The sequence below is a fragment of the Streptomyces winkii genome (genome assembly GCF_032248595.1).
GTDB lineage: Bacteria > Actinomycetota > Actinomycetes > Streptomycetales > Streptomycetaceae > Streptomyces > Streptomyces winkii.
The window spans coordinates 1-461,373 of sequence record NZ_JASTTH010000007.1 but is presented as its reverse complement, the minus strand read 5'-3'; the positions used below and the strand labels follow the sequence as shown (position 1 = coordinate 461,373).

The window sequence follows — 461,373 nt, the reverse complement described above, 5'->3', positions numbered from 1 at the left end:
CGGCTCCGGCGCAGCGGAGGACGGCGAGCAGCGCGGCACCGGCGGCGGGCTCAGCCTGGCCGGTGTCGGCGAGGGCGTCGGCGAGACGGCGGGCGCCGGGCTGCTCGCGATGGTCTCCGTGCTGGTCCCGCTGCTCGCGGGGACGGCCGCCGTCATCTTCCTGCTGCTGGGCTATCTGCTGCGGGTGGTCTCACCAGAGCCCTCCATAGCCGCGCCGATGCGCGGCGCGGGCTGGGTCTTCGCCGTGCTGGCCGCGGCGGGAATCGTCGTGGCCATGGCGGAGCTGTGGCTGACGGCCCTGCGCAACGGCGCGGGAGCGCGCCGGAGTCAGCCGGGCGACGCCGGCTCGGACGCGGAGCGTACGGGGGGCGCCTCCGGCGAATCCCGTCTGAGCAGGGAGGTTTCGGCAGCACGCACGGTCTGGCGCGAGGCGCTGCTGGAGCGCGGCATCGTCCCGTTCCTCGCGGACGTGCTGGCCGCGCAGCCGGGCGGGCGCGCGCCCGGCCCGAGCAGCCCCGGAACGGCGGGCGACGGCGGCGGCCGGGACAACGGAACCGGCGGCTCGGCCCGTTCCGCGTACGCGGCGGCGCCGGAGGCATCGCACACCGGGGAGCGCGAGCGCACCCCGCGGCTCGGCTACTCCGGCCCGGACTTCTCCAGCCGCAGCCCGTCGGACGGCAACGAGGGCAGGGAGAGCACGGAGCGCGAGAGCCTCCGCCCGCGCTACTCCAGCCCGGACTACTCGAGCCCCGACTACGGCGGGCCCGACCACAAGCCGGAGTAGGCCCGGCTCCGGCGGTCGGCCGACCGGACCGAGGGCGGTGGAGCGGGAGCCAACCGGCGTCCGGGGCAAGCGCGTTGGGAGAGTCCTTCCGGCCGGCCCGGAGCAGGTCACAGGCGACAGAGAGCAGGGGACCAGGGGGCAGGCCGGGAGCCTAACCCCCCGCCGCCACGTCCAGGGCGCGCAGGACATCGGCGACGAGGTCGTCCGGGTCCTCCACGCCGACCGACAGCCGCACGAAGCCCTCCGGCACCGCGTCCCCGCCCCACCGCCCGCGCCGCTCCGCCGTCGAGCGGACGCCGCCGAAGCTGGTCGCCTCGTCGACGAGCCGGAGCGCGCCGAGGAACCGCTCCGCGTGCTCCTTGTCCGGCAGCGTGAAGGAGACGACGCAGCCGAAGCGCCGCATCTGCCGCAGCGCCGTCCCGTGCGCGGGGTCGCCGGGCAGCCCGGGGTGGCGTACGCCCGTGACCTCGGGGCGGTTCAGCAGCGCCCCGGCCACCGCGAGGGCTCCGTCGGCCTGGCGTCGCGTCCGTACGTCCAGCGTCGCCAGCGAGCGGTGCGCGAGCCATGCCTCCATCGGTCCGGGAATCGCGCCGACCAGCTTGCGCCACTGCCGCACGCCGGCGGCCAACTCGGCGTCGCGGCAGCTGACATGGCCCAGCAACAGGTCACCGTGCCCGGTGAGCGCCTTCGTGCCGCTGGCGACGGAGAAGTCCGCGCCGAGTTCGAGCGGGCGCTGGCCGAGCGGTGTCGCGAGGGTGTTGTCGACGGCCACGAGCGCGCCGCGCTCGTGCGCGGCGCCGGCCAGCCGCCGGATGTCGCACACGTCCAGCCCGGGGTTGGACGGCGACTCGATCCACAGCAGCGACGCCCCGTCGAGCAGGCCGAGTTGGGCGTCGCCGGCGGTGGGCGCGGTGCGCACCTCGACGCCGAGCCCGCTCAGGCGCTCCCGCATCGGTACGAGGAGGTTGTAGCCGTCGTCGGGCAGTACGACGGCGCTGCCGGGCCGTGCACGGGAGAGCAGCACGGCGGAGATGGCCCCCATGCCGGAGGCGAAGGCGACGGTGTGCACGCGCTCTTCGCCGGCGTCCGCGGGCGACTCCAGTTCGCCGATGGCGCGTTCGAGGGCGGTCCAGGTGGGGTTGGCGTCGCGTCCGTACGCGTAGGGAGCGGCGCCGATGTCGCCCGGCAGGTGGTAGTGGGCCGCGAAGACCGGCCCGGGAAGCGGCGGTTCGTATGGCTGCTCCTCCGGGAGGCCCGCCCGTACGACCCTCGTGGCGTCGCTGTCACTGCTCATGATGGTGCTCTCCCGTGCCGTGCCCGGGGCCGCGGAGCGCCCGCTCGTCTGCCTGCCCGCCGACCGTCCCGCCCCCGCCCGCGTCCCGTCAGCCCAGCGCGGCGCGCGCGGCGGCCCCGCTCTGCGCGCCGTAGCCGGTGCCGAAGAGGACGGCGTGCACCAGCAGATGGTGCAGCTGGTGGAGGGGGACGCGCTCGGCGCGGCCCTCGATGGGATGTACCTCGTCGTACGCGGCGAGGATACGGGAGAGCTCGGGGCAGCCGAACAGCTGGAGGAACGCCAGGTCGGTCTCGGGATGACCGCCCTGCGCGGCGGGGTCGATGAGGCGGGCGCGCGGGCCGACGTGCCCGGGAACGGGGCCGTGCTGGTCCGCGGTGGTCCAGTGCACGTTCCCGGACCACAGATCGCCGTGGATGAGTGCCGGGGGCTGCGGCGGCCCCGCGATCTCGTGGATCCGTCCGCACAGCCGCTCGACGTCGCGGGCGTCGGCCGGTTCGATGTTCCCGCGGTCGACGGCCTCGCGCAGGAACGGCAGCAGCCGGTACTCGGCGTGGAACGCGGGCCACTCGGCGGGATCCGTCACGGCCGTGGCGGGTGAGGGCAGCGGCAGGGACCCGATGTACGCGGTACGTCCGGGAGTTCCGTACGACAGGGCGCTGGTCCGGTGCAGCGCGGCCAGATCACGCCCGAGACCCTCTGCCTGCTCGGCGGTGGGCTCCCCCGGCTCCAGCCACTCCAGTACGAGCAGATCGTCCTCCACGGCGAGCACGTCCGGCACGGCCACGGTGCCCGTCACCGCGAGGAGCGTGAGCCCGGCGGCCTCCGCCTCGAAGAAGCCGGGCGGGCTGTCGGAGAGCGTCTTGGCGAACACCTTGCGGTGCATGCCGTGCGGACCGCCGCGCAGCATGATGCTCCAGGCGTCGCAGATGTCCCCGCCGGCGACGGGGAACACGCGGGTGGCCTCGTCGGCGCCCGTCAGCTGCGCCACGCGGTCGGCGAGCGCGGGCATCAGCCGGTCTCTCCGCCGGGCCGCCCGCCGACGGCCCCCGCGGGTCTCCCGTCCAGCGTCGCGGCGACCTCGGAGAGCAGGCCGGGCATGGCTGCCTCCACGAGACGCAGCACTTCCTCGAAGCCCTGGGTGCCGCCGTAGTACGGGTCGGGCACGTCGAAGCCGAAGCCGTCTCCCTCCGAGGCGGTCGGGTCGTAGCTGCGCAGCAGGCGTACCTTCGCGGCGTCCTGCGGGGTGGGGGCCAGGGCGCGCAGTTCGCGCTCGTGGCCCTCGTCGAGGGCGACGATCAGGTCGTGCTCGTCGAACCAGCCGGGGTCGAACTGCCGTGCCGAATGGACCAGTTCGTAACCGGCGGACTCCAGCGTTCGGACCGTGCGCGGATCGGCCGGGTCGCCGACGTGCCAGCCGCCCGTGCCCGCGCTGGCGGCCGTGATCCGGTCCTCGAGCCCGGCGTCCGCCACGTGGGAGCGGAAGACGGCCTCGGCCATGGGCGACCGGCAGATGTTGCCGGTGCAGACGAAACAGACGCGGAAGGTGTCCATGCGGTCTCCGTGCTCGCTCTGTGCCGGCCCGCGGCCGGCGCTGGTGCTGCGGTGTCTCGCTGTCGTCGCTCGCGCCGCGGGGCTGTCAGTCCCGGTCGGGGACGACCATGTGCAGCGCCCACGCCACGATCGAGATGATGAGGCCGCCGAGGAAGGCCGTCCCGAATCCGTCCACATGGAAGCTCACGTCCAGCTTGTCCGCCACCCACGACGTGAGCATCAGCATCAGCGCGTTGATCACGAGCGTGAACAGGCCGAGCGTGAGCACCAGAAGCGGCAGCGAGATGAGCTTCAGCAGCGGCTTGACCACGAAGTTCACGACACCGAAGATCAACGCCACGACTATCAGCGTCAGGGTCTTCGAAGCGGTGTCCGCACCGGTGAGTTCGATGCCGGACACCAGCCATGTGGCCACCGCGAGGGCGGCCGCATTGGCGAGCGTCTTGATGAGGAAAGTCGTCATAGTGTGATCGTGGCAGAGCCGGACTCCCGGGTCACACCAGGCCCGTGAATCCGCAGTCCGGCGCGCACATGCGGACAAGGACCAGCACGAGTACGAGCACGAGCACGAGAACACGTACGAGGACCTACGAGGACGAGGGCAAGGGGTGGGCGGGGAGATGAAGGAGTTCCGGCTGGAGGAGCTGGAGGCTCAGCGGACCGCGCACGAAGGCGCGTACCTCCAGTTCCTGCGGGAGCGCCACATGTCCGTCGGGCTCTACGCCCTGGACCGGGGCACCACGGATCCGCAGAAACCTCACAAACAGGACGAGGTGTACTTCGTCGTCAGCGGGCGGGGTGCGATCACGGTCGGGAACGAGACCACGGCCGTCGCGCGGGGCAGCGTCGTCTACGTACCGGCGGGAGTGCCGCACAAGTTCCATCACATCGCGGAGGACCTGCGGGTGATGGTCGTCTTCGCGCCGCCCGAGAGCTGAGCCCGTCCCCCCTGGGTCCGCCTGCGCAGCGCACGGCTCAGGGTTCGGGTAGGGGACGGTTCAGGGGAGGGCCGGGGTCACCGGCACTCCCGGTGCGGCCCGCGGCGCTCTAGCATCGAAGGGGAAGCGGCGGCAGAAGATGCGGCCGTCGCGCAGGAGCCCGTACTTCACCGGCCCGTCACGAGCGGGGCCGGTCCGGCCGACAGGAGCGAGCCATGGACGCCAAGGGGATCTTCACCAGCCTGCCGTGGTGGGTGAAGTGGGTCGCGATCCCGGTCATCGCCGTCGTCGTCTTCGGCGGTCTCATCGCCAGCATCGTCGGCTTCCTGATCGGCCTGCTCTTCAAGGTGCTGATCTTCGCGGCGCTCGTCGGGGGCCTCATCTACCTCGTGCGCCACTTCACTTCGGCTTCCTCCTCTTCCCGTTCTTCCCAGCGCGACGAGTGGTGACCTCCGCTTCCGTCCGCACGGGCCCGTCCGTGCGGACGGCGGTGTCACCGCCCGTGCCGCCCGCACCACCCGCGGCCACCGCGCGCCGCCGGTCCGAGGAGACGACGAGGGCGGCGAGCAGCGTCGTCACCGGCACGGATGCGACCAGCCCTATCGAACCGACCAGCGTCCGGACGATCTCCTCCGCCACGACCTCGCTCGTCGCCACCGTCGTCACGCCGCTTCGCGCGATGGAGAACAGCAGCATCAGCGGCAGCGCCGCGCCCGCGTAGGCCAGCACCAGGGTGTTGACCACCGAGGCGATGTGGTCGCGGCCGATGCGCATCGCCGAGCCGTACAGCTTCCGCCAACCGGCGCCCGGATCGGCCTCCTTGAGCTCCCACACAGCCGAGGTCTGCGTGACCGTGACGTCGTCGAGCACGCCGAGCGAGCCGATCAGCACCCCGGCCAGCAGCAGACCCTGGATGCCGATGCCCGGGAACAGGCCGTGCACCAGGCCCGTCTGGTCGTCGGTGTTGCCGGTCAGGTGCGCCCAGTCGATGAACAGCGAGCCGAGCACGCCGATCAGCAGCAGCGAGACGAGCGTGCCGAGCACGGCCACGGACGTACGGGCGGACAGGCCGTGGCACATATACAGCGTCGCCAGCATGATCGCGCTGCCGCCGACCACCGCCACCACCAGGGGATTCGAACCCTGAAGTATCGCGGGCAGGATGAACAGGCTCAGCACCGCGAAGCTCACCGCCAGGCCGACCAGCGCGAGCACGCCGCGCATCCGCCCCACCAGGACGACGAACAGCGCGAAGATGCCGGCCAGCAGCACCATCGGCACGTCGCGGTCGACGTCGATGACGCTGTAGCGCAGCTCGCGCGGCGCCTTCTCGGCATAGGCGACGACCACGTCCTGGCCCGCGGAGTAGGTGCGGGTGGCGTCCGGCGTGATGACCTCGGTGAAGGTGCTGCCCTTGTCCTTTCCGGCGGTCACCTCGACGGTCGCCTTACGGCACGGCCCGGCGGGCTTGCCGGTCGCGCCCTGGCCTCCCGCCCCGGCGGACTGGCCCGCGGACTGGCCCGGCTGCTGCGGGGGCTGCTGCGCGTTCACGTCCTTGCAGTCGACCACCTTCACCGCCGTCACGCGTGCCGGGAGCGTGGGCCGGTCGAATCCGACGCCGCTGGGGCCGCCCTGCTTCGGCACGCCGCCCGGCCACAGCACCGCCATCCCGGCGAGGACGGCCACGGCGAAGGGGATCAGCACCGCCGCGATGACCTTGCGCAGATGACGGGAGACGGGCGCGGGGGCGCCGTGGCCGTGCCCATGGCTGTGGCCGTGTGCATGGCTGTGTCCGTGCGCGTGACCGGGGACGGGCCCCTGGCCCGGGGCGGGGCCGGGCACTTGACCAGGACCGGGACCGGCACCGGCACCGGGCGGCTGCGAGTGGCCACGCGCGGGCGGCTGCTGTCCGTACGCGCTCCCGTACGGCCTCCCGTGCGCCTGTCCAGATCCCTGCCCCTGCCCCTGCGGCTGCCCCGGTGGGCGTGCCCGGGGATCGCCCTCACGCTCCTGTCCCGGAACCGGAACAGGTTCGGAGGAGCCTGGCGCGTGCCGGTCCGGGCGGGACCGAGGAAACGGAGTCACCCCCCGATCATCGCAAAGGCCCGGCCGAAGGGGGCCCTTTCATCACCTGCTTCATAGCGTTAGCGTGAAGGTGCCTTTGCAATCGCGGGAGCTCCGAGCACGGGGCTGAGAGGGCGCTGACCTCCGTACGACCGTCAACGGGCAACGGAGAAGGCTGCGTCGACCGCCGAACCTGTTACCGGGTAATGCCGGCGTAGGGAGTTGGTCCGATGACCATGCAGGATGCACGTACCCCCTCGGCCGAGAACGCGGTTCGCGAACTCGGCTGGCACAAGGGCTACTTGAGCGGATCGCGCCCGGACCTGCGGGTCCCGGTCCGCCGTGTGCACCTCACCAGCGGCAAGGATGTGACGCTGTACGACACATCCGGGCCGTACACCGATCCCGCCATCGACACCGACGTGCGCCGCGGGCTGGCCCCGCTGCGCCAGAACTGGATCATCGAACGCGACGACACCGAGGAGTACGCGGGCCGTGAACTGCGGCCCGAGGACGACGGAATCAAGCACACGACACCACGCGGCGGCAGCCTGCGCGGCGGCGGAGCGGCCGCGGATCTCACCGGTCTCGACGCCGTCTTCCCGGGCCGACCCCGACGGCCCCGCCGGGGCCGCGAAAGCCCGGGCGGCGGCGCGTCCGTCTCCCAACTCGCCTACGCCAAGCGCGGCCTGGTGACGCCGGAGATGGAGTACGTGGCGGTGCGCGAGAGCCGCACACCGGAGTTCGTACGGGATGAGATCGCCGCGGGCCGGGCCGTGCTGCCCGCCAACGTCAACCATCCCGAGACCGAGCCGATGATCATCGGCAAGAACTTCCTCGTGAAGGTCAACGCCAACATCGGCAACTCCGCCGTCACCTCCTCGATCGAGGAGGAGGTGGAGAAGATGACGTGGGCGACCCGCTGGGGCGCCGACACCGTGATGGATCTCTCCACCGGCCGCAACATCCACACCACACGCGAGTGGGTGCTGCGCAACTCGCCCGTCCCGATCGGCACCGTCCCGCTCTACCAGGCGCTGGAGAAGGTCGACGGCAAGGCGGAGGAGCTGAGTTGGGAGGTCTACAAGGACACCGTCATCGAGCAGTGCGAGCAGGGCGTCGACTACATGACGGTGCACGCGGGCGTGCTGCTGCGGTACGTGCCGCTGACGGCCCGCCGTAAGACCGGCATCGTCTCGCGCGGCGGCTCGATCATGGCCGCCTGGTGCCTCGCACACCACGAAGAGAGCTTCCTCTACACGCACTTCGCGGAGCTGTGCGACATCCTGCGCACGTACGACGTCACCTTCTCCCTCGGCGACGGCCTGCGGCCGGGTTCGATCGCGGACGCCAACGACGAGGCGCAGATGGCCGAGTTGGACACCCTCGGCGAACTCAACCGCGTCGCGAGGGAGCACGACGTCCAGACGATGATCGAGGGCCCGGGCCACGTCCCGATGCACAAGATCAAGGAGAACGTCGACCGCCAGCAGGAGGTCTGCGACGAGGCGCCCTTCTACACCCTGGGCCCGCTCACGACCGACATCGCTCCCGGCTACGACCACATCACCAGCGGCATCGGCGCGGCGATGATCGGCTGGTGGGGCACGGCGATGCTCTGCTACGTCACACCGAAGGAACATCTGGGCCTGCCCGACCGTGACGACGTCAAGACGGGCGTGATCACCTACAAGATCGCGGCCCACGCGGCCGACCTGGCCAAGGGGCATCCCGCGGCACAGGAGTGGGACGACGCGCTCTCGGACGCCCGCTTCGAGTTCCGCTGGGAGGACCAGTTCAACCTGGCACTCGATCCGGACACGGCGCGCTCCTTCCACGACGCGACGCTGCCGGCAGAGCCGGCTAAGACGGCGCACTTCTGCTCGATGTGCGGGCCGAAGTTCTGCTCGATGAAGATCAGCAAGACGGTCATGGAGAAGTTCGGTCCGGACGAGTCCGAAGCACTCACCGACGAGGAGGTGGAGTCGGGCATGCTCGCCAAGTCCCGCGAGTTCGCGGAGGCGGGCAACAGGATCTATCTCCCGGTCGCCGACTAGCCGGAGAGCCGGCCGGTACGGCACCGGAAGCGCGGAAGGCCCCGGAGCGGCGACATGCCGCTCCGGGGCCTTCCGGTGTCTGGCTCCAACGGCCGTTGCGGAGCGTTGAGTTCACGCGGGCGCGAGGACGGCGGGTCCCTCCCGCTGCCGCTGACCAGTACGGAGTCCTCGCGGAACCGTCGCGCAGTCGCCGCGGGTTCACCCGCCGGTTCCGTCCCATTCGCCCCACGACGATCGGGCAACGCTGTTTTCAAGCCCCCTCAGCCAGAGCCCGCCCATTCCCGTGGGCGGCAGACGGTCATGACAACGGGAGACGCACGGACGGTCGCGCCCGGCAGCCCGGCCGCACGGCGCGCAGCAGGCGTGCACCACCGGAGCGACTCCCTCCGTTTCCGCGCCCGCACGTGAGCGAGCAACGACGGCGTCCCGGGCCCGGCTGATCGCGATCACGGCCCACCGCGGCTGCCGATCCGTCCACATGCCCCCCACATTCGTACCTCTCGGTAGCCGGCCGCCGGCCGGACTCCATGGCACTCGGGGCGAGTTGTTGATGTTGACCGGATAACAGGTGGTGCGGTCCGGGCGGTGGCACCATGACCGGCCCTACGGCTTATGGGGGTTGGGGAGATGGGTCGCTGGGAGCGGTGGCTGACGCTGACCGTCGTATCGATGCTGACGTTCACGCTCTCCGTGTGGCTCAGCGACGAGGTGCTGCCCTGGGGCCAGGAAGCCCGCATCGGAACCGGTACCGGCGCGGGCGCGGTGCTCGCGGCGCTCGCCCTGACATGGGGCAACACCTGGGCGGGCGCCCCTCGTTCACTCGAACCGCCGCCACAGCGCGCCGGCGAGGAGTGGGTCGTGGAGCGTCCCGCCGAGGCGGACGAGGTGGTACGGGCCCTGCTGCGTCGCTCGCCCTCCGCCGTCCCGTACGGCAACCGCGCCGTCGGCGGCACGACCGTCGGCCTGCACGGCGCGGGAGGGTTCGGCAAGACGACGCTGGCCGAACTGGTCTGCGGCAACCCGTCGGTGCGCAAGCACTTCAAGGGCGGCATCTACCCGTTCACGATGGGACGCGACATCCGCAGCAGCGCCGCCGTCGCGGCCAAGGTCAACGAGGTCGCGCGGTTGATCACCGGCGACACGGCGACCTTCGAGGACCCGCGTCTCGCCGGCCGCCACCTGGGACGCCTGCTCAGCCGGCGGCCGCCGACGCTGCTGGTGATCGACGACGTGTGGCACGCCGAACAGCTGCGGCCGTTCCTCTACGGGGGCAGACACTGCGCCCGGATCGCGACCACCCGCGTCCCCTCTTCCTTACCGGGCGACGCGCTGCGGGTCCGCGTCGACCGGATGACGTCCGGACAGGCGCGGCAGGTCCTCGCCTGGGGTCTGCCCGCCATGGACTCCGCCGTGACGCGGCGGCTGCTGCACGCCTGCGGCGACTGGCCCCTGCTGCTGCGGCTCACCAACCGGATCCTCGCCGCCGACCTCGAACTCGGACGCCCGGCGGAGACGACGGCCTCGGAGGTCCTCAGCCGGCTGCGCGCCGACGGGCCCACCGCTGTCGATCCTCCGCAGCGCTCCTCGACGGCGCCGGGCGAGACTCCCGGGCCGCAGCCACAAGCCGTGCGGTCGACCATCGAGGCGAGCGTGCGTCTGCTGCCCGGCGACGGCGCGGCCCGCTTCCGGGAGCTCGGCGTCTTCGCTGAGGACGAGTCCGTTCCCGTCGGCCTGATCACCCGGCTGTGGCAGGAGACGGCCGGTCTCGAGGCGCGGGAGGGCCGCCGCCTGTGCCACGACATGGCCGATCTCTCCCTCGTCGTCCTGCGGCCCGAGGCAGGCACTCTCACCCTCCACGACGTCGTACGCGAGTATCTGCGCGGCGAACTCGGCCCGCGGAACCTCGCCCGGCTCAGCGCATCGCTGCTGGACGCCGTGGCCGGCGGCCTTCCCTCGGCGGAACCGCTCGCACCCGGTGAACCCGGCCCCGGCACCGCATGGTGGCTGGAGGAAGACCCGTACCTCGGCAGCCATCTGATCGCCCATCTGCTGGACGCGGGACGCTCCGAGCAGGCCGAGGCGACCGCGGGCGATCTGCGATGGGTCGAGGCACGGCTCGCGCAGCACGGTCCGAGCGCTCCGTACGCGGATCTCAGCCGTATCCCCACCGAGCGAGCCGCTGCACGTGCCGGAGCCCTCGCCCGCGCCGCGCATCTGCTCGCTCCCACCCGGCCGGAGCACTCCCTGGCGCCCGTACTGCACAGCCGCATCGGCCGGGAACCCTGCTGGCAGGACCAGGTTGCCGAGCGCCGGACCGAACTGCAGCAGCCGCATCTGGTCAGCCGGTGGCCTCTTCCCGACCTGCTCGGCAACAGCCTCAAGCGCACTCTGACCGGGCACTCGGGACGGGTCACGTCCGTGGCCGTCGCACCGGACGGCGACTGGCTGGCCAGCGCGGGCTGGGACCAGACCGTGCGGCTGTGGAACGCGAGCACTGGCGAGGAGATCCGGACTCTCGACGGCCACACCAACATCGTCACCGGCGTCGCCATCGCACCGGACGGCACCTGGCTCGCCAGCGCGAGCTGGGACGACACGGTGCGGCTGTGGAACACGCACACCGGCGAGCTCATGCACACCCTCGACGGCCACACCAACTTCGTCACGGGCGTCGCGGTCGCCCCCGGCGGCACCTGGCTCGCCACCACGGGCGCCGACCACACAGTGCGGCTGTGGAACGTCCGTACGGGACGCCTCTTCCGCACTCTCGGCGGTCATACGGCCACCGTCACCGGCGTCGCCGTCGCACCCGACGGCACCTGGCTCGCCACCAGCGGCGCCGACCACACCATCCGCATGTGGGACGCCGGCTCGGGCCGCTGCCGCCGCACGCTCACCGGGCACAACGGCCGGGTCACCGGGCTGGCCGTCGCACCGGACGGGAGCTGGCTCGCGACGGCGGGTGAGGACCAGATCGTGCAGATCTGGGACGCCGTCAGCGGCCGGTACGAGCGCACCCTGACCGGGCACACCGACACGGTGACCGCCCTGGCCGCGTCGCCCTCCGGCACCTGGCTGGTGACTACGGGCGAGGACCACACCGCACGTGTGTGGGACCTGCGTACGGGACAGGAGACGCGGACGCTCAACGGCCACACGGACGCCGTCACCGGCGTCGCCGTCGCGCCCGACGGAAGCTGGCTCGCGACCACGGGCGCGGATCGCACAGTACGCATGTGGAACGCCGGAGCCGGACGGCGGAGCCACACGCTCACCAGGCACAACCGCCGCGCCACGAGCGTCGCCGTGTCGCCCGGCGCCGACCGCCTCGCCAGTACCGGCGAGGACGACACCGTGCAGATCTGGGACACGGGCAGCGGGGGTCATCTGCACACCCTGACCGGGCACACGGACCGCGTCACGGCGCTCGCCTTCGCACCTGACGGCCAGTGGCTCGCGACGGGCAGCAACGACAGCACCGTGCGGATCTGGAACAGCGTCACCGGCCACCACCTGCGCACGCTCACCGGGCACAGCGACCGCATCACCGCCCTCGCGGTCGCGCCGGACGGCGAATGGCTCGCCACCGTGTGCGCGAACCGCACTGTCCGGCTGTGGGACCCGGAGACCGCACGGCATCTGCGCACGCTGGCCGGGCACACCGACCGCATCACCGGGGTGGCGACCGCACCCGACGGAAGCTGGCTCGCGACAAGCAGCTGCGACCGGACCGTACGGATCTGGAACAGCGGTACGGGGCGGCAGTCGCGGCTTCTCACGGGCCCAACGGAGCGCATCACGGGCCTGACCGCCGCACCCGACGGAAGCTGGCTGGCCACCGCGGGCGAGGACCACACCGTGCTGCTCTGGGACGTGCACAGCGGGGAACCGATGCGCAGCCTCGCCGGGCACAGCGACCGCATCACCGGGCTCGCCGCCGCACCGTCGTCCACCCGGCTCGTGACCACTGGCACGGACCGCACCGTGCGGCTGTGGGACACGGCGACCGGTGACTGCGTGGCCATGATGCGCGTGGACGACGAACTCCGGTGCTGTGCGTGGGCCCCGGGGCAGGGCGCGTTCGCGGCGGGCGGCAAGCGGGGCCTCTACCTGTTCGACATCCGGAACGACGCCACCATCGCCCCGCCCGCGGGGGACGGCGACTGAGCCTCGCCAGGCCGCCCCTGTTCCGAACTCCACGGTGCCTCAGGGGTGTTCGGCGGGGAGACGCCAGAGAGAAGCGGAAGACGTGGCGGGCGCGCGGTTGCCCGCACGCACGACGCGGTCGTGGCGAGTCGCCTCCCGCATCTGCGTATCGCCGCGAACCCCCCTACAGGCCGGAGCGGTTCGAGGCTCCCCCCTCATGCCTCGAACCGCCCGGTCGCGGCTCAACGCGCGAAGAACCGCCTACACCAGGTTAGTTGACTCTGCGTCAATGTCCAGTGACGGAGACGACATTATCGATATACCTCTGTGGAGATATTCACTATTGCATGTGCGGGTTCCGTGGGGTTAAAGGGATAGGCGACGGTGATCAGGTCCGGATGTCCGTACATCCAGGGAGATCGGTGTTTGGCCTGCCGCCCCGTGGGCCAGACCTCATCCATGGCCCATGAGCTTCCCGTGGTCAAGCGCACCGCACGAGCCCTGCTCCTCGACGGAGACGACACCGGAACCCCCGACCTCGTACTGATCAAGAGAACCAAGCCAGGCCGTGAGCCGTACTGGATCACTCCGGGCGGCGGTGTCGAGCCCGGAGTGGACGCGACCGTCGTCGACGCGCTGCACCGCGAGGTCGACGAGGAGTTGGGCGCGAAGGTGACGGACGTGGTCCCGGCGTTCGTCGACACCGTTCCGCACACCAACGACGCGGGCGAGACGGGCGTGAAGGTGCAGCACTTCTTCGTCTGCCGTCTCGCCTCGATGGACCTCTCCCGCAGGCACGGCCCGGAAGTGGACGAGCCGTGCGGTCTCTACGAGTTCGTGCGAGTGCCCTTCACCCGCGAGGGCGTCGCGTCCGTCGAGGTCGTACCGCCCGCGCTGCGGGCATACCTCGACAAGAACATCGAGGGCGTACTGGCGCTCCTCGCCCGCGACCTGGGGTAAGGGCCCTCATCGGGCCCCGCCGAAGCGATGCGTGGAGTGTGAAATGCGCGCGGGAGGAGGGCGGTTGCTCCCTCCTCAGCCGAACCAGCCCTGGAACGGGCTCCTTTCGCTCACCGCACCGCGCCGCTGCGCCTCGGCCAGCGCACGCTCGGCCTCCTGGCGCCACGCCTGCGGATCGGAGCCGCTCGTCGGGAACTGGAATCCGCCGGACTGCGCACCGCGGGCGGCGAGCGCGCCGGACGCCCCGTCCATCGCCGTCGGGCCCGTCTGTCCCTGCGGGTCGACGGACGCGGTGGGGAATCGCGGGGGCGGCGGCATCTCCGGCCACTCCCAGTCCGGCGAGCGGCGCTGCTCCGGTACGGCCGGGGTCTCGGACGTACCGCCGGAGTCGTGAGCCGAGTCCGCGTGCGCCACTTCCCGGGCGAATCCCCGCAGTTCGTCGTACGCGACGGACACGGCGGACTGTTCGGACGCAGCCGTCCCCGCGGTCGACGGACCCGCCGCGTCCGGGGCGAACGAAGCGGAAGTGGAAGCGGTGGAAGGGGAAGCCGTGGATGAGGGGGCGGTGTAGGCGGCCTCCGCCGACTCGTGCCCCGCGGGCTCGGCGAGCTCGGACGGAGCGGTGTGCTCGCGCTCTCCGCCCGCGCCCGGCGCCACGCGCTCACGCGCGTCGCGCGCCGTGCCGAAGAAATCCCCGCCCTTGCGCTTGTAGTCGTCGGTGCCCCAGTCGCGGGCGGTGCGCCGAGGAGCCTTCTGCATCTGCGGGATGTGCTTCGCGCAGTGGATGTAGGCCTCTTCGACCTCGATGTGCACCCACAGCTGTGCCCGCCGCCCCGGCACGGGGTCCTCGGGCAGGTGCGGGTACGCGGCGCGCAGCTCGTGGTCGTCGACGATGGTCGCCCGGCCGTTGATGTGCAGACCGATCCGTGCCCGGGTGAAGTCGATCAGCATGATGCCCAGGTTCGGGTTCTCCTGGATGTTGCCGAGGCTGGCGTGCACGCCGTTGCCCCGGTACTCCGGGTAGGCCAGGGTGCGTTCGCCCAGCACCTGGAGGAAGCCCGGAGGACCGGCGCGGAAGCTGCTGTCGCATGCGCCGGAGCCGTCGGCCGTCGCGAGGAAGAACATCTCCTGGCGCTGCACGAACTCCCGCATGCGCTCGTTGAGATGATCGAGCACCTGCTCGTCGTAGAAGCGCTCCGCACGGTCGGCCGTGCCCAGCCTCCGTTGCAGCAGCCGCTCCCCGTCACTGCCCGGGCGCCGGCGCGGCCCTTCCGGTTCCGCCCTGCCGTGTTCAGGTTCGCGCCCGTCCAGTCGGGCGTCCGGTTGCCCGCCCCGCCGTTCGCGCTCAGGCTCGCGTCGGTGCTCCTGCCCGAGTTCGCGCTCCTGCCCGAGTTCGCGCTTCAGCTCGCGTTCGCGCTCGTGCCGCTTCTCGTGGTCCTGCCCCGCCCGTGAGTCCTGCCCGACCCACGGACGTGGCTCCTCCGCCTCAGCCACGCCGCTGACCCCATTTCCTTCCTGTGCCTCGTTCTCGTTCTAGTGCGCTCTGTCTCGCCGTTCTCGTTACGCTTCCGCGGATGCCGGTGGCAGTGCCGCCTGCTCATTCCGGCGTACGCTCACCGCCGGCGATCAGTTCCGCCAGCGAGTCGTGCCGTATTCGGTTCGCCGGGACACCGGAGGCCACGAGTGCGTCCACCCCGCTGCGAATCATGCCGGGCGGCCCCGAGAGATAGCCGGTGTAGGCGGACCATGGACCGTACTGCCTCACGGCGTCCGGGAGTTGACCGGGCAGGGCGTTCGCGAACGCCGAGCCCGGCGGGGTGGCCACCACGGGACGGACGGAGAGCCAGCCGTGCTGCTTCTCCATTCGCATCATGGTCTCCAGGTCGTACAGATCGTGGTCGGTGCGCGCACCGTAGAAGACCTCGACGGGCCGTGAACGGCCGTGCTGCGCGACGTCCTCGACGAGCGCTCTGATCGGCGCTATGCCCGTGCCGCCGCCGACGCAGAGCAGCCCGCTGTCGGTCTTGTGGTCGACGGTCATGCTGCCCGCCGGCGGACCGAGCCGCAGTACGTCGCCCGGCCGGGCGCGGTTCACCAGCGCGCTGGAGACCCAGCCGCCGGGAACGGCCTTCACATGGAGAGTGAGCAGCCCGTCGGAGCGCGGCGAGGACGCGAGCGAGTAGTGCCGCCAGACCCGGGGCCACCACGGCGTCTCGACGCTCGTGTACTGGCCCGCGAGGAACGGGTACGGGTTGTCGGGGCGGAGCGTGATCACGGCGATCTCGGACGTGCGCAGCTCGTGCGAGACGATCTGCGCGTTCCACCAGGCCGGGGCGCGCTGGGCGTCGTCGGCGGCGGCGTCGATCATGGCCTGCGAGATCGTGGTGTAGGCGCGGACCCACGCGTCCTCGGCGTCCTGGCCCCAGGTGTCCGGGGCGTACTGCGCGAGGGCGCCCAGCAGGCACTCGCCGACGACGGGATAGTGCTCGGGAAGCGTTCCGTACTTGCGGTGGCCGCGGCCCAGACCCGCCAAGTACTCGGAGAGCGCGTCCGGTTCGTCGCTGAGCCGTACGGCGGTGAGCAGCGCCCGGAAGAGCCGGTCGCGCTGGGTGTCCATGGAGGCCGGGAAGAGCTCGCGCAGCGCGGGCTGCCGGACGAAGAGCAGTGCGTAGAAGTACGAGGTGGCCGCGTCGGCGCGCGGCTCGACCTCGTCCAGGGTGCGCCGGATCAGCGCGGCGTCGCGCGACTCGACGTCCGCGGCGGGCTGTGCCTCGGCCGCGGACCCGCCGTCGTGCGCGGCGACTTGGGGCGGGGCCGGTCTCTCCGCCGGTGGCGGCGGGCCCGGCCGGGGCGGGGCGGCGGGAGGCGGTGGCGCGGCCGCGGAGGGCCGGGGCGGATGCGCGGGTGGAGGCCCGGGACGCGGCGGGGCCTCGGGGTCGTTCGCCGCCGGGGCCTGCGGCTTCGGCTGAGCCTGGGGCTGGGCCTGGGCCTGTCCGGGAGCCCCGGTCGGCGGGGCCGCGTTGGCTTCGGGCCCGCCGTGGCCGTACGGGGAAGGTGCGGGGTGCTCGCGGGGTGCCTCGGGGCCGCCGCCGGACCAGCCGCCGGGCGCCGGTGCTCCGCGCGGCCCGTGGCCGGGAGCGGCCCCGGGGTCGTCCGCGGTGCGGGGCGAGTCAGGGGTGCGGGCCGAGTCGGGGGCGCTGGGAGTTCCGTCGGGAGGAGTTCCCGTGGGGGGAGTCCCGGTCCCGGGGGCTCCCGTGTAAGGGGAGTTGCCGGAACGGGGGCCGTTCGCGCCGGGGTCCGGCGGTGCCGGCACCGGTATCGCGGCCTCCTCGGGCGTCTCGGCCCACAGCGCGCGGCCGGCTCCGGGGCCGGTGGCTATCGGGCTCAACGGCCGCGTGCCCGTCCCGTCGCCGCCGTCGGCGGCTCCACGCGGGGCGCCCGCCTGCGGCTGCGCGGAGGGTGCTCCGGCCTGCCCGCCCTGCCCGTACTGCTGTTGCCCGTACTGCTGCTGCTCGTGCTGCCGGTGCTGGTACTGCTCGTACTGCTCGTTCTCGCGGGACGCCGCAGCCTCGGCGGCCTCGGTGGCCGGCTGCGCAGGGGTGAACCACCCCCAGCCTTCGTCGTTCTCACTTCTGCCGTCCCCCGCGGACGGACCGTTACCGGCCGATGTGGTCGTCATGGTCTGCCTCGCCTCGAACTCCTACGAACAATCTGCGCACTTGCGCATTCGGAACGTCGTTCTGGTGTGCGGCCCCCTGACACCGACTACGGATTCTTCGCCGTCCCGCGCGATGCGGACTCGACCATACCGTTATCACTTCGCCACACAAGTCCCGTCCGTCCCGGGGGCGAAGTACGTGACGTGCACCACTGAGAGAAATTACGGATTCCTGCCGACAAGTCCGTAAGCCTCGCGAAGATCCCGTCCCTCGTACTCGGCCGAGGCGAGACCGCGCACATGGCCGTCGGCGTTCACGGCGACCGACACCGGCACGGCGGCGAACAACGCCGCATCCGACATGGAGTCGCCGTAAGCCACGCATTCGCTTCTCGAAACACCGAACTCGGCGCAGAGTTCGTCCGCTATCCGCACCTTCGCCTCGGCGGAGAGGATGCCGGAGGGGTCGGGCAGCTCGCGGAAGGGGACGGCGGGCCAGCGCGAGCCGTAGGTGGCGTCCGCCCCGCCCCCGGTACGGGCGGTACGGGCGGTCTCGGCGGTGTGCGCAGTGCTGTTCGGAACGGCGTCAGGGGCGGCGGGCGAGGTGGTCCAGCGGCCCGGGGGCGGCGCCTGGAGGAGCAGCCGTCCGACGAAGAAGTCCGGCGAGAGCGAGATGACCGCCGACCGCTCGCCGCGTTCCCTTATCTCGGCCCACACTTCGCGAATTCCCGATAGCCAAGGGGCTTCCATGAATGCGGCGGTGATGTGATCCTCCGTCAGTTCAGACCACAGCGCACAGGCGCGCGCCGCGAATTCGGGCGGCGTCATCCCGCCCGCCGCAAAGGCCAGTTCGAGCTCGCGGATCTCCTCGTCCAGTCCGAGCTGACGTGAGATCTCGACCGCCGCGGACGAACCGTGGATCAACGTCCCGTCGAGATCGAAGAGATGAAGCCTGGGCGGACGCCGGGAAGGACCGGAGAGCGAGGAGGCCATGCGTTCGATCGTAGTTCGCGTACGTACGCCGGGTCGCGGGCGTTTCCGGGCAGGGCCCGGGCCCGCCCTCGCGTACTGCCGGGCCTCCGCGTACTCGGCACCGAGTAGCGCGAAGTACTCCCGCCGTCAGACGCGGCGGGTGGCGACGGCCGGTCACCGTATGGAACATGTCTGAGCTACCGCGCCTGCCGCGCCCCGCACGCAGAGCCCTCCTCGTCGCGCACGTCACCGTCTCGGTCGGCTGGCTCGGCATCTCGCTGTGCCTGCTGACCCTCGCGATCGCCGGAGCGAGCGATCCGGACGCGCTCGCCGTGCCCGCCTACACGGCCATGAAGCTCTTCGCCGACTGGCTGCTCCTGCCCGTCGCCCTGCTCTCCCTCGGCACGGGGCTCGTGCTCTCCCTGGGCACGTCGTGGGGTCTGGCCCGGTACCGCTGGGTCTGGGTGAAGTTCTGGCTGACCCTCGTCGCGACGGCGCTCACCGTCTTCGCCTTCAAGCCCGGCGCGGACGAGGCCGCGGCGCTGGTGGCGGCCGGCGAGCCCGTGCCGAGCACGGACCTCCTCTTCCCGCCTGCCGTCTCCCTTTCTCTGTACGTCTTCCTCACGGCGGTCTCGGTGCTCAAGCCCTGGGGCCTGACCAGGCGCGGACGCCGCTTGCGGGACGCCCGTACGGGAAGGGCCAGGGCGTCGGCGCGAGCGCGCGGAGCCGCGGCCGGCGAGGGCCAGGGGACCGACGACCCGGTCGCGGGGCGGCAGTCCCGTCAGCCGGTCTGACCCGCGGCCGGTACGGGTCCGCGACCCGTACCGGCCGCTCGGAGCTCCTCGACTCGAAGCTCCGGACGCGGCGGAGGGGCCGCGCCGAGCGCCCCGAACTGCCGCCGCCCGCCCGGGCCTTACGTGCACGGAAGCCGTCGGCGCCAATGCGGCGCCAACGCCGCACACCCCGCACACCCGCCCGCTTGCGCACTTTCCGACCGAGTCCAACCTCTGGCCAATACCGGGGCGTAAGCTGCGATCATGAGCACCGGGACCCCACCCTCGTCATCAACGCCGCCCCCGGCGTCACCGCCGCCACCGGCGCCGGTCACGATGCGGCGCGCGACCGCAGACGACGTACCGGCCCTCGTCTCCATGCTCGCCGACGACCACCTCGGCGCCCAGCGGGAGAGCCCCGGCGAAACCGCCGTCTACCGCGAGGCGTTCGCCCGCATCGACGCCGACCCGAACCAGCACCTCGTCGTCGCGGAACGCGACGGCGCGCCCGTGGGCACGCTCCAACTCACCGTCATTCCGGGCCTGTCCAGGCGCGGCTCCACCCGCGCCCTGATCGAGGCGGTCCGCGTGCACGCGGACGCCCGCGGCGGCGGCCTCGGCAGCCGCCTGATCCAGTGGGCGATCGAGGAGGCCCGCCGCCAGGGCTGCGTCCTCGTCCAACTCACCTCGGACGCCACCCGCATCGAGGCACACCGCTTCTACGAACGCCTCGGCTTCGAGGCATCCCACCTGGGCTTCAAGATGCAACTCTGACCCTGGGAGGCACCGCAGGCCCCGTCCCGCATGCCGCGCGGTTCGAATCGCAAGAACGGCCGCAATTCGAGCGTGTCTTCACATCTCACGTCTCGTTGGTCCCGGCAGGGGGTGGGATCAGCAGGGATGCCCACTTGTGTCCGGGTCCGCCCGGAGAGGGGGGTGTCATGGTGCACGAAGGCGCGCTGCTGGAATCGCAGACGCTGCGCGCGTCCGTCGTGGCGAGGACGGAGGCACTCGACAAGGTGAAGGTGCTGTCGCTGCTGCCCGACGGCCTTCACGTGACGACGCGCATGGTCGCGGACTACTTCGAAGTGACCGACCAGGTGATCAGCAAGCTGGTGCAGCGCCACCGCGACGAACTCACCGCCAACGGCTTGCGCACGCTGCGAGGCTCTGACCTGCGGGTCTTTGAAAGAGACAACCTGTCCTTTTCTGACGGGAGTTATCCACAGGGGCGTGCGCACCTCACTGTCTACAGTCGCCGCGCCGTCCTCAACGTCGCGATGCTGCTGCGCGACAGCGAGGTCGCGCGGCGGATCCGTACGTATCTGCTCGACGCGGAACAGGCAAGCCGCGCCGGGGCCGGCTCCGCCCCCGTGGACGAGTCCGTCGTCCACGGCCTCATCGCGTGGCTGGATGAGCGCATCACGCAGAACATCGCGGCGCAGCGGGCGTCGGGGCCCGTTTTGGACGAGACGCGGGTGCGGCAGCTCGCCGAGGAGACCGTTCGCGCCGTCATCGGGCGGAGCATCGTGCCCCTCCTCAATCAGGCCATCGATTCCCAGCGCGAGCTGCGCCGCCAACTGGCGGAGTACGAAGCGGAGATGATCCACCTCAGGAGGGTGCTGCGGAGGCACCGGGCCGCCGGTTCCATGGCGGCGCTCGACGCCATGAACGGGCGGGAGTTCGAGCGGCACGTGGCCTGGCTGTGCAGGCGCGACGGCTGTGCGCAGATCGCCGTCACGGGCAGGCACGGCGATGCCGGTGCCGACGTCCTCGACTACACCGGCGACGGCCGGCGCCTCGTCGTCAAGTGCAAGGCCCGCACGCCCTCTTCCAGCATCACCAGCGACGACGTGCGGGAGTTCGTCGGCATGGCGAAGCTCGAATACGAGGCCGATGTCGCCCTCCTCGTCGCCACGGCGCCGTTCACCAGGGACGCGCTGCTGACGGCCGCGCGGCACGACGTGACGGCCGTCCACCGTGGGCTGCTGGAGGCGTGGAACAACGGCGCCAGGCTGCGCGTCCTCGAGTGAGCCTCCGGTCCCCCTGAGCGCGGAAGGCCTCAGGCGCCGGCCTCCGCGCTCACGTGCCGTCTGCCGTACCCGGGTCCGGGAGCGTCACGTCGTGGGCGTCGATCTTCTCGCCGCAGGCGCTGCATGCGATCGCGGCGTCCAGCGTGCCGCCGCAGCTGTGGGTGAAGGCCGCGGCGCTCACGGGTGCCCCCTGCGCCCAGCGCATGCCCCAGCGCATGAGGCCCAGCATGGCGGGCGCCAGTTCCTGGCCCGCCTGCGTGAGGTGGTACTCGTCGCGCGGGGGGTGTTCGGAGTAGCGGACCCGCCGCAGGACTCCGCCGTCGACGAGGGTGCGCAGCCGCGTGGCGAGGATGTCGCGCGGCGCCCCGGTGTTGCGGACGATGCCGTCGAACCGGTGCACGCCGTAGAAGACCTCGCGGACGGCCAGCAGCGACCACCTCTCACCGATGACGTTCAGCGCCGAGGCCAGCGAGCACGTGCGCGGGTTCACCTCTCTCCTCGCCATGGCGGCAATCTAACCCCGAGCCAGTGGATTGGAAAACCAAATCATCGTGCTGCTACGCTCCGCCCGTCCTAGTGGGTTGGGAATGCCAACTCACCTGTCTCCCGGAGGACTTCGTGCACACCGCTGGTCTCGCTTTCGTCGCCCTGGTCGCCGTGCTCCACGTGTACATCCTGATACTGGAGATGTTCCTGTGGCGCACTCCGCGCGTCCGGAGAACCTTCGGCCTGACGCAGGAGTTCGCCGACGAGTCGGCATCGCTCGCGGCCAACCAGGGGCTCTACAACGGATTTCTGGCAGCAGGCCTGTTCTGGGGCCTGCTCGCACCGGAGCCGACGGGTCACGCGGTGCGGATCTTCTTCCTCTGCTGCGTTCTCGTCGCGGGCGTCTACGGCGCCGTGACCGCCACCCGGCGCATCATCTACGTCCAGGCGCTCCCGGCTGCCGCCGCCCTGGCCCTCACGCTCGCCGCCTGACAACGGTGGCCCACCCCCGCGTCACGGAGTGACCGCCTCCACGAAGCGGTACTTCTCCCCGTCCCCGCCCGGAGCCGGCGGGCGCCGCAGCTCCACCAGGGCCAGCGGCCGGCCGACCGGCTCGCCCGTGTCGGGGTCGAACGCGATCTCCCCGCTCACACCGCGCACACGCGAGCTGCCGCTCGTCTGCTCCAGCATCGCGAGCACCATCCGCGGCGTGACGCGGCGCGTTCCGTAGACCTGCACGGCGGTACGGGCGGCCTTGCCGATCGTGAACACCGCATCGTGGCCGAGCATCGCCTGACCGCTCTCCAACGCCGCACCCGGGCCGCCGACTTGACGCCCGTACTCCTTCTCGAAGCCGGCGAACGGCCCGCCGCCGCCCCCCTCGTCCCCGTACACCTTCTCGGCGATCTGCGGATGTGCGTACGCCGTGTAGTACACGGTGACGCCGCTCTGCTCCCAGCGCGTGCGCAGGCGCTCGAGATCCGCACGGCGCCGCTCGCCCCTGGTGTCGAAGTAGACGCCCAGGGTGCTCGATCCGGAGATGACCGTCGTACGGCACCGGCGCCCGCCCTCACCGGCGGCCTCGATGAAGCGCCGCAGGTCGCGGCCGCGCCCGGCGAAGAAGACGACGTCCGGAGGGTCGCCGTCGCACACGCGGTCCGCGGCGAGGGAGAGGGCGTTGCCCGTCGGCGAGGCCTCGCCCTCGCCGGAGCGGTACGGGACGACCTGGTCGTCCACGTCCAGCCGCTCACGGCGCGCCGCGGCCCTGAAATCCCTGTACAGGGACGTGTTGTAGGTGTCCTCCTCGTTGCCGTCCCGCACGATCAGCACGCGGTGGCCGGAATGCTCGCGCTGCTGCGCCTTGATGTAGCGCGCCGCCGCCGACGTCTGGTCCCGGTTGGGGAAGGAGACGCGGAAGAAGCCCGCCGTCCGCGAGCCGAGCCCGTCGTCCGCGACCGTCGCGCCGACCATCGGCAGCCCGGCCTTCCGCAGCTTCCGCACCGCCTCCTTCGTACGGTCGTTGCTCTGCCCGAAGCCCGCCACCGCCACCAGCCGCTCACCGGACCTCGACTCCGTCAGCCGGTCCACGACCTCGCGCCAATGCCGGTCGCCCCGCCCCGTGTTGGCCAGCAGGAGACGCACCTTCGGCAGCGTGTCGCCCTCCGCGTTCAGCGCGCGCTGCGCGAGATAGGCACCGCCGACCGCCTGCCGCGTCGTCTCCGCACCGCGATCCGCCGAACCGCCCGACATGGCCTCGACGTACGCGATCGACACCGACGGCTCACCGGACCTCTCGACCCTCTCGTTCTCCGCGTGGATCTTCCGCCCGAGACCGCGCAGGTTCTCGAACTCGTACGCCCCGTCGGTGACGCCCACGCACTCCCCTCCGGCGACCTTCCGCACACCGTCCGCGCACTCTCCCGCCCGCTGGACCGCCCAACTCCCCAGCGGCGCCGCCACCGTGGCGACGAGGACCGTCGCGATCGCGATCAGGCCCCAGCGGTGCGGGGGTCTCGGCGGTACGAACACCCGGCCGCCGGGGGTGCCGACGCGCTCGCCGCCCCCTCCCCCTGAACTGCCGCTCCCACTCGCATCGCCGCTCCCTCTTGCGCCGCCGGTCACAGCCACGGCTCCTTTCCGTACTGCTTCGCCTTCCGCAGCAGCACCGACGTCCAGGGCACGCTGTCGGCGTGCACCGCCAGCGTGTGCAGCCGCGCCTGGATCTCTCCGTAGAGCTCGGCGCCCGGGTCGCCCAAGGGGTCGCGGTACGGGTCGCCCACCCGGTCCGTACGGGGATCCTCCGGCGGCTCCGGGCCGAGCCACTCCGCCGCGAGCAGGCGCGTGACCGTCCGCAGCCGCTGCTCGACCGCACCCTCGTTGAGGTGATCGACGAGCCGCTCGTACCGCTCCCACACCGGCTGCATCGGCGCTCCGCCGTCCGAGCCGCCGGCCCCGTCGACGCGACCGGCTCCGTTGGTTCGCACGCCCGCGGCCACCACGGGCAACGGAGCACGGCGCAGCCGGCACAGCTCCGCACACCACTCGTCGGGCGTCAACCGGTCGAACGCGCCGTCGAGATGAGCGGCCGCGGCCGCCAAGTCGCCCGCCGCCAGGGCATGGTAGGCGGCGGTGCGCTCGTCCCCGTCCGCCGCGGCACGCTCGCGCAGCACGGTGTGCGCCGCACGTACGGCATCCGTCCCGTCCGGCCCGCCGGTTCCTTGCTCCCCGTCCGTGCCGCGACGCCGGTCCGCCCCGTCCGGCCCGTCCTGTGCCGGCACCTCCGCGAGACGGCGCAGCAGCAGAAGGCGCAGCAACGGATGCGGAGTCTCCACGCGCCCGCTCTCCGCCTCGTCGGCACCGTCGAGATGCATCGTGCGCAGCACATCCGTGCTGAAGTCGTGGTATTCGTCCTGCACTCGGGCACCGTCCTCCCACAGGACGCCGCCCGCCTGAGCCTGCGCGAGATCGGCCGCCGCTGCCGCCCGCGCCAGCGTCCGCACCAGCTCGGCGCTCGCACCGATCGGCAGCAGCCTCTCCAGCAGCTCACCCACCAGCGGCGCACCCGGCTCCAGACTCCGGCGCAGCCGCTCCTCCCAGCCCACCTCCGGGCCCCACTCCAGCAGCGCCGCCAACAGCCCAGCCGTGCCCGCCGGATGGCCGCGCGTCACCTCGTACACGAGCCAGCCCAGCCACTGCACGCCGTTGTCCGCGGCGGGCGGCGCCACCTGGCGGCCCGCGGACCGCAATACCTCCTCGGCCTGCCGCTCGACCTCGTGCCGCGCCAGATCGCGCAGCCTGCCGACGACCAGGCCCTTCACCACCTGCTCCGGACGGAACCGCTCCTCGTCCGCGGGCCACCTCCCCGGCAGCGCACCGAGCTGCCGGGGACCGCCGAACGCGAAGCTCTCCAGCGCCGCCGGGTAACTACCCGCCGTCGCCAGCACCAGCAGCGGATCCGGCGCCTCCGCCTTGCCGCGTGCCTCCAGCAGCGCCGCGAGGAACTCGTTGCCGAGCGGGCTGTCCACGTTGTCCAGCAGCACCAGGCACTGCGTCGTACGGCGCAGATCACCGGCCCGCGATCCGTACGCCCTGCGCAGATCGTCCAGAAAAGCATCGAAGAGAACCGACTCGGCACGCCTCCGCTCCGCCGACTCCCGGTCCCCGTAACGCCTGTTGAGGTCGATCAGGAAACCCTCGACCGAGCCCGCGCCACCGCCCTCGGCGCGCCGGCGCGCCCGCGCCAGCCGCCACCGCATCCGGGCCCGCACCCAGTGCCGCTGCCACTGCGGCAGCAGAGGCAGCGCCGCCGTCACGGCGGTCGGGGCGCCCAGCACCGTCGCGGCGTACTGCGCGAGCTGGTTGAAGACCTCGGCGCGGCTGCTCGGCGGGCCGATGAGCGCCTGCTCCATCTGCCGCACCGCGTCGTCGCGGTCGGCGGCCTCCATCCGCGCGGCGACGGCGATCGCCAGCAGACCGAAAGACGGAAACCGCAGCCGGGCGAAGTCCCGCTTCTTCGCGTTGAGTTGGAAGACGAGGGCGGCCAGCACATCGATGGGCTTACGGCCCTCCTGACCGAGCGCCGCCAGATCCAGCCGGGCGACGGGCGCCCGGCGGGCCCAGTCCGCCAAGTGCCGCAGCACTGTGGTCTTTCCGCTGCCGCGCGGCCCGAGAAGCAACGTCGCCGGCAGGTCCGCACGCGAGCGCGGGCGCCGCTCCAGCAGCTCCCGCACGTACCGCTCCACGGCTCTGTCCCGGTCGGATTCTCCCGCCCACTCCTGCGGCATCTCTCCACCTCCGGCCGTCGCCGCCCACGTGTACGCCGCATCAAGAATGCGTCAACAGCGCGTCAAGGGAAGGGTTTTGACGGATCGCCAGAGGGGGCGCAGAGGGGCGCACGCGCCATAAGCCCTGCGCCCCCCTTGCCCCGGGAACGCGGGTCAGCGGGCGACCGTACGGCCTCCACCTCCGCCGTCGGCGCCGGTGACGACGGCGACGGCGGCGTCCGTGACGATCCCGAAGGCGTCCGCGCGCACAGCACTTGAAGGCTCACTCACATCCCGCGCACCGAACTCTGAGGCGGCCCCGGCAACTTCGCACCACTCCGCACCCTTTGCCTGAGTCCGCTGAATTGGGAAGGGTTTCAAAGGTATTGCCCGTCTGCGACCATCTCGTGACGGCGCCGGCCCGCGGCGCCCAGGCAGGGGTGAGGGCGACGATGGCCAAGGTCGTGCTGGATGTGTCGATGTCCCTGGACGGGTTCACGGCCGGGCCGAACGTCCGCGAGGCGGAGCCCATGGGGGACGGCGGCGAGAGCCTGCACACATGGATGGCGGGGACGGGCCCCAACGGCGAGGCCGATGCCGCCGCCCGCCGCGAAGTCGACGCCTCGGTGGGCGCGGCGGTCATCGGGCGGCGCACGTTCGATCTCGGTCTCGGCCCCTGGGGCGGCACGCCGTGGCCCGGCGTCCCCAGCTTCGTGGTCACCCATCGCGTACGGCAGGACCTGCCCGGCGACAACAGCGGGACGTTCGCCTTCGACGGGCTGGAGGCCGCGGCCCGCCGCGCCGTGCAGGCCGCCGGGCAGAAGGACGTGATGGTGCTCGGCGCCGATGTCGCGGGCCAACTCCTCGGCGCCGGACTGCTGGACGAGGTCCGCGTCCACCTCGTCCCGGTGCTGCTCGGCGAGGGGACGCCGCTGTTCCCGGGGCGGCGGGGCGAACTGATCCCGGAGGGCGAGCCGTTCGCCGGAACCGTGACCCACCTGCGCTTCCGCGTACCGAAGCGCCGATGAGCCATCCCGGGCCCCGGCCGGACGGGCGGATCAGCGCAGTCCGGCGAAGAGATCGTTCTCGGGTACGGCGGCGCCGGTGGCGTCCTTGACCCGTACGAAGGTCTCCATGCCCATCAACTCGCCGAACTTCTCCTTGCCCATCTTGAGGAAGAAGATGTTCTCGCCCTGACTGGCGTGCGCGGCCAGCGCATCGAACTTCTGACCGCTGAAGGCGATGGTGTCCACCCACGTGGTGACCTCGTCGTCGGGGAGGCCGATCTCGGCCATCGCGGCGGCCTCGGCAGGATCCGGCTCCGGCATGTCCTCCTGAAACTCGCGCACGGTCTCCCCGAACCGCTGCATCATCGAGCGGGGCATCGTCGTCCAGTACACCTTCGGCGTCAGCTCGGTCTTCTCCAGCGCCGCCATCGTGATGCGGTGGGCCTGGATGTGGTCGGGGTGGCCGTAGAAGCCGTTCTCGTCGTAGGTGACGACCACATCGGGCCGGTAGTGCCGCATGAGCTCCGCGAGTCGGGCGGCGCCTTCCTCCACGGGGGTCCGCCAGAAGGATCCGGGGGCGTCGTTGCTCGGCCAGCCCGTCATCCCGGAGTCGGCGTAGTCCAGCATCTCCAGATCGCTGACCTTCAGGACGTCACAGCTCGCCATGAGTTCTTGACGGCGCATCGCGGCGACGGCCGCCGGATCGTGTCCGGGATCGCCCGGCTTGACACCCCCGGGTCCGTCACCGCAAGCGCCGTCGGTACACGTCACCAGAACCGTACGGATGCCCTCCGCCGCATAGCGCGCGAGGACGCCTCCGGTTCCGGTGGCCTCGTCGTCGGGGTGGGCGTGTACTGCCATGAGCGTCAAGGGCCGGTCAGTCATGGAACAGTCCTCCTGCAGAAGTGCATCGTGGTCCGGGTGAGCGGCGGACGTACCGCGATCCTGAGGCCCGAATCCCGGTGGGACGGACGATCTTGTACTCCGTGTCCCTCGGTACGGGGCGCCGGCCCTCGTCGGATGCAACCGGCCGGCCGGAGCGGCTGTTCCCGGCCCGGCCAGGCCGGACAAGAGATTTCAGAACCTACGCGTAGGGTCTCGCCGCTCGTGCCATGCCGATCTCGCGTGATCTGGGAGCGCGCACAGATGCCGATGAGTTCCCGCGCCGCACTGGTCTATAGGCCGGACACCCACGGACGGAAGGCTGGGCCATGCGGAATCTGATCTACGGCATGAACCTGACCCTGGACGGCTACATCGCCGCGGCCGGCGACGACATCGGCTGGGGCGGGGTGCCGAGCGACGAGCTGTTCCAGTGGTGGCTCGACCACGAGAAGGCGAGTGGCCTGTCGCTGTACGGGCGCAAGCTGTGGGAGGCGATGAGTTCGTACTGGCCGACCGGCGACCAGCAGCCCGACGCCACCCCGGCACAAATCGAGTTCGCGCGGAACTGGCGGGACACGCCGAAGGTGGTGTTCTCCTCGACGGTCGACAAGGTCGACTGGAACACCCGCCTGGTCACCGGCGACGCGATCGCCGAGATCACCCGGCTCAAGGCCGAGGACGGCGGCCCGATGAACATCGGCGGCGCAACGCTCGCCGGGGCGGCCATGCGCGCCGGGCTGATCGACGAGTACGCGATCGCCTCCCATCCGGTCCTGGTCGGCGGAGGCACGCCGTTCTTCACCGCGCTGGACGGCTGGGTGAACCTGAACCTGGTGGAGACGCGGACGTTTCCCGGCGGCGTGGTCCTGACCAGGTACGAGACGAGGCGCTGAGCAGCAGCACCCACGCGCTGGTCTCGCGGAGATGTCGTATACGACATCGGTACGGCGCGGCCCGTGAGATCACGACATCAGCCGCGAGGCCCTACGTCTGCGCCATGTCCACGAAGCGCGAGTAGTGGCCCTGGAAGGCCACGGTGATCGTCGCCGTCGGGCCGTTGCGGTGCTTCGCCACGATCAAGTCCGCCTCGCCCGCCCGCGGCGACTCCTTCTCGTACGCGTCCTCACGGTGCAGCAGTACCACCATGTCGGCGTCCTGCTCGATGCTGTTGTGGGCGACGATGCCGTCGGCGACGAAGTTGTGTGTCCCCTTGACCGTCGCGTCGTACACGGGTTGCTCGCCGAGCGGTTCGATCGCCACCACCCTGTCCCAGAACACGTCGTCCGTGGAGGCGGCAGGCTGTGGATCGGAGTCCGGGACGTCGTCGGATCGACGCTCGGACCAGCCGGGCCCCGACCCGACGGGTTCCGGGATGCGGCGGGGAACGGCGATCCGGTCCCCGACAGCGATGCCCTCCAGCGGCGTCCACCCGCCGAAGGTCAGGAACGGATGGTTGGCGGTCGCCTTGACCTCACGTCCTGACGCGAGCCGCAGACGGTGGACCTGCTTCACACCGGACGAGAAGACGTTGGTGACCGGCGCGGCGACCAGGCGGCGCCGCTCGTCCAGCGACCACACCAGCACCCCCTCGTGCCCGTTCTCCATCAACTCGTCGAAGGTGACGGGCACTCCGGTGTCCGCGCGAAGAATCGTGGTGTCACCCGTCATGCAGCCCGACTCACGAAGGTCGGAGACCATCGGCTTCTTGTCCGTACGCTGCTCCGGACCACGGTTGAGCTGCGAGAGCGCGATCACCGGAACCTCCAGCTCCTTCGCGAGCAGCTTCAGGTTCCGCGACATCTCGGAGACCTCCTGCTGACGGCTCTCCGGGCGCCGTGAACTGCCCGTCTGCATCAGCTGGAGATAGTCGATCACCACGAGCTTCAGATCGTTCCGCTGCTTCAGGCGGCGGCACTTGGCCCGGATCTCCATCATCGACAGGTTCGGCGAATCGTCGATGTACAGAGGCGCCTCCGTCACCTGCGGCATCTGACGGGCAAGCCTCGTCCAGTCCTCGTCCGTCATCGAGCCCGACCGCATGTGGTGAAGCGCCACCCGCGCCTCCGCCGACAGCAGCCGCATCGCGATCTCGTTGCGCCCCATCTCCAGCGAGAAGATCACGCTCGGCATGTTGTGCCTCACGGAGCAGGCCCGCGCGAAGTCCAGCGCCAGCGTGCTGTTGTGAGTCGGGATCATGGACCGCGTCGCGAGGTACAGACGCGCGGGGTTGTCCACCTCCACGCACCGGACCGGGACGGAGCCGATCTCCTCGACGGCTTTGATGAACCGCCGGTTCAGCCGCGGCGCGGCCGGACGGCGACGGGCCCGGTGCTCCTGCTGCTTTCGGCCCGGCCGGAAGACCTCGTCGTCGGTGGCGAAGGTGACGACGTAGCGGGTCGAGGGCGCCCCTGCCGTACGTCCATGACGTCCCGCGACGCGCTCGGTGCGCATCCCGCAGCGGTAGCCGAGGCTGAGCACCAGCTCGCAAAAGCCCTCGGCGAGCGCCCGGTTGGCGGCGGCGAACCGGACCGAGCCCGTACGGCTCACGGTGCCGCCCGCGTCGAGAAGCCCGGCGAGGAGCGCCCGGCGCTGGGAGACGGAGGCCCGCAAGTACCCCTGCGGGATGGGCCCGTTGGCCACAGGAGCGGCCCCGCCCCCGAGCCGCGCGCCCAGCGCGTACGGCTCAACCGGCAGCTCCCGCTCGGGGAGATCCAGCGGTGCGGCGGTACGCACCGAGTGGTTCAGGCGCCGATCGGCGGTGACGCACCGCACCGTCCCGGCGATCTCCTTGGTGGTCTTCACCGAGGGCAGAGCCCCCGGCCGACGGTGGCCTTCGCGGCCGGCAGCGGCCTGCGCCGCCGAACGACGCGACGCGCGGGTGTCGGTGAGCCACTGGTGGTCGGCGTCGGCGACGACGCTCGTCCCGTCGTCGAAAGTCACCCTGAAGCAGGGGCGGTTGTGCATCACGTCCGTCACGGCGACGACGGCCGTGGGCTCCCCGTCCGCACCCAGCAAGCGGTCCCCGACGGCGACTTCGCCCATCGTCGTCCACCCGTCGGGGGTGGGCAGCGGCGTATCGAGCGCCAGCGCCTTACCCATCGCGGGCCTCGCCGCGATGACGACCATTTGGCCGGGGTGCAGCCCGTTCGTCAGCGAGTCAAGATCGGTGAACCCCGTGGGCACGCCCGTCATCTGGCCGCTGCGCGAACCGATCGCCTCGATCTCGTCGAGGGCGCCCTCCATGATGTCGCCGAGCGGGAGATAGTCCTCCGACGTGCGCTGCTCGGTGACCGAATAGATCTCCGCCTGGGCGGAGTTGACGATGTCGTCGACGTCGCCGTCCGCCGCGTATCCCATCTGTGTGATGCGCGTGCCCGCCTCCACGAGCCTGCGCAGCACGGCCCGTTCGTGGACGATCTCCGCGTAGTACTCGGCGTTGGCGGCCGTGGGCACCGTCTGCACCAGCGAGTGGACGTAACCCGGGCCGCCGACGCGGCCGATCTCGCCGCGCCGCGTGAGTTCGGCGGTGACGGTGATGGGGTCGGCGGGCTCGCCCTTGGCGTAGAGGTCGAGGATCGCCTCGTAGACCGTCTCGTGCGCGGGACGGTAGAAGTCGTGCCCCTTGAGCACTTCGACGACGTCGGCGATCGCGTCCTTGGAGAGCATCATGCCGCCGAGCACGGACTGTTCGGCTTCGAGGTCCTGCGGCGGCACGCGCTCGAAGGAGACCGCCGCGGGCGCCGGCGTCTCCGCGCCGCGGTCGTGGCGCTCGGTGTGCGCGTTTCCGTGCCCGTTTCCACCGGGGCCGCCCTGCGCGCCGTTCCTGCCGCGCGCGGCGGGGAAGCGCTCGGGGTGGGCGGGGCGTGCGGCGGGGCGGGCGCCGGGGTCAACGGCCCAGGCCTCATCGACGTGTTCGGGCTGCTGAGTCACGCGTCCACCTCCTCCCCGTCCGGTGATCGCGCACGACCGGACCTGACCGCACTGCCCCTCTTTCTTACGGCACGGCTCTGACAATGCGCCGCCCGACTCCGCATCGGCGCGTCGAGCAAACGGAGTTGACGAGGGGTTTGTGGGGCGGGCGAGGACCAACGTTATGGCGCCGCGGAGCACGCGCCAAAGTTGTTATCCACAGGGTGATGTGGACGGCACCTCGGTTTCTGTGGAGAAGACGGCGAAAGCTGTGTACGGGTCGGGGGACAGCCCTGTGGAGAAGTCCGGCCTCTTCCCCATTGAGCACCCCTGACCTGTGGCGACGGCGTCCACCGCCTGTGCGGGGAAAAAACTTGGCCCCGAGACCCGGATCGTTACGCGGCTTGGCCCACCGTTGCCGCACACGCACGCGAGCCGCACGAACGTAATAGACAGAGGCCGCTTGCAGCCATTACCTGTGGATGCTTGGATCGAGTCCATGACCGACCCCGCCGCCACCCGCGCCACCATGCGGCGCCACGACCGCGAAATCGTCGCGCTCGCCCTCCCCGCCTTCGGCGCGCTCGTCGCGGAGCCTCTCTTCGTCATGGTGGACAGCGCCATCGTCGGGCACTTGGGCACTCCGCAGCTCGCGGGCCTCGGAGTCGCGGCGGCGCTCTTGCAGACCGGGGTCAACATCTTCGTCTTCCTCGCGTACGCGACCACCGCCGCCGTGGCCCGCCGGGTCGGCGCCGGCGACCTTCCGGCCGCCATCAGGCAGGGCATGGACGGCATTTGGCTCGCGCTGCTGCTCGGCCTGGCCGTGGTCGTCGTGGTGCTGCCGGGGGCTCCGGCTCTCGTGGATCTCTTCGGGGCGTCCGCGACGGCGGCGCCGCACGGGGTGACGTATCTGCGCATCAGCGCGCTCGGCATCCCCGCCATGCTCGTCGTCCTCGCGGCGACGGGCGTGCTGCGCGGCCTCCAGGACACCAGGACCCCGCTGTTCGTCGCCGTGGGCGGCTTCTCGGCGAACGCCGTGCTGAATCTGCTGCTCGTCTACGGGTTCGGGCTGGGCATCGCGGGCTCCGCGTGGGGCACGGTGCTCGCGCAGTGGGCGATGGCGGCGGTGTATCTGTTCGTGGTGGTACGGGGCGCTCGGCGGCACGGCGCGTCGTTGCGCCCGGAGGCCGCGGGCATCCGGGCGTGCGCCCAGGCGGGAACGCCGCTGCTGATCCGTACGCTGTCGCTGCGCGCGGTGCTGATGATCGCGACGGCCGTGGCGGCGAGGCTCGGCGACGCGGACATCGCGGCACACCAAATCGCCCTCACGCTCTGGTCGTTGCTCGCGTTCGCGCTGGACGCGATCGCGATCGCGGGACAGGCGATCATCGGACGGTATCTGGGCGCGGGCGACGAGGCGGGCGCGCGGGCGGCGTGCAAGCGGATGGTGCAGTGGGGGGTCGTCTCGGGTGTGGTCCTGGGCCTGCTGGTCGCGGCGGCACGGCCGTTCTTCATGCCGCTGTTCACGTCGGACGGCGCGGTGATCGCGGCGCTGACGCCCGCGCTGCTCGTGGTCGCGGTGACGCAGCCGGTGGCGGGCGTCGTCTTCGTGCTGGACGGCGTGCTGATGGGAGCGGGGGACGGCCCGTATCTGGCGAGCGCGATGCTCGTGACCCTGGCGGTGTTCGCCCCGGTGGCGCTGCTGGTGCCGGTGCTGGGCGGCGGTCTGACGGCGCTGTGGTGGGCGGTCGCGGGCGTGATGATGGGGGTGCGGCTGATCACGCTGTGGGCACGCGCCCGGTCGGGCCGGTGGGTCGTGACGGGAGCGGTGCGGGCCTGACGGCACGCGGCCGCGTGCTGGGCTCGCCCCCGACTCGCAGGGCTCTCCTGGCCGTACGGGCCGCAGGCCCCGTACGGACGGTGAACGACCGGCCCTGCACGCCCAGTTGACGACCCGGTCCGCACGGACAGCCGACAGCGGCCCGGCCCGCACGGAACGACGCCCCGGGGCGGTCAGCCGAAGGAGGACGCGCAGATCGGCTCAGCGGTCAACCGTCCGAGCGGCACGCGCAGTTGACGCCCGGGACCCGCACGGCGCAAGCCGGAGGGCCGTACCCCTCACCAGGGGTACGGCCCTCCGCTGATACACGACTGCGCGCGGCCGTCAGGCGGCGACGACCTCGATGTCGACCTTGGCGGCCACCTCGGCGTGCAGCTGCACCGACACCTGGTGGGAGCCCAGGGTCTTGATGGGCGCGGCCACCTCGATGCGGCGCTTGTCGATCTCCGGGCCGCCCGCGTCCTTGACGGCACCGGCGATGTCCGCCGGGGTCACGGAGCCGAAGAGCCTGCCCTGGTCGCCGGCCCGGACCTTCAGACGCACCTTGACGTCCTCGAGCCGGGTCTTGACCTCGTTGGCCTGCTCGATCGTGGCGATCTCGTGGATCTTGCGGGCGCGGCGGATCTGCTCGACGTCCTTCTCCCCGCCCTTCGTCCACCGGATGGCGACGCGGCGCGGGATCAGGTAGTTGCGGGCGTATCCGTCGCGTACCTCGACGACGTCGCCCGCGGCACCGAGACCGGAGACCTCGTTGGTCAGGATGATCTTCATCTGTCGGTCACCCTTCCCTTATCGAGCGGTCGAGGTGTAGGGCAGCAGCGCCATCTCACGGCTGTTCTTCACGGCCGTGGCGACATCGCGCTGGTGCTGGGTGCAGTTGCCGGTGACCCTGCGGGCACGGATCTTGCCGCGGTCGGAAATGAACTTCCGCAGCAGGTTCGTGTCCTTGTAGTCGACGTAGTTGATCTTCTCTTTGCAGAACACGCAAACCTTCTTCTTCGGCTTGCGAGCAGGCGGCTTCGCCATGTCTCTCTCCGTTGAGTTTCAAGAAGTGTGCAGCTGTCTGGCCCTGCCCCGGCGAACGGCTCCGGTGCCCGGCGGCCGGTCGTCGTCCTGGCCGGTGCGCGTGCGCGCTCCGGTCAGAAGGGGGGCTCGTCCGAGTAGCCGCCACCGGAGCCTCCGCCCCAGCCGCCACCGCCGCCGCCCTGGCCGCCGCCGGCCGGTGCGCCGGTCGCCCACGGGTCGCCCGCGGGTGCGCCGCCGCCCTGCTGGCCGCCGCCCTGGCCACCGCCCCAGCCGCCGCCACCCTGACCGCCGCCGCCGAAGCCGCCGCCCTGGCCGCCTCGGCCGCTGGTCTTGGTGATCTTCGCGGTGGCGTTGCGGAGGCTGGCGCCGACCTCGTCGACGTCCAGCTCGTAGACCGTGCGCTTGATGCCCTCGCGGTCTTCGTACGAGCGCTGCTTGAGGCGGCCCTGTACGACGACGCGCGTTCCCTTGGTGAGGGATTCGGCGACGTTCTCCGCCGCCTGGCGCCAGACCGAGCAGGTGAGGAACAGGCTCTCGCCGTCCTTCCACTCGTTGGTCTGACGGTCGAAGGTGCGCGGGGTGGACGCGACTCGGAACTTCGCGACCGCCGCACCGGAGGGGGTGAAGCGCAGCTCGGGGTCGTCGACAAGATTGCCGACGACCGTGATGACGGTCTCGCCTGCCATGGGGAACCTCTCGGCGGGGTGCTGCTGGCTGCTTTGTGGCTTCTGTGGCTCGTGCCGCGGCACGCGGATCGTGCTGTGTGCCACGTGCCGTGCGTGGTGGCTTGCTGCTACTCGGTGTCTGGTCCTGTGCCGGTCCCCGACGCTCTCTGTGCCGTACGGCTCAGTGGGCGGAGGGACGCAGGACCTTGGTCCGCAGAACCGACTCGTTCAGATTCATCTGGCGGTCGAGTTCCTTGACGGTCGCAGGCTCGGCCTGGACGTCGATGACCGAGTAGATGCCCTCGGGCTTCTTGTTGATCTCGTAGGAGAGCCGGCGACGGCCCCAGGTGTCGACCTTCTCGACCTTGCCCTTTGCGTCGCGGACGACGGAAAGGAAGTTCTCGATCAGCGGGGAGATCGCTCGCTCCTCGAGATCGGGGTCGAGGATCACCATCACCTCGTAGTGACGCATGTGGAACCCACCTCCTTCGGACTCGCGGCCACGGTCGTTCCGTGGCAGGAGGTTCGTGATGCGCTCCGCACCCGCGCCGCCCGGCCGGGTAGCCGGCCGAGTAGGGGCGTCGGTGCAGACCGTTCAGAGTACCCGGCCTGAGCCTTCCGGTTGAAATCCGGACCCGAGTCGCCGCAACCTGGACGGAACGGTGTGAGCGGCGTCACGAGGGCGCCGCCGATGCTGGCCTCTGCAGGAGGTGCCGCATGGCACAGGCAGTACGGCACAACCCGGTCTCCATGCTCCTCGACGACGGCAGGGCTCACCCTCTGGAGAGCTCGCTCGCGGCGGTCACGGCCCTCCTGGGAGTGGTCGCGTTCATGACGGCGTTCTGGTCGGGGCTTCACGTGCTCAGCGCGTGGACGGGCCTGGTGGGTGTCGTCACCGGGGCGTGGGGGCAGTTCATCTCGGCCACGACGGGTGAGCGCTTCGCGCTGATCATCGGCATGGGCGGGGCCGCCTTCGGCCTCTACCTGGGCATGATGCACGGCGGTCTCCTCGCCTGAGCGGCGCTCCTGCCGCTCTTCTCCGTACGGGAATCACCGAGCGCGTCCGCGTACGGAACCGCGTCTCCTTTACTGCGCCGCTTCAGTGCGCTGCCCGGCCCTCTCCCGAGGTGCCGGGCATGCGTGTGCTGCTTACGCTGGCGAACGTCCGGCTGCGGGTGGCCGGCGTCCGGCAATCAGCCGATCGTGTGACGGCTTCGGCACGGCCGGTGGCTGGTTCAGGGGGGCCGAGCGAGAGGAAGCGGCACATGGCACTTCAGGACGGCATCCCCGGCATCGATGCGGCCGCACAGCCGAGCGGCACGGGTTGTGTGGAGTGCTCCGCGGGCGACGGGCCGGGGTGGTGGTTCCATCTGCGGCGCTGCGCCGCGTGCGGGCACATCGGCTGCTGCGACTCCTCTCCCGGGCAGCACGCCACGATGCACGCGCAGCAGGAGGGGCATCCCTTCCTGACGAGCTTCGAGCCGGGCGAGGACTGGTTCTGGAACACGGACACCGAGCAGGTCTACGAGGGCCCGCAGCTGGCTCCGCCCACGTCGCATCCGAAGTCGCAGCCGACGCCGGGCCCCGAGGGCAAGGTCCCCGCGGACTGGGAGCGGCAACTGCACTGAGCGGGGGCTGACTGGCCTGTCGGCGGAGGCGGCTCTCAGCGGTGAGCGGTCAGCGGTCAGCGGTCGGGCGACGGCCGACAGCGGTCAGTTGACGGCTGACAGTTGACGACGGACACCTGACAGGCGACAGCTAACAGCTGACAGCTGACAGCTGACAACCAATTGTCAGCTGTCAGTTGCCGGTTGCCGGTGCCCAGCCGCCACCCGCCGGTCGTCAGCCGCGATGTGCGACCAGCTGCTGGTCCGTGATGCCGCCGGGGCTCTCGAACCCCTCGATGTCCCAGTCCGCCCGGGCGGCGGCTCCGCGGTACGCGCTCTCGTAGAAGTCGAGCAGCGCCCCACGCGGATCGTCGAGCGCGCGCACGTCCTCGTAGCGCAGCAGCGCGAGATGGCTGCCGTTCTGCGGGACCCAGCGCGCCGTCTCCGGCCTGAGCGGCTCCAGCTCCAGCCCGGCGGGCTCGGGCGCCGCGTACGCGTAGAAGGCGGGCTCCGTGAACGAGTCGTCGCCGAACCAGAAGCCGAAGCTGATCACCTCGCGCGAGTACGCCTCACGCGTCACCGCGTCCGTCTGCGGCGGCTGCTCGACGTGCCGCCCGGAGAAGCGGGTGTGCGCGAGGTCGAACGTGTGCCAGAAGTGGTGCACCGCGCTGCACTTGCCCGAGAAGCGGGCGGCGAACTCCTCCAGCACGAGCGCGACTTGGCTGAGGACCTGCCAGTACCGGTTGGCGTGCTCAGGAACGTATGTGGCGTGCTCGGTGTCCTGGGAGAACGGCCTGGAGGAGTCGGGCAGGTCGAACGGCCCGGGGTGCGGGATCTCCGCGTGGATGCCGAGGTCGGCGAGCGCCTCCAGGAGGTTCCGCCGGAACGACGCCACGGACTGGCCGAGGAGGGGGAAGGAGATCTGCGTACCGTCGAGGGCGGTGACGATCAGCTGGTGATCGACGAAGTCGAAGTCGATCGTGAAGACGGGGTTGCCGTCGGTCTGTCCCATCGGCCGCGTGGTGATGCCGCGCCCGGTGAGGTGGTACGGCACGTTCCACCAGTGGTTGCGGCGGCTGCTCGACGTAAGACGGATCTTGCCGACGAGCTGTTCGAAGCGGTGCAGGGTCTCCTTGGTGTCCCGCCACTCGCTGAGCGGCAGGGGCGGGAAGAGCTCCATGGCCTCGTCCCCCTTCTCGCTGTGGTGCTTCCTGTCCCGGCGCGGCCCGCTGCGCGAGCGGGCACGGCGGGCCCGGCGGTTCCCATGATGACGAGATCAGCGTTGTCCGGCATGTGCGCACCCGCGGCGTCGCTCCCGGCGGCTCGGCACCGCCTCCGGCACCCCGTCCCCGGGCCGCCCCCGGCCCGTCCCGGCCGTTCCGCCCGCATTGCCTCGTACCGCCGCGGCCTGCCGGGCCCCAGGATGGACGCCATGAACACTGCGCGCGCTGGTGAGGTGACCATGTCCGGCCCCACCGGTCGCCGGGTGCTGTTCGCGACGGTTCTGGGTTCGAGCATGGTGCTGCTGGACGGTACGGCCGTGAACGTGGCCCTTCCTCGCATCGGCGAGGACCTCGGGTCGAGCCTCGCGGGGCTCCAGTGGGCGGTGAACGCGTACCTGCTGACGCTCGCCGGACTGATCCTGCTGGGCGGCTCCCTCGGTGACCGGTACGGGCGCCGGCGGATCTTCGTCATCGGCGTGCTGTGGTTCGCCGTCTCGTCCGCGATGTGCGGGCTCGCGCCGAGCGCCACGCTGCTCGTCGGCGCCCGTGGCCTGCAAGGGATCGGGGGCGCGCTGCTGACGCCGGGATCCCTCGCGATCATCCAGGCGGTCTTCCGTCCACAGGAGCGTGCGGCCGCGGTGGGAACGTGGGCCGGTCTGGGCGGCGTCGCCGGAGCGGTCGGCCCGCTGCTCGGCGGCTGGCTCGCGGGCGGCCCGGGCTGGCGCTGGGTCTTCCTGATCAACCTGCCCTTCGCCGTACTGACCGCGGTGGTCGCGGTGCGCCACGTGCCGGAGAACCGCGACGAGGCGGCGAGCGGCCGGTTCGACGTCCCGGGAGCCGTGCTGGCGGCGCTCTCGCTGTGCTCCCTCACCTATGCGCTGACCGCGTCCTCCACGCAGCCCCTCCCCGCGCTCGTCACCGGCGGCGCGGCGGTGCTCCTGGGCGCGGCGTTCATCGTGACGGAGCGGCGTTCACCGCGTCCGATGGTGCCGCTCGGCCTCTTCCGCGTGCGGCTGTTCTCGTACACGAACGTGGTGACGGTGCTGATCTACGGGGCGCTCGCCGCCGTGTCCTTCTTCCTGGTGCTCCAGTTGCAGACCACCGCGGGCTACCCGCCCCTGCTGGCCGGGCTCGCGCTGCTGCCGCTGACGCTGCTGATGCTGGCCTTCTCCAGCCGGGCGGCGCGCCTGGGCACGCGCATCGGGCCGCACGTTCCGCTGACGGCGGGCCCTGTCCTGGCCGGGGCGGGGGTGCTGCTCATGCTCCGGATCGGGCCGGACGCCTCGTACTTCGGGGACGTGCTGCCGGCCGGGATCGGCCTGGGCGCCGGCATGACGCTCCTGGTGGCTCCGCTCACGGCGACGGTGCTGGAGTCCGTGGACGTGGGCAGGGCGGGCACCGCGAGCGGAATCAACAACGCGGCGGCTCGTACGGGCGGTCTCATCTCCGTGGCCGCCATCCCGTCGCTCGTCGGGCTGTCCGGCAACGAGTACCGCTCGCCCCCCGACGTCGACGCCGCCTTCCACGGCGCGATGCTGACCTGCGCCGGACTGCTGGGCGCCGCAGCGGTCACGGCCTGGGTGTTCGTACGTATGGCCGCGCCGGCACCCGAGACGGTGGACGCCGTGTGCAGGTCGTGTTCGCTGTCCGCACCGCCGCCCGCCGCAGAGCGGGAGAAGCCCGGCGGCGGGGCGTGAGCCTGCCCCGACGCACAGTAGGCTTCGCGGCGAGTCACCCGCCTGCGCCCGGAGGAGCGTTCCGCATGAGTCTGACCCTCAGGACCATCAGCCGCGAGCAGCACCTGGCGTATATCCGCAGCCTGCCCTCGGCCAGCCACTGCCAGGTGCCTGCGTGGGCCGACGTGAAGGGCGAGTGGCGCTCGGAGAATCTGGGCTGGTTCGACGGCGACGGCGAACTCGTGGGTGCGGGCCTTGTGCTCTACCGGCAACTGCCGAGGGTCAAGCGGTATCTGGCGTATCTGCCGGAGGGCCCGGTCATCGACTGGTACTCGCCGAACCTGGAGCGCTGGCTCCAGCCGATGCTGGCGCATCTGAAGCAGCAGGGCGCCTTCTCGGTGAAGATGGGGCCGCCGGTGGTCATCCGGCGCTGGGACGCGGCCGCGATCAAGCGCGGAATCCAGGACCCGGATGTGAAACGCCTGCGCGACGTGCAGGCGACGCACATCGAGCCGCGGGCCTTCGAAGTCGCGGACAGGCTGCGCCGGATGGGCTGGCAGCAGGGGGAGGACGGCGGCGCCGGCTTCGGCGACGTACAGCCCCGCTACGTCTTCCAAGTGCCCCTGGAGGGGCGGTCGCTGGAGGACGTGCACAAGGGCTTCAACCAGCTGTGGCGGCGCAACATCAAGAAGGCCGACAAGGCGGGCGTCGAGGTCGTGCAGGGCGGCTTGCAGGATCTGGACGACTGGCAGCGGCTGTACGAGATCACCGCGGAGCGCGACAAGTTCCGCCCGCGGCCCAAGGCCTACTTCGAACGCATGTGGACGGTCCTCAACGCCGAGGAACCGAACCGCATGCGGCTGTACTTCGCCGAGCACGAGGGCGAACGCATCGCTGCCGCCACGATGCTGATCGTGGGCGGCCATGTGTGGTACTCGTACGGAGCGTCGGCCAACCACAAGCGCGAGGTCCGGCCGTCGAACGCGATGCAGTGGCGGATGCTCCAGGATGCGTACGCACTGGGGGCGAGCGTCTACGACCTTCGTGGCATCAGCGATTCGCTGGACGAGACCGACCATCTCTTCGGCCTCATCCAGTTCAAGGTGGGCACCGGGGGAGAGGCCGCGGAGTATCTCGGCGAGTGGGACTTCCCGCTCAATAAGCTGCTGCACAAGGCGCTTGACATCTACATGTCGCGACGCTGACGGCGCGGCACGCCGCGCTGGACGAGAGGTCGCAATCAGACCCGAGACGAGAGACGGAAGAAAGGTTCCCTACCGGCCATGGCGCTCACCCTCTACGTCGATACCGATCGCTGGCGGGCGCACCAGCAGTCGGTGATCCAGCAGTACCCGGGCATCGTCCCGGTCTGCAAGGGCAACGGCTACGGCTTCGGCCATGAGCGGCTGGCCGACGAAGCCACCCGTTTCGGCAGCGACGTCCTCGCTGTCGGCACGACCTACGAGGCCGCCCGCATGAAGGACTTCTTCGGCGGCGACCTGCTGGTGCTCACCCCGTTCCGCAAGGACGAGGAGCCGGTGCCGCTGCCCGACCGCGCGATCCGCTCGGTCTCCTCGGTGGAGGGCGTCGGCCTGATGCGGGGTGCGCGGGTCGTCATCGAGGTGATGAGCAGCATGAAGCGGCACGGGGTGACCGAGGAGGATCTGCCGAAGCTGCACGCCGCGATCGACGAGGTGCGCCTGGAGGGCTTCGCGATCCATCTGCCCCTGGACCGTACGGACGGTTCGGACGCGGTCGAGGAAGTCATCGGCTGGATGGACCGGTTGCGCGCGGCCCGGCTGCCACTGGAGACGATGTTCGTCTCCCATCTGGGGCCGGAGGAGTTCGCGCGCCTCCAACAGCAGTTCCCGCGCACGGACTTCAGGGCCCGCATCGGTACGAGGCTGTGGCTGGGCGACCCCACGGCCACGGAGTACCGGGGCTCGATCCTGGATGTGACGAGGGTCGTGAAGGGCGACCGGTTCGGCTACCGGCAGACGAAGGCGCCGGGCGACGGCTGGCTCGTGGTCGTAGCGGGCGGCACCTCGCACGGGGTCGGGCTGGAGTCGCCGAAGGCGCTGCACGGGATGACGTCGCGGGCGAAGGGCGTGGCCCGCGCGGGACTCGCGACGGTGAACCGGAACCTCTCGCCGTTCCTCTGGGGCGGCAAGCAGAGGTGGTTCGCGGAGCCGCCGCACATGCAGATGTCGATCCTGTTCGTACCGGCGGACGCCGCGGAGCCGAAGGTCGGCGAGGAACTCACGGCCCAACTGCGCCACACGACGACGATGGTGGACCGCACGGTCGACCGCTGACCGCGGGCCGCCACGGGGGGGCGGCGGCCGGGTCCCAACGCCCCTGCGAGCGGCGGGAGTTCGGGCTGCGGCCGAGCGCGGGGCGTACGGGGCGCCGCCCCACGCCGGGGCCCGGGGAACCAACCCCCGTACACCCCGGATGTGTTCACGGGAGCGGAGCCCTGCCACTCCGGCCCGACCCGGCCGCGCAACGCCCACCCCTCCCGCCGCGACGGCCAGACGCCCCACGCACAGAGTCCGGCGGAATCAACACCACGGCGACGAGCCCGTGTCCCGGCGGGCGCCGCCCAGGCACGGCGAACTCGCACCCTGCTCGCGGGCGGCGGGCCGCAGCCCGGACAGGACCCCCGCCCGCCAACGCCCTTGCGCCCTCCGGGCCGTTCGGCGTTCTGCCCGCGACGCGGAATGCGGATGCGGGGGCCGGTCCCCGACCGCCCCCGCCCACCGGAGTCACGCCCGCCACCCGGCACTGCGCCGCCCGAAGCGGGCCGGGGGCCGCGCGGGCGCAGACCCGCGTCGGCCCCCCGGAGCCCCGCCGCCCCCCGGCGGCCTACGCCTTGCCGTCGATGAACGCCTGCACCAGCTCCCGCGCCTCGTCGTCGTAGTACTGCACGGGCGGCGACTTCATGAAGTACGAGGACGCCGAGAGGATCGGCCCCCCGATGCCCCGGTCCTTCGCGATCTTCGCCGCGCGCAGCGCGTCGATGATGACGCCCGCGGAGTTCGGCGAGTCCCAGACCTCCAGCTTGTACTCCAGATTGAGAGGCACGTCGCCGAACGCGCGCCCCTCCAGCCGTACGTACGCCCACTTGCGGTCGTCGAGCCACGCCACGTAGTCGGACGGCCCGATGTGCACGTTGTCGGCGCCCAGTTCGCGGTCGCGGATCTGGGAGGTGACGGCCTGCGTCTTGGAGATCTTCTTGGACTCCAGCCGGTCGCGCTCCAGCATGTTCTTGAAGTCCATGTTGCCGCCGACGTTCAGCTGCATCGTGCGGTCGAGGATGACCCCCCGGTCCTCGAAGAGCCGCGCCAGCACGCGGTGCGTGATCGTCGCGCCCACCTGCGACTTGATGTCGTCCCCGACGATCGGCACGCCCGCCTCGGTGAACTTCTCCGCCCACTCCTTCGTGCCCGCGATGAAGACGGGCAGTGCGTTGACGAACGCGACTCCGGCGTCGACGGCGCACTGTGCGTAGAACTCGACGGCCTCCTGGGAGCCCACGGGCAGATAGCAGACCAGGACGTCGGCCTCGGAGTCCCGCAGCGCCCGTACGACATCGACGGGCGCCGCGTCGGACTCCTCGATGGTCTCGCGGTAGTACCTGCCGAGCCCGTCGAGCGTGTGCCCGCGCTGCACGGTCACGCCGGACGGCGGCACGTCGCAGATGTTGATGGTGTTGTTCTCGCTCGCGCCGATCGCGTCTGCCAGGTCGAGGCCGACCTTCTTGCCGTCGACGTCGAAGGCGGCGACGAACTCCACGTCGCGCACGTGGTATTCGCCGAACTGGACGTGCATCAGACCTGGCACCTTGCTGCCCGGGTCGGCGTCCTTGTAGTACTCGACGCCCTGCACCAGCGAGGCGGCGCAGTTGCCCACGCCTGCGATGGCTACACGAACCGAACCCATTCCGGTTGCTCCCTGTGTCTGGTCGGTGAGGCCGCGTTCGTACGGGGCCTCATGCGGTGTCGTCGGACGGATCCGGCGGGGTGCCACCCCTGTGCCGGGGCCGGCCACCCGCGTCTCCTGGGCGGCGCTGCGGAGGCCCGGGATCGCTGCCCGCCTCCCTGTCGCGCCCGGTCCGCTCGCTCTCTATGAGTTCGGTGAGCCAGCGGACTTCGCGCTCCACGGACTCCATGCCGTGGCGCTGAAGTTCGAGGGTGTAGTCGTCGAGCCGTTCGCGCGTGCGGGCGAGGGAGGCGCGCATCTTCGCGAGCCTCTCCTCCAGCCGGCTGCGGCGCCCTTCGAGCACCCGCATCCTCACGTCGCGCGAGGTCTGCCCGAAAAAGGCGAAACGGACACCGAAGTGTTCGTCTTCCCACGCGTCCGGTCCGGTCTGTGAAAGAAGCTCCTCGAAGTGTTCTTTTCCGGAGGCCGTGAGTCTGTAGACGATTTTTGCCCTGCGCCCGCTCAACGAGGCCGAGAGCGCCTCCCGTTCGCCCTCCTGCGGCGGCCGCGCCGGCTCGTGCTCCTCGGTCAACCACCCGCGTTCCACAAGGGTCTTGAGACACGGGTAGAGCGATCCGTAACTGAAGGCGCGGAAGACTCCCAGCGACGTGTTGAGCCGTTTTCGCAGCTCATAACCGTGCATGGGTGATTCGCGAAGCAAGCCGAGTACGGCGAACTCAAGGATCCCCGAGCGCCGGCTCATGCTGCACCGCCCCCTCCAACCCCGCGCGCCGACCGTGTACTTGTCTCATCCTGATGTATCGGCCCGATACATCAGCACGATAGAACGGGGCGTGCCTGAGCGACAAGTGGGCGGCGGGTGAAGGGACTCACATCTCTGATTAGTTGAAGGCAACTTGCCTCGATTGAGATGAATACTCGCTAAGGGGCGTTTTGGATCTGCGTAGTCTGTGCGCGTGCAGACCACCACCGGGAACCAGAAGACGCCCGAACGCGTCATCGTCCTGGGTGCAGTGCGACCGGCAGACCCTGTGTCTGCGGGCCGTGCTCGGGGGGACCAGACGTCAACTGCCACCTTCAGGCGCGAGCGCCTGCCCGAGGAGTAGCTGTTCCATGAGCGAGCACCGTCGAAAGCCGCCACAGGGGCGCGGCCGGCGCGCAGCGCAGCCGCAGCCGCCGTCCGGCGCCGGCCGCCGTTCCACCCCGCCACCCAGGGGGGGCGCGTCAAGCTCGTACGGCGGTCGCGCCGACGCCCGGAGAGCTGCACCCCGCGGCGGAGGCGGCGGAGGCCGCCGCCGGGCTGCCGGAGCAGGCGGTGCCGCGGCCGGCGCCGGGATGGCCGCGGGCGGCCTCGGCGGAGGCGGCCGCCGCATGGCCGGTGCCGGTGCGGGAGGCCGCGGCGGCGGAGGCGGGTACGGCAGGGCCCGCGGGCGCTACCAGCCCCCGCCCCGCAAGCGGTTCATCGACTACCCGCGCTGGAACAAGGTCGGGATGCGCCGCTGGGTGCCGTCGTGGAAGCTCGTGCTCGGATCCTTCGCCGGCTTCCTCGGGGCGATCATCGGCCTCTCCGGTATCGCGCTGGCGATGGTGCAGGTGCCCTCCGAGAAGGCGGCTACACAGCAGGAGAAGAACGTCTACTACTGGGCCAACGGCAAGGAGATGGTCGTCGCGGGCGGCGGCGACCAGAACAGGCAGATCGTGCCGCTCGCCCAGATCCCCAAGTCGATGCAGAACGCGGTCATCGCGGCCGAGAACGAGTCGTTCTACCAGGACCGCGGCGTCGACCCGATCGGCATCGTGCGCGCGGTCGGCCGCATGGCGCTGGGCGGTGACACCCAGTCCGGTTCGACGATCACTCAGCAGTACGTGAAGAACACCTACCTCGACCAGTCGCAGACGATCACGCGCAAGGTCAAGGAGCTGTTCATCTCCATCAAGGTCGGTGCGACGCAGGAGAAGCCGAAGATCCTTCAGGGCTACCTGAACACCGGCTACTACGGGCGCGGCGCGTACGGCGTCCAGGCCGCGGCGCAGGCGTACTACCGCAAGGACGCGAAGGACCTCAACGCGAGCGAGGCCGCGTTCCTCTCCGCGACGCTCAACGGCCCGAACCTCTACGACCCCGAGGGCGGCATCGGTTCGGCGGCCACGAAGGCGAAGAACATCGCGCGTGCCAAGGACCGCTGGAGCTGGACGCTCGACCGCGAGGTGAAGACGGGCCGGATGTCGCAGGCGCAGCGGGCCAAGTACACGAAGTTCCCGATGCCCGCGAAGCCGAAGAAGTCGACCGAACTCAAGGGCCAGAAGGGCTACATGGTCGACATCGTCAACAACTACATCACGGCCAACAGCAACATCTCGGACCGCAAGCTCAAGCAGGGCGGCCTGCGCATCCACACCACCTTCGACAAGAAGAAGATGGCCGAGATGACGAAGGCGGTCGAGCGCGTGCGCAAGGCGAACATCGACCCGAAGAAGCGCGACGTCGACAAGTACGTGCAGTTCGGCGGCGCTTCCGTGAAGCCGAACGACGGCGCGATCGTCGCCATGTACGGCGGCGAGGACGCCACCACGCACTTCACCAACAACGCCGACTACACCGGCGTCCAAGTCGGGTCCACGTTCAAGCCGTTCGTCCTCGCGTCGGCGATGCGCGACGGCGTCCGCAACCCCGACGGGCCGGAGGTGCAGGGCGCGGACGCCCGTACGCCGGCCTCGCCCAAGAGCGTCTACAACGGCGACAACAAGATCAAGCTGCGCAACTACGACGGCACCATCTGGCGCAACGAGAAGGGCAAGGAGTGGCGCCAGCGCAACGACGGCAACGAGAGCAAGGGCCGGATCAGCCTGCGTGAGGCCATGCAGTACTCGGTCAACACGCCCTACATCCAGCTCGGCATGGACGTCGGCGTCGACAAGGTCAAGAAGGCCGCGCTCGACGCCGGGCTCAACGAGGACAGCCTCTCGCGCACCACGCCGACCTTCTCCCTCGGCACCTCGGCGCCGAGCGCCATCCGGATGGCCAACGCCTACGGCACGTTCGCCAGCAGCGGCATGAAGTCCGAGCCGTACTCGGTCACTCGGGTCGAGGACGACGGCGCGACGATCTACGAGCACCAGAAGCAGGTCAAGAGCGCCTTCGAGGCCCGCGTGGCGGACAACGTCACCAACGTTCTGGAGACGGTCGTCCAGGACGGCACCGGCACCGCGGCGCAGGGGCTCGGCCGCCCGGCGGCGGGCAAGACCGGTACGACGGACGACAACAAGTCCGCGTGGTTCACCGGCTACACGCCGCAGCTGTCGACGTCGATCGGCATGTGGCGCGTCAACGACAAGGCCAAGACCCAGCGCTTCCAGAAGATGTACGGCGTGGGCGGCCAGGACTCCATCCACGGTGCGTCCTTCCCCGCCGAGATCTGGACGAAGTACATGACCGGCGCGCTGAGCGGCACGCCCACCAAGCTCTTCCCCGAGCCGGACCCGATCGGCGAACCGGTCTTCGGCATCGGCGCGAGCCCCTCCCCGACGCCGAGTCCGACCGATGTCCCGTCGCAGGACCCGTCACAGGACCCGTCGCAGAACCCGTCGCAGTCCCCGTCTCCCTCGAACACGTGCGACAACCCGCTCGTGTGCGACAACCAGGGCCAGACAGGCGGAAACGACCAGGGCCAGACAGGCGGAACCGACGCGGGCCAGGACGGTGGCACCAACACGGGCCAGGACGGCGGTACCAACACGGGCCAGGACGGCGGAAACGACAGCGGAGGCCTGTTCGGCGGACCAGGAGGCCGCGAAAAGGAGTAGCTCCCACCCGCGGCCCCGGCAGCACCTCCGCTCCCGCCGGAAGCCGCACCGCTCGGCCCAGCAGCCCCGTCACGGGCAACACCGTGACGGGGCTGCTGGCGTCCGCGGCCGTACGGCAGGATGTGCCCCATGACGCGTGCCTACCCCCCGGAGCTGACCGACCGGAACAGCGCCACCGTGCACCCGACGGAGCAGGACGAGGTCGCCGCCGCCGGCAGCGAGCTGATCGGAGGTCCGGCGGGCCGCCGTGTCGCGCCGGGCACGGGCGGCTGGTGGACGCCGGTCCGGGTGGTGGCGCTGCTGGGGATCGGCATGTTCGTGCTGGGCATGGTGCAGAAGGCGCCGTGCTTCAACGGAGCCTGGTTCTCCGGGGCGACCAGCCAGTACACGCACGCGTGCTACTCCGACATCCCGCATCTCTTCGCCGGACGCGGCTTCGCCGACGGCCTCACCCCGTACTTCGACCGCATCCCCGAGCGCGTCTCCGGCGGCATGACCTACCTCGAATACCCGGTGCTCACAGGGGTGTTCATGGAGGTCGCCTCGTGGCTGACGCCGGACGGCGGCGGCATCCAGTACCGCGAGCAGATCTACTGGATGGTCAACGCCGGGATGCTGATGATCTGCGCCGCGGTTCTCTTCGTCTGCGCGGCACGGACCCACCGCAACCGCCCCTGGGACGGCCTCCTGGTCGCTCTCGCGCCCGCTCTCGCACTGACGGCGACCATAAACTGGGACCTGCTCGCCGTGGCCCTCACGGCCGGGGCGATGCTGATGTGGTCGCGCAGCCGCCCGGTCGCGGCAGGCGTGCTGATCGGCCTGGCGACGGCCGCCAAGCTCTATCCGGCGCTGCTGCTGGGCCCGCTGCTGTTGCTGTGCTGGCGGGCCGGCCTCCTGCGCTCGTACGCCAAGTCCCTTGGCGCCGCGGTGAGTTCGTGGCTCTGCCTGAACCTGCCGGTGATGCTGCTCGCCCCCCAGGGCTGGTCGAAGTTCTACAGCTTCAGCGAGGAGCGCCCCGTCGACTTCGGCTCCATCTGGCTGATCATCTCCCAGCGCACGGGCGACCCGGTCTCCGACGCCAACGTCTACGCGATGGCGCTGATGGCCCTCGGCTGCGCGGGCATCGCGCTGCTGGCGCTGCGTGCGCCGCGGCGCCCGCGCCTGGCCCAGCTGGCGCTGTTGGTGGTGGCGCTCTTCATCGTGACCAACAAGGTCTACTCGCCGCAGTACGTGCTGTGGCTCATCCCGCTCGCCGCCCTCGCCCGCCCCAAGTGGCGGGACTTCCTGATCTGGCAGGCGTGCGAGGCCGTCTACTTCCTCGGCATCTGGCTCTACCTCGCCTACACGGGCAGCGGCGACAAGCACCAGGGCCTTCCGGCAGAGGGTTACCAGCTGGTAATCCTGGCCCACCTGCTCGGCACCTTGTACCTGTGCGCCGTGGTGGTACGGGACGCGCTGATGCCGGAGCGGGACGTCGTGCGCCGGGACGGCTCGGACGACCCCGGAGGCGGCCTGCTGGACCGGGCTCCGGACGTCTTCACGCTGGGGGCGCACGGACGCCGGGCCACGCGCGCGAAGCCCGTGCCGTTCGAGGAGGCACAAGTGCACTGGGGCACCACGGCCCATTGAGCGGGCCGCTCGGACCGCTCCCCGATCCGGAAGATCGTGTTCCACTAGGCGACCGGGGCGTGGCCGGCAGCCCCGCGGCGTGAGCCGGATGTTTCACGTGAAACACGAATCACGTCCCGTACCGCCCTCTTCACCCCCGTCGGTATCGGCACGCGCGCCCACCCTCGCGTGTGTGAAGCTGGGGGCCATGAGCGTCGCCGGAGATCTCCGCACCCTGCTGGAATTCCCCGACTTCCGGCGGCTGCTCGTGGTGCGTCTGCTCTCCCAACTGGCCGACGGCATCTACCAAGTCGCCCTCGCCGCCTACGTCGTCTTCTCTCCCGAGAACCAGGCATCACCAGCGGCCATCGCCTCCGCGATGGCCGTACTGCTGCTCCCGTACTCGCTCCTCGGCCCGTTCGCGGGCGTGCTGCTCGACCGGTGGCGCAGACGGCAGGTACTTCTCCACGGCAACCTCCTGCGCGCGGTGCTCGCCGCCATCACCGCGGCTCTGGTGCTGGGCGCCGTCCCCGCCTGGCTCTTCTACCTCTCGGCTCTCTCCGTAACCGCCGTGAACCGCTTCATCCTCGCCGGCCTCTCCGCCGCGCTTCCCCGCGTCGTGGACGACGCCCGCCTCGTGATGGCCAACTCCCTTTCCCCGACGGCCGGAACGCTCGCCGCCACCGCAGGGGGCGGCATCGCCTTCGCGGTCAGGCTGGCCTCACCCGACGGCGGACGCGCAACCAACGCCTGGGTGGTCCTCATCGGCGCGGTCGTCTACCTTCTCGCCGGTGCCGCCGCCCTGCGAATGGGCCGGGACCGGCTCGGCCCGGACCCGGACGCCCGGCGCGTACAACTGCGGCTGCTGACGACGCTCGCGACCACCACCCGTGGCCTCTCCGACGGCCTGCGGCATCTACGGCAGCGGCACACCGCCGCATACGCGCTCTCGGCGATGACGCTGATGCGGTTCTGCTACGGCGCATTGACGGTGATGGTGCTGATGCTGTGCCGCTACGCATGGGGCAGCGACGGCAAGGTGGGGGACGCCGTCGAAGCGGTGGACATGGGTGCCGGCCTGAAGCTGCTAGGGCTGGCCGTCGCGGCCTCCGGGCTCGGCTACTTCGCGGCGGCCGTTCTCACGCCCTGGGGCGTCGAACGATCGGGCCGCTTCGGTTGGCTTGCCATGTGCGCGGCCGCTGCGGCCGTGCTGGAACCGGCGCTCGGGCTGACCTTCGCCCCCGTGCCGATCCTGCTCTCGGCCTTCGTACTCGGACTCGTCACCCAGGGCTCGAAGATCACCGCGGACACCGCGGTGCAGTCGACGGTGGAGGACGCCTACCGGGGACGGGTCTTCTCGCTCTACGACATGCTCTTCAACGTCGCGTTCGTGGCTGCCGCGGGAGTGGCCGCACTGATACTTCCGCCGGACGGGCGCTCGGTCGCGCTCGTCCTCGGCGTTGCCCTCGTGTACGCGGGAGTCGCCTGGCTGATGTTTCACGTGAAACGCTCCCAGCCTGCTCTGAGCGAGCTGTCCTCGCCGGCACCTCCGCCCGCTCCGCCCGGCGCGCTCTGACTCCCGCGCTCAGTTCTGCGCGGCCCACCACTCCTTGAGGGCCGCGACGGCCTCGTCGTGCTCCAGCGGCCCGTGCTCCAGCCGGAGCTCCAGCAGATGCTTGTACGCCCGGCCGACCACCGGTCCCGGCTTCACACCGAGCACGGACATGATCTCGTTGCCGTCGAGGTCGGGGCGGATCGCATCCAGCCTCTCCTGCTTCTGAAGCCGCGCGATCCTCTCCTCCAGGCTGTCGTACGCACGCGAGAGCGCGCCCGCCTTGCGCCTGTTCCGCGTCGTGCAGTCCGAGCGCGTCAGCTTGTGCAGCCGGGACAGCAAGGGTCCCGCGTCCCGTACGTAGCGGCGCACCGCGGAGTCGGTCCACTCGCCCGTGCCATAGCCGTGGAAGCGCAGATGCAGCTCCACGAGCCGGGAGACGTCCTTCACCAGTTCGTTGGAGTACTTGAGCGCGGCCATGCGCTTCTTCGTCATCTTCGCGCCCACCACCTCGTGGTGATGGAACGAGACGCGGCCATCGGGCTCGAACCGCCGCGTCCTCGGCTTGCCGATGTCGTGCAGCAGCGCGGCCAGCCTCAGCGTCAGGTCGGGACCCTCGTCCTCCAGGTCGATGGCCTGTTCCAGGACGGTCAGCGAGTGCTCGTAGACGTCCTTGTGGCGGTGGTGCTCGTCCCGCTCCAGACGCAGCGCCGGGATCTCCGGCAGCACCTGGTCCGCGAGCCCGGTCTCGACGAGGAGCCGGATCCCCTTCACCGGCCGGGGGGCGAGCAGCAGCTTGTTGAGCTCGTCCCGCACGCGCTCCGCGGAGACGATGCCGAGCCTGCCCGCCATCTCCTTCATCGCGGCGAGCACGTCGTCGGCCACGGTGAAGTCCAGCTGCGCCGCGAAGCGCGCCGCACGCATCATCCGCAGAGGGTCGTCGGAGAACGACGTCTCCGGCGCCCCGGGGGTGCGCAGAACGCGGCGGGCCAGATCCTCCAGACCGCCGTGCGGGTCGATGAACCTCTTCTCCGGCAGCGCCACGGCCATCGCGTTGACCGTGAAGTCGCGACGCACCAGGTCCTCTTCGACGGACTCGCCGTACGACACCTCGGGCTTGCGCGAGGTGCGGTCGTAGGCCTCCGAGCGGTACGTGGTGACCTCGATCTGGAAGGTGCGTGTCTCTCCGCCCTCGCGGGACTTCTTCTGGCAGCCCACCGTCCCGAAGGCGATGCCGACCTCCCACACGGCGTCGGCCCACGGCCGGACGATGCGCAGTACGTCCTCGGGACGCGCGTCGGTGGTGAAATCCAGGTCGTTGCCGAGCCGGCCCAGCAACGCGTCCCGCACCGAGCCGCCGACCAGTGCCAGCCGGAAGCCGGCGTCCTGGAAGCGGCGTGCCAGGTCGTCGGCGACGGGGGACACCCGCAGCAGCTCGCTCACCGCGCGGCGCTGTGCCGCGTTGAGTTGCTCCTCGGCGGGACGGGCGGACGGAGTCGGCTGGATGTCATCATTGGCGTTCGGCACGACAGCACAGGGTACGTTGCCACCCCCACGCACCGCCCTGCGCCTGGTCACAACTCCGGGCGATCATGTGACGTACACCGCGGCACGTGCCTCCTCAGGGCATCGTTACCATCAGACCAGCGAGACGCATCCACGACGACACGAGGACGGACGAGCGCGTGGCCGAGGCGGCTGAGAACCAGGGCACCCCGACCGCTCCCGCCCGTCGGTGGCTGCGGGGAACCACCGCCGTCCTGCTCGTGACCGGGCCCCTCATCGGCGGTCTGCTGCCCGGTCCGGCCGCCGCGGCGGGCACCCGGGGCACACCGGCCGCAGCCCCGCAGATCCAGGCGCGTTCCGCGGCCAACGGCGCCGCGTCCCCGGGGCGTACGGGCAGCGGCTCCCGTACGGCCGACATCTCCATCAACACCCTCTCGCCCGCCACCCCGCAGAAGGGCGACACGCTCAGCGTCACCGGCACGGTCACCAACAAGGGACGCTCGCCCATCACCGACGGCAGCATCGGCCTGCGCATCGGTCCCGGCGTGAACAGCCGCGGCGCGCTCGAGCAGAACGCGGGCCGCAAGGACTATCTGCCGGGCGCGGACGGCGAGAAGGTCGACGGGAAGCGCGCGACGGCGAAGGTCGGCAGCATGCGCCCCGGCATCCGCCGCTCCTTCAAGCTCAAACTGCCCGTCAGCGCCCTCAAGATGCGCTCCGCGGGCGTGTACCAGCTGGGCGTCACGCTCACCGGGCAGACGCGGGAGCGCCCGTACGACCAGATCCTCGGCATCGAGCGGAGCTTCCTGCCCTGGCAGACCTCAGACGCGGAGAACAAGACCGGGCTGACCTACCTCTGGCCGCTGATCTCCTCCTCGCATCTGACCGCGCGTACGCAGTCCGACGAGGAGCAGACGCCCGTCTTCCGCAACGACCACCTCGCCAAGGAGCTGGCACCGGGCGGGCGCCTCCAGCAGATGGTCAACCTCGGCAAGGACCTTCCGATCACGTGGATGATCGACCCCGACCTGCTCGCCACGGTCACCGCGATGACCGAGAGGTACCGCGTGCAGAAGAAGGGCGGCGGCACGGTCGCGGGCAAGGGCCAGGCGTACGCGAAGCAGTGGCTCATGGACCTCCAGAACGCCGTGAAGGGCGAGGAGGTCGCGACGCTGCCTTTCGCCGACCAGGACGTCGCCTCGCTGGCACACCGCGGCAGGAGCGTCCCGGGCGCGCTGGGGGACCTCGGATCCGCCACGAGGCGGGCCAAGACCACGGTCGAGTCGATCCTCCACACCAAGCCCAGCACCGACTACGCCTGGCCCGTGGAGGGCGCCGTCGACCCGAGCATCGTGGACGTGGCGACGTCCGCGGGCGCTCACAACGTCATCGCGCGCAGCGACAGCCTCCGGGACACCGCGCTGTCGTACACGCCGACGTCGGCTCGTCCCATCGGGGGCGGGAACACGGCCCTCGTCGCCGACGCCGGGCTGTCCAAGGCATTCGACGGCGACATGACGCGGCCGGGCGCGACGTCGCGGGCGGTGCAGCGCTTCCTCGGCGAGACCCAGGCCATCACGGCGCAGGTGCCCAACAAACAGCGCACGATCCTCGTCGCCCCGCAGCGCACGCCGACCGCCGACCAGGCACAGGCGATGGCGCTGGCACTCAGCTCCCTCCAGAAGGACGGCCGCTGGGCCGAGGGCAGCGACCTGTCGGAGGCGGCCAAGGCCAAGCCCGACCCCGGTGCCAACCGCCGGGTGCCGAGCGGCAGTCAGTACCCGGCGTCGCTGCGGCGCCAGGAGCTGCCCACGGAGGCGTACCGGCACGTGCAGGACACCAGCCGGCTCGTCGGCGACTTCAAGAAGATCCTCACGCGCGAGGACCGCGTGGTGACGCCGTTCGGCAGCGCGGTGGAGCGCGGCGAGTCCGCGTCCTGGCGCGGGGACCCCGAGGGTGCGGCGAACTACCGGGACGGCGTGCGCAGTTACCTGGTGGGGCTGACCAAGGAGGTCCACCTCATCCAGAAGTCGCCCATCACCCTCTCCGGGCGCAGCGCCACGATTCCGGTGACGGTGCAGAACAACCTCGTGCAGGGCGTCGACGGTCTGGAGCTGCGTCTGAAGTCCCGGCGCCGCATCGGACTCGACGTCGGCGAGGGACAGGCCGTCAAGATCGACGGCGAGCACAGCCAGTCCGTGAAGTTCTCGACGACCGCGAAGGCCAACGGCCGTGCGTTCGTCGAGGCCCAGCTCTACACGAAGGACGGCAAGCCGTACGGGAAGCGCATGGTCTTCCAGGTGAACGTCACTTCGATCACGTCGACGGTGCTGCTCGTGATCGCGGGCGGCGTGCTGCTCGTGGTGCTCGCCGGGGTGCGGATGTACACGACGCGGAAGCGGAACGGCACGGGTCACGACCAGGACCCGTCCGGTACGGACGAGGGCGCGGCCGGCACCGCCTCGGATGCGGACTCGGACGCGGAAGAGGCAGCGGACCTCGGCGCCGAGCGGACGGCGAAGGACGAGGGCGCCCCCGGAGAACCGGAAGCCGCGGCCCAGGCGTCTCCGGCTGTCGGAAGCACCAGCACGGACGGGCCTGAAGGGGCGGACGAGCCGGACGAACCGGAGGGCCAGGACCTGCCGTCCGCGCCCGGAGCGGAACCGGTCGGGACCGCCCCGGCGGACTCCACCGCGTCCACAACGTCCGACGAGCCCGCGGGCGCGGGCGCCGGTGCCGACACCGCCGGCGGAAGCGGAAGCGTTCCCGGCGCGGGTGAGAAAGTGGACCGTTGAGTCAGCTTGCGAGCAGCAGGGGCAGGGGTAGGTAGCGATGAATGCGCCGCACGACGGTGACCGGGGCAGCCACGCCGCCGGTGACGGCTCGCACCAGCCGGAGGACCCGTACGTGCGGGACGCCTACGCGCGCGACCCGTACCAGGACCGCGACCCCGCAGCCAAGGACCCGGTGAGCGAGGCCCTCAACGACCACGCCGCCGATCCTCCGCCGCCGCCCGGCACCCTCCCGGACCCGCAGGCGCTCTACGAGCAGCCGGAGCCCGGCCCCGACGCGCCCGATCCGCGGCGCTGGGCGCCCCCTCCCGCGCCCGAGCCGGACGGGCCCTCCCGTCATCTGCCCTACGGCGACGACCCGGCGACCGTCCAGTACACGGGCCTGGACGGGCTCCTCAGCCGCTCACGCGCCGACAACGACGGCGGTTCCGGCCAGGACCGCCGGGACGGAACGCCGCCCTCCGGCACGCACCACGAGGACCCGGCGCCGCAGGTGAGCTCCGAGGGCCGCGATCCCGAGGACGCCTTCGCCCACCTCTTCCGCGACCAGGGCCGGTCGCAGGCCGCCCACAGCCCCGCGGCACCGCCGCAGCCGCGCTCCGAGAGCGCGCCCGCACAGCAGCCGCACACGTCCGGTTCCGGCCCGTACGAGGGCCGTCAGCCGCTCCCGGACGAGGAGCCCGCCGGCCCCGGCCTGGGCGCGGGATTCGAGGCCGCACACGCCGCGCCCGCCGAGGTGACGCCGCCGCCCCCGGAGCCCGACGCGTCCGCCCCCGCACACGAGACCGCCGAGGAGCCCGCGCCGAAGCCCGGGGGAGGCGCCAGAGCCGGCGGACTGCTGCGCTCCAGCGCCATCATGGCCGCGGGCACGATGGCCTCCCGCCTGACCGGCTTCATCCGCTCGGCGATGGTCGTCGCCGCCATCGGCGCCGCCGTACTCGGCGACACCTACCAACTGGCCATCACCCTCCCGACGATGCTGTACATCCTCACCGTCGGCGGCGGCCTGAACTCCGTCTTCGTCCCGCAGCTCGTCCGTGCCATGAAGGAAGACGGCGACGGCGGCGAGGCCTACGCGAACCGCCTGCTGACCCTTGTCACCGTCATCCTCGGCTCGCTCACCGTCCTCGCGGTGCTCGCCGCTCCCCTGCTGGTACGGCTCATGTCGGTGCGGCTCGCGGAGAACCCGGAGGCGAACGAGGTCACCGTCACCTTCGTCCGCTACTGCCTGCCGTCCATCTTCTTCATGGGCATCCACGTGGTGATGGGTCAGATCCTCAACGCCCGCGGCCGGTTCGGCGCGATGATGTGGACGCCCGTCCTGAACAACATCGTCATCATGGCCACCGTCGGCGCCTTCCTGTGGGTCTACGGCTCCGCCGACGACTCCGGCCTGACCGTCGCCAACATCCCGCCGGAGGGCGTGCGGCTGCTGGGCATCGGCACGCTCCTCGGGCTCGTCGTGCAGGCACTCGCGATGATCCCGTACCTGCGGGCCTCCGGCTTCCGCATCCGGCCCCGGTTCGACTGGCGCGGCCACGGCCTCGGCAAGGCCGCGAAGCTCGCCAAGTGGACGGTCCTGTTCGTCCTGGCCAACCAGGCGGGCGTCCTCGTCGTCACCCAACTCTCCACCTGGGCACAGGAGTCGGCGGCCGCGGAGGGCCACGCCGGCGCCGGCTGGACCGCGTACTCGCAGGCGCAGCTGATCTGGAACATGCCGCAGGCGATCATCACCGTCTCCGTGATGGCGGCCCTGCTGCCGCGGCTCTCGCGCGCGGCCAGCGACGGCGACACCGGCGCCGTGCGCGACGACATCTCGCAGGGCCTGCGCAACTCCGCGGTCGCCATCGTCCCCATCGCCTTCGGCTTCCTGGCCCTGGGCGTGCCCATGTGCACCCTGATCTACGGGCCCTCCGGCATCGACGCGGCCCGTTCCATGGGGTACGCGCTGATGGCGTTCGGAGTGGGCCTCATCCCGTTCTCGGTGCAGTACGTGGTGCTGCGCGCCTTCTACGCGTACGAGGACACCCGGACTCCGTTCTTCAACACCGTCGTCGTGGCCGTCGCCAACGCCGTGGCCTCGTCCGCCTGCTTCCTGCTGATGCCCGCCCGCTGGGCCGTGGTCGGCATGGCCGCCTCTTACGGGCTCGCCTACGTCGTCGGCGTCGGTATCGCATGGCGGCGCCTACGTCTCCGGCTGGGCGGCGATCTGGACACCGCGCACGTGCTGCGTACGTACATCAGGCTCGCCGGTGCCGCCGTGCCTGCCACTGTCGTCGCAGGTGCCGCCGTGTACGGCAGCACCGTGGCTCTCGGCAGCGGAACGCTCGGCTCGCTGGCTTCGCTGGTCGCTGGAGGGATCGCATTGGCCGTCGTTTTCGTCCTAGCCGCGAAGAGGATGCGGATCGCGGAGATGACAGCCATGGTCGGTATGGTGCGTGCCCGTCTCGGGCGCTGACCGTACAACCATCCGCGGCCACTGCGTGTCGTGCATAGCGGCGGACTGTGGGCACAATTGTTGAGCTGTTTCACAGAGTGGCTGCAATGAATTGGGGAGGCAGGAACGACGGTGGCGGAACGGAGCACAGCTGCCGTCGGCGTGGCTGAGAACAGCGGTGACGAGGAAGCACTCACCGCCCGGTCGGACAAGGCCAGCGTCGACAGCGCGACGGACGGGCAGAGCGGCAGCGACCGGCCCCCTGAGGACACGAGATCAGACGCCCCCACCACCATCCGTGGCAGCCAGGACAGCCAGGACAGCGACACCGCCGGCAACGGAAGTGACGTCAGTGGCGGAGGCGGACGCGAGGCCACGCCCCCGGAGGGCCGGCCACAGTCCCCGGCCCAGGCGCAGCAGTACGGCCCCGACGCGGGCCACGCCAGCGTCCACGAAGGCCCCGCTCCAGGCCCGGCGGAGACTCCCGCACCCCCGGAGCTGCACAGCGGCCACAAACTCGCACGCCGGTACCGTCTGGAGGAGTGCGTCACCCGTCTGGACGGATTCAGCAGCTGGCGTGCGGTCGACGAGAAACTGCGCCGGGCCGTCGGCGTCCACGTCCTCCCGGCGGGCCACCCTCGTGCCCGTACGGTGCTGTCCGCGGCACGCTCCTCGGCGCTTCTCGGCGATCCGCGCTTCGTCCAGGTGCTCGACGCCGTGGAGGACCACGATCTCGTCTACGTCGTCCACGAGTGGCTTCCCGACGCCACACCGCTCAGCGACATCCTCGCCGCAGGCGCGCTCGAACCGCACGACGCCCATGTGCTCGTCACCCAGCTCTCCCAGGCCATGGCCGCCGCACACCGCGAGGGGCTGGCTCACCTGCGCCTGACGCCCGGCACGGTCCTGCGCACCGGCTCCGGGCAGTACCGCATCCGCGGGCTCGCCGTGAGCGCCGCCCTGCGCGGCATCAGCAGCGACACCCCGCAGCGCGCCGACACCGAAGGCATCGGCGCGCTGCTCTATGCCGCGCTGACCCAGCGCTGGCCGTACGAGGAGGACGCGTACGGGCTCAGCGGCGTCGGCTCCCTCGCGAAGCGCACGCTCGTCGCACCGGACCAGGTACGCGCCGGAGTGCACCGCGGCCTCTCCCAGCTCGCGATGCGCGCGCTCGTCAACGACGGCGCCACCGCCTCCAGCCAGGAGCAGCCCTGCGCCACGCCTGAGGAGCTGGCCAAGGCCGCCTCGGCGCTGCCGCGCATCCGCCCGCCGGAGCAAAGCTTCAACTCGCCTCGGCCGTACCAGCGCGCCGGCTACCAGCAGGGTGGGTACGGGCAGGGCGGGCACGCCCGCCCTGCGTCCGGCGTCGCGGAGCCCGGGTCGCCGGGCACACCTCCGGCTCTTCCGGGGCGTACGGGCAAGATCCTCAAGTGGGGCGTCTCCGCCCTTCTCATCGCCGCCCTCGGCTTGGGCAGCTGGCAGGTCGCCGACACGCTCCTCAAGGGCGACAACCCGCGGGGCGAGGAGTCGGGCCAGACGCACGGCAACGACGAGACCGGTGCGGTCGGCAAGCCCGTGAAGATCGTGGACGCCAAGGACTTCGACCCGCCCCCCGGCGGCAACGGCAGTGAGAACCCGGCCAAGGTCCCCGACGCCTACGACGGATCTCCCAACACGTACTGGCTGACGCAGAAGTACTACGGCCGCCCCGACTTCGGAAACCTCAAGCCCGGCGCCGGCATCGTCCTCGATCTCGGCAAGCCGCAGCAGGTGAGCTCGGTCAAGGTCGACTTCATGGGCGCCACTACGGCCAACTTCCTCGCCGCCCACCGGAGCACCACCGCGATGCCGACCGCGCTCGACGGATTCAGCAAGGTCAGCGAGGGCACAGGGCAGCATCTGACCCTCAAGGCGAAGAAGCCGATCAGGACTCAATACGTATTGGTATGGCTCACCAAGCTCCCGCTCTCGGACGACGGCAACTACCGTGGCCGGATCACAGAGATCCAGGTAATGAGCTGATCCCTCGACACTGACGCACGGCACAGCCGGCGGGCGAGGATGACGGGAGGCGTCCGACGGTGAGCGACGACAGCGGCGGCAAGCGAATGCGCCGCCGCCCCAGACACGGTCGAAGTGGCCCGGCGACGGGCGACAGATCGGGGCGGGCCCCGGTTCCGGGTCAGGCCCCGGGGTCCGACGCACCGAACGACCGCGAGCTGCTCGCGCGGCACGTCGACGGCGACCCCGAAGCCTTCGGCGAGCTCGTCCGCCGGCACCGCGACCGGCTCTGGGCGGTGGCGATACGCACCCTCGGAGACCGCGAAGAGGCAGCCGACGCCGTGCAGGACGCTCTCATCTCCGCCTACCGCGCGGCTCACACCTTCCGCGGCCAGTCCGCCGTCACGACATGGCTGCACCGCATCACCGTCAACGCGTGCCTCGACCGTGCACGCAAGGCCGCCTCTCGTCGGACACAGCTCACCGACGACACCGAGCGCCTGGATCTCCTGCTCGAACCGCACGAGTCAGCGGCGCTTCCCGCCGAACGCCGCGACCTGAACCGGCAACTCGTCTCCGCGCTCTCACAGCTCCCCGCAGAGCAGCGCGCCGCCCTCGTACTCGTCGACATGCAGGGATATCCGGTCGCCGAGGCCGCCGAGGTTCTCGGGATCGCCGTCGGCACGGTGAAAAGCCGGTGCGCCCGTGGACGTGCCCGGCTGCTGCCCCTCGTCACACATCTGCGCCCCGGCGGAGAGGAGAGGAGCGGCTCACAACAGGAGACGGGAAGGAACCGGACCCGTGGGCCATCCGTCCCACCGCAGGAAGGCGTCACGCAACGACCCGGAGCCGTGAAGGGAGGAGGAGAGCACACATGACATCCACCCCTTTCACGTCCGGCGCGCGCAGCACCGACGGCCATCCGGACGTCGCGGAGATCTCCGCACTCAACGAGGACCTGCTTCCCCCGGATCGTGCCTCCGCCCTCCATGCGCACCTGGCCGCCTGCCGCCTCTGCGCGGACGTACGCACGTCGCTGGAGGAGATCCGCGGGACGCTGGGGTCACTCCCCACCCCGCCGCCCATGCCTGCCGACATCGCGAACCGGCTCGACGCCGCTCTCTCCGCAGAAGCTCTGCTTGCCTCGTCTCAGGCCGACCCCTCCGTTGTTTCACGTGAAACCACGGACGCCGGCGCCTATGGCGACCGGTACGCGAGGCCCGTACGCGAATCAGCGCCCCGCCGAGACCCCGCTACCGTCGTTTCACGTGAAACCGGCGTCTCCCGCCGTGTGGCCGATCGGCCTGCGGGCCGCCCCGGGGGCGGCAGCAGCGGTCCGGGACGGCACCGTCCAGCCCGGCGGGCGCGCCGGTGGCGCTCCGCGCTTCTGGCAGGTGCGGGCGCAGTAGTCGCGCTCGGGCTCGGCGGACTCGTCGTCCAAACGATGAACGACTCCCCGCCACCCAGCGCCGCGTCCGAACCCGGCAAGCAAGAGCGTGACACCGCCGGAAGCGAACTCGAGAAGCACGTTCAGGGTCTACTCGCGGAGCATGAGTCCGGGGAGTCCTCCGGGGGAGCCGACGGCTCCCCGACAGGGGACCTCAAGACGAAGGCGAGCCCCGGGAACAGTCCGCTCGCGGGAGGCACCACATCGGTGCCGTCCTGTGTACGTGCGGGCATGGACCGTACGGAGAAGCCGCTCGCCATCGACGAGCACGCCCCGTACAAGGGCGGCACAGCCTTTCTCGTCGTCCTTCCGCACCAGGACGATCCGAAGCGCGTGGACGCGTACGTCATCGACCCGTCCTGCGTCACGGATGAGGGCAGCGGCCCCGGAGACGTGCTCACCAGGCATACCTACACGCGTCGATGACACGCGGTGGTGACGGCGCCTGACGGGCGGCACCACCGGGAATGTCTGCCCCCTAGGATCCGTTGGGTGGGGTGAGAACCTCACAGACCGGAAAGCAGTCGGCAGACAAGGAAGACTCCCGTGAGCGACGTCCGTAACGTGATCATCATCGGCTCAGGGCCAGCCGGCTACACTGCCGCGCTCTACACGGCGCGGGCGTCGCTGAAGCCGCTGGTCTTCGAGGGGTCCGTGACAGCGGGCGGTGCTCTGATGAACACCACCGAGGTCGAGAACTATCCGGGCTTCACGGACGGCATCATGGGCCCGGAACTCATGGATCAGATGCGCGGCCAGGCGGAGCGCTTCGGCGCCGAGCTGGTGCCGGACGATGTGACCGCCGTCGACTTCTCCGGTGAGATCAAGACCGTGACGGATTCGGCCGGGACGGTCTACCGCGCCCGCACAGTGATCGTCAGTACGGGCTCCGCGTACCGCGCGCTGGGACTGCCCCGCGAGGAGGAGTTGTCCGGCCGCGGCGTCTCCTACTGCGCCACGTGTGACGGCTTCTTCTTCCGCAACCAGGACATCGCCGTCGTCGGCGGTGGCGACACGGCGATGGAGGAGGCGACGTTCCTCTCCCGGTTCGCCAACACCGTCACCGTCGTCCACCGCCGCGACGCCCTGCGTGCCTCCAAGGCGATGCAGGAGCGCGCCTTCGCGGACCCGAAGATCAGCTTCGCCTGGGAGAGCGAGGTCGCCACGATCCACGAGAAGGACGGCAAGCTGGCCGGTTTGACCCTCCGCAACACCAAGACCGGCGCCACCTCCGAGCTCCCGGTGACGGGCCTGTTCGTCGCGATCGGCCACGACCCGCGCATCGAGCTCTTCAAGGGCATCCTCGCTCTGGACGACGAGGGCTACCTGAAGGTCGACTCCCCCTCCACCCGCACCAACATCCCCGGAGTCTTCGCCGCCGGAGACGTCGTCGACCACACCTACCGGCAGGCTGTCACCGCGGCGGGCACCGGCTGCTCCGCCGCCCTCGACGCCGAGCGCTACCTCGCCGCCCAGGTCGACGGCAGCGCCGAACCGGCAGAGCCGGAGAAGACCGAGGAAGCCCAGGAGGCGGCCGAGACCGCGGTGGTCTGAGGACCGCTGCCGCACAGCAACAGACATCCACGCATCACCCGCACCATCACAAGGAAACGAGGAGAACCACAATGGCCGGTGCCACCGTGACCGCAACCGACGCCGACTTCGAAGAAGTCGTGCTCAAGAGCGACAAGCCTGTGCTCGTCGACTTCTGGGCTGCCTGGTGCGGTCCGTGCCGTCAGATCGCCCCCTCCCTTGAGGCGATCGCGGACGAGAACAGCGACAAGCTGACCGTCGTGAAGCTCAACATCGACGAGAACCCGGCTGTCGCCGCCAAGTACGGGATCATGTCGATCCCGACCATGAACGTCTACAAGGGCGGCGAGGTCGTCAAGACCATCGTCGGCGCGAAGCCGCGGGCGGCCATCGAGAAGGACCTCGCCGAGTTCATCGGCTGAGTGGCTGCGACGGCGCCCGCCGTCGACGACAGCCCCCAAGGAAACGGCCCGGCGTACAGACGCCGGGCCGTTTCACGTGAAACATGACCGCGGCCGCCGACGCCCCGCGCCCGCTTCTCATCGACAGTGCTCCCGCTCGGTCACAGAGGCCGAAGCACGCGGTCCTTCTGCACCGCCCCCAGCAGTTGATCGAGCGCCCGCTCCACGTCCTCGCGCCAGGAGACCGTCGAGCGCAACTCAAGCCGCATCCGCGGGAAGTTGTGGTGCGGTCGGACGGTCTTGAAGCCGACCGACAAGAGATGGTCCGCCGGCACCAGACACGCAGGATCGCTCCAGCGCGCGTCCCCGAAAGCCTCAATGGCTTTGAAGCCTCTCCGGAGCAGATCCTTCGCCACCGTCTGCACGATGACGCGTCCCAGCCCCTGCCCCTGGTACTCCGGCATCAGCCACGCCGTCATGAGCTGAACCGCGTCGGGGGAGACGGGACTCGTCGGGAACGCGAACGAGCGTGGGACGTACGCAGGAGGCGCGTACAGGACGAAGCCCACCGCCTTCTCGTCCACGTAGACCACGCGTCCGCAGGACCCCCACTCCAGCAGCACGGCGGAGATCCACGACTCCTTCTCAACTTCCGGCCGTCCGGCTCGCACCGCGGCCTCTCCGCTGACGGGATCAAGCTCCCAGAACACGCAGGCGCGGCAACGCCCGGGAAGATCCGTGAGGTTGTCCAGTGTGAGCGGAACGAGCTGTCGCCCCATGGATCCATCGTATCCATGGGGCGACATGAGGTCCGGTTCTTGCGGGCCGGTATCGGTGAATCCGACGACCGCCGCGCTCGCGGCTGCCGGCCAAGGGCTCAGTCCTCGCTCTCCTCCGAGTCGGTGTCGTCAGTCTCCGCCGACAACTGCTGTCCCAGCACGCGGCCCTCACCGGGGGCCAGCTGACCGAGGATGCGCTCTAGATCGTCGACCGATGCGAACTCGACGACGATCTTGCCCTTCTTCTGCCCTAGGTCCACCTTCACTCGGGTCTCGAAGCGGTCCGAAAGGCGGCCGGCCAATTCATCGAGCGCGGGGGAGACGCGCCTTCCCGCGCGAGGCCCCTTCGGCTTCGAGGCGCTCTTCGGGGACGAGCCCGTCATCGTGACGATCTCCTCCACCGCCCGCACCGATAGGCCCTCGGCGACGATGCGGTGGGCGAGGCGGTCCTGCTCCTCTCCGTCCTCCACCGACAACAACGCACGCGCATGTCCAGCCGAGAGAACTCCGGCCGCCACACGCCGCTGCACCGACGGTGAAAGACGCAGCAGCCGCAGCGTGTTGGACACCTGCGGACGCGACCGGCCGATGCGGTCGGCGAGCTGGTCGTGCGTGCAGTTGAAGTCCTTCAGAAGCTGGTCGTAAGCGGCCGCCTCCTCCAGCGGGTTCAGCTGCGCCCGGTGGAGGTTCTCCAGAAGCGCGTCCAGTAGCAGCTTCTCGTCGTCGGTCGCCCGGACGATCGCCGGAATGCGCTCAAGGCCGGCCTCACGGCATGCCCGCCAGCGCCGCTCGCCCATGATGAGCTCGTAGCGCTCGGGCCCCAACTGCCGTACGACGACGGGCTGGAGGAGTCCCACTTCCTTGATGGAGGTGACCAACTCCGCCAGCGCGTCCTCGTCGAAGACCTCACGTGGCTGACGCGGGTTGGGTGTGATGGCCTCCAGTGGCACCTCAGCGAAGTGCGCCCCGACGGGCACGGCTTCACTCGTGGACACCGCGCCGTCGGCCCCGTTCGTGGGCGACGTTTCACGTGGAACATCGTCCCGAGCCTCGCTGTCGGGCAGCGCCGTCACCTTGGCGGCGGCGACTCCACGGTCCGGCGGGATGACGGGGACAGCACTCGGAGACGTAACACCGTTGGCATCGGACGGACTTCCCTCATCCGTCGCTGATCCCGGCGCCGCCGGGATCAGGGCACCAAGACCCCGGCCCAACCCCCTGCGTCGATCACTCACTGCGTCCCCTCCGGCATGTTGCTGTTCTGCTGTTGCTGCAACTGCTGAACCGACTCCTCGTGGCGCTGCTGCACATTCGGATCGCGCAGCGCGATCTCACGAGCCGCCTCCAGATAGGACAGCGAGCCGCTCGAACCAGGATCGTAGGTCAAGACCGTCTGCCCATAACTGGGAGCCTCCGAGATCCGCACGGACCGCGGGATGTTGGTCCGCAACACCTCGGCACTGAAGTGGCTGCGCACCTCGTCCGCGACTTGCGATGCGAGTCGCGTCCGGCCGTCGTACATGGTGAGGATGATCGTCGAGACGTGCAGCCGGGTATTGAGGTGCCCCTTCACCAGATCGACGTTCCGGAGAAGCTGGCCCAGACCCTCGAGTGCGTAGTACTCGCACTGGATCGGGATGAGCACCTCGGCACCGGCGACCAACGCGTTGACCGTCAGCAGACCCAGCGAGGGTGGGCAGTCGATCAGCACGTAATCCAGCGGTTGCTCATACGCGCTCAGCGCGCGCTGGAGGCGGCTCTCCCGTGCCACCAGCGACACCAATTCGATCTCCGCACCGGCGAGATCGATAGTGGCGGGTGCGCAGAAGAGCCCTTCCACGTCCGGTACCGGCTTGACGACGTCAGACAGCGGCATGCTTTCGACCAAGACGTCGTAGATCGACGGCACTTCCGAATGATGGTCGACTCCCAGGGCCGTCGACGCATTTCCCTGGGGGTCAAGGTCGATCACGAGGACTCGGGCACCGTGCAGGGCCAGGGAGGCGGCCAAGTTCACGGTGGTGGTGGTCTTCCCGACTCCACCCTTCTGGTTGGCCACGACCATGATCCGTGTCTGCTCGGGCCTCGGGAGGCCTTCGCCGGCACGGTTCATCGCCTCTACCGCCTGCTGGGCGGCGCGACCGATCGGCGTATCGTCCATGGGAGGCGGAGTTTCACGTGAAACATCCACCGATTCTGAACGGGGGCCGGGGACCGGGTCGGCCATCGGTCCCGCGGTATTGGCGTCGGACCGCAACGGTTCACTCTCCTCGACATAAGGCTCGTGCTGAACAGAGCCTGCCATGCTTTCGGTGTCATGAACCAGCGAGCCCCGCTCAGTTGTGGATGAATCCACCGGGGAGCGGGGCTTGGACGAAGATTTCCGGTCGCGTTGTGCGGCTTGAGCGCGACCTCGGCTGATGATTCCTTGCAAGAGAGAGCGGCGTTTCACGTGAAACACGATGCACACTCGGGCACCGCACACCAGGACGACACACCGTAACGCATAGTCTTAAGAGCTTTTTTGGAGTAAACGGACATCCCGTTCTGCGGATGTCAGCGCCTGCGTCGTCCACTCCGTGCCGAGCGCCCTCGCGCCTTCTGCGCTTTCGCCCGACGCGCAGCGAAACGCACACCCCCCGGGCTCTCGCCGACCTCGGCCCGTACAACCGTCGAGAGCGGATCCACCACGCCGGCGCCAACTTGCACCACCGAGGTGTCCACAACTCCGAGCTTGTGCAGCGCGTCCCGAGCGCCCTTCAGCTCCTCCTCGGCAGTGTCGCCCTTGATCGCGAGCATCTCTCCGTACGGGCGAAGCAACGGGATGCCCCAGCCCGCGAGCCGGTCCAGCGGGGCCACCGCCCGCGCGGTCACAACATGAACAGGTTGCAGCGCCCCGAGCATCTCCTCCGCGCGGCCACGCGCGACGGACACGTGCTCCAGTCCCAGCAGCTCGACGACCTCCTCAAGGAACGTCGTCCGCCGCAGCAGGGGTTCCAGCAGCGTGATGTCGAGATCAGGGCGTACGAGGGCGAGGGGAATGCCCGGCAGTCCGGCCCCCGAACCGACGTCACAGACCGTCACGCCCTCCGGGACGATCTCCGAGAGGACCGCGCAGTTCAGCAGATGCCGCTCCCACAACCGCGGGACCTCCCGCGGCCCGATCAGGCCACGCCGCACGCCCACGTCCGCGAGCAACTCCGCGTAGCGCTCGACGTCGGGAAGCTGCTTGCCGAACAGCTTCCGGGCCGCTTCCGGCGGCCGCGCGAGCTCAGAGAGCTCACTGAACTCCGCCGGGCCACCCTCGGGCGGCCCGGCCTGTCCCACCGAACCATCGGTCACGGCAGCACGACCACGCAGCGCTGCGGCTCCTCGCCCTCGGATTCGCTGCGCAGCCCGGCCGCCTTGACCGCGTCATGGACGACCTTGCGCTCGAAAGGAGTCATCGGCCGCAGCTTCACGGGCTCCCCGGAACTCTTCGCCTCCTGGGCCGCCTTGGCGCCGAGCTCCGCGAGCTCCTCACGCTTCCGCGCCCGGAAGCCGGCGATGTCCAGCATCAGCCTGCTGCGGTCGCCCGTCTCCCGGTGCACCGCGAGCCGCGTCAGCTCCTGGAGCGCCTCCAGCACCTCGCCGTCGCGGCCCACCAGCTTCTGAAGCTCACGGCTGGACCCCTCGTTGATGATCGACACGGCGGCGCGGTCGGCCTCGACATCCATGTCGATGTCACCGTCGAGATCGGCGATGTCGAGAAGGCCCTCAAGGTAGTCGGCCGCGATCTCGCCCTCCTGCTCCAGATGGGACAGCGTGTCCGTCTCCTCCTCGGCAGTCGTGCCAGCCGTGTCCGTGTCCGTCGTCTCCGTCACGCCGTGGGCTCCTTCTCGCTACTTCTTGGAGGGATGCTTGGGACGCTGCGCGCCACCCTTGCGCTGCTGCCCCGACTTCTTCTGTCCTGCCTTCTGGCCGGACTTCTGCCCGGCCTTCTTGGCCTGCTGCCCCGCTGCCCCGCCGGACCCGGAAGCCGAGCTTGAACCCGAGCCCGAGTCCGAAGCCTCGTCCTCATCCGCGTCCTGCTTCGTCAGCGACGCCGATCCGCTGGACGGCCGGCCCTGCTGGCGCTGGGACTTCGACTGCCGCTTGGGCTGCTGACGCCGGGTGCGCGCCGCCTCCGCGGCCTCCCGCGCCTCGACCTCCTTCGGGTCCTCCTTCAGCTTGCCCGCGGCCCGCAGCTTCTCCTGCCGCTGCTTGTACGCGAGGGAACCCGGCGTCGGATTGCGCTTGATCACGAACATCTGCTGCCCGAGCGTCCAGACGTTGGTGGTCAGCCAGTAGACGAGAACACCCACGGGGAAGTTGATGCCGAAGACGGCGAACATGATCGGGAAGACGTACATCAGCATCTTCTGCTGCTGCATGAACGGCGTCTTCACCGTCAGGTCGACGTTCTTCGTCATCAGCTGGCGCTGCGTGTAGAACTGCGACGCCGACATCATGACGATCATGACGACTGTGACGACCCGCACATCCGTCAGCACGGCGCCGAGCTCGGCGACCTTGTCCGCACTGTCCAGGAACTTCGCCGCGATCGGGGCACCGAAGACCGATGCGTTACGGGCGCTGTCCACCTGCTCCGCGGTGAGGACGCCCACGGGCCGGTTGTTCGCGATGTGGTTCAGCACCTGGAAGAGCGCGATGAAGAACGGCGACTGCGCCAGGATCGGCAAGCAGCTGGAGAGCGGGTTCGTGCCCGTCTCCTTGTACAGCTTCATCATCTCTTCGGACTGACGCTGCTTGTCGCTCTTGTAGCGCTCCTGGATCGCCTTCATCTTCGGCTGGAGCGCCTGCATGTTCCGGGTCGACTTGATCTGCTTCACGAAGAGCGGGATCAGGCAGATCCGGATCAGCACCACCAGGAAGAAGATGGACAGACCCCAGGCCCAGCCGCTGCTCTGGTCGAAGACCAGGCTGAACAGCGAGTGGAACTGGACAATGATCCAGGAGACAGCGGTATAGAGAGGACTCAGGATCGTGTCCAGGAAGTTCATCAGGCTCCTTGGGCGTTGGACTCGGTCCGGTACTGCTGCCAGCGGTAACGCAGCCGCTGGTGCCAAACCGGATGCTTCCGGGCGGGGACGTGGTCGACGCCTCCGGGGGACCACGGGTTACAGCGCAGAATGCGCCAGGCCGTCAGCGCCGTCCCTTTCACAGCGCCGTGCCGCTCGATGGCTCCGTAGCCATAGTGCGAACACGACGGGTAGTACCGGCACACCGGCCCGAGCATCGGACTGATGGTCCACTGATACAACTTGATCAACCACAGCAGCGGGTACTTCATGACGGAGGCCTTCCAAGCAGCCGCCTCAAAGCGGCGTCCAGGTCGCGCACCAGCTCGTCATGGACTGCTTCACCCGCGCCCGGCAACGCCCGTACGACAACCAGGCTACCTGGGGGCAACGCGGTCAATCGCTCGCGCATCAGATGCCGGAGCCGGCGCCGGACGCGGTTGCGGACGACCGCGTTGCCGACGGCCTTGCTCACGACGAAACCCGCACGGGCGGGGGGACCGTCTCCCCCCGCCTCGTGCGGGTCCGATGAGCTGCTGTTGCTGCGAAGGTGGACGACGAGAAGCGGGCGGCCCGCCCGGCGTCCTCGGCGAACCGCGGCCGCGAAGTCCTCGCGCCGCCTCAGCCGGTTCTCGGTAGGCAGCACGTCATGGACCGGAGGTCGGGCCGCTCAGGCCGACAGGCGGCTGCGACCCTTGCTGCGGCGGTTCGCAACGATCGCGCGGCCGGCACGGGTCCGCATGCGCAGCCGGAAGCCGTGGGTCTTCGCGCGGCGGCGGTTGTTCGGCTGGAAGGTGCGCTTGCTCACTCGGGGGCTCCAGGAAAGCTTCGTGTCCCACGGCGACCGCGGGAGGTGGGCGTGTGGTATCGACAGGCTGTCACCGTGCGCCCACGAGTAGCTCGCAACGCCCGAGTGTGCACCGCTTCATGATCCGTGAAGAGTCTCACGGACTTGCCCATCGGAGGCAGGCGGCAGCAGCCGTCGACAACTCGACCTCGTTACGGTACGCGGGGCTGCGCCATTCGGTCAAACCACCGACCGTACCCGCCGAAGGCGCCCGAGGAGGGCTCGGGCGGCACTCGTGCACAGCCTGTGGACAACGACTTGAATGGTGTGCGCCGCCCTGACTACCGTGACTGAACTTCCCATCCCTCCCGACCGTCCGCAGAACCACACATTCGTGGGATCTGGCCGGCCGCACCGAAGCATCACACCCAGCGAGTGAGAGAAGCGTGACCCGTGGCTGACCTGCCTGCCGATCTTGCCGCAGTGTGGCCACGAGTACTGGACCAACTCCTCTCGGACGGCCAAGGCGTCGAGGCCAAGGACCAGCGCTGGCTGCGCGAGGCGCAGCCGCTCGTCCTCGTGTCGGGCACCGCTCTTCTCGGGGTGCCGAACGAGTACGCGAAGGGGGTCCTGGAGGGCCGTCTCTCCCCGGTGATCAGCGATGCTCTCAGCCGGGAGTGCCAGCAGCCCATCAGGCTCGCGATCACCGTCACGGGGCCCGCACCGGAAGCATCGGCTCCGGATGCCTCCTCTCAGGCGGCGGCCACGGACGCCGCTGCTGCCGCCGCGGCCGCGGCGGGCCAGGACGCTCAGCCGGCCGCCCCGTCCGTACCGGAACAGCACACGCCCGCGCCGCACGAGAACGGCACGGGCGCTCCGGCGAACCAGGACCACAGGGCGTACGACGGCAACGGGTACGACAGCAGCGGCTACACCGGCGGCAGATACGACGGCTACGAGAACCCCGACCTGCCCAGCCCGCGCCCCGCATACCCCGAGTACCCGGAGGCGCCGCGGCAGCCCGGAGCCTGGCCGCAGCCGCCCCAGCCCGACCAGTACGGACCCCAGGGCCAGCAACCCCAGCCCCAGCAGCGGCACTCACAACCGCAACAGCACCACCAGCCGCAGCAGCAGACGTACGAGCAGCACTACGACCAGCATCGCCCGCCGCACCAGCAGCAGTACGAGCGCCCCCGGCCCTCGTACGACTCCTACGAGCACCAGCGCCAGGCGCAGCAGCAACTGCCGCCTCCCCAGGGCCAGATGCCGCAGGCGCAGGTGCCGCCGCAGGGCCAGCCCCCGGCGCCCCGGTACGACGGCCCGTCCCAGTTGCCGGCGTCCAGCGGCGCCCCGGGCCCGCTCGCCGCGCAGCCGGCTCCCGCCACCGGGCCCGGCGAGCCGACCGCGCGGCTGAACCCGAAGTACCTCTTCGACACGTTCGTCATCGGTGCCTCGAACCGCTTCGCGCACGCGGCGGCCGTCGCCGTCGCCGAGGCACCGGCGAAGGCGTACAACCCGCTCTTCATCTACGGCGAATCGGGTCTCGGCAAGACGCACCTGCTGCACGCGATCGGGCACTACGCGCGCAGCCTCTACCCCGGCACGCGCGTGCGCTACGTGAGCTCCGAGGAGTTCACCAACGAGTTCATCAACTCCATCCGCGACGGCAAGGCGGACGCGTTCCGCAAGCGCTACCGCGACATGGACATCCTGCTCGTGGACGACATCCAGTTCCTCGCCGACAAGGAGTCGACGCAGGAGGAGTTCTTCCACACCTTCAACACCCTGCACAACGCGAACAAGCAGATCGTGCTCTCCAGCGACCGGCCGCCCAAGGCGCTGATCACGCTGGAGGACCGGCTGCGCAACCGGTTCGAGTGGGGCCTGATCACCGACGTGCAGCCGCCGGAGCTGGAGACGCGGATCGCGATCCTCCGCAAGAAGGCGGTGCAGGAGCAGCTCAACGCACCGCCCGAGGTGCTGGAGTTCATCGCCTCCCGGATCTCGCGCAACATCCGCGAGCTCGAAGGCGCACTCATCCGTGTCACGGCCTTCGCCTCGCTCAACAGGCAGCCCGTGGACCTCGGTCTGACCGAGATCGTCCTCAAGGACCTGATCCCGGGCGGTGAGGACGCCACCCCGGAGATCACCGCGTCGGCCATCATGGCCGCGACCGCCGACTACTTCGGTCTCACCGTCGACGACCTGTGCGGCTCCTCCCGCAGCCGCGTCCTGGTGACCGCACGGCAGATCGCCATGTATCTGTGCCGCGAACTCACCGACCTGTCACTGCCGAAGATCGGCAGCCAGTTCGGCGGCCGCGACCATACGACGGTGATGCACGCCGACCGCAAGATCAGGGCGCTCATGGCCGAGCGGCGCTCCATCTACAACCAGGTCACCGAGCTCACCAACCGCATCAAGAACGCCTGAGCGCGCGCCTCTTGGGCCACGCCCTCGCGCGGTGCTTCACGCGGTCCCGCACGCCGCCCCGCACCCCGCCACGAGCCCCGAGCCCCCTTGGAGCCAACTCCTCGGGGGCTCTTCGCTGTTCGATTACGACGTGCCGGGACCCCGGGTTCCACAGTCCGCAGTCGAATGAGGCGTCCACAGCCTGTGGGCGGGATCGGCTGTCCCAAGTCGCGTCCACAGGAAGGCGTCTGATCGTCCATCCCCGGAGGTCACCAGGGTGTGGATTTGTGAACGGATCCGGTCCACAGGATGTGGACCGGGTGGCGGGCTCTGAGGTGGCGGAGGGCTCTGTCCACCGGCCGCCCACAGCCGCCGTCGGCTTGTCCCCAGCTTCTCCACAGCACTGTCCACTGTTCGGCAACGCAACGCGCCTGCTCACTGGTCCGAGTGAAAGCCGTCACACCGGATCGCGATTCGCCCTGTGGGAAACCTGGGGACAGAACTGCACGACCTTGTGGGGAAGTCGGCGCGGGCTGTGTACCGGGTGTGCAGAACTTTGCGCTGTCCACAGAAACCGTCGGCCGTCCACTGGTCGCACCCACAGGGACGGTGGACAAAATTCGCGCGCTGAGCTGGGGGAACGGACTTTTCCACGGAATCCACAGCCCCTACTACTACGACCACGGATATATAGCGCGGAATCTGTTTCGAAGTGGGGGCTGTGCACAACGCACGACGTCCCTCTCCTACCCACCCCGCAACGACTTGACCCACACCGGCGCCGACTGTCGGCCCCGTACGTCAGACTGGTCCCCGGCAACGAGCCGACTACGACAGGCAGCAGGGGCGAGCAGCCAGCAACAGCAGGAGGCGGCTGAAGGTGAAGATCCGGGTAGAGCGCGATGTACTCGCGGAGGCGGTGGCCTGGGCGGCGAAGAGCCTGCCCGCCCGTCCGCCCGTCCCTGTCCTCGCGGGCCTGCTGCTGAAGGCGGAGGACGGCTCCCTCAGCCTCTCCGGCTTCGACTACGAGGTCTCGGCGAGGGTCTCGGTCGAGGGCGAGGTCGAGGAGGAGGGCACGGTCCTCGTCTCCGGCCGGCTGCTCGCCGACATCTGCCGCGCTCTCCCCAACCGGCCGGTGGAGATTTCCACAGACGGTGTACGGGCGACGGTGTCCTGTGGCTCGTCCCGCTTCACGCTGCACACGCTGCCGGTCGAGGAGTATCCGGCGCTGCCCGAGATGCCCACGGCCACCGGCACGGTGCCGGGCGAGGTGTTCGCCTCCGCGGTCTCCCAGGTCGCGATCGCCGCCGGCCGCGACGACACGCTGCCGGTGCTGACGGGCGTGCGGATCGAGATCGAGGGCGACATGGTCACCCTGGCCTCGACGGACCGGTACCGGTTCGCCGTACGGGAGTTCCTGTGGAAGCCGGAGACGCCCGACGCCTCGTCGGTGGCACTCGTACCGGCCAAGACGCTGCTGGAGACGGCCAAGTCGCTCAGCGGCGGCGACAACGTCTCGCTGGCGCTGTCCGGTTCGGGCGCGGGCGAGGGGCTGATCGGCTTCGAGGGCGCGGGGCGGCGTACGACGACCAGGCTGCTGGAGGGTGATCTGCCCAAGTACCGCACGCTGTTCCCCACGGAGTTCAACTCGGTCGCGGTGATCGAGACGGCGCCGTTCGTGGAGGCCGTGAAGCGCGTCGCCCTGGTCGCCGAGCGCAACACCCCGGTCAGGCTGAGCTTCGAGCAGGGCGTGCTCACCCTGGAAGCGGGCTCCAGCGACGATGCACAGGCTGTGGAACGTGTGGACGCGGAGCTGGAGGGCGACGACGTCTCGATCGCCTTCAACCCCGGCTTCCTGCTGGAGGGTTTGAGCGCGATCGACTCCCCTGTCGCCCAGCTCTCCTTCACGACGTCGACGAAGCCGGCGCTGCTGAGCGGCAAGCCCGCGAGGGACGTCGAGGCGGACGAGGCGTACAAGTACCTGATCATGCCTGTGCGGTTGTCGGGCTGAGCAGACCGGGCTTCCGGGCGCGAGGTTGTGACCGGGAGCGCGGGTGTTGCTCCTCGCATGGCCGCAGCATGCCCGTGCGGTTGCCGGGCTGACCTCGCCGTCTGCCGGGTGCGGGCCCGTCGCCCCAGGTCAGCACGTCTGAGCGGCCGGAGCCCACAGGTGTGCGGTCACCCTGTGGGCGTAGGCTCGGGCCCAGGTACGAATCGTGAAAGAAGGGGCACCTGATGGAGCTCGGTCTCATCGGTCTCGGCAAGATGGGCGGGAACATGCGCGAGCGCATCCGCCGGGCCGGCCACACGGTCGTCGGATACGACCGCAATCCCGACGTCGCGGATGTGCGGAGCGTCGAGGAGCTGGTGACGAAGCTCGATGGACCGCGCGTGGTGTGGGTGATGGTCCCGGCGGGGGCCGCTACGCAGTCGACGATCGATCAGCTGGCGGAGCTGCTCTCCCCCGGCGACGTCGTCGTCGACGGCGGCAACTCGCGCTGGACGGAGGACGAGCAGCACGCTGAGGAGCTCGCGGCGAAGGGCATCGGCTTCGTCGACTGCGGGGTCTCCGGAGGCGTCTGGGGCCTGGAGAACGGCTATGCGCTGATGTACGGCGGGGAGGCCGAGCACGTGGCGCGGGTGCAGCCGGTCTTCGACGCGCTCAAGCCCGAGGGCGAGTTCGGCTCCGTACACGCGGGCAAGGTCGGTGCGGGCCACTTCGCCAAGATGGTCCACAACGGCATCGAGTACGCGATGATGCAGGCCTTCGCCGAGGGCTGGGAGCTGCTGGAGGCCGTCGACTCGGTGACGGACGTGCGCGAGGTCTTCCGCTCCTGGCAGCAGGGCACCGTCATCCGCTCGTGGCTGCTCGACCTCGCGGTCAAGGCGCTGGACTCGGACGAGCATCTGGCCGAACTGCGCGGCTACGCCGCGGATTCGGGCGAGGGACGGTGGACGGTCGATGCGGCGATCGACAACGCGGTGCCGCTTCCGGCGATCACCGCGTCGCTCTTCGCGCGCTTCGCCTCGCGGCAGAAGGATTCGCCGCAGATGAAGATGGTGGCGGCGCTGCGGAAGGAGTTCGGCGGTCACGCGGTTTCGGCGAGCGGCGCCCAGCTGGACGGTGACACTCCGGGTGCGGACGTCCTTCCGCCTGTGGGTGGTTGACGGTAGCGATGCACGTCACGCACCTGTCGCTGGCCGACTTCCGCTCGTACGCCCGGGCCGAGGTGTCTCTCGCGCCGGGCGTGACGACGTTCGTGGGGCCGAACGGGCAGGGCAAGACGAATCTGGTGGAGGCCGTCGGCTATCTGGCGTCGCTGGGCAGCCACCGGGTGTCCTCGGACGGGCCGTTGGTGCGGATGGGCGCGCAGTGTGCGGTCGTACGGGCGGCGGTCCGCCAGGGCGACCGGCAGCAGCTGGTGGAGCTGGAGCTGAATCCGGGGAAGGCCAACCGCGCGCGGATCAACCGCTCTTCGCAGGTCAAGCCGCGTGATGTGCTGGGGATTCTGCGCACGGTGCTGTTCGCGCCGGAGGATCTGTCGCTGGTGAAGGGCGACCCGGGTGAACGGCGCAGGTTCCTGGACGAGTTGGTCACGGCGCGTTCGCCGCGCATGGCCGGGGTGCGTTCCGACTACGACCGGGTCCTCAAGCAGCGCAACTCGCTGCTGAAGTCGGCCGTGATGGCCCGGCGCCACGGCGGGCGTGACGTCGACACCTCGACGCTGGACGTGTGGGACGAGCATCTGGCGCGTGTGGGCGCGGAGTTGACGGCGCGGAGGCTGGAGCTGATATCGGCGCTGCGGCCGCTGGCGGACAAGGCGTACGAGCGGCTGGCGCCCGGTGGCGGCCCGGTGGGGCTGGAGTACAGGGGTGCTCCGGCGGACGGCGGCCGCGGTGCCGGCGAGGGTGCGGCCGAGGGCCTCGGCACCCTCTCGCCCCCGGAGTTGTACGAGGGGCTGCTGGGTGCCCTCCGGGAGGCGCGCCGCGCGGAGATGGAGCGCGGCGTGACGCTGGTGGGCCCTCATAGGGACGATCTGGTGCTGAAGCTGGGCGAGTTGCCCGCCAAGGGCTATGCGAGCCATGGCGAGTCGTGGTCGCTGGCGCTGTCGCTGCGCCTGGCCTCGTACGAGTTGCTCAAGAGCGAGGGCAACGAGCCGGTGCTGGTGCTGGACGACGTCTTCGCGGAGCTGGATGCTCAACGGCGGGCCCGGCTGGCGGAGTTGGTCGCGCCGGGCGAGCAGGTGCTGGTGACGGCGGCGGTGCAGGAGGACGTGCCGGAGGTGCTGGCGGGGGCGCGCTTCGCGGTGGCCGACGGGGAGGTCGTACGGGAGTGAGCGAGGAGCCTTTCCCGGAGCCGCCGCCCATGCCTCAGTCGTCGACGGAGCCCGAGGCGTCCTCCGCGACGCCGGGCGGCGCCGAGGGACCGGAGCCGCCGGGGGCCGGTCGTCCACAGCCTGGGGACCCGACGGGTGTGGATCTGGCACGGGTGGCGCTGCGTGCCGCCAAGGAGCAGGCGCGCTCGCGTGGAGCGGCGGCCCAGCAGAAGAAGGACGTGCGGCGCGGTCGGGTGCCGCGTTCCGGCGCGGGCCGCGACGGGCGGGATCCGCTGCCGCTGGGTGCCGCGGTGCGGGGCCTGATCACGGAGCGGGGCTGGGAGGTTCCGGCCGCGGTGGGGGGCGTGATGGGCCGGTGGCCGCAGCTGGTCGGGCCGGAGGTGGCGCAGCACTGCGAGCCGCAGCGGTTCGACGAGGAGGAGCGGGTGCTCACGGTGCGGTGCGACTCCACGGCGTGGGCGACGCAGTTGCGGCTGCTGGCGCCGCGGCTGGTGGCCCGGCTGAACGAGGATCTCGGCGACGGAACGGTGGCGTTCCTGAAGGTGCGAGGACCGCAGGCGCCGGGCACGCGCAGTGGCCCGTTGCGTGCGCCGGGTAGCAAGGGGCCCGGGGACACCTACGGGTGATTCGTGATGGCGCTCACGGTGATGGAGCGTTGACAGGTCGAAGCGCTGAGCGCCCCTGTGAGCGTTCTGGCCCCCCGGTGTGCATATAGGGAGTCGGCGGACGCCAGTTCAGGTCGGCACATGCGGACTCAGGCACCGGCAAACCCCCATTCGCGTCGCCGCCACCGGTACACTGGTGCAGAACCCGCCGCCGTTGCGGAACATGTCGAACGACGCAGCCGCTCCACCCTTACGGAGTCGGCCTGTGCTGTGCCAGAAAGGGCGCTTCGTGGCCGATTCCGGCGATCTCAACGAGTACGAGAACAACTCCACTGACATCCCTGCCGAGGCCCCGCTCGTCGACGGTGCGGGAGCCGAGGTCCCCGCGGTGGGTCCACCGGTGTCGCCGGTGACCGCGGACGCGGAGCCGTCGTACGACGCGAGCGCGATCACCGTCCTCGAAGGCCTGGAGGCGGTGCGCAAGCGCCCCGGCATGTACATCGGCTCGACCGGCGAACGTGGTCTGCATCACCTCGTACAGGAGGTCGTGGACAACTCGGTCGACGAGGCGATGGCGGGGCATGCGGACACGATCACCGTGACGCTGCTCGCCGACGGAGGCGTGCGCGTCCGGGACAACGGCCGTGGCATCCCGGTGGGCATCGTGCCGTCCGAGCAGAAGCCGGCGGTCGAGGTCGTGCTGACCGTGCTGCACGCGGGCGGCAAGTTCGGCGGCGGCGGTTACGCGGTCTCCGGCGGTCTGCACGGTGTGGGCGTCTCCGTCGTCAACGCGCTGTCGCAGCGGGTGGCGGTGGAGATCAAGACGGACGGCTACCGCTGGACGCAGGACTACAAGCTGGGTGTGCCGACGGCACCGCTGAAGCGCAACGAGGTGACGGACGAAACCGGTACGACCGTGACGTTCTGGGCGGACCCGGACGTCTTCGAGAGCACGGAGTACTCGTTCGAGACGCTCGCGCGCCGCTTCCAGGAGATGGCGTTCCTCAACAAGGGCCTGACGATCGAGCTGATCGACGAGCGCCCGGAGCATGTGGACGAGGAGGGCAAGCAGCTCTCCGTCCGCTACCACTACGAGGGCGGCATCTCCGACTTCGTCCGCTATCTCAACTCGCGCAAGGGCGAGTTGGTGCATCCGACCGTGATCGACGTCGAGGCCGAGGACAAGGAGCGCATGCTCTCGGTCGAGATCGCGATGCAGTGGAACAACCAGTACAGCGAGGGTGTGTACTCCTTCGCCAATACGATCCACACGCACGAGGGCGGCACGCACGAGGAGGGTTTCCGTGCGGCGCTGACGGGTCTGATCAACCGCTACGCGCGTGACAAGCGTCTGCTGCGGGACAAGGACGACAACCTCACGGGTGAGGACATCCGGGAGGGCCTGACGGCGATCATCTCCGTCAAGCTGGGCGAGCCGCAGTTCGAGGGCCAGACGAAGACGAAGCTGGGCAACACGGAGGCGAAGACCTTCGTACAGAAGATCACCCACGAGCAGCTGAGCGACTGGCTGGACCGCAACCCCAACGAGGCCGCGGACATCATCCGCAAGGGCATCCAGGCGGCGACGGCCCGCGTGGCTGCGCGCAAGGCGCGCGATCTGACGCGCCGCAAGGGCCTGTTGGAGACGGCGTCGCTGCCGGGCAAGCTGAGCGACTGCCAGTCCAACGACCCGGCGAAGTGCGAGATCTTCATCGTCGAGGGCGACTCGGCGGGCGGTTCCGCCAAGTCGGGCCGCAATCCGGAGTTCCAGGCGATCCTCCCGATCCGCGGCAAGATCCTCAACGTGGAGAAGGCCCGCATCGACAAGGTGCTTCAGAACGCCGAGGTGCAGGCGCTGATTTCGGCGTTCGGGACGGGCATCCACGAGGACTTCGACATCGCGAGGCTGCGCTACCAGAAGATCATTCTGATGGCCGACGCCGACGTCGACGGCCAGCACATCAACACCCTGCTGCTGACGCTGCTGTTCCGCTTCATGCGTCCGCTGGTGGAGGCGGGTCACGTCTTCCTGTCGCAGCCGCCGCTGTACAAGATCAAGTGGGGTCGGGACGAGCACCAGTACGCCTACTCGGACCGCGAGCGCGACAGCCTCATCGAGCTCGGCCGCGAGCAGGGCAAGCGGATCAGGGACGACTCGATCCAGCGGTTCAAGGGTCTCGGTGAGATGAACGCCGAGGAGCTGCGCATCACCACGATGGACTCCGATCACCGGGTGCTGCGTCAGGTGACGCTGGACGACGCCGCCGCCGCGGACGACCTCTTCTCGATCCTCATGGGTGAGGACGTGGAGGCGCGGCGCTCGTTCATCCAGCGGAACGCCAAGGACGTCCGCTTCCTCGACATTTGAGCCTCGACATGGCAGCACGCCGGCAGCCCGTACCGCCCACGCCGTATCTCCGCGTCCGTGGGGCCGGCGTGCCGCACACACACTGAAGGACTTGAGCTGAGCAATGGCCGACGAGAACTCCCCCACACCTGACAGCCCCGAGGGCGACGAGGGCCACGAGCCGGTGGTGGCCGGCGATCCCGCACCGGTGCAGATCGAGGGCACCGCCTCCCGGGTGGACCCGGTGAGCCTCGAGACCGAGATGCAGCGTTCGTATCTCGACTACGCGATGAGCGTGATCGTCTCGCGTGCGCTGCCGGACATCCGCGACGGCCTGAAGCCGGTGCACCGCCGGGTGCTGTACGCGATGTACGACGGCGGCTACCGCCCGGAGAAGGGCTTCTACAAGTGCGCCCGCGTCGTCGGCGACGTGATGGGGACGTACCACCCCCACGGCGACACCTCGATCTACGACGCGCTGGTCCGTCTCGCGCAGACGTGGTCGATGCGGATGCCGCTGGTGGACTCCAACGGCAACTTCGGTTCGCCGGGCAACGATCCGGCGGCGGCCATGCGGTACACGGAGTGCAAGATGGCTCCGCTGGCCATGGAGATGCTGCGGGACATCGACGAGCAGACGGTCGACTTCCAGGACAACTACGACGGCCGCAACCAGGAGCCGACCGTCCTCCCGTCGCGCTTCCCGAACCTGCTGATCAACGGCAGCGCGGGCATCGCGGTCGGCATGGCGACGAACATCCCTCCGCACAATCTGCGCGAGGTGGCGTCCGGCGCCCAGTGGTATCTGGAGCACCCCGACGCCTCCAACGAGGAGCTCCTTGAAGCGCTCATGGAGCGGATCAAGGGCCCGGACTTCCCCACGGGCGCGCTGATCGTGGGGCGCAAGGGCATCGAGGAGGCCTACCGCACCGGCCGCGGCTCGATCCCGATGCGCGCGGTCGTCGAGGTCGAGGAGCTCCAGGGCCGGCAGTGCCTGGTCGTCACCGAGCTCCCCTACCAGGTCAACCCGGACAATCTCGCCCTGAAGATCGCCGAGTTGGTGAAGGACGGCCGGGTCGGCGGCATCGCGGACGTACGGGACGAGACGTCGTCGCGCACGGGCCAGCGGCTGGTGATCGTCCTCAAGCGGGACGCGGTCGCGAAGGTCGTGCTCAACAACCTCTACAAGCACACCGATCTCCAGACGAACTTCGGCGCGAACATGCTGGCGCTGGTCGAGGGAGTGCCGCGCACGCTGTCGCTGGACGCGTTCATCCGGCACTGGGTGGCGCACCAGATCGACGTCGTCGTCCGGCGGACGCGCTTCCGGCTGCGCAGGGCCGAGGAGCGGGCGCACATTCTGCGCGGTCTGCTGAAGGCGCTCGACGCGATCGACGAGGTCATCGCGCTGATCCGGCGCAGCCAGACCGTCGAGGACGCGCGCGGCGGCCTGATGGGCCTGCTGGAGATCGACGAGATCCAGGCGAACGCGATCCTGGAGATGCAGCTGCGGCGCCTGGCGGCCCTGGAGCGGCAGAAGATCACCGCCGAGCACGACGACCTCCAGGCGAAGATCGACGAGTACAAGGCGATCCTGGCCTCGCCGGAGCGGCAGCGGCAGATCATCGGCGAGGAACTGACCGCGCTGGTCGAGAAGTTCGGCGACGACCGCCGTACGAAGCTGATCCCCTTCGAGGGCGACATGTCCATCGAGGACCTGATCGCCGAGGAGGACATCGTCGTCACCATCACGCGTGGCGGCTATGTGAAGCGGACCAAGACGGACGACTACCGGGCGCAGAAGCGCGGCGGCAAGGGCGTTCGCGGGACGAAGCTCAAAGAGGACGACATCGTCGACCACTTCTTCGTCTCCACGACGCACCACTGGCTGCTGTTCTTCACGAACAAGGGCCGCGTCTACCGGGCGAAGGCGTACGAACTGCCCGACGCGGGGCGGGACGCACGCGGTCAGCACGTCGCGAATCTGCTGGCGTTCCAGCCGGACGAGCAGATCGCGGAGATGATCGCGATCCGCGACTACGAGGCGACGCCCTATCTGGTGCTCGCCACCAAGTCGGGCCTGGTGAAGAAGACTCCGCTGAAGGACTACGACTCCCCGCGCTCCGGCGGCGTCATCGCGATCAATCTGCGGCAGATGGAGGACGGCCGCGACGACGAGCTGATCGGCGCGGAGTTGGTCTCCCCCGAGGACGATCTGCTGCTGGTGAGCCGCAAGGCGCAGTCGATCCGCTTCACGGCGACGGACGAGGCGCTGCGGCCCATGGGACGTGCGACTTCTGGTGTGAAGGGGATGAGTTTCCGTGAAGGTGACGAACTCCTCTCGATGAACGTCGTGCGTGCGGGTACGTTCGTCTTCACCGCCACGGACGGCGGGTATGCGAAGCGCACCGATGTCGACGAGTACCGGGTGCAGGGCAGAGGCGGTCTCGGCATCAAGGCCGCGAAGATCGTGGAGGACCGTGGTTCGCTGGTCGGCGCACTGGTCGTCGAGGCGAACGACGAGATCCTCGCCATCACGCTCGGTGGCGGTGTGATCCGTACGCGCGTGAGTGAGGTCAGGGAGACGGGCCGTGACACGATGGGCGTCCAACTGATCAACCTGGGCAAGCGGGACGCGGTGGTCGGTGTCGCACGTAACGCCGAGGCCGGTCGTGAGGCCGAGGAAGTGGAGGCGGCTGTGGAGCCCGGCGAGGAGCCGGGTGAAGAGCCGGCGATCGCGTCGAGCGAGTCGGACGCGTCGGACGACGAGGAGTAAGGCGTGAGTGGTGCCCAGCCACAGCCTCATGCGCATCAGGAGGCCGGGCCGCGACAGCAGCAGCAACCGGAGTCGCAGCCCCTGCCTCAGGCGCAGCCGCAGCCCGAGCCGCACCGGCCGCCGCAGGCGTATCCGGCTCCGCCGGTGAATCCGCCGACGGCGGGTGCGGGCGGGGCCACCGGTCCGGGCGCGGGCCCGGGTCATGGTCCGGAGGCAGGCGGGCAGCAGCCCGGTACGGACGGTGCGGGCACCACCACGCAGGCAGGAGCCGTGCCCGGGACCGCCGGCGGCGCGGGCGGCATGGGCGTGACCGCGAGCGCGGTGCGCCGGCCCCGTACGGGCGCGCGCACGGTGCCGCGGACGCGCAAGGCGCGGCTCCGCGTGGCCAAGGCCGATCCGTGGTCGGTGATGAAGGTCAGCTTCCTGCTGTCCATAGCGCTCGGCGTGTGCACGATCGTCGCGGTGGCGGTGCTGTGGATGGTGATGAACGCGATGGGCGTCTTCTCCGCCATCTCCGGCACCGTCAGCCAGGCGACGCAGTCCGGCGACGCGGGCGGCGGTTTCGACGTCGAGTCGTTCCTGTCGCTGCCGAGGGTTCTGCTCTTCACGACTGTGATCGCCGTGATCGATGTCGTGCTCGCGACGGCCCTGGCGACACTGGGAGCCTTCATCTACAACCTGTCCGCGGGCTTCGTAGGCGGCGTCGAGGTCACCCTCGCCGAGGACGAGTAACGCAGCGGGTCACGGCGCGAGTAACGGCGTGAGTAACGCCCGGAACGCCCCCCGGAACCGATTTGGGGGCGTGGATGGAAGTGCGCTAATCTTTCGGTGCAGCGCGGGGCTATAGCTCAGATGGTTAGAGCGCATCCCTGATAAGGATGAGGCCACTGGTTCAAGTCCAGTTAGCCCCACTGGCGCGGAGAGCAGCTACTCCAGGGAGTAGCTGCTCTTTTCATTGTGAGTCGATGATGGCGCGGGCGCCGCGTCGCAGCAGTTCCTCGCACACCCGGCGGCCGAGGTCCGCCGGGTCGCCGGTGGCGGGCGCGTGCAGGCGGGCGCGGGCGGTGCGGGTGCCGTCGAGGGTGAACACCATGCCGTGCAGGACGAGTTGGCCGTCGTCCTGAGTGACGCAGTGCCCGGCCACGGGTGAGTTGCAGTGTCCTTGCAGGCCGTGGAGCATCGAGCGCTCGGCGGCGGCTTCGGCGTGCGTTCGCGGGTCGTCGAGGCGGCGCAGGAGTGCGGTGACGGCATCGTCGTCCTCCCGGCACTGCACCGCCAGTACGCCGGCGCCGACGGCGGGCAGCACTTCGTCCAGCGGGAATTGCGACCGGATGCGTGCCGTGAGGCCGAGGCGTACGAGACCGGCCCTGGCGAGCACCATGGCGTCCGCGCCGAGGCCGTCGCGCAGGCCGTCCAGCTTTTCGAGGCGCGTGGCGACGGCGCCGCGCACGTCCAGCATGCGCAGATCGGGCCGCAGGGCGAGGAGTTGGGCCCGGCGGCGCACGGCGCTGGTGGCGACGGCGGAGCCGGCGGGGAGGTCCGCGAGGGAGGAGACCGGCGAGCCCTCGGGGACGACGAGCACGTCGTGCACGTCGGCGCGGGGAAGCGTCGCGGCGATGACGAGGCCCTGCGGCAGGGGCTGGTCTCCGGGGACGTCCTTGAGGCAGTGGACGGCGAGATCGATCTCGCCGCGCTGGAGTTGCCGGTCGATCTCCTTGACGAACAGGCCCTTCCCGCCGGCCTGCGTGAGGGAGCCGGGCCAGGTGTCGCCGGACGTGGTGGTCGGTACGGCCCGCGTGTGCAGCCCGGGTACGAGGCGGCGCAGCAGGTCCGCGACGTGACCGGTCTGGACGAGGGCCATGGGCGAACTGCGGGTGCCGATGAGGAGGCGACGGCCGGGGAAGTCGGACACGGGCGGAGATCCTCTCGGAGGTGCGGATCTCAACGTAGGGCTCCGGCCCGTTCATTGGCACCGATGACAGAGTGTGTTGCGAGCACTGCGTAACGTGTCCGCTTCGAGATGCGGTGAGCCGGGAACCGTCGCACTCTTTTGCTTATGGCTGCGTCGATCGTCGTGCATCCGCCCGCACCCACGGGCGGGCGCCGTATAACCGCTGACAGAGTCGATGGGGACGATCTCGGGTTCGCCCGCGGCATCGCGGATCTGGTCGAGATCCTGCGCCGGGCCGGGCTCGATCCCGACCAGGTGCGTCTCGACGACCCGGTGCTGATCGAATGGCGCGGGGGGAAGGCCGACGTGTGGGAATGACGCGTGACATGTGGGAGTGACGTGCGCGAACGACGTCCTCACCGCTCTGAGTACGGTCCCGCCGCGCCCGGCCGGCCCGCTGCTTCCCGGGCGGCGAACGGAGATCGTTCCGCAGCGGGGCGGACTCCGCGGTGGCGGGAGCCGGTTGGGTATCATCGGGCGCCAGATGGTCCCAACGTCTCTCAGAAGGACGAGGTAGCGCGGTGAAGAAGCTTCTCCTGGTCGCACTGGCCGCCATCGGCGGGCTCCTCGTGTACCGCCAGATCCAGGCGGACCGCGCCGAGCAGGATCTGTGGACGGAGGCGACCGACTCCGTGCCCGCAGGTTCGGGTGTGTGACATCACGACGTTCGTGCAGTGAGGCCCTGACCGCGCCGCGGTCGGGGCCTCTTCGCGTGCGGGAGCGGGGGAACCGCCGCCGTTGCGCCCGGCGTCGAGGCTCGCGGGTGCCTCGGAGGTTCCTCGGCATCGATGTCAGGGCATCGGTGCGGGGTTCGGCGTCAGTTCTGGTGCGACTCGTAGTGCTTGACCGCGTCGGCGGTGCGCCCCGCCCCGTATACGCGCAGGAACTCAGCGAGCTCCGGGTGCGAGGAGGCGAGCGTGGACGAGGCGTCGAGGATGTCGGCCGCGTCCGACACGGAACGCAGCAGCGCCTGGATCTCACGCACCACCCGCTTCACGGGGGTCTGCGCCGAGGCGCCCGAAGAGGCCGTCTGCGCCTGGTTGTTGAGGACGCTGCCGCCGGCGCTGCGCCGTACCTCCTCCATGCGCTGTGTCGCGTCGGCCGCGCTGACGTCCCCCCTGGCGACCTCTGCGGCAAGCTCCTGGAGCGCCTGAACCCGCTGTACGACCGCGGGGTTGCCGATCTTCGCGCGCTGACCGCTCATCAGCTGGGACAGCATGGGCGCCGAGAGGCCCAGTACGGTGGCCAGCCGGGCCTGGTTGAGGCCGAGATCGTCGATGAGTCTGCGGAACAGGGTTCCCAGCGGCTCGCCGTACCACTGACTTTGCAGCTCACGCGCCTTTGCGGTCGACTCCTGCTGTGCTGCGTCCATCATGTCTCCCCTGGACTCCCCTGGCACTTCGCTGACGCGAACTTGCCGAGCATCCTACGGAGAGGGGCGGACAGCGGGCGATACCCGGTCGGAATTCGCTACGGGGAGCCGGTACTCTTGTGCGCAGCGGGGCCTTAGCTCAGTTGGTAGAGCGCTGTCTTTGCATGGCAGATGTCAGGGGTTCGACTCCCCTAGGCTCCACGAGTGCGAGGGCGAAGTGTGCCCGCGGAAAGCGCGGGCCGCGTCGCCCTCGCCGTTTGTGCGCGGCTGGCGCCGCGCGGGGCGGGGGCGTTGCCACCCGCACCCCGCACCCCCGAACCAAGCCGGGGCGCAAGCGCTCGCACGCATCCGCGTACGGCGCGCTGCCGGACGCCGCCGTCGAAGAAGGCGCGCCGGGCGCGACGAGCCGGGTGCCGTACGTCACAACACCGGGATCCGCCGCGGCAGTTGCCCGCCTCTTCACCCGCGCGAAGTCGGCCGGTCACCAGGGCACGACTCAGCCGCGTCGGCGCAGCGCCCCCGGCCACCACACCGCCGGACCGATGTCGCGCGCGAGCGCCGGGACCAGCAGGGAGCGGACGACGAGCGTGTCCAGCAGCACCCCGAAGGCCACGATGAAGGCGATCTGGACGAGGAACGAGAGCGGAATGACCACGAGCGCCGCGAACGTCGCCGCGAGCACCACGCCCGCGGAAGTGATCACGCCTCCGGTGGCGGTGAGCCCCCGGCGGATGCCGGTGCGGATGCCGTGCAGCTGCGCTTCCTCGCGCACGCGCGTGAGCAGGAAGATGTTGTAGTCGACGCCCAGGGCGACGAGGAAGACGAACCCGTACAACGGCACCGACGCGTCCGTGCCGCTGAAGTCGAGGAGTTGGCTGAAGACCAGCGCCGCGACGCCCAGCGTGGCAAGGAAGTTGAGCGCGACGGTCGCCACCAGCACCACGGGGATCAGCAGGGCGCGCAGCAGTGCCGCGAGGATCACGAGGATGATCAGCAGCACGACGGGGACGATGAGCGCCCGGTCGTGTTCGGCGGTCGTCTGGATGTCGTGCTGCTGTGCGGTGTAGCCGCCGACCAGCGCGTGCGCCCCCGGCACATCGTGTACGGACGAACGCAACCGCTCCACCGTCCGCTTGGCCTCGTCGCTGGACGCGCTCGCGGTGAGCGTGGCGTCGATGAGGACGCGGCCGTCCGCGACGAGCGGTTCGCCCTGCCCCGGTCGCCCCGTCTCGGTGCGCGGCACCGCCCCCGCGACCCCCTCCGTACGCGTCGCGGCACCCGCCACCTCCCGTGCCTTGGAGGCGTCGGCGACGATGACCGCGGGGTTGCCGGAGCCGCCGGGGAAGTGCTCGTCGAGGGTGCGCTGCGCGGTGACGGAGGGCACGTCCTTGACGAAGATCTCGTCGATCGGGACGCCGTGCGCGTTCAGCTGCGGCGAGAACGCCGCGCACGCGATGAGCGCCACGAGCGTGCTCGCCCAGATGCGGCGCGGCGTGCGGTCCACGCGGGAGGCGATCCTGCCCCAGACGCCGGTCATCGGCGCGGCGGCCGTCCCGTCGCCGCTGCTCTCCGCCCCGCTCGCCTCGTCCCTTTCCGCGTGGCCGTCGGCGGGCTTCGCCGTGGCCCGGGGGCGCGCGGGCCAGTAGACGGCCGGTCCCACGAGTACGAGCGTCGCCGGCAGGAACGTGAGCGTGCTGATGACGGCGCACACGATGCCGATGGCGCCGACCGGGCCGAGCGCGCGGTTGTTCGTGAGGTCGCTGAGCAGCAGCGCGAGCAGCCCGAGCGCGACCGTGGCGGCGCTCGCGGTGATCGCTCCGAGGGAGCGGCGCAGCGCCGAGCGCATGGCGGCGAACCGCTCGCCCCGCGCGGCGAGTTCCTCACGGAAGCGTGCCGACAGCAGCAGCGCGTAGTCGGTCGCCGCGCCGATGACGAGGATCGAGAGGATGCCCTGGACCTGTCCGTCGACGCTCACGACGTCGTCCTTGGCCAGTTCGTACACCACGGCGCACGCGAGGGAGAGTGCGAAGACCGCGCCGAGGATGATGACGAGGGGCAGCAGGACGCTTCGGTAGACCAGCAGCAGAATCAGCAGGACGACCACGAGTGCGACGACGAGCAGGATGCCGTCGAGCCCGGAGAAGGCGTCGGACAGATCGGCCTGGGTCGCCGCCGGGCCGGTGACCGACACCTTCGTACCCTCGACGCGGTCCGTGCGGTCGCGTACGTCGTCGAGGACGCCCGGAAGCGCGTGGTCGAGGTCGGCGCGGATCTGCACGGCTCCCTGGAGCGCGCGGCCGTCCTTGCTCGGGAACGCGGGCGAGGGCTTGCCGACGACGCCGTGGACGCCGGCGAGCGACGCGAGGGAGCGGGTCGCCGCCTCGCGCTGCCGCGGGTCGGTCTTCTTCCCGTCCGCTGCCGTCCAGATGACGACGGCGGGCAGCGTCTCGTCCTCCTTGAAGCTCTTCTCCGCGTCGATGACACGGGTGGACTCGGCGCTGCGCGGGAGGAAGGACGCCTGATCGTTGGTGGCGACGTCGCTGAGCTTGCCGGCGTACGGGCCGAGCAGTCCGCCGAGCGCGAGCCATGCAATGAGAAGGACGGCCGGGACGATCCAGCGGGTGACTCGCTGTGCGGACGGCATCTGTTGTTCCTCGCGGGCCGGGACCGGGACGTGGTCGGAGGCGGTCTGAGGGGGCGTGGGGCTCTCGGCGCTCCCGGCGCGCGCTGCCGAACGGCGCTGCGCACGGCGGGAGTTCGGGTGGTGGCTCGGGCTGTGACGACGGCGGGCTGCGGCGGGCGATAGCCGGGTGACGCCGGGACGGCGTGCTGTGGCGGTTGCGCACCGCGAGCCTACGCAACCGCGCGGGCGCCGCTCGTAGCCGCCCCCGGAGCCATCTGTGCGCGTGTGCGCCGGGCTCTCACGCGGTCCCCTGCTCCTCGGCCGCCGCCCGCTGCCCGCTCGCCCGCACCGGCATGCGGGAGCGCCCGTACCACACGTGAGGGCCGGCAGGCATGCGTGATGCCCGCCGGCCCGCGACGGCCGCGTCCCAGCCGGCCCGATCCGCTCGCCCGTTCGCCAGGGTGGCGCGCGCCTACGGTGGCCCGCGCCAATGCCCCTACTGGCCGCGCCTCTTGGCCTTCGCCTCCGCGTCCTTGGCCTCGGCCTCCTTGGCCTTCGCCTCGACCTCGGGGTCGAGCTGCCCGTCGCCCGCGCGCCGTTCGGCCGCGGCGGCGCCGCCCACCGACGACAGCGGGGCCCGATCGCCGACCTCCGTGGCCTCGGGCGGCTCGACGAGCCAGTCGGGGTTGGCCTGCTTGTCCCACCAGCGCCAGGCGGCGTACACACCGCCGGCCAGCAGGCCCAGCAGACCGAGCCGCCTCGCCAGCCGTCCCCTGCGCGCACGCTTGTCGCGCCTGCGCACGAGCTTCTCGATCTCCTTGGCCGACACCTGGCCTCGCAGGGCGGCGTACGCCGCCGCACTGCGCGACGCGGCTTCTTCCCGCACCGGCCCCGAGGCGCTGCGGGCGTCCGCGACTGCGCTCTCGATGCGCGGTGCGGCGTAGTCGGTCGCCTTGCGCGCCGCCTTGCGGGTGCGCTTGGCGGCCCTGGTCGCCGCCCGGTCCCACTCGGGCGGAAGGCTCCTGCGTGCCTTGGTGATACGTGGCACGACGAGCTGGTCGTATCCGTCACGCGCCGAGGTACGGGCCTGCCGCGCGGCATGCGAGACCTTCGGCCCCAGCCGCGCTCCCGCCTCGTGCGCGTACTGCACTGCGGTGTCCCTGGCAGTCCCTGCGTAGGGCGCCATGACCTCCGCTGCGTGCCGCACGCTTTCCCTGGTGTTCCCGGTCGCGGCGCGCACGGTGTCCATGCGGGTCACGGGTACCTCCTCCTCGGTGGCGTGTCACGGGCTGTGGGTCCTCCCCCGGACACAGTGTCGTTTTCCACCCGTTTCGAAGATCATGCCTGGCTGCGTCCACTCAAGCGCGCTGCGTGGGGGCATCCGGGTCACCGCCTCGTACTCACGGCCGGTCCGGTTCGTGGGAGGATCGGACGGGTCAACGCAGACAGATGGAAGGTAGATCGTGGCCGAGCAGCTCTACGCCACCCTGAAGACCAATCACGGCGACATCGAGGTTCAGCTCTTCCCGAACCACGCGCCGAAGACGGTCAAGAACTTCGTCGAGCTCGCAGAGGGCTCGCGTGAATGGACGCACCCGGAGACCGGCCGGAAGACGAGCGACAAGCTCTACGACGGCACCGTCTTCCACCGCGTCATCAGCGGATTCATGATCCAGGGCGGTGACCCGCTGGGTAACGGAACGGGCGGGCCCGGGTACGAGTTCGGGGACGAGATCCACCCGGACCTCTCCTTCAACAAGCCGTACCTGCTGGCGATGGCGAACGCCGGGCCGGGCACGAACGGTTCGCAGTTCTTCATCACCGTCGGCGCGACGGCCTGGCTCACCGGCAAGCACACCATCTTCGGCGAGGTCACGGACGCGGCCTCCCAGAAGATCGTCGACGCCATCGCGGGCATCCAGACGAACCCGCGCACCGACCGGCCCGTCCAGGACGTCGTCCTGGAGTCGGTCACCATCGAGCGCCGCTGACGGGCGAGGGCACCGCGAGCACGGAGAGGCCGGGGACGTCCGCCCCCGGAGCACGGGAACTGTTCCGCCCCGTCCGACCGTAGGAGAGGTACGGGGCGGAACCGTTCCGCACGGAGGAGCGCGGCGGAGCGCGCATGACGTCCGTACGCGACGCGATGTGAGACCGGAGGACGAGGGGGAGAGGACGGGCCGTGGAGGAGCAGCACCGGACTGAACCGCGGGTGACGTACTGCTATCGGCACCCTGACCGGGAGACCGGAATCAGCTGCGCCCGCTGCGAGCGCCCGATATGTCCCGATTGCATGGTTCCGGCCGCTGTCGGTTTCCAGTGCCCCGAGTGTGTGAAGAGCGGCTCCGGCACCGGGCACTCCCCGTCCGCGAGCGCGCCGCGCACCATAGCGGGCGGCGTCATCGCCGCCGACCGCCGGCTGATCACCAAGGTCTTCCTCGGCGTCAACGTCGCGGTCTTCATCGCGGTGCTCATCGCCGGCGACCGGCTGGTGAACGATCTGCTGCTGTTCGGGCAGGCGGTCACCGAGCCGTACGGACCGGTCGAGGGCGTCGCGGAGGGGCAGTGGTACCGGCTGCTCACCTCGATGTTCCTGCACCAGGAGATCTGGCACATCGCGATGAACATGCTGGGCCTGTGGTTCCTGGGCCCGCCGCTTGAGGCGGCCCTGGGGCGGCTGCGCTTCAGCGCGCTCTATCTGCTCTCCGGACTCGGCGGCAGCGCCCTGACGTTCCTCGTCTCGGCTCCCGGCCAGGCGTCGCTCGGCGCCTCCGGTGCGATCTTCGGGCTCTTCGGTGCGACGGCGGTGCTGATGCGCCGTCTGAACTACGACATGCGGCCCATCCTGATCCTGCTCGGCATCAACCTCGTCTTCACGTTCACCTGGCAGGGGATCTCCTGGCAGGCGCACATCGGGGGGCTGGCCGTCGGGGCGCTGATCGCTTACGCCATGGTCCATGCGCCGCGGAAGAACCGGCGGCTGGTGCAGTACGGAGCGTGCGCGGCGATGGTGGTGCTGATCGTGGCGGCATGCGTCGTACGGACGCTTCAGCTCGTCTCCTGAGCCGACCGCCAAGTCCCACCGTCCGGATCGCTCCACGTCCGGACGGCTCCGCTCCGCGGCCGGGACCCGCTCCGACCGGGGGCTTCGATCTGTTGTCCACAGAGCGTTCCGGATCTTGTGCATGGTGTTCCGGCCGGCTGTCCGGACTCGGTCACAGGTGCGTTTCCCCTGCACACGAGGGGCGAAGTCAGTTGAGCTGGAGAAAGTACCGGTAGGACGGTCGTCAACTCACGCAGAGTTATCCACAGATCTTGTGAAAGTTATCCAGCCCTGTGGACCGGGCTGTGGATAACTCCTCGCGTGAGATGGGCGGGAGCTACTTCCACTGAGTGGAGACGACGAAACCCGCCGCGATGAAACCGAAACCGACCACGATGTTCCAGCTGCCGAAGGCCTCGACGGGCAGCTTGCTCTGGGTCACGTAGAACAGCACGATCCACGCGAGACCGATCAGGAACATCGCCAGCATCAGCGGTGCCACCCACCTGCCGCCCGAGCCACCGAGGTTGATCTCGGTCGCCTTCTTCTCCGGGGGCGGGGTGAACTCTTCCTTTTTGCGGATCCGTGACTTCGGCACGAGAGTCTCTCCTGTCGACGGCTTCCCTTACCGCGATGGGGTCCCTCCGAACGGGACCGAGGGGGATGTGACGCTGTGGTGGTCCGTTAGCGTAGTGCTTCCCCGCGGTGGAGGGAGACGAGGGTAGTGACCAGATTCCGAATCCGTCCTGCACGGCTGGCCACCCTGGGGGTCTTCGCCCTCGCCGGTCTCATCTTCTGGATCAGTTTCAACACCGCACATGGTACCGATCTGCGCAGCGACTCCTCGATGCTGCGGCTGTCCGATCTCATCCAGGAGCGCAGCCGCAAGAACGCCGAACTCGACTCCTCCGCCGCGGCCGTGCGCAGCCAGGTCGACCGCTTCGCACGCCGCGACAGCGGAAGCAGCAGCGCGGAGAACCGGAGGCTGGCCGGCCTGGAGAAGGACGCCGGCACCAAGAAGGTCTCGGGAGCGGGGCTGTCCGTCACCCTCGACGACGCACCGCCGAACGCCACCGCGCAGATCCCCGGAGTGCCCGAGCCGCAGGCCAACGACCTCGTCATCCACCAGCAGGACCTGCAAGCCGTCGTCAACGCCCTGTGGAAGGGCGGCGCGAAGGGCATCAAGATCATGGACCAGCGGCTGATCTCGACGAGCGCCGTGCGCTGTGTGGGCAACACCCTCATCCTCCAGGGCCGGGTCTACTCACCTCCGTACAAGGTGACCGCCGTCGGCGATCAGAAGTCGCTCAGGAAGGCACTCGACGAGTCGCCCGCGATCCAGAACTACCTTCAGTACGTCGACGCCTACGACCTCGGCTGGAAGGTCGACGAGCGCAAGTCCGAGACCCTGCCCGGCTATTCGGGCACCGTCGACCTGCACTACGCGAAGCCGACCGGGTGACGCGGGCCGCGGCCCGGACCCACTTGCCCGACTGGCCCCCTTCGCCGTGCCGCGGCCCCGTACTCTGGTGGGCGCGCCTCAAGGGCGAGGACCGACGGTAGGGAAGGGACGGCACGCAGGGATGTACGGCTGGATCTGGCGGCATCTGCCGGGCAACACATGGGTGCGGGCGCTGTGCTCGCTCGTGCTCGCGCTCGGGGTCGTTTTTCTGCTCTTTCAGTACGTCTTCCCCTGGGCGGAACCGCTGCTGCCGTTCAACGACGTGACCGTCGACGGCGGTGGCAGCTGATGCGCGCCGCCCGCATCCTCGTCGTCGACAACTACGACAGCTTCGTCTTCAACCTCGTGCAGTACCTCTACCAGTTGGGCGCCGAGTGCGAGGTCGTCCGGAACGACGAGACCGAACTGCGCCACGCCGACGACGGGTTCGACGGCGTGCTGCTCTCGCCCGGGCCCGGCACCCCCGAACAGGCCGGTGTCTGCGTGGAGATGGTGCGGCACTGCGCGAAGGGCGGCGTGCCCGTCTTCGGCGTCTGCCTGGGCATGCAGTCGATGGCCGTGGCCTACGGGGGCGTCGTGGACCGCGCGCCGGAGCTGCTGCACGGAAAGACCTCGCAGGTTTCGCACGAGGGCGCGGGCGTCTTCGCGGGGCTGCCCTCGCCGTTCACGGCGACGCGCTACCACTCGCTGGGCGTGGCCGGTGACGCCGTTCCGGAGGAGCTGGACGTGACCGCGCGCACGGCCGGAGGTCTCGTGATGGGGCTGCGCCACCGCGAACTGCCCGTCGAGGGCGTGCAGTTCCACCCCGAGTCCGTGCTGACGGAGTGGGGTCATCTCATGCTCGCCAACTGGCTTGCCGAATGCGGCGACGCGGGCGCCGTCGAGCGTGCCGCCGGGCTGTCCGGGGTGCGGGCCGGCGCCGAGGCTGCCGGGGGCACGGCCGCGGGGGGCAGGTGACGGGGATGCCCCCCGATGGGGAGAACGCCTACGGGCGCCCGTACGGCGATCCCTACGCGGACGCCTACGGCGGCACGTACGGCGATCCCTACGGCGAGCCGGACGAGGGCGATCCGTACAGTCCCCGGCAGTCCGCGGGCGGTTGGGCCTACGGGCAGGGCGAGGAGTTCCAGCGCGCCGTCGACCAGCTCGCCGATCCGCTGAGCGATCCGCTCCCGGGGCAGGGCGCTGCGCGGGGCACGCCGCGGGAGCAGGGCTACTCCGGGCCGGGTGGGCCGGCGCAGGGGCAGCCGGGGTATTCGCCACAGGGGTACCAGTCGGCGCCGTCCGCGCCCTCCGGGCAGCAGGGCTACTCCTCGCAGATGTACGGGGCCGGAACGTACGAGGGGTATGCGCAGCAGTACTCGGGCTCCGGCGGCTACGACGGCCATCAGGGGTACCAGGCGCGCGACGCCCAAGGGCAGCGCGGTCAGCAGGGTCAGCAAGGGCAGGAGGCGCAGGGCGGGGTCTCGCCGTGGTTCCGTCCGCACCGTGAGCCGGAGCCGGCCGGGGAGGCCGGGCCGCAGGACGGCGGGCAGGGCTCCTCCTCCGCCGCCCCGACGCAGCAGAGCTACGGCGGCAGGCGCGAAGTGCCGTACGGCGGCGGGCAGTCGGGCCGATCGCAGCAGTGGCAGGGGGAGCGGGAGCCGCAGGCGAGCCCCGGCACGGCGGCGGGGCCGCCTCTGCGAGGGGAGCGGCGTGCCGTCGCCGGTTGGGGTGGCGCCGCCGCGGCTTCCGCGGCCCCTACGCAAGCACCCCAGGCACCCCGAACCGCCCAGACCCCGCAGACCCCGCAATCCCCGCAGGCGCCGCAGCAGCCGCGGAGTCCGCAGGCTCCGGGTGAGGGCCGGGCGCAGCGCAGGCGTGCCGCGCCCGGCTCCGCCTCCGCTCCGGGCGCTCCCGGCGCTCCGGGCGGCGCGGGCCCCGCCGCACCGGGCCATGGCGCGGCCGCCACCGGAGCGCCCGCCCCCGGAGGTCATGGACGCCGCTCCGCACCGTCGCACCGGCGCGAGGCGCGGTTCTCCGAGACCGCGCCGATGCCCGTCGTCGACGAACCCGGCGGCGCCCGTACCGAGGACGCCCCGGCGCCCGACGCCCCAACTGGCCGCTCCGCGCGCGGAGTCGGCGGCGCCGGCGTCGTCGAGGAGGACGACGACAAGACGAACACCCGCACCGTCGGCCTGGTCCGCCCCGGCTCGGAGGCGCTCGGCGGACGCGCCGCCCGCCGCCGCGCGGCCCAGCGCCGGAACAGGAGCGGTGCGGCGCCACCGCCCGTGGCGGCCGGTACCCGCCTGGAGGCCAGGCGCGCGGAGCGGGCCCGCCGCGAGGGCCCCGCGATCATCGCCAGCCGCTTCCTGGGCGAGGTGTTCATATCGGCGGGCGTCCTGATGCTGCTCTTCGTCGCCTACCAGCTGTGGTGGACGAACGTACTGGCCGGGCAGGAGGCGGGCGGCGCGGCGCAGAGCCTCCAGGACCAGTGGAAGGGCGGCGGCGGAGACGGCAAGGCGCGGCTCGATCCCGAGCGCAGGGCCGACAACTTCGCGCCCGGCGAGGGCTTCGCGATCATCTACCTTCCGAAGCTGGACGTCCGCGCGCCCATCGCCCAGGGCGTCTCCAAGCCGAAGGTGCTCGACAAGGGTCTCGTCGGCCACTACGACGGGCAGCCGTTCAAGACCGCGATGCCGTGGGACAAGAAGGGCAACTTCGCGCTGGCGGCCCACCGCAACACCCATGGCGAGCCGTTCCGTTACATCAACCGCCTCGTCGCCGGCGACGACATCGTGGTCGAGACGGCGACGAAGTTCTACACGTACAAGATGGTCAGCCGGCTGCCGTCCACGTCGCCCGCGAACACCCGTGTGATCGAGCCCGTTCCGCAGGGTTCCGGTTTCCAAAAGCCCGGCAGGTACATCACGTTGACCACGTGCACGCCCGAATTCACTTCGAAATACCGGCTCATCGTCTGGGGCAAAATGGTCGAGGAGCGTCCACGCAGCAAGGGCAAGCCGGACGCTCTCGTCGAGTAGGGAACAGCAGAAACGGGCGGTAAGCGTGTCACAGACCAAACACGGCAGGGGCGGGAGGCCGGGGGCGTCGTCGTCCCTTCCGCCCCCTCCTCCCGCGTCCGAGCGCGGGCGCAGGGCCGCGCGCCGTCGCCGCGTCTCCGCGCTGGTCGGCTTCGTCGGCGAACTCCTCATCACCGCGGGCGTCGTGCTCGCGCTCTTCGTCGCGTACTCGCTGTGGTGGACGAACGTGCTCGCCGAACGCGACTCCAAGCGCGCCGGCGACAAGGTGCGGGAGAGCTGGCTGCACGACCGCACCCCGGGGGCCCTCGACACCAAGGACGGCATCGGCTTCCTGCACGTACCGTCGATGTCGCGTGAAGACGTGCTGGTGATGAAGGGGACCGACGCCGAGGAGCTCAACAAGGGCGCGGCGGGCTACTACACGAAGCCGGTCAAGTCGGCGATGCCGCAGGACCAGTCGGGCAACTTCTCCCTGGCCGCCCACCGCGACGGGCACGGCGCGAAGTTCCACAGGATCGACAAGATCAGGAAGGGCGACGCGGTCGTCTTCGAGACGAAGAACACCTGGTTCGTCTACAAGGTCTTCTCGATCCTGCCGCGCACGTCCAAGTACAACGTCGACGTGCTGGACGCAGTGCCGAAGGGCTCCGGCAAGCGGAGCGAAGGGCGGTACATCACGCTGACCACGTGCACGCCCGTCTTCACCTCCAAGTACCGGTACGTGGTCTGGGGTGAGCTGGAGCGCACGGTGGACGTGAACGCGAAGCGGACTCCGCCGAAGGAACTGCGCTGACACGCGGGCCGGTTGGCCCGGCCCGCACACTCGCCCCGTCGCACGACCGCGCTCGCACGACCGCGCTCGCACGACTGCGCTCGCACGACCGCGCCCCCGCAGCGAGATCGCTGCGGGGGCGCAGTCCGTGCGTCCGGTACCGCCGTCAGGACTTGTCGCGGCTCCTGTTCGGCCCACCGTCGGGGCCTCCGAAGATGCCGTCGTCGCCGTCGGCACCGCCGTCGTCGCCCGGCTGGCCCGGGCGGGCGATGATCGTGACCGTGTCGCCCTTCTTGCCCTGGGTGTTGGCGGGCGGGTTGGTGGTGACGACGGTCGCGTCGTTCTCGTCCGGCGCGCCCTGGACCTGGACTGTGAAGCCCGCCTCCTCCAGCGTGTCACGGGCGTCCGCGACCAGATCGTCCGTGACGTCCGGCACCGTGGCGGGCTCGTTGTCCGGCGCCTTCGCGACGGTCAGCGTCACCTGGGAGCCGGCCTTGGCCTGCTGGTTGCCCGTCGGGTCCTGCGCGAGGACCTCGCCGGCGGGCTTGTCCGGAGCGTCCTGCTCCTTGCGGGCCACTTCGAAGCCCCGCTCCTCCAACAGGTCCTGCGCGGCGTCGAATTGCTGGCCGACGACGTTGGGCACCGCCGTGGTCTGCTCCTCGGCGACGGTCAGGACGACGGTCGAGCCCTTCGGCGCCTTGCCGCCGCCGTTCGGGTCCTGCGTCAGCACGGTGTTGGGCGTCTCGTCCGACTGCTGGGTCTTGCGGCTGACCTTGAAGCCCGCGTTCTGGAGCTCCTGCTTGGCGTTGGGGAAGGACTTGCCCTCCACGTCCGGAACGTCGACCGGGGCCGGGCCCTTGGACATGTTGAGCGTGACGGTCTCGCCCCGATCGATCTGGGTGCCCTCGGCAGGGTCGGTGTCGCAGACCGTGTTCTTCTTCTCGTCGCAGAACTTGCTGCCGCCCTTGGTGACCTTGAAGCCGCCGTTGCTCGCGAGGATCTTGGCCTGCTTGAAGCTCTCCCCCGCCAGGTTGGGCACCTTCGCGGTGTTCCCGGGGCCGCCGCTGAAGAGCGTCTTGCCGATGAAGATCGCGCCGACGAGGATGAAGATCGCCGCCAGGACGAGCAGGATCGTGGAGAGGTTGCTCCGCGACTGACGCCGGCGGCCGCCTCCCCGCCCGTCGTCGTAGTAGCCGCCGTTGTCGTCGCGGACGGGCGGCATCATCGACGTCTGTGAGTCCTGCGCCCGCAGCGCCGTGGTGGGCTGGTCGTCGGGGTAGCCGCCGTAGCCGCCGACGGCGGCCAGGGCCGCCGTGGCCGCGACGGGCTGCCCGTCGAGGCAGGCCTCTATGTCGGCGCGCATCTCATCCGCGCTCTGGTACCGGTAGTCCGGGTCCTTGACCAGCGCCTTCATCACGATCGCGTCCATGTCGGGCGAGATCTCGGGGTCGAAGACGGTCGGGGGCTGCGGATCTTCCCGTACGTGCTGATAGGCGACCGCGACGGGAGAGTCCCCGACGAACGGCGGCCGGTTCGTGAGCAGTTCGTAGACCAGACAGCCCGTGGAGTACAGATCGGAGCGGGAGTCGACCTGCTCGCCCTTGGCCTGCTCCGGCGAGAGGTACTGGGCGGTGCCGATGACGGCCGCGGTCTGCGTCATCGTCATGCCGGAGTCGCCCATGGCCCGCGCGATGCCGAAGTCCATGACCTTGACCTGGCCGTTGCGGGTCAGCATCACGTTGGCTGGCTTGATGTCGCGGTGGACGATGCCGCTGCGGTGGGAGTACTCCAGTGCCTGGAGGATGCCGACGCACATCTCCATCGCGCGTTCGGGCAGCAGCTTGCGTCCGGAATGCAGCAGTTCGCGGAGAGTGGATCCGTCCACGTACTCCATCACGATGTACGGGATGGAGACGCCGTCCACATAGTCCTCGCCGGTGTCGTAGACAGCGACGATCGCCGGGTGGTTCAGCGATGCGGCCGACTGGGCCTCGCGGCGGAACCGGGCCTGGAACGACGGGTCACGAGCCAGGTCGACGCGGAGCGTCTTGACCGCGACGGTCCTGCCCAGGCGCGTGTCATGGGCGAGGTAGACCTCGGCCATGCCGCCGCGGCCGAGCACTGAGCCCAGCTCGTACCGGCCGCCGAGGCGACGCGGCTCTTCCATAGTCTCCAGCCCTCTCCGTTCGTCCGGGCCCGTATCTGACGTACGGCACGGCGGTGTGCTGCTCGGGATACGGTACCCGCCCACTCGTGCGGGTCGGTCGTGACTGAGGTGACTGACGTCACCACTTGCGGTGCCGCCGGGGTGGTTTCGGTCACGTCTCCGGAGTCCGCCGGGCGAACTCCCCCGCCCCGGTGGATCTTGGTGGTGAGCGCCGAGTACGTCATTGCTTGTCCTCGAGCACGGCCTTCATCACGCCCTTGGCTACGGGGGCGGCGAGCTTGCCGCCCGCGATGTCGCTGCGCAGTGTGTCCGAACCTTCGATGACGACGGCCACCGCGACCGGCGCGGAACCGTCCTTGGCCTTCGCGTATGAGATGAACCACGCATAGGGGTTCTCGCTGTTCTCCACACCGCGCTGGGCGGTGCCCGTCTTGCCTCCGACTGTGACGCCCGGGATCTGAGCGCTGGTTCCCGTGCCCTTCTGTACCACGGTCTCCATGCCCTGCTGGAGTTTCTGTGCGTTCTCCGAAGAGACCGGGCGGCTCATCTCGGTCGGCTTGTGCTGCTCGACCACGTTGAGGTTCGGCGCGACGAGCTGGTCGACCATGTACGGCTTCATCAGGGAGCCGTTGTTGGCGACGGCGGAGGCGACCATGGCCATCTGGAGCGGGGTGGCGCGGTTGCTGGCCTGGCCGATGCCGGCCATCGCGTTCTGCGGCTTGTTGTCCTTCGGGTAGACGCTCTCGGCCGCGCGGACCGGGGTGTCCACCTTCTTGTTGTTGAAGCCGAACTTGTCGGCCGTCTCGATCATCGACTCGTTGCCGAGCTTGTGGCTCATCTTCGCGAAGACGGTGTTGCACGAGAAGCGCAGCGCGTTGCGTACCGTGGCGTTCTCGCAGGGGATGTTGCCCTCGTTGCCGAGCTTGGTCTGCGAGTCCGGCAGCTTGTACGGGTCGGGGCTGTCGGTGGCCTTGTCGAGATCGAACTCGCCGCTCTCCAGGCCCGCCGCCGCGGTGACGACCTTGAAGGTCGAGCCGGGCGGATAGGTCTGCCGCAGCGCCCTGTTGAGCATCGGCTCGTCCTCGTTCTTCGCCTTCTGGAGCTTCGACCACTCCTCGGTGTCGGCGTCGCCGTTGCCCGCGAAGCTCGACGGGTCGTACGACGGCGTGCTCGCGAGGGCGAGGATGGCGCCGGTCTTGGGGTTTATCGCCGCGACCGCGCCCTTCTTGTCGCCGAGGCCCTCGAAGGCGGCCTTCTGCGCCTTGGCGTCGAGCGTCGTGACGACGTTGCCGCCCTTCTGCGGCTTGCCCGTCAGCATGTCGATCGTGCGGTTGAAGAAGAGCCGGTCGTCGTCGCCGGTGAGGATGCCGTCGTTGAGGGCCTCCAGCTGGTTCGCGCCGAAGGCCTGCGAGGCGTAGCCGGTCACGGGCGACCACATCGGGCCGTTCTTGTACGTGCGCTTGTAGCGGAAGTCGCCGCTCTTGGTGTCCGTGGAGCCGGTGATCGACTTGCCGTCGACGATGATGTTGCCGCGCGGCTGCGAGTAACGGGCGATCGCGACGCGTCGGTTCTTCGGGTCCGTCTTGAGCTCGTCGGCCTGGACGAGCTGGATCCAGTTGTCGCGTACCAGCAGGGCGAGCACCAGCAGGCCGCAGAAGATCGCGATCCGGCGCAGTGGCTTGTTCACTGTGCATCACCTCTTGCGGATAGCGGGTTCACGTACGCGGTCCGGTGCGCCGGCACGGTCTGGTGCATGGGTACGGTCTGGTTCACGTACGCGGTCCGGTTCATGGGCGGACCACCTGCGTCATCTCGGCGTCCGGTGAGGGCGCGGGGGCCGGAGCCGGCCGTCGTGCCGTATCGCTGATCTTCAGCAGGATCGCCACGAGCGCCCAGTTGGCGATGACGGACGAGCCGCCTTGCGCGAGGAAGGGCATCGTCATGCCGGTGAGCGGGATGAGCCCCATCACGCCGCCCGCGACGACGAAGACCTGGATGCCGAAGGCGGCCGAGAGGCCGACGGCGAGCAGCTTGCCGAAGGGGTCGCGGGCCGCGAGCGAGGTGCGGATGCCGCGCTCCACGAGCAGCCCGTACAGCAGCAGCATCGCCATCACCCCGGCGAGGCCGAGCTCTTCGCCGACGGTGGCGAAGATGTAGTCGCTCTTGGCGGCGAACCCGATGAGCCGGGAGAAGCCCTGCCCGAGGCCCGAGCCGAGGGTGCCGCCGGAGCCGAAGGCCCACAGCGCCTGCGCGGGCTGCTCGGAACCGTCCTTGAACGCCTGCATGGGGTCGAGCCAGTCGTCGACGCGGCCCTGCACGTGCGGCTCGAAGCTGGCGACGGCGACGGCGCCCACCACGGTCAGCCCGAGCCCGAAGACGATCCAGCTCGTGCGCTCCGTGGCGACGTACAGCATGACCACGAAGAGACCGAAGAAGAGCATCGAGGTGCCCAGGTCGGTCTCGAAGACGAGGATGAGGACCGACAGCCCCCAGATGACGAGGATGGGCCCCAGGTCCCGGCCGCGCGGCAGGTAGAGCCCGATGAAGCGGCGGCTGGCCAGCGCCAGTGCGTCCCGCTTGACCATGAGGTAGCCCGCGAAGAAGACCGCGATGATGATCTTCGCGAACTCTCCGGGCTGCAACGAGCCGACGCCGGGGATCGTGATCCAGATGCGGGCGCCGAAGCGGGCCGGGAAGAAGACCGGGAGGATCAGCAGGATCAGCGCCGACACCATGGAGATGTACGTGTAGCGCTGAAGCACGCGGTGGTCCTTGAGGAAGACCAGCACGCCGACGAAGAGCCCCACGCCGAGCGTGGACCACATCAGCTGCGTGGGCGCGGCCGCGCCGCCGGGCAGCGGTTCGAGGTCGAGCCGGTAGATGAGGACGAGGCCCATGCCGTTGAGCAGCGTGGCGATGGGCAGCATCAGCGGGTCCGCGTACGGGGCCCAGCGGCGCACGACGATGTGCGCGACGCCGGCGAGCAGGCACAGGCCCAGGCCGTAGCCGAGCATGCCGGCGGGGAGCGCGCCGTCCTTGGCGAGGCCGACGTTGGCGTACGCGAAGACCGGGATGAGCACGGCGAAGACCAGCATCGCCAGCTCTGTGTTGCGGCGGCTGGGAAGGCCTCCGGGGGAGACCGTCGTGTTGCTGCCGGTGTTCGTCATGACGTTGCTGCTCATAGCTGCCGGAGCCCCCCTACGGCGCGGTGCACTGCTTGGCGAGCTGCTGCTGCTTCTCCGAGAGCTTCGGGCTGGGCGTCGGCGACGGAGAGCCGCTCGGGTCCTTGCTCGCGGAGGAGCCGTCGGCCGCGCCGGCCTTGTTCTTGTCGGCGCTCTTGTCCGCGTCGCCCTGCTTGCTCGGCTCGTCCTTCTTGCCCTCGTCGGCCGGGGGCTGGACGCGCTGCTCGGAGACGATCCGGCAGACCTTGGCCTGCTCCTCCAACTCGTCGGCCTTGTCGCGGGCTTCGCCCGCGCTGCTGGCCGCGATGGTCTCGCGGACCTGGTTGCGCTGGTAGCCGGGCAGGTACTTGAGTTCGACTGCGGGACGGTCCTGATAGACGTCGTGCAGGCTGATGCCGGCGAGTTCCTGGCTGATGCCGCGGTAGAGCGCGATGTGGTCGTCGTTGGCGCCGACGTAGTACTGGGTCTGCGTCCAGCGGTAGCCGCCGTAGAGACCGCCGCCGACGATGATGAGGATCATCGCGATCCACATGGACCGGCGCAGCCACCTTCTGCCGCCGGGGTCCTTGATGAAGTCGTCCTCGGTGTACGTGCCGAAGCTGCCGCCCGGCGGGGGGCCGGCCATGCTGCCGCTTCCGGGCGGCCCGAAGCCCTCGCCCGCGGAGTTCTGCGGCGGCACGGACTGGCCCGCGCTGCGGCCGAGTTCGGCCGCGCGCGCCGCGGGCGTCCCCATCGCGCCGACGCCGCCGAGCGGTGTCTGCGACTCCGCGACGGCTCCGACGACGACCGGGGTGTCGTTCAACTGCCGCCCCAGGGCGTCGTTCTCGTCGACGTCGACGACGTCCGCGACGATGCATGTGATGTTGTCGGGACCGCCGCCGCGCAACGCGAGCTGGATCAGGTCCTGCACGGTCTCGTGCGGGCCCTGGTAGCTGGCGAGGGCTTCCTCGATGGTCTGCGGGCTGACGACGGTCGGAAGGCCGTCGGAGCAGATCAGATAGCGGTCGCCCGCCCGTACTTCCCTGATGGACAGGTCGGGTTCGACGTGGTCGCCGCTGCCCAGCGCGCGCATCAGCAGGGAGCGCTGCGGGTGGGTGGTGGCCTCTTCCTCTGTGATGCGTCCCTCGTCGACGAGTTTCTGCACCCAGGTGTGGTCCTGCGTGATCTGCGTGAGCTGTCCGTCACGCAGCAGGTACGCACGGGAGTCCCCGACGTGTACGAGGCCGAGCCGCCGGCCCGTCCACAGCAGTGCGGTGAGCGTGGTGCCCATGCCTTCCAGCTGCGGGTCCTCCTCGACCATGACGCGCAGCTGGTCGTTGGCGCGCTGCACCGCGAGGCCGAGGGAGGTGAGGATGTCGGAGCCGGGGATGTCCTCGTCGAGCTGGACGATGGTGGAGATCACCTCGGAGCTCGCGACCTCGCCGGCGGCCTGGCCGCCCATGCCGTCGGCGACCGCGAGCAGGCGCGGGCCCGCGTAACCGGAGTCCTCGTTGTGGTCCCGGATCATGCCGTCGTGAGATCCGGCGGCGAAGCGCAGTGACAGACTCATGCGCACCTCGCCCGTCGGCTCCGGATACATCCGCACGGTGCCCACCCTCCGGTCGTCATGATCTGTAACTACTTCCGCAGCTCGATGACCGTCTTGCCGATGCGAATCGGCGCTCCGGGCTGGATCGGCGTCGGAGTGGTGAGTCGGGTCCGGTCGAGATAGGTGCCGTTGGTGGACCCGAGATCCTCGACGATCCACTGGCCGTCACGGTCCGGGTAGATCCTGGCATGCCTGCTGGAGGCGTAGTCGTCATCCAGCACGATTGTGGAGTCGTGAGCACGGCCGAGCGTGATCGTCTGACCCTGGAGCGCGACCGTGGTTCCGGTCAACGACCCTTCTGTGACGACGAGCTTGCTCGGTGCGTTCCGCCCGCGGCCACCGCCGCCGCGGCGCCCGCTCTGCTGTCTCGGGGGCTGCTGGCGCTGCTGCGGCCGCTGGCCCTCGGCCCGGCGTGCGGCGCGCTGCGTCACGCGCGTGCCGAACAGATCGCTGCGGATGACCTGCACGGCCACGATGACGAACAGCCACAGTACGGCGAGAAAACCCAGCCGCATGACCGTGAGGGTCAGCTCTGACATGCCCCCGCTTCACCCTTCGGCTTGCCGGTAAATGATCGTGGTGCTGCCCACGACGATGCGTGAACCGTCGCGGAGCGTAGCGCGAGTGGTGTGCTGTCCGTCCACCACGATGCCGTTCGTGGATCCGAGATCCTGGATCGAAGCCGGGTCTCCGGCGCGGATCTCGCAGTGCCGCCGCGAGACTCCGGGGTCGTCGACGCGCACGTCGGCCTCGGTGCTGCGGCCCAGAACGAGGGTCGGGCGGGAGATCTGGTGGCGGTTGCCGTTGATTTCGATCCAGCGCCTCGTCTCGGCACGGGGCATCGCGCCGCCGCCGGAGCCGGGAGCGTAGCCGGGCGGCGGGCCCGACGGCATGGGGGGAGCGCCTGCCGGGCCGGGGCCGGGCGGGTAACCGCCTTGGCCGCCGTAGGCGTTGCCGGGTGCGCCGGAGGCGCGCTGCGGCTGCTGCTGTGAAGCGCTGGAGGCGAGGGTGCGGCTGCGTACGCGGTAGAGACCGGTGTCGAGTTCGTCCGCCTTCTCCAGATGGACCTTGACCGATCCCATGAAGGTGTAGCGCTGCTGTTTCGCGTAGTCGCGTACCATTCCGCCCAGTTCGTCACCGAGCTGGCCGGAGTAGGGGCTGAGGCGCTCGTAGTCGGGTGCGCTCAGTTCGACGATGAAGTCGTTGGGCACGACGGTCCGCTCGCGATTCCAGATCGTCGCGTTGTTGTCGCATTCCCGCTGGAGGGCGCCTGCGATCTCCACAGGCTGTACCTCGGACTTGAACACCTTGGCGAAGGTGCCGTTGACCAGACCCTCAAGCCGCTGCTCGAAGCGCTTCAGAACTCCCACGTTGCACCTCCTTCCCAGATGCCCTCGGCTCTAGTGCGCCTCCCAGTGTCACCCGGCGGCGCGCAAGCTGTGTTCGTACGTCGGTCCGTACTGCTTACTGATCGTATCCACGCGTGAGGAAATCGGGCGGTTCCCCTGTGGTGCGCGACGGAGGAGTGTCACCTCTCACATCGTCGTGCACCGCCGTGCTCCCTCGGGCTCGCCGTCACACCCTCGCATGGATCGCGGCGTCCTCGAAGCCAGTGTCCCGTAGTCGTACGGGCACCTGCGGGGGCGCATACAGATGTGAAGCCAAGGCGGCCAGCGTGCTAATCTTTTCGACGTCGGCAGGCACCCTGAGGGAGCCCGTCGGCCGACTCCCCGATCAAGACCGGGGAGCGCCCGATGCGCGGGTGGCGGAATAGGCAGACGCGCTGGATTCAGGTTCCAGTGTCCGAAAGGACGTGGGGGTTCAACTCCCCCCTCGCGCACAGAGAGACACCGACGAAACGGGTCTCCGCCAGTGACGGAAGTCGCGGCGGGGACCCTTTCTCGTTGATCGCGTCGCGTGGACTCCGGCGCTACGTGGAAGCGCCGTTTCCGGGCACTTCAGGCGTTTCCGTGCCTAAGCGTACAAACCGGAACAGCTCCCCGAGGTCGATTCGCTCGGTGATCTTCGGTTCGCCGTGGGCGGAGTTGATCAGGCGGCGGTCCGTGCCGGGGCGTCGGGGCCGCGGGGACGCCCCCCCGGGGCCGGAGCCGGAGCGGCGGGTGCGCGGCTCAGTGCCGGCGGGGCAACGTCGAACGCCGTACGACGAGTTCGGGCTGGAACGCGATGCTCTGGTGTGCGTGACCGGGACCTCCGCTGGTCTCGTCGATCAGCAACTCGGCGGCGGTCCGGCCGATCTGCACCGCGGGCTGGCGCACCGACGTCAGCGGTACGGCGGCGGCCGCGGCGAACTCGATGTCGTCGTAACCCACGATCGAGACCTCTTCGGGCAGGCGCACGCCTGCCGAGAACAAGGTCTGCAACACCCCCAGCGCCAGCAGGTCGTTGGAGCAGAAGATCGCAGTGGGCCGGGACCCCAGGCCGAGGAAGCGCGAGCCCGCGTCCCGGCCGGCCGCCACGTCGTCCGCGCGGTTCTCCAGCACCATCAGGCTCTCCGGTGGGAGCCCGGCGTCGCCGAGCGCCTTCAGCGCGCCGGTGCGCCGGTCCTGGCACTGGGCGAGATGCAGGGGGCCGGAGACGTACGCGATGGAGGTGTGCCCGCCCTCGATCAGGTGGCGCACGGCCAGTTCGCCGCCCGCGACGTCGTCCACCGATACGGAGCAGGCCTCGTCGGCGGCCACCACCCGGTCCACGAAGACGTGCGGGATGCCGTGCCGCTGGAACGATTTCATGGTCTGCCCGCTCACGTCCGCGGGCGTGATGAGCACGCCGCGCACGCGCTGCTCGGCGAACAGCGACAAGTACAGGGCCTCGGCGGCCTCGTCCTGCTCGCTGTTGCAGAGCATGACGCCCAACCCCTCGGTGCGGGCCGCCTGTTCCGCCCCGCGCGCGACGTCGACGAAGAACGGGTTGCCCATGTCGAGCACGAGCAGCGCGATGATTCGGCTGTGCCCGGCACGGAGCTGGCGCGCGGACTCGCTGCGTACGTAACCGAGTTCGTCGACGGCCGACATCACGCGGGCACGGGTGCCCGGCGCGACGCGGTCGGGCCGGTTCAGCGCGTTCGACACCGTGCCGATGGAGACGCCCACCTGGCGGGCGACGTCCTTGATGCTGACCATGCCGGTGTTCCCGCCTCCGACGGCTGCCACTGACGTGTGCCTCCTTCGCCACCTCTACGTTCGCACCCTACCGCCGTGGCCTGCATGAAACGATTCATGACAGCTCGTGCCGGGTCCGGTCGCCGGGCTCGCCTTCCGTACGGGCACGCACCCGCTCGCGCCTCAGCTGGGAGAACCGGGTCTGGCGCGGGCCTCCGCCGACCACTCGGTGGCCTGTGCAGAGCCGAGTAAAACGATTCGCATCAACGATGTTCCAAGTGTTGTGCGATGCAAGTGCGGTGGCTACGGTGCCCGCTTAATACGTTTCAATCCCCTCATCCCTCATCGACGAGGAGTAGGAGACCCGGCATGGCATCCTCGGAGGCAGTCGGCGTGAGCCCGGCGGATGACAGCGAAACGATCACCCGGCAGCAGTGGAAGTGGGCGATTCTGGCCGGGATGGCGTCGTACATCGACGCCGGGTCGATCGTCGCGCTCAGTGCCGGCTTGGCCCTCTTCCAGTCCGAGCTCGGCCTCGGCAGCACCGCCGTCGGCGCACTCGCCGCCATCGGCCCGAACGCGATCGGTTGCGCCCTCGGGGCGTTCATCGGCGGCCGGTTGGGAGACATACTCGGCCGCAAGCGCATCTACAAGTACGACCTGCTGGTGTACGCGGCCGGGACGCTGCTGATCGCGCTGTCGTTCAACTCGCCGATGCTGTTCGTCGGCACCTTCATCGTGGGCGTCGCGGTCGGCGCCGACGTGCCGGCGTCCCTGGCGCTGGTCGGCGAGTTCTCGCCCGCGAAGGCACGCGGCAAGCTGCTGGGCTTCACCCAGATCGCATGGAACGCCGGGCCGCTGGTCGTGCTGCTGCTCGCCTTCGTGCTCGCGCCGCTCGGCATGCTCGGCATCCGCATCGTCTTCCTGCATCTGGTGCTGGTGGCGCTCGTCACCTGGGCGCTGCGCCAGGGGCTGAGCGAGTCCCCCCGGTGGGAGGAGGCGTCCGCGTCCGCATCCCAGGCGCCCGTGCAGCAGAAGCTGCGGAACCTCTTCAGCGGCGCCAATCTTCAGGCGCTCGTGTGGACCGTGACCATCTACGCCACGTGGAACCTCGCCGCCGGCACCAAGGGGATCTTCAACCCGTACATCATCAAGACGCTCAACGCCGGGAGTCAGGCGGTCAGCGTGGGACTCACCGCCCTCGGCTTCGCGCTCGGAATGACGGCCACGTTCGTGCTGTTCATGCGGCTCGCCGACAGGTCCCACGCGACTCGCAAGCGGATGTGGGGCGTCGGGGCGCTGATGCAGATCACCGCGTTCGCGATCTACCTGATCTTTCCGTTCAACATCCCGGTGATCATCGGGAACATCCTCTTCTGGGCCGTGGGCGCCGCGCTCGCCGGTGAGGCGATGTACAAGGTCTTCAGCCAGGAGCTGTTCCCGACCATCCTGCGCGGTACCGCGCAGGGCCTGACCTTCGGAACCGCCCGGGTCCTCCTGGGCATCTGGAGCTTCTTCGTCCCCGTACTCGCGACCACAGGGATCGAGCCCGTCGCGGCTCTGCTCCTGGTGTTCCTGGTCATCAGCGGAGCGGTGGGCTACTTCTTCATGCCCGACACCTCGGGCAAGTCACTGGAGCAGATCGAATCGGAGCGTGCACCCGCATGAGTTCGAAGTCCGCCGCCGTCAGCCCTGTCCGCTTCGAGCACCTCGATTCCGCGTTCGGGATCGGTACGCCGGCACCACGACTGTCCTGGCAGGTCGGCACCGACGACCCGTCCTGGCAGCAGACCGCGTACGAGGTGGAACTGGACTCCACGACGACCGTACGGGTCGAATCGGCCGAACAGGTCCTGGTTCCCTGGCCGTTCGATCCGCTGCCGTCGCGCACGCGGGCGTCCGTGCGGGTGCGCGCGGCGTCCGGCGACCGGTGGACGGAGTTCAGCGAGCCGTCCACCGTCGAGACCGGTCTGCTGGAACCCGGGGACTGGACGGCCCGGTTCATCAGCCCGGCGTCCATCGGCGGCATCGGCGGACCGGCCCCGGTTCTGACGCGGTCCGTCGTCCTCGGGCCCGGCATCGCGTCCGCGCGCCTGTACATCACGGCACACGGCGTCTACACGGCGACGCTGAACGGCGGCCGCGTGGGCGACGACGTGCTCGCTCCCGGCTGGACGAGCTACGACCACCGGCTGCGCTACCAGACCTACGACGTCACGGAGTTGGTCCACGAGGGCGAGAACACGCTCGAGGTGTTGCTGGGCAACGGCTGGTACCGGGGGCGGCTGGGCTTCGGGGGAGGCGAGTTCGCCAACTACGGGGAGCGGCTGGGCCTGTTCGCACAGCTGGAGGTGAACTACCCGGACGGCTCCACCGAGATCGTCGGCACCGACGAGCACTGGGCGGCGCACGAGAGCGGAATCCTCGAAGACGACCTGTACGACGGTCAGCGCACCGATCTGCGCCCGCGCAGGAGCAGCACCGCGGACGGCGTCGACGTACTGGACGCGGACGTCGGCCGGCTGACGGCACCCACCGGTCCTCCGGTGCGGGTCACCGAAGTGGTCCCGGCCGAGCGGGTCTTCACATCACCGGCGGGGCGCACCCTCGTGGACTTCGGCCAGAACCTGGTCGGCTGGGTGCGGCTGCGCGCGCGGGACACGAAGGCGGGGGACGAGGTCGTCGTCCGCCACGCGGAGGTACTGGAGGACGGCGAACTCGGCGTGCGCCCCCTGCGTACCGCGAAGGCCACGGACAGCTACGTGCTCGCGGACGCCGCCGAGGCGGTGCTGGAGCCGAGCCTGACCTTCCACGGCTTCCGCTACGCCGAGGTCACCGGCGTGCCCGGTCTCCGGGCGGACGACGTGGAGGCCGTGGTCGTCGGGACGGAGCTGCGGCGTACGGGATGGTTCTCCTGCTCCGAGCCGGATCTGGAGCGGTTCCACGAGAACGTCGTGTGGAGCACGCGCGGCAATTTCCTCGACGTCCCCACGGACTGCCCGCAACGGGACGAGCGGCTCGGCTGGACCGGCGACATCCAGGTCTTCTCGCCCACGGCGAGCTTCCTCTTCGACAGCGCGGGCTTCCTGGGTTCCTGGCTCGCGGATCTGGCGGCGGACCAGCATCCGGACGGTGCGGTCCCGTGGGTGATTCCGGAGCTGCGGAACCTCCAGGAGCTGATGAGCAAGGAGAGCCCGGCGGCGGCCGCGTGGGGCGACGCCGCCGTGATCGTGCCGTGGGTGCTCTATCAGCGCTACGGCGACGCGGACGTCCTCGACAGGCAGTTCCCCAGCATGTGCCGCTGGGTGGACAAGATGGCGTCCCTGACCACGGACGGCTTGTGGGCCGGAGGGTTCCAGTTCGGCGACTGGCTGGACCCGGCGGCGCCGCCGGACAACCCCTTCGCCGCGAAGGCGGACGCCGACATCGTCGCCACGGCGCACCTGGCCCGCTCCGCGGAGGTCCTGGCCGAGGCGGCGCGGGTGCTGGGACGCGAGGCCGAGGCCGATCATTACGCGTCGCTGGCCGCCCGCACGCGGGAGGCGTTCACCCGGGAGTACGTGACCGGTTCCGGGCGGGTGCTCAGCGACTCTCCGACGGTGTACGCGCTCGCCCTGGAGTGGGGACTTCTGCCCGAGGGGCCGCAGCGGGAGCGCGCCGCGCGGCAGCTCGCGGACCTCGTGCGGGTGAACGGGTTCCGCATCAGCACGGGCTTCGTGGGCACGCCCCTGATCACGGACGCCCTCACGTCGGCCGGCCGGCTCGGCCTGGCCTACAACCTGCTGCTGGAGAGGGGCTGCCCTTCCTGGCTGTACCCGGTGACCATGGGCGCGACGACCATCTGGGAACGCTGGGACAGCATGCTGCCGGACGGCTCGATCAACCCCGGCCAGATGACGTCCTTCAACCACTACGCGCTCGGGGCGGTGGCCGACTGGATGCACCGCGTCGTCGCGGGGCTCGCACCGGCCGCACCCGGCTACCGGGAGATCACGGTGCGGCCGCGGCCGGACAGCACGCTGACGCATGCGTCGGCGCGTCATCTGACGCCGTACGGCGAGGCGTCCGTCGCATGGCGGCGTGCGGACGGCGAGTTCTACCTCGACGTCGTGGTCCCCGTCGGTACGCGCGCCACGGTGCACCTGCCGGGCGAGGAGCCCGTCGTCGTACGGCATGGGCGGCACTCGTGGACGGTGCCGGACCCCGGCGCCGTACCGGAGCCCATGCCGCAGTCGGTGCGCGACCTCATGGACACGGAGCTGTGGCCGCAGTCGGTCTCCGTGCTGATCGGCTGCGGGCTGGTGGAGGACGCGGCCGAAGCGGCGCGCCGGGCCGCGCGGTACCTGGACCAGCCCGCGGGGAACCTGCCGCGGCTGGTGGCGCACAAGAAGACCCGCGAGAGCGTGGAGCGGGCAGTCCAGGAGCTCGGGAAGCTTCTGTCCTAGGGCGCTGCTGCGGGGGGCTGTCGCCGGGCGCGGGAGGGAGCGCCCGGCGGCAGCCCGCGACGGCGGCCTCGCGGCCGGAAACCGCAGCCCGGAAACCGCGGCCCGGAAACCGCGGCCTGGATCCGCCGACGGCTCCTCAGCGGCGGCCGCTCCGGACCGGCGCCGCCGTGGCCGTCAACTCCCGCTCGGCTTCGGCGCCTTCGCGGCGGGCGCGGAGCCGACCGCGTCACAGCGCGGCACGCTGTTGGGCGGTGCGCAGTTGTCCGGCGTGTTCTTGAAGACGGCGCTGCGGATGAGGTTCACCTCGGGCAGCTGCTGCTTGGTGGAGGCGCGCTCGATGGTGCGCTGGGGCCCGGGGATCGGCCGTGTGTAGATGCCGAAGCGGCGCCCGTCGTTGTGGATGCCGCCGCCGCTGCCGGCACCGCCGTTCGCGGCGTTCCGGGTGACGACGCTCCTGTACAGGGTGGTCGGCTCGTGCTGACCGATGAAGACGCCGCCGCCCCGTGTCTGAGAGATGTTGTCCCTGACCTTGGTCGAGTTCAGGCGGAGCGGCCCCGTCTCGTTGTCGATGAGCATGGTCATGATGCCGCCGCCGAGGCCGCCGCCCTGGTCCCCGACGTGGTTGCCGTCCAGCGACACGTGATCGAGCTTGGTGTCGCCTCCGTTCGCGAGGCCGCCCGCCCAGGACGACCCCGTGTTGTCGCGGATGGCGCCGCCCTGCATCGTCATCGTCCCGTTGGTGGCCAGACCGCCTGCGACGAAGCTGTTGTTGTCCCTGACCGTGGTGCCTTTCAGGACGAGCGTTCCCCGGCTGTTCCAGATCCCGCCGCCGAGCCACAGGGAGCTGTTGTTCCGTACCGTCACGCCGGTCAGCGTGGCTCTGCCGCCCTCGTTGTAGAGCGCCCCGCCGTTGCTCTCCTCGATCACGGACGTGGAGGCCTGACCGCCGCGGACGGTGAGGGAGTCCAGGGTGAGGCTGCCGCTGTTCTTCACGTGGAAGATGCGGAAGGCGGGCCCGTGCGGGCGCTGAACGGTGGTGCGGTCCCCGGAGATCCGCACCTTGCCGGTGATCTCGGGCAGGCCGTCGTCGGCGTTGTCGGCCTGCGTGAGCGAGTAGATGCAGTGCGGGGCGAGGACGATGCTGCCGCCGCCCGTGTTGGCGTCGTCGATGGCCCTCTTCAGCGCGGCGATGTCGTTGCAGGGGACGCGGACGGGCGCCTGTGCGCGTACGTGTGCCTGCGCCTGTCCGGCGGGGAGGAGGGTGAGGCACAGGCCGAGGCCGGCGACGGCGGTGAGCCCCGCGCGTCTGAGCATGTCTGTCATGCGGCTTCCCTTGGTGTGGAGGGCGGTCAGGGGACGGGTCCTGGCGGTGCCCCGGAGCCTTCGCGCAGCCGTCGCCCCTGAGCGCCGCCGGAACGGCATTCCGAGATCTATCCGATGGCCGGATGGGCCGCATTCGCGGATCGACCGTCTGGCCTCCGCACGCGACAGCACGGAAGCGGAAAGCGGCGGACGCTCGCACAGTGGTTCAGAGGAACGCACGGGAGCACATATGCCGCACAGAACGGAACGGACGTGACGGACGGCGCCGGCCGGCGGTGGCAGTTCTGGGTCGACCGCGGCGGCACCTTCACCGACATCGTGGCCCGGCGCCCGGACGGCGGGCTCGTGGCCCACAAGCTGCTGTCGGAGAACCCCGCCCGCTACGACGACGCCGCCGTGGCCGGAATCCGCGCGCTCCTCGGGCTGGACGGAGACGAGACCGTCCTGGGCGGCGAGGTCGAAGCGGTGCGGATGGGCACCACCGTGGCCACCAACGCACTGCTGGAACGAACCGGCGAGCGGACGGCCCTCGTCATCACGCGCGGCTTCCGCGACGCACTGCGCATCGGCTACCAGAACCGGCCCCGCATCTTCGACAGGGCGATCACGCTCCCCAGCGCGCTGTACGAGCGAGTGATCGAGGTCGACGAGCGCATCACCGCGGACGGTACGGTCCTGCGCGCCCCCGATCTCGGCGCGCTCGCGACGGAGCTCCGGCGCGCCCGCGACGACGGCATCCGCGCGGTGGCCGTGGTGTGCATGCACAGCCATCTGCATCCGGCACACGAGGAGGCCGTGGGAGAGCTCGCGGAGCGCACCGGCTTCCCGCAGGTCTCCCTGTCCAGCGAGGTCAGCCCGCTCATGAAGCTGGTGCCGCGCGGTGACACCGCCGTCGTCGACGCGTATCTCTCGCCGGTGCTGCGCCGCTACGTACAGCAGGTCGCGGAGCAGATGCACGGCGTGCGCCTGATGTTCATGCAGTCCAACGGCGGCCTCGCCGAGGCGGGGCACTTCCGCGGCAAGGACGCGATCCTCTCCGGCCCGGCCGGAGGCATCGTCGGCATGGCGCGGATGTCCCAACTCGCGGGCTTCGACAGGGTGATCGGCTTCGACATGGGCGGCACCTCCACCGACGTCTCCCACTTCGCGGGCGACTACGAGCGGGTGTTCACCTCGCAGGTCGGCGGCGTACGGCTGCAAGCGCCGATGCTCGACATCCACACGGTCGCGGCGGGCGGCGGATCGGTGCTGCACTTCGACGGGAGCCGCTACCGGGTCGGGCCCGACTCCGCCGGCGCCCACCCGGGACCGGCCTCGTACCGCGCCGGCGGCCCGCTGACCGTCACCGACGCCAACGTGATGCTGGGCCGCATCCAACCCGCCCACTTCCCGCACGTGTTCGGGCCGGAGGGCGATCAGTCCCTGGACCGCGAGACCGTGCGGCAGCGGTTCACCGCCCTCGCGGAGGACATCCGCCGGCAGACGGGAGACAGCCGCTCTCCCGAGCAGGTCGCCGAGGGCTTCCTCGAGATCGCGGTGGCGAACATCGGCAGTGCGATCAAGCGCATCTCGGTTCAGAAGGGGCACGACATCACGCGGTACGCGCTGACGACCTTCGGCGGCGCCGGCGCCCAGCACGCGTGCGCTGTGGCCGGCTCCCTGGGTATCCGTACGGTCCTCGTTCCGCCGATGGCCGGAGTGCTCTCCGCGCTCGGCATGGGCCTCGCCGACACGACGGCCATGCGGGAGCAGTCCGTCGAACTCACGCTCGCGGACGAGCACATGGAGCGGGTCCGGGCGGTCGCCGCCGACCTGGAGTGGGCGACGCGTGCCGAACTCCTCGACCAGGACGTGCGCGACGAGCACATCCGGGTGACGCGGCGCGTACGGCTGCGCTACGAGGGGACGGACACCGCGGTGCCGGTCGAGCTGGGCGGGCCCGCGGCCATGACCGAGGCGTTCGAGGCGAGCCACCGCGCGATGTACTCGTTCCTCATGGACCGTCCGGTCATCGTGGAGGCCGTGTCGGTGGAGGCGGTAGGCGTCACGCACCAGGACGGCCTCGGCGGCCTGGCCGGGCTCGGAGGCAGCGGCAGCGGCGGCGATCCGGCCGGGACGGACGGAACCGAGGGCACCGCGAGGAGCACCGCCCCGCTCTACACGGATGAGGAGTGGCTCGACGTCCCCCTGCTGCGCCGCGAGTCCCTGCGTCCCGGCGACTCCGTGGCGGGCCCGGCGATCATCACGGAGGCCAACGCCACGACCGTCGTCGACGCGGACTGGCGTGCGGCCATGACGGACACCGGGCATCTGCTCGTGCGGCGCGTGGCCGCACCCGGCCCTGCGGGGACCCCCACGGAGGCCGACGTCGGGACCGAGCCCGATCCGGTCCTTCTGGAGATCTTCAACAACCTCTTCATGTCCATCGCCGAGCAGATGGGCGCGCGGCTGGAGTCGACCGCGCAGTCCGTCAACATCAAGGAGCGCCTCGACTTCTCGTGTGCGCTCTTCGGCCCGGACGGCGATCTCGTCGCCAACGCCCCGCACATTCCGGTGCACTTGGGCTCGATGGGTACCACCGTCAGGGAGGTGATCCGGCGCCGGGCCGGGACGATGAAGCCCGGCGACGCCTACGCCGTCAACGACCCGTACAACGGCGGCACCCACTTGCCGGACGTCACCGTGGTGACCCCGGCCTTCGAGGATGCAGGCGACGGCGCGGACCCGTCGGAGGCGCGCATCCTCTTCTTCGTCGCCTCACGCGGACACCACGCCGAGATCGGCGGGCTGACTCCCGGGTCCATGCCCGCGGACAGCCGTGAGATCCACGAGGAGGGCGTGCTCTTCGACAACTGGCTGCTCGTCGAGGACGGCAGGCTCCGCGAGGAGGAGACCCGGAGACTGCTGACGGGGGCGCCTCACCCCTCCCGCAACCCGGACACGAACCTCGCCGATCTGCGTGCCCAGATCGCCGCCAACCGCAAGGGAGTCGAGGAAGTCGGCAGGATGATCGGCCACTTCGGCCTGGACGTGGTGCAGGCCTATATGCGGCACGTGCAGGACAACGCCGAGGAGGCGGTGCGGAAAGTCGTCGACGCGCTGGAGGACGGCGAGTACCGCTACGAGACGGACTCGGGGTCGGTCATCGCCGTACGGGTCTCGGTGGACCGCGAACACCGTTCCGCGACAGTGGACTTCACGGGCACCTCCGCACAGCTGGACTCGAACCTCAACGCCCCGTCCGCCGTGGTGGCGGCGGCCGTCCTGTATGTCTTCCGCACTCTCGTCGCGGACGAGATCCCGCTCAACGACGGCTGTCTGAGGCCGCTGCGCATCGTCGTTCCGCCGGGCTCGATGCTCGCTCCCGTGCATCCGGCGGCGGTCGTCGCGGGCAACGTCGAGACGTCGCAGGCGATCACGGGGGCGCTGTACGCCGCGATGGGGGTGCAGGCGGAGGGCTCCGGGACCATGAACAACGTGACGTTCGGGAACGAGCGGCACCAGTACTACGAGACCGTCGCCTCGGGCTCCGGCGCGGGCCGCGGGTTCGACGGGGCCTCCGTGGTGCAGACGCACATGACCAACTCCCGGCTCACCGATCCCGAGGTCCTGGAGTGGCAACTGCCCGTTCTCGTCGAGGAGTTCGCCGTACGCCACGGCAGCGGCGGAGAGGGGCGGTGGCGGGGCGGCGACGGCGCGGTGCGCCGGATCCGCTTCCGCGAGGCGATGACGGTCAGCACGTTGTCGGGCCACCGCCGCGTGCCGCCGTACGGCATGGCGGGCGGCGGCACCGGCGCACTCGGCTCGAACCGCATCGAGCGCGCGGACGGCGGCGGCCTGGTCATGGGCGCATCCGACTCCGCGGCGGTCCGTCCCGGCGACGTGCTGGTGGTGGAGACACCCGGCGGCGGCGGATACGGGAGCCCGCACGCGGTGCCGCGGGACGGCGCCGATCCGGCGGACGAGCGCGCCCGGCCTGACGGCGGCGCGCGACCGGAGCGCGGCTCCGGGCAGGACGGCAGAGCCCGAACCGACGGCGGTACGCGTCCCTGACGCGACGGCCGGCCGGCAGCCCGGTCAGGGCGCTGCCGGCCGGCGGTGCGGCGCGTGGTCGTCGGTGTGCGCCGGCCCGGACCCCACCCGGGCCGGGTGCGCGGGTGTCAGGCCGCCGCGGCCGCGAGGCGGGCGGCGAGTGTCTTCCCGCGGCTGCCCGCCTCCTCGTGTGCCTTGGTGCGCGAGGCGTTCGCGAGGTCGATGAGCGACTCCATCCCGGGAGTGCGCGGGGCGAGCGTGAGCTCCGGCACCACGAACTCCACGTCCAGGCCCATGCCTTCGCCGAGCACCTTGCCCAGGTAGTTCTGCACGAACTCCCAGCTCTCGCGCGGCGTTCCGGGCCCGTAGCCGCCGCCGCGGCTGGCCACGACGATCGTGGGGGTGCCGGCGGCCGACGGGGAGTCGATCCCGTAGTTCCGCCCGTTGAGGATCACCTGGTCGAGCCACGCCTTGAGCGTCGAGGGGATCGTGAAGTTGTACATGGGGGCGCCGATCAACACGGCGTCCGCCTGCTCCAGTTCACGTGCGAGCTTGTCGCGCAGCGCGTACGCCTCCGCCTGTTCGGGCGTGTGGGTCTCCGGGGGCGCGAAGCCCGCGGACGCGGCCACGCTGTCCAGATGCGGCAGCGGGTCGGCGGCCAGGTCGCGGTAGACGACCGTCCCGTCCGGATGCTCGGCCTCCCACGCCTCCCGGAAGGACGCGGCGACGTCGCGCGAGACGGAGCCGTCCTGCGGGAAGAGGGACGAGTCGAGGTGAAGCAGTGTGGCCATGGGGGAAGCTCCTCGGTGTGCGTAAGGAGGTGTTGTCGAGTACGTACCTAGTAATAACACAGGTACTTACTTTTCTGCATCCCCTTGTGTGGGCGCAGTACCCTTGACCCATGGCAGAGCCCCGGGAACAGACGCGGCCGGAGGTGGCGCTCGGCGCCGTCGGCGCGTGCAGCGAGCCCGAGAGCAGCATCACGCGCGTCTTCCAGGTGCTGGGCAAACGCTGGACCGGGCTCGTTCTCGCCGCGTTGATGAACGGGCCGGGTCACTTCGCCCAGCTGCGCCGGGCCGTGCCCGGCATCAGCGAGCGGATGCTCTCGGACAGGCTGACCGAGCTGGCATCGCTGGGCCTGGTCGTACGCACGGTGGAGGAGGGCCCGCCGCTGCGGGTCAGCTACAAGCTCACGGACGCGGGGATGGCGCTGAAGCCCGCGATGACCGAGCTGACGCGCTGGGCGGACACGCACCTGCCCGACGAAGCCACGGGCTGCCCCACGGAGTTCAGGGACTGATCCGCTCGGGCGAGCTGGGAAAGGCACGGCGGGCTTCCGTAGGGTGGGCCCGATGAAAGCGAACCCGGAAGCGGAAGCCGAAGAGCCGGAGCAGCGGCCGGAGCAGCCCGACGAGCCGGAGGCCGCGGCGGCTGCCGGAGAGCCGGCGGAATCCGGTGAGCCCGGGGCGCAGCGGCAGCCCGAGGAGCCGGACACGGAACGCCTGGAGCGGGCGGTACGGGCGGCCGAGACCGCGCTGATCGAGTTCGAGATCGCGGTGGAGACGTTCCGGGTCGAGATCGAGAACTTCTCGCGCCTGCACCACCAGCGCCTCGGCCCCATGTACGCGCGCCTCGACGAGCTGGACGCCTCGATCCTGGAGGTGACCGCGGCGATCAGCGGCGACCCCGAGGACCTGCGCAAGGCGCACGAGGCGCGGGCCGCCGTGCTGCCGATGCCCAAGGTCGAGGAGCTCTTCCACGGCTGGATCGACTCCGAGGGCCTCTCGCCCGAGGCCACGGCCATGCTCACGGGGCAGAACGTGCAGCCGCCGAGCCGCGTACGTCCGAGCGAGGAGGCGCGCAAGGCCTACCGCGAGCTGGTGCGCAAGGCACACCCCGATCTGGCGCAGGAGGACGCGGAGCGGCAACGCCGCGAGGAGTTCCTCGTACGCGTCAACAAGGCCTACGCGGAAGGCGATGCGGACGCCCTGCGGGACCTGCTGGAGGAGTGGGAGAAGGGGCCGCGCGAAGAGGAACCGGAGCCGCGGGTGCCGCACAGCGAACTCCTCTACGCCCGCCTGGAGTGGCTGGCGGAGCGCAAGGAGGTGCTCACGGCGATGGTCGCGGAGATGGAGGAGAGCGCGATAGGCGCGATGCTGAGGATGGCGCCCGACGATCCCGACCGGCTGCTGGAGGAGATCGCCGAGCAGCTGCTGGAGCAGGTGGCAGAGCGCGAGAGCGAACTGGCGCGGCTGGTCCAGATCCGCGACGCGGGGGCTGCCGGGACCGGGGAGAGGGCCGGGGCCGGGACCGGAGACGGGGACGCCGGGGCCGCGGGCGCCGGTGCGGAAGAGAACTGAGAGAGAGCTAATAGCCATGGAATTCGGTCAGTTGCCGCAGGTCGATGCCGCCTCGGTGCCGTCGGACGCGCTCGTGCTGGACGTCCGCGAGGACGACGAGTGGGCGGCCGGTCGCGCGGAGGGCGCGCTGCACATCCCGATGAGCGAATTCGTCGGCAGGCTGGGCGAGTTGACCGAGCGCGCCGGAGAGGGCGAGCGGGTCTATGTGGTCTGCCGCGTCGGCGGGCGCTCCGCGCAGGTGACGCAGTATCTGCGGCAGCAGGGCGTGGACGCCGTGAACGTCGACGGGGGCATGCTCGCCTGGGAGGCCGCGGGACGGCCCCTGACGGCCGACGCGGAGAGCGCGTACGTGCTCTGAGGCGCTTGCCTCTTCACGCGGGGCGGGGGCGGACCCTCTGGGCCGTCCCGGCGTTCAGCCGTCGAAGTCCACCTCGACGGCCGCGGTCACCGGGTGGGACTGGCAGGCCAGCACATAGCCGGCCTCCAACTCGTCCGATTCCAGCGCATAGTTGCGCTCCATGCGGACCTCGCCGGAGACCAGGCGGACCCGGCAGGTGCCGCAGACTCCTCCCTTGCAGGCGAACGGTGCGTCGGCGCGGTGGCGCAGAACCGTCTCCAGCACGGATTCGCCGTCGTCCATGGGCCAGCAGCCCGAGCGTCCGTCGAGGTTCGCCGTCACGGATGCGGCAGGCTGCGAACCGCCCCCGTCCGCCCGGGACTTGCGGGGCGCCGACGGCGCCTCCGTGACATGGAAGATCTCCTGATGGATGCGGGCCCGCGGCACGCCCAGCCCGCGCAGCGCCCGCGCTGCCTCCTCGACCAGGCCCAGAGGCCCGCACAGATACCAGCCGTCCACCTCGGCCACCGGCAGCAGCGAGGGAAGCAGGGCGCTCAGCCGCCGCTCGTCGAGACGGCCGCTCGGCAGCCCGCTCTGCTGCTCCTCGCGGGAGAGCGCCGTGACCAGCTGGAAGCGTTCGGGAAAGCGGTCCTTCAGGTCCGCGACCTCCTCCAGGAACATCGTCGAGGCTGCGGACCTGTCGCTCCGTACGAGGTGGAAGCGCGCCTGCGGCTCACGCGCGAGCAGCGTCGAGGCGATGGAGAGCACCGGGGTGATGCCGCTGCCGCCGACGACGGCCGCGAAGCGGCCCGGCCTGGGCTCCAGCACGAAGCGGCCCGTGGGCGGCAGGACGTCGACCGTGTCGCCGGGACGCAGCTCCTTGACGGCATAGCTGGAGAAGTCGCCGCCCTCGACGCCGCGTACGCCGATGCGCAGCTCCGCCGGTTCGTCGCACGCGGGCGCGCACAGCGAGTACGTGCGCCGCACCTCCGTGCTCGCCGCGAGGGTGTCGGCGCCGGGGCGGTGCCGGCGCAGGGCGATGTGCTGGCCGGGCGAGTAGCCGTAGAGGGGGCGCAGCTCGGGCGGGACGGCGAAGGTGAGGGCGACGGAGTCGTCGGTGAGGCGGTCGACGGCCGTGACGCGCAGTGCGTGGAAGGTGCTCACGGCGCCCTCACACCTCCTTGAAGTGGTCGAACGGCTCCCGGCACGACTCGCAGCGGCGCAGCGCCTTGCACGCGGTGGACGAGAAGCGGCTGAGCAGCGTCGTCTCCGTCGAGCCGCACTGCGGGCAGCGGATGGCGAGCGTGAGCGGCACCGGGGCGTGCGTCGACCCGCCGCCATGTGCAGCCGCGCCCGCGCGTGGAGGCGCGACGCCGTGGGCGGCCAGCTTGCGGCGCCCCTCGTCCGAGATGTCGTCGGTGCTCCACGGCGGTGCGAGGACGACCCGGACGGTGACCTCGGGGACGCCGTGCTCGCGCAGGACCCGCTCGACGTCGGCGGTCATCGCCTCGATGGCCGGGCAGCCCGTGTACGTCGGCGTCAGCTCGACCTCGACCGGCCCGTGCGGCGCCGTCTCGCGCACGCGGCGCAGCACGCCCAGCTCGGCGAGCGTGATGACGGGAAGCTCGGGGTCGGGGACCGAGCCCGCCCATGCCTCCAGCTCGCGCTGCCGGTGCTCGGCGGTGCCGGCGCGTGGCTCAGCGCCGGTGACGGGCCCGCCGCCGGTCACCACGAGGCCCCCGGGTGGCTGCGGTGCAGGTGCTGCATCTCGGCGAGCATCCGGCCGAAGGGCTCGGTGTGCACGCCCTGCCGCCCCGCGCCGGCGCTCCAGGCGCCGTGCTGCGGGGACTCCGGAACGGTCAGCGTGGCCCGCGTCAGCGTGCCGGTGACGCGCTCCGTCCAACCGGTGCGCAGTGCGCCCCAGTCGACGCCGCCGACGGGCTCCGGGCCCTCTCCCTCACGCTTCGCGGGGGTGGGGTCTCCGCAGCGAAGCGAGGGGAAGTGCCCCCAGGGCTCAAAGAGCTCGCCCGTGAAACGCCACAGGGAGTCCACCGCCCGCTGGGCACGCTCGTGGCTCTCCTCCGTACCGTCGCCGAGGCGGAGCGTCCACTGCTCGGCGTGGTCGCGGTGGTACGCGGACTCCCTGACGGCCTTCGCCGCGAGGGGCTGCCCGAGCTCGGCGAGCTGTCCGTACAGCAGCTCCTGCCAGGTGGAGAAGTAGAGCTGGCGGATCATCGTGTGCGCGAAGTCGCCGTTGGGCTGCTCGGCCAACTGGCAGTTGCGGAAGGCCCGTTCCTCGCGGAGGAAGGCCAGCTCGTCCTCGTCGCCCAGCTCGGCGTAGAGGGCGCGGGCCTGGCCGAGCAGGTCGAGGGCGATGTTGGCCAGCGCCAGCTCCTCCTCCAGCACCGGCGCGTGCCCGGCCCACTCGCCCAGGCGATGGGAGAGCACCAGCGCGTCGTCCGCGAAGGGCAGCAGCGGGTCGGTGAGCGCGGCGGCGGTGCGCGAAGAGAGCTGCCCGGAGCCCGGGGCGGAGCCCGTCACAGGTTCCGCACCCCTTCCGGGACCTCGTAGAACGTGGGGTGGCGGTACGGCTTGTCGGCGGCGGGCCCGAAGAACGGGTCCTTCTCGTCCGGCGACGACGCGGTGATCTGGTGCGACGGCACGACCCAGACCGAAACGCCCTCGGAGCGGCGGGTGTAGAGGTCGCGGGCGTTGCGCAGGGCCATCTCCGCGTCGGGCGCGTGCAGGCTTCCGGCGTGCGTGTGCGACAGGCCGCGCCTGCTGCGCACGAACACCTCCCACAGGGGCCAGTCCGTGCCGCTCATCACGCGCTCACCGCCGTCTCCGTACGCTCCCGCGCCGGGCCGCCGTCCGCGGCCGTGGGCTCGTGCTTCGCCGCGTACGCCGCTGCCGCGTCGCGCACCCAGGCACCTTCCTCATGTGCCTTGCGGCGGCGGCTTATCCGCTCTTCGTTGCACGGCCCGTTGCCCTGGAGCACCTGACGGAACTCCTCCCAGTCGATCGGGCCGAAGTCCCAGTGGCCCCGTGCGGCGTTCCACCGCAGTTCGGGGTCGGGGAGCGTCAGGCCGAGGGCCTCGGCCTGCGGCACGCAGATGTCGACGAAGCGCTGGCGCAGTTCGTCGTTCGAGTGGCGCTTGATCTTCCACTCCATGGAGCGGGCGCTGTGCGCCGACTCGTCGTCCGGCGGCCCGAACATCATCAGGGAGGGCCACCACCAGCGGTCCACCGCGTCCTGCGCCATCGAGTGCTGCGCCTCGGTGCCGCGGCTGAGCGCGAGCAGCAGCTCGAAGCCCTGCCGCTGGTGGAAGGACTCCTCCTTGCAGATGCGGATCATCGCCCGGGCGTACGGCCCGTACGAACACCGGCACAGCGGGACCTGGTTGGTGATGGCCGCGCCGTCGACGAGCCAGCCGATCGCGCCGACGTCGGCCCAGGTCAGCGTCGGGTAGTTGAAGATCGACGAGTACTTCTGGCGGCCCGAGTGCAGCTTGTCCAGCAGCTCCTCGCGGCTCGTGCCCAGCGTCTCGGCGGCGCTGTACAGATACAGCCCGTGCCCCGCCTCGTCCTGCACCTTCGCCATGAGGATGGCCTTGCGGCGCAGGGAGGGCGCGCGCGTGATCCAGTTCGCCTCGGGCTGCATGCCGATGATCTCGGAGTGCGCATGCTGGGCCATCTGCCGCACGAGCGTCCTGCGGTAGTCGTCGGGCATCCAGTCGCGCGGCTCGATCCGCTCGTCGGCGGCGATCGCGCTGTCGAAGGCCGCGACGGACTCCGCCGGCTCCCTGGCACCCTGCGCGCCGTCGCCGAGCAGCACCGATGTCATCCCGACCCCCTTGCCGGCGGCCGAAGCCGCACACCCAACCGACCGATCGTTCGGTTCAATGGTGGGCCGGGGCCCCACAGGGTGTCAAGCCTCGAATAATGTCTGGGGTCGTATCGGCTGACCGACCGACGGACGTGGGGAGCAGGGGAGGGCATGGAGCCAGAAGAGCAGCAGGCGCCGCAGGCGGAGCCGCGGCCTGAGCCACCGCCGGGGGCGGATGCGGGAGGTTCGGGATTCGCGGGGCTGTCGCGGCCGGGGCGCGTGATCGTGGCGGCGACCGCCGCCCTCGCGGTGCTCGCCGTCGCCGTCCACCTGTCGATGGTCTTCCTGCACGTCGCGCCCCCGAACACGCTCAGCAAGAAGCACGGGGCGGGCATAGACGACTACGTCTACCCGGAGTTCGAGCAGAACTGGAAGCTCTTCGCACCCAATCCCCTTCAGCAGAACATCGCCGTGCACGCCCGTGCCCGCGTCGCCAAGGACGACGGAAGCACGGAGACGACGGGCTGGGTCAACCTCTCGAAGATGGACGGCAAGGCCATCGACCACAACATCGCGCCGAGCCACGTCCAGCAGAACGAGCTCCGCCGCGGCTGGGAGTTCTACCGCGGCTCGCACGACGAGAAGGGCAAGGCCCTCGGGCTGCGCGGCCGGCTGTCCGAGTCGTACGTGAAGCGAATAGTGATGCTGCGCTTCGGCCGTGAGCTCAACGGCGGCACCGTCGAGCGCATCCAGGTCCGGTCCGCCACGACCCCGGTCAGGATGCCCTCGTGGAGCGACGAGAAGTCGGACGCCAAGACCGAGTACCAGGTGCAGCCCTGGTGGCAGATCGGCAGCGCGGACCTTCCGGGGGGCTGGGAGAAGTGACCGAACAGCAGCGTCCGCAGGACGACGGGACGCCGTCCGCAGTGCCTGGGCCCCGGTCTGAGTCCGGGCCCGAGTCCGGGCCTGAGCCGGAGCACGCACCCCAGTACACGTCCGAGCACGCGCCCGCACCCGCGCAGGCGCCCGAGTCCGCGCCGTCGCGCGAGGAGCGGCCGCACGCGTACGAGGGCTTCATCGCGCGGAGCCTCGCCCGCGTCACCAGCGAGGCCATCGCCCCGTACCAGACGGCGGTCGTACGGATCGGCTTCGCCCTCACCTGGCTCTGCTTCCTCCTCCGCGAGTTCCCGCACCGGCACGAGCTCTACGGGCCCGACGGCCCCTGGAGCTGGAAGCTGGCGGAGGAACTGACGGGCTCCAACCACGCCTTCACCGTGCTGATGTGGTCCGAGAGCACCGTGTGGTTCGAGTTCGTCTACGCCGTGTCCATCGCCGCGAGCGTCGCCGTGATCCTCGGCTGGCGCACCCGCACCGCCTCCGTGGTCTACATGGTCGGCGTGCTGAGCCTTCAGAACCGCAGCGTGTTCATGGGCGACGGCGGCGACAACGTCATACACCTCATGGCGATGTACGTGGTGCTCACGCGCTGCGCCCAGGTCTGGTCCCTCGACGCGCGCCGCCGCCGCAGGGCGGCCCGGCAGCCGGCGGCCGGCGGCCCGACCGCGTCCGGCGGTGCGGACGTGACGGGCGTCGTGATGTGGAGCCTCTTCGGCGCGATCATGCTCGGTTCGACCGTCAGCGGCGGACTCAGCGTCGGCTGGGGCCTGTTCTTCTGGGCGCTGTGGGCGGCTCAGGCGGTGTGGTGGCTGGTCGAGCGGTACATGCCGGGCAGCGAGGCGCACACCGTCTGCGACATGGTGGCCCGTCTCGCTCACAACGCGGCGCTTCTCGTCATCGTCGTCGAGGTCTGCTTCATCTACTCGACCGCGGGCTGGTACAAGATCCAGGGTTCGCGGTGGCAGGACGGCACCGCCGTCTACTACCCGATGAACCTGGACTACTTCTCCCCCTGGCCCGGGCTCAGTTCCTTCCTGGCGGGCAGCGGCCTGCTGATCCTCCTGGCCACGTACGGGACGGTCGCGGTCCAGGTGGCCTTCCCGTTCACGCTGTTCAACCGCCGGGTCAAGAACGCGCTGCTCGCCGCCATGATCGCGGAGCATCTGAGCATCGCGGTGCTGCTCGGGCTGCCGTTCTTCTCGATGGCCATGATCGCCGCCGACGCCGTATTCCTTCCGACCATCGCCCTCGTATGGCTGGGCCACCGCTTCCAGGGCGGCTGGGACCGGGCGCTGGCCCGGCTGAGCCCCGGGCGCGGACGCCGTACGGACGGCGGCGGTCACGGCGGCGGCGCCGACCCGGGCGGTGACGGCGGTGCCTCCACCACGTCGCCCGTGCCTCAGCAGCGGAGCGGGGACGGGGTATCCGTACGCTGACGCCATGACCGGCGGAGACGAGACGCCCGCGGGAGCGGACGCCGACACGGGCAAGGACACATCCGTGGGCGGAGACGTGGGCGGCGGCGCGGGCGCCTCGGTCGCGCCGCTGCTGCGCCGGTGGCGCGAACTGGCGGAGAACAACGTGCTCCTGGACGGCTTCCACGCGCTCAAGCACGCTCTGCGCTTCGGAGCGCACGTGCCGGTCGCGCTGTCGGAGGACCCGGCGGCGGTGCTCGGCCTCGCCTCCGCCCTCGCCCCCGATCTGACGGAGACGCTCGGCGGCCTGCTGCGCGAGGTGCCCCGCGGAACGCTGCACGGTCTGGTGCCGCGCCCCCACCCCACGGGCGTCGCCGCGCTCGCCGTACGGGGCACGGGCCGTGTCGCGGACGACCGCACGGCGCCCGTCGTCGTGCTGGACGAGCCGCGCCATCTGGGCAACGTGGGCGCGGTGATCCGCGTCGCCGCCGGAGCGGGAGCGGCGGGAGTGCTGACCACTGGCACCGTCGATCCGTGGCATCCCAGCGTGGTCAGGGCGAGCGCGGGGCTGCACTTCGCGACGGCGGTACGGCGGTGCGAGCCGCCCGCGCTTCCGCCGGGGCCGCTCTATGCGCTCGATCCGGACGGCCGGGACATCCGCGGCCTGGCGCTTCCGGACGACGCGCTCGTGGCGTTCGGCTCCGAGCGGCACGGGCTGTCGGACGGGCTGCGCGAGCGCGCCGACCACTTGGTGGCGCTGCCCATGCGGCCGCAGGTCTCCAGCTACAACCTGGCCACGAGCGTCGCGATGACGCTCTACCACTGGATGGCGGGGCGCCCGCCGGAGCCCGGCGCGACCCGCTAGGGACGCCAGACGGGACAGCAGAACAGGCAGGACGGCAGGACGGGCGGGACAGGCAGGACCGCGGCCGCGGCTCCCGGTGCGGAGTCACGGATGCCCGGTGAACGGGCGGAGCCTCATCGCCCGTGACGGCGGCGGGCGTTGTGATCAATGCGTGTGCGTCACAGGTACGGGCCGCCCGAGCGGGCCTGGCGCCCCGGCTCCTCGTCGCCGAGCGTGCCGTCCTCGGGGAGCGTCCCCGGAGGCAGCGCCCTGCGCATCTGCTCCAGCTGCGCGCGTGCAGCCATCTGCTGCGCGAAGAGCGCGGTCTGGATGCCGTGGAAGAGCCCTTCGAGCCAGCCCACGAGCTGTGCCTGCGCGATGCGCAGCTCGGCGTCGGTCGGCACCGTGTCGTCGGTGAAGGGCAGCGAGAGCCGCTCCAACTCCTCGATCAACTCCGGCGCGAGACCGTCCTCCAGCTCCTTGATGGAGCTGGTGTGGATCTCCTTCAGCCGCACCCGGCTCGCCTCGTCCAGCGGTGCCGACTTCACCTCTTCGAGCAGCTGCTTGATCATGCTGCCGATGCGCATGACCTTCGCGGGCTGCTCGACCATCTCTGTGACCGGGACCTCAGCCTGCTCGTCGCCGTCCCCGCCACCGGCCTTGGAGTCGGCGCTGCCGAGAGCCATTCCGTCCGGTCCGACGACCAGGACCTGCTGGTTCTCCCTTGGCCGTTCGTTGCTCGGCTGTGTCATGCCCCCATTCTGCACTCATGTCCTCCCCGCATGTCCTCCGAGCCCCCGTTCGCCCTTCGCCCGGCGCGTGCGGACCCGGGGGTCAGGCGCGCCTCAACCGGAGGGCGATCAGAGCCAGTCCCAGGCCGATGAGCGTCATGCCGGCGCCGAGCGGGAGCACGGGGGAGACCTCGCCGGTGGCGGCGGTGGTGGGCCGCCGGTCCGAGGAGGGCGGGTCGCCGGACTCCGAGCCGGGGCCCGCACCGGTACCGGAACCGGAGCCCGGCTCGTATCCGGATTCGTATCCGGACCCGGCGTCCTGCTCGGTGCCGGGATCGGGCTCGTAGAGATCGCGCGTGCCGAAGAGTTCCTCGCCGTCGCCGAAGTCGTCGTCGAAGCCGCCGCCGTCGGACCTCTCGTCCGGGCCGAAGCCGTCCTCGTGGCCCCCCGCCTCCGCGGGTGACGGGGCCCGGGACGGCAGGCTCTGCGAAGTGCCGTGACGGCCGGGCGACTTCGCCGCCGTGCCGCCGTCCGCGCTCACGACGGCGGCACCCTCGGGCCGGTCGCCGTGGGTGTCCGCGCCCGGTGCCGCCCCGGCGAGCGCGGCGACCAGCAGTGCGGCGACGCACGGCAGCCCCGCGGTCGCACGGAGTTTACGAGTGGGGATGGTGGGGGTGAGGGTGTGGCGTCTGTGCCGCACGGCAGAGACCCTCCCTTTGCGAAGCGTCCAATAATGCAATCAGCGTTACATAATTGGACAACTCCGGCATCCGGAAGGGTCCCTGTTCGGCCGCTTCTGTGCACTAAGGAGTCAGAAGGATCTTCCCCACGTGGGTGCTCTCCTCCATCGCACGGTGCGCGTCGCCGGCGCGGCTCATCGGGACGGTGCGGTCCACCACGGGCCGCACCCGGCCGTCCGACACCAGCGGCCACACGTGTTCCCGTACGGCCGCGACGATCGCCGCCTTCTCCGCGGCAGGACGGGCACGCAGCGAAGTCGCCGTCACCGCCGCCCGCTTGGCGAGCAGCGCACCGAGGTTCAACTCGCCCTTCCGCCCGCCCTGGAGGCCGATGATGGCGAGACGGCCGTTGAACGCGAGCGCCTTGATGTTCTGATCCAGATACTTGGCGCCGATGATGTCGAGGATCACGTCGGCGCCCTGGCCGTCCGTCCCCGCGCGTACGGCCTCGACGAAGTCCTGCTCGCGGTAGTTGATCAGGATGTCCGCGCCCAGCTCCGCGCAGCGGTCCAGCTTCTCCTTGCTGCCGGCGGTGACCGCGACGCGTGCTCCGACCGCCTTCGCGAGCTGGATCGCCATGGTGCCGATGCCGCTGCCGCCGCCGTGCACGAGCAGCGTCTCGCCGGGACGCAGATGGGCGACCATGAAGACGTTCGACCAGATCGTGCTGGTCACTTCGGGCAGCGACGCGGATGTCGGCAGGTCGATGCCCTCCGGTACGGGCAGCAGTTGGCCGGTCGGGACGGCGACCTGCTCGGCGTACCCGCCGCCGCCCAGGAGCGCGCACACCTCGTCGCCGACGGCCCAGGTGCTCACGCCGGGACCCAGCGCCGAGATCCTGCCCGAGCACTCGAGCCCGGGGTAGGGGGAGGCGCCGGGCGGCGGATCGTAGAAGCCCTGCCTCTGGAGGATGTCGGCGCGGTTCACGGCGCTCGCCGCGACCTCGACGAGCACCTCGCCCTCGCCGGGTTCGGGGACGGGGACCTCGGCCCAGACGAGGGCCTCGGGGCCGCCTGGTTCGGGGATGGTGACCGCGTGCATCGTGGAGTTGGACGTACCCATGGGGCCGACGCTACCCCCGGGCCGTCCCGCTACGGCACCGCCCCGCGCTGTGCAGGGAGGGGCTCGCCCGTACGTCCGGCGCCGTGGTGCGCGCCCAACTCCCGGCCGGGCGCGCCCCTTCGGGCGATCCGCAGGGCATCGGTACGTCCCTTGGCGTCGCCCTCCGCGCTCCAACTCCCCGCGGTGCCGGTCCCGGTGGCGCGGCTCATGCCTGTGCCTGCGCGGGCCCGTACGTCACCACGTGAACCACGGAAGCGGCAGCACCCGCACGTCGCCCCCGGCGGAGGCGCCGCCGGGCGGGACGACGGCGAGGGCGCCTGCGGTGGCGATCCCTCTGAGCATGGCGGGCCCGTTGTAGTGGAGCGGACGGGCCTGCGAGGCCACCGGGGAGAACGCGACGGGCACGAGCCGGGTGTCGCGCGGATGACCCTGGACGTCCTCGGTGAGACGCGCGAACACCTCGCGCTGGGCCGGCCGGTCGGCGAGCGTGCGGATCAGCGGGGCGGCGAGCGTGACCAGACCGGAGAGCGCCGCGAGGGGATTGCCGGGCAGGCCGACGAGGTGCGCTCCGCCGCTCCCGGCACCGCCGCCCGCACCGGCGTCGGCGTCCTCCCGTCGCGGCAGCCGGGCCAGCAGCATGGGGTGCCCCGGCCGTACGCGTACGCCTTCGATGAGCAGGCGCGCGCCCACCCTGGTCAGCGTGGGACGCAGGTGGTCGACGGGGCCGCGGGCCGTGCCGCCCGTGGTGACGAGCAGGTCGGCGGTGGTCGTGGCGACGGCCTCGTGCAGCGCCTCCGCGTCGTCGCCGAGGCGCCTGGTGACGATCACATCGGCGCCGAGTTCCGCGAGCCAGGGCGCGACCGCCGGGCCGAGCGCGTCGCGGATGCGGCCGTCGTGCGGCACACCGCGGTGCAGCAACTCGTCGCCCAGTACGAGGACTTCCGCGCGGGGGCGACGGGTGACGGTCAGCCGGTCGTAGCCCGCGGCGGCAGCGAGGCCGAGCACCGCGGGCGTCACCGGCGTCCCGGCGGGCAGCAGCCGGTCCCCGGAGCGGCACTCCTGGCCGCGGGGACGGATGTCGGTGCCGGGCTGCGGCCGTCGCGTCGTACGCAGGCGGCTGCCGTCCGTCTCCCCGTACTCGGAGCGCAGCACCGCGCTCGCACCCGGCGGGATGCGGGCGCCCGTCGCGATGCGGATCGCCCGGCCGTCGGGGAGGGGGCGCGGTTCGGACCTCGCGCCCGCGAGGATGCCGGTGCCCGTCGCGTCCTCCGCGAGCGTCCAGGGGCCGGGACCCGCGACGGCCCAGCCGTCCATCGCGGAGGTGTCGAAGGACGGCAGGTCGGTGAGGGCGTCGAGCGGGACGTCGAGGGTGTGGTTCAGGGCCTCGTCGAGGGGGAGCGCGCGGGAGGGGAGGGGCCCGGCTTCGCGGGCGGCCTGGGCGAGGGCGTCGGGCCATGGAACGTCGCGGGCGTGCGACGGGGCGTCGGCGGCGGCGTCGCCGGTGCGGGCCGTGTCGCCGGTGCGGGCGCCGGGTCCGCTGCCGGTGCGCCGGTGGCCGGCCGTGCCTTCACGGCCGCTCTCGCCGTCGCGGTCGTCGCCGTCGCGCGCACCCTCACGGTCGCCGCCCGCGCGGGGCCGCGGGGTCTCGCCGCTCGCCGAGGACCGGCGTGAGCCCGTACGGCCGGAGGCGCCGCCGGACCTGCCGTTGGCGAGCGCGATGGCCTCGTCCAGTTCGTCGGCGCCGCTCATCGACCGTCGCCCTGCTCCCCTTCGCGCTCCTCGCTCTCCGCGGCCCAGCGCGCCGCCAGCCGGGCCGCCTTGTCCGCGGCCTCCGCCACGTCCTCGGCGGAGCCGCCGCGCTGGGCGGCCGCGTACCCCACCAGGAACGTCGTGAGCGGTGCGGCGGGACGGGCGACTCCGTGAGCGGCGTCGCGTGCCACGTCGAGGAGCGTGGCGGTGTCCACGTCGAGTTCGATGCCGAGTTCGGCCTTCACGGCGGCCGTCCATTCGTCCAGCACGGTGTCCTGCTCCCTGATACGGGCCCTCGCGGCGGCGACGTCTTCCCAGGTGTCGCAGTCGAGGGCGTCGGATGTGGCCGCGCGCCGGCCGGCGGCGATGTCGATGCGACGAAGTCTCAGCTCGGGAAGGAGCAGCCGCAAGGGGAGACCCGTGAGGCTTCCGTACTCGGTGCGCAGCAGGGCCAGTTCGCGGCGCAGCGATTCCGTCCGGTAGGCCGCGAGCAGTGGCTGGTCGCGGCCGTCGTTCACGAGCGCGCCCTCGACGGCGTCGCCGTCGGCCGGCTGAGCCTCGGCGGGCACCGCCGCCAGCAGGGTCCGCACGGTCTCCGGCCGCAGAAAGGGCAGATCGGCGGAGAGCACGAGCACGGCCTCCGCGTTGACGCCCCCGCGCAGCCCTGCGTCGAGCGCGGCCAGCGGCCCGCCGCCCGGCGGGTCCTCCCGCACCCATGCGACCGGCCGGTGCGTGGGTCTGCGCGGCCCGACGACGACCGTGGTGGAGGCGCCGTCGCACGCGGACAGCACGCGGTCCAGCAGGGTGCGGGCACCGACGGTCAGCGACGGCTTGTCGGTGCCGCCGAGGCGCCTGGCGCCGCCGCCCGCGAGGACGACGGCGTCGTGCGTGTGCGCATGGGCGTCGGGTGTCACGCCCTAGAGCGTACGGAGCAGTACCGCGGGCTGCTCCACGCAGTCCGCGACGTGGCGCAGGAAGCCGCCGGCGGCCCCGCCGTCGCACACCCTGTGGTCGAAGGTGAAGGAGAGCTGCACGACGTGGCGCACCGCCAGCTGCCCCTCGTGGACCCAGGGCTTCTCGGTGATCCGGCCGACGCCGAGCATCGCGGCCTCGGGGTGGTTGATGATCGGAGTCGAGCCGTCGACGCCGAAGACGCCGTAGTTGTTGAGCGTGAAGGTGCCGCCGGTCATGTCGGCGGGCGTGAGGTCGCCGGTGCGGGCCACCTCCGTGAGCCGGGCGAGCTCCTCGCTGAGCCGCACGGCGTCGAGTGCGTGCGCGTCCCGTACGACCGGGACGACCAGCCCCCGCGGGGTCTGCGCCGCGAACCCGAGATGCACCGCGGAGTGGCGCACGATCTCGTGCGCCTCGGTGTCGACCGTGGCGTTCAGCTCGGGGAAGCGGGAGAGGGCGGCCGTGCAGATCCGGGCGAGGAGCGCGAGCAGCGAGACCTTGGGCGCGCCGGGCCCCGGGACGGAGTTCATCGCCCGGCGGGCGGCGAGCAGTTCGGTCGCGTCAGCGTCGACCCAGCACGTTGCGTCCGGGATTTCGCGGCGGCTGCGGGAGAGCTTGTCGGCGACGGTGCCGCGGAAGCCGGTCAGCGGGATGCGCGTGGCCGTCTCCGGCGCGGTCGGTGCTGCCGGCGCAGCCGGTGCCGCCGGTGCGGTGGGCTGCTCCGCCTGCGGAACGGTGCGGGAACGCGCGGCGCGCTCGACATCCGCGCGGAGGATCAGCCCGTCCGGGCCGCTGCCGGTGATGCCACGCAGGTCGAGGTCGTGTTCGCGCGCGATGCGCCGTACGAGAGGCGAGATGACGGCGACGGGGCCCTGCCGGGCTGCCGCGTCCGACGGAACCGGAGCCCGAGCCGCGGCGGGGGCTGCGGCATCGGAAGAGCGGAGGCCGTCGACGGGACGGGAGCGGCGACGTCGTCCGGCCGGACTCCCGGTGCCGTAGCCGACCAGGACGTTGCCCGAGCTCTCGGCAGCCGCGCCGGCTTCGGCGTGCACGCTCGCCCCGGAGCCGTTCGCTTCCGTCTCGGTACGCGCTCCGGCGGCCGGCCGCGTCTCGCCCTGCGCCTCCTCCTCCGTGGCGCCCACCGCCACCGTCAGCAGGGGCGTGCCGACGGGGATCTCCGCGCCCTCGTCCCCGAACCGCGCCGTGACGACTCCGCCGTACGGACAGGGAACGTCCACGAGTGCCTTGGCCGTCTCGACCTCGACGACGGACTGGTCCACCGCCACCACGTCGCCGACGGCGACGAGCCAGCGCACGACGGTCGCCTCCGTCAGCCCCTCGCCCAGGTCGGGAAGCGTGAACTCCCGTACGGAAGCCATCAGTTCACTCCTCCTCCGGGGCCCGCGGCGTGCCTTGCGTCATCGCCCGCACGCCACTCGCTCTCCCACTGGAGCCGCGCGACGGCGTCCAGCACCCTGTCCACATCCGGCAGATGGTGCCGCTCCAGCATCGGCGGCGGATACGGGATGTCGAAGCCCGCGACGCGCAGCACCGGCGCCTCCAGGTAGTGGAAGCAGCGCTCGCTCACGCGCGCGGCCACCTCAGCGCCCGGCCCGGCGAAGCCCGCCGACTCATGCACCACGACGGCCCGGCCGGTGCGCCGCACCGACGCCACGACCGTCTCCTCGTCCAGCGGCACGAGCGACCGCAGATCGACGACCTCCAGCTCCAGGCCGTCGTCGCGCGCCGCCGCCTCCGCGGCCTCCATGCACACGGGCAGCGAGGGGCCGTAGGTGATGAGCGTCGCCGAGGTGCCGGGGCGCCTGACCACCGCACGCCCGATCTCCGGCACGTCCTGCGGCTGCTCGGGCGACCAGTCGTCCTTGCCCCAGTAGAGGCGCTTGGGCTCCAGGAAGATCACCGGGTCGTCGCTCGCGATGGAACGCCGCAGCAGCCCGTACGCGTCGGGGACGGTCGCCGGCGTGACGACGTGCAGCCCGGGCGTCGCCATGTAGTACGCCTCGGACGAGTCGCTGTGGTGCTCCACGCCGCCGATTCCCCCGCCGTACGGCACCCGTACGGTGAGCGGCATCGGCAGGGCGCCCCGCGTGCGGTTGCGCATCCGCGAGATGTGGGAGACGAGCTGCTCGAACCCCGGGTAGGCGAAGGCGTCGAACTGCATCTCGACCACCGGCCGCATGCCGTACATGGCCATGCCGACCGCCGTGCCGAGGATGCCGGCCTCCGCGAGCGGGGTGTCGGTGCAGCGGTCCTCGCCGAACTCCGCCGCCAGGCCGTCCGTCACGCGGAAGACGCCGCCGAGCGTGCCGACGTCCTCACCGAAGACGTGCACGTCGGGGTCGGCGGCGAGGGAGTCGCGCAGCGCGCGGTTGAGCGCCTGCGCCATGGTGGACGGCTTGCGTGCGGGCTCCCGGGGCGGCTGCGCACCGGGCGGCGAGGAGGTGCCGGTCGCCGTGCTCATTTCCGGCCCCCCTGCCCGTCTGTGCGGTGCGGCCCGTCCGGCTGCGGCTCACCGGCCGCCGGGGTCCCCTCCGCCTCGGCGGCGTCGAGCTCCGCGCGCAGCAGCTCGGCCTGCTGGTTGAGCTGTGCGGTCCTGTGGGCGAAGACGTGGTCGAAGAGGTCCATGGGATGCAACTCCGGCTCCTGATGCATGCGTTCACGCAGATCGCCCGCCATCCGCTCCGCCTCCTCGGCGGCCTCCCGTACGCCCGCGTCGTCCAGGAGGCCGCGCGAGCGCAGCTCCTCCTCCATCAGTACGACGGGGTCGTGCCCGCGCCACGCCTCCACCTCCTGGTCCTCGCGGTAGCGCGTGGCGTCGTCGGCGTTGGTGTGTGCCTCCAGGCGGTACGTCACGGCCTCCACCAGGCAGGGGCCCTCGCCGGCGCGGGCCCGCTCGACCGCCTCGGTGAGCACGTGGTGCATCGCCGCCGCGTCGTTTCCGTCGACGAGCCGGCCGGGCATTCCGTAGCCCACGGCCTTGTGCGCCAGCGACGGCGCCGCCGTCTGCTTCGCCAGCGGTACGGAGATCGCGAAGCCGTTGTTCTGCACGAGGAAGACCACCGGCGCCTGCCACACGGCCGCGAAGTTGAGCGCCTCGTGGAAGTCGCCCTCGCTCGTGCCGCCGTCGCCGACCATCGCGAGTGCCACCACGTCGTCGCCCTTGAGGCGGGCGGCGTGTGCCAGCCCCACGGCGTGCGGCAGCTGGGTCGCCAGCGGGGTGCTGAGCGGGGCGACCCGGCTCGCGCGGGGGTCGTACCCGCTGTGCCAGTCGCCGCGCAGCAGCGACAGCACGGCGACCGGGTCGAGGCCCCGGGCGACGGCCGCGAGGGTGTCCCGGTAGCTGGGGAAGAGCCAGTCGTGCTCGCGGAGGGCCAGTGCCGCCGTGACCTCCGCGGCCTCCTGGCCGGTGGAGGACGGATAGACGGCGAGGCGGCCCTGCTTGGTCAGGGCCGTGGCCTGCTCGTTGAACCTACGGCCGCGCACCAGCTGTCCGTACAGCTCGCGGAGGAGCCCGCCGTCCAGCTCCGCGCCTGTGCCGAGCAGCCGGAGCGGCTCGCGGTCGGGCATCAGGGGAGCGGGGTCGCGGCGGGGGCGCCAGGCCGGGGGCGGTGCGAGGTGGTAGGCACCGGACTGCTCGAGAACCGTCATGGTGAGCACCTCACTCTTGGGGCTGCCAGGGGTTGCCAGGTGCGTGTCTGCCGGGTGCGACAGGTCGTGCCGGGGCTTCAGGGCCTGTCCTGGGGGTCCCCCCGGCGCAAGCCCCTGGGGTCCCCCCGGCGCAGGCCCCTGGGGGTCCCCCCGGGCGCAGGCCAGGGGGCGGGTGCCCGGACAGGCCCCGATGAGCGTGGAAGCGCGTGGTGCGTGCTCCCCTACCGATTGTTCGGTTGCCGGCACATTTTGGCTACAGGCGGCGTCGGGCTGTGGACAAGTTGGGCGATCGTGCGTTCGATGGGTGCAAGACGTCCAGCGAGGGGAGGCCACAGGGCATGCCGGACGGACAGATTGCCGATTCGTCCAGCGGGCCCCGCGGCCCCGCCCCGGAGGGCGCCGAGGGTCTCGATCCCCGCCCTCCGGCCCGTCCGCTCGACCCCGTCGACAGGGACATCCTGCGGCTGCTGCGCGCGGACGGGCGGATGTCGGTACGCGCGCTCGCGGAACAGGTCCACATCTCCCGCGCCAACGCCTACGCGCGCATCAACCGCCTCGTCGAGGACGGCGTGATACGGGGCTTCAGCGCCCGCATCGACGAGGAGCGGGCGGGCCAGGGAGCCTCCGCGTACATCACGCTGAAGATCGTGCAGGACTCGTGGCGCAGCGTCCGCGAGAAGCTGCTGCGGCTGCCCGGAGCGGCCCATATGGCGCTGGTCAGCGGGGACTTCGACGTGCTGCTGCTGGTGCACACCGCCGACAACCGGTCGCTGCGGGACCTGGTGCTCACGAAGATCCAGTCGATCCCGGAGGTGATCAGCACGCGCACGCTGCTGGTCTTCGAGGAGACCCACCTCGAACCGGACATCTGAAACGGCGGGCGGACGGGGGCGGCTGGTTCGGCGGCGGGTGGCCGGGCGTGGATCTTGCGCCTGGCGCGCGGCCGTCCATACGCTCCGGCGACATCTGAGCGAAAGGTCTGTCATGGCGGCCACCGGGCACTCACAGGACGGCGCGGCTACGGGCCGCAGCGACCGCAGCGACCGGACCGACCGGACCGGCAGATCCTGGTGGGGCTGGGGACGCTCGGACCAGGCGCTGCCGGACAGCGAGTGCACCGCCCTCGCCGCGCTGCTCCCGGGCCTGCCGGCCGATCCGCTGCCGGTGCCGGACGTATCCGGCATCGCCCTCGCGCCGCCGCGGGTCTCGCCGCCCGGCTCGCTCGCGCACCTGGTCTCGGACGGTACGGCCGACCGGGCGGCACACACCTACGGCAAGGCCTACCGCGACGTCGTCCGCGCCCTGCACGGCGATCTGGCCGCGGCCCCCGACCTGGTCGCCTTCCCGGACACCGAGACGGAACTGGTGGACCTGCTCGACTGGGCGGGCGCGGGGAACGTCGCCGTCATCCCGTACGGGGGCGGCAGTTCGGTGGTCGGCGGAGTCGAGTACCGCGGCGGCGACCACGCGGGCGTCCTCTCGCTCGATCTCTCCGCCATGGACCGGGTGCTGGAGGTCGACACGGCCTCCAGGGCGGCCCGCGTCCAGGCCGGAGTCTTCGGTCCGGCCCTGGAGGAGCGGCTCCGCGAGCACGGCGCGGGCCTGACGCTGCGCCACTTCCCGCAGAGCTTCGAGTTCTCCACGCTCGGCGGCTGGCTGGCCACCCGTGCCGGCGGTCACTACGCGACGCTGCACACGCGCATCGACGACTTCGTCGAGTCGATGCGCGTCGTCACGCCCGCCGGGACCGCCGAGTCCCGGCGGCTGCCCGGCTCGGGAGCGGGGCCGTCGCCGGACGGGCTCTTCCTCGGCTCCGAGGGGACCCTCGGAGTGATCACCGAGGCGTGGATGCGGTTGCAGGACCGTCCCGTCCACAAGGCGTCCGCCGCGGTCCGTTTCGCGGACTTCGGGGAAGCGTCCGAGGCCGTACGAGCCGTCGCGCAGTCCGGGCTCCATCCGGCCAACTGCCGGCTTCTCGACCCGGGGGAGGCGGCCCTCGCGGGCGCCGGGAAGGACGGCGAGAGCGTGCTGGTGCTCGGCGTGGAGTCCGCGCACGTCCCGGTGGACGGACGCCTCGCGGAGCTGTGCGCCCTCGCGGCCGACCACGGCGGCCGGGTCCCCGAGCGGGGCAGGCCCGGGAGCGGCGACGGCGGCGACGCCGGACAGGGCGACGCGGCGGTGAGCGCCTGGCGCTCGGCCTTCCTGCGCATGCCCTACGTCCGGGACGGGCTGGCGCGGATGAGCGCGATCACCGAGACCTTCGAGACGGCCTGCACATGGGACCGGTTCCCGGGCCTCTACGAGGCGGTCCGCACCGGGATCGGGGCGGCGGTGGAGGAGGTCACCGGCCGCCGCGGCATCGTCAACTGCCGCCTGACGCACGTGTATCCGGACGGTCCCGCCCCGTACTTCACGGTCATCGCCGCCGGGCGGCGCGGGGACGAGGTGGCCATGTGGGACGAGATCAAGACCGCCTCGATGGAGATCCTCGACCGGCACGGCGCCACCGTCACCCACCATCACGCCGTCGGCAGGGACCACCGGCCCGGCTACGACCGGCAGCGCCCCGAGCCCTTCGCCCTCGCCCTGCGGGCCGCCAAGTCGGCGCTCGACCCGCACGGGATCCTCAACCCGGGAGTCCTCGTCGACCCGGTGCCGCCGGCGGCCTGAGCGGGGCACGACGGCGGCCGGCCCGGCCCGGTTCGCCGCCGGCCGTGCGTCAGCTGCGCAGGCCCGCGAAGGCGGTGCGCACGACGGCCTCCGCGACCTCGTCGCTGGTGGCGGCCCCGGCGCGGCCGGCGCGCGAGGGCCGGTACCACTCCACGATGGAGTTGATCATTCCGAAGAGCAGCCGCGTCGCCAGCCGTACGTCCACGTCGGCGCGGAGATCGCCGTCCGCCACCGCCTGCTTCAGCAGCTCGGAGACCCGCTGGTCGAACTCGCGGCGGCGTGCCATCGCCCAGCGCTCGGTGTCGGTGTTGCCGCGCACGCGCAGCAGCAGCGTCACATACGGCAGCTCCGCCATCAGCACCTCGACGGTGCGGCGGGTGACGTGCTCCAGCCGGTCGATCGCACGGCCCTCGCGCGCCCGCGGCTCGTCGAGCACGCCGAACAGGCCGCTGAGGGCGCGGCTTATCGCACGGCGCAGCAGCTCTTCCTTGCCGCGCACGTGGTGGTAGATCGACGACTTGGAGATGCCGGCGGCCTGTGAGAGATGCTCCATCGACGTGCCGTCGTAACCCCGCTCGATGAACACCTCCACGGCGACTTTCAGCAGCGAATCGGGTGTGTAGGTGTCGCGCTTGACCGGCATGCGGCCGATGCTATCCGCGTTGTCCACAGGCTCACCGTCCCCCTTGCACCGACCGATCGTTCGGTAGCAGTATCTACCTGTCGCCGCAGGACCGACAGCCCGCGGCGTCGCATCTTCAGCACCGCCCGCACCGCAGCGCGCACGCACGCGGGCGGGCAGGCGATGCAGCGTAAGACAGCGCCAGCCACCCAGCCCCCAGCTCGACGAGGAGTTGGTCGTTCGTGACCGCATCCGTGACCACCAGCGCGACCACGGCCGGCAGCACCGCGCTCTCCGCGGCCCGGCTGACCGAGAGGCACCGTCCGACGCTCGACCGCGCGCTGGAGGCGATCCGCAGCCGTGAGTACTGGTCGCCGCACCCCGAGCACCCCAAGGCGTACGGGGAGGAGTCCGGAGTCCCCGGCTCGCTGAGCGCCGGCCAGGGCCAGGCCGCGTTCGACGCGCTGCGCGGCGAGCGCTTCGAGATCGAGGGCCAGCCCGGCACGGCGGGCCCGCAGGGCGGCTGGGCGTCGACGGAAGTCTCGCCGTACGGGCTGGAGTTGGGCATCGAGTACCCGCGGCCCGACCTCGACGTGCTGCTGCCCGAGATGCGGAAGGCGATGCCGGCGTGGCGCGAGGCCGGGCCGGAAGTGCGCGCGGCGGTGTGCCTGGAGATCCTGGCCCGCATCAGCGCCCGCACCCACGAGTTCGCGCACGCGGTGATGCACACCAGCGGGCAGGCGTTCATGATGGCGTTCCAGGCGGGCGGTCCGCATGCGCAGGACCGCGGCCTGGAGGCGGTGGCCTACGCGTTCGCGGAGCAGGTCCGCACGCCGGAGGCGGCCGACTGGTCCAAGCCGCAGGGCAAGCGCCATCCCCTTGAGCTCCGCAAGCGGTTCACCGCGGTCGGCCGCGGCGTCTCGCTGCTGATCGGCTGCAACACCTTCCCGACCTGGAACGGATATCCCGCCTTCTTCGCCTCCCTCGCGACGGGCAATCCGGTGCTGGTCAAGCCGCATCCGCGGGCGGTGCTGCCGCTGGCGCTGACGGTCCGCATCGCGCGAGAGGTGCTGACGGAGGCGGGGTTCGAGGCGAACCTCGTCGCGCTCGCCGCCGAGCGGGAGGGCGAGGGCATCGCCAAGGAGCTGGCGGTCCGCCCGGAGATCCGCATCGTCGACTACACGGGTTCGACGGCCTTCGGCGAGTGGCTGGAGGCCAACGCCCGGCAGGCCCGCGTCTTCACCGAGAAGGCCGGGGTCAACACGGTGATCATCGACTCCACCGACGACTACAAGGGCATGCTGGGCAATCTCGCCTTCTCGCTGTCGCTCTACAGCGGCCAGATGTGCACCACCCCGCAGAATCTGCTGATCCCGCGGAACGGCATCACGACGGACGCCGGAGAGAAGTCGTACGACGAGGTGGTGGCCGATCTGGCCACCGCGGTGGGCAAGTTGCTCGGCGACGACGCCCGTGCGAACGGGATTCTGGGCGCGATCGTCAACGAACAGGTGCGTGAGCGCGTCGAGTCGGCCGCCTCGCTGGGCGAAGTCGCCCTGGCCTCCCGCCCCGTCGAGCATCCCGACTTCCCCGGGGCGCACGTGCGCACGCCGGTCATCGTCAAGCTGGAGTCGGCGAAGCCCGAGTCGGAGGCGGCGTACTTCTCGGAGTGCTTCGGGCCGGTCTCCTTCGCCGTCGCCGTGGACTCCACCGCCGACGCCGTCGCACTGCTGCGGCGCACGGTGCGTGAGAAGGGCGCGATGACGGTCGGTGCGTACACGACGTCGCCTGCCGCCGAGGGCCTGATCGAGGAAGCGTGCATGGACGAGTGCGCGCAGCTGTCGCTCAACCTCACCGGCGGGGTGTACGTCAACCAGACCGCCGCCTTCTCCGACTTCCACGGCTCCGGCGGCAATCCGGCCGCCAACTCGGCGCTGTGCGACGGCGCGTTCGTCGCCGACCGTTTCCGGACGGTGGAGGTCCGGCGTCCCGCGGAGCCCGCACAGGAGTAGCGGAGGCAGAGACCGGTACAGCAGCAGCCCGGCGACGAGCGAACAAGCCCCGGACAGTGAAGGAGGGGCGCCCGGCGCGTGCGGTGCGCGTCGGGCGCCCCGGTCGGACCGGCCGGCCGCGGGCACCGTGCGGTGCGGGGCCGCCCGATCAGTCGGCGGGCTTGCCGGTGGAGACGGTCAGGTCGATCTTGTCCTTGTCCGGGTCCAGGTACTCGATCCCGTCGGGGGACTGCTCCAGGACCATGTTCTTGCCCCAGATGTTCTCGTCCTCGTGGGAGATCTCACCGAGCTTCCAACCGGCCGCGCTGATGCACTTCTTCACCGAGTCCAGGTTCTTGTAAGTGAAGTCGGGCACGATCTTCTTGCCCTTGTCCGAGTAGCTGTCGGACGCGTTGGTGCAGCGGGTCGTCTCGATCGTCTTGGACTTGTCCTCGGGCTTGAACCCTCCGGCCCCGTCGTCGTCGCCTCCGCCCGAATCCGCCGCGGGCTGGTCCCTCGAGGGCGGGGGAGCGCTGAGGGACGGGCTGTCGTCGGCCTTCGGATCGTCGCCCGAGTCGGCCGTCGCCACGAAGGCGATGACCACCGCCGTCACGGCGATGAACACCGCGACCAACGAACCCACGATCACCGGGGTGTTGCTCTTGCGAGGACCGCCACCCCCGCCGGGGCCCTGCGGCGAGAGCGTGTACGGCGGCGGCGTGTGCTGCCCCGCGCCCGGCTGCGCTCCGTACGGCGTCCCCGGTGCGTACTGACCCATCGGGGCCGTGCCGGGCGGCGGAGGAGTCGAGGGGCCGAACCCGCCGTACTGCTGCTGCGGTTGGTAGGGCTGCTGCACTCCGGGCGGCGGCGGTGTGCCCTCGCCGACCGGCGGGAAGACGGCCTGCCCGACGCCCGCGCCGCTCTGCGCGGGCAGACCTCCCTGGACGATGGACGGCGTGGCACCGGCGGCCGCGGCCTGCCCGCCGACGCGGGTGCACTCCCCGTGCATCGTCTCCGCGGACGGAAAGCGCTCGTTGGGGTTCTTCCGCAGCGTCCGCGCCACCAGCGCGTCGACGGCCGGGGTCAGCGACTGGTTGATCGCCGAGGGAGTCGGCGCCTCCTCCTGCACATGCGCGTACGCGATGGCCAGCGGGGAGTCGGCGTCGAACGGCAGCCGCCCGGTGAGCAGTTCGAAGAGCATGATGCCGACCGAGTACAGGTCGGAGCGGGCGTCGACCGCGCGGCCCAGGGCCTGCTCCGGCGACAGGTACTGCGGCGTGCCCACGACCATGCCGGTCTGCGTCATCGACGTGACCCCGGACTGCATGGCGCGCGCGATGCCGAAGTCCATCACCTTGACGACGCCGCGCTTGGTGATCATCACGTTGCCGGGCTTGATGTCGCGGTGGACCAGCCCCATCTCGTGGCTGACCTCCAGCGCGGCCAGCACATCACCGGTGATCTTCAGCGCCTTCTCGGCGGGCATGGCGCCGAACCGCGCGATGTCCTCGTCCAGCACCGAGCGCAGGGGCTTGCCCTCGACGTACTCCATGACGATGTACGGCACCATCGCGCCGTCGATCTCGTCCTCACCGGAGTCGAAGACGGAGACGATGTTGGTGTGTGTGAGCTTCGCGACAGACTGCGCCTCGCGGCGGAAGCGCTCGCGGAAGGACTGCTCGCGGCCGAGTTCGGTGTGCAGGGTCTTGACCGCGACCTGGCGGTCGAGGACGGAGTCGTACGCGAGATAGACCGAGGCCATGCCGCCGGCGCCGAGCAGGCTCTGCAACTGGAAGCGGCCGCCTCCGACCGTGCGGCCCAAGTACTCCGCGGCTGCCTGTCCGCCGTCGTCACTCATCTGACTGCTCCCCCTCGGCGGCACGCCCCCGCACAGTTTTTTCAGGGCATATTTCAAGCCCCTGAACCCGCTGATTCTCAGTACCTGCTCAGTCTGCCGGAGGGCACCGACACGTCAAGCGCAGTGCCCGTTCCGTAACCGGATGCGCAACCTGTGACCACATCTGTGTCAGCTGTACCGCTCCGTTACTTCTGCACCGGATGTTCCGATGTGCCCCGCGGCGTACGGGCACCGCGGAGCCCGTCGCGGAAGGCCTCGCGCCCACCGCCTGCGAACTTGCCAGCCGGGTGCCACAGCCGATTGGATGGCTGATCCGTCCCCATCCATGCGACTCCCCCGAGCCTGTAGCCTCCAAAGCGGAGCGTGCGACCCCGGGGCCTCCGGGCATGAGCCAGGAGTCAGGGGGTAGGCACCGCGCGACCCACGGCATGACGGCATTTCGATTCACGGCGAGGACAAATGGCACAGACGCAGGCCGGCGGGGGTCCCTCGGACCCTGACGCCATGGGCGGCTCGATGGCCGAATCGCCGGAGCTGTGGGGCAACAACGGCCTTGTCGGCGACGGCCGGTACCGCCTTACGCACCGCCTCGGGCGGGGCGGCATGGCGGAGGTCTTCGCCGCCGAGGACCTGCGCCTGGGCCGTACGGTCGCGGTCAAGCTGCTGCGCTCCGACCTCGCCGAGGACCCGGTCTCCAAGGCCCGCTTCACGCGCGAGGCGCAGTCGGTCGCGGGCCTGAACCACCACGCGGTCGTCGCCGTCTACGACTCCGGCGAGGAGACGATCGGCGGCAACGTCACGCCGTACATCGTGATGGAGCTGGTCGAGGGCCGCACGATCCGCGATCTGCTGCTCAACGCCGAAGCGCCCCCGGCCGACCAGGCGTTGATCATCGTCTCCGGTGTGCTGGAGGCCCTGGCCTACAGCCACCAGCACGGCATCGTGCACCGTGACATCAAGCCGGCCAACGTCATCATCACCAACACCGGCGCGGTCAAGGTGATGGACTTCGGCATCGCGCGCGCCCTGCACGGCGCCTCCAACACCATGACCCAGACCGGCATGGTGATGGGCACGCCGCAGTACCTCTCTCCCGAGCAGGCGCTCGGCAAGACGGTCGACATCCGCTCCGACCTCTACGCCACCGGCTGTCTGCTGTACGAACTGCTCACGCTCAGACCGCCGTTCACGGGCGAGACCCCGCTGTCGGTCGTCTACCAGCACGTCCAGGACGAGGCCGCGCCGCCGTCGGAGTCCTCCGAGGCCGTCCCGCCCGAGCTGGACGGACTGGTGATGCGGGCGCTCGCCAAGGACCCGGACGACCGGTTCCAGAGCGCCGAGGAGATGCGGGGCCTCGCCCAGTACGCGCTCCAGATGCTGCACGAACAGGGCAGCCACACGGGCGGGATGTGGAACACCGGCCCGGTCGCGCACGGCGGAGCGTCGACTCCGGCGATGGGCGTCCCCGGCGCCGACGCCCGGCAGCACCCGCCGCACGGCGACACCTCGACGCTTGCGCCGCCGATGCTCATGGGCCCGCCCGACCGGGACGACGGGGGCTTCGAGGGCGGTCCGCGCCGCGACGGCCGCCGCGGGGGCGGCGGCGTGAAGTACGCGTTCATCGCCTTCGCCGCCGTGATCGCCGTGGCCGCCGGCATCTACTTCGCCGCGTCGTACAACCAGGACGACGGCGGCAACGACACCAAGCCGGACAGGTCCACGACGGAGCCGAAGGACAAGAAGACCAAGGAGAAGCCGACTCCGACGCCGACCGAGACCGAGCAGGAGCCCGGCGCGACCACCGGCGACACCGGCGAGCAGACTCCGAGCCAGACTCCGTCGCAGACGACGCCGAGCGAGACCGAGAGCTCGCCCTCGGACGAGCCGACCGGCAGCCCGAGCGAGACGGCAACCGGCGGCAGCGGCGGTGCGGGCAGCGGCGGCGGTACGGGCGGCCCGACGGACACGCCCTCGGAGACGCCCACCGACGACGGCGGCACCGACCAGGGCGACACCGGCGGGCCCGGAGCCCCTGAGGAGTGAGCCGGCCGGGCCGGTGAGCTGTGCCGAGCTGATCTGAGCTGTGCCGTGCTGCTCTGAGCCGCTCTGCCCGGAAGCGCTCACCCCATTCGCCGAATCAGGCGCTCCGCTCTTCAGGCCCGTCCTGCCCGGCCCGCATGCGGGCCACGTACGCGGCGGCCTGCGTCCTGCGCTCCATGCCCAGCTTCGAGAGCAGCGTGGAGACGTAGTTCTTGATCGTCTTCTCGGCCAGGTTCAGTTCCTCGCCGATGGCCCGGTTCGTCATCCCCGCGCCGATCAGGTCGAGGATGATGCGCTCCTGACCGCTGAGCGCGGACAGCCTGTCGTCTCCCCCGCCGCCTCCGCCGTCTCTTCCGTCGCCGCTCGCCCCGCCGTCGCGGACGGCACCCTTGCGCAGCCGCTCCACGACCCGGCGGGCCGACTCCGGGGCGATCAGCACCTGTCCGGCGGCCGTCTCCCGTACGGCGGACTGGAGTTCCTTGCCGCGGATCCCCTTCAGCACATAGCCGGAGGCCCCCGCCAGCACGGCGTGCACCCGCGCCTCCTCGTCGGGGAAAGAGGTGAGGATCAGGCACGCGATCTCCGGGTTACGGGAACGCAGCTCGCGGCAGACCTCGATCCCGCTGCCCTCCGGCAGGCGTACATCGAGGACGGCGACGTCGGGGCGGGCCTCCGGGATGCGCTTCACCGCGTCCGCGGCGTTGTCCGTCTCGCCGATCACCTCGATGTCGGGTTCCGCCGAGAGCAACTCGTGCACACCCCGGCGGATCACCTCGTGATCATCAAGCAGGAAGACAGTGATTTGGGTGCTTTCTTCCATTTTTTCAGTCTCACACACTGGTCTGGGCTCCGCCCTTCCCGCACTCTGGAGCTGCGGGATACCGTGCTTGGGGCCTCCCCACGCTGAAGGCGTAGGGGAAGGGTCTGCGAGGCCCGCGAGGCTGTGACCAGTGATGTCCCTGATCCTTCGGCTTGCCGGTGCTTCCGAGTCGTTTACTTGGAAATCCGAGCAAAGTTGCAGGTCAGGGCGGCTTCATGCATGTATGGAGTCCTGGGAAACAGCTTCAGCGGGCCTCAGCCGAGACATCGTCACCGTCCGGTTGCCGTCCGTGCCGCACCCACCCCGTGCGCCGTACGGGACCGGGCGAGCCTCCCTCCGCCCCAGGGCGGAGGACCCCCAGGCCACCGGCGACCCCGGGGGCCGGACAGAAGAGGAGCACACGTGACCGTGGAGAGCACTGCCGCGCGCAGCATGTCGCGCCGCAGCGGCACCGGAGGCAAGCGCGCCACGAAGAAGACGGCGTCCGCACAGAGTGACGCGGGCGGCCAGAACGGTACGACGGCGACGACCGCGAAGCGTTCCAAATCCGCGAAGAAGACGTCCGCGAAACCGGCGTCCACCAAGACAGCGTCCACGAAGACGACGAAGGCGGCCAAGTCCGCGAAGCCCGCCAAGACGGCCAGGGCGTCCAAGGCGTCCACGTCCGGGAAGCCGCCCGCCGCGCAGCGGAACGCGAACGGATCCGCCGGCACCGAACTCGTCCAGCTGCTGACTCCCGAGGGCGAGCGCGTCGAACACCCCGACTACGCCATAGATCTGACGGACGAGGAACTCCGGGGCCTGTACCGCGACATGGTGCTCACCCGGCGCTTCGACAGCGAGGCGACGTCCCTTCAGCGCCAGGGCGAACTCGGCCTGTGGGCCTCGCTGCTGGGCCAGGAGGCCGCACAGATCGGCTCGGGTCGCGCGCTGCGCGACGACGACTACGTCTTCCCGACCTACCGCGAGCACGGCGTCGCCTGGTGCCGCGGCGTGGACCCGACGAAGCTGCTGGGAATGTTCCGCGGCGTCAACAACGGCGGCTGGGACCCGACCGTCAACAACTTCCACCTCTACACGATCGTCATCGGCTCGCAGGCGCTGCACGCCACCGGCTACGCGATGGGCGTGAACCTGGACGGCGCCGACTCGGCCGTCATCGCCTACTTCGGCGACGGCGCCTCCTCGCAGGGCGACGTGGCCGAGGCCTTCACCTTCTCCGCGGTCTACAACGCCCCCGTCGTCTTCTTCTGCCAGAACAACCAGTGGGCGATCTCCGAGCCCGCCGAGCGGCAGTCCCGCGTGCCGATCTACCAGCGCGCCGCCGGCTTCGGTTTTCCCGGCGTTCGCGTCGACGGCAACGACGTGCTGGCCTGTCTCGCCGTCACCCGCGCCGCCGTCGAGCGGGCGCGCAACGGCGAAGGGCCCATGCTGGTCGAGGCGTTCACGTACCGCATGGGCGCGCACACCACCTCCGACGACCCGACCCGCTACCGCCGGGACGAGGAGCGCGCGGAGTGGGAGGCCAAGGATCCGATCACGCGGCTGCGTACGTATCTGGAGAAGGACGGCCTCGCCGACGAGGCGTTCTTCGCCTCGGTCGAGGAGGAGAGCGAGGCCATGGGCAAGCACGTGCGCGAGGCGATCCGCACCATGCCGGACCCGGACACCATGGCGATCTTCGAGAACGTCTACGCGGACGGTCACGCGCTGGTCGACGAGGAGCGCGCCCAGTTCGCCGAGTACCTCGCGTCCTTCGCCGACGCCGACTCAGCCGACTCAGCCGCATCCGCAGGGGAGGGCCGCTGACATGGCCGCTGCCGCTACTTCGACCGCTTCCACCGCCGCGTCCACCACCCCGGACGTACGGAAGATGCCCATCGCCAAGGCGCTCAACGAATCCCTGCGCACGGCGATGGAGAACGACCCCAAGGTCCTCGTCATGGGGGAGGACGTCGGCAAGCTCGGCGGGGTCTTCCGGATCACGGACGGCCTCCAGAAGGACTTCGGCGAGCAGCGGGTCATCGACACCCCGCTCGCCGAGTCCGGAATCGTCGGCACCGCGATCGGGCTCGCGCTGCGCGGCTACCGTCCCGTCGTGGAGATCCAGTTCGACGGTTTCGTCTTCCCCGCGTACGACCAGATCGTCACGCAGCTCGCGAAGATGCACGCGCGCGCACTGGGCAAGATCAAGCTGCCCGTCGTCGTCCGCATCCCGTACGCGGGCGGCATCGGTGCCGTCGAGCACCACAGCGAGTCGCCGGAGGCGCTGTTCGCGCACGTCGCCGGCCTCAAGTGCGTCTCGCCGTCGAACGCTTCGGACGCGTACTGGATGATGCGCCAGTCCATCGAGAGCGACGACCCGGTCATCTTCTTCGAGCCCAAGCGCCGCTACTGGGACAAGGGCGAGGTGGACGTCACCGCCATCCCGGCGCCGCTGCACGCGGCCCGCGTCGCCCGTCAGGGCACCGACCTCACGCTCGCGGCCTACGGGCCGATGGTGAAGACGTGCCTGGAGGCGGCGTCCGCGGCGCAGGAGGAGGGCCGTTCCCTCGAAGTGATCGACATGCGCTCGATGTCGCCGATCGACTTCGACGCCCTCCAGAAGTCGGTCGAGAAGACCCGAAGGCTTGTGGTGGTGCACGAGGCACCCGTATTCCTGGGGACCGGCTCGGAGGTGGCCGCCAGGATCACGGAGCGCTGCTTTTACCACCTGGAGGCTCCGGTGCTGCGCGTGGGCGGCTTCCACGCGCCGTATCCGCCGGCCCGGTTGGAGGACGAGTACCTTCCGGGTCTTGACCGGGTGCTCGATGCCGTCGACCGCGCGCTGGCGTACTGAGGAGAGTCGTGACGATGACTGAGAGCGCGACCCGCATCCGCGAGTTCAAGATGCCCGATGTGGGTGAGGGCCTGACGGAGGCGGAGATCCTCAAGTGGTACGTCCAGGCCGGTGACACGGTGACGGACGGGCAGGTCGTCTGCGAGGTCGAGACGGCCAAGGCGGCCGTCGAACTGCCCATCCCCTTCAACGGATCCGTGCACGAGCTGCGCTTCACCGAGGGCACGACCGTGGACGTCGGCACGGCGATCATCGCGGTGGACACCGATCCGTCGGCCGGACCGCTGGAGGGCGGTGCCGCGGAGCCTCCGTCGGGAGGCGAGGCGGAAGGCGGGGGCGGCGAGAAGCGCCAGCCGGTGCTGGTCGGTTACGGCGTCGCGGACTCCCCGACGAAGCGCCGCCCGCGGAAGCAGCCGGCGGGCGCGGAGGCGCCCGCCAACGGCGGCGGGGCGGCGGAGTCCGTGCCGGAGCCCGTCCAGGACACCGTGCAGGCCGCCGTGCAGGGCGAGTTGAACGGTCACCGGGAGGCCGCTGCCACCGCTGCCCCTTCCGGCACCGCTGCCGTGCCCGGCAGTGCCACCGCGGCCCGCCCGCTGGCCAAGCCCCCGGTCCGCAAGCTCGCCAAGGACCTCGGCATCGACCTGACGACGGTGGTGCCGACCGGCCCCGACGGCGTCATCACGCGCGAGGACGTGCACGCGGCCGCCGCCCCCGCCGCCCCGCGCGTGCCCGCCCCGGCGGCGGCACCCGCCCCGTCCGCCGCGCCCGTCGCCGGAGCCCCGCAGCCCGAGGCCGCGGTCGCCGGTGCGCAGGCGCGCGAGACGCGGGTGCCGGTGAAGGGTGTACGGAAGGCCACGGCGCAGGCCATGGTCGAGAGCGCCTTCACCGCGCCGCAGGTCACGGAGTTCGTGACAGTGGACGTGACGCGGACGATGCGGCTCGTCCGTGATCTGAAGCAGGACCCGGACATGCAGGGGCTGCGGGTCAACCCGCTGCTGCTGGTCGCGAAGGCGTTCCTGGTCGCCCTGCGCCGTCACCCGGAGGCCAACGCCGCCTGGGACGAGGCGAATCAGGAGATCGTGCACAAGCACTACGTCAACCTGGGCATCGCGGCGGCCACGCCGCGCGGCCTGATCGTCCCCAACATCAAGGACGCACAGGCCATGACCCTGCCCGAACTGGCGGGGGCGCTCGGCGAGTTGGTCTCCACGGCCCGCGAAGGCAAGACCAGCCCGGCGGCGATGCAGGGCGGCACCGTGACCATCACCAACGTCGGCGTCTTCGGCGTCGACACGGGTACGCCGATCCTCAACCCCGGTGAGTCCGCGATCCTCGCCTTCGGCCAGGTACGGCAGCAGCCGTGGGTGCACAAGGGCAAGGTCAAGCCGCGCGACGTCACGACGCTCGCGCTCGCCTTCGACCACCGTCTGATCGACGGCGAACTGGGCTCCAAGGTGCTGGCGGACGTGGCGGCTGTGCTGGAGCACCCCAAGCGCCTGATGACCTGGACCTGACGCGCACGGACTCCGTCCGCCGGTGCCGGGCCCCTCGAACGGGGGCCCGGCACCGGCGCGTTCGGGGCCCGGGGGCGAACCAGCCGCGTCCACATCGCGGACGCGGAAACGCACGCATCTGTGTTGTATCTAAGCTGTGCACATGTCTGTCTCCACCGACCTCGCGACCGCCGCACCGTCACGCCGTCCACCCGCCGCCGAGCGCGTGTACGCGCACGTCAAGCAGGCCGTGCTGGACCGCCGTTACGAGGGCGGCATGCTGCTCACCGAGGGCGAGCTGGCCGAGGCCGTCGGCGTCTCGCGCACGCCCGTACGGGAGGCGCTGCTCCGCCTGGAGGTCGAGGGGCTGATCAAGCTCTACCCGAAGAAGGGCGCCCTGGTGCTGCCGGTGTCGGCGCAGGAGATCACCGACGTCGTCGAGACGCGGCTCCTCGTCGAGCAGCACGCCGTGCGCAAGTCCTCCGACCCGGTGCGCGCCGGGCTGATCGACCGGCTCCAGGAGCTTCTCGCCGAGCAGCGCGCACACGCCGACGCCGGAGACCTGACGGCCTTCGCGGTGAGCGACCGCTGCTTCCACGCGGAGATCGTGAAGAGCACGGGCAACGAGATCCTCACCCGGCTCTACGACCAACTCCGCGACCGGCAGCTGCGGATGGGCGTCGCCATGATGCACGCGCACCCGGACAGGATCGCCAAGAGCATCGCCGAGCACGCGGAGATCACGGAGAGCGTGCGGGCCGGGGACGCGGACGCCGCGGCCGCCGCCGTACGCCGCCACGTCACATGGGTGCGGGATCTGGTGCACGGTGATGTGCGGTGAGAGCATCCGCCTCCGCCGGCGTCCCGGTCCACGGCGATCCGCCCGGCGGCTCCCGCGCCGTCGCGGTCTGGGGCCTCGGCGTCACCGTCTACTTCGTCGCGATCACCTACCGCACGAGCCTCGGCGTGGCCGCGCTGGACGCCGAGGAGCGCTTCGACATCAACGCCTCGGCTCTGTCCACCTTCTCCATCCTCCAACTGCTCGTCTACGCGGGCATGCAGATACCGGTCGGGCTGCTGGTGGACAGGCTGGGCACGAAGAAGGTCCTGACGCTGGGCGTACTGCTCTTCACCGCCGGGCAGTTCGGCTTCGCCCTCTCCGAGTCCTACGGGGCGGCACTGGGCTGCCGCGCGCTCCTCGGCTGCGGCGACGCCATGACGTTCATCAGCGTCCTGCGGCTCGGATCGCGCTGGTTCCCGGCCCGGCGCGGCCCCGTCATCGCGCAGATCGCTGGGCTCATCGGCATGGCCGGCAACCTCGTCACCACCCTGGTGCTGGCCCGCGTGCTCGACGTGTTCGGCTGGACGGCGACGTTCGCGGGCAGCGCGGTCGGCGGCGTGCTGCTGCTGGTGCTCGTCGTCGCGTTCCTCAGGGACCATCCGAAGGGCTACGCGGTGGTCAACCCGCCCCACATGGGCGGAGGTTACGTACGGCGCCAGATCGCGCGGGCCTGGCGTGAGCCGGGCACCCGCCTGGGCATGTGGGTGCACTTCACGACCCAGTTCCCCGGGATGGTCTTCCTGCTGCTGTGGGGGATGCCGTTCCTCGTCGAGGGGCAGGGCCTGGAGCGCGCCAGGGCCGGTGAACTGCTCACCCTCATCGTCGTGTCGAACATGGCCGTCGGGCTCGTCTACGGGCAGGTGATCGCCCGGCACCACGCCGCCCGCGCACCGCTCGCGCTGGGCACGGTGTCGATGACCGCCGGGGTGTGGGCGGCGGTACTGCTGTGGCCGGGGCACGCACCGATGTGGCTGCTCCTGCTGCTGTGCGCGGTGCTGGGCGCCTGCGGGCCCGCGTCCATGATCGGTTTCGACTTCGCGCGTCCGGCCAACCCTCCGGAGCGTCAGGGCACGGCGTCGGGAATCGTCAACATGGGCGGTTTCACCGCCTCGATGACGACGCTGCTGGCCGTGGGCGTGCTGCTCGACGTCACGGGCGGCAGCTTCCGCGCCGGTTTCGCGACGATCTTCGTCCTGGAGGCGATCGGTGTCGCGCAGATCCTGCGGCTGCGCAAGCGCGCGCACCGGCGCGAGCGTGAGCGCGTGGTGGCGAGCCGCGTGGAGGCGGTGCACGTCCCGGTCTCACGCTGACGCGAGTGGCCCTGGCGGGCGCGTCGGCGGACGGGCAGCGGGTCGGGCGTCGTCCGGCGCAGCGACACCAGGCAAGGCGCGCGCAGCGGGCACCCTGGCGCGCATGCCCGGGGGCGGCTGCCGTCGGTCGCCAGTCGCCGGTCGCCGGTCGCCGACGGGCCCGGCCGCCGGGCGGCGAACCGCCGCCCGCCGCGGCGACGCCTGCCCGGCGTCGAACGGCGGCGAACCGACGCTCGCGAGGCTTCCGTTGGCGGGGGGCGCGGGGGGCACGCGGGGTCCGGCCTGGGCGGCCGGCGCCGGTGCGCCGCGCCCCGGCGTCGGCGCCGACGGTCGGCGGTCGGCGCAAGCGCGCCGCCGCCACCGCCTCACGGCGTGACGGAGAAGTTCTCCAGAATCGCCTTCGCGAGCTTCGCGTCGCCCTCGACCTTCACCTGGTCCGCCACGGCGTCCGCCCGCACCCGCCCGGCCGCGAGCCGCACATACGTCTCCCAGTCCAGGGACAGCGTCGCCGCCGGGCCCAGGGACGGGCTGCCGTCGACCGTGCCCCGGCCGTCCGCGCCGACCCGTACCGTGCGCATGAACTCGACCGGACCGCTGACGTCGAAGACCACCGCCGTGTTCGGCGGCGCGCCGGCCTTCTTCGCGACCGCCTTCGGCAGGCCCAGCACCATCAGATCGCGTGCGACGGCCGCGCCCTGCGAGTCCAGGTTGCCCGGCTTGCCGAGCGCCCGGCGCAGGTCCTGCTCGTGCACCCACACGTCGAACGCCCGCATGCGCAGCTGCTGTTCGAGCGAGATCTTCGAACCGCCCGGCATGATGTCCCGCACCTCGGCGTCCGGTTCGCGCTTCTCGTTACGCAGCTGACGGGAGCGGCGGATGATCGTGTACTCCAGCTCGCTCGTCATCTCCGGGCCCGTGTGGTGCCGCCGCACGTCGACCTGGATCTCCATGTGCCGGCTGGGCTCGTCCACGACGTGGCGCAGGTCGCGCGGCAGGGTGTGTATCGGCCGTGGATCGCCGAGGAGTTCACACTCCATGCCGATGATGTGCGAGACCACGTCCCGGACCGACCACCCGGGGCAGGCGGTGCGCCGGTTCCACTCGCCCTCGGCGAGCGGCCTCACCAGTTCTGATATCGCTTCGATGGACTCGGTCCAGGCGTCGACGTATGGCTGAAGGCTTGGGTGGTCGGTCACGAGACCCCTCGGGCGGTACGGACGTTCGTGGTCTTCGGTGCGTGCGGTGCTCTCAAGTTACGCTGCGCCAGGCCGACGCGGCAGTGCTTTCGGGGCACGATGCTAGGCCCATTCAGACCCCTTTGCGCACCGGCGGTGGTACTGTACGCGCTTGTTCGGCACGAATGCGGACGGAGCCGTGTACAACGGTCGATTCGCCTGCGGCGCGGGCCGGTTCACCCCTCCTTCCCCATCCCTCCCCTTCCTCTCCGCGCGCCCGCGTGAACGCGGCGCGTGCGGGCGCGCGGCCGTCAGCGCTCGCCGGTGAGCGCGTCGACGCAGACGGCCAGCGACAGCAGCAACGGCACGTCGGCGCCCGGCTGTTCGATGTCGACGGCGTAAGTGTCCCGCACGCGGAACCACTTGCGTGAGATGCGGGCCAGGCGTCCGCCGCCGAGTTCGATGTCGTACTCCTTGTCGAGCACGTTCCCGTGCACCGAGAGCGCGCCGCCGTCCGCGAGCCTCGCCTTGAAGCGGTTGCGCAGCAGCGTGAAGCGCTTCTTGCGCACGGTCGCCAGCCTCTCACCGCCGCGCTCGATCTCCATCGTCTCCCAGAGGCTGATCATCTTCCGCCGGATGACGGCGACGACCTCTCCCTGCGCGTCCTTGAGCTGGAAGGTCTGCCGCACCCGCAGCGCCTTGCCGTCGACGAGGAAGGCGTGCTCCCCGTACTCGTCGTCGATCCAGTAGTCGTCGCCGATACCGAAGATCCGTTCGCGTACGAGATATCTCATGGCTCACGCCTTCCCCGCTCGGCGCCGGAATGCTCACCCGGCCGCGATCGTTGCTCCGGCCATGGCTTCTCATGCACGCGTGCGCGCTCCCGAGCTGACGGGCGAGGGCGGCTGGCTGAACACCGGCGGCCGGGATCTCACCCTCGCGGATCTGCGGGGGCGGATCGTCCTGCTCGACTTCTGGACCTCCTGCTGCGTCAACTGCCTTCATGTGCTGGACGAGTTGCGGGACGTGGAGGAGCGGCACCGCGACACGCTCGTGATCGTCGGGGTGCACTCGCCGAAGTTCGCGCACGAGGCCGATCACCGGGCAGTGGCCGACGCCGTGGAGCGCTACCAGGTCGAGCACCCCGTGCTGGACGATCCCGGGCTGACCACCTGGAAGCAGTACGCCGTACGGGCCTGGCCCACGCTCGTCCTCATCGACCCCGAGGGCTACGTCGTCGCCCAGCACGCGGGCGAGGGCCACGCGCACGCCATCGCGGCGCGCGTGGCGGAGCTGGAGCGCGAGCACGCCGCGAAGGGCACGCTGCGGCGTGGAGACGGCCCGTACGCGCCGCCCGAGCCGGAGCCTACGGCGCTGCGCTTCCCCGGCAAGGTGCTGCGGCTGCCCGGTGGAGAGGCTTCCCGGGGCGCAGGCTCAGGGGCTGGGAACCTCCTCGTCTCCGACACCACCCGGCATCAGCTCGTGGAGCTGGCGCCCGACGGCGAGACGGTGCTGCGCCGCGTGGGCAGCGGCGAGCGCGGCCTGGTGGACGGCCGCCCGGAGGAGGCGCGCTTCAACGAGCCGCAGGGTCTCGCGCTGCTCCCGGACGGCCGGACCGTCGTGGTCGCGGACACTGTCAACCACGCGCTGCGCTCGTACGACCCGGAAAGCGGCGAGGTGGGCACGCTCGCGGGCACGGGCGAGCAGTGGTGGCGGGGCGCCCCGGCGGAGGGCCCCGCCTGCGGGACGGCGCTCTCCTCGCCGTGGGACGTGGAGTGGTTCGACGGCCGGCTGTGGATCGCGATGGCGGGCGTCCACCAGTTGTGGACGTACGAGCCGCCCTCCGGCGGAGAGGAGCAGGGAACGGTGCGCGCCGCCGCGGGGACGACCAACGAGGGCCTGGTGGACGGGCCCGTCGACCAGGCGTGGTTCGCCCAGCCGTCGGGCCTGTCGGCCTCGGCGGACGGGCGGCGCCTGTGGATCGCCGACTCCGAGACGAGCGCCCTGCGCTGGATCGACAGGGAGGACGGCGAGGGGGAGCGGGGACTGCGCGTGCGTACGGCGGTCGGCACGGGTCTCTTCGACTTCGGCCATCGCGACGGAGAGGCCGAACAGGCCCTGCTCCAGCACCCGTTGGGCGTGACGACGCTGCCCGGCGGGCGGGTCGCGATCAGCGACACCTACAACCACGCGCTGCGTTCGTACGACCCGGAGACCGGCGAAGTCACCACCCTCGCCACGGACTTGCGCGAGCCCTCCGGCGCGGTCCTGGCGGACGACGGCCGCGGCGGCGGCAGCGAGATCGTGGTCGTCGAGTCGGCCCGGCACCGGCTCACCCGGCTGCGGCTGCCCGACGAGGCGGTTCCGGTGGCGGGGGTGGCGCACCGCACGCGGCGCTCGGCCACCGAAGTCGCCCCTGGAGAGCTGCTGTTGGACGTCGTCTTCCAGGCCCCCGCGGGCCAGAAGCTGGACGAGCGGTACGGCCCGTCGACGCGGCTGCTCGTCGGTTCGACCCCCGAGGAGCTGCTGGCGGATGGCGCGGGGGCGGGCACGGAGCTGCACCGCCGACTGCGGCTCGCGGACGGGGTGACGGAGGGCGTGCTGCACGTCTCCGCGATGGCCGCCTCGTGCGACGACCCCGACGCGGACGGGGCGACGGACGAGCATCCGGCCTGCCACGTGCACCAGCAGGACTGGGGCGTGCCGGTTCGCGTCACGGCGTCGGGGGCCTCTCGCCTGCCTCTCGTACTGGCGGGCATGGACGCTTGACGTTCGGGCGCCGGCGTACGGATCGGCCCGCGGCCCGCTCCCGCCGGGGACCGCGGGCCCGCTCAGTTCGGCGCGGGAGCGCGTGTCGCCCCGCACCCCGTGCGTCAGTTGAGGTGGTGGCGCTCCTCCTCCACGACCACCGGTGCCGCCGGGCGCGGCGGCTGCGTCTTGCGGCGCTTGAAGATGCTGACGTAGACGGAGAGACCGATGAGGCCGGCTGCCATCAGCACGAGCCCCACCACATCGAGGTTCACGACGTCGGTGTTGAAGTCGACGGCCAAGGTGAGGATTGCCCCCACGGCCAGCATGCCGATGCAGATGACGATGCCCATGGATTGCTTGCCTCCGAGCGGCGGTTGTCCTGCTGTACGGCTTTCGTACGCCGCCACGGGTGCCCCTGGACGTGAACGTCAATCAGGCCGCGCGGAAGCCGGAGAGCCGGCGCCGCGGCGCGCCGTGCCGCCAACACCCGGGCAGGGCACGGCGGTTGAGCGCCCCGAGAGCCGTGCCGATCGCCTCCGTACGGCCTCGTCAGCCCGTGAAGAACCCGCTCATGCAGCGCGTCAGCAGATGCGGGTCGTCCACACCGCACAGCTCCCGCGCCGAGTGCATCGAGAGGATCGCCGCCCCGACGTCGACGGTCGAAATCCCGTGCCTGGCCGCCGTGATGGGCCCGATCGTCGTCCCGCACGGCATCTCGTTGTTGGACACGAACGTCTGCCACGGCACACCGGCGCGCTCGCACGCCGCCGCGAAGACCGCCCGTCCCGAACCGTCCGTCGCATAGCGCTGGTTGACGTTGACCTTGAGGATCGGACCGCCGTTGGGCTTCGGCTGGTGCGTCGGGTCGTGCCGCTCCGCGTAGTTGGGGTGCACCGCGTGCCCGGTGTCGGAGGAGAGGCAGACGCTCCCCGCGTACGCCCGGGCGCGGTCCTCGTAGCCGCCGCCGCGCGCGAAGACGGAGCGCTCCAGCACGGAACCGAGCAGCGGCCCGTCCGCGCCGGTGTCCGACTGGCTGCCGTTCTCCTCGTGGTCGAACGCCGCCAGTACGGGGATCGCCCGCAGCCCGTCGTGCCCGGCGGCCTCCGCCAGCGCGACGGCACCCGCGTGCACGGAGAGCAGGTTGTCCATGCGCGGACCGGCCAGCAGTTCCTCGTCCCGTCCGAGATACGCGGGAGGCTCCACGCTGTGCGCCATCAGATCCCAGCCGGTGACCTCCTCGGCTGGGACGCCGGCCTCCCCGGCGACGAAGCGGATCAGGTCGCCCTCGCGCGGCGTGCCGAGGCCCCACACGGGGGTCATGTGGCGCTGCCGGTCCAGCTTGAGGCCGTCGTTGACCCTCCGGTCGAGATGGATGGCCAGCTGCGGTACGCGCAGCAGCGGACGGTCGACGTGGACCAGCCGCGTCGAGCCGTCGCGCAGCGAGAGGCGCCCGGCGAGCCCGAGGTCCCTGTCGAGCCAGGTATTGAGCAGCGTGCCGCCGTAGATCTCCATGGCGATCTGCCGCCAGCCGTTGCTCCCGGTGTCGGGCAAGGGCTTGACGCGCAGGTTCGGCGAGTCGGTGTGGGCGCCGACGATGCGGTACGGCGTGGCCGGGCCCGCGCCCGCCGGCACGTACCACGCGATCAGCGCGCCCCCGCGCAGCACGTAGTGCCCGCGGCCGCCGCCGCTCGCCGAGTGGTCCCCGGCCGCGTCCCAGGCCTCCCTCTCGTCGAGCTGCCGGAAGCCCGCCTTCTCCAGCAACTCCGCGGCGCCGCGCACCGCGTGGTACGGCGTGGGCGAGTCCGCGAGGAAGCCGATGAGGCTGTCGGCGTGGGCACGGGCCGCGGGGTCCTGCGGCGCGGGGCTCTGGGAGCTAGGGGTCATATGGTCAGCATACGAAGGCGAAACGTCCTTCTCCTGCCCCGGAGGGGAGGAGAAGGACGTTCCGCATGGGGGGATCGCGGGCCGGTCGTCCGGCCCGGGTCTGTTCGCCATCCGGACCGGGTCAGAAGGCCGCTTCGTCGAGCTCCATCACGGAGGAGTCGACGTTCTCCGCGAGCGTGCGCTCGACGGCGACGGACGGCAGCACGGTCGAGGTGAAGAACTTCGCCGCGGCCACCTTGCCCTCGTAGAAGGCCCTGTCCTTCGCGGACAGCGTCGCGGAGGCGTCGGCCAGCCTCTCCGCGGCCACCGTCGCGCCGCGCAGCAGCAGATAGCCGATGACGACATCGCCGGAGGAGAGAAGGAACCGCGTGGTGTTGAGGCCGACCTTGTAGATCGACTTCACGTCCTTCTCCGTGGCGGCCAGGTCGGTCAGCATGGCGCCGACCATCGCCTCCAGCTCCACCGCCGCGCGGGAGAGCTCCTCGCGGGCGCCGGCCAGCTCCTCGCCGCCCTTCGCCTCGGCCAGGAACTTCTTGATCTCCTCGGAGAGCGTCGTGAGCGCCTGGCCCTGGTCGCGCACCACCTTGCGGAAGAAGAAGTCCTGGCCCTGGATCGCGGTGGTGCCCTCGTAGAGGGTGTCGATCTTGGCGTCCCGGATGTACTGCTCGACCGGGTACTCCTGGAGGTAGCCGGAGCCGCCGAGGGTCTGGAGAGACTGCGCGAGCTGCTCGTAGGACTTCTCCGAGCCGTAGCCCTTCACGATCGGCAGCAGCAGGTCGTTCAGGCGCTGCGCCGCGGAGGCGTCCTCACCGCGGTACTCCTTGACCATGATCTCGTCCTGGACGGACGCGGTGTAGAGGACGAGCGCGCGCATGCCCTCCGCGTAGGCCTTCTGCGTCAGCAGCGAGCGGCGCACGTCGGGGTGGTGCGTGATCGTGACGCGGGGCGCGGACTTGTCGGTGAACTGCGCCAGGTCGGCGCCCTGCACGCGCTCCTTGGCGTACTCCAGCGCGTTGAGGTAGCCCGTCGAGAGGGTCGCGATGGCCTTCGTGCCGACCATCATCCGCGCGAACTCGATGACCTTGAACATCTGGCGGATGCCGTCGTGCTTCTCGCCGAGCAGCCAGCCCTTGGCGGGACCGTTGGCGCCGAAGGTCATCTCGCAGGTGTTGGAGACCTTCAGGCCCATCTTGTGCTCGACGTTGGTGGCGTAGACGCCGTTGCGCTCGCCCAGTTCGCCGGTGTCCCAGTCGAAGTCGTACTTCGGGACGAGGAAGAGCGAGAGGCCCTTGGTGCCGGGGCCGTGGCCCTCGGGGCGCGCGAGGACGAAGTGCACGATGTTGTCGGAGAGGTTGTGCTCACCGGACGTGATGAAGCGCTTCACGCCCTCGATGTGCCAGCTGCCGTCGTCCTGCTTCACGGCCTTGGTGCGGCCGGCGCCGACGTCCGAGCCGGCGTCCGGCTCGGTGAGCACCATCGTCGAGCCCCACTGCTTGTCGACCATCAACTGGGCGATCTTCAGCTGCTCTTCGGTGCCCTCCTCGTGGATGACACCGGCGAAGGCCGGGCCCGACGCGTACATCCACACCGCCGGGTTGGACCCCAGCACGGTCTCCGCGAAGCTCCACAGCAGGGAGCGCGGCGCGGTGGTCCCGCCGATCTGCTCGGGGGTGCCCAGGCGCCACCACTCGGCGTCCATGTAGGCCTGGTAGCTCTTCCTGAACGACTCAGGGACGGGAGCTGTGTTGGTCTCCGGGTCGAACACCGGCGGATTGCGGTCGGAGTCCTCGTAGGACTCGGCCAGCTCGTTCTCCGCGAGGCGCGCGATCTCGGTCAGCACGCTCTTCGCGGTGTCGACGTCCATCTCCGCGAACGGTCCGGTGCCGTACACCGTGTCGCGGCCGAGCACCTCGAAGAGGTTGAACTCGATGTCGCGGAGATTCGACTTGTAGTGCCCCATGGCAACGGCTCCGTGTGGTCTCACTCGACGGACAGTTAGTCAGCTGTGTCTGTGCATGTGCGTCTGGGCAAGATGATGCTACCCGTCGGTAATAAGAAGCAAGCCCTAACCGCCCATCTGTGACTCGTTACTCTTTCTTCTATGTACGGCTACGACCAGACCGTGTCCGCGGGGCAGGGATATCCGCACGCCGGGCAGCAGTACGGCCATCAGCAGGGCCACCAGCAGTACGCAGCTCAGCAGTCGGCCCCTCCTCACTACGGGCAACAGCAGGGTCAGCCCGGCAACGGGCAGCCGCTCTACCCTGAGCCGTCTTCGCCGCCGTCGCTGCGCGAGACGGTGCGGGCGTTCACCAACGGCACGCTCACCTCGGAGGACTTCCAGTCGATCTTCTCCACGTCGAAGGTGTACTGCCCGCGCGGTGAGACGCCCGGCTTCCTGGCGCTGCACAACACCCAGCAGCCGGTGATCCCGATGTTCACGACGCTCAAGGAGCTGCGCCGGTACGCGGGGAAGGAGTCCCGCTACTTCGTGATCACGGGCGCCGAAGTGCTGGACCTGCTCCCCTCCGGCTACGGCTTCGTGCTGGACATGGAGGGCGAGCACCGCGTCGTGTTCGACGCGAAGGCCGTCGAGGAGATGGTCGACTTCGCGATGCGCCGGATGTACGGGTAGGGACTGCCCGGCGCTTCAGCCGGGCAGGCCGTCGCAGCCCTCTGCCGGGCTCCCGGACCGATACGCGGCTCACGCCTCTCGCTCCTCTCACGCCCGGGTACGGTCCTCACGCCCGCCAGGCCGGCGACGAGACGTTCTCGCGCATCTCGAACCAGATGCTCTTGCCCTCGCCTCGCGGGTCCACGCCCCAGGCCCCCGCCAGCATCTCCATCATCATCAACCCGCGGCCCGACGAGGCCAGTTCGCCCGGCGTACGGCGGAGCGGCAGGGCGTCGCTGGTGTCGGCGACCTCGACGCGCAGCAGCCTGCTTCCCCGGTTGCCGCTGCACTCGGCGACCACCACCGCGTCGCCCTCGGTGTGCACCAGCACGTTCGTGAGCATCTCGGAGAGCATCAGCACGGCACCGTCGATCTGGTCCTCGCTCTCCCAGTCGAAGAGCATCCCCTGGAGCTGGTGCCGGGCCTCGCCGATGCGGTCAGGCTCGGCCTGCGCGACGGTGAACGTCGTACGCCGTGAGACGCCCGCCGCCGCGATCGCACGCTCGGCCGCGAACGCGGGATCGGGGGTGAGCAGCAGCAGCGCGATGTCGTCCTCGCGGCGGTCTGCCAGCGGACCGGCGGCCGCGCCGGACAGCGGCTGCTGCCCCGAGCCGACCAGCGCGTCCGCGAACTCCTCCAGGTCGCCCGGTGTGCCGGTGCCGCCGTCGGCCAGCTCTCTGAACACGGCCCGGATGCGTTGCCAGCCCGTCTCCATCGTGTGCCCGCCCGCCTCGATCAGCCCGTCCGTGCACGCCAGCAGCGTCTCGCCCGGCTCCAGCACGAGCCGCGTCATCGGGTACTCCGTGCCCGGCTCGATGCCGAGCGGCAGCCCGCCCGCGGTGGGCCTGATCAGCATCGTGCCGTCGGCGAGCCAGATCGCCGGGTCGGGGTGGCCGGCGCGGGCGATGTCGAGGGTGCCGGTGACGGGGTCGGCCTCCATGTAGAGGCAGGTGGCGAAGCGGTCGTCGTCCGCGAACCCCGTGGACGCGTCGCCGTACGGGGCGCCCTCGACGGAGCTCTCACGGGCCCCTTCAGCGGAGACTTCGGAGGCTTCCCTCCGCCTTGCTTCCCTCCTTGCCTCCCCGCCCGTCTCCGCACTTGCCTCTCCCTTTGCCTCTCCCCTTGCCTCCCCGGAGTCCTCGTCCGGTGCGCCCGTCATCACCTCGGGCCGTCCGATCCCCGCCAGATACCTCGACGCGCGGGCCAGCACCGCGTCCGGGCGGTGCCCCTCCGCCGCGTACGCCCGCAGCGCGATGCGCAGTTGGGCCATGATGCCCGCCGCGCGCACGTCGTGGCCCTGCACGTCCCCGATCACCAGCGCCGTGCGCCCCGACGGCAGCGGGATCACGTCGTACCAGTCGCCGCCGACCTCCATCCCGCCGCCCGAGGGCAGATAGCGGGCCGCGAGCTTCATGCCCTCGATGCCGGGCTTGCGCGTGGGCCTGAGCGTGCGCTGGAGGCCCGACGAGAGCTGAAGCTCCATCTCGTGCATGGACGTACGGGAGATCGCCTGCGCGAGCATCCGTGCCGCGTTGGTCAGCAGCGAACGGCGCTCCGGCGTGAACTCCACCGGCTCCGGAAAGGCGACCATCCACGCGCCCAGCGTGCGCTTGGAGACGGTGAGCGGCAGGAACGCCCACCCCCGGTTGCCCACCGGCTCGGCCTGCGGCCACGCGGCGGGGAACCGGCGCCGGTAGTCCTCCGGGGACGGCAGATAGACCGGGCGCCCGGTCCGTACGACGGCCGCCGCCGGATGGTCGGCCTCGACGGACATGTCCATGAACGGGAGCAGATGCTGCGGCAACGGCCGCTGGGCGATGGGCCCGACCAGGCTGAGCCGTCCGCGTTCGAGGCTGAAGACGGCGAGGGCGCGCGGCTTGAGCCCGGGGATGACCAGCGAGCCCCCGACCCGCAGCACCTCGGCGGTGGTGCGCGCTTCCGCGAGCGCGCGCCCGGTGTGGAGCAGGAAGGCCTCTCGGCTCTGCTGCCGGCCCTCACTGGGCGGCGGCGGCTCGACGGAGGGCTCGGGAACCAGCGAGACCGTGCCGACGAGGGAGAGCATCCCCTCCTCCTCGACCGGGATCATGCGGGTACGCACGGTCCGCACCACGCTGCCGCTCTCGTCGACGATGCGCAGCATCGCCTCGACGAGGGTCCACTCGGCGAGGGCGAGCGTGGCGGTCGCGGTGAGCTCCACGTAGTCGGAGAAGTGGATGCGCGCGCGGATCGAGGGCTCGGCCAGCGTGATCGTCTCGTCGCCGGGGTGGATGCCGGGGCCGGTACCGGGCTCGGCCCCTGCTCCCGAGGGGACCTCGGAGCCGGGGCCGGCGACGGAGAGGGGGCGTTCGACCCTGTCGCGCGGCCCCTGGTCCCGCCTGAAGGGAAGGCCGAGAAGCTGCGCCGTGAGGACGTCTACGGTGGAAGCACCGGTCGCGCTGTCCCAACGCCACAGCCCGGTCCGGGTGGCCTTCAGCACGTCCTCGGTGTGCATTGCCCCACTTTATGTGCGTTCGGGAATACGGGGCGAGTGGGGCTGAGCCAGGGCGGTAGTCTGAAGGGCCGACTCCCCCCATAGCCTCCGGCATGGGGGTGCCCCCAGATGACTGGCCCAAGTGCTGCCGACCCGACGACTGGATGACTGATGCACCGGTACCGTTCCCACACCTGCGGCGAGCTCCGTGCTCCGGACGTCGGCACCGACGTCCGCCTGAGTGGCTGGCTGCACAACAGGCGGAACCTGGGCGGCATCCTCTTCATCGATCTCCGCGACCACTACGGCATCGTGCAGCTCGTCGTGCGGCCCGAGCAGAGCGAGGTGCACGAGCGCCTCAGTTCGCTGTCGAAGGAGTCCGTCGTACGTGTCGACGGAAAGGTCAGCGCGCGGGGCGCCGACAACGTCAACCCCGAACTCCCCACCGGCGAGGTCGAGGTGGAGGTCGCCGAGGTGGAGGTGCTGGGCGACGCCGAGCAGATCCCCTTCACCATCAACGCCGAGGACGGCGTCAACGAGGAGCGGCGCCTCGAATACCGCTTCCTCGACCTGCGCCGCGAACGCATGCACCGCAACATCATTCTGCGCTCGCAGGTCATCGCGAAGATCCGCGAGAAGATGGTCGCCCAGGGCTTCAACGAGCTGGCCACGCCCATCCTTTCGGCCACCTCCCCCGAGGGCGCCCGCGACTTCCTCGTCCCCTCGCGGCTGCACGCGGGGAAGTTCTACGCACTGCCGCAGGCCCCCCAGCAGTTCAAGCAGCTGCTGATGATCGCGGGCTTCGACCGCTACTTCCAGATCGCGCCCTGCTTCCGCGACGAGGACGCCCGCGCCGACCGCTCGCCCGGCGAGTTCTACCAGCTCGACATGGAGATGAGCTTCGTCGAGCAGGAGGACGTCTTCGGGGTCATCGAGAAGGTCATGACCGACCTCTTCCAGGAACTGGGCGGCGGCCGCGAGTGCACCTCACCGTTCCCGCGGGTCCCGTTCCGCGAGGCGATGCTCAAGTACGGCTCGGACAAGCCGGATCTGCGCGCCGAGCTTGAACTCGTCGACGTCTCGGACGTGTTCAAGACCTCGGGCTTCAAGGCCTTCGCCGGCAAGCACGTACGGGCGCTGGCCGTTCCCGGCACCGCCGACCAGCCGCGCAAGTTCTTCGACCAGATGGGCGAGTTCGCCGTCGAGCAGGGTGCGAAGGGCCTGGCCTGGGTCCGCGTCGGCGAGGACCGCACGCTCACCGGGCCGATCGCCAAGTTCCTCGACGAGAACGACGTCTCGCAGCTGCTGACGGCGCTGAAGGCAGAGCCGGGCACGGCGGTCTTCTTCGGGGCCGGGGAGTTCGACGAGGTCTCGAAGATCATGGGCGCGGTCCGCGTCGAGGCCGCCAAGCGTGCCGGGCACTTCGCCGAGGGCGTCTACCGCTTCTGCTGGATCGTGGACTTCCCGATGTACGAGAAGGACGAGGAGACCGGCGCCGTCCAGTTCTCCCACAACCCCTTCTCCATGCCCCAGGGCGGTCTCGAAGCGCTGCGCACGCAGGACCCGTTGGACATCCTCGCGTGGCAGTACGACATCGTCTGCAACGGCGTGGAGCTCTCCTCGGGCGCCATCCGTAACCACGAACCGGACATCATGTTCAAGGCGTTCGAGATCGCGGGCTACGCGAAGGACGACGTCGAGCGGGAGTTCGGCGGCATGCTCCGCGCGTTCCGCTTCGGCGCACCGCCGCACGGCGGCATCGCCCCGGGCATCGACCGCATCGTGATGCTGCTGGCGGACGAGCCCAACATCCGCGAGACGATCGCCTTCCCGCTGAACGGCAACGCGCAGGACCTCCTGATGGGCGCGCCGAGCGAGGTCGACGAGGCCCGCCTGAAGGAGCTGCACCTGTCGGTGCGCAAGCCGAAGCTCTAGCGGTCCGGCCGGCACCGCACGCGGGCGTCTCCGCACGCGGGCGTCTCCGTACGCGGGCCGGCACCGTACGCGGGCTTGGAACGGCGAGGGCCCGGAACCAGCAGGTTCCGGGCCCTCGTTGCGTACGCGGCGCGTGGCTACTTCGGCTCCTCCAGGCGCGGGAAGAGCGCGCCGCCCTTCGTGACCGTCGCGCCCGCGGGCAGCTGCCCCCAGCGCGCCGTGTCGCCCACGCGCTGGTCGGCCAGCGGGCCGAGATGCGGCTCGGCGCCCAGCGAGTCCCACAGCTTCGCCGACGACTCCGGCATGACGGAGTTCAGCAGCACCGCGCACGCGCGCAGCGACTCGGCCGCCGTGTAGAGGATCGTCGCCAACCGGGCCCGGGCGTCGTCCGTTTCGGTCTTGGCGACCTTCCACGGCTCCTGCTCCGTCAGATAGCCGTTGACCTGCTTGACGAAGTCGAAGACCGCCGCGATGCCGCCGGCGAAGTCCAGCTCGTCGCCGATGCGCCGGTCGGCCTCGGCGACCGCCTTCGCCAGCCCGTCCACGACGGCCTGCTCGGCCTCGCCGCTCGCGGTCGACTCCGGCAGCGTGCCGCCGAAGTACTTGCCGACCATCGCGGCGACGCGGGACGCCAAGTTGCCGTAGTCGTTGGCCAGTTCGCTGGTGTACCGGGCGGAGAAGTCCTCCCAGGAGAACGAGCCGTCCTGACCGAAGGCGATGGCCCGCATGAAGTACCAGCGGTACGCGTCGACTCCGAAGTGCTCCGTGAGCTGCTGCGGGGAGATGCCCGTCAGGTTCGACTTCGACATCTTCTCGCCGCCGACCATCAGCCAGCCGTTCGCCACGATCTTGCCGGGCAGCGGCAGTCCGTTGGCCATCAGCATCGCCGGCCAGATCACCGTGTGGAAGCGGAGGATGTCTTTGCCGACGAGGTGCACGTCCGCGGGGAAGGTCCGCTCGAAGCGCTCCTGGTCCGCGCCGTAGCCCACCGCCGTCGCGTAGTTGAGCAGCGCGTCGATCCAGACGTAGATGACGTGCTTGTCGTCCCAGGGCACCTTGACGCCCCAGTCGAACGTCGAGCGCGAGATCGACAGATCCTCCAGGCCCTGCCGCACGAAGTTCACGATCTCGTTCCGCGCGGACTCGGGCTGGATGAACTCCGGGTGCTGCTCGTAGTGCTCCAGCAGCCTCGGGCCGTACTCGGACAGCTTGAAGAAGTAGTTCTCCTCCTGGAGCATCTCGACCGGCGTGCGGTGGATGGGGCACAGCTTCTGCCCCTCGAACTCCCCCTCGCCGTCGAGCAGTTCGCCGTAGGTCTTGTACTCCTCGCAGCCCACGCAGTACGGGCCCTCGTAACCGCCCTGGTAGATCTCGCCCTTGTCGTAGAGATCCTGCACGAACTCGCGGACCCGCTCGGTGTGCCGCTTCTCCGTCGTACGGATGAAGTCGTCGTTGCCGATGTCCAGATGCTCCCAGAGGGGCTTCCACGCCTCCTCGACGAGCCGGTCGCACCACGCCTGCGGGGAGACCCCGTTGGCGACTGCGGTGCGCATGATCTTCTGACCGTGCTCGTCCGTGCCGGTGAGGTACCACACCTTCTCGCCGCGCTGCCGGTGCCAGCGCGTGAGCACGTCGCCTGCGACGGTCGTGTAGGCGTGGCCCAGGTGGGGAGCGTCGTTGACGTAGTAAATGGGAGTCGTGACGTAGTACGCCTTCGACTCCGTCTGCTCTGATCCAGTGGCCGCCATGGTCGAAATCCTAACTGTCTGCGGGGACCGGATTCCTTCCGATAACTCTGCGTGAGCGCGTCCGGGACGGACGGTGGGCGCACGATACGGACGGCCGGGGCGCTCTGTTGACGCTCCTCCCGAGCCTCTGCAAGCTGTGCGCGTACCGAAACTTCACACACGGCACCGGACCATGGAGGGCGTCATCCGTCGCGTGATTGCTCCGCTGTCCGGTGTCGTGGCGGCCGCCGCCCTGGTGGCCGCCGGGGTGCTGATCGCCGGCTCGGACTCCGGGCCGCAGCCCGAGAAGCCGGCCCAGGGCGCGTACGTCATCGGCCAGTTCAACATGGCGGGCGGAACGACCGAGTACGGCGGGGAGCGCAACGCACCGCCCGACGCCCTCGCCGAGGACGTGAAGGACCGCAAGCCCGCGTTCGTCACGATGCAGGAGACCTGCCGGGACTGGGACGCGCGGCTGGAGGACCGGCTGCCCGGCTACACCGTGATCTTCAGCCCCGTGGACAACCTCGCCCGGGACCCCGGGACCCCCGCGCGGTGCCACCACCCCACCGACTTCGGCAACACGATCGTCTTCCGCCGCGGACTGGGCTTCGACAAGGACGACGTGGACGTCCACCAGCTGGGCTCCACCGACGGCGACGAGCACCGCGAGATGGTCTGCGTGCGCGCGGAGAAGCGGAGGCTCGTCGTCTGCTCCGCGCATCTCACGCCCGGGGGCGGCAAGTACCTCGTCAGCCGGAAGCGCGAGGTCGCGAAGGTCCAGCAGGTCCTGACGTCGCGGTACGCGGACTACACCGTCCTCTTCGGAGGAGACGTCAACGACGTGCCGCTCTCCGGTGTGCTCGGGCGTCTCTACGACCGCGACTACGAGCACGGTGCGCGCGGCGCCTTCAAGGAGGCCTCCAGTCCGTGCGGGGACACGATGAAGCCCCGGCGCCAGGAGGCCGAGCTGCCGCGGTCCCGGTACGCGCAGTGCCGTTCCGGGGAGCAGACCCACAGCAAGGGGAAGATCGACTACCTCTTCGTCTCGCCGTCCGTGCGCGTCGAGTCGAGCACCGTCAGCTACTCCGAGCACTCGGACCACAAGCAGCTCTGGGCGCGCGTGGATCTCCGGAAGGGCCGCGGCGGCGACGGCTGAGCGGACGGCCCATGGGACGGCCGATGGGACGGCCGAGGGCGGCCGAGCGTGCAACGGGCCTCGGGCGGCGAGGTGTTGAGCGGCGGAGACGCATCGCGTACGGCCCGGGCACGGTCGCTGCGGGCAACGCCGCGTACGGCGCCGTGCCGAGTGAGGTCTGTGTGCCGGGTGTGCCCGGCGTACCGGGCGTGGTCACAAATCTTGGGATCGAGTGAGGGTCATGGGGAGACGGTTGCTGAGAGTGGCAGACGCGCGCGCCGGCATGTTGTGATCCCCCGACCTCCGGAATCCCCGGATCCCATCCCCCCGCCTGTTGATTGGAATTTCTGCATGCGTGACATGACCCAGATCGAGACCGCCGAGATCTCCGACACCGCCCTCGACGCCGTCTCGGGTGGCGTGGGTGCCTCCCTCGGCGGTGCCGTCACCGCCGGCCTGGACGGTGTCGCCGGCAGCCTGAGCGGCGGCGTCGACGGCGTCGGCGGCGTCTCCGGCACCGTTAGCGGCACCGCCCCCAGCGTGGAGGGCGTCACCGGCCTTCTCGGCTGACTGTCTCGGGCACCCAGCCGGGCACGACAGGCCCCGGTACGTACGTCGGCGCATGCCGACCGCTCGTGCCGGGGCTCTCGCATGTGCCGGGGGTCTTCGGCGGAGGGGTTCTCATTGGAGGGCGGAGGGCTCCTGGGCGAGGGGCGCCTGCGGTGACGGCGCGCGCACATGGGCCCCGCGCCCCCGCCGCGCGTGGGCCGATCCGACGCATCCGCACTCTTCCGAGTGGATTCCGATCACAGAACGAATAGCCGTTGCGAAGAGGGTCGACCGATCAGATCGCACTTGTCGCCTAAGAGAAGAGCCCTCAATGCAAGCACGTCGAGTAATCGCGACGCTGATCGGCGCCGCGGCCCTGGCGGGGATCGCCGGCACCGGTCAGGCTCAGGCCGCTCCGTCCCTCACGACCCATCAGCGGGCCGTGCACGTCCCCTATCCGCCCTCGTCGGGCGCCTGCTGGACGTCCCGGCCCGGACGCCACTGGTACGAGAGCGGCGAGGGGATCACCTCGCCGCTCACCGGCCGGCAGCGGGTGTGCCACGACGGTCAGTGGCTGTACAGGGACCGGGGCGGCCGCTGGGCGCCGGAGCCGAGGTACCAAGGGAGCTACCGGTACGTCCCCGGCGTCGGCATGGTCTGAGTATCGGGCCTGACGGCCTGATCCGTCGCGACCTCGGAGTCCCCGCCCGCAACTGGGCGGGGACTCCTCTGTGTCTCGCACGAAAGGCGAAAGGCGAAAGGCGAAAGGCGAAAGGCGAGCGGCGAGGCGGCAGGCGAAGCCGCGGGCTGCGCCGTCCACTGCGGTGCCCCGCCGGGCCGGAGTAGCGTCCGCCCGCATGAACTTGAACGACCACTACCACCCGCTGCTGCTGAAGCAGGTGCCGGAGGGAGCCCGTACGGCGCTGGACGTCGGGTGCGGGACGGGCGGGTTCGCGCGGCTCCTCGCGGAGCGGGGGCTGGACGCCGAGGGGATGGACAGCCACGCGGATGTCATCGAGGCGGCGCGGGCGGCGGGCGGCGGCCCCCGCTACCGCCGGGCCGACGTGCGCGAGGCCCGACTGCCCGACGGCCACTACGACTTCATCTCGTGCATCGCGAGCCTCCACCACATGCCGTTCGACACGGTGCTCACACTGCGCCGGGCCCTCGCCCCCGGTGGCGTTCTGGCCGTGCTGGGGCTCTACGAGGCCAGAACACCGGCCGACTTCGCGTGGGCCCTCCCGGGGCTCTTCCTCCTCACGGCGGACCGGCTGCGGAGCAGGCGCCGTCCCGCGCAGGCCGTCCAGGTCCCGCTCGTCTGGCCGCCCCCGCTGTCGTACGCCGAGACCCGGACGGAATCCGCCCGGCTGCTGCCCGGCTCGACGCTGCGCCGGCTGCTGTTCTGGCGGTATCTGCTGGTGTACCGGGCCGGGGGAACCGGCTGAGACCGGCCGCCGGGGGGCCGCCGGATGACGACGCAGAAACGAATCGGAAGATCACGTGACGGTCATGAGGAGACGTGCGTAACGGGTGGGCGCGGAGGCCCGGAGAGATGTTGTGATCCCTCGACATCGGAATCACCAGACACACGTCCCCCTCTGATTGGAAGCTTCGATGCGCAACACGATCGAGACCGCTGAGCTCTCCGACGCCGAACTCGACAACGTCTCCGGCGGTGTCGGCGCCTCCCTCCCCGGCGGCCTTGCCAGCGTCGACGTCACGCCCGGCCCGGGCGGCGTCGCCGGCTCGGTCAGCGGCAACCTGCCCGGCCTGGGCGGTGTCTCGGCCAACCTGAACGGCGGCGTTCCCGCCGTGGAGGGCGCCAGCGGCATCGTGGGCTGACCACTGCGGCGACGAAGGCCCCGGACGGCGCGCGACGCGCCCCTCCGGGGCCTTCGTCATGCGTGCGTGCGCCGGGAGTCGTGCTCTAACCGACGGGACGGCGGAGGGCGCGCGGCCGGTCAGCCGGACGCGGTCGCGCCGTTCAGCGGAACGCGCCGTGACGACACCTTGCGGCGGGAGATCCGCCACCCGTCGGGCGTGCGTACCACGGTGTCGTCGTACGAGACGGAACCGCACGAGCCGTCCGCCTTGATGCCGAGGCCCTTGGAGCGGACCTCCGCCCGCCCGTCCGACGAACCGGTCACGACGACGTTGGTGACGTGATGCGCGACGGGATTGGCGGATCCCAGAGCGAGGGCCGCCTCCCGTACCGCGGCCACACCCGTGAGCCGGCCCTGGCCGAAGTCGGTCAGGTCGTACACGACGTCCGAAGTGAACAGCTCGTGCAGCCGGTCGAGGCTTCCGTCGTCGACGAGATGGCCGTGCGACGAGATCAACTCGGTGACGGCGATGCGGTCTTCGAGAGCCAGTGACACAAGTCTCCTCCCTGGTCCGGCCGTTGAAGGGCGGACCGAGTCCCGGTGCCGATCCTGTCGCCGGGGCGGGCGGCACGCGGGCAACACGCGAGCAACACGCGTGTACCACCACCCGGTGAGCGGGCCCCGATGGAAGCTTCCGGGTACCCAGGGTGCCTTTCCCGGCGCTGACCTGCACAACGAGCCTCGCACCCACGTCTGTTCGCCGCGATGGAACCCGGGTGATCTCCGTGGACCATGAGGACTCCAGGGCGCACCGTGTCGGCACCATCGTCCGCATCCGGTTCGCGATGGGCTGCTTGATCGGGGCTGCGATGTCCGCAGACGCGTCCGTGCAGGCGTCCGGCGCGGACCGCGCCGCCGTCGGGCAGGGGCAGGGCTCGCCCGACCGGCGGCGGGTCGCCCGCCGCCCGTGAGTGATCCCGCTGTGGGACGATCTCGGCCCCGCGTGGCTTCGTACTACGAGAGGCAGCCCCATGGCAGACGAGCAGACCGAGGCGCCGGACAGCACGGCTGTACGTACCGCTCTCTGGCGGGCCATGCACCTCCAGGTCGACTCGCCGCCGCACGTGGTGGAGGACGAGATCGGCCTGCGGCTGGCAGCCCCGGGCGACGGCTGGCGCGATCGCCCGGACATGGACCCGGATGGCACCAGCGCGTTCCGGGCGGCCATCGTGGCCCGCGCCCGCTTCATCGAGGACCTTGTGGCCGAGCAGGCGGAGCGCGGCGTCACGCAGTACGTCATCCTGGGAGCCGGCCTGGACACGTTCGCCCAGCGCAAGCCCGGACTCGCCTCCCGGCTGCGGATCTTCGAGGTCGACCAGCCCGGCCCTCAGGCCTGGAAGCGGCGCCGCCTGACCGAACTCGGCTACGGCAGCCCCGACTTCCTGCGCCTGGTGCCCGTCGACTTCGAGGCGAGCGAGGACTGGCTGGAGCAACTGGCCGCCGCGGGCTTCGACTCCAGCCGGCCGGCGGTCATCGTCTCCACCGGCGTCACCATGTACCTCACCAAGGACGCCACCGTGGCCACCCTTCGGCAGATCGCCGGGCTCGCGCCCGGCTCGACGCTCGCCATGACCTTCCTTCTGCCTGCCGAACTCGTGGACGCCGCCGACCGCTCCGGCCTCCAGAGGAGCAAGCAGGGCGCGCAAGCATCCGGAACACCGTTCGTCAGCTTCTACGCCCCGCAGGAAATGCTGGCGCTGGCCCGCGAATCCGGCTTCGAAGAGGTCCGGCACGTCTCGGGAGCTTCGCTCGGCGAGCGCTACTTCGCCGATCGCTCCGACGGCCTCCGCCCGTCGAGCGGAGAAGATTTGCTGCTCGCCACCGTCTGAAACGGCGCGACTCTCTCCCCGTCTCACCCGCGAGGCGGAGGCGCTCGGAGTTCCGGCGCTCGCTTTTCGCGACCGGGATCATTCTGTGAAGGCGAAGCGGCCGTCGACGCGGGCCCCGGCCCCTGGGGCCGTCAACCGGTGGCGAAGACCTGCCCGTCGTCGGCGAACGCCTTGAACTCCAGGGCGTTTCCGGCCGGATCGCGCAGGAACATCGTCCACTGCTCGCCCGCCTGACCCTCGAAGCGCACGTACGGCTCGATCACGAACTCCGTGCCGGCGGCCCGCAGCCGGTCCGCCAGCTTGTGGAACTCCGGCACGGAGAGGATCAGGCCGAAGTGCGGGACCGGCACGTCGTGTCCGTCGACGGCGTTGTGCACGCCGCCGTCGGCGTCACCCCGGCCGTCGTCGTCACCGTGGCCACGACCGGGTGCGAGGTGGGTGACGAACTGATGCCCGTGGAGATTCCAGTCCGTCCAGGTGTCAGCGCTGCGGCCCTGCTCAAGGCCGAGCACCTCGCCGTAGAAGTGGCGGGCGGCGGTCAAGTCGTCGACGGGCATTGCCAGATGGAATCGCGGGACGGGGGAGTCGAAGGTGGTCACGTGGCCTCGCCGCCTTCCTGTGGTGTGGACGTCCGTCGCCGTGGACGTGCCGTCGCCGTGGACGTACGCCGCCGGCCTGCGGGAAGCCGTACCCGGGCTCGTCGACCGTACGCCGTGCCCGTACGGCTGTGCAGGTACGCGGTGTACGTACGGCCGCGCCCCTACGCCGTTCCCCGACGCCCGCGCGAGCCGCAGCACGTTCGGGTGAAGCCGTACGGTCCCGGCCCGGCGTGGAAGCGGCGGACCCTACGGTGACGGGGCAGGTGACACCATGCCCGCACCCTGCGAGGAAACGCATGCCTCTCACGTCGAAGAGCCTTCCCGAGTACTGGGACACGTACAAGCCGCACAAGGGAGACGGAACACCCTCGGCCCCCGTGGTCGATTCCTTCGAGTGGACGCAGTATCCCGGGCACGGTCCGGGCAGCGGCTTCCTCGGACGGCCGCGCACCGCCCTGGAGTTGGGCTCGGCCGAGGGCAGGGAGTCGGTCTATCTCGCCCGTAAGGGAGTCGAGGTGACGGCGCTCGACTTCTCGCCCGCGCAGATCGCCCGCGCGCGCCTGTGGTGGGAGGGCACGCCGGGGCTCTCCTTCGTCAACGCGGAGGCGTGCGAGTACCTCGCGGACACTTCCTCGACGTTCGACGCGGTCTTCTCCCGGTGGGGCGCCGTCTGGTTCACCGACCCGGAGCGGCTGATCCCGCTGATCCTCCGCCGCCTCAACCCCGGTGGTGTGCTTGCCCTTTCGCAGGCCGAGCCCATCGAGGGCTTCTACGGCCCCCAGGCGATGTACGGCAACGGCCTCAGCGGCCGCAGGCTGCCGGTGCTGCGCTGGTCGTACTCGACCGAGATGTGGGCGGACCTGCTGGCGCGCAGCGGATTCACGGGCGTCGACGCGGACGTACTCCCGGCCCCGGAGCCCGACAACGTCGGGACGCTGATGGTCCGCGCGAAGGCACCGGCCGTGCCGAAGCGCCGCCGCTGACGAGGCGGCGCCGGGATCCCGCTCCGGCCAAGCGGGCCCGGATTCAGGCGCCTTGTGGGAACTGCCGTGCTGAATCCGAGCGTCCGGTTATGCATGGAATCGCGTGAAGGGCGTGAAAGGCGAGAAGCGACGGTCACCACGGCCGCCGGGTGCCTGGTGGCCGCCGTCGGGGCCGCCACGGGGTTCGGAGTGTGGCTTCACGGCGCGAGCCCCGGGCTGAGCGGGGCCTTCGAGGGCGAGCGCGACATGAGCCTGCTCTACATCGAACTCCCGGGCATGGTGGCCGGTTTCCCCCTGATCACGCTGCTCACCTGGTCCCTGACGCGAGCCGTGCTCCGCGGCCGCGGCCGGCGCGGCGCACGCGCCTTCGTCAAGGGCACCGTCGTCGTCCTGACGCTGCTCCTGCTCTCGTGGTCGTGCGCGGCCTGGCTGGACCACCGCGTCGAGTGGGTCTCGCCGGAAGGGGCGCCGATCTCACCGCCCCCGGGGGGCCCTGGCCCCGACCTGCTCTGACCGCCTCCGGCGTCCCGGCGGGGCGAGCGTTCGGGCCGGGCGAGGGTTCACCCGTGGTTCATCGTGAGGTCGTCTCCTCGCGGGGCTCTGCCCATAGCGTCTCCTCGCCGCCGTATGCACGGAGATCCGGAGGAGACCATGCGCAAGCTGCTGACGGTGCTCGGCTCGCACCCGGGCGGCAGGTCCGCCATGACCTGTCGTTACCGGTGCGGTGACGCCTGCTTCCACGAGGCGCCCAACACCAGCGGCAACGAGTACGCCGGGGATGTGATCGCCCGCGCCCTCTCGCGCCGGACCGTGCTGCGTGCCGGAGCCGTCGCCGGGGTGGTGGCCGCCACGAGTACGGCCGCGTGCAGCGGCCAGCCCGCCGGTGCCGCGGAGGCCGACAAGGCGAAGGGGAAGCCCGCGAAGGGGCTGCGCTTCACGCCCGTCGAGCCGAACACGGACGACAAGGTGACCGTCCCGGAGGGGTACGGGCAGAACATCGTGATCCGCTGGGGCGAACCGATCCTGCGCGGGGCGCCCGACTTCGACCCCGAGAAGCAGTCCGCGAAGGCGCAGGAGGGGCAGTTCGGCTACAACAACGACTTCCTCTCGCTGCTCCCGCTGGACAAGAAGGACGGGGACGAAGGAGGCGGCGGCAAGCGGCAGTTGATGGTCGCCAACCACGAATACACCGACGAAGTACTGATGTTCGCGGGTTACGACGCCGACGACCCGACCCGTGAGCAGGCCGAGATCGGCTGGGCCGCGCACGGGCTCTCCGTCGTGGTCGTCGAGGGCGAGAAGGGTTCGGGCGCGCTCAGGGCCGTACCGCGTCACCGCCTCAACCGGCGCGTCACCGCGACCACGCCGTTCGAGGTGACCGGCCCGGCGGCCGGCAGCAAGTGGCTGCGCACGTCCGCGGACCCGGAGGGCCGCAAGGTCCTCGGCACCCTCAACAACTGCTCGGGCGGCACCACTCCGTGGGGCACGACGCTGCACGGCGAGGAGAACGTCGACCAGTACTTCGCCAACACCGACAAGGTCGAGGACGACGAACACCGCAAGCGGCTCAACCGCTACGCGCTCAAGGGCACCGACACGGAGCGCAAGTGGGAGAAGTTCGACGACCGCTTCGACGTCACGAAGGAGCCGTACGAGCCGCACCGCTTCGGCTGGGTCGTCGAACTCGACCCGTACGACCCGGAGTCGGTGCCCCGCAAGCGCACCGCGCTCGGCCGCTTCAAGCACGAGGCCGCGCAGCCACGGCTGACGAACGACGGCCGTGCCGTGGTCTACATGGGCGACGACGAACGCTTCGAGTACCTCTACAAGTTCGTCTCGTCGAAGCGGATGCGGCGCGGCGGCAGCCGTGCGGACCACGAGCACAACATGACGCTGCTGGACCACGGCACGCTCTACGTCGCGAAGCTGACCGGCGACAGTCCCGCGGACGACATCGACGGCTCCGGCGAACTCCCCTCGGACGACCACGAGTTCGACGGCAAGGGCAAGTGGATCCCGCTGGCCACGGGCGACCGCTCCCATGTGGAGGGCATGACGGCGGACGAGGTGTACGTCTTCGCGCGCATCGCGGGTGACAAGGCCGGCGCCACGAAGATGGACCGCCCCGAGGACGTCGAACCCAGCCCGCGCACCGGACGCGTCTACGCCGCCCTCACCAACAACACCGACCGCGGCGCCTCGGGCAAGGCGGGCCCCGACGAGGCCAACCCGCGCAAGGACAACAAGCACGGCCACGTCCTGGAGTTCGCCGAGCACGGCGACGACCCGGCGGCCCGCAGCTTCAGCTGGCGGCTCTTCCTGGTGTGCGGCGATCCCGAGGACCCGGGCACGTACTTCGGCGGCTTCCCCAAGGACCAGGTCAGCCCCATCTCCTGCCCGGACAACGTCGCCTTCGACGACTACGGCAACCTGTGGCTCTCCACGGACGGCAACGAACTCGGCTCGCACGACGGTCTGTTCGGCGTCGCCACGGCGGGAGGACGGCGCGGTGAGGTGCGGCAGTTCCTGACGATGCCGACCGGCGCGGAGACCTGCGGGCCGCTGGTCCAGGACCGGCGCGTCCTGGTCGCCGTGCAGCACCCCGGCGAGGTGGACGGCGCGACCGTGGAGGAGCCCGCCTCGCAGTGGCCCGACGGACCGGACGCGTACGTACGTCCGTCGGTCGTCAGCGTCTGGCGCAAGGACGGCGGCGACATCGGCGTCTGACGCGGAGCCGGGCCGCCGTCCGGCCGGCCCCGTTCGCGTCGCCCCCGGCGCCCGCGTCGCCCACACCCTGTGGACGGCGCGGGCGCCTCGCGTGCGTGTCGGCGGTTCACCGCTGTGATCGACTGCTGAGCGCAGCCGGCAACAGGGGCCCGCGGGCGCGGGCGGAGTGGAGCGCGTCGTCATGAGTCTCGCCTGGGTTGTTCTCATCGTCTCGGGAGTGCTGGAGACCGTGTGGGCGAGCGCGCTGGACGCGTCCGGCAACTTCCAGAGGGTGTGGCCGACGGTGGTCTTCGTCGTGGTGCTGGCGTGCAGCATGACCGGTCTGGCGTACGCGGTGAGCCACATCCCCCTCGGCACCGCGTACGGCGTGTGGGTGGGGATCGGGGCCATCGGCACGGCTCTCTACGGGATGGCGGTGCTCGGTGAGTCCGTCGCGGTGACGCGTCTGCTGTGCCTGTTCCTGATCGTCGGAGGCGTGGTCGGGCTCAAGCTCCTGCACTGAGCCGACCTGGAGCCGACCTGGACCGCAGAGGTCCTCGGGTCCGCCGGGAGGACCCGAGCGGATGCGGCCCCCGCGGTGCCGTGCGAGCCTTTTCGCACGGAGCCGCCCCCGGCGCGGGCCGGACGAATCCTCGAGACCCACGGACCCCGGCGTGTGAGGGCGGGTGAAGCGGCCATGGATCGACCCAAGGTGCTCATCGTCGGCGGCGGCTTCGCCGGACTCAGCTGTGCGCGCGGTCTGGAGCGCGAACTCCGGGAGAGCGAGGCCGAGATCTCCCTCGTCACCCCGTACGACTACCAGCTCTACCTGCCGCTCCTCCCGCAGGTCGCCTCCGGCGTCCTCACACCCGAGGCCGTGGCTCCGGCGCTGCGCCGCGTCCTGCGCCGCACGCGGATCGTGCCCGGGGCCGCCATCGGCGTGGACACCGGCGCGAAGGTGTGCGTCGTACGGCTCATCACGGGCGAACTGGTCAACCAGCGCTACGACTACCTCGTCCTCACCCCCGGCAGCGTCACGCGCACCTTCGACATCCCCGGCCTGGACCGGTGGGCACGCGGCATGAAGACGCTCGCCGAGGCGGCGTACATCCGCGACCACGTCATCGCCCAGCTCGACCTCGCCGCCGTCACGCACGACGAGGCGGAGCGCGCGGCGCGGCTGCGGTTCGTCGTGGTCGGCGGCGGCTACGCCGGTACGGAGACGGTCGCCAGCCTCCAGCGGCTGACGGCCAGCGCCGTGCGGCGCTACCGCCGCATCGACCCCCGGCGGATCGAGTGGCACCTCGTCGACCACGCCCCGAAGCTGATGCCGGAGCTCGGCGACCGGCTCGGCCGCAAGGCGCTGAAGCTCGTCACGGCGCGCGGCGCGCGGGTCTCGCTCGGGGTCTCGGTGTCGGGCGTGACGGACGGCGCCGTGACCCTCACCGACGGCCGTTCGCTGCGCAGCCACACTCTCGTCTGGACGGCGGGCGTGACCGCCAGCCCGCTGGTCGCCACCCTCGACGCGGAGACGGTGCGCGGGCGGCTGGCGGTCCGGCCCGATCTGCGCGTGCCGGGCAGAGAGGGCGTCTTCGCGCTGGGGGACGCCGCCGCCGTACCCGACCTGTCCGAGGGAGGCGGCGACGGCGGGCCGGTGTGCCCGCCCACCGCTCAGCACGCGATGCGCCAGGGACGGCGGGCCGCGCGCAACGTCGCGGCCGTGCTGCGGGGCAGACCGACACGGCCGTACGAGCACCGCGATCTGGGACTCGTCGTCGACCTCGGCGGGCTCGACGCCCTGGCACGCCCCCTCGGTGTCGAACTGAGCGGCGTTCCCGCCCAGTTGGTCACGCGCGGATACCATCTCGCGGCGCTGCGGACGAGCAACGCCCGCTGCCGCACCGTCGCCAACTGGCTGCTGGACGCCACCACCGGCAACGACTTCTTCCGCACCGGCTACCTCGGCGGCCCGCTCGCCACGCTCTCCGGCTTCGAAGGCACCGACGAGTACCCGACCCCCGAGCGCGTCCGCGAGCTGGCGGCCGACTCCTCGGTGCCGGGGGAGTGCTGAGCCGCCTCAGCACCGAGCCTCCGCTTCATGGCCCTGCATGGCCCGCGATTGCCGCACTCCCAGGCTTGGTTCCGTCCCGGCCGTACGTGTGCGATCTTCCGCTTCGACGGGTTATCAGCCTCGGGGCCGGGCACCCACCGGACGCGGCGGGCCGTCGCGCGGCCCGTGCGCGGGTGCGTCACGTCCGCACCGGCGACACCACGGGAGCCACCGACGCAGAGAGCACGGAAGCGGAAACCACCGACGCCGAAGCACGACGCGAAACCGACGACGCGGAAGCCCACGACGGGACCACCGAGGGGACCAGCGGCGCGACACCACCGGCGCCACGGAACCGCGCCCGTCCCCGAGACCGACAGCAACGAGCACCCGAAGCAGAAAGGCGGAACACCTCGTGTCTGCACCACCGCTGCGCCAGAACCTGCGCTTCGACGCCGACGGCGTCGAGATCTACGGCTATCTCGCCCTCCCCGAAGGCGGCTCCGGCCCGGGGGTCATCGTCATCCAGGAGTGGTGGGGGCTGACGGATCAGATCGCCGAAGTGGCCGACCAGTTCGCCGCCGCCGGCTATGTGGCACTCGCCCCCGACCTGTACGGCGGCCGTACGACGCACGACAGCGACGACGCCGCGCGCCTCGCCTCCCAGCTGCCGATGAGCCAGGCAGTGCGCGAACTCGCCGGTGCCGTCGACTACTTGCTCGCGCACGACGCGGTGCGGGGCGACGCCGTGGGCGCCGTGGGCTTCTGCATGGGCGGCGGCTTCGTCCTCGCGCTCGCGGCCGAGGCGGGGGAGAAGGTCGCAGCGGCCGTGCCGTACTACGGCGTGGCCAGCGACGACGAGGTGGACTTCGCCGGAGTCCGCGCCGATGTCCTCGGCCACTACGGCGAGTTGGACGAGAACGCCTCGCCCGCCCGCGCGGAGCAGATCGCCGCCCGCATCCGCGCGGAATCGGGAGCCAATGTGACCATCGAGCGTTATCCGGCGGGTCACGCCTTCGCGAACGAGGAGAACCACCTCGGCACGTACGACCCGGACTCGACCCGGCTCGCCTGGGAGCGCACCCTCGCGTTCCTCGGGGAACGGCTCTGATCCCTCTGATCGCTCTGAACCCAGGGCTCCCGCCCCGGTTCCATCCCCCGAGCCTCCGGCCCTCGATCCCGGACCCCTCGACCCTGCCCCTCAGCCGGTCGGCTCCGGCGCCGCGGCCCTCGGCCCCGGCGCCGGAGCGCCCCTCCTGGCCCCCGGCTCACTCGGCTCAGTCGCCCCTCGCCCCCGGCTCAGGGCAGCAGCACCACCTTGCCGCCGGGGTGGCCCTCCGCCAGGAAGCGGTGGGCCTCGGCGGCCTCCGCGAGGGAGTACGTACGGGCGACCACGACCTCCAACTCGCCCTGGCGCGCGAGCTTCACGAGCTTCCGCCACGCGTCGGCCCTGATCTGCTCGCCCGGGTCGGCGCCGGGTGCGCCGCCGATCAGCTTGATGCCGGTGTCGCCGCGGTCGAAGGCGAGGATGGAGACGATGCGGCCGGGGTCCTTGACCAGTTCGAGCGAGGCGTCGATCGCCTGCCGCGTGCCCGAGGTGTCGATGACCGCGTCCACTCCCTCCGGCGCCGCCTCGCGCACGCGCTCCAGGAGGCCGTCGCCGTACGGCAGGGCGGTGGCCCCGTACCGCTCGACCTGTGCGAGATGGCTCTCGCCCGCGGTGCCGATCACGCGTGCGCCCGCCGCCATGCCGAGCTGCACGGCGATGAGACCCACGCCGCCCGACGCCCCGTGGATCAGCAGCGTCTCGCCCTCCGCGACGCCGATGGCGGTGGCGGCGTGCACGGCCGTCGCACCGGCGGCCAGCAGCCCGGCGGCGGCCTCCCAGGTCAGCTCGGGCGGCTTCGGCGCGACGCTGGAGGCCGGGACGTTCAGCTCGGTCGCGTAGGCGCCGGCCACCGGGTAGGCCATCACCTCGTCCCCGACGGAGAGGGGACCGGCGGGGCCCTCCGCGTCCTGGCCGACCGCCGTCACCACGCCCGCCGACTCCGCGCCCAGCGGCAAGGGCAGCGCGGACGGGTCGTCGCCCATGTTGCCGCTGTAGAGCTTGTAGTCCATGGGGTTGACGCCGATGGCCTTGGTGCGCAGCGTCACGGTGCCCGGCTCCGGCGCCGGGACGTCGGTGTCGATCAGGGAGAGCACTTCCGGCCCGCCGTAGGCGTCGGCCACCATTCGCTTCGCCATGCCGCGGTCCCTTTCGCTGGGGTATGCGTCCCCCGCCAGCGTCGCACCGGGCGGTGCGGTGCGCGCGCCGGGCCGGAACTGCCCCCGCGCCCCGGCCGCGCCCGGCCCGCGCTCAGGGCGTCAGCGTCCGCACCGGCTCGCCCGCCGCCCACGCCGTGATGTCCTCCAGTGCCTCTCCATAGAAGATCCGGTAGGTCTCCTCGGTGACGTATCCGAGGTGAGGCGTCAGTACGGTGCGGGGCGCCGTGCGGATCGGATCGTCGGCGGGCAGCGGCTCGACGTCGTAGACGTCCAGGCCGGCGCCCGCGATCCGCCCCTCGATCAGGGCGTCGACGAGCGCTTCGGTGTCGATCAGCGGCCCGCGCGAAGTGTTCACGATGAACGCGGTGGGCTTCATCCACGACAGCTCCTCCCTGCCGATCAGCCCGGTGCTGCGCTCGCTGAGCTTGTAGTGGACGGTCACGATGTCGGCCTCGGAGAAGAGGGTCTGCTTGCTGACGGGCTCCGCGCCGCGCTCGCGTGCCGTCGACGGTTCGAGGTTGCTGCTCCAGGCCAGTACGCGCATCCCGAAGGCTCGCGCTACGGCCGCGACCCGCGACCCGAGGCGCCCGAGCCCGACGATGCCGAGCGTGCGTCCGTAGAGGTCGCCGCCTATCGAGTGCTGCCACTGCCCCTCGCGCACCCCGGTGGACTCCGCGGGGATGTGGCGCAGCAGCGAGAGGATCAGCCCCCAGGTGAGTTCGGGCGTCGCGGTGGCCGGGCTCTGCGTGCCGCACACGGTCACGCCGTGGCGCTCGGCGGCGGCCAGGTCGATCGCGGCGTTCGCCATGCCCGTGGTCACGAGGAGGCCCAGATCGGGCAGGCGCTCGAACCGCTCGGCGGTGAACGGGGTGCGTTCGCGCATCGCGACGACGACGTCGTAGCCGCGCAGGGCCGCGGCGAGGGCGTCGGTGTCGCCGATGTGCTCGTGGAAGAAGGTGACTTCGGCGTCCAGGCTCTGCCAGTCGGCGAAGTGGTGGGCGGCCTGCTGGTAGTCGTCCAGGACGGCGACGCGCACGGTCGTTCCTTTCGTACGGGACGGGGGATCGCGGACTCCCCGCGAGCGCGGGCGGATCGCAGGGGAGCGGCGTGTGTGAGAGCTGGGGACTTGTCGGGCTTCTCGGGCTTCCGGGATCTGCCGGGGCGCCGGGCGCGCCCGGGTTCCGGGCGATGTGGGACTCCCGGCGGTCGGCGCCCTGACGTGGACCTTAAGTCCTTCTGCCGCTTCCGCGTAGTCCCTGAGTGGGATGCGAACCGATGCGACCTGGGACGGATGCCCCCGGCGCCCTGCCCCCATATGGTCGCTGCCATGTCCGTCCAGCTCGTACGCGGCCTTCTCGGCGGCCTGTTCGGGGACCTCGTGCGCGACGCCCTCGTACGCCGTCCGCTGCCGCCCCTGGCCCGGCTTCCGCTCCCGGCGGGCGTCCGCCGGGCGCTTCCGCCCGCGGCCGGGGAGGCGCTGCGCCGGGCGCCGCACGCCGCGGTGCTGGCGCTGGTCGTGCTGCTGGTCTCCTTCCAGTACCGGTCGCAGGTGACGGGCGCCGACAAGCTCGCGGGCGTGATGCTCGTCGTGGGTTCGCTGCTGCTCGCGCTGTCGTGGCCCGTGCTGACCGGATGGCTGTTGGTGGCGGCGACGGGGCTCAGCGTCTTCCATCCCGGCGGCATGGCGGGTCCGTTCCCGTTCGCCGACGTGAGCGCGTGGCCCAACCTGCTGTTCTACGACTCGCAGGGGCGGCCGTGGGCGATGGCGGGCTTCCTCGCCTTCTGCGCCGTGACGGTGCTCGTCGCGCTGCGGCTGCGGCTGCGTGCGGTGGTGTGCCTGTGGTGCTTCGTCGTCGCGCTGGCCGCGGTGGGCAACGGCCCGTTCAGCGTGGGCGCGTGGGCGATGGCGCTCGTCTCGGCCCCGATGCCGCTCACCGCTCTCGTCGTGACGGGCCTCAGGGAGGCGCGCGCGGAGGCCGCCGCGCACGCGGCCGCGACCGAGGAGGAGCGCTCGCGGCGCATGCTGCTGGAGGAACGTGCCGTCATCGCACGGGAGTTGCACGACGTCGTGGCGCACCACATGTCGGTCGTCGCCATCCAGGCCGAGGCCGCACCGTACCGGGTGGAGGCGCCGCCGCCCGAGCTGGAGAAGGCCTTCGGGGACGTACGGGAGAACGCCGTGGCCGCTCTCACGGAGCTGCGCCGCGTGCTCGGCGTCATACGGAAGGAGCCGCAGGCGCCGTCCGCCGGTGGCTCGGCCCCGTCGTCCGACGGCGGCGTCGAGGCGCCGCAGCCCGCCCTCGGCGATCTGGACGCGCTGCTCGCGGGCGTACGGGCGCTGGGCGCGCCCGTCGGGAAGACGGTGACGGGCGAGGTGCGCGAACTGCCGCGCGGCGTCGAGCTGTCGGCGTACCGCATCGTGCAGGAGGCCCTGAGCAACGCCGTACGGCACGCTCCGAAGGCGCCCCTTCGCGTCGGACTCGCCTACGACCCGGGCGGGTTGGGGCTCCGCATCGTCAACGACCCGCCGCCGCAGGCGCCTCCGCCCTCGCCGGGCGCAGGGCACGGCCTGACGGGCATGCGGGAGCGCGCCGTCATGCTGGGCGGACGTCTGGAGGCGGGGCCGACCGAGGAGGGCGGCTTCGAGGTGACGGGATATCTGCCGAGCGGGGCCGGGACCGGGGCCGGGACCGGGGCCGGGACGGCGCCGGGCGGCGGACGGCGCATGGAGGCCGCGGATGGCTGACGAACCCCCGATCCGCGTCCTGATCGCCGACGATCAGGAGATGGTGCGCGAAGGCTTCTCCGTACTGCTGGGAAGCCGCCCGGACATCGACGTCGTGGGCGAGGCCGTCGACGGCCGCGATGCGGTGGAGAAGACCGCCGTCCTCCGCCCCGACGTCGCGCTCCTCGACGTGCGGATGCCCGTCATGAACGGACTGGAGGCCACCCGGGAGATCGTCGCGGCGTTTCCCGCCACGAAGGTGCTGATCTTGACGACGTACGACCTGGACGAGTACGTCTACCAGGCGCTGCGCGTAGGGGCGAGCGGCTTCCTGCTCAAGGACGCCCCGGCGCGTCAACTCGCGGACGGCATAAGGGTCGTGGCCACCGGAGGCGCCCTGCTGGCACCGACGGTCACCCGCCGTCTGATCGCCGAGTTCAGCCGCATGCCGGCCGAACGCACGGGGCTGCGCGCCCCGTTGAGACAGCGCGTCGCAGAACTGACCGAGAGGGAGACGGAGGTGCTGGCGCTCGTGGCACAGGGACTGTCGAACGCCGAGATCGGCGAGCACATCGTCGTCGCGGAGTCGACCGTGAAGACCCATGTCAGCCGCGTCCTCGACAAGCTCGGCCTGCGCGACCGCACGCAGGCCGCGGTCTTCGCGTACGAGAGCGGAGTCGTCGCCCCGCCCGGCGCGGGCCAGGACCCCGGCGCCGGCCCGGAGTCCGGCCCGCGCAAGCAGAGACGCACGCACACCGACTGACCGCGGAGCGCCCGCGGCACGCCGTCCGCCGCCCCGCCGTCCGACGGCCGATACCCGCCGCGGGAACCCGACTTGCCGTGCGGCACCCCGCACCCCGCACAGCGCCCCGTATGTGAACGTGTCCGACATGGCCGGTGATTCGTTTCGGCATGTGTCAAGGCGCCGTCGGGACGAGAACACCGAAACGACCGAGGAGTACACCGCCATGCCCAAGAAGACCCCGCGCTCCCTGGCAGCGAACCGTGCGAGGCTCGGCCACAAGGTCTCGTACGCGCTGCGGAATCCGGCGCGCGTCGCCCCGTATGTGCGGCGTGCGGCCCGCGACCGCTGGCTGCGCTTCAAGCACCGGGACCACGTCGCCTACTACCGCGCGGTGATGGCCTCGGACACCGCGAACAACCCGGAGGCGGCGGTCGGCAGCCGCAGCCACGACCGCTGGCTGGCGCTGGGCCGGATGCAGTTCGACTTCCTCACTGGGCACGGGCTCCGGCCGGAGCACCGCATGCTCGACATCGGGTGCGGCAACCTGCGGGCGGGCTGGCGGTTCATCCAGTACCTCGACACCGGCAACTACTACGGCATCGACATCTCCCCCGACATCCTGATCTCCGCCAAGAAGACCATCTCGCACTACGAACTACAGGGGAAACTCCCCCACTTGACGCTCACGCACGACCTGACCTTCGACTTCCTGCCCAGCGGGCACTTCGACGTCGTGCACGCGCACAGCGTCTTCTCCCACTCACCGCCCGAGGTCATCGACGAGTGCCTGGCCCACGTCGGCCGCATCCTCGCCCCGCGAGGCTTCTTCGACTTCACCTTCGACCGTACGGAGGGCTCCGAACACCAGGTGCTCCGCGAGGACTTCTACTACCGGACGGAGACGCTCGTCGCGCTCGCGGAGAAGCACGGCCTCGAAGCCCGTTTCATGGACGACTGGGAGAAGCTCCCGCACGGCCAGTCCAAGATCCGCGTCTCCCTCGCGGAGGCGGCCGTGCCCGCGGAGAACTGACGCTCTACGGCGGCCCGTCGGGCTCCGGCGGAGGGCTTCGACGCTCTCCCCCGGGCCCGGCGGGACCGCCGTGCACGGCGGACTACGCGCGGTATTGACGGCGCGCCGCGGCACAGATGAGGTGGCTGTCTTACGAAACCCCCCACGACGGAAGGCAGTTCACATGCACGGCATGACCACCGGCTCGCCGTCCTCCGACGGCGGCACGGGCGGCGGCGGCACGGAACGCGGCGGAGCAGGACGCGGCGGCAAGGCGGGCATAGGCAGGGCCACGCGTCTGCTGACCACGCTGGCGGTGGCTGCGCTGGCCGCCGGCAGCACGGCGAGCACCTCGTCCGCCCAGGAGGCGTCGGGCGGAGCGAGGGACACGGCCGGTGCGCACCAGCACTCCTCCGGCCAGCCACGCGAGGCCACTTCGCCCTTCACCGGACTGCCCGCCGAGCCCGCGCCCGTACTGGCGGTGAAGATCGACAACCACAAGGACGCGCGTCCGCACACCGCGCTGGAGGACGCCGACATCACCGTCGTGGAGAAGGTCGAGGGCGGGCTCAGCCGGTTGCTCGGGATCTACTCCAGCAAGCTCCCCGACTCCCTCGGGCCCGTGCGCAGCGCCCGCGCGTACAACGTCGAGCAGCTGCGGATGTTCGACCGTCCCGCGCTCTCCTACTCGGGGGCGCGCAAGGGCGTCGAGGACCTCATAGAGAAGTCGACGCTCCATGCCCGCTCGCACGACAAGTACCCCGCGCCCTACATCCGCGGCGGCGACAACGAGGCCCCGCACAACCTCTACGTCCACCCCGACGAACTCCTCGACACCGCGCCCGAAGCCAGCAAGAGCGCGGACATAGGCTTCCGCTTCGCCGACGACGCCCCGGAGGGCGGCGAGCCCACGGCACAGCGCTCGGTGGACTACGGCTCGGCCGAGACCACCTTCGACTGGTCGAAGAAGGAGGACCGCTGGCTCACCTCCTTCGACGGCGCTCCCGCGACGAGCACCGGCGGGGCGCGACTGGGCGGCAAGACCGTCGTGGTGCAGAAGGTGGAGATGCCGCCGGACGACGCCGGTACGCCGTACGAGAAGACCGTCGGCAGCGGCAAGGCGACGGTGTTGCGCGACGGCAAGGCGTACGAGACGACGTGGGAGCGGCCCAAGGCGGAGTCGGGGACCACCTTCACGCTGCCGAACGGCGAGCGGATGCCGTTCGACCGGGGCAACGTGTGGATCGTCTACGAGGAGGCCTGACGGCCGAGGCCGCCTGAGACCCTGACGGTGTCAACGACGGGCCGTGGGCTCGCCGTTGACACCGGCGCCGGGCGGCGGCCCCGGCCCGGCTGCCCTGCTGCGCCGACTCGCTGACGTCAGCGCAGCGGAATGCCGGCCCCGCGCTCCGACTCCGGGCGCGGTCCGAAGATGCGGCGGTCGCTCTCGGCGATGCGTACGTCGTTGATGCTCGCCTCGCGGCGCGACATCAGCCCCTGCGAGTCGAACTCCCACAGCTCGTTCCCGTACGAGCGCCACCACTGGCCCTCCGCGTCATGGCACTCGTACTGGAAGCGGACGGCGATGCGGTTGCCCTCGAAGGTCCACAGGCTCTTGCGCAGCGCGTACTCCAGCTCGCGCTGCCACTTCCTGGTCAGCAGGTCGACGATCTCCGCGCGGCCGGTGACGAAGGCGTCGCGGTTGCGCCACACCGAGTCCTCCGTGTAGGCGAGCGAGACCTTGTGCGGGTCGCGCGTGTTCCACGCGTCCTCGGCGGCCTGAACCTTCTGACGTGCGGTCTCCAGGGTGAACGGCGGCAGCGGCGGGCGAGCGTTCATGTCGGGGTGCCTTTCTGGGCGGCTCTGGACGGCTCTGAACGCCGAACTCCGGGACAGGTTCCGTGCCGTGCTCGGCGACGTGCTCCGTGACGTGTTCCGGTTCCGGCTTCCCGGGGGACGGGGTGGCCCTCTCCTTCCCGTCCGCGCCACGGCTTTACCGGACGACAGCCGCCGTTTCCACCCCCGATGGGAGGTTCCTGCGGCACTTCACCGCGTCCGTCAGACGGCTACGACGGTCACCGCGCTCTCCAGGCCCTTGAAATCGTCCGCATTGCGGCTGAAGAGGGGCAGACCGCGAATGGAGGCGATCGCGGCGATCATCAGATCCTGCTTGCGGGGCCGGGGGGCCCGGCGCTGGGCGAGGACCAGCGAGACGAGAGTCCCATAGCGAGCGGCGGCGTCCCCGTCGAACGGCAGCGGGTCGAAGTCGGCGACGGCCGCGCCCAGCTTCTCCACGCGCGAGCTTCGGACGACTGGGTCCCATGGGGCTACACGCCAGTTTTCGTCCGCTCACGCCACCAGGTACTGCTCGTCCCGCACGTCCGTGATCAGCATCCGGCCCGGGGCGTGGGTGATCGCGAAGGGCGGGCGCGAGGCGGTGACGGCGGCCTGGGGTGTGACACCGCACGCCCAGAAGACCGGCACGTCCCCCGGGCGCATCGCGGTGCGGTCGCCGAAGTCGGGGTCGTCGACGTCCGCTATGCCGAGGAGGGAAGGGTCGCCGATGTGCACCGGAGCACCGTGCACGGCGGGCATGCGGCCCGAGACCCGTACCGCCGTCTCCACCAGTTCCTCCGGTACCGGCCGCATCGAGACGACCATCGGGCCGTGCATGCGGCCCGCGGGACGGCACCGGCGATCCGTCACGTACATGGCGACGTTGCGGCCCTGCTCGATGTGGCGCAGCGGGACCCCCGCATCGGCCAGCGCCCACTCGAAGGTGAAGCTGCACCCGATGAGGAAGGTCACCAGGTCCTCGCGCCAGCGTCCGGTGACCTCGACGGGCTCGTCGACGAGTTCGCCGTGCTCCCACACCCGGTACGCGGGGAGGTCGGTGCGCAGGTCGGCGCCGGGAGCCAGCACGGTCGAGGTGCCGCCGGGGTCCGTCACGTCGAGTACGGGGCACGGCCGCGGGTTGCGCTGGCAGAAGAGCAGCACGTCGTAGGCCCAGTCGCGCGGTACGGAGATGAGGTTGGCCTGCGTGTGGCCGGGTGCGCGGCCGGGGGTCGGACGGGAGTCGCCGCCGCGGATCAGCGCCCGCGCCTCGGCGGGGCCGCCGTCCGCGGGCGGCTCGGCGTGCTCAGCGGCCGGCGAACCGGATTCCGCCGAAGTGCCGTGCGTCGTACGGGACATGGGGTTCCTCCACCTTCCCTCGGTCGTTCGGCTTCTACCGGACGCGGGGCTCCGGGCGGGACGGGCGTCTCGCCGTCAGGCCGTCCCGCCGACCGGGCCGCCCCGCCCGGGCCTCACACCAGCGCCCGTCCCCGCGTCTCGGGAAGCCCCAGCAGCGCGACCAGGGCGAGGCCGTACCCCGCGGCCCCGAAGACGAGCGCGCCGCTCACGCCCCAGCTGTTGGCGAGGAAGCCGACCAGCGTGGGAAAGAAGGCGCCGACCGCGCGCCCCGTGTTGTAGACGAATCCCTGCCCGGTGCCTCGTACGGCCGTGGGGTACAGCTCGCTCAGGAAGGAGCCGAACCCGCTGAAGATGGCCGACATGCAGAAGCCGAGCGGGAAACCCAGCAGCAGCACAAGGGTGTTGGAGCCCGTCGGCACGTTCGTGTAGGCGACGACGGAGACCGCGGAGAGCACCGCGAACACCGCGACGTTGCGCTTGCGGCCGAGCTTGTCGGTGAGGTAGCCGCCGGTGAGGTAGCCGATGAAGGCGCCCGAGATCAGGAACGTCAGGAACCCGCCGGTGCCGACGACCGTCAGGCCGCGGTCCGTCTTGAGGTAGCTGGGCACCCAGGTGGCGAGGGTGTAGTACCCGCCCTGCACGCCGGTCGAGAGCAGCACTCCGAAGATCGTCGTACGCCGCAGCCGGGGCGTGAAGATCGCCGCGAACGAGCCCTTTTCGCTGCTGTTCTTGCGCTGCTCGGCGGCTTGCGGCGCGTCGGTGACGTTGCGCCGTACGTAGAGGATCAGCAGCGCGGGCAGCGCACCGGTCCAGAACAGCACGCGCCACGCGGTCGATTCGTCGAAGAACTCGAAGACGGCCGTGTAGACGATCACGGCGAGCGCCCAGCCCACCGCCCACGAACTCTGGATGACGCCGAGCGTGCGCCCGCGCCGCTTCGCCGTGGCGTACTCGGCCACGAGGATCGCGCCGACCGCCCACTCGCCGCCGAAGCCGAGGCCTTGCAGACCGCGGAAGAGCAGCAGGGTCTCGTAGTTGGGGGCGAAGCCGCAGAGCAGGGTGAAGAAGGCGTACGTGCCGACGGTGAGCACCAGCGTCCGGACGCGTCCGATGCGGTCGGCCAGGATGCCCGCGAGCGCGCCGCCGACGGCGGAGACGACGAGGGTGACGGTCGTGAGCAGGCCGGTCTGGCCCGGGTCGAGGCTGAAGTACGCGCCGATGGCGACCATGCCGAGCGGCAGCGTGAAGAAGTCGTAGGAGTCGAGGGCGTAGCCGCCGAACGCGCCCGCGAAGGCGCGGCGTCCGGAGGCGCCGAGTTCGCGGAACCAGGCGAACGGGCCGCCGGCTTCCCGGCCGTTCGCGGCCCCGGCTTCGCTTCCGGCGCCTTGCACCGAGGCGTGCTCGGACCCGCTGCCCTCGTGTGGGGCGCTTGGTATCTGGCTGCTGTTCATGTGCACCTCGCAGAGGGAGAGGGTGCCGCCGGGAATGTGCTCCGGCCGGTGGTGCCGGGCCGGTGTCCGGGATAACGTAGAGGATCGTTGAACGATCCTTCAAGGGGTTCGTAGCGATGTATGCGCGCCGGTGCCACCGGTGCCGCGCCGAGGGGAGCCGCAAGTACACGGCGGTCGGACCAGACGAACGGACAAGAGGGGGTGCCCAATTGGGGAGGACCGACCCGGAGCGGGCGTGGCTTTCCGCCGTACGGCCCGATGCGGAACCCGTGGAACCCGAAGTGGAACCGGAGTTGATGCCGGTGTCTGGGCCGGAATCGGAGTCGGGGCCGGACGCCGGGACGGGCGGCAGGCCGTCCTCCGGGCCAGGCGTGGCGCCTCCCCGGCTCGTCGCGTCGCCTCCGGCGCCCCAGCGGGACGGCGAACTGGCGGGCGACCGCGCGCTGTTGAGCCGTACCAGCACCGCGGAACGCGTCGCGGACGTGCTGCGCAGCCGGATCGCGGAGGGCTTCTTCCCGCCGGGGACCCGGCTGTCGGAGGGGAACATCGGCGGTGCGCTCGGAGTCTCACGCAACACCCTCCGCGAGTCCTTCCGGCTGCTCACGCACGAGCGGCTGCTGGAACACCGGCTCAACCGCGGAGTGTTCGTCCGGGTCCTCACCGTGGAGGACGTGCTCGACATATACCGGATGCGGAAGCTCGTCGAGTGCGGGGTGGTGCACCAACTGGACGGCGCCGGCGCGCCGTTCGGACTGGACGCGCTCGCCGCGACGGTCGCCGAGGGCGAGGCCGCGGTGCGGGAGTGGCGCTGGAAGGACCTCGCGACGGCCAACATCCACTTCCACCGCGAGCTGGTCGCGCTGGCCCGCAGCCCGCGCACCGACGAGGTCATGGGCAGCGTGCTCGCCGAACTGCGGCTGGCGCTCCACGTCATGGACAGCCCGCGGCGCCTCCACGAGCCCTACCTCGTGCGCAACCGGGAGATCCTGGCGACGCTGCGCGCGGGGGAGCCCGCGAAGGCGGAGCGGATGCTGCGCCGGTACCTGGACGACTCCCGCAGACAGATCGTCGCCGCGTACGCCCAGCGCCTCGGCACCCGGGACGGCGCCGACCGCCAGGACGACGGGCGTCCGGAGGAGGTGCGCCTGGACGACGGGCGCCAGGACGAGGAGAGCAGGGACGGAGGGCCCCGGGGCGGGGAGCGCGGGAACCGCGAGAGCCGCGACGGCCGCGGCCGGGACCTCGGGGGCGGCCGCGGCGCCGGGGCCGCGCCGGGCGCTCAGCCGATGGGCTCGGGCATGGGCACGACGTCGTAGGCCAGCGAGAGCTCGCGCCCCGTGGCCGGGTCGGCCAGCTGCACTCGCCAGTGCGCGGCGAACTGGTCGACGCCGTGCACCATCGGGATCGTCCCGGAGATCAGCACGGTTCCGGGCTCCAACTCGCCCCGCTCACGCAGCACTTCGGCCCAGTGGTGCGGGGTGAGCAGATCGGCCGCGGTGCCGTCCTGGATGAGCTGCTCCCCGCCCTCACCGGAGCCGCCGGCGCCCTCGGTGCCGCCCGGGCCGCCGCTCACCCAGGCGCGGAGCGTGAGGCCGTCGACGCGGCCGGCGACCTCGGCCAGCCGCCACGCGCTCGTCGCGAGCACGTCCGGCGCGGCGTTCTTGCTCCATGCCACGCCGTACGTCTCCAGCTCGCGGTCGGTGTGGTCGCAGGCCGCCGTCAGCAGCAGATCTCCGGTGTCGTCGACGACGAGCGCCCACTCGGCCTCGCCGGAGGTCTTCCCGTGCTGCACCGCGACCGTGCCGGTCTGCTGCGCGAGGTAGGGCGAGACGGGGTAGAGCGCCGGGGTCGTGGACGGGGCGGGCACTCCCAGCTCGGCCAGCTCCGCGACGTGCGCGGCCACGTCCTCCTGACTGCGGCCCGCGTACCCGGCGTTGAGCAGACGCTTCACGGTCACGGTGCGCCGCGTGCCGTCGGACAGCGTGAAGGAGAGGCCGGTCATGGGGATTCCTCCAGGTCGAGCTCGATTTCACAGGGGTAAATTCCGCGCCCCGAGGGTTGCGCATACGAGCTGTATACAGCAAGTATGCCCACGTACCAAAAGGCACCCGATCGTGAGGAAGCCCCGTGGACCACAACACGTCGCACCAGGCGGCAGCGGAGGAGCCCGGCCCGCACGGCGGCCAGGCGGACGGCCCCGCCGCACCCGCCGTCCCCGGCGAAGGCCCGGGCGGCACGAACCCTGCGCACCGCAAGGACCTGCTGAAGGCGTTCACCGCCAGCCTCACCGGCACCTCGCTCGAGTGGTACGACTTCGCCGTCTACTCGGCGGCGTCCGCGCTGGTCTTCGGCAAGCTCTTCTTCCCGTCCGGCGACCCGCTCACCGGAACGCTCCTCGCCTTCTCCACATACGCGGTCGGCTACGTCTCACGTCCGCTCGGCGGCTTCGTCTTCGGGCGCCTCGGCGACGTCATCGGCCGCAAGCGCGTCCTCGTCGCCACCCTCGTGCTCGTCGGCGTCGCCACCTTCCTCATCGGACTCCTCCCCACCCACGCCGTCGCCGGTCCCGTCGCGCCGGCCCTGCTGGTGCTGCTGCGGTTCGCCCAGGGCGTGGGCGTCGGCGGCGAGTGGGGCGGCGCCGTGCTGCTCACCAGCGAGTTCGGCAGTACGAGGCGGCGCGGCTTCTGGGCCTCGGCGGCGCAGGTCGGCCCGCCCGTCGGCAACCTCATGGCCAACGGGGCCCTCGCCGCGCTCGGCGCGATGCTGACGGAGCAGCAGTTCCTCTCGTTCGGCTGGCGCATCGCGTTCCTGTTCTCGGGCGTGCTGGTCGCCTTCGGCCTGTGGGTCCGCACGCACCTTGAGGAGACGCCGGTCTTCAAGGCCGTCGAGGCGGGCGGCGACCGCCCGGAGGCGCCGGTCCGCGAGGTCTTCGCGCAGCAGCGCAGGCCGCTGATCGCCGCGATACTCTCCCGCGTCGCGCCGGACGTGCTGTACGCGATGTTCACCGTCTTCGTCCTGACGTACGTCACCGAGGAGCTGGGCATGCCGCAGGGCCAGGCCCTCACCGCGGTACTCATCGGCTCCGGACTCCAGATCTTCCTCATCCCGCTCGCCGGTGCGCTCTCCGACCGCTGGAACCGCCGGCGCCTGTATCTGGGGGCGGCCGTCGCGGCGGGCATCTGGCCGTTCGTCTTCTTCCCGCTCGCCGAGACCCGGTCGTGGCTGCTGGTCGTGCTGGGCGTCATCGGCGCGCTCGTCATCCACTCGATGCTCTACGGTCCGCAAGCCGCCTTCGTCGCCGAGCAGTTCAGCCCGAGGCTGCGCTACACCGGCTCCTCGCTCGCGTACACGCTGGCGGGGGTCATCGGCGGCGCCGTCGCTCCGCTGATCTTCACGGCGCTGCTCGGTGAGTTCGGCACATGGCTGCCGCTCGCGGGGTACATCGTCCTCACCGCAGTGCTTACGGTGACGGGTGTGCTGCTGGGACGGGACGCGGACCACGCGGAGGACGAGGAGTACACCAAGCGGTTCGACGGCGGCCCCGGCCGCGTGGCCGGCTCGGATGCGGCGCCTTCGTCGTACGCCGCGAAGTCGCGGTGAGGCGGCCCCGTCTCCGTCCCAGTCCCCTTCCCCGTTCCCGTTTTCGGCCCCTGCCCCCGGCCCTCGACCCGTTCGACCGCACGACCGACGACCTGCCGAGAGGAGACAGGCTGTGACCACGCTCCGTACGGCGATGTGCCAGTTCACCGCCTCCACCGACCCCGAGGAGAATCTGCGCACCATCGACTCCATGGCCGCGCAGGCAGCCGAGGAGGGCGCTCAGCTCGCCGTCTTCCCCGAGGCGGCGATGGCCCGCTTCGGCATCCCGCTCGCGCCGGTCGCCGAGCCGCTGGACGGGCCGTGGGCGGACGGTGTGCGCGAGAGCGCCCGCCGCCACGGACTCACCGTGGTGGCAGGCATGTTCACGCCCTCCGCCGACGGCCGCGTCGCCAACACCCTGCTGGCCACCGGTCCCGACGTGGACACCGCGTACGACAAGATCCATCTGTACGACGCGTTCGGCTTCTCCGAGTCGGACACCGTCGCGCCGGGCGAGAAGGTCGTCACCGTCGATGTCGCGGGAGTCCGTGTCGGCCTCGCGACCTGCTACGACGTCCGCTTCCCCGAACTCTTCCGCGCGCACGCCGACGAGGGCGCCGTGCTGACCGTGCTGCCCACGTCCTGGGGCGCCGGACCGTCCAAGCTGGATCACTGGCAACTGCTCACCAGGGCACGCGCGTTGGACGCCACGATCTGGGTGGCGGCGGTCGGTCAGGCGCCGCCCGGCCCGGACGCGGACATCCGGCAGCCCACGAAGGCGCCCACCGGCATCGGGCACAGCGTGCTCGTCGGGCCGGACGGGCGGGTGCGCGAAGAGGCCGGGGAGAAGCCCGAGTTGGTGGTGGCGGACGTGGACGCGGACGAGGTCGCCGAGGTCCGCCGTGCCGTGGCCGTCCTGGACAACCGCAGGCTCTGACGGACGGGCTCCAGCGGGCGTTCCGGGGGGCGCCGCGGCCCGTCAGCCCTCGGTGAGGATGCGACGCGTGGCCGCGATGTGGTCGTCGATCGCGGCACACGCGAGGTCCGCGCGCTCGGCCGCCAACGCCGTGACGATGCTGCGGTGTTCGACGCAGACCTCGTCCTGGCGTCCGGAGGCGCGGTAGAGGGCGCTCACGCCCGCCCGGACCTGGCGGCTGCGCAGCGCCTCGTACTGCTTCGCCATCAGCTTGTTGCCCGCGGCCGCGACGAGCGTGGCGTGGAAGCGGTGGTCGGCCTCGATGAACTCCTTGGCCTTCTCGCCGCCGCGCAGCTTCTCCTGCTCCGCCAGGATCCGGTCCATCTCGGCGACCGGCGCGGTGCCGGCCTCGACCGTACGGCTGGCGGCGTGGCGCTCCAACAGGGCGCGCATCTCCATGAGTTCGCTGATCTCCCGGCCGGAGAGCGGCGCGATGTAGGCGCCCCGCTTCGGGACGAGGCTGACGAGCTCCTCGGCGGCGAGCAGCAGCAGCGCCTCGCGGATGGGGGTACGGGAGATCCCGACGCGGTCGGCGATCGTCTGCTCGGACAGGAACTCGCCCTGCATCTCGGGGTCGGTGAGCACGGTCTCCTTGAGGAACGCGTACGCCTTCTCACGTCCGGATGTCACGGTCAGCCTCCCCGCCGGCGTCGTCCGCGCCCGGCCTGCACCGGGGACGCGCTGTCCGGCCTGGGCGCCGCCCCGTGGTGGTTCTCCTGCATGCTCGATTCCCTGCAACAGATTCCTTGCATACAGCCTGTATACACACACTACACGCGCACACCACGCGCCTGTCCAGTCCGCTGCTCCCGCCCCGCCCCGCCCCTTCCGCCCCGCTGTCCCGTCATGTTTCGCCGGACGCCGTCGCCCCGCCCTCCCGCACGGCCTCCCCGTCCTTCGGGTGGAGGGCGGCGCGGCCTGGCGTGGTGCGCCTCGCGACGCGTGAGCGGCTTCCTAGTGTCGCCACCGACGGACCGATCCGCGCGGTGCGGCCCGGCGCGATCCCGGCGCCGCACGGTGACGGCCCGTCACGTCAACGGCGCTCCCTTCGTCTCCATGCGATGCGGGTGCGCCCGCCGTCTCCTCGGGCCGTACGGCGCAGGCCGGCAGCCCAGAACAGGTGGGTGTTCATGAGCCGCTTCTCACTCCCCGACCGTCCCGCCGACGAGCATCGGCGAAAGCCGCCCCGGTCCTCCCGGCAGCCTCGCGCCGGGCGGCTGTCGTTGCGCGAACGCCTTCCGTGGCGCGGCAGTTCGTGGCGCCGCGCCACCGTCATGACCGCGATCCTCGTGCTGTGCACGGCCGGGCTCGCCTCCGCGGCCCCGGCGCCCGGCACCGGAGCCACGGGTACCACCGGGGCGCCCGCCACCGACGCGCCCCGTCCCGGCGGATCCGGGACCGGCAGGGCGTCCCTGTACGTCAGCGACTACACCGCCAACGACGTGCTGAAGCTCCGCCTCCGCAGCGGAAGACAGACGACTGTGCCCACCTCGGGCCTGACCCGGCCGACGTACATGGCTCTCGACCGCTCCGGCGCCCTCTACATCTCCGACACCTTCAACAGCAGGATCGTGAAGGTGTCCGCGGACGGCGAGCAGACGACCGTCCCCACGGAGGGGCTGCTGCGTCCGCTCGGGCTGGCACTCAGCAGGTCCGGAGACCTCTACATCGCCGACAGCTTCAACGACCGCGTGGTGAAGGTGCCCGCGGGCGGCGGAGAGCAGACGACCGTGCCCACGACCGGCCTTCTCCACCCGGAGGGCCTGGCGCTCGACGAGAGGCAGAACAGGCTCTACATCGCGGACTTCGTCAACGACCGCGTGGTGAGGGTCCCGGCGACGGGTGGCGGCGGCCAGACGACGGTGCCCACCACCGGCCTCTCGCAGCCGACCGGCCTGGCACTCGACGCGCGACGCCACCGGCTCTACGTCTCCGACTCCGGCAACAACCGGGTGGTGCGGGTGCCGGCGAACGGTGGCGGCGGGCAGGCGACCGTGCCCACCACCGGCCTGTCGAGCCCCTCGGGGCTGGCGCTCGACCGCGGACGCGACCTCTTCGTCTCGGACTTCGGCAACGACCGGGTCGTGAAGGTGCCCCTGCGCGGCGGCTCGCAGACCACCGTCCCGTTCGCCGGTCTGACCACCCCCGTCGGACTCGTGGTGCAGCGGGCCGTCCGCACGCGGCTCGAAGCACGGCCCGCCACCGTGGAACGCCGTTCCGATCCGCCGGTCCTGGAGGTGAGGGGACTCTCCGCCAGGCTGAGCGCGGACGGCAGGCCGCTCGCGGGCAAGACCGTCCGCTTCGGCAACGTCTCGCGGACCAAGCAGCTGTGCCGGGCGGTCACCGGACGGAACGTCACCGGACGGAACGCGGTGGCCCGGTGCGACGCCACCGTCAGCGGCAGCCGTACGGAGATCGACCGCCTCTACGACGAGCTGCGCTCCGAGGGCTATCGCGCGTCCTTCCCCGGGACCGCCGAGTACGAGCCGAGCACGGACACGGCCCGCGTGCGCACGCGCCACTGACCCGAGAGGACCTGGCACGGGGCGCGCTCCGCGGCCCTCGCCCGCTGTCCGGCGGTGCGGGCCCGGAGCCGGCCCCGGACCGTCACCGACCGCCCTGAAGGAGTGCATGTGAACGCGTCCGCCGCCCCCGGCGAGGCAGAGCAGGCCGAGAAGCCGCCGCCCGCGCGCTACGACGACCTGCGCGCCCTGGTCTTCAACTGCACGCTCAAGCGATCACCGGCGCGGAGCAACACCGAAGGCCTCATCGGCCGCTGCGTCCGCATCATGACCGAGCAGGGCGTACGGGTGGACGAGATCAGAGCCGTGGACCACGACATCGCGACGGGCGTCTGGCCGGACATGACGGAGCACGGCTGGCAGAGCGACGCCTGGCCGGGCCTGTACGAGCAGGTGCTGGCCGCCGACGTCCTCGTGCTGGCCGGGCCCATCTGGCTCGGTGACAACAGCTCCGTCATGAAACGCGTCATCGAGCGTCTGTACTCGTGCTCCAGCCTTCTCAACGACCGCGGGCAGTACTCGTACTACGGGCGGGTCGGGGGCTGCCTCATCACCGGCAACGAGGACGGCGCCAAGCACTGCGCCATGAACGTCCTCTACAGCCTCCAGCACCTCGGCTACACCATCCCGCCGCAGGCCGACGCGGGCTGGGTCGGTGAGGCAGGGCCCGGCCCGTCCTATCTGGACCCCGGCTCCGGCGGCCCGGAGAACACCTTCACCAACCGCAACGCCACCTTCATGACGTGGAACCTGCTGCACCTGGCCCGGATGCTGAAGGACGCGGGCGGCGTGCCCGCCTACGGCAACCAGCGCAGCGCCTGGGACGCGGGGTGCCGCCGCGACCACGAGAACCCCGAGCACCGGTAGACACCGCCGCCGATGCGATGAGTTCTCCGCCCGGGGCCGGTCGGTACAGGCACAGGAACTCGAATGGGGAGGCAGCGATGGCCGGCGACGGCTTCACCACATGTCTGTGGTTCGACGGGCAGGCAGAAGAGGCGGCGGAGTTCTACATCTCCGTGTTCAAGAATTCCAAGCTGGGAAGGACCGCACGCTACACCGAGGCCGGGCCGGGCCCGGCCGGGTCGGTCGTGACGGTCGAATTCGAGATCAACGGGCAGCGGTTCGTGGGGCTGAACGGCGGCCCGGAGTTCACGTTCAACGAGGCCGTCTCCTTCCAGATCGACTGCGAGGACCAGGACGAAGTCGACTACTACTGGAACCGGCTCACCGAGGACGGCGGCCAGGAGGTCGCCTGCGGCTGGCTGAAGGACAAGTACGGGCTCTCGTGGCAGGTCGTGCCCACGGAGTTCGTCTCGATGGTGGCCGACCCCGACCCGGAGAAGGCCAAGAGGGCGACGGAGGCGATGCTCTCGATGAAGAAGCTCGACATCGCGGCGCTGCGCAAGGCGCACGTGGGCGGCTGAGCGCGCACTCTCACCCGACGCGACGGGCCCCCGCAACCGGACGCCGGTGCGGGGGTCCGTCGTAGTGTGCGGCGGCAGCGCAGTCGAGGAGTGCAGTCGAGCATCAGCGGAGGATCCCGGGATGGACAGGGTTGTGATCGTCAGCGGCGGCGGTACGGGCATCGGCCGGGCCGTCGCGCAGCGGTTCGCCGCGGACGGCGACCGGGTGCTGCTCGTCGGCCGCCGCGAAGCGGTGCTGCGCCAGGCCGCCGAGGCCGTCGGGGCGGCCGTCATGGAGGGCATCGCGAAGGGCACCTCGGCCGGCGGCGTCGTGCCCGGCGAGGTCGGGACCCTCGCCGCGGACCTCACCGTCCCGGAGGAGGCGCAGCGCGTGCGCGACGAGGCCGCCGCCCGCTACGGCCGCGTCGACGTGCTGGTCAACAACGCGGGCGGCAACGCCGAGTACGCCCCCGGCAGGGAGGAGGCACCCGGCGGGCTCGCGGGCGTCGAGTGGTTCTGGCGGTCGAACTTCGAGTCCAACGTGCTCACCGCCGTCCTTCTCACCGAGGCGCTCGCCGGGCTGCTCGGGGAGCCGGGCCGCAGGGTCGTGATGCTCAGCTCCATCGCGGCGTACCGCGGTTCCGGTACGGGCTCGTATGCCGCGGCGAAGGCGGCGCTGCACCCGTACGTCTACGACCTCGCGGGACGGCTGGGCCCGCACGGTGCCACGGTCAACGCGGTGGCGCCCGGCTACATCGAGGCGACGGGCTTCTTCGGCGACCGCATGACCCGGGAGCGGCAGAAGGCGCTGGTCGCGCAGACCGTCACGGGCCGGACGGGCACGCCGGAGGATGTCGCGGAAACGGTCAACTGGCTGGCGTCGCCCGGCGCGGCCCATGTGACGGGCCAGATCGTGCAGATCAACGGCGGTGCCCGGTACGGCAATTGACCGCCGCCACGGCGGAGTGAGCCCGGCAGGAGGCCGGCCCGCCGGTGTGGGTCGGAGAGCCCATACGGACATTTCTCGTTCGCCGGGTGCCGTGCGCGTGCCTCCGCGTGGAACGCTCATGCGAAAGCGCGCAGAGAAGGAGGCGGGCGCCATGGAGTGGACGGGATCGCGCCGGGCCGTGCTGGTGACGGCCGGGCTGTCGCTGCTGGCGGCGGCCTGCGACTCGGGGAACGGCAACGGCGGCGGGGGTGGTGGAGGCGGCGGCGGTGGCGAGGGGAAGCGCTCGCCGTTCACCGGCCGCATGAACGCCGGAGACAAGGTGCTCGCGGTGAAGATCGACAACGTGGAGGCCGCGCGCCCGCACACCGGCTTGCAGAAGGCCGACATCGTCTACGTCGAGCAGGTCGAGGCCGGGCTCACCCGCATCATGGCCGTCTTCGCCTCCCGTCTGCCCCCGCTCGTCGGACCGGTGCGCAGCGCTCGCGAGTCCGACCTGGAGCTGCTGCGGCAGTTCGACCATCCGGGCCTCGCCTACTCCGGCGTCCAGTCCAAGCTGCGCTCCAAGGTGGAGTCCGCGCCGCTGGCGGCGCTCTTCCCGGGCCGGGTGCGGGAGGCGTACGTACGTAAAGGGGACCGTCCCGCCCCGCACAACCTCTATCTGCGTCCGAGCCGCGCGTTGTCCTCGGACGCCGCCTCCGACGTGGGCGCGCCCGGCGACATCGGCTTCCGATTCGGCGCCGAGCCGGACGGCGGCCGGAAGACCAAGGGCCGCAGCATCCGCTTCCCGGCCGCGCGCTACGCCTTCGACTGGTCGCCGGACAAGCGGCGCTGGCTGGTGTCGATGGACGGCGCCCCGGCCCGTACGACGGACGACGGGCGGCTGGAGGCGGCCACGGTCGTCGTGCAGTTCGTGCGCATCCGCGATTCGGAACTCGGCGACAGCTCCGGCAGCATCACCCCGTTCACCGAGACGGTGGGCTCGGGCCGTGCGCTGGTGCTGCGCGACGGCAAGGAGTTCGAGGCCCGCTGGAAGCGTCCTTCGGCGAAGGGCGGCACGACCTTCACGGACGCCGACGGCAAGCGGCTGCCCTTCGCGCGCGGCCAGGTGTGGGTGGTGCTCGCACCGGCCCGCTGAGCCCGCCCGCCGCCCGCCGCCCGCCGCCCGCCGCCCGCCGCCCGGCGACCGACCACCGCCCATCGGCGCGCATAAGGGGCATCGAGTCCGCCATTCCCTCAATGCGCCCAAGTAGCGCCTTTCGTCTCCATCAACGGGCATCGACGGCCATCGATGGATATTCGTCCGCATCGGACGACGGCGTCGATGCCTGTGCCTGCCATCGGAATCCGAGGATTTCCTGACGGGAAGTCAGCTTTCCTTCCGGGGTTCGCGATACGCCGCCAGACGTCGCCGGAGTCTGCCCCAACTCCCTTGCACGGCAATCAAGTTCGGAATCCGGCTGGAGTCGCGGTGACCCTGGCGGGCGTTCTCACGTGGGCGTCGTTACCAAAGGTATACCAATCGGTAATCGTGCCCATGTGTCGTTGAATGCGGAAGGAATCATGCCGGGTGTGAAATTCCTGTGTTAGCGTCCGACGCCCCAGAGCAGCCGTTGCGGAAGGAAGCCCTGTGGGACAGATGCATCACTTCACCTATGGGTGGCTGACGCCGCTGCTGTCATACGTGATGGCATGCGTCGGCTCGGCCCTCGGTCTGCGCTGCACCGTGCGGGGGCTCGCCGCCTCCGGCAGCTCGCGCCGCAACTGGCTGCTGACCGCCGCCCTCGCGATCGGCTCGGGCATCTGGACCATGCACTTCGTCGCGATGCTCGGCTTCGGCGTATCCGGCTCGGCGATCCGGTACGACGTACCGCTCACCGTGCTCAGCCTCCTCGTCGCCGTACTCGTCGTCGGCGCCGGGATCTTCACCGTCGGGCACGGCCGCGCACGCTCCCGCTACCTGCTCATGGGCGGCCTGGGCACCGGAGTCGGGGTCGCCGCCATGCACTACATCGGCATGGCCGCGCTGCGCCTGCACGGCGACGTCGGCTACGACGCGGTGCTGGTGGGCCTGTCCGTGGTGATCGCGGTGGTCGCCGCCACCGCCGGGCTGTGGGCCGCGCTCACGGTGCACGGGACGGCGGGCGCCACCGTTGCCTCGCTCGTGATGGGGCTCGCCGTCAGCAGCATGCACTACACCGGCATGGCCGCCGTGAGCGTCCGGCTCTCGCCGGGTCAGGAGGTGCTTTCGGGCGCCACCGCAACGGAGTTCATCTTCCCGCTCACGGTGGTCCTCGGCTCCTTCCTCTTCCTCACCTCGGCGTTCGTCGCGCTGTCGCCGACCGCGCAGCAGCGCAGGGAGGCCGAGTCGGCCGTACGGCGGCTGCACGACGTCGAGGCGCACGGCGTCGAAGTCCCGGTTCCCTGACGCGCGGACGCGGCCCGCGTCCCCTTGTCTCCAGTTTCCGCCACCCGTTGTCCGTCTTCCGTCCCCGTTCTCCGTTCTCGTCTTCCGCCCACCGATAGCTCGACGTCCTGACCAGGCGCCCCGCGAACTCGCTCCGCTCCCACGACGATCGAGGAAGTCATGCGTACAGGCAGCGCGCCGGTCAGCGCCGACAGCAGCCATGACGAGGAGAGGCCTCCGCCCCGGACCCCGAAGGACGGGCCGAGGCACGCGATGCGCGAGCCGCAGGCCCCGCGTCCCGGCCGGGGCCGGTCACCGGTGCCGGCGTGGCTGCGTCCCAAGTCGGTACGGGCGAAGATCGTTTCGCTGCTGATGGTGCCCGTCGTCTCGCTGATGGCGCTGTGGGGCTTCGCCACCGTCACCACGGCGCAGAGCGTCTCCGACCTCTCCCGCTTCAAGGAGGTCAGCGCCAGCCTCCTCGCCCCCGCGAACGACTACATCACGGCGGTGCAGGCCGAACGCGGCGCCGCCGCCCGCTACTTGGCGAACCCCGACGACTCGCGCCTCGGCGTACTGAACACCCGCGCCAAGGCCACCGAGGCCGCCGCCGACCGGCTCCGCCGCGGAGTCGAGGCCGGCAGCACCGACACCGCGGCGCTCGACCCCGGACTCCCGGCCAGAATCGACCGGTTGACCGAGGCCGCCGGGAAACTGCCGTCCCTGCGGAAGGGCGTGACCGCGCACAAGACCTCCTGGGACGACGCATACAGCGCGTACACCGGGACGATCGACCGGGGCTTCGCCGTCGGCGGCGCGCTGACCGGCGCGGATCCCTCCGGACCCGGACAGCGCGACGGGGACGCCGCGGTCGCCTCCGAGGCTCGCGTGGTCCAGGAGCTCTCCCGCGCCCGGGAGATGATGGCCCGCGAGGACGCCGTCCTCGGCGGATCGCTCGCCGGAGGGCGGCTGAGCAAGGCGGACCACCGCGCGTTCGTCGGGGCCGCGTACTCCCGGCGATCCCTGCTGGAGTCCGCGGTCGACGATCTGCGTCCGGCGGACAGGGCCGCCTACCGCGACGTTCTCGGCAGCGCTCCGTACGGGCGGATGGCCGGGATGGAGCGGGCGGTCGAGGACGCCGGACCGGGCGGCACTCCCCGGACGGTCTCCGCCGTGAAGTGGGACGCGGCCGCCGTGCCCGTGATGCGGGATCTCCACGAGGCGGAGAAGAAAGCGAGCACCGTCGCTGCCGGCAAGGCCGATCCGTTCGCCTTCGACGTGATCGGCAGCTCCGGTGTCGCGGTGCTTCTCGGCCTGGCCGGTGTGCTGCTGTCGCTGCTGATCTCGATGCAGATCGGCCGGGGGCTGGTCGTCGAACTGGTCGGCATGCGCAATTCGGCCCTCGAACTCGCGGGGCACCGGCTCCCTCAGTCGCTGCGGCGGCTGCACGCGGGCGAGACGGTGGACATCGATGCCGAGGCACCGGTCGAGCGGCGCGGAGAGGACGAGATCGGGCAGGTCGGATCCGCCCTCAACGCCGTGCACAGGGCCGCCGTCAAGGCCGCGGCGGAGCGCGCCGAGGTGCTCAGCGGGATCTCCAGCGTGTACGTGAAGCTGGCACGGCGCAGCCAGGTGCTGCTGCACCGGCAGCTCCGGCTGCTCGACACCATGGAGCGCCGGATCGACGATCCGGCCGAGCTGGAGGATCTCTTCCGGCTCGATCACCTCACCACGCGGATGCGCCGTCACGCGGAGAGCCTGATCATCCTCTCGGGCGCGGCGCCCGTACGGGGCTGGCGCAGGCCGGTGCCGATGCTGGACGTCGTACGCGCGGCCGTCGCCGAGGTCGAGGACTTCACGCGGGTCGAGGTCCGCGTCGACGAGTCCGTACGCGTCTCCGGCGGAGCCGTCGCGGACCTCATCCATCTCGTCGCCGAACTCGTCGAGAACGCGGTGGTGTTCTCGCCTCCCCACACCAAGGTGCGGGTGCGCGGCGAGCAGGTCGGCACCGGGCTCGCGCTGGAGATCGAGGACCGGGGCCTGGGCATGAGCCGCGAGTCCCTGGAAGACGCCAACCGGAAGATCGCCGACGCCTCGCAGGTCGACCTGCTCGACACGGAACGCCTCGGCCTCTTCGTGGTGAACCGGCTCGCCCACCGCCGGGACGTCCGGGTCTCGTTGCAGCGTTCCGCGTACGGAGGCGTGACGGCCATCGTGCTCATACCGGAGGAACTGCTGGAGAAGGAGGTGCCGGCGGCGCAACTCGGCGCGGAGCACGGAGAGTTGTCCGAGTCCGAGTCCGAGTCCGTTCCCGGGCCCGCGCCCGGGAACGGGGAGCCCGCGGAGTCCTCGGTTCTGCGCGCACGGCGGGTCTCGTCGCGCGGGGGCGCGGGCCGTGCCGCCTCCGTACACATGGCCCGTCCGGCGGTGGGCGGCGGCACGTCGCGCACCGTGCTCAAGTCCGGCCGCCGTCCGCTGGCGGCGCCGGCCGGTGACGGACCCGCCCCCGAGCCGCCGGAGCACGCCTCGCCGGATACGCCGTCCGCCGCCCCGGGCGAGCCCGCTCCGCTGCCACGTCGCGTACGGCAGGCGAGCATCGCACCGCAGCTGCGCGACGCTCCCGGGCCGCCGGACTCACCGCCGGGCGCCGCCTCCCAGGACTCCACGGCCGCTATGGCGCGCGACGCGGCGGTCCGGAGGTCGCCGGAGCGGGCGCGCGCCACCATGACGGCGCTTCGCACCGGTTGGCTCAGCGGAGGCCTCGCGGACAGCCGCGGCGCGAACGGAGACGCGGGATCGGGCGGACCCGGGGAGACGGACGGGCCGGCCCATGCGTACGAGCCCGCAGACGCCGCCCAGACGTACGAGCCCGCCCGGACGTACGAGCACCCGGAGCCCACGGAGACCGACGCGGCGAGCGGGACGCACGAGGCAGACGAGATCCCGGCACCCGAGATCCACCAGACGCACGAGACGCACGAGACGCACGAGACGCACGAGATACACGAGTCGCACGAGACACCGTCACGAGGAGACGACGCCTGATGTCCGGGACGATGGGAAGCACCGGCGAACTCAGCTGGCTACTGGACGAGTTGGTCTCCCGGGTGCCGGAGGTCAGACACGCGGTCGTGCTCTCCGGCGACGGCCTGCCGGTGGGAGCCTCAGCCGACCTCACGCGGGACGGAGGCGAGCACTTCGCCGCCCTCGCCTCGGGCTTCCACAGCCTGGCCAAGGGAGTCGGCAGCCACTTCGAGGCGGGCCGGGTCGTGCAGACCATGGTCGAACTGGAAGGCGGCTTCCTCTTCGTCGCCGCCGCCGGGGAGGGCTCGTGCCTGTCCCTGTTCACGGACGCCGACGCCGATGTGGGCCTGGTCGCCTATGAGATGGCCCGGCTGGTCAAGCGCGTGGCCGAGCACCTCGCGGTGCCGTCCCGCTCCGAGGAGTCCGTGCCCGCGCCGGCCGTCCAGGAGTGACCGGATCGCCATGAGCGAGATCCCCAGGAGCTGGTTCGACGACGGCTCGCGCGACGGCGCGGCCGCGGCGCCCGGCGCGCCTGCCGGTCCGCAGCCGGAGGCGCCGCCGGAGCGTCCCGAGTGGTTCGACGACGAAGCCGGGCCGCTGGTCCGGCTGTTCGCGATGACGTCGGGCCGAGCCCGCCCCACCAGCGAGTCCTTCGACCTGATCGCCGTCATACACGCCGAGGACGCCCGAGAGGACGCTCCTCCGGTCCAGACGCCCGAGCACGCCGCGATCCTCGCGCTGTGCCGCGTCGCCCCCCGCTCCGTCGCCGACGTCGCGTCCGACTCGGACCTGCCGGTCGGCGTCGTACGCGTACTGCTCGGCGACCTGCTGGACGCCGGTCACATCAGCGTGGGCCGCCCGCTGGCCCCGGCTCGACTGCCCGATGAACGAATTCTCAGGGACGTGATCGATGGACTCCGTGCACTCTGACGAGCGACGGCCCGGCCGCTCCGCCGGTTCCTACGTGTCGTTGAAGATCCTCGTGGCAGGCGGCTTCGGCGTCGGCAAGACGACCTTCGTCGGGGCGGTGAGCGAGATCCGCCCGCTGCGCACCGAGGAGAGGCTCACCGAGGCCGGGCGCCCCGTGGACGATCTCGGTGGCGTCGAACGCAAGACGACGACAACGGTCGCCATGGACTTCGGGCGCATCACCTTCGAGGACACCCTGTCGCTGTATCTGTTCGGCACCCCCGGGCAGGACCGGTTCTGGTTCCTCTGGGACGAGTTGGCCAACGGGGCGCTCGGAGCCGCGGTGCTCGCGGACACCCGGCGCCTGGAGGACTGCTTCCCCGCCGTCGACTACTTCGAGCGCCGCGGCATCCCGTTCGTGGTCGCCGTCAACTGCTTCGTGGGAGCGCACGTCTACTCCTCCCAGGACGTCCGGCACGCCCTCGACCTGGACCCGGAGACGCCGGTCGTGCTCTGCGACGCGCGCGAACGGGAGTCGGCGAAGGAGGTGTTGATCGCCCTCGTCGAGCACGCGCAGCGGACCCATGTCCAAAACCTTCAGAACAGCGCGCGCTGAAGGGGCATCAGCGGTCGTCCGTACCGCCCACGCCGCCCGCACCGTCGCGGAGTTCGCGCCGGAGGATCTTGCCGGTCGAGGTCTTCGGCAGCTCGTCCAGGAAGACGACCGACCTCGGGTACTTGTACGCCGCCATCCGCTCCCTGCACCAGGCGACGAGGTCGGCCTCGCTGACGCTGCCCTCCGCGGCCGGCTCCCCGGACTGCCGCTCAGCGGGCTCCCGTTCGGGCTCCTTGAGGGACACGAACGCCCGCACCGTCTCGCCCCGGTAGGCGTCCGGGACGCCGACGACCGCCGCCTCGCGGACCGCGGGGTGCCCGTACAGCACGTCCTCGACCTCGCGCGGCCACACCTTGTAACCCGCGGCGTTGATCATGTCCTTCTTGCGGTCGACGAGGTAGAACCAGCCCCGCTCGTCCATGAACCCCACGTCGCCGGTGCGCAGTTCGCCGCCGGGCAGCGATTCGGCGGTCGCCTCCGGCTTGCCCCAGTAGCCGGGCACGACCTGCGGCCCCTGCGTGGCGATCTCGCCCGCCTCGCCGGCCGGCACCTCCGCGCCGTCGTCGTCGAGGATGCGTACGACGGTGTCGAAGACCGGCACCCCCACCGACAGCGCGCCCGACGCCGGGTCCACGGGGGCCTCGGTGTGCAACGGCACGGCGTGGGACGGCGAGTTGGTCTCCGTCAGGCCGTAGCAGTTGTGGATGTACAGCCCCGTGAGCTCCCGGAACCGCTCGGTGACCGCGGGAGCCACCGGTGCGCCTCCGGAGTAGACGACCCGCAGCGAGGAGAAGTCCTCACGCCGCACTCCGGGCGCCGTCGAGAGGGCGATGAACGCCGTGATCGCGCCGACGGTGAACGTCGGCCTGTGCTCGCGGAGCGCGTCGAGCAGGACGCCCGGGTGGAAGCGGTGGGCCAGCACCAGCGGGCAGGGCAGCAGCAGCGAGAGCGTGAGATGACCGATGAGGCCGGTGATGTGGAAGAGGGGTGCGACGCCGAGGATGCTGTCGCCGGAGCTCAGGCCCATCCACTCCCGGTAGGTGCAGGTGTTGAAGACCATCCCCGCGTGGGTGTTCATGGCGCCCTTGGGCACGCCCGTCGTTCCGGAGGTGTAGGTGAGGACTGCGACGTCCTCCGGCCGCGGCGAGTGCGGTTCGGGCGTGCGCCCGGCGAACTCCCGGACGAGGGACAGCAGATCGAGCGTGCCCGCGCGCGGGGACCGTGCCGGAACCGGGCCTTCCGCGGTGCCGGCGCCCGTCCCGTCCACGCCGCCGAAGAGGCGGGGGTCGTGGCGCGTCTGCCAGTCCAGGGGCGAGCAGGTGACGACGGTGCGGACCTGCGTCTCGCCGGAGGCGATCACGTCGCGGGCGACGGAGTCGTAGAGCTCGTCCAGGCAGAGCAGCGCCGCCGCACCGGAGTCGGCGAGCAGATACGTCACCTCGCGGGCCTTGTTCATCGGATTGACCGCGACCGCGCAGCCGCCCGCCTTCCACGCGGCGATCAGTCCGACGACGAAGGCGGGGTCGTTCTGCACGTACACCGCGAGCCGGTCCCCGCGTACGAAGCCGTTCGCCGCGAGCGCGACGGCGAGCGCGTCGGAGGCGGCGTCCACGTCGGCGAGCGTGAGCACGCCGTCGAAGTAGCGGATCGCCTCGGTGCCGGGCGCGCGCTCGACGGACGCCCTGAACATCTCCAGCAGCGTGCCGTGTTCGGGGACGATGCCGGACGGTGCGCCCTCGGGGTAGAGCGCCAGCCACGGCCGCTCCCCGTAGGCGCTCATCCGCTCGCCGGTGTGTGCCGGGCGGTCGTCGGGATCACGCTCGCGTCCTCCTCGCCCATGGAAGCCCCGGCCGGACGGCCGCAGGACGCCCGGCCCCAGGTGACCGCCACTGTGGACGAGAGGTTCCCGGCAGGTCAACGGGGCCGGTGCGCCCGCGCGTTCGGCGTTCGGCAAGCCGGGGCGGGCGCACCGCGCGGACGTGCTCGGCGCCGCGCGCGGACGTGGCCCGTCGCCTCAGCCGCCCGAACCGCCCTTCTTCGCCCCCTGCTTGGAGTCGGGCTCCGACCCGTACGCCGTCATGAAGCGGTCACGGAACTTGTCCATCCGCCAGACCGGCGCCTTGGGGCCCGGCTTGAGGCCGTCGTCCCAGCCCCAGCCGGAGATCTTGTCCATGACCTTCTTGTCGTGCGCGACGATCGAGATCGGCACGTCCTTGCTCTTGTTCTGGCCGGTGACGGTCGGCACGGGCTGGTGGTCGCCGAGGAAGACGAGCACGGTGTCGTCGTCGCCGTACTTCTCGACGTACTCGGTGAGGCTGCGCACCGAGTACTGGATGGCCTTGCGGTACTGGTCGCGCACCCGGTGCGGGTCCTTCCACACCTCGGTGGGCCGCGCGCCCGCGTCGTGGATCGCCTGGTAGACGGAGCCGTCGCCGAGCTTGTTCCACGGGAGCATCGTCGGCAGCGGCGACCAGGGGTTGTGGCTGGAGGCGAGGATGATCGTCGCCATCAGCGGCTTGTGGTCCGCCTTGCCGTGCTCCAGGCGCTCGAACGCCTTCAGGCTGAACTGGTCGGGCACCGGCGACCAGCTGAAGTACGGGCCCTTGTAGCCGAGTTCGCGGGAGTCGTAGACGTGGTCCATCCCGTAGAACTTGCCCTCGGGCCAGGAGCGCCTGACGCCCGGCATGATGCCGACCATGCGGTAGTCGCCCGTCCTGCGGAAGGCCCGGGTGATGGTCAGGCGGTCGCTCGCGACGACGCTGCGGTACCGCTGCTGGTTGGCGACCCACAGGCCGGACATCAGGGTCGAGTGGCCCATCCAGCTGCCGGCACCCGAGATCGGCGAGGTGAGCCAGCCGCTCTTGGAGGAGAAGCCCGCCTTGTCGAGCGCGTCGGTGCGCTCGGACAGCACGCGGTCGACGCCCGGAGCCATCTCCGGGTCCTCGATCGCGCTGCGGCCGTAGCTCTCGATGAAGGTGAAGATGACGTTCTTGCCGCGCAGGGCGGGCATCAGCTTGTCGCCCGGGGTCTTGTCGAACTTGTCGACGCGGGCCGCCTTCGCGAACGCCTTGCCGTCCTCCATGCCGGCCTTGACGGCCTTCACGCGGTGCTGCACCAGCAGGGCCGTGTTGCGGGACGCCACGTTCACATCGCCCGTCCACGTCTGCACGCCGAAGACGGCGCACACGATCCAGACCGTTCCGAGCGCGAGGACGGCACGGGCCGTCACGGCGCTGTGCCGGGCCATGATGCGGCTCAGCCTGCTGACAGCCAGCGCCATGAGGACGACGATCGCGATCGCGAGGACCACGACGCCGATGACGGCCAGGAAGGCGCCGGTCGGCCCGACGGAGTCCTTGAGGAAGGACTCGGCGTCGTCGAAGAGGATCCAGTCGAGGACGAGGTCGAAGGGGCGGGCGAGCACCGAGTAGAAGCCCATGTCGATGCACTTCAGGATCGTCACCAGGCCGAGGACGGTTCCCGCGACGACGGCCGTCCACCGCCTCGCCCGCGGCGGCAGGACGAGCAGGACGCCCGCGCCGAATATGCCCTCGACCGGTATGCGTACGAAGGCGGTGAGCGTCAGGCGCGGCAGGGCGTTCGGGAGCAGAAGGGCGCCGAGCACGAGGACGACGGCCAGGCCCGTCGTCGTGGCGGTGACGGCACGGGCCGCGCTGGGGTTCCGCTCGCGCCAGCCGCCGGGGCGGTCGGCGTCGGCTGTGGCGTCGCCGGAGCCGTCGGCGTCGCCGGGACCCTGGTTGCCGGCGTCGCTCTCGCCGCCGTCGCTCTCACCGTCGGCGGCGCCGGACTCGGGCTCGGCGCCGCCGGAGTCCTCCGCCGTGCCGTCGGCCTCCCCGGAGTCCTGACCCTTCGCGTCCGGCTCCGGGCTCTTGCGCGGGGCCGGGACCGGTGCCGGGGCCGCCTTCGGATCCGCCGGGTCCGCGCCTGCGTTCTGGCCCGTCTCTACGGTGCCGGGCGCGTCCGTGCCCGCGGCGGCGCCGGAGGCGGTTCCGTCCTCCTCGTCCGGCGCCTCCCGCGGTGGTTCCTCAGGGTTGGTGCCCTTCTCCGTATATGCCATGTCCTTGTTCCGCCGCTGCTTGAGCGAGCGTGTGAAGAGCGACAACCCGAGGGTTCCTTCCGTGCTGAGCGCGGTCTCACGGCGGACCAGTGATCACGGACCGGCCGCGCCGGAAGCGTACGACGGGGAGGAACACCGGCTGCTGGGTTTTGCCAGCTCCATAAAAAGGCGCAGCGCCGGGTAATCGCGCCGTACGCCAGGGTCACGGAGGCGGCGGGAGCAGGCCTGCCGTGCCGAGGATCGCCTTGACGGCCTCCACGTCGTCGCCGCCGAGCGCGTCGAACGGCTCGGGCAGCTGGTTGTGCGCGATGACTCCCTGGAGCATCAGCGCGGTCTTGAAGGCGCCGACGCCCGCGCCCCATCCGGCGGCCGGCGCCGCGACGCGGGTGATCTCCATCAGCGCGGCCAGCCGGTCCTGTTCGCTGCGCACAGCCGCCCAGTCACCGGCGCGGAAGGCCGCGTGCATGCGTACGTACCCGTCCGGGTCGACGTTCCCCAGGCCCGGCACGACTCCGTCCGCCCCGGCCAGATAGGCGCCGTCGACGACGACCTCGTGCCCGGTGAAGAGCGTGAGCGGTCCGCCCTCGGCGCGGTTGCGCAGCGCGAGCCGCCGGAAGGCGACGTCGTCGCCCGAGGAGTCCTTCACCCCGGCCAGCGCGCCGCTCAGCCCCAGCTCGACGAGCATGTCCGGGTCGAGCTCGGTGTGTACGCAGGACGGGATGTCGTACGCGTAGACGGGGAGGCCCGCCCGCTCGCCGAGGATCTCGAAGTGGCGCCTGACCTGCGGCGAGTGGGTGTCGGCATAGAACGGAGCGGTGGCGACGACGGCGTTCGCACCGGCCTCGCGCGCGGCCTCGACGTGCTTCAGCATCCGGCCCGTCTGGGTGTCGATGACGCCCGCGAGCACCGGCACGCGCCCCGCCGTGACGCGCACGGCCTCGCTGATGACCCGCTGTCTCAACTCGTCGGTGCAGAACGCCGCTTCGCCCGTCGAGCCGAGTACGAACAGTCCGTCGACACCCGCTGCGAGGAGCCGCCGGATCAGCCGCTCGAAGGAGGGGACGTCGAGGGTGCGGTCCGGCGTGAGCGGGGTGACGAGGGGCGGCACGACGCCGCTGACCGGGGAGCGGGTGCCTCCCGGTTCCGTGCCGGGGGCGCCCACGTCGCGGGCGCCCGTGCCGGAGGCGCCCGTATCGGCGGCGCTCTTGTCCGCGGCGCCGGGATCCCCGGGGCCGGAGTTCGTGGATGTACTCATGCGGACATTCCTTCCCGCCCCGGCTCGTGTGCTGCGGGCGGAGCGGGGGCGCGTGGCACGACGTCCAGCGCATCGGTGTCCCACACGTGCGCCGGTACGAGCATCCGCTGCGCGCGCAACGGGGCGTTCACGGCGACGAGGACGATCACGACCGCGGTCAGTCCGAACGAGATCACCGCGAGCGCCGTCCCCAGCGGCATCGTCTGCGCCAGCCCCGCGCCGAGCACGGGCGCGACGGCGCCGCCCAGGGCCCCCACGTTGTACGTGAAGCCGAGCCCCGCCGCCCGCTGCTCCACCCCGAAGTAGCCGCCGATCCACTTCGGCAGCAGCCCGGAGATGCCCTGCCCGAAGACCTGCTGGAGGAAGAGCAGCGCCCCGAGCAGGACCAGCGAGTCGCCGCCCACCAGGAAGACGGGGAAGACCAGCACCTGCGAGACGACGAGGGCCGCCCAGTACGCCCGGCGCGTGCCGAAGCGGTCGCCCAGGAAGCCGCCGAGCACACAGCCCGCGGCCGCCCCGAACCCGGAGAAGAAGAGCAGGTCGGCGACGTGTCCGGCGGCCAGTCCGAGGTCGGTCTTGAGATAGGTGGGCAGCAGCGCCTGGATCGGCCACGAGTACAGGAACGCCGTGAACACGACGATCATCAGCGTGACCCCCGTCGGCCAGCGGGGTCCCGAGAACTGCGCCATGAAGCAGACGAAGACGGCGGTGACCACGAGCGCGAGCCCCGTCACCGGCAGCGCGCCGTGGACGATGCCCGCGAAGACGAGCAGCAGCGCCCCGAACGCGACGAGCGTGAGCACGGCGTTCCCCACGTCGACGCGGGCCCGCGCGCTCCTGTAGAGGGTGCGGAACATGTCCGGCGGCCCGGCCGCCCCCGCCTTGCGCGCGTCACGGGCCCGCTGCCAGTCGCCGGACTCGGGCAGCGCCCGCCGCAGCCACAGCGCGAGCACGATCGGCACGAGGCCGACGGCGAACAGCGCCCGCCAGCCCCACTCCGGCACCACCAGCCGGTAGACCTGTGCGCACAGCGCGGTACCGATAGCGAACCCGCTGATGAGGAAGCCGGAGGCCTTGTTGCGCAGATGCTCGGGCCACGACTCGATGACATACGTGGAGCTCGATCCGTACTCGCCGGCCATGCCGAGCCCGATCAGCAGCCGCGCCACGAAGAGCACCCAGTACGCGGGCGCGACCGCGCACAGCGCGGAGCCCGCGGAGAACAGGACGATGCTCACGACCATGGCGTTCCTGCGTCCGAAGCGGTCGCCGAGAGCCCCGAGCGCGAGTCCGCCGAACCACCGGGAGATGAACGCCGCGGAGACGAGCGCGGCGCCCGTCACGGCGGAGAGGCCGAACTCGTCCGTCACCTCGGTGAGGACGAGCGTGATGATCACGAAGTCGAAGCCGTCGAGAAGATAGCCGAGCCAGGCCGCGATGAAGGCCCGCCACTGCGATCCGGAGATCTCCCGGTACCAGGGGATCCGTCCCGCCCGGCCCTCGCCCTTCTCGGTCATGGCCCGCCTCCTCGCGACGCTGCGACACATCGACGCTCCGACGATCACATCAGACGTCGGATGTCTGATGTCCTGACGCTAAGGGTGCCCGGCAGTCGCGGCAAGACCCCCTCCGTCCCCGACGGGCCCGGTGCGAGCCGGACATAGGATGTCCGATGTCGTGACGCACTCTCCGGGCGACAGCAACGGTCGCTCCCGACCTGGAAGGGCCGCCCTCGGATGCCGGCTAAGAAGCTGCCTGCGGAGCACGGCCTCCGCCACCTCCGCGGCTCGGGCGACCTGCGCGCCTCCCGCTCCGCGGAGCTGTCCGTGGTGGACCGGATCAAGGAGTACATCCTGCTGGGCCGGCTCGCGCCCGGCGATCCGATGCCCACCGAGAACGAGCTCAGCGAGCAGCTTGCCGTCAGCAGGTCCCGCATCCGCGAGGCGATGAAGACTCTCTCCGCGCTCGACATCGTCGAGGTCCGGCACGGCTACGGCACCTACGTGGGGCGCCTGAGCCTCACGGCGATGGTCGAGTCCCTCGCCTTCCGGGGGCTGCTCAACGCACAGGACGACCAGGACGTCATGGCCGACCTCATCGACGTGCGCCAGCTCATCGAGACCAGCCTGGCCGAGCTGATCGTCGAGAAGACGACGCCCGAACTCATGGCCTCCATGCGCCGGTTGACCGGCACGATGCACGAGAAGGCCGCGCGCGGGGAGGAATTCCTCGCGGAGGACCGGGAGTTCCACCTCCTCCTCATGCAGACGACGGGCAACGCGCTCGCCGTCCAGCTCACCGGCGCCTTCTGGGACGTCCACTCGATCGCGCTCGGCGCGCTGCCCGGGGCCACGGACCTGCGGCAGACCGCCGCCGCGCACGTCGCCGTGCTGGACGCGATCGGTGCGGCGGACAGCGCGCGGCTGCGCGCGTCGATCGTCAGTCACTACGCCCCGATCCGGGAGCGCCTGGGCCGCCGGACCCCGCCGGGCGCGAACGCGGAGTGAGCGGTGCGTACGCGATCTGCCGAGTGATCCGGGCGCAGGCGATCCGCGCTTGATCGCGCCGGCGTGGAGAAAACCTCCGGTCCGCGACGACTACCTCCAGGTCACGGCAAGACCATGAACGAGACCATGAACAAGACCAAGACCAAGACCAAGACCACGGAACAGGGGGGAGGTGTCGCCGCGTGCCGCCGGAACGCCGCTCCTGCGACATCGGAGTTCTGGGCGCAGGCAGCGAAGGCCTCGCGCTCGCGGCCCACTTGGCGTCCCTCGGCGAGTCGGTGCACCTGCACACCCGCCGTCCCGGACGGATCCGGGCGATCGCCCGCGCCCGCGCGATCCGGGCCCGCGGTCTGCTCCAGGGCAGCTTTCCCCTGGCCGCCGTCGGCGACGACCTGCGAGAGGTGACCAGGCGGTGCCGGGTGCTCTTCGTCGCCACCGTGACCACCGCCTACCGTTCCGTCGCCGCCGCGCTCGCGCCTCACTTGGAGCCCGGCCATCTCGTCGTGCTCTTCTCCGGAAAGCTGTGCGGGAGCGCCGAGTTCGGCCACGCGCTCGCCGGCTGCGGGGCGGCGCGGGTCGATGTCGTGGAGACGGACGCGCTGTTCGCGGCGCGTGCCTGGGAGGACCAGGGCGTCGTCGTGCACGGGAAGAAGAAGTGGAACCTGTTCACCGGCATCGACCGCGCCACGACCGAGCGCCACGGGCAGCGGCTGCGCCGGCTCTTCCCCGGGCTCGAACCCGCACGCGGCCAAGTGCAGCGCGGGCTCACGGACTTCGGGGCGGTCGCGCACGCCACGATCGCCCTGGCCAACATCAGCCGCATCGACCGCGCCGAGGAACTCCTCTTCTACCGCGAGGGGCTGTCCGAGCGGACGGTCGTCCTGATGGAACGGGTGGAGCAGGAGTTCCAGCGCGTCGGCGAGGCGTACGACGCCCCCGTCCCGTCGATGGTGGAGCTGCTGGACCGCTACTACGGATGTGAGGGCGGGTCGCTGCTGGAGGCCATGCGCAGCGTGCATGTCTACCGGGACATCACCGCGCCGCGCTCCCTGAACCACCGCTTCCTCAGAGAGGACGTGGCTTCCACGCTCGTCCCGCTGACGCAGCTCGCCGAACGGGCCGCCGTTCCCACGCCGATGACCGACGCGCTGGTGAGCCTGTTCTCCGCGCTGGGCGGCGAGGACTACCGGCGCACCGGCCGCACCCTCGCCCGCCTCGGCTGGGACGGGCTGAGCTACGACGAGATCCGCGGGGCCCTGAGCCGCTGAGAAACCCGGGCCGCCGGGACGCGAGCGGAACGCCGTCCCCTCGTCCGCGGTCGGCGCGGTGCATTCCCTTGACAGCGGCGCCTGTTGGCTCGAACCTTCCCGCAGCTCTTGTTCAGTGGATCACTGGCCAGTCCACCCTGAGGAGGCGCCATGACCACGTCCACCCCCGTAAGCGAGCCGGAGACAGTACGCAGCCAGCGACGCCGCGCGGTGGTCGCCAGCACGGTCGGCACAGCCATCGAGTGGTACGACTTCTTCCTCTACGGCACCGCTGCCGCCCTGGTCTTCCCGCAGCTGTTCTTCCCCGGCCAGTCCGCGTACGTCGGCGTGCTCGCCTCCTTCGGCACGCAGTTCGTGGGCTTCGCCGCCCGTCCCATCGGGGCAGCGATATTCGGCCACTTCGGAGACCGCGTCGGCCGCAAGTCGACGCTGGTGATGACGCTCGTCCTCATGGGCGTCAGCACCTTCCTCATCGGACTGCTGCCGGGCTACGCCACGATCGGCTTCGCCGCGCCGCTGCTGCTCGTGCTCCTGCGCATCGTGCAGGGCATCGGCGTCGGCGGCGAGTGGGGCGGCTCGGTCCTGCTCTCGATGGAGTGGGGCTCGAAGCGCCGCCGCGGGCTGATGGCCAGCTGGCCGCAGCTCGGAGTCCCGCTCGGGCTGCTCGCCTCGACCGGCATGGTCAAGCTGATGAGTTCGGCCTCCGGCGACGGCTTCCACAGCTGGGGCTGGCGCATCCCCTTCCTGGCCAGCGTCGTGCTGATCGGCATCGGTCTGTACGTGCGGCTGCGCGTGCTGGAGAGCCCTGCCTTCCAGGAGGTGAAGCAGGAGCGCGAGGTGGTGCGCATGCCCGTGCTCAGCGTGCTGCGCGAGCAGCCCCGCGAGGTGCTGACCTCCGCCTTCGTACGCCTCTCCGAGCAGGCGCCGTTCTACCTCTTCATCACCTTCGTGCTCACCTACGGCACGGAGAAGGTCGGGCTGTCCGAGGCGTCGCTGCTCAACGACACTCTGATCGCCGCGGCCGTCGGCCTGATCAGCGTCCCGCTGTGGGGGTACGTCTCCGACCTCGTCGGACGGCGCCTTACGTACGGCATCGGCATCGCGTGCGTGGGCGTATTCGCCTTCCCCTACTTCGCGTTGCTCAACACGGGCAGCTCCGGGCTGGTGATGCTGGCCATCGTGCTGTCGCTGTTCTTCCACGACATCCAGTACGGACCCCAGGCCGCCCTGATCGCGGAGAGCTTCGGGGCGAACGTCCGCTACAGCGGCGCCGGTCTGGGATACCAGCTCGCCTCGGTCATCGCGGGCGGACCAGCACCGCTCATCGCCGCGGCCATCCTTGAGAGGACCGACTCCAGCGTCGGGATCAGCTGGTACATGATCGGCTGCTGTGTGCTGGCGATGGCCGCGCTGCTGCTCATGCCGCGCAACACGGCCGAGCCGGGTACCACGCTCTCCAAGGAGCCCGCTCCAGGCAAGGCGGACGCCGCGGCGGCCGAGGCCGGATGAGGACGAGGTGAGGAACGCGCAGGCAGTCGGCACCGCGACGCATCATCTGATCGAGCGGGCCGACTGCCTGTCGACTGGCGGGGTCGAGCAGTGTAAACAGGGGCAATGGCAGGACCGCTGACACGTCTCCGGGCCCTGGCTGCCCCCCTGGCCCCCGGCAGGCGCCTGCGGCGGCCGCTCCTCGGCGAGGGCAGCGTCGCCGGGCAGGTGTTCGTCCTTCAAGTCCTGGTCGTCCTGCTGCTCGTCGTGGCCGCGGTGGCCGCCCTGGTGCTCCAAGTGCGCCGCGACGGCACGCAGTCCGCGCGCGACCGTTCGCTCGCCGTCGCCGAGACCCTCGCCAACTCGCCCGGCACGGTGAGCGCGTTGCGGACCTCCGATCCGAGCGCGCGGCTCCAGGGGCCCGCCGAGGCCGCGCGGAAGCGGACCGGGGTCGACTTCGTCGTGGTGATGAACAAGGACGGCATCCGCTACACCCACCCGATCAGGAACAGGATCGGGAAGAAGTTCGTCGGCACCATCGGCCCCGCCCTGCGCGGCCACGTCCACTCGGAGACCGTCGAGGGCACCATCGGGCGGATCGTCCAGGTCGTCGTGCCGGTCACCGACCGGAAGGGCAAGGTCATCGCCCTCGTCTCCGCCGGGATCAAGGTGGAGAAGGTCAGCGGCGTCGTAGACCGGCAGCTTCCGATCCTCCTCGGCGCGGCCGCGGCCGCGCTCGCGCTGGCCACGGGCGGCACGGCGCTGGTGAGCCGGCGGCTGCGCCGGCAGACCCACGGCCTGGGCACGCTAGAGATGACGCGCATGTACGAGCACCACGACGCGGTGCTGCACGCCGTCCACGAGGGCGTACTGATCGTCAGCGGCGAGGGGCGGCTGCTGCTCGCCAACGACGAGGCGTCCCGGCTCCTCGACCTGCCGCCCGACGCGCAGGGCAGGCAGATCACCGAGCTGGGCCTGGAGGCGCCCATGAGCCGGCTGCTCTTCCCGGGGCGCGTCGCCACCGACGAGGTGCTGCCCGCCCGGGACCGGCTGCTGGCCGTGAACAACCGTTCCACCGACCGCAACGGCGGGCCTCCCGGCTGGGTCGCGACGCTCCGCGACACCACCGAGCTGCGCCTGCTCTCCAGCAGGGTCGAAGTGGCCCGCAAACGCCTCGCGTTGCTCTACGACGCGAGCGGCGGCATCGGCACCACCCTCGATGTGACGCGTACAGCCGAGGAGTTGGCGCAGGTCGCCGTGCCGCGCTTCGCGGACTTCGTCACCGTCGACCTGGCCGAGCCGGTGCTGCGCGGCGACGAGCCGGGCGGCGGCAATCCGGCCATGCGGCGCACCGCCGTGCACGGCATCCGCGAGGACCAACCCCTCTATCCGCTGGGCGAGTTGATCGATTTCGCCGCGCCCTCGCCGCAGGCCCGCGGTTTCGAGAGCGGCCAGGCGGTGATCGAGCCGCGGCTGAGCGAGTCCCCCGGCTGGCTCGCGCAGGACGCCGAACGCACCGCGCGCATCCTGGAGTACGGGATCCACTCGCTCATCGCCGCCCCGCTCCGCGCCCGCGGCGTGCTGCTGGGCGTGGTGAACTTCTGGCGCTCGGAGAAGCCCGAGCCCTTCGAGGACGACGACCTCTCCCTCGCGGCCGAACTGGCCGCCCGCGCCGCCGTGTCCATCGACAACGCCCGCCGCTACACCCGCGAGCACGGCATGGCGGTGGCCCTCCAGCGGAGCCTGCTGCCGCGTGCCCTGCCGGAACAGAACGCCGTCCAGGTCGCCTCCCGCTATCTGCCCGCCCAAGAGGGCGTCGGCGGCGACTGGTTCGACGTCATCCCGCTGCCCGGCGCCCGCGTCGCGCTCGCCGTCGGGGACGTCGTCGGGCACGGGCTGCACGCCGCCGCGACCATGGGGCGGCTGCGCACCGCCGTGCACAACTTCTCCTCCCTCGACCTGCCGCCCGACGAACTCCTCGGCCACCTCGACGAGTTGGCGGGACGCATCGACAAGGACGCGATCGAGGCGGGCGACGAGACCGCCATCACCGGCGCGACGTGCCTGTACGCGGTCTACGACCCGGTCTCCCGCATCTGCACCATCGCCAGGGCGGGGCATCCGACCCCGGCGCTCGCACACCCCGGCGGCACGGTCGAGTTCCCGGACGTACCGTCCGGCCTGCCGCTGGGCATCGGCGGACTGCCCTTCGAGACCGCGGAGTTGAAGCTGCCCGAGGGCAGCAGGCTCGTCCTGTTCACCGACGGCCTCGTGGAGCGCCGTGACCACGACATCGACGCCGGGCTCGAACTGCTGCTCAGCGCGGTGGCGCACGCGGACCAGTCGCCCGAGGAGACCTGCGACGCCGTGCTCGATGCCCTGCTCCCGATCCGGCAGGGCGACGACATCGCGCTGCTCGTCGCCCGTACGCAGGTGCTGGAGGCCGGCCAAGTCGCCGAGTGGGACGTGGAGCCGGACCCTTCCGCGGTCGCCGGGGTGCGCGCCGCCGTCTCCTCGCAGCTCGCGGAGTGGGGCCTGGAGGAGCAGGGCTTCGTCACGGAGCTGATCCTCAGCGAGCTGATCACCAACGCCATCCGCTACGGGGTGGGGCCCATCAAGGTGCGGCTGCTCCACGACCGCGCCCTCATATGCGAGGTCTCCGACCACAGCAGCACCTCACCGCATCTGCGCTACGCGGCGGCCACGGACGAGGGCGGGCGCGGCCTCTTCCTCGTCGCCCAGTTCGCCGAGCGCTGGGGCACCCGCTACACCAAGGACGGCAAGGTCATCTGGACGGAACAGCTCCTGCCCGGCACCTCGCAGAACGCGTAGAAGGCGAATCGCGCGCTCCCCGCCCTCGCGCGCCGGCGCCCGTGTCTCACGCACCCGGGCCCGGCCGCGAGGGCCCGGAGGCCCCCGAGTGCCCCAGATGGGCGGCGAGTTCGCGGCGGGTGGCGATGCCGAGCTTGGCGTACGCCTTCTGAAGATGGTTGTCGACGGTGCGCACCGACAGGCTCAGCGCCGCCGCTATCTCCTTGCTCTGCTCACCGGCGGCGGCCAGGGCGGCGATCTCGCGCTCCCTGTCGGTCAGCACGGCAGCGGCGCGTACGGTGCCGAGCAGCGGAGTGCGGGCACCCTCGCAGTGCCGCTCCGCGATCGCGCCGGAACGCACCGACGCCGCCGTGGCCTGACGCGTCTCGCCCCGGCGCCGCCAGACGCCCGCGGCGGCGGCAGCGGCCTCGGCGGCCGGCAGATGGGCGCCCAGGGCCTCCAACTCGCCCGTGACCTCCATCAGTTGCTCCGGATCGTTCGCGGCGAGCGACAGCGCGAGCCGGGCCCGCGCCGCCGCGAGCTCGCCGTCGCACCGCTGGGCGATCGCGACGAGGCGCGGCGCGACGTCGGCCGCCCCGCCGAGCCGTGCGACGTCCGTGAGCAGCAGCCCCTCCGAGGTGATGTGCCCCGTCGAACGGGCCGCGTCGGCCGCCTCGCACAGCACGCCCCGGGCCTTGCTGTGATGCCCGCCGGCCGCGAGCAGCCACGCCTCACCGAGGTGTTCCTCCCCGACGGAGAAGTAGCCGGGCGGCCCGCCGGCCAGACCCTCCAGCTCCGCGAGGGCGTTCGAGGCCGCCTCGGGGTCCCCGAGGACGGCGGCGCTGGCGGCCAGCCCGCTCAGCGCGATTCTCAGCAGCTTGATCTGGTGCTCCCGGCGGGCCAGCGCGGCCAGTTCGGCGTATCTGCGGCGGGCCGTGGCGGGATGGCCGGCGAGCCACTGCGTACGCGCGCTCAGCAGAGCCGGGAAGACCCGCAACAGCGCGCTGTGGCGGGCGAGTTCGGCGCTCACGCTCTCGCAGAGCTCCGCGGCCTCAGCGAGCCGTCCGGCCTCCGCGAGCGCGAGCACCATGGTTCCCTGCTGCACGGCCGGGTGCGCGGGGCGCGCCTCCTCGTCGGTCAGCACGTGTGCGGCGTGGGCGCGTTCGGCCCAGTCGGCGGCCTCCTCGATGCGGCCGACGAGGACGAGGGCGAGGGTTCTGACCGCCGCCGCGCACAGCCACAGCCGTCTGTCGAGCGCCTGCTCGGCGTCGGGCTCCAGCAGGTCCAGCAACTCCAGGCCGGCGACGGGCTGGCCGCTCGCGAGCCGTATGAACCCTTCGTTGACGCGCAGCAGTTCGCGTACGGGCTCCGCGGCGGCGGCGCGCGCGGCCTCGTTGACGTCGAGGATCTCGGCGAGCGGCGCGTTGCTCACGAGGAGGTTCGTCGTCCTGGTCACGGCGATGCCGATGCGCTCCGCCTCGTCGCGGGCGGCGTCGGCGGCCTGCGCCAGCACGGCGTCGGCCAGGCCCCATTCGCCCGTGAGGAAGTACGCCTCGCCCAGCATCAGCCGGGTCCCGGTGTCGTGGTGCGTCTCGGGCAGCGCGTTGAGGAAGGCGAGCGTCCGCGGGTGGTCGTGCGCGTAGTGGGCGAGGCGGGCGGCGCGCAGCAGCAGCGCGGGATCGGCCCTGCCCGTGGCGTCGAGCCGCCATGTCGCGATGCGCAGCGCGTCCTCGCGTCTGCGTGCCCCGAACGCCTCGACCCTGTCGGCCTGTTCGAGCTGGATCGCCCTGTGCCGCAGCGCCGGGACGCCGGCGCGCAGCACCTCCTCGTAGAGGGGGTGCGCCAGCGAGACACGAGTGCGCCGTCCGTCGGTTCCGAACCCGATCAGACCCTTGCGTTCGAGTTCCGTCAGCACGGGCTGCGGGGCGGCTTCTTCGACGGCGGCGAGGGGGAGCGCCCCGCAGCAGGCGAGGAGTTCGAGGGCGTCACGGCCGGGCCCGTCGACGGCGTCCACCTTCACGCGGATGAGCTCGGCCAGCCGCAGCGTCGTCCAGCCGGCGCCGGGGCCGGACTCCCATACCTCGCCGTCGCTGGTGAGGGCCTTGTTCTCCAGTGCTCCGCGCACGAGTTCGCGCAGGAAGAGCACGTTCCCGCCGGAGACCTCGTGCAGTTCCCGCACCGTGCTGCGGCCGACCGGTCCGCCGAGCACCTCCTGCAGCAGACCCTCGGTCCGCTGCATGTCGAACGCGCCCAGCTCCACATGGCGGACCGCCTCGCCCGACGTGAGGGCCTGCACCGCCTCGGTGGCGGGCTCCCCGGTCCGGATCGTGGCGACGAGGGTGATCACACCGGCGTCCATCAGCTGCCGCAGCAGCATCGCGGACGTCGCGTCGAGCAGATGGATGTCGTCGACGAAGACGGCGCACCGGTCCCTGTGGTCGCCGCCGCCGCGGAGCGCCCCGGCCACGGCGGCGAACCCCTGCACCGGGTCGGTCAGATCGACGCCGGCCGGCAGCAGATGCGCGATCGCGCCGAGCGGCACGGCCGCGGCCGCCGTGCTCGCCACCGCCCGGCCCGTACGGAAGCCCGCCCGCTCCGCCGCGGCCAGGCACTCCTCGGCCAGGCGTGACTTGCCCACGCCGGCCTGCCCGAAGACCACCAGCCCGGAACACCGGTTCCCGGTCAGCGCACGCGTGAGGCCGGCGAGCTCCTCGTCCCGCCCGTACAAGGGCCAGCCCGGCGAGCTCGCACTCGAAGCAGGCACGCGCGAGTCCTCCATGGCGCAACTGTACGCACGGGGCCGCGCCCGTCAGGGGGTCCGTGCGGGCTCTTCCCCGGCGCGGGAGCGGGAGCCGGAGCGGTGCGCGGCGGGCGCTGTGCGCGGTGCCCGCATCGCGGAGAGGGGGAAGGGCGCCGGGAGGAGCAGTTCGGCGTTGCGGTCCTGCTCGCCTCCGCGGTGGCTCTCGTCGACCTGGAGGTCGTTGACGGCCAGTTCGCGCGCGAGGGACGCCAGCGCGCGGGGGCTTCCCAGGTCGCCGCCGTTGGTAAGGGGAGCGTCGATGTCCAGCACGGTGGTGAAGACCGACAGGGCCTCGCGTCCCTCGCCGTCCCGTCCCGCGGCGATCTCGATGACGCGGCTCTGCACCGGCCAGTCGATGTGCGCCGCGGCCGAGACCTCCCAGAAGCCGCCCGGCTTCGCATGCCCGGCGGGCCGCGCGTGCGGCCTGATCTCGTTGCGGTGCGTGTGGCCGTTCGCCATCAGCACGACGTTCGGGAAGCGCAGCAGCAGGGCCTCCACCTCGTCGCCGGAGCGGTGGTCGTCCTCGACGTTGGTCATGGTGTGGAGCGGGTGGTGGCAGAAGATCACGATGAGCCGGTCGCGTACGCCCTGCTGCGTCACCGCGTTGCCGTCGGCGTCGTAGTACGTGCCGCTGTGCTCCTTGAGCCGCTCCTCCAGCCAGCCGAACTGGTCCTCGTCGAGGCCGCCGTCGGCGTTGCGCTGGATGTTGGTGAGCCCGCAGGGGTTCGTGGTGTCCAGGGTGATGTACGCGACGGGGGCGTCCTCCGCGGCCGGTATCGCGTAGTACGCCTTGTCGCTCCCGGCGGTGAAGCCGTGTCCCACCGGCAGCCCGGCGGTGCGCTGGTGCTCCTCGACGAACTCCGCGGGGCTGAGCAGGCGCCGTCCGGGATCGGCCGTGACGTCCTGCGACTCGACGCCGTCGAAGACGGCTCTGATCACGTCGAGGAGGTCCAAGTCGCCCATGTCGCCGGGGAGTTCGGGGCCCTCCGTCCACTTGGAGCCGTTCACGGTGTGGTGCTTCAGCGAGTGGAAGAAGGGCAGGTCCGTGTCGATGCGGAGGTTCCCCTGCGCCATCACGTCGTGGTTCCCGTACGCGGCGTACCAGGGCATGCCCAGGCCGCCCGCGGTGAACGGCTTGCGCGCCGCGCTCAACAGGCCCTGGATCCGGGGGAATCCGCGCTTGCTGTAGCGGTTCTCCGGGTCCTCCGGGTCTTCGGGGCGCCAGTAGTGCTCGTCCCGGCCGAAGGCCCCGTTCGCGACGCTCTCGTCCCGGGTGGGCGAACCCGAGTCCGCCTGGACGGACTTGCCGCCGTCGAGGAGGTCGATGTACCAACGCGTCTCGTTGAGCTGCGCGTTGTCGACGGCGTCCCCCGTCACCGCCGTGAACGCCAGCGGCAGTCCGGTGCGCGGACCCTCGCCGAGCTGCCTCAGCGACCGGCACATCGCGTCGACGAGGTGCAGCGACAGGAACTCGTGCGCGCGGTAGCCGGCCGAGAAGGGCCAGCCCGAGTCGGGGTCGTCGTTGTAGCGGTCGAGGAACTCCACGCGGGAAGGTGACTGGTCATCGATGATGTGGAGATCGCTCAAGTGCCCGAACGCGGCGAGCGGTTTCAGCTCCCGGGCCCGCGTCGACGTGATGTCCGTACGCAGCACATGCTCCTCGCCCTTCCCCTCGACGAGTTTGCGGTAGCCCTTCGCGTCGGGCGGTCCCGGCAGCACCGTCCTGCTCAGCGTGGTGCCGGCGCCCTTCTTCGGCAGCGAGGTGCCCGGGGAGAACAGCTTCGAGGCGGCGAGCGCCGCGGCGGGGCCCCTGCTGCCCGCGTCGATGGCCGCCGCGGCCACCCCCACCGCGGCGAAGGTCAGCATCCTGCGACGTGAAACGGGCGGCACCTGTTCCCCTTTCCTCGGCGTATTGCGCGGCGTGAATCCGCGGCGTGACTCCGGCGCGGCTCGCTGGTCGGCGCGAGATCCCGCGCACGGAGGTCCGTACGACCCGGTGGATTCTTGAACAGGGCCGCGCACTACGCATGAGTAGTCGCTACTCCACCTGCGGGGCGGGCGACCGGCGGTGCGCGCGTCTCAGGCTTCGCTGCCGACTCCGTCCGTCCCGGGGCCCGTTACCGTGCCCGCACCGCCACGGCCCGCACTCCCGACTCCGCCCGTGAGCCGGAGGAATCCAGTGGACAGCCGGAGCCCCGTTCAGTGGATCAGCGCGTTGGCGGCGACGACCAGCAGCCCGATCATCAGGTCCACGCCCCCGGAACGGCATGACGCGGCCCACCCTCGTCCCGCGATGCGGGCGGCCCACGTGCCCCAGCCGAACAGCGCGACGGTGTTGAACCACAGTGCCGCCTGTACGGCGTCGCTCTCCTTCCACCACCCGGCGACGGCGATCGACAGCAGTACGGCGGTGGGCAACACGGCCGCGACGAGCGGCCATTCGGACAGGACGGTCCGCAGCGCCCGCACGGCTGCGGCTCCGGCGTCTCCGGCGTCTCCTGCGCCGCCGGTCGCTGCTGCGTCTGCTGCGTCTGCTGCATCCGGGACGTCCGCGGCGCCTCGGCCGCGCGCGGCGCGGTGCGCGATCACCTGCGCATAGCCGTGGGCCGCGGCCGTGGCCCCCGCGGTGAGCAGTACCCAGAGCAGGTCCGCCCCAGGGTCGGGGTGCTCTCCCGGATTCTCCAGCGCGGCGATCAGCGCACTGGCCAGCACGAGCCCGTACGTCCCACCGAACAGCAGCCGCTCGTGCGGCCGGTGGCGGCGGAACCAGGAACGCACGGTGCCGAGAAAGGACTCTGCGGGCTTGGCGCGGCGGTCGGGCATCACATCGCCTCTGTCTCGGGCATCACATCGCCTCTGTCTCGGGCATCACATGGCCCCGGTGCGGCAGCGGTCGCGGGTGCGCACATGCTCGCCCGCCGGCCGGCCTGGCTCTCGTCGCGACGCGTCGCCGCACGCTTCTTCCGCCGTACGAGGGCGGCTCGGCATCCGCCGCCGCGACGGCCACGCACCGGCGGGGCGGCGTGGACGTGCACGCGTACTCACCGGCCACGGGGAGGCCGTCGGCGAGTGGGGCCCGCCCCAACTAGCCCTCCGCGCCCAGGAGTTGCCCTCGCCGAAGCAACTATGCACGCCGTGTATACGTCCTGTGTGTAGTGCGGGCCTGCAAGCACGGGCCCCGCCGGTGTGAACCGGTGCGGCCCCCCGCCCGCGCTCCGCATCACCCGTACAGCAGTCGCCGGCCCCCGTCCTGCCCCGGAGTCCGTCCATGGCCCACACGTACCTGCTGCCGATAAAGACGGCCGCGGCGCTCTTCCCGTTGCTCGCGCTGTTACTGCTGCTGCCGACCGCCGTCGTGCTCTACCGGCGGCACGGCGTGATGACCTCCGGCCGCTTCCTCTCCCTGTTCGGGTTCGTCCACTACCTGCTCACCGCCGTCTGCATGACCGTCGTGCCGCTGCCGAGCAGGGCCGTGAACGTCTGCCGCCAGTACGCGGAGATGGCGTCACCGCAGCTCGTGCCCGGCAACACCGTCGCCGACGTGTGGAAGGAGGCGCACCACGAGGTCGGTCTCGGCGCGCTCGTGATCCACAACCCGGCCGTCGCGGGGGCCGCGTTCAACCTCCTGCTGCTCGTCCCGCTCGGTGTCTTCCTCCGCTACCACTTCCGGCGCGGACTGCCCGCCACCGCCTGCGCCGGATTCGGGCTCTCCCTCGCCTTCGAGCTGACGCAGTGGACGGGGGTGTGGGGCCTCTACGACTGCCCGTACCGCCTCTTCGACGTGGACGATCTGGCGATCAACACCTCCGGGGCGGTGCTCGGTTGGGCGCTCACCGGTCCGGTCGCGCGGCTGCTGCCCACACTGGACACGCTCGACGGCAAGGCGCTCTCGCGCGTCCCCGTGCCGTTCGGCAGGCGCCTGACCGCGCTGCTCGTCGATCTGATCGGCATCGCGTTCACCGGTGCGTTCTGCGTCGTCGTGGGGGCGTTCGGCGGGTGGTGGGACGACCGCGGCGCACTCCTCGAAGTGCCGCTGGCCGTATGTGCCCTGTGGTTCGTAGTCCTCCCGTATGCGACCGGCGGCACGCCGGGCAAGCGGCTGCAGCGGCTGTGTCTCGTCACGGAGGACGGCGGGCCCCCGGCGGTGTGGCGGCTGGCGCTGCGCGTGGCGCTGATGGCGGGTGTGGTGCTGCCGTTGTTCTCCCTGCTGCTGGCCGCGGGCCTGATCCTCGTCCAGCAGCCGTCGCCCTTCGCGCTGGCCTCGAGGGTCTGGCCGGCCGATCTGGAGGAGGCCGCGGCCCAAGCGGCATGGCATATCGAGGAGATCGTCCTCGCGGCAGGGGCGGTCGGCCTGAGCGCGCTGCTGCCGCTCACCGTCCTGCGCCACCCCCGTGGGCGGGGGCTGCACGAGCGCCTCTCGGGCGTGCGCAACGCGGCGCTGCCGCCCACGCGCTCGACGGTGCCGTCGTCGTCGCGGTACCCGGTGCGGCCCGTACGGATCGTCGGTGCCGCAGGGCAGGAGGGCCCGCTGCCGTGGACCCGCCCCGCCCGCGCCGACAGCTTCCCCCGAGCCGACAGCTCCGGGGACCGCCGTCCCTGGCGACCGCGGCAGCCCCGTCACGCCCGGCCCAAGGCCGTGACGCTGTCCGTGCCCCCGACGCCGCCGGGGGCCACGCGCCCCTGGCACCGCGCACCGGAAGGGGCGCCGGAGCCGCGGCCGCGACCACGACCGGAAACGGAGCCCGCGCCGGTGCGCCGTCCCGTCGGGGAGGAGCCCTCGCGTACTGACGTGAACGCGTAATCCGGACCCGCGGCACCCCGACTCCCGCCGCACGGGCGGCAGTTGGAGCGGGCCGCGATGCGGGCCCGGCCTGCGGATCCGCATCGTGGCAGGTGAGGAGTACCGTCGACTGAAGAGACCTGTTGCAGACCATCCCCTCGCGGAGGCGGGAGGCGACCATGTCTGCGGAAGCCGAGCAGCTGCCTGTGGAACGTTCGGAGTTCAGCACGTCGGATCCGGGCGAGGCGGAGGTTCTGGGCAGGGAGATGTACGGCCCCTTCCAGCCGCGGTACGCCGCCACCGACGACTTCACCTTCGAGGGCCGCCGTACGAGCGCGGGCGAGATCAGCCTCGATCACCTCACACACTCGGGCATGACCATCGAGTGCGCTCCCCTCGGCTATCTGATGTTCGTGTTCATCACCGGGGGGACCTTCACCATCACAGCCGGTGACCTGGAGAGCAGGCTGGGCATCGGCGACACGGCCGTCTGCCCGGTGGGAGTGCCCCTGAAGGTCAGCTGGGACCGGCTCGGCAAGGAAGCCATCTCGGTGCCCCTGCGCGCCGCCGAGGAGGCCGCCGCAGAGTACGTCGGCGGCGGCGAGCTGAACTTCGTCGGGACGACGCCCATATCCCCCGCGATGGACCGGTTCTGGCGCTCGACCGCCGGCTTCGTCGCCAGCCAGCTGGAGACGACCGACAGCCCGCTCTCCGAGCCGCTGGTCTACGCACGGACGCTGAATCTGCTGTGCACGGCGGCGCTGAAGACGTTCCCCAACACCACGATGACGGCCGACTATCAGCCCGGTCCCGGCACGATCTCACCGTCCGCGCTGCGCCGGGCCGTGGGGTTCATCGAGGCCAACGCCGACCAGCCGCTCACCGTGCACAAGATCGCCGCCGCGGTGGCCGTGACTCCGCGCTCGCTCCAGCACGGCTTCGTCCGCGCGTACGGCACCGGCGCACTCGGATATCTGCACCGCGTCCGCCTCGAACGTGCCCGCCGCGACCTTCTGGGCACTGACCCCGCGAGCGGCGCGACCGTCGAGTCCGTCGCGATGCGCTGGGGATTTCTCAACCTCGCGAAATTCGCGGCCGATTACCACGAGAGATACGGGCAGCCGCCCGGCCGCACCCTGCGCTCCTGAGACGGGGCCGCCGTTGCCCCTGTTCGTACCCGGTGAAGAAACAGCCCGCGTGTGCTGGACTCTCCGCCATGGAGTACTCCGGATTCCTCGGCTGCCTCGCGGCCGACTTCGCGCGTATGCGCTCCGTCGCGACGGGCAACCTCACCGCGCCGGTGCCGAGTTGCCCCGGCTGGACCGTCGCCGATCTGATCCGCCACGTCGGCGAGGTCTATCTGCACAAGACCCTGGCCATGCGGGAGGGCTCCGAGCCCGACCCGTGGCCGCCGCGCGAGCTCGCGGACGAGGAGCCGTTCGCGCTGCTCGACCGGGCGTACGCCGGGCTGCGCGAGGAGTTCGCCGCGCGCGATCCGCGGGATGCGGCCGGGTCCTGGTACACGCCGGACCAGACCGTCGGCTTCTGGATCCGGCGCATGGCGCAGGAGACGGTCATCCACCGGATCGACGCCGAACTCGGCGCCGGGGAGCCGGTCGCGCCGGTCCCGGACGACCTCGCCGTGGACGGCGTCGACGAGCTGCTCAAGGTCTTCGTCGCCTACGGCGTCGCGGAGTGGGGCTCGTACTTCGCCGGCATCCTGGACGCCTCGCCCGGCCGTACGTACGTGGTGCGGACCGGCGGAGCGGAGTGGCGGATCCGCTCGGGCCCGGGGCTGTTCGCCGTCGAGGGCGGTGCCGGCGACGCCGCGGCCGGCGCCGGAGCCGGCGGCAGGACGGATGTGACGGACGCGCCCGATGTGACCGTGAGCGGCCCGCCGGCGTCCGTGCTGCGCTGGTCGTGGAACCGGGAGACCCCTGGCGAGCCGAGCGGTGTGAGGGTCGAGGGCGCCCCGGATGCCGTTGGCGAACTGCGCCGCTGCATCGTCCCGGCGACCCAGTGAGGACCGGATCTCAGTAGTCCCAGACCTTGGTCAGCTCCGCCGACCACGGCTTCGGAACGCTCTGGTCGATGCGGAAGGCCATTCCGAGACCCTTGGCGAGCTGGACCTTCCGGTCGAGGGTCTTCTCGTACGGATGGTTGTTGTCGTCCCACCAGATCTCGTGCTGGGTGATGCACTCCCGGTCCTTGAACGTGGCGTTGGAGCAGGGCTCCGGCGGCGACCACACCTGCTGATGGCGGAAGTTGATCTTCTTTCCGCCCTTCTCCTCCCGGATCGTCCCGCGCGCGTCCAGGCAGTAGCCCTCGGCCGGGATGTTCCACTGCACGTAGTGCTGGCGGTCGCCCTCGGAGGGGAGGGACTTCATGCCCGTGCAGTCGGCGGCGCCGGTCTTCTCGGACGTGACGCGCTGCTCGTAGTACGTCTCGCCCTTCTTCCCCCAGCCGTCCAGCAGCAGCCAGTCGCCGTCCCCGGAACGCAGGAAGCGCTCCCGGTTCTCCGGCTGCTCCTGCTCCCAGTTGACGCTGAACTCGCCCGGCTTCTCGGTGCGCCACGACCACTGCCCGGCGACCGCGCCCCCCGAGCTGAACTGTCCCGCCGAGCGCTGGTCGAGCCGCGAGAACTCGTTGTAGGTGCCCGCGGCGGAACTCGCCGCCTTTGCCGGGCCGCCGCCGCCCTCGGCTCCGAACGCGGTGGCGGTGACCGCGCCGGTCGTGGCGAGGACTCCCGCCGCGATGCCCAGAAGTATCCGTGAACGCTTCATGCTTCCCCCGTCGGCGGTGCTGCACCGCCTGTCACTCGTGTGCGCTGAAATCGATGCCAAGTGACAGTAGACGATGAGGAGTTGAGGGCGAAGGCACGTTCCGTCATGGCCGCGTAACAGACCCGGCGGACGCCCCGCACCGGCGGGCCACCCGCCCTCGTCCCAAGTGCGCCGAAAAAATCTTGGACGGCGATGTCGAGAACCCATGAGCGGCTTCGTCCCCGGGGTGAAGGCGGCCAAGATGGGTCGCACAGCACCGAGGAGAGACACGATGGCCAAGTACCTGCTGCTCAAGCACTACCGCGGCGCCCCGGCGGCCGTGAACGACGTGCCGATGGACCAGTGGACGCCCGAGGAGATCTCGGCGCACGTGCAGTACATGAACGACTTCGCGTCCCGGCTGGAGAAGACCGGCGAGTTCGTCGACAGCCAGGCGCTCGCCCCCGAGGGGACGTTCGTCCGGTACGACGGAGAGGGCCGCGCGCCGGTCACCGACGGCCCGTTCGCCGAGACCAAGGACCTCATCGCCGGCTGGATGGTGATCGACGTCGACAGCCACGAGCGCGCCGTCGAGCTGGCCGGGGAGCTGTCGGCCGCCCCCGGTGCGGGCGGGAAGCCGATCCACGAGTGGCTGGAGCTGCGCCCGTTCCTGGCCGCGCACGCCGGTTGCATCACGGAGTGAGCTCGCAGGTGGACGAGGCCCTGCTCCGCGGCCTCACGCCGAGCGTGATCGGGATCCTCGTCCGCCGCGGAGCAGACTTCGCGGCGGCCGAGGACGCCGTCCAGGACGCGCTGATCGAGGCGCTCCGCGTCTGGCCCGGCGGGCAGCCGCAGGACCCGAAGGGCTGGCTGGTCACCGTCGCCTGGCGCCGGTTCCTCGACGCGGCCCGGGCGGACGCCGCGCGGCGCCGGCGCGAGGACCTCGTCGCCGGTACGGACTCGGCGGAGCCGGAGCCCGGGCCGGAGTCCGGTTCCGGGCCCGCGGTGGACGACACGCTCCAGCTCTGCTTCCTGTGCGCCCACCCGTCGCTGACGCCGTCGTCCGCGGTCGCGCTCACACTGCGCGCAGTCGGCGGCCTCACCACCCGGCAGATCGCCCAGGCCTACCTGGTGCCCGAGGCGACCATGGCGCAGCGCATCAGCCGCGCCAAGCGCACGGTCTCCGGTGTCCGGTTCGACCGCCCCGGCGACGTCGCCACGGTGCTGCGCGTCCTCTACCTGATCTTCAACGAGGGCTACTCCGGGGACGTCGACCTCGCCGAGGAGGCCATCCGGCTCACCCGCCGGCTCGCGGCCGCGATCGACCACCCCGAGGTGGCGGGGCTGCTCGCTCTGATGCTGCTCCATCACGCCCGGCGCGCAGCCCGTACCGCCCCCGACGGCAGCCTGGTGCCGCTCGCCGAGCAGGACCGCGGCCTGTGGGACACCGCCTCGATCGCCGAGGGAGTCGAGATCCTGCAAGCGGCCCTCGCGCGCGACCGGCTGGGCGAGTTCCAGGCCCAGGCCGCCGTCGCGGCGCTCCACGCCGACGCCCCCACCGCCGAGGAGACGGACTGGGTGCAGATCGTCGAGTGGTACGACGAGCTCGTGCGGCTCACCGGCAGCCCGGTCGTCCGGCTCAACCGCGCGGTCGCCGTCGGGGAGGCCGACGGCCCGCGCGCAGGGCTGGCGGCGCTCGCCGAGCTGGAGGACGCCTCCGGGAACGCTTCGAGTACGGGATACGCCGTGCCCCGAAAGGCCGCGGTCGCGGCGTACCTCCACGAGCGGGACGGCGACCTGGCGACGGCGGCACGGCTGTACGCGGAGGCGGCCCGGAAGGCGCCCAACCTCGCCGAGCGCGACCATCTGACGCGCCAGGCCGCCCGGCTCAACACGCGCGAGGGCCGCTGACGCGTCCCGCCCGGAACTCCCTCTCCTTCAACGGGCCCTTCAACGGGCCGTCCCCGTACGGCGATCGACGGGTGCCGCTATGTCAGCAGCCCGGCGAGCCTGTCCTGGACGCCGTCCTTGCCGTCCGCCTCGCTCGGCACCAGCCTCTCCCGGTCGTTCGGGTCCCGGGACAGCACGTGCAGCCGCCCGTCGCTGCGGGCCAGGATCAGATCGGTGCTGGAGCCGGCGGTCTCGGCCGAGCCGCGGGCCGTGTAGTGGGTGACGGTGACCAGTGCGGAGCGCTCGGCCTCGGCGAGCAGGGCGTCGGCGTCCGCCGACGGATCGGGCCGCGCCGACTGGCCGCGGGGCAGCCACTCGGCGAGCATCCGCAGGGCTTCGCCGAGCTTGTACAGGCCGATCTGGTGGACGCCGAGCGCGTCGATCCGGACCATCAGGCAGATCCGCTCGGGCTGGGGGAGCAGCAGGATCCGCCACGGCTCGCCCTCTTCCGTACCGGTGATGCGGGCGTCGAGCACCTTCCGGGCCCTGCGCTGGAACGCCACGGCGATCCCGAGGTCCCCCCTCACCTGGACCTGCTCCGACGTGGAGCCCGCCATGAGCAGCTGGCGTGCCGCCAGCGAGCGGACGGCCTCGGCGAGCACCTCGTCGGACGGCCGGGCCTCTAGGAAGTCCACGATCGCGTCCACGGCGGTGAGTTCGGCGACGGTGTACGCGCCGAGCAGCACCGGCCCGGTGTCCACCAGGTTCAGCACGGCCGAGACCAGGCCCTCGGGGACGGACGCGTCGCCCACCCCGTCCGGCTTCGGCGAAGGACCACCGTTGCTCCGGGCGTCGCTCATGCCGCCTCTCCCTCCGCTCCGCCTCCCCGATCCGCTCCCCCTGCTTCCCTGGTCCTCTCCGCCCTGCGGGTCCTCTCCGTCCACGGGGCCGTCGCGGGCGGCCCCGGCCGCTCGCTGAGGACTTCCGCCGCACTGCGCGACGGCGTCTCGGTGACCCACACGTCGGAGCTGCCGAACAGCCCCCTCCCCGCCCTGCCGGAGAGCGCCCGGCCCAGCTCGCCGGCGAGGTCCTCGCGGTCGGGGGGAGGGAACCGGGCCGCCAAGTCCCTGGAGACGGCGGTGACATCGTCCTCCTCCTCGATCCGGCGCAGCGCCCGGGTCAGCGACCGCGCGACCGGAGGGGTGAGGGACGTGGGCACCGCCAGAATCGGCGACAGGTACATCGGCCGCCGCTCCGTCATCCGCGACAGACCCCACGGGCCGACGTTGCTGCGGGTGACCCGGTAGACGACGTAATCCATCAGATGCCGCAGGTCGTTGAGGCTGGGCAGCTTGCGCTCGCCGAACGCGGCGGGTGTCTTCTCCAGTTGCACCCAGGTGCCCTGTGCCGTGCGGCCGTGCAGCTTCTCCCGTACGACCTGGCCGCGCATCCCGATGTCGGGGTAGCGCGTCTTGTCGATGTCGCGGTGGTGGCTGGACAGGCGCGGACGGCTGCCCTTGGCGAAGCGCCAGTTCTCGTACAACCGCGGGTCGTCCACCAGTACATGGCCGCCGCACAGCACGTCGTGCAGCTGCGTGACCTGGAGCCCGTTGCGCTCCAGGTCGGCGAGGATCACCGCTTCCTCGGGGCTGAGGCGGCGGACCGCCGCGACGAGCCCTTTCCGGTACGCTCCCGCCCGGGCGGTGATCTCGATCATGAGCCGGACCCGGCGGCGCTGCTCCTCGGCCTGCCGGGCCACGCCGGGATCGGGACCCGCCTTGCCGGGCCGGCCGGCCCGCGGGAACGGCGCCCGTGTGTGCTTGCGCTCCACCCCGTCAGTACAGCACGGCAGGCCGCCGTGCGCGCGGGCGGTGATCACCGCCCCGGGCGGGGGCGGCACCCACGCCCGATGCCCACGCGGCGGACGCGGGTATTCACAGTTGTGTCACCGAGTGTTGATGTGCTGGGGCCCGCCTGTTGGTTGTGGGACGGAAGCCTTCGCCCCATGACCGCAAGGCGCCGTCGTCCCGCCCTTCTGACCGCCGTCCTCTCCTTCACCGCCTGTACCGCCCTTCTGAGCGGCTGCGGGGTGGTGCCAGGCACCGCGGAGGCGGACGACGACACGGTCACCGTGATGACGTGGGCGCCGCAGGGCACAGAGGCGACGAACATGCCAGGCATGCCCGCCATGGCGCAGGCCTATGCGCGCTGGGTCAACGCCAAGGGCGGCATCAACGGCCGCAGGCTCCGCGTGCTGACGTGCAACGACCACAACGACACCGTGCAGGCCGCCCGCTGCGCCGGACGCGCGAGGAAGGCGAACGTCGCCGCCGTCGTCGGCTCGTACAGCCAGCACGGCCGCTCGTTCATGCCCGCGCTGGAGAGCGCCGGCATCCCGTACATCGGCGGCTACGGCGTCGCGGATCAGGAGTTCACCAGCCCGTACTCCTATCCCGTCAACGGCGGGCTGCCCGCACTCATCGCGGGGAACGGCCGCCAACTGGCAGCGGGCGACTGCTCGCACGTCTCGCTGGTGCGGCCCGACACCACCGTGGGCGACCAGCTCCCGAGGCTGATCAACGCGGGCCTCGCGGACGGTGACGCCGGGCCCGTCACGGACGTACGGGCCCCGGAGGACGCGTCCTCGTACTCGCGTCAGGCGCACAAGGCCATGACCAGCGCGGACATCAACGGCGGCGAGCAGACCGGCACGTTGGGGCTGCAACGCACCAAGGCGAACGGGCCGTGCGTCACGGCCGTTCTGGGCGGCCGCACGGACACCTTCTTCGACTCGTTCCGGCAGTTGCAGAAGAACAGTCCCAACGTGCGGACGGCGTCGGTGCTGGGCAGCGTGCGGCAGTCGCTCGTGGACCAGTCGGGCGGACCGCAGAGCCCGCTGGAGGGCGCGTTCGCGACGGGCTGGTATCCCGCCGACGGCGACGCCCGCTGGAAGCCGATGAAGCACGTCATCGATGAGCACGCCTTCGGCGACAACCGCGTGGACAGCTCCGACCCGGGCGTGCAGACGACGTGGATCGCCTACACGGTGCTGCATCAAGTGCTGAAGTCCATGGGCGAGAACGAGGAGGTCAACGCCAAGTCGGTGCGGCGCGCGCTGGATCAGGGCGATCCGGTCGACACGGGCGGCCTGACGCCGAAGCTGAACTGGAACTACGACAACATGCTCGCCGCCCGCGACTTCCCGCGCATCGTGAACACGACGGTGACCTATCAGCGCGTGCGCAACGGCCGGTTGACGATGGTGCACGACGGCTTCGTGGACGTTCAGAAGACGCTGGAGAACGGTTCCTCCGAATCCTGAGGCCCGAACCGCCGGGCGACCGGGGCCGGAGCCGCCGGAGCCGCCGGAACCCGATGGAGACCGAGTCCCGCGGCTCGTAAGGTTGGCGCGCCGAGGCGACCGACGGGCCCGGCAGCCGCTGAAGATCACGATCAGGGGGGAACCACGGTGGACGACGCCGAGCTGCGCCACCTGCGACGCTGCGTGGAACTGGCGACGGAGGCCCTGGAGGCGGGCGACGAGCCGTTCGGCTCCGTACTCGTCGCGGCGGACGGTACGGCCCTCGCCGAGGACCGCAACCGCGTGGCCTTCGGAGACCGCACCCGCCACCCGGAGTTCGAGCTGGCGCGCTGGGCAGCGGCGCACATGTCCCCGGAGGAGCGCGCCGAGGCGACCGTGTTCACGTCGGGCGAGCACTGCCCGATGTGTGCCGCCGCGCACGGCTGGGTCGGGCTGGGCCGCATCGTGTATGTGAGCTCTTCTGAGCAACTGGCTGAGTGGCTGGCGGAGTTGGGGGTTCCCGCGCCTCCCGTCGCGACGCTCCCGATCCGGGAGGTCGCCCCCGGCGTCGTCGTGGAGGGCCCGGTCCCGGAGCTCGCGGAGCAGGTGCACGAGCTGCACCGCCGCCTGCACGGCACGCCCTGAGAGCAGGGGCCCGCTCCCGCGCGGGCCGGGACGTCCGGAGCGCGTGTACGTGTCGGCTGTCCGGGCCGATCCCGGTGGCCGGGGCTGCGGGGTGCTCAGCGCCGCGCGCTGACGGCCAGCGTCCACGTCCGCCTGGTGGTGACAGTCGGGTCCTCGGCGTCCCGCTCCTCGACCGTCACCGTCAACGTGCCGCCGTCCAGGGTCAGTTCACCCCGGAAGCGCCACGCCTCACCGGGCGGTACGGGCAGCAGCGACGCCAGCTCGCGGTCGTCGAGGCCGCGGTCGACGGCGCGCAGTACGCCCGCGTCGAGCACCACGAGGGTCCCGTCCGGGAGCACGACGGGCGCGGGCGCCTGGCCGTCGGAGAGGCGCGGGCCGCGCTCGATCCCTCCGTCCGGCAGCAGCCGCACGACGCGCGAACGGGACGGGATTCTCCGGTCGCGTTCGACGACGCGGACTCCGCTGCCGTCCGGATCGGGAACGTAGTGCCCGTAGCTGCGCCATGTGGTCGTCAGGGAACCGTCCCGCTCGTGCAGCCACGTGTCGAAGGTGCCGTAACCCTCCAGGCCGAGCACGAAGCGTCCGCCGCCCAGCGAAGCGCCGCTCTCGCCGCGGAGTTCGGCGACGAGCCGTCCGTCGGCCAGGTCGAGGAGCAGCGCGGGACCGAGATGGCCCCACGCGTGGTACTCCCGGGAATCGGTGAGCAACAGCAGCCTGTCCCCGGAGACATGAGCGGTACGCGGCCGACTCGCGCACGGATGCCGCCACTTGGCGTCACCCGCCTCGTCGAGCCGTACGACGCTCTCCTCCTCCGCGACGATCCGGTCGCCGCCCGCGACGGCCAGGCTCGCGGTGGCCGCCCGGGCCCTCATCACGCGATCGGTGCGTTCAGCCGGCCTCTGCTCCAGCACCTCCAGCACCCAACGCCCCACGGACTTCCCTCCCTTGGGCCCGACCCGGCACACACACGCGGCGGCCTTCCAGCACCTGGCTCGTGCAACGGCGCCCGCAGGGTAACCGCCGCGGCCGGCTCGGGCCGAGGGGGCGACGAAGGGCTTCCGGGAGGCCTGGGCTTCACGCTGATGGGCGCCGACACCCCGCCGGGGATGGAGCACTCCCCGGGCAACAACTTCTCGGTGAGCCTCAGCGGCGACGACGAAGACGAACTGCGCGGGTACTGGGAGAAGTTGTCCGCCGGTGGCTCCGTGTCCGTGCCCCTGGAGAAACAGATGTGGGGCGACGTGTTCGGCATGTGTACGGACAGATTCGGCATCTCCTGGATGGTCGACATCGGCCGCCCGCAGAGCTGATCACCGCCGCCGCACGGCCCTCGCGACAGGCAAGCGGTCGCCCGGCACCGGGGCCCGGGTCGGCGACCCGGGCCCCGGCCCTGGAACGGGACACCCCGCCGGTCAGTCCTGGAAGACCAGGTCCCGCTGGCGGTCGGCGGCGCCTGCGAAGCCGCTGCCGAAGTTCTTCTCGACCTCGGCCTTCTCCGAGGCGTCGGGGTCGGTGTTCGTGCAGGAGACCCCCGCGCTCGCCCCGGACATCAGGCTGGAGCACGGACCCGGCTTGACGTCGGGCAGACCGAGGATGTGCCCCAGCTCATGAGACGCGATGCGGGTGGTGTGGTAGCCCTGATCGGCCGCCTCACGACCCATGTAGACGGTGCCGTTGCCGAGGCTGGTGGTCTCGGCGCGCGGCCAGCCGTCGTCGGCGACGATGCGCACGTTGGCTTCTTCACCGGCCTTGACCGGTTCGAGCCGGACGTTCTTGACGTTGTCGTTCCACACCTTCACCCCGCTGTCCACCGCGTCGGCGAACTCGGCGGCGTCGCCGGCGTCGTAGGTGAGGACCTTCGCCGCGGCGGCCTTGTGAGGCGATTCCGGTGAATCACCCGGAGCGGCCAGCGCCTGGCCGCTGAAGAGCGCGAGGGCGGTCAGCGTCCCGACGAGGGCCGCCCGTACGGCATTGCGTAATGACACATCAGCCTCCTGGTGGGGGACAGAACAGCTGCTGGCGTTGTTCATGCCCCCTTCGGGTACGGAGGACTCCTCGTGGGGCTCTCACATCCCGAACGCGCCGCCCTCGACGAGGATGACCACGCCGAGCGCGATCAGCACCAGCGGGAGCAGGACGTGGCCCCAGCGGCTGAGCGCTTTCGCGACGACGGGACGGGTGGCGAAGAACCTGCCCGCGAAGGACCACACCGCCACCAGGACCAGGAAGACGGCGGCGTACACGCTCATACCGCCGAGTCCGGACGTGGCGAACACCGGTACGTAGACGCCGATGTTGTCGCCGCCGTTGGCCATGTCAGCGCCGGGGGCTGCCCACGTCAACGCGTCATCGTCCCGACCGTCAGCGCGTCACTCGCTCCGCCCGCGGTCGAGCTCCCATAGCTGCAGCAGGGACGAGGAGTTGAGCGCCCACTCCACGCCGGTGATGTTGTCGCGGGCCGCGATGTACTGCTTGCCCTGCCACAGCGGCAGCACCGGCACATCGTTCGCGACGATGTTCTGGGCGCGGGCGAAGCTCGACGTGGCGTCGGCGCGGTCAGGCTCGCGCCGGGTCCGCGGTATCAGTTCCTCACGGATCTCCTTGTTGGCGTAAGGGGAGTTGAGGACGTTGTTCTTCTCGAGGAAGGGCGCGATGAAGTTGTCCGCGTCCGGGAAGTCCGGGAGCCAGCCGAAGCCGTAGACCTGGTACTGCCCCTTCAGCGCCGCGGAGCTGTAGGAGCCGGGAGACTCTGCCTTGACGGTCGCGTCGAAGAGCCCGGTGTCGTTCAACTGCTTCTTGAGCAGCCCGAATTCCTTGGTGGCCGCACTGCCCCGGCCGGGCCGGGCGTAGTGAAGGGTGAGTTTCACGGGGGTCTTCACACGGGCTTCGCTCAGGATGCGCTTCGCGGCCTTGACGTTCGGCTCGCCGTACTCGTTGAAGAAGGAGTTCGTGTGCCCCAGCAGTCCGCCGGGGACGAGCGAGTACAGCGGCTCGGCGGTACGCGCGTACACGTCGCTGACCAGCTCCTTGCGGTCGACGACACGGGCGAACGCCTGCCGGACGGCACGCCGTCCCACCGTCTTGTCCTTCGTGTCGAAGACGAGGTACTGGGCCCCCTGTCCCGGCTGCTCGACGAGCTCGATGTCGTCGTCCTGCTTCGCCTCCAGCCGTTCCACGAACTTCGATGAGATGCCGCGGTTCATCACGTCGATGTCGCCGGAGTCGAGCGCCTTCTGGACCGCGTTCGAGGTCTTGAAGAAGCGCAGCTCGATCTTCTCGTTCTTCACCTCGGGACGGCCCCGGTAGTCCGGGTTCCTGGAGAGGTGCACCTTGTGCCCCTTGGCGTCGAAGTCGTCGAGTACGTACGGACCCGAGCCGGTGCCCTTGAAGCCCTTGGCGAGGTGGTCGGCGGGGTAGGTCTGGCTGTCGACGATCGAGGCGGCAGGGGTGGCGAGCTTGTACGGGAACGTCGCGTCCGGCTTCTTCAGCTGGAAGACGACCTTGTCGCCGCCGCCGGCCTCGACCTTGGCGACGTTGCTGAGCAGTGAGGCCGGGCCGCCCTTCAGATTGATGCGGAGCAGGCGCTTGGTCGAGAACGCGACGTCTTCAGCGGTCAGCTTGTTCCCGTTGGAGAAGGTCAGACCCTTTCGAAGAGTGCAGCTGTACTGATCGTTCTGCTTGTCCGTGAATCCGCACTTCTCGGCGGCGTCCGTCACCGGTTCGGTGCCCGAACGGGGCGGCCGGAGCAGCGTCTGGAAGGTGTTGCGCATGATGTTCCAGGAGCTGATGTCGTACGACGCGGCCGGGTCGAAGGGCGCGGGCGTGTCCTCGGTGACCGCCACCCTCGCCGTCGTCCCCACGACAATGGTCTTCCCCTCGTCCTCTTTCCCGTCCACACCGCCGCTGCAGGCAGCCAGCACGGAGGCAAGCAGCCCGGCCAGGGCGGGTGACGCAAGAGTCCTGCGATTCATGGTCGGCGCCCTCCTTCATCCGGCCAGAGGCCGTCGCACAGGCGAATGGCGCGGAGACGCGTTGATACATCTGCCGTGCCAATCTGAAGCAGGGCGGCGCGGGATGGCCACCCCCCGATGTGGATGAGGATCACCGGGTTCGGAGAACGGACGCGGGAACGTATCGCGCGTCAGCGAACCAATGTGGGCGCATGGTTCGTGGAACGGCCGTCCGGCTCGACCCCCAACACATGCGCGGGGAGGTTGTCGATGCCTCGTGCAGTGATAAACATCACTTCTTCAACTCCCGTACGACGCAGGCGAGTTGGGCACTTTCGTTGCTTCGGGCCATGACATCGGCGAGCAACGGACCGCGGGCGTACGGACGTTGGCGCGTGCGGCCTCGGCACGGCCTGGGCGGGGGAGCTCGCGCCTGCCGGATGCCGGTCGGGTCGCCTGCCGGGAGCCTCGTCCGTGGCCCTCCGCGGCGCCCCGGGCCCGGGCGGGCACGCCCTATCGTGAGGGCGTGACGCTGTTCATCTCCCCGGAGGGGCCGGGGCTCTTCGAGCTGGTCCGGCAGGCGATGTCGTCCACCGAGCGCGGCTACGACCTGCTCGCGCCGAAGTTCGACAACACCCCCTTCCGTACGCCGGACGAGGTCCTGGACGCCACGGCTCAGGCGCTGGACGGCCTCGGCCCGTTCGAGGCGGGCCTCGACCTGTGCTGCGGCACCGGAGCCGGTGTCGACCGGGTGCTGCGGCGCGTGTGCCACGGCCCCGTCACCGGCGTCGACTTCAGCGAGGGCATGCTCGCCGAGGCACGCCGGGCGGTGCCCGGCGCGGGGTGGGTGCGCGCCGACGTCCGCGCGCTCCCGGCCCGCGACGCCTTCGATCTGGCGGTCAGCTTCGGGGCGTTCGGCCACTTCCTGCCGCACGAGCGGCCCACGCTGTTCGGCCAGGTCCACGCGGCTCTGCGCCCCGGCGGCCTGTTCGCCTTCCCCGTCGCCGCGCCGCCCCGCGTCGGCTCGCGCCCGTACTGGACGCTGTGGGGATTCGACGCCGCGATGCGGGTGCGCAACGCGCTCTGGCGACCCCGATTCGTCATGTACTACCGGAGGTTCCCCCTCCCCGAGGTGCGTCGCGATCTGGTCGCCGCGGGCTTCACCGTCAGCACTCTCGCCCTGGAGACCCTGGGCCGCCTGCCGGACGGCAGCCCCCGCTGCCGCCTCGTCCTGGCAAGGCGCCGAGCCTGAGCACCGCCGCCCCCGGGTCCTGGCCGGACCTTGAGATCGACTGGCTGAGGGAACACGCCGACGCGGTCGACAGCGGCGTGGCAAGCGGCAGTTGACGGGCGACGCCCTCAACGCCGGGTGGTGCTGTTGAACAGCGAGCGCGACCAGACATAGCCGACCAGGGCGATGCCGGCGCACCAAGCGAGCGAGATCCAGCCGTCGTTGCCGATCTCCGAACCGGAGAGCAGGCCGCGCAGCGTCTCGGTCATCGGCGTGAACGGCTGGTTCTCGGCGAACCACCGCAGGCCCGGCGACATCGAGTCGGCCGGTACGAACGCCGAGCCGAGGAACGGCAGGAACTGGACCAGCAGCGGCTTGTTGCTCGCGGACTCGACGGTCTTGGAGATCAGCCCGAGCGCCGCCGACAGCCAGGTCACCGCGAAGGCGATGGCGGCCAGAAGCCCGGCCGCGGCCAGCCACTCCAGCGGCGTCGCCCCGGACCGGAAGCCGAGGGCGAGCGCGACCCCCACGACCAGGACGATGCACACCATCGTCTGGATGACGCTTCCGACGACATGCCCCGTCATGAACGACGAGCGCGTGATGTTCATGGTGCGGAAGCGGTTGATGATGCCCTCGGTCATGTCGGAGCAGACCGCGATCGAGGTCGACATCGAGCCGGCCGCGACGCCCATGACGATGATGCCGGGCGTCAGATAGTTCAGATACGCGTCCCGGCCGCCGCCCATCCCGGCGCCGATCGAGTCACCGAAGGCGTACACGAACAGCAGCAGCATCAGGATCGGCATCATCGCGCTGCCGAATCCCACGGCCGGGTAACGGATCGCGTGCTTCAGGTTGCGCCGCAGCATCGTCGTCGAGTCGTGCACGGCGTAGGCGAGGGTGCTCATCGCAGGGTCTCCTTCACGTGAAGCGGGGTGCCGGCGGTGCCGTCGCCGGTCAGGGCGAGGAACACGTCGTCGAGGTCGGGGGTGTGCACGGAGAAGTCGGCGGCCCGGATGCCGACGGCGTCGAGCCGGTCGAGCAGGGCGCGCAGCGCGTCGAGGCCGCCGTCGCCCGCCACGCGCAGGGCGAGCTCCTCGTCGTCACGGGCGGCGCCGGGGAGGGCGTCGGCCGCGCGCTCGTACTCGGAGGGCTCGGTGAAGCGCAGCCGCACATGGCTGCCGGGGATCTGCGCCTTGAGCTCGTCGGAGGTGCCCTCGGCGACGATCCGGCCGCCGTCGAGCACGGCGATCCGGTCGGCCAACTGGTCGGCCTCGTCCAGGTATTGGGTGGTGAGGAAGACGGTCGTGCCGCCCGCGACCAGCGAGCGCACCGACTCCCACATGGTGCGGCGGCTGCGCGGGTCGAGCCCCGTCGTCGGCTCGTCCAGGAAGATCACCTGCGGGTCGCCGACCAGCGTCATGGCGATGTCGAGCCGGCGCCGCATGCCGCCGGAGAAGGTCGCGGCCCGCTGGTGCGCGGCGTCCGCGATCCCGAACCGCTCCAGCAACTCCCTTGCGCGGGACCGTCCTTCACGCTTGCCGAGGCGCAGCAGGTCGGCCATGAGGAGCAGGTTCTCCTCGGCGGTGAGCAGGTCGTCGAGCGCGGCGAACTGCCCGGTGACACCGATCGCGCCGCGCACACCGTCCGGTGACGTGGCGACGTCGTGGCCCGCGACCTGGGCCTGCCCGCCGTCGGCGGCGATGAGCGTGGAGAGGATCTGCACCGTGGTGGTCTTGCCGGCGCCGTTCGGCCCGAGCAGCGCGAAGACCGAGCGGGCCGGGATGCGCAGATCGATGCCGTCGAGGACGGTCTTGTCCCCGTACGACTTGCGCAGACCGACGGTGGAGACGGCGGCGGGCGACTGCGGACCGCCGTCGCCGCCTCCCGGCTTTGTGGACGTGGGCATGACAGATGAAGGCATGGAGCTCTCCCGTTCGACTGGAAAGGGGTGAAGGGTGAAGTGACTGGGGGGGGTGGGCGAGAAGGCGGGAGCCGCTGCTCAGGCGCGGGCGCGGAGGACGTCGATCGTGCCCCAGTTGGTCCGTGCGCGGACCTTGACGGTGTCCTCGGTCTGCTCCGGGGCCTCGGACTCGGCGAGCCTGTTGCGCACCTTGCCGTGGGCGGAGCTGACGTCGAGCCAGGCGGCGGTGCCCTCGCGGATGCCGATCTCGATAGCGCCGAAGTTGGTCTCCAACTCGACGGTGCCGCGGGCGACATCGGCGACGCGCAGGGTGCCGTGCGCGCTGGTGGCGGCGACCGAGCTCTCGGCACGTGCGATGTCGATGTCGCCGTGGGCGCCGCTCACCCGTAGATCGCCGATAACCGTGCCGACTGTCGTGGTCCCGTGCGAGTTCTTCAGGACGGCACTGCCGTCGACGGTGCCGACGCGCAGGCTGCCGGAGCTGGAGGTGATCTCGGCGTTGCCCTCGACCACGTCGACAGTGATCGGACTGTGCGAGGCAGTCAGCCGGAGCGGACCGGTCGCGTCGAGGCGGACGTCACCGCCCGAGGTCTTCATCCGGACCTCGCCGAGCCGGCCCTCGCCGAGCACCTGGGTCCAGGAGCCGGTCATGTCGATGTGCGAGCCCGCGGGCAGTTCGACAGTCACGTCGACCAGGCCGCTGGGCCCGACGAGGCGGCGCTCCTTTGTCCTGACGGTCAAAACGCCGCTCAGGTACGTGACTTCGGTCTGCTCGGCTGCCCGCACGTCCTTGTCGCGCTTCGGGTTGCCGGGCCGTACCTCGACGACGGTGTCGAGGCGGTCGCTCGCGGTGAACCGGACGGAACCGGCGCCCACATGGGCGGAAACCGAGATCGGTTCGGGAGTGTCGAAAGCAGGCATGGCTGTACCGTCCTCATGAGTCCTTGGGTCGTCCCCGCTGATGGGACGTCGTCGGGTGAAGTGGTGTGGGTGGAGTGGTGCGGGCGGGGCGCGGCTAGCGCACCCAGCCCGTGAAGCTCTGTCCGATGGTCTGGGTCTTCTCGGTCGTACGGGGCCGGGCGCCGCCGTCGACCGCGGCCGACACGGCCCGCACCAGCCACGCGTTGACCGACAGGCCCTCGCGGCTCGCGGCCTCCTCGGCGCGGGCCTTGAGATGGGCGGGCAGCCGGAGGTTGACGCGGGCCGTGCCGCCCTCGTCGCCGTCCGCGGGAGTCTGCGCCGTGAGCGATTCGGCGGGCGTGGCGGCCTCTTCCGCGGGGCCGCTGTCGGCGGGCGGCGTCACAACGAAGTCGGGGTCCAGCCCGCGCAGCCGTACGTCGACCGAGCCGGGCGCCAGCTCGCGGGTGATCTCGTCCATCGCGGCGGAGAGCACATTGAGCATGGCCAGACGGGTCGCCGACTCCAGAGGGGCGGTGAGCCGCTCTGCCAGCTCGCGAGCGCCTTCCCCGCCGGCTTCGGCGGCCACCGCGAGTTCGCGGTGCAGTCTGTCGACATACGGAGTGAGATCCATGTGCGCCATAGTGGCACCACTATGGCGCCAAGCGCAAGCCCGAATGGCGCCTCGTATGGGGCGGGGATGGGGGAGGGTGCTCTGAGCTGGAGAAATATCAAGGGCCGAAATGGGTCCCGGTGGTGCCATGGATGCTCTCGGCACCCTTGAGGGGCGAGAACTGGCACCGCAGCGGCACCGTATCGGCACTGGGTTGGCACCAGACGACACCGCTTCGGCGCCATGTGGCGCCATGGGCCTGCTCGGCGCCCGGCCGTTCAGGGACGATCGGGCCGAGCCCGATGGAGAGGCCCGGACCGAGGCAGGCGGCGTCTCAGCAGGCGGCGCGCCTTAGAACGTCACGTGACGTCGCCACGTTGGCGTGCGCAGCGGCAGGTCCCGTCCACAGCGGACGCAGTCGGATCCCGGCGAAGAGTTCGCGAACCGGGGCCTCCTGTACGGAGACGGAGGTGCATCCCGGCCACGGGCCCGACGACCCCCGCCCCACCGACCCGGACGGACGTCAGGATCCCGCGTCGCTCTGCACCGTCGTCCCACCGTTGTGCTGCGCGGCAGCCCCCTCGCCGGACGGGAACGCCTCGGCGCCGTCGCCTTCTTCGGTACCGGCGTCCGGGATCCGGTTCGGCAGCCTCGCCGCGACGGCGACCGTCACCAGGGCGAGCGCCGCGGCGACGCCGAAGGCCAGCTTCATCCCGCTCACCTGTGCCGGTACGGCGGCGACGCCGTCGGCCACGAGGTGGCTGGTGCGGGCGGACATCACGGTCACCACGAGGGCGGTCCCCAGCGCCGCGGCGACTTGCTGCGTCGTCCCGAGCATCGAGCTGCCGTGCGAGTACAGGTGCTGGGGAAGCGCGCCCATGCCGAGCGTGAAGACCGGGGTGAACGTCGCCGCCAGGCTGACCATCAACACCGCGTGCAGGCCCAGCACTTGCCAGTACGGCATCGTCATCGAGACCTGGGTGAGCCCGAGGAGGGCGAGCAGCGTGGCGATCGAGCCGGGCAGTACGAGCGGCCGGCTGCCGTACCGGTCGAAGAGCTTCCCGACGCTCGGCCCCAGCAGGCCCATGGCCAGACCGCCCGGCATGACCAGCAGGCCGGTCTCCAACGGGCTGAGCCCGCGCAGGTTCTGAAGGTACAGCGGCAGCAGGATCATCGATCCGAGCATCGCCAGGAACCCGATGGACATGAGAACCAAGGACAGGGTGTACGTACGGTGCCCGAGGATGCGCATGTCCATCAGCGGCACACCGCCGCGTTGCAGCCTGAGCTGGCGGACCACGAAGACCGCGATCGTCGCGATCCCGGCGACGACGATGCCGACGCCGAGTCCGACCCTGCCGTCGCTCTCGCCGAGGAGGCTCAGCCCGTACACCAGACCGCCGAAGCCCAGTGCCGCCACGCCCACACTGAGCCAGTCGATCGAACTCACCTGCGGCTCGCCGATGTTCTCCACCTGGCGCAGCCCGAAGAGGGTCACCAGCGCGGCGATCGGCAGGACGACCAGGAACAGCAGCCGCCAGGAGCCGAGTTGCAGGATCAGCCCGGACACGGCGGGCCCGAGCGCGGGCGCCACCGAGATCGCCAGGGTGACGTTGCCCATCACCCGGCCGCGGTCGTCCTCCGGCACCACGATCATCAACGAGGTCATCAGCAGCGGCATCATCACGGCTGTGCCTGCCGCCTGAACGATCCGGCCCAGCAGCAGCACCTCGAAGGACGGCGCGACGGCCGACAGGGCGGTGCCCGCGAGGAACACGCCCATCGCTATCGCGTACGCCTGGCGGGTGGTGACCCGCTGGAGGAACCAGCCGGTGATCGGAATGACCACGGCCATGGTGAGCATGAACGCGGTGGACACCCACTGCGCCGACTGCTCGGTGACGCGGAACGACTCCATCAGCCGCGGAATCGCGTTGATCATGATGGTCTCGTTGAGGATCACCACGAACGTGGCCAGTACGAGCAGCCGCACCACCGTCGGTGTTCGGCGGCCCGCCTTCGTGGCCGGTGGTTCCTGGATCGCAGCTGACATGGCGGCACCTCGTCGGGTTCCTGGTCACCGTCGCCTCGCAGCCAAGGGGCCGTCGGCACGGACGTGGGCGTTGGCGTCGGTGGAGACCGGCACGTCTGGCAGAACTCATCGCTCGGCCCGGATGTTCCGCATAGTTGCGCAGATCACCGCCGCATTCTCATCCGCCCGGCGATGCGTCCACAGGCCACCAATCACCGCTTCCAGGCGCCGTTTCCGCTAAGGCTCCGAAAGGCGCCCGGACGTGTGGCGTTCCTGTGTGTGGTCGGGCACGAGGATGCTCAGGTCATGCGTACCTATAAGGGGTCACACATGAATCATCCGTGACACCTGTCACAGCTCATCCCGTCTCGGGAAGGGAGTGAAGCCGTCGGTTCCCGTCTCACCAGGGCGTTTCCGGACGGACGTGCTGACGGGCCGCCGAAGTGCCCGATTCGGGATGGTTACACTCCCCGACCATGTGTGAAGACCGGAATGGAAGCCTCCAGAAAAGGTTCACCCACCAGCTACGCCTCAGCGCATCCGGCTGGTGTGAGGCGGGTGTTCCGGACTCTCCGGGTGTGGTCGCCTCCATCCGGCCCCTTGTTGCCGCGTCCCCGGCGAGAGCCGTGACGTCCGGCCGCAGATGCGTCGTACGAGCCGTGCCCCATGTCTCCTCTGTGGTGAGGGGACGCATCGCCCGATGAGGGGTAAGCACGCGCTGTCCCGTGATCCCCGGGGCCACTGGCTGCTGTTGATACTCCTCCTGCCGACGGTGTTCGCAGCGCTGCTCTTCGAAGGCTGGACCGGTCACGAGGTCGATGCCGCGAAGACGAAGCGCAACTGCACAGAGCCCGTGCCGCGGGAGGTGGCGAGGGGTGGTCCGGTGCTGAGGGGAGACGGCGCCGGGCTGCGGTCCGCCGCGATGCCCGCCCGCAAGGTCGCGCTCACCTTCGACGGCGGGCCCGATCCCGTATGGACGCCGCGCCTGCTCGATCTGCTGCGCGAGCACCACGCGCACGCCACGTTCTTCGTCTACGGCGCGGAGGCGGCCCGACACCCGGACCTGATACAGCGGATTCGCGACGAGGGCCATGAGATCGGCTCCAACAGCTATACCGGCGCCGCCATGGGCTCGGCCTCGAACCTCCGCTACCGGCTGGAGCTTTCGCTCACGCAGTCGACTCTGGCGGGCACCGCGGGCGTCAACACCAGGCTCCTGCGGCTGCCGCAGACCACCTCGGTGGACACCATGTGCGGCGCGGAGTGGAAGGCCGCGCGGCGCGCCGCCGCGGACGGCTACACGCTGGTCGCCGGCGACAAGCTGTCCCGGAAGCCGTCGCGTGGAGTGATCCGGCAGTACAGCCAGACGGACGCCGGATACGCACAGGCGAGGAAGCTTCTCGGCAACCGCAAGGTCGAGCAATTCACCACAGTCACCAAGGGGGTGGGGCTTCAGCCGGCCGAGACCCGGGTCTCCGCACTCCAGCGATGGACGGGCACGGCTCTCAACTGGTTCAAGAGCCTCGGCCACGCGATCGCGAGCGGAATGGCCTGGATACTCGTGACAGCCGGCAGCTTGGGGGTTCTGCGGCTGCTGATGCTGGCCTTCTTCGCCCGCACCCATGTCCGGCGCCTTGAGAGATTCCGCCCGGGATCGCCCTGGCTGCGGGAGGTCGACGAGCCGGTGACGGTTCTCGTCCCGGCGTACAACGAAGAGGCGGGCATCGAGTCCACCGTCCGGTCGCTACTCGCCTCCACGCACAGGGAGTTGCAGGTCGTCGTGATCGACGACGGATCGACGGACTCGACGGCGGACATCGCCACATGGATCGACGACCCGCGGGTGCGCGTGATCCGGCAGCCCAACTCCGGCAAGGCCGCGGCGCTCAACACCGGTCTCGCGCACGCGATGTACAACATCGTGATCATGGTCGACGCGGACACCGTCTTCGATGCGGACGCCGTTCACCGCCTCATCCAGCCGCTCGCGCACCCCGCGGTCGGCGCGGTCAGCGGCAACACGAAAGTGGGCAACCGCCGCCGGCTGCTGGGCAGATGGCAGCACCTGGAGTACGTCTGCGGCTTCAATCTGGACCGGCGGATGTTCGAGGTGCTGGAGTGCATGCCGACGGTCCCCGGAGCCATCGGGGCCTTCCGCCGGGACGCGCTGATGGGCGTCGGAGGCGTCAGCGAGGACACCCTCGCCGAGGACACCGACCTCACCATGGCCATGTGGCAGGCGGGCTGGCGGGTGGTCTACGAGGAGAGCGCCGTCGCCTGGACCGAAGTCCCCACCTCGCTGCGGCAGTTGTGGCGGCAGCGCTACCGCTGGTGCTACGGGACGCTCCAGGCCATGTGGAAGCACCGTCGTACCGTCGCCGAAGTGGGTCCCGCCGGGCGCTTCGGCCGCCGGGGGCTGAGCTATCTCGCCCTCTTCCAGGTCGGACTCCCCCTGTTCGCGCCGATCGTCGACGTCTTCGTGCTGTACGGGATGCTCTTCCAGGGCTCCGTCCAAGCGGGCGGCGTGTGGCTCGGCTTCCTCACCGTCCAGCTGATCACGGCCGGGTACGCGCTGCGGCTGGACCGCGAACGCGTACGGGCGCTGTGGTCGATGCCCTTCCAGCTCTTCGTCTACCGGCAGTTGATGTACCTCGTGGTCATCCAGTCCGTGGTCGCCCTGCTGCTCGGCACCAGGCTGAAGTGGCACCGGATGCATCGCTCGGGCACAGCCGACCAGCACCGTTCGGGCACGGCCGTCGCGCCGCTGGGGCGGCCGATCGCGTACGAGCACAAGAGCCTGTCGTCGAGATGACAGGGACGGCGCCGGCGCCTCACGCGGGCCACCCGCCCGCACGGCGCCGCGCCGGGCGCATCTGTCCGGAGCGACGCCGTGCGTCGTAAATCAGAGATCAGATGACAGATATCCGAATCCCACGTTTCTTGATGTCTTTTCAGCATTGCCTGGCACGAACCACCGCGAGCATGGAGGCTGCCGCCCATGAGCGACTGGCTTGACGGAAGGCCCTACGGGAGCGTGCGCGGCGGTGAGATACGCGCGGCGCGCGTCATCCCCGGGCAGGTGTCGCATCGGACCACCCATCCGCCGGCGACACCCGCGTCACCCACGGCGCCCGCGACGGCGCCTCCGCAGCCGCCGCGACACATACCTCCGCGGGGCGCCGGCGGTGGCGGCGCCTACCGGCAGGGCGGCAGATCCATGAGGGACCGCCCGCGCAAGCGCCGCCGCACCGTGCGGATGGTGGCGCTCCTGGTCGCCGTGTTGCTGATGAGCTCGCTCGGCACGTACGTATGGGCCGATACGAAGCTCAACCGGGACGTCGACCTCGCCAAGGTCCCCGACCGTCCCCCGCGGGGCAAGGGCACCAACTACCTCATCGTGGGCTCCGACAGCCGGCAGGGCCTCTCCACCAAGGCCAAGAAGGATCTGCACACCGGCACGGCCGAGGGCAGCCGTACCGACTCCATGATCCTGCTGCACACCGGTGCCCACGGCGCCACGATGACGAGCCTGCCTCGTGACTCGTGGACGACCATCCCGCCGTTCGTCCGCGCCGACACCGGCATCCACTACCCGCCGACGAAGAACAAGCTGAACGCGGCGTTCTCCTACGGCGGCCCGAGGCTGCTCGTCCGCACGGTGGAGCGCAACACCGGCCTGCGCATCGACCACTACGCGGAGATCGGCTTCGCGGGATTCGTCGGGATCGTGGACGCGGTGGGAGGCGTCGACATGTGCCTGGACAGGGACGTCAAGGACAAGAAGTCAGGCGTCGACCTGAAGAAGGGCTGCCAGACCCTCGACGGCGCACAGGCGCTCGCGTTCGTCCGGCAGCGGCACCAGGAGGCCCAGGGCGACTTGGGCCGCACCAGGAATCAGCAGAAGCTGCTGACCGCCCTCGCCCGCAAGGCCGCCTCACCGAGCACCGTGCTCGATCCCTCGACGGTCTACTCGGCCCTGGGCTCGGGGCTGGACACCCTCATCGTGGACAAGGACACCGGCCCGTCGAACCTCACCTCGCTGTTCCGGGCGGTGAAGGGCGTGACGGCAGGCAACGGCAAGCGCGTCAGCATCCCCGTGGCCGACCGCGGCCTCACCACCTCCAAGGGCAGCGCGGTGCTCTGGGACAGGGCACAGGCGCAGAGGCTCTTCACCCAGCTGAGGAACGACCGGCCGGTGACCCTCAAGGCAGAGCGCTAGGACGCCACTTGCGGACCAGGGCGACGGTGGTTCGCCGAATGGTCCACGCGGATGGACTGGCTGGAGCATTCGGTCGCGATCACGGCGCATCCCGTGCCCTGTCGCCCGGAGCGGGCAACGGTGTGCTTGATCGCCGCCGCTCAGCCCGCCAGAGGAACTTCCATGCAAGCCATCACCGTTCGCGACCGTGACGCCGGTGTCAGCGGACTCTCCCTGACCGAACTGCCCTATCCCCACGCCGCCGAGAACGACGTCATCGTCCGCGTGCACGCCGCGGGATTCACTCCTGGAGAGCTCGCCTGGCCCGGCACCTGGACCGACCGCGCGGGTCGCGACCGGACGCCGAGCGTGCCCGGGCACGAGCTGTCGGGTGTGGTCGCCGAGCTGGGGTACGGCACCACCGGCCTCACCGTCGGCCAGCGGGTCTTCGGCCTGTCCGACTGGACCCGTGACGGATCGCTGGCCGAGTACACCGCGGTGGAGGCCCGCAACCTGGCCCCGCTTCCGGCGGATGTCGACCACGACGTCGCCGCCGCGCTGCCGATCTCGGGACTTACGGCGTGGCAGGGCCTGTTCGAGCACGGGCGGCTCACGACGGGGCAGACGGTCCTGATCCACGGCGCCGCAGGCGGCGTCGGGTCGATCGCGGTCCAGCTCGCACGCGAGGCGGGAGCTCGCGTGATCGGCACCGGCCGGTCCGCCGACCGGAAAACAGCTCTCGGCTTGGGCGCCGACGCCTTCGTGGACCTCCAGGCGGACCGGCTGGAGGACATCGGAGAGGTCGACGTCGTGTTCGACGTGATCGGCGGCGAGATCCTCGACCGCTCGGCCGCGCTGGTGCGCTCCGGGGGCACCCTTGTCACCATCCCCGCCCCGCCCACGGTCAAGCCCGAGGACGGGCGAGCCGTCTTCTTCGTCGTCGAAACGGACCGGGTCCGGCTCGCCGACCTCGCGCAGCGGCTGCGGAGCGGACGGCTCAAGCCGGTCGTCGGGGACGTGCGCCCGCTCGCCGAGACCCCCGCGGCGTTCGCGCCCGGCCACCGCACCCCCGGCAAGACGATCATCCGCATCGTGCCGGACAGCTCCACGGATGCGGGCCCCCAGTGACCCGTATGTCGCTCGGTACCCTCCTGATGCCCGACAGCGCGACGTCGGCCGCCGCCCTGGACGTCGCGACGGCCTGCCATTCCCCGGCGCTGCTCAACCATTCGCTGCGTGCCTACGTGTGGGCGGCCGCCCGGGGCACGGCGGACGGCATCCCCTTCGACCCCGAACTCCTCTATGTCGCCGCGCTGTTCCACGACATCGGGCTGGTTCCGGCGTTCGACAGCCACACCGTCCCATTCGAGGAGGCAGGCGGCCACGTCGCTCAGGTCTTCGCCGCGGGCGCCGGCTGGCCGGCGGAGCGCCGCGAGCGCCTGTCGGATGTGATCGTCCGTCATATGTGGCCGCGCGTGGATGCGTCCGCGGACCCCGAGGGACATCTGCTGGCCCGCGCCACCGCCACCGAGATCAACGGCAGGGACGCGGGCGACTATCCGGCCGCCTTCCGGGCCGAGGTGCTGGCGCGCTACCCGCGCCTCGACCTCGCAGATGAGTTCCTGGCGTGCTTCGAGGCCCAGGCCGCACGCAAACCCGGCAGTCCCGCAGCCGATGCGGTGCGCTCGGGCCTCGCGGCGACGCTGGCCGCCAACCCGCTGGATTCCCCTGCCCAGTCGGCAGGCCGATGAGCCCGGTCTCCGGACAGGCCACGCCCGGTTCAGCGCCGTACTGCCGGACGACGGGCCGGGCCCTGCGCAGCTGCGGGCTCGGCACGCTCGGGAAGAGGAAGAGGTGGTGGGGCGACGTCACTGCCGCCGGTACGCGGGACGCCTGTGCGAAGCACGTGCGGACTCGTACCCGGCGCTGTCCGTCCGCGTCAGGCCACCCGGCGGCCCGCCTCGGCGTTCACGACGCACCGGGAACGCGGCGCCTGCTGACTCGACTCGCGTCACGAGCCATATGCCGTGAGCCTGAGGCCGCCCGACGTCCGCCCGTGAGGGTCTGTGCCGAGACGTCGGATGCCTTCCGGCCCGCGGTACGGCGGCGTTGCTGCCGGCCGGGGCCGGGTCGGCCGCTTCGCGGTCCGGGCGTCGCGGCGCCGCCCCGGGGCGGCTCTGTCACCGGCTTGGTGACGGGGACTCCGGAGGGCGCGCGGGCGCCCGTGATGCGGTTCAGTTCGCTCTCGCCGGGACGGACGTGCGCGGTCTGCGGGGTGATGGCCGCGTCGGCCATCAGCCGTGTCATCTCGCGGCGCTGGTCCGGCAGGACGAGCGTGACGACGCTGCCGGACTTGCCGGCACGGGCAGTACGACCGCCGCGGTGCAGATAGTCCTTGTGGCTGTTGGGCGGGTCCACGTTGACGACGAGGTCGAGGTCGTCGATGTGGATGCCTCGGGCGGCGACGTCCGTGGCCACCAGAACCGTGACCGCGCCGGCCTTGAACTCGGCGAGGGTTCGGGCGCGTTGGGCCTGAGACTTGCCGCCGTGGAGGGCGCCTGCACGTACACCGCTGCTGAGCAGGTACTTGGTGAGCCGGTCCACGGAACGTTTGGTGTCCACGAACATCAGTGCCCGGCCGTCCCGGGCCGCGATCTCGCCGGTGGCGGCTCGCTTGTCCTCGGACTGGACGTGCAGCAGGTGGTGCTCCATGGTCGTGACCGCGCCGGCGGACGGATCGACCGAGTGCACGACCGGGTCGTCCAGGTAACGGCGGACCAGGAGGTCGACGTTGCCGTCCAGGGTGGCGGAGAAGAGCAGCCGCTGGCCGGCGCTCGGCACTTGGTCCAGGAGACGGGTGACCTGGGGCATGAAGCCCATGTCTGCCATCTGGTCGGCCTCGTCCAGCACGGTGACGGCGACAGCGTCCAGCCGGCAGGCCCTCCGCTCGATGAGGTCCTTGAGCCGGCCCGGCGTGGCGACGACGACCTCTGCTCCGCCGTGCAGGGCTTGGATCTGCCGTCCGATCGACAGCCCGCCCACCACAGTGGTCAGGCGAAGCTCCAACCGCCGTGCGTACGGGGCGAGCGCCTCCGTGACCTGCTGTGCCAGCTCCCTGGTCGGAACGAGGACCAGAGCCAACGGCCGCCGCGGCTCTGCACGCCGGCCCGCGATACGGGCCAGCAGGCCCAGGCCGAAGGCGAGGGTCTTGCCCGATCCGGTGCGGCCGCGTCCCAGTACGTCCCTGCCGGCCAGGGCGTTCGGCAGTGCCGCCGCCTGGATGGGAAAGGGCACGGTCACGCCCTCGGTGCGCAGGGCCGCCAGCAAGGGTGCCGGCATGTCCAGATCCGCGAAGCTCTCGACCGCGGGAAGGGCCGGAGTGACAGTGACCGGGGGTGAGAACTCCCCATGCTGCTGGACACGTTGACGACCCTTGCCAGCCGAGCGGCTGCGGGCCTGGGAACGCGTCGGGCGATTCCTGCCGCCCTCTGCCCGGGGGCGGAAGCCGCGGTCCTTCCGCGAACCTGCGATGCCTCCCGTACCGGAGCCGTCGTTCATGCGTGCTGTGCGGTTCATGCAGAACCTTCCTCGATGCGGCACGTGTCGAGGCACCCCTGGCAGCCCTGAGGGCACGGGAAAACGCAAGAACGAGCCGGAAAAACGAAAACGAAACAAAGGCCGGCGCCGGCTGTCGGACGACCGGGCCCGGCGCCCTGGCGGAGCGAGGCCCGGGCCAGGAAGCGGTTTGAGGGCGTGGTGCGATTTCGGGCGGATCTTCCCGCGCCGGGCCGGATGCGTTCCGAACGTGTGGGCCGTGAACAGCTTCCTGCCACTCGCCGCGTCCGGGATACGTCGGCGATGTGCGGACGCGAGTTACGCAAGGAGCCGAGGTCCGGACCGAGAAGGTGCGGACACCGGCTCCCGAGCACGCCGCGGTGTCAGGCGGGAACGATGTTCTCCGCCTGCGGACCCTTCTGACCCTGAGTGACGTCGAAGGTCACCTTCTGGCCTTCCTGCAGTTCGCGGAAGCCCTGGCCGGCGATGTTGGAGTAGTGGGCGAAGACATCGGCGCCCCCGCCTTCTTGCTCGATGAAACCGAAGCCTTTTTCCGAGTTGAACCATTTCACGGTGCCCGTAGCCACTGTCTTTTCTCCTTCGGGGCATGCCTGGGATCGCACTCTGCGAGCCCACGTCGCCGCAATAATCGCCCCGCCCCGGAGACACCGGAAACAAAGAAATGTGCCTGTCGATACAACCGAAAAGAGCACTTAAAAATGCTGGGAACCATAACTGCAACCGAAATCAAAGCTAGCACGGCAAACGACCGCACGGGGGGGCGCGGAGGAACAGGGTCTGCGCCGACGGGAGGGCGGAGCTTCCTGACCAGGCCGTATGGCGGAGCGTGACGTCGGTACGTGCCCGGACTCACTACGAACTCGGGCTGGCCTGATTCCAGCGTCGCCTGCACCAGTTGGACTCACCAGGGCCGCCGTACGGGACCGGGGCCGATCGGCCGACCCCCCTCAGCCGGCGGCCCAGGCGTCCTCGATCGGAACGGGATGACCGAGGACGTCGCACGCGGCGCGGTGGCCGGAGCGGAGCGCCGCGTTGACCGTCGCCGGATCGTCGGTCCACGTCGCCTCGCCCGCGAGATGCAGCACGCCGCCCACCGGGGTGGCGAGAAGGTCGTGGTCCTCGGGCGCCGAGCCCACGGTCATATACGCGTACGACCCCCGCGAGTACGGGTCGTCCTGCCACGACGTCACGTGCACGCCGACGGGTTCCTCTACGCGGTCGCCGTAGAGCCGGCGCAGCTCGCGGAGGACCGAGTCGGCGATCTTCCCCCGCTCCCACCCCCGCGTCTCCTGCGCGGCCGGACCGGCGGCGAACGTGAGGAGCGTCGGCACGCCGTGCACGGCGGTGAGGTCGTACCAGGAGTGCCACCAGACCCCGTTCGGCCCTTGCTGGCGGACGGCGTACACCTCGTCGTCCCAGAACTTCGAGGGGAAACGGAGGAAGACCTTCTCGAAGGCGTTCATCTCAAGGCGTGCGACCGCACCGGCCACCGGTTCGGGGAGCGGGGGCTCGATCACGAACTCCGCGGACTTCAGCACCCCGATCGGAACGGTGACCACAGCACGGTTCGCCGTGAACACGCCGTGATCGGCGGTGACTTCGACTCCACCGGACGACCAGCGCACCGAGGTGACGACGTGCTCCAGCCGAACGTCGAGCCCGGTCGCGAGGTGCGTCGCGAGGGCGTCGTAGCCGTCGGGGAATACGACCTCGTCGCCGTCGATCCAGTCGTCGTCGAGCCCGTGCGCGTCGAGTTCACGGATCCAGACGCCGTACTGCTCCTCGGTCCGGTGGCGCAGATACTCCCGGACGCGCTCGGCGCGTTCCGCTCCCCAGCCCTGGGCGGCCAGGGCCGACTCGGCCGCCTCGCCGTACGAGCGCCCCGGCGTGAAGGCGGCCACGACGCGGGCGAGTTCGGCGTCCACCGCGCCGATGTCGGCCACGAAGCGCCGCACTTCGTCCTCGGTGAGACGAACGCCCGAGGGACCGTAGTACGCGATGGGCCGGCTGTACGGCTGGTACCCGCCGACCGTGAACTCCGCGGTCCGCAGCCCGAACGCGGCCGCCGCCGCGGCGACCGGGCTGTCGGTGACCCCATGGATCCAGGACGCGCCGAGATCGGTGACGACCCCGCCGTCCCGGTCGCTCCACACACGTCCGCCGATGCGATCGCGAGCCTCCAGCAGCGCGACCCGCTGACCGCTGCGGGACAGCAGCCGTGCCGCGGTCAGCCCCGCGATGCCCGCACCCACGACGATCGTGTCGACCCGGTCCATCCCACCGTCCCCTTCTCGCTGCGCTTCGCGCGTCGCGCCCGGTCAGCGTAGGGGGCGATGCGGTCTCCCGGTCAGTCCCGGAATCCCGCCGTGCTCGATCTCCTGAGCCACTTCACGCGCGACAACCAGGACCCGGCCCGTGCCCACCGTGAACACGCCGCGGACCAGCGGTGAACTCCGTACAACCAGACCCGCCCTTCGACGGTCACATCAGATACCCCCCACGCCTTCGACCAGTTGGGGGTCTCCGTGCCGCACAGCCGCCGCATTCTGACGTACGCCATCGCCGCCGCCGCGGCCACCGCCGGGTTCGTGCTCCCGTCCGGCGCCACCGCTGCCGCACCCCGTACCGTCACCAGCGACTTCAACGGCGACGGCTACGCCGACCTCGCCGTCGGCGTCCCGGACGGCACCGTCAGCGGCCGGTCCAAGGCCGGGTACGTGAACGTCGTCTGGGGCGGCCCGAAGGGTGCCGGCGCCCACGGAAGCATCCGTGTCACCCAGGCCACCCCCGAGGTTCCGGGCACCCCGGAGGCGGGCGACCGCTTCGGCGCATCCGTGGCCCTGACGGACCTCAACGGCGACGGCATCGCGGAACTCCTCGCCGGTGTCCCCGGCGAGGACGTCACCGACCGCGGCACGGACGCGGGCATGGTCATCGCCGTGGGCGGCTCGAAGGACGGGCCGGGACCGGGGTCGTCGGTCCTCACCGGGCCGACGCCGTCGGCCGCGTACGGCAAATCGGTCGCGGCGGCCGACCTCACCGGCGGTGGCAACAAGACGATCGTGATCGGCGGCACGGACAAGGTCGTCGCCCGTGTGATCCAGGGCGAGGACAGCATGGTCACCACCGTCGTCGCGGCCCCGATGGGCGGCCGCGCCCCCGTCCTGGCCACCGGTGACTACGACGGCGACGGGACGGCGGACCTGGCCTTGGCGTACTGGACCGCGGGCGACCCCAACACGCAGTCCCACGTGCGCCTCTGGAAGTGGGACGCCGACCGGTCCGCGATGGCCAACTTCTGGAACACGGACAACGCCGGCGTGACCGCCCTGGCCACCGGCGACTTCGACGGCGACGGCCACGACGACCTGGCGCTCGGCGAATGCCGTGAGATCGCAGACGAGAACATCGACGACCCGTGCGGCCCCGAGGGACTCGCCAAGGGGGGCGGCGTCCATGTCCACTACGGAAGCCCCGCGAGCGGCTCGTTCGGCAGCCGCGCCCAGACCCTCAATCAGGACACCGCGGGCGTCCCGGGCGTGGCCGAGGACGGCGACCGCTTCGGCGCCGCCCTCGACGTCGCCGACGTCGACCGCGACGGCCGTGACGACCTGATCGCGGGCGCTCCCGGTGAGGCCATCGGAAGCAGAGCGGGGGCGGGCGCCGCCTGGCTGCTCCACGGCGGCGCCCAGGGTCTGCTCGACGCCGACGGCGCTGCCACGTCCGCCACTTGGAACCAGGACACGTCCGGCGTACCGGGCGTCGCGGAGGCGGGCGACGCCTTCGGCGCTGCGGTCGCCTCGGGTGACCACAACGCGGACGGTGTCCCGGACGTCACGGTCGGATCCCCTGGTGAGAACGCCTCACTGGGCGCCGTATGGCTCCTGCCCGGCGGCTCGGCCGGCGGTTCGGCGGCCTTCTCGCCCCGCACGCTCGGCCTTCCGTACCTGTCCACGGCTCAGAAGTACGGCAAGCCGCTGAGCAGTCGCTGAGCGCGCCCCGCGGGCGGGGGAAGCCTTCCCCCGTCGAAGCTCTGACCAGGTCTTGCCTACCGCTTCGTGCGGCGGTCAGCGCTCGCGACATCGCGGTACGCGTCGGCGAGACGGCAGAGGTATTCGGTGTCGCTGCCCAGGTCGTGGCCGCCCACCGCGGTGATGTCGGCCGAGGGCAGCGGCATTTCCTTCTCGCGGGCACGCAGGGCTGCCGCGATCCTGGCGGCTTCTCGTCGGTCGTCTTCAATCCCGCCGGAGTCGGGCTCGTCGACCGGGAGGTAGGGGCGGATCGCGAGCAGACCGTCGCGGATCTCGATCACTCGCCGGTACAGCTGAAGCCGCGTCGGGAAGAGGGTGCTGCCACGCAGCAGGCCCGGGGGTTCCAGCGCGATGGCGGGTTCGGCCCGGTAGAGGGCGGACCACAGCGGGCCGAGCCGTCGGTAGCGCCGGTACCGGCGCATCCACTCGGCGATCGCCGGCACCGCCACGCCGGCGAGCACCAGCAGGTGCGCCGTCGTCGGCAGGGCCTTGCTCATCACGAAGCCCCTTCCCGGCGAGAAGTCGACGGGCGCCCGGGCGGAGATCGCGACGACGGTCTTGCTGGTCATGTAGCAGGCCGCTGCGACGATTCCGGCGACGACCAGGCCGAGCCCGAGACGCAGCGTCAAGTCCCGTGCTCTGAGCGCGTCTTGCAGGCAGAGCCGCGCGATGACCGTGAACTCGGGCAGCAACACCGCGGCATAGGCGATGCAGTACTCCATCACCCAGGGCGACTGCGGATACAAGTCCGGGGTGAGGGCGAACAGGACGCACATCGCGGCACCGGCGGAGATCACCCACGCCGTGTGCACGCGGGCGCGTGCCTCGTACCCGTGCAGCCGCAGCAGGATCTGAGCGCCTGCCCATACGGCGACGACCATGGCGGCGTGGCCGACGAACCGTTCGATGCTGTGCAGGCCTCCCATGGCGTCGGTGAAGGTGATGGCAGCAGGTGTGAGTGCCGTCTGCGAGACGGCAAGGCCGAGCACGCACATCCGAACGAGCCGACGGCCAGGCGCGGGTCCCGGCCGCAGCCACAGCACCATCCCCCAGGCGAGCAGGGCCGGAGCGTAGTTCCGCACCGGTTCACCCACGGCCGCGACCGTTCTCCAGAGCGGATCGGAGCCGGCCGACCACGGAGTCGTCGTGAGGGGCCGGGCGGGCGTACTGGCCGAGCAATGACGCCAGGAACTCCGCCTCCTGCTCCTCGACGCTGGAGTAGCCGGTGCGGCCCAGCACCCGGCGGACCATGTCCGGGTCGAGGCTGGGCAGTAGCAGCCGTGCCTGCTCAGCGGGGCTGAGCGTGACGGGGTAGTGGTCGCACAGCATGTGAGCGATCTCGTGCAGCACGATGTGGTTCTGGTGCGGCACGGTCGTGCACTGCTCGTACGCGATCAGGTCGGCGGTATCGGTCGCGATCCACAGCCCGCACACGTCGGACAGGTTGGGCACAGGCAGTTGCTTGATCGGCCTCCCGCGGCGCGCACTCAGTTCGGCGCACAGCGTCGGGACGTCGAACGAGTCCGGCAGTCGCAGGTCCCGGAGCACCGCGGCGCAGCGGCGCCGCACCTTCCGCCGGCTGTTCCGGATCATCGGTCCGCGTCGTCCGGGGGCTCAGGCAGTCCTTCGAGTTCGCGGACGCGGTCGACCATGTCGCTGATCGCCTCAAGGCTCTTCGGCGACAACCCCCGTGCGCGCAGGGCGATGTGCCGAACCGGTGCCTCCCGCAGCGCGCTGAGCAGCGCGAGTTCGGCGTCGATGCGTTCGGCTTGCGCGTCGTCGAAGAAGTACGCCGCGGGGATGCCGAAGAAGGTCGCGAGAGCTTCCAGGTGACGCTTGGTCGGGTTGTCGCGGAGGCCCTTGCGCAGCTGCCACAGGTAGGTCGACGAGATGGTGGGACCACCCTGAGCCTTGATGGCTTCGGCGACCTCGTCGTACGTGAACTCGTCGCCGTCGGCGGGACGCACGGCGCTGAACAAGTGGTCCAGCTTCGTCGCCAGCGCGCCTCTGACGATGTCGTCTGCCATGCCCGCATCCTAGCCACCAACTGAGGTGGAGCGGAATCCCGTAACTCATCCACCTCAGTTGACTTGCTCGGTGGCGCCCGTTACCGTCCTCCCGTCCCGGCGAATCCGCCTGGGCGGCATCCGGGCGCGGTCCTCTTGGCGCCCGGTCGCCGATGCTTGGTTCCGTGCCGGCCATCGGGCAAACGGGGAATCCGCGACACAACCCTGAGCGGATTTCGCCCGCTGCCGGCGTCCTACTGCTTTTCCTTACAGGGCAACGCATGTGACGGTAAGGGAGAAATACCGTGCGACTTGGGAAAATGCTTGCTGTCGGCGCGACGGCCGGCGCGCTGTCGCTGATCGGCCTGGTGCCGGCGACCGCTTCGGCTGCCCCGGTGGGTGGCGGATCCGGGGTCACCCAGCCCCAGGGGGGCGTGTCCACGCAGGACACGGCGCCGGACTGCGTGACCTTCAAGGTGCACACGTGGCCGGGCTACGTCCGCGTCGACAACGGCTGCGCCAACAACCTGCGGCTTCGCCCGGTCATCTCATTTGGCCCCGACGGCACTTGCGAGCAGATCCCCGCCGGCGGCCACCACGACTGGTGGCTCCCGGTCCTCCGGATCGACCACATCGAAAGCTGCTAGCAACCGCCGGCAACGGGACGCCACAGGGCGGCTCGGATGTTCGGCGACCGCGCGCCCGCACGGGGGGGCGCACGGTGGCCGTACTCCGTCCCAAGCTCATGTACGCGTCTGCGCAGGTCCGTTCTGAACCAGAAGAACACTGAATCTGCGGTTTTCACAAGAAAGAGTGTCTTGTGAGGTGCAATGCGGCTTTTGATGCCAATTCGGGCTGATCCTTGGTGAGATCCCATTCACGCGGACGTCTTCGTCCGCTGCCACAGGAGGTCCAATGCGGGTATCCCGCTTTGCCGCCACGATCGCTCTAGCGGCCGTCGCGACGCTGGGTGGTGCTGGAGTCGCCGGCGCCGTTCAGTCCGCGCCTGCCCACGGTACGCACGACAACGGCTACCGCCACTACGACGAGGGTCGCAACGGCTACCACCACCACCGAGGGTGGAACCGTCACGATCACCACGGGTGGAACCGCCACGACCACCGTGGCTGGAACCGCCATGACCACCGCGGGTGGGGCTACTTCGGTCACCGCTGACGCCGCCCGCTGAATCCGGTGGGGGCTCAGAGCCCCCACCGGACGGCCGGACAGCTGGGGCACATGCGTCCCAGCTGTCCGCTCCGGCTTCGTGGCACAGCCGAACCTGAGCTGTGCGAGGGCGAGTTCGTCCCAGACGACACGAAGCCGGATGCGGGGAAGAGATTCCCCGTACTGCCCGGCTCCACGAGCCGGGTTCCAACCCGACTGGATAGGCGTGCGGTTGGGGTGGAGGAGCTAGTGAGCAAGGTCTAATGTGTCTTTGCTCAGTCTCGGTGGCTCGGGAGGGACTCTGATCCAGAGGGACACGCCACCGCTTTTCTGGTCGGGATGACCGGGGGGTTCGTTGCGTCGGCGTGTGGTCGCCGCGTCCAGGGGTGACTTGTGGCCCGCTGGCCGGCCACTCCCACCGGGGCCCTGCCGGCGACAACAACGGGGAGGGAACCATGCCTGACGACGCCCGCGATCACATCGACGACATCCGGGACCGTGCCGACGTGGACGCGCAAGTTCTTGAGCAGCTCAAGAACGCCGGTCCCAGCCAGGGTTCCGACGACACCGGGTCGGTGACGGTCGACCTCGATACGGAAGGAAAGCTCGCCGGTATCCGGGTCGACCCCGACTGGCACCGGTCCCTCCGCGACACCGAGTTGGGCTCCGCCGTACTCAGCGCCTACCAACAGGCCGTGACGCAGCGCCTGGAGGCCTGGGGGCAGGCCGTCGAGCGCGCCGAGGCGGACCCGCCCCGGCCCCGGCCCCGGCCCGGGATGTCCGAGACGGTGGCAGGCCAGCTGTTCGAGCGCTTCGAGCAGGCGGGGGCGACGATCGACGATACGCGGGCCCTGAACCGGCTGCTGGACATGCTCGACGAGCTCGACGGCGCGATGGAGGAGGCGGGCGCCGAGGCGGACGCGATGTCCGGGACCGAGGTCACCGGCCGGAGCAGCTCGGGGCACGTCACGGCCACCGTCTCCGGTGCGGGCGACCCGGTCGGCCTGGACTTCGACACGCGCTGGCTCGGGCGCGCCCACGCCTTCAACATCGGCCGCGAGGCCGCGGAGGCGCTGGAAGAGGCCCGACGCCGGCTCGCCCAGAGGACCGAGGAGAGCCCGCCGTTCGCGCGGCTCACCACCCTCGCGGCCCTCGCCGAGAACCCGTCCGACCTGGTCACGTACCTCGGGCTGAACGACTCCCCGCCCTTCCCCGGCCCCGCCCGCTGAGACCGCCGACGAACAGGAGCCACCGATGACCTTCAAAGCGTCAATGGACGCCTTGACCAAGGACGCCAAGCGCTGGGACGACACGGCCGCGATGCTTCAGACCGCCCGGGCCGACTGCGCGGACATGACCCTGCGCGCCCAGGACTTCTCCTTCATGGGCGGCGAAGTCCACAAGCAGTACGAGGAGGTGCGCTCGTTCATGGAGGACTACCTCCGCGACGGCGAGCGCGAGACGTCCGGGGCCGCGGACGCGCTCCGCAAGGTGCACAACACATACCAAGGCTCCGACGACGCGGCGAAGGATCGCCTCAAGTCGGCGTGGGAATGGCACTGAGCCCTACGAGCCAGGGCCCGAACGACCAGCACTGTTACGGGAGACGGAGACAGCACGATGGACATCAACGAACTGATTCAGAAGATCGTCGACAAGCTCGACCGCATCCGTGACCTGGTGAAGCAGATCCAGTCCAAGATCAACGGCCTGCTGTCCCACGTCCCTTCGTACCTGCACTGGGTCATCTCGAAGGTCGAGGACCTCTGGAGCAAGTTCTGCGACAAGATGGGCGAGTTCTGGGACTGGTTCACCGACAAACTCGCGTACGTCGGCGACCCCTTCCTCCTCAAGGACACCGGGGAGAGATGGAACACCGACCTGGGCGGCCCCGCCCACAGGCGGGCGAACGAGGTCGATTCGGACGACCTGATGGTGGACGACAACTGGACGGGAACCGCGGCCAGTGCCTACAAGTCCAAGATCGACGGCCAGAAGAGCGCGCTCAACGCGATCGGGCAGCAATATGCGTCCGCTGTCGCGTCCGCCCTCAACACCATGAAGACCGGCATCTGGATCTTCTGGATCGCGATCGTGAGCGCGTTGGTCGTGGCCACCCTGGCGTTCATCGCCGGGATCGGCGCGGAAGGCACCATCATCGGCATCCCGGCAGGACTGCTGGCGCAGATCTCCGCGGTCGTCGGCTTCCTGCTCGCCGCCGGGGGCGCCACGGTGGCGCTGAAGTTCTCCGCCGACGACTCGGCCTCGGCGCTGCGGAACCTCAACAGCTACAGCGACAAGTGGCCGAGCTTCGCGCTCGGTTGATCCGGGACGGCGTCTAGATGACAACCAGTGTTCCCGAGGCCACGGTCAGGCGAGTCCTCACGTTGCTCGGCATCTTCGGGCTCGTCTGCACCGTGGCGCACGCCGGGTTCACTGCCCTGGCGCTCACGACGGGCCCGACGGCCGGCTCGACGGCCGAGCTGCTCAGGGTGATGACGTACGCCTCGCCGCTCCTGGCGGTGCTGTCCTTCTGCGGGGCCGCCCTCGCCTTCTCGGGCCGGCGGGCGACGCGCCGGCCGGGGCTCGCGGGCGCCGGCTTCCTGGTCCTGGCACTGGTGTGCGCGGTGCTGGTGGCGGCGTGCGGTGCCCTCCTGATCCGGCACGCGGGGCTCTGGGCGCTTCCGTTGCTGGGGATCGAATTCCCGCTGCTCGTCGCGCTGTTCGTCTGCCGCCGGCTGTTCCGGTCGGCCCAGCGGAGGCGGCCGCGCGCCGAATCCGACCAGGCCGGTACCGACACGACCCGATAACTCGCCGGCCCCACGCGGCGGTTGCCCGATCCGGTCGGTCGTCCCCGCTATCCCATCCTCTTCTGCGGCGGTATCCGGTCGAGTTTGTCCCGGATGTACGACGACATCTTCGCGTCGAGCCGCACGTGCAGCTGGGTGTTCCCGCAGTCCCCGCAGATGTACGCGTCGAACACCGGCTGCCTCTGCCCGAACTTGCCCGCTCCCACCCGCCGAAGCCCGGCCTGCGCCGCGTACTCGCCCTGGTACACCTCGCCACCGCCGCACACCCCACAGCGCCCGTTGCGCATATCCCCATCAGTCATGGGGAGGAGCCTAGATCCTGCTCGATCCCGGCGACGCGACAAACAAGGGCCCGGGTCGCAGACCCGGGCTTCGTCGTGGAGCGAGTGACGGGAACCGAACCCGCGCCCAGAGTTGCGGTGGAGCCTACGGCGGTACCGAGCAGCGCCGCGATTCCTGCGTCCATGCCTTGAGTCTCGGCGATCAACTCGCCCCTGAGACAGCCGGTTTGCGCCCCGTTGACTTGTCGCAAGCCTTGACGCAGCATGTTGAGACAAGGCCTGCGACGTAGGGCGTAGGAGTGGAGCCGACGTGGTGAAGGAAGGTTCCGGATGACCGGCAAGCCGGTGCGTCAGGCGGAAGTTGAGCGGGCCGGCGTGTGGTTGGCCGGGCATGGCCTGGCCGATGTCCGGCCGACGCCGTTGCTGGCCACGCGTCTTGCGGCCCGGCAACGTGCCCGTCTGGCCTCGAGCGTCCTGCTGGCCGCCTTCATCATCGCGGTCGCCCTTATCTACACCTTCGCCAGGCCTCCCGGTCCCGGTCCCGCGGTCGACGGGTCCGGGTCGTACCGGCACTGGTCGCTGCTTGTCCTGACCGCGGTGGTGGGGGGCTTGGTGCTGGCCCAGTCGCTGCTGGACTGGCGGGTGCGCCGGGTCGACCGGCGGGCCGGCGCGACGTTGCCGCGACGCGCGGCACACCCGGTCCGGCCCGGCTGGCGCACCGTGCTCGGCCTGCCGCATGCCGCCTTCGCGGCTGCCACATTCGCGGGTGGGACCGCGCTGGGCATCGGTGCCCTGACCGTGCGGGACTCCACCGCGCAGTACGCGGCACTCGTCCTGCTCATCGGGCTGTGCGGGGCCGCGGTCGGTACGGCTGTCCAGCTGCGCCATGTTCTGACGCACCCGGTCGTGGCCGACGACGAGGTCTCGCTGACCGCCGACGGCATCATGCGGGTCGAGGACGCCCGCGAGGTCACCACGCCAACTGTGGTGTGGTGCCTGCCGGTCGCCTCCGTGCTCGATACCGTGCCTGGCTGGTGGGTCGCCGCCTGGTGTGTCTTCGTCGCCCTGAGCGCCGTCTCGCTCGCCCTGATCACTGTGCGGACCGGGCTGGCGGCACGGCGGCGCGGCACGCCACTGGCACCCCGGTGAGCCGATGATCGTCATCGACTCGGCCTCGCCCGTCCCGCCGTTCGAGCAGCTCCGCGCCCAACTCGCCCGGCAGATCCAGGACAACACACTGGCCGTGGGCACCAAGCTGCCGACCATCCGCCGCCTGGCCGCAGACCTCGGCCTGGCCGTCAACACCGTCGGCCGGGCCTACCGGGAGCTGGAGGAAGCGGGGCTCATCGAGACCCGCGGACCGGCCGGCTCGTACGTCTCCGCAGCCGGCGAGCAGGGACGCGAACGGGCCCGCCGCGCCGCCGCCGAGTACGCCGCCGTCGTCGCCGGCGTCGGCATCGACACCGACGAGGCCATCCGCATCGTCAAAGCGGCCCTGACCAACGGCATCGCAGCACCGCCCTCGTCATCCCTGGCCGATGAGCGCGTGGAAACCGACTGACCCTCAAGGCCCAGTGCCTGACGGCCGCTTGGGCGGCGTCGGCTGATGGCTAACCGACTCGCTCCGCCCGGCGGCTCAAGCGAGCAGGCCGCACGCGACAAGTGCCGTACGGACGACTTCCGTTTCTTCCTCGTCGGCTTCGACCAGCGGCAGGCGAAGGCCGCCCACCCGGTGGCCCAGCAGGTTGAGCGCTGCCTTCACCGGAATCGGATTGGTCGTCACGCCGAGCGCCTTGTAGAGCGGCCGCAACAAGGCGTCGATCTCCGCGCGCCGTTGGGGTTCGTCGACCATGCGCCGCATCAAGTGTCCGGCGACGTGGCTGGCGACGAGGATTCCCCCGCAGCCGTCCAGGTCCAGGGTGCGGGCGAAGACGTCGTCGTTGCCCGCATACAGGCCGAGCCCGTCCACCGGGGCGAGGTTGGCGTTGTTTGCCTGCTTGACGTAGTCGATGTGCTCGATCTGGGCCAACTCGGCGAGCAGATCGTTCGGCATGTCGATCCCGGCGCGCGTCGGGATGTTGTACAGCACGACGGGCTTCCCGGCGGCCTTGGCGATCTCCGTGTAGTGCCGCACCAAGCCACGGCGGTTCGGCCGGTTGTAATACGGCGCCACCGACAGCACCGCGTCAGCGCCCAGTTCAACGGCCCGCTCGGTCATCGCGCAGGCCTGAGCCGTGTCGTTCGAACCGGTGGAGGCGATCACGCTCGTACCGGCCGGCCGCTCGGCACAGGCGAGTTCGATCAGCCGGAGATGTTCGGTGTTGGTGAGAGTGGACGGCTCTCCCGTTGTCGCGGCCACCACGACACCGTCGGACCCGTGCGCGAGCACATGACGCAGCAGCGATACGAAACCCTGCTCGTCGACCTTGAGATCGCCGTCGAAGGGGGTGACGATCGCCGTCAGCACAGACCCCAGCGGCGAACGACTCATTTCCGTCACATTGACCACCCCTCGCACACTCCGTTGTCCGGCACAGCCTCTCCCACCGGCACATATGGGGCAACCGACTTGACGGCCCATCCGAACAAGCCAGCCGGAAGGACCATCCCCGGTCATCGCCTGGGGCGAGACCTTGGAGCCGTGCGTGGTGTGCAAGTACAAGCGGCATATCGGTGCGATGGGTGATGGAACCGCTGGCCGGCTGATTGGCGCAACAACGTCGGCTGGTGGACTCGTCGCACACCGGCCGGCGGCACCATCCACCGCGAGGGCGCGACAGGCGCTTCACACTCCCCCCGGAAGTCCCTTGACGCCTCACGGCTTGCATCGCCGCGGTTTCGGGTCCCTGACTGTGCGGCTCTGCCTGGATGCCGCTGCGCGATCCCCCAGCCCAGCGGCACGTGCGGCCCACACTAGGCCGACGGCTCGCTCTCGCACTTCTGAGTACATGCAGAGAAAGTTTCCCCAGTACGCAAGGACCGCCAGGCCGCCGTACACGATCTTGCTGATCAGTCTCTCTCCGAATCGATCGCCCCAGCGGGGCACAGAGGACGGGGGACGAAAGCCAAGGGATCTGGCATGCCTGTCGTCGGTGAAGAGCAGAGGTCGCCTCGGCTCCGTGGGGGAGTTGTGGTGAGACCTGCACGCCAGCCAACCGTGACGTTCGTCAACGGCCGGTACCTGCACGACGTTGACCGGGCCATACTGACGCCATGAACCGCTATCTGCTCGACAACGGTCGCCCGGAGGCCGGCGAGCGGTTCGCGGCGCTCGCCGAGCTGTTCGACCCGTGGACCTTTCGTCACCTCGACGACCTCGGGCTCGGTGAAGGATGGCGGTGCTGGGAGGTCGGCGCAGGCGGCGTCTCGGTGCCGCGCGGCCTGGCGGAGCGCGTGGGGACCAGCGGCCGGGTGCTGGCCACGGACATCGACGTGTCGTGGGCCGAAGCTGAGGCCGGCGGCGTGCTCGAGGTACGCCGGCACGACGTGATCAGCGACCCACCGCCGGCGGAGACGTTCGACCTGATCCACGCCCGGCTGGTCCTGGTCCACCTGAAAGATCGCGCGGCCGCGATGCGCGTCATGTTCGATGCGCTCCGGCCGGGCGGATGGCTGGTGATCGAGGACGGGGACCCAGCCCTGCAGCCACTCGCCTGCCCCGACGAGCGCGGCCCCGACGAAGCGCTGGCGAACCGGCTACGATCCCGGATCCGGACGCTGATGGCCGAGCGCGGGGCGGACCTCGCATACGGTCGCACGCTGCCCCGGCTACTGCGTGAGTCAGACCTGACGGACGTCGGCGCCGAGGCCTACTTCCCCATCGCGTCACGCGCGTGCGCGGTCCTGGAGGCGGCCACGGTCCGGCACGTCCGCGACCAGCTCCTGGCCGCGGAACTGGCGACACCCGAGGAGATCGAGACGCATCTCGCGAACCTCGCGCACGGCGACCTGAACCTCATGCTCGCACCGATGATCACCGCATGGGGTCGCAAGCCGGCCTGATACTCCAGAAGCGCGGCGTCCCGTAGGAACGCTTCACTGTGCCTTGGACGCCCCGCTTCCTCCTTGGCGATGGAGGGGCGCGACTGCCCAAAGCACACGAGAACGGCCCAGTTGAAAGAGAGCCTTAGAAAGTGGCTGCGGTGACAGAAGCCGTGAGGGGGCGTGTTCGGAGGTATCGGAAGCGCAATTGTGCCCAACAAACAAGGCCCAGGTCTGCGACCTGGGCCTTCGTCGTGGAGCGGGTGACGGGAATCGAACCCGCGCTCTGAGCTTGAGAATCACCGCGCTGTTGGGGCAAGTTGACGTGCTGACCTCGTCCAATGCTCTCCCCCAACGATGCCTCACTCGTCGCGCACTGACCTGTGTTGACCCTGGTTGTCCGTCTGATCTGGCACGCATCTGGCTCGTCTTCGCCCGGGCGGAAGGGCACGATGAGTCGACCCGCCGCTTCCTTCAGAATTGATTGCGGAGCGTAGGTCACGGAGAGTAGCTGAATGAGGCGTAATCTGTAACCCTTTCGAGGGGGCATGGCCTCATTCCGGTTGCATCAGCGGTGCTCACCACTGTATTTGCCAGTTCACCCTTGCGTAGGTGATACTCACGTTCGACCTTCGGGCCTCGCCCACGCATCAGTGGAAGGCAAATCGTGTATCACTTCGGGCGAATACCGCAGCCGCAGATCTGAGTTGCCGTAACTGCGGCTCCCTGCATAGCGCATGCTGCTTCTGTTCAAGAGATAACCATGAACAGATAGGGGAGCTTGGCGCTGTTGAACAGCGCGTGTTCTATCCCGAATCTTGCAGTGAACGTGAAGACCTGATGCTTCACGCGCATTGCAATCCTCGCGAGAGGCTCCGTTGTGTGGCAAGTGCTGCTCGAAATCGTTAATCCCAAGAACATTCGTGGACTCGTGAGTATTCTCCCACTCATTATCGTGGTCCTTCTCATGGCGCCCTGCTGGTTTATGTGGATCTTCCTTCCGGAACGTCGGCAGAAGCGGGTGATCGATCTGATCAAGCAGCTCATCGAGTGGACTAGGGTGACTCGGGAATAGCCCTTGGTTCAGTGGTCGACGTAGTTCTCCGGGTTAGCAGGTCCCCTGCGATTGGAGAATCATTGTCCATGGGCTATCGATAGCCGCTTTTCGACTGACGTTAGGAGCCGGATACAGTCCACGCCGTTGAGCACCTGGACTCCAGGCCCACGACTTCGTTGTGGAGGCGGTGACGGGAATCGAACCCGCGCTCTGAGCTTGGGAATCACTGTGCAGATTGGATCAGTTGGCCTCTGACCTGGATGGAGAGGTCTTGTCCAGTCGCCGAACGGCTCCTCCTATGACTCGTGTTGACCGTGGTTTACCGCTCCTTCTTGTGCGCATCTGGTGCGGTGGTGCCGCACGACGTTGAGGTTGAGGCAGGCCGACAAGGGCCAGCATCAGGGTGAGGGGATGCCGAGAGGCCCGTCTGCAAGTGTCGCCGAGTCGCCTGCCGGAGATCTGTGTATCCGCCTCAACGGCTAGCCAAGGAAGGCAGGTTGAAGTACATAACTGCTCTGCAGAAACGCCGCCGTCTCGCCCACCGACGAAGCCAGCTGAAGCGCTGCGGGGCGAGAACGACATTGACCTTGGCGCGGTAGTGCTGTTCATCGGGGCAGCCCCGACCAGTGATCAACCACTGATCACTGTGACTCATCTGTCAGCGCCTCTCCCACCACCATCGCGCGCCAAATGGACGGCACGCAGGTCAGCAAAAGCTGAAGTCGACGGGCTCTCGTGGAACTTAGCCAGCTCAGCAGCACCCGAGCAGTGAGCGGTTGGTTGAGTTCGAACCGGGGGTCAACCTCCGAGAGCCTGCGCAGCGCTGAGCCCAGACGCTCGGTCGACTCCTGGGAGATGTGGGTGAGGTAGTTTCGGATTTCTCGTAGAGCGCTGTACTGCAGCACGGTCTCATCCGAGATGGAATCTAGCTCCGCCTGGGCGTCCGGTCGCAACCAGCCGTCCGTGACTCGTGGATCCCCGTTGCCAAGCCGGTCGAGGTACATGTCGGTGAGCACGGAGTCGATGTCGGGAGGATCCTGGGTGAGGGCGACACGGTGCTTGGCCTTCAGGGTGGGATCGTCAAGGCGTCGGCAGATGGCGGTGGGATCTCTTAGCACCGAGGCTCGGATCCAGCTTCTGCGGCGGAACTCAAACTCCGTCATCAGAGGCTTGATGAAGTTCCTTATCGCCTCGGACGTCTCGGTCCCGTGTAGCCCTTCCAGCTTGGTCAGGAAGGCCGTGATCTCCTTTTGAAAGTGATGCAAGGCGAGGGTGCCCACCGGTGCGACGCTACCCCTCAGCGAACGCTGCGCTGCTGCTCCGGTCGAGGCCGAAGCTGCGCGCTTGGCAGCCATCCAGTTCCGGTAGTGAAAGCGGATTGAAGGGGCGGATGGCCACCGTCGCCCGGCGCGCTCCTCCGCCTCAACCCAAGCCCCATACACAGCAAATGTCGCGGATTGGCCCGTCTCGGCGGCGTACTCCATGAACTTCTTGACAGAGAGTTCGTAGTCCTCTTCCCGGAAGACGAGCAAGCCCCGTGGGCGCCCTCGCCTATCTGGGCTGAGCCCTACACTCAACTGGGCGTCGGCCCAGGACCCCGCCCCGAGACGTTTCATCACAGTCTGGCTAGTGGGAGGCCAGGGTGTCGCCCCCTGCTTGGATTCGAGCCCCAGCTCCCGGAGTATGTCCACGCGCTGCCGGTTGTAACGTTGCGCCGACAGGCCAACAGGCGTCTTCCTCGCATACTCTCTCGCCGCGCTGACCAGGCATAGCACCGTGGCGACAGTCTCGGGGGCCAACTGCTCACTGCTCAGGGCATCGCTGACTTCGCGTGCCTCGGCCAGGTCTAAGTCCTCGATGGCAGTTGCACGGTCCGCTTTAAGGTCCAGTTCGCGGGCGAGGGCGTACCAGAGTGCACTTTCCACGGCGGACACAGGGAAGTTGAACTCTTGGTAGTCCACGTCGAAGAGCACGCTAGACGCCATGATGCTCTGCTTGACGATGGCAGCCGGTACCTCGGGGTGCACAAGGCGGAAGCGCTCCTCAACTTCGGAGCGTGGTGTGCCTGCTGCCGCGAGCCCCTCGATGGTGCTCCGATGCTGGCTAAGGAACTCGCCGACCTTCTCGTTGAGATCAGCCTCACGGGCTCTTCGCCGGGCCTGCCTGGACTCTTCTGCTGTGACGCTGCCCTTACTCTGGAGCACCTGGCGGACACGCTCCCTTGAGATCCCGTATTTGCTACCGATCTCCGCCAGTGTCGCGCCCTCGGTATACATCTGTGCCATCGCGACATCACGTTCAGCGTTCCCCCCGCGAGCCACTACGCCTCCTCTCCTCGAGCCAGCCAATCGAGATCCTGTCAGCTTCGCCGTGTGCCTGACCAGAAGGACCGCGCAGGGACGCAACGGGCGTGCTCTGCCCATGACTGCCACACCGGACACTCTCTCGAGGCGCTCAGGAGCCACGCTCAAGGACACGATGGTCCGGGCAGGGCAGTTCTCGGAGAGAGCAGCCCCATCTACCAGCAGTCCGACGATGAGCCGGCAACAGGAGGTCGCGGCGGGGCTTGACCGGCTGGTGCTAGCCGAGCGAGAGAAGCACAGAGAAGCCTCTCAAGATCCATCTAGTGGTGCGGAGGTGATACGAGATGCCTGAATCGGTCTTGACAGCACGAAACCCGAGGTTGGAGACACCGTCTCTGGTCTGGGGCTTCGTGCTGGAGCGGGTGACGGGAATCGAACCCGCGCTCTGAGCTTGGGAATCACGAAGCGGTTGGGCCGAGTCGGGGCCTTCATCTAGGCGGATGGCTGCAGGAGCGTACTGACTCAAGTCCCAGTGCTGCCGCTGTTGACCGCGACTCTCCGCTCGTTCTGGCACGCATCTGGCATGACGGCACTTCCTGCCAGCGGTTGTGAGGTGACAAAGCGGGAAGCAAGTGTGAGCCGGTGGTGAAAACGTGGTGGTAACTTGCTTTCGCTGTTGCTTCGGAGTCCTCAGTTCCCCTTGTTGGGCGAGGTCACCCTGGCTAGCTGACCTTGTCACAACCAGATAAAGGATCGGCAACAAGAGCCTGATCAATCCTTCCGCACGGAGGACGACGCTTGCATGCACTCAGACTTGCCATGCGTGCCTTGTGGGGGATGCGTCATCGGATCATCATGATGTAATGACTCTCTCCTCGCGTGCCAAGTGGTGGATGTTCGTTGGCCTGTTCGGACTCGGACTGGCCGTCCTGGGGACATACTTCGTAATCGTGGGGCTCGAACGTGCCGAACGCTTGTCGAGCGTGCTTGGGCTGTTCGTTGGACTGCTCGGCCTCGCAATCGCGGTGTATGGCGTCTACGCAGCGCGAGGTTCGAACAGCTCTAGATCGTCGCCGCAGCCGACGCACGTATCGCCAAACCAGAGCGGTAGCGGGGTTCAGGGCAACACCTTCCATGGACCTACCGTGATCCAGAGTGGTGATCACAACCGCCAGGAGAACAACTTCCAACCTTGATCGAGGACTTACGAACGTGCGCGGTAGGAAGCCGGCCGAGGAGCGTGCCGGGTCAAGCGGCATAAATCGCAACGAGTTCACGGGACCTGCAATCGTGCAAGGAGGCTCGGCGAACGAACAGCAGATCGGTGACCGGTACTACACCACGTACAACTTCCAGGCTTCGGATATTGCTGCGCGCTCCGGGCCTGCCCATCCGGAGGCACTGCACGAACCCGACCCATGGGTGAATTTGGTTGAGCACAGCGCTGCTTGGCGTCATCTCGAACCCGGATCCGATTCAGATGCGCTGAAGCAGCACGCCATGACTGTCGCGTTCACCCTGGCCCGTCTCTATGACGAGGCGCGAGACGGACTGATCGGGGATCCCTGGCACGACCCGGGCCTCGTTGAGAGATTCACCTACCGCGTTGACTGGCTCTTCAACAACGTATGGAGTGAGACACCCGTGGTTGTCTCGCCGGCTGAAGCGACGTTGCTCAGCCTGTTGCCACTGCTCCACCACACCCGGGCGACGCAACGAGCGGCAAGGCATCTCCATATTGATCCGGAGAACCTGACTCCGCATGATCGCATGGCGAGCGAGGAGCGCGTTCGATATGACCGCTTCCTGCGTACACATGACCGACTGGTTAGGCGGGCAAGTCAATCCCCCCTCGACGGCAAGGATGACGGACGGCATCAGATCGCCTGGTGGCTCTACCATCGCTGGCTTGCCACCGACCCGACACTGGCGCGAAACGGCTGGGCAGACGACCTGCTGGCCGCCGCAGGTATTCCCGGCACGGTGCTTGCGGACTTCATGGACTCCACCACCATGACCCGCTTACTTACAGCACCGAGTGTGTCTCCACATGCCCTGTGCGGAATCGATGGACAGCCGTTCCTGCATCGGCAACGCTGGACCACTGTTGGCCAGGGGCCCAAGGAACAGCGCGTCCGGGAGCAGCTCGTCGGTGTTGTCTTCACCGTCGCACACGGCCTTGCCATCGAGGCGACGGTGCTCCCACCTGTCATCGTTCAACACCTCTGCGATCCGGGTGCGGTGAAGCTGAATGACCTGCACCACACCTTGTCTACGGCGCAGTGGGATCAGCGCGCCAATGGCAAGGAGCGGCAGCTACGGGCCCACTGCCACCACAATGCAGTGGCAGCAGCCCTGCGTGAGCATGCTCGAAGGCTGGACGGTCTTCTCCGTGCCGTACATCGGGCCGGTGATGATGGCTCATGGCCAGCGGAATTGCATGAGCTGCCGGTGTTTGTCGGTGGTGACACAGTGGTGGAGGTTGACAGCGAAGGCCGCGAACTCCCTCCTCGCGATGCCGTCGCCTTCCGCTTCGACGAAGGCGCTGTGCAGGAACTCCTGGTGGGAGAGCGGTTGTATCGTGACCCGGCCCTGGCGATCCGCGAGTTGTACCAGAACGCGCTGGATGCCTGCCGATATCGCCGGGCCCGGGAACAAGCGCACGCACAGCGTCTGGGACGGTCCGCCGACTCTACCGGGTACAAAGGGGAGATTGAATTCACGCACGGCTTCACCGCTTGTGGCCGCGCCTTCCTGAGCTGCCGGGACAACGGCGTGGGCATGGGCGAGGAGGAGCTAACTGGCGTCTTTGCTGAGGCGGGGGCGCGTTTCGCGGATTCGGCAGCCTACCTTGCCGAAAAGGCCGAGTGGGCAGAACTTCCCGAGCCGGTGTCAGTTCAGCCGAACAGCAGATTCGGTATCGGCGTACTCAGCTATTTCATGCTCGCTGATGAGATCAAAGTCAGCACCTGTCGCCTACGCAAGGACGGTTCGCCGGGCCGTCGCCTTACCGTCCACATCACCGGACCCGGTCAGTTCTTCCAAGTCGTGGAAGAGCAGCAAACCGGTATGCCCGGGACCACTGTGACCCTCTATCTACGTGATGACGCCCAGGACCACTCGGCGGCGGAAACGCTCCACTCTCTCCTCGGGTACACGGAGTTCCGAACCCAAGTAATACGGGGAGACGGCACAACGGAGGTCTGGGAGCCTGAGACCCTCACTGCCAGAGCAAGGCCCTCCTGGGAGGCGGGGGGCATCGACGCCTACGGGACTGTTGTCAGGTGGCGTGGGCAGGTCGAGTATCAAGGTTCCCTCATCCCCGGACAGGTGATGTGGTGTGAGTACGGTGGCGGGGTACTGGTGGATGGTCTCCACGCTCAGCCTTCGGATAAGCAGCGCATTGGAGTGTTGGCTGGCTCGCGGGCGTTTGGGGGCGCAATGGTCAACCTGGACGGCGGCTGGGACGTCACGCTGTCCGTGGACCGGACCCAGATCCTTAAGGACGTTAGCCAAGCTCTGGCCGAACTACTCGAAGCTGCTATGACGGCATTAGTTCGCCCTGGGTCAGATTTGCTGACTTTCCGTTGGCTTTGTGCCGTGGCCCTATACAGTCCCATGCTGGCGGACATGATTTCTGCCGCAGCGGCCGATGCCGAACTTCCGATGACCATCCCCGGGGAAGAATCAACTAATAGTGCGGCACGTCAAGACTGTTTTCCTCCGGATGTCGAACTGGCGGGACGGCAGGTTTGGACGGTTTTCCAGAATTTTGACGACGAGCATGTACTAATAGAGATCACGAGGAGTGAAGGACGTCCGCCTGACCACATCTTCTTGTGGCGAGTACTTGCTCGTCGATGGCCTGTCGACCTTGACCGGTTGAGCACGCTCGTGCCTGAATTGGTCGATGTCGGAAAAGTACGCCTTGCTCGTCCGACGGATGCCTATGTCTTGCGGGGCGAAGAGTCCCATTGGATTCCCGATGGCGAATGGGGATTGAAGCCTGGCTGGGTTCTGTCGACTGCCGCCAACATCGGGATGACACCACGAGCTTTGGCCATGCGGGCCGCGGAGCTTGGTATGGAGGTGTCAATTGAGCGTTACTCGGACGATTTGCAACCAGATCCCCTGGACCTAGCCCTTCTCAGTACGCAGCTGGACGGGATAACTTCCTGGCTTGCCACCGATGTGCCAGTTCCGGTAGCTCATCTGCTTGATGCCCGGTTTAGGCGAGGTATCAGCCTCGACGACGCAGAGCGGCGCCTCACTGCCTACGGCTTTTCAGTACCAGCAACCGGTCATCTACCAAACGGACTCGGTCCTTCGGACGCAGTCCTGCTGAGCCGGGGCCTGTCAGGGCAGGCTCCATGGATCTCCGAGATCCCAGTTGAGCCCGGCCATGTTGTTGCTGCCGCCTTAGCACTGGCGACCACCACCACAGAGATCCACAGTAGGTTGGAGTCATTCGGGCTGGCTGCTCGTTCCATACATGGAGCGGGCACCGTGGATCGGGACGATGTGGCACTGCTGACGCAGTGGACAGGGCCGAAGGGCGTTTGGCTTTCCCAAACAAAAACCGTTCCGCCCGGCAAAATTCTGGAGGCGGCGACGCAGTTGGGTCGCGCGCCGGCCGAACTAGCTGAACGTCTCCGCGAGTTCGGGTTTGCTCTCCCGCCAGTGATTCCTCCATTGCATGGGAGAGCGGAGAAGGAATTGGTGCTGCTCGGTAGAGACCTGGACGGCATTGGTCCATGGCTCGACGTGGAAGAGAACGTCCCCGCTGCTCACGTACTCTTGGCTGCCCGTGAGACAGGTCTGCCGGCCGCGAAAATTGTGGATTATCTGATGGGTCTGGGATTCACGATCGTTGGAGACGTGAGGCCGAGTGCGGGGGATCTTGATTTGATCTTCAATGAAGATTCGCGGACGCTGGGGCTCTCGGACCTGCAAGATTCCGTCCCGCTGCACCACCTGCTCGGGGCTGCGCGGAGGACACGACGGAGCATCACAGATGTTGTCCATGGTTTGCGCAAGCTAGGTCTGAAGGTGCAGGATCCGACCCAAATGATCAGGACCGCACTTCTCCGTGTCCCCCTGGAGCCCGGGAAAATTCCCGACTCAGGGCCCGCTGCCACACACTCTTGATGCGGTCTGGCGCCTGAGAGGGTCGCACTGCTCTACAAGCATTCCGACGACCAGTGACTTGACGGAGATCGCTTACAGGTCTCAACCAGATGGTGCCGGATGGTGCGAGCGAACGAGAAGCACCGGGAGCCGGATGATCGTCCAGGCGGTGCGGAAGTGGTGCGAGGAGCCTGAATCGGTCTAGATAACACGAAAGCTCAGCTCGGGGAAACTGTCCCTGAGCTGAGCTTTCTCATCGGAGCGGGTGACGGGAATCGAACCCGCGCTCTGAGCTTGGGAAGCTCATGTTCTACCATTAAACTACACCCGCGAGGAGCCGCTCGATCCCCGGCTCAACGCCGGACACTCTACCCCATCACCGACCCCCGCCGCACAGGCTGAGGGGTCTTTTTGCTGCTCCGGGACGGGGTGGGGGCCGTCTGGGCAAGGGAGTTGGGGCGTAGCGTGGGGTGAGGGGAGGCCCTCGGAGGGCTGTCGGTTTGATCCCCTAATGTGGCTTTCGTCGACCACGTACTTGGGGAGAGGAAGCGATGGAGGCCACCGTCGTTCAGTGTGCCGAAGGGCATGTGTTCAGTACCTCGACGTTCCCGATGCAGAACCTGCGGAGCGGGCGCATCGGTCCCGGGCGGCTGCTTCGGTGTCCGCGGTGTGCACGGCTGCGGCAGGCGGTGCCCGTGGCGGCACCGGCGACGGAGCGCGGGCCGGTGCCCGGTGCTCCGGTCGTGCCCCGGCCCGTACGCCGCGAGCACTAGGCAGGGCCGTACGCGAGCAGCGCGCGAGCATCTCGGTGCGGACAGTATGCGGCAAGTATCCGGACAAGTGGGGCAGTTCGGCGTTCGCCTGGATGTGGGGCCGGTTCGATTGGGCCGGCCCCTTGCCGTGCGCGTAGTCTCTGGCCGTGCTTCTCTCTGACAAGGACATCCGGGCGGAGATCGACGCAGGCCGGGTGCGGATCGATCCGTACGATCCCGCGATGGTGCAGCCCTCCAGCATCGACGTCCGACTGGACCGCTATTTCCGGGTGTTCGAGAATCACCGGTACCCGCACATCGACCCCGCCGTCGAACAGCCCGATCTGACAAGGCTGATCGAGGCGCAGGGCGACGATCCGTTCATCCTCCACCCCGGCGAGTTCGTGCTGGCGTCGACGTACGAAGTGGTCACGCTGCCGGACGACATCGCCTCCCGCCTGGAGGGGAAGAGCTCGCTCGGGCGGCTCGGCCTGCTGACGCACTCGACCGCGGGCTTCATCGATCCGGGCTTCTCCGGGCACGTGACCCTGGAGCTGTCGAACGTGGCGACGCTGCCGATGAAGCTCTGGCCGGGGATGAAGATCGGGCAGCTGTGCATGTTCCGGCTGACGTCGCCGTCGGAGCATCCGTACGGCTCGGCGCTGCACGGCTCGCGCTATCAGGGGCAGCGGGGGCCGACGCCGTCGCGCTCGTATATGAACTTCCACCGGACGCAGGTCTGACCGGATCGATCAAGAGGGAGGCACGGGCGTGAGCGGCGCAGAGCGGGAGAACCTGACGTATCCCATGTTCGGGCAGGCGGTACGGGAGTTGGCGCAGGCCGTCGCCGACGACGGGTACGACCCGGACATCATCCTCTCCATCGCGCGCGGCGGCCTCTTCGTCGCAGGCGGGCTCGGCTATGCGCTGGACGTGAAGAACCTGCACGTGACGAACGTCGAGTTCTACACCGGCGTCGGCCAGACCCTCGACATGCCCGTCATGCTGCCGCCGGTGCCCAACGTCGTCGACCTGAGCCGCAAGAGGGTGCTCATCGCGGACGATGTCGCCGACACGGGGCGGACGTTGAGGCTGGTGCACGAGTTCTGCGCGGAGCACGTCGCCGAGGTGCGCAGCGCGGTGATCTACGAGAAGTCGCACTCCGAGATGAAATGCGAGTACGTGTGGCGGCGTACGGATCAGTGGATCAACTTCCCGTGGAGCGTGGAGCCTCCGGTCGTACGGCGCGACGGGCAGACTCTCGACGCCTGACGCCCCACCTTGCCGGCGCCCGGCGCCGCGCCCGTACGGACGTCTCACTCCCGGGTGCCGTGCCATGTCGGGCGCGCGATGCCGGTCGCGACCAGGATCTGCTGCCCCGTCTCCGTGTTGCCGATGTGCGTGGCCATCGTCATGGCGGCGTGCGCCTCGTCGACGCTCGCCTCGGGGGGTATGGCGAGCAGCGAGAGGTCGCCGAGGCCCCCGCAGGAGACGAGGATCGTGTCGTCCCCGAGGGGGAACCAGTCGATGTGCATGAGGCGCCCCTCGACGAAGAGGGGTTCGCCGAGCCCGTCCCAGGCGTCCGCGTCCAGGCCGATGCCGTCGATAGGCCCCAGATGCTCGCTCAGCACGGCGACGAGTCCGGGCAACTCCGCGTGTACGTCGCGGGAATGGGGCCACCAGGCACCGTCGAAGAGCCCTTCCCCGGAGGGCTCGGACTTCAGGCGGAGTGCCAACAGGCCCGGTTCCACGGGGAGATGGAGCGCGCTGAGTGCCGAGAGATCCACGATCGGTCTGTTCGGTTCCGTGTCCGCGCTGCCCGCTATGTGGACGCGAGGTGCGTCGGGAGCAGCGGGCGCGTCGGATACGGCCGGTGCCGTACCCGGGGTGCTCGGTCCGACAGACATGGTGTCCGCCCCTCTGTCGCCCGGTGAGTCTGGCGCGGCGGACAGCCCGAAACCGCTTCGAGCCCGACTGCCGCAGGAATGGGCGTTTTCGCCCATTTTTTCCCAGAGTACTACCGGCGAGTCCCGTGCCCTTGTGCCTTGTCGGCGGCCCTTCTACCTGCGAAGACGCCGGGTCCAGGCTTCGAGAGGCGGACGGTCGGGGGTGGGTGTGATCTTCCCGAGGCTCTCCCAGCCCCACGAGGCGAGCGCGCCGCGGGCGGGGGCGTCCTCCTGGTCGATGAGCGTGACGGCGAGGTGGATGCCGGACGCCGTGAGCAGGTGGTCCTGGAGGCGCGAGGCGACGCCGCGCCGCCGGAAGGACGGCAGCACCATCAGCTCCGTCATCACGAACGCGCGGCCGGACGTGGTGAGTTCGGCCATCTCCGCGGGCACCTCACCGTGAAGACCGTGCCACCACTCGTCCGTACGCTCCGGCCGGTAGCCGTAGACGCTGCCGACCAGTGCGCCGGCCGCGGTCGCGATCACCATCTCGAAGCCGGTGCGCTGGGCGTGGTCGCCGAGGCGGCGCAGATACTCCTGCCGGTCGTGGAACTGCTCGCCGGCGGTGCCGCGGTACGCCTCGACGTACAGGTCGGCGACCGCCTCCCGCTCCCGGTCCGCCTGCCACCGGCTGAGCCGCCGCAAGAACACCTCGGTCATGTCTCCGCCCCCTCCCCGCACCGGCCGCCCCCTGCGGTACGACCGGCACTGACCGATTCTGACCGGCGGTGACCAGGCACCCACAAGGTGAAGCTGAAAATACTGAGAATACTTCGTTTCCGGGGATTACGGCCTGATCGATCCCGTTGCGAAGTGGGCGTTCCCATCGGGGAGTTGCGGGGGCGGGCAGGGTGCGCGGGGAGCGTCGCGCGCAGGAGCGCGCACCCGGAGCTGTGTTTCGCGGGAGAAATGGGCACCCGCATCCCGTACGTACGGTTGTGCGCGCTCACGCACACCATGCGCGCAGGAGAGGGGCGACCATGCTGGACATCCTCGTCACCGTCGGCGTGATCCTGGTGCTGATCGCGCTGGCAGCGCTGCTGCTGCACCTGATCAACACGCACCACGAGCAGCGGATCGCGGCCGCGCACTACGAGCGGTTCCACCCGGGAGACCCGCCGCGCCCGCACAGAAGCGAGCGGGAGGGGGAGAAGGGCCGGGACGAGGCCCGGAGGCGGGACGAGGGCGGCGGCGGGCCTCCGTCAGGGGAGGCTTAGCCCGCTCCGCGGGCTCCAGGCGCTCCGCGGGCTCCGGGTCTTCCAGAGCCACACGGCCCGCCGGCTCAACGTCGCGGCGGGCCCGACGAACGTCCGCTCAGAGCGTGCCCAGCTTGATCAGCACCAGCAGCGCCACGAGCTGCACCGCAGAGGCGCCCAGCGCCCGCGGCCACCGGATGTCGTGGGAACGGCTGACCATCATCGTGAACAGCGCGCCCGAGGCGACCCAGGTCGCCCACCCCAGCACCTGGACGATCGGCGCCGTGCCGCCCAGGAAGAGGGCGACGAGGAGGCGGGGCGCGTCCGTCAGCGACATGATCAGCATCGACAGGCCGACCGTCGGACCCCACGCGCCGTCGCCCCCGAACTGGCGGGCGAGGGTGTGCGTCACCGAGCCGAGGATGAGACCGGCGAGCACCACGGCGATGCCCGTGCTCAGTACGTACGGGATCGCGCTGGACAGCGTCGCGTGGATGACCTCCTCGCGGCCCTGGTCGAGGCCGAATATGGCGAGCAGCCCGTACAGGAACGTGACGATGATCGCCGGGCCCCACACGTTGTGGTCGCGCATCTGCCAGAAGGTCGCGCTGGGCCGCAGCAGGATGCCGCTCAGCAGATCCCGCCAGTGCAGCCGCGGGCCGGAGGGCGGTGCCGGTCGGCCGTAGCCGTAGCCGTCGTCGGGGCCGTAGCCGCCCGCCGGTCCGTACGGGTCGGGGACGGTGAAGGACCGCGTGTTGCCGGCGGAGTTCGCATAGGGGTCGGGGCCGCCGCCCGGCCCCTGGCCGGGACCCGCGGCGTAGGGGCCGGGGCCGAACCGGGGACCGCCCGCGCCCGGGCCGCCCTGACCCGGACCGGGGCCCTGCCCGTAGCCCGGCTGTGCGCCGCGCTGACCGCCGAAGTACTCGGGTTCGCCGTGGCCGCCGCCGCTGCCCGGCCACTGCTGTGGCGGCCGTTGTCCGTACGCCCCCTGACCGGGGCCCGGAGCTCCCTGCCCCGGTCCCTGAGGTCGGCGGTACTGCCCTTGCTGTTGCGCGTTCCGGGACGAGCCCCGGCCGCGTCCGATCCTGAAACCAGCCACGTCCTCGAACGTACCTTGTCCGCGGGCCGGTAACGCCGGGCCTGTGGGAATGGGAGCGGCATTGTGGCAGATCCGGTACAACCCGTAAGGCGCTCCCCTAAGGGCCTGTCATCGAAGGTCCGTGATCACGGGCCCCGTCCGCCCTCAGTTGCCCGGCAGCTTCACCGCCAGCGTCACCACCGCGCCGGACTCCGGGCCCGCCGGTTCGACGCTGAGCCTGTCTGTGACGAGGCGCGCGAGCCACAGGCCCCGGCCGGCTGTGGCTCCGGCGACGCCGGGTGCCAGTTCGGGGATGACGTCCTCGGAGAAGCCGGGGCCGGAGTCCTCCACGCGGCACTCGAGCTCGCCGGCGAGGTGACGCATCACCAACCGGCCGGTGCCCCCGGCGTGTTCGACCGCGTTCGTCGCCACGGCGTCGACGGCGACTACGAATTCGCCTCTGCGGGGCTCGGCGAGCCCGGCGGAGGCAGCGCACTCCTCGACCTCGATGCGGATGCGCGGGAGGTCGCGAGAGGTGAAGTGAAGCCGGCACAGGCGCTCGTTGGTCAGCATGCGCCCATCTCCTCGACGGTGGTCGGCGTACGGACCGGGCGCTCCCCCTGCCTGTGTGACGTACGGGCCCGGTCACTTGTGCCCCGCACGGTATCCGGCGATCTGCCCCGAGTGCCGGTGGCTAAGCGCCTGTTGCGGGCGAGGCCCGGCCGGACAGGGACATCGGGCGCGTCCCGTCTCGCGGAGACACGGGGGGCCTGGCAGGTCTCCACCGCCACGTCACCGCCGTCCAGCAACCGGGGTCGCCTCCCTCCGCTTCCGGTCCTTCGTCACCGGCATTTCTGCTGCTGGTCAGCGAGGCTAAGGCGCAGGGTGCCGGTTGGGTATCCCCCGAAGGGGATTGACGTGTGAAGAACGCTAAGTGACTGAATACGAACGGAGCTTGCCACAAACGAACGGAGCCTGCCGTTGTGGGTGACAAGCTCCGCTCATATCCATCTATTCGACCCCGCGGTATGGGACGTCGAGCGCCGGGCGGCGCCGCTACTTCGCCGGTTCGGGCTCCGTGGTCTCCTCCGCCTCCGGCTCATCCGACGGGCCGTCGTCACCGGGCGTACGTACGGAGTCCAGCAGCAGTTGGGCGACGTCCACGACCCGCAGATCCTCCTTGGCCTGGTTTCCCGTGGCGGAGCCGCCGTCGGCTGCCGCCTTCTTGCCGTTGACGGAGTCGGTCAGCATGACGAGGCAGAACGGGCAGGCCGTCGAGACGATGTCCGGATTCAGCGAAAGCGCCTCGTCCACGCGCTCGTTGTTGATGCGCTTGCCGATGCGCTCCTCCATCCACATGCGGGCGCCGCCGGCCCCGCAGCAGAAGCCGCGCTCCTTGTGGCGGTGCATCTCCTCGTTCCGCAGGCCCGGCACCTTGCCGATGATCTCGCGCGGGGGCGTGTAGACCTTGTTGTGGCGGCCCAGGTAGCACGGGTCGTGGTACGTGATCAGGCCCTCGACGGGCGTGACCGGCACCAGCTTGCCCTCGTCGACGAGGTGCTGGAGCAGCTGGGTGTGGTGGATGACCTCGTAGTGGCCGCCCAGCTGCGGGTACTCGTTGGCGAGGGTGTTGAAGCAGTGCGGGCAGGTCGCGACGATCTTCTTCTTCGACTTCTCGACCGTCACGCCCTCGTCTGTTTCCTCCCCCGGAGCGGACTCGCCGAAGGCCGCGTTGAGCGTGGCGACGTTCTCCTCGCCGAGCTGCTGGAAGAGGAACTCGTTGCCGAGGCGGCGGGGCGAGTCGCCGGTGCACTTCTCGTCGCCGCCCATGATCGCGAAGTTGACGCCCGCGATGTGCAGCAGCTCCGCGAAGGCCTTGGTGGTCTTCTTCGCGCGGTCCTCCAGGGCGCCCGCGCAGCCGACCCAGTAGAGGTAGTCGACCTCGGTGAGGTCGTCGACGGTCTTGCCGACGACGGGCACCTCGAAGCCTGTCGCCTCCGCGAGCTCCTTCGTCCACTCCAGACGCTGCTTCTTCGCGAGGCCCCAGGGGTTGCCCTTCTTCTCCAGGTTCTTCAGCATCGTCCCGGCCTCGCTCGGGAACGCGCTCTCGATCATCACCTGGTAGCGGCGCATGTCGACGATGTGGTCGACGTGCTCGATGTCGACGGGGCACTGCTCCACGCACGCGCCGCACGTCGTGCACGACCACAGCACGTCCGGGTCGATGACGCCGTTCTCTTCCGCGGTGCCGATCAGCGGCCGCTCGGCCTCCTCGAGGGCGGCCTTCGGCACGTCCTTCAGCTGCTCCTCGGTGGCCTTCTCCTCGCCCTCCATCGTCTTGCCGCCGCCGGCGAGCAGATACGGGGCCTTGGCGTGCGCGTGGTCGCGCAGCGACATGATCAGCAGCTTCGGCGAGAGCGGCTTGCCGGTGTTCCACGCCGGGCACTGCGACTGGCAGCGGCCGCACTCCGTGCACGTGGAGAAGTCGAGGATGCCCTTCCAGGAGAAGTGCTCGACCTGCGAGGCGCCGAACTGCGTCTCCTCGCCGCCCTCTTCGTCGAAGACCGTCTCGAAGTCGATGGCCTTGCCGCCGGACGTCATCGGCTGGAGCTCGCCCAGCGCGGTGCCGCCGTCCGCCTCGCGCTTGAACCAGATGTTGGGGAACGCGAGGAAGCGGTGCCAGGCCACGCCCATGTTGGTGTTGAGCCCGACGACGATCATCCACACGAACGAGGTGCCGATCTTGATGAGCGCGACCAGGTACGTCAGGTTCTGGAGCGCGGTCACGCTCAGCCCCTTGAAGGCGGCCACCAGCGGATACGACACCAGGTACGAGGCCTCGTAGCCGTCCACGCCGTGCAGCGCGCCCTCCAGCCCGCGCAGTACGAGGATGGCCACGCCAATGGTGAGGATGACGTACTCGACGAAGTACGCCTGGCCCGCCTTGGATCCGGCGAAGCGCGACTTGCGCCCGGCGCGCGAGGGCAGGCTCAGCAGCCGGATCACGATGAGCGTGGCGATGCCGAGCGTCGTCATCAGCCCGAGGATCTCGGTGAAGATCTCGTACGGCGCCCACGTGCCGATGAGCGGCAGCGTCCAGTCCGCCTGGAAGAGCTGCCCCAGCGCGTGTACGAGGGTCAGCACGAGCGCGAAGAAGCCGATGGCGACGAACCAGTGCGCGAAGCCGATGACGCCCCATCGGTTCATGCGGGTGTGGCCGAAGAACTCGCGGGCGACGGTGAGCGTGCGCGCTGCCGGGTCGTCCGTGCGCGTGCCCTCGGGCACGGGCTGTCCGAGCCTGACGAAGCGGTAGATCTGCGCGATGGCGCGCGCGAACAGCGCGATGCCGACCGCGGCCAGCACCAGCGAAACGACGATCGCGGCGAGTTGCATGAGGGCTCCTCGGGCGGCCTTCGGGCGAGACCTGATCGGGTGGCGTACTAAGCGGTAACTTATCTGATCCGTACGAGACTACCCACTCCACGGCATCCCCTGGTACCCGGGCGCGCGGTGATCTGCGTCGCGGGGCGCCCGGCGCGCTCCGAGCGCCCGTCCGGTGCGGACCGAGGTACGCGTCGTCGCTGGTCGGAGGCGGGTGCGCATAAAGAGGGCATAAGAGTTGAGCGGCCCCCACTCAGGTCAGTTGACGGGATCGAATCGGCCAGGCACTCTTGAGTCAGCTTCACTCAAGAGATCAGCTGGAGGAAACCGAAATGGCACGTGCGGTCGGCATCGACCTGGGCACGACGAACTCCGTCGTCAGTGTTCTCGAAGGCGGTGAGTCCACCGTCATCACCAACGCCGAGGGCGCCAGGACAACGCCGTCCGTTGTGGCGTTCGCGAAGAACGGTGAGGTGCTCGTCGGCGAGGTGGCCAAGCGGCAGGCTGTCACGAACGTCGACAGGACGGTCCGGTCGGTCAAGCGCCACATGGGCACCGACTGGAAGATCAACCTGGACGGCAAGGACTTCAACCCGCAGCAGATGAGCGCCTTCATCCTTCAGAAGCTGAAGCGCGACGCGGAGTCCTACCTCGGCGAGAAGGTCGAGGACGCCGTCGTGACCGTCCCGGCGTACTTCAACGACGCCGAGCGGCAGGCCACCAAGGAGGCCGGCGAGATCGCGGGCCTCAACGTGCTGCGCATCGTCAACGAGCCGACGGCCGCCGCCCTCGCCTACGGGCTGGAGAAGGAAGACCAGACGATCCTGGTCTTCGACCTCGGCGGCGGCACCTTCGACGTCTCGCTGCTGGAGATCGGCGACGGCGTCGTCGAGGTGAAGGCCACCAACGGCGACAACCACCTCGGTGGTGACGACTGGGACCAGCGCATCGTCGACTACCTGGTCAAGCAGTTCCAGTCCGGGCACGGCGTCGACCTGTCCAAGGACAAGATGGCGCTTCAGCGTCTCCGCGAGGCCGCGGAGAAGGCGAAGATCGAGCTGTCGAGCTCGACCGAGACGAACATCAACCTCCCCTACATCACGGCTTCGGCCGAGGGCCCGCTGCACCTGGACGAGAAGCTCACGCGCTCCCAGTTCCAGCAGCTGACCGAGGACCTGCTGGAGCGCTGCAAGACCCCGTTCCACAACGTGATCAAGGACGCCGGGATCCAGCTGTCCGAGATCGACCACGTGGTGCTGGTCGGCGGTTCCACGCGTATGCCCGCCGTCGCGGAGCTGGTCCGCGATCTGACCGCCGGCAAGGACGCCAACAAGGGCGTCAACCCGGACGAGGTCGTCGCCATCGGCGCGAGCCTCCAGGCCGGTGTGCTCAAGGGCGAGGTCAAGGACGTCCTGCTGCTGGACGTCACCCCGCTGTCCCTCGGCATCGAGACCAAGGGCGGCATCATGACCAAGCTGATCGAGCGGAACACCACGATTCCGACGAAGCGTTCGGAGACCTTCACGACGGCCGAGGACAACCAGCCGTCCGTGCAGATCCAGGTCTTCCAGGGCGAGCGCGAGATCGCCGCGTACAACAAGAAGCTCGGCATGTTCGAGCTGACGGGGCTGCCGCCGGCGCCGCGCAACGTGCCGCAGATCGAGGTCACCTTCGACATCGACGCGAACGGCATCATGCACGTCTCCGCGAAGGACCTCGGCACCGGGAAGGAGCAGCGGATGACCGTCACCGGCGGCTCGGCGCTCCCGAAGGAAGACATCGAGCGCATGATGCGCGACGCCGAGCAGTACGCGGACGAGGACGCCAAGCGCCGCGAGTCCGCCGAGACGCGCAACCAGGCCGAGCAGCTCGTCTACACGACCGAGAAGTTCCTCAAGGACAACGAGGAGAAGGTCCCCGGCGAGATCAAGACCGAGGTCGAGAGCGCCGTCGAGGACCTGAAGGAGAAGCTCAAGGGCGAGGACACCGCGGCGATCCGCGAGGCCAGCGAGAAGGTCGCGGCCACCAGCCAGAAGCTCGGTCAGGCCATGTACGCGGATGCGCAGGCCGCGCAGGGCGAGGCCGGCGCGCAGGGCGGTGCCGAGGGTGCCGCGGGCGCCGGTGAGGCCAAGGCCGACGGCGACGAGGACGTCGTCGACGCGGAGATCGTGGACGACGAGCAGAAGCCGAAGGATGGTGCAGCGTGACGGAGGAGACTCCGGGCTTCGACCAGGAGCCCGACGTCCCCGCCGACGCCGTACAGCCCGATGACGCTGCGGCGCAGGCCGCCGGACCCGTCCCCGCCGAGGAGGCGGGGGGTCCGGCGGAGCCGGCCGGGGACGTGACCGACAACGAGCAGGAAGGCCAGCCCGGACCGGAAGCGGCGCAAGGTCAGAACGCACAGGAAGCGGCGCTCACCGCTCAGCTCGACCAGACCCGGACGGCGCTTCACGAGCGGACGCAGGATCTGCAACGGCTCCAGGCGGAGTTCCAGAACTACCGCCGCAGAGTCGAGCGCGACCGTGCGGCCGTGAAGGAGGTCGCGGTGGCGAACCTCCTGACGGAGCTGCTGCCGGTGCTCGACGACATCGGCCGGGCCCGTGACCACGGCGAACTCGTCGGCGGCTTCAAGTCGGTGGCCGAGTCGCTGGAGATGGTCGCGGCCAAGATGGGTCTGATGCAGTTCGGCAAGGAGGGCGAGCCCTTCGACCCGACTGTGCACGAGGCGCTGATGCACTCGTACTCGCCCGACGTCACGGAGACGACGTGCGTGCAGATCCTTCAGCCCGGGTACCGAATCGGCGAGCGGACGATCCGCCCCGCGAGAGTCGGGGTCGCCGAGCCGCAGCCGGGTGCCCAGGGCGCGAGTGGTGAGGAGTCCGCCGACGAAGAGGAGAACGGTGGCCCCGAGCAGGGCTGACCAGTGCGACAAGCCTGATCACGGCAGCACACGCGGGCACGGCACCGGGGAGGAGGGACGCCGCGGATGAGTACCAAGGACTTCATCGAGAAGGACTATTACAAGGTCCTCGGCGTCCCGAAGGACGCCACCGAGGCCGAGATCAAGAAGGCGTACCGCAAGCTCGCCAGGGAGAACCACCCCGACGCCAACAGGGGCGACGCCAAGGCCGAGGAGCGCTTCAAGGACGCCTCCGAGGCGTACGACGTGCTCGGTGACGCCAAGCGCCGCAAGGAGTACGACGAGGCTCGCGCCCTGTTCGGCAACGGGGGCATCAGGACCGGCGGTCCCGGTGGTCCCGGCGGTCCGGGCGGATTCAACTTCGACCTGAGCGACCTCTTCGGAGGCGGTCAGCCCGGAGGCACCGGCGGCCCGGGCGGCGCCGGCGGCTTCGGCGGCGGTCTCGGCGACGTCTTCGGCGGCCTGTTCAACCGCGGCGGCGCCGGTACGCGCACACAGCCGCGGCGCGGCCAGGACATCGAGTCCGAGGTGACGCTCAGCTTCACCGAGGCGGTCGACGGGGCCACGGTCCCGCTGCGGATGTCCTCCTCGGCGGCGTGCAAGGCGTGCGCCGGCACGGGCGACAAGAACGGCTCGCCCCGTGTCTGCCCGACGTGTGTGGGCACCGGCCAGGTCTCGCGCGGCGGCGGTGGCGGCTTCTCCCTGACCGACCCCTGTGTCGACTGCAAGGGCCGCGGGCTCATCGCCCAGGACCCCTGCGACACGTGCAAGGGCTCGGGCAGGGCGACGAGTTCGCGCACCATGCAGGTCCGTATCCCCGCGGGCGTCAGCGACGGGCAGCGCATCAGGCTGCGCGGCAAGGGCGCACCGGGCGAGCGCGGCGGTCCCAACGGCGACCTGTACGTGGTCGTGCACGTGGACCGGCACCCGGTCTTCGGCCGCAGGGGAGACAACCTGACCGTCACCGTTCCCGTCACCTACCCGGAGGCGGCGCTCGGCGGCGAGATCAAGGTGCCGACGCTGGGCGGCCCGCCCGTCACGCTCAAGCTGCCGCCGGGCACCCCCAGCGGCCGTACGATGCGGGCCCGCGGCAAGGGCGCCTACCGCAAGGACGGCACGAAGGGCGACTTGCTGGTCACCATCGACGTATCAGTTCCGAAGGATTTGAGCGAGAAGGCGAAGGGCATCCTGGAGACCTACCGCGAGGCGACAGCCGCGGAGGATCCGCGAGCCGCGCTGTTCAAGGCCGCGAAGGGAGACTGACGTGAACGGCCGAGGCGGACGACGCAACCCATACCAGCTGACCGACGAGTCCCCGGTGTACGTCATCTCGGTCGCCGCTCAGCTGTCGGGTCTGCACCCGCAGACCCTGCGCCAGTACGACCGCCTCGGCCTGGTCTCCCCCGACCGCGCGGCCGGGCGCGGCCGGCGCTACTCGGCGCGCGACATCGAACTCCTGCGTCAGGTGCAGGAGTTGAGCCAGGACGAGGGGATCAACCTCGCGGGCATCAAGCGCATCATCGAGCTGGAGAACCAGGTCGCGGCGCTGAAGTCCCGCGTGGTGGAGCTCCAGCAGGCGGTGGAGGGCGCGGCTGCGGCCATGCAGCAGCGCGAGGCGCAGGTCCATGCCTCCTACCGCCGCGACCTCGTCCCGTACGAGGACGTGCACCCGCAGTCCGGCGCCCTGGTGGTCTGGCGCCCCAAGAAGCAGCGCCGGGACTGACCGGGACTGACGGGCCGCGTTAACTCGATCAGGTGTGCGCGGTTGGCCGCGGACGGAGCGGCGGCAGAGCGTAGGTGCATGACGTCGACTCGCGCGGCGCTCGCCGCTCTCATGACCTGCACCACCGCGCTGGCGCTCATGGGGGCGAGCGCGCCGGCGCCGTATCCGCCCTCCTCGAAGGGGGACCGCTGGCCGCAGGGAACGGTCAGGACCGTCGGGAAGCTCGTGGCCCGGCTGCCGGGCGCGCAGGCGGAATCCTGCTCGGCCGCGATCGTCGACTCCCCGAGCGGGAGCGTCGTCGCCACGGCGGCGCACTGCATCTCCAGCCCGGAGCGCCCGCGCAAGCCGGAGGCGATGTACTTCCAGCCCGCCTACAAGAGCAAGTCCGGCGGCAAGTCCGGCAGCAAGGACAGGGGCACGACCGGTACGAGCGAGGGCGCGGGCAGCGGCGACGGCCCGAAGTACGTGCTCGCGCACGGCTGGAAGGTCCTCTCGTGGAAGACGGCGCCCGGCTGGGACACCGACAAGAGCCTGGAGTCTGTCCTCCCGTACGACTGGGCGTTCCTGCGCATCGAGAAGCGCGGCGGCCGCACCATCCAGGACGTCTACGGGGCGAACAAGCTGAAGACCGAGCCCGTCCGCGGCGGCACCACGGCGACACTCGGCTACCCCGCCTCGTCCCCGTACGACGGCGAGACGCTGCACTACTGCGCCGGCAAGGCGCACCGCTACCAGCGGGGCGAGATCGCGGCCACGAACGTGGGAGCCCTGGCGCTGCGGCCCTGCCGCCTCACCCAGGGAGTCAGCGGCGGCCCGTGGCTGCGCGGCATCGACAAGAAGCGCGGGGCGGGCACGCTGGTGGCCGTGACCTCCGTGGGTTCCGACGACGAGCTGCTCGGGCGGCCCTATCCGAAGTCGGCGAAGGCTCTGCTCGACAAGTTCGGCGCGAAGCACGAGCACGCGAAGCACAAGCACGCGAAGCACAAGCACTGACCGGGACGCGGGATGCGGGACCGGGACGCGGCCCGGAAGGGAGGCGTCCGGGTTCAGGGGGCCGTGCTGCCCAGCGTCCGGTCGACGGCGATCTCGATCAGCACCCGCTCGGGGTTGGGGACGGGCCGGCGTCCGTAGCGCTCCTCGTAGCGCCGCTCGGCGTCGGCGACCGCCTCCGCCTCCGTGCGGACTCGGGCCCGGCCCTCGAGCGTCGACCACCGTCCGCCGTCGACCTGGCACAGGGCGACGCGCGTTCCCTCGTCGCCCGTCGCCGCGATGTTGCGCGCCTTCTTGCTGCTGCGCCGGGCGACCACGCGCGCGACGCCCCCGGCACCGTCCTCCCCGGGTTCGTACGTCACGCTCACGGGCACCACGTGCGGAGTGCCGTCGGGCCGCAGCGTCGTGAGGGTCGCGTAGTGGCGCTCCCGCCAGAATGCGGCGAGAGCGGCCCCGGAAGACGGCGAGGGTGCCTGGCCGTGCGGCTCCGGACGGTGCGTTTCCATGCTCGTCATGGGAACGAATCTAGTCGCGTGACAGTTGAGTGGAATAGACTCAACTTGCTGGATGCTGAAGCTAGCAGAAAACGGCGGAACAGCCCCAGCCGCATACGAAGGAGGCACGCACGCCAGTGGACGCAGAGCTGACCAACAAGAGCCGGGAAGCGATCAGTTCGGCCAGCGACCGGGCGGTGACGGACGGGCACCCCGACATCACCCCGGCCCATCTGCTCCTCGCTCTGCTCCAGGGTGAGGAGAACGAGAACATCTCCGACCTGATCGCCGCCGTCGAGGCCGATCAGGCGGCCCTCCGCTCGGGCGTCGAGCGCCAGCTCGCGGCCCTGCCCAGCGTCCAGGGATCGACGGTCGGCAAGCCGCAGCCCGACCGGCCGCTGCTCGCCGTCATCGCGGACGCGACCCAGCGCGCGAAGGAGCTGGGCGACGCCTATGTCTCGACCGAGCACCTGCTCATCGGCATCGCCGCCAAGGGCGGCCAGACGGCCGACCTGCTCAAGGAGCAGGGCGCGACCGACAAGAAGCTGCTGGAGGCCTTCCAGGCCTCGCGCGGGAGCCGCCGCGTGACCAACCCCGACCCGGAGGGCACGTACAAGGCGCTGGAGAAGTTCGGCACGGACCTGACCGCGGCCGCCCGCGAGGGCAAGCTCGACCCCGTCATCGGCCGGGACCAGGAGATCCGCCGCGTGGTCCAGGTGCTCTCCCGCCGTACGAAGAACAACCCGGTGCTCATCGGCGAGCCGGGCGTCGGCAAGACGGCGGTCGTGGAGGGCCTGGCCCAGCGCGTCGTCAAGGGCGACGTGCCCGAGTCGCTGCGCGACAAGCGCCTCGTCGCGCTCGACCTCGGCGCGATGGTGGCCGGTGCGAAGTACCGCGGCGAGTTCGAGGAGCGGCTCAAGACCGTGCTGTCGGAGATCAAGGACAGCGACGGCCAGATCATCACCTTCATCGACGAGCTGCACACCGTCGTCGGCGCGGGAGCCGGCGGCGACTCCGCCATGGACGCGGGCAACATGCTCAAGCCGATGCTGGCCCGCGGCGAGCTGCGCATGGTCGGCGCGACGACGCTCGACGAGTACCGCGAGCGCATCGAGAAGGATGCCGCGCTGGAGCGCCGCTTCCAGCAGGTGCTGGTGGCCGAGCCGACCGTCGAGGACTCCATCGCGATCCTGCGCGGCCTCAAGGGGCGGTACGAGGCGCACCACAAGGTCCAGATCGCCGACAGCGCGCTGGTGGCCGCCGCCGCGCTCTCCGACCGCTACATCACCTCGCGCTTCCTTCCCGACAAGGCCATCGACCTCGTCGACGAGGCCGCGTCCCGGCTGCGCATGGAGATCGACTCCTCGCCCGTCGAGATCGACGAACTCCAGCGCGCGGTCGACCGGTTGAAGATGGAGGAGATGGCGCTCGGCAACGAGACCGACCCCGGCTCGGTGGAGCGCCTGGAGCGGCTCCGCCGCGAACTGGCCGACCGCGAGGAGGAGTTGCGCGGCCTGACCGCACGCTGGGAGAAGGAGAAGCAGGGCCTCAACCGCGTCGGCGAGCTCAAGGAGCGCCTCGACGAGCTGCGCGGCCAGGCCGAACGCGCCCAGCGCGAGGGCGACTTCGAGACGGCCTCGCAGCTGCTGTACGGGGAGATCCCGGGCGTCGAGCGCGAGCTGGCCGAGGCCTCGGCCGCCGAGGAGGAGGCCGCCGCGTCCCAGCCCGAGCGGGAGACGATGGTCAAGGAGGAGGTCGGCCAGGACGACATCGCGGACGTCGTCGCGTCCTGGACGGGCATCCCCGCGGGGCGGCTGCTGGAGGGCGAGACCCAGAAGCTGCTGCGCATGGAGGAGGAGCTGGGCAGGCGCCTCATCGGCCAGACCGAGGCCGTACAAGCCGTCTCCGACGCCGTGCGCCGCACCCGGGCCGGCGTCTCCGACCCGGACCGGCCCACCGGCTCGTTCCTCTTCCTCGGGCCGACCGGCGTCGGGAAGACCGAACTGGCCAAGGCACTCGCGGACTTCCTCTTCGACGACGAGCGGGCCATGGTCCGCATCGACATGAGCGAGTACGGCGAGAAGCACTCCGTGGCCCGTCTGGTCGGCGCGCCTCCGGGCTATGTCGGATACGAGGAGGGCGGTCAGCTCACCGAGGCCGTGCGGCGGCGTCCGTACTCCGTCGTGCTGCTGGACGAGGTGGAGAAGGCGCACCACGAAGTCTTCGACGTCCTGCTCCAGGTCCTCGACGACGGGCGGCTCACCGACGGGCAGGGCAGGACGGTCGACTTCCGCAACACGATCCTCGTCCTCACCTCGAACCTGGGCAGCCAGTTCCTGATGGATCCCCTGGAGAAGCAGGAGGAGAAGCGCGAGAAGGTGCTGGCGGCCGTCCGCTCCTCGTTCCGGCCGGAGTTCCTCAACCGCCTCGATGACGTCGTCGTCTTCTCCGCCCTCAGCCAGGAAGAGCTGGGCCGCATCGCCCGGCTCCAGATCGACGGGCTGCGGCGGCGCCTCGCCGACCGCCGTCTCGAACTGGAGGTCACCCCGGAGGCGCTGTCCTGGCTGGCCCGCGAGGGCAACGATCCGGCGTACGGCGCACGGCCGTTGAGGCGTCTGGTGCAGACGGCGATCGGGGACCAGCTGGCCCGCGAGATCCTCTCGGGCGAGGTGCGCGACGGCGACACCGTGCGCGTGGACCACGTCCAGGGCTGGGACGGTCTGATCGTCGGCAGCACGGCTCGCACGCCCGACGACGGCGCGGACACCGTGAGCGCCTGACCGGCGGCGACGCGGACCGGGCTCTGCGGGTCTCCGCGTCGCTTGCCAGGACGGGCCCGGCATGGGGGAGGATGGCGGAATCCGTACGAAGGGAAATACACGGTGAGCATCGATCCGTCCTCGATTCCGAACTTCGGGGGCCAGGAGCCCGACCCGGAGGAGTCCGGCCCGACCGGCCCGGTCATCCCCGACCAGGAGCTGGTCAAGCAGCTGCTGGATCAGATGGAGCTGAAGTACGTCGTCGACGAAGAGGGAGACCTCGCGGCGCCGTGGGAAGAGTTCCGCACGTACTTCATGTTCAGGGGCGAGGAGGAGCAGCAGGTCTTCTCTGTCCGTACGTTCTACGACCGGCCTCACCCGATCGAGGACAAGCCCAAGCTGCTGGAGTCCATCGACGACTGGAACCGGCGGACGCTGTGGCCGAAGGTCTACAGCCACACGCACGACGACGGGACGGTCCGGCTGATCGGCGAGGCCCAGCTGCTGATCGGCACCGGCGTCTCGCTGGAGCACTTCGTCTCCAGCGTCGTCAGCTGGGTGCGGGCGTCGATCGAGTTCGACAAGTGGCTCGTCGAGCAGTTCGGCCTGGAGAAGGACGCGGAGTCCGACGACGGGTCCGGCGACGGAGACCAGTGACGCCGGTGCCCGTCATACCCCTCAGGCGGGTGCACCCTTCAGCCGTGTGACGGCGTCCGCGAGAACCTTCTGCTGCTTGCAGAAGGCGAAGCGGACGAAGGGTGCACCCGCTTCTTCGTGGTCGTAGAAGACCTGCGTCGGGACGGCCACGACGCCGCAACGCTCGGGCAGGGCAAGGCAGAAGTCGATGCCGGAGCCGTGCCCGAGGGGCCGGATGTCGGTGGTGACGAAGTACGTGCCGGGTGCCTGGAAGACGCCGAAGCCGGCCTCGGCGAGGCCCTCGGAGAGCAGATCGCGCTGGGCGCGCAGGTCGTCGCGCAGCTGTGTGTAGTAACTGTCGGGCAGGGCCAGCGCCTCGGCGACCGCGTACTGGAACGGCCCCGCGGAGACGTAGGTGAGGAACTGCTTCGCCGAGCGCACGGCGCTCACCAGCTCCGGAGTCGAGGTCACCCAGCCGACCTTCCAGCCCGTGAAGGAGAAGGTCTTCCCCGCGGAGCTGACGGTCACGGTGCGCTCGTGCATGCCGGGGAACGACGCGATCGGGATGTGCTCGCCTTCGTAGACGAGGTGCTCGTAGACCTCGTCGGTGACCGCCAACAGGCCGCGCTCCACGCAGAGTTCGGCGATCGCCGCGAGCTCGTCGTGGTCGAGCACCGTGCCGGTGGGGTTGTGCGGGGAGTTGAGCAGGATCAGCCGGGTGCGGTCGGTGACGGCGTCGCGCAGCTCGTCGAGGTCGAGCCGGAAGCTGCTTGTCTGCGCGTCGGGCCGCAGCGTGACGGGGACGCGCGTGCCGCCCGCCATGGCGATCGCCGCGGCGTACGAGTCGTAGTACGGCTCCAGGGCGATCACTTCGTCGCCGGGCTCCAGGAGCGCGAGGAGCGCCGCGGTGATGGCCTCCGTGGCTCCCGCGGTGACCAGCACCTCGGTCTCCGGGTCGGGGTCGAGGCCCAAGTGCCCGTACCAGCGCCGCTGGTGGGCCGCGACGGCGTCGCGCAGCTCCGGGATGCCGGGCCCGGGTGGGTACTGGTTTCCGCGGCCTTCGCGCACGGCCCGTACGGCGGCTTCGCGCACCGGCTCGGGGCCGTCGGTGTCGGGGAAGCCCTGGCCCAGGTTGATCGCGCCCGTACGGACGGCGAGGGCCGACATCTCCGCGAAGATCGTGGTGCCGAACTCCGCGAGGCGCCGGTTGAGCAGCGGACGTTCCGGTACTCGCTGGTCAGCAGTCATGGCCGTCATCCTGCGGGAAGCTCCGGCGTTACTCAACTCCCTGCCGCCCCCGGGCCGGGCCCGGGGGCGACTGCGGGGGAGGTGCCGGTGCGGCGTGCGGGTGCGGCGTGGTCAGAGCTGGCCGCGGATGGCTCCTGACGGGAACTGCGTGTTGTGGACGTTGGTGTAGAAGAAGAACGGGTTGCGCTTGATGCCCTCCAGCTCCCAGAAGGTCAGGACGCTCGCGGCATTGGCGGCGGTCTGGGTGCGCTGGGCGCGGATGCAGCCGCGGGACGAGCCGTTCTCGGGGGGCGTATTGAGGGTGACGGCGACGGGCCCGGCCTCGCCCCGGGGCCCGAAGTGGATGTGGGCGGCGGTGGGGGGAGCGATGTTGCTGACGCTGAGCTTGTAGCAGAGCTTGCCGTGGGAGACGCGGTACAGCAGCGTGCCGGTGCCGTCGGGGTCTCCCGGGCCGGGGACCTCCTGCGCACCGTTCAGCGTCACGACGTGCTTGCCGTGGCCCCCGGCGGGGTCGGCCTGGGAGGTGGCGGCGGCGGTGCCGGCCGTCGAGGCCAGCAGGGCCGCGGCGCCGAGTGCGGCCGTGACGGCAGCGGTGGATACGCGCATGCGAATGCTCCTCCTCGTTCCGGGCACGGAACGTGCTTGTACGGACACACTCCGTGCATAGCAGATCCGGGGACGACGCTAAGCGGCGCGCGGGTGGTTCGCATCCGTACCGGGCATTCGGTGCACAAGGGACGTATTCGGAGAAGGCTCTCAGCGGGCGGTCGCCAACCTCTCTTCTTGCTCAACTCCGCATTGAAGCCCGGGACTCCGGGGCAGGAGCGGCTCACGCCGGCACGGTGCCGGTGCCCGGCACCCGGCCGCGGGGGCCGGGTGGAAGTCCCGAGCAGCGCGAAGAGCGCACTGCGCAACTCATGGGGGAGCTGAGACAGATGGTTGGCATTGGAATCTTTCTCGTCATAGGCATCATCGTGGTCGTCTTCCTGGTCGCGGCCGCTGCCTCCAAGAACGGTTCCGGCCGCAAGTACCGCGGCGGCGGCTACTCGAGCGGAGGCGGGGGCGGCGCGTGGTGGTCGGGCGACTCCGGTCACCACGGAGGGCACGGGGGCCATGGCGGCCACTCCTGCGGTGGGGGCTCGTCCTGTGGCGGCGGTTCGTCGTGCGGTGGCGGCGGCGGTGGCGGCTGCGGCGGTGGCGGCGGCTCCTGACCGGGCGTCACGCGCGGGCTCCGCGGGCGCCACGACGCCCACGGCGTGCACTACTACGGAATCCGTACTTCCGCTGGGCGTCCGGCAGTTGAACATCTGAACTGCCGGGCCCCCGGGGGGATGGAAACCCGGAGAAGTTGGGCCATAGAGCTGTCGCAGCACACATTTCATGATTCGGTGATTCTGTATCCCCGGACTTGGCGTGGGTACGAGCCGCCGGCGCACGACCCCAGGTCACTCGCTGAGAGAAGCGCCCGGCTCACCCTCCACGTGTGCTTGCGGAGCCGACCCATGCTCACCACTCTCTCCACCCCTTACACGGACACCCGCGCGGGCGACCTCGCGTGGGCACTCGGCCGCGAGCCGCTTCCCGCGCTCGCCCAGCGCGCGCTGCAATTCGACGGCGTCACAGTGCAGTTGAGGCTGCTCGGCGCATCCCATCAGGTGCTCCTCGAAGAGGACGGCTCCGTCTGCTCCGAGACGGTGGCCTGCATGCCCGGCAGCAGCACGCCGCTGCCGCTCGGCGTCTCGCGGCACACCGGCGAGTGGGAGTACGACTTCGCGGCGCAGGTCGAGACGCTCTCGCCCCGCGAATTCGCGGCCCGCGCACGGGAGTTGCTCGACCTCGTCTCCGACCACCCCGGCGGGCTCGCCGGCACGTTCCCGGGCGCCCCGCACGCGTTCACGGCGCTGCTCGTCGAGCGCCTCGCGGGGCACGTCCGCTGGCGTACGTGGCACTCGTACCCGCAGGAGGGCCGGCTGGTCTCCACCCGTACCCGCGTGGCGCGTCTCCCCGCGCAGGAGTGCCGGGGGCGGCGTACGAGGGGGGCCCGGCGTGCGCCCGCGGCCGCGTTCGCAGGAGCCGAACGACCCACGCACGCCCGGTAGTCGGCGCGTACCCCGGATCCGCTGTGCTTCAGGGCGCTTCACTGCGCGTGGTTTGCCGCGTCGGAACGCGTGTGGGTGACGAAGAGTGTAAAAGGCGTCACGTAGCGTTCGCGACATGATCGACCGTTCCCTCGTCCAGACCCAGGAGGCGCGGCTGCCGGTGCCCGCCGGGCTCGGGCGCGGGCTCGTCCTCGCCTCGGTCTTCGTCTGCGCCGCATGCGGCCTCGTCTATGAGCTCGAACTCGTCGCGCTCGCCTCGTACTTGGCGGGCGACTCGGTCACGCAGGCGTCCGTCGTCCTGTCCGTGATGGTCTTCGCGATGGGCGTCGGTTCGCTGCTCGCCAAGCGGCTGCGCTGCCGGGCGGCGACCGGATTCGCCGCCGTCGAGGCGCTGTTGGCGCTCGTCGGCGGCGGCTCGGCGATGGCCCTGTACGCGAGCTTCGCCTGGCTCGGGGGCGCGCACGTCGCGCTCGTGGGCTTCTCCCTCGCCATCGGAGGGCTGATCGGCGCCGAGATGCCGCTGCTGATGACGCTCATCCAGCGCATCCGGCGGCAGGACGCGGGAGGCGCCGTCGCCGACCTCTTCGCCGCCGACTACGTGGGCGCACTGGTCGGCGGGCTGACCTTCCCCTTTCTTCTGCTGCCGTTCTTCGGCCAGTTGACCGGTGCTCTGCTGACGGGCGTGGTGAACGCGGGAGCGGGCGGCGTCGTCGTGCTGTGGCTCTTCCGCCACGACGTGAGCACCCGCACCCGCTGGAGTCTGCTCGCGGTGAACGGCGCGGTGGTGCTGCTGCTCGTCGCCGGCACCGTCTTCGTGGCCCCCTTCGAACGGGCGGCACGGCACGCGATGTACGGGCACGACGTACGCGTCGCCGTCCGCACCGGCACACAGGAAGCGGTGCTGACGGGAGACGCCGACCCCGCCGCGTACCGGCACGGCGCCGAACCGCTCCGGTTCTACCTCGACGGGCGGCTGCGCGCCTCCTCGGCCGACGGCAACCGCTACCACGCCTCGCTCGTGCGGCCCGCCATGACGGCCGGCCCGCACCGGCGCGTGCTGATCCTCGGCGGCGCGGACGGGCTGGCGCTGCGCGAAGTGCTCCGCCACTCCGGGGTGCGTGAGGTGACCGTCCTCGAACGCGACGCGGAGGCAGTGGAGTTGGCCCGTACGGACCCGGGGCTGCGCAGGCTCAACCGCGACGCGTACAGGGACCCGCGGGTACGGCTCGAAACCGGCGTCGACGCCTTCGACCGGCTGCGGCAGCGGGCGCCCGGGGCGGCACCGTACGACGTCGTCGTCTCCGACCTGCCCGACCCCGCCGCGCAGGACACCGCGAAGCTCTACTCGCAGGAGTTCTACGGGCTCGTGGACCGCGCCCTCGCACCGGACGGCCGGCTCGCCGTCCACGCGGGAGCGGCCGGCGCCCACCCCCGTACGTACTGGACGGTGGAGGCGACCCTGCGCTCCGCGGGTCTGCGCACAGCGCCGTACGTGCTGCGGCGCCCCCGCGACTGGGGGTTCGTGCTCGCCGCGCACGGCGGCGCCCCGAGGCCGCGGCTGGCCGGGTCCACGGCGCCGGGGACGGCCACCGTGCTGAGCGGCACGGCGTCGGGCACCGGCGCCCGCGGCGGCGCGAGCACCGCGTCACCGCTGGGACCGCTGACATCGCATCAACTTCGCGCCGCCGGGCTGCGCGCCGAGCGCGACCGCGTGCGGGGCCTTCCGCCCTCCACGCTCACGCACCCGCGCTACCAGTAGGCGGGCAGGGTCTGTGCCCGTTCCGCGCCCAGGCGGGTGCGCTGCGCGGGCGGAACAGCGCCGACCGGTCACATGTACGGGGCACGGTGGGTAGGCTCCGCCCTATGGAGCACGAGGTGAACGTTCCGTTTTCCGTCGGGTCGGTACGGGCGGCGCTCGCTGAGCCCGAACGCGTGGCGCGCTGTGTGCCCGGTCTGCAACTCGACGGTGCGGAGAGCGTCAAGACCACCAAGCGCGCGAACGCCAAGCACCCCGCGAGCACCGTCGAGGGACGGCTCCGGGTCCGCGTCGGCGGTTCCACGATCACCTACCGGGGCAGCCTGACCGTCACGCCCCGGGGTGAGGACTTCACCGTCAAGGGCAACGGGACGGAGGCACGGGGCGACGGTTCCGTGCGGCTGAACCTCACCGTCGTACCGAGGCGGTCGACGGAGGGCGAGGGCACCCGCCTGGTCTGCTCGGGGACGGTCAAGGGCGACGGACGCCTCGGTGACGTCGAGCAGAAGACGGCGGCCACTGCCGGGCAGCGGCTGCTGGAACGCTTCGGCAAGGCGCTCGGCGAGAGCATCCAGGAGGACCCGCCCCGCACCCTCGAAGCTCCCGAGGCCCCGGCGGCGGAGCCCGCCGCCACCGCCGAGCCCGCGGCCGGACCGGGAGCCGAGCCCACGGGCGGCCCCGCCGGCGGCATCGGCGAACCCGGCGACAACGACCGCGTGATCCCCGGCATCCCGGGGCCCGGCCCCGAGGACCGGGAGACCGAGAGCAAGGACGGGTCCAGGGCCAGGGACACGGAGAAGGCCGGCGAGACGTCCACGGGCCCGGAGAAGGACGCCGGGGCCGACGGCCGGGACGAATCCGCGGGCAAGGCCGCTGACGAGGCCGGGGACGAGACGGGCGACGCCGGCCAGGACCGGGAGAGCCCCGAGGGCGAGACCCCGGAGCAGGAGACCTCCGAGCGCGGAGGCATCTTCGGCGCGGAGATCCCGCCGTCCTCCCTCGACCCGCTGCACGACGACGAGCCGCTCGACGAGGCCGAGGTGGAGGCCGCGGCCGAGGCCGAGGCGGCACACGCGCGCCGCACGATGATCGGCCGCAGCGCCGAAGAGGTCGACCACGCGCCGCCGCGCGGCCGCTACGCGCCCGTCCCTCTCCCGGAGCCCATCGCCAACTCGGCCGCGCTGCGCTGGGTCGCACCGGCAGCGGCGGCCGTGGTCGCCGGAGCAGTCGTGATCGGCCGTGCCCTTCGCCGCCGCCGCTGACCGCGGCCGTGCCGCCGCCGAGGTGTACGGCCGGGTCGCGCTCTGCCTGCAAGTGCCGAGGTTTAGGGTCGCGTCATGACTGACACCGCCACCACCGACGCCGACGTCACGCTCCGCGCCGGTAACGCCGAGCTGACGCTCGAACCGCACCGGGGCTGCCGTATCGCCTCGCTGAAGGTCGGCGGTACGGAACTGCTCCGGCAGGGCAACAGATACGGCGCGTTCGTCATGGTGCCCTGGTGCGGCCGTACCGATCAGGGCCGCTTCCGCAGCGGCGGCGAGCTCTACCAACTCCCCCTGGACACCGGCCCGCACGCGATCCACGGCACCGTGCGCGACGGGGCGTGGCGCACCCTGCGGCAGGACGACCGTTCCGCGGCCTTCACTTACGAGCTGAGCGACCCCTGGCCGTGGGAGGGCCTGGTGACGCAGATCGTCGAGCTCGACGAGGCGGGCGAAGCGCTCACGCTCACCCTCGGCGTCGAGGCCGCCGACTCCAGCTTTCCGGCACAGGCCGGCTGGCACCCCTGGTTCCTGCGCGACCTCGACGGGCGCGGCGGCGACGTACGCATCGACTTCGACCCGCAGTGGCAGGAGGAGCGCGGCGTCGACCACCTCCCCACCGGTACGCGCATCGCGCCCCGGCCCGGGCCGTGGGACGACTGCTTCGGCATGCCGCAGGGCGTCGACGTCACGCTGACCTGGCCCGGGAAGCTGGAGCTGAAGGTCGCGAGCCGGGCCGAGTGGGTCGTCGTCTACGACGAGCAGCCCGAGGCCGTGTGCGTCGAGCCGCAGACGGGGCCGCCCAACGGCCTCAACTCGCACCCGCACCTGGTGACTCCCATCCAGCCGCTCGAAGTCTCCACCACCTGGAGCTGGCGGGCTCTGTCGTAGCGGCCGCGGCCCCTCTCGCGGAGCCCGCCGCCGCCCCCGAATAGGCTCCGGGCCATGAGCACTGCTGATGCGCTGCTGCGGCAGATCAAGGAAAAGGCCGTCGTGCACGGCAAGGTGACGCTCTCCTCCGGGCAGGAGGCGGACTTCTACATCGACCTGCGCCGCATCACCCTCGACGGCGAGGCCGCGCCGCTCGCGGGCCAGGTCATGCTGGACCTCACCGAGGGGCTCGACTACGACGCCGTCGGCGGCCTCACGCTGGGCGCCGACCCCGTGGCCTCGGCGATGCTGCACGCCGCCGCGGCGAGGGGCCGGAGGCTGGACGCGTTCGTCGTACGGAAGGCGGGCAAGGCACACGGCCTTCAACGCCGCATCGAGGGGCCGGACATCGCCGGCCGGCGGGTGCTGATCGTCGAGGACACCTCCACCACCGGCAACTCGCCGCTCACCGCGGTCGAGGCGGCACGGGAGGCGGGTGCGGAGGTCGTGGCGGTGGCCACCATCGTGGAGCGCGGCGCCGCGGAGGCCGTCGCGGCGGCGGGCCTCCCCTATCTGCACGCGTACGAGCTGGCGGATCTCGGGCTCGCGTGAGAAGGCGGCCCGGCGCCGCCCCGCCGTGCCCGGGCCGTCGTCCCCGCCGTCCGCCTGTGACCGAGGCACCGGGGTCCGTCTGGGAGGATGGGGGGTGACGATGACGTCGTTCCGTTGAATTCTTTGATCCCCCTCGATCCGGTCCGGGACCCACGCCGATCCGGTCCGGGGATTCGTAAGCAGAGCCGATACGCACCCCAAGGAGCGGACAGATGCCCATCGCGACCCCCGAGGTCTACAACGAGATGTTCGACCGGGCGAAGGCGGGCAAGTTCGCCTACCCCGCCATCAACGTCACCTCGACGCAGACCCTGCACGCGGCCCTGCGCGGCTTCGCGGAGGCGGAGAGCGACGGCATCGTCCAGATCTCCACGGGCGGCGCCGAGTTCCTGGGCGGGCAGTACAGCAAGGACATGGTGAGCGGGGCCGTCGCGCTGGCCGAGTTCGCGCACACCGTCGCGAAGAAGTACCCGGTCAACGTCGCCCTCCACACCGACCACTGCCCGAAGGACAAGCTGGACGGTTACGTACGTCCGCTGCTCGCCGTCTCCAAGGAGCGCGTGGACGCGGGCCAGAACCCCCTGTTCCAGTCGCACATGTGGGACGGCTCGGCGGAGACGCTGAAGGACAACCTGGAGATCGGGCAGGAGCTGCTCGCCCAGGCCACCGCCGCGAAGATCATCCTCGAGGTCGAGATCACCCCGACCGGCGGCGAGGAGGACGGCATCAGCCACGAGATCAACGACGAGCTGTACACGACGGTCGACGACGCGCTGCGCACCGCCGAGGCCCTCGGGCTGGGCGAGAAGGGCCGCTATCTGCTGGCCGCGTCGTTCGGCAACGTGCACGGCGTCTACAAGCCGGGCAACGTCGTGCTCCGTCCCGAACTGCTGAAGGACCTCCAGGAGGGCGTGGCCGCGAAGTCGGGCAAGCAGAATCCGTTCGACTTCGTCTTCCACGGCGGCTCCGGCTCCACGGACACGGAGATCGCCACGGCGCTGGAGAACGGCGTGGTGAAGATGAACCTGGACACCGACACCCAGTACGCCTTCTCGCGTCCCGTCGCGGACCACATGTTCCGCAACTACGACGGCGTGCTGAAGGTCGACGGCGAAGTCGGCAACAAGAAGACGTACGACCCGCGCAGCTGGGGCAAGGCCGCCGAGAAGGGCATGGCCGAGCGCGTGCAGCAGGCGTGCGCGAACCTGCGCTCGACCGGCACCCGGCTGAAGTAGGCCCGGCGGCAGGCGGGGAGCGTCCCTCACCGGGCCTCGCTCCCGCATCTCTACCGCGGTGTCCGACGGAGGACCGGCCGCCCTTCCGGGGCCGGTCCTCCCGCGCTGTGCGCCGCCCCCGCGGGTTCGCGCACCCGGGACCGCGTCCCGTACCGACAAGGCAGACTGGAAGCCATGAGCATTCACGAGAATCTGCTCGGGGGCCCGCCCCCGACCCACCTGCCCGACGACCCCGGCCCGCGCGAGCTGCTCGCCTCCGGGACCGCGCCCGTCGAGGTGGCCGCGCAGTATCCGGCGTCGTCGCTGGCGTGGGCGCTGCTCGCGGACGACGCCTTCGAGGCGGGGCGGGTCGTCGAGTCGTACGCGTACGCGCGTACGGGCTACCACCGCGGCCTCGACGCGCTGCGCCGCAACGGCTGGAAGGGCCACGGTCCCGTGCCGTTCGAGCACGAGCCGAACCGCGGCTTCCTGCGCGCGCTGCACGCGCTCGCGCGGGCCGCGGAATCGATCGGGGAGCACGACGAGTACGAGCGCTGCTCGACCTTTCTCAAGGAGAGTTCGCCGACCGCCGCGGCGACCTTGTCCTGACCGGACGGTGGGCGTGACCCGGCCGGGGCATATGACCAGGGCGCTGACCAGGTGCTCTTGTCCCGGCGGGCCGCCTCCTCGATGATGAGTGGAGGCCCGCGCGTCCCGGAAGTCCGGGGGCGGGCCTGAGGGGACCGGGGCTCCATTGCCGATCGAGAGAAGGAGCGGACCGCTACCCGGACACCACGTTGAGGAGAAGCGATGTCGCACGACGTCGAAGACCCCGCGGCCGGTTCGCAGGCCCCCAATCTGGACTTCGAAGGCACCACTCCGTACGAGGACTACGTCCAGGCCGACGTCCTCACGCACCTCCAGCACCCGCTGTCCGAGGACCCGGGCGAGATGGCCTTCCTCGTCACCACACAGGTCATGGAGCTGTGGTTCACGGTCATCGTGCACGAGTGGGAGACGGCCGCGAAGTCGCTGCGGCAGGACGATCTGCGGGGTGCGCTGGCCGCGCTCAAGCGCTCCACGTACGAACTGCGGTCGCTGAACGCGTCCTGGGAACCGCTGGCCCATCTGACGCCGGCGCAGTTCAACTCGTACCGCTCGGCGCTCGGTGAGGGCTCCGGCTTCCAGTCCGCGATGTACCGGCGGATGGAGTTCCTGCTCGGCGAGAAGTCCGCGTCGATGCTCGTACCGCATCGCGGAGCGCCGCGCGTGCACGACGAGTTGGAGAAGGCGCTGCACGAACCGAGCCTCTACGACGAGGTGTTGCGCCATCTCGCCCGGCGGGGCGAGGCGGTGCCGCAGGAGGTGCTGGCGAGGGACGTCTCGGAGTTGTACCGGCCGCACCCCGGTGTGGAGGCCGTCTGGGCGGGTGCGTACGGCGCCGCGGACGGTTCCGGAGAGTTCGGCGAGGGCGCGGCCGAGCACGGCGACGTCGTACGGCTCGGTGAGGCGCTGACCGAGGTCGCCGAGCTGGTGTGGCGCTGGCGCAACGACCATCTCGTCGCCACGCGGCGGGCGATGGGCTCCAAGGTCGGCACCGGCGGATCGGCGGGCGTGGCATGGCTGGAGAAGCGTGCCGCGAAGAACGTCTTCCCGGAGCTGTGGACGGCGCGCAGCCATGTCTGACGCGGGGCCGGAGGCCGCGGCGGAGCTCGACGCGCGCGACGAACTCGCCCACTGCCGCAAGGACTTCGTCCTCGACGGCATCGAGGGCGCCGGTGACGGCGCCGGCGGAGGTGCCGGCGGCACCGTCTACCTCGACGGCAACTCGCTGGGTGCGCTGCCCCGTTCGGTGCCCGCGCGCCTCGCCGAGGTCGTGGAGCGGGAGTGGGGCCGCTTGCGCATCCGCTCGTGGAGCGAGTCCGGCTGGTGGAGCGCGCCGGAACGGATCGGCGACCGCATCGCCCCGCTGGTGGGCGCCGCCGGGGGGCAGATCGTGGCCGGGGACTCGACCAGCGTCAACGTCTTCAAGGCCGTGGTGGGAGCGGTGCGCCTCGCCCGCGCCGAACGGCGCGGCGAGGACCGTTCGGAGATCCTCGTGGACGCGGCCACCTTCCCCACCGACGGCTACATCGCCCGCTCCGCGGCCCGCATGACCGGGGCCACGGTGCGGGCCGTGCCCGTCGCCGGGATGGCGGCGGCGGCAGGCCCCTCCACCGCCGTCGCGCTCGTCAACCATGTCGACTACCGCACGGGCGAGTTGCACGACCTGGGCGCCGTCACCTCCGCGGTGCACCGGGCGGGCGGCCGCGTCGTGTGGGACGTCTGCCACAGCGCGGGAGCCCTTCCCGTCGAACTCGACGCGTCCGGCGCCGACTTCGCGGTCGGCTGTACGTACAAGTACCTCAACGGAGGCCCCGGCTCGCCCGCGTTCCTGTACGTACGGCGCGAGTTGCAGCCGCGGTTCGACAGCCCGCTGCCCGGCTGGACGTCGCACGCGGACCCGTTCGCCATGTCGGACGGGTACGTGCCGGCGGACGGCGCCGCGCGCGGGCGCGTCGGCACTCCGGACATCCTCTCCATGCTCGCGCTGGAGGAGGCGCTGAAGGTGTGGGACGGCGTCGGCATCGCGGCCGTCCGCGCCAAGAGCCTCGCCCTGACGGACTTCTTCCTGCGGCAGGTGCGCGCGCATGTGCCCGGCGGACGGGCCGGACGGCTGCGGCTGCGCTCGCTGACGCCGGAGGCGCACGAGCGGCGCGGCAGCCAGATCTCCCTGCTGTGCGAGGACGAGTCCGAGAGCGGGCGGGAGGACGGAGCCGCCGGGGACGTGACGGCGGGCCCGGACGTCGCGCAGGATGTGATGGCGGCGCTGCACGCGCGGGGCGTCGTCGGCGACTTCCGCCGCCCGGGCGTGCTCCGCTTCGGATTCACGCCGCTCTACACGTCGTTCGGCGACGCCGACCGAGCGGCGCGGGAGTTGGCGGACGTGCTGCACGAGCGCGGGGCGGGATGACGGCGACGACGCGGGACGGGGTGGGCAGTTGAGTGCCGGGGAGCGGAGCGCGCTGCTGGATCTGAAACCGGTGCCGCCTGAACGTACCGTCTCCTACGGTGAACACCCCTCCCAGATCGTCGACTTCTACGGGGCGGACGCCACGGGGCCGCGTGTCACCGTCCTCCACGGCGGCTTCTGGCGCGAGGCGTACGACCGCACGCACCTCTCGCCCTTCGCCGCCGCGCTCGCGGAGCGGGGCATGGCGGTCGAACTCGTGGAGTACCGGCGCGTGGGCGGCGGTGGCGGATGGCCCGTGACCGCGCAGGACGTCGGCGCCGCGCTCGGCCTGCTCGGCTCGGCGGACGTACTGCTGGGGCACTCGGCGGGCGGCCAGCTCGCGCTGTGGGCGGCGGCGCAGGAGGGCCGCGCGGCGGACCGCGTCGTGGCCGTCGCGCCCGTCGCGGACCTGGCGCGGGCGCACCGGCTGCGGCTCAGCGCGGGCGCGGTCGGTGAATTCCTGGGCGGAGAGGCGGCGTTGGCGGAGCGGCTGGCGGAGGCCGATCCGATGCGCCTGCTGCCGCGCGTGCCGGTGGAGATCCTCCACGGCACCGCCGACGACGTGGTTCCGCCGGAGCTGTCGCGCCGCTACGCCAACGACTGGGGCGCGCGCCTGCATCTGCTCACGGGCGTCGGGCACTACGCGCCGTTCACGCCCGGCACGCCCGCGTTCGGCGTGCTCGTCGACGCGCTGGGCCGGGCGGTGCCGTGAGCCGGCTGCCGTGAGGCCGGGGCCGTGAACAGCCACCGCGCCGTGAACTCCCTGCCGGACGCCGCCCGTTCAGGGCAGCAGGCGGAAGTCGGCGAAGTCGAAGCCCGGTGAGACGACGCAGCTGACCAGCGTCTCGCCGTCCCGGTCGGCGGGGCGTGCCCGCTGCCACGTTCCGGGCGGCACGACGGCCTGCGGTCGCTCGCCGCCTGCGACGTCGGCGCCGAGGGTGAGCGCGACGGGCTCGTCGCCGGGGGTCTCCTCGGTGCCGCCGAGTTGCAGACGCAGCGGCGATCCGGAGTGCCACAGCCAGATCTCGGCGGACCGTACGACGTGCCAGCGCGACTCGTCGCCCGGGCCCAGCAGGAAGTAGATCGCGGTGGCGCTCGCCCGCTCGCCGTCGTACCCGTCGGGACGGAGCGGGACGTCGCTGCGCCACGTCTCGCGGAACCAGCCGCCTTCCGGGTGCGGTTGCAGCCCGAGTGCCTCGATCAGCGGCGACGGGGCGGAGGACTGGGATCGGTCCGGCATCGGTCGGCGTACCTCGTTTCTTCGGGTGGCGAAGGGCGCGCGTGCGGCGAGTCCGGTCTGGATCGGAACTCCGGCCACATGATCGCGGCTGAGGCCCGCTGAAGTCGAGCGGGCCTCGTCGCCGGGGCGCGGAGCGGCCAAGTGCGCGGGTACGCCGCCGACTTGGCGACGCGACGCGACGCGCGCGCGACGTACGCCTGGGCCGCCCCTCGCCCCGGCTCCGGCCCTACAGGAACGAGTTGACCTGGATCGTCTCGTCGCGCCCGGGACCCACACCGATCGCCGAGACGGGTGCGCCCGACATCTCTTCGAGGGTCTTCACATACGCCTGCGCGTTCTTCGGCAGGTCGGTGAAGGACTTGGCCTTGGTGATGTCCTCCGACCAGCCCGGCAGATACTCGTATACCGGGGTGGCATGGTGGAAGTCGCTCTGGCTGAAGGGGAGTTCGTCGACGCGCTTGCCCTCGATCTCGTAGCCGACGCAGACGGGGATGCGCTCCCAGCCGGTGAGCACGTCGAGCTTGGTGAGGAAGAAGTCCGTGAGGCCGTTGACGCGGGTCGCGTACCGGGCGATGACCGCGTCGAACCAGCCGCAGCGCCGGTCGCGCCCCGTCGTGACGCCCCGCTCGCCGCCGATCTCCCGCAGCGCCTCGCCGTCGGCGTCGAGCAGTTCGGTGGGGAAGGGACCCGCGCCGACCCGGGTCGTGTACGCCTTGAGGATGCCGATGACGCGGCTGATCTTCGTCGGCCCGACGCCCGACCCCGTACAGGCGCCGCCCGCCGTCGGGTTGGAGGAGGTGACGAAGGGATACGTGCCGTGGTCGACGTCGAGCAGCGTGCCCTGGCCGCCCTCGAAGAGGACGACCTTGCCCTCGTCCACGGCGTTGTTGAGGATCAGGGTGGTGTCGGCGACGTAGCCGCGCAGCTGATCGGCGTACCCGAGGAGCTCCTCGACGACCTGTTCGGTGCGCACGGCCCGCCGGTTGTAGAGCTTGGCGAGCACCTGGTTCTTGAAGTCGAGGGCGGCCTCGACCTTCTGCGTGAGGATCGACTCGTCGAACAGGTCCTGGACGCGGATGCCGACCCGGTTGATCTTGTCCGCGTAGGCGGGCCCGATGCCGCGCCCCGTGGTGCCGATCTTCCGCGTACCGAGGAACCGTTCCGTCACCTTGTCGACCTCGGTGTGGTACGGCGTGATCAAGTGCGCGTTGCCGCTGATGAGAAGGCCGGAGGTGTCGACGCCGCGCTCGTTCAGCCCGCTCAGCTCGGAGAGCAGGACCGACGGGTCGACGACGACGCCGTTGCCGATGACGGGCACACAGCCCGGCGAGAGGATGCCCGAGGGGAGCAGGTGCAGCGCGTACTTCTGGTCGCCGACGACGACCGTGTGGCCGGCGTTGTTGCCGCCCTGGTAGCGCACCACGTAGTCCACCGAACCCCCGAGGAGATCGGTGGCTTTCCCTTTGCCCTCGTCACCCCACTGAGCACCGAGCAGCACAAGTGCGGGCACAGGCGTACACCCCTTCCGGGCGGGGCATGTCCCACGTGCGTGGCGAGTGCCAACGCAAGAGCCGCGGACCGGTGCCCCAGATAGAGGAAGCCCCTGGCGCAACAGCGACAGGGGCTCTTGCACCGAGAGGTTACCTGAGAGAGGAACAAGGTGTCGGCTCCAGACCCCGCGGGGACCTCGCAGCCCTCGCTGCTCCTTGTCATCGACCCCGCCGCGAAGCTGTGGGACGGGGAATCCGTGCGCATCGCCCGGGACGTGCTCTGCGCGGGCGCACCGGGCGTGAAGGTGTGCCTGCCGGAGAGCCCGGAGGAGGCGGAGCGGGCCCTGGCCCGCCGCGGCAGCCGCCGCCCGGTGGTCGTGGGTGACGACAGAGCGCTGCTGCGGGCCGTCCGACTGCTGCACCGGGAGCGGGAGTTGGACGACGCGGTGCTCTCGGTGGTGCCCGTCGGTGCGGAGGAGACGGTGGCGCTGACGTGCGGTCTGGGCGTGCCGGCGGACGCGGTCTCGGCGGCCCGTACCGTCCTCGACGGCGTCGAGCAGCGGCTGGGCCTGCTGATAGACGACAGCGGCGGAGTCGTTCTCGGGGGCATCCGCATCCCGGAGCCTCCGGGCGGCGACGGGCCCCAGGGCCTGGGCGGAGCGCTGCGCGCCAAGGCGGCGCTCTCGCGTGCGCGGCGCCTCGCGGCTGCGAGGGTCCCCGCGCAGCGGCTGCGGGTCGAGGCCGACGGCGAACTCCTCGCCGACCTGGACCGTCCGGTGGCGGAGGTCTCGGTCACCACCCCTGGCTCGTCGAGCGGGGGAGACTCCGGGCCTCCCTTCGCGCAAGTGACGGTGCGGCCCCAAGGAGCGGACCGCTCCGGGCTGGTGCGCGCGAGGGCGAAGGCGGTGACGGTTTCGGGGCCGGACTTCAGCTACCGCGCGGACGCCCTCGTGGGCGGGCCCGTGCGGGTGCGGACGTGGACGGCGCTCGCGGCGGCGTGGAGTCTCACTCTTCCGGCTTGAGGCCGGGGGTCGCCTCGGCGCCCCCGGCACGGCGGGCGTACCAGCGCTCCAGCATGCCCTCCAGCTCGCCCTGCATGAACTCCAGGAATTCGTAGGTGTCCCGCACGCGGCGGCCCGCCGGGGTGTCCGGCCCCAGGGCCTGTTCGCCGCCCCGGAGCGTGGTCGTCCAGCGGGTCAGAAGCTGGTCGCGGTCGAGCAGCGCCTCGTACCAGACGTTCTCGTGTACGCGGTAGAGCTCGCGGCGGGAACCGGGTTCGCGCTCGCGGCTGACCATGTGGACCTGGGCGAGGTAGCGGACCGCGCCGGAGACGGCGGCCGGGCTGATGCGGAGCCGCTCCGCGAGCTGTGCCGAGCTGAGCGATCCGTCGTCGGAGGCGAGGAGGCAGGCGAAGACGCGGGAGGCCATGCGCTGCATGCCGGCCTCGGTCATGTCGGCGGCGAAGCGCTCGACGAAGGCCGACGCGGCGCCGTCGTAGCCGCCCGCTTCGGGCTCGGACCCGGGCTCTGATCTCTCGTCAGTCACCGGCTCGGCTCCCCTCCCTGCTCTGCTGCTCGTCCCTCTTCGGCCGCCGTCCATGGTCGGCGGCCGGTCGTCGCTGCTCAGCCTGCGTACGGTAGATCCTAACGCTTCCTTAACTTCACAAATTTATGAAGCAAGCGTAGCTTCCTGGCTATGGATACATCCGCCACCGCGATCTCGGTAGCCGGTCTCGTGAAGACCTTCGGCCGGGTACGAGCACTCGACGGTCTCGACCTCGAAGTCCGCACCGGAGAGGTGCACGGCTTCCTCGGGCCCAACGGCGCCGGGAAGTCGACCACCATCCGCGTCCTCCTCGGCCTGCTGCGCTCGGACGCCGGCACCGCACGGCTGCTCGGCCACGACCCGTGGGAAGACGCCGTCGACCTGCACCGCCGCCTCGCCTACGTCCCCGGCGACGTCGAGCTGTGGCCCGGCCTCACCGGAGGCGAGGCGATCGACCTGCTCGCCCGCCTCCGCGGCGGCCTCGACGCCGCACGCCGCGACGAGCTGATCGAGCGCTTCGACCTCGACCCGACCAAGAAGGGCCGCACGTACTCCAAGGGCAACCGGCAGAAGGTCGCCATCATCGCGGCGCTCGCCTCCGACGCGGAGCTGCTGCTGCTGGACGAACCCACCGCGGGGCTCGACCCGTTGATGGAGGTCGTCTTCCAGGACGTCATCTTCCAGGCGAAGGCCGCGGGCAAGACAGTGCTGCTCTCCAGTCACATCCTGGCCCAGGTCGAGAAGCTCGCCGACCGCGTGAGCATCATCCGGCTCGGGCGGATCGTCCAGTCCGGAACGCTCAGCGACATGCGGCATCTGACGCGTACGACCATCGAGGCCGAGACCGAGCGGCCCGTGACCGGGCTCGAAGGGCTGCCGGGCGTGCACGACGTACGCACGGACGACCGGCGCGTGCACTTCGCCGTCGACGGCGCGCACCTCGACGAGGCGGTGCGCCACCTCAGCGGCCTCGGCGTGCGCAGCCTCACGAGCCATCCGCCCACGCTCGAAGAGCTGATGCTGCGCCACTACGGCGACGAACTGGCCGCGAACGGACACCTCACCGGGGCCGGGGGCGCGGCGCGATGACCGTCCAGGCCGAGACCAGGAGCAAGTCCCGTCCGCCGGCGTCGCCGGAGGCGGGCGGGCGCGGCCGCGTGCTCGCCGGGACGGGCACCCTCATCCGCTTCGCCCTACGCCGCGACCGGCTGCGCATCCCGGCGTGGATCGCCGCGCTCGCGCTCGTCGGCGTCTCCACGGTCACCAAGCTCGAAGGGCTCTATCCGGACGCCGCCCACCGTGCCTCCGTGGCGAAGACCATGGGCAGTCCAGCGGCGCTCGCCATGACCGGGCCTCGCCACTACCTCGAAGGCGGCTACAACCTGGGCGCGATGCTCAGCCACCAGGTGATCGGCTTCTACGGGGTGCTGGCCGCCCTGATGGCCGTGCTGACGGTCGTACGGCACACGCGCACCGAGGAGGAGACCGGCCGGGCCGAGCTGCTCCGCTCGACCGTCGTGGGCCGGCACGCCGCACTGACCGCCGCGCTCACGGTCGCGGCCGTCGCGTCCCTGGTGCTCGGCGGGCTGCTCGCGGTCGGCCTCGGCGCCTCCGGCACACAGGGCGTCGACTGGGAGGGATCGCTGCTGTTCGGGGCGTTGTTCGCCGGGCTGGGCATCGCCTTCGCCGGGGTCGCGGCCGTCACCGTGCAGATCACGGAGCACGCGCGGGGCGCCTCCGGGATGGCTCTGGCCGTGATCGGCGTCGCGTACGTGCTGCGCGCCGCCGGCGACGTCGGCGACGGCACTCTCTCCTGGCTGTCGCCGATCGGCTGGGCGCAGCGCAGCTACCCGTTCGTCGACGACCTGTGGTGGCCGCTGCTGCTCCTGCTCGCCGCCGCCGTCGTCACGGGCGGCGCGGGCTATGCGCTCAGCGTCCGGCGCGACGTCGGCGAGGGGCTGCGCCCTCCGCGACCGGGCCGGCGGACGGCCTCGGCCGCGCTGCTGCGCCCCTTCGGCTTCGCGATGCGGCTGCACCGGGGCACGCTGGCGGGCTTCGGCGCCGGGATCTTCCTGCTCGGCACGATGTACGGGGCGATCCTCGGCGACGTCGAGGACATGCTGAAGGACGTCGACGTCCTGGACGACGCGCTCGCCAAGGCCGGGGGAGCCTCGCTCGTGGACTCCTTCGCCTCGATCGTCATGATCGTCAACGCGGTCATCGCCGCCGTGTACGTGGTGCTCGCGGCCCTGCGTCCCCGCGCCGAGGAGAGCGCGGGACGGGCGGAGCCCCTGCTGGCCACGGGTCTCTCCCGTACGCGCTGGGCCTGGAGCCATCTGTCGGTGACGATCGTCGGCGGCACGTTCACGCTGCTGCTCGCGGGGCTCGGCTTCGGCATCGCCGGCGCGGCCTCCACCGGGGACGGCGGACTGGTGCTCTCGCTCGTGGGCGCGGCGCTGGCGTACGCACCGGCCCTGTGGGTCACGGCCGGGGTCGCGGCCCTGCTCTTCGGGTGGCTGCCGCGCGCCACGGCGGTGGCGTGGATCGTGCCGGTGTACGCGTTCCTCGTCGGATACCTGGGCCAGATCCTCCAGTTCCCGGACTGGATGAACGACCTGTCGCCGTTCGGCCACGTGCCACAGCTGCCCGCCAAGGACATGGACTGGACTCCGATGGCGGCGCTCACCGCGGTCGCGGCCGTGCTGATCGCCGCGGGGCTGGCGGGGTTCCGGCGCAGGGACCTGGAGACGAAGTAGGCCCCGGCGCCGCCCGGTTGACGGGGGGGCGGGCCGCCGGACGGCCGGTGCGAGCCGGTCAGCCGGCGGCCCGCGTGTACTTCAGCTCGTTGCCCGTGTCCGCGAAGGTGCGCACGAGGGTGCCGTTCACGACGCGGAGCGAGGAGGAGGCACCCGTCTTGCATGTGCCGGAGGAGGCGGTCTTGTTGACTCCCGGCGGGCCGAGGCGCACGGCCTCCCGGCCGCCGCCGGCCGAGAACAGGTCGGCCCTCGCCTCGCAGTGCTCGTTGGGGGCCTCCGAGATCATGCCGACGGACATGGCGCCGGTCGCGACCTGCTTGACGGTCACCCGCTGGGTGCCGCCCGCGGGCAACGGGCGCTGCCAGGTGCCGAGATACTCCTCGGGCAGCTTCTCCGGTTCGGCGACGCGGTGGAGGGTCGCCGTGCGGCCCGCCGCCTGCCACTCCAGAGCCGAACCGGAGGCTGCGCTGGTGAGCTTGTGCGAGCCCAGGGCCGAACACCTGCCCTTGGGCACGCTCTTGACGACCTTGGTGTCCAGCTCGATCGAATCCCCGGCGGAGACGAGCTTGCCGTCGCTCTTGCACTCGTACTTCTGGCCGAGGCTGATGCTGTTGGCGACGACCTCGCCGATCTTGCCGTGCGAGACGACGAACCGCCGGTACTGGCCGGTGGGTTCGCCGTCCCTCATGACCTTGCCGCTCCAGGTGCCGACGTAGCTCTCCGGGATGTCGGAGGACTGATTGCCGCCCGAGCCGCCCGAGTTGAGCAGGGGGAGTTCGGCGCCGGACGCCACGAACGCGACGCCCGCGACGACGAGCGCCGCGAGCGCGCCGATCGCCACGCGGCTGCGCGGACGCCGCGGTGCGGGAGCGGGCGCGGGTACCGGGGAGGGTGCGGCCGGCTGCTGCGCCGCCGCCTCCCCCTCCCCTGAGGACGCGTGCGGCAGCGCGGACGTGTGCTGCTCCCCGCTCCGCTCGCCGCCCGGCACGTCCGGCGCCCCGGAACCCGAGGGCGGGGTGTCGGTATCCAGCAACTGCACGGCGTGACGGCCCAGTTCGGCGATGAGCGTGGTGGGCAGCCACGGAGCGGAGGCCGTGCCCGTGGAGATGGGCTGGACGCCCGCGATGACGTCCTCCGGAGCGGGCCGCTCCGCCGGGTCCTTGGCCAGGCACGAGGCGATCAGCCCGCGCAGCGGCTCTTCGACCCCCTCCAGATCGGGCTCCTCGGAGGCGATGCGGAACATCACCGCGTGGATGCCGCCGCCCTCGCTCCCGAAGGGCGTACGGCCGGTCGCGGCGTACGCGAGCACCGAGCCCATGCAGAAGACGTCGCTCGCCGGGGTGACCTGCTGGGCGCGGATCTGCTCGGGCGACATATAGCTGGGGGAGCCGACGACGACGCCGGTGCCGGTCATCGTCGAGTCGGGCAGGGCGTCCAGAGCACGGACGATGCCGAAGTCGATGACGCGCGGACCGTCGATCGTGACAAGGACGTTGGACGGCTTGAGGTCGCGGTGGACGACGCCGGCGCCGTGGATGTCGAGAAGGGCGCTGGAGAGTCCGTACGCCAGGGTGCGGATGGTGTTCTCGGGGAGCGGGCCCTCGCCCGCGCCGCCTTCGCCTTCGCCGCCGGCACCGCCCGTGCCGCCCCGGCTCTGCATTCGGCCGGAAACGACCTGTTCGAGGGAGGGACCGGCGATGTAGCCGGTGGCGACCCAGGGGTTCTCGGCCTCGGTGTCCGCGTCCAGCACGGGCGCCGTCCAGCGCGCTCCCACCCGGCGCGCGGCCTCCACCTCCAGCCGGAAGCGCGAGCGGAACTCCTTCTCGGCGGCCAGCTCCCCCTTGATCAGCTTCACCGCGACCGTACGTCCGCCCTCGGACCGGGCGAGGTAGACGCGGCCCATGCCGCCGGAGCCCAGCCTGCTCAACAGGCGGTAGCCGCCGATCGATTGCGGGTCGTCCGCCGCCAGCTGAGCCATGTCATCCCCCACGTCGTTCTTCGGCCATGCGTGAGCTGGAACCCTCTCACTGTCCGTCCCCAAGGTCACAGCCGGGCTGCCAACTCGTTCCCGTTTGATGGTCGTGACGATATGTCCTGGCCTGCGGTGTCTCCGCGCCCGCCGGCCGTGTCCGTCAACCGCGCCCGGAGAGGCGGCCCTCCTGCATGGAGGTGAGGCGGGAGACGAGGACGAGGGCGACGATCGTGGCGGGAATGGCGAAGACGTCCATGAACAGGGCCAGGGAGGCCGCCTCCGTGGCGGACTGGACGCTGTCCTCGTCGTACCAGCTCTTGTAGTTGAGGCAGAGGAAGACGAAGTAGAAGAGCCACAACGTCCACCACCCGTTGACGATGCCCCTCCGCGCGCGGGGCCGCGGCCCGTACCCGTACCACTGCGGCACGCTCGGATCGCTGGCGGTCCAGACGTCGTTCATGACCTGCTTGGGCACGAACAGATTGCACACCGGGATCCACCAGGCGCCGACAGCCATGGCGGACGAATAGCGGATGCGGCCGGGCGCGAACGTTTCGGCGTTGACCCGCGTACGCCAGAACCACGTCAGCCACAGCACGATCACGGCGATCATCAGCACCCCGCCGATGCCCTCCGAGGCCAGCGTGGCGCCTTGCAGGCCGCCGAAGCCGTCGATGCGTTCGAGGTCGTAGTAGTACCCCTCCGACCCCACGCCGCTGAGCATGCTGATCACCGCGCCCTCGACGATCAGATCGATCACCGCGACCAGCAGATGGAGGCTCAGCAGCACCGTGAGGGCCTGCGCGAGCTTGCGGGGCGAGAGCGCCGGGCGCGGCCGCTGCGCGGACTGACCGCCGGGAGCGGGGCCGGGTGCGGGCGGGTGTGCCGGTGCGGGCGCCGGCCCGGGCGCGGGCTGCGGCCCCTGGAACCCCGGCTGCCAGGGCTGCTGTTGGCGGGGCGGCGTCGCGTACGGGCTGCTCGCGGGCGGCCCGTAGTGACCGGCCGGCGGCGGTGTGGAGTTCGAGGGAGGAGGAGTTGAGGGCGCCGTCGGCGCCGACAGAGCGGAGGGGGCGGGCGGCGCCGACGGTGCGGCGGAGGCCGCCGGCGCGGACGGTGCGGGCGCCGGAGCGGGCGCCGGGCCGGCCGCCTGCACGGCCGTGGCCCGCGGCTGCTCGACGCTCTCCGGGTCCTCGCTGTCGAGGAGCTGGACGGCGTGCCGCCCGAGCTCCGCTAGCACCTCGCCCGGCAGCCATGTGCCCTTCAGGCCGCCCTCGGTGCGCTGCATCAGCGTCTCCAGGGTGGGCCTGCCCGCCGGGGCCTTGGTGAGGCAGGCGGAGACGATGTCGAGCAACGGGCCTTCCAGCCCGGCCAGTTCGGGCTCCTCCTCGGCGATCCGGAAGAGCAGCGCGTGCACTCCGCTGTCGGCCGTGCCGAACGGCATCCTCCCCGTCGCCGCGTACGCCAGCACGGCGCCGAGGCAGAAGATGTCGCTGGCGGCGGTGGTCTGGAGCCCCCGCACCTGCTCGGGCGACATGAAGCCCGGCGAACCGACCAGCGCGCCCGTACGCGTGAGGCCGCCGGCCGACTGCACCGCGGAGTCCAGGGCGCGTGCGATCCCGAAGTCGATGACGCGCGGGCCGTCGATGGTGATGAGGATGTTGGACGGCTTGAGGTCGCGGTGCACCAGCCCCGCCCGGTGGATGTCGTGCAGCGCGCGGACCAGCCCCGAGGCGAGCGCCGTCACCGACTCCGTCGGCAGCGGCCCGAACTGGTCGTCCACGACCTCGGAGAGCGACGGCCCCGCGATGTAGCCGGTGGCGACCCACGGCGTCTCGGCCTCGGTGTCCGCGTCCAGCACGGGGGCCGTCCACTCGCCGCCCACCTTGCGGGCCGCCGTGATCTCCTGCGCGAAGCGGCGCCGGAAGTCCGGCTGCCGCGCCAACTCGTCCTGCACGGCCTTCACCGCGACCGTACGGCCCCGCCCGGAACGGGCCAGATAGACCCGGCCCATGCCCCCTTCGCCCAGCCTGCCGAGCAGCCGGTAGTCGCCGATCCAGCGTGGGTCCCCGGCGCTGAGCCCCTTCATCTGCCTACCTCTTCCCCCCGGGTATTCGACTGCCCTGAGAATAGAGCGGCCGGCTGCGCTGGTCGGGAGGAGCCCCGAATCCGATCCGAACGCGTTACCGGGCTGATTCGGGGGGCGCACCGAGACGGACTGAATTGAGATGACAAGCTCTCAATTCGCCCTTATCGGTGGGCCGGAGAGCATCGAGGTCTCGTTGTGCGGCTGCTCGCCTATTTTCCCGCTATGGACTCGATCAGCCAGATCATCGCCCATTTCGCACTGGACCTCGTCTCCGTGTCCGTGCTGACGTTCGCCGTCTACTATCCGCGGCACCGGCGCAGGGATCTCATTCCCGGCTATCTCGCCCTGAACGTCTCCCTGTTCGCGCTGGCCGCGGCGCTCGGCCGCAGCGGCGACAGGGGCGGCATCGCGCTCGGCTTCGGCCTGATCGGGGTGCTCTCGATCGTCGGGCTGCGCTCGGAGTCCATGCAGAGCGAGGAAGTCGCCTACTACTTCACGACCCTCGTCCTCGGCCTCATCTGCGGCCTGCCGAACGTGGGCTTCATGCTCACCGTCATGCTCTGCGCGCTGCCGCTGGCGGTGGTCTATGTCGCGGGCCATCCACGGCTGTTCGCCCGTACGCTGCGTGCGCTCGTCACCGTCGACGAGGCGGTCACCGAGCCCGAGGCCATCGAGTCCTTCGTACGGGAACGGCTGGGTGAGCCCCTCTCCTGGAAGATCCAGGAAGTGGACTACGGACGCGATCTGACCGTCGTCGACGTCCGCTACCGGCGGGCGCGCACCGTACGAGGAGCCCGCACGCGGCGGCTGGCGACGATCGGGCGGCAGCGGCGGCCCCGCGAGTCCCCCGGGGAGACCGTGCGCTCGCAGTGAGCGACGGTTCCGTCCGCGCACGTACTCCCGGCCGACGGGCGGGGACACCACTTTGACGAGGCCCTTAGGCTGTGGGCGTCCCACCCGGCGCCTTCCCCGAGCTGAGGAGCCAGAACGTGACAAGCACGAGTACGACCCCGTCGCCCTTCGCCGCGGGCCCCGATGTCCCCGTTCCCGACCCGGCCGCCGGGCAGGCCGTGCGGGCGACGGACCGCGCGCACGTCTTCCACTCCTGGTCCGCGCAGGGGCTGATCGAACCGCTGCCGGTCGCCGGCGGCGAGGGCTCGTACTTCTGGGACTACGACGGCAACCGTTACCTCGACTTCTCCTCCCAGCTGGTCAACACCAACATCGGGCACCAGCACCCCAAGGTCGTCGCCGCCATCCAGGAGCAGGCGGCACGCATGTGCACCATGGCGCCGGGCTTCGCCGTCGACGTGCGTGCGGAGGCCGCGCGCCTCGTCGCTGAGCGCACCCCCGGCGACCTGGACAAGATCTTCTGGACGAACGGCGGCGCGGAGGCGGTCGAGAACGCCGTCCGCATGGCGAAGCTGCACACCGGCCGCCCGAAGGTGCTGAGCACGTACCGCTCGTACCACGGCCACACCGCCGCCGCGATCCACATCACCGGCGAACCGCGTCGCTGGGCCAACGACACGGGCGCGGCCGGCGCGGTGCACTTCTTCGGCCCGCACCTGTACCGGTCGCACTTCTACGCCGAGACGCAGGAGCAGGAGTCCGAACGCGCCCTGGCCCACCTGGAGGAGACGATCGCCTTCGAGGGCCCGGGCACGATCGCGGCGGTGATCCTGGAGACCGTCCCCGGCACCGCGGGCGTGCTCGTGCCGCCGCCGGGCTACCTCGCCGGGGTCCGCGAGATCTGCGACCGCCACGGCATCGTCTTCATCCTCGACGAGGTCATGGCCGGATTCGGGCGCACGGGCGCGTGGTTCGCGGCCGACCACTGGGGCGTCACGCCCGACCTGATCACCTTCGCCAAGGGCGTCAACTCCGGCTATGTGCCGCTGGGCGGCGTCGCCATCTCCGCGGAGATCGCGGCCACCTTCGACCGCCGTCCCTACCCCGGCGGGCTCACCTACTCCGGGCATCCGCTGGCGTGCGGCTCCGCGGTGGCGACGATGAACGCCATGGCGGAGGAGGGCGTCGTCGAGCACGCGGCGCGGCTCGGCGAGGACGTCATCGGCCCGTCCCTGCGCGAGATCGCCGAGCGCCACCCGTCGGTCGGCGAGGTGCGCGGCATGGGCGTCTTCTGGGCGCTGGACCTCGTACGGGACGAGGAGACCCGCGAGCCGCTGGTGCCGTACAACGCGAGCGGTGCCGACAACGCGCCGATGGCCGACTTCGCGGCCGCCTGCAAGCGCGGCGGGGTGTGGCCGTTCGTGAACATGAACCGCACGCATGTCGTGCCGCCGTGCACGGTCAGCGAGGCGGAGGTCAAGGAGGGTCTGGCCGTCCTGGACGAGGCGCTCGGCGCCGCGGACGCGCACACGACCGCAGGGTGATGATCAAGAGGAGCACGCTCCGCGCGCAGATCGCCTCGGCTCTGCGTGACGAGATCCTGGCCGGGAGACTCCCGGCCGGGAGCCGCTTCACGGTCAAGGAGATCGCCGAGCAGTACGGGGTGTCGGCGACCCCCGTGCGCGAGGCGCTGGTCGACCTCGCCGCGCAGGGGCTGCTGGACGTGGAGCAGCACCGGGGCTTCCTCGTCCACGAGTTCACCATCGACGACTACCGGTCGATGGTGAGGGCGCGCATGGTCGTCCTGGACGGGCTCTTCCACGGCTACTTCGCCGCCGACGGGCCCGTGCCGGTCGCCGCGCTCGACCCGTCCGTCCTGGCGTCGGTGCGCCGCAGGGCCGAGGCGGCCGTACGGGCGGCCCGCGCCGGCGACCTGGATGTGCTGATCGGCTACGACCTGCGCTACTGGCGGGAGTTGGGCGAGACCGTCGGCAACCGTTACATCTGCGACTTCCTCGACCGGCTCCGCGTGCAGTGCTGGGTCTACGCCGTGCCGTGCCTGCGCAAGGAGCCCGAGGTGGCGAAGCGGCTGTGGGCGGGGCACCGGGAGCTGCTGGACGCGGTGGAGCACGAGGACGTGGAGGACACCCGCCGGATCATGGACGGCTATCACCGGCATGCTCTGGCGCTCGCGGGGAAGTCGCTGCGGTCGGGGCCGTGAGTTCTCCCGCTGTCGAACGAGGCCCCGGCAGGCGGCATTACGCTGTTGCGACCGAGCTGGGGGTCCCCCGGCGAAGCGAGTCGGGGTCCCCCCGGCGAACCGAGGGGGAGGATGGAGAATCCCTTGGCATGTGATCTCTGGTTGGTTCCCCTCGTCGACGTGCTGTGCCACAGTCCCGACAACCCCTTCGCCGAGGAGATCGCTGCGTACGACAAGGCGCTGACGGAGGCCGGTCTGCCGCCCGTTCCCGTCTACAACTACATGCCGGGCCTGTCGGGCGACGTCGCGCCGGTGGCCGGCTTCGACTACGACGCGCTGCACTTCCTGCGCCGCGCGCACATCCTGGCCGTGTGCGGTCTCGAGGTCTCGCCCGTCGACGAACTCGGCGGCGACTACGAGCAGTTGCTGGAGATGTTCGAGACGACGGCGCAGCAGTCCCATCTGGTGTGGCACTACGACCATGCGGGCGCGTACGTCCCCGTCGACTTCCCCATGCCGCTCGCGAGCGACGAACTGCTGGACGGCGGCGGGCCGCTGGGTTCCAGCCACGGGCTGCTGCGCGAACTGGAGGGCGTCGCACCGTACTTGGGGCTCGACCCGGCCGCTCCGCCGCCCGCTCCGCCGTCCCCGTCGCGGCCCACGGACCTGGAGGAGCCCGCGGAGACGCCGATCGCGTACGGGGAGGGGCCGTTCGCGCGGGAGCGCCACGTGTGGCTGGGTCTGCACGCGGCGGCCACGCGGAGCCTCGCGCAGGGCTCGATGATCGTCTTCAGCTAGGGCGCGTGCAAGCCACCGCGGAGCAGACGGGATTCGTCAGACACCCCCTGGCCGCCGGCGCTCTGCTCAGAAGGGCCCCTCGGGCGGTCGCTGCCGGGGCATGCTCGGGCGGAAGCCGGGCGGCCCCGGGAAGCGGTGCACGTTCTGCGCGGCCGCGCACACCTCCACCGGGCGTGCGGGCTGCGTGCCGGCCGGCTGCGCGGCCTGGGCGGCGGAGCCGGGCCTGAACTCCAGCATCCAGTCGGCCGTTTCGGCCCGTACGATCTCCGAGACGTCCTCGGTGAAGCGGCGCAGCAGCGTCAGCCCGCGCTCCGCGGCCTCGCCCGCGCCGCCCTCGGTCGGGCCGAGCATCTCGCGCACGGACTCCGACGCCCACTCGTACTGGAGGGTCTCCAGCCTCCGCTGGATCGCCTGCGCCGTCGAGACGTCGCGGATCCAGCCCGTCGTCAGCCCGAAGCACCGGTCGGCGCACAGGCACACCACGGCGCCCAGCAACGCCACGTAACCCCACGCCGCGTGCCGCACGGGCAGCGTGCCGGTGAGTGTCAGCAGCGGCAGCACCGCCGCGGCGGTGGCACCCAGGGATGCCCCGGTGCGCAGGGCGCGGGCGCCGCGCCGCTTCCACGTGCGGTCGGTGAGATACCAGTCGGCGATCAGCAACGCCCGCTGCTCCACCCATACGTACAGTTCGTCGAGGCGCTCCCCCGGCTCCCCCCAGTCACCGAGCGGGAACGCACGTCCCGCCCCGGGCCGCATCTCCGGCTTGCTCACCGCCACACCCCACAACACGCGCACCACGACCGCGGCCATGACCACGACCGCTCCGAATGGCCCTGAAGGGCCCCTTCCTACCGCCGTAAGTGGGGCAACGACACCACTTACGGCCGGAATTACCACGGAATTGTGCACTGGTCAGGTATAGGACGGATTCCGCTCTCACTCGAAAGAGTGCGCCGCGAAAGCCGGGAAGGCGGACGTCTAGGCTGCTCCCGTGAGGATTCTGGTCATCGGCGGCGGCGCCCGCGAACACGCCCTGTGCCGCTCTCTCTCGCTCGACCCCGAGGTCACCGCGCTGCACTGCGCGCCCGGCAACGCCGGGATCGCGGAGGTCGCGACGCTGCACGCGGTCGACGCGACGGACGGCGCCGCGGTCGCGGCCCTCGCCGAGACACCGCAGGTGAGGGCCGACCTCGTCGTCATCGGGCCGGAGGCTCCGCTCGTCGCGGGGGTCGCGGACGCGCTGCGGGCGCGCGGCCTCACCGTGTTCGGGCCGTCCGCGCAGGCCGCACGCCTGGAGGGGTCGAAGGCGTTCGCGAAGGACGTGATGGCGGCGGCGGGCGTGCCGACGGCGCGCAGCCACGTGTGCACGACGCCGCAGGAGGCCGACCAGGCGCTGGACGCCTTCGGCCCTCCGTACGTCGTCAAGGATGACGGGCTCGCCGCCGGCAAGGGCGTCGTCGTGACCCCCGACATCGAGGCGGCACGAGCGCACGCGCGCGCCTGCGAACGGGTCGTGATCGAGGAGTTCCTGGACGGCCCGGAGGTCTCGCTCTTCGCGATCACCGACGGCGAGACCGTGGTGCCGTTGCAGCCCGCGCAGGACTTCAAGCGCGCGTACGACGGCGACGAGGGCCCCAACACCGGTGGCATGGGCGCCTATTCGCCCCTGCCGTGGGCGGACCCGGCGCTGGTACGGGAGATCGAGCGGACGGTGCTGAGGCCGACCGTCGACGAACTCCGGCGCCGCGGCACGCCGTTCTCGGGGCTGCTGTACGCGGGGCTCGCGATCACCTCGCGCGGCGTGCGCGTCATCGAGTTCAACGCCCGGTTCGGCGACCCGGAGACGCAGGCCGTCCTGGCCCGGCTGCGCACGCCGCTCGCGGGGCTGCTGCACGCGGCGGCCACGGGGCGGCTGGCCGAGGTGCCGCCGCTGCGCTGGAGCGACGAGGCGGCGGTGACCGTCGTCGTCGCCGCGCGGGACTATCCGGCGACGCCCCGCACCGGCGATGTGATCGAGGGGCTCGACGCGGTGGCGCAGCTGGACGGGCCCGAGGCGTATGTGCTGCACGCGGGCACCAAGCGGGACACGGAGGGCCGGCTCGTCAGCGCCGGCGGCCGGGTGCTCTCCGTCACGGCGACGGGGGCGGGGCTCTCGGGTGCGCGCGAGCGTGCGTACGAGGCGCTCGGGCGCATCCGGCTGGACGGCTCGCATCACCGTACGGACATCGCGGCGGAGGCCGCCGAGGCCGCGCGCCCATAACGGGCATTTCGGGACGGGCCGGACACCCCTCTCACCCCCCGCCGACGCAAGAGCTCTCCCCAAAGCCATTCCATCGAGTGACCGGACAGCGGAGCGGCTGACGGGTGTGAGGGCCCCAACTAGGGTTCCGCGCAAGCCGCATGGGGCGATCCCGGCCGGTGCCCGGCTGTGTCCCGACTGGCCCTGCGCACGTTGCGGTGTCGGTGCGCGGTGCCACAGTGGGGACCACCGAAGCCCGGGAATCCGGGCCCGTCGTGATGGGGGTGAGCAGTTCGTGGTGGGCCGCCAGGCAGGGACGCGCTCCGCGCGCTCGCACGCTCTCTCCGTGCTCCGCATCCGCGGCACGGCGCTCGCTCTCGCGCTGCTGCCCGCCGGGGCGGCGGTGATCCTGCTGGCCGCGCAGGCGACGGGCCGCATCGGCGCCGACTGGGCGGGGGTGCGGCTGGCGGTGACCTGCGTCGCCGTGCTGGCGCTCGCGCTGGCCGGCGCCGTCGCCGTGGTGATCGCACGGTCGAGGCCCGCCGTCTCGCCCACCGTCCCCGTCGAGGAGGGCTCCGCCGCCGACCTGTACGACCTGGTGCGCGATCTGGCCGAGCGGCTTGAGGTTCCGGCGCCCTCGGCCGTCGCCCTCACACCGGACTGCGACAGCTGGCTGGAGGACCGTGCGCACAGCGCCCGGGGCCGGGTCGCCCCGGTGCTCGTCATCGGCTCGCCCTTCCTGTGGTGGATGCGGGTCGCCGAGCTGCGTGCCCTGCTGGCTCCCGTGGTGGCGGGCACCGGGCCCTCCGTGCATCCGGACATAGCCGCGGCCCGCCGCTTCGTCCGGGGGCTGGACGCCGCGGTCGCCGTCGCCGACAAGGCGCACGCCGTGCCGGCGGGCGGTCCGGGCCCGGCCGGTCCGGGTGGTCCCGCCGGTCCGGCCGATCCGGGCGGACTCGCCCGTCCGGCCGCCGCGGTGCGCCGCGCCGGTCTCCGCTTCGCCGGCGGCTGCGCCCGTCTGATGCTCCGCGCCTGCGCGGAGCACGCGGCGGAGATGGAGCGCGGAGTCGCCGCCGCGGCCGCCGCCCGTGCACAGGGTGTGGATCACGCGCTGCGCACGGCGGCGCAGGAGCAGGTCGGCCTCGCCTACGCGGGCTGGGACCGGCTGCTCACCCGGGTCGCCCTGCCCGCGTGGCGCATCGGCCGCTGGCCCGCCCGGCTCGACGCCGGCGTGGTCTCGGCGCTGACGGAGCTCTCCCACCGGGACAGGCTCGCGGAGGGCTTCACCTCCCGTCTCGGCGAGCGGCCCGCGTGCGATCTCCTGGACGAGCCGGGCGCCGTCGACGAGGCGGTCTCCCTGCTCGCCGCCCGCCTCTTCCACGGCGGCCCGGCCGAGCCCGGGCCGGACTGGGCGCCGCTGGACTGGCAGGGGTATCCGGAGGAGGTCGTCGACCGCATCTGGCGCACCCGCGCCGCCCGCCTCTTCACACAACTCGACGCGCTGGACAGGCCGGGCGGCGGCGCGGCGCACGGCGGAGCGACTCCCGCGAGGGTCATGGAGTGGCTCGCGGGGAGCGGAGAGGCCCGTACGGACGAGCTGGCCGCCCGCATAGGAGCGGCCGACGCGCGTGAGATGTCGCACAGATCGCGGGAGGGCGCGCTCCCGGCTCCGCTCATAGCGGGCGTGGCGGACGGCACCGGCGTCTCGCCCATGGGCCTTCCACTCCAGCCGCCGCGCAGCGGACGCGAGTTGATGACGGAGCACATCACGGCGGTGATCTGCTGCGCCGCCGTGGACAGCGCGGGCGCCGCACCCGGGCTGGACTGGCTCGACGGCCCGGCGCTCCTGGTCGGCGGTGCCCGCGCCGCGGACATGTCGGGCCCGGTGCTCCGGCTCGTCGAGGACGGCGACGGCCGAGCCCTTCGCGACTGGATGGCCGGTGTGGGGGTCAGGGCGGACAAGCCCGTCCGCCTCGTCTGATGCCGGGGGGTGACACGACGCTCGCGTAATGTGATGGGGTGGCTCGGTCGAGGCGTCGGCAATCAGTGGGGGTGGGGGTCACTCGTGGGATCACGGGCGAGAGCACAGTCGGGGTCGCATTCGGAGAGACACGTGCCGTCACGCGGTGGAAAGCGCGGTGGGAAGGGGGCCATCAGGCGCTGGGAGTCGGGGGCGCTCGCGCACGCCGTGACCGACCCGTTCGGGCAGGGGCCGCTCCCGTGGCTCCGCTTCGGTGAGCAGTACTTCGACAACGGCCGCATGGTCCCCTGGTACGTGGACCACACCGGCCTGGAGGACGTGCTCTCCGGCGAGTACATCCACCGCAGCCCTGGCGTCGGCCGCCCCCGTACCGCCGACGATCTGCATTGCCAGATCAAGGGGTTCGCGGGCAGCGACGGCGGTACGGCACCGGGCGAGTCCCTCGACTTCCGCATCACCGTCGATCCGCCGCAGCCCTTCGGCGTCGACGTCTACCGCATCGGTCACTACGACGGCGACGGCGCCCGGAAGGTCACCACCAGCCCGCGCCTCTCCGGCATCCGCCAGCCCGCCCCGCTCACCGCCGACAAGACCGTCTCCTGCCACCACTGGTGGCTGTCCTGGCGCCTCCAGATCCCCGAGCACTGGTCCACCGGCGCCTATGTCGCCGTCCTCACCACCGCCGACGGCCGGCACCGGTCGCACATCCCCTTCACCGTCCGCGACCGGGCCCCCGCCGACCTCCTGCTCGTCCTGCCCGACATCACCTGGCAGGCGTACAACCTCTTTCCCGAGGACGGCCGCACCGGCGCCAGCCTCTACCACGCGTGGGACGAGGAGGGCCGCCTGCTCGGCGAGGCGGACGCCGCCGTCACGGTCTCCTTCGACCGCCCCTACGCGGGCGCGGGTCTGCCCCTGCACGTGGGCCACGCCTACGACTTCATCCGCTGGGCCGAGCGCCAGGGCTACGACCTCGCGTACGCCGACGCCCGCGATCTGCACGCCGGCCGCGTCGATCCGGCGCGCTGCCGCGGCGTGGTCTTCCCCGGCCACGACGAGTACTGGACGGTGCCCATGCGCCGCGCGGTGGAGCGCGCCCGCGACGAGGGCACCTCGCTGGTCTTCCTCTCCGCCAACACCATGTACTGGCAGGCCCAGTTGGACCCCCTGCCCGGCGGCGCCCCCGACCGGCTGCTGACCTGCCGCAAGCGCCGGGGTCCCGGCCGCTCCGTCCAGTGGCGCGCGCAGGGCCAGCCGGAACAGCGCGTGCTGGGCATCCAGTACGCGGGGCAGGTGCCGCAGCCGTACCCGCTGGTGGTGCGCAACAGCGACCACTGGCTGTGGCGGTCCGCCGGAGTGGCCGACGGCGACGAACTGCCAGGCCTGGTGGCGGGGGAGGCCGACTGCTACTTCCCCCGTACGAGCCTGCCCGCCCATACCGAGCGCGTGCTGCTCTCGCACTCCCCGTACGACGACATGCGGGGCGCCCGCCGCCACCAGGAGACCTCTCTCTACCGGGCTCCCTCCGGCGCGCTGGTCTTCTGCTCCGGCACCTTCGCCTGGTCGCCGGCGCTCGACCGGCCCGGTCACGTGGACGCCCGCGTCCAGCGGGCCACGGCCGAACTGCTCGACAGGGTCAGCAAGGGCGGCTGAGCGCACGCCGCTCGACGCCCTGGCCGACCAGTCCGCCGGGCCGGGTCGCGTCCGTGCCCTCGGCCGGGACCCCCGGGAGGTGTGCGAAGCCCGCGTACGGGACAATCGGGAGCTGAAGCGCACTTCCCCTGGCCTCACTCCCCGGCGTCTCCCCTGCTCCGCGGGGGCGTCGCGGGGAGGCATCCGCCGGGGAGACCCCGATGACCGCGGAGGACCAGTGTCCGGATTCGTGGAGAAGCCCGACCCCGTGCAGGTCCCGGGCCTGCTGCACCTGCACACCGGCAAGGTGCGCGACCTGTACCGCAACGAGGCGGGCGAGTTGGTGATGGTGGCCAGCGACCGCATCTCGGCGTACGACTGGGTGCTGCCCACGGAGATCCCCGACAAGGGCAGGATTCTCACGCAGCTCTCGCTGTGGTGGTTCGAGCAGCTCGCGGACCTCGTTCCCAACCACGTCATCGGCACCGACGTCCCCGAGGGCGCCCCGGCCGAGTGGGAGGGGCGCACCATGGTGTGCCGCTCGCTGCGCATGATCCCGGTGGAGTGCGTCGCGCGGGGCTATCTGACGGGCTCGGGGCTCGCGGAGTACGAGAAGTCCCGTACGGTCTGCGGTCTCGCACTGCCCGAAGGGCTCACCGACGGCTCGGAGTTGCCCGGACCGATCTTCACGCCCGCCACCAAGGCCGCGGTCGGCGACCACGACGAGAACGTCAGCTACGAGGAGGTCGCCCGCGAGGTGGGGGCCGAAACCGCCACGCAGCTGCGGCAGTTGACGCTCGCCGTCTACCAGCGCGCCCGCGACGTCGCGATGGACCGCGGCATCATCCTCGCCGACACGAAGTTCGAGTTCGGCCACGGGACGCACGACGGCGAGCAGGGCATCGGCGTGCCGGCCGAGTCCGACGTCGGGCTGGTGCTCGGGGACGAGGTGCTCACGCCCGACTCGTCGCGCTTCTGGCCCGCGGACAAGTGGGAGCCCGGGCACGCACAGCCCTCGTTCGACAAGCAGCTCGTGCGCGACTGGCTCTCCGGCCCGGAGTCCGGTTGGGACAGGAGCGGCGGGCAGCCCCCGCCGAAGCTGCCCGAGCGGATCGTCGAGCGGACCCGCGAGAAGTACGCGGAGGCGTACCGGATGCTCACCGGACTCGACTGGTCCTGGCCGCTTCGGTGATGTAGTTGGTGAACGCACGCGGATTTCCCCGGAGTCGAACCCTCCGTCCATGACGGTGCATACGGGGCGGAAGCACACCTTATGAAGGGCCCTTTCGAAATGGTCTTCCTCTGAGGGGTGTTGGGCGCCTTCGTTTTTCCTATGCTCGGAAGCCTGTTCTTGCACATGGGCCACAAGCTTTGACGACCTGCCCATGTGCACGGGGTCTTGACGGGGCGACCGGACAGGGGGAATCCGCCTTGGGCACGAACGAGATGTCTTATCTCGGTCTCACCGAGGAGCAGGAACGCATTTACCGGCTCTGCCTCCGTGAGCCGGGCATCGGCATCGACGGACTCATCGACCAGCTCCGGCTGCCGCCGAACGCGGCGCGCAGGGAGCTGCGCAGGCTCCGCGAGCTCGGGCTGCTGCGCTGCGGGGGCGCTTCTCCCGGTTCCGCCCACGGCCGGGCGGGCGCGGGCAGCGAGGGGTTCGCGGCGGCCGACCCGGACGTCGCCGTGGCCAGGCTGCTCGATCTGCGCTTGCACGAACTCCACGAGAAGCTTCAACGCGTCACGCAGCTCCAGCCGTTGGTGGCGTCGCTGCGCGCGGAGCGCGGCGAGGCGCGGGAGCCCGCCGTCGTCGGCATCGAGCAGGTCACCGACCCGCCCAAGATCCGCGACCGCATCGACGACCTGGCGTTCTTCGCCCGCGAAGAGGTCGCCCTCGTCGAGCCGAGCGTCGCGCTCCGGCAGGACGACATAGAGCAGTCGCGCCCGCGCGTGCTGCGCTGCCTGCGAAGAGGCCTGTCGGTACGCACCGTCGGTGTGCGCAAGGCGCTCGACCACCCGCCGACGGTGGCGTATCTGCGGGAACTGGAGTCGCACGGCGCGCGCGTGCGGCTGGTCACCCACACCACGGCGCAGATCCAGATGTACGACCGCCGTACCGCGGTCGTGCCCGTCGATCCCGAAGACACCACGCGGGGCGCGCTGTTCGCGCAGGAGAGCGGGCTGGTCTCCAACATCCTGGCCCTGTTCGAGTCGATCTGGGCCGAGTCGGAGGACCTGGGATCGATGCTCGGCGAGTGGAGAGCCGAGGAGGACGCGCCGTCCGAGCTGGAGCGGATGGTGCTGCGCGCGATGTGCTCCGGGGGCAAGGACGAGGCCGGGGCGCGCGATCTGGGCGTCTCCGTACGCACGTACCGGCGCTATATCGCGGACCTGATGCAGCTGCTCGGCGCCGGGAACCGGCCGCAGGCGGCGCTGCTCGCGCGGGAGCGCGGCTGGATCTGATCCGCCCGCACGCCGGACGCCCGACGGACTCCTGAGTGGTGGGCCTCCGGGGCCGCGCGCGCCCCGGGTCTCAGGCCCGCGCGGCGGCCGCGGCCGGTTTCAGCGACGGAGCCTCACGCACGCCGAAGCGGTGGCGCAGCGCGGAGAGCGCGGCCAGATGACCGCACATGCCGTGCACGCCCGGCCCGGGCGGCGTCGAGGCCGAGCAGAGGAAGACGCCGGGCAGCGGCGTGCGCCACGGGTCGAACCGCGGCACGGGACGGGCCAGCGACTGGTACAGCGTCATGGCGCCGGCGCCGATGTCGCCGCCCACGTAGTTCGGGTTGTACGTCTCGTAGTCGCCGGCCGGGACGCCGCGCGCGGCGACGATCGTCTCGCCGAACCCGGGCGCGTACTTCTCGATGCGCGAGCGCACCAGGGCGACCGGGTCGCGCGGATCGCCGTTGGGCACGTGCGCGTACGCCCACACGGGCCGCCTGCCCTCGTGGGCCCGTCCGGGATCGGTGGCGGCGGGGTCCACCAGCAGCACGAAGGGCTCGTCGCCGGCCGTGCCCCGCACCGCGAGCCCCTCCTGCCGTGCGATGGCGGCGTGACCACCGCCCAGGTGGACGGTGCCGGCGCGGCCGACCTCGGGATTCGCCCACGGCACGGGCTCCGAGACGAGGAAGTCGGCCTTCGCCGCGCCCGGCCCGTACCGGAAGCGCCTCAACTGCCGTACGTAGCCCGCCGGGAGTCGGTCCTCGGCGAGAGACAGCAGCTGCGTGGGCGCGGTGTCGAGCAGCACGGCGCGTGCGTGGCCGAGCTGGCGCAGGCTGGTGATGCGCGAGCCGGTGTGGATCGTGCCGCCGTGCGCGCGTACGTCGTCCGCCATCACCTGGCCGATGCGCTCGCTGCCGCCGCGCGGCAGCGGCCAGCCGGTGCCGTGCGCGAGGTGCCCGAGGAGCATCGCGACGGCGTCGGTGGCGACGGACGGCAGCTTGCCCACGCCGTGCGCGGCCACGCCGGTGAGCAGCGCCGGCGCGACGTCGCCGCGGAAGCCCGAGATCAGCCGGCGGGGCAGCAGCCGCGCCGCCAGCAGCAGGGGCGCGGCGAGGTCGCGGGGCATGGAGCGCTGGCCGCTCATGAAGAAGTCCACGAGTCCCGCGCTGTGTTCGAGCAGCGGCTCCATCAGCTGCCGCCAGCGCGGGCCGTCCGCGCCGAGCCGGTCGCAGGTGGCGTCCAGGTCCGGATAGGCCAGGCCCGCGCGCCCGTCGTCGAGCGGATGCGCGTAGCCGATGTGCGGATGGAGGAGCTCGACACCGCGTGCCGTGAGGTCGAACTCGCGGAAGAACGGCGAGGCCGCGGCCATCGGATGGACGGCGGAGCACACGTCGTGCCGTACGTCGCTGTCGAAGTACGCCTCGGCGCGGAGACCTCCCCCGATGGTCTCCGCCGCCTCGTGCAGCTCGACCCGGAGGCCGGCCCGGGCCAGAGTCACCGCGGCCGCGAGCCCGTTGGGGCCCGTGCCGACGATCGCCGCGTCGGCGGTCTCGGTCACCGCGAGCCGCCCACGGGCACGCCGTTCGCCGCCGGCGTGCCGTTCTGCCCGGGGGCGCCCTGGGCTCCGCCCGGCATCGCGGACGGGTCCGTGGGCCAGTAGGCGGCTGAAGTGGCCGCCTGGAGCTGGGAGTTGGCGAGCCGGTGGTAGAGCGCGTCCCGCTTCATCAGGTCGTCGTGCCGGCCGATCGCCTGGACGCGTCCGTCGTTCATCACCACGATCGTGTCGGCGTCGACGACGGTGGAGATGCGGTGCGCGATCGCGATCACCGCGCAGCGTGCGGAGACCTTGCGCAGCGTCTCGCGGAACTCCCGCTCGGAGTCGGAGTCCAGGTGCGAGGTGGCCTCGTCGAGCAGGAGCACCGCCGGCCTCTGGAGCAACGCGCGTGCGATGCACAGGCGTTGGCGCTGCCCGCCGGAGAGTCCGCTTCCCTGGTCGCCCAGTTCGGTGTCCAGACCCTCGGGCAGCTCCTCGACGACCTTGGTGAGACCGGCCAGCTCGATGACTTCCCGGATGTCCTCCTCACGCGCGTCGGGCTTCGCGTACACGACGTTGTCGCGCACCGTGCCGCGCATGGCGGCCGTGTCCTGCTGTACGTAGCCGACGAGTCCGCGGAGCGTGGCCAGCGGCATCGTCTCGATGTCCTTGCCGCCGACGGTGATGCTTCCGGAGTCCAGCGCGTGGAAACGCTCGATGAGCTGGAAGAGCGTGGTCTTGCCCGCGCCGGAAGGGCCGACGACCGCGGTCATTCCGCGGGAGGGCACGGAGAAGGTGATGTCGGAGAGCGTCTCCGCCGGCTGCTCGGCGCCGTCGCCGTCGCCGCCGGAGGCACCGCCGCCGGAGGCACCGCCCTCGCCCTTGCCGCCGTAAGTGAAGTGCACCGAGCGGAACTCCACGGCGTCCTCGTCCGCAGAGAGCGACGACTTGGCGGGCGGCTTCGGCCGGTGCCGCATCCTGTCGAGGACGCCGCCCTCCTGCGGGAGCGTGGTGAGTTCGTCGACCCGCCGGATCGCGGCACGCCCCTGCTGGAACTGGCCGATGGCCAGGAAGAACAGCACGAGCGGGGAGACCATGTAGAAGAGATACATCACGAACGCGGTGAGGTCCGCCATCGACATCGTCCCGCGGGTCACGCGGGTCATCCCGACCCCGACGACCACCGCGAGCGCCGCCTGCGTACCGACGTTCATCGCAGGCATGAACAGCGCGTTGAGGCCGTTGACCCGCACACCGGAGTTGCGTGCGCGCCACGCCAGCAGGCCGATCCGGTGCGTCTCGCGGTCCTCCGCGCGGGACGCCTTCACCGTCGGCAGTGCGGACAGCGCGCGCTGCACGTCCGAGCCGTAGGCGCTGGTGTCCTCGCGGTTGACCACGGCGGCCCTGCGCACTCCGCGCGCCAGCACCAGGGAGACGCCGCTGGCGATGCCGAGGCAGGCAAGCGTGATCAGCATCATCCAGACGTCGATCAGGAACATCACGATGACGCCGCCCGCCACCGTGAATCCGTTGATCACCAACTGCGCGAGGCTCTGCGACAGAGCGATCTTGGCGAGCGAGGTGTCGGCGACGGTACGTGTGAGGACGTCGCCCTGCTGCTGCTTGCTGTATGCGGAGAGGTCGACGTGCAGCAGCCGCCTGGTCAAAAGCATCCGCACGTCGTACACGACGTTCTCGCCGGCACGCCCGATCAGATACGACTGGAGCGCCGAGAAGGCGCCGTCGACGCAGAACAGCCCGACCAGCACGAGGACCGCCACCGTCAGCGGCTTGTGCGCCCCCGCCTGCTTGATCAGCTCACCGATCGCGTACGGCTGCGCGAGCTGGGCCGTCACCCCGATCAGTCCGATGAAGATGCCCGCGGCCAGCAGCCCCCGGTGGCGCCGCGCCAGATACCACACGGCCGCCGGACTGCCCCCGCCGCGCCGTCTGCGCGCGTGCGCGGGGCCCAGGTGCCCCAGCGCACCGTCGACGTCGGGGGTCGTGGAACCGTCCGCGTCCTTCGCCTCCAGGGTGCTGCTGGTCATGCCGGTCTCACCTCGCCGTGTAGGTGCTGACGAACATGGGGGAGTCCTCCGCGTAGGGCGTCTCCTCCCAGTCCGCCCATCGGTCGACCGGCTTGAGGCCGGCGTCCGCCGCGTACTCGTCCACCTCCTCCGGCGTGGTGAGCCGGGCGAGTTCGGAGCCGACGGAGGACTTGCCGTCCTCGAACCAGATGTGCGACGCGTGCCACAGGCTCTTCTCCTCGAAGACCGTGGAGTACGTCAGCAGCCCCGTGTTCGGCTCCGGGTACGGGATGAAGTACGAGGTGCGCTGCTGCCCCTCGTGCAGGGCCCGCAGCCCGCCCGGGTTGGAGGTCTCCACCACGAGGGTGCCGCCGGGCGCGAGCCGCTGTGCCGCGTGCCGCATGGTGGCCCGCTGGTCGTCGGCGTCGAGGATCATGGAGAAGGTCGCGCAGACGCAGTAGACCAGTCCGTACTGCGCGTCGTCGGTGTACTTGCGGATGTCGCCGTGCACCGCCTCGACATCCGCGTCGGCGTCCTTCGCCTTCGCCCGCAGCTGCTCCAGCATCTCGGGCGAGGAGTCGACTCCGGTGACGGGAAAGGCCCGTTGGGCCAGGGGTATCGCCACCCGGCCGGTGCCGACGCCGAGTTCGAGGGCGCGGTCACCGGGGCTGGGGTGCAGGGAGGCGAGCTTGCGTACGGTCGGCTCGGTGTAGGCGCCGCTCGGGAAGATCCGGTCGTAGAAGTCTCCGAACTGCCGCCCGTAGCCTATGTCGTCCACAGAACTCATCAGGGCCCCCTTTCGGTCTCGTGGTCTGCGGCCTTCGGTGCAGGGTCGGGAGCCGCTACTTCTTCTTGCTGTTCTTCGAGACGTTCAGCGCGATGGCAGCGACGATGATGATGGCGACGACGGAGATGACGATCGAGCCAGTGGACATGTGGTTCGGCCCCTTTCGGGTTATTGCTGATCAGGCGGGCTGTGCGGGGACTTCCCCGCGGGAGTCGTCGCGGATGTGCGAGTCGTAGGACGGCCCCGAGCCGGAGGCGCCGCCGTCGGCCGCCGTCTCGCCCGGCCCCGTCATGGGGGTGTACGGGGAGACGAAGACGACCTCCGGATCGGACTCCTCGAAGCCGGTGGCCCTGACGAGCGTGAACTGGAAGCCCTTCACGCCCTCCGCCGCACCGTCCTCGCGGATGCGGTGGCGCAGATAGGCGCACAGCATCCGGTAGGAGGGCAGCTTCATCATCCCGCTGAAGCCCTTGTCCAGCTGGGTGATGAGTTCCGTGACGATGTCGAAGATGGCCTTCTCGGGCCTGCGCCCGGGGAACCAGAAGATCTGCGGGAGCTTGCGGCCGACGATGACCTCGACCATCCGCCAGGACGAGGTCTCCCCTTCGCGGTTCAGCGTCCGGTAGAGGATGTGGTAGTCGTGCTGGGCCGGAGTCGGCGCGAAGAAGCGCCAGTTGGGGAACAGCGCCGAGAAGATGTCCATCTTCTGCGCCCTGTTGAACAGCGGGTTGGGGTGCTGCGCCGACAGCGTGCCGAGCAGCACGGCCGCGCCCGCGGCGCGCGTGAGACCGCCGGGCCCGGTGAAGGCGCGGGAGAGGCCCGAGCGCGCTCCGCGTGCCGTGCGGGCCAGGGTTCCGGTGAGCGCCTTCGGCACGGCCGGATTCGGTGTGCTGGTCATCGTGCCTCCTTGGACTGGTTCCCCTGGGAACCGCCGGTCCCCTCCGTCCCGCCGCCGTCCCCGTCCCGGGCCTCGACCTCGCGGACGAAGTCCAGGATCCGGCGCCCCACTTCCCCGCCCAGGCGGGCGTCGGTGAGCAGGGTCTCGTGGTCGGCCCCCTCCAGTACCGAGTTGTGGACGACGCGTCCCTCGCCCCGGTGCGCCGCGCCCAGTTCGTTGTGCATCAGCAGCTGCTCGGGGTCGCGGTCGACGGTGCGCTGTGCCGAGAGCACGAGCGCGTGCGCGCCGATCTCCGGCAGGTCACCGCTGAACCGGCGGAAGTCGGCCTCCGTGGCGTCCCATTCGCGCATCCCGGTACGCCACAGCCGGCTGTCCGCGTACTGCGCGAAGGCGCGGCTGCGCACCTCGGTCGGCAGGTCGTGCACCCACTTCGGACGTACGAGGGTGGCCCCCAACCCGGCGCGCAGGCTGCGGGTGAACATGTTCAGGCCGTCCTTGAGCCGGTCCGCCGACTCCTGCTGCTGCTTGGAGCGGGACAGCTCGTCGGGGTGGGAGCTGTCCAGATAGATCACGCCCCGTACGCGGTCACCGAGTTCGAGCGCGGCGCGCCGGCCGATCTCGCCGCCGAGCGAGTGGCCCACGAGATAGACGTCCCGGCCCTTCGCCACCGCGCCCTCGACCAGGTCGATCAGGTCGTCCACCGACTCCTGGAGGGTGTACGGGGCAGCGCAGCGCCGCTGGCTGGGGCCGTAGCCCGCACGGCTGTAGGAGATGATCCCGTAGTCGCTCTCCTCGACGAGCTTGTCGGTGATCCAGCCGAAGTGCTCCGCCGTGGAGATCATCCCGGTGCCGAAGACCAGCACGGGCGCGGTCTCGTCCTCCGACAGGCGCTCGTTGTAGTGGAGTTCGTTGCCGTGCCGGGTCGTGAGCACCTTGCCGTGGGGCCACGGGTCGGTGGCGCGCATGCGGCGCATGGCCGCGAGGAACCCGGCAATGGTCACACCGATGGCGGCCATGGAAGCGGTGGCCGTCAGCATCCGGTCGTCGCGTCCCGCCACCGCGGGGTGGTCCTTGGGCGCGCTGGTGTAGGCGACCATCGGGTGCATCGCCTCGAACGCCGTGATGAACCGGCCGAGTCCCATGAAGTAGCCGTTGGCCACGTGGAACGCCGCGGCGCTCGCCATGATCGGCTTCGCGAGCGCACCGCCGCGCGCGTACGCGACGGGGAAGAGGCACTCCAGGGCGAGCACGCCGTGCGCGAGGTAACGGGCGGGCACGGGATAGCGGTTGGTGAGGTTCCACAGGCCCCGGTGGCCGTACGTACGGGTGCGCATGATGCCGTTGAGCGCGGAGCCGTCCCGCCAGGGCTCGCCCAGCAGTTTCACCCAGCCCGAGACCAGGTACGAGAGGTTCGCCTGGAGCGCCACGTACCACAACAGGGCGTCCTGCACGGCCGGTTGGCGCGAGAGACGGGCCAGCCCGGCCGCCGTCTGCACGAACGAGGAGACCTGGTCGGAGCCGTCCGTCCCGTAGCGGTGGCGCGGATAGAGGGCCGCGTTGCTCAGACCGAGAAACACGTTGGCGGCACCTCGCCACCGGGCGTTTCCGGGAGCCAGCAGGGCCGCGCTCGCCGCAATTCGCGCGATGTGCAGTGCCTTTGTGGTTCTGGGGTTTCCGACGGCGTCCAGAATGCGCCGCGTGGGCCGCGTGGACGAGGCGTGCATACCGCGCGCGATGGTCCAGTCGTTGAGTCCGCCGCGGCGTATCTGCCGCTGGTGAGTGATGTATTCGAGACTCGATGTGAGTGATGTCACCGCAGTCAGCCGCTCCGAAACGGCGAGCGCGCGGCCGCGGGAGATCGGGACCGGCCCGAGAAAAGTCGAGGTCAGCTTTTTGGCGAGCGATTTCACGTCGGTCTCCTCGGTGCCGGGGTCCCGGAGTGCGGGGTGTCGGGCAGTCCGATTTCGGGGTGATTGGCAGGAGGCGTGGTGCGAAGGCAAGTGCGGAGAATCAGGAAAGAATGCGGAAATGCAAGGCAGTTGGTCTGGGCCGACTTGAAAGAAATCTTCATCAGTGATGGTGTTACCCGGTCGGCCGGTGTCAGGACCGGCCGACCGGGCGGAGCCCCGAGTTCACCCGGCCACGCAGAAGGGGGACCACGTGGGCGCGTGAATGACGGGTCGGAGCCGGATCAGTCCTGGCCCGCCTCGAAGGCCGCAACCGTCGCGGACGCGATGGCGACGCCGCCAAGGAAGGCGCCGGGGGTGCCCATCACCGGGGTGTAGTCGGTGAAGACGACACCCTCGGCGTCGGTGATCTCCACGGAGGCGAGCTCCGCGGACTTGTTGATGTGCGAAGTCACATCGTTCATGTGCGCACTCCTGTTCTGCTCTGGATCTTCCGGAGCCTCTTCGTCACCGGAAGGGAAGTGGTCGACGACCGGACCGAGTCGGCCGGCCGCGGATCGGGCCCGAAGGTCAGCCGACGGCCTTGCCGGCGGCGTACGCGCCGGTCACCACGGCGGCACCGCCGACGAAAGCACCCGCGAGGGCGGGGGTGGCGAGGACCGGAGCCGCTTCCTCGGCGATCTCGCCGGCGTGCTCCTCGTGCAGCTCATCCCGAATTTGAAGATTCAGCTTCTCTTCCAGCATTGGATTCCTCCGTGCATGTGAGACATGACTGGCTGTTCCTCGCGAAAGTGGTCGAAGCCAGGAAGCCCAAGGTGGTCACCGGGCGCAGATCCCCCGTCGGTTGAGCTTTCGGTCGTCACCGTAAACTGCAGCAAGGCGGACCGGCGCACGCTTGCCTCCCCGTGAATGCCCAGGTTCGCTTCCGCAGGGATGAAGATGCCAGCGCGTGATGCACGGCAGAAGAGGAATCCGTGACAGTTTGTTGCAGCGCGATGCGACAGCTTTATGCCACGGCTGATAAAGGCCTGTACCAGAGCGTCGCTGGTCAGAGTCTCATTACGGTTTGCCGCTCGCGAATCTCAAGTAAACCTCAATCTTTGAGATTTGGCACGGGGGTAAGCAAGAGATAGAGAAGTATATCCGCCTGAGGAATGCTTGCCCTGCCTTGGGAGTTCACAGCTGAATGGCCCGAATTCGTCCGCGTGTGGGCGCCGTTGCCGCGTGTAAAGGCCGCCCGCGGGGCTCAGAGCCAGCCGCGCTCGCGCGCCATGCGCGCGGCCGCGTGCCTGTTCCCGGCGCCCAGCTTCGCCGTCGCGGCCGAGAGGTAGTTGCGCACCGTCCCCGGAGTGAGCGAGACGCGCTCCGCGATCTCCGCGACGGGAGCACCGTCCGCCGCCAGCTCCAGCAGTTCCGTCTCACGAGCGGTCAGCGGCGAGTCGCCCGTGCTGATCGCGTCGGCCGCCAACTCCGGGTCCACGTAACGGGTTCCGCCGTGCACCGCACGGATGATCTCCGCGAGCTGCTGTGCGGACGCGGTCTTCGGCACGAACCCCCGCACGCCCGCCGCGAGCGCGCGCTTGAGATGGCCCGGCCGTGCGTGACTCGTCACGATCATGGTCCGGCACCCGGGCAGTTCGTCGCGCAGCTGCGTCGCGACCTTCACGCCGTCGGCGCCCGGCATCTGGAGATCCAGCACGGCCACGTCGGGCCGTCGGGCACGGGCCATCGCCAGCGCCTCCGGGCCGGACGCCGCCTCCGCGACGATCACGAGGTCGTCCTCCAGCGCGAGCAGCGCGGCCAGCGCACCGCGGATCAGATGCTCGTCGTCGGCGAGCAGGACGCGGATGCCGCCGCCCGGTCCGGGCTCGCCTTGCGCGTCGCTCACTCCGCCGTGTCCTTCCGGTCCTTGGACGTGGTGCCGGTACCGGCGCCCGGAACGGCACCGGCACCCGCGACGGCACCGGTGCCGCCCGCGCCGTCCGCCGCGCCGCGGCTGTCCGTGCGGCCGCTGTCCGTGCCGCCGCCGCTCGTACCGCCCTCGTCCCCGCCGTCGTTGCTCCCGTCGGCCGCCGCCGCGAGCGGGACCTCCGCCGTCAGCCGGTACGTCCCCTTCTCCTCGTCCAGCGCGGCCCGCAGGGTGCCGCCGACCCCGTCGAGGCGCTCGCGCAGCCCCGCGAGCCCGGAGCCCGCACGGCTGCCGCCGCCGTCGGCCGGGGCGCGTACCCCGTCGTTCTCCAGCACCAGCAGCGCACTGCCGCCCGCGGGGTCCGTGCCCACCCATACCGTGCACCATGTCGCGTCCGCGTGCCGCAGCACATTCGTCGCGCCTTCCCGTACGACCCAGCCCAGCGCGGCCTGCACCGGAGCCGGCAGCCCCGAACCCCCGTCGTCCGCGCGGCAGTCGACGCCCGCGGCGCGCAGAATGCCCCGCGCGCCCGCGAGTTCGGTGGACAGATCGACGTCACGGTAGCCGCGGACCACCGCCCGCACCTCCGACTGCGACTCGCGCGCGATGCGCTGCACCTGCGTCATCTGCTCGACGGACGCCTCGGCCGACGACCCGCGCTGGGCCAGCTGGGCCGCCAGTTCGCTCTTGAGCGCGATCGCCGAGAGATTCCGTCCCATCACGTCGTGCAGATCGCGGCTGAAGCGCAGCCGCTCCTCGGCGACCGCGAGCCGCGCCTGCACGCCCCGCGCCTCCTGCAACTCCCTGATGACGGCGATGTACCAGGCGGACGAGCGGCCCGTGAAGACGGAGACGACGCCGCCGAACGCCACCACGACCACAGTCCCCAGGACCGCCGCCCACGGCATCCCCACCGCGGCCAGCGCGAGCAGCGTCGCCGCGAGGAACCCGCACAGCGCGACCCCCGCCGTCCGCCGCGGCACCGTCACCCCGAACGTCACGGCGAACGGCGCCACCGTCCCGTACAGCGCGAGCCCGACGGTCAGCCCGCCCTCGACCGAGCCGAGCGCGACCAGCGCCACCGTCAGCGCGGTCATCGCACCCACGAGCGCGGCCGGCAGGACGAGGCGCGTGCCCGGAACGGTCTGCGTGCCCAGATAGCCGTCGAGGGCCTGGCGCAGCGCGCCCGTACACAGCAGGCACAGCACCAGGCCCGTCCCGAAGACCGCCCAGGCGAGCGAGAGGGGAAGAGCACCGGGGCCCGCGTTCGGCACCAGCGGCACGACGAAGCCGACGAGTATCGCCCAGGAGTACGCCGCGAGCATCCACCTGGTCGACGCCTCGACCTGCTCGTGGCTGCTGCGCTCCTGCCAGCGGCGGTACTTCGGGGCCACCCACCAGCCGATCACGTGCCCGTGCTCCTCATCCGTCTACCGGCGCGGCTCCCAGCGGAACCAGCGCCGTACGCCGAGCGTCCCGAGGACGATCCACACCACCAGTACGGCCAGTGCCTGTGCGGTGTCCACTCCGCTCAGCGTGCCCACCCAGCCGTTCCGTACGAGCTCCATCGTCGGCGAAACCGGCAGAAGTGAACACACGTCGGCGAGGGTGTCCGGCATGACGTCCAGCGGAACGACCACGCCGGACCCGACGAAGGAGATCGCCATGAAGGGGAACGTGGTGATCTGCGAGGCCTCCGTGGTCCGCGTGAACGCGGCGGACACCGCCGCCAGCAGCACCATCAGCACCAGCCCCAGCAGCAGCCCGGCGGCGACGAGTTCGGGCCGCTCCGGCGGCGCCAGATCGAGTACGGCCGCACCGCCGCCGAGCAGCAGCACGCACTGCCCGAGCGCCAGCACCAGCGAGGGCAGCGCGCTGCCGGTGAGGATCTCGCCGTCGCTCGCCTCGCCGGTGCGCAGCCGCTTGAGCACCAGTTCCTCGCGCCGCGTCACATAGATGCCGGTGAGATTGGCGTACACGGCGAAGACCAGCACGTAGCCGATCGAGCCCGGGATCAGCACCGTGCCCGTGGACAGTCCTGTGCCCTTGAGGCTCATGCCGCTGATGGTCTGGCGCATCAGGACCGTCAGCAGGACGGGGGTGGCCAGCGCGACGAAGAGCATCGCCTTGTTCCGCATCAGCAGCGTCAGTTCGGCGCGGCCGAGCGCGCGCAGCCGCCGTCCCATGCCCGAAGTGTCCGCCCTGCGCGGGGCCTTCACCGTCGCCACGTCCGTGGTGCTCATACGCGCTCCACCTCCATCTCGCCCGGTGCCGTCCCGTCCCCGCCGTGCGCACGCCCCGGGGCCTGCCCGTCCTGGCCTGCGTCGTCGTCCTCGGGACGCTGCGCGATCTCCAGGAACACCTCTTCGAGCGTGGCCGTCCGCGCGTGCAGACCCGGCAGTTCGACGCCGGTCTGCCGCGCCCAGAGCAGCAGATCCGTGAGCACCGCCTGGAGCTGCGGCGTACGGATCTCGACGCGGCCCTCCCGCACGGTGGCCGGCGGCAGCGCCGGGGGCAGATGACCCGGCGAGAGCCCGTCCGGCAGCGTGAAGCGGATGCTGGACGGACGCTCCGCGACGACCTGTTCCGGAGTGCCCGCGGTGACGATGCGCCCCGCGCGCATGATGGCCAGCCGGTCGGCCAGCTCCTCGGCCTCCTCCAGGTAGTGCGTCGTCAGCAGCACCGTCGTGCCGGCCCTGCGCAGCTCGCGCACCAACTCCCAGGTGTCCCGGCGCCCTTCCGGGTCCATGCCGGTGGTCGGCTCGTCCAGGAAGAGCACCTCCGGGTGCCCGACGAGCGCCATCGCCAGGTCCAGGCGCCGCCGTTCGCCGCCGGACAGCTGCTTCACGCGGACGTTCGCGCGCCGGTCCGAGAGCCCGACCTGGGCCAGGACCTCGCCGATGGGGCGTGGGTCGCTGGTGCAGCCCGCCCACATCCGTATGGTCTCGGTGACCGTCAACTCCGAAGGGAATCCGCCCTCCTGGAGCATCACACCGGTCCGGGGCCGCACCGCGGTGCGCTCCGAGAACGGGTCAAAGCCGAGCACTTTCACCTCGCCGCCGCTGGGCCGGGCCAGGCCCTCCAGCAACTCGACCGTGGAGGTCTTGCCGGCTCCGTTCGTCCCCAGCAGCGCGAAGATCTCGCCTTCCCGTACGGAGAACGAGACGCCGCGCACGGCCTCGAAGCCCTTCGCGTATCGCCGTTTGAGTCCTTCGACCTGGATCGCATCCATGCTCATCAGTCTTCCGCCCGTGCCCGGGGCCGCCCGGTGCGAGCTGTCACGAGTACGTATGACGAACCTCATACGCGGACGAGGACTCCTTCACACGGCTCCCGGACGGGACGGGACGGCCGCGGGGGACGGGAGTTGCGGGAGTCGGCAGAAGCGGAAATGAAACAGCCCCGGTCCGAAGACCGGGGCTCTCTTGAATCGCTGTGCTTGGAGCGGACGACGAGGCTCGAACTCGCGACCTCAACCTTGGCAAGGTTGCGCTCTACCAACTGAGCTACGTCCGCGCGCTTCCACTCGGCTCCCTCGTCGGCTTCGCCGGGAGGTGGCCCCGTGGAAAGGTGCCCCCACTGTACCTGATCGTCTCCGATGCCGGATCCGGTGAGGACGAGAGCGGGTGACAGGAATCGCACACTGCGCCTCCCCCTTGGAAAGGGGGCGCTCTACTACTGAGCTACACCCGCGCGTTCCGCAAGGTTTCCCTCGCGGCGCGGGCCCGACTCTAGCGGATCAACCGGGGTCCGTGGCAAGTCGGGCCGCCCGGCCCGCGTACGGGCCGGGCGCGGGTGTCAACGGGAGGCGTTGAAGGCGTCGTAGACCTTCTTCGGGATGCGGCCGCGGGCGGGCACCTCGAAGCCGTTGGACTCGGCCCACGCGCGGACGGCGCGCGGGTCCGGCGCCACCGAGGTGCGGTGGTAGGCCTTGCCCGACTTGGCCCGCTTGCGGCCGGCTTCGACGAAGGGTGACAGGTCCTCACGCAGCTTCTTCGCGTTCTCGATGTTGAGGTCGACCTCGTACGACTTCCCGTCGAGCCCGAAGGAGACAGTTTCCGATGCTTCTCCGCCGTCCAGGTCGTCGGAGAGGGTGACCACTACGCGTTGTGCCACGGATATCGGACCTTCCATCAGGATCACGAAATGGATCACACGATTCTCCGCGCTGACATGGGGAGAAGCCCAGGAGGAGACGCGAGTGATCCGCGAGGATTGGGGGTGGGGCTTTTTCTTTTGTACAGCGGCGGGCTTTGCAATGTGAAGCGAGAGTATTTCGACTCGCGTGTCAGACCGCAATCGAGACCATACTTTTTTCACGGCATTTTTCCCAGAGCTCCGGGCGTGCTCATGCGGACGCAGTGCGGAGGAAAGCGCATACGGCGAGGCGGAGGGCGGGATATCAACGCGTATCAACGCGCGTAGATTCGCGGGCCCGGTAGGCTGGCGGACGCGTCGCTTCGCTGGCAGCACGCACCATCGCTCAGCACATCACCATCACCGGGAGTACCTGTGGCTCGCGTCGTAGTCGACGTCATGCTGAAGCCGGAGATCCTCGATCCGCAGGGACAGGCGGTGCAGCGAGCACTGCCGCGCCTCGGCTTCGACGGCATCGAGGGCGTACGCCAGGGCAAGCGCTTCGAACTGGAGGTGGCGGAACCCGTCACCGACGAGGCCGTGGCCCGCATTCACGAACTGGCGGGGACGTTCCTCGCGAACACCGTGATCGAGAACTACACCGTGCGCGTCGAAGAGGACGCCGAAGAGGGAGCCGCTGCGTGACCGGCGGTCTCGGACGCATCGGCGTCGTCACCTTTCCCGGATCGCTGGACGAGAGCGACGCCCGCCGGGCCGTCCGGCTCGCCGGCGGCGAGCCGGTCGAGCTCTGGCACCGCGAGGCGGATCTGCGCGGGGTGGACGCGGTCGTGCTGCCGGGCGGCTTCTCGTACGGCGACTATCTGCGCTGCGGTGCCATCGCCCGCTTCTCGCCCGTCATGGAGCCCCTGCTGGAGCAGGCCCGCGCCGGTCTGCCCGTGCTCGGCATCTGCAACGGCTTCCAGGTGCTCTGCGAGGCGCATCTGCTGCCCGGAGCGCTGACCCGCAACGACCATCTGCACTTCGTCTGCCGCGACCAGAGGCTGCGCGTCGAGCGGGCGGACACGGCCTGGACCGCCGACTACGCAGAGGGCCAGGAGATCACCGTCCCGCTCAAGAACGGCGAGGGCGGCTACGTCGCCGACGAGCGCACCCTCGACGCGCTGGAGGCCGAGGGCCGCGTCGTCTTCCGGTACCTCGGCGGCAACCCCAACGGCTCCCGCCGCGACATCGCGGGCATCTCCAACGAGGCCGGGAACGTGGTCGGCCTCATGCCGCACCCCGAGCACGCCGTCGAGACCCTCACCGGGCCGACGACCGACGGGCTGGGCTTCTTCACCTCGGTACTCAAGAGGCTGGTCACCGCATGACACCGTCCACCCGGTCCGCGCCGCGCACGGCCCTCGACACCGTCAAGCACGCCGAAGGCACCCCCGGCGCCGAGCAGCCCTGGGCCGAACTCGGCCTGAAGCAGGACGAGTACGAGCGCATCCGCGAGATCCTCGGCCGCCGCCCGACGGGGGCCGAGCTGGCCATGTACTCGGTGATGTGGTCGGAGCACTGCTCGTACAAGAGCAGCAAGGTGCATCTGAAGCAGTTCGGCGAGAAGGCCCCGGGACAGCAGGAGAACACGGCGATGCTCGTCGGCATCGGCGAGAACGCCGGAGTCGTCGACATCGGCCAGGACTACGCCGTCACCTTCAAGGTCGAGTCCCACAACCACCCCAGCTACGTCGAGCCGTACCAGGGAGCGGCCACGGGCGTCGGCGGCATCGTCCGCGACATCCTCGCGATGGGCGCCCGGCCGGTCGCCGTGATGGACCCGCTGCGCTTCGGCGCCGCCGACCACCCCGACACCAGGCGGGTGCTGCCCGGCGTCGTCGCCGGCATCGGCGGCTACGGCAACTGCCTCGGCCTGCCCAACATCGGCGGCGAGGCGGTCTTCGACCCCTGCTATCAGGGCAACCCCCTGGTCAACGCGCTGTGCGTCGGCGTGATGAAGCACGAGGACATCCACCTCGCGCAGGCCTCGGGCACCGGCAACAAGGTCGTCCTCTACGGGGCGCGCACGGGCGGCGACGGCATCGGCGGCGTATCGGTGCTGGCGTCCGAGACGTTCGAGGAGACCGACCCCGAGAAGGGCCCCGCGAAGCGGCCGGCGGTCCAGGTCGGGGACCCGTTCCAGGAGAAGCTCCTCATCGAGTGCACCCTGGAGATCTTCCGCGAGAAGCTGGTCGCCGGCATCCAGGACCTGGGCGGCGCCGGCCTGTCCTGCGCCACGTCCGAGCTGGCCAGCGCGGGCAGCGGCGGCATGCGCGTCGAGCTGGACACCGTGCCGCTGCGCGACTCCTCGCTCTCCCCCGAGGAGATCCTCATGAGCGAGTCGCAGGAGCGCATGTGCGCGGTGGTCGAGCCGGACAAGGTCGACCGCTTCCTGGAGATCTGCGAGAAGTGGGACGTCATCGCCACGGTCATCGGTGAGGTGACCGAGGGCGAGCGGCTGGAGATCTACTGGCACGGCGAGCAGATCGTCGACGTGCCTCCGCGGACGGTCGCGCACGAGGGGCCCGTCTACCACCGCCCGTACGAGCGCCCGCCCTGGCAGGACCGGTTGCAGGCGGACGACGCGGCGGCGCTGCCGCGGCCCGGGACCGGCGCCGAACTGCGCGCCGCCGCCCTCGCGTTGCTCTCCTCGCCCAACCAGGCGTCCAAGTCGTGGATCACCGATCAGTACGACCGCTACGTGCTCGGCAACACCGTGCTGGCACAGCCGGAGGACGGCGGCATGATCCGGGTCGACGAGGAGACGGGCCTCGGGGTCGCGGTCGCCACGGACGGCAACGGCCGCTACGCGAAGCTCGATCCGTACACGGGCGCGCAGCTCGCGCTGGCCGAGTCGTACCGGAACGTCGCGGCGACGGGGGCCCGTCCGCTCGCGGTCACCGACTGCCTCAACTTCGGCTCGCCGGAGGACCCTTCGGCCATGTGGCAGTTCGCCGAGGCGTGCCGCGGGCTCGCCGACGGCTGCCGCGCGCTGGGGACGCCGGTGACCGGCGGCAACGTCTCGCTCTACAACCAGACCGGCGAGGCGGCGATCCATCCGACGCCTGTCGTGGGCGTCCTCGGAGTCATCGACGACGTGAGCCGCCGCACGCCCATCGCCTTCGCCGAGGAGGGGCAACTGCTCTATCTGCTGGGCGAGACGCGCGAGGAGCTGGGCGGCTCCGCCTGGTCCCAGGTCGCGCACGGACACCTGGGCGGGCTGCCTCCGGCGGTCGACCTGGAGCGCGAGAGGCTGCTCGCGGAGATCCTGATCGCCGCCTCCCGGGACGGGATGATCGACGCCGCGCACGACCTGAGCGACGGCGGCCTGATCCAGGCGCTCGCCGAGTCCTGCCTCAAGGGCGGCAACGGTGCGCGCGTGGTCGTGCCGGACGGGCTGTCGCCGTTCGTCTTCCTCTTCTCCGAGTCACAGGGGCGCGCGCTCGTCGCCGTCCCGCGGAGCGAGGAGGTCCGCTTCAACGACATGTGCGGGGCGCGCGGGCTGCCGGCGGCGCGCATCGGTGTCGTGGACGGCGAAGAGATCGAGATCCAGGGCCAGTTCAGCGTGCCGCTGCGGGAGCTGCGCGAGGCGTACGAGGGCACGCTCCCGGCGCTGTTCGGCGCCGCGGCGGCTCCGGGGGCGCCGTCCCCGGACGGTCCTCAGGGCTGACGGCGGGTCCGCCGCGGTCACGGCCTGACCGCGGCGGCTCGTACGGCGGCCGTCAGCGGTTCGGCGCGAGCCGGATCATGTTCCAGGAGACCGGTGCCAGCACCGCCTCCAGCTCGCCCTCCCCGTTCACGGCCGTGCCCTGCACGGTCTGCGGCGTGACGCGGTCCGGTTCGGCCTCCGTGTTGGCCGCGTCCGGGTCGGAGTCGGCGATCGCGACGTGCTCGACGACGCGGTACGGCTCGCCCAGCCCCCGAAGCGCCGCCCGCAGGCCCAGGCTCTCCTCCTGGCCGCGGTTGATGGTCAGCACCGTCAGCTCGCCGGTCTCCTCGTCCAGCGTGGTGACCGCGTCGAGCGCCTGTACGGGCCCGTGCTTGGGCGTTTCGACGACCGGACCGGAGACCTCCGTGCGCAGCACCGTCCCGCGGGCGTGCCGTGCCGTCAGCGCGAAGGGGTGGAAGGTGGTCTGCCGCCAGCTGGGGCCGCCCGGCTCGGTGCGTATCGGGCCGATGACGTTGACGAGTTGGGCGAGGCAGGCGATGGCCACCCGGTCCGCGTGACGCAGCAGCGTGATCAGCAGGGAGCCGACGACGGCCGCGTCCGTGACGCTGTACGTGTCCTCGATCAGCCGCGGCTGCTCCTGGAGCGGAAGCGCGCGCTCGCCCGGGAAGCGGGACTGGTACCAGACGTTCCACTCGTCGAAGGAGAGGTCGATCCGCTTCGTGGAACGGCGCACCGCCCGCACATGGTCGGCGGTGGAGACGATGTCGGAGATGTAGGCGTCCATCTGGGCGCCGCTCGCGAGGAAGCTGGCCCGGTCGCCGCCGGTCTCCTCGTAGTAGGCGTGCAGGGAGAGGTAGTCGACCTCGTCGTAGGTCTCGTGCAGGACCTCGCGTTCCCACTCGCCGAACGTCGGCATCCGCGCGTTCGAACTGCCGCACACCACAAGCTCGATGGAGGGATCGACCTGGTGCATCGCCTTGCCGGCGGTGGCCGCCAGGCGCCCGTACTCCGTAGCCGTCTTGTGGCCCGTCTGCCAGGGTCCGTCCATCTCGTTGCCCAGGCACCACAGCCGCACGCCGTGCGGCTCGCGTGCGCCGTGCTTGACGCGCAGGTCCGACCACGCGGTGCCGCCGGGGACGTTGCAGTACTCGACGAGGGCTCGGGCCGCGTCGATGCCGCGCGTTCCGAGGTTGACGGCCATCATCGGCTCGACGCCCTGCCGCCGGGCCCAGCCGAGGAACTCGTCGGTGCCGACTTGGTTCGTCTCGATGCTGCGCCAGGCCAGGTCGAGGCGGCGCGGGCGGTCGGCGGCCGGGCCGACGCCGTCCTCCCAGTGGTAGCCGGAGACGAAGTTGCCGCCGGGGTAGCGCACGAGGCCCGTGCCCAGTTCGCGCACGAGCCCGGCAACGTCGCCGCGGAAGCCGTGCTCGTCGGCGGTGTCGTGGCCGGGTTCGTAGATGCCCGTGTAGACGCATCGGCCCATGTGCTCGACGAACGTCCCGTACAGCCGCGGGTCCACGGTGCCGAGTGCGAAGTCGGGGTCGATGGTGAAGCGGGCCGTTCCGGCGGGCTGGTCGGTCATTCGATGAGGTGCCCTTCTGGAGTCTGGGAAGCTCGTACGGTCACAAGCAGGCGGCCTGCGGCGTCACTTGATGCCGGTGCCCGCGATGCCCTCGACGATCCGGCGCTGGAAGAAGAGGAAGACGGTGAGCAGCGGCAGCGCGCCGAGCACCGCCGAGGCCATGAGCTGGCCCTGCGGCAGTCCGAACGCGTCCTGTACGGAGTTCAGGCCGACGGGAAGCGTCATCATCTGCGGGTCCGTCACCGCGAGGAGCGGCCAGAGGAAGTTGTTCCAGGACCAGACGAAGACGAAGATCGTCACGGCGGAGATCGCCGGACGGGACAGCGGCATCACGATCTGCCAGTAGATCCGCAGCCAGGTGGCGCCGTCCGCCCGCGCCGCATCCGTCAGTTCGACGGGGATGCCGTCGAAGAACTGCTTGAAGACGAAGACCGAGACGACGTTCGGCACCTGCGGCAGGATCACCGCCCAGTAGGTGTTGAGCATCCCCGTGGCCTGCAACGTCAGGAACTGCGGAATCATCAGCAGCTGGGGCGGGATCATGACCCCGGCGAGGATGATCAGGAAGACGGGCCGGCGGTACCGGAACTTCAGCCGGGACAGCGCGAACGCCGCCAGCGACGTGGTGCACACGGCCAGCAGCGTCGTCAGCGTGGAGGTGATGAAGCTGTTCAGGTACCAGTACTGGATCCGCCCGGCCGCGAGGAGTTCCTGGTACGAGGAGAGCGTCGGGTTGTCCGCGAGCCACGAGGTCGGATTCGTCGCGATGTCGTTGGTCGGTCGCAGGGAGGTGGCCACGGCCCAGGCGATCGGCACCAGCCACAGCAGCGCCAGGGCGATCAGCACACCGAGCGTGACCCGGTTGAACAGCTGCTCGGAATCGGCGCGGTGCCGGGGCTTCGAGGGGGCGGCTTCGCCGGTACGGGGTGCCGCGGGGGAGAGCGTCGCCATCGTGCTCAACCCTCCTTCTCGGTGCGCCGGATCAGGGCGAACCAGACGAGTGAGATCAGCAGGATGATGACGAAGAGCAGCAGCGCGACGGTCGAGGCGTATCCGGCGCGGCCGTCCGTGAACCCGGTCTGGAAGATGTACAGCAGCGAGGGCCTGGTGGCGTCGTCGGGCCCGCCGTTCGTCATCATGTAGATCTGGTCGAACACCTTGAGAGACGCGACCAGTTGGAGCACCGCCACCAGCGTGGTCGCGCGCCCGAGCATCGGGACGACCACGAGCAGGATCCGCTGCCAGGGCCCCGCGCCGTCGATCGCGGCGGCCTCGTGCACGTCGCGGGGTATCTCCTGCAACGCGGCCAGGTAGATCACGAAGTTGAAGCCGATCGTCCACCAGATCGTCGCGGCGGCGATCGAGAGCATCGCCCAGTCCGGACTGCCCAGCCACGACGGCGGCGCCTCCACGCCGAACCACTTGACCACGCCTTGCGCCAGCCCGATCTGGTCCGCGTAGATCCACATGAAGAGCAGCGCGATCACCGAGGACGGCAGCATGAACGGGGCGAAGAACGCCAGCCTGAAGAACCACTTGCCGCGCGAGAAGCGGTCCGTCATCAGGGCCAGCGTCAGCGCGAGCAGCATCAGCGGCACGGTCGTCAGCACCGTGAACCACAGCGTGTGGCCCAGGCTGGACCAGAACTCCGGAGAGCTGAGCGCCTCCGCGTAGTTCGCGGTCCCGACCCACTCGCCGGGGCCGTCCTTGACCAAGCTGTCGTTGAAGAAGCCCGCGACCGCCGTGTAGAGCAGGGGTCCCAGCAGGAAGAGCACGTAGAAGACGCCGAAGGGCAGCAGCATCCCGGAGGCGGTCCAGCGGGTGGCCGCCGTCATGTCCCTGGCAGTACGCGGGCCGGTCGCGGTGCTCATACGGGTGCCTCCATCCCTGCGAGGTCCTTCGCGGCCGAGAGCATGCGTGCTGCGCCGGGGGCCGGGCGGGTGTGGCCGCCCACGACGGACGTGATGACGTCACTGAAGCGCCGGTAGAGGTTGCTGTCGGCGCCGGAGTACCAGGCGGCCGGGTCGTACGCCGCTCCGTCGGCGGCCTCCGCGTAGTGCGCCTGCGGCTCCAGCCGGTGGTAGGCACCGGAGCGCGCCGTCGGCTGCCATGCGGGGATGTGGCCGCCCTTGGCCCAGTCGAGGCTGGCGTCGAGCATCGAGCGGGCGAACTCCAATGCCTTGTCCGCCCGTTGGGCCCCCTCGGAGGGTGCCTTCGGCAGGATGAAGGCGTGCGAGTCCGCGGCGCACGCGTACGGGGCATCGCGGAAGATCCGCGGGAAGGTGCGTATGTCGAACTTGTCCTTCACCGCCCCCTGCACGGCGAGCAGTTGCCACTCGCCGTCCATCAGGAAGCCGGCCTTGCCGGAGGTCAGCAGCGTGATCGCGCCGCCGTCGCCGTCGGCGCCCGGTGGAATGAGCTTCTCGGCGGCCATGCGCCGGATGTAGGCGAGCACTTCCTCGGCCGCGCCGACGTCCATGACCACCTTCCGGCCGCCGTCGGTGACGAGGTCGGCGCCGAGCTGCCGGTAGAGGGACCAGAAGAGCCGCCAGCAGGTGGCGGGGTCCTTGACGGTCGCGATGGAGCCGCCCCAGACGCCGGTCACTTCCTTCGCGGCCCGCATCGCGTCGAGGAATTTGTCCGGCCCGTCGACGTCCACCAGCTTCCCGTCGCCGTCCAGCAGCCCGGCCTTCTTCGCGACGTCGGTGCGGTAGTAGAGGACGAAGGGGTGGGTGTCCAGCGGCAGCGCGTAGAGCTTGCCCTCGTGCTGCGCCGAACGGAAGGCGCCCTTGGCGAACCGGCCGCCGGACAGGCCGTGTTCGTCGAGTTCGGAGCCGGAGATCTCCCGCAGCAGTCCGGACGCGGCGAGCGTGGGCAGCCTGGACACGTGGGTGATCGCCACCTGCGGCGGACGCCCGCCGAGCGTCGCCAGGGTCAGCTTGGTGTAGTACGGGGCGCCCCAGACCAGCGTCGTCGACTTCAGGTCGGTGCCGGGGTTGCGCTTCCGGTACTCGCTCTGCATCGAGACCAGCTGTGCGCCGTCCCCACCGGTGAAGGGATGCCAGAAGTCGAGCTGCGAGGCCGGGCCCGCCGCCCCGGTGAAGGCCTGCCCGACTGCGGAGCTGCAGCCGCTGAGGGCCCCGGCGGCCGTGAGGGAACCGACCGCGCCGAGGAACCTCCTCCTGCCGTGCATGCGCACCACGCCCATTCAGCGTCGCGGGATCTGTTCGAAATATCGTGCAACGTACGGGATTTCGATTGGAAGATAGCGAGTCTGTTGGGTCACGGCAATGCCCGTGACGTACGGGATCAACATGGGTGCGGCCACGGTCAGGCCGGTCGGCAGCCGCCTGTCAGGGCATCCGGGAACCGCTGTTCCAACGTTGTACTCAGGGCGTAATCTGACGTCAACACATCGGACGGATCTTTTCGTCCGCACGGGGCGGGCCGAGCTAAGGGCGGGCGGCAGCAGCCCGTTCGAGGGGAGCGGAATTGGCCGGGACGAGACTCAAGGACGTCGCGGAGCGGGCGGGCGTCTCGATCAAGACGGTCTCTAACGTTGTACGAGGCAATGTGCGCGTCGCCGAGCCCACCCGCCAGCGGGTCCTGAGCGCCATCGACGAGCTCGACTACCGGCCCAACGTCTCGGCCCGCCATCTGCGTACGGGCCGCAGCGGCGTCATCGCCCTCGCCGTGCCGGAGCTCGTCCAGCCCTACTTCGCCGAGCTGGCCAAGGCCGTCATCGACGCCGCCCGCGAGCACGACGTGTCCGTCCTGATCGACGACACCGGCGGCGATCCGGCGGCCGAACTCCGCGTCGCCTGCGGCCTGTCCGACCCGCTGATCGACGGCGTGCTCCTCTCGCCGCAGCGCCTCGACCAGGCCACGCTCGCACGGCGCGAGCGCCGCGTCCCGCTCGTCCTTCTCGGCGAGCGCGACTACGAAGTGCCCGCCGACCACGTGCTGATCGACAACGTCCTCGCCGCCCAGGAGGCCACGGCCCATCTGATCGCGGGCGGCCGGCGCCGCATCGCCGCCGTCGGCTTCCAGTCCGACCCGCTGAAAACCACCTCGCAGCAGCGGGCCCGCGGCTACCTCCGGGCCCTCGCCGCCGCCGGGCTCCCGCACGAGCCGGAGCTCACGCCCCTCGTGCCCGCCTTCACCCGTCCCGACGGGATGGCCGCGATGCGCGGGCTGCTCGCGCTCCCCGAGCCGCCGGACGCGGTCTTCTGCTTCTCCGACCTGCTCGCCTCCGGCGTCGTACGGGCCGTGCACGACGCGGGCCGCAGCGTGCCCCGCGACGTCGCGGTGATCGGCTTCGACGACATCGAGGAGACGCGCTTCTCCGTCCCCTCGCTGACCACCGTCGCCCCCGACAAGGGCCAGGTCGCGCAACTCGCGGTGCAGGCGCTGCTCGCGCGGATCGCGGGCGACCCGGAGGCGCCGCACACGACGCTGCACGCGGCGCACCGGCTGGTCGTACGGGAGAGCACGGCGTAGGGGGACGGCGGAAGCCGGGGCGGCGCGGGAGCTGCGCCTCGGGAGCTGAGCCTCGGGAGCGGGAGGGCCTGAGCCCGGGGCCGCGCGGAGCCCGGGCCCGGGGCCGCGCACGTGGGCGCACCAGCCGTCCGTCCAGCCTCTAACCTCTTGACCATGCCGTCCGCCAAACGCAGCAAAGCCCCAGCACGACGCAGCTACGACCCCGCCCGCGTCCGGCAGGCGCTCATCGGCCAGGTCGAGGCCGTCACCGCCGCCGCTCACGCGCTGACCGCCGAGCAGTGCGCACGCCCCTCGGGGCTCCCGGGGTGGGACGTGCACCGGCTGCTCGTCCACATCGCGCTTCAGATCGACGCGGTGCCGCGCCATCTCGCCGGCCCCGAGTCCAAGGCCGCGGCACCCGAAGCGGACTTGACGGCGTGGGCGCTGTCCACCCGCACCGGCGCGGCCGAACTGGACAGGGAGACGCGCGAGGAGGCCGAGCGCGCTACCGCCGGCGGCGCCGCCCGCATCGACGAGGCTGTCGCGCAGCTGGAGCCCGTACTGGAGTCGGCCGTACGGGGCGACCTGCTCATCCCGCACGGCGCCGGAGCGATGCGGATGCTCGACTTCACGGTGACGCGGCTCGTCGAACTCGTCGTCCACAGCGATGACTTGGCACGCGCCACCGGCGACGCCGTCACCTTCGACCGGCAGGCGCTCGCCGCCACGGTACGGGTGCTCACGGACACGCTCGCCGTGAAGGCGCCGGGAGCCTCGGTCGAGGTGCGGGTGCCGCCCTTCGCCGTCGTTCAGTGCGTGGAGGGGCCGCGGCACACGCGCGGCACGCCCCCCAACGTCGTCGAGACCGACCCGCTCACCTGGATCCGCCTCGCGACCGGACGGATCGGCTGGGAGCAGGCACGCGAGGCCGCGGCGGTCTCCGCGAGCGGCGAACGCGCCGACCTCAGCGGCCTGTTGCCCCTGATGGGCTGAGGCTGAGCGCGGCATCCGCCGCCCCGCCGAACCACCGGGCGGTGGCGGCCCGGAGCCCCTCGCGCTCGCCCGCGCCGGGACGAGCCGACGACGAAGCCCAGGCGAGATAGCAGTCCGGGCGCAGCAGCATGGCGGTGACCGGAGCAGCCCCGGCGTCGCCGTCGGCGTTCAACGGCCTTGCGGCGAGGGCGTCCACGCGGTCGCCCCACGCCCGTATTTCGTCGGCGAGGAGGGCGCCCTCGGTCAGATCCAGCAGCAGGGGCCGGGCGTTCCGCGTCAGCTCCGCGAGGCGTACGGGGCCGTCACCGGCGTCCACGACGACGTCGGGTGCCCAGGTGCCGGTCAGCGGGTGCGCCTCATGGGCGTCTCCGCCTCCCATGTCGTAGCGGACGTCGGCTCCCGCCATCATCTCCGCGATGTGCCGGATGTTGCCCGGGTCCTCCAGCAGCTCCATGAACAGCTCGCGCAGCGCCGTGACTTGACCGCCCGGAGCGATCAGCGCCTGCTGCGCCTGCGTGTGCATCACGACCCGCTCGGCCACCGGACGCCGTTCGGCCTCGTAACTGTCCAGCAGCCCGTGCGGCGCCCGGCCGCGCACCTCGGCGGCGAGCTTCCAGCCCAGGTTCACCGCGTCCTGAAGGCCCAGATTGAGCCCGGGCCCGCCTATCGCGGAGTGCACGTGCGCGGCGTCCCCGACGAGCAGCACGCGGCCGGAGCGGAACCGGTCCGCGAGCCTCGTGTTGCCGCCCTCGATGCGGCGCAGCAGATGCGGGCCCTCGCCCTCGGGCGGGCCGAGCGGCAGGTCGGCGCCGAGCACGCGGCGCACGCTCGCCCGCATCTCCTCCAGCGTCATCGGGCCGCCGCGGTCGCCGTCCCCGAAGTCGCCGTCGCCGCCGCCGTCGTCGTCCCATTCGGTGGTGTGCACCATCGCCGGGCGCCCCGGGAAGGCCGCGTACGCGAACAGCCCATGATCGGTGCGGTGGTGCATGAACGGCGGCACCGGCCCGTGCCCGGGTACGTTCAGCCCGCCCGTCGCCGGGTCGGTCATTGAGGACGGCACCGTGACGTGCGCCGAGCGGGAGACCGTGTCGTCCCTGGTCACGCCCGGGAAGCCGATACCGGCCAGCTTGCGCGTGACGCTGCGCCCGCCGTCGGCGCCCACGAGATAGCGCGCACGTACCCGGTACGCCCCGGCGGGCCCCGCGACATCCGCGACGGCCCCGCCGCCGTCCCGCTTCCCGTCTCCGTCTCCGTCCCCGTCTCCGTCGTCCCGCTCCTCGCTCTGCGAGAGCCCGGTGAGCTCGTGCCCGCGGCGGATCTCGACCCCCAGCTCCAAGGCCCGCTCCTCCAGCACCTGCTCGATGCGCAGTTGCGGCACCCCCAGCCCGTACAGCGGATTCCGCTCCAGCCTGCTCAGCTCCAGCGGCATCGCGCCGAACACGAACCGCGGACTGGGCCGGGGCGGCTCGGGGCTGCCGCTCAGGCGCTCGTGCAGACCGCGGCGGTCGAGCATCACGGCCACCCGGCCGACGAGGCCGTTGGCCCGGTTCTCCCGCGTGCGCTCCGGCAGACGCTCCAGCACGAGCGGCCGCACACCGGCGAGACTCAACTCACACGCGAGCATCAGCCCGTTGGGCCCGGCTCCGGCGATCACGACGTCGAACGCGTCGGCAGTCATGGACGACCTTCCTCCTGATCGGGTTCGGGCAGCCCCGCGGCGAGCTGCTGGAGCGCGTCGCGCAGCAGGGACGAGAAGGACTCGGACGCCCCGGGGACGAGATACCGCTCCATGACCACACGGATCGCACCGCCGACGGCCGCCGCGACGAGCCCCGGATACAGGTCCCGTCCCACGTCGGTGCCCGTACGCTCCGCGACCGCGGCCGCGAGCTCGGCCTCCGCCGCCGAATCGGCCTTGAGGAACTCGCCCTGCAACGCCGGCTCGGCGAGCATCAGGCGCAGCCCCGCCGTCCACTGCTCGTCCGGCGGGCGCTCCCCGCCGCCCTCCTGCCCCAGCGCGAACCGGGCCAGCGCCGCGTTGACGACCGCGTCCCACAGCGGCTCGGAGTCGGGGCGGGCGCGCAACTCCTCCGCGATCCGGTGCGCGCGCTCGACATGACGGGCGGCGACGGCCTCGGCCTTGCTGGAGAAGTAGTTGTTGAAGGTGCGCGGGGAGACGCCGGCCTCGGCGGCGATGTCCTCGATCCGTACGTTCCCCAGCCCCCGCTCGACGGCGAGACGTACGGCGGCCCAGCTCAGCGCGGTGCGGGTCTCGTGCTTCTTGCGCTCCCGCAGCCCGCCGCCTCGCCCCGCCTCTCCGGTGTCCATGCGCCGACCGTAAGCAATTCTTGCGTGACGCGCAAATATGCGTTCCTCGCAAAAATCAACCGCCGCTCGTCCCTCCCACCGCCCGGCATCGCCGACTTCCGGCCACGGCACGTCATCCCATTCGTCCCCCTGAGCCTTCAGGGCCCGACGAGCCCCCAGGTGTCCCCGATTCGGAGCAACGCGCCTCCTGTCCTAGACTCGTCCACGTGCCACGTGGTGACGGACGACTAAGTCACGACCTGCTCCCCGCAGAGAAGGGCCCCCAGGACGCCTGCGGCGTCTTCGGCGTCTGGGCCCCCGGGGAAGAGGTCGCGAAGCTGACGTATTTCGGTCTGTACGCGTTGCAGCACCGCGGCCAGGAGTCGGCGGGCATCGCGGTCAGCAACGGCTCCCAGATCCTGGTCTTCAAGGACATGGGCCTCGTCTCTCAGGTCTTCGACGAGACCTCCCTCGGCTCGCTGCGCGGCCACATCGCCGTCGGCCACGCCCGCTACTCGACGACGGGCGCATCCGTGTGGGAGAACGCCCAGCCCACCTTCCGCGCCACCGGCCACGGTTCGATCGCGCTCGGCCACAACGGCAATCTGGTCAACACCGTCGAGCTGGCGGAGCTGGTCGCCGAGCGGTCGACGGAGAACAGCGGCCGAGCCACCCGGGTCGCCGCCACCAACGACACCGACCTGGTCACGGCCCTGCTGGCGGGCCAGACCGACGAGGACGGCACGCCGCTCACCGTCGAACAGGCCGCCCCCGTCGTCCTCCCCCAGGTCAAGGGCGCCTTCTCGTTCGTCTTCATGGACGAGCACACGCTCTACGCCGCCCGCGACGCCCAGGGCGTGCGCCCCCTCGTCCTCGGACGGCTGGAGCGCGGCTGGGTCGTCGCGAGCGAGACCTCGGCGCTGGACATCGTCGGCGCGAGCTTCATCCGCGAGGTCGAGCCGGGCGAGATGATCGCCGTCGACGAGGACGGTCTGCGCTCCACGCGATTCGCTGAAGCGAAGCCGAAGGGCTGCGTCTTCGAGTACGTCTACCTGGCACGTCCCGACACGGACATCGCCGGGCGGAACGTTTACCTCTCCCGCGTCGAGATGGGCCGCAAGCTCGCCGCCGAGGCGCCCGCCGAGGCCGACCTCGTCATAGCGACCCCCGAGTCCGGAACCCCCGCGGCGATCGGCTACGCCGAGGCCAGCGGCATCCCGTACGGCAGCGGCCTGGTCAAGAACAGCTATGTGGGCCGTACGTTCATCCAGCCGAGCCAGACGATCCGCCAACTCGGCATCCGTCTGAAGCTCAACCCGCTCAAGGAAGTCATCAGCGGCAAGCGACTCGTCGTCGTGGACGACTCCATCGTCCGCGGCAACACCCAGCGCGCCCTGGTACGCATGCTGCGCGAGGCGGGCGCGGCCGAGGTCCACGTGCGGATCTCCTCGCCGCCCATCAAGTGGCCGTGCTTCTTCGGCATCGACTTCGCCAACCGCGCCGAGCTGATCGCGAACGGGCTCAGCGTCGAGGAGATCGGCAAGTCGCTGGGTGCCGACTCCCTCGCGTACATCTCCCTCGACGGGATGACCGAGGCCACCACGATCGCCAAGCCGCAGCTGTGCCGCGCCTGCTTCGACGGCGAGTACCCGATGCCGCTGCCCGACCCCGAGCTGCTGGGCAAGCACCTCCGCGAGCCGGAAGCCCCCGGCGGCGGCACGGGCGGAGCGGCGCGCAGCACCGAGCAGCCCTCCGTGCCCGACGTCGACGGGGTCGGAACGCTCACCGCCGGCGTCGGCGGCACCGACGCGCTGCGACGCCCCTAGCCGGCCGGTCCCCGTCCCCGCCCCGCCGACTCCCGTCCGCATGCCCGCCCGACGATCCGAGAGAGCCGACGCCATGCCTGCCGAGCCTGCTGAATCCTCCGGCGCGACCTACGCGGCCGCCGGCGTCGACATCGAGGCGGGCGACCGCGCCGTCCAGCTCATGAAGGAGTGGGTGAGGAAGGCCCGGCGCCCCGAGTCGGTCGGCGCGCTCGGCGGCTTCGCCGGGCTCTTCGACGCCTCCGCGCTCAAGCGGTACGAGCGGCCCCTGCTGGCCTCGGCCACCGACGGAGTCGGCACCAAGGTCGCCGTCGCGCAGCGCATGGACCGGCACGACACCATCGGCCACGACCTGGTGGCGATGGTCGTCGACGACCTGGTGGTCTGCGGCGCCGAGCCCCTCTTCATGACCGACTACGTCTGCGTCGGCAAGGTCGTCCCGGAGCGCGTCGCCCAGATCGTCAAGGGCATCGCCGAGGGCTGCGTGCTCGCGGGCTGCGCCCTCGTCGGCGGCGAGACCGCCGAGCACCCGGGCCTGCTCGGCCCCGACGAGTACGACGTCGCGGGCGCCGGTACGGGCGTCGTCGAGGCCGACGCCGTGCTGGGCCCGGATCGCATCCGTACGGGGGACGCCGTGATCGCGATGGCATCCTCCGGTCTTCACTCGAACGGGTACTCGCTGGTGAGGCACGTGCTCTTCGAGCGCGCCGGCTGGGCCCTGGAGAGGGACGTGCCGGAGTTCGGCCGCACTCTCGGCGAGGAGCTGCTGGAGCCCACCAGGATCTACTCCCTGGACTGCCTCGCCCTGACCCGTACGACAGAGGTGCACGCCTTCTCGCACATCACCGGCGGCGGGCTCGCCGGCAACCTCGCGCGCGTGGTACCGGAGGAGCTGCACGCACGCGTCGACCGCGGGACGTGGGCGCCCGGGGCGGTCTTCGACCTGGTCGGGCGGGCCGGCGACGTCGCGCGCCCCGAACTGGAGAGCGCGCTGAACATGGGCGTCGGCATGGTCGCCGTCGTGCCGGAGGAGTCGGCCGACGCGGCCCTCGCCACCCTCGCCGACCGGGGAGTGGACGCCTGGGTCGCGGGGGAGATCACCGAGCGCGCGGCGGGCGGCGAGCCCGTGACGCTCACCGGGGACTATGCGCGCTGATCCGCGCACCCGCGCCCGACGCGGGCGGACGGTGCCGCAGATGCCAGGCCTGCCGCAGGGCCCTGGAACAGCACAGAACCCGGTCCGGCTTGCGCCGGACCGGGCAGGGATCTGTGGACGTCAGCCCCGGCGCCGGTGCGCCGAAGAATCGGAGGACTCGCCTTCGTCCTCCTCGTCGTTGTACACGTCCGCGTACTGTGCGTACGGGTCGTCGTCACGCTCATCGTCCTCGAAGCGGTCGCCGTTCGGCGGCTCGCTCGACGTCGATGCGCCCAGCTCCTCAGCCAGGCGCGTCAGGTCAGTCCCACCGCTGTTGTACTTCAGCTGGCGGGCGACCTTCGTCTGCTTGGCCTTGGCCCGGCCGCGCCCCATGGCTCGACCCCCTCAACGACGGGGCTCGACGGCCCCAGAGTCTTGACACGCGTTCACAATTCAGAGCGGACCCTCGAAGGAGAGACCGGCCCGTAGGGCTCCAACGGTACCTGCTTCCGCGGCCGTACGGTACGCCGCCCGCACGACACGACCGCCGGCAGGCGCCGGCGGTGGCTCTCTCTTCGCTGGTCAGCTCTCATTTTACCGTGCGTCCGAGTGTCGACCCGCCGAGGGGTCCCGCGGAAGGGGCCCGACCGGATCAGCCGTGTGTTTCCTGCCCGTTGACCCGGCCGTCGTCGACCCTCCGTCTCCGGCCTAGCCGTCCTCGCCGTCCGCGGCGCCGGATCCGCCGGCCATCCGCATCTCGGCGATGCGGTCCGCGGCGGCCGCCGGCGGTACGCCGTCCGTCGCCGCACGCTCGAAGATCGAGAGCGTGGTGTCGAAGATCTTTGCAGCCTTTGCTTTGGCACGTGCGAAGTCGAAGCCCAGGAGCTCGTCCGCGACTTGGATCACGCCGCCCGCGTTCACGACGTAGTCCGGCGCGTAGAGGATCCCGCGGTCGGCGAGGTCCTTCTCCACACCGGGGTGCGCCAGCTGGTTGTTGGCCGCTCCGCACACCGCCTTGGCCGTCAGTGCCGGGACGGTCCGGTCGTCGAGGGCGCCGCCCAGGGCACAGGGAGCGTAGACGTCCAGGCCCTCGAACCCCACCAGCGCCGCGGTGTCCGCGACCGCCTCGACCTCCGGGCGCGCGGCGCGTACGCGCTCGACGGCCTCGGGCCGCACGTCCGTGACCACCACGCGCGCGCCGTCCTCCAGCAGGTGCTCCACGAGGTGGTGGCCGACCTTGCCGACTCCGGCGATGCCGACCGTACGGCCGCGGAGGGTCGGTTCTCCCCACAGGTGCTGCGCGCTCGCGCGCATGCCCTGGAAGACGCCGAAGGCCGTGAGCACGGAGGAGTCGCCGGCGCCGCCCTGCTCGGGCGAGCGGCCGGTCGTCCAGGGGCACTCGCGGGCGACGACGTCCATGTCCTGCACGTACGTACCGACGTCGCAGGCCGTGACGTAGCGGCCGCCCAGCGATGCGACGAAGCGCCCGTACGCGAGGAGCAGTTCCTCCGTCTTGGTCTTCTCCGGGTCGCCGATGATCACGGCCTTGCCGCCGCCGTGCGGGAGGCCCGCCATCGCGTTCTTGTAGGACATGCCCCGCGAGAGGTTCAGCGCGTCCAGCAGCGCGGCCTCCTCGGGCTGCTCCTCCCCGGCGTAGGGGTGGAACCTCGTGCCGCCCAGGCCCGGGCCGAGGGCGGTGGAGTGGAGGGCGATCACTGCCTTCAGGCCGCTCGCGCGGTCCTGGCACAGCACGACTTGCTCGTGTCCGCCCTGCTCGGACCGGAAGAGGGTCCGCAGAATCCCTGTGCCGCTCGCTCCGTCGGCGCTGATGGTGGGCGCCGTCGAGTGCTGCGGGGAGGGACGTACGTCAGCCACGGTGGTGACTCCTGATGTCGCGGTTGTACGCCCTCGTCGTCGCCGTCCGTGCTTGTGGCGCGGAGCGGCGGGGAGGGCCGGTCGACAGCAGGGTACGACCTGCGCGCGGCCGCATCGTTGCGGTGCCACGATCGGTGGTAGTCAACTGTCCTTCGGGGCACGCCCGGCAGGGCGCGGCCGCATCGGGGACTTGTCGGAACTCTGGAGGAAAACGCGTGGGTCAGCAGGCGTCGGTCATCGTTCCGTACGCGGCGTATCTGCGGGTGTACGAGCCGCTGGCCGCGTTTCCGGAACCGGAGCGCGCGCACTGGGTGCGGTATGCCAAGCGCGACCGGGTGCCCACCGCACAGGACGAGTTGCGGCGCTCGCTGGCCGATCTGCTGCCCGTGCCGCCCGTGGCCGTACCCGTGCGCGAGAGCGCGGACGCCTTCGTGGCCGAGGTGGACGGCGTCGTCTGCGTCTGCCCGTGGCGGACCAGGCTGCGCGGCTGGCAGGCGCTTGCGGCGCTGTCGCAGGCGGCCGGCGAACAGGAGGTGGCGATGCCGCAGACGGTGCTCGACGCGGCGGTGCCGCCCGTCGTGCGCCGGCAGGCCGCCGCGGACTATGAGCGCTGGTTGACGCGCAATCCCGACGCCCGCCCGTGGATCCGTACGGCGCTGTGGCACGTGCCCGTGCGCTGGTTCGTTCTTTTTTCTTCGGAAGAGAAAGAGTTTGCGAAGCCCGGAACGGGTGAGGAGAGCGTTCAGCAGTTCGTCCTCCGCTATCGCACCCCGATGGTCCAGGCGAGGCGCCGTCTCGCCCGCGGTCTGAAGGTTCTCCGCGAGGAGTTGGAGGAGGGGCCGCTCGTCGACGGCCTGGTCGACGTGGGCAGATGGCTGGAGGAATTCCATCCGCGGTCTCTCGTCGAACTGGACTACGGCGGTCTGGCGCACGCGATCCCTGAGGAGCAGCTTGCCGACGACGATTCCGCCGCCGATGTGGCGGAGGGCATCGCGGCACTGCGCGCAGGGGACGGGGAGCGGGCCGGCGTCGCCTACGAGCGGCTCACGGACCGCTGGCGGGCTGTGAGAGAACTACAGTTCGCCAACTGACTACGCGGGTTCGGTCCGTGGGGTTCACGTTCGTGGTTGTGTTCGTGAACTGAACGCGGACGGGGGCCTACGGGGTTTGCGCGTCACGGACCTCCAGGACCAAGGTCCCGAAAGGGGCCAAAGCCTCAAGCGTGACGGACAGCACTTTCCGGGGCCTTGCTCTCAGAGCCGTCCCTCGTGTCAAAATAGGACAAGGAGTTCGACGGGGGCTCCATCCATCCAACTATGGTCGGAAAGATCGGTATTGCCCACCTTGGTGGGGCTGGTGCTGCTTGGTCACCCTGTGACTGATCGTCACGGCGGGGTGACTGTCCGCTATGGGGCGGTCCATCGGCTTCCGTCGAGGTTCAACACCTCAGAGGGCAATTCCATCGGTTTGGCCGACGTGGCTGGACAGATGGTGTAGTTGTAGTGCCGAGGACAAGCCGTTCGTCCTATAACCGACTCGGCTCGCGTACGTCCATATCGGGCAACGCGGGCCAAGGTGCAGAATTTTAGGAAAGAACCGTATGGTTCGGTTCCTTCGAGGAGGCCGCTCATGACCGCTCGCACCCCTGATGCCGAGCCGCTGTTGACCCCGGCTGAGGTTGCCACGATGTTCCGCGTGGACCCGAAGACGGTCACACGCTGGGCAAAAGCCGGCAAGCTCACGTCGATCCGCACGCTCGGTGGTCATCGCCGCTACCGCGAGGCGGAGGTGCGCGCACTGCTGGCGGGCATCCCGCAGCAGCGCAGCGAGGTTTGATCAGGCGAAATAACTGCATATCCGGGCGCATTCGGGGCCCTCACTCCGGATCGGCGCCCAAGGCAACAGACATCAGGTCGCTGTCCCCAACGGCGCTTGATCGTTGATCGCGCTGGACTCCGCCGGGTCCGGCGCGATCTTTTTGTGTCAGGGCCTGCCGTGTTCGGACTGGCCGTGTCCGGACTGGTCGAGGGCTTGCGCATCCGGGCATGCGGAGTGGGTGTGCGGAGCGAGTGTGCCGGGTGAGCGGCCTGGGCCGGCCGGTGCCCGACTGGGGCCCGTGGCGGGGGAGTTGGGGGTGTCCCTACGTCTCCTGCAGGCCGCGCCAGAGGGCAAGGGGGCGTAGTGCAATTGCACATATTAAATTGGCGCGTGGTGAGAAGGGCGTAAGTTCCGCCACATCCGGAACCGAATCGGTGACTCCCGTCACATCTGCTGCCGGTTGTGGAGAACGCTCATTCTGGGGTACAGGAGTTCCGCTCGTCAGCCGGGTGCCACCGGCTTCACAGCTCATCACCGAACGCCCTTATCCGGAACCGGTGTTGACTAGTTGGACGCAGAGACGCGCCGCTGTCCCTCGGTCCGCTCCGCGGGCTCGTCCGCCGCGTGCTCCATCGCCAGGCGCAGCAGCCTGTGGCAGACGGGACAGTGGCGGGTCACATGCCGGTAGCGGGTGGCGGCCGCCAGGTGCGCCCTCAGGAGCGCCCGCGTCTCATGCCGCCGAGGGCCACGCGGAGTTGTCCCCATTGATGCCCCACCTCCCAATACGAGAAGTACCGACGGGACGGTTTGGCGTCAAGGCGTACCGGGACGGCAGGGGACGCATCCGGCCGAAGGTGCTGAGAGCGCCTGAGAGCGCCTGAGAGGGCCCGGACGGTTCCCTGACGCTGTGTCAGGCCCGCGTCTGGCCCCGAGCCGTCAGGACGCCGCTCAGGGGCCTTCAGCCGGTACGGCGGCGGAGCAGTCCGGGGCCGTACGACAGGGGGTGAAACGGCAGGGCTGTACGGAACGGGCCGTACGACAGCGGAAAGCCCGCCCCCAGAGCGGGGACGGGCTGCTCACCCGGCTGGTGCTTCTTCCGGGCCTCTGCTTCTGATCTTCTGCGGTCCTGACGGGATTTGAACCCGCGGCCTCCACCTTGACAGGGTGGCGAGCACTCCAAACTGCTCCACAGGACCTCGCGACGAACGCCCGGCGGGCGGGCGCGGAACGAGACTCTACAGGAGCCCGGTAAGCGGCGCGAACTCACGTTGTGCGACGCCTTCGTCACTCCGCACTCGCTTCGCAACTGCCCCACGCGGCCCTCATGCAACGGGCGCGCGCTCACGGTGCCGCCGCGTCCACCGCCTTCACGATGCGCTTGTCCGAGACCGGGTAGGCGGTGCCCAGCGCGTGGGCGAAGTAGCTGACGCGGAGCTCCTCGATCATCCAGCGGATGTCCAGAGCCGCCTGCGGCACGGGCCGCCCGGGGGGGAACTGCTCGAGCAGCCACAGGTATTCGTCCTGCATCTCCTTGACCTTGGCCATCCGGGTGCGGTCGCGCTCCGCGTTGTTCGGCATCTGCTGGAGGCGGCGGTCCGCGGCGACGAGATAGCGCAGCAGATCGGAGAGGCGTGCCGCGCCGTGGCGCGTGACGAAGCCGGGGCAGACGAGCGCGGCCAGCTGCTGCCGTACGTCCTCGGCCGACTCGGCGAGGGCCGGGCTCGTGACGCCGCGCAGCCGCTGCTCGCAGGAGTGCCAGGCGGCGAGCACTTCCTGCACCTGCTTGACCGTCTTCAGCGTGACGTCGACCAGGTCCGTGCGTACGGCGTCGAAGAGCTTGCGGAAGGGCTCCTCGTCCCACGCGGGGCCGCCGTGCGCCGCGACGAGGCGGTCTGCGGCTGCCGTCACGCAGTCCTCGAAGAGGGCCTGCACGCTGCCGTGCGGGGAGCGGGAGAGCGCGAGCTTCTGCGGGTTGGACAGCTTCGACGCGGCGAACTTGGCCGGGTCGGAAGGGATGTTGAGCAGAATCAGCCGACGCGTGCCGCGCCACATGGCCTGCTGCTGCTCGGCCTCCGTGTCGAAGAGACGAACGGAGACCGAGTCGCCGTCGTCGACCAGCGCCGGATAGGCCTTCACGGGCTGGCCGCCCCGCCTGGTCTCGAAGACGCGGGGGAGGGAGCCGAGAGTCCAGTCGGTCAGGCCCGTACGGGAGGAGAGCGCGGGAGTCGTGTCCTCGGAGCCGGCGGCCGGGCCCGCAGCCGGCGACGACGCGGCGGCGCCCGCCGCATCGGCGGGCCGCTCCCCCGCCTTCTTCCGCTGGGCTCGCTCGGACGACTCGAAGGCACGGGCGATGGCGGCCTGCGTCTTGTCCCGCAGCCGGTGCTGGAGCTCTTCCAGATCCTTGGACTCGGCGAGCGTGCGGCGGCGTTCGTCCGTCACACGGAAGGTGATCTTGAGGTGGTCGGGGACCTTCGAGAGGTCGAAGTCGCCCGCCTCGAAGGGCACTCCGACCATGCCCCGCAGTTCGCGGGCGAGCACGGTGGTCAGCGGCTCGGGCCCGGGTGCGGCGGTACGCAGGAAGCGCGAGGCGAAGTCCGGCGCCGGTACGTAGTGCCGCCGGACGGCCTTGGGCAGCGAGCGGATCAGCTCGGTGACGAGGCTGTGGCGCAGGCCCGGGATCTGCCAGTCGAAGCCCTCCGCGGGCGCGATCTGGTTGAGGACCTGCAATGGCACGTGGACGGTCACGCCGTCCGCGTCCGTGCCGGGCTCGAACTGGTAGGTGACCCGCAGCGTGAGCTGCCCCTGCTGCCACACGTCCGGGTAGTCGCTGCGGCTGATCTCCTCCGCCTGCTCGTTGATGAGCATCGACTTCTCGAAGTTGAGCAGGTCGGGGTCGTCGCGGCGCTGCTTCTTCCACCAGGAGTCGAAGTGGGCGCCGGAGACGACGTGTTCGGGGACGCGCTCGTCGTAGAACTCGTACAGCGTCTCGTCGTCCACGAGGATGTCGCGGCGGCGCGCGCGGTGTTCCAGCTCCTCGACCTCGTCGAGGAGTTTGCGATTGTCATGGAAGAAACGGTGGTCCGTACGCCAGTCGCCCTCGACCAGGGCGTGCCGGATGAACAGATCGCGGGAGGTCTCGGGGTCGATGCGCCCGTAGTTCACCTTGCGCTGGGCGACGAGCGGAACGCCGTACAGCGTCACGCGTTCGTACGCGACCACTGACGCCTGCTTCTGCTCCCAGTGCGGCTCGCTGTACGTGCGCTTGACCAGGTGCTCGGCGAGCGGCTCGATCCACTCCGGCTCGATCTTGGCGTTGACGCGGGCCCACAGCCGCGACGTCTCCACCAGCTCGGCGGACATCAGCCAGCGCGGCTGCTTCCTGAAGAGCGAGGAGCCGGGGAAGACCGCGAACTTGGCGTTGCGCGCGCCCAGATACTCGTTCTTCTCGGTGTCCTTGAGACCGACGTGGGAGAGGAGGCCGGCCAGCAGCGACTGGTGCACCGCGTCGGCGGAGGCCTCCCGCGAGGACGGGGCCGGCATGATGCCCATCGCCTTGGCGACCTGGCGCAGCTGCGCGTAGATGTCCTGCCACTCGCGTATACGCAGGTAGTTGAGGAACTCCGCCTTGCACATGCGGCGGAACGCCGAGGAGGACAGCTCCTTCTGCCGCTCGCGCACGTAACGCCACAGGTTGAGGAGGGCGAGGAAGTCGCTGCCCTCCTCGCGGAAACGGGCGTGCTGCTGATCGGCCTGCTGCTGCTTGTCCGACGGGCGTTCGCGGGGGTCCTGGATGGACAGGGCGGCGACGATCACCATCACCTCGCGTACGCACCCGTTCCGCTCCGCCTCCAGCACCATGCGGGCCAGCCGGGGGTCGACGGGGAGCTGCGCGAGTTTGCGGCCGGTGGCGGTGAGGCGGGTCCTGCCGTCCGCCTCCTTCCCCTTCGCCTTCCCCTTCGTCTTCGCCGTCGGGCCGGAGCTGCCGGAGGTGCTGAACGCGTGGAGCTCCTCCAGGAGTTGGACGCCGGCCTTGATGCTGCGGTGGTCCGGCGGATCGATGAAGGGGAACTTCTCGATGTCGCCGAGGCCGGCCGCGGTCATCTGGAGGATGACGGACGCGAGGTTCGTACGAAGGATCTCGGCGTCGGTGAACTCGGGGCGCGCGAGGAAGTCGTCCTCCGAGTAGAGCCGGATGCAGATGCCGTCGGACGTACGGCCGCAGCGGCCCTTGCGCTGGTTGGCGCTCGCCTGGCTGACGGGCTCGATGGGCAGCCGCTGGACCTTGGTGCGGTGGCTGTAGCGCGAGATGCGGGCGGTGCCCGGGTCCACGACGTACTTGATGCCCGGGACGGTGAGGGAGGTCTCCGCGACGTTCGTGGCAAGGACGACCCGGCGGCCCGAGTGGCTCTGGAAGACGCGGTGCTGCTCGCCGTGCGAGAGGCGGGCGTACAGCGGGAGGATCTCGGTGGCGGCCACGGCGGCTGTGCCGGCCCGTACGAGGCGTTTCTCCAGCGCGTCAGCCGTGTCCCGGATCTCGCGCTCACCGGAGAGGAAGACGAGGATGTCGCCCGGGCCCTCGGCCTGGAGCTCGTCCACCGCGTCGCAGATCGCCGTCGTCTGGTCGCGGTCCTTCTCTTCGGAGTCTGCTTCGAGGAGCGGCCTGTAGCGCACTTCCACCGGATACGTACGGCCGCTGACCTCGACGATCGGCGCGTCGCCGAAGTGCCGTGAGAAGCGCTCCGGGTCGATCGTCGCCGAGGTGATGACGACCTTCAACTCGGGGCGTCTGGGCAGCAGCTGGGCGAGATAGCCGAGCAGGAAGTCGATGTTGAGGCTTCGCTCGTGCGCCTCGTCGATGATGATCGTGTCGTACTGGCGCAGCTCGCGGTCCTGCTGGATCTCGGCGAGCAGGATGCCGTCCGTCATCAGCTTGACCAGGGTGTTCTCCCCCACTTGGTCGGTGAAGCGGACCTTCCAGCCGACCGCCTCGCCCAGCGGCGACTTCAGCTCGTCTGCGACGCGCTCCGCGACCGTACGGGCCGCGAGGCGGCGCGGCTGGGTGTGGCCGATGACGCCGTGGATGCCGCGGCCCAGCTCCATGCAGATCTTCGGGATCTGCGTCGTCTTGCCGGAGCCCGTCTCGCCCGCGACGATCACGACCTGGTGGTCCCGTATCGCCTCCAGGATCTCGTCCTTCTTCCGGCTGACCGGCAGCTGCTGCGGATACGAGATGGACGGCAGCGACTCGCGGCGCGCCGCCACCCTCAGCTCGGAGTCGTCCATGGCCGCGGAGATCTCCGCGAGCACGGCGGCGCGCGCCTCGGGCTTGCGGATCCTGCGTGCGCCGTCGAGGCGGCGCCCGAGCCGCGTGCGGTCGCGCAGCATCAGCTCGGGAAGGCGCGCGCCGAGCGCGTCGAAGGACGGGGAAGGGGACGTGGAAGTCGGCATACGGGCTCCAGGATCGCACTTCACTGAATCCACCGGCCAACGGATTCCCCGCCGTACGCACCGCGGGGCGGCCGGCGCCCGGGAAGCAGATGAAGCACATGAGGCCGGAAAGACTCAGGAAGCGCGCATACACGGACAAAACACACCTAGGGTGGCGCGCATGAGCGACGAGCCCGAGCAGCCTCGCGAGCAGCCCGAGTCTCCGGACCAGCCCGACCGGACGCAACAGCCCGATCAGCCCGATCAGCCCGGTCAGCCCGGCCGGACCGGGTCTCCCGGGCCCCACGGTGCGCGGTGTGTGCAGCACCCGCCGCACGGGCTGCGCGGCGGATGGCGGGTCTTCACGCACACGCCGTTCTTCCCGGCGACGGTGCTGGCGCTCATCGTCGCCGCGGCGGCAGGGCTCTTCGCCGGCTCGTACACGTACGCCATGGCCGACCCCACGCCCCGCAACATCCCGGCTGCCCTCGTGAGCGACGCCGGGGGCGAGCACCGCGCCCGCGCCTTCATCGGCGGACTGGAGAAGGGGCTCGGATCATCGCTCGAGGTGCAGCGCTACCGTACGTTCGCGCAGGCGAGGGAGGCCGTGGAGGAGCAGAGGGTCTTCGCCGTGCTGCGGCCGACCGCCCGCGGCGGCGTCCAGTTGAACCTCGCCAGTGCCGCCGGGGCCTCGGTGGCCGAGGTGCTCCGGCAGGCGGCGCCGAAGGTGGGGCAGAAGCTGGGCCTGCGGGTGACCGTCAAGGATCTGAAGCCGCTCGGGAAGGGAGACCCGCGGGGGCTGACGATCTTCTACATGACCCTCGCCGCCGACATCATCGGGTTCCTCGGCGCGATCCAGCTCTCCGTCAACGTGCCCGGCCTCGCCCCGCTGCACCGCATGGCCTTCATCGCCGCATACGCGCTGCTCGGCGGCTTCGTCATCGCGGCGATGGTGGGCTGGTTCCTCGATGCGGTGCAACTGCCGTTCGTGCACTCGTGGTTGATCCTCGCGCTGACCATATTCACGTCGGGCATGGTCTTCCTGATGTTCAACGCCCTCATCGGGCGCTGGGCGATGATCCCCACCTGGCTCGTGATGGTCCTGCTCGGCAACCCGTCCTCCGGCGGGGCCGTGTCGTGGCCGCTCCTGCCGTCCGCACTGGGCGCCGTCGGCCGCTGGCTCCCTCCGGGGGCCTCCGTCAACGCCCAGCACACAGCGGTGTACTTCGCGCACAACCAGCATGCGCTGCCGTACGTCGTGCTCGCGGTCTGGGCGGCGGTGAGTGCCGGGGTCTTCCTCGGCGTCGACTTCCGCAAAAGCCGCCAGGGCACGGTGCCCGCGTCCTGACGGCTGCGGGTGAGGAGCCCCCGGCTCCCTTGCTGCTCTCCCGCGGCTCGCTCGCGCGCTGATTCGCTCGTGCACTCGCCGTACGTACGGGCCGGGTGGGCCGGGGGTCTCTTCCCTGCTCGGGACTACGAGGCGGGCCCGCCGATCACCGGGTAGTGGTCGGAGAGGTTCGTGAACGTGCCCTCGGACGTCTCCCAGGGGGCGCACTTCTCCTTGACGACCTCGTTCTGCCAACCGGCCGGGCGTGCATGGCCGTTGCGGTGCAGCACGTAGTCGAGGTCGGAGCGTCCGCCGTCGGGGTTCCGGCCCTTGGCGATCGAGTTCTCCTGGTGGTCCGAGGAGTACGGGTGTCCGGTACGGGCGTCCGCGGGCGCGAGATCCGCGTTGGCGAGCATGGCCGGGTACTCGTCGCCGCGGGAGTCGGTGTTGAAGTCGCCCGCGACCATGACCTCTTCGTCCGCGGGGATCTTCTTCTCGTCGAGGAAGGAGTCGATCGCGCGGAACTGCTCGGCGCGGATCTTCCGCGCTTCGCCGTCACCGCACGCCGAGTCGCCCGCCTGCACGTGCGTGCCGACGATGTGCACCTTGGTGCCGCCGACGTCCAGTACGGCGTAGACGAAGCCCTTATTGGACAGGTAGTCGGCGCCGCAGCCGTGGTCGTAGACGAACTGTTCCTTGTGGACGATGGGCCACTTGCTGAGGATCGTGACGCCGCCGTCCTCGGGTGCGATGTCGGACCACGAGCCGCCGGTCGCGTCCCAGCCGTCCTTGCTCCTGCCGAGCACGGGCGTCTGGTGCGGGTACTGGCTCGCGGCCTTCTCCTGGAGCTTGTCGGAGACGGAGTTCTCGAACGCCTCCTGAAGTACGACCACGTCGTTGCCCTGGAAGAACTCCGCGTCGGGGATCGCGTCCCCGCGGTGGTCCTGGCCCCAGTTCGGATAGATGAGCTTGTTGAAGAGGAACGTGTTGTACGTGAGCACCTTCAGGCTCGGGGCTTCGGCCGCCGCCCCGGACCCCGCCGGGGACGCGGTGGCGGAGGAGCCGCTCGCGAAGAGGGCCGAGGCGGCGAGGACGGTGGCCGCGGCAAGTCCCTTGAGGCGGCGCGCTCTTCGGGGGGCGCGGGGTGAGGCCGGTGAGGGCGCGGACGCTGAGGATGGCATGTTCGTCTCCCGTGGGGGGTGAGGGATCCGTACGACGCATATCCAAGCAAGCAAGCTTGCTTTCCGTAACCGTCCTCGCGCGCCGAATCGGTCGCGGGGGCCCTGAGGCGCGAAGTCGCCGTGCGCGGGCGGTGGTTGGGCCGGCGAATGCGGGGCGGCCCGCGCCGGCAGGCCGTGCCGTTCGGGCCGGTTGACACCGAATGAACGCGTGCACAACTTTTCATCTCGCTCACGAGTCTCACTGGCGTACCAGCGCCAACGGGCGCATGGGGGGACTTGGAGGGGTAAATGCGCGTTCGTACGCTATGCGCCGCTGTCGCGGGCCTAGCCGTCGCTCTCACCGGGGGCTCGGCGTCGGCGGCCGGCGGGGCGGAGTCCGCTGGGGGGACGGCGGCGAAGTCGGCTTCCGTACGGGAGGACTTCAACGGGGACGGATTCCAGGACGTGGCCACGTCGGCGCCCGACGCCACCATCGCCGGTCAGGCCAGGGCGGGCTATGTCGTCGTCACATACGGCTCGGCGTCGGGACTGAAGCCCGGCACCAGCACGTACATCAGCCAGAACACCGCAGGCGTCCCGGGCGTGGCCGAAGCCGGCGACCGCTTCGGAGACAAGCTCGTCGCCCGCGACCTCGACGGAGACGGCCTGACCGACCTCGCCGTGCAGTCGTCCGCGGAGCAGATCGCCGCCACGAACAGCTACGGCATGGTGACCGTGCTCTGGGGCGGTTCGGGCGATGCGGGTGCGATCGGCGGTCAGGGCGCCGCGACGATCGAGGCCCCGGCCGGTTCCAGCGGCTGGCAGGTGGGCGGTGATCTGACCGGAGGCGACTTCGACGGCGACGGCGACTCCGACCTCTTCCTGGAGCACGGCGACGACTGGGAGATGCGCTCCGTGCTCTCCGGCCCGTTCACGCGAGACGGCCACGCGGCGGACGAGCAGCAGATCGACATGTTCACCACCGACAACGGCATCGAGACCGTCGCCGCGGGCGACATGACGGGCGACGGCATCGACGACCTGGCCACCTTCTACACGTACGAAAACCACTCGGAGGGCGGCAAGTTCTGGCAGGGCACCGACTCGGGCCTCGCCACGGAGGCGAAGCAGCTGAGCTCCGCGTCGACCGCCGTCGTAGGCGACTTCGACAAGGACGGCAAGGGCGACCTGGCGACCCGTACGGTCCCCGGCGGCATCACGGAGGACCTGCCCTACGACCCCGGCACCGTGAAGATCTACTACGGCACCGCCGACGGTCCCAGCGCCACCCGCACCACGACGATCACCCAGAACACCGCCGGTGTGCCGGGCACGAGCGAGAAGGGCGACCAGTTCGGCGCCCGGCTCGACGCGGGCGACGTCACCGGAGACGGCTACGCGGACCTCGTCGCCGGTGTGCCCTTCGAAGCCGTCGGCACCAAGTCCGCCGCCGGTGCGGCCGTGCTGCTCAAGGGCCGGTCCGGCGGGCTCAGCGGCACCGGTGCCCAGGCGTTCCACCAGGACACCTCCGGGATACCGGGCGTGGCCGAGGCCGGCGACCGCTTCGGCGGAGCAGTGCGTCTGCTCGACGTCACGAACGACGCCAAGGCCGAACTCGCCGTCTCCGCGCCGGAGGAGAACAAGACGGGCGCCGTCTGGTCGCTGCGTGGCACGTCGAGCGGCCTCACCGCGACCGGCTCGCTGGCCTTCAACCCTGTCGACCTGGACATCCCGGCGGCGGGCGCGGGGTTCGGCAGCTCCTTCGCGGGCGAGAACAGGATCTACCTGTACGAGCCGTACTGATGCGCCGTACTGATTCGGCGTATTGAGGGGCCGTATCAGTACGGCGTACTCAGGGGCCGTACTGAGGGGCGGAGTTGACGCGTGGTGCTGACGTGCCGTGCCGCTGGTCGGCGGCACGGCAGGGGCGGCGGCGTCTGAGGAACGGGGCCGGCGAGTGAAGCGGCGACGGGGGGCACGGGCCGCCCGGAGGACGGACGAGGGCGCGGAGGCCGGGAAGCTCCGGCCAGCCATGCCCCGTCCTGCCTCCGTGCGGGCTCTCCTCGCCGACCGCTGGTCGGCACCCGTGACGGTCGAGGGCTGGGAACGGCTGGAGCCGTGGGCGGTGGCGCGGCTGCGGCTCGGGGGCGACGCCGCCCACCCGACCGTCATCGTCAAGTGGACGCGTTCCGGCCGGTCCCGGACCCGCACCGACGGATGGCGGCTGTCCACGGAGGTGGCCGCGCTCCGGTTCCTCTCGGACGACCTCCGCCTCGGCCTCGGCCCGGCCGTCGTCGCCGAGGACCTGGCCGCCGGGTACGCCGTCCTGGAAGACCTCGCGCCCCGCGTGCCGTTGGCCGGGCTCCTGCGCCGCGACGGCGCGGCGGCGCACAGCGGCCGGCTCGCCGCGTTCGCCCGCGCCCTCGGCGAACTCGGCGCGGCCACCGCCGGGCACGTCCGTACGTACGACGCGCGCCGTGCGGGCATCGCCCCTGCCCGTCCGGGAGTTGAGCGGACGGCAGACCTCGGCGGCCTCGGCGGCCTCCGCGGAGGGGAGTTCCGCCCCGCGCCGCCGCCGGTGCCGCCGGTCGGCGGCCGGGCCGCAGCCGAACTCTCGTCCGTGATCGACGAGTTGACCGAACCGGGGCCGTTCCTCTCCCTCAGCAACGGGGACCCGGAGGCCAACAACGTCCTCGTACACGAGTCCGGCCCAGCGGACGCGCGGCTCATCGACTTCGAATCCGCCGCGTACGGGCACGCCTTGACCGACGCCGTCTGCCTCCATGTCCCCGGCCCGGCATGGATGTCGGTGGGCGACCCGGCCGACGCCGGCCTCGACGTCCACTACCGCACCGCGCTGGCGCGCGGGATCCCCGAGGCCGAGGACGACCGCCGGTACGGCTTCGGGCTGGCGGCGGCCTGCATGTCATGGGCCCTCCTGCGTCTGCGCAGGTTCTCCCTCCTGGACGCCCGTACTCCAGGCGACGACAGCCGCGCCCAGCTCGTCGGCACGCTCGAATCGGCTGCCCGGACGGCGGAGTTCCACCGTGCCCTTCCGCATTTGGCGGGTTGGGTGCGTCGTGCGGCGGGTGTTCTCCGTCGCCGATGGCCGGACGCGGACCGGGAGTTGACCGGCTCGGCCGGGGTTCCGCCGTATACGCCGCGTCGCTGAGGAGCGGGCCTGTCCGGGGCGAGGACGGGCCGGTCTCAGGTTCCCGCCGCTCGCCGCCGGGCCGCGCGTCTCACCACCCGTACGAGCAGCGCCGCGGCGAGCGCGGTCTGAAGTCCGTACGCGCCCCAGAAGACGATCTGGCGCGCGGACCGGAACTCGTCGGCCATGAACAGCCCCACCCCCACGGCGCAGAGCGCCGCGCCGGTCATCCCGGACAGCACAGGGCCGCGTGCCGCCCGTACCGCCACACACGCGCTCGTGCCGGCGCACGCGGCGGCCAGCGTGGGCCCCGGCGAGAGGAGGCTCACGGGCACGCCCCCGTACAGCTCGACGTACAAGTCGGAGGTGACGAGGACGACCACGAAGCCCACCACGCCGGTCGCATACGCCCGCCCCCGGCCCCAGGCGCGGTCCGGCACCCGGGGCACCACACCCCCGATCCGGCGGACGAGCCACACGCCGAGTCCGGCCGGCAGCAGCAGGAGCGCCGCGCCCGTGACCAGCCACAGCGGACGGCTCAGGAAGTCGAGGACCGCCGTCGCCGACGCCTCCGCCACGACGAACAGCGGAGCCGGAAGGCCGCGCAGCGGATCGGACGCGACGTGCACGTCGAACAGGGCCTGTCCGTGCAGCCCGAACAGCCCCGGAGCGCAGGCGAGTGCGACACACACGGCCGCGGACACCGGGAAGGCGGCAGGCCTCCAGCGGTGCCGGGCCGCGACGACGGCCACGGCCCAGCAGGAGCACAGGAACTCCAGCCACACGACGAACAGCAGCACCACGCCCGCGAGCACCGCCGTGCTCGCCGCCTCGACACCCGTCCCCACGCCCGGCAGCAGCATGGGCGTGACCACGAGGCTCGGCGACAGCACGGTGCCCGCGACGACACCGGCGGTCAGCCCGGTCCGGAGCGCGGGCAGCCGCACAGGGCTCCCGGTCGCCGCGGCGTATACGGCGGCCCGGAGCACCGCCAGACACAGGACGACGACCAGCACGACGGTGAACGGCTCGGGCGGCCAGAAGTCGACCACCCGTCCGACGCCCATACGCGCGGCGGGCGACGTTCTCGGGTCCCACGCGAGCACCAGGCACACCCCGAGGAGGAAGGACAGGCCCGCGCCCGGCTCCATGACCGGCGCCGGGTCCTCCAGCGCGGCGGCGCGCAGCCGCGGATCGGGATGGGTGAACGCGAGGGCCCGCACCCGTCCCCACCAGGACCGGGAGCTTGGGCCGGCGGTGGCCGCCGCGAACAGCCGTGTCAGGGGTGCGGCGCTCCCCTGCCACACCGCCACGCGGGCGTCCGCCTGGTATTCGCGCGTACGCAGCACCGTGGCGCGCGCCACGGCCAACAGCCCCGCCATGCCGAGCATTTGGCCGGCCACGGCCAGGTTGAGCCGCCACTCCACGCCGAAGACGAGGAACACGAGGGCTGCGAATACGTACGGCGCCCACACGAGCGCCAGATACGCGCGCGTGAAGCCCAGTGCGACGAGGGTGAGGTCGAGGTCCCGGTTGCGCAGGTGGGCCAGTTCGTGCAGTACCAGGGCGCGGAACGCCTCGGGGTCCCGCGTCCGCAGCCCCAGCGCCCCGCGGCTGAGCAGCAGGTGGCGCCGGCGCACCCGGCCGAAGGCGACGCCGGTCACGGCGGGTTCGAGCAGGTCGACGACCCAGCGTACGGATGTGCCCGGCACCGTCTCCCGGGACAGCCGCTCCAGTTCGCCGTGCAGGCCGGGGAACCGCTCCGGGGTGACGGGCACGACCCCGCGCCGCCGCGCACGCCACGTAGAACGGAACCAGTAGTGCAGTCCGGTCACGACGGCCAGCACCCCGAAGGCGAGCAGGGCGGCCGCGGTCTGGTCGTGATAGCCGTTCGAGCGCGCGCACGCGGTGCCGCCGGGCACGTGGCGGCCGCTCGTCCACAGCCGCACGGCGGCGTCCGTGCCCCCGGCCTCCGCGATCGCCCGCCGCATGCAGTCGTTGCCCGAGCCGATGGAACCGTGCACGTGCCCGGTCAGGAGGCTGTAGAACGCCGGGTGGTGCACCACCGTGAAGGACAGCACGGAGACGATGAGGAGCACGAAGGCGCCCAGCGTCGCCGACGGCAGCAGCAACGGCAGCGCCGTCCGCCCCGTTGACGACGTCGCCTCCGCCGTCCTCCCCGGACCGTCCGGCGAGGCTCCCGGCGACACCGCCGTCATGAGGACGGCGCGGCCGGACCCGTGAGGTACTCGGTGACGGAGTCCGCCAGCAGTTCGGCCCGCTCCGGCGGCAGCCCCAGCAGTACGGCCCGTCGGACCGTCAGTTCCCGGATCTCCCGAAGCGTACGAGGATCCGGCGGCTCGGTGCGGCGCCCCGAACCCACCTCCGTACCGGCCCTCGCGCCGGCGTCCGGCAGCTCATCGGACCGGCCTGCCGGTCGCCGCCTACGGGACCGGAACCATCTCCTCAGCCGGCCGGCGGTCGCCTCCCCGGTCTCCTGGGCCAAGTTCTTCACGACCTCGGTGGCGACCCCGCACGCGACGCTGGTGAACAGCACGGCACCGGCCTCGACGACGCCGAAGCCCAGCGGGTCGTCGCGCCGCCTTCCCCGTCGCGCGGACCGCCCGGACGTGCTGGCGGCCGTCTCCTCGAAGAGCTCCAGCTCCTCGGGGGCGAACCGCCCGACGAGGTGCCGGGCGAGCGCCAGAGCCTGCTCGTCACCCTCACTGTCCACGCTCCGCGCCTCCCCTGGTCGCAGTGCAACTCATCGTAGACGCCGGGCACTTGGCCGAACCGCCGTACGCCTCCGGGCCCTGCCCCGGGCACGAGAGCGGCTCCCGACCCGGGCGCCGGGACGGCGGTGGCCACGCCGCGTACCGGACGCCGAAGACGCTCGAAACGGCGGTCTCTGCTCCCGCGCATGGGCGGAAGCAGAGACCGCCGCGGTGGCTTCACGGAACAGCGCTCACGCGATGGAGGCTACGAGGCGCAAGACCACCTGTGCCCGGATCACCAGATCGCGTGCCAGCCGCGCCCGCACTTGTCGAGTACGAGCCGGCCCGAGCCCGTCTTGTGCCCGCGGCACTCCTGGACCTTGATGCTGCGGACCGCCGAGGCGAAGTTGTATCCGCCCGCCGAGCCGAGCTGCTTGGACTTGCCGGTCACGTCGTACTCGTAGCGGCTGCCGCCGTCTGCGTATTTCGCGGAGATCTGGAGGATCGCCAGCTTGCCGTCCGTCTTGGTGTCCTTGAGAGTGCCCGTGAGCTGTACCCGGTCATCGCCCCGCTTGTAGATGTTTCCCGAGGCGTGGACGCCGCCGACGTCGGAGGCGGCGGTGTGGGCCGTCCAGCCCGCCTGTGCCGAGGCGGCGGCGGGAGCGGCGGTGGCGAGGCCACCGCCGAGGATGGCTGTCGCGGCCAGCAGGGCCGTGCGCTTGCGGATGTTCACGATGAGGTTCCTCCCCCTGATAGGTGCGGACGGCGCGAAGTCGATCGCACTGCCCGGAATTGCACACGGATTCCGTGCCATTGATCGTCCTGACGCTTCTCGGGGGCACGCCGCCGCATTCTGCTTTCGGTTCGGTGCCCCCGCCGGTCTCGTGCTTCTCGCGTCGGCGGACGTTCAGCGGCCGGATGCGACGCGGTCGCCGGCTCACGAATGCAGTCGGCGTGCGTCGCGACATCGACTTTTGCGTCTCGCCGACTTGTTGCGCAGCCCCGGTGGGCGGCCTGCAACAAACCGTGCTTTCGCAGGTGATGGAGGTGGCCGAATGGCGATACGTCTCGGGGGGCTTTGTTTGCTCGAGTCTTTCGCGGCTGCGTAGGCTGCCCGCCGCGTGCTTCCGACACGGGGGGAGGGGCATCGCGGTGGGTCGACCTGAGGCTCCGCTGGATCCCGGCGCGGGCCCGGTACAGCGGTTCGCGCTGGAGTTACGAAAGCTGCGCCAGGAGGCCGGCGGGACCACTTACCGGGCGCTGGCCCAGCGAACGCGCTACACCGTCTCGACCTTGTCCAGAGCCGCGTCCGGTGAGCAACTGCCCTCCTTGGCAGTCACGTTGGCCTACGTACGGGCGTGCGGCGGGGACGTGGAGGAGTGGAGAGACCGTTGGCGTCAGGCCGACGAAGAGGCGACGCTGGCGCAGGCCGACGGCACCGACGACACCGCGTCGCCGTATCAGGGGCTGGCCCGGTTCGAGCCAGGTGACCGTGACCGGTTCTTCGGCCGTGACGCGCCGGTCGCCGAACTGCTCGAACTGGTGCGGGGCGGCCGGATCGCAGCGGTCGTGGGCGCTTCCGGCAGCGGCAAGTCCTCGCTGCTGCGCGCCGGTCTGATCCCGGCCCTGCAGGACCCGGCCTCCCCGTCCCAGGCTTCCGGCCCGACGGAAGCCGAGGCCGTGAGGCCCGCGGCCATCCGGATCTTCACTCCCGGCGCGCACCCGGCCCGTACCCACGCCGACCGGTTCGAGCCGGCCGAGTCCGAGGGTGAAACGGTGCTGGTGGTGGACCAGTTCGAGGAGACCTTCACGCTGTGCACGGACCCAGGGGAGCGTACGGCGTTCATCGACCTGCTGCTGGCGGCACAGGAACCGGGTAGCCGGCTGCGCGTGGTGATGGCGGTACGGGCGGACTTCTTCGGCCGTTGTGCCGAGCATCGAGGCCTGCTGGACGCACTGCGGGGTGCGACGCTCCTGCTCGGCCCGATGGGTCCGGCCGAGTTGCGGGAGGCGATCGTGAAGCCCGCCGCGGCGGCGGGGTTGATCGTCGAGCGTGCGCTGACCTCACGGCTCGTCGAGGAGGTCGCCGACGAGCCGGGCGGACTGCCCCTGCTCTCCCACGTGTTGCTGGAGACGTGGCGGCGGCGCCGGGGCCGAGCCCTCACGGAGACCGCCTACGACGCGGCAGGCGGGCTGCACGGCGCCATCGCACGCACCGCCGAGGACGCCTACGCCCAACTGTCGCCGCAGCACGCCGAGTTCGCCCGCCGCGTGCTGCTCAGGCTGATCACCCCCGGTGAGGGGGCTCAGGACACCCGCCGCCCCGTCGCCCGTGCCGAACTGGACACCCTCGCCCCGTCCGAGGACCTCGATCACGTCCTGGAGCGCCTGGCCCGCGCCAGGCTGATCATCCTGGACGAGGAGAGCGTCGACCTGGCGCACGAAGCGCTGATCACGGCATGGCCGCGGCTGCGCGCCTGGGTCGAGGAGGACCGGGAGTGGCTGGGGGTGCACCGGCGCCTCGCGGAAGCCGCCACGGCATGGGAGGAACTGGAGCGCGATTCCGGCGCGTTGTACCGGGGTTCCCGGCTGGCGGTTCTGCGCGAGGCGCTCGCCCGCGACGGCGTACGGAACCAACTCAACGCGGTGGAAGGCGCGTTCGTCGACGCGAGCATCGGCCTGGAGGACGGTGAGCGGGCCGCTGCCGTACGGCGCAACCGACGCCTGCGCCTCCTCGCGTCCGGCCTGGCGCTGCTGCTGCTTGTGGTCACCGGCGTGAGCGTGGTCGCCCTCCAGCTGCGGGAGGAGGCCGTACATGCTCAACAGGTGTCCCTGTCACGGCAGTTGGCCGCCGAGGCACTGGGGCTGGTGGAGTCCCGTCCGGCCGCGGCGATGCTGGTGAGCGTGGAGGCCTTCCGGGCCGCGCCGACGTTCGAGGCACGCAGCGCCCTGCTGACCGTCTCGGCGAACCAGCAGTACCGGGCCGAACTGGCCGGTCACGGCGAGGCCGTGTCGGAGGCGGCCTTCAGCCGGGACGGCACCCTCGCCACCGTCAGCCGCGACCGGACGGTCGTGCTGTGGGACGGCGACCGGCGCCGGCGCGTGGCCACGCTCAAGAGCCACGACACCTGGCTGCGGGCGGTGGCCTTCACCCCGGACGGGCGCACGCTGGCCACGGGAGGCAACGACGGGCGACTGGTGCTCTGGGACGTGGCGAAGCGGAAGATCACGGCGGCCCTCACCGGCCACAAAGGCCAGATCAAGGGCATCGCGTTCAGCCCCGACGGCCGGACCGCGGCCAGCGTCGGCACCGATCGCACGGTGCGGCTGTGGGACGTGGAGGACCGCTCGGAAAAGCTCAAGCTCTCCGGACACACCGGCCCCGTATGGGCGGTGGCGTTCAGCCCGGACGGGCGCACGCTGGCCACCGTGAGTTCGGACCGTACGGTGCGGCTGTGGGACACCGGAAGCGGTGACCCGGTCGCAAAGCTCACGGGCCACGACGCGTCCGTGGAAGGCGTCGCGTTCAGTCCCGACGGCCGCACTCTGGCCACGGCGAGCAATGACGGGACCGCGAGGCTGTGGGATGTCCGGCGCCGCAAGAGTGTGGCCACGCTCTCCGGTCACAAGGGGCAGGTCAAGGCGGTGGCGTTCAGCCCTGACGGGCGGGTCTTGGCAACGGGCGGAGCCGACAAGTCGGTGATGCTCTGGGACGCTGCGAACGGAAGACGGCTGACCAAGCTCACCGGCCAGACGACCCAGATCTACACACTTGCCTTCGGACCGCGCGGCTCGCTTCTCGCCTCGGCCGGTGAGGACGGCAAGGTCGCGCTGTGGGACACGGCGCGCATTCCGCTCTCCAGCCACGAACAGCGGGTGAACGACGTCCAGTTCAGTCCGGACGGCCGCACTCTGGCCACCGCGGGCTCCGACCGTACGGTGGCGTTGTGGGACCCGGCCCGCCGCACACTTCGGGCCACGCTCAAGGGGGGAGCGGGGTTCGCCCACGCCGTGGCGTTCAGCCCGAAGGGCCGCACCTTGGTCACGGCGAGCGGCACGACGGGGCGCAGCGAAGGCAACCAGGCCCTGTCCTTCTGGGACGCCAAGGGCCATGGCCCGCCCGTCAGACGTACTGGGCATGCCGGCCGAGTCCTGGATGTCGCTTACAGCCCTGACGGGCGCACCGTCGCGACCGCCGGGGAGGACGGCAAGGTCGGGCTGTGGGACGCCGTCCGGCGCACCCGCGTGGCGACGCTCACCGCGGCGCCCGGCGAGGCGGAAGGCGCCGTCAACAGCGTGGCCTTCAGCCCGGACGGCCGCACCCTGGCCACCGCCGGTCAGAGCGGGAAGGCCGTCCTGTGGAACGTGGCCCGGCGTACCCGCCTGGCGACCCTTTCCGGCGGCGGCGGGCACCTCCGGGCCGTCGCCTTCAGCCCGGACGGCCGCACGCTGGCAACGGCCGGGATCGAACAGGCCGTGACTCTGTGGGACGTGGACGGGCGCCGCCGTGCGGGGACGCTCGCCGGCAACGCCGGGCCCGCGCGGGCCATGGCGTTCAGCCCCGACGGCCGTGTCGTCGCCACCGCGACCGCGAACAAGTCGGTCGTGCTCTGGGACGTCGACCGGCGCAGGCCGCTGGCCACGCTGACGGGGCACACCAAGCAGGTGCGGTCGGTGTCCTTCAGCCCGGACGGCCGCACTCTGGCCACCGGCGGGGACGACAGCTCCGTCAAGCTGTGGGACGTCGACGCCGGGTACGCCTCGGCCCAGTTCTGTGCGTCCGTGGGCCGCAACCTCACACATGGGGAGTGGCGGCAGTACGTGCCCGGCGTGCCGTATCGGGAGACCTGCCCGAGGGTGTGATCGCACCCGTCACACCCTCGCGAGCAGGCTCCGTGCCTGGCCGATCCCCCGACCCGGCCAGGCACGGCGTCCGGTCAGCAGGTGATGTCGGCGATCTGGATGTTCTGAATGTTCGTCACCTTGTGCCAACCCGGCCCGACGGACGCCTCCCCGGACGGCCTGACCTTGCACCCGCGGCCGACCCAGTACCCGTCGACGTCCCTCACGCCCACGTCGGGGCCGTCCTGACCGGGCTTGAGCACGCTCCACGTCGACGAGTCGTGCTGCCTTCCCCACTGGTCGGTGATCAGGAGGCCGTACCGGTCGTCGCGGTTGTGGACCTCGCCGCAGATGTGGCCGCCGATCTCGCATGTCCCCAGAGGACGCGTCCCCGCGGCCGCCTGTGCGCTGCTGTCCGGACCGGCACTTGCCGTACTGGCGACCGCACTTGGCGCCGAGACCGCCACCACGGCACTCGCCGCCAGTGCCGCCACGAGGACCGAGCCATGTGATCGCAATGGAGCCTCCTGCTGTTGATCAGCCGTCATCATCCGTCAGGGGCCGGGACCTTCCGTTCTCTCGTGACGGCACCTGATCCCCGTGGTCGCCCCCTTCAGACCCCGTCATCCTCAAGGCTGCTGATCGCGGAGTTGTTGCGCAGCCCCGTTCCGCACGGAAAACAATCCGCTCCGTCGCGGTGAGGCCCGCCATGTCGCGCTAGAGGCGTATGTCTGAGGGCGACGTCTCCGTCAAGACGGCACGCTCTGACAGCAGATCCCCCAGACCGCTCCCGGTCAGGCCTTCTGTCTGCAAGCTGAAGCAAGGTCGGTCGACGGCGGTCATTCGAGGCGGAGTTGAGGCGTTTCCGTCTGGAGACGAGCGGTGATGGTCACTGAGGTTGCTGTACTTCGCTGGTTGTTGCCGATGGCGGCCCGGTCGTCGGCACTCACGCATCAGCCGATCATGCGGTGCGTGAGCGCTTCTTCCGCTTGGGCTTGGAGCGCTCATCGAGCTGGAGTTCGCGTTCGGCGCCGCGGGTCCCGGCCGCGATCTGGCGGCTCCGTTCGCGCTCCGCGTTGAACTCCGCGCCCAGAAGGATGGCCAGGTTCGTGATCCACAGCCACACCAGGAACACGATCACCCCGGCCAAGGCTCCGTAAGTCCTGTTGTACGAGCTGAAGTTGGCGACGTAGGCGGCGAACCCGACGGATGCGACGAGCCAGATGGCCAGCGCCAGCAGCGCGCCTGGAACGACCGACTTCAGGCCGGACAGCCGGGCGTTGGGAGAGGCGTAGTACAGCACGCAGAACATGAGCACGACGACCAGCAGCAGAACCGGCCACTTCGCGAAGTTCCAGGCTGTCACTGCGGAGTCTCCGGCCCCGATGGCCGATCCGACCTTCGTGGCCAGCGGTCCGCTGACCACCAGAGTGATCAGCACGACGGCCTGAAGCAGAACGAGAAGGAGCGTGACGAGCATCTGCAGCGGGCGGAGCTTGAAGACGGGCCGCCCTTCCTCCACCTCGTAGATCACGTTCGAGGCCCGCATGAACGCACCGACGTAACCTGACGCCGTCCACAAGGCTGCGGCGACACCGACGACAAGCAGCACCCCGGCTGTTTCCTTGCTCGCCGCCAGGCTGCTGATCGGCCCCTTGAGGGTGTTCACCGCGGAGGCGGGCCCGATCGAGCTGACCAGGTCCGTGGCGGTGCTGATGATCTTCTTGGGGCTCACGATCAGACCGACGAGGGAGAGCAGCGCGATGAGCGCGGGGAAGATCGAGAGCACCCCGTAGTAGGTAAGGGCCGCTGCTGAGTCGGAGAGATTGTCTTCCTTGAACTCGCTGAGCGTGCGCTTGAGCGTCTGCCCCAGTCCCGCCTTCCTGGGATGGGCAGGGCCCTCGGGCTGCCGGCCGGTGCGCTTTTCATCGAGGTGGCTCACAGACGCCGACCGGGACTCGGAAGCCCCGGCCTCCCGCCCGGTGTGCTTTTCGAAGGGGCTCTCAGCGGTCGGCTCGGATGCCGGGCCTTCGCGCTGTCTGTCGGGACGATCCTCGGGACCTCCCGGTGACGTGGGCTCCGATGCAGACATTGAACCTCCGCCGCTTGTGCGTGGAGCTGCTCACACATGCCGTTCCTGTGCACCTTCGTCTCCACGCTAGGGCCCGGTCTCCTGTGCTGCATGCGGAGCAATGTGATGTTGCGCGTGCGCTGGAGCATCGACGGGCCAGGAACACTCCCTGTTCTCTCTCCTGCACGGCGGCGCACCGGCTGGCGAGTGAACGTCGGAACTGGCGTCATCCGGCACGACGAAGCCCCCGCCGAGATCTCTCGACGGGGGCTTCTCGCTGTTCAACTGCTGTGGCTGGGGCCGGGGTCGAACCGGCGACCTTCCGCTTTTCAGGCGGAGGAGGTGGTGGGGGAGGGACCGTCGTGCCCAGGTCGGCGGTCCGCTTTCGTCCGCATCGACCGCCGTCATCCAACCTCGTTGGCGTCAGGACTGGCGTCAGGTCAGCGAATTGCAGGCCTGGGGGTCGTGGCACGAGCTCTCTTGAATGGCGCGTGTGAGTGGGCAGCCTTCTTTCAGGGGCCGGCTAATTCATCGCTTGAATAAAAGTCATAGCCATACACGCCGGCGTCTCCGGAGACGAACACTTCGCTTCGACTGGGGTGCCATCGACAGACAAGTCCACCACCATCGAAGCGAGTCATGGCTACGGCTCTGGCCGTAGCCATGTGCCAAATTCGAAGCGTCTTGTCCTCGCCGGTTGAAGCGAGCCAAGAACCGTCCGGACTGATGGCCACAGACATCACGATGCCGGTGTGGCCGAGCAGTGTGTGGAGTTCCTGTCCGCTGGCAACGTCCCAGATTCGAACCGTCGCATCGTGGCCGCCTGTGACGAGCCAAGAACCGTCCGGGCTGATGGCCACAGACATCACGGAGTCGGTGTGGCCGAGCAGTGTGTGGAGTTCCTGTCCGCTGGCAACGTCCCAGATTCGAACCGTCGCATCGTGGCCGCCAGTGGCGAGCCAAGAACTGTCCGGGCTGATGGCCACAGACATCACGTTTGCTGTGTGTCCGACGAATATGTGGAGCTCTTGCCCATCCATTGCATCCCAGAGTCGCACTGTTTCGTCGTAACACGCTCCCGCAAGCCACATGCCGTCGGCACTAATCTGCATTTCATGGATCTCACCGTCATGGCCGAGCAGTGTGTGGAGTTCCTGTCCGCTGGCAACGTCCCAGATTCGAACCGTTGCATCGTCGCTGGCCGTGGCGAGCCAAGAACCGTCCGGGCTGATGGCCACTGACGTTACGGCACTGTCATGACCGGTCAGTGCGTGGAGTTCCTGTCCATTGGCCACGTCCCAAACGCGGACCAACCCACTGTCGCTGCCAGTGGCAACCAAGTCGCCATTCTGACTAGTTGCCACATAATCCAAATCACCTGTGAGCGTATGAATCTCTCGGCCGGAGCTAGACTCCCAGATACGCACCGTTCGGTCGTAACCGCAAGTGGCTAGCCAGTCGCCGTTCGAACTAACGGCCAATATCCAGACCGGAGTGCCGTGTCCCCTTGGCTGCCAGTCTCCGGCACTGTCCATGTCCCAGATGCGCGCCGTAAAATCGTGGCCGCAACTAGCCATCCACTTGCCGTCCGGACTGATCCCTACGGCAAGCACTATGCCCGTGTGACCAGCATAGGTGCGGACTTCCTCACCCGTGGCAACATCCCATATCGCTATTATATCGTCTGTTCTAGCCACGGCGAGCCAAGTACCGTCCGGACCGATTGCCAGATTCCAAGCGTGACCAGTTCCTGGAAGCCTGCGGATTTCTCGACCGGTGGCGGTCTCCCAGATGCGCACAGCATCTTGGTGTCCACTGGTGGCTAGCCAAGTTCCATCGGGGCTGATTGCCACAGACCCAATTGAAATTTCGCGATCTGTGAGCACGCGAATTTGTCGACCGGTGGCGGTCTCCCAGATGCGCACAGCATCTTGGTGTCCACTGGTGGCTAGCCAAGTTCCATCCGGGCTGATTGCCACAGATCCGACCGAGCCTTCATGGCCGAGGAGCGCGTGAAGCATTTCGCCGCTGGCCACGTCCCAGATACGCACTGTGCCATCCCTGCTACCCGTGGCTAGCCAAGTTCCATCCGGGCTAATGGCTACCGATTCAACTAGAATTTCACGATCGGTGAGTACGCGGATTTCTCGGCCGGTGGCGGAGTCCCAGATGCGCACAGCATCTTGGTGTGCACTGGTGGCTAGCCAGGTCCCATCCGGGCTGATTGCCACGGCCAAAACTGGGCTTTCGTGGCCGAGGAGTGCGTGAAGCATTTCGCCGCTGGCAACGTCCCAGATACGCACCGTGGCATCAGCGCTTCCTGTGGCGAGCCAGGTACCGTCGGGACTGATTGCCAACCTAGTCAATGGGTTCTCATGGCCGACCAAGGTGCGGAGTAGAGCCGGATGCGGCAAGTCAGGTGGTTGCCACTTATCAATGAGGACTGGGGCATGGAGACGAATGCTATTGGCTTGCGAATTCCAGTTGGGCAGTGCGTGGAAACGGCTACGCAGGACTGCATCGAGGCAGTGCGGAGGGTCAGTGGGCGAAAACAGGTGAGCGGCGCGAACCAAGTCTGTGGCGAGTAAACGGGCCCTCTCGGCATCAATTCCCTCGAGGTCTCGAATAGGGGCGGTGGGCCCGCGTTGATGTAGGCGAGCTCGCACCCAACGGAAGTCTCCTGCAGTCGCTAGGGCTTCCTCTTCACGGCCCGCATCAACTAGGTGTTCGATGAGGTGATCCTGCAAGTACCTTTCGTCTGTTTGCCACCATTCGCTACTCGAGTCCGAGGTGGTTCTGGGTAGCCCGGTAATGGCTTCAATGAAGCTAGTGTTTACTTGGTTCAGGCGGGGGCCAAGTTCAGCGCGAAGATAGTCACGGATGACGTCGTGCAGGATGATGGCACCACCACTCGTACTCGCGTTCATTGCGAAGAGGGACAAATCCGCCATGCGCTTACACAGCATGCGTGACCAGATTTCGTCATGGCCGCTGGTGACGCGCCACAGGCCTGCGATCAGGTGGAGTGGAATTTCTTCGTCCTCGGCGAAGATCCCGAGTTCAGCGAAGCGTGCCTCGCCGCCGGAGGGCAGCATCTTAGTGGCGGCCTGGATGCTAGCTCGCACAGCGTGGTTCCTGGCTTCGGGATCATCCAGGTCTAACGGCGTCTGCGCGTCGACTCCTGCGGGCCCTGACACTCGCAGGAGCTCCAGCACTTGCCGGCTGGCTGCTCGGGTGTCCACTCCAGTGCTTGTCAGGGCCAGGATGGATTGGTTGACAATGCGCAACAGTAGGGCCCACCGTCCCGTCGCCTTCAGCAGCGCGTCTACTTGCCGTGCGGGGAGGGGGGTGTCCAGGCCATGGGTGAGAACGGCACGGGCTTGTACGTCGGACATCCGATCCACGGTGATTGCCCGGGCATCGGATGGCAGGACATCGGGGTTGCGCGTGGTCACCAACCGCACGCACCGCTTTTCCGCCCCGAGGAGAAAGGGTTTGAGCTGTGCGCGCTCCCACACATCGTCGATCACCAGCAAGGAACGGGGACGTCTGGACAGAAGATTGCCGAGGTGGACCCCCAACTGCTCAGGGTCCGCGCCAACTTCGACGGAGTCCCCCGTGATGCCTCGTGTGACCTCCGCGACCTTGGCCGCGATGGCACCACGACTCCTCACCTCACGCCCCAAGGTCACGAAGTACACGTGCTTCCCGAACCGCTCACGCACGCGCGTATCGGTACACACCAGGCGGGCTACCGTCGTCTTACCGAACCCGCCAGCACCTTTCAGGGCCGTCGTGATACCCACAGCGGAACCATGCCTCTCGCCGAGCACGGCTGCGACCGCGGAATCTACTTGCTCCCGGCCGACAACCCACTCGTCGACCTCAGAAGGGCGCGGGGGCAAGACGGTGTCCCCCATCTCACTCCCTGAGGAGGATCGTAGGGAGACAAGCAAGGCGGCGATGCCCGCAAGTCCACCGAAGACACTGGCCATCGGATCCGCTGCGCCCCAGCCGGATCGAATGGCCACCACCAGCAGCCACGCCGCAACTGCCGAACTCAGGGCCCACGTGACCGAGATTCCCCAACGTCGCCTGCTTCGCACAGTGTTGATCCTGCCGCCTCTACCCGATGGGGCGCCAGTCGGGGGCAACTGGCGAGGTCAATCGGTCTTGAAAACCGTCGTGAGGTGATCCCTCACCGTGGGTTCGAATCCCACCGCCTCCGCACTGAGCAGGAAACTCGGCCCCCGATCAGGGAAGTTGGTCGGGGGCCGTTGTCGTGGGCGCTACCCGCCCGTGACCGTGATTCCCCGTCGTTTCCCGCTGGGTGGGGCACGCGAGGGGCACGGAGACGCTGAGCTTGGGAATCATGCGTGCGCATCTGGTGCGGTGGTCGTGCGGGGCGAACGAGATGGCTCCGCCGCACCGTTCCACGTGGAACCACCCGCACATGGCGTCGGTCGAGTAGGTGAGCACGGGAACTACTCGGGGAGTCTTCTTAGGCCATCGGCGCCAAGGACCTTGGCGGCCTCGTGAAGGAAGCTCAAGTAAGAGCTGTAGGTTTGAGAACGCTTCTCCTCCAGAAGTTCAAGAGCGTCAGAAGAGCAGCTCCCATCTAGTTCTAGTGCCTTGAGGCACGTCAGCACTTGGCCCTGGTGCTGGGAAAGCGAAACAGTCAACGTGACAGCGGTGCTGGTGAGAGGTGCTGGCCCCTCAACAACCACCTGCCCGTAGAGGTGTTCAAGATCTGCGTGGCCGTTCACTACATCTTCAAGATCTGTCCGAGCAGGTGCGAGGTACTGGGTCGTGCGTTGTTCAGATTCCTCCCGCCGCGCGGCTATCGTGAGACGCGCTCCCGCCTCGGCCAATCTGTTGTGTGCCCTGAAGGACGCTTCCGCGTACGCGGTATATGCGGCCTTCCTAGGCTCTCTGATAAAGCGCGCGTACTCAGCAGTGAGTTGTGACCGGGTTTGAGAGCGCGCAAGCAGTGCGGCGATGATGCCCGCGCCTCCTGTGCCCACGGCTCCAACGGTTGCGCCTAGTACAGCGGCAAGCCCTGAATCCATGTCAGCAGTTTGATCGGTCTTGTTGCGTGGTGCAGGTGGTGGCGTGGAATGGGCCCATGCCGTTACTTTCGTCCTGGTCCAGGGTAGGTTCCGGAACATCATCTGAGGTCGGTGTAGCGACTTTGGGCTGGAGCTGCCATGGGGCGAGAGATCGGGGGCTCGTAAGCTTCTCGCGACTCGGGCAGCTCCTAGCCTGCCCGCAATAGCCCGAAGTGGGCCCCCGATCTTCGAGGCTCGCCCCATGGTGGCTGCCTAAAGTCGTGGAGCCGACCGACCCCGCCGGCACCCTTCTTCTCTTCTGGGCCGCGTCCGCGCGCGGGACGGCGGCCGGGCCGGAGCGGGGCGGAGACAGGAGCGTCGGCCCGGCGGCAAGCCGGGCCGCGCGGCGAGCGGAGCGAGCCCTTGAAGTAGTAGAGAAAGTTGTTACTCACCGGCTGGCGTGTGGGCTTCGGTCTGGAGGTCGATGGGCTGGAAGTCCGTGAGACGCAGGAGGAGTTGGCCGGCGCGGACCCATCGGATGAGGGGGTCGTCGAAGGCGACTCCTATGGCATCGACCGCGACCGGGTGCGGGGTGGACGGTTGGTAGAGGGCCCCACGGACTCCTGCTCGTTCGAAGTCACGCACGCGTACGGCCGTGAACTCGCGCCGCAGGTGCGGGCACGCCTTGGTCGAGGTGTGAGCGCAGGGCAGGCACAGCGGTGGGTGCGTCGTGATGACCTCTTCGTGGTCCGCCTCAGGTGAGCGGTCGAGTTCTTCGGGGAGCAGCCAGAGAATGCCGTCGGGGTTGCGGTCGGCCATGCCGCCACAGACTTGGCACAGCAGGCGTTCCATGGCGTTGCGTTGCCGGAGGGCGTGGACCTGGCCGAACTGCGGTTTGCCCTTGCCCGGTTGAGATGGTGTGCGGCTCCACAGGATGCCCTGGGAGTCGCGGTCGTAGGGGCGTTCGTCCGCGAAGGCGATACGGCCTCTGCGCAACACCACCTGGGGCCGTGGGGCTCGTTCTTCTCCGGTCCATTGCGTGATGTAGGGGACGACCTGCGGGCGTCGAACCGGCTCGCCAGCGGGGCGTGGTGTCGGTGGTGGGGTCAGCATGCGGGTGCTTCCGGGGCCAGGTGTGCGGCGACGGTATGGCCGTACATGTGGTTGGTGATGCGGACGCGGGCTGCGAGTTGGGTGACCAGGAACAGCCCGCGGCCGTGTGTGCCCTCCGCGTTGGGCGTGGTGGGGAGCGGAACGGTGGCGCTGTTGCCGTGGTCGGAGACAGTGATCGTCACCGTGGAGCGTGCACGGCGGATGCTGACGCGGAAGTCCGGAGACGAGGTGTGCGTAACCGCGTTGGTGCCCAGCTCGGTCACGATCAGCGCGGCGTCGTCTGCTTGGGGGCAGCCGGCCAGAACGTCGCGTGTCCAGCGGCGAGCGCGGCTCACCTCTTCGGGTCGTCCTGGACAGAGGAGTTCCCAAACCTGCATCGTACTCATATACTCGTGCATACAAGTTCCTTTGCGCTGGTGGCCGCTATGGGTAGTGGGTTAGAGCTAGATGAGTTTGACGCCGTCGTGCGCGCGCACGGCCGGCGGGGACGCCGCGTCGAGAGCGTCCAGGACGCGAACTGCGTATGCCTCGTCGGCCAGTTCGGAGACCTCTTCGCGGGTCGCCCAGCGCAGTGCGTACGTCTCTTCGCCGGTCGTCGGTGCGCCGTCGACCGCTTCGCAGCGGAAGACGAGCGAGACGATCAAGCCGGACATGTTCTTGTAGACGCCGGTGAGGGCCGCGGGGGTCGCGATCTTGAAGCCGGTCTCTTCGAGGACTTCGCGCTGAAGCGCATCCGGGATGGTCTCCCCCGGCTCCAGTACGCCGCCGGGCGGCTCCCAACGGCCGTTGTCCCTGCGCTGGATCAGCAGGGCCCGGCCGCGGTCATCGACGATGACACCCGCGACACTGACGGAATGGGGGCGATCTTCAGAACTCACGCTCTCTGGCTTCCCTCGTCTGACTAGGCTCACCACCGTAACAACGACACTCGACTTCTCGTCTAGATATCCGAAGGAGTAAGCGATGGCGTCTCTCTCCCCCGGCGTTCTCGGAACGCTCGACCCGACCAGCGACCGTGCGGTCTTCCGGCAGATCGCGGATCAGGTACGCGAAGCCATCGACAAGGGGCGCTTCAAGGAGGGTGCCAAGCTCCCGTCCGAGGCCGAGTTGGTCGACCACTTCGGGGTCTCCCGCATGACCGTCCGGAACGCGATCTCCATCCTCCAGAGTGAAGGACTGGTCTTGTCCGAGCACGGCCGGGGTGTCTTCGTACGTCCGCGACCACCCGTGAAGCGTCTGGCGTCCGACCGCTTCGCGCGGCGCCACCGTGATCAGGGCAAGTCCGCGTTCGTCGTGGAGGCCGAGGCCGCGGGGAGCCGTCACGAGGTGGACAGCCTTGAGGTGCGGGAGGAGAAGTCGACTCCTGACATCTCCGCCCGGCTCGGCTCCGCGCGGAAGGTACTTGCCCGCCGGCGCCGGTATCTGCTGGACGGGAAGCCGGTGGAGACCGCCGTCTCGTACCTGCCGCTCGACATCGCTCGGGGTACGCCGATCGCCGAACCGAATCCGGGTCCGGGCGGCATCTACGCGCGATTGGAAGAACTCGGCCACCAGCTGGACCACTTCGAGGAAGAGGTGCGTGCTCGGATGCCCGCGCCGGATGAGGTGAAGGCACTTCGGCTGGCTTCCGGTGTCCCGGTGATCCACTTGGTGCGGACGGCGTACGACACCGAGGGTCGCGCCGTGGAGGTCTGCGACACGGTCATGTCCGCTGACGCGTACGTTCTCGCCTACCAACTGCCTGCCACCTGATGGGCGTTGACGGCGGGTGGCGTGCAAGGGGGCTCGTTCTCCCAGAACTTGTACGGACCCAGAGACATACTTGTGTAGACGAGTGGGCAAGTGCTGTGGCACAGTGGTTCTCGTACCCATCGAACCGGAGCTGTCGTAACGCCTCTTGTATAGACGAGTAGGTGTGACTGGCTCCGGATGACTGAAGGAGAAGAACAGCCTTGAAGACCATCCGAGTTGAGACCGAGAACGCCACCATCCTGCTGACCGAGGTGCCGGAGCCGAAGGTGCGGGATCGGCAGACCGGGGAGATCGCCAAGGACGCCGTCAGCGGCGAGGCGTTGATGAAGGTCGGCGTCGTCTACATCGATGAGGGGGAGTCCTCGCTCATCCACGTGACCGTGCCCGAGAGTGGCGTCTCCGAGGGGCTGACGCTCGGGGCTCCGGTCTCCCTGCCGGGGCTGATCGCGCGGCCGTGGGAGTCGGTGTTCAACGGACAGCAGCGGCACGGGATCGCCTTCCGCGCGGCGGCAGTTGCTCCGGGTGCCGTTCCGGCCGGAGTGGGGGCCTGACCCGGATGTCGGATCTGCTGACGCTGATGGAGGTAGGTGGCCCTCTCGCCGCGGCTGGTGGCGGGGCCGCCTACCTCCGGGCCCGGCATCCGGCCGCGTACTGGTCCACGGTCGGTCTGCCGCTTTCGGTGGCACGGCTGGTGGGCTCGTACGGGTCGGTCATGGACTCCTGCGGGCTGACGGTTCCGCCGTCCCGGCTGCGGGTGTTGGCCACACGTGCGACGACTCGTCGCGAAGTGCGGCCCGTGCCTCCCCGCCGAGGTTTGATACGGCCGACGTCGACCGGGATGCGGCTGCGTCTGCGGCTCGCTCCGGGACAGGAACCGGCGGACGTGGCGGCTTCGGTTGAACGTCTGCGGCACTCCTGGGGTGTTCACGCCGTCCACGTGGACGAGGTGAAGCCCGGTGTTGTCGAGCTGCGGCTCGTCGGCTTCGACGTGCTGGACCGGGTGCGGATGCCGCGCAAGGCCGGTGGCGGCTTCCTCCGGGTGCCGGTGGCTCTGCGGGAGGACGCGACCGCGTTCGTACGGGACTACCGCGCGATACCTCACCAACTCACCCTCGGTGCCACGCTGTCGGGGAAGTCGATGTACCTGCGACACCTGGTCGCGGGTCTCGCCGGTCAGCGCGTCGCGCTGGCTGGGATCGACTGCAAGCGCGGTGTGGAGCTGGCGCCGTTCGCCTCGCGGTTGTCGGCTCTGGCGACCGAACCGGGGGAGGCGGCGGAACTGCTGCCGGTGCTGGTGCGGTTGATGGAGGAGCGCTACGACCTCATCAAGGCCCGTCAGGGCATCGCTCCGAACACGCCTGATGAAGAGATCACTTCGGACGTGTGGGGACTGCCCGAGAGTCAACGGCCGGTGCCTGTGGTGCTGTTCGTCGATGAGATCGCCGAACTCTTCCTCGTCGCTACGCGGAAGGACGAGGAGAGGCGGGACGAGATGGTCACCCAGCTCATCCGGCTCGCACAGCTCGGCCGCGCTGCTGGCATCTATCTTGAGGTGTGCGGGCAGCGCTTCGGGGCCGAACTGGGCAAGGGCGCCACGATGCTCCGCGCTCAGCTCTCCGGCCGCGTCTGCCACCGCGTCAACGACGAGTCCTCCGCCAAGATGGCGCTCGGCGACATCGCTCCCGAAGCGGTCGAGGCCGCCTGTGCCATCGCCCCGGAACGACCCGGACTGGCCGTCGCCGGTGACACCTCCGGCGGTTGGTCCCGCATCCGTACGCCGTACCTCTCGCTGGCCGATGCTGCCGCCGTCTGCCAGGAAGCCGCGCACATGGTGCCGGACGTGCCTGCGCTGGACCCGTTCCGGCCTGCCGCCCCGGTGCCCGCCGATGCCCGGCCGGTCTCGCTGGTGAAGCCCCGCCCGGTCCTGGACTGACCCACACCCCAACCCGGTTGGCGTGACCGCCTCGCGCCACGTCCCCTACCCCTCCCATGCCTGAAACAGAAAGGAGGTACCTCGTGCGCGCTCAACTGCCCCGCGTCGACGCCGTATTGATCCAAGCGGTCATCGCCGCCGCGCTGTCCTTCGCGCATCTGCACGACCTGGCCTCGGCCGCCGGACAGGACGGCTGGAAGGCGTGGGCCTACCCGGTCTCCGTCGACCTGCTGTTGGTCGCTGCCTGGCGGCGGCTGAGGTCCGGACGGGACAAGGCCGCGGGCTGGTGCTGGTTCCTCGTCGCCCTGGCCGCGTCGCTCGGCGCGAACATCTCCACCGCCGGCCTCCTCGACCTGGACGACGTGCCCGCCTGGCTCCGCATCCTCGTGGCCGGATGGCCCGCGCTGGCCTTCCTCGGCGGAACGCTGCTCGCGCACGGATCGAACGAGCCTGCTGTGACCAGCAGTTCAGAGCCGATCGAGGCCGCCGAACAGGAGCCCACCGTTCCCGCCGATCCGGTCGCCGAGGAGCCACCGCCTGCGGTCGCCAGGCCCGAGAGCGCTACGCCGCCGGCCCCGGCCGCCCTCGTCGCCCACGCCCGCAAGGTCGCCGACGCCCACCAGGCCCGTACGGGAGCACGGATCGACACAGCCACGCTCCGTGCCCGCCTCGGCGTCCCTGCACCGCTGGCCGAACAGATCGCCGCCCAACTCACCTGAAGGCGCAGACAGATGGAGAACAACTGATGGCGCTCAACCGCCGTTTCCGCCGCATGACCCGTGTCGGCCCCGTCCAGGTCGGCACTGCCTACGACAACCGCGGCCGGGAGAAGCACACCGCCGCCTGTACCGCCCCGCGCTGCGGCTTCTCCGCCGACTACGACTCCCGCGCCGCCGCCGAGCTCGCCGCCCGTACGCACCGCTGCCCCGTCCGCTGAAAGGAGAACGCCAACCATGACTGTCAGTCTGCCGCTCGTCGTCGTCCTCGGCCTCATCGCCTGGGGAGCCGTGAAGTTCCTCGGCGTCCGCATATGGCTCGTCGTCGTGATCGCCCTCTTCGGCTTCTACCTCGCCGACACCTTCCTTGCTCCAGCGATCGACTCGGGCACCCGCAACGGGGTCGACGTCGTCAACGGCACCCACGACTGAAAGGAGAACCGCCATGCTCTTCCGGCCCCAACTGCCCCCGAATGCCAGTGATAGCGCCTATGTAGCGGGTTCAAGTCCCGTCATCCACGGCCACCACTCGGCCACCGCGACTCCCGTACGCCGATCTCTCCCGTCCGTCAGCACCGGCACCATCGGCCTCGTGCTCCTGGGCGGCGTCGTCCTCACCGCGCTGCTGACCGCCGTCGCCGTCTCGGCCATCTCCGTGGCAGTCGCCGCCGTCGTCCTGCGCTCACTCCTGAACTCGCAGCACCGCCGCTGAGCGGCTACCGGGGCGGTCTCGATACCGCCAAGCATCCACCGCCCCGGCAGCCCAACCCCCTCCGGTCGAAGCCGAAAGGAGAAGACCATCATCACCCGCCACGGCCCGACTCCACTCCAGGAACTCGGGACGCTCGCCTCAACCGGGGACCTGCCCGGTATCCTCCGCCAGCTCTCCACACTCGGCGGCTGTACGAACCCCGTACGCCTCGCCGGGCAGCGGATCCAACACCGCGTCGACACCACGACCGGTGAGATCGGCACCGAGCTCCACCGCCTCAACTCCCAGGACATACCAGCCGGTCAACTACTCGTGCGGTGTGGAAATCGCCGTACGACTCGCTGTGCGGCATGCGCGGAGACCTACCGCCGGGACACCTTCCACCTGATCACCGCCGGACTCCGCGGCGGCAAAGGCATACCCGAGACGGTGACCTCGCACCCCCGTGTGTTCGCGACGTTCACCGCTCCGAGCTTCGGCCCGGTCCACAACCGGCCTACGGGGCCTGGTGGTTCAGTACGTCCTTGCCACTGCGGGAAGCGTCACGACAAGGACGACGCCGCCCTCGGCACACCGCTCGATCCCGACTCCTACGACTACGAGGCGGCTGTGCTGTGGAACGCGCACGCCGGGATGCTCTGGCGCCGCTTCACCATCTATCTGCGCCGTGAGGTCGCCAAGCGGGCCGGGCTGACGCAGCGCGCGTTCCGGCACTTCGCCCGGGTCTCCTTCGCCAAGGTCGTCGAATACCAGAAGCGCGGCGCCGTCCATTTCCACGCTGTCATCCGCCTCGACGGCCCTACCGGCGGGGACAGTTCGCCTCCGGCCTGGGCGACTGCCGAGCTGCTGACCGACGCCATCGAGGCCGCCGCCGGAAAGGTCAGGGTGGCTGGCCCCGTCGTCGACGGCCGTGCGCACTCCTTTGCCTTCGGCCGACAGCTCGACGTACGCACCATCCAGGGACCCGCCTTCGACGGCGGTCAGGAACTCACCGACCGTGCCGTGGCCGCGTACATCGCCAAGTACGCCACCAAGGGCGCCGAGGCCGCGACTGGAACCCTCGACCGCCGGCTGAAGTTCGTCGCCGAGCTGGCCCAGCTGGACATCAGCCCGCACGCCGCGCGGATGATCCGCACCGCGTGGGCCCTCGGTGCGCGGAAGGACCTGGCTCACCTGCGCCTACGGGCGTGGGCTCACATGCTCGGCTTCCGCGGCCACTTCTGCACCAAGACCCGCCGCTACTCCACCACCCTCGGCGCACTCCGCAACGCTCGTGCCGAATGGCGCCGACTCCAAGCCGCCATCGCACGCGGCGAAAACCATCCACAACCCGTGGACAACAACAGCACTCGGGAAGAGACGACGCTCGTCCTCGGCCACTGGGCATTCGTCGGAACCGGCCTCAGCCCCACCGAGCAATGGCTGTCCGCCTCACTCCGCGCACCCGATGCCAACTCGCCTGCCCAGAAGGGAGGAACGGCCGATGCGCGATGAGGAGCTGCTGACCGTTCCGGAGGTCATGGCCCGGCTCAAGGTCGGCCGTTCCACGGTCTACGACCTGATCCGATCCCGCCGGCTCTCCTCTGTCACCATCGGGCGGTGCCGTCGGGTGCCTGCCCGTGCGCTGAGGGCCTTCATCAGCGATCACATCGAGGGGAGGGCGGCCTGATGGCGCGGCAACGTAGGCGGAGCCCCAACGGCGCGGGCACCATCACTCACCGGCAGGACGGCCGTTACCAGGGCCGCGCGTACGTCGAGACAGCATCCGGCATCCGCAAGCGCGTGTCCGTCTACGGTCGGACCTGGGAAGAAGCACACCGGAATCTGATCGACCTGCAATCGCAGGAGCAGAGGGGCGTTCCTCTTCCCGACACCGACTCGACCCTCGGCGAATATCTGGCGTACTGGCTCGCTGAGGAGATCGCGCCCCATCGTCGGCCCAAGACCTACCAGGGTTACGAGAGCGTCGTTCGCGTCCATCTCGTGCCCGGCCTGGGCAACAAGCGGATTCGCGAACTGCGAGCGCAGGAAGTACGGGTGTGGCTGAACCGGGTTCGCGAAGAGTGCCAGTGCTGCAAGCACGGTTGGGACGCGAACCGCCTGCCGCCTCGCTGCTGCGACGCCGGGCAGTGTTGCGAGCACAAGCTCTCCGCGCGCATGGTGCAGTCGATTCACGCGGTGCTGCGCAACGCACTTGAGCACGCCGTGAGGGAGGAGCTGATCACCCGCAACGTCGCGAAGCTCGTGAAGTCGCCTGCGCCGTCCTACCGCACGGGCAAGGGGCTCTCACCGGTTCAGGCGAAGCTCGTACTCAAGGAGCTGCGTGACCATCGCCTGTATGCCCTCTACGTCCTGGCGCTCCTGCTCGGCATGCGCCGTGGGGAGCTGCTGGGCCTCCGCTGGTCTGCGGTGGATCTGGAGAAGGGGACTTTGACCGTGGTGACCAACCTTCAGCGGGTGAGTGGTGAACTGAGGCTGGTGCTGCCCAAAACTCGCTCGTCGGAGCGGACCATCCCGCTTCCCGCGCTCGCGGTCGTCGCCCTGCGAGAGCACCAGGAGCGCCAGGCGCAGGAACGAGTAACGGCCGGCTCGGGCTGGAAGGAGAACGGGCTCGTCTTCCCGTCCCGGCTCGGAACGCCGTTCGAGCCCGACAACCTCCGGCGGAGCTGGGACCCCGTACGGAAGCGACTCGGGCTCGACCTTCGGTTTCACGATCTGCGGCACACGTGCATCACTCTGCTGCTGGACCTTGGCACGCCCGTCCACATCGTCCAGCAGATCGCCGGGCACAGCGATCACGGCGTCACCATGCAGGTCTATGCACACGCCTCGCTGGACGAGCAGCGCAAGGCGCTCGGGCGTCTGGAAGGCACGCTGCTGTAGTCGCTCACCGCCGTTGGCGTCAGAACTGGCGTCATCCGGCACGACGAAGCCCCCGCCGATGATCTCGGCGGGGGCTTCGTACTGCTCAACGCTGTGGCTGGGGCCGGGGTCGAACCGGCGACCTTCCGCTTTTCAGGCGGACGCTCGTACCAACTGAGCTACCCAGCCCGGGATCCGGAGGCGAGCCCCCGGTCGGGGTGGCCCTCGGGAGGCGAAGCGACCCGAGGGAGCGGTCCTGACGGGATTTGAACCCGCGGCCTCCACCTTGACAGGGTGGCGAGCACTCCAAACTGCTCCACAGGACCAAGCGTCGTGCGAGGACAGTCTCGCACAGGGTGGTGCGTGCCCCCAACGGGATTCGAACCCGTGCTACCGCCTTGAAAGGGCGGCGTCCTGGGCCACTAGACGATGAGGGCTGATGGCCCACCTGGGCGCTTCGCAGTGCCAGCGCGTCGGGGACCTGAGAAGCATATGGGATAGGGGGAGCGTTCGCCAAAACGGTTACGGGGAGTTGGCCGGCCCCGGAGAGGCGGGGGGCGTGGGCCCCGGAAGCCTGGGTGCCGCCCCCGGACTCGGCGATCCCGGCCCGGTCGAGAAGGGCGCCCTCGAGGACGACGAAGTCCCGGACGAGGACGAGGGAGTCCCGGACGACGGAGAGGAGCCCGAGGGCGACGGGGACGGGGAGGAGCCCGGCTGTTCGCCCGCGAGGTGCCGCGTGACCTCTGCCGTCGTCAGCCCCAGCCCGCCAAGGGTGATCTCGTCCCAGGCCTGGAGCTTGCCGTCGTCCCGGCCGAGGTAGAGGACGGACGCGGAGACCTTCTGCGGCTCCTCCTTCTCCACCGCCCGCAGGCCGCCGCCCCCCGTCGAGCCCTCGATCATCAGCCGTGTCCGCCGCGGCAGCTTCTCGTTGCTGCGCTGATGGGTGTGGCCGGCCAGTGCGAGCCGTACGAGCCCGTCGGTCTCCTTGGCCAGCACAGGGTTGTGGGCCACCGCGATGTCGACCGGTGTGCCCGCGGCCTTCTGGGCCCGCAGCGCGAGCGCCAGCCGCCGCCCTTCCCTCCGCTCTTGCGGGTCGCCCTTGGGGGTGACGGAACGGTCGGGCGTGAACTGCGGGTCGCCCCACCCGGCGAGGCGCAGCCCGGCGACGTCGAACGGCACACCGTCGTCGAGTACGTGGACGTTGCTGCCCTTCTTGTCCGCGAGCTTCTCGAACGCCTTCTGCGTCTCGTCCGAGTCGTGGTTGCCGCGCACCCAGACGTACGGGGCGCCCAGGTCGCGTACGGGGGCGATGAAGCCGTTCTCGGCGGAGGTGCCGTGATCCATGGTGTCGCCGGTGTCGATGATGGCGTCGATGTCGTACTGCTCGACGAGCGACCTGATGATCTGCCACGCGGCCGGGTTGAGGTGGATGTCCGAGACGTGCAGGACGCGGGTCGTGGAGGGGTCCGGCTGGTACGCGGGGAGGGTGGAGGTCGCCTCGTAGAGCTTGGTCACGTTGGTGACGAGACGGGCCAACTCCCGTTGGTAGATGTCGAAGTCGGTGACGATGCTGCGCGCGTTGCCGACGACCGAGGGCGCTCCGGCGAGCAGCCCGGAGAACTTCGGTTCGAGGACGGACTTCGGGTTCCACGTCGCGTACGCGGTCGCGCCCGAGGCCGCCAGCAGCGCGAGAGCCAGGCCGCTCGCGGCGAGCGCGCGGCGCGGGCGCCGGTAGACGGCCAGGCCGAGCGCTCCGGCTCCGAGGACCACGGCCACGGCGGAGCGCAGCGCGAGGTCGCCCGTGCCGGCCTGCACGTCGGAGGTGATCTCGCCCTCCAGGCCCTCAAGCCTCTCCGGGTGGTCGACGAGGGCGGAGGCGCGCTCCTGGTCGAGCTGGTCGACGTCCACGTCCAGCCGGAGAGGGGCGGCGTGGCTGCGCAGTTCGAGGGCGCCGAGCGGCGAGACGTTGACCTTGGTGCCGCCCGTCAGGGAGGGGCGAAGGGCCATCTTGGTGTCCATCGGGCCCACGGGCGCGTCGATGCTGCCGACGATCAGCAGGCCGAGCCAGGCGCCGACGAGGGTGGTCGCGATGAGGCCGAGGGCACGTACGTACGGACGCGGGGCGGGGGTCAGCGCCTCCGGGACGTCCCGGGTGCGGTCGGCCGCCCGCGGGCGGAAGAGGCGGTGACGCAGGGACGACGCGAGCGACGGGACGGGTGGTTTGCGTACCCATTGCGGCAGAGCGAGCGGTTTACGGGGCTTCCTGTCTTCGCGGCCCATGAGCCCCCCTATGCCCGCCCGGCCGGGCACCTATGCGGAGCGGGCTCGGCCGGCCGTGCACCGCGGGAGCGGCGTGGCCGACAATGGCGGGGTGCTGGAGATGACGCGCGAAGACTTCGAGGAGCTGGTGTCCGAGGCGCTCGACCGCATCCCGCCCGAGCTGACGAGGCTCATGGACAACGTGGCGGTCTTCGTCGAGGACGAGCCGCCGGCCGAGGACCCGGAGCTGCTCGGTCTGTACGAGGGCACTCCGCTGACCGAGCGGGGCGAGTGGTACGCGGGCGTGCTGCCGGACCGGATCACGGTCTACCGGGGTCCGACGCTGCGCATGGTGGACGGCGAGGACGGCGGGCGTGAGGGGGTCGTCTCCGAGGTCGAGGTGACCGTCGTCCATGAGATCGCGCACCACTTCGGCATCGACGACGAGCGGCTGCACGAGCTCGGATACGGGTGAGGCCGGGGGCTGGCCGATGGTCCGGCCGGCCGGGAGCCCGCACCCGGCGCCGCCCGCTCCGGCTCGGTCGCCGGCTCCGGGACTCCGACTCGGCGTGGCCGCACCCGACTTGGGACGCCTCGGGCCGGGCCGACGTGCCCAGCTGCGCCTCGTCGTGCGATGGCGAACCGGCGTGACCTGTTGTGCGGAGCGGCAGTTGAGCAGGAGGCTCACCGGTTCGCCGTCTGACCGCGCCTGGAGGTCCCACCGTGCGCCCGTTCCCTCTGCGGTTCCCCTGCCGGAGCCGATTCCCTTCAACTCCCGCTGTACGTACGGGAGTCGGCGTCCGGTCGTCCGCCGTCCGCGTCGTGGCCCGTACGGTCGCGGGTGCCCTGATGCTGGCGGCGCTCCAGGGATGCATGACCGTGCACGGAGAGGCGGACGGCGACGGTCGGGCGCGGCACGGCGGTGAGTCCTCCTCCGGCGCGGGAGCGGGCGCGGAGGTCCCCGAGGGAGGGCTCGGGTCCAGCGTGCACCGGCAGGGCGAACGCGCGCACGGCGGAGACGACTCCAAGGCCGGCGGCTCCCGGGGCCGTGAGGACGGCGCCTCGGCCCGCGAGAAGGCCCGCGAGCGCGGACGGGCCGGCAAGCACGACGGGGGCCGCGATGCCACCAAGTCCGGTGCGGGGCACCACAGTTCGGGGAGGACCCCGGAGACCCCGGACACGCCGTCGCGGACACGGCCCCCTCGGCCCCCGAGGCCTCCGAGGCCGCCCACACCGACGAGGCCGAGTGTGCCGAAGCCCACTCCCAGCCAGTCCCGTCCCTCGACGGAGGTGCCGACGCCGCCCACCAGCGGATAGCCCCCGGCAGGGAGGCCGCGCACCTCTTCTGATCTCATTTGCGCGGCGCACCGTGGGGTGCGTATGCTGGTTGATCGTTTGATCCCATTTGCCCGGCGCCCTTGCAGAGCGCGCCGCGTGGCGCGTTTCTCTCAGCCGTGGCTGACCGCATAGAGGCGGTCTTTTGCGAATTCACGGAGTCTGGGCGCGTGCTGCTGAACTCCGGAAGGTTCGCACTTCGCATGTCTGTTGCCTCGATCGACGCTGTCCTGCCTGAGGACGAGGACACCGTCACGTTCGCCGATCTCGGGCTTCCCGAGCCCGTGGTGCGCAAGCTCGCGCAGAACGGCGTCACCATCCCCTTCCCCATCCAGGCCGCGACCGTTCCGGACGCGCTCCAGGGCAAGGACATCCTCGGCCGTGGCCGCACCGGCTCCGGCAAGACCCTCTCCTTCGGGCTGCCGCTGCTGACCCGGCTCGCCGGAGCGCGCACCGAGCGCAAGCGCCCCCGCGGCGTCATCCTCACGCCCACGCGCGAGCTGGCCATGCAGGTCTCGGACGCGCTCCAGCCGTACGGCGACGTGCTGGGCCTCAAGCTCAAGGTCGTCTGCGGCGGCACCTCGATGGCGAACCAGATCTCGGCGCTGGAGCGCGGCGTCGACATCCTCGTCGCCACTCCCGGGCGCCTGCGCGACCTGATCGGGCGCGGCTCGTGCTCGCTGGAGGACGTCGAGGTGGCCGTGCTCGACGAGGCCGACCAGATGTCCGACCTCGGCTTCATGCCCGAGGTCACCGAGCTGATGGACCAGCTGCCCGAGGGCGGCCAGCGGATGCTCTTCTCCGCGACGATGGAGAAGGAGATCGACACGCTCGTCCGGCGCTACCTCGTGACCCCGGTGGTGCACGAGGTCGACGCCGCACAGGGCGCGGTCACGACCATGAGCCACCACGTGCTCGTCGTGAAGCCCCGCGACAAGGCCCCCGTCACCAGCGCGATCGCTTCGCGCAAGGGCCGCACGATCATCTTCGTACGGACGCAGCTGGGCGCCGACCGCGTCGCCGAGCAGCTGCGCGAGGGCGGCGTGGGCGCGGAGGCGCTGCACGGCGGCATGACGCAGGGTGCGCGGACGCGCACCATGGCGGACTTCAAGGAGGGCAAGGTCAATGTTCTGGTCGCGACGGACGTCGCGGCCCGCGGCATCCACGTCGACAACATCGACCTGGTGCTGAACGTCGACCCGGCCGGCGATCACAAGGACTATCTGCACCGCTCGGGGCGTACGGCGCGGGCCGGGCTGTCCGGCACGGTCGTCTCGCTGGCGCTGCCGCACCAGCGGCGGCAGATCTTCCGGCTGATGGAGGACGCGGGCGTCGACGCCTCGCGGCACATCATCGGGCGGGGCGACGTCTTCGACGAGGAAGTGACGCGTATCACCGGTGCGCGTTCTCTGACCGAGGTGCAGGCCGAGGCGACCGCGAACGCCGCCAAGCAGGCGGAGCGCGAGGCGGCCAAGCTCGGCCGGCAGCTGGAGCGCGCGCAGCGGCGTGCGGCCGAACTCCGCGAGGAGGCCGAGCGGTTGACGGGGCGTGCGGCGCGCGAGCGCGGGGACGACCCGGAGGCGGCCGTCGCGGAGGCCTCGGCGGCGCTGACCGCGGAGGTCGAGGCGGAGGTGCAGCGCGAGCTGCGCCGTGAGCAGCGCCGCGAGGAGCGCGAACAGCGCGAGCGGGAGCAGAAGGACCAGCGCGAGCAGCGCGACCAGCGCCGCGACGGGAGGCGCGAGGAGCGCGGCGGTGAGCGCGACCGGCGCGACGGCGGGCGCCCGGCGTACAACCGGGGGCGCGACCGTGACAGGGACCGCGACCGGGACCGTCCCCGCGACCGCCGCGAGGGACGTCCCTCGTACAACCGTGAGCGCCGCGACGAGCGCCGCCCCTCGACGCCGTACGGCCGGGACGCCCGCTCCCACGACGAGCGGCGCCCGTACGGCCGTCGCGACGATCACCGCGGAGGCGGCCGCTCCTTCGACCGCCGCACCGACAAGCCGCGTTGGAAGCGCAACGGCTGACGCTTCTGACAACTCCCCAGCACGAAGGCCAATGCCTTCGAAGCCCGGGCGCGCACCGGGCTATGCTGCGGGGGCGGGCCGTTAGCTCAATTGGCAGAGCAGTGGACTTTTAATCCATTGGTTGAGGGTTCGAGTCCCTCACGGCCTACCAAGTCGGTCATTGACCGCATCTGCGGCACGAGGTCGCCGGCTCGCGGCCGGGGCGGCCGGTCCCGCGCATCTCGTCGCGGGTCCCCGCCCCGGTCTCCCGCATTCGTACGGGGTGCCGCAGCGTGCCGGTTCGGCGGTGACCGCCGACCAGACCTCACTCATGTTCGGGACAGCGCACCCGCTCCAGAACAGGCCCTGCTCGCCAGGTCGACGAGTACGTCCCCCGGCGAACAGTTCCGCGCTGAAAGTCATAACTCCTGGCGAAACCGCTGCCGTTCGGCAGACAGGACGCCCCTTGTGGGATACCCGTCCCACGGTCCGCATAAGGGACCCATGCCGGTCGCCGGACCGTCCTCCCTGCGACACCGCGAATTCAACCCCGGAAATACGATTGCCACTTGAGACCGCCCCGGAAAGCGGCTCCCGATTCCTCGGCTGTACGGGGGAGTTTGGTCGGCCGTGTGCATGACGGGGATTGCGTTCGCCCCGGGAATTCGGCTCTGACTCATAGGGTGACGGGCGATTTGGGGCGTCTTCATCCAGGGATGACGAGGAGTGGATCGATGAGAATCGCGCAGAGCCGCAAGGCATGGAGGATGGCCGCCTCCGCGGCGATCGCCCTCGTACTGGGCTTCGCTACGCCGGCGGTGGCCGCCGAGTCCTCGTCGACGACGGTGCAGGCGAATCCCGCGTCCGTGGCCGTGGGCGACCCCGTGACCCTGAACACTCAGGTCAGTTGCACGGCCGACCCGAGCGGCGAGTTGGGCGTCACGTTCTGGGACGGGGACGACATCAAGGCCACTGTGCCCGTCTCGTCGGACGGAAGCGCTTCATTCACCGCCGTCTTCAACTCCGTGGGCACGCACACGATCACGGCGGCCTACAACGGAAACGACAACTGCAACGCGTCCAGTGACACCACCACGGTGCAGGTGACCCAGAACGGGCCCACACCCCCGTCCGGCGGCGGTCTGAGTCTGTTCTACGCCAACAACGAGGGCACCAACACCATCAACGACGGAAGCAGCATCAACGCGAACCACAACTACACGCACAACGAGAACACCGACCGGACCACCACGCAGAACAACAACCAGCGTGACGACGGTACTTCGCAGCCCTGATGTGATTCTCGAGTGCGCTTTGCGGCCCGATCGGGCCCGTGGCAACGCGACGAAAAGGCAAGGAACGCACGGCGAACTCGGCGTCGTCGACGGCCGGTTGAGGCCTCCCGCTCCGCGTGATCGAGCGGTCAGTCGTGAATTCATATCCCAATACGTGGCATGAGCCCACTAATACGCCGTTCGAGTGATGAGTTCGTCAATTCCCTTGTCTCTACTGCGTGTTGAGTGGCTTACTGGCCGAAGTCCCATTAAGTAAGCCCTCGCTGTCGGCCGTCGGGTCCGCGGCCGTCCACTACTCAGTCCCACAACACCTCGATCCGCGCCGGGGACAGCGATTCGCCTCCCATGCGACGCGAACAACGCCGCCTCCCCGTTTTTCCTCCCGTCGACTCTTCGAACTGAGCCGTCATCTCCGCGCTGCCATGGGCAGTTCAGCTCGTCATGACGGCAGAGCAGACGTCGACAGGTCTACTGCACGGCTCCAGCCCACGCCCTGCGGCGCACACCAGAAGCGCCGTAGCCGGGCCCGCGTGTGGCCGTCCGGGCAGCGAGCACAGCCGATTGAGTCAGCGCACCAGTGGAGTCCGTCAACAAAGGAGTTCGCATGCCGACCATCACGTCGCTCAGCACTACCCGAGGCAAGGGTGGTGATCCCCTGACCATCACCGGTACCGGATTCGGAACCGGCACCGTGAACGTCGCCGTGGGCAATAAGACCGTTACCGGAACGGCCGCCGGGACCACCATCACCACCGCCATCCCCAGCGCGTGCCCAGGGCAGGTCAATGTCACCGTGACCGCGGCCGGGTCCACCAGCAACGGCAAGGCCTTCTTCTACGTCGCTGTTCCCGAGTGCACGGGCCTCAGCAGCACGACCGGCCCCGAGGCCGATGCGCCCAACACGACCATCACAGGCAGCGGTCTCGCAGCCGCCACCGCCGTGGCCTTCGGCGGCAACGCCGGCACCGTGGTCAGCCACAACGGCGACTCCGGGCTCACCGTCACGCCGCCGGACAATCCGGTCACGGGCGCGCCCGTCACCGTCGACGTCACGATCACCAGCCCGGGCGGCACCAGCGCCCCCAACGGGGCTGCCTCCCAGTACACCTACTACGACACACCGACCGTCAGCGACGTCTCCCCGGCGACCGGAACGGCGGGCGAGGAAGGCGTCCTCGTCACCGGCACCAATCTCTACGACGTCACCGGCGTCACCTTCACCGATCCCACGACCACGACCGACTACCCCGTCACCGACTTCGCGGGTCTGAGCGACACCGAGGTGCTCGTGACCGCCCCCGCGACCCTCCCCGCGGCGACGACGTTCGACGTCACCGTCACCAACCCCGGTGGCACGACCGCCGTCAACCCCGCTGCCACCTTCGCCACCTGACCCTGACGCCCGGTCCCTGTGTGCTCTGGCCCGGCCCGGAGCACACAGCCAACGGCCGGGCGCAGGGCCGCAGTACGACCTTCGGGGCATCCCCTCCGAACGACGCCAACCAGTGAGAGAGGCGCGCTCATGGCACCGGTGATCAGCGCACTGAGCCCTGTTCAGGGCCCTGCCGCGGGCGGGAACCAGGTCGTCGTCTCCGGCACCGGTCTGCTCGGTGCCACCGCCGTGCGCTTCGGTGGAACAGCCGCCGGATACACCGTGAGCAGCAGCTCCTCGATCAGGGCCACCGCACCGCCGGGCGTGGGTGCGGTGCCGGTCACCGTCACGACTCCGGGCGGTACGAGCAACGGCCGTACCTATACGTATGTCCCGGCGCCCGTGGTCAGTGCGTTGAGTCCTGTCCAGGGGCCTGTCGGCGGGGGGAATCAGGTCGTCGTCTCCGGCACCGGTCTGTTCGGTGCCACCGTTGTGCGCTTCGGCATCAGTGCCGCCTCCTTCACGGTCACCGACGACGGGCACATCACCGCCACCGCACCGCCGGGGACGGGTGCGGTGCCCGTCACGGTCACGACTCCGGGCGGTACCAGCAATGGCCTCACCTATTCGTATGTCCCGGCGCCCGTGGTCAGTGCGTTGAGTCCTGTCCAGGGCCCCGTTGCCGGGGGGAATCAGGTCGTCGTCTCCGGTACGGGGCTGCTGGGCGCCACCACCGTGCGCTTCGGTGCCACCGCTGCCCCGTTCACGGTCACCGACGACGGGCATGTCACGGCCGTCGCGCCCGCGGGTGCGGGTGCGGTGCCGGTCACCGTCACGACTCCAGGCGGTACGAGCAACGGCCTCACGTACACCTACCTGGCCGCCCCCGTCATCACCGGACTCAATCCGGGCCAAGGTCCGCCGAGCGGCGGCAACCAGGTCGTCGTCTCCGGCACGGGCCTCGCCGGGGCCACGGCCGTCCACTTCGGCGCGGTGAGCGCCGACTTCGCCGACGTGAGCGACACGCAACTCACCGCCACGGCACCGCCCGGCCAGGGAGCCGTCCCGGTCAGCGTGGTGACCGCCGCGGGCACCAGCAACAGCGTCACCTACGCCTACACGACGGCGGCGGCTCCGACTCTCGCCGACCTCAATCCGCATTACGGGCCGACCGGCGGAGGCAACGCCGTCGTCATCACCGGGACCGACCTGGCCGGCACGACCGCCGTACATTTCGGCGCCGAGGCCGCCACCGGAATCGACGTTCAGGGCGACGCCCAGATCACGGTCACCGCACCGGCCGGCACCGCCACCGTCCAGGTCACCGTCACCACTCCCGCGGGCACAAGCGACCCCGCCACCGGCAACCCCTACTACACGTACCTCAACCAGCCCGCCATCACGGCGCTCACCCCGGACTCCGGTCAGGCCTCCGGTGGTACCAGCGTCACCATCGCCGGCACGGACCTCACCTACACCGACGAGGTCCTCTTCGGCGCGGTCTCCGCCGGTTACGCCGCCCTCTCCGACGACCTCGTCGTCGCCACCGCGCCACCGGGGACCGGAACCGTTCCCGTCACCCTCCACACCCCCGGCGGCACCAGCAACGCGCTCGACTACACCTACGAGGAGTGACGGCGCCCGGCTCCGGTGCGCGGCGCCCGGTGCGTGTCGCGCCTAGCCCGCGTCGGCCCCGGCCGTGTACGCGGACCAGATCTTCGGTGGGCTGCTCTGCGCCGCCTCGCCGAGGGCCAGTTGGTCACGGGTCTTCGCGTCCTCTCCGAACGTGCCGACCGCGGTGACCGCTCCGGGGCTGAACCCGACGCACCACGCCGCCTTCTGGTCGTCGGACGTGCCGGAGACGACGGGGAGGATCTGCTTCGCCGCGGGCAGCGAGGTGGGCACCCCGGTGCCGCCGTACTCGTCGCCTGTCTCGTGGGGGACGCCCTGCCGCTTGGTGAGGTTCGCCATGACCGAGTACGCCGTCTCGGCGCGGATCGCCCTGCCGCCCACGGGCCGTGGCAGGTTCGCGCTCTCCGCGCCCCGCCGCGCCGAACCCACCACCGCCGGCGTGATCTTCCTGCCGTCGTTGTCGAACGCGGCGTAGGCACCGGCGAGTTCGAGCGCGCTGGTGCCCATGAGGCCTCGCGACAAGGTCTGGGTCCCCGCCGTGACGCCGTTCGCGTCCGGGTCCATGCCGAGGCCGGCGGCGGTGCGCTTGACCGTGCGTACGTAACCGGCCTTCGTACGCGCCCCACGGCTCAGTTCGAGCTCGGCCGCGAGTTTGAGCGGCGCGAAGGCGTCGCCCGCCTGGTAGTCGGTGCGGGTGGCGTTGCTGAGGTAGTGGTGGGCGTAGTCCCTGCCGCCGTACAGAGCGAGCACCTTGCCCGTGCTGGGGCTCACCGAGACGGCGCCGGTCTGCGTATCGGCGTCCGCCGCGGCGAGACCGTCGCCGCGCGGGCCGCGCTTCTGCTGCCCGGCGGCGCGCTCCAGCGCCCGCTGCCGCTCCGGGTCGATGTTGAGCCTGATGGTCCAGCCCCCGGCGGCCAGCCGCTGCTCGCCGACGCCGGAGGCGATGAGCTCCCGGTTCGCGGCGTCGACGAGATAGCCCGCGTGGCCGTCGAGCCCGAGCCCGGACTTGGGCGCGCGCGGCGTGGGGAAGCGCATGTGCCGCCGCTCCGCCGGGTCGAGCACGCCCATCTCGGTCATGTTGCCGAGCACGTACTTCCAGCGCCGCCGGACGAGTTGGCGGGCTCCGGGGCTCGCGGTTGCCCAGTCGTACTGGCTGGGCGCCTGCACCAGGGCCGCCAGATACGCGCCCTCCGCAACGGTGAGGTCTTCGACGTCCTTGCCGTAGTACGCGCGGGACGCGGCCTGGACGCCGTAGGCCACGCGTCCGAAGTAGCTGGTGTTCAGATACCCGGCGAGAATGGCGTTCTTGGACATTCGCTGGTCGACCTTGAGCGAGATGACCATCTCCTTCACCTTGCGGGTGAGGGTCCGCTCCTGGCTGAGGTAGTAGTTCTTCACGTACTGCTGGGTGATGGTCGAGCCGCCCTGAGCGCCCTTCCCCGCCAGGGTGTTGAAGACTCCGCGCGCCGTGCCCAGCGGGTCGATCCCGGAGCTGTCGTAGAAGGACATGTCCTCGGCGGCGACGAAAGCGTTCCGCACGCCCTCGGGCACCCTGTTCAGGGGTACGGACTCCCTGTTGACCTTTCCCGTGCGCGCGAGCCGCGTCCCGTCGCTGTAGAGGTAGACGTTGCTCTCGGCCTCCGCCTGCTCGTTGGGCAGCGGGACGTCGATGACGGCGTAGAGGACGGTGAAGACCGCGGCCGTGCCCGTCAGCAGGAACACGACGCAGGCGAGGACGCGCCGCAAGGAGAAGAAGCGGCGAAGTCCGGTTCGGCGCACGGCCGTTCTGTTCCGCTCGGTGCCTGTGCGCGCCGCGCGCCGTGCTCTCCGCGCGCTCCCCAGGCTCTGTGCTCTCTGTGCTCTCTGTGCGAACCGTGCTCTCTGTGCGCTGAGCACCGTCGATGCGCTCTGCCCGCTCGTGCTGCCGTGCGTCGCGCTGTGCCGTCCGCTGCGCGTGGCCCTGTGCCGCGTGATCCGCATGGGGTCACCCTCGGACGCGAACATGTGCCGCAGCCCCGCACTGCGCCTCGGACCCCGCTCGAAGACGTATCAGCCGTGTATCGGCCCGGACTTGTCCAACTCTCCAGAATCCGCGGGCAGTTCGGCGGGCTCCCGGCGGTCGGGGAGCCGGAGCGTGGCGACCGCGCCGCCGTCCGCCGCGTTGCCGAAGTCCAGCGTGGCGCCGATGACTTCGGCCTGCCCCAGCGCGATGGTCAGCCCGAGGCCGTGTCCCCTGCCCCGCTCGCGTGCGCCCGTACGGAACCGCTGCGGCCCCGAACCCAGCAGATCGGCCGGGTAGCCGGGACCGCTGTCGCGCACGGTCACGGTCGTGCCGCCGGGCGCCACCTTGGCCAGGACGGGCGGCTTTCCGTGCTGGTGCGCGTTGACGACGAGGTTGGCCACGATGCGCTCCAGCCTGCGCGGGTCCGTCCACACCTTCGCGCCGGTGCCGTGGGCGACCAGCTCGACGGAGAGCCCGGTTCGCTGGACGGCGTCCTCGATCAGGGCGGCCACCGAGCAGGGCGAGGCCTGGGCCTGCTCCGCGCCCGCGTCCAGCCGGGAGATCTCCAGCAGATCCTCGATGAGGGTGCTGAGCGCGCGTACCCGGTCGCGTACGTATTCCGCCGCCTTGCCCTCCGGAAGCAGTTCGGCCGCCGTGACCAGTCCCATCAGGGGCGTACGCAGCTCGTGTGCCACGTCGGCGGTGAACCGCTGCTCGCTGCGCAGCCGTTCCTGGAGCGCGGCCGCCATCGTGTCGACGGCTCCCGAGATCTCGGCGATCTCGTCGTACGGGCGCGCGGGCGCCGAACCGGCGGAGATCCTCGCGTCCAGGTCGCCGGCGGCGATCCGCCGCGCGGTGCCGGCCGCCGCGCGCAGTCTGCGGCTCATCCGCCCCGCGGTCAGCACGCCCAGCGGCAAAACGACCGCCGTGGTCAGCAGCCCGGCCAGGACGATGTTCGTGTCCAGCGCGCCGAGGTTACGCATCGTCACGGTCATGTCGACGCGTACGGCGAGCACGCGGCGGCCCGCGGGGCGCGCCGCCCACATCGCGGGACCGTCCCCGCCGCCGTCCCCGCCGCCTTCCGCATGCGCCGTCCGCCCCGCCGGCTCCTCCGACTTCCCGGCCGCCGCGGACCCGTCGGAGAACTGGGTGCCCTCGTGGCCCTCGCGTACGAGCGTGCGCAACTCCGCGGGCAGCCCGCGCGGGTCGAGCATCGCGCCCGAGCCGCGTATGTCGCCGGTGCGCGCGTATCCGACGGCCGCCCGGTCCAGGGTCGTACGGGCCACGTCCCGCGCCTGCGAGAGCTCCCTGTCCCGCGATGCCTGGTGCACCAGCACGCCGACCGCGACGGCGACGGCGCAGATCGCCGCCGTCACAAGGCCCGCGATGCGCCATCGCAGTGCCCTGGGCGCTCTCGGTGCGCCGACGAGCGCGGCCAGCCTCATCGCAGCGGCCTCAGTGGTCGCGCTCTCGTCGTCACCGCGTCACCGCCGCAGCTTGTAGCCGAAACCGCGGACAGTCTCGATGAGTTCGGCGCCGATCTTCGCGCGCAGCCGCTGCACGTGCAGGTCGACTACGCGCGTATCGCCGTGCCACGCGTGGTCCCAGACCTGGTTCAGCAGGGTGCGGCGCTCCAGCACGACGCCGGGCGAGGCGGCGAACGCCAGCAGCAGCCGCAGCTCGGTCGGCGTGAGGGCCAGCGCCTGCCCGGCCCGGCACACCTCCATTCCCAGGGTGTCGATGGTGAGTTCGCCGAAGGTGAGGACGCGCGGAGGGTGCCCCGGGCGGTGCCCGTCCCCATGTCCCCCGGGCGCCTGATCCTCGGGCCGCGCGGCGGGCGGGAAGGAGGCGCGGCGCAGCAGCGAACGTATCCGCGCGACGAGCACCGCGCTCTCGACCGGCTTGACCACGTAGTCGTCGGCGCCCGCTTCGAGGCCGGAGACGATGTCGAGGGCGTCGCCTCGTGCCGACATCATCAGAACCGGCGCGAGGCTCAACTCCCGTATCCGGCGGCACAGTCCGATGCCGTCGAGCTCGGGGAGCATGACGTCCAGGAGCAGCAGATCGGGCCGCCGCTCGCGGAAGACCTCCAGTCCGGTCAGGCCGTCGGCGGCGGTGGAGACGGTGAAGCCGTACCGTTCGAGAGCCATGCGTACGGTGTTGCGGATCACGTCGTCGTCCTCGACGAGGAGGATGTGCGCCTCGGTGACCGCGGCGGGGGCGGAGCCCGGGCCCGGAATCGGGCTCGGGTTCGGGCCGGGGCCCGGCCCGCTGTGTGCGGGGGTCGTCATGACGTCGTCCTCCGGTCTGTGCGGCCCCTGTCGTCCACGGCTCCGTCGTCCGCCGGCCGGCTGTCCTGCGTGGCACCTTCCTGCGGTGCCCCGTCCCGCCCCTGCACGCCGACGGGGGCCAGCACCTTGCCGTTCCAGCGGTACCGGGTGGTGTACGGGCCCTCCTTGCCGTTCGCCGTGACCACCAGGTCCTTGCCGAGGGTCTCGCCGGTGAGCCCGGGCTCCGCCCAGTGGATGAGCACGGGTCTGATCTCGTCGCCGGATGCGCGGTAGACCTGAAGCATCGTCTGGCTCAGTCCCGGATCGTCCACGGCCACGATGAGTTCGTCGCGCCCGTCGCCGGTCAGGTCCCGGTAGACGGGGTCCCGCATGGGGCAGCGCTGCGACGGGCAGGTGCTCATCAACTTCCGTACCAGATCGGGCACGTTGGCGTCCTTCGCCATCAACTGCCGTACCGGCACGCCCTTGAGACCGTCCGCGGGTACGGTGACGCCCCTGACCGGCGGATACTGCCTCGACGTCGGCGCCCGGGGCTGCGGCGAGGGCGATTCGCCGGGCCACAGCGGCGAGGCGCTGGCGGGCGGCGACAGGCTGGACGCGGCCCCTCCGTCCCGTACTCCGGTGTCCGACGCGCAACCCGCCAGCCCGGCTCCCGTCACGGCCACGCTCACGGCAGCCGCGACGGCCGTGGCAGCCGGGCGGCCCGGACGCCGCCGGCGCCGCGCCGCGGCTTGCCGCGAGGAGCCGTCGCGGAGGGCATGCATAGGGGCATCAGGGTAGCCGGGGGCGCGCGGCGATCCACCGGAAGCGGGGAAAGAGCGCAAGGACGCGGGGTGTTGGGCCGGGCGCCCTGGCCTTCGGCCTCGCGGCCTTGGCTCCGCGGCCTTGGCTGCGCGGCCTCTGGCCCCGGGGCCCGCGAGCCCGGGCCCGGGCTCTGCGAGCCTTGGCCCCGCGCCTCGCGGCCTCCGCCCCCTCGACCTTGCCTCCGCGGCCTCTGGCCCCGGGCGCCGCGAGCCCGGGCCCGAACCCGGGCCCGGGCTATGCGAGCCTTGGCCCCGCGCCTCGCGGCCGTTTGCCTTCGCGGCCCGCGGCCGCGCGCTCTGCGTCTCCGGCGCTTGGCCTCGCGCGTTCGGCTCCGTGCCCCCTGGCCCAGGGCTGCGAGCTCCGCGAGCCCTGGCCCCGGGCGCGGGGCTCCGCACCTCCGGCCTTTGGCCTTGCGGTCGTTGGCCTCGCGGTCCTTGCCTCCGCGGCCTTGGGCGCGCGGCCGTTGGCCTCGCGCGTTCGGCTCCGTGCCCCCTGGCCCAGGGCTGCGAGCTCCGCGAGCCCTGGCCCCGGGCCCGGGCTCTGCGAGCCTTGGCCCCGCGCCTCGCGGCCGTTGGCCTTCGCGGGCCGCGGCTGCGCGGCCCGCGCCCCGCTACGCGGCTCAGTCGCTCTTCGGGCCCTTCGCGGGCGGCTCGGACGGAGACGGAGCCGGCGGCTCTGCCGGTGCCTTCGCCGGAGCCCACGGGCGGCCGCCGCCCGGAGTGCCGGTCGGAAGCGCCGCGGACCGCGCGGAGCGGCGCAGGCGCTGCGGGAGGTGGCCGCGTATCAGCCGCCACGCCACCGTGAGCAGCGCCAGCGCGGCCAGGAACGGCAGCGCTGCTCCGATCGCGACGGCGATCCACCGCATCGTCGTGACGAATGCCGTCCAGCCGCCGTCCAGTGCGTCCGCGAACCCCGGGCCGTCGTCCTTCTCCTTCTCCACCTCGGTCTCGGAGAGCACGAGCGTGATGGTGGCCAGGGTCGTACGGTCCTTCAGCGACGCCTGTTGCGCCTGAAGCGCCTCCAACGCCGCCTGCCGGGTGCTCAGTTGGCCTTCCAGGGAGACGATGTCGGAAAGTTCCGTGGCCTTGTCCATCAGCTCCCGCACACGCTTGACGCTCGACTTCTGCGAGGCGATGCGGCTCTCGACGTCCACCACCTTGTCGGTGACGTCGTCGGCCGACACCTTGCGCTCGATGAGCTTTCCGCTTCCCGAGAGCTCCTTCAGCACGTCCGCGTACTTCTCCTGCGGCACCCGGAGCACCAGGCGCGATCGCTCGTGGCTCCGGCCGTCGCGGTCGGTGGTCTCGTCGCCGACGTAACCTCCGGCGCTCTCGACCGTCGTACGGGTGTCGTCGAGCGCGGAGGCCACGTCCTTCACCCGGACTGTGAGCCGGGCCTTGCGGACGATGTGCTCCGCCGCGATCTTCGGCGGCTTCTGCTCGGCCGCGCCGCCCTGCTCGCCCTGGCGGCCGTCGGCCTCGGGGGCGCCCGCGCGGTCGGCCGCTCCGTCGGCGGCCTTGCCGTTCTCGGGGGCCTGGGTCGCCTGCTGCGGCTCGCGCGCCGCGCTGGTGGAGTCCGCGCCGGACTCGCCACAGCCCGCCACGGCCAGCGCCGCGGCGAGCATCCCCGCCGTGAGAAGGGCGAGCGACCGGCGTGAACTCCGGCCGTGAGCACGGCGGTTACGCGTCGTGGGCGGTGCGGGATCGTTCATGAAGTGTCCCCCTGAGGCGGTGCGCGGGCTTGCGTTTTCGCCGTTTGGACGGGAGGCACGATGCGGGGGTTGCCGGACGCGGGCGGCGATGCCGTCACGGTCGGGACTCGATCCGGACCCGGTCGGCGGCCCCGTACAACCTTCGAGGTCAGCGGATGGTCGCGCAGCGCGTCGCGCGCGGCGCCCGCGGTTGTCGCAACCGTGAGGCGTACGACGGTGGCCGGAAGGCCCCTGTGCGCCCACGGGGTCGGCCCCCGGGCGGGCCCGGGTGTCGGCGGGGTTTGTGACGGCGGCCCCGGCTCCTCCGGCCAACCTCCCCCGAACACCGCGCCGTTGGGCGGCCCGGAGCGGCCGCCTTCCGCCTTCCGCCTTCGCCTTCCGCCCACCGGGCGCCCGTGAGCGGTCGCGCCGGTCGCCCCGCAACTCCCGCCCAGGGCAGGGGGATGCTTCCGCGGGCGCCCACCGGCAGGGAGCAAGTTCCGGTGGGCGCCCGTTCGTTCAGAGGGCGTCGGTCGTCAGCTCGCCGGTGAAGGTGAGCAGGGCCTCCAGCAGGAAATACGTGCCCCAGACGAGTTCGTTCCTGGTGGCCAGCCCGATCCGGTGGTTGTAGCAGGCGTTGCCGAGGATGCCCGCGGGCGGGCCGTTCTCCGAGGGCGGGCTGAGGTGGTGCTCGACCAGGGCCGTCACCATCTCGCGTGCGGTCTGTTCGTACTGGTCTGCCTTAGCGGGCGCGACTGTGCGCATCTTCAGCAGGGCGGCGGCCGCGATGGCCGTCGCCGAGGTGTCCGGCAGCGGCTCGGGCTCGTGCTGCGGTGCGTCGAAGTCCCAGTGGGCGACCCTGCTTTCCGGCAGATGCGCGCACCACCAGTCGCAGACCCTGACGGCGTCGGCCGTGAACAACTCGGGCTCGTGGCGGGCCGCTTGGGCGATGCCGAGCATGGCCCACGCCTGTGCCCGCGCCCAAGTGCTGTCGTCCCGTACGCCCTTGTGCGTGTAGGTCTTGATGAGTGCGCCGTCGCCGGTGTCGAACGTCGCCGACTGGACGACCGAGTCGTCGTCCCGAACGAGGAGTTCGATGTGCCGGGCGACATGGGAGCGGGCCTTGCGGCGCAGCGTTTCGTCGCCGGTGACGTCCGCCGCCCAGTACAGCAGCGGCGCGCCGCCGGGTACGCCGTCGATGTTCGTCTCGTCCGCGCCGACGCTGTGGGCCTCCTCCGCCGTGGAGCCGAGCGGCAGCAGTCCGGCGGCCGGATTGAAGCTCTCCGCCAGGGCGTACGCGCCTTCGAGGGCCGTCTCCTCGGCGTACTGGTCGCCGGTCAGTACGGAGCCGAGGGCGGCGCCGTACCAGAAGAGGAAGCCGCGGAAGATCGTGTCGGAGGCGGCACGCGGGCGGACGCGCTCCGTCCACGCGCGTGCCGTCGCGGCGTCGCCGCTTCCGGTGGCCGCCGCCAGCCAGAGCTGGCCGACGAAGAAGCCGCCGGTCCAGTCCCCGTTCGGTGAGCGGGTCCATTCGCCGGTGTCCATGTCTGCGTAGTGCGGGAAGCCGGGTTCGGGGAGGGCGGCGGTGCGCTGCCCGCGGGCCAGTACGGCCTTGCTCGCGCTGCCGAGGTCGAGGGTCGGATGGCTGGTCAAGGTCGGGTTCCTTCCGCCGGGGCGCTGCTGCTGAGCTCGCTGCTGGGGGTCGCTGCTGCGGGGGTGTGGTGCCAGCGGGTTGCTGTGCCAGGGGTCGTCGTGCCAGCGGGTTGCTGTGCCAGGGGTCGTCCTGCCAGGGGGCGGCGGACGTCGCGGGACAGACGGCCGGCGTCACGGATTCCGTTCGCCGACGGCCTCGACGTCGAAGCGGCGCCCCCGCGTCTCCGGTGCCCACACCACGGCGGCCACGCTGATCAGGCACATGACGATGACCAGCGCGGCCACGGCGAGGCCGGTCGAGTACGCGGCGAGCAGCGCCGTCGCGGCCAGCGGTGTGAACCCGCCGACGGTGGCGCCGAGTTCGCGTGCTCCGGCGACCCCGGTGTAGCGGACGCGCGGGTGGAACAGCTCGCTGAAGAACGCCGGCTGGCTTCCGGCCATGGCCGAGTACGCGAGGCCGCCGAGCAGCATGACGGCGAGCCAGATCAGCCACGTGTCGCCGGTGTCCAGGAGCAGGAAGTACGGCACGAGCAGCAGCGCCGAGACGGCCGCCCCTCCGCCGTACACCAGTCGCCGTCCGACCCTGTCCGACCACGCCCCGAAGAGCGGGATCGTGGCGACCTGCACTCCGGAGGCGAGCAGCACCGCGGTGAGGCCCACGCTGCTCTCGACGCCTCGCTCGGCGAGATACGTCAGGGTGAAGGCGACCGGGATGTAGAGGACGGCGTTGTCGGCGAACCGCATGCCGAGGACGGCGAAGAAGCTCTTGGGCTGGCCGCGCAGGACCTCGGCCAGCGGAGAGCGGGCGACCCGCTTCTCCTTCTGGACCTCCTGGAAGACCGGGGTCTCTCTGATGCGCATCCGTATCCAGGTGCCGACGAGCAGCACCAGGGCACTGGCGACGAACGGGATGCGCCAGCCCCAGGACATGAACTGCTCCTCTGGCAGCAGGCCGACCAGGGCGAAGACCCCGCTGGACGCGGCGAGCCCGATCGCGACCCCGATCTGCGGCCAGCTGCCGAAGTATCCGCGCCGCTCGACCGGCGAGTACTCGACGGCCATGATCGCGGCGCCCGCGAACTCCGCGCCGGCGCCGAAGCCCTGCGCCATGCGGAGCAGCACCAGCAGGGCCGGTGCCCAGATCCCGATCTGGGCGTAGGTGGGGAGCAGCCCGATGAGCGTGGTGGTGACGCCCATGACGGCGAGCGTGGTGATCAGGATCGCCTTGCGGCCGAGCTTGTCGCCGAAGTGCCCGAACACGGCGCCGCCGATGGGACGGACGGCGAATCCGACGGCGTACGTCGCGAAGGCGGCCATCGTTCCGGCCAGGGAACTGGACGCCGGGAAGAACAGCTTGCCGAAGACGAGGGCGGCGGCCGTCCCGTAGATGAAGAAGTCGTACCACTCGATGATCGTGCCGACGACGCTCGCGGTGATGACGGGACGGATGCGCTCGGTGCCGGACTCCCGGGGTGCGGGTTGCCGGGGCGCCGTCTCCTGCTGTGGCTCGGTGTTGCTGCTCATGGGTTTCTCCGGCTTTCTCCGGTGGAGGGGAGTCCTGATGGGGATCAGGGGCGCAGCAGTGACGCGTCCCAGGTCGAGAGTTGGTCCGAGACCGAGACGTCGAACCCGATGAGGTCCAGGACGTCCCGCCGGATGTCGATGCCGGGTGCCGCCTCGATGAGGCGCAGACCCGCGGGTGTGAGATCGAAGACGGCCCTCTCGGTGACGACGAGGGCCTGCTGGCCGCGGTCGCGGACGCCGTCCGCGACGCGGTAGGTGATGTGGTCGACCTGGCCGACGAGCTTGGAGACCTTGCCTTCCCGGCGAATATGCAGCACGCCGCCGCTCATGTCGACGTCGAGCCCGCCGGTGGTGAGGGTCCCGGCGAAGACCAGCCGCCGCGCGTTGTGCGCGATGTCGATGAAGCCGCCCGCGCCTGGGTTGGCGTTGCCGAACCGGCTGACGTTGACGTTGCCGGAGGCGTCGAGCTGGGCGAACGCAAGGGCGGCGAAGGGGCAGCCGCCGCCGTCGATGAAGTCGAACTGGTACGCCCCGTCCAGCAGGGCTTCCGGGGAGTAGTTCGCGGAGAACTGCCAGCCGCTCATGACCGCGCCGCCGAACGGCCCGTGTTCGGTGGTGAAGACGTAGTCGTCGAGCGCGCCGTCGTCGAGGCGGCCGTCCTCGGCCATCGCGAGGACGGCGTCGGACGAGGCCCCGAATCCGAAGATCGACGGTTCGCCGGGACGGATCTCCTGCGCCACCCGCCTCGCGATGACCTTGTCGGGTCCGGACGGCAGCCGCGGCAGGCTCTCCGCCACATCGGGCACGGGGCGCAGATAGCCGGGGTCCTCTCGTACGTCCGTGCCCGTCATCTCGCCGGGCGCGACCACGACGTGGTCGACGAGCGCACCCGGGATGCGTACGTCCTGGGCGGGCCGGGAGCCGCGGGGCACGACCTTGGCGACCTGGGCGATGACCGTTCCGCCGCCGGCCTTCACGGCGAGCGCGAGCGCCAGCGCGCTGGAGGTGAGGGGCTGCTCCTCGAAGGAGAGGTTGCCCGCCTCGTCGGCGCTGCTGGCCCGGACGATGCCCACATCGAGCGGCCAGGCCGGGTAGAAGAGCTGCTCACGGCCGCGGAATTCGACGAGTTCGACCAGGTCCTGGGTCGCCTGCTCCGTGAACTTCCCGCCTCCGTGGCGCGGGTCGATGTAGGTGCCGAGCCCGATCTCCGTCAGATATCCCGGGCTGCGCCGCGCGACCTCGCGCAGCCAGTGCATGGACGCACCGATCGGCCAGCTGTACGCCTCGACGAGATCGTTCTGGATCAGCTCCATGAGGGCGGGGCGCAGCCCGGTCCGCGGATGCCGGGGGTTGATGTAGGAGCCGGAGACGATCCGGCGCATCAGGCCCTTCTTCGCGACGTGATCCATGCCCGGGATGCCGACGGCGTCGCCTGTCCCGACGGGGAAGAAGAAGGTGAGTTCGCGGGGCGAGGCCGTCGCCTCGAACCGGCGCCCCAGCGCGGCCAGTACCGCGTCCGGCGTCAGCCAGCCGATCACGCCGGTGCTGCCCACGGTCTGCCCGTCGCGTATGGCGGACACGGCCGTGGCCGCGTCACAGATCTTGCTCATCGGCTCTCCTCGGCGGTCTTCCGTGTGAATCGATCGAGGTTGCGGCGGGCTTCGGGGGTCTCGCAGTTTCCGGCGAACAGCCAGTTCGTACGGGCGTCGAGGCTCTCCGCGCCGGCGAGGGCGGCGTCGGCGAGCGCGCGCTTCGTCGCCCGGACCGCCGCCGCGGGCAGCGCGGCCAGCCGGGACGCGATCTCGCGGGCGCTGTCCTCGGCGCCGCCCGGTCCGCTCAACTCCTCGACCACGCCGAGGCGGTGGAGATCGGCGCCGGTCGATTCCGCCTCACCCCAGGCGAAGCGTTTCGCCAGTACGGGGCCGCAGCGCGCGGTCAGCGCCTGGAGGCCCCACGGGGGCACCCAGCCCAGCCGGACCTCGGGGAGGTGCCACCGCGCGTCCGCGGCGGTGACCACCAGGTCGCAGCCGAGGGCCAGCAGGAAGCCGCCGCCGAGTGCGAAGCCCTCGACCGCAGCGATCACGGGGGTGCCGAGCTGCTGGACGGAGCGCGCGACTTGAGCGGTACGCGCCTCGTGGCGGGCCATCTCCGGCACCGTCATCCCGGCCAGTTCCTTCACGTCCGAGCCGGCGCAGAATCCGGGGCCGTCACCGGTCAGCACCACGGCGCGCACGGATTCGTCGTCGTCGAGAGCCGCCAGCCGCCGGTCGAGTCCGTCGACGAGAGCGCTGTTCAGTGCGTTGCGAGCAGCGGGCCGGCAGAGCCGGAGCACGGCGACGGAGCCGTCCCTGCGGCAGTCGAGGCCGGTGCTGTGCGCTTCCAGGGCTTGAGACATGGCGCAGATATTGGTCTGGCCACAGTCCACTGTCAATAGATTGGTCTGGTCACAGTCCACATTCCACATACAACAGGTGTCAGGTGCCTGTGATAGAACAGCTGCTGTGAGTGAGGACGGCAGCCTGCCCTTCCGGCTACAGCCGATCCGGAAGATCGAGATCTTCCGGTTGGCGCTGGACCAGCTCTCGGCCCTCGTCGAGCGGATGCAGCCCGGTGACCGGCTCGGCTCGGAGCGGGAGCTCGCCGAGCAGCTCGGCGTCAGCAGAGTCACCATCCGTGAGGTCCTGCGGACCCTCGAAGGCATGGGCAAGGTCGACATCCGCCGCAACAGCGGCACGTTCGTCGCCGAACCGGTGCCGCACACCCTGCTCTCCGTCACGCCGCCCAAGCAGGTCGACGAGACCCACATCCGCCACCTCTCCGAGCTCCGCGCGGGCATCGAGTGCGAGGTCGTACGCCTGCTCGCGCGGCAGGATCCGATGGATCTCACGCATGCGGAGGCCGCGTTGGAACGCGCCGGCACGGATCTCGCGGAGTCCTCCCGGCAGGGGAGCCTCGACCCGAGCTTCGAGGCGGGTCTGGCCCGGGCGACGGACAATCCCGTACTCGTCGAGTTCCAGCAGGCCGTCCACGAGCTGTGGCTGCACGCCTGGATCACGATGGGCGGCGCGATCGCCGACCGGAGCCATCTGCACCAGGAGCATCTCGCGATCCTCGACGCGCTCAAGCGCGACCAGATCCAGGAGGCCGAACGCCTGATGCGTCAGCACATCACCGGGCTCGGCGAGCAGGGGCTCCGCACCTGAGCGAAGGCGCGTGCCGGCGGCGGCCTGCCGCCGGGCGTGCCCAAGTGGCGGCAGGATCAGGCGAGTTCAGCAGCGGGGCCGGGCCGGTCGCTCTCAGCGCAGCGCACGCAGGGCGACGTCGTGCACGTAGCCGGGGTAGGGGTCGTCGCCGACCTCGGCGAGCCGCGCGCCGATGCCGCGTGCCGCCTCCAGCACGGGCGGCGCCAGCCGGTCGAGCTCCAGCCTGCTCGACCGGACCACCAACCCGACGGCCGCGACCGGCTCGTCGTCCACCAGTACCGGGCTCGCGACCGAGCAGCTGCCCAGCGTCATCTCCTCGCGCGTGGTGGCGAATCCCCTCTGCCGCGTGCGCTGGAGGTCCTGCCGCAGCCGCCCCGGCTCGCGGATCGAGTACCTCGTCGGGCGGCTCAGCGGCCGGGCGAGATGCTCGTCGATGTCGGCTTGCGGCGCCGATGCGAGCAGTGCCTTCCCGACGCCGGTCGTGTGCAGGGGCAGCCGGCCGCCGGTACGGGAGATGATCGGCACCGACCGGTGGCCCGTGAGCTTCTCCACGTACAAGGCCATCTCCCCGTCGCGCACGGCGAGATGGACGTTCTCCCGGGTGGCCTCGTACAGCTCCTGCATGAACGGCATGGCGACGTCGCGCAGCCGCGTGTGCAGTCCGCTCAGCAGTCCCAGCTCCAACAGGCGGAGCCCCACTCGGTACTTGCCGTCGTCTCCGCGCTCCAGGCCGCGCCAGCACGTCAGTTCGCCGACGAGCCGGTGGGTGGTCGCCAGGCTCAGGTCCGCCCGCCGCGCGAGCTCGGACAGCGTCAGCCGCGGGTGCTCGAAGTCGAAGGCGTCGAGGATCGCCAGCATCCGTGAGGCCACGCTGCGACCGGGCTGGCCGGTGTTTCCGGACATGGGCTTCCGCTCAGTGAAAGACGGCTCTGTGCCGGGAGTGTGCCACGCCCCACGATGTCGGTCACCCCGACAAGGAGAAACACCATGTCGTCAACGTCCCCGAGGTCCTCCGCGTCCGGCTCCGCCTCCGGCGGCACGAAGCCGCGCACCGCCGAGCACGGCTTCTGGCCGGTCCTGCTCTGCTGGCTCGCGGTCGCACTCGACGGGTTCGATCTGGTCGTGCTCGGAGCCGTCATCCCCACCCTCAGCAAGACCCAGGCACTGGGGTTCGACCCCGGCTCGCTCACGACCGCCGCGACGGTCGGGCTGGTCGGAGTCGGCATCGGCGCCGTGGCGGTCGGCCCGCTCACCGACCGGTTCGGCCGCCGCGCCACCCTGATGACCTGCATCGCGGTCTTCTCCGTACTGACCCTCGCGATCGCGTGGGCCCCCGGTGTCGCCACGTTCGTGGCGCTGCGCTTCCTCGGCGGCCTGGGCCTGGGCGCGTGCCTGCCGACCGCGCTCGCGTACATGACCGAGTACGCGCGTCCCGGGCGCCGCGGCTCCGCCGTCACGCGGATGATGACCGGCTACCACGTGGGCGCCGTGCTCACCGCCCTGCTGGCGATCGTCCTCGTCCCCGGGTTCGGCTGGGAGGCGATGTTCGTCGTGGGCGGTGTCGCCGGGCTGCTGACGCTGCCCGTGATGTGGGCCAAGCTGCCGGAGTCGCAGGCCTTCCTGGACGCCCGCCACAAGATCGCCTCCCCGGCCGGGCAGCCGGTGCGCCCCTCGGCCCTGCTGCGCGGCCGGCTGCTCCGCGTGAGCCTCGGCATCTGGATCGCCTCGTTCATGGGCCTGCTCCTCGTGTACGGGCTCAACACCTGGCTTCCGCAGATCATGGGCGGTGCGGGCTACTCGGTCGGCGCCTCGCTCGGGCTGCTGCTCGCGCTCAACCTCGGCGCCGTCGCGGGTCTGCTGCTGGCCGGGCGGGTCTCGGACGCGCGCGGCAACAAGCGGACCGTGCTGCTGTGGTTCGGCCTCTCGGCGGTCTTCCTGGCGCTGCTCTCGGTCAAGATGGAGTCGACGGCCGTCGTCTACGCCGCGGTCTTCCTCGCCGGGGTGTTCGTGTTCAGCGCGCAGGTGCTGGTGTACGCGTTCGTCGGCCACCTGTTCGCGGCCGAAGTACGGGGCACGGCACTGGGACTGGCCGCCGGAGTGGGGCGGCTCGGCGCGATCGTCGGCCCGTTCCTCGGCGGCCTGCTGGTGAGCGCCGGCATCGCCTACCCCTGGGGCTTCTACGCCTTCGCCGTCGCCGCGGTCCTCGCCGTCGTGTCCCTGCTGGCCGTACCGGCGCACATGCGCGAGGGCGGCTCGTGACGACGGCAGGGACGGCACGGACGACGCGGACGGCGCGAACCCGCGTGGTGATCGTGGGCGCCGGCCCCGCCGGACTGCTGCTCTCCCATCTGCTGGACCGCGAAGGAGTCGAGTCCGTCCTGCTGGAGAGCCGCAGCCCCGCGTACGTACTCGGCCGCATCCGCGCCGGCATGCTGGAGAGCTCGACCGTCGAGCTGCTCAGCGAGGCCGGCGTGGGCGACCGCCTCAAGCGCGAAGGCATGGAACACCGGGGGATCTACCTCCAGTTCCCGCACGAGCGCCACCACATCGACTTCCGCGCGCTGGTGAACCGGTCGGTGTGGGTGTACGGGCAGACCGAGATCACCCGCGATCTGATGCGGGCGCGCTCCGGCGCGGGGCAGCGGGCGTACTACGGGGTCGGCGACGTCGTACTGCACGACCTCGACGGCGAGAGCCCCTCGGTGACCTTCGACGACGAGGAGGGCCGGCCGCACCGCGTCCACTGCGACGTGGTCGCCGGGTGCGACGGCTTCCACGGGCCGTCCCGCCCGAGCATCCCCGCCGGCGCGCGCCGCTCGTACGGCCGGGACTACCCGTACGCGTGGCTCGGCGTGCTGGCCGACGTGGCTCCCTCCACCGACGAACTCATCTACGCGTGGCACCCCGAGGGGTTCGCGATGCACTCGATGCGCTCGCCCTCGGTCAGCAGGCTCTATCTGCAAGTCGATCCGGGCGACGACATCGCCGAGTGGTCCGACGACCGGATCTGGGACGCGCTGGCCCGGCGGCTCGGCCACGGGCAGGACGGCTGGCGGCTTCAACGGGGCCCGATCACGGACAAGTCGATCCTGCCGATGCGCAGCTTCGTCTCGACACCGATGCGGTACGGACGGCTCTTCCTCGCCGGGGACGCGGCGCACATCGTTCCGCCGACCGGTGCCAAGGGGCTGAACCTCGCCGTGGCCGACGTGGCACTGCTCACGCGTGCTCTGGTGGCCCTGCTGCGCGAACGTGATCCGCGCGCCGCGGACGAGTACTCGGAGAGGGCGCTGCGCCGGGTGTGGCGCGGCACGCACTTCTCCTGGTGGATGACGAGCATGCTGCACGTCGGCGGTGACCCCTTCGAGGCGCAGTTGCAGCGCTCGCAACTGGAGTGGGTGGTGCGCTCCCCGAGCGCCGCGGCCGCCCTGGCGGAGAACTACGCCGGACTCCCCATCGGCTACTGAGAGTTGAGCGGGACGGCGGACGCCCGTACGCCGTCGGGCAGTTGAAGGAGAAGCGCCGAAGACGAGAGCGGTGGACGACGAGAGCGGTTGACGACGAGAACGGTGGAGGCGAAAGCGGTTGAAGACGAGACCAGCCGACCGCGGACGCGGACCCTCCCCGCACCCGCCGGAGAACGCCAGTCGGCACGTCCACCGAATGACCGGCCCTTCAACGTTTCACTGCCTGCCGCGGGCCCCGTACGGCCCACGACGGCGCGCTTCTCCCGCAACCACGCGAAATCGATCGTTCGATTGAAGATCGACGGACCCGGAGATCCCGAATCCCGGACGGGTACCTCTTCCGAGTCGCCGACCCCGTTCGTCCAGGGGGTCCGCCTACTGGAATCGAGGTGATGGCCGTGTTGGTGAACCAACTTCTCGAGACCGTGCTGGGTCTGCTCCGTGGAATCCTCGGCTAGGAAGCAGAGTCGCAGCCCAGTCGCTGTCTCAGTTCGCACAGTCAACTTCGGGTGAAGGGGGCGCCGTTGGGGCGCCCCCTTCACCCGACTCTTCATGGTCGTCTCCGCCGTGCCCGGCGCGCCCGCGCCCAGTTCGCATGGCTGGAGGAGCTGCCGGACCGCGCCCCCGCGCACGGGGCCGCGCACGGGGCCGCGCACGAGATCCCCGCGACGGCCGGGCGCCCCGCCGACGTCGGCCTGGCGATGGGCCCCGGCCCGTGCCGTAGCGCGTGTCCGCCCCCCATGTGCTTGTTCCGTGCGCCCGCCTCTGCCGCCCGGAGGCCCCGGAACAATTCCGCTTGCACCTCACGTCACGTGAGGGCCCACCGTGAAGTGCGTACGAGAAAGGAGCGGAGATGAGCTACTCCGTGGGACAGGTCGCCGGATTCGCCGGTGTCACCGTGCGCACCCTGCACCACTACGACGAGATCGGCCTGCTGGTGCCCGGCGAGCGCAGCCTCGCCGGCCATCGCGTCTACGGCGACGCCGACCTGGACCGGCTTCAGCAGATCCTGTTCTACCGGGAGCTCGGCTTTCCGCTCGAAGAGGTGGCGGTCCTTCTCGACGACCCGGACGTGGACCCGCGGGAACATCTGCGGCAGCAGCACGAGCTGCTGTGCTCCCGGATCGAGAAGCTCCAGAAGATGGCCGCCGCCGTCGAACACGCCATGGAGGCACGGAAGATGGGCATCGATCTCACACCCGAGGAGAAGTTCGAGGTCTTCGGGGACCACGACCCCGACCAGTACGCCGAGGAGACCCAGCAGCGCTGGGGCCACACCGAGGCCTACCACGAGTCGCAGCGCAGAACCGCCTCGTACACCAAGGAGGACTGGCTGCGGATCAAGGAGGAGGGCGAGGAGTGGACGCGTCGCTTCAGCGAGCAGATGGAGAGCGACGACGGCCCCGGGTCCGAGGCCGCGATGGACCTGGCGGAGGAGCACCGGCAGCAGATCTGCCGCAACTTCTACGACTGTCCGTACGAGATCCACACCTGCCTCGGCGAGATGTACGTGGCCGACGAGCGCTTCACCGCGTACTACGAGGCGATCAAGCCGGGCATGGCCGAGTATCTGCGTGAGGCGATCCAGGCCAACGCCGCACGCCACGCGTGATCCCTGCGCGGGGGCGAGAGCCTCGACTCCGGCCCACGCGGGGCCCGTTCGGGCCCGGGTCGCTGCCCGGGGTCAACTCCCCTCCGCCCTCACGCGGATACCGCGAAAGAACGCAAAAGCGGTGCCTCCCGATGAGCCGGGAGGCACCGCTTCGCTCACGCGAGGGAGAAGCCGGCCTCCGGCGCTCGGACGAAGTCGGCACAGCCGGGGCCGCCACGCGGTCTTAGACCACGTGGGTCAACATCCCCTCCCCAAGTCCCCACGCTCGGTGCGCCCCGTAGCAAGCGGCCCCGCCCCGAACGATGTTGGAGCGGTCATGCCGAGAACGGGGGCGGCGAACACCACGGGCGAGTGAGGGGCTGCGCGATGGCCGAGCTGTATATCGACGGTGAGTGGACAGCGGGTGTCGCCGGTGGACAGCGCGAAGTGGTCAATCCGTTCGACGCCTCGGTCATCACCACCGTCGACGAGGCGGACGAGACGGACGTCGATCTCGCCGTACGGGCCGCCAAGCGGGCCTTCGAACGCGCCGACTGGGCATGGGCCCCCGCCCGCCGCCGCGGCGACGTGCTGTACCGCGTGCACGAACTGCTCCTGCGCGACCAGGAGCAACTGGCCCGCATGGAGACCCTCGACACCGGCAAGACGCTCGCCGAGTCGCGCCTCGACATCCAGGACATCGCGGGCGCCTTCCGCTACTTCTCCGAGATCGTGGGGAAGGAGGCCGGCCGCGTCGTCGACGTCGGTCCGGACGTGCTGAGCAGGGTCGTGCACCAGCCGGTCGGCGTGTGCGCCCTGATCGCACCGTGGAACTACCCGCTGCTCCAGGCCTCGTGGAAGGTCGCACCGGCGCTCGCGGCGGGCAACACCTTCGTGCTCAAGCCGAGCGAGACGACGCCGCTGACGACGATCGCCCTCATGGGGCTGCTGGAGGAGGCGGGCACACCGCCGGGCGTCGCCAACCTCGTTCTCGGCGTGGGCGCCACGGTCGGCGCCGCGATGACCTCGCACCCCGAGGTCGACATGGTCTCCTTCACGGGCGGCCTCGCCACCGGGCGGAAGATCATGGAGAGCGCCGCGTCCGGTGTGAAGAACATCGCGCTGGAACTCGGCGGCAAGAACCCCAACATCGTCTTCGACGACGCCGACTTCGACGCCGCGCTCGACTACGCGCTGGACGCGGCCTTCCTCCACTCCGGCCAGGTCTGCTCGGCCGGCTCGCGCCTCATCGTCCAGTACGGCGTCCACGACCGCTTCGTGACCGAACTCGCCTCCAGAGCCGAGGCGATCCGCCTCGGCGACGGCCTCGAACCGCTCACCGAGTCCGGCCCCCTCAGCTCCGCCGAGCACCGCGCGAGGGTCGAGAGCTATCTGGAGGTCGCGCGCATGGACGGCGCGCGGCTCGTCACCGGCGGACGGCGGCCCGACGACCCCGAACTGGCCCGCGGATTCTTCCTGTTGCCCACCGTGTACGCGGACTGCAAGTCGACGATGCGCATCGTGCAGGAAGAGGTCTTCGGGCCCGTCGTGACCGTCGAGCGCTTCTACACGGAGGACGAGGCGCTGGAGTTGGCCAACGACACCCGTTACGGGCTGGCCGGCGGCGTGTGGACCAACGACGCGGGCCGCGCCCAGCGCGTGGCGAACCGCCTGCGCCACGGCACGGTCTGGATCAACGACTTCCATCCGTACGTGCCGCAGGCCGAGTGGGGCGGCTTCGGCAGATCCGGCATCGGCCGCGAACTCGGCCCGACGGGCCTGCGGGAGTACCAGGAGGCCAAGCACATCTACCACAACCTCTCGCCCGCTCCGAGCGGTTGGTTCAAGGGCTGACGTGACGCCCCGCCCGGACTCCGGTACGCGAGTCCGGCCCGGGACCCGAAGCCGGGCCGGTGCGATCGGCCGGGAGAGACGGCGGACAGGGTGGACATGAGCGAATCCGGCAGGGACGAGGACGTCTACGACTACGTCGTCGTGGGCGGCGGCACCGCCGGCTGCGTGCTGGCCGCGCGGCTGAGCGAGGACCCGGAGTGCCGGGTGTGCGTGGTCGAGGGCGGGCCCAGCGACGTCGGCGACGAGAGCGTGCTCAGGCTGCGGAACTGGATCAATCTCCTCGACACGGACTACGACTACCGCTACCCGATCGTCGAACAGCCCCGCGGCAACTCGCACATCCTGCACTCGCGGGCCCGCGTGCTCGGCGGCTGCTCGTCCCACAACACCCTCATCAGCTTCCTGCCGTTCCCGCACGACATGGAGGAGTGGGTTCGTCGCGGCGCCGACGGATGGGACGCCGGGACCGTGCTGCCGTACCGGCACCGGCTGCGCAACACCATCCGTCCCGTCGCCGACAAGGACCGCAACCCCGTCGCGCACGACTTCGTCTGCGCCGCGGTCGACGCCCTCGACGTCCCCGTCGTCGACGACTTCAACGCGCGGCCCTTCACCGAGGGCGCCGGCTTCTTCTCGCTCGCCTACGACCCGGCCACCGGATACCGGTCGTCGGCGTCCGTCGCGTATCTCCACCCCGTCATGCACCGGCCCAACCTGACGCTGAAGCTGGAGAGTTGGGCGTACAGGCTGCTGCGGGACGGGGACGGACGCCTCACCCGAGTCCGCGTGCGGTACGCCGACGGCTCCGACGGCACCCTGCGCGCGGAGCGTGAACTGCTGCTGTGCGCGGGGGCGATCGACACGCCGCGGCTGCTGCTGCTCTCCGGGATCGGCCCCGCCGGCGCCCTGCGCGGACTCGGCATCGACGTGCTCGCCGATCTGCCAGGAGTGGGGGAGAACCTGCTGGACCACCCGGAGTCGGTGATCGTCTGGGAGACCGCGGGCCCGCTGCCTCCGAACTCGGCGATGGACTCCGACGCGGGGCTGTTCGTGCGGCGCGACAGCCGCGAGCCCGGCCCGGACCTGATGTTCCACTTCTACCAGGTGCCGTTCACCGCCAACACCGAACGCCTGGCCCTGCCTTCACCCCCGTATGGCGTCTGCATGACCCCCAACGTGCCCAAGTCCCGTTCCCGCGGGCGTCTTTGGCTGCGCAGCGCCGACCCGGCGGAGAAACCCGCCCTGGATTTCCGCTACTTCACCGATCCCGAGGGCTACGACGAGCGCACTCTCGTCGACGGCCTGCGCATCGCCCGCCGGGTGGCCTCCACCGGACCGCTGCGCGACTGGCTGCTCCGGGAGACCGCCCCCGGCCCGGAGGTGACGACCGACGCGGAGCTGTCCGAGTACGGGCGGCGCGCGGCGCACACCGTCTACCACCCGGCGGGCACCTGCCGCATGGGCCACGCCGACGACGCCGGCGCCGTGGTCGATCCGCAGCTGCGGCTGCGCGGCGTGGAGGGCGTACGGGTCGTCGACGCGTCCGTGTTCCCGAGCATGCCGACCGTGAACCCGATGGTCACCGTGCTGCTCGTCGCCGAGCGGGCCGCGGATCTGGTCGCCGGACGGGCGGTACGGGCACAGGCACCCGCGCCCGGCAGCGACGTGCCGGGAGAGGAGCAGCGATGACGGACGCCGGGAGCGCCGCCGCGGCAGGTGGAGCCGGGGGAGGAGGCGGAGCGGCCGAGCACGGCTCGGAGTTCCGCAGGGAGATGGGGCCGTGGGCGAACTTCGCGCTCGGGTTCACCTACCTCTCCCCCGTGGTCAGCACGTACACCCTCTTCGCGACGGCGCTGGCCACCGGCGGCCCCCCGATGATCTGGGCGTTCCTGCTCGCGGGCGCGGGGCAGTTCCTCGTGGCGCTCGTCTTCGGCGAGGTCGTCGCGCAGTTCCCCATCGCCGGCGGCGTCTACCCGTGGGCGCGCCGCCTGTGGGGCATCCGCTGGGCGTGGATGACCGGGTGGATCTACATGTGGGCGCTGCTGGTCACGATCACCGCCGTGGCATACGGCGCCGGACCGTTCGTGGCGATCCTCTTCGGCTTCGAACCGTCCGTGCACACAACGGTGCTGTGCACCGTGGCGCTCATCGTCGTCGCCGCGCTCATCAACTACGCGGGCACCAGGGCCCTTTCGAAGGCCGCCGTCATCGGCTTCACCGCGGAGCTGGTCGGCGCCGTCGTCGTCGGCGTCTATCTGCTGTCCACGCACCGCTTCCACGGCATCGGTGTCGTCGTCGACAACTTCGGTGCGGGGGGCGGCGGTTCCTATGCGCCGGTCTTCCTGGCGGCGGCCATCATCGGCTTCTACCAGTACTACGGCTTCGAGGCGTGCGGCGACCTCGCCGAGGAGGTCGCACGCCCGGGCGCCGTCATCCCGAAGGCGATGCGCCGAACCGTCTATGTCGGCGGCGCCGCCGCCACCTTCACATGTCTCACGCTGCTGCTGGCCGTCTCCGACTACCGGGCGGTGATCGACGGCAAGGACACCGACCCTGTCGTGCGGGTGCTTTTCGACGCGCTGGGCGAGGTGGGCGCCCGCCTGGTCATGGGCGTCGTGCTCATCTCGTTCCTGTCCTGCACGGTGAGCCTCCAGGCCGCCGCGGGGCGCCTCATCTACTCGTACGCGCGGGACAAGATGGTCGTGGGGCACAGGCTGCTGCGCTCGTTCTCGTACGCGCGTGCCGTGCCGCACAACGCGCTGCTGGTGGCCGCGGTCATCCCCATCGTCATCGCCTTTTGGTCACTGATCTCCGAGGATGCCCTCACCAAGATCGTCTCGTTCGCCGTCCTCGGCATCTACGGCTCGTTCCAGATGGTCGTCCTCGCCGCGCTCCGCGCCCGGCTGAAGGGCTGGCGGTCCACGGGGGAGTTCCGACTCGGCCGCTGGGGGCTGCTGATCAACGCCGCGGCCCTGGCGTACGGCATCTTCGCGATCATCAACATCTCCTGGGCGCGCAATCCCGGCCAGCCCTGGTACGAGAACTGGATCGTGCTGCTGTCGGGCGGCGTCGTCATGGGAGCGGGACTGCTCTACATGTTCACCACGCACCACTACGGACGCAGCGACTCCCCGGCGGGAGACGCGATCCCGCAGCGCTCCGAGGCGTGAGGCGGCACGCGCCGCGAACAGGGCGTCAGTTGCGAACTGAAGTACGGGACCGATTCGGTGCAACCAAACGCCGCGTGGCAATGTCCTTGGGGCAACGGACTTTTCACGGGGTGGCCGCTCCTGCGTACAGGGGCCGGCGTCGATCCCGCCATGGACGATGGAGCTTCGAGTTGATGCGTGTATCCAAGAGGGCCCGCCGTATCGGTGCCGCGGTGGTGGCGGCCGGAGCAGTACTGGCCGCGGGACCCTTCGTCGTACCGGCTCACGCCGCCGGTCCCTCCGGCGTCAAGGCCAAGGGCGCCTTCCTGCTGGACGCCTCCTCCGGTGAGGAGATGTGGGGCAAGAGCTCCGACACCAAGCGCCAGATGGCGAGCACCACGAAGGTCATGACGGCCGCGGTCGTCGTCAGCTCCGGCGTCGACCTCGACCGCCGGATCACGGTGAAGAAGGCATACCGCGACTACGTCTCCAAGTGGGGCGGAAGCACCGCCGACCTGCGCACGGGCGACAAGCTGAGCCTGCGGCAGCTGCTGTACGGGATGCTGCTCCCCTCGGGCTGCGACGCCGCGTACGCGCTGGCCGACGCCGTCGGAAAGGGCGGCTCGACGACGTCGCGGGCCAACTCGTTCATCGGCAAGATGAACGCCAAGGCCCGCCAACTCGGCATGAAGAACACCGAGTTCGACTCCTTCGACGGCATCTCGAAGAAGGGGCGCAACCACTCCACGGCGCGCGACATGGCCAAGCTCGGCAAGTACGTGCTCGGCAGCACGAACATCCGCAACGTCGCGAAGTCCACGTCGACGAAGCAGAAGGCGACCAACGGCCGCACGTACACCTGGTACAACACGAACCAGCTGCTCGGCTCGTACAAGGGCGTGATCGGCATCAAGACCGGCACGGGCACCAAGGCCGGCCCGTGCCTCGTCTTCGCCGCGGAGCGCAACGGCCGCTCGGTCGTCGGCGTGATCCTCAACAGCAGCAAGCGCTACCCGGACGCGAAGAAGATGCTGGACTGGTCGCTCCAGCAGAAGACGCCGAAGCTGGACCTGCGTTCGCTGCCCAAGGGCGCGGAGCGCGACTGACGTACAGCGACTGACGCGCAGGGCGCGGGTGGGGCCCGCACACGCGGTGCCCCGCCCGCGCCCGTACGTCTCTCGCGCCGAGCCCGGCGGCTCAGGGCACCGCGGGCGCCTGTCTGCGCGTCTCGCACTGGAGGACGACGATCACGAGGTCGTCGTTGATCGTCCGCGCCCACCGCGTGACGTCCCGGTGGATGAAGGAGACGACCTCCGACGGTTCGATGCCCCGGTCACTCCCGTCGTCGCGGCCACCGCGTGCGCCGCTCGCGTCGCCGTAGCGCTCCGCGAGCCGCCGCCCGAGCGGATAGAAGGCGCCGTCGCCGCTGCGCGCCTCGGTGACGCCGTCGGAGTAGGCGACCAGCGTCTCGCCGTCCGCCAGCTCGAAGCACTTCTCCCCCTCCGGAAGCACGGGCGCGAGGTCGCCGAAGCCGAGCGGCAGCGCCGGCTCCGGCCTCAGCGCGCCGACGCCCTGCGACCCGCCCATCCGGAAGAGCGGGGGATGCCCGCGGTTCAGCACCCGTACGAGCCCGCCCTCCCGCGGGAACTCCAGCAGCACGGCCGTCGCGAACAGCTCCTGCGACCAGCCGCTCGGTGTCCCGGCTGCGGGCGCCGCCTGTGAGCCCCCGGCCTCCATGTCCTCGCGGTCCATGGCCATCGCCGCCTCGATGCGGGAGGCCACCTCCGACAGCGTCGGGCACGTCATGGCCGCCTCGCGGAAGGCCGAGGTGATCGTCGCGACTCCCTCGGTCGCGCCGATGCCCTTGCCGCGCACGTCGCCGATCACGGCCCGGACGCCGTACGGCGTGGGCCGCACGCTGTAGAGATCGCCGCCCACGAGAGCGGCCTCGTCGGCCGCACGGTAGAGGCCCGCGAGACGCACCGGGCCCACGCGTTCCGGCAGCGGCCGCAGCAGCGCGCGCTGCGTCGCCTCGGCGACGGCGTTGACCTGGACGAGCTGGAGCGTCGTACGTTCCAGGATCATGGCCAGCAGCATGGAGAAGCCCGTGACCAGTACGAGCGTGACGATCGGGCCCGTGACGTTGTCGGGATAGACGTCCTCCAGGGCCAGATGCAGACCCGTGAGCAGGCCGATGGAGAGCACGCCCACGGCGAGCGTCGCGAGGGGCCGCGTCAGCAGAGCCGCGAGCACGACGGCGGCGGTCAGGAACGAGGCGAACGAATAGCGCGTCGGGGTGGCCAGCTCCAGCACGAGGGCCAGCACGACGAGTGCCGGCGGCAGCGCTTTGACCCAACGGGGCAGCCATTCCGTGCGCGGGGTCCTGTCCAGGCCGGTGATGAGCGCGCGCTCCGGGCGGCGCATGCTCCACAGGCTGTCCCGGATCCGCCTCGGTGCCCGCCCGCCGTGGAACATGTGGTCCGGGAGGCCTCCCAGGCTTCGCACGGCCCCCGGGATCTTCTTGCTGCCCGTGCCTCCCGTGTCCACGTCCGTCCGTTCCCTTCCACGGGGCGCGCCGGCTGCCGCTGCTGCTCCGGCCTCTCCTCAGTCTCGGGCACGGGCGCCGATCCGGCTCGGCGTCCCGTGCGGACTCACGCCAGGCGGGCCTCCACCTTCCCGTCCACGTGCCGCGTCTCGAAGACGGGCTGCGGCGAGGTCGCCGGACCGCCCACGTTCCACCCGTCCGAGAGCCGGAAGACGCTGCCGTGCCAGGGGCAGCGCACACACCCGTCGACGATCTCCCCCTGTGACAGCGGCCCGGCCATGTGGCTGCACCGGTCCGCCAGTACGTGTACGGCGCCGCCGCCCTCCCGCACGACGACCACCGGCATCTCCCCCACGGTCCGCCGGACCGCCTTGCCGACGGGGAAGTCCGCCGGTGCTCCCAGCTCGTGCCAGCCCGGCTCCGTACGTACGGAGATGTCCTCGGCGTGGTTGACGGCCGCGGCCTGCCGGTACGCGAGGTGCCCGCCGAGGGCGCCGCCGACGCCGACCGCCGCGAGCCCCGCGTACCCGAGCGCGCGCCCGCGCAGGGAACGGCCGCGCAGCCGGGCGCCCAGCGACGACGCGTACAGCGCGATGGCGGTCGAGTTGGCGAGCGCGTGGATGAGACCGACGCGCATCTGCGGCTTCCGCAGCTCCGCCCAGTCGATCCATCCGGTGAAGGCGGCGGGCACCGCGGCGCCGAGCCCGGTGGTGATCAGCAGCGCGGGCGCGTAGTGCCGCCGCTTGCCCGGGATCAGATCCAGCACGGCCGCGGAGAGCCATGTGCCGATCGGGATCTGGACGAGCAGCGGATGCACGGGGTGGCCGAGCCAGTGCCCGTGCAGGACGTCGCGGTCCTCGTCGCTGAGGGGAAGCGCGTGGACGGCCCGCTGGATTCCCTGAAGCGGCGGATCGAGGCGGTGGTCGTGCTCGGTCTTCTCGATGGCGGCGAGCACCCGTCCCTGCCGCTCGGGGTGGGGCAGTACGGCGCGGAGGGCGCCGGCGCAGGCAAGCAGCTTCTGTGAATAGGACATACCGCCCGGTTCCCGTCAGAACGCCGGGCAAACGGCGCCGCACGGCGGCCGGTGCGGCGCGTACGGCTCGTACTGCCCGTACTGACGCCGTCGGTGCCGGTCCGCCGCGGCCGCTTGAGTTGCCCGGTCCGATGCCGCCCCTCACCGTGGAACAGTGGAGGAGCCCCGCGGTGACAGGTCGGTCCGGCGGAAGCCGCGGAAGACGCCGGGCAGGGAACGGCGGACTCCGCGGACGCGGCCGGGCGGGGAATGGCCGCGGACACCGCGGGCGGCGGGCCGGAGCACACCGCTGCGCCGGATCATCAGCGCGCCCGGGGCGGCACGCCTCTTCGCGCTGCCCGTGCCCGCCGTGCTGATCACGGTCGGAGTCCTGCTGAGTGTGACCACCGATCAGGGGCTGCCGGGCTCTCCGTTCTTCACGGTCGCCCCACTTGTGGCGGCACCCTTCGCCTCGACCCTCGTGACCGCTCTGACGGGCTGCGTCTCCGCGGCCGCGCTCGCCCTGGTCCTGCTGTTGGTGACCACTCCCCGCGAACAGGACGACCTCACCACGGTGGTCACCGTCGCCGCCGTCGGGCTCCTCGCCGTCGGCATCAACCTCCTGCTGCGCCGCACGGGTGCGGCCCTCGCCTCCGTACGGACCATCGCCGAGAGCACTCAGCTCGCGGTGCTGCCCGCACCGCCCTCCCGGATCGGCGACCTGCGGATCGCGGCACGCTACGAAGCGGCGCAGAGCGACGCCCGCATCGGCGGCGATCTGTACGCCGTGCACGAGACGCCGCGGGGAGTGCGCCTGATCGTCGGGGACGTACGGGGTAAGGGAATGGAGGCCGTACGGGCTGTGGCGGTCGCCGTCGGAACCTTCCGGGAGGCCGCCGACCAGGAGGCCACCCTCGAAGCGGTCGCCCGGCGCCTCGACCACGCGCTGCTGAGGGAGCGGCAGCGCCGGACCGGAGCGGACGCCTACGAGGACTTCACCACCGCGGTGATCGCGGAGATCCCCGCGGGGAACTCCAGCTCTCTGCGGCTCCTCAACCGCGGGCATCCGCCGCCGCTGCTCCTCGCCGGCGGACGCAACGAATTCCTCGAACCGGCGGAGCCCGCGCTGCCGCTCGGCATGTCCGAACTGGGCCAATGGCCCGACCACGTCGACGAGATCACGTTCCCGCACGGCATGCAGATCTTCTTCTACACGGACGGGCTGTCCGAGGCGCGGAACAAGGCGGGCGCCTTCTTCGAGCCCGGCACGAGGCTCGCCGGCCGCGTCTTCCGCGACCCCGACGCGCTGCTCGACGCCGTGCTCGCGGACGTCGCCGCGTACGTCGGCGGCGAGGCCACGGACGACCTGGCGCTGGTGGCGGTGCAGCGCGGCGACGGAGCGGAGTGACGGCCTTTCGGGCAGCGGACGCCGAGCCGCCGCTCCGCCGGCCCGGTCACACCCGCGCCCAACTGACGCTCCTTCACGTACGGTTCACCGGTCACGCACAGCGATCCCACGCGCGGTGCAGAGTGACGGCACGCCCCAATTGACCCCACCTGTCCGGGAAGATGCAGCTCACGTGGCTACAAATCTCGCCGGAACCGCTTGGAATCACGGCCACGGCTCTATTAACGTTCCATAACGCAGCGCGGTCGTCACTGCCGTCACGAGAGACGGCTCCGTGCGCCGTCGCCGAATCCTGAACGTGCACCACCCCGAGCCACAACTCGATACCGCTGCACCAAAGGAACCGGGGAACCACCCCCTGCCGCTCGACGCGGCGGGGATGGGGTGAATCGGCAAGTTCCGCCCACGGGCGGGCAGTTCGTAGGAGACCTTCCTGCTCCGAACCCGTCAGCTAACCCGGTAGGCGAAAGGGAAGGAAAGGAGAACGCCCCCGTGGCGTCCAACAGGCATGCCCCCGAGGGCACGTACGACCCGTACCTCGAAGACGAAGAGTCCGGCAGATACGGCGACTACGGCTCCTACGGCGACGACGGCGCACACCATCGGTTCGACCGCTTCGGACCGGCGTACCAGCAGTCCGGCGAGTACGACACGTACGCCTCGCAGCTGACCGAGACGTACGACGCGTACGAGACGGACGGCGGTTCGCACGGCACGTACGGCTACGGCTCCGACGGCTACGGCTACGGCTCCGACGGGGCATACGCCACGCAGGAGTTCGCGCCCGAGTTCGGCATGTACGAGTTCGGTGCGGGTGAAGTGCCGCCCGTTCCGGACGCCTTCGGCACCGCTCCCGGCGGCCCCGCCCCCTTCGAGGAGTGGAACCCGACCGAGGACGACGTGCGCCCCGTGCGCGGGCGGCACAAGCTGGCCAAGCAGCGTGGCGGCAGCATGGCCCGCAGCGGCGCCGTACTCGGTGTCGGCATGATCGCGGCGGTGGGCGCGGGCGGCATGGCCACCGCGCAGGAGAAGCCGTCGACGTCCATCTCGATGCAGGACGTCGCGAATGCGGCGGGCAAGGCCAAGGACCTGCCGGGCGTCAAGCTTCTCTCCGGCGGCTCCGAGGACACCGTCGCAGGTCAGCCCCTCACCCAGGCCGCTCTCACCGAGAGCGACACCAAGGCGGGGCGTACGGACGCCGGCGAGGCGCTCCGCTCCCGCATCCTCGATCAGGCTCAGCAGCAGCAGTCGCAGGCGGAGAACTCCGCGAAGGACGCCGCCATCGCGAAGGCCGCGGACGCGGCGCAGGCGAAGGCCGACAAGGCACAGAAGAAGGCACTCGCCGAGCAGCGCCAGAAGGCGGAGGACGCACGCCTGGCCAAGCTCGCCAAGAGCTTCAAGCTCCCCGTCTCGGGCTACCAACTCACCTCCACCTTCGGCGAGTCCGGCAGCCTGTGGTCCAACGGCCACACCGGCCAGGACTTCGCCGCCTCCTCCGGGACGCCCATCAGGGCCATCCACTCCGGGACCATCAAGGAGGCGGGCTGGGCCGGCTCGTTCGGCTACCGCACGATCCTGAAGCTGGACGACGGCACCGAACTCTGGTTCTGCCACCAGTCGTCGATGAACGTCTCCGCGGGCCAGAAAGTCCGTACGGGCGAGCTCATCGGCCGCGTCGGCTCCACCGGGAACGTCACGGGTGCCCATCTGCACCTGGAGGTCCACCCGGGCGGAGGCGCCGCCATCGACCCCCTGGCGTGGCTGCGGGGCAAGGGCCTCACGCCCTGACGCCCTGGCCGCGGACGGGCCGCGGCGTCCGGCACCGGACCCGGCCCGGCCCCTGGCGCACGCACACGGTCACCGCTACCGTCACCTCTCCGACACCGCTGCGGAGGCACGGCGCACGACGCATGGTGCCGCCGTCACACGCACCCGTACGAGGACTCGTACACGCGGCGGCTTCTCCCCTCCCGCGGGCGTGACGCCGTATCTCAACATCTCCACATGCACGACTGGCCGACGTGATGACTTGTCGCGCCGCCGCCGCCTCGCACCGTCGAGGTGCGCTGGACCACGCACGACTCGCCCATGCCCCTCGGCGTACACAAAGGAGGGGACGAGGCGGCGGCGGACGGGGGCCTGTCATCTTCGGGCACGGCCCCACCCCCATGCTCCGGCGGTCCTGGTGGACCACCCCCCGACACCAGGACCGTCGGTCTTATCTCTCCGGCCGGGCGCGGCGACGCGCTACCGTCGGGTGCATGTCTGAGCCCAACTCCCCTGACGCCACTGCCCCGGCGAGCGCCGGGCTCGCCTCGCGCCGCCCCCTCGGCCGCCTCTCCGTCTCGCCGCTGTGCCTGGGCGGGAACGTCTTCGGCTGGACGGCCGGCGAGGCCGCCTCCTTCGACGTCCTCGACGCCTACACCGCCGCGGGCGGCAACTTCGTGGACACCGCCGACTCCTACTCCGGCAGGCGCCACGGCGTCCCCGGCGGCATGGAGTCCGAGACCGTCATCGGCAACTGGACGGCGGCGCGCGGCAATCGGGACGACGTGGTCATCGCCACGAAGGTGGGGGCGAGCGCCGAACGCAAGGGTCTCTCGGCCGCCAACATCAAGGCCGCCGCCGACGATTCGCTGCGCCGACTGCGCACCGACCGCATCGACCTCTACTACACGCACTTCGACGACGAGTCCGTCGAGGTGTCCGAGATCATCACGGCGCTGGACGACCTCGTACGGGCCGGAAAGGTGCGCGAGATCGGCGCGTCCAACATCTCACCGGAGCGCCTCGACGCGTCGCTCGCCTTCAGCGCCGAGGCCGGCGCGGCCGCCTACAGCGCGCTCCAGCCGCACTACAACCTCGTCTCGCGCGACACCTACGAGGGTCCGCTCGCGGAGGCCGCCGAGCGGCACGGGCTCGCGGTGATGCCGTACTTCGCGCTGGCGATGGGCTTCCTCACGGGCAAGTACCGGCCGGGCGCCGGACATTCGGACGGCACGGACGGCACGGACGGCAGCCCGCGCGCCGAGCGGGCGTCCAAGTTCCTGGAGACGGAGCGCGGCCCCCGCGTACTGGCCGCCCTCGACCAGATCTCCGAGGCCCACGGCACCGCCCCCGCGACGATCGCCCTCGCCTGGCTCCTGACCCGCCCCACGGTCACCGCCCCGATCGCGAGCGCCCGCTCCCTCGACCAGCTGAAGCCGCAACTGGCGCTCGCGGACGTCCAGTTGACCCCGGAGGAGGCGAAGCTGCTGACGGAGGCCTCGGCGTAGCCCGCGGTCACGCCCGGATCAGCGCTGCGGCTGCCCGTACGCGTGCTGCACGCGGAGCCGCACGACGAGACGCCGGTCGGCGACCATCGCCGCCCGGTACTCGTCCCAGTCGGGATGCTCACCCTGGATCGCACGGAAGACCTCGATCAGCTCCTCGACGGTCTCGTCCTGAGGGTCGGCGGCCACGGGCGTCAACTCGGCGTCGCCCTCGGCCACGGTCCAGGCCCAGCCGTCGTCGCTGCGCACGTGGAAGCTCGCACGCGGATCGCGGAGCAGGTTGCGCGTCTTGGCGCGGTCGGCCGTGACGGAGACCCGGATGAGCCGACGGGCCGAGTCGTACGTGTAGTTGACGTTCGACAACTGCGGCCGCCCGTCCCGCTTCAGGGTCACCAGCACACCCAGCCTGTGCCCGGCGAGCAACGCGAGCAGTTCTTCATCCACGAGCCTCGGCCTGCCTCTCGGTCGTCTGGGTCTGCCTTGAGCCGATCGTAAGACCTCGTGTACGGACTCACGGGCTTTGCGAGCGGGCGTCGGTCCCGCTGGTCAGATCGAGAGGTCCCCGTATCGCTCGACCACGGTTCGGAATCGTGAGTGCCGGAACAGTCCCACTCGCGTGATCTCCCAGGAGAGGCAGATGCGAATGCCGACCCTCGTAGCCTTCCACGCCCACCCCGACGACGAAGTCCTGCTCACCGGCGGTACGTTGGCGCGGGCCGCCGCCGAGGGGCATCGGGTGGTGGTCGTCGTGGCCACGGACGGGCTCATGGGGGAGGTGCCCGAGGGCGGAGAGCCGCCGCGGATGCGGGAGTTGAGGACCAGTGCCGCCGTGCTCGGAGTCGGGCGGGTCGTGCATCTGGGGTACGCGGACAGCGGGCACGGGGCGGTGCTCTACCCCGATCCGCCCGACCGGACCCGGTTCGTACGGGCGGAGACCGAGGAGGCCGCGCGGAGGTTGGCGGAGGTGCTGCGCGAGGAGGGCGCCGATGTGCTGCTCAGCTACGACGCCAACGGCGGGTACGGGCACCGGGACCATGTGAAGGTCCACCACGTCGGGAAGCGCGCCGCGGAACTGGCGGGCACCGCACGGGTGTTGGAGGCGACCATGCCCCGCGAGGGGTTCGGCCGGCTGATGAGGACGGCGCGGTGGCTGAGCAGTTCGGTGCGGTTCGACGACGAGGCGCTGAGCCGGAGCTTCCGTCCCCGCGCGGAGATCACGCACGTCATGGACGTACGGCGGTACGCGCGCCAGAAGCAGGCCGCCCTCGCCGCGCACCGCAGCGAAGTCGCCAAGGGAGCGGGACGGATCGCGCCCGCGGCGAGGACGCTGGTCCGGCTGCCGGTGCCGCTGTTCGGGCTGCTGCTCGGGCGGGAGTGGTTCGCCGAGGCGGGCCGGGGGCGCGGAGCGCGTACGGGCTCGTAGCCCGGCCGGGGCCTCAAGGCCGGCCGTGCGGCACCTCGTTGGAGATCTGCTCGATGAACTCGGCGACCGGCTGGTGCGTCGGCGGGAAGTACGGTTCGCTGCCGTCCTTGGGGACGATCAGCACGCGCGTGAACGGCGCCTTCGTGACGTCCCCGGTCTCCAGATGCTCCCGGGAGTCGAAGCGCACGGCCCAGGCGGGCTCGTACTCCGTCGACAGCTGCGGCTGCATGACGAGCGTGAGTTCGCCGAGGTAGCCGATGCGTTCCAGATGTTCGCGGGCCCAGCGGTGGGCCTCGTCGTGCGTGAGCATCGTGCGCCTTCCAAGTGCCGGGTTCTGCATGGTGCTTATCTGCGGCTGTTCCCGCCGGTCGCGTACGCGTCGAGCGTGGCCTTGTCCGGGACGATGCCGGCCACGGGCGGCAGCACCTTGGCGCGGGCGCTGCCGGCGTCCAGGGCGACGCCGCAGGGCTGTCCGGCGGCGGGTATCACCGAGTCGAGGAGGCGCCAGCCCAGCACCTTGCGGTACACCCACACCTGCTTGCCCTCTTCCACGGAGGTGGCGGGCTGCCGGAGGCCCGCGTCCCCGGCGCCCCTCTTCACGAAGCGCGTCAGGGTCTTCTCGTCCGAGAAGGCCAGAATCCAGCGGATTCCGCCCAGTTCGGCCGACCAGATGCCGCCCTCGTCGTCGAGCGGTACGAGCACGGCGCGGTGCCGGAAGTCGTCGAGGAACGCGGTGAACTCCGGTACCGCGGCGGCTGCTTGCTCACGGACCTGCTGTTCGGCAGCGACCAACTCGGTCAGTTGCACCACTGCCCCCAACCCTCTGCCGCCACACCCGTCTCAACTGGGGGCATGCTGGCAGCGATACGAGGTCCCCGCAAGTATGTGCTAGTCGATACGCGGTCCACACGGAGTGAGCGAGCTTGGGCGGCTTTACCTCGGGTCCGGCGAACTGCGCAGGCTGGCCGGGCCGTTGACGCCGTCGACCCGTAGCGCATCGACCCGTAACGCATCGACCGGTGACTCATCGACCCGTAACTCATTGACCTGTAACCCACTGCCGTCACCGGGCCGGGGAGTGCCGCGGCCCGTATGCGGCGGGAGGCGGCCCGCCCCAGCCGGGCGGGCGCGGCGGCCGGTAGCGGTTGAGGTTGACGGCAGCCGAGGCCGTCGGCGGGCCGGCGACGCCGTGCCGGTGCCAGAGGTGGTGCAGCAGCTCCTGCTCGCGGGCGTGGAAGTCGGGCGCGGGCGAGCCGTGGTGCGCGCGGGCTCGCAGCATCGCGAGGGACGTCGCGAAGTGCTGGTATTCGGCGACGGTACGGGCGCCGGTCGGCCCGTGTGTGCGGCGCGCGAGCGAACGCGCCATCGCACGCGCCCTCATGGAGGCCAGCCCCCATGGCTCGGGTGCCTCGAACCAGCCGGCCGCCGCGTACGCGGGAAGCGTGTCGCGGACGGTACGCAGCTCCAGCCGCCGCGACCAGATCGCCAGCCACGTCAGCGCGGCGAAGACCGGAATCATGAAGAGGGCGTAGACGAACAGGAATGTGAAGTCGGGCAGCGACGCTGAGCCGTTCCAGATCGCGTGCAGCAGCGACGCCGTGAGCAGCCCGAGGATCGGGATGAGGGTGCGCAGCGTGCGTCCCAGGCTGGGCACCGCGGCGACGATGCCGAACGCGATGCCGGTCAGTGCGGTGAAGAGCGGATGCGCGAACGGGGCCACGACGATGCGGATGAAGAAGGTCATGGCGGTCACCGACTCGTGCAGGGCCTCGGTGCCCAGCACTTGGTCCTCGCCGAAGGCGGTGCCGAGGTAGAGCACGTTCTCGGTGAAGGCGAAGCCGGTGGCGGTGATGCCCGCGAGGGCGATGCCGGATATGACGCCGTTGAAGTCGCGGCGGCGGAAGAGGAAGAGCAGGAGGACGGCGGCGCCCTTGGCGGTCTCCTCGACGATCGGGGCGATGACGGTGGAACCCAGCACGTCCGCCCGGGGCTGCGCCTCGGCGTCGCCGAACGACGTGATGAGCCAGCTGGTCGCCAGGCTGTTGGTGAGGAGCGCGACGAGCGTGGCGGCGAACGCGCCCCACGCGAAGGCGAAGATGTGGTTGCGCCAGGGCGTGGGCTCGACGCCGTCGATCCAGCGGAACGCGGACACGAGGAGCGGGACGGGCAGCACGGCCAGGCCGAGGCCGACGAGCAGGCCGATCGTGCCGGTCTGCTCCCGTACGAGGCCGAGGATGATCAGGCCGCAGAGTGCGAGCAGCGTGATGAGGGCCAGGGCGCGCAGCGTACGTCGGTGCCGGGTCCACCACGAGGGCGGCGCGGGCGGGCGGTAGCGCCACTCCGCGGGCGAGGCGGGCATCGCGGGGAACTGGGGCTGCTGGTCCCAGGCGGGGACGGGGTGCACCTGGGGCTGCGGGCCGGGCTGGTTCTGGAGCCGGGGGTCCGGGCCCGGGTGCGGGTGTCCCTGCGGGTACGGCTGGCGCTGCGACTGCGGCTGGTGCCGAGGGGGTTGTACGGGAGGTCCGCCGTGCGGTTGCGGCGGGGTTCCGGGCTGCTGCCGGGGCCGGATTCCGGGTTGCGGTCGGGTCCCGGGTTGCGGCGGGGGCGTGGGCTGCGGCCCTGTTCGGGCCTCGGCAGGCGGGGCCGGACCTCTCGCGGGCGGGTCTGTCGCTCCGGGTCTCATCGCCGCGGGGTCCGCTGCGGCGGGGCCGGTCGGGGCCGGGCCCGTGCGCTGGTCCGTCTGCGGATCCGTCCCCGCCCAGGGGGCCGCGATGCGCCAGTCGTCCGCCTCCCGGGCGTCCGCGCCCGGAACGGCGGCACCCGGACCGTCCGCGTCCGGCGAGGGCCCGTCCCGTGCCGGTGTGGGCGTGCCCGTACCCGCGGCGTCCTGCCCCGCCACGGAGGGGCGGTCCGCGTGCGGTGACGCGTCGTGCGCGCCGGAAGGTTCGTCGTCCACCACTCGACACTAACGAGGCAGGCGGCGGCCCGGAGCGGAGTGCCCCGGATTGACGGACGGACGCCGGTGACAGGCTCTGGGAGGCCATCACAGATGACCCCTCATTCACTCTTTTGGCGTGATTTGCCAATGAATGTTCTGGTACGGGCGTGCGTGCCGATTCGAGGCGCGTTTGCCTGGAAGTGGAGCGATACGCCATTGGGAGTAGGAGGCTCTTCATGATCTCCCAGGAGCAGATCCCCGCAGTGGTCGACCACATGATCTACGACCCTGACGGCAAGAAGATCGGCGAGGCCCGCCACGTCTTCCTCGACGAGCGCACGGGCGAGCCCGAGTGGGCCACGGTCCGCACGGGACTCTTCGGCACTCAGGAGACGTTCGTACCCATCCATGAGGGCCGCGTCGTCGGTGACAACATCGAGGTGCCCTTCGCCAGGACGAAGGTGAAGGAGGCGCCCCACATGGATGTCTCGAAGGGCCGCCTCACCGAGCAGCAGGAGCGCGAGCTCTACAACTTCTACGGCTTCGAGTGGGACGGCACGCAGGCGCCGGCCGAAGGAGAGGCCGCGGGCACGGACACCGGGACGACCGGCGCGACCGGGACGGCGGCGGGTGCCGGTGCCGCCGGAGCCACCGCCACCGGTGCGATGCCGTACGGGCGCGAACGCGTGGATGCCGGCACCACAGCCGGCCCGGCCGCCGGCCAGGCGACCGGACAGGACGCCATGACGCGGTCCGAGGAGCATCTGCGAGTCGGCACCGAACGGTATGAGACCGGACGTGCGCGCCTGCTGAAGTACGTGGTCACGGAGGAGGTCGAGCAGACCGTTCCGGTGCGTCACGAAGAGGTGCGCATCGAGCGCGAGCCGATCACCGACGCCAACAGGAGCGCCGCTTTGAGCGGGCCCGAGATCTCGGAGGACGCCTACGAGGTCGTCCTGCACGACGAGCGTCCCGTCGTGGAGACCGAGGCGGTTCCGGTGGAGCGGATCCGGCTGGTCACCGAGGAGCACGTCGACCAGGAGACCGTCCGCGGTACGGTCCGCAAGGAGCGCATCGAGGTCGAGGGGATCGACGACACGACCTCCTACGGCTCCTCCGGGGCCGCCTGACCGGCGCCGGCTCGGACAAGGAACCGCGCGAAAGCGCTCAGAGCGCGCGAAGGGCGCAGGGCCGGGCATCCCCCGGCCCTGCGCCGTCGCTCTCAGCGGCGGCGGAAGAGCAGGTCGCGGACCTTGTGGCCCTTCTCCAGGCCCTGACCCTCGAATCGGGTACGGGGCCGGACGGCGGGCCGAGGCGCGAATCCGCCGTCGAGTTGCGTGTTCTCGTACGCGGGGTGGCCGGAGAAGACGTCGAGCATCTGCTCCGCGTACGGCTCCCAGTCCGTCGCGCAGTGGACGAGCGCGCCCGAACGGAGCGGACCCGCCGCGAGATCGAGGAATTCGCGCTGGATCAGACGCCGCTTGTGGTGCCGCTTCTTCGGCCAGGGGTCCGGGAAGTAGACGCGGAGGCCGGAGAGGCACTCGGGAGCGAGCATCTCGCGGAGCAGGATGATCGCATCGCCGTTGCCCACACGGACGTTGGTGAGTCCGCGCTCTTCCGCGAGGCGCAGCAGGTTGCCCTGGCCCGGTGTGTGGACGTCGACGGCGAGGAGGTCGGTGTCCGGGTCGGCGGCGGCCATCTCGGCGGTCGCCTCGCCCATTCCGAAGCCGATCTCCAGGACGACGGGACGTTCCTCGCGCGGCTGCTCAGGGCGGTCCGCCGACTCGGGCTGCCCTGGGTCGGACGCGAAGAGCTCGCCGAGGTCGATGCGGCGCAGCCCGTCGATGTCGAACCCCCAGCGAGGCCAGAGCCGGCGCAGCGCGGCGCGCTGCCCCGCGGTGACGCGGCTGCGGCGGGGCTGGAAGCTGCGGATGCGCCGCTCGTGATGCGAACCGGCCGGGTCCGCCGACGGGCCGGTGCCGTCCGGGAACATGACAGGTTTCTCAGACATCTCACGCACAGTACTTCCACTCTACGGGCGCGGCGCCCGGCCGTGAGGCGCCCTGTGATGACCTCACATCGCCGGTGGTGGCGCCTCGCGACCGCCGCATCGCGGTGCTGCGCTCAGCGGGCCGCCGCCTTCAGCGCGTTGAGTGCGCTCAGCGCGCGCTCCGCCACTTCCCGGCCGATCGGCAGCGACGCCGTGGCGGCGGGGGAGGGCGCGTTGAGCACATGCACGGTGTGCGGGCCCTCGGTGATCAGGAAGTCGTCGACGAGCGTCCCGTCCCGCAGCACCGCCTGCGCGCGCACCCCCGAGGGCGCATGGACGAGGTCGCTCTCGGAGACCTCCGGGAGCAGCCGCCGCACCGCCGCGGTGAACGCGCGCTTGGAGAGGGAACGGTGCAACTCGCCCGCCCCGTAACGCCAGTGCCGGCGCGCCATGCGCCAGGTGCCCGGATGGGCGAGGACGGCGGCCAGTTCGCGCGGGCGGACCGTGCGCCAGTCGTACCCCTCCAGCGCCAGGGCGGGGACGGCGTTCGGGCCGATGTGCACGGCGCCGTCGATGCCGCGCGTGAGATGGACGCCGAGGAAGGGGAAGGCCGGGTCCGGCACGGGATACACGAGGCCGCGCACCAGATCCTCGCGGGTACGCGCCAGTTCGAAGTACTCGCCGCGGAAGGGGACGATGCGGGCGGCCGGTTCGTCACCGGTCAGCTGCGCGATCCTCGCGCAGTGCAGCCCGGCGCAGTTGACCATGGCGCGGGCCCGTACGACCGAGGAGCCGGACGGAGACGCGGCGGAACCCGCTCCGGATGCGGCTGCTGCGGCTGCCTCTCCCGGCTCCAGTCGTACGGCCACCCCCGCGCCCCGGCGCCGCTGCACGGCCGTGACCTGCGAGCCGTAACGGATCTCCGCGCCGCCTTCCCGCGCGAGCCGCGCGAGCTGCCCGGCGACGGCGCCGAAGTCGCACACGCCGGTCGTGCCGACATGGATGGCCGCCAGCCCGCGCACGTGCGGCTCGCGTTCGGTGATCTGCGCGGGCCCCAACTCCCGTACGGGAATGCCGTGTTGCCGTCCGCGCTGGATCAGGGCGTGCAGCCGCGGCAGCTCGTCCCGCTCCGTGGCGACGATCAGCTTGCCCGTGACCTCGTGCGGAATTCCGTACTCCGCGCAGAAGGCGACCAGTTCTGCCGCACCCTGCACCGCGAAGCGTGCCTTGAGCGAACCGGGGCGGTAGTAGATACCGCTGTGGATGACGCCGCTGTTCCGCCCCGTCTGATGCCGGGCCGGGCCGGGCTCCTTCTCCAGGACGATCACGCGGGTGCCCGGCGCGGCACGCGTGATCGCGTACGCCGTGGAGAGGCCGACGATGCCGCCGCCGACGATCGCGACGTCGCAGTCGTATCCGGGGCTCTCGTTTACGGGGTGGGGCCGAACCCTGCCGGAGCTGCCGGGAGTCGCGGGCGCCGGCTCTTGCATGGCTCTCCCCGGGGTGGTGCTGGAGGCGCTGGAACGGTGAGGTGGCCGCCGGGGATCCGGCGGGTGCTGGACGTGCGGGATGCTCATCGGGGTCGTGTCGGCGGGCACGTCGTCCATCATGAACGGCCCCACTGACAGCGGGCTGCGACGCAGGTCACGATGTGATCGAGTCCGTCCTCTCGCACCAACCGTCCACGTCGTACGCGCTCATCGTCGGCCCCCGCACCCGCCCCCGCACCCGCACCCGCTCACGCGGGCGCCGCCAGCAGCGGCCGCGCCTGCTCCCGCAGCTCCGCCACCCGCGGCTCGTCCCCGTACGGCTCCAGACGGTGCAGCAGATCCCGTACGTACTCGGTGGTGCGCGCCGACGAGATGCGGCCCGCCACCTCGACCGCGCGGGCTCCCGCCGCGCACGCCGCGTCCAGGTTGCCCGACTCCAGCTCGGCGACCGCCGATACGACCAGGCGCAGCCCGTGCGACCGTACGAACTCCTCCGTCGGCTTCGACAGCGCCTTCTCGGTGAAGCGGCGCACCTGGCGGGGAGCCTTCAGATCGCGGTAGCACTCGGCGGCGTCGGCCGCGAGACGGTCGTACGAGTAGAAGTCCAGCCAGGAGGGGTCGGCGTCGCCTTCGCGCGCCCTCTCCAGCCAGCTCTCCGCCCCGGAGAGCGCGGCCCCGCAGGCCTGCGCGTCGTTGGCCTTGGCGTGTGCGCGGGCCTCGACGAGGCGGAAGAAGCTCATGGTGCGTGCCGTGGCCAGGCCGCGGTTGCGCTCCACGGCGGCCTGCGCGAGGTCGACGCCCTCGTCGGCGAAGCCGCGGTAGGTGGCCTGGAGGGACATGGAGGCCAGTACGTACCCGCCGAGCGGGACGTCGGCCGCGGCCCGTGCCAGCCGCAGTGCCTGGATGTAGTAGCGCTGCGCCGCCTCCTGTTGACCTGTGTCGAAGGCCATCCAGCCCGCGAGGCGCGTGAGTTCGGAGGTGGCGCCGAAGAGGGAGCGGCCCACCTCGTCGGTGTACGCGCCGAGAAGTAACGGTGCCGCGTCCACGCGCAGGCACTCCGGGACCATCGACGAACGCCAGTCGCCGCCTCCGTACTTGGAGTCCCAGCGTCGCGCCTCGTCGGCGGCCTCGCGCAGCTTCGCGACGTCGGTGTGGCCGACGCGCAGCGGCGAGGGCTGCTCCGAATCGCCCGCGCCGTCGGGGCCGTTGGGCCCGCCGTCCGCGCCGCTGCCGGCCCCCGTGCCGGATGCGGCGGCGGTCTCCGGGTCCCGGGCGACGGAGCTGTCGGCCGGCGTTATCAGCCAGCGGGAGGCGGGAGTCGCGTACGCGCTGACCGCGAACGACCCGGCCAGCGACTGCCAGATGCCGCCACCGCCGCGCCGCCCGCCGTGCAGATCCAGGCGGTAGAGATCCGTTGCGGCCTTCACCGCCGCGCGTACGTCGCGCGGGAAGGCGAGGCCGACTTCGGGTGCGGGGTCGGCGTCCGCGAGGCCGATCTCGTGCAGCGGCACGGGACGTCCCAGCTTGCTGCCGATCGCGGCCGCGATGAGGTGGGGCGCGGCGCCCTGCGGGACCATGCCCTTGGAGACCCAGCGCGCGACCGACGTCTTGTCGTAGCGGAGCGTCAGGCCGCGTTGCGCGCCCAAGTCGTTGACCCTGCGGGCGAGTCCGGCGTTGCTGATTCCTGCGAGGGCGAGGACGGTGCCGAGTTTCTCATTCGGCCCGCGTGGCTCCCTGGACATGCGCGCACACCCCTGACACACACCGACGGCCGCCCCGCCGGCCGGTGCGTACCGGCGGCAAGGCACCTGCTACCCGCGCGAGAGTCGCGGGATGCCTCCCGGGGCCGCCGGGCCTGTGCGGCAGACACGGCGCGGGACGCACTGAGGACTTAGCGTAGTTCGCCGCATCCCTACCGTTAAGGGGCGCCGGAGCGGATGGCGGGATTCGTGTCCGTGCCCAGGGCGGCGATGAGCGGCTGGGAAGGCTCCGTAGCCGTGTACGGCCTGTCGCCGGACGCCGGCCGCGGTGACTGTCCGCGTGCGGGGCTCCGGGCAACGGCCAGGCGTTCACGGGACGTTCGCGGGACGGCGGCGAGGCGGCCGCCGGTGCGTCCGCGGCGGTGGAGGCGAAAGCCGTGCCGCCGTGCGCGCGCCGGGGTGCGCGGCCGTCTGTGCGACGGTCCGTCAGTGGTTGTCCCGATGTGCGGGCATGTGCGTCCCGTTGCTCGTGTACGTGCGTCCGTCACGTGCCAACCTCCTTGCGGCGCAGAGGAGTCGGCCGAATCCGTGTGAAGAAAACGTCGGATAACGGTGCCGCGCACACTGCCTCCCGTGCTCCGGGTGTGTGGTCGTGCGCCTGCTCATGCGCCTGTGCCGGGCCCCGTTCGGGCGCTTCCATGGAGGTGCGTGGGTCGGCCCGCTGAACTGGACCAGCGGGCTGGGGGAAACCGCCGCCCCATTCCCCGCGGGCGACGGTCCGGCCCGGGAAGTTGGAGAAGCCTTCCCGGGCCGGCGAACCCCGCGGCGGCTCCGAGCGAGGCGCGGCGTCCGGCGCCGGTGCGGCCGGTCGCCCGTGCCTCGGCACCTGCTCGTCCTCGCATTGCTCTTCTCTGCCGCAACGGGCCTTCGCGGGGTCGTCGTTGAGGTCTGCGCGGCGTACTTTGGGCGGCGCCGCGGCAGCGATCCGGCGGGATTCCGGGTGCACTTCGGGGGTTCGTCCTTCCGGCCGGGCGGCCTCTGCCGCGTCCTTCCGGCCGCGCCTCCGTCGCGTCGCGGGGGGCGCCGTCGTCGTCCGTACGGGCACGAACGCAGTACGTCTGAGTGAACGCGGCGAACACGGGGCGTAGGAATCCGCGGACCGCCGAACGGAGTCCCGGAGCCGGGTCAACGGACCTTCGCTCTCTCATAGTTGGCCGAATAACATCGGTCAGCCGTGCGGTGCCGCACGCCGAAGCCAGCGGTATATGCCTTCCGCTGCGCCCTCGTGAAACCCTCGGCCGCACCTGGCGGGGCCTGGCCGCCCCGGCGCACGTGCCGTGCAACCCGCCTTCATGAGCGGCGCGTTGGGGCCAGATATGCGCCCCTTTCACGCCTCTCGTGCACCCGTCTCGTGGCAACATGGCGGCAGGGCAGTGTGGGACTCCCCGCCGACGGGAGGGAGAGGGATCTCCCCGTACATCGGGGACGGCACGCCCCACGACGGCGTCACTCAGGCAGCGGAGGCGGGCGGCGATGCGGTGGTTGGTGGGATGGAGCAGCGCCGCTCCGGGACGTGGCCGGTACGCACCGGGCTCTCTGGAGCCCGTGGGCGCGCAGCTTCTGTGGAGTGACCCCGACCCTCTCTGGGCCGTGGGCGACTGGCGTCCCGACGAGGTCCGCGTCGTCGAGGCCGACGCCGCCAACCGCCTTGCTGTCTTCGGGTGTTGCGGCGCCAGCGACGAAGAGCTGCGCCTGGGGCTCTCCGCGGCGCGCGGCGGCGCGTACCGGCATCTGACGGCGTGGCCCGGGAGTTACACGGCCGTCGCCTGCGTCGGCCGCCGGCTCACCATCGCGGCGGATCTCGCCGGTGCACGCCCCGTCTTCCACACGCCCTGGGACGGCGGTACGGCCTACGCCACCGCTGCCCTGCCGCTCGCCGACCTCACCGAGGCGCAGCTCGACATCGGTCACATCGGCGCCCTGCTGGCCTGCCCGGACGCACCCGAGGCGCTCGGGGACGGCACTCCGTACGCGGGCGTGCGGCGCGTGCCGCCGGGGCACGCGCTGATCCTGCGCGAGGGCAGCCGCGAGATCACGAGCTATGAACCCGCGTCCTCCCTCGTCGTCTCCGCCCCTCCGCCCGTCGACCCCGAAACGGCGGTCGCGCGGGTGCGGGACGCGCTCGTGGAGGCCGTACGGGCCCGGCTGGCGGCGCCGCGGCACGCCTCGGAGAGCGACCTGGGGTACGGCCCCGTCCCGGGCGGAGGCCCGGGCGCCCATGCGCACGCCGGCAGCGGCGGTGCGTACGCGGGTGCGGCCTATGCGGGCGCCGCCTACGCGGGGGAGGCGTACGGCGACCCGTCGGACGACGAACAGGCCTACGGGACAGAGCCGTTCACGGAGTGGGCGTTCAGGGACGACTCGTACCGCGACGATTCGTACGCCGACGGCCCGTACGGCGACGGCTCGTCCGGCCGTGAAGGGGCCGGGTACGCAGGGGGCGTGCGCCGGGGTGGCGCGTACGACGGGAACGGTCACGATGCCTACGGGCACGGCACGTTCCTCCATGACGGGTACGGCCACGAGGCGCACCCCCGCTCCCACGACACGTACGGCGCCGCGTACGGCGAAGCCCGCCCTGGCGCCGGTCCAGGTTCCGGCCCGGGCTCCGGCTCCGGCGGCCGGGGACGAGCCCCGGGCGACGGCTCGCGCACCCGCAACGGCAGCTCCGCGCACGGCGCATACGGCCGCGACCCCGGCCCCGTCCCCGGCATGGGACCGGCCGACAGGCGAGCGGCACGCGGCGGTCCCGCTCCGGGCGTCGGCGCCGACCTGTCCGGCGGACCCGCCTCGGGCACCCTCGCGCTGCTCGCCGCCGGGCTGCCCGGGATGCCGGGCACCGTGCACGGCACGCTGGACGGCACCGAAGGCGGCGCTCGGCTGCTCGCGGTGACCTTCAACGACCTTGCCACCAGCGGCGGTTCGGACGCGTCCGCCACCGCGGAGCTCGAACGTGCCCGCAGCATCGCCGACGATCCACGGCTGCACCACGTCGTCGTCGCGGGGGGCGAAGAGGCGCTGCCCTTCGCCGAGTTGGAGGGACCCCTCACGGACGAGCCGGGCCCCTCACTGGTCGTCGCGGACAGACACCGGCAGCGGCTGGCCGTCGGCAGCTCGGACCACTTCGTCGGATACGGCGCCCGTCAGGTGCTGGACGCCCACCCCGCGCGCCTCGCCGATCTGCTGATGGACCGCCGCCGACGCCATCTGCTGCGTCCCGTCGCGGCGTTGGCGCGCGCGGACGACGTACCGCCGGGGCGGTCGGTGCTGGTTCCGTGGACGGTCTACAGGGCGGCGCGCAAACTCGCCCGAACCCAGTACCGGGACGGCGTCACGCGCACCGCCGAGCGACTGCGAGCCGGAGCCTCCGGCCGAAGCGGGGCCGGGCGCAACGGCGACGGCTCCGACTCCGTCGACGGTGCCGCCGGGGCGGGCGCGGACACGGGGAAAGGTTTTGCCGATCTCGGCGCCTTCGGCGGCGCCGCGGGCTACGGCAGCGAGGGAGCGGTCGGGGCCTCCGTCGCCGCCCTCACCTGGTGCCGTCCCGGACCGGCCGCGCGGTGGCTGACGGGGGAGGCGCTGGCCGAGGTGTCCGTACGGCTCGAAGCCGCGGCCAGGCTCCGGCCCACCGTGGAACGTCCCGGCGAGCGCCGCGCCCGCGCCGCGCTCGCGCGCCAGGCGGCGGACCACCGCGTGCTCGAACAGGCCGCGGAGATCCGCAACCAGCGGCTGCACGCGCCCTTCTACGACAACCAGGTCGTACGGGCCTGCCGCGACCTCCCCGAGGCGCTGCGCGTCAAGCCGGGCGCTCGGGCGTCGGTGCTGCGGGCGGTGCTCGCCGGCGCCGGAATCCACGACCTGCCCTCGGGCTGGGGCGCCCCCACGCACGCGTACCAGGCCGCCTCCGTACGAGCGGGCCTGCGCACCGCCGCCGGCGAACTCATCGAGCTCTTCGACTCCCCTCTGCTCGCGGACGCCGGGCTCATCGAGGCGAGAGTCGTACGGAAGGCCATCCGTTCCGCCTCGCAAGGCGAACCGCTGCCGCTCGACGGCCTCGCCGATCTCGTCTCGACGGAGCTGTGGCTGCGCCGGCTCATCTCGCGACGCGGCACCTGCTGGACGGGTTCCGCAGCACCACGCCAGCGGGCCGTGGCCTCGGGCGTTCTCCCCGCGGCCCAGCAACGCCCCGCTCTCTGACGACCAGTTGAGACTCCGACCCGGGTTGAGCCCCCCCCCCGAGTCGATTGGGCCGGCGCCTCCCCTGGGCGGATACCGCTCTCGCGATGGTCAGGCCGTTGCGGTGACTAGGCGTCCTGCGGTGACGAGGCGTCCTGCGATGACTGGGGCTCCTGCGAGGACTCGGTCTCCCGTGAGGACTCGGTCTCCCGTGAGGACTGCGCCTCCCGCGGCTGCGGCACCGCCGCCCGTTCCTGATGCACCGCCACCCCGGCTATGACCAACGCCACCCCTGCCACCTCAAGCCATGCGGGTATCTGAGCGAGGACGACGAACCCGACGACGACGGCGGTCGCAGGCAGCAGCGACAGCATGAGCGCGAACGTCGCGCGGGGCAGCCGCGACATGGCGAGCTGATCGCAGACGTACGGGATGACGGACGAACAGACCCCCACCCCGAACGCGCTCGCCAGCAGCACCGGCGACGTGAACGCGACCGCCGCGTCACCGATGCCGACCGGAGCGACCACCGCCATCGCCACGAGCATCGCCGCACCCAGGCGGTCGATGCCGGAGGCGCCGCCGTCGGCGGCCAGCCGATGCCCCAGGACGACGTACAGCACGAACAGCGCACAGTTGCCGAACGCGAAGGCCAGCCCCAGCGGTTCGGCGGAGAGATGCACGTCCGTGAGGAGCCATACGCCTCCCACCGCCATCACCAGCGCACACACGTTGCGCACGGAGCGCAGCCCCAACGCCGCGAGCAGCACCGGCCCGAGGAACTCGATCGCACCGACCGTCCCCAACGGCAGCCGGTCCAGGGCGAGATAGAACGAGCTGTTCATCAGCCCGAGCACGCCCCCCAGCGCGATGAGCAGCCGTCGCCCTCGCCAGGAAGACGCCGCCCACACCCGCCACGGCCGTCGCCACACGGCGAAGACGACCGCCGCCGACGCACAGCGCAGCCACGCGACCCCCAGCACGTCGATGCTGGCGAAGAGCAGCACGGCGAACGCCGGCCCGAGGTAGTGGAAGACCGCACTGGTCACGAAGTACGTGGACGCCGGCAGCCGGTCCGCCGCCGCACCGGCCCGGCCCGTCCGGCCCGATCCGCCGGAACGCGCGCGATCTGCATCGACACCTGTACGGAAGCGCGAGACCTTGACCATGTCTGACACGATCGCAAGCATGAAGAGCCGAAGCCATGCCGATTATGCAAGATCATGAGCCGTGTGCTTTCAGATCCGTTCCATGAACCACCTCTCGATTTGGCGATGATGAAGATGGATGCCGTGGACAGGGCTGTTCTGGCCGAACTCGACGCCGATCCCCGCCTGCCGACCGCCGAACTCGCCCGTCGCATCGAAGTCTCGGTGCCCACCGCCCGGGACCGCCTGCGCAGGCTCCAGGAGAGCGGAGTGATCCGCGGCTACCGGCTGGACGTGGACCCCGCGGCGCTCGGCTACCCGGTCGCCGCCTTCGTGCGCGTACGGCCCGGTCCCGGCCAGCTGCCCAAGATCGCCGAGCTCGCACAGAGCCTCGCCCAGGTCAGCGAGTGCCACCGCATCACAGGCGAGGACTGCTTCCTGATCAAGGTCCACGCCGCGGACGTGAGTTCCTTCGAGGAAGTCCTCGACCGGTTCCTGCTCTACGGGCAGACCACGACCTCCATCGTCCAGTCAACGCCCGTACCGCCCCGGACGCCCGGCCTCGGGCGAGCGAGCCAGGGCGGCAACGGACAGCGCTACGAGCAGCAGCACAGTTAGCAGCAAGGCAACCGCAAACGATCAGCGGGGACAGCCAGCAGGGACGGTCAGCAGGACCGGGCCAGGCGGCACCGAACCGCCCAGGCCCGCGCCGCCTCCACGTCCTGCTCCCGCGAGGTCACACCTGCGGGCGCGGGCGCAGCCCTTCGAGGAGGATGTCGAGCAACCGCCTCGAAGCCGCCGCCTGTTGTGCCGCGTCCGGAAGCGAGGGGGCCGCGGTCGCTATCACCAGCAGCACATCGCCGACGGTCACATCGTCGCGCAACTCCCCCGCATCGCGGGTGCGTTGCACCATCTGACCGACCACGCTCAGCAGCTCCGCGGAGCCGGAGTCGTCCTCGTACCCTTCGAGACCGTCACCGCCGCGGGCCTCCTGGCCCTGCGCGGAGACCTGCCCGGCGGAGGTGCTGTCCCCGACCAGTCGCAGCCCCGCCTGGCCCTCCGGCGCGTACGTGCCCTGCCGCTGCTGCGGCACCCGCGCCGAAGCGCTGTCCGCGGCCGGCGCATCGCCGCCCCAGCCGTCGGCACGCAGTATCCGCGGCGGCAGCAGACGCCCCGCGCCGGAAGCCACCGACGTGCGCAGGAAGCGGGAGAGCGCGGGCCACGGCTCCTGCTCCTGGCCCAGAGCCGTGCGCGCCTGCTCGGTCAGGCGGGCCGTCTCCTCCGCGGCTATCCGCCGGACCAGTACGTCCTTGCTCGGGAAGCGGCGGTAGACGGTGCCGACGCCGACCCGGGCCCGCCGGGCGACGTCCTCCATCGGCGCGCCGTAACCCAGCTCGCCGAACACCTCGCGCGCCGCGCGCAGTACGTGTTCCAGATTTCTCTGCGCGTCCACCCGCAGCGGAGTGGGACGCGAGGCGGCCACGGTCTCCGTGGCCCCGCCGGGCACGCCGGCCCGCTTTCCGACGGTGGTGTCATCGACGGAGCCGAATCCACCGCGGCCGTCGCCCGCCCCCTGGTTCCCGCCGTCCGGAGCCGCCGACATGGCGGCAGCAACGGATGAAGAGCCCTGAATACCCTGAATGCGCATCAATTTCCCCCGGTCATCAAAGTCTCCCCCCGGAGACCCTCACGCTGTCGCGGTCGGTGGCGCGGGCACCGTGGTCCTCAAGTACCGCAACCCCCGACGACCAACGAACATAGTTGAGCACTGGTCATGAGAGAAGAGGGCGGCCTCCCGCACGTCCAGACCTGGCTGGAACGACACCCCGCACCGCCCCTTCCCGCCACCTTCCACCCCTCGCCATCCCGCCCTTGACCTGCTACGACGCCCTCAAGCCGAGGCGGCGAAGAGAAGCGGAGGCGCACTTTCCGCCGGTCACACAATTCTTTGAGGCTGTGGACAAACACCCGGTCGCGGGTGCGTCATGGACTCGTGACGAAGGCGACGAACGAAACCGCGCGGATTCTCGTGATCGGCGGCGGATATGTGGGCATGTACACGGCCCTGCGTCTTCAGCAGAAGCTGAAGCACCAGCTCAGGCGAACAGCGAACAGCTCCGGCGCCAACGGCTCCGGCCCTGGAGCCGGCTCCGGCCCCGGAACCGCCGCGGCCGAGATCGTGGTTGTCGACCCCGAGCCCTACATGACCTACCAGCCCTTCCTCCCCGAAGCGGCCGCCGGGTCCATCTCACCGCGCCACGTCGTCGTACCGCTGCGCAGAGTCCTGCGGGACTGTCGGCTCGTCGTCGGCGAGGCCCTCTCCGTCGACCACGACCGGCGCGTGGCCCGCGTCAAGACCCTGGCCACCGAGGAGGACGGAACCGGAGCGGTCGAGATCCCCTACACCGAGCTCGTACTGGCGCCCGGTTCCGTTTCGCGCACCCTGCCCGTGCCCGGCCTCGCGGAACACGGCATCGGCTTCAAGACCGTCGAGGAGGCCATCGGGCTCCGCAACCACGTGCTCGAACAGCTCGACATCGCCTCGTCCACCCGCAACCCCGAGGTCCGCGACGCCGCCCTCACCTTCGTCTTCGTCGGCGGCGGCTACGCGGGTGTCGAGGCCCTGGCCGAGCTGGAGGACATGGCCCGCTACGCGTGCCGCTACTACCACAACGTGCGCGCGGAGGAGATGAAGTTCCTGCTCGTCGAGGCCTCGGGGAAGATACTTCCCGAGGTGGGCGAGGAGATGGGGACCTACGCGCTGCGCGAACTGCGCGCGCGCAACATCGAAGTCCGCCTCGAAACCCGCCTGGACTCGTGTGAGGACCGCGTCGCCGTACTCAGCGACGGCTCCCGCCACCCCACCCGCACCCTCGTGTGGACGGCGGGCGTCAAACCGCACCCCATCCTCGCGGCGGCCGGTCTGCCCCTCAACGGCCGCGGCAGACTCAAGTGCACGGCCCAACTGCGCGTCGACGGAGTCGAACACGCCTGGTCCGCCGGCGACGCCGCCGCCGTCCCGGACCTTCTCGCCGAGGAGAAGGGCGAGAAGGGGGCCCTGTGCGCCCCGAACGCCCAGCACGCCGTGCGCCAGGCCAGGCGTCTCGCGGACAACATCGCCGCCACGCTGCGAGGCGAGCAGGCCACCGAGTACCGTCACGCCTACGCGGGATCCGTCGCGTCGCTCGGGCTCCACAAGGGCGTCGCGCATGTCTACGGACGCAAGCTGAAGGGCTACCCGGCGTGGTTCATGCACCGCGCCTACCATCTCAGCCGCGTCCCGACGGTCAACAGAAAGGCTCGGGTCCTCGCCGAGTGGACCTTGGCGGGGCTCTTCAAGCGCGAGATCGTCTCCCTCGGCTCGCTCGAGCATCCGCGCGCCGAGTTCGAACTCGCGGCTGGAGGCGTACGCCGTCCCGAGGACGGCTGACGACCGCGCCGGAGCCCGCCTTCCGGATCGGCCCGGCAGCCGACTCCCGGAGCGGGCGCCGGGTGATCCGGCGGGTGGCCGACGCGTGATCCAATGTCTGCGCCGAGCACCATGCGGAACGTGTGACCATGAGTGGCCTCGCATCCGCACACAGTGACCAATACGACGGCTCAGCGGGGGGCCGTCTCTCCGGACTACATGAGGAATCGGACGACCGTGAATTTCACGCGCTGGAGCGCCCGACTGCCCGGCACACAGCGGCGCAACTCAGCCGCACAGGCCGCCAGGGCAGCAGCAGCGCAGGCGTCCCAGACGTCCGACGGCGAGGCCGGCGGCACCCCTGCCGACGGCGACAGCGACGATCCCGCCCGCACAGCCGACGGCACGGCAGCGGGGAGCGCGGGCACCGTCCCGGCGGCCCGAGCCGAGCGCCGCGACGGCACGGCCGTGACGGAAGCAGAACCGAACGACTCGTCCGTACGCACCGCCCGCTCGCCCCGGTCCGCTCCCTCCGCCCCGGACGACCGTACGGGTGCCGAAGCCGGCGGCTCCGCCGGAACCGTCAGAGCTGCCGGAGTCGCCGAGACCTCCAGCGCCCACGTCACCCGCAGCATCGACGCGCTGTCCGTGCACGATCTGCTCGGCCAGGTGCCGGCCCTCGCGGCCGTCGTGCACGGCGCCGACCACCGCATCGCGTACGTCAACGACGCCTACACCGCGGTCTTCGGCGCCCGTAGGCAGGGCGACGCGGCCCGCGACGCCCTGCCGGAGCTCGTCGAACTCGGCCTGCTCCCCCTCATGGACCAGGTGCTGCGCAGCGGCAAGCCCCGCACGGTGAAGTCGCGACGCGTGCCCCGCAGCGCGGACTCACGCGACAGCAGGGACGCCTTCTACACCTTCACGTGCACGCCCATCACCGCCGACGGCGAGAACGGCGTGCTGATCTTCGCCGCCGAGGTCACCGACCAGGTCGAGGCCGCCGAGCGGCTGCGCGCCAGCGAACGCCGCCAGCGCGAGGCCGCTGTCACCCTCCAACGCAGCCTGCTGCCGCAGGAGTTGGAACAGCCCGACGACCTACGCGTCGCCGCCACATACCAGCCGGGCGGTACGGAAGCGGCCGTCGGTGGCGACTGGTACGACGTCATCACCCTCGGCGCAGGCCGAACGGCTCTCGTCATCGGCGACGTCATGGGCAGGGGCGTACGCGCCGCGGCCGTGATGGGCCAACTCCGCACCGCCGTACGGGCATACGCCCGCCTCGACCTCCCCCCTCACGAGGTGCTGCAACTGCTCGACGGGCTCGCCGCCGAGATCGACCCCAGCCAGATCGCCACCTGCGTCTACGCCGTGCACGACCCCAACGAGGGCCTCCTGCACTATGCCTCCGCGGGCCACCCGCCGATCATCGTCCGCGACGCCGACGGCGCCGTGCAGCGAGCTCCCGAGCCGACCGGACCGCCGCTCGGCACCGAAGGGTGGGTGCACGCCTCCAGCTCGCTGCCGCTTCCGCCGGGAGGCTCCGCCGTTCTCTACACCGACGGGCTCGTCGAACGGCGCGACGCCGACATCGACACCGGAGTCTCCACGCTCGAACGGGCCTTCGCGGGCGCCACCGGCTCCCCCGACATCGTCTGCGACCGTCTGCTGCGCTCCCTGGGCATCACCGCCGAACACGACGACGACGTCGCCGTCCTCGTCCTTCAGCACCCCGCACGCACCGGCCCCGACGCCGAGTTGTTCCACAACGCCGCCCTCGACCTGCTCGGCGGCACCGAAGCGGCCCCGCGCGCCCGCGCGTTCGCCTCCGGGGTGCTCTCCTCATGGCGCTTCCCGGCGGAACTCCAGGACCTCGGCGTACTGGCCGCCAGCGAACTCGTCGCCAACTCCCTCCAGCACGGCACCCCGCCCATGCGGCTCCGCCTTCGCCGCACGGACCGGCGCCTGATCGTCGAGGTCACCGACGGCGACGATCACCTGCCACGACGCCGCTGCGCAGAGGCGGCGGACGAGGCGGGACGAGGAATCTCCATCGTCGCCACCATCGCCACGGCCTGGGGGTCGAGACGGACACCCGACGGAGGCAAGTCGGTGTGGTGCGAGTTCGCCCTGCCCAGGACCTGACCCCGAGCGGCACGGCGCACCCCCGATTCGCCAACTACCCGCACCACCCCCTCGGTTGACGCCACTGCGCGTCCAGTACGGACGGCGGACGCGACCGGAGCGCAGGTCAGCCCCGCAACGGTCACACCACGGCGGCCGCCGCCCGCTCCTCGGAGACGGCGTCTGCCGTCACCGGCTCTGCACCATCCGACGTCGCCGCCCGCGCACCGCCGCTGCCCGCCACGACCACGGACCGGTACGGCCGGTCCTGCGCGACCGTCAAACGCCGCCCAAGCCACAGCGCCAGCAAGCTGACACCCAGCGAGCAGCACACCAGCATGACGATGTAGGCCCCGTACGCACCCACCGCTGCCAGCAGCCCGCCCACGGCAGGCCCAACGGCCAGCGCCGTCTGCTTCATCAGCGCGAACGCCGAGTTGTACTGGCCCACCAGCCGCCGCGGCGCCAAGTCGGCCACGAGCGGCGCCACGGTCGGAGAGAGCATCGTCTCGCCGACACCGAAGAGCGCGTACGTCGTGATGAGCAGCGCCGTCGCTGCGGCCTGCGACCCGTGCACCAGGCCGGAGGCACCGGCGGCCACCCAGGCGACCGCCCATATCAGCCCGACAACCGCGACGACCCGGCTGCGCCGGCGCCGCTCGACCAGGCGCAGCACCACGTACTGCGCGAGGACGATCACAGCGGTGTTGGCTGCGAGCGCGACGCCGAGAGTGGACGTGGATATTCGCGTGACCTCCACCGCGTACGCAGACAACCCCGACTCGAACTGCCCGTAGCAGGCGAAGAACAGCACGAAGCCCAGCACGCACAGCAGCACCATCGACCGGTCCCGCAACAGCACTGACCAGCCCCCGACCGGCGCCTCGCGCCCCGCCGCGGTGACATGCGCCGCGTCGGCGCCGGCACCCCGCGCCTGCGGAAGCCGGACGGTCGAGAGCACGATCGCGAGCACCACGAACATCGCGGCCTCGATGACGAACAGCAGCGTGAACGTCGCGGGCCGGGGCTCGTCGACCATCAGCCCTCCGAGCAACCCACCCACACCCAGGCCGAGGTTGTTCAGGAAGAACTGCGTCGCGAAGGCGCGAGAGCGTGTCACGGTCGTCGAGCACGACACGATCATGGTCGCCAGGGCGGGCTGGAGCACGGCAACGCCCGCACCCATCACTGCCGACGACGCCAGCACCGACGGACCGCTCTGCGATATGCCGAACCCCAACGCACCGGCCGCGCCGAGGGCGGACCCCGCGAACGCGACCGGCATCGGGCCACGCCGGTCGATCACGCGGCCCGTGAACGGCAGCACCGCCAGGGCCACGACGGCGAAGACCGCCAGCACGGCCCCAGCCGTGCCGTCACCCAGGCCCCGCACATGCGAGGCGAAGACGAACAGGAACGGCGCGGTGAAGCCGTTGCCGAACGCCGCCAGGGCGTTCCCGAACTGGATCCGGCGCAGCGCAGCGCCCATCGCGGTGGTCACACTCACCTACCTCTGGTCAAGTCCTCGTTCCACGAGGAGACTTCAAAGCTAAAGTTCGATGCTAAAGACTACACAGCGCAAGCCTTCATGTCGAACGACTTGACGTGGGATACTCGGCCCATGCCTCCCGTGTCGGCCCGACAGCCCACCCTCGACGAGCAGATCGCGATCTATCAGCGCGAATACCGCGACCTGGACCCGCAGGTGGAGAAGGTCGTCAACGCGCTCAGCCGCCTCGACCGCCGGATGAACGTCGCGTACGGGCGCCAGCTCGCGATCCTCGGTCTCGGTCACGCGGAGTGGGAGGTCCTCAAGGAGCTGGTGATGGTGGGCACGCCCTACCAGCTGTGGCCCGGCACGATCGCCAAGCGACTCGGCCTGACCCCCGCGGCGATGACCCACCGCATCGACCGCATGCTCGCCCAGGGGCTGGTGACGAGGGAGCGGGACCCTGATAACAGGGTGCGGGTCATCATCGGCATCACGGACGAGGGCCGCGAGAAGTGGCTCCAAGTCATGCGCAAGGCCTCGGTCTTCGAGGAGGAGCTGCTCCAGGATCTGACGAAGGTGGAGCGATCCCTCCTGGGCGAGCTGCTCACACGTCTCCTGCGCCGGGTCGAGGACGCCCAGCCGGACGCGAGCGGGCGCCTCACCGACCTGGAATAAGGCCTGTAGACCGCCCTGTTCACAGCAAGTTGACACCGCCCTCGCCGAACCGTATTGTCCTCCGGGTTGCCACAGAGCCCCGAGGGTTGTGTGGCGACGGTCTTGCCGTTCGTCGGCTGTTTCTTTGGGTGTGTTTCCTGGCCCTGTGGGGCTGTTTTTCGTGTGTTCGTGTGCGGAAATCAGTTCGGTGTGGGGTGTGTGGCGTCTCGATTTTGAGGTGTCGGGGAGTTGCCTCTAAAGTAGCGGTCGCGTCGGAAGGCGCCCCCGCCCGACGGGGAATCGGATGTGTGAATCCGGGTCTGGAAACAGGCCGGAAAAGCCTCTGGTAGGGTCGGGGTTTACCGAGAGGGATGTGCCCGGAGTGGCCCTGGGATATGGGTTGTGATGGAAGCGTTCGTTCTTTGAGAACTCAACAGTGTGCCAAAAGTCAACGCCAGATATGTTGATA

Annotated in this window: 381 protein-coding genes, 12 tRNA genes, 1 pseudogene and 1 riboswitch (1 of these 395 only partly in view); of the genes and pseudogenes, 209 read left to right on the top strand and 185 right to left on the bottom strand. The window is 70.8% G+C overall.

What is annotated here, in order from left to right; all coding sequences use genetic code 11:
- Positions 1 to 784, top strand: partial view of a hypothetical protein gene (locus QQM67_RS23435; RefSeq protein WP_314176113.1) — the 3' portion only. It extends 359 nt beyond the left edge of the window; only the last 784 of its 1,143 coding nucleotides appear in the window; its start codon lies off the left edge, out of view; its stop codon occupies positions 782 to 784.
- 151 nt (positions 785 to 935) lie between these two features.
- Here QQM67_RS23435 and QQM67_RS23430 read toward each other — a convergent pair whose 3' ends face one another.
- The 4 genes from QQM67_RS23430 to QQM67_RS23415 all read right to left on the bottom strand — a co-directional run bounded on the left by QQM67_RS23430 (position 936) and on the right by QQM67_RS23415 (position 4,092).
- Positions 936 to 2,078: a cystathionine gamma-lyase gene (locus QQM67_RS23430; protein ID WP_314176111.1), complete on the bottom strand. Its 1,143-nt coding sequence runs from the start codon at positions 2,076 to 2,078 to the stop codon at positions 936 to 938.
- Positions 2,079 to 2,166: 88 nt separating this feature from the next.
- Complete coding sequence (locus QQM67_RS23425) at positions 2,167 to 3,087, bottom strand: fructosamine kinase family protein (protein WP_314176110.1); 921 nt, start codon at positions 3,085 to 3,087, stop codon at positions 2,167 to 2,169.
- Entirely contained in the window at positions 3,087 to 3,629 is a 543-nt protein-coding gene (locus tag QQM67_RS23420; protein ID WP_314176109.1) for a low molecular weight protein-tyrosine-phosphatase, read from the bottom strand. Before QQM67_RS23420 ends, QQM67_RS23425 begins: the two co-directional genes overlap by 1 nt.
- A gap of 85 nt (positions 3,630 to 3,714) precedes the next feature.
- Positions 3,715 to 4,092, bottom strand: a complete 378-nt coding sequence (locus tag QQM67_RS23415; RefSeq protein ID WP_314176108.1) for a phage holin family protein — start codon at positions 4,090 to 4,092, stop codon at positions 3,715 to 3,717.
- A gap of 157 nt (positions 4,093 to 4,249) precedes the next feature.
- On the opposite strand from QQM67_RS23415, the gene QQM67_RS23410 reads away from it, so the two are divergent.
- Both QQM67_RS23410 and QQM67_RS23405 read left to right on the top strand, forming a co-directional pair.
- Positions 4,250 to 4,567, top strand: a complete 318-nt coding sequence (locus QQM67_RS23410) for a cupin domain-containing protein (protein ID WP_314176106.1) — start codon at positions 4,250 to 4,252, stop codon at positions 4,565 to 4,567.
- A 215-nt stretch (positions 4,568 to 4,782) separates the two neighbouring features.
- Positions 4,783 to 5,016: a DUF5326 family protein gene (locus QQM67_RS23405; protein ID WP_314176105.1), complete on the top strand. Its 234-nt coding sequence runs from the start codon at positions 4,783 to 4,785 to the stop codon at positions 5,014 to 5,016.
- Here QQM67_RS23405 and QQM67_RS23400 read toward each other — a convergent pair.
- Positions 4,967 to 6,409: a YibE/F family protein gene (locus QQM67_RS23400; protein ID WP_314176103.1), complete on the bottom strand. Its 1,443-nt coding sequence runs from the start codon at positions 6,407 to 6,409 to the stop codon at positions 4,967 to 4,969. The two genes, QQM67_RS23405 and QQM67_RS23400, sit on opposite strands and share 50 nt — an antisense overlap.
- A 452-nt stretch (positions 6,410 to 6,861) precedes the next feature.
- Between QQM67_RS23400 and thiC the strand changes: the two genes are divergently transcribed.
- The 3 genes from thiC (at position 6,862) to QQM67_RS23385 (ending at position 13,794) form a co-directional block, all read left to right on the top strand.
- Entirely contained in the window at positions 6,862 to 8,688 is a 1,827-nt protein-coding gene (gene thiC / locus QQM67_RS23395) for a phosphomethylpyrimidine synthase ThiC (protein ID WP_314176101.1), read from the top strand.
- Between the two features lie 627 nt (positions 8,689 to 9,315).
- A complete protein-coding gene (locus tag QQM67_RS23390) occupies positions 9,316 to 12,855 on the top strand; it encodes a WD40 domain-containing protein (RefSeq protein WP_314176100.1) in 3,540 nt (1,179 codons plus the stop codon).
- Between the two features lie 438 nt (positions 12,856 to 13,293).
- Positions 13,294 to 13,794, top strand: coding sequence for an NUDIX hydrolase (locus tag QQM67_RS23385; protein WP_314176098.1), 501 nt, complete (start codon positions 13,294 to 13,296; stop codon positions 13,792 to 13,794).
- A 75-nt stretch (positions 13,795 to 13,869) separates the two neighbouring features.
- Here the strand turns inward: QQM67_RS23385 and QQM67_RS23380 are convergent, their stop codons facing one another.
- The 3 genes from QQM67_RS23380 to QQM67_RS23370 all read right to left on the bottom strand — a co-directional run bounded on the left by QQM67_RS23380 (position 13,870) and on the right by QQM67_RS23370 (position 18,445).
- Positions 13,870 to 15,288 (bottom strand): pyridoxamine 5'-phosphate oxidase family protein, encoded by a 1,419-nt coding sequence (locus QQM67_RS23380; RefSeq protein WP_314176096.1) that lies wholly within the window; start codon positions 15,286 to 15,288, stop codon positions 13,870 to 13,872.
- A 103-nt stretch (positions 15,289 to 15,391) separates the two neighbouring features.
- Positions 15,392 to 17,473, bottom strand: a complete 2,082-nt coding sequence (locus QQM67_RS23375) for a globin domain-containing protein (RefSeq protein WP_314176094.1) — start codon at positions 17,471 to 17,473, stop codon at positions 15,392 to 15,394.
- A gap of 201 nt (positions 17,474 to 17,674) precedes the next feature.
- Entirely contained in the window at positions 17,675 to 18,445 is a 771-nt protein-coding gene (locus QQM67_RS23370) for an HAD family hydrolase (protein ID WP_314176092.1), read from the bottom strand.
- A gap of 167 nt (positions 18,446 to 18,612) precedes the next feature.
- On the opposite strand from QQM67_RS23370, the gene QQM67_RS23365 reads away from it, so the two are divergent.
- From QQM67_RS23365 to QQM67_RS23355, 3 genes are all read left to right on the top strand, one after another.
- Positions 18,613 to 19,218: a DUF2269 domain-containing protein gene (locus tag QQM67_RS23365; protein ID WP_314176090.1), complete on the top strand. Its 606-nt coding sequence runs from the start codon at positions 18,613 to 18,615 to the stop codon at positions 19,216 to 19,218.
- Between the two features lie 315 nt (positions 19,219 to 19,533).
- Positions 19,534 to 19,971: a GNAT family N-acetyltransferase gene (locus QQM67_RS23360; protein ID WP_314176207.1), complete on the top strand. Its 438-nt coding sequence runs from the start codon at positions 19,534 to 19,536 to the stop codon at positions 19,969 to 19,971.
- Positions 19,972 to 20,138: 167 nt separating this feature from the next.
- Positions 20,139 to 21,230 (top strand): restriction endonuclease, encoded by a 1,092-nt coding sequence (locus tag QQM67_RS23355; RefSeq protein ID WP_314176089.1) that lies wholly within the window; start codon positions 20,139 to 20,141, stop codon positions 21,228 to 21,230.
- A gap of 49 nt (positions 21,231 to 21,279) precedes the next feature.
- Here QQM67_RS23355 and QQM67_RS23350 read toward each other — a convergent pair whose 3' ends face one another.
- The gene (locus QQM67_RS23350; protein ID WP_314176087.1) at positions 21,280 to 21,735 is read right to left on the bottom strand and encodes a winged helix-turn-helix transcriptional regulator; all 456 of its coding nucleotides are present in this window, start codon (positions 21,733 to 21,735) and stop codon (positions 21,280 to 21,282) included.
- Positions 21,736 to 21,848: 113 nt separating this feature from the next.
- Between QQM67_RS23350 and QQM67_RS23345 the strand changes: the two genes are divergently transcribed.
- Positions 21,849 to 22,208: a DUF1304 domain-containing protein gene (locus QQM67_RS23345; RefSeq protein WP_314176085.1), complete on the top strand. Its 360-nt coding sequence runs from the start codon at positions 21,849 to 21,851 to the stop codon at positions 22,206 to 22,208.
- Between the two features lie 21 nt (positions 22,209 to 22,229).
- On the opposite strand, the gene QQM67_RS23340 is transcribed toward QQM67_RS23345, so the two are convergent.
- Both QQM67_RS23340 and QQM67_RS23335 read right to left on the bottom strand, forming a co-directional pair.
- Positions 22,230 to 23,837 (bottom strand): ABC transporter substrate-binding protein, encoded by a 1,608-nt coding sequence (locus QQM67_RS23340; protein ID WP_314176083.1) that lies wholly within the window; start codon positions 23,835 to 23,837, stop codon positions 22,230 to 22,232.
- Positions 23,834 to 25,999 (bottom strand): P-loop NTPase family protein, encoded by a 2,166-nt coding sequence (locus tag QQM67_RS23335; protein WP_314176081.1) that lies wholly within the window; start codon positions 25,997 to 25,999, stop codon positions 23,834 to 23,836. Before QQM67_RS23335 ends, QQM67_RS23340 begins: the two co-directional genes overlap by 4 nt.
- A 431-nt stretch (positions 26,000 to 26,430) precedes the next feature.
- Between QQM67_RS23335 and QQM67_RS23330 the strand changes: the two genes are divergently transcribed.
- The gene (locus tag QQM67_RS23330) at positions 26,431 to 27,006 is read left to right on the top strand and encodes a dihydrofolate reductase family protein (RefSeq protein WP_314176080.1); all 576 of its coding nucleotides are present in this window, start codon (positions 26,431 to 26,433) and stop codon (positions 27,004 to 27,006) included.
- Between the two features lie 30 nt (positions 27,007 to 27,036).
- Here QQM67_RS23330 and QQM67_RS23325 read toward each other — a convergent pair whose 3' ends face one another.
- Positions 27,037 to 27,870 carry a PIG-L family deacetylase gene (locus QQM67_RS23325; RefSeq protein ID WP_314176079.1) on the bottom strand — a complete coding sequence of 278 codons (834 nt, stop codon included), beginning with the start codon at positions 27,868 to 27,870 and terminating at the stop codon, positions 27,037 to 27,039.
- A gap of 326 nt (positions 27,871 to 28,196) precedes the next feature.
- Between QQM67_RS23325 and QQM67_RS23320 the strand changes: the two genes are divergently transcribed.
- Positions 28,197 to 28,763 (top strand): dihydrofolate reductase family protein, encoded by a 567-nt coding sequence (locus tag QQM67_RS23320; RefSeq protein ID WP_314176077.1) that lies wholly within the window; start codon positions 28,197 to 28,199, stop codon positions 28,761 to 28,763.
- Positions 28,764 to 28,854: 91 nt separating this feature from the next.
- Here the strand turns inward: QQM67_RS23320 and dnaB are convergent, their stop codons facing one another.
- A complete protein-coding gene (gene dnaB / locus QQM67_RS23315; RefSeq protein ID WP_314176075.1) occupies positions 28,855 to 31,800 on the bottom strand; it encodes a replicative DNA helicase in 2,946 nt (981 codons plus the stop codon).
- Positions 31,801 to 32,278: 478 nt separating this feature from the next.
- Between dnaB and QQM67_RS23310 the strand changes: the two genes are divergently transcribed.
- Positions 32,279 to 33,619, top strand: coding sequence for an MATE family efflux transporter (locus QQM67_RS23310; RefSeq protein ID WP_314176073.1), 1,341 nt, complete (start codon positions 32,279 to 32,281; stop codon positions 33,617 to 33,619).
- Positions 33,620 to 33,943: 324 nt separating this feature from the next.
- On the opposite strand, the gene rplI is transcribed toward QQM67_RS23310, so the two are convergent.
- The 4 genes from rplI to rpsF all read right to left on the bottom strand — a co-directional run bounded on the left by rplI (position 33,944) and on the right by rpsF (position 35,782).
- Positions 33,944 to 34,390: a 50S ribosomal protein L9 gene (gene rplI / locus QQM67_RS23305; RefSeq protein WP_314176071.1), complete on the bottom strand. Its 447-nt coding sequence runs from the start codon at positions 34,388 to 34,390 to the stop codon at positions 33,944 to 33,946.
- Positions 34,391 to 34,408: 18 nt separating this feature from the next.
- Positions 34,409 to 34,645 (bottom strand): 30S ribosomal protein S18, encoded by a 237-nt coding sequence (rpsR, locus tag QQM67_RS23300; protein ID WP_028438380.1) that lies wholly within the window; start codon positions 34,643 to 34,645, stop codon positions 34,409 to 34,411.
- 113 nt (positions 34,646 to 34,758) lie between these two features.
- Positions 34,759 to 35,331, bottom strand: a complete 573-nt coding sequence (locus QQM67_RS23295) for a single-stranded DNA-binding protein (protein WP_314176068.1) — start codon at positions 35,329 to 35,331, stop codon at positions 34,759 to 34,761.
- A gap of 160 nt (positions 35,332 to 35,491) precedes the next feature.
- Positions 35,492 to 35,782: a 30S ribosomal protein S6 gene (rpsF, locus tag QQM67_RS23290; protein ID WP_314176067.1), complete on the bottom strand. Its 291-nt coding sequence runs from the start codon at positions 35,780 to 35,782 to the stop codon at positions 35,492 to 35,494.
- Between the two features lie 245 nt (positions 35,783 to 36,027).
- On the opposite strand from rpsF, the gene QQM67_RS23285 reads away from it, so the two are divergent.
- Positions 36,028 to 36,327, top strand: coding sequence for a hypothetical protein (locus tag QQM67_RS23285; RefSeq protein WP_314176066.1), 300 nt, complete (start codon positions 36,028 to 36,030; stop codon positions 36,325 to 36,327).
- A gap of 248 nt (positions 36,328 to 36,575) precedes the next feature.
- Positions 36,576 to 36,938 (top strand): UBP-type zinc finger domain-containing protein, encoded by a 363-nt coding sequence (locus QQM67_RS23280; RefSeq protein ID WP_314176064.1) that lies wholly within the window; start codon positions 36,576 to 36,578, stop codon positions 36,936 to 36,938.
- 214 nt (positions 36,939 to 37,152) lie between these two features.
- Here the strand turns inward: QQM67_RS23280 and QQM67_RS23275 are convergent, their stop codons facing one another.
- Positions 37,153 to 38,097 (bottom strand): DUF5996 family protein, encoded by a 945-nt coding sequence (locus QQM67_RS23275; RefSeq protein ID WP_314176062.1) that lies wholly within the window; start codon positions 38,095 to 38,097, stop codon positions 37,153 to 37,155.
- Positions 38,098 to 38,349: 252 nt separating this feature from the next.
- On the opposite strand from QQM67_RS23275, the gene QQM67_RS23270 reads away from it, so the two are divergent.
- The 3 genes from QQM67_RS23270 to QQM67_RS23260 all read left to right on the top strand — a co-directional run bounded on the left by QQM67_RS23270 (position 38,350) and on the right by QQM67_RS23260 (position 42,131).
- Positions 38,350 to 39,837 carry an MFS transporter gene (locus tag QQM67_RS23270; protein WP_314176060.1) on the top strand — a complete coding sequence of 496 codons (1,488 nt, stop codon included), beginning with the start codon at positions 38,350 to 38,352 and terminating at the stop codon, positions 39,835 to 39,837.
- A gap of 65 nt (positions 39,838 to 39,902) precedes the next feature.
- Positions 39,903 to 41,021: a lipid II:glycine glycyltransferase FemX gene (locus tag QQM67_RS23265; protein ID WP_314176058.1), complete on the top strand. Its 1,119-nt coding sequence runs from the start codon at positions 39,903 to 39,905 to the stop codon at positions 41,019 to 41,021.
- Positions 41,022 to 41,099: 78 nt separating this feature from the next.
- Positions 41,100 to 42,131 (top strand): alanine racemase, encoded by a 1,032-nt coding sequence (locus QQM67_RS23260; RefSeq protein WP_314176056.1) that lies wholly within the window; start codon positions 41,100 to 41,102, stop codon positions 42,129 to 42,131.
- A gap of 550 nt (positions 42,132 to 42,681) precedes the next feature.
- Here the strand turns inward: QQM67_RS23260 and QQM67_RS23255 are convergent.
- Together QQM67_RS23255 and QQM67_RS23250 are read right to left on the bottom strand one after the other, a co-directional pair.
- A complete protein-coding gene (locus QQM67_RS23255; RefSeq protein WP_314176054.1) occupies positions 42,682 to 43,758 on the bottom strand; it encodes an inositol-3-phosphate synthase in 1,077 nt (358 codons plus the stop codon).
- Positions 43,759 to 43,807: 49 nt separating this feature from the next.
- Positions 43,808 to 44,500: a PadR family transcriptional regulator gene (locus QQM67_RS23250; protein ID WP_314176052.1), complete on the bottom strand. Its 693-nt coding sequence runs from the start codon at positions 44,498 to 44,500 to the stop codon at positions 43,808 to 43,810.
- 371 nt (positions 44,501 to 44,871) lie between these two features.
- Between QQM67_RS23250 and QQM67_RS23245 the strand changes: the two genes are divergently transcribed.
- The 3 genes from QQM67_RS23245 to QQM67_RS23235 all read left to right on the top strand — a co-directional run bounded on the left by QQM67_RS23245 (position 44,872) and on the right by QQM67_RS23235 (position 50,746).
- Positions 44,872 to 47,562, top strand: a complete 2,691-nt coding sequence (locus tag QQM67_RS23245; protein WP_314176050.1) for a transglycosylase domain-containing protein — start codon at positions 44,872 to 44,874, stop codon at positions 47,560 to 47,562.
- A 129-nt stretch (positions 47,563 to 47,691) separates the two neighbouring features.
- The gene (locus QQM67_RS23240) at positions 47,692 to 49,191 is read left to right on the top strand and encodes a glycosyltransferase family 87 protein (RefSeq protein ID WP_314176048.1); all 1,500 of its coding nucleotides are present in this window, start codon (positions 47,692 to 47,694) and stop codon (positions 49,189 to 49,191) included.
- A 187-nt stretch (positions 49,192 to 49,378) separates the two neighbouring features.
- Positions 49,379 to 50,746, top strand: a complete 1,368-nt coding sequence (locus tag QQM67_RS23235) for an MFS transporter (RefSeq protein ID WP_314176046.1) — start codon at positions 49,379 to 49,381, stop codon at positions 50,744 to 50,746.
- 9 nt (positions 50,747 to 50,755) lie between these two features.
- Here QQM67_RS23235 and QQM67_RS23230 read toward each other — a convergent pair whose 3' ends face one another.
- Positions 50,756 to 52,249, bottom strand: coding sequence for a CCA tRNA nucleotidyltransferase (locus tag QQM67_RS23230; RefSeq protein ID WP_314176044.1), 1,494 nt, complete (start codon positions 52,247 to 52,249; stop codon positions 50,756 to 50,758).
- A gap of 158 nt (positions 52,250 to 52,407) precedes the next feature.
- On the opposite strand from QQM67_RS23230, the gene QQM67_RS23225 reads away from it, so the two are divergent.
- The 4 genes from QQM67_RS23225 (at position 52,408) to sigM (ending at position 60,336) form a co-directional block, all read left to right on the top strand.
- Positions 52,408 to 55,023 carry a DUF6049 family protein gene (locus QQM67_RS23225; RefSeq protein ID WP_314176042.1) on the top strand — a complete coding sequence of 872 codons (2,616 nt, stop codon included), beginning with the start codon at positions 52,408 to 52,410 and terminating at the stop codon, positions 55,021 to 55,023.
- A gap of 37 nt (positions 55,024 to 55,060) precedes the next feature.
- A complete protein-coding gene (gene murJ, locus QQM67_RS23220) occupies positions 55,061 to 57,478 on the top strand; it encodes a murein biosynthesis integral membrane protein MurJ (RefSeq protein WP_314176040.1) in 2,418 nt (805 codons plus the stop codon).
- Between the two features lie 111 nt (positions 57,479 to 57,589).
- Entirely contained in the window at positions 57,590 to 59,479 is a 1,890-nt protein-coding gene (locus QQM67_RS23215; RefSeq protein ID WP_314176039.1) for a hypothetical protein, read from the top strand.
- Positions 59,480 to 59,538: 59 nt separating this feature from the next.
- Positions 59,539 to 60,336, top strand: a complete 798-nt coding sequence (sigM, locus tag QQM67_RS23210; protein ID WP_314176038.1) for an RNA polymerase sigma factor SigM — start codon at positions 59,539 to 59,541, stop codon at positions 60,334 to 60,336.
- Positions 60,337 to 60,722: 386 nt separating this feature from the next.
- On the opposite strand, the gene QQM67_RS23205 is transcribed toward sigM, so the two are convergent.
- Complete coding sequence (locus QQM67_RS23205; RefSeq protein ID WP_314176037.1) at positions 60,723 to 60,899, bottom strand: hypothetical protein; 177 nt, start codon at positions 60,897 to 60,899, stop codon at positions 60,723 to 60,725.
- Between the two features lie 3 nt (positions 60,900 to 60,902).
- On the opposite strand from QQM67_RS23205, the gene QQM67_RS23200 reads away from it, so the two are divergent.
- The 3 genes from QQM67_RS23200 to trxA all read left to right on the top strand — a co-directional run bounded on the left by QQM67_RS23200 (position 60,903) and on the right by trxA (position 62,860).
- Positions 60,903 to 61,331 (top strand): hypothetical protein, encoded by a 429-nt coding sequence (locus QQM67_RS23200; RefSeq protein WP_314176036.1) that lies wholly within the window; start codon positions 60,903 to 60,905, stop codon positions 61,329 to 61,331.
- A gap of 120 nt (positions 61,332 to 61,451) precedes the next feature.
- Positions 61,452 to 62,459, top strand: a complete 1,008-nt coding sequence (trxB, locus tag QQM67_RS23195) for a thioredoxin-disulfide reductase (protein WP_314176035.1) — start codon at positions 61,452 to 61,454, stop codon at positions 62,457 to 62,459.
- 71 nt (positions 62,460 to 62,530) lie between these two features.
- Positions 62,531 to 62,860 carry a thioredoxin gene (trxA, locus tag QQM67_RS23190; protein ID WP_314176032.1) on the top strand — a complete coding sequence of 110 codons (330 nt, stop codon included), beginning with the start codon at positions 62,531 to 62,533 and terminating at the stop codon, positions 62,858 to 62,860.
- Positions 62,861 to 63,000: 140 nt separating this feature from the next.
- Here trxA and QQM67_RS23185 read toward each other — a convergent pair whose 3' ends face one another.
- The 9 genes from QQM67_RS23185 to rpmH form a co-directional block, all read right to left on the bottom strand.
- Positions 63,001 to 63,618: a GNAT family N-acetyltransferase gene (locus QQM67_RS23185; RefSeq protein WP_314176030.1), complete on the bottom strand. Its 618-nt coding sequence runs from the start codon at positions 63,616 to 63,618 to the stop codon at positions 63,001 to 63,003.
- A 98-nt stretch (positions 63,619 to 63,716) separates the two neighbouring features.
- A complete protein-coding gene (locus tag QQM67_RS23180; protein WP_314176028.1) occupies positions 63,717 to 64,853 on the bottom strand; it encodes a ParB/RepB/Spo0J family partition protein in 1,137 nt (378 codons plus the stop codon).
- Positions 64,850 to 65,923, bottom strand: a complete 1,074-nt coding sequence (locus QQM67_RS23175) for a ParA family protein (RefSeq protein WP_314176026.1) — start codon at positions 65,921 to 65,923, stop codon at positions 64,850 to 64,852. The genes QQM67_RS23180 and QQM67_RS23175 overlap by 4 nt, the downstream gene beginning before the upstream one ends.
- Positions 65,924 to 66,174: 251 nt before the next feature.
- Positions 66,175 to 66,945: a 16S rRNA (guanine(527)-N(7))-methyltransferase RsmG gene (gene rsmG, locus QQM67_RS23170; RefSeq protein WP_314176206.1), complete on the bottom strand. Its 771-nt coding sequence runs from the start codon at positions 66,943 to 66,945 to the stop codon at positions 66,175 to 66,177.
- Positions 66,946 to 66,956: 11 nt separating this feature from the next.
- Complete coding sequence (locus QQM67_RS23165; RefSeq protein ID WP_314176024.1) at positions 66,957 to 67,481, bottom strand: Jag family protein; 525 nt, start codon at positions 67,479 to 67,481, stop codon at positions 66,957 to 66,959.
- 18 nt (positions 67,482 to 67,499) lie between these two features.
- Positions 67,500 to 68,651, bottom strand: coding sequence for a membrane protein insertase YidC (gene yidC / locus QQM67_RS23160; protein ID WP_314176205.1), 1,152 nt, complete (start codon positions 68,649 to 68,651; stop codon positions 67,500 to 67,502).
- Positions 68,652 to 68,659: 8 nt separating this feature from the next.
- Entirely contained in the window at positions 68,660 to 68,950 is a 291-nt protein-coding gene (gene yidD, locus QQM67_RS23155; protein WP_314176022.1) for a membrane protein insertion efficiency factor YidD, read from the bottom strand.
- The gene (rnpA, locus tag QQM67_RS23150; protein ID WP_314176021.1) at positions 68,947 to 69,324 is read right to left on the bottom strand and encodes a ribonuclease P protein component; all 378 of its coding nucleotides are present in this window, start codon (positions 69,322 to 69,324) and stop codon (positions 68,947 to 68,949) included. Before rnpA ends, yidD begins: the two co-directional genes overlap by 4 nt.
- Before the next feature lie 24 nt (positions 69,325 to 69,348).
- Entirely contained in the window at positions 69,349 to 69,486 is a 138-nt protein-coding gene (gene rpmH / locus QQM67_RS23145; protein ID WP_027748981.1) for a 50S ribosomal protein L34, read from the bottom strand.
- Positions 69,487 to 69,918: 432 nt separating this feature from the next.
- Between rpmH and dnaA the strand changes: the two genes are divergently transcribed.
- The 9 genes from dnaA (at position 69,919) to QQM67_RS23100 (ending at position 82,853) form a co-directional block, all read left to right on the top strand.
- Positions 69,919 to 71,898 carry a chromosomal replication initiator protein DnaA gene (gene dnaA, locus QQM67_RS23140; RefSeq protein ID WP_314176018.1) on the top strand — a complete coding sequence of 660 codons (1,980 nt, stop codon included), beginning with the start codon at positions 69,919 to 69,921 and terminating at the stop codon, positions 71,896 to 71,898.
- Positions 71,899 to 72,757: 859 nt separating this feature from the next.
- The gene (dnaN, locus tag QQM67_RS23135) at positions 72,758 to 73,888 is read left to right on the top strand and encodes a DNA polymerase III subunit beta (protein WP_314176016.1); all 1,131 of its coding nucleotides are present in this window, start codon (positions 72,758 to 72,760) and stop codon (positions 73,886 to 73,888) included.
- Between the two features lie 224 nt (positions 73,889 to 74,112).
- The gene (gene gnd / locus QQM67_RS23130) at positions 74,113 to 75,045 is read left to right on the top strand and encodes a phosphogluconate dehydrogenase (NAD(+)-dependent, decarboxylating) (protein ID WP_314176014.1); all 933 of its coding nucleotides are present in this window, start codon (positions 74,113 to 74,115) and stop codon (positions 75,043 to 75,045) included.
- An 8-nt stretch (positions 75,046 to 75,053) separates the two neighbouring features.
- Positions 75,054 to 76,214 (top strand): DNA replication/repair protein RecF, encoded by a 1,161-nt coding sequence (gene recF / locus QQM67_RS23125; protein WP_314176012.1) that lies wholly within the window; start codon positions 75,054 to 75,056, stop codon positions 76,212 to 76,214.
- Positions 76,215 to 76,243: 29 nt separating this feature from the next.
- The gene (locus QQM67_RS23120) at positions 76,244 to 76,840 is read left to right on the top strand and encodes a DUF721 domain-containing protein (RefSeq protein WP_314176203.1); all 597 of its coding nucleotides are present in this window, start codon (positions 76,244 to 76,246) and stop codon (positions 76,838 to 76,840) included.
- Between the two features lie 244 nt (positions 76,841 to 77,084).
- Entirely contained in the window at positions 77,085 to 79,187 is a 2,103-nt protein-coding gene (gyrB, locus tag QQM67_RS23115; protein ID WP_314176010.1) for a DNA topoisomerase (ATP-hydrolyzing) subunit B, read from the top strand.
- A gap of 103 nt (positions 79,188 to 79,290) precedes the next feature.
- Positions 79,291 to 81,942 carry a DNA gyrase subunit A gene (gene gyrA / locus QQM67_RS23110; protein ID WP_314176008.1) on the top strand — a complete coding sequence of 884 codons (2,652 nt, stop codon included), beginning with the start codon at positions 79,291 to 79,293 and terminating at the stop codon, positions 81,940 to 81,942.
- A 3-nt stretch (positions 81,943 to 81,945) separates the two neighbouring features.
- On the top strand, positions 81,946 to 82,674 hold the full coding sequence (locus tag QQM67_RS23105; RefSeq protein ID WP_399067415.1) for a DUF3566 domain-containing protein: 729 nt from the start codon (positions 81,946 to 81,948) through the stop codon (positions 82,672 to 82,674).
- Positions 82,675 to 82,779: 105 nt separating this feature from the next.
- Positions 82,780 to 82,853 (top strand) — tRNA-Ile (locus QQM67_RS23100).
- A gap of 41 nt (positions 82,854 to 82,894) precedes the next feature.
- Here the strand turns inward: QQM67_RS23100 and hemC are convergent.
- Complete coding sequence (gene hemC / locus QQM67_RS23095) at positions 82,895 to 83,854, bottom strand: hydroxymethylbilane synthase (RefSeq protein ID WP_314176006.1); 960 nt, start codon at positions 83,852 to 83,854, stop codon at positions 82,895 to 82,897.
- Between the two features lie 144 nt (positions 83,855 to 83,998).
- Between hemC and QQM67_RS23090 the strand changes: the two genes are divergently transcribed.
- Positions 83,999 to 84,211, top strand: coding sequence for a hypothetical protein (locus QQM67_RS23090; protein ID WP_070009105.1), 213 nt, complete (start codon positions 83,999 to 84,001; stop codon positions 84,209 to 84,211).
- Between the two features lie 203 nt (positions 84,212 to 84,414).
- Positions 84,415 to 84,549: a DLW-39 family protein gene (locus tag QQM67_RS23085; protein WP_003958712.1), complete on the top strand. Its 135-nt coding sequence runs from the start codon at positions 84,415 to 84,417 to the stop codon at positions 84,547 to 84,549.
- 161 nt (positions 84,550 to 84,710) lie between these two features.
- On the opposite strand, the gene QQM67_RS23080 is transcribed toward QQM67_RS23085, so the two are convergent.
- Positions 84,711 to 85,265, bottom strand: coding sequence for a helix-turn-helix domain-containing protein (locus QQM67_RS23080; RefSeq protein ID WP_314175985.1), 555 nt, complete (start codon positions 85,263 to 85,265; stop codon positions 84,711 to 84,713).
- Between the two features lie 128 nt (positions 85,266 to 85,393).
- Between QQM67_RS23080 and QQM67_RS23075 the strand changes: the two genes are divergently transcribed.
- A tRNA-Ala gene (locus QQM67_RS23075) sits at positions 85,394 to 85,466 on the top strand.
- Positions 85,467 to 85,761: 295 nt separating this feature from the next.
- On the opposite strand, the gene QQM67_RS23070 is transcribed toward QQM67_RS23075, so the two are convergent.
- Together QQM67_RS23070 and QQM67_RS23065 are read right to left on the bottom strand one after the other, a co-directional pair.
- Positions 85,762 to 87,909: an MMPL family transporter gene (locus QQM67_RS23070; protein WP_314175984.1), complete on the bottom strand. Its 2,148-nt coding sequence runs from the start codon at positions 87,907 to 87,909 to the stop codon at positions 85,762 to 85,764.
- A gap of 475 nt (positions 87,910 to 88,384) precedes the next feature.
- The gene (locus QQM67_RS23065; RefSeq protein WP_314175983.1) at positions 88,385 to 89,146 is read right to left on the bottom strand and encodes a DUF5324 family protein; all 762 of its coding nucleotides are present in this window, start codon (positions 89,144 to 89,146) and stop codon (positions 88,385 to 88,387) included.
- Positions 89,147 to 89,351: 205 nt separating this feature from the next.
- Between QQM67_RS23065 and QQM67_RS23060 the strand changes: the two genes are divergently transcribed.
- Positions 89,352 to 89,879, top strand: a complete 528-nt coding sequence (locus QQM67_RS23060; protein WP_314175981.1) for a peptidylprolyl isomerase — start codon at positions 89,352 to 89,354, stop codon at positions 89,877 to 89,879.
- A 191-nt stretch (positions 89,880 to 90,070) separates the two neighbouring features.
- Complete coding sequence (locus QQM67_RS23055; protein WP_314175980.1) at positions 90,071 to 90,952, top strand: rhomboid family intramembrane serine protease; 882 nt, start codon at positions 90,071 to 90,073, stop codon at positions 90,950 to 90,952.
- 316 nt (positions 90,953 to 91,268) lie between these two features.
- Here the strand turns inward: QQM67_RS23055 and crgA are convergent, their stop codons facing one another.
- Complete coding sequence (gene crgA / locus QQM67_RS23050; RefSeq protein WP_314175979.1) at positions 91,269 to 91,529, bottom strand: cell division protein CrgA; 261 nt, start codon at positions 91,527 to 91,529, stop codon at positions 91,269 to 91,271.
- 126 nt (positions 91,530 to 91,655) lie between these two features.
- On the opposite strand from crgA, the gene QQM67_RS23045 reads away from it, so the two are divergent.
- From QQM67_RS23045 to QQM67_RS23025, 5 genes are all read left to right on the top strand, one after another.
- Positions 91,656 to 92,393 (top strand): DUF881 domain-containing protein, encoded by a 738-nt coding sequence (locus QQM67_RS23045; RefSeq protein ID WP_314175977.1) that lies wholly within the window; start codon positions 91,656 to 91,658, stop codon positions 92,391 to 92,393.
- Positions 92,394 to 92,514: 121 nt separating this feature from the next.
- Positions 92,515 to 92,682 (top strand): hypothetical protein, encoded by a 168-nt coding sequence (locus QQM67_RS23040; RefSeq protein WP_171904167.1) that lies wholly within the window; start codon positions 92,515 to 92,517, stop codon positions 92,680 to 92,682.
- Positions 92,682 to 93,350, top strand: a complete 669-nt coding sequence (locus QQM67_RS23035; protein WP_314175974.1) for an aminodeoxychorismate/anthranilate synthase component II — start codon at positions 92,682 to 92,684, stop codon at positions 93,348 to 93,350. Before QQM67_RS23040 ends, QQM67_RS23035 begins: the two co-directional genes overlap by 1 nt.
- A 5-nt stretch (positions 93,351 to 93,355) precedes the next feature.
- Positions 93,356 to 95,416, top strand: coding sequence for a class E sortase (locus tag QQM67_RS30720; RefSeq protein WP_399067411.1), 2,061 nt, complete (start codon positions 93,356 to 93,358; stop codon positions 95,414 to 95,416).
- Between the two features lie 25 nt (positions 95,417 to 95,441).
- A complete protein-coding gene (locus QQM67_RS23025) occupies positions 95,442 to 96,209 on the top strand; it encodes a class E sortase (protein ID WP_314175972.1) in 768 nt (255 codons plus the stop codon).
- A gap of 145 nt (positions 96,210 to 96,354) precedes the next feature.
- Here QQM67_RS23025 and pknB read toward each other — a convergent pair whose 3' ends face one another.
- The 6 genes from pknB to QQM67_RS22995 all read right to left on the bottom strand — a co-directional run bounded on the left by pknB (position 96,355) and on the right by QQM67_RS22995 (position 104,495).
- On the bottom strand, positions 96,355 to 98,355 hold the full coding sequence (gene pknB, locus QQM67_RS23020) for a Stk1 family PASTA domain-containing Ser/Thr kinase (RefSeq protein ID WP_314175971.1): 2,001 nt from the start codon (positions 98,353 to 98,355) through the stop codon (positions 96,355 to 96,357).
- Positions 98,356 to 98,575: 220 nt separating this feature from the next.
- Positions 98,576 to 100,042 (bottom strand): peptidoglycan D,D-transpeptidase FtsI family protein, encoded by a 1,467-nt coding sequence (locus tag QQM67_RS23015; protein ID WP_314175969.1) that lies wholly within the window; start codon positions 100,040 to 100,042, stop codon positions 98,576 to 98,578.
- 100 nt (positions 100,043 to 100,142) lie between these two features.
- On the bottom strand, positions 100,143 to 101,537 hold the full coding sequence (locus QQM67_RS23010) for an FtsW/RodA/SpoVE family cell cycle protein (RefSeq protein WP_314175967.1): 1,395 nt from the start codon (positions 101,535 to 101,537) through the stop codon (positions 100,143 to 100,145).
- Between the two features lie 16 nt (positions 101,538 to 101,553).
- A complete protein-coding gene (locus tag QQM67_RS23005) occupies positions 101,554 to 103,131 on the bottom strand; it encodes a PP2C family protein-serine/threonine phosphatase (RefSeq protein ID WP_314175965.1) in 1,578 nt (525 codons plus the stop codon).
- A gap of 23 nt (positions 103,132 to 103,154) precedes the next feature.
- Positions 103,155 to 103,664: an FHA domain-containing protein FhaB/FipA gene (locus tag QQM67_RS23000; protein WP_070009087.1), complete on the bottom strand. Its 510-nt coding sequence runs from the start codon at positions 103,662 to 103,664 to the stop codon at positions 103,155 to 103,157.
- A gap of 9 nt (positions 103,665 to 103,673) precedes the next feature.
- Positions 103,674 to 104,495 carry a DUF3662 and FHA domain-containing protein gene (locus tag QQM67_RS22995; RefSeq protein WP_314175963.1) on the bottom strand — a complete coding sequence of 274 codons (822 nt, stop codon included), beginning with the start codon at positions 104,493 to 104,495 and terminating at the stop codon, positions 103,674 to 103,676.
- A 386-nt stretch (positions 104,496 to 104,881) separates the two neighbouring features.
- On the opposite strand from QQM67_RS22995, the gene QQM67_RS22990 reads away from it, so the two are divergent.
- Positions 104,882 to 104,965 (top strand) — tRNA-Leu (locus QQM67_RS22990).
- 289 nt (positions 104,966 to 105,254) lie between these two features.
- On the opposite strand, the gene QQM67_RS22985 is transcribed toward QQM67_RS22990, so the two are convergent.
- Positions 105,255 to 106,265: a LacI family DNA-binding transcriptional regulator gene (locus tag QQM67_RS22985; RefSeq protein ID WP_314176199.1), complete on the bottom strand. Its 1,011-nt coding sequence runs from the start codon at positions 106,263 to 106,265 to the stop codon at positions 105,255 to 105,257.
- A 348-nt stretch (positions 106,266 to 106,613) separates the two neighbouring features.
- Here QQM67_RS22985 and QQM67_RS22980 point away from each other — a divergent pair, with 348 nt between their 5' ends.
- Together QQM67_RS22980 and QQM67_RS22975 are read left to right on the top strand one after the other, a co-directional pair.
- Positions 106,614 to 107,912, top strand: coding sequence for an MFS transporter (locus QQM67_RS22980; RefSeq protein WP_314175962.1), 1,299 nt, complete (start codon positions 106,614 to 106,616; stop codon positions 107,910 to 107,912).
- Positions 107,909 to 110,689, top strand: a complete 2,781-nt coding sequence (locus QQM67_RS22975; RefSeq protein WP_314175961.1) for a glycoside hydrolase family 78 protein — start codon at positions 107,909 to 107,911, stop codon at positions 110,687 to 110,689. The genes QQM67_RS22980 and QQM67_RS22975 overlap by 4 nt, the downstream gene beginning before the upstream one ends.
- Positions 110,690 to 110,863: 174 nt before the next feature.
- Here the strand turns inward: QQM67_RS22975 and QQM67_RS22970 are convergent, their stop codons facing one another.
- On the bottom strand, positions 110,864 to 112,012 hold the full coding sequence (locus QQM67_RS22970) for a hypothetical protein (protein ID WP_314175959.1): 1,149 nt from the start codon (positions 112,010 to 112,012) through the stop codon (positions 110,864 to 110,866).
- A 252-nt stretch (positions 112,013 to 112,264) separates the two neighbouring features.
- Here QQM67_RS22970 and QQM67_RS22965 point away from each other — a divergent pair, with 252 nt between their 5' ends.
- Positions 112,265 to 116,065 (top strand): hydantoinase B/oxoprolinase family protein, encoded by a 3,801-nt coding sequence (locus QQM67_RS22965; RefSeq protein WP_314175957.1) that lies wholly within the window; start codon positions 112,265 to 112,267, stop codon positions 116,063 to 116,065.
- A gap of 107 nt (positions 116,066 to 116,172) precedes the next feature.
- Here the strand turns inward: QQM67_RS22965 and QQM67_RS22960 are convergent, their stop codons facing one another.
- Positions 116,173 to 116,835: an FMN-dependent NADH-azoreductase gene (locus QQM67_RS22960; RefSeq protein WP_314175955.1), complete on the bottom strand. Its 663-nt coding sequence runs from the start codon at positions 116,833 to 116,835 to the stop codon at positions 116,173 to 116,175.
- A gap of 110 nt (positions 116,836 to 116,945) precedes the next feature.
- Between QQM67_RS22960 and QQM67_RS22955 the strand changes: the two genes are divergently transcribed.
- From QQM67_RS22955 to QQM67_RS22945, 3 genes are read left to right on the top strand one after another with little or no spacing between them, the layout of a single operon-like run.
- Entirely contained in the window at positions 116,946 to 117,344 is a 399-nt protein-coding gene (locus QQM67_RS22955; RefSeq protein WP_314175954.1) for a winged helix-turn-helix transcriptional regulator, read from the top strand.
- A gap of 52 nt (positions 117,345 to 117,396) precedes the next feature.
- Positions 117,397 to 118,404: a J domain-containing protein gene (locus QQM67_RS22950; protein ID WP_314175952.1), complete on the top strand. Its 1,008-nt coding sequence runs from the start codon at positions 117,397 to 117,399 to the stop codon at positions 118,402 to 118,404.
- A 16-nt stretch (positions 118,405 to 118,420) separates the two neighbouring features.
- A complete protein-coding gene (locus tag QQM67_RS22945) occupies positions 118,421 to 118,762 on the top strand; it encodes a rhodanese-like domain-containing protein (RefSeq protein ID WP_314175950.1) in 342 nt (113 codons plus the stop codon).
- A gap of 54 nt (positions 118,763 to 118,816) precedes the next feature.
- On the opposite strand, the gene QQM67_RS22940 is transcribed toward QQM67_RS22945, so the two are convergent.
- The 5 genes from QQM67_RS22940 to paaA all read right to left on the bottom strand — a co-directional run bounded on the left by QQM67_RS22940 (position 118,817) and on the right by paaA (position 122,585).
- Positions 118,817 to 119,905 (bottom strand): 2Fe-2S iron-sulfur cluster-binding protein, encoded by a 1,089-nt coding sequence (locus QQM67_RS22940; protein WP_314175948.1) that lies wholly within the window; start codon positions 119,903 to 119,905, stop codon positions 118,817 to 118,819.
- A gap of 7 nt (positions 119,906 to 119,912) precedes the next feature.
- The gene (paaD, locus tag QQM67_RS22935; protein ID WP_314176198.1) at positions 119,913 to 120,401 is read right to left on the bottom strand and encodes a 1,2-phenylacetyl-CoA epoxidase subunit PaaD; all 489 of its coding nucleotides are present in this window, start codon (positions 120,399 to 120,401) and stop codon (positions 119,913 to 119,915) included.
- A 65-nt stretch (positions 120,402 to 120,466) separates the two neighbouring features.
- Positions 120,467 to 121,282, bottom strand: coding sequence for a 1,2-phenylacetyl-CoA epoxidase subunit PaaC (gene paaC, locus QQM67_RS22930; protein ID WP_399067404.1), 816 nt, complete (start codon positions 121,280 to 121,282; stop codon positions 120,467 to 120,469).
- Positions 121,279 to 121,566 (bottom strand): 1,2-phenylacetyl-CoA epoxidase subunit PaaB, encoded by a 288-nt coding sequence (paaB, locus tag QQM67_RS22925; protein ID WP_314175946.1) that lies wholly within the window; start codon positions 121,564 to 121,566, stop codon positions 121,279 to 121,281. The genes paaC and paaB overlap by 4 nt, the downstream gene beginning before the upstream one ends.
- Positions 121,566 to 122,585, bottom strand: a complete 1,020-nt coding sequence (paaA, locus tag QQM67_RS22920; RefSeq protein ID WP_314175944.1) for a 1,2-phenylacetyl-CoA epoxidase subunit PaaA — start codon at positions 122,583 to 122,585, stop codon at positions 121,566 to 121,568. The genes paaB and paaA overlap by 1 nt, the downstream gene beginning before the upstream one ends.
- A 153-nt stretch (positions 122,586 to 122,738) precedes the next feature.
- Here paaA and QQM67_RS22915 point away from each other — a divergent pair, with 153 nt between their 5' ends.
- The 3 genes from QQM67_RS22915 to QQM67_RS22905 are packed head-to-tail and all read left to right on the top strand — an operon-like array spanning position 122,739 to position 125,744.
- Positions 122,739 to 123,452: a DUF5819 family protein gene (locus QQM67_RS22915; protein ID WP_314175942.1), complete on the top strand. Its 714-nt coding sequence runs from the start codon at positions 122,739 to 122,741 to the stop codon at positions 123,450 to 123,452.
- On the top strand, positions 123,449 to 124,900 hold the full coding sequence (locus tag QQM67_RS22910) for an HTTM domain-containing protein (RefSeq protein WP_399067401.1): 1,452 nt from the start codon (positions 123,449 to 123,451) through the stop codon (positions 124,898 to 124,900). Before QQM67_RS22915 ends, QQM67_RS22910 begins: the two co-directional genes overlap by 4 nt.
- A 4-nt stretch (positions 124,901 to 124,904) precedes the next feature.
- The gene (locus tag QQM67_RS22905; RefSeq protein ID WP_314175940.1) at positions 124,905 to 125,744 is read left to right on the top strand and encodes a TrmH family RNA methyltransferase; all 840 of its coding nucleotides are present in this window, start codon (positions 124,905 to 124,907) and stop codon (positions 125,742 to 125,744) included.
- A 158-nt stretch (positions 125,745 to 125,902) separates the two neighbouring features.
- Here the strand turns inward: QQM67_RS22905 and QQM67_RS22900 are convergent, their stop codons facing one another.
- The 9 genes from QQM67_RS22900 to pdhA (QQM67_RS22860) all read right to left on the bottom strand — a co-directional run bounded on the left by QQM67_RS22900 (position 125,903) and on the right by pdhA (QQM67_RS22860) (position 134,625).
- Positions 125,903 to 126,475: a bacterial proteasome activator family protein gene (locus QQM67_RS22900; protein ID WP_314175939.1), complete on the bottom strand. Its 573-nt coding sequence runs from the start codon at positions 126,473 to 126,475 to the stop codon at positions 125,903 to 125,905.
- Between the two features lie 82 nt (positions 126,476 to 126,557).
- Positions 126,558 to 127,154: a hypothetical protein gene (locus tag QQM67_RS22895; protein ID WP_314175937.1), complete on the bottom strand. Its 597-nt coding sequence runs from the start codon at positions 127,152 to 127,154 to the stop codon at positions 126,558 to 126,560.
- Between the two features lie 103 nt (positions 127,155 to 127,257).
- Entirely contained in the window at positions 127,258 to 128,235 is a 978-nt protein-coding gene (locus QQM67_RS22890; protein WP_314176192.1) for an NAD(P)H-quinone oxidoreductase, read from the bottom strand.
- Between the two features lie 50 nt (positions 128,236 to 128,285).
- The gene (locus QQM67_RS22885; RefSeq protein ID WP_314175936.1) at positions 128,286 to 128,465 is read right to left on the bottom strand and encodes a hypothetical protein; all 180 of its coding nucleotides are present in this window, start codon (positions 128,463 to 128,465) and stop codon (positions 128,286 to 128,288) included.
- Positions 128,466 to 128,490: 25 nt separating this feature from the next.
- Positions 128,491 to 130,005 carry a molybdopterin molybdotransferase MoeA gene (locus QQM67_RS22880; RefSeq protein ID WP_314175934.1) on the bottom strand — a complete coding sequence of 505 codons (1,515 nt, stop codon included), beginning with the start codon at positions 130,003 to 130,005 and terminating at the stop codon, positions 128,491 to 128,493.
- Positions 130,002 to 130,919, bottom strand: coding sequence for an NTP transferase domain-containing protein (locus tag QQM67_RS22875; RefSeq protein ID WP_314175932.1), 918 nt, complete (start codon positions 130,917 to 130,919; stop codon positions 130,002 to 130,004). Before QQM67_RS22875 ends, QQM67_RS22880 begins: the two co-directional genes overlap by 4 nt.
- 3 nt (positions 130,920 to 130,922) lie before the next feature.
- Positions 130,923 to 132,335, bottom strand: a complete 1,413-nt coding sequence (locus QQM67_RS22870; RefSeq protein WP_314175931.1) for a dihydrolipoamide acetyltransferase family protein — start codon at positions 132,333 to 132,335, stop codon at positions 130,923 to 130,925.
- Positions 132,335 to 133,438, bottom strand: coding sequence for a transketolase C-terminal domain-containing protein (locus QQM67_RS22865; protein ID WP_399067397.1), 1,104 nt, complete (start codon positions 133,436 to 133,438; stop codon positions 132,335 to 132,337). The genes QQM67_RS22870 and QQM67_RS22865 overlap by 1 nt, the downstream gene beginning before the upstream one ends.
- Complete coding sequence (gene pdhA, locus QQM67_RS22860) at positions 133,435 to 134,625, bottom strand: pyruvate dehydrogenase (acetyl-transferring) E1 component subunit alpha (protein ID WP_314175929.1); 1,191 nt, start codon at positions 134,623 to 134,625, stop codon at positions 133,435 to 133,437. Before pdhA (QQM67_RS22860) ends, QQM67_RS22865 begins: the two co-directional genes overlap by 4 nt.
- A 338-nt stretch (positions 134,626 to 134,963) precedes the next feature.
- Here pdhA (QQM67_RS22860) and QQM67_RS22855 point away from each other — a divergent pair, with 338 nt between their 5' ends.
- Positions 134,964 to 135,497, top strand: coding sequence for an Lrp/AsnC family transcriptional regulator (locus QQM67_RS22855; RefSeq protein WP_314175927.1), 534 nt, complete (start codon positions 134,964 to 134,966; stop codon positions 135,495 to 135,497).
- 112 nt (positions 135,498 to 135,609) lie between these two features.
- Complete coding sequence (locus QQM67_RS22850; protein WP_314175925.1) at positions 135,610 to 137,295, top strand: FAD-binding oxidoreductase; 1,686 nt, start codon at positions 135,610 to 135,612, stop codon at positions 137,293 to 137,295.
- Positions 137,296 to 137,344: 49 nt separating this feature from the next.
- Here QQM67_RS22850 and QQM67_RS22845 read toward each other — a convergent pair whose 3' ends face one another.
- A complete protein-coding gene (locus tag QQM67_RS22845; RefSeq protein WP_314175923.1) occupies positions 137,345 to 137,938 on the bottom strand; it encodes a TetR/AcrR family transcriptional regulator in 594 nt (197 codons plus the stop codon).
- Positions 137,939 to 138,171: 233 nt separating this feature from the next.
- Here QQM67_RS22845 and paaN point away from each other — a divergent pair, with 233 nt between their 5' ends.
- Positions 138,172 to 139,929 (top strand): phenylacetic acid degradation protein PaaN, encoded by a 1,758-nt coding sequence (gene paaN / locus QQM67_RS22840; RefSeq protein ID WP_314176189.1) that lies wholly within the window; start codon positions 138,172 to 138,174, stop codon positions 139,927 to 139,929.
- A 148-nt stretch (positions 139,930 to 140,077) separates the two neighbouring features.
- Here paaN and QQM67_RS22835 read toward each other — a convergent pair whose 3' ends face one another.
- Positions 140,078 to 141,766: a protein kinase domain-containing protein gene (locus QQM67_RS22835; RefSeq protein WP_314175922.1), complete on the bottom strand. Its 1,689-nt coding sequence runs from the start codon at positions 141,764 to 141,766 to the stop codon at positions 140,078 to 140,080.
- Positions 141,767 to 142,225: 459 nt separating this feature from the next.
- Between QQM67_RS22835 and QQM67_RS22830 the strand changes: the two genes are divergently transcribed.
- Positions 142,226 to 143,809 (top strand): protein kinase domain-containing protein, encoded by a 1,584-nt coding sequence (locus QQM67_RS22830; protein WP_314175920.1) that lies wholly within the window; start codon positions 142,226 to 142,228, stop codon positions 143,807 to 143,809.
- Between the two features lie 94 nt (positions 143,810 to 143,903).
- Here the strand turns inward: QQM67_RS22830 and QQM67_RS22825 are convergent, their stop codons facing one another.
- A complete protein-coding gene (locus tag QQM67_RS22825) occupies positions 143,904 to 144,626 on the bottom strand; it encodes a response regulator transcription factor (protein WP_314175918.1) in 723 nt (240 codons plus the stop codon).
- A gap of 402 nt (positions 144,627 to 145,028) precedes the next feature.
- Between QQM67_RS22825 and pdhA (QQM67_RS22820) the strand changes: the two genes are divergently transcribed.
- The 5 genes from pdhA (QQM67_RS22820) (at position 145,029) to QQM67_RS22800 (ending at position 151,109) form a co-directional block, all read left to right on the top strand.
- Entirely contained in the window at positions 145,029 to 146,435 is a 1,407-nt protein-coding gene (pdhA, locus tag QQM67_RS22820) for a pyruvate dehydrogenase (acetyl-transferring) E1 component subunit alpha (protein WP_314175917.1), read from the top strand.
- Position 146,436: 1 nt separating this feature from the next.
- Positions 146,437 to 147,465, top strand: a complete 1,029-nt coding sequence (locus QQM67_RS22815; protein WP_399067392.1) for a transketolase C-terminal domain-containing protein — start codon at positions 146,437 to 146,439, stop codon at positions 147,463 to 147,465.
- 14 nt (positions 147,466 to 147,479) lie between these two features.
- Positions 147,480 to 148,979 carry a dihydrolipoamide acetyltransferase family protein gene (locus tag QQM67_RS22810; RefSeq protein ID WP_314175916.1) on the top strand — a complete coding sequence of 500 codons (1,500 nt, stop codon included), beginning with the start codon at positions 147,480 to 147,482 and terminating at the stop codon, positions 148,977 to 148,979.
- Positions 148,980 to 149,121: 142 nt separating this feature from the next.
- On the top strand, positions 149,122 to 149,799 hold the full coding sequence (locus QQM67_RS22805; protein ID WP_314175914.1) for a GntR family transcriptional regulator: 678 nt from the start codon (positions 149,122 to 149,124) through the stop codon (positions 149,797 to 149,799).
- Positions 149,796 to 151,109, top strand: a complete 1,314-nt coding sequence (locus QQM67_RS22800; protein WP_314175912.1) for an MFS transporter — start codon at positions 149,796 to 149,798, stop codon at positions 151,107 to 151,109. Before QQM67_RS22805 ends, QQM67_RS22800 begins: the two co-directional genes overlap by 4 nt.
- Before the next feature lie 365 nt (positions 151,110 to 151,474).
- Here the strand turns inward: QQM67_RS22800 and QQM67_RS22795 are convergent, their stop codons facing one another.
- Both QQM67_RS22795 and QQM67_RS22790 read right to left on the bottom strand, forming a co-directional pair.
- On the bottom strand, positions 151,475 to 152,305 hold the full coding sequence (locus tag QQM67_RS22795; RefSeq protein ID WP_314175911.1) for a maleylpyruvate isomerase family mycothiol-dependent enzyme: 831 nt from the start codon (positions 152,303 to 152,305) through the stop codon (positions 151,475 to 151,477).
- Between the two features lie 290 nt (positions 152,306 to 152,595).
- Entirely contained in the window at positions 152,596 to 153,078 is a 483-nt protein-coding gene (locus QQM67_RS22790) for an LURP-one-related/scramblase family protein (protein WP_314175909.1), read from the bottom strand.
- A gap of 61 nt (positions 153,079 to 153,139) precedes the next feature.
- On the opposite strand from QQM67_RS22790, the gene QQM67_RS22785 reads away from it, so the two are divergent.
- Positions 153,140 to 155,053, top strand: coding sequence for an NHL domain-containing thioredoxin family protein (locus tag QQM67_RS22785; protein WP_314175908.1), 1,914 nt, complete (start codon positions 153,140 to 153,142; stop codon positions 155,051 to 155,053).
- A gap of 104 nt (positions 155,054 to 155,157) precedes the next feature.
- Here the strand turns inward: QQM67_RS22785 and QQM67_RS22780 are convergent, their stop codons facing one another.
- The 3 genes from QQM67_RS22780 to QQM67_RS22770 form a co-directional block, all read right to left on the bottom strand.
- Entirely contained in the window at positions 155,158 to 155,385 is a 228-nt protein-coding gene (locus tag QQM67_RS22780; protein WP_314175907.1) for a hypothetical protein, read from the bottom strand.
- 199 nt (positions 155,386 to 155,584) lie between these two features.
- Entirely contained in the window at positions 155,585 to 156,919 is a 1,335-nt protein-coding gene (locus QQM67_RS22775; RefSeq protein ID WP_314175906.1) for a M18 family aminopeptidase, read from the bottom strand.
- Between the two features lie 121 nt (positions 156,920 to 157,040).
- On the bottom strand, positions 157,041 to 158,879 hold the full coding sequence (locus QQM67_RS22770; protein ID WP_314175905.1) for an acyl-CoA dehydrogenase: 1,839 nt from the start codon (positions 158,877 to 158,879) through the stop codon (positions 157,041 to 157,043).
- Positions 158,880 to 159,020: 141 nt separating this feature from the next.
- On the opposite strand from QQM67_RS22770, the gene QQM67_RS22765 reads away from it, so the two are divergent.
- Complete coding sequence (locus QQM67_RS22765) at positions 159,021 to 159,554, top strand: SseB family protein (protein WP_314175904.1); 534 nt, start codon at positions 159,021 to 159,023, stop codon at positions 159,552 to 159,554.
- Positions 159,555 to 159,660: 106 nt separating this feature from the next.
- Here QQM67_RS22765 and QQM67_RS22760 read toward each other — a convergent pair whose 3' ends face one another.
- Positions 159,661 to 162,084, bottom strand: a complete 2,424-nt coding sequence (locus QQM67_RS22760) for an ATP-binding SpoIIE family protein phosphatase (RefSeq protein WP_314175902.1) — start codon at positions 162,082 to 162,084, stop codon at positions 159,661 to 159,663.
- 150 nt (positions 162,085 to 162,234) lie between these two features.
- Between QQM67_RS22760 and aspS the strand changes: the two genes are divergently transcribed.
- The gene (aspS, locus tag QQM67_RS22755) at positions 162,235 to 163,998 is read left to right on the top strand and encodes an aspartate--tRNA ligase (RefSeq protein WP_314175900.1); all 1,764 of its coding nucleotides are present in this window, start codon (positions 162,235 to 162,237) and stop codon (positions 163,996 to 163,998) included.
- A 137-nt stretch (positions 163,999 to 164,135) separates the two neighbouring features.
- On the opposite strand, the gene metG is transcribed toward aspS, so the two are convergent.
- Positions 164,136 to 165,746, bottom strand: a complete 1,611-nt coding sequence (gene metG / locus QQM67_RS22750; RefSeq protein ID WP_314175899.1) for a methionine--tRNA ligase — start codon at positions 165,744 to 165,746, stop codon at positions 164,136 to 164,138.
- Positions 165,747 to 165,939: 193 nt separating this feature from the next.
- On the opposite strand from metG, the gene QQM67_RS22745 reads away from it, so the two are divergent.
- The 5 genes from QQM67_RS22745 to QQM67_RS22725 all read left to right on the top strand — a co-directional run bounded on the left by QQM67_RS22745 (position 165,940) and on the right by QQM67_RS22725 (position 169,254).
- The gene (locus tag QQM67_RS22745) at positions 165,940 to 166,884 is read left to right on the top strand and encodes an endonuclease/exonuclease/phosphatase family protein (RefSeq protein ID WP_314175897.1); all 945 of its coding nucleotides are present in this window, start codon (positions 165,940 to 165,942) and stop codon (positions 166,882 to 166,884) included.
- A 330-nt stretch (positions 166,885 to 167,214) separates the two neighbouring features.
- Positions 167,215 to 167,433, top strand: a complete 219-nt coding sequence (locus tag QQM67_RS22740; RefSeq protein WP_314175895.1) for a type A2 lantipeptide — start codon at positions 167,215 to 167,217, stop codon at positions 167,431 to 167,433.
- A 310-nt stretch (positions 167,434 to 167,743) separates the two neighbouring features.
- Positions 167,744 to 168,073 (top strand): hypothetical protein, encoded by a 330-nt coding sequence (locus QQM67_RS22735; protein ID WP_314175893.1) that lies wholly within the window; start codon positions 167,744 to 167,746, stop codon positions 168,071 to 168,073.
- A 196-nt stretch (positions 168,074 to 168,269) separates the two neighbouring features.
- Positions 168,270 to 168,857 carry a class I SAM-dependent methyltransferase gene (locus QQM67_RS22730; protein WP_314175891.1) on the top strand — a complete coding sequence of 196 codons (588 nt, stop codon included), beginning with the start codon at positions 168,270 to 168,272 and terminating at the stop codon, positions 168,855 to 168,857.
- Between the two features lie 169 nt (positions 168,858 to 169,026).
- Positions 169,027 to 169,254, top strand: coding sequence for a type A2 lantipeptide (locus tag QQM67_RS22725; RefSeq protein ID WP_314175889.1), 228 nt, complete (start codon positions 169,027 to 169,029; stop codon positions 169,252 to 169,254).
- Between the two features lie 119 nt (positions 169,255 to 169,373).
- Here the strand turns inward: QQM67_RS22725 and QQM67_RS22720 are convergent, their stop codons facing one another.
- The gene (locus QQM67_RS22720; RefSeq protein WP_314175888.1) at positions 169,374 to 169,790 is read right to left on the bottom strand and encodes a nuclear transport factor 2 family protein; all 417 of its coding nucleotides are present in this window, start codon (positions 169,788 to 169,790) and stop codon (positions 169,374 to 169,376) included.
- Between the two features lie 221 nt (positions 169,791 to 170,011).
- On the opposite strand from QQM67_RS22720, the gene QQM67_RS22715 reads away from it, so the two are divergent.
- Together QQM67_RS22715 and QQM67_RS22710 are read left to right on the top strand one after the other, a co-directional pair.
- Positions 170,012 to 170,206 (top strand): hypothetical protein, encoded by a 195-nt coding sequence (locus QQM67_RS22715; protein WP_314175887.1) that lies wholly within the window; start codon positions 170,012 to 170,014, stop codon positions 170,204 to 170,206.
- Positions 170,207 to 170,266: 60 nt separating this feature from the next.
- Complete coding sequence (locus QQM67_RS22710; RefSeq protein ID WP_314175886.1) at positions 170,267 to 171,124, top strand: class I SAM-dependent methyltransferase; 858 nt, start codon at positions 170,267 to 170,269, stop codon at positions 171,122 to 171,124.
- Positions 171,125 to 171,255: 131 nt separating this feature from the next.
- On the opposite strand, the gene QQM67_RS22705 is transcribed toward QQM67_RS22710, so the two are convergent.
- Positions 171,256 to 171,723: a VOC family protein gene (locus tag QQM67_RS22705; RefSeq protein WP_314175885.1), complete on the bottom strand. Its 468-nt coding sequence runs from the start codon at positions 171,721 to 171,723 to the stop codon at positions 171,256 to 171,258.
- 296 nt (positions 171,724 to 172,019) lie between these two features.
- Here QQM67_RS22705 and QQM67_RS22700 point away from each other — a divergent pair, with 296 nt between their 5' ends.
- The 6 genes from QQM67_RS22700 (at position 172,020) to QQM67_RS22675 (ending at position 178,573) form a co-directional block, all read left to right on the top strand.
- Positions 172,020 to 172,706, top strand: a complete 687-nt coding sequence (locus tag QQM67_RS22700) for a class I SAM-dependent methyltransferase (protein WP_314175884.1) — start codon at positions 172,020 to 172,022, stop codon at positions 172,704 to 172,706.
- 93 nt (positions 172,707 to 172,799) lie between these two features.
- Positions 172,800 to 173,219, top strand: coding sequence for a hypothetical protein (locus QQM67_RS22695; protein ID WP_314175882.1), 420 nt, complete (start codon positions 172,800 to 172,802; stop codon positions 173,217 to 173,219).
- 138 nt (positions 173,220 to 173,357) lie between these two features.
- Complete coding sequence (locus QQM67_RS22690; protein ID WP_314175881.1) at positions 173,358 to 175,433, top strand: PhoX family protein; 2,076 nt, start codon at positions 173,358 to 173,360, stop codon at positions 175,431 to 175,433.
- Positions 175,434 to 175,614: 181 nt separating this feature from the next.
- Entirely contained in the window at positions 175,615 to 175,935 is a 321-nt protein-coding gene (locus QQM67_RS22685; protein ID WP_314175879.1) for a DMT family transporter, read from the top strand.
- Positions 175,936 to 176,109: 174 nt separating this feature from the next.
- Entirely contained in the window at positions 176,110 to 177,483 is a 1,374-nt protein-coding gene (locus tag QQM67_RS22680) for an NAD(P)/FAD-dependent oxidoreductase (RefSeq protein ID WP_314175878.1), read from the top strand.
- A 394-nt stretch (positions 177,484 to 177,877) separates the two neighbouring features.
- On the top strand, positions 177,878 to 178,573 hold the full coding sequence (locus tag QQM67_RS22675) for a dienelactone hydrolase family protein (RefSeq protein WP_314175876.1): 696 nt from the start codon (positions 177,878 to 177,880) through the stop codon (positions 178,571 to 178,573).
- Between the two features lie 188 nt (positions 178,574 to 178,761).
- On the opposite strand, the gene QQM67_RS22670 is transcribed toward QQM67_RS22675, so the two are convergent.
- Together QQM67_RS22670 and QQM67_RS22665 are read right to left on the bottom strand one after the other, a co-directional pair.
- Positions 178,762 to 179,706, bottom strand: a complete 945-nt coding sequence (locus QQM67_RS22670; RefSeq protein ID WP_314175874.1) for a quinone oxidoreductase family protein — start codon at positions 179,704 to 179,706, stop codon at positions 178,762 to 178,764.
- A gap of 112 nt (positions 179,707 to 179,818) precedes the next feature.
- Positions 179,819 to 180,763, bottom strand: coding sequence for a D-2-hydroxyacid dehydrogenase family protein (locus QQM67_RS22665; RefSeq protein ID WP_314175872.1), 945 nt, complete (start codon positions 180,761 to 180,763; stop codon positions 179,819 to 179,821).
- 291 nt (positions 180,764 to 181,054) lie between these two features.
- Here QQM67_RS22665 and QQM67_RS22660 point away from each other — a divergent pair, with 291 nt between their 5' ends.
- The 4 genes from QQM67_RS22660 (at position 181,055) to QQM67_RS22645 (ending at position 185,470) form a co-directional block, all read left to right on the top strand.
- Positions 181,055 to 182,473: a sensor histidine kinase gene (locus QQM67_RS22660; protein ID WP_314175870.1), complete on the top strand. Its 1,419-nt coding sequence runs from the start codon at positions 181,055 to 181,057 to the stop codon at positions 182,471 to 182,473.
- On the top strand, positions 182,466 to 183,215 hold the full coding sequence (locus tag QQM67_RS22655; RefSeq protein ID WP_314175868.1) for a response regulator transcription factor: 750 nt from the start codon (positions 182,466 to 182,468) through the stop codon (positions 183,213 to 183,215). Before QQM67_RS22660 ends, QQM67_RS22655 begins: the two co-directional genes overlap by 8 nt.
- Positions 183,216 to 183,420: 205 nt before the next feature.
- Positions 183,421 to 184,227 carry a class I SAM-dependent methyltransferase gene (locus tag QQM67_RS22650; protein ID WP_314175866.1) on the top strand — a complete coding sequence of 269 codons (807 nt, stop codon included), beginning with the start codon at positions 183,421 to 183,423 and terminating at the stop codon, positions 184,225 to 184,227.
- A 163-nt stretch (positions 184,228 to 184,390) separates the two neighbouring features.
- Positions 184,391 to 185,470, top strand: coding sequence for a DUF3048 domain-containing protein (locus QQM67_RS22645; RefSeq protein ID WP_314175864.1), 1,080 nt, complete (start codon positions 184,391 to 184,393; stop codon positions 185,468 to 185,470).
- A gap of 116 nt (positions 185,471 to 185,586) precedes the next feature.
- Here QQM67_RS22645 and QQM67_RS22640 read toward each other — a convergent pair whose 3' ends face one another.
- From QQM67_RS22640 to QQM67_RS22625, 4 genes are all read right to left on the bottom strand, one after another.
- The gene (locus QQM67_RS22640; RefSeq protein WP_314175862.1) at positions 185,587 to 186,045 is read right to left on the bottom strand and encodes a nuclear transport factor 2 family protein; all 459 of its coding nucleotides are present in this window, start codon (positions 186,043 to 186,045) and stop codon (positions 185,587 to 185,589) included.
- Between the two features lie 219 nt (positions 186,046 to 186,264).
- Entirely contained in the window at positions 186,265 to 186,501 is a 237-nt protein-coding gene (locus tag QQM67_RS22635; RefSeq protein ID WP_314175861.1) for a PIN domain-containing protein, read from the bottom strand.
- A 54-nt stretch (positions 186,502 to 186,555) separates the two neighbouring features.
- A complete protein-coding gene (locus tag QQM67_RS22630; protein WP_314175859.1) occupies positions 186,556 to 187,398 on the bottom strand; it encodes a putative hydro-lyase in 843 nt (280 codons plus the stop codon).
- Between the two features lie 113 nt (positions 187,399 to 187,511).
- Complete coding sequence (locus QQM67_RS22625; protein ID WP_314175857.1) at positions 187,512 to 188,849, bottom strand: MFS transporter; 1,338 nt, start codon at positions 188,847 to 188,849, stop codon at positions 187,512 to 187,514.
- A gap of 371 nt (positions 188,850 to 189,220) precedes the next feature.
- Here QQM67_RS22625 and QQM67_RS22620 point away from each other — a divergent pair.
- Positions 189,221 to 189,943, top strand: a pseudogene (locus QQM67_RS22620) (GntR family transcriptional regulator); the annotation flags it as partial.
- A gap of 185 nt (positions 189,944 to 190,128) precedes the next feature.
- Here the strand turns inward: QQM67_RS22620 and QQM67_RS22615 are convergent.
- Complete coding sequence (locus tag QQM67_RS22615) at positions 190,129 to 190,851, bottom strand: DUF2848 domain-containing protein (RefSeq protein ID WP_314175856.1); 723 nt, start codon at positions 190,849 to 190,851, stop codon at positions 190,129 to 190,131.
- Between the two features lie 260 nt (positions 190,852 to 191,111).
- Between QQM67_RS22615 and QQM67_RS22610 the strand changes: the two genes are divergently transcribed.
- Positions 191,112 to 192,449 (top strand): MFS transporter, encoded by a 1,338-nt coding sequence (locus tag QQM67_RS22610; protein ID WP_314176185.1) that lies wholly within the window; start codon positions 191,112 to 191,114, stop codon positions 192,447 to 192,449.
- 112 nt (positions 192,450 to 192,561) lie between these two features.
- A complete protein-coding gene (locus QQM67_RS22605) occupies positions 192,562 to 193,365 on the top strand; it encodes a carbon-nitrogen hydrolase family protein (RefSeq protein ID WP_314175855.1) in 804 nt (267 codons plus the stop codon).
- A gap of 42 nt (positions 193,366 to 193,407) precedes the next feature.
- On the opposite strand, the gene QQM67_RS22600 is transcribed toward QQM67_RS22605, so the two are convergent.
- Positions 193,408 to 194,034: a GntR family transcriptional regulator gene (locus QQM67_RS22600; RefSeq protein WP_314175854.1), complete on the bottom strand. Its 627-nt coding sequence runs from the start codon at positions 194,032 to 194,034 to the stop codon at positions 193,408 to 193,410.
- A gap of 500 nt (positions 194,035 to 194,534) precedes the next feature.
- On the opposite strand from QQM67_RS22600, the gene QQM67_RS22595 reads away from it, so the two are divergent.
- The 10 genes from QQM67_RS22595 (at position 194,535) to QQM67_RS22550 (ending at position 205,231) form a co-directional block, all read left to right on the top strand.
- Positions 194,535 to 195,929, top strand: a complete 1,395-nt coding sequence (locus QQM67_RS22595; protein ID WP_314175853.1) for an NHL repeat-containing protein — start codon at positions 194,535 to 194,537, stop codon at positions 195,927 to 195,929.
- 108 nt (positions 195,930 to 196,037) lie between these two features.
- Entirely contained in the window at positions 196,038 to 196,793 is a 756-nt protein-coding gene (locus QQM67_RS22590) for a flavodoxin family protein (protein ID WP_314175852.1), read from the top strand.
- A gap of 77 nt (positions 196,794 to 196,870) precedes the next feature.
- Positions 196,871 to 197,353 carry a VOC family protein gene (locus tag QQM67_RS22585; protein WP_314175851.1) on the top strand — a complete coding sequence of 161 codons (483 nt, stop codon included), beginning with the start codon at positions 196,871 to 196,873 and terminating at the stop codon, positions 197,351 to 197,353.
- 121 nt (positions 197,354 to 197,474) lie between these two features.
- Positions 197,475 to 198,281, top strand: a complete 807-nt coding sequence (locus QQM67_RS22580) for an SDR family NAD(P)-dependent oxidoreductase (RefSeq protein WP_314175850.1) — start codon at positions 197,475 to 197,477, stop codon at positions 198,279 to 198,281.
- Between the two features lie 118 nt (positions 198,282 to 198,399).
- Positions 198,400 to 199,416, top strand: coding sequence for a DUF3048 domain-containing protein (locus QQM67_RS22575; RefSeq protein WP_314175849.1), 1,017 nt, complete (start codon positions 198,400 to 198,402; stop codon positions 199,414 to 199,416).
- Positions 199,417 to 199,908: 492 nt separating this feature from the next.
- Positions 199,909 to 200,706: an MHYT domain-containing protein gene (locus QQM67_RS22570; protein WP_314175848.1), complete on the top strand. Its 798-nt coding sequence runs from the start codon at positions 199,909 to 199,911 to the stop codon at positions 200,704 to 200,706.
- A gap of 159 nt (positions 200,707 to 200,865) precedes the next feature.
- Positions 200,866 to 203,727, top strand: a complete 2,862-nt coding sequence (locus QQM67_RS22565; RefSeq protein ID WP_314175847.1) for a sensor histidine kinase — start codon at positions 200,866 to 200,868, stop codon at positions 203,725 to 203,727.
- The gene (locus tag QQM67_RS22560) at positions 203,727 to 204,158 is read left to right on the top strand and encodes a roadblock/LC7 domain-containing protein (RefSeq protein ID WP_314175846.1); all 432 of its coding nucleotides are present in this window, start codon (positions 203,727 to 203,729) and stop codon (positions 204,156 to 204,158) included. The genes QQM67_RS22565 and QQM67_RS22560 overlap by 1 nt, the downstream gene beginning before the upstream one ends.
- Before the next feature lie 10 nt (positions 204,159 to 204,168).
- The gene (locus tag QQM67_RS22555) at positions 204,169 to 204,636 is read left to right on the top strand and encodes a DUF742 domain-containing protein (RefSeq protein ID WP_314175845.1); all 468 of its coding nucleotides are present in this window, start codon (positions 204,169 to 204,171) and stop codon (positions 204,634 to 204,636) included.
- A complete protein-coding gene (locus QQM67_RS22550; RefSeq protein WP_314175844.1) occupies positions 204,617 to 205,231 on the top strand; it encodes a GTP-binding protein in 615 nt (204 codons plus the stop codon). The genes QQM67_RS22555 and QQM67_RS22550 overlap by 20 nt, the downstream gene beginning before the upstream one ends.
- A gap of 7 nt (positions 205,232 to 205,238) precedes the next feature.
- Here QQM67_RS22550 and QQM67_RS22545 read toward each other — a convergent pair whose 3' ends face one another.
- The 4 genes from QQM67_RS22545 to QQM67_RS22530 all read right to left on the bottom strand — a co-directional run bounded on the left by QQM67_RS22545 (position 205,239) and on the right by QQM67_RS22530 (position 212,081).
- Positions 205,239 to 207,011, bottom strand: a complete 1,773-nt coding sequence (locus QQM67_RS22545; protein ID WP_314175843.1) for an AMP-binding protein — start codon at positions 207,009 to 207,011, stop codon at positions 205,239 to 205,241.
- A gap of 234 nt (positions 207,012 to 207,245) precedes the next feature.
- Positions 207,246 to 209,354 (bottom strand): alkaline phosphatase family protein, encoded by a 2,109-nt coding sequence (locus QQM67_RS22540; protein ID WP_314175842.1) that lies wholly within the window; start codon positions 209,352 to 209,354, stop codon positions 207,246 to 207,248.
- Between the two features lie 157 nt (positions 209,355 to 209,511).
- Positions 209,512 to 210,564, bottom strand: coding sequence for a dihydrodipicolinate synthase family protein (locus tag QQM67_RS22535; RefSeq protein WP_314175841.1), 1,053 nt, complete (start codon positions 210,562 to 210,564; stop codon positions 209,512 to 209,514).
- Positions 210,561 to 212,081, bottom strand: coding sequence for an MFS transporter (locus QQM67_RS22530; RefSeq protein WP_314175840.1), 1,521 nt, complete (start codon positions 212,079 to 212,081; stop codon positions 210,561 to 210,563). Before QQM67_RS22530 ends, QQM67_RS22535 begins: the two co-directional genes overlap by 4 nt.
- 219 nt (positions 212,082 to 212,300) lie before the next feature.
- Between QQM67_RS22530 and QQM67_RS22525 the strand changes: the two genes are divergently transcribed.
- The 4 genes from QQM67_RS22525 (at position 212,301) to QQM67_RS22510 (ending at position 218,659) form a co-directional block, all read left to right on the top strand.
- Positions 212,301 to 213,071, top strand: coding sequence for a FadR/GntR family transcriptional regulator (locus QQM67_RS22525; RefSeq protein WP_314175839.1), 771 nt, complete (start codon positions 212,301 to 212,303; stop codon positions 213,069 to 213,071).
- 182 nt (positions 213,072 to 213,253) lie between these two features.
- On the top strand, positions 213,254 to 214,339 hold the full coding sequence (locus QQM67_RS22520; RefSeq protein ID WP_314175838.1) for an NAD/NADP octopine/nopaline dehydrogenase family protein: 1,086 nt from the start codon (positions 213,254 to 213,256) through the stop codon (positions 214,337 to 214,339).
- Between the two features lie 150 nt (positions 214,340 to 214,489).
- Complete coding sequence (locus tag QQM67_RS22515) at positions 214,490 to 215,848, top strand: MFS transporter (RefSeq protein ID WP_314175837.1); 1,359 nt, start codon at positions 214,490 to 214,492, stop codon at positions 215,846 to 215,848.
- A 105-nt stretch (positions 215,849 to 215,953) separates the two neighbouring features.
- On the top strand, positions 215,954 to 218,659 hold the full coding sequence (locus tag QQM67_RS22510; protein WP_314175836.1) for a SpoIIE family protein phosphatase: 2,706 nt from the start codon (positions 215,954 to 215,956) through the stop codon (positions 218,657 to 218,659).
- Between the two features lie 46 nt (positions 218,660 to 218,705).
- Here the strand turns inward: QQM67_RS22510 and QQM67_RS22505 are convergent, their stop codons facing one another.
- From QQM67_RS22505 to QQM67_RS22495, 3 genes are all read right to left on the bottom strand, one after another.
- Complete coding sequence (locus tag QQM67_RS22505) at positions 218,706 to 221,417, bottom strand: helix-turn-helix transcriptional regulator (RefSeq protein WP_314175835.1); 2,712 nt, start codon at positions 221,415 to 221,417, stop codon at positions 218,706 to 218,708.
- A 30-nt stretch (positions 221,418 to 221,447) separates the two neighbouring features.
- Positions 221,448 to 223,304, bottom strand: coding sequence for a TIGR03767 family metallophosphoesterase (locus QQM67_RS22500; protein WP_314175834.1), 1,857 nt, complete (start codon positions 223,302 to 223,304; stop codon positions 221,448 to 221,450).
- Positions 223,305 to 223,637: 333 nt separating this feature from the next.
- The gene (locus QQM67_RS22495; protein WP_314175833.1) at positions 223,638 to 224,261 is read right to left on the bottom strand and encodes a hypothetical protein; all 624 of its coding nucleotides are present in this window, start codon (positions 224,259 to 224,261) and stop codon (positions 223,638 to 223,640) included.
- Between the two features lie 445 nt (positions 224,262 to 224,706).
- Here QQM67_RS22495 and QQM67_RS22490 point away from each other — a divergent pair, with 445 nt between their 5' ends.
- From QQM67_RS22490 to QQM67_RS22480, 3 genes are all read left to right on the top strand, one after another.
- Positions 224,707 to 226,239: a VanZ family protein gene (locus QQM67_RS22490; RefSeq protein WP_314175832.1), complete on the top strand. Its 1,533-nt coding sequence runs from the start codon at positions 224,707 to 224,709 to the stop codon at positions 226,237 to 226,239.
- Between the two features lie 158 nt (positions 226,240 to 226,397).
- Positions 226,398 to 227,366 (top strand): AraC family transcriptional regulator, encoded by a 969-nt coding sequence (locus QQM67_RS22485; RefSeq protein WP_314175831.1) that lies wholly within the window; start codon positions 226,398 to 226,400, stop codon positions 227,364 to 227,366.
- 68 nt (positions 227,367 to 227,434) lie between these two features.
- Complete coding sequence (locus QQM67_RS22480; protein WP_314175830.1) at positions 227,435 to 228,241, top strand: maleylpyruvate isomerase family mycothiol-dependent enzyme; 807 nt, start codon at positions 227,435 to 227,437, stop codon at positions 228,239 to 228,241.
- Positions 228,242 to 228,251: 10 nt separating this feature from the next.
- Here QQM67_RS22480 and QQM67_RS22475 read toward each other — a convergent pair whose 3' ends face one another.
- Positions 228,252 to 229,001, bottom strand: coding sequence for a hypothetical protein (locus QQM67_RS22475; protein WP_314175829.1), 750 nt, complete (start codon positions 228,999 to 229,001; stop codon positions 228,252 to 228,254).
- 271 nt (positions 229,002 to 229,272) lie between these two features.
- Between QQM67_RS22475 and QQM67_RS22470 the strand changes: the two genes are divergently transcribed.
- Positions 229,273 to 229,683 carry a YciI family protein gene (locus QQM67_RS22470; protein WP_314175828.1) on the top strand — a complete coding sequence of 137 codons (411 nt, stop codon included), beginning with the start codon at positions 229,273 to 229,275 and terminating at the stop codon, positions 229,681 to 229,683.
- 8 nt (positions 229,684 to 229,691) lie between these two features.
- Positions 229,692 to 230,891, top strand: a complete 1,200-nt coding sequence (locus QQM67_RS22465) for an RNA polymerase sigma factor (protein ID WP_314176182.1) — start codon at positions 229,692 to 229,694, stop codon at positions 230,889 to 230,891.
- 77 nt (positions 230,892 to 230,968) lie between these two features.
- On the opposite strand, the gene QQM67_RS22460 is transcribed toward QQM67_RS22465, so the two are convergent.
- Both QQM67_RS22460 and QQM67_RS22455 read right to left on the bottom strand, forming a co-directional pair.
- Positions 230,969 to 231,730 carry a hypothetical protein gene (locus QQM67_RS22460; protein WP_314175827.1) on the bottom strand — a complete coding sequence of 254 codons (762 nt, stop codon included), beginning with the start codon at positions 231,728 to 231,730 and terminating at the stop codon, positions 230,969 to 230,971.
- Positions 231,727 to 232,701, bottom strand: coding sequence for a hypothetical protein (locus tag QQM67_RS22455; RefSeq protein ID WP_314175826.1), 975 nt, complete (start codon positions 232,699 to 232,701; stop codon positions 231,727 to 231,729). Before QQM67_RS22455 ends, QQM67_RS22460 begins: the two co-directional genes overlap by 4 nt.
- A 174-nt stretch (positions 232,702 to 232,875) precedes the next feature.
- On the opposite strand from QQM67_RS22455, the gene QQM67_RS22450 reads away from it, so the two are divergent.
- Both QQM67_RS22450 and QQM67_RS22445 read left to right on the top strand, forming a co-directional pair.
- Positions 232,876 to 234,192, top strand: a complete 1,317-nt coding sequence (locus QQM67_RS22450) for an ABC transporter substrate-binding protein (RefSeq protein ID WP_314175825.1) — start codon at positions 232,876 to 232,878, stop codon at positions 234,190 to 234,192.
- Between the two features lie 147 nt (positions 234,193 to 234,339).
- Entirely contained in the window at positions 234,340 to 234,816 is a 477-nt protein-coding gene (locus QQM67_RS22445) for a nucleoside deaminase (protein ID WP_314175824.1), read from the top strand.
- Positions 234,817 to 234,911: 95 nt separating this feature from the next.
- Here QQM67_RS22445 and QQM67_RS22440 read toward each other — a convergent pair whose 3' ends face one another.
- Entirely contained in the window at positions 234,912 to 235,748 is an 837-nt protein-coding gene (locus QQM67_RS22440; protein ID WP_314175823.1) for a hypothetical protein, read from the bottom strand.
- Here QQM67_RS22440 and QQM67_RS22435 point away from each other — a divergent pair.
- Positions 235,695 to 236,126 carry a VOC family protein gene (locus QQM67_RS22435; RefSeq protein ID WP_449657454.1) on the top strand — a complete coding sequence of 144 codons (432 nt, stop codon included), beginning with the start codon at positions 235,695 to 235,697 and terminating at the stop codon, positions 236,124 to 236,126. The two genes, QQM67_RS22440 and QQM67_RS22435, sit on opposite strands and share 54 nt — an antisense overlap.
- 102 nt (positions 236,127 to 236,228) lie before the next feature.
- On the opposite strand, the gene QQM67_RS22430 is transcribed toward QQM67_RS22435, so the two are convergent.
- The 3 genes from QQM67_RS22430 to QQM67_RS22420 form a co-directional block, all read right to left on the bottom strand.
- Entirely contained in the window at positions 236,229 to 236,801 is a 573-nt protein-coding gene (locus QQM67_RS22430; RefSeq protein ID WP_314175822.1) for a snapalysin family zinc-dependent metalloprotease, read from the bottom strand.
- Positions 236,802 to 236,882: 81 nt separating this feature from the next.
- Positions 236,883 to 237,158 carry a cadmium resistance transporter gene (locus QQM67_RS22425; protein WP_314175821.1) on the bottom strand — a complete coding sequence of 92 codons (276 nt, stop codon included), beginning with the start codon at positions 237,156 to 237,158 and terminating at the stop codon, positions 236,883 to 236,885.
- A 27-nt stretch (positions 237,159 to 237,185) separates the two neighbouring features.
- Complete coding sequence (locus QQM67_RS22420) at positions 237,186 to 238,787, bottom strand: ABC transporter substrate-binding protein (RefSeq protein ID WP_314175820.1); 1,602 nt, start codon at positions 238,785 to 238,787, stop codon at positions 237,186 to 237,188.
- A gap of 562 nt (positions 238,788 to 239,349) precedes the next feature.
- Between QQM67_RS22420 and QQM67_RS22415 the strand changes: the two genes are divergently transcribed.
- Entirely contained in the window at positions 239,350 to 240,018 is a 669-nt protein-coding gene (locus QQM67_RS22415; RefSeq protein ID WP_314176181.1) for a class I SAM-dependent methyltransferase, read from the top strand.
- A 107-nt stretch (positions 240,019 to 240,125) separates the two neighbouring features.
- Here QQM67_RS22415 and QQM67_RS22410 read toward each other — a convergent pair whose 3' ends face one another.
- From QQM67_RS22410 to QQM67_RS22390, 5 genes are all read right to left on the bottom strand, one after another.
- Complete coding sequence (locus QQM67_RS22410) at positions 240,126 to 240,908, bottom strand: ABC transporter permease (protein ID WP_314175819.1); 783 nt, start codon at positions 240,906 to 240,908, stop codon at positions 240,126 to 240,128.
- Positions 240,905 to 241,909, bottom strand: a complete 1,005-nt coding sequence (locus QQM67_RS22405; protein WP_314175818.1) for an ATP-binding cassette domain-containing protein — start codon at positions 241,907 to 241,909, stop codon at positions 240,905 to 240,907. Before QQM67_RS22405 ends, QQM67_RS22410 begins: the two co-directional genes overlap by 4 nt.
- Before the next feature lie 93 nt (positions 241,910 to 242,002).
- A complete protein-coding gene (locus QQM67_RS22400) occupies positions 242,003 to 242,845 on the bottom strand; it encodes a DUF4097 family beta strand repeat-containing protein (protein ID WP_314175817.1) in 843 nt (280 codons plus the stop codon).
- 94 nt (positions 242,846 to 242,939) lie between these two features.
- Entirely contained in the window at positions 242,940 to 243,455 is a 516-nt protein-coding gene (locus tag QQM67_RS22395; protein WP_314175816.1) for a toxin-antitoxin system HicB family antitoxin, read from the bottom strand.
- A 502-nt stretch (positions 243,456 to 243,957) separates the two neighbouring features.
- Positions 243,958 to 245,487: an MDR family MFS transporter gene (locus QQM67_RS22390; protein WP_314175815.1), complete on the bottom strand. Its 1,530-nt coding sequence runs from the start codon at positions 245,485 to 245,487 to the stop codon at positions 243,958 to 243,960.
- Between the two features lie 679 nt (positions 245,488 to 246,166).
- Here QQM67_RS22390 and QQM67_RS22385 point away from each other — a divergent pair.
- From QQM67_RS22385 to QQM67_RS22370, 4 genes are all read left to right on the top strand, one after another.
- A complete protein-coding gene (locus QQM67_RS22385) occupies positions 246,167 to 248,278 on the top strand; it encodes a bifunctional polysaccharide deacetylase/glycosyltransferase family 2 protein (RefSeq protein ID WP_314175814.1) in 2,112 nt (703 codons plus the stop codon).
- Positions 248,279 to 248,683: 405 nt separating this feature from the next.
- Positions 248,684 to 249,685 (top strand): LCP family glycopolymer transferase, encoded by a 1,002-nt coding sequence (locus QQM67_RS22380; RefSeq protein WP_399067366.1) that lies wholly within the window; start codon positions 248,684 to 248,686, stop codon positions 249,683 to 249,685.
- A 162-nt stretch (positions 249,686 to 249,847) separates the two neighbouring features.
- Positions 249,848 to 250,792: an NADP-dependent oxidoreductase gene (locus QQM67_RS22375; RefSeq protein WP_314175812.1), complete on the top strand. Its 945-nt coding sequence runs from the start codon at positions 249,848 to 249,850 to the stop codon at positions 250,790 to 250,792.
- A 26-nt stretch (positions 250,793 to 250,818) separates the two neighbouring features.
- Positions 250,819 to 251,415 carry an HD domain-containing protein gene (locus QQM67_RS22370; RefSeq protein WP_314175811.1) on the top strand — a complete coding sequence of 199 codons (597 nt, stop codon included), beginning with the start codon at positions 250,819 to 250,821 and terminating at the stop codon, positions 251,413 to 251,415.
- Positions 251,416 to 251,632: 217 nt separating this feature from the next.
- On the opposite strand, the gene QQM67_RS22360 is transcribed toward QQM67_RS22370, so the two are convergent.
- The 3 genes from QQM67_RS22360 to QQM67_RS22350 all read right to left on the bottom strand — a co-directional run bounded on the left by QQM67_RS22360 (position 251,633) and on the right by QQM67_RS22350 (position 255,516).
- A complete protein-coding gene (locus QQM67_RS22360; RefSeq protein ID WP_314175810.1) occupies positions 251,633 to 253,240 on the bottom strand; it encodes a DEAD/DEAH box helicase in 1,608 nt (535 codons plus the stop codon).
- A 362-nt stretch (positions 253,241 to 253,602) separates the two neighbouring features.
- Positions 253,603 to 253,806 (bottom strand): cold-shock protein, encoded by a 204-nt coding sequence (locus tag QQM67_RS22355; RefSeq protein WP_314175809.1) that lies wholly within the window; start codon positions 253,804 to 253,806, stop codon positions 253,603 to 253,605.
- Positions 253,807 to 254,187: 381 nt separating this feature from the next.
- Entirely contained in the window at positions 254,188 to 255,516 is a 1,329-nt protein-coding gene (locus QQM67_RS22350) for a flavin monoamine oxidase family protein (protein WP_314175808.1), read from the bottom strand.
- Between the two features lie 249 nt (positions 255,517 to 255,765).
- Between QQM67_RS22350 and QQM67_RS22345 the strand changes: the two genes are divergently transcribed.
- Positions 255,766 to 257,232 carry an FG-GAP repeat protein gene (locus QQM67_RS22345; protein WP_314175807.1) on the top strand — a complete coding sequence of 489 codons (1,467 nt, stop codon included), beginning with the start codon at positions 255,766 to 255,768 and terminating at the stop codon, positions 257,230 to 257,232.
- 56 nt (positions 257,233 to 257,288) lie between these two features.
- Here the strand turns inward: QQM67_RS22345 and QQM67_RS22340 are convergent, their stop codons facing one another.
- From QQM67_RS22340 to QQM67_RS22330, 3 genes are read right to left on the bottom strand one after another with little or no spacing between them, the layout of a single operon-like run.
- The gene (locus QQM67_RS22340) at positions 257,289 to 258,365 is read right to left on the bottom strand and encodes an MAB_1171c family putative transporter (RefSeq protein WP_314175806.1); all 1,077 of its coding nucleotides are present in this window, start codon (positions 258,363 to 258,365) and stop codon (positions 257,289 to 257,291) included.
- A complete protein-coding gene (locus tag QQM67_RS22335) occupies positions 258,358 to 258,864 on the bottom strand; it encodes a hypothetical protein (RefSeq protein WP_314175805.1) in 507 nt (168 codons plus the stop codon). The genes QQM67_RS22340 and QQM67_RS22335 overlap by 8 nt, the downstream gene beginning before the upstream one ends.
- Complete coding sequence (locus QQM67_RS22330; protein ID WP_314175804.1) at positions 258,861 to 259,298, bottom strand: XRE family transcriptional regulator; 438 nt, start codon at positions 259,296 to 259,298, stop codon at positions 258,861 to 258,863. Before QQM67_RS22330 ends, QQM67_RS22335 begins: the two co-directional genes overlap by 4 nt.
- A 299-nt stretch (positions 259,299 to 259,597) precedes the next feature.
- Here QQM67_RS22330 and QQM67_RS22325 point away from each other — a divergent pair, with 299 nt between their 5' ends.
- From QQM67_RS22325 to QQM67_RS22305, 5 genes are all read left to right on the top strand, one after another.
- Positions 259,598 to 259,924: a hypothetical protein gene (locus QQM67_RS22325; protein ID WP_314175803.1), complete on the top strand. Its 327-nt coding sequence runs from the start codon at positions 259,598 to 259,600 to the stop codon at positions 259,922 to 259,924.
- 975 nt (positions 259,925 to 260,899) lie between these two features.
- Positions 260,900 to 261,673, top strand: a complete 774-nt coding sequence (locus tag QQM67_RS22320) for a YbaB/EbfC family nucleoid-associated protein (RefSeq protein ID WP_314175802.1) — start codon at positions 260,900 to 260,902, stop codon at positions 261,671 to 261,673.
- A gap of 25 nt (positions 261,674 to 261,698) precedes the next feature.
- Positions 261,699 to 262,007: a hypothetical protein gene (locus QQM67_RS22315; protein WP_314175801.1), complete on the top strand. Its 309-nt coding sequence runs from the start codon at positions 261,699 to 261,701 to the stop codon at positions 262,005 to 262,007.
- Positions 262,008 to 262,064: 57 nt separating this feature from the next.
- Complete coding sequence (locus QQM67_RS22310; protein ID WP_314175800.1) at positions 262,065 to 262,769, top strand: hypothetical protein; 705 nt, start codon at positions 262,065 to 262,067, stop codon at positions 262,767 to 262,769.
- Positions 262,770 to 262,786: 17 nt separating this feature from the next.
- The gene (locus QQM67_RS22305) at positions 262,787 to 263,254 is read left to right on the top strand and encodes a hypothetical protein (RefSeq protein WP_314175799.1); all 468 of its coding nucleotides are present in this window, start codon (positions 262,787 to 262,789) and stop codon (positions 263,252 to 263,254) included.
- A gap of 47 nt (positions 263,255 to 263,301) precedes the next feature.
- On the opposite strand, the gene QQM67_RS22300 is transcribed toward QQM67_RS22305, so the two are convergent.
- Positions 263,302 to 263,556, bottom strand: a complete 255-nt coding sequence (locus tag QQM67_RS22300) for a hypothetical protein (RefSeq protein ID WP_314175798.1) — start codon at positions 263,554 to 263,556, stop codon at positions 263,302 to 263,304.
- 309 nt (positions 263,557 to 263,865) lie between these two features.
- On the opposite strand from QQM67_RS22300, the gene QQM67_RS22295 reads away from it, so the two are divergent.
- Both QQM67_RS22295 and QQM67_RS22290 read left to right on the top strand, forming a co-directional pair.
- Positions 263,866 to 264,684: a hypothetical protein gene (locus QQM67_RS22295; RefSeq protein ID WP_314175797.1), complete on the top strand. Its 819-nt coding sequence runs from the start codon at positions 263,866 to 263,868 to the stop codon at positions 264,682 to 264,684.
- Between the two features lie 4 nt (positions 264,685 to 264,688).
- Entirely contained in the window at positions 264,689 to 265,096 is a 408-nt protein-coding gene (locus tag QQM67_RS22290; RefSeq protein WP_314175796.1) for a GntR family transcriptional regulator, read from the top strand.
- Between the two features lie 75 nt (positions 265,097 to 265,171).
- Here QQM67_RS22290 and dapA read toward each other — a convergent pair whose 3' ends face one another.
- On the bottom strand, positions 265,172 to 266,044 hold the full coding sequence (dapA, locus tag QQM67_RS22285; protein ID WP_314175795.1) for a 4-hydroxy-tetrahydrodipicolinate synthase: 873 nt from the start codon (positions 266,042 to 266,044) through the stop codon (positions 265,172 to 265,174).
- A 704-nt stretch (positions 266,045 to 266,748) separates the two neighbouring features.
- Between dapA and QQM67_RS22280 the strand changes: the two genes are divergently transcribed.
- Positions 266,749 to 267,537: a class I SAM-dependent methyltransferase gene (locus QQM67_RS22280; RefSeq protein ID WP_314175794.1), complete on the top strand. Its 789-nt coding sequence runs from the start codon at positions 266,749 to 266,751 to the stop codon at positions 267,535 to 267,537.
- Positions 267,538 to 269,214: 1,677 nt separating this feature from the next.
- Here QQM67_RS22280 and QQM67_RS22275 read toward each other — a convergent pair.
- A complete protein-coding gene (locus tag QQM67_RS22275) occupies positions 269,215 to 270,858 on the bottom strand; it encodes a sigma factor-like helix-turn-helix DNA-binding protein (protein ID WP_314175793.1) in 1,644 nt (547 codons plus the stop codon).
- 881 nt (positions 270,859 to 271,739) lie between these two features.
- Between QQM67_RS22275 and QQM67_RS22270 the strand changes: the two genes are divergently transcribed.
- Positions 271,740 to 272,072 carry a hypothetical protein gene (locus tag QQM67_RS22270; protein ID WP_314175792.1) on the top strand — a complete coding sequence of 111 codons (333 nt, stop codon included), beginning with the start codon at positions 271,740 to 271,742 and terminating at the stop codon, positions 272,070 to 272,072.
- Positions 272,032 to 276,024, top strand: coding sequence for a wHTH domain-containing protein (locus QQM67_RS22265; protein WP_314175791.1), 3,993 nt, complete (start codon positions 272,032 to 272,034; stop codon positions 276,022 to 276,024). The genes QQM67_RS22270 and QQM67_RS22265 overlap by 41 nt, the downstream gene beginning before the upstream one ends.
- Before the next feature lie 239 nt (positions 276,025 to 276,263).
- Here QQM67_RS22265 and QQM67_RS22260 read toward each other — a convergent pair.
- Positions 276,264 to 276,334: transfer RNA gene (locus QQM67_RS22260), tRNA-Gly, on the bottom strand.
- A 220-nt stretch (positions 276,335 to 276,554) separates the two neighbouring features.
- Here QQM67_RS22260 and QQM67_RS30715 point away from each other — a divergent pair.
- The 3 genes from QQM67_RS30715 to QQM67_RS22250 all read left to right on the top strand — a co-directional run bounded on the left by QQM67_RS30715 (position 276,555) and on the right by QQM67_RS22250 (position 278,027).
- A complete protein-coding gene (locus QQM67_RS30715; protein ID WP_399067357.1) occupies positions 276,555 to 276,776 on the top strand; it encodes a hypothetical protein in 222 nt (73 codons plus the stop codon).
- Between the two features lie 146 nt (positions 276,777 to 276,922).
- Complete coding sequence (gene dcd / locus QQM67_RS22255; RefSeq protein ID WP_314175790.1) at positions 276,923 to 277,498, top strand: dCTP deaminase; 576 nt, start codon at positions 276,923 to 276,925, stop codon at positions 277,496 to 277,498.
- Between the two features lie 64 nt (positions 277,499 to 277,562).
- Positions 277,563 to 278,027: a phosphoribosyltransferase family protein gene (locus tag QQM67_RS22250; protein WP_399067446.1), complete on the top strand. Its 465-nt coding sequence runs from the start codon at positions 277,563 to 277,565 to the stop codon at positions 278,025 to 278,027.
- Positions 278,028 to 278,071: 44 nt separating this feature from the next.
- On the opposite strand, the gene QQM67_RS22245 is transcribed toward QQM67_RS22250, so the two are convergent.
- Complete coding sequence (locus QQM67_RS22245; protein ID WP_314175788.1) at positions 278,072 to 278,542, bottom strand: DUF5994 family protein; 471 nt, start codon at positions 278,540 to 278,542, stop codon at positions 278,072 to 278,074.
- Between the two features lie 273 nt (positions 278,543 to 278,815).
- Positions 278,816 to 279,361 carry a GNAT family N-acetyltransferase gene (locus QQM67_RS22240; RefSeq protein ID WP_314175787.1) on the bottom strand — a complete coding sequence of 182 codons (546 nt, stop codon included), beginning with the start codon at positions 279,359 to 279,361 and terminating at the stop codon, positions 278,816 to 278,818.
- Positions 279,362 to 279,681: 320 nt separating this feature from the next.
- On the opposite strand from QQM67_RS22240, the gene QQM67_RS22235 reads away from it, so the two are divergent.
- Positions 279,682 to 279,918, top strand: a complete 237-nt coding sequence (locus QQM67_RS22235) for a hypothetical protein (RefSeq protein ID WP_314175786.1) — start codon at positions 279,682 to 279,684, stop codon at positions 279,916 to 279,918.
- 97 nt (positions 279,919 to 280,015) lie between these two features.
- On the opposite strand, the gene QQM67_RS22230 is transcribed toward QQM67_RS22235, so the two are convergent.
- The 3 genes from QQM67_RS22230 to QQM67_RS22220 form a co-directional block, all read right to left on the bottom strand.
- Complete coding sequence (locus tag QQM67_RS22230) at positions 280,016 to 280,996, bottom strand: Yip1 family protein (RefSeq protein WP_314175785.1); 981 nt, start codon at positions 280,994 to 280,996, stop codon at positions 280,016 to 280,018.
- Positions 280,997 to 281,140: 144 nt separating this feature from the next.
- Positions 281,141 to 281,548, bottom strand: a complete 408-nt coding sequence (locus tag QQM67_RS22225) for an ATP-binding protein (RefSeq protein WP_314175784.1) — start codon at positions 281,546 to 281,548, stop codon at positions 281,141 to 281,143.
- A 483-nt stretch (positions 281,549 to 282,031) separates the two neighbouring features.
- Entirely contained in the window at positions 282,032 to 284,368 is a 2,337-nt protein-coding gene (locus QQM67_RS22220; RefSeq protein ID WP_314175783.1) for a (Fe-S)-binding protein, read from the bottom strand.
- A gap of 320 nt (positions 284,369 to 284,688) precedes the next feature.
- Between QQM67_RS22220 and dnaK the strand changes: the two genes are divergently transcribed.
- From dnaK to QQM67_RS22195, 5 genes are all read left to right on the top strand, one after another.
- Positions 284,689 to 286,563, top strand: coding sequence for a molecular chaperone DnaK (gene dnaK / locus QQM67_RS22215; RefSeq protein ID WP_314175782.1), 1,875 nt, complete (start codon positions 284,689 to 284,691; stop codon positions 286,561 to 286,563).
- A complete protein-coding gene (grpE, locus tag QQM67_RS22210) occupies positions 286,560 to 287,276 on the top strand; it encodes a nucleotide exchange factor GrpE (RefSeq protein WP_314175781.1) in 717 nt (238 codons plus the stop codon). The genes dnaK and grpE overlap by 4 nt, the downstream gene beginning before the upstream one ends.
- 66 nt (positions 287,277 to 287,342) lie before the next feature.
- Entirely contained in the window at positions 287,343 to 288,539 is a 1,197-nt protein-coding gene (gene dnaJ, locus QQM67_RS22205) for a molecular chaperone DnaJ (RefSeq protein WP_314175780.1), read from the top strand.
- A 1-nt stretch (position 288,540) separates the two neighbouring features.
- Positions 288,541 to 288,999 (top strand): heat shock protein transcriptional repressor HspR, encoded by a 459-nt coding sequence (locus tag QQM67_RS22200; protein ID WP_028437518.1) that lies wholly within the window; start codon positions 288,541 to 288,543, stop codon positions 288,997 to 288,999.
- A gap of 78 nt (positions 289,000 to 289,077) precedes the next feature.
- Positions 289,078 to 289,992: a trypsin-like serine peptidase gene (locus QQM67_RS22195; protein ID WP_314175779.1), complete on the top strand. Its 915-nt coding sequence runs from the start codon at positions 289,078 to 289,080 to the stop codon at positions 289,990 to 289,992.
- A 53-nt stretch (positions 289,993 to 290,045) separates the two neighbouring features.
- Here QQM67_RS22195 and QQM67_RS22190 read toward each other — a convergent pair whose 3' ends face one another.
- On the bottom strand, positions 290,046 to 290,495 hold the full coding sequence (locus QQM67_RS22190; RefSeq protein ID WP_314176179.1) for a TIGR03618 family F420-dependent PPOX class oxidoreductase: 450 nt from the start codon (positions 290,493 to 290,495) through the stop codon (positions 290,046 to 290,048).
- Positions 290,496 to 290,620: 125 nt separating this feature from the next.
- Between QQM67_RS22190 and clpB the strand changes: the two genes are divergently transcribed.
- Both clpB and QQM67_RS22180 read left to right on the top strand, forming a co-directional pair.
- A complete protein-coding gene (clpB, locus tag QQM67_RS22185; protein ID WP_314175778.1) occupies positions 290,621 to 293,263 on the top strand; it encodes an ATP-dependent chaperone ClpB in 2,643 nt (880 codons plus the stop codon).
- A 102-nt stretch (positions 293,264 to 293,365) separates the two neighbouring features.
- Entirely contained in the window at positions 293,366 to 293,899 is a 534-nt protein-coding gene (locus tag QQM67_RS22180) for a type III secretion system chaperone family protein (RefSeq protein ID WP_314175777.1), read from the top strand.
- A 21-nt stretch (positions 293,900 to 293,920) separates the two neighbouring features.
- Here the strand turns inward: QQM67_RS22180 and QQM67_RS22175 are convergent, their stop codons facing one another.
- On the bottom strand, positions 293,921 to 295,126 hold the full coding sequence (locus QQM67_RS22175) for a pyridoxal phosphate-dependent aminotransferase (protein ID WP_314175776.1): 1,206 nt from the start codon (positions 295,124 to 295,126) through the stop codon (positions 293,921 to 293,923).
- 111 nt (positions 295,127 to 295,237) lie between these two features.
- The gene (locus QQM67_RS22170; RefSeq protein ID WP_314175775.1) at positions 295,238 to 295,732 is read right to left on the bottom strand and encodes a CHRD domain-containing protein; all 495 of its coding nucleotides are present in this window, start codon (positions 295,730 to 295,732) and stop codon (positions 295,238 to 295,240) included.
- Positions 295,733 to 296,061: 329 nt separating this feature from the next.
- Between QQM67_RS22170 and QQM67_RS22165 the strand changes: the two genes are divergently transcribed.
- The 11 genes from QQM67_RS22165 to QQM67_RS22115 all read left to right on the top strand — a co-directional run bounded on the left by QQM67_RS22165 (position 296,062) and on the right by QQM67_RS22115 (position 306,706).
- Positions 296,062 to 296,337, top strand: coding sequence for a hypothetical protein (locus QQM67_RS22165; protein WP_314175774.1), 276 nt, complete (start codon positions 296,062 to 296,064; stop codon positions 296,335 to 296,337).
- A 291-nt stretch (positions 296,338 to 296,628) separates the two neighbouring features.
- The gene (locus QQM67_RS22160) at positions 296,629 to 297,225 is read left to right on the top strand and encodes a DUF2617 family protein (RefSeq protein ID WP_314175773.1); all 597 of its coding nucleotides are present in this window, start codon (positions 296,629 to 296,631) and stop codon (positions 297,223 to 297,225) included.
- A gap of 115 nt (positions 297,226 to 297,340) precedes the next feature.
- Complete coding sequence (locus tag QQM67_RS22155) at positions 297,341 to 298,984, top strand: polyamine aminopropyltransferase (RefSeq protein ID WP_314175772.1); 1,644 nt, start codon at positions 297,341 to 297,343, stop codon at positions 298,982 to 298,984.
- A gap of 116 nt (positions 298,985 to 299,100) precedes the next feature.
- Entirely contained in the window at positions 299,101 to 300,243 is a 1,143-nt protein-coding gene (locus QQM67_RS22150; RefSeq protein WP_314175771.1) for an SRPBCC family protein, read from the top strand.
- A gap of 75 nt (positions 300,244 to 300,318) precedes the next feature.
- Positions 300,319 to 301,137 carry an aldose epimerase family protein gene (locus QQM67_RS22145; protein ID WP_314175770.1) on the top strand — a complete coding sequence of 273 codons (819 nt, stop codon included), beginning with the start codon at positions 300,319 to 300,321 and terminating at the stop codon, positions 301,135 to 301,137.
- Between the two features lie 54 nt (positions 301,138 to 301,191).
- A complete protein-coding gene (pyrE, locus tag QQM67_RS22140) occupies positions 301,192 to 301,728 on the top strand; it encodes an orotate phosphoribosyltransferase (protein WP_314175769.1) in 537 nt (178 codons plus the stop codon).
- Between the two features lie 212 nt (positions 301,729 to 301,940).
- On the top strand, positions 301,941 to 302,963 hold the full coding sequence (gene fbaA, locus QQM67_RS22135) for a class II fructose-bisphosphate aldolase (protein WP_314175768.1): 1,023 nt from the start codon (positions 301,941 to 301,943) through the stop codon (positions 302,961 to 302,963).
- Between the two features lie 174 nt (positions 302,964 to 303,137).
- A complete protein-coding gene (locus QQM67_RS22130; protein ID WP_314175767.1) occupies positions 303,138 to 303,551 on the top strand; it encodes a DUF3151 domain-containing protein in 414 nt (137 codons plus the stop codon).
- 201 nt (positions 303,552 to 303,752) lie between these two features.
- Entirely contained in the window at positions 303,753 to 304,628 is an 876-nt protein-coding gene (locus tag QQM67_RS22125; protein ID WP_314175766.1) for a tryptophan 2,3-dioxygenase family protein, read from the top strand.
- Positions 304,621 to 305,955, top strand: a complete 1,335-nt coding sequence (locus QQM67_RS22120) for a kynureninase (RefSeq protein ID WP_314175765.1) — start codon at positions 304,621 to 304,623, stop codon at positions 305,953 to 305,955. The genes QQM67_RS22125 and QQM67_RS22120 overlap by 8 nt, the downstream gene beginning before the upstream one ends.
- Before the next feature lie 28 nt (positions 305,956 to 305,983).
- Positions 305,984 to 306,706: an alpha/beta hydrolase family protein gene (locus QQM67_RS22115; protein ID WP_314175764.1), complete on the top strand. Its 723-nt coding sequence runs from the start codon at positions 305,984 to 305,986 to the stop codon at positions 306,704 to 306,706.
- A 69-nt stretch (positions 306,707 to 306,775) separates the two neighbouring features.
- Here QQM67_RS22115 and QQM67_RS22110 read toward each other — a convergent pair whose 3' ends face one another.
- Together QQM67_RS22110 and QQM67_RS22105 are read right to left on the bottom strand one after the other, a co-directional pair.
- The gene (locus QQM67_RS22110; RefSeq protein WP_314175763.1) at positions 306,776 to 307,234 is read right to left on the bottom strand and encodes a cupin domain-containing protein; all 459 of its coding nucleotides are present in this window, start codon (positions 307,232 to 307,234) and stop codon (positions 306,776 to 306,778) included.
- 226 nt (positions 307,235 to 307,460) lie between these two features.
- Positions 307,461 to 308,744, bottom strand: a complete 1,284-nt coding sequence (locus QQM67_RS22105) for an adenylosuccinate synthase (RefSeq protein ID WP_314175762.1) — start codon at positions 308,742 to 308,744, stop codon at positions 307,461 to 307,463.
- 150 nt (positions 308,745 to 308,894) lie between these two features.
- Here QQM67_RS22105 and QQM67_RS22100 point away from each other — a divergent pair, with 150 nt between their 5' ends.
- Entirely contained in the window at positions 308,895 to 309,746 is an 852-nt protein-coding gene (locus QQM67_RS22100) for a diacylglycerol kinase (protein ID WP_314175761.1), read from the top strand.
- Here the strand turns inward: QQM67_RS22100 and QQM67_RS22095 are convergent.
- The gene (locus QQM67_RS22095; RefSeq protein WP_314175760.1) at positions 309,730 to 310,269 is read right to left on the bottom strand and encodes a GbsR/MarR family transcriptional regulator; all 540 of its coding nucleotides are present in this window, start codon (positions 310,267 to 310,269) and stop codon (positions 309,730 to 309,732) included. The genes QQM67_RS22100 and QQM67_RS22095 overlap by 17 nt on opposite strands.
- 150 nt (positions 310,270 to 310,419) lie before the next feature.
- Here QQM67_RS22095 and QQM67_RS22090 point away from each other — a divergent pair, with 150 nt between their 5' ends.
- A complete protein-coding gene (locus QQM67_RS22090; RefSeq protein WP_314175759.1) occupies positions 310,420 to 311,358 on the top strand; it encodes an ABC transporter ATP-binding protein in 939 nt (312 codons plus the stop codon).
- Positions 311,355 to 313,025, top strand: a complete 1,671-nt coding sequence (locus tag QQM67_RS22085; RefSeq protein ID WP_314175758.1) for an ABC transporter permease — start codon at positions 311,355 to 311,357, stop codon at positions 313,023 to 313,025. The genes QQM67_RS22090 and QQM67_RS22085 overlap by 4 nt, the downstream gene beginning before the upstream one ends.
- Positions 313,026 to 313,083: 58 nt before the next feature.
- Here QQM67_RS22085 and QQM67_RS22080 read toward each other — a convergent pair whose 3' ends face one another.
- Both QQM67_RS22080 and QQM67_RS22075 read right to left on the bottom strand, forming a co-directional pair.
- On the bottom strand, positions 313,084 to 315,003 hold the full coding sequence (locus QQM67_RS22080) for a serine/threonine-protein kinase (RefSeq protein ID WP_314175757.1): 1,920 nt from the start codon (positions 315,001 to 315,003) through the stop codon (positions 313,084 to 313,086).
- 154 nt (positions 315,004 to 315,157) lie between these two features.
- Positions 315,158 to 317,083, bottom strand: coding sequence for a protein kinase domain-containing protein (locus tag QQM67_RS22075; protein ID WP_314175756.1), 1,926 nt, complete (start codon positions 317,081 to 317,083; stop codon positions 315,158 to 315,160).
- 222 nt (positions 317,084 to 317,305) lie between these two features.
- Here QQM67_RS22075 and QQM67_RS22070 point away from each other — a divergent pair, with 222 nt between their 5' ends.
- The 4 genes from QQM67_RS22070 (at position 317,306) to QQM67_RS22055 (ending at position 320,933) form a co-directional block, all read left to right on the top strand.
- Positions 317,306 to 317,956 (top strand): DUF4956 domain-containing protein, encoded by a 651-nt coding sequence (locus tag QQM67_RS22070; protein WP_314175755.1) that lies wholly within the window; start codon positions 317,306 to 317,308, stop codon positions 317,954 to 317,956.
- A 116-nt stretch (positions 317,957 to 318,072) separates the two neighbouring features.
- Positions 318,073 to 319,479 carry an aspartate aminotransferase family protein gene (locus QQM67_RS22065; protein ID WP_314175754.1) on the top strand — a complete coding sequence of 469 codons (1,407 nt, stop codon included), beginning with the start codon at positions 318,073 to 318,075 and terminating at the stop codon, positions 319,477 to 319,479.
- Entirely contained in the window at positions 319,479 to 320,156 is a 678-nt protein-coding gene (locus QQM67_RS22060) for a GntR family transcriptional regulator (protein WP_314175753.1), read from the top strand. Before QQM67_RS22065 ends, QQM67_RS22060 begins: the two co-directional genes overlap by 1 nt.
- 123 nt (positions 320,157 to 320,279) lie before the next feature.
- Positions 320,280 to 320,933 (top strand): hypothetical protein, encoded by a 654-nt coding sequence (locus tag QQM67_RS22055; RefSeq protein WP_314175752.1) that lies wholly within the window; start codon positions 320,280 to 320,282, stop codon positions 320,931 to 320,933.
- 66 nt (positions 320,934 to 320,999) lie between these two features.
- On the opposite strand, the gene QQM67_RS22050 is transcribed toward QQM67_RS22055, so the two are convergent.
- Positions 321,000 to 321,743 carry an SLATT domain-containing protein gene (locus QQM67_RS22050; protein ID WP_399067345.1) on the bottom strand — a complete coding sequence of 248 codons (744 nt, stop codon included), beginning with the start codon at positions 321,741 to 321,743 and terminating at the stop codon, positions 321,000 to 321,002.
- Positions 321,744 to 321,924: 181 nt separating this feature from the next.
- Between QQM67_RS22050 and purD the strand changes: the two genes are divergently transcribed.
- From purD to QQM67_RS22025, 5 genes are all read left to right on the top strand, one after another.
- The gene (gene purD / locus QQM67_RS22045; RefSeq protein WP_314175751.1) at positions 321,925 to 323,193 is read left to right on the top strand and encodes a phosphoribosylamine--glycine ligase; all 1,269 of its coding nucleotides are present in this window, start codon (positions 321,925 to 321,927) and stop codon (positions 323,191 to 323,193) included.
- A 325-nt stretch (positions 323,194 to 323,518) separates the two neighbouring features.
- A complete protein-coding gene (locus tag QQM67_RS22040; protein WP_314175750.1) occupies positions 323,519 to 325,153 on the top strand; it encodes a hypothetical protein in 1,635 nt (544 codons plus the stop codon).
- A 132-nt stretch (positions 325,154 to 325,285) separates the two neighbouring features.
- A complete protein-coding gene (locus QQM67_RS22035) occupies positions 325,286 to 326,806 on the top strand; it encodes a N,N-dimethylformamidase beta subunit family domain-containing protein (protein WP_314175749.1) in 1,521 nt (506 codons plus the stop codon).
- A gap of 217 nt (positions 326,807 to 327,023) precedes the next feature.
- Entirely contained in the window at positions 327,024 to 327,977 is a 954-nt protein-coding gene (locus QQM67_RS22030) for a phosphoribosylaminoimidazolesuccinocarboxamide synthase (protein WP_314175748.1), read from the top strand.
- A 239-nt stretch (positions 327,978 to 328,216) separates the two neighbouring features.
- Entirely contained in the window at positions 328,217 to 329,251 is a 1,035-nt protein-coding gene (locus tag QQM67_RS22025; protein ID WP_314175747.1) for a helix-turn-helix transcriptional regulator, read from the top strand.
- A gap of 70 nt (positions 329,252 to 329,321) precedes the next feature.
- Here the strand turns inward: QQM67_RS22025 and QQM67_RS22020 are convergent, their stop codons facing one another.
- The 14 genes from QQM67_RS22020 to QQM67_RS21955 all read right to left on the bottom strand — a co-directional run bounded on the left by QQM67_RS22020 (position 329,322) and on the right by QQM67_RS21955 (position 342,408).
- Positions 329,322 to 330,788 (bottom strand): phytoene desaturase family protein, encoded by a 1,467-nt coding sequence (locus tag QQM67_RS22020; RefSeq protein ID WP_314175746.1) that lies wholly within the window; start codon positions 330,786 to 330,788, stop codon positions 329,322 to 329,324.
- On the bottom strand, positions 330,785 to 332,812 hold the full coding sequence (locus tag QQM67_RS22015; protein WP_314175745.1) for an ABC transporter ATP-binding protein: 2,028 nt from the start codon (positions 332,810 to 332,812) through the stop codon (positions 330,785 to 330,787). The genes QQM67_RS22020 and QQM67_RS22015 overlap by 4 nt, the downstream gene beginning before the upstream one ends.
- Before the next feature lie 7 nt (positions 332,813 to 332,819).
- Entirely contained in the window at positions 332,820 to 333,578 is a 759-nt protein-coding gene (locus QQM67_RS22010) for a class I SAM-dependent methyltransferase (RefSeq protein ID WP_314175744.1), read from the bottom strand.
- 178 nt (positions 333,579 to 333,756) lie between these two features.
- Positions 333,757 to 334,476, bottom strand: coding sequence for a hypothetical protein (locus QQM67_RS22005; RefSeq protein ID WP_314175743.1), 720 nt, complete (start codon positions 334,474 to 334,476; stop codon positions 333,757 to 333,759).
- Positions 334,473 to 336,053 (bottom strand): alpha/beta fold hydrolase, encoded by a 1,581-nt coding sequence (locus QQM67_RS22000; RefSeq protein ID WP_314175742.1) that lies wholly within the window; start codon positions 336,051 to 336,053, stop codon positions 334,473 to 334,475. Before QQM67_RS22000 ends, QQM67_RS22005 begins: the two co-directional genes overlap by 4 nt.
- Positions 336,054 to 336,667: 614 nt before the next feature.
- On the bottom strand, positions 336,668 to 336,847 hold the full coding sequence (locus QQM67_RS21995) for a hypothetical protein (RefSeq protein WP_314175741.1): 180 nt from the start codon (positions 336,845 to 336,847) through the stop codon (positions 336,668 to 336,670).
- Positions 336,848 to 336,953: 106 nt separating this feature from the next.
- Entirely contained in the window at positions 336,954 to 337,127 is a 174-nt protein-coding gene (locus QQM67_RS21990; protein WP_314175740.1) for a hypothetical protein, read from the bottom strand.
- A gap of 502 nt (positions 337,128 to 337,629) precedes the next feature.
- The gene (locus tag QQM67_RS21985; RefSeq protein ID WP_314175739.1) at positions 337,630 to 338,271 is read right to left on the bottom strand and encodes a response regulator transcription factor; all 642 of its coding nucleotides are present in this window, start codon (positions 338,269 to 338,271) and stop codon (positions 337,630 to 337,632) included.
- On the bottom strand, positions 338,268 to 339,701 hold the full coding sequence (locus tag QQM67_RS21980) for a sensor histidine kinase (protein WP_314175738.1): 1,434 nt from the start codon (positions 339,699 to 339,701) through the stop codon (positions 338,268 to 338,270). The genes QQM67_RS21985 and QQM67_RS21980 overlap by 4 nt, the downstream gene beginning before the upstream one ends.
- Before the next feature lie 21 nt (positions 339,702 to 339,722).
- The gene (locus tag QQM67_RS21975) at positions 339,723 to 340,535 is read right to left on the bottom strand and encodes an ABC transporter permease (RefSeq protein ID WP_314175737.1); all 813 of its coding nucleotides are present in this window, start codon (positions 340,533 to 340,535) and stop codon (positions 339,723 to 339,725) included.
- Complete coding sequence (locus tag QQM67_RS21970) at positions 340,532 to 341,524, bottom strand: ABC transporter ATP-binding protein (protein WP_314175736.1); 993 nt, start codon at positions 341,522 to 341,524, stop codon at positions 340,532 to 340,534. Before QQM67_RS21970 ends, QQM67_RS21975 begins: the two co-directional genes overlap by 4 nt.
- Positions 341,525 to 341,732: 208 nt before the next feature.
- A tRNA-Gly gene (locus QQM67_RS21965) sits at positions 341,733 to 341,808 on the bottom strand.
- 105 nt (positions 341,809 to 341,913) lie between these two features.
- Positions 341,914 to 341,985: transfer RNA gene (locus QQM67_RS21960), tRNA-Gly, on the bottom strand.
- 105 nt (positions 341,986 to 342,090) lie between these two features.
- The gene (locus tag QQM67_RS21955; protein WP_314175735.1) at positions 342,091 to 342,408 is read right to left on the bottom strand and encodes a histone-like nucleoid-structuring protein Lsr2; all 318 of its coding nucleotides are present in this window, start codon (positions 342,406 to 342,408) and stop codon (positions 342,091 to 342,093) included.
- Between the two features lie 396 nt (positions 342,409 to 342,804).
- On the opposite strand from QQM67_RS21955, the gene purS reads away from it, so the two are divergent.
- From purS to purL, 3 genes are read left to right on the top strand one after another with little or no spacing between them, the layout of a single operon-like run.
- The gene (gene purS, locus QQM67_RS21950; RefSeq protein WP_314175734.1) at positions 342,805 to 343,074 is read left to right on the top strand and encodes a phosphoribosylformylglycinamidine synthase subunit PurS; all 270 of its coding nucleotides are present in this window, start codon (positions 342,805 to 342,807) and stop codon (positions 343,072 to 343,074) included.
- Positions 343,071 to 343,757 (top strand): phosphoribosylformylglycinamidine synthase subunit PurQ, encoded by a 687-nt coding sequence (gene purQ / locus QQM67_RS21945; protein WP_314175733.1) that lies wholly within the window; start codon positions 343,071 to 343,073, stop codon positions 343,755 to 343,757. The genes purS and purQ overlap by 4 nt, the downstream gene beginning before the upstream one ends.
- Entirely contained in the window at positions 343,754 to 346,099 is a 2,346-nt protein-coding gene (gene purL / locus QQM67_RS21940) for a phosphoribosylformylglycinamidine synthase subunit PurL (protein ID WP_314175732.1), read from the top strand. Before purQ ends, purL begins: the two co-directional genes overlap by 4 nt.
- A gap of 52 nt (positions 346,100 to 346,151) precedes the next feature.
- Here the strand turns inward: purL and arfA are convergent, their stop codons facing one another.
- The 4 genes from arfA to QQM67_RS21920 all read right to left on the bottom strand — a co-directional run bounded on the left by arfA (position 346,152) and on the right by QQM67_RS21920 (position 350,874).
- Positions 346,152 to 347,681, bottom strand: a complete 1,530-nt coding sequence (gene arfA / locus QQM67_RS21935; protein WP_314175731.1) for an arabinosylfuranosidase ArfA — start codon at positions 347,679 to 347,681, stop codon at positions 346,152 to 346,154.
- Positions 347,682 to 347,744: 63 nt separating this feature from the next.
- A complete protein-coding gene (locus QQM67_RS21930; RefSeq protein ID WP_314175730.1) occupies positions 347,745 to 348,632 on the bottom strand; it encodes a carbohydrate ABC transporter permease in 888 nt (295 codons plus the stop codon).
- 5 nt (positions 348,633 to 348,637) lie between these two features.
- A complete protein-coding gene (locus tag QQM67_RS21925) occupies positions 348,638 to 349,552 on the bottom strand; it encodes a carbohydrate ABC transporter permease (RefSeq protein WP_314175729.1) in 915 nt (304 codons plus the stop codon).
- On the bottom strand, positions 349,549 to 350,874 hold the full coding sequence (locus QQM67_RS21920; RefSeq protein WP_314176175.1) for an extracellular solute-binding protein: 1,326 nt from the start codon (positions 350,872 to 350,874) through the stop codon (positions 349,549 to 349,551). Before QQM67_RS21920 ends, QQM67_RS21925 begins: the two co-directional genes overlap by 4 nt.
- A 299-nt stretch (positions 350,875 to 351,173) precedes the next feature.
- Between QQM67_RS21920 and QQM67_RS21915 the strand changes: the two genes are divergently transcribed.
- Together QQM67_RS21915 and QQM67_RS21910 are read left to right on the top strand one after the other, a co-directional pair.
- Positions 351,174 to 352,181 carry a LacI family DNA-binding transcriptional regulator gene (locus tag QQM67_RS21915; RefSeq protein WP_314175728.1) on the top strand — a complete coding sequence of 336 codons (1,008 nt, stop codon included), beginning with the start codon at positions 351,174 to 351,176 and terminating at the stop codon, positions 352,179 to 352,181.
- A gap of 153 nt (positions 352,182 to 352,334) precedes the next feature.
- Positions 352,335 to 353,153 (top strand): maleylpyruvate isomerase family mycothiol-dependent enzyme, encoded by an 819-nt coding sequence (locus tag QQM67_RS21910; protein ID WP_314175727.1) that lies wholly within the window; start codon positions 352,335 to 352,337, stop codon positions 353,151 to 353,153.
- On the opposite strand, the gene QQM67_RS21905 is transcribed toward QQM67_RS21910, so the two are convergent.
- Positions 353,125 to 354,831, bottom strand: a complete 1,707-nt coding sequence (locus tag QQM67_RS21905) for an FAD-dependent monooxygenase (RefSeq protein ID WP_314175726.1) — start codon at positions 354,829 to 354,831, stop codon at positions 353,125 to 353,127. The two genes, QQM67_RS21910 and QQM67_RS21905, sit on opposite strands and share 29 nt — an antisense overlap.
- A complete protein-coding gene (locus QQM67_RS21900; RefSeq protein WP_314175725.1) occupies positions 354,828 to 355,481 on the bottom strand; it encodes a TetR/AcrR family transcriptional regulator in 654 nt (217 codons plus the stop codon). The genes QQM67_RS21905 and QQM67_RS21900 overlap by 4 nt, the downstream gene beginning before the upstream one ends.
- A gap of 206 nt (positions 355,482 to 355,687) precedes the next feature.
- On the opposite strand from QQM67_RS21900, the gene purF reads away from it, so the two are divergent.
- Both purF and purM read left to right on the top strand, forming a co-directional pair.
- Positions 355,688 to 357,286, top strand: a complete 1,599-nt coding sequence (gene purF / locus QQM67_RS21895) for an amidophosphoribosyltransferase (RefSeq protein WP_314175724.1) — start codon at positions 355,688 to 355,690, stop codon at positions 357,284 to 357,286.
- A 73-nt stretch (positions 357,287 to 357,359) separates the two neighbouring features.
- A complete protein-coding gene (gene purM, locus QQM67_RS21890; RefSeq protein WP_314175723.1) occupies positions 357,360 to 358,439 on the top strand; it encodes a phosphoribosylformylglycinamidine cyclo-ligase in 1,080 nt (359 codons plus the stop codon).
- A gap of 120 nt (positions 358,440 to 358,559) precedes the next feature.
- Here the strand turns inward: purM and QQM67_RS21885 are convergent, their stop codons facing one another.
- Entirely contained in the window at positions 358,560 to 358,811 is a 252-nt protein-coding gene (locus QQM67_RS21885) for a DUF3073 domain-containing protein (protein ID WP_314175722.1), read from the bottom strand.
- Between the two features lie 315 nt (positions 358,812 to 359,126).
- The gene (locus QQM67_RS21880) at positions 359,127 to 360,248 is read right to left on the bottom strand and encodes a Leu/Phe/Val dehydrogenase (protein WP_314176174.1); all 1,122 of its coding nucleotides are present in this window, start codon (positions 360,246 to 360,248) and stop codon (positions 359,127 to 359,129) included.
- 260 nt (positions 360,249 to 360,508) lie between these two features.
- Here QQM67_RS21880 and QQM67_RS21875 point away from each other — a divergent pair, with 260 nt between their 5' ends.
- Complete coding sequence (locus tag QQM67_RS21875) at positions 360,509 to 361,384, top strand: hypothetical protein (protein WP_314175721.1); 876 nt, start codon at positions 360,509 to 360,511, stop codon at positions 361,382 to 361,384.
- Between the two features lie 538 nt (positions 361,385 to 361,922).
- Complete coding sequence (gene bldC / locus QQM67_RS21870) at positions 361,923 to 362,129, top strand: developmental transcriptional regulator BldC (protein ID WP_027749187.1); 207 nt, start codon at positions 361,923 to 361,925, stop codon at positions 362,127 to 362,129.
- Positions 362,130 to 362,675: 546 nt separating this feature from the next.
- Here the strand turns inward: bldC and QQM67_RS21865 are convergent.
- From QQM67_RS21865 to hrpA, 3 genes are all read right to left on the bottom strand, one after another.
- Positions 362,676 to 362,876, bottom strand: coding sequence for a DUF6274 family protein (locus QQM67_RS21865; protein ID WP_314175720.1), 201 nt, complete (start codon positions 362,874 to 362,876; stop codon positions 362,676 to 362,678).
- 356 nt (positions 362,877 to 363,232) lie between these two features.
- Positions 363,233 to 363,307, bottom strand: a tRNA-Asp gene (locus QQM67_RS21860).
- A gap of 145 nt (positions 363,308 to 363,452) precedes the next feature.
- A complete protein-coding gene (gene hrpA, locus QQM67_RS21855) occupies positions 363,453 to 367,559 on the bottom strand; it encodes an ATP-dependent RNA helicase HrpA (RefSeq protein ID WP_314175719.1) in 4,107 nt (1,368 codons plus the stop codon).
- 160 nt (positions 367,560 to 367,719) lie between these two features.
- Between hrpA and QQM67_RS21850 the strand changes: the two genes are divergently transcribed.
- Positions 367,720 to 368,886 (top strand): ABC transporter permease, encoded by a 1,167-nt coding sequence (locus QQM67_RS21850; protein WP_314175718.1) that lies wholly within the window; start codon positions 367,720 to 367,722, stop codon positions 368,884 to 368,886.
- A gap of 125 nt (positions 368,887 to 369,011) precedes the next feature.
- Here QQM67_RS21850 and sph read toward each other — a convergent pair whose 3' ends face one another.
- A complete protein-coding gene (gene sph / locus QQM67_RS21845; RefSeq protein ID WP_314175717.1) occupies positions 369,012 to 370,046 on the bottom strand; it encodes a sphingomyelin phosphodiesterase in 1,035 nt (344 codons plus the stop codon).
- 288 nt (positions 370,047 to 370,334) lie between these two features.
- On the opposite strand from sph, the gene QQM67_RS21840 reads away from it, so the two are divergent.
- Together QQM67_RS21840 and QQM67_RS21835 are read left to right on the top strand one after the other, a co-directional pair.
- Positions 370,335 to 371,828, top strand: a complete 1,494-nt coding sequence (locus QQM67_RS21840; protein ID WP_314175716.1) for an FG-GAP repeat protein — start codon at positions 370,335 to 370,337, stop codon at positions 371,826 to 371,828.
- A gap of 229 nt (positions 371,829 to 372,057) precedes the next feature.
- Positions 372,058 to 373,197 (top strand): phosphotransferase, encoded by a 1,140-nt coding sequence (locus QQM67_RS21835; protein ID WP_314175715.1) that lies wholly within the window; start codon positions 372,058 to 372,060, stop codon positions 373,195 to 373,197.
- A gap of 35 nt (positions 373,198 to 373,232) precedes the next feature.
- On the opposite strand, the gene QQM67_RS21830 is transcribed toward QQM67_RS21835, so the two are convergent.
- The 3 genes from QQM67_RS21830 to QQM67_RS21820 form a co-directional block, all read right to left on the bottom strand.
- Entirely contained in the window at positions 373,233 to 375,395 is a 2,163-nt protein-coding gene (locus tag QQM67_RS21830) for a M48 family metalloprotease (RefSeq protein ID WP_314175714.1), read from the bottom strand.
- Positions 375,392 to 375,910, bottom strand: coding sequence for a hypothetical protein (locus QQM67_RS21825; RefSeq protein ID WP_314175713.1), 519 nt, complete (start codon positions 375,908 to 375,910; stop codon positions 375,392 to 375,394). The genes QQM67_RS21830 and QQM67_RS21825 overlap by 4 nt, the downstream gene beginning before the upstream one ends.
- A 275-nt stretch (positions 375,911 to 376,185) precedes the next feature.
- Positions 376,186 to 376,623 carry a hypothetical protein gene (locus tag QQM67_RS21820; protein ID WP_314175712.1) on the bottom strand — a complete coding sequence of 146 codons (438 nt, stop codon included), beginning with the start codon at positions 376,621 to 376,623 and terminating at the stop codon, positions 376,186 to 376,188.
- Positions 376,624 to 377,219: 596 nt separating this feature from the next.
- Between QQM67_RS21820 and QQM67_RS21815 the strand changes: the two genes are divergently transcribed.
- Positions 377,220 to 380,753: an nSTAND1 domain-containing NTPase gene (locus tag QQM67_RS21815; protein ID WP_399067331.1), complete on the top strand. Its 3,534-nt coding sequence runs from the start codon at positions 377,220 to 377,222 to the stop codon at positions 380,751 to 380,753.
- A gap of 74 nt (positions 380,754 to 380,827) precedes the next feature.
- Here the strand turns inward: QQM67_RS21815 and QQM67_RS21810 are convergent, their stop codons facing one another.
- The 3 genes from QQM67_RS21810 to QQM67_RS21800 form a co-directional block, all read right to left on the bottom strand.
- Positions 380,828 to 381,250 carry a hypothetical protein gene (locus tag QQM67_RS21810; RefSeq protein WP_314175710.1) on the bottom strand — a complete coding sequence of 141 codons (423 nt, stop codon included), beginning with the start codon at positions 381,248 to 381,250 and terminating at the stop codon, positions 380,828 to 380,830.
- Between the two features lie 443 nt (positions 381,251 to 381,693).
- Positions 381,694 to 382,674, bottom strand: a complete 981-nt coding sequence (locus tag QQM67_RS21805; RefSeq protein ID WP_314175709.1) for a YihY/virulence factor BrkB family protein — start codon at positions 382,672 to 382,674, stop codon at positions 381,694 to 381,696.
- Between the two features lie 641 nt (positions 382,675 to 383,315).
- A complete protein-coding gene (locus QQM67_RS21800) occupies positions 383,316 to 386,609 on the bottom strand; it encodes a WD40 domain-containing protein (RefSeq protein WP_314175708.1) in 3,294 nt (1,097 codons plus the stop codon).
- A 340-nt stretch (positions 386,610 to 386,949) separates the two neighbouring features.
- Here QQM67_RS21800 and QQM67_RS21795 point away from each other — a divergent pair.
- A tRNA-Ile gene (locus tag QQM67_RS21795) sits at positions 386,950 to 387,031 on the top strand.
- A 256-nt stretch (positions 387,032 to 387,287) separates the two neighbouring features.
- On the opposite strand, the gene QQM67_RS21790 is transcribed toward QQM67_RS21795, so the two are convergent.
- From QQM67_RS21790 to QQM67_RS21775, 4 genes are all read right to left on the bottom strand, one after another.
- Entirely contained in the window at positions 387,288 to 387,872 is a 585-nt protein-coding gene (locus QQM67_RS21790) for a hypothetical protein (RefSeq protein ID WP_314175707.1), read from the bottom strand.
- A 423-nt stretch (positions 387,873 to 388,295) separates the two neighbouring features.
- Positions 388,296 to 388,853: a hypothetical protein gene (locus QQM67_RS21785; RefSeq protein WP_314175706.1), complete on the bottom strand. Its 558-nt coding sequence runs from the start codon at positions 388,851 to 388,853 to the stop codon at positions 388,296 to 388,298.
- Positions 388,854 to 388,957: 104 nt separating this feature from the next.
- A complete protein-coding gene (locus QQM67_RS21780) occupies positions 388,958 to 389,341 on the bottom strand; it encodes an ATP-binding protein (protein ID WP_314176172.1) in 384 nt (127 codons plus the stop codon).
- Positions 389,342 to 389,407: 66 nt separating this feature from the next.
- Positions 389,408 to 389,842: an NUDIX hydrolase gene (locus QQM67_RS21775; protein ID WP_314175705.1), complete on the bottom strand. Its 435-nt coding sequence runs from the start codon at positions 389,840 to 389,842 to the stop codon at positions 389,408 to 389,410.
- 85 nt (positions 389,843 to 389,927) lie between these two features.
- Here QQM67_RS21775 and QQM67_RS21770 point away from each other — a divergent pair, with 85 nt between their 5' ends.
- The 10 genes from QQM67_RS21770 to QQM67_RS21725 all read left to right on the top strand — a co-directional run bounded on the left by QQM67_RS21770 (position 389,928) and on the right by QQM67_RS21725 (position 396,960).
- Positions 389,928 to 390,716 (top strand): GntR family transcriptional regulator, encoded by a 789-nt coding sequence (locus tag QQM67_RS21770; protein ID WP_314175704.1) that lies wholly within the window; start codon positions 389,928 to 389,930, stop codon positions 390,714 to 390,716.
- 200 nt (positions 390,717 to 390,916) lie between these two features.
- Positions 390,917 to 391,267, top strand: coding sequence for an SCO3933 family regulatory protein (locus QQM67_RS21765; protein ID WP_314175703.1), 351 nt, complete (start codon positions 390,917 to 390,919; stop codon positions 391,265 to 391,267).
- Positions 391,268 to 391,272: 5 nt separating this feature from the next.
- Positions 391,273 to 392,649 (top strand): FtsK/SpoIIIE domain-containing protein, encoded by a 1,377-nt coding sequence (locus QQM67_RS21760; protein WP_314175702.1) that lies wholly within the window; start codon positions 391,273 to 391,275, stop codon positions 392,647 to 392,649.
- A gap of 83 nt (positions 392,650 to 392,732) precedes the next feature.
- Complete coding sequence (locus QQM67_RS21755) at positions 392,733 to 393,368, top strand: DUF2637 domain-containing protein (protein ID WP_314175701.1); 636 nt, start codon at positions 392,733 to 392,735, stop codon at positions 393,366 to 393,368.
- Positions 393,369 to 393,394: 26 nt separating this feature from the next.
- Complete coding sequence (locus tag QQM67_RS21750) at positions 393,395 to 393,586, top strand: mobile element transfer protein (protein WP_314175700.1); 192 nt, start codon at positions 393,395 to 393,397, stop codon at positions 393,584 to 393,586.
- Positions 393,587 to 393,602: 16 nt separating this feature from the next.
- A complete protein-coding gene (locus tag QQM67_RS21745) occupies positions 393,603 to 393,797 on the top strand; it encodes a hypothetical protein (protein WP_314175699.1) in 195 nt (64 codons plus the stop codon).
- 13 nt (positions 393,798 to 393,810) lie between these two features.
- On the top strand, positions 393,811 to 394,077 hold the full coding sequence (locus QQM67_RS21740; RefSeq protein ID WP_314175698.1) for a SpdD protein: 267 nt from the start codon (positions 393,811 to 393,813) through the stop codon (positions 394,075 to 394,077).
- A gap of 150 nt (positions 394,078 to 394,227) precedes the next feature.
- Positions 394,228 to 395,571 (top strand): replication initiator, encoded by a 1,344-nt coding sequence (locus QQM67_RS21735; RefSeq protein WP_314176171.1) that lies wholly within the window; start codon positions 394,228 to 394,230, stop codon positions 395,569 to 395,571.
- On the top strand, positions 395,561 to 395,746 hold the full coding sequence (locus QQM67_RS21730) for a helix-turn-helix domain-containing protein (RefSeq protein WP_314175697.1): 186 nt from the start codon (positions 395,561 to 395,563) through the stop codon (positions 395,744 to 395,746). The genes QQM67_RS21735 and QQM67_RS21730 overlap by 11 nt, the downstream gene beginning before the upstream one ends.
- Entirely contained in the window at positions 395,746 to 396,960 is a 1,215-nt protein-coding gene (locus QQM67_RS21725; RefSeq protein WP_314175696.1) for a tyrosine-type recombinase/integrase, read from the top strand. Before QQM67_RS21730 ends, QQM67_RS21725 begins: the two co-directional genes overlap by 1 nt.
- Positions 396,961 to 397,054: 94 nt before the next feature.
- Here QQM67_RS21725 and QQM67_RS21720 read toward each other — a convergent pair.
- From QQM67_RS21720 to QQM67_RS21705, 4 genes are all read right to left on the bottom strand, one after another.
- Positions 397,055 to 397,128: transfer RNA gene (locus QQM67_RS21720), tRNA-Phe, on the bottom strand.
- Positions 397,129 to 397,190: 62 nt separating this feature from the next.
- Positions 397,191 to 397,265 (bottom strand) — tRNA-Asp (locus QQM67_RS21715).
- 38 nt (positions 397,266 to 397,303) lie between these two features.
- A tRNA-Glu gene (locus tag QQM67_RS21710) sits at positions 397,304 to 397,376 on the bottom strand.
- An 85-nt stretch (positions 397,377 to 397,461) separates the two neighbouring features.
- Positions 397,462 to 399,219 (bottom strand): metallophosphoesterase family protein, encoded by a 1,758-nt coding sequence (locus QQM67_RS21705; protein ID WP_314175695.1) that lies wholly within the window; start codon positions 399,217 to 399,219, stop codon positions 397,462 to 397,464.
- A gap of 91 nt (positions 399,220 to 399,310) precedes the next feature.
- On the opposite strand from QQM67_RS21705, the gene QQM67_RS21700 reads away from it, so the two are divergent.
- Complete coding sequence (locus tag QQM67_RS21700) at positions 399,311 to 399,673, top strand: metallopeptidase family protein (protein ID WP_314176170.1); 363 nt, start codon at positions 399,311 to 399,313, stop codon at positions 399,671 to 399,673.
- A gap of 293 nt (positions 399,674 to 399,966) precedes the next feature.
- On the opposite strand, the gene QQM67_RS21695 is transcribed toward QQM67_RS21700, so the two are convergent.
- Positions 399,967 to 400,116, bottom strand: coding sequence for a hypothetical protein (locus tag QQM67_RS21695; RefSeq protein ID WP_314175694.1), 150 nt, complete (start codon positions 400,114 to 400,116; stop codon positions 399,967 to 399,969).
- A 620-nt stretch (positions 400,117 to 400,736) separates the two neighbouring features.
- On the opposite strand from QQM67_RS21695, the gene QQM67_RS21690 reads away from it, so the two are divergent.
- From QQM67_RS21690 to QQM67_RS21670, 5 genes are all read left to right on the top strand, one after another.
- Entirely contained in the window at positions 400,737 to 402,560 is a 1,824-nt protein-coding gene (locus QQM67_RS21690; RefSeq protein ID WP_314175693.1) for a DEAD/DEAH box helicase, read from the top strand.
- A 75-nt stretch (positions 402,561 to 402,635) separates the two neighbouring features.
- Positions 402,636 to 402,711: transfer RNA gene (locus QQM67_RS21685), tRNA-Lys, on the top strand.
- 562 nt (positions 402,712 to 403,273) lie between these two features.
- On the top strand, positions 403,274 to 403,834 hold the full coding sequence (locus QQM67_RS21680) for an Ig-like domain-containing protein (protein WP_314175692.1): 561 nt from the start codon (positions 403,274 to 403,276) through the stop codon (positions 403,832 to 403,834).
- Positions 403,835 to 404,438: 604 nt separating this feature from the next.
- Positions 404,439 to 405,227 (top strand): IPT/TIG domain-containing protein, encoded by a 789-nt coding sequence (locus QQM67_RS21675; RefSeq protein WP_314175691.1) that lies wholly within the window; start codon positions 404,439 to 404,441, stop codon positions 405,225 to 405,227.
- A gap of 129 nt (positions 405,228 to 405,356) precedes the next feature.
- Complete coding sequence (locus QQM67_RS21670) at positions 405,357 to 406,841, top strand: IPT/TIG domain-containing protein (protein ID WP_314175690.1); 1,485 nt, start codon at positions 405,357 to 405,359, stop codon at positions 406,839 to 406,841.
- 42 nt (positions 406,842 to 406,883) lie between these two features.
- Here QQM67_RS21670 and QQM67_RS21665 read toward each other — a convergent pair whose 3' ends face one another.
- The 9 genes from QQM67_RS21665 to QQM67_RS21625 form a co-directional block, all read right to left on the bottom strand.
- On the bottom strand, positions 406,884 to 408,617 hold the full coding sequence (locus QQM67_RS21665) for a transglycosylase domain-containing protein (protein WP_314175689.1): 1,734 nt from the start codon (positions 408,615 to 408,617) through the stop codon (positions 406,884 to 406,886).
- A 270-nt stretch (positions 408,618 to 408,887) separates the two neighbouring features.
- A complete protein-coding gene (locus tag QQM67_RS21660) occupies positions 408,888 to 410,285 on the bottom strand; it encodes a sensor histidine kinase (RefSeq protein ID WP_314175688.1) in 1,398 nt (465 codons plus the stop codon).
- Between the two features lie 39 nt (positions 410,286 to 410,324).
- Positions 410,325 to 411,131: a two-component system response regulator CseB gene (gene cseB / locus QQM67_RS21655; RefSeq protein WP_314175687.1), complete on the bottom strand. Its 807-nt coding sequence runs from the start codon at positions 411,129 to 411,131 to the stop codon at positions 410,325 to 410,327.
- On the bottom strand, positions 411,128 to 411,895 hold the full coding sequence (locus QQM67_RS21650) for a hypothetical protein (RefSeq protein ID WP_314175686.1): 768 nt from the start codon (positions 411,893 to 411,895) through the stop codon (positions 411,128 to 411,130). The genes cseB and QQM67_RS21650 overlap by 4 nt, the downstream gene beginning before the upstream one ends.
- Positions 411,896 to 412,554: 659 nt before the next feature.
- On the bottom strand, positions 412,555 to 413,646 hold the full coding sequence (locus QQM67_RS21645) for a DUF4349 domain-containing protein (RefSeq protein WP_314175685.1): 1,092 nt from the start codon (positions 413,644 to 413,646) through the stop codon (positions 412,555 to 412,557).
- Between the two features lie 498 nt (positions 413,647 to 414,144).
- Positions 414,145 to 415,278, bottom strand: coding sequence for a glycoside hydrolase family 88 protein (locus QQM67_RS21640; protein WP_314175684.1), 1,134 nt, complete (start codon positions 415,276 to 415,278; stop codon positions 414,145 to 414,147).
- A gap of 171 nt (positions 415,279 to 415,449) precedes the next feature.
- Positions 415,450 to 416,802, bottom strand: a complete 1,353-nt coding sequence (locus QQM67_RS21635) for an MFS transporter (protein WP_314175683.1) — start codon at positions 416,800 to 416,802, stop codon at positions 415,450 to 415,452.
- 44 nt (positions 416,803 to 416,846) lie between these two features.
- Positions 416,847 to 418,412 carry a CoA-transferase gene (locus tag QQM67_RS21630; protein WP_314175682.1) on the bottom strand — a complete coding sequence of 522 codons (1,566 nt, stop codon included), beginning with the start codon at positions 418,410 to 418,412 and terminating at the stop codon, positions 416,847 to 416,849.
- Positions 418,409 to 419,197: an enoyl-CoA hydratase/isomerase family protein gene (locus QQM67_RS21625; RefSeq protein WP_314175681.1), complete on the bottom strand. Its 789-nt coding sequence runs from the start codon at positions 419,195 to 419,197 to the stop codon at positions 418,409 to 418,411. Before QQM67_RS21625 ends, QQM67_RS21630 begins: the two co-directional genes overlap by 4 nt.
- A gap of 106 nt (positions 419,198 to 419,303) precedes the next feature.
- Between QQM67_RS21625 and QQM67_RS21620 the strand changes: the two genes are divergently transcribed.
- Complete coding sequence (locus QQM67_RS21620) at positions 419,304 to 420,005, top strand: FadR/GntR family transcriptional regulator (RefSeq protein WP_314175680.1); 702 nt, start codon at positions 419,304 to 419,306, stop codon at positions 420,003 to 420,005.
- Positions 420,006 to 420,098: 93 nt separating this feature from the next.
- Here QQM67_RS21620 and QQM67_RS21615 read toward each other — a convergent pair whose 3' ends face one another.
- The gene (locus QQM67_RS21615; protein WP_314175679.1) at positions 420,099 to 420,908 is read right to left on the bottom strand and encodes an IclR family transcriptional regulator; all 810 of its coding nucleotides are present in this window, start codon (positions 420,906 to 420,908) and stop codon (positions 420,099 to 420,101) included.
- Positions 420,909 to 420,992: 84 nt separating this feature from the next.
- On the opposite strand from QQM67_RS21615, the gene QQM67_RS21610 reads away from it, so the two are divergent.
- The 7 genes from QQM67_RS21610 to QQM67_RS21580 all read left to right on the top strand — a co-directional run bounded on the left by QQM67_RS21610 (position 420,993) and on the right by QQM67_RS21580 (position 431,172).
- A complete protein-coding gene (locus tag QQM67_RS21610) occupies positions 420,993 to 422,264 on the top strand; it encodes an MFS transporter (RefSeq protein WP_314175678.1) in 1,272 nt (423 codons plus the stop codon).
- Positions 422,261 to 423,472 (top strand): 4-hydroxybenzoate 3-monooxygenase, encoded by a 1,212-nt coding sequence (locus QQM67_RS21605; protein WP_314175677.1) that lies wholly within the window; start codon positions 422,261 to 422,263, stop codon positions 423,470 to 423,472. The genes QQM67_RS21610 and QQM67_RS21605 overlap by 4 nt, the downstream gene beginning before the upstream one ends.
- An 853-nt stretch (positions 423,473 to 424,325) precedes the next feature.
- A complete protein-coding gene (locus tag QQM67_RS21600; RefSeq protein WP_314175676.1) occupies positions 424,326 to 425,084 on the top strand; it encodes a MerR family transcriptional regulator in 759 nt (252 codons plus the stop codon).
- Positions 425,085 to 425,450: 366 nt separating this feature from the next.
- Positions 425,451 to 426,917 (top strand): aldehyde dehydrogenase family protein, encoded by a 1,467-nt coding sequence (locus QQM67_RS21595; protein ID WP_314175675.1) that lies wholly within the window; start codon positions 425,451 to 425,453, stop codon positions 426,915 to 426,917.
- A gap of 96 nt (positions 426,918 to 427,013) precedes the next feature.
- Positions 427,014 to 428,606 carry a GMC family oxidoreductase gene (locus tag QQM67_RS21590; RefSeq protein ID WP_314175674.1) on the top strand — a complete coding sequence of 531 codons (1,593 nt, stop codon included), beginning with the start codon at positions 427,014 to 427,016 and terminating at the stop codon, positions 428,604 to 428,606.
- Positions 428,603 to 430,087, top strand: coding sequence for an APC family permease (locus tag QQM67_RS21585; protein WP_314175673.1), 1,485 nt, complete (start codon positions 428,603 to 428,605; stop codon positions 430,085 to 430,087). The genes QQM67_RS21590 and QQM67_RS21585 overlap by 4 nt, the downstream gene beginning before the upstream one ends.
- 173 nt (positions 430,088 to 430,260) lie before the next feature.
- Positions 430,261 to 431,172 (top strand): D-alanyl-D-alanine carboxypeptidase family protein, encoded by a 912-nt coding sequence (locus tag QQM67_RS21580; RefSeq protein ID WP_314175672.1) that lies wholly within the window; start codon positions 430,261 to 430,263, stop codon positions 431,170 to 431,172.
- A gap of 91 nt (positions 431,173 to 431,263) precedes the next feature.
- On the opposite strand, the gene QQM67_RS21575 is transcribed toward QQM67_RS21580, so the two are convergent.
- Both QQM67_RS21575 and QQM67_RS21570 read right to left on the bottom strand, forming a co-directional pair.
- Entirely contained in the window at positions 431,264 to 432,490 is a 1,227-nt protein-coding gene (locus QQM67_RS21575) for a PP2C family protein-serine/threonine phosphatase (RefSeq protein ID WP_314175671.1), read from the bottom strand.
- A 227-nt stretch (positions 432,491 to 432,717) separates the two neighbouring features.
- Positions 432,718 to 433,644: a Rieske (2Fe-2S) protein gene (locus QQM67_RS21570; protein WP_314175670.1), complete on the bottom strand. Its 927-nt coding sequence runs from the start codon at positions 433,642 to 433,644 to the stop codon at positions 432,718 to 432,720.
- Between the two features lie 154 nt (positions 433,645 to 433,798).
- Here QQM67_RS21570 and QQM67_RS21565 point away from each other — a divergent pair, with 154 nt between their 5' ends.
- The 3 genes from QQM67_RS21565 to QQM67_RS21555 all read left to right on the top strand — a co-directional run bounded on the left by QQM67_RS21565 (position 433,799) and on the right by QQM67_RS21555 (position 438,306).
- Positions 433,799 to 435,031, top strand: coding sequence for a PP2C family protein-serine/threonine phosphatase (locus tag QQM67_RS21565; protein WP_314175669.1), 1,233 nt, complete (start codon positions 433,799 to 433,801; stop codon positions 435,029 to 435,031).
- A 317-nt stretch (positions 435,032 to 435,348) separates the two neighbouring features.
- Positions 435,349 to 435,512, top strand: a riboswitch (cyclic di-AMP (ydaO/yuaA leader).
- A gap of 314 nt (positions 435,513 to 435,826) precedes the next feature.
- The gene (locus tag QQM67_RS21560) at positions 435,827 to 436,819 is read left to right on the top strand and encodes a M23 family metallopeptidase (protein WP_314176169.1); all 993 of its coding nucleotides are present in this window, start codon (positions 435,827 to 435,829) and stop codon (positions 436,817 to 436,819) included.
- Between the two features lie 473 nt (positions 436,820 to 437,292).
- Entirely contained in the window at positions 437,293 to 438,306 is a 1,014-nt protein-coding gene (locus QQM67_RS21555) for an aldo/keto reductase (protein WP_314175668.1), read from the top strand.
- Positions 438,307 to 438,324: 18 nt separating this feature from the next.
- Here QQM67_RS21555 and QQM67_RS21550 read toward each other — a convergent pair whose 3' ends face one another.
- Entirely contained in the window at positions 438,325 to 438,747 is a 423-nt protein-coding gene (locus QQM67_RS21550) for a PPOX class F420-dependent oxidoreductase (protein WP_314175667.1), read from the bottom strand.
- 193 nt (positions 438,748 to 438,940) lie between these two features.
- On the opposite strand from QQM67_RS21550, the gene QQM67_RS21545 reads away from it, so the two are divergent.
- The gene (locus tag QQM67_RS21545; protein ID WP_314175666.1) at positions 438,941 to 439,726 is read left to right on the top strand and encodes a PIG-L deacetylase family protein; all 786 of its coding nucleotides are present in this window, start codon (positions 438,941 to 438,943) and stop codon (positions 439,724 to 439,726) included.
- A 13-nt stretch (positions 439,727 to 439,739) separates the two neighbouring features.
- Here QQM67_RS21545 and QQM67_RS21540 read toward each other — a convergent pair whose 3' ends face one another.
- The 3 genes from QQM67_RS21540 to QQM67_RS21530 form a co-directional block, all read right to left on the bottom strand.
- The gene (locus QQM67_RS21540) at positions 439,740 to 440,036 is read right to left on the bottom strand and encodes a YrhB domain-containing protein (protein ID WP_314175664.1); all 297 of its coding nucleotides are present in this window, start codon (positions 440,034 to 440,036) and stop codon (positions 439,740 to 439,742) included.
- Positions 440,037 to 440,071: 35 nt separating this feature from the next.
- Positions 440,072 to 440,536: an SseB family protein gene (locus QQM67_RS21535; RefSeq protein ID WP_314175663.1), complete on the bottom strand. Its 465-nt coding sequence runs from the start codon at positions 440,534 to 440,536 to the stop codon at positions 440,072 to 440,074.
- A 253-nt stretch (positions 440,537 to 440,789) separates the two neighbouring features.
- Entirely contained in the window at positions 440,790 to 442,682 is a 1,893-nt protein-coding gene (locus QQM67_RS21530) for a PrsW family intramembrane metalloprotease (protein ID WP_314175662.1), read from the bottom strand.
- A gap of 218 nt (positions 442,683 to 442,900) precedes the next feature.
- On the opposite strand from QQM67_RS21530, the gene QQM67_RS21525 reads away from it, so the two are divergent.
- Positions 442,901 to 443,794, top strand: a complete 894-nt coding sequence (locus tag QQM67_RS21525) for a PRC and DUF2382 domain-containing protein (protein WP_314175661.1) — start codon at positions 442,901 to 442,903, stop codon at positions 443,792 to 443,794.
- Positions 443,795 to 443,886: 92 nt separating this feature from the next.
- Here the strand turns inward: QQM67_RS21525 and trmB are convergent, their stop codons facing one another.
- The 3 genes from trmB to QQM67_RS21510 form a co-directional block, all read right to left on the bottom strand.
- Entirely contained in the window at positions 443,887 to 444,675 is a 789-nt protein-coding gene (gene trmB / locus QQM67_RS21520; RefSeq protein ID WP_314175660.1) for a tRNA (guanosine(46)-N7)-methyltransferase TrmB, read from the bottom strand.
- A 113-nt stretch (positions 444,676 to 444,788) separates the two neighbouring features.
- Positions 444,789 to 446,144: an L-2-hydroxyglutarate oxidase gene (gene lhgO / locus QQM67_RS21515; RefSeq protein ID WP_314175659.1), complete on the bottom strand. Its 1,356-nt coding sequence runs from the start codon at positions 446,142 to 446,144 to the stop codon at positions 444,789 to 444,791.
- A 248-nt stretch (positions 446,145 to 446,392) separates the two neighbouring features.
- Complete coding sequence (locus tag QQM67_RS21510; RefSeq protein ID WP_314175658.1) at positions 446,393 to 447,886, bottom strand: MFS transporter; 1,494 nt, start codon at positions 447,884 to 447,886, stop codon at positions 446,393 to 446,395.
- A gap of 1,563 nt (positions 447,887 to 449,449) precedes the next feature.
- Here QQM67_RS21510 and QQM67_RS21505 point away from each other — a divergent pair.
- Complete coding sequence (locus QQM67_RS21505) at positions 449,450 to 452,101, top strand: asparagine synthase-related protein (protein ID WP_399067314.1); 2,652 nt, start codon at positions 449,450 to 449,452, stop codon at positions 452,099 to 452,101.
- 107 nt (positions 452,102 to 452,208) lie between these two features.
- Here QQM67_RS21505 and QQM67_RS21500 read toward each other — a convergent pair whose 3' ends face one another.
- On the bottom strand, positions 452,209 to 453,249 hold the full coding sequence (locus QQM67_RS21500; protein ID WP_314176167.1) for an EamA family transporter: 1,041 nt from the start codon (positions 453,247 to 453,249) through the stop codon (positions 452,209 to 452,211).
- A 105-nt stretch (positions 453,250 to 453,354) separates the two neighbouring features.
- Between QQM67_RS21500 and QQM67_RS21495 the strand changes: the two genes are divergently transcribed.
- Positions 453,355 to 453,846 (top strand): Lrp/AsnC family transcriptional regulator, encoded by a 492-nt coding sequence (locus tag QQM67_RS21495; RefSeq protein WP_314175656.1) that lies wholly within the window; start codon positions 453,355 to 453,357, stop codon positions 453,844 to 453,846.
- 118 nt (positions 453,847 to 453,964) lie between these two features.
- Here the strand turns inward: QQM67_RS21495 and QQM67_RS21490 are convergent, their stop codons facing one another.
- Positions 453,965 to 454,876, bottom strand: a complete 912-nt coding sequence (locus QQM67_RS21490; RefSeq protein WP_314175655.1) for a TetR/AcrR family transcriptional regulator — start codon at positions 454,874 to 454,876, stop codon at positions 453,965 to 453,967.
- A gap of 405 nt (positions 454,877 to 455,281) precedes the next feature.
- Between QQM67_RS21490 and QQM67_RS21485 the strand changes: the two genes are divergently transcribed.
- Both QQM67_RS21485 and QQM67_RS21480 read left to right on the top strand, forming a co-directional pair.
- Positions 455,282 to 456,658 carry an NAD(P)/FAD-dependent oxidoreductase gene (locus QQM67_RS21485; protein WP_314176165.1) on the top strand — a complete coding sequence of 459 codons (1,377 nt, stop codon included), beginning with the start codon at positions 455,282 to 455,284 and terminating at the stop codon, positions 456,656 to 456,658.
- A 216-nt stretch (positions 456,659 to 456,874) separates the two neighbouring features.
- On the top strand, positions 456,875 to 458,779 hold the full coding sequence (locus QQM67_RS21480; protein ID WP_314175654.1) for an ATP-binding SpoIIE family protein phosphatase: 1,905 nt from the start codon (positions 456,875 to 456,877) through the stop codon (positions 458,777 to 458,779).
- Positions 458,780 to 458,900: 121 nt separating this feature from the next.
- On the opposite strand, the gene QQM67_RS21475 is transcribed toward QQM67_RS21480, so the two are convergent.
- Entirely contained in the window at positions 458,901 to 460,259 is a 1,359-nt protein-coding gene (locus QQM67_RS21475; protein WP_399067442.1) for an MFS transporter, read from the bottom strand.
- A 120-nt stretch (positions 460,260 to 460,379) separates the two neighbouring features.
- Here QQM67_RS21475 and QQM67_RS21470 point away from each other — a divergent pair, with 120 nt between their 5' ends.
- Positions 460,380 to 460,925 carry a MarR family winged helix-turn-helix transcriptional regulator gene (locus QQM67_RS21470; protein WP_314175653.1) on the top strand — a complete coding sequence of 182 codons (546 nt, stop codon included), beginning with the start codon at positions 460,380 to 460,382 and terminating at the stop codon, positions 460,923 to 460,925.
- Positions 460,926 to 461,373: the final 448 nt, after the last annotated feature.

Coding starts and splice junctions, on each gene's coding strand:
- QQM67_RS22460 (WP_314175827.1), bottom strand. CDS start 231,730: ATGAGCGACGCCCGGAGCAACGGTGGTCCTTCGCCGAAGCCGGACGGG.
- QQM67_RS22090 (WP_314175759.1), top strand. CDS start 310,420: ATGGATACATCCGCCACCGCGATCTCGGTAGCCGGTCTCGTGAAGACC.
- QQM67_RS22375 (WP_314175812.1), top strand. CDS start 249,848: ATGCAAGCCATCACCGTTCGCGACCGTGACGCCGGTGTCAGCGGACTC.
- QQM67_RS22120 (WP_314175765.1), top strand. CDS start 304,621: ATGTCTGACGCGGGGCCGGAGGCCGCGGCGGAGCTCGACGCGCGCGAC.
- hrpA (WP_314175719.1), bottom strand. CDS start 367,559: ATGCCGACTTCCACGTCCCCTTCCCCGTCCTTCGACGCGCTCGGCGCG.
- QQM67_RS22780 (WP_314175907.1), bottom strand. CDS start 155,385: ATGGGCATCGTCATCTGCATCGGCATGCTGGCCGTGGGGGCAATCCTC.
- QQM67_RS21590 (WP_314175674.1), top strand. CDS start 427,014: ATGAGCGAATCCGGCAGGGACGAGGACGTCTACGACTACGTCGTCGTG.
- QQM67_RS22315 (WP_314175801.1), top strand. CDS start 261,699: ATGACCTTCAAAGCGTCAATGGACGCCTTGACCAAGGACGCCAAGCGC.
- QQM67_RS21595 (WP_314175675.1), top strand. CDS start 425,451: ATGGCCGAGCTGTATATCGACGGTGAGTGGACAGCGGGTGTCGCCGGT.
- QQM67_RS23265 (WP_314176058.1), top strand. CDS start 39,903: ATGAGTCTGACCCTCAGGACCATCAGCCGCGAGCAGCACCTGGCGTAT.
- rpsR (WP_028438380.1), bottom strand. CDS start 34,645: ATGGCGAAGCCGCCTGCTCGCAAGCCGAAGAAGAAGGTTTGCGTGTTC.
- QQM67_RS23040 (WP_171904167.1), top strand. CDS start 92,515: ATGTACGGCTGGATCTGGCGGCATCTGCCGGGCAACACATGGGTGCGG.
- QQM67_RS22050 (WP_399067345.1), bottom strand. CDS start 321,743: ATGGCCGCGGTCGTGGTGCGCGTGTTGTGGGGTGTGGCGGTGAGCAAG.
- QQM67_RS21830 (WP_314175714.1), bottom strand. CDS start 375,395: ATGACGGCGGTGTCGCCGGGAGCCTCGCCGGACGGTCCGGGGAGGACG.
- QQM67_RS22500 (WP_314175834.1), bottom strand. CDS start 223,304: ATGCTGACCTTCGCCGCGGTGGGGGTGGCCGCGGCGGCCATCGACGCG.
- QQM67_RS22975 (WP_314175961.1), top strand. CDS start 107,909: ATGAGTTCGAAGTCCGCCGCCGTCAGCCCTGTCCGCTTCGAGCACCTC.
- QQM67_RS22845 (WP_314175923.1), bottom strand. CDS start 137,938: ATGCCGGTCAAGCGCGACACCTACACACCCGATTCGCTGCTGAAAGTC.
- QQM67_RS22690 (WP_314175881.1), top strand. CDS start 173,358: ATGCGCAAGCTGCTGACGGTGCTCGGCTCGCACCCGGGCGGCAGGTCC.
- QQM67_RS22125 (WP_314175766.1), top strand. CDS start 303,753: ATGTCGCACGACGTCGAAGACCCCGCGGCCGGTTCGCAGGCCCCCAAT.
- QQM67_RS22325 (WP_314175803.1), top strand. CDS start 259,598: ATGCTTGCTGTCGGCGCGACGGCCGGCGCGCTGTCGCTGATCGGCCTG.
- pdhA (WP_314175929.1), bottom strand. CDS start 134,625: ATGACGGTTCTCGAGCAGTCCGGTGCCTACCACCTCGCACCGCCCCCG.
- QQM67_RS22480 (WP_314175830.1), top strand. CDS start 227,435: ATGGAGTACTCCGGATTCCTCGGCTGCCTCGCGGCCGACTTCGCGCGT.
- dnaK (WP_314175782.1), top strand. CDS start 284,689: ATGGCACGTGCGGTCGGCATCGACCTGGGCACGACGAACTCCGTCGTC.
- QQM67_RS22310 (WP_314175800.1), top strand. CDS start 262,065: ATGGACATCAACGAACTGATTCAGAAGATCGTCGACAAGCTCGACCGC.
- QQM67_RS23000 (WP_070009087.1), bottom strand. CDS start 103,664: ATGTCAGAGCTGACCCTCACGGTCATGCGGCTGGGTTTTCTCGCCGTA.
- QQM67_RS21900 (WP_314175725.1), bottom strand. CDS start 355,481: ATGGACACCGGAGAGGCGGGGCGAGGCGGCGGGCTGCGGGAGCGCAAG.
- QQM67_RS21730 (WP_314175697.1), top strand. CDS start 395,561: ATGCGCGATGAGGAGCTGCTGACCGTTCCGGAGGTCATGGCCCGGCTC.
- QQM67_RS22530 (WP_314175840.1), bottom strand. CDS start 212,081: ATGACCGAGAAGGGCGAGGGCCGGGCGGGACGGATCCCCTGGTACCGG.
- QQM67_RS22645 (WP_314175864.1), top strand. CDS start 184,391: ATGCACGGCATGACCACCGGCTCGCCGTCCTCCGACGGCGGCACGGGC.
- QQM67_RS21490 (WP_314175655.1), bottom strand. CDS start 454,876: ATGCGCATTCAGGGTATTCAGGGCTCTTCATCCGTTGCTGCCGCCATG.
- QQM67_RS23120 (WP_314176203.1), top strand. CDS start 76,244: ATGCCTCAGTCGTCGACGGAGCCCGAGGCGTCCTCCGCGACGCCGGGC.
- QQM67_RS22270 (WP_314175792.1), top strand. CDS start 271,740: ATGACTCTCTCCTCGCGTGCCAAGTGGTGGATGTTCGTTGGCCTGTTC.
- purL (WP_314175732.1), top strand. CDS start 343,754: ATGACACCGTCCACCCGGTCCGCGCCGCGCACGGCCCTCGACACCGTC.
- QQM67_RS22005 (WP_314175743.1), bottom strand. CDS start 334,476: ATGACCAGCACACCGAATCCGGCCGTGCCGAAGGCGCTCACCGGAACC.
- murJ (WP_314176040.1), top strand. CDS start 55,061: ATGAATGCGCCGCACGACGGTGACCGGGGCAGCCACGCCGCCGGTGAC.
- QQM67_RS23010 (WP_314175967.1), bottom strand. CDS start 101,537: ATGAGCAGCAACGTCATGACGAACACCGGCAGCAACACGACGGTCTCC.
- QQM67_RS21615 (WP_314175679.1), bottom strand. CDS start 420,908: ATGTCCGGAAACACCGGCCAGCCCGGTCGCAGCGTGGCCTCACGGATG.
- QQM67_RS22905 (WP_314175940.1), top strand. CDS start 124,905: ATGACCGGCGGAGACGAGACGCCCGCGGGAGCGGACGCCGACACGGGC.
- QQM67_RS21545 (WP_314175666.1), top strand. CDS start 438,941: ATGCGAATGCCGACCCTCGTAGCCTTCCACGCCCACCCCGACGACGAA.
- QQM67_RS21780 (WP_314176172.1), bottom strand. CDS start 389,341: ATGCAGGTTTGGGAACTCCTCTGTCCAGGACGACCCGAAGAGGTGAGC.
- QQM67_RS22595 (WP_314175853.1), top strand. CDS start 194,535: ATGAGCCGCTTCTCACTCCCCGACCGTCCCGCCGACGAGCATCGGCGA.
- QQM67_RS22775 (WP_314175906.1), bottom strand. CDS start 156,919: ATGACCCCTAGCTCCCAGAGCCCCGCGCCGCAGGACCCCGCGGCCCGT.
- QQM67_RS22560 (WP_314175846.1), top strand. CDS start 203,727: ATGTCCGGGACGATGGGAAGCACCGGCGAACTCAGCTGGCTACTGGAC.
- QQM67_RS22170 (WP_314175775.1), bottom strand. CDS start 295,732: ATGCGCGTATCCACCGCTGCCGTCACGGCCGCACTCGGCGCCGCGGCC.
- QQM67_RS21705 (WP_314175695.1), bottom strand. CDS start 399,219: ATGGGCCGCGAAGACAGGAAGCCCCGTAAACCGCTCGCTCTGCCGCAA.
- QQM67_RS23390 (WP_314176100.1), top strand. CDS start 9,316: ATGGGTCGCTGGGAGCGGTGGCTGACGCTGACCGTCGTATCGATGCTG.
- QQM67_RS21495 (WP_314175656.1), top strand. CDS start 453,355: ATGATGAAGATGGATGCCGTGGACAGGGCTGTTCTGGCCGAACTCGAC.
- QQM67_RS22320 (WP_314175802.1), top strand. CDS start 260,900: ATGCCTGACGACGCCCGCGATCACATCGACGACATCCGGGACCGTGCC.
- QQM67_RS22825 (WP_314175918.1), bottom strand. CDS start 144,626: ATGGAAGAAAGCACCCAAATCACTGTCTTCCTGCTTGATGATCACGAG.
- QQM67_RS22640 (WP_314175862.1), bottom strand. CDS start 186,045: ATGAACGCTCGCCCGCCGCTGCCGCCGTTCACCCTGGAGACCGCACGT.
- QQM67_RS21630 (WP_314175682.1), bottom strand. CDS start 418,412: ATGAGCAAGATCTGTGACGCGGCCACGGCCGTGTCCGCCATACGCGAC.
- QQM67_RS23355 (WP_314176089.1), top strand. CDS start 20,139: ATGGTGCACGAAGGCGCGCTGCTGGAATCGCAGACGCTGCGCGCGTCC.
- QQM67_RS22225 (WP_314175784.1), bottom strand. CDS start 281,548: ATGCTGACCAACGAGCGCCTGTGCCGGCTTCACTTCACCTCTCGCGAC.
- QQM67_RS21485 (WP_314176165.1), top strand. CDS start 455,282: ATGTACACGGCCCTGCGTCTTCAGCAGAAGCTGAAGCACCAGCTCAGG.
- QQM67_RS23350 (WP_314176087.1), bottom strand. CDS start 21,735: ATGGCGAGGAGAGAGGTGAACCCGCGCACGTGCTCGCTGGCCTCGGCG.
- QQM67_RS21500 (WP_314176167.1), bottom strand. CDS start 453,249: ATGGTCAAGGTCTCGCGCTTCCGTACAGGTGTCGATGCAGATCGCGCG.
- QQM67_RS23335 (WP_314176081.1), bottom strand. CDS start 25,999: ATGCCGCAGGAGTGGGCGGGAGAATCCGACCGGGACAGAGCCGTGGAG.
- QQM67_RS22410 (WP_314175819.1), bottom strand. CDS start 240,908: ATGAGCACCCTCGCCTACGCCGTGCACGACTCGACGACGATGCTGCGG.
- QQM67_RS22505 (WP_314175835.1), bottom strand. CDS start 221,417: ATGGAGGACTCGCGCGTGCCTGCTTCGAGTGCGAGCTCGCCGGGCTGG.
- QQM67_RS21740 (WP_314175698.1), top strand. CDS start 393,811: ATGCTCTTCCGGCCCCAACTGCCCCCGAATGCCAGTGATAGCGCCTAT.
- QQM67_RS22680 (WP_314175878.1), top strand. CDS start 176,110: ATGGATCGACCCAAGGTGCTCATCGTCGGCGGCGGCTTCGCCGGACTC.
- QQM67_RS22760 (WP_314175902.1), bottom strand. CDS start 162,084: ATGCACACCGAGGACGTGCTGAAGGCCACCCGGACCGGGCTGTGGCGT.
- QQM67_RS22380 (WP_399067366.1), top strand. CDS start 248,684: ATGAGGGACCGCCCGCGCAAGCGCCGCCGCACCGTGCGGATGGTGGCG.
- QQM67_RS22630 (WP_314175859.1), bottom strand. CDS start 187,398: ATGTCCCGTACGACGCACGGCACTTCGGCGGAATCCGGTTCGCCGGCC.
- QQM67_RS22585 (WP_314175851.1), top strand. CDS start 196,871: ATGGCCGGCGACGGCTTCACCACATGTCTGTGGTTCGACGGGCAGGCA.
- QQM67_RS22450 (WP_314175825.1), top strand. CDS start 232,876: ATGACCGCAAGGCGCCGTCGTCCCGCCCTTCTGACCGCCGTCCTCTCC.
- QQM67_RS23325 (WP_314176079.1), bottom strand. CDS start 27,870: ATGACTGACCGGCCCTTGACGCTCATGGCAGTACACGCCCACCCCGAC.
- QQM67_RS23255 (WP_314176054.1), bottom strand. CDS start 43,758: ATGGGTTCGGTTCGTGTAGCCATCGCAGGCGTGGGCAACTGCGCCGCC.
- QQM67_RS23275 (WP_314176062.1), bottom strand. CDS start 38,097: ATGGAGCTCTTCCCGCCCCTGCCGCTCAGCGAGTGGCGGGACACCAAG.
- QQM67_RS22765 (WP_314175904.1), top strand. CDS start 159,021: ATGTACGGCTACGACCAGACCGTGTCCGCGGGGCAGGGATATCCGCAC.
- QQM67_RS22295 (WP_314175797.1), top strand. CDS start 263,866: ATGACCGGCAAGCCGGTGCGTCAGGCGGAAGTTGAGCGGGCCGGCGTG.
- QQM67_RS22685 (WP_314175879.1), top strand. CDS start 175,615: ATGAGTCTCGCCTGGGTTGTTCTCATCGTCTCGGGAGTGCTGGAGACC.
- purM (WP_314175723.1), top strand. CDS start 357,360: ATGCCTGCCGAGCCTGCTGAATCCTCCGGCGCGACCTACGCGGCCGCC.
- QQM67_RS22805 (WP_314175914.1), top strand. CDS start 149,122: ATGTCTGTCTCCACCGACCTCGCGACCGCCGCACCGTCACGCCGTCCA.
- QQM67_RS22395 (WP_314175816.1), bottom strand. CDS start 243,455: ATGGATCTCACTCCGTATGTCGACAGACTGCACCGCGAACTCGCGGTG.
- fbaA (WP_314175768.1), top strand. CDS start 301,941: ATGCCCATCGCGACCCCCGAGGTCTACAACGAGATGTTCGACCGGGCG.
- QQM67_RS22835 (WP_314175922.1), bottom strand. CDS start 141,766: ATGAGTGACGACGGCGGACAGGCAGCCGCGGAGTACTTGGGCCGCACG.
- QQM67_RS21920 (WP_314176175.1), bottom strand. CDS start 350,874: ATGCACGGCAGGAGGAGGTTCCTCGGCGCGGTCGGTTCCCTCACGGCC.
- QQM67_RS22300 (WP_314175798.1), bottom strand. CDS start 263,556: ATGACTGATGGGGATATGCGCAACGGGCGCTGTGGGGTGTGCGGCGGT.
- QQM67_RS23370 (WP_314176092.1), bottom strand. CDS start 18,445: ATGGCCTCCTCGCTCTCCGGTCCTTCCCGGCGTCCGCCCAGGCTTCAT.
- QQM67_RS21905 (WP_314175726.1), bottom strand. CDS start 354,831: ATGACTGCCGACGCGTTCGACGTCGTGATCGCCGGAGCCGGGCCCAAC.
- QQM67_RS22360 (WP_314175810.1), bottom strand. CDS start 253,240: ATGAACCGCACAGCACGCATGAACGACGGCTCCGGTACGGGAGGCATC.
- yidD (WP_314176022.1), bottom strand. CDS start 68,950: ATGAAGTACCCGCTGCTGTGGTTGATCAAGTTGTATCAGTGGACCATC.
- QQM67_RS22510 (WP_314175836.1), top strand. CDS start 215,954: ATGGCAGGACCGCTGACACGTCTCCGGGCCCTGGCTGCCCCCCTGGCC.
- QQM67_RS23035 (WP_314175974.1), top strand. CDS start 92,682: ATGCGCGCCGCCCGCATCCTCGTCGTCGACAACTACGACAGCTTCGTC.
- QQM67_RS22710 (WP_314175886.1), top strand. CDS start 170,267: ATGGCAGACGAGCAGACCGAGGCGCCGGACAGCACGGCTGTACGTACC.
- QQM67_RS23360 (WP_314176207.1), top strand. CDS start 19,534: ATGCGGCGCGCGACCGCAGACGACGTACCGGCCCTCGTCTCCATGCTC.
- QQM67_RS23295 (WP_314176068.1), bottom strand. CDS start 35,331: ATGGCAGGCGAGACCGTCATCACGGTCGTCGGCAATCTTGTCGACGAC.
- gnd (WP_314176014.1), top strand. CDS start 74,113: ATGGAGCTCGGTCTCATCGGTCTCGGCAAGATGGGCGGGAACATGCGC.
- QQM67_RS22655 (WP_314175868.1), top strand. CDS start 182,466: ATGGCTGACGAACCCCCGATCCGCGTCCTGATCGCCGACGATCAGGAG.
- QQM67_RS21680 (WP_314175692.1), top strand. CDS start 403,274: ATGAGAATCGCGCAGAGCCGCAAGGCATGGAGGATGGCCGCCTCCGCG.
- QQM67_RS21570 (WP_314175670.1), bottom strand. CDS start 433,644: ATGTCCTATTCACAGAAGCTGCTTGCCTGCGCCGGCGCCCTCCGCGCC.
- QQM67_RS22785 (WP_314175908.1), top strand. CDS start 153,140: ATGGCTTCTCATGCACGCGTGCGCGCTCCCGAGCTGACGGGCGAGGGC.
- QQM67_RS23365 (WP_314176090.1), top strand. CDS start 18,613: ATGTCTGAGCTACCGCGCCTGCCGCGCCCCGCACGCAGAGCCCTCCTC.
- QQM67_RS22550 (WP_314175844.1), top strand. CDS start 204,617: ATGGACTCCGTGCACTCTGACGAGCGACGGCCCGGCCGCTCCGCCGGT.
- QQM67_RS22350 (WP_314175808.1), bottom strand. CDS start 255,516: ATGGACCGGGTCGACACGATCGTCGTGGGTGCGGGCATCGCGGGGCTG.
- QQM67_RS23385 (WP_314176098.1), top strand. CDS start 13,294: ATGGCCCATGAGCTTCCCGTGGTCAAGCGCACCGCACGAGCCCTGCTC.
- QQM67_RS23250 (WP_314176052.1), bottom strand. CDS start 44,500: ATGAGCCGGCGCTCGGGGATCCTTGAGTTCGCCGTACTCGGCTTGCTT.
- metG (WP_314175899.1), bottom strand. CDS start 165,746: ATGGCGGCCACTGGATCAGAGCAGACGGAGTCGAAGGCGTACTACGTC.
- QQM67_RS22370 (WP_314175811.1), top strand. CDS start 250,819: ATGCCCGACAGCGCGACGTCGGCCGCCGCCCTGGACGTCGCGACGGCC.
- QQM67_RS22515 (WP_314175837.1), top strand. CDS start 214,490: ATGACCACGTCCACCCCCGTAAGCGAGCCGGAGACAGTACGCAGCCAG.
- QQM67_RS21610 (WP_314175678.1), top strand. CDS start 420,993: ATGTCGTCAACGTCCCCGAGGTCCTCCGCGTCCGGCTCCGCCTCCGGC.
- QQM67_RS23235 (WP_314176046.1), top strand. CDS start 49,379: ATGAGCGTCGCCGGAGATCTCCGCACCCTGCTGGAATTCCCCGACTTC.
- QQM67_RS22490 (WP_314175832.1), top strand. CDS start 224,707: ATGGCCCACACGTACCTGCTGCCGATAAAGACGGCCGCGGCGCTCTTC.
- QQM67_RS21835 (WP_314175715.1), top strand. CDS start 372,058: ATGCCCCGTCCTGCCTCCGTGCGGGCTCTCCTCGCCGACCGCTGGTCG.
- QQM67_RS23270 (WP_314176060.1), top strand. CDS start 38,350: ATGAACACTGCGCGCGCTGGTGAGGTGACCATGTCCGGCCCCACCGGT.
- QQM67_RS22130 (WP_314175767.1), top strand. CDS start 303,138: ATGAGCATTCACGAGAATCTGCTCGGGGGCCCGCCCCCGACCCACCTG.
- QQM67_RS22240 (WP_314175787.1), bottom strand. CDS start 279,361: ATGACCGAGGTGTTCTTGCGGCGGCTCAGCCGGTGGCAGGCGGACCGG.
- QQM67_RS22175 (WP_314175776.1), bottom strand. CDS start 295,126: ATGACTGCTGACCAGCGAGTACCGGAACGTCCGCTGCTCAACCGGCGC.
- trxA (WP_314176032.1), top strand. CDS start 62,531: ATGGCCGGTGCCACCGTGACCGCAACCGACGCCGACTTCGAAGAAGTC.
- QQM67_RS22080 (WP_314175757.1), bottom strand. CDS start 315,003: ATGGCTCAGCTGGCGGCGGACGACCCGCAATCGATCGGCGGCTACCGC.
- QQM67_RS22660 (WP_314175870.1), top strand. CDS start 181,055: ATGTCCGTCCAGCTCGTACGCGGCCTTCTCGGCGGCCTGTTCGGGGAC.
- QQM67_RS22280 (WP_314175794.1), top strand. CDS start 266,749: ATGAACCGCTATCTGCTCGACAACGGTCGCCCGGAGGCCGGCGAGCGG.
- QQM67_RS22405 (WP_314175818.1), bottom strand. CDS start 241,909: ATGCCCACGTCCACAAAGCCGGGAGGCGGCGACGGCGGTCCGCAGTCG.
- QQM67_RS22335 (WP_314175805.1), bottom strand. CDS start 258,864: ATGATCCGGAACAGCCGGCGGAAGGTGCGGCGCCGCTGCGCCGCGGTG.
- QQM67_RS23080 (WP_314175985.1), bottom strand. CDS start 85,265: ATGGACGCAGCACAGCAGGAGTCGACCGCAAAGGCGCGTGAGCTGCAA.
- recF (WP_314176012.1), top strand. CDS start 75,054: ATGCACGTCACGCACCTGTCGCTGGCCGACTTCCGCTCGTACGCCCGG.
- QQM67_RS22615 (WP_314175856.1), bottom strand. CDS start 190,851: ATGACCGGCCTCTCCTTCACGCTGTCCGACGGCACGCGGCGCACCGTG.
- QQM67_RS21725 (WP_314175696.1), top strand. CDS start 395,746: ATGGCGCGGCAACGTAGGCGGAGCCCCAACGGCGCGGGCACCATCACT.
- gyrA (WP_314176008.1), top strand. CDS start 79,291: ATGGCCGACGAGAACTCCCCCACACCTGACAGCCCCGAGGGCGACGAG.
- bldC (WP_027749187.1), top strand. CDS start 361,923: ATGACCGCTCGCACCCCTGATGCCGAGCCGCTGTTGACCCCGGCTGAG.
- QQM67_RS22010 (WP_314175744.1), bottom strand. CDS start 333,578: ATGAGTTCTGTGGACGACATAGGCTACGGGCGGCAGTTCGGAGACTTC.
- QQM67_RS21975 (WP_314175737.1), bottom strand. CDS start 340,535: ATGAGCACCACGGACGTGGCGACGGTGAAGGCCCCGCGCAGGGCGGAC.
- QQM67_RS23420 (WP_314176109.1), bottom strand. CDS start 3,629: ATGGACACCTTCCGCGTCTGTTTCGTCTGCACCGGCAACATCTGCCGG.
- QQM67_RS22580 (WP_314175850.1), top strand. CDS start 197,475: ATGGACAGGGTTGTGATCGTCAGCGGCGGCGGTACGGGCATCGGCCGG.
- QQM67_RS22830 (WP_314175920.1), top strand. CDS start 142,226: ATGGCACAGACGCAGGCCGGCGGGGGTCCCTCGGACCCTGACGCCATG.
- QQM67_RS22195 (WP_314175779.1), top strand. CDS start 289,078: ATGACGTCGACTCGCGCGGCGCTCGCCGCTCTCATGACCTGCACCACC.
- paaB (WP_314175946.1), bottom strand. CDS start 121,566: ATGAGCGGCACGGACTGGCCCCTGTGGGAGGTGTTCGTGCGCAGCAGG.
- QQM67_RS22915 (WP_314175942.1), top strand. CDS start 122,739: ATGGAGCCAGAAGAGCAGCAGGCGCCGCAGGCGGAGCCGCGGCCTGAG.
- QQM67_RS21910 (WP_314175727.1), top strand. CDS start 352,335: ATGCCGTCCGCCAAACGCAGCAAAGCCCCAGCACGACGCAGCTACGAC.
- QQM67_RS21885 (WP_314175722.1), bottom strand. CDS start 358,811: ATGGGGCGCGGCCGGGCCAAGGCCAAGCAGACGAAGGTCGCCCGCCAG.
- QQM67_RS22330 (WP_314175804.1), bottom strand. CDS start 259,298: ATGGCAGACGACATCGTCAGAGGCGCGCTGGCGACGAAGCTGGACCAC.
- QQM67_RS22865 (WP_399067397.1), bottom strand. CDS start 133,438: ATGAGCACGGCGACCGGCACCTCCTCGCCGCCCGGTGCGCAGCCGCCC.
- lhgO (WP_314175659.1), bottom strand. CDS start 446,144: ATGCAAGAGCCGGCGCCCGCGACTCCCGGCAGCTCCGGCAGGGTTCGG.
- QQM67_RS22475 (WP_314175829.1), bottom strand. CDS start 229,001: ATGAAGCGTTCACGGATACTTCTGGGCATCGCGGCGGGAGTCCTCGCC.
- QQM67_RS22770 (WP_314175905.1), bottom strand. CDS start 158,879: ATGGGGCACTACAAGTCGAATCTCCGCGACATCGAGTTCAACCTCTTC.
- QQM67_RS22880 (WP_314175934.1), bottom strand. CDS start 130,005: ATGAGCGGCGCCGACGAACTGGACGAGGCCATCGCGCTCGCCAACGGC.
- QQM67_RS22290 (WP_314175796.1), top strand. CDS start 264,689: ATGATCGTCATCGACTCGGCCTCGCCCGTCCCGCCGTTCGAGCAGCTC.
- arfA (WP_314175731.1), bottom strand. CDS start 347,681: ATGACCGACCAGCCCGCCGGAACGGCCCGCTTCACCATCGACCCCGAC.
- QQM67_RS21650 (WP_314175686.1), bottom strand. CDS start 411,895: ATGCATGCCCTCCGCGACGGCTCCTCGCGGCAAGCCGCGGCGCGGCGC.
- QQM67_RS22400 (WP_314175817.1), bottom strand. CDS start 242,845: ATGCCTGCTTTCGACACTCCCGAACCGATCTCGGTTTCCGCCCATGTG.
- QQM67_RS21745 (WP_314175699.1), top strand. CDS start 393,603: ATGACTGTCAGTCTGCCGCTCGTCGTCGTCCTCGGCCTCATCGCCTGG.
- QQM67_RS22075 (WP_314175756.1), bottom strand. CDS start 317,083: ATGAAGGGGCTCAGCGCCGGGGACCCACGCTGGATCGGCGACTACCGG.
- QQM67_RS23090 (WP_070009105.1), top strand. CDS start 83,999: ATGGCTGCGTCGATCGTCGTGCATCCGCCCGCACCCACGGGCGGGCGC.
- QQM67_RS22110 (WP_314175763.1), bottom strand. CDS start 307,234: ATGCCGGACCGATCCCAGTCCTCCGCCCCGTCGCCGCTGATCGAGGCA.
- QQM67_RS21625 (WP_314175681.1), bottom strand. CDS start 419,197: ATGTCTCAAGCCCTGGAAGCGCACAGCACCGGCCTCGACTGCCGCAGG.
- QQM67_RS21510 (WP_314175658.1), bottom strand. CDS start 447,886: ATGTCCAGGGAGCCACGCGGGCCGAATGAGAAACTCGGCACCGTCCTC.
- QQM67_RS23280 (WP_314176064.1), top strand. CDS start 36,576: ATGGCACTTCAGGACGGCATCCCCGGCATCGATGCGGCCGCACAGCCG.
- QQM67_RS21995 (WP_314175741.1), bottom strand. CDS start 336,847: ATGAACGATGTGACTTCGCACATCAACAAGTCCGCGGAGCTCGCCTCC.
- QQM67_RS22085 (WP_314175758.1), top strand. CDS start 311,355: ATGACCGTCCAGGCCGAGACCAGGAGCAAGTCCCGTCCGCCGGCGTCG.
- QQM67_RS21865 (WP_314175720.1), bottom strand. CDS start 362,876: ATGGGGACAACTCCGCGTGGCCCTCGGCGGCATGAGACGCGGGCGCTC.
- QQM67_RS22070 (WP_314175755.1), top strand. CDS start 317,306: ATGGACTCGATCAGCCAGATCATCGCCCATTTCGCACTGGACCTCGTC.
- QQM67_RS21560 (WP_314176169.1), top strand. CDS start 435,827: ATGTACGAGTTCGGTGCGGGTGAAGTGCCGCCCGTTCCGGACGCCTTC.
- QQM67_RS22555 (WP_314175845.1), top strand. CDS start 204,169: ATGAGCGAGATCCCCAGGAGCTGGTTCGACGACGGCTCGCGCGACGGC.
- trmB (WP_314175660.1), bottom strand. CDS start 444,675: ATGTCTGAGAAACCTGTCATGTTCCCGGACGGCACCGGCCCGTCGGCG.
- QQM67_RS21770 (WP_314175704.1), top strand. CDS start 389,928: ATGGCGTCTCTCTCCCCCGGCGTTCTCGGAACGCTCGACCCGACCAGC.
- QQM67_RS22870 (WP_314175931.1), bottom strand. CDS start 132,335: ATGGCTTCCGTACGGGAGTTCACGCTTCCCGACCTGGGCGAGGGGCTG.
- QQM67_RS23375 (WP_314176094.1), bottom strand. CDS start 17,473: ATGACGACCACATCGGCCGGTAACGGTCCGTCCGCGGGGGACGGCAGA.
- QQM67_RS22735 (WP_314175893.1), top strand. CDS start 167,744: ATGCAAGCACGTCGAGTAATCGCGACGCTGATCGGCGCCGCGGCCCTG.
- QQM67_RS22060 (WP_314175753.1), top strand. CDS start 319,479: ATGATCAAGAGGAGCACGCTCCGCGCGCAGATCGCCTCGGCTCTGCGT.
- QQM67_RS21575 (WP_314175671.1), bottom strand. CDS start 432,490: ATGCGCCGCCCGGAGCGCGCGCTCATCACCGGCCTGGACAGGACCCCG.
- QQM67_RS22625 (WP_314175857.1), bottom strand. CDS start 188,849: ATGAACAGCAGCCAGATACCAAGCGCCCCACACGAGGGCAGCGGGTCC.
- QQM67_RS22470 (WP_314175828.1), top strand. CDS start 229,273: ATGGCCAAGTACCTGCTGCTCAAGCACTACCGCGGCGCCCCGGCGGCC.
- rpsF (WP_314176067.1), bottom strand. CDS start 35,782: ATGCGTCACTACGAGGTGATGGTGATCCTCGACCCCGATCTCGAGGAG.
- QQM67_RS23310 (WP_314176073.1), top strand. CDS start 32,279: ATGACCGACCCCGCCGCCACCCGCGCCACCATGCGGCGCCACGACCGC.
- QQM67_RS22420 (WP_314175820.1), bottom strand. CDS start 238,787: ATGAATCGCAGGACTCTTGCGTCACCCGCCCTGGCCGGGCTGCTTGCC.
- pknB (WP_314175971.1), bottom strand. CDS start 98,355: ATGGAAGAGCCGCGTCGCCTCGGCGGCCGGTACGAGCTGGGCTCAGTG.
- QQM67_RS22815 (WP_399067392.1), top strand. CDS start 146,437: ATGGCCGCTGCCGCTACTTCGACCGCTTCCACCGCCGCGTCCACCACC.
- QQM67_RS21750 (WP_314175700.1), top strand. CDS start 393,395: ATGGCGCTCAACCGCCGTTTCCGCCGCATGACCCGTGTCGGCCCCGTC.
- QQM67_RS21990 (WP_314175740.1), bottom strand. CDS start 337,127: ATGCTGGAAGAGAAGCTGAATCTTCAAATTCGGGATGAGCTGCACGAG.
- QQM67_RS22970 (WP_314175959.1), bottom strand. CDS start 112,012: ATGACAGACATGCTCAGACGCGCGGGGCTCACCGCCGTCGCCGGCCTC.
- QQM67_RS22565 (WP_314175847.1), top strand. CDS start 200,866: ATGCGTACAGGCAGCGCGCCGGTCAGCGCCGACAGCAGCCATGACGAG.
- QQM67_RS21635 (WP_314175683.1), bottom strand. CDS start 416,802: ATGAGCAGCAACACCGAGCCACAGCAGGAGACGGCGCCCCGGCAACCC.
- QQM67_RS23260 (WP_314176056.1), top strand. CDS start 41,100: ATGGCGCTCACCCTCTACGTCGATACCGATCGCTGGCGGGCGCACCAG.
- QQM67_RS22485 (WP_314175831.1), top strand. CDS start 226,398: ATGTCTGCGGAAGCCGAGCAGCTGCCTGTGGAACGTTCGGAGTTCAGC.
- QQM67_RS21470 (WP_314175653.1), top strand. CDS start 460,380: ATGCCTCCCGTGTCGGCCCGACAGCCCACCCTCGACGAGCAGATCGCG.
- QQM67_RS23320 (WP_314176077.1), top strand. CDS start 28,197: ATGCGGAATCTGATCTACGGCATGAACCTGACCCTGGACGGCTACATC.
- QQM67_RS22855 (WP_314175927.1), top strand. CDS start 134,964: ATGCCGGACGGACAGATTGCCGATTCGTCCAGCGGGCCCCGCGGCCCC.
- QQM67_RS22810 (WP_314175916.1), top strand. CDS start 147,480: ATGACTGAGAGCGCGACCCGCATCCGCGAGTTCAAGATGCCCGATGTG.
- QQM67_RS21970 (WP_314175736.1), bottom strand. CDS start 341,524: ATGGATGCGATCCAGGTCGAAGGACTCAAACGGCGATACGCGAAGGGC.
- QQM67_RS22575 (WP_314175849.1), top strand. CDS start 198,400: ATGCGAAAGCGCGCAGAGAAGGAGGCGGGCGCCATGGAGTGGACGGGA.
- QQM67_RS22740 (WP_314175895.1), top strand. CDS start 167,215: ATGCGTGACATGACCCAGATCGAGACCGCCGAGATCTCCGACACCGCC.
- QQM67_RS22535 (WP_314175841.1), bottom strand. CDS start 210,564: ATGAGTACATCCACGAACTCCGGCCCCGGGGATCCCGGCGCCGCGGAC.
- QQM67_RS23330 (WP_314176080.1), top strand. CDS start 26,431: ATGGCCAAGGTCGTGCTGGATGTGTCGATGTCCCTGGACGGGTTCACG.
- QQM67_RS23405 (WP_314176105.1), top strand. CDS start 4,783: ATGGACGCCAAGGGGATCTTCACCAGCCTGCCGTGGTGGGTGAAGTGG.
- QQM67_RS22945 (WP_314175950.1), top strand. CDS start 118,421: ATGGAATTCGGTCAGTTGCCGCAGGTCGATGCCGCCTCGGTGCCGTCG.
- QQM67_RS30720 (WP_399067411.1), top strand. CDS start 93,356: ATGCCCCCCGATGGGGAGAACGCCTACGGGCGCCCGTACGGCGATCCC.
- QQM67_RS22700 (WP_314175884.1), top strand. CDS start 172,020: ATGCCTCTCACGTCGAAGAGCCTTCCCGAGTACTGGGACACGTACAAG.
- QQM67_RS22980 (WP_314175962.1), top strand. CDS start 106,614: ATGGCATCCTCGGAGGCAGTCGGCGTGAGCCCGGCGGATGACAGCGAA.
- QQM67_RS23425 (WP_314176110.1), bottom strand. CDS start 3,087: ATGCCCGCGCTCGCCGACCGCGTGGCGCAGCTGACGGGCGCCGACGAG.
- QQM67_RS22220 (WP_314175783.1), bottom strand. CDS start 284,368: ATGCAACTCGCCGCGATCGTCGTTTCGCTGGTGCTGGCCGCGGTCGGC.
- QQM67_RS22890 (WP_314176192.1), bottom strand. CDS start 128,235: ATGCACGCGGTCACCATCCCCGAACCAGGCGGCCCCGAGGCCCTCGTC.
- QQM67_RS22950 (WP_314175952.1), top strand. CDS start 117,397: ATGAAAGCGAACCCGGAAGCGGAAGCCGAAGAGCCGGAGCAGCGGCCG.
- QQM67_RS22275 (WP_314175793.1), bottom strand. CDS start 270,858: ATGGCACAGATGTATACCGAGGGCGCGACACTGGCGGAGATCGGTAGC.
- aspS (WP_314175900.1), top strand. CDS start 162,235: ATGCACCGGTACCGTTCCCACACCTGCGGCGAGCTCCGTGCTCCGGAC.
- QQM67_RS22385 (WP_314175814.1), top strand. CDS start 246,167: ATGAGGGGTAAGCACGCGCTGTCCCGTGATCCCCGGGGCCACTGGCTG.
- QQM67_RS21850 (WP_314175718.1), top strand. CDS start 367,720: ATGAGCGACGAGCCCGAGCAGCCTCGCGAGCAGCCCGAGTCTCCGGAC.
- QQM67_RS21840 (WP_314175716.1), top strand. CDS start 370,335: ATGCGCGTTCGTACGCTATGCGCCGCTGTCGCGGGCCTAGCCGTCGCT.
- QQM67_RS23200 (WP_314176036.1), top strand. CDS start 60,903: ATGAACGACTCCCCGCCACCCAGCGCCGCGTCCGAACCCGGCAAGCAA.
- QQM67_RS21660 (WP_314175688.1), bottom strand. CDS start 410,285: ATGAGGCTGGCCGCGCTCGTCGGCGCACCGAGAGCGCCCAGGGCACTG.
- dnaJ (WP_314175780.1), top strand. CDS start 287,343: ATGAGTACCAAGGACTTCATCGAGAAGGACTATTACAAGGTCCTCGGC.
- QQM67_RS22160 (WP_314175773.1), top strand. CDS start 296,629: ATGCTCACCACTCTCTCCACCCCTTACACGGACACCCGCGCGGGCGAC.
- QQM67_RS23245 (WP_314176050.1), top strand. CDS start 44,872: ATGAGCGAGCACCGTCGAAAGCCGCCACAGGGGCGCGGCCGGCGCGCA.
- QQM67_RS30715 (WP_399067357.1), top strand. CDS start 276,555: ATGGAGGCCACCGTCGTTCAGTGTGCCGAAGGGCATGTGTTCAGTACC.
- thiC (WP_314176101.1), top strand. CDS start 6,862: ATGACCATGCAGGATGCACGTACCCCCTCGGCCGAGAACGCGGTTCGC.
- QQM67_RS23285 (WP_314176066.1), top strand. CDS start 36,028: ATGGCACAGGCAGTACGGCACAACCCGGTCTCCATGCTCCTCGACGAC.
- QQM67_RS23175 (WP_314176026.1), bottom strand. CDS start 65,923: ATGGCAGGCTCTGTTCAGCACGAGCCTTATGTCGAGGAGAGTGAACCG.
- QQM67_RS22985 (WP_314176199.1), bottom strand. CDS start 106,265: ATGGTCAGCATCAAGGACGTCGCCCGCCAGGTGGGCGTCTCCATCGGC.
- QQM67_RS22650 (WP_314175866.1), top strand. CDS start 183,421: ATGCCCAAGAAGACCCCGCGCTCCCTGGCAGCGAACCGTGCGAGGCTC.
- QQM67_RS22545 (WP_314175843.1), bottom strand. CDS start 207,011: ATGAGCGCCTACGGGGAGCGGCCGTGGCTGGCGCTCTACCCCGAGGGC.
- QQM67_RS23185 (WP_314176030.1), bottom strand. CDS start 63,618: ATGGGGCGACAGCTCGTTCCGCTCACACTGGACAACCTCACGGATCTT.
- QQM67_RS22850 (WP_314175925.1), top strand. CDS start 135,610: ATGGCGGCCACCGGGCACTCACAGGACGGCGCGGCTACGGGCCGCAGC.
- QQM67_RS21925 (WP_314175729.1), bottom strand. CDS start 349,552: ATGAGCACCGCGACCGGCCCGCGTACTGCCAGGGACATGACGGCGGCC.
- QQM67_RS21675 (WP_314175691.1), top strand. CDS start 404,439: ATGCCGACCATCACGTCGCTCAGCACTACCCGAGGCAAGGGTGGTGAT.
- QQM67_RS21540 (WP_314175664.1), bottom strand. CDS start 440,036: ATGCTCACGCACGACGAGGCCCACCGCTGGGCCCGCGAACATCTGGAA.
- QQM67_RS22305 (WP_314175799.1), top strand. CDS start 262,787: ATGACAACCAGTGTTCCCGAGGCCACGGTCAGGCGAGTCCTCACGTTG.
- QQM67_RS22190 (WP_314176179.1), bottom strand. CDS start 290,495: ATGGAAACGCACCGTCCGGAGCCGCACGGCCAGGCACCCTCGCCGTCT.
- sph (WP_314175717.1), bottom strand. CDS start 370,046: ATGCCATCCTCAGCGTCCGCGCCCTCACCGGCCTCACCCCGCGCCCCC.
- QQM67_RS22725 (WP_314175889.1), top strand. CDS start 169,027: ATGCGCAACACGATCGAGACCGCTGAGCTCTCCGACGCCGAACTCGAC.
- QQM67_RS21525 (WP_314175661.1), top strand. CDS start 442,901: ATGATCTCCCAGGAGCAGATCCCCGCAGTGGTCGACCACATGATCTAC.
- QQM67_RS22695 (WP_314175882.1), top strand. CDS start 172,800: ATGGAATCGCGTGAAGGGCGTGAAAGGCGAGAAGCGACGGTCACCACG.
- pyrE (WP_314175769.1), top strand. CDS start 301,192: ATGAGCACTGCTGATGCGCTGCTGCGGCAGATCAAGGAAAAGGCCGTC.
- QQM67_RS22955 (WP_314175954.1), top strand. CDS start 116,946: ATGGCAGAGCCCCGGGAACAGACGCGGCCGGAGGTGGCGCTCGGCGCC.
- QQM67_RS22235 (WP_314175786.1), top strand. CDS start 279,682: ATGCTGGACATCCTCGTCACCGTCGGCGTGATCCTGGTGCTGATCGCG.
- QQM67_RS21585 (WP_314175673.1), top strand. CDS start 428,603: ATGACGGACGCCGGGAGCGCCGCCGCGGCAGGTGGAGCCGGGGGAGGA.
- QQM67_RS22960 (WP_314175955.1), bottom strand. CDS start 116,835: ATGGCCACACTGCTTCACCTCGACTCGTCCCTCTTCCCGCAGGACGGC.
- QQM67_RS22885 (WP_314175936.1), bottom strand. CDS start 128,465: ATGAGCCGCGCCACCGGGACCGGCACCGCGGGGAGTTGGAGCGCGGAG.
- cseB (WP_314175687.1), bottom strand. CDS start 411,131: ATGACGACCCCCGCACACAGCGGGCCGGGCCCCGGCCCGAACCCGAGC.
- rplI (WP_314176071.1), bottom strand. CDS start 34,390: ATGAAGATCATCCTGACCAACGAGGTCTCCGGTCTCGGTGCCGCGGGC.
- QQM67_RS22525 (WP_314175839.1), top strand. CDS start 212,301: ATGCCGGCTAAGAAGCTGCCTGCGGAGCACGGCCTCCGCCACCTCCGC.
- QQM67_RS22165 (WP_314175774.1), top strand. CDS start 296,062: ATGGTTGGCATTGGAATCTTTCTCGTCATAGGCATCATCGTGGTCGTC.
- QQM67_RS21930 (WP_314175730.1), bottom strand. CDS start 348,632: ATGGCGACGCTCTCCCCCGCGGCACCCCGTACCGGCGAAGCCGCCCCC.
- QQM67_RS22790 (WP_314175909.1), bottom strand. CDS start 153,078: ATGAGATATCTCGTACGCGAACGGATCTTCGGTATCGGCGACGACTAC.
- QQM67_RS22250 (WP_399067446.1), top strand. CDS start 277,563: ATGTTCGGGCAGGCGGTACGGGAGTTGGCGCAGGCCGTCGCCGACGAC.
- QQM67_RS21760 (WP_314175702.1), top strand. CDS start 391,273: ATGTCGGATCTGCTGACGCTGATGGAGGTAGGTGGCCCTCTCGCCGCG.
- QQM67_RS22495 (WP_314175833.1), bottom strand. CDS start 224,261: ATGCCCGACCGCCGCGCCAAGCCCGCAGAGTCCTTTCTCGGCACCGTG.
- QQM67_RS22015 (WP_314175745.1), bottom strand. CDS start 332,812: ATGACCAGCAGCACCCTGGAGGCGAAGGACGCGGACGGTTCCACGACC.
- QQM67_RS23070 (WP_314175984.1), bottom strand. CDS start 87,909: ATGCCGTCCGCACAGCGAGTCACCCGCTGGATCGTCCCGGCCGTCCTT.
- QQM67_RS21600 (WP_314175676.1), top strand. CDS start 424,326: ATGAGCTACTCCGTGGGACAGGTCGCCGGATTCGCCGGTGTCACCGTG.
- QQM67_RS22900 (WP_314175939.1), bottom strand. CDS start 126,475: ATGACACAGCCGAGCAACGAACGGCCAAGGGAGAACCAGCAGGTCCTG.
- QQM67_RS21790 (WP_314175707.1), bottom strand. CDS start 387,872: ATGGATTCAGGGCTTGCCGCTGTACTAGGCGCAACCGTTGGAGCCGTG.
- QQM67_RS23410 (WP_314176106.1), top strand. CDS start 4,250: ATGAAGGAGTTCCGGCTGGAGGAGCTGGAGGCTCAGCGGACCGCGCAC.
- QQM67_RS22390 (WP_314175815.1), bottom strand. CDS start 245,487: ATGTCAGCTGCGATCCAGGAACCACCGGCCACGAAGGCGGGCCGCCGA.
- QQM67_RS22415 (WP_314176181.1), top strand. CDS start 239,350: ATGTCGTCCACCGAGCGCGGCTACGACCTGCTCGCGCCGAAGTTCGAC.
- QQM67_RS21580 (WP_314175672.1), top strand. CDS start 430,261: ATGCGTGTATCCAAGAGGGCCCGCCGTATCGGTGCCGCGGTGGTGGCG.
- QQM67_RS21670 (WP_314175690.1), top strand. CDS start 405,357: ATGGCACCGGTGATCAGCGCACTGAGCCCTGTTCAGGGCCCTGCCGCG.
- QQM67_RS22730 (WP_314175891.1), top strand. CDS start 168,270: ATGAACTTGAACGACCACTACCACCCGCTGCTGCTGAAGCAGGTGCCG.
- QQM67_RS21555 (WP_314175668.1), top strand. CDS start 437,293: ATGTCTGAGCCCAACTCCCCTGACGCCACTGCCCCGGCGAGCGCCGGG.
- QQM67_RS22670 (WP_314175874.1), bottom strand. CDS start 179,706: ATGGCGAAGCGAATGGTGGCCGACGCCTACGGCGGGCCGGAAGTGCTC.
- QQM67_RS23240 (WP_314176048.1), top strand. CDS start 47,692: ATGACGCGTGCCTACCCCCCGGAGCTGACCGACCGGAACAGCGCCACC.
- QQM67_RS23415 (WP_314176108.1), bottom strand. CDS start 4,092: ATGACGACTTTCCTCATCAAGACGCTCGCCAATGCGGCCGCCCTCGCG.
- QQM67_RS21645 (WP_314175685.1), bottom strand. CDS start 413,646: ATGAACGATCCCGCACCGCCCACGACGCGTAACCGCCGTGCTCACGGC.
- QQM67_RS22145 (WP_314175770.1), top strand. CDS start 300,319: ATGACTGACACCGCCACCACCGACGCCGACGTCACGCTCCGCGCCGGT.
- paaA (WP_314175944.1), bottom strand. CDS start 122,585: ATGACATCGGTGCTGCTCGGCGACGGCGCGCAGGGTGCCAGGGAGCCG.
- QQM67_RS21690 (WP_314175693.1), top strand. CDS start 400,737: ATGTCTGTTGCCTCGATCGACGCTGTCCTGCCTGAGGACGAGGACACC.
- QQM67_RS23430 (WP_314176111.1), bottom strand. CDS start 2,078: ATGAGCAGTGACAGCGACGCCACGAGGGTCGTACGGGCGGGCCTCCCG.
- QQM67_RS22155 (WP_314175772.1), top strand. CDS start 297,341: ATGATCGACCGTTCCCTCGTCCAGACCCAGGAGGCGCGGCTGCCGGTG.